Genomic DNA, 461,373 nt, shown 5'->3' with positions numbered 1-461,373 from the left:
CTGATCGGCGTGAACGGTGTGGGACCGAAGGCGGGACTTGGGATATTGTCTGCGCTGTCTACGGACGAACTGCGGTTTGCAGTTCTCTCCGATGACGCAGCTGCGATCTCCCGGGCGCCCGGAATTGGGAAAAAAACGGCACAGAAGATTATACTGGAATTGAAAGATAAGATGGATCTTCAGGATGCGTTTGAACAGAAGCTGATGCACCAGCAGGATGCACAGGCAGACGCGGGTGCCGATCTTGCAGTACACGAGGCGGTACAGGCTCTGACGGCACTTGGCTACTCGAATTCAGATGCCCTGCGCGCAGTAAAACAGCTTGGCGGCATGGATGATATGGATGCCGAAGCGATCCTGAAAGCGGCACTGAAGAAACTGATTTAATGAAATCATCAATGAATGGAATGAAGGCGGATGGATAAGAGGATCATTACAACAGAATTTACTGAGGAAGATGTGAAGATCGAGGGCAGTCTGCGGCCGCAGACACTGGATGACTATATCGGACAGGAGAAAACGAAAGAAAATCTGCGGATTTATATTGAGGCTGCCAGACGGCGGGGAGATGCACTGGATCATGTGCTGTTCTACGGTCCTCCCGGCCTGGGGAAGACGACACTTGCAGGCATCATTGCAAATGAGATGGGAGTGAACATGAAAGTCACCTCAGGACCTGCGATCGAAAAACCGGGGGAGATGGCTGCCATCCTGAATAATCTTCAGGAAGGGGATGTACTGTTTGTCGATGAGATCCATCGTCTGAACCGCCAGGTGGAGGAAGTCCTGTACCCCGCCATGGAGGATTTTGCCATTGACATCATGATCGGCAAGGGGGCAACAGCCCGTTCGATCCGGCTCGATCTTCCGAGATTTACACTGGTGGGAGCGACAACGAGGGCGGGGCTTTTGACAGCACCGCTGAGAGATCGTTTTGGAGTGATCCATCATCTGGAATTTTATCAGGAAGAGGAGCTTGAGACGATCATCCAGCATTCCGCCCAGGTACTTGGTGTTAAAATTGATACGAAGGGTGCCGCCGCTCTCGCAAGACGCGCGAGGGGAACGCCGCGCCTGGCAAACCGTCTCCTGAAAAGAGTGAGAGATTTTGCTCAGGTAAAATATGACGGTATCATAACAGAAGAGGTAGCGGTATATGCACTGGATCTTCTGGAAGTTGACCAGTACGGACTGGACAGCTGTGACCGGATGATCCTGACTACGCTGATTGAAAAGTTTGCGGGTGGTCCTGCAGGGCTTGATACACTGGCAGCTGCCATAGGAGAAGATTCCGGGACGATCGAAGATGTCTATGAACCATATTTGCTGAAACACGGTTTTTTGAACCGTACCCCCCGGGGCAGATGTGCAACAGTAAAGGCATATGAACATCTGGGAATCGCTGTTCCGGAGACGGAAAACTGACGGTGCGAAAAAGTAAAGGTTGTTTTTCTGGCATTTTCTATTATAATAGTAGTATAATGTTGGGGTCAAAAGCTTTTTTGACCCCATGATACCACGGATTGTTCCGCACTATGTGCTCCCACAATCCTGAAAACATTCGAAATCCGCCCTGCTCGGGCTATTTTCTCATGTTTTGCGGGTCCCAAAGTCATGCTTTTTCATGCAAGCATGAAGCGCACGACCTTTTGACCCTGGTATCGTAGTATAAAAGGATGGAGGTAAGCTGTTAATGCCTACAAAAAATACAACACAGGTCTTGATCGGCGGAAAAATCATTAAGCTGAGCGGATATGAGAGTGAGGAATATCTGCAGAAGGTGGCTGCATATCTGAATAATAAAATTGCAGAGCTGGGCGAACTTCCAGGATACAACCGTCAGCCTGTTGAGACAAAGAGCACACTTTTAAGCCTGAATATTGCAGACGATTATTTTAAGGCAAAAAAGCAGGCGGAAGTGTTTGAAGAGGATTCTCAGGGAAAAGATAAAGAAGTATATGATTTAAAGCATGAGCTGATAGCAGTACAGATTCAGCTTGAAAATGCATTAAAAGAGCTGGAGGCAGTCAGGGCGGAGAAGCAGTCTCTGTCACAGCAGGTGTCAAAACTGCAGAGTGATATGGAAGAACTTTTAAAATAGGAAAACGGGGGATTGCTGGACGGGTAATCTCCTTATTTTTTGAAAAGAGGAACGTTATGAGAGCAGAATTGCTGGCACCTGCCGGATCTTATGAAGCGATGACGGCAGCTTACCTTGCGGGGGCTGATGCAGTCTATATTGGCGGTGAAAAATTTGGAGCAAGGGCCTACGCAGACAATCTGGACAGCGTGCATATGCTGGGAGCGATAGACTATGCACATCTGCATGGAAAGCAGTTATATCTTACGGTCAACACAATGCTCAAAGAATCGGAGCTGGAGAATGAATTATATGAATATCTGCTTCCATACTATAAACGGGGGCTGGACGCGGTTATAGTACAGGACTCAGGTGTTTTTTCTTTTATAAAAAAAGAATTTCCCGGACTTCCCATACACTGCAGCACACAGATGACAATCACTGGAGCAGCCGGCGCACGACTTTTGGAACAGCTGGGTGCAAGCCGTATTGTGACAGCAAGGGAATTGTCGCTGCAGGAGATACAGGATATCAGGAAACAGACAGAACTCGAGATTGAAAGTTTTGTTCACGGTGCATTATGCTATTGTTATTCAGGTCAGTGCCTGTTCAGCAGCATGCTGGGAGGCCGCAGCGGAAACCGCGGAAAATGTGCACAGCCATGCCGGCTTCCATATCAGGTAAATGAGGGCAGAATAACGTTAAATGATGAAAAAACAGCGTATGTGCTGAGTCCAAAAGACATGTGCACGATAGATCTGCTGCCGGAGATACTGGAAGCGGGTGTGACTTCTCTGAAGATCGAAGGACGGATGAAAAAGCCGGAATATACGGCAGGCGTTGTCCGCATTTACCGAAAGTATCTGGATCTGGCGACTGAAGGTGAAACTTATGAGGTGGCGCGGGAGGACAGGCAGGAATTATTTGACCTGTATAACCGCGACGGCTTTCACCAGGGATATTACAGGCAGAGAAACGGACGCAGAATGATGGCGCTTCGAAATGAAAAAACGTTGAAAAAGAAGGACGGCCAGGTCCGCAATGAGGCGTTGTTTGAGAGAATCTCGCAGGAGTATGTGAAGCCGGAAGATCAGATCAAAGTCAGGGCGGAGGTATCACTGAAAGCCGGGGAGAAATCCAGGATCAGACTTTCTGCCTGCGGGCATGAGGCAGTCTGTCAGGGTGCGGATGTTCAGCGGGCTGTGAAACAGCCGCTGTCGAAAGAGCGCGTGGAGAGACAGCTGCGTAAGACCGGGGCTACCTTATTTCATATCGAAGCATTATCTCTGGAGATGACAGATGATATCTTCATGCCGATGCAGGATCTGAATGAGCTGCGCCGCGGCGCACTTGCATCACTGGAACAGGAGATTTTAAAAAAGTTTTTCAGGGAAGAATTCAGAAGTTTGAATGAATCTGATAAAACGGTGAAAAATTCACATAAAGAGACTGATATACCGGTCTGGGCTTCGGCAGAAACGAAGGAACAGATAAGCGCTCTGCTGAACTCGGGTGCAGTAAAGAGAATTTATGCATTGTGTTCCGTGTTTTACGGAAAACGGTTTTTAGAGAATGTGGGTATGTATGTGAAGGAGTGCACGAGACAGGGAATTGAACCGTTTCTTATGCTTCCGTATATGCTGCGTGAAGAGAAGACGGAAGAGCTTTTTGCATATCTGTCTGAGTTGAAGCTGACAGGAATCCGAGGCTTTCTCGTGCATAACCTGGAACAGTATGCACGGATGAGGGAAGCCGGAATGCAGGAGTGCACGGTGCAAAATGCGTCGATGTCCGCGTGGAACCACAGGGGGAAATTATTATTTGATCAGCTCGGTATGGAGGGTGATACTGTTCCGGCAGAATTAAATTCCAAGGAGATTAAAAAACGCTGCAATACAGACAGCGAGATGGTGGTCTACGGATATACGGTTCTTATGATATCTGCACAGTGTGTAAAGAAAAATCTGGATGCCTGCAGAAAGGAAGATTCTGTTCTTTATCTGAGGGACCGCTATAAAAAGCAATTTGCGGTAAAATGTGACTGCAGTTTCTGTTATAATACCATATATAACAGTATACCCACGGGACTTTTACGGGAATATCAGGAGGTAAAAGAACTCGGTGTAAGAGCCGTAAGGCTTAACTTTACGATAGAGGATTCAAAACGCACTGCGGCGATTGCCCGGTTATTTTCGGAAGCTTACGGGATGGGAAAACTTCCGCAATATTCCGGAGAGTTTACGAAAGGGCATTTCAGACGGGGCGTATAGACAGGTGAATGTATGATCAATATCATAGTTGAATTATCAAAGTATTTAATCATAATCCTGATGACGCTGTTTACCTTTCAGTGTTTCCGGATATTCAAAAAAAAGGATGAAGACGACAAGAAATATGTGCTTCGCAAGCAGGTGATTCTGATTCTTTTTCTGAATCTGATTGCCTTTCTTGTGATGTATCTCCAGACCATGGAAGTTAAAATGCTGATCATGTATCTGCAGGTGGCAGCATATATCGTGGTTCTGCAGGTTATATACCGCATTTTTTATAAGAAGGCGTCCATGCTGGTGGTGAATAATATGTGCATGCTGCTGAGCTGCGGATTTATCATGCTCAGCCGTCTCGATTTCGAGAAAGCGGAGAAGCAGTTTTTTATCGTGGTGGCGGGAACTGCTATTTCACTGCTGGTACCGGTCATCATCCGGAAGGTGAAACTTCTGAAGGACCTGACATGGCTTTACGGGATCCTGGGTATCATTTTGCTGCTCGCAGTGCTGGCGCTGTCAAGAGTGACGGGAGGTGCCAATCTGGCGCTGGAGATCGGCGGGATCAGTTTTCAGTTTTCAGAGCTGGTAAAAATAACGTTTGTATTTTTTGTTGCGGGAATCCTGAGAGGGGACCCCAGTTTTAAAAAGGTTGTAACTGCTACGGCAGTGGCGGGAATTCATGTAATGATCCTGGTATTATCTACAGATCTCGGAAGTGCACTTGTATTTTTTATGACTTACGTTGTAATGGTTTACGTCGCCACGAAAAAACCATTATATGCGCTTGCAGGACTTGCGGGAGGAAGTCTTGCAGCTGTGGCTGCCTATTTCCTGTTCGGCCATGTGCGGCAGCGTGTTGTGGCATGGAAAGCCCCGTTTTCCGTATACGAGACAAATGGATATCAGATCGTTCAGTCGCTGTTTGCGATCGGTGCAGGGGGATGGTTTGGTGTCGGGCTTTTTGCGGGTTCTCCAAAATCAATTCCCGTTGTGACGCAGGACTTTATTTTCGCAGCGATCTGTGAGGAGATGGGAGCAATCTTCGCGATATGCCTTCTGCTTGTGTGTATGAGCTGTTTCCTCATGATCTTAAATATTTCAATGAGGATGAGCAATAAGTTTTATAAGTTGATTGCCCTTGGACTTGGGACAGAATATGCGTTTCAGGTATTTCTGACAGTCGGCGGCACGACAAAATTTATACCAATGACCGGAATCACACTTCCACTTGTGAGTTACGGAGGAAGTTCGGTCATCTGTACGATCGTCATGCTGGCGATCATCCAGGGACTTTACATTTTGAGAGAAGACGAAGGAGCAGAACTTGAGAAACAAAAACAGGAACGAAACCGGAAACCAGGAGCGCAGTATGAGCAGAAAAGAAGAAAAGGCACTGAGCAGACAAGAGAAAAAAGCCTTGAAGAAAAAATCGAAGAGGAAACAGAAAAAAGCCTCCGGTGGTAAAGAATATGTGGTGGTGGCTTATACGTTTGTCGTGATCTTTCTGTCTCTGATCGGCTATATGGTTTATTTTAACGTGAAATTGAGTGAGGAATTTCTGAACAGCCCGTATAATAAAAGGCAGAGCTCTTATGAAGAGCGGGTTGTGCGCGGGGATATTATGGCTTCCGGCGGTGAGATACTGGCACAGACGGAGACAGATGAAGAGGGTAATGAATACAGGACATATCCGTATAACAATCTGTTCGCACATGTAGTGGGCTACACGAGTAATGGCAACAGCGGACTGGAATCAACTGAGAATTATCATCTTCTGACTTCGCACGCGGGTGCGGTTGAACAGGTGACAAATGAATTCAAAGAAGAAAAAAATATGGGAGATACGATCGTTACAACACTCGATGTCAGGCTGCAGCAGGTTGCCTATGATGCACTCGGAGGATACAACGGAGCTGTGGTTGTGATGGAACCTGACACCGGAAAAGTACTGGCGATGGTCAGCAAACCGGATTTTGATCCAAATACGCTGAGCTCTATCTGGGATGAACTTGTCAGTGACGACAGTAACACAAATCTTCTGAATCGCGCGACACAGGGTCTTTATCCGCCGGGGTCAACATTTAAAATAGTGACAACTCTGGCGTACCTGAGATCCGGGGAGCGTCTGAGTGACTTTTCTTTTGACTGCCAGGGTGAAGTGACAAATGGGGGGTATACGATCCACTGTTATAATAACAACGTGCATGGTCACGAGGATTTTGCGGCGGCGTTTGCGAAATCCTGCAACAGTGCATTTGCACAGATCGGTGTAGATCTTGGCAGAGGTACCTTCGCACAGACAGCGGAGGATGTATTGTTTAACAAAAAGCTTCCCATCGAGATTCCTTACAGCAAGGGGAAATTCACGCTCGATGGCAGTACACCGGATGCACTTGCCATGCAGACGGCGATCGGGCAGGGGAATACGGTCACATCACCGATGCACATGGCAATGATAACAGCCGCTGTTGCTAACGGCGGGAATCTTATGGAGCCGTATTTTGTGGACCGGATTGAAAACTACACCGGAGCCAGCGTGAAGAAATATTCACCGTCGGTCTATGAAAGACTGATGACATCCGAGGAGGCACAGACGATCAAGGAACTGATGGAGGGGGTTGTACAGAGCGGCACCGCATCCATGCTTTCCGGTCAGAGCTACACGGCAGCCGGAAAGACAGGAACAGCCGAACACGGTGATATGAGCGGATCTCCACATGCATGGTTCGTCGGATTTTCAAACGTTGACAATCCGGATATTGTCGTCAGTGTGATCGCGGAAAGTTCCGGGACAGGCAGTGATGTCGCAGTCCCCATAGCAAAACAAATATTCGATGCATATTACAATTAAGGTTGCACACCCTGTTAAAAAGAGGTATACTTATTACAAGTAACACTACGCATAACAGGAGGAATTGCAATGATTGAGGCAACGAGCTGTGGCGGGGTGGTAATATATCGGGGGAAGATCCTGACCTTATATAAAAGCTATAAAAACAAGTATGAGGGATGGGTATTGCCGAAGGGAACTGTTGAAAGAGGAGAGGACTATAAGGATACCGCAATGCGGGAGGTTCTGGAAGAAGCGGGGGTACAAGCTTCCATTATCAAATACATTGGAAAAAGTCAATATAGTTTTACTGTTCCGGAAGACACGGTGGAAAAAGATGTTCACTGGTATCTGATGATGGCGAACAGTTATCACAGCAAACCTCAGAGAGAGGAATATTTTGTTGATTCGGGATATTATAAGTTCCATGAAGCTTACCACCTGTTAAAATTTTCAAATGAACGGCAGATTTTGGAAATGGCCTATCAGGAATATCTGGATTTGAAAAAATCCAACCTGTGGGGAAATCGCAAATACTATTAATGATTCTTGTAGAAAAGGGAGGGATACCAGTATCTCTCCCTTATTCTAAAATAAAAAGGAGGGATTCTATGCTGGAACAGATTAATCTGACAAAAAAGCTCGGAAAAGGTGAGTACAAGAAACGGATGGAACGGCTGGAACCTCAGCTGGCACTGCTGCAGAGAGAGTGCAAAGAGCTGCAGATACCGGTGATGATCGTCTTTGAGGGATTTGGTGCTGCCGGTAAAGGAGTACAGATCAGCAATCTGATACATGCGCTGGATCCCAGAGGATTTTCCGTATATGCTACGGGAAGTGAGACTGAGGAAGAGCGCATGCGTCCGTTTCTGTGGAGATTCTGGACAAAGACCCCTCCGAACGGAAGAATCGCGATATTTGACAGGAGCTGGTACCGGAAAGTTCAGGTGGACCGGTTTGATAAGATCACAACAGACTATGAACTTCAGTACGCGTACGATGAGATCAATGCCTTTGAGCAGCAGCTTTCGGACGGCGGGACGGCGATTCTGAAACTCTTCCTCTGCATTGGAAAGAAAGAGCAGAAAAAGCGTTTCGAAAAACTGATGAGCGATTCGGCGAGTGCATGGCGTGTCAGCAAGGGAGATCTGAAACGGAATGAACAGTATGAGGAGTATAAGCGCATTAATGATGAGATGTTGCAGAAGACAGATACGGACTGTGCGCCGTGGACAATCATTGAGTCCGTGGACCGGGAATTTGCTACAGTAAAAATTTATATGTCGGTTATCCGGTGTCTGACAGAGGCGATTGAAGCTAAAAAGAAAAAGCTGGAACAAAAGGAGCTCCAGAGAGAAGAGAATGCCGGCGGGGAGCCGGTGGAAGTACAGACAGCGCCTGAAGAGCTGCTTTACGACAGCGTGATGCGGACTTCAAGTCTGCACAGTGTGGATCTGAGCCTGACATATAAAAAAGACGAGTATAAGAAGTACCTGGAAGATCTGCAGTCACAGATCGAGCACCTGCACGGAGAGTTGTACCGCAGGAGAATTCCTGTTATCATCGGATTTGAAGGCTGGGATGCAGGCGGAAAAGGCGGTGCCATCAAACGCCTGACAGAACGCATGGACCCGCGGGGATATCAGGTAAACCCGACGGCAGCGCCGAATGACCTGGAGCGTTCCCATCATTATCTGTGGCGTTTCTGGAATCAGGTGCCAAAAGACGGCCATGTAGCAATCTACGACAGAACCTGGTACGGCAGGGTCATGGTAGAGAGAATCGAGGGATTCTGTTCAGAGACTGAATGGAAACGCGCATACAAAGAGATTAATGACATGGAGGCAAGCTGGGCCCATGACGGTGCGATTGTTCTGAAGTTCTGGATGCAGATTGACAAGGATGAGCAGGAGAGGCGTTTTAAAGAGCGTATGGAAGATCCGTCCAAACAGTGGAAAATTACGGACGAGGACTGGCGAAACCGGGAAAAATGGGATCTGTACGAACAGGCAGTTGATGAGATGCTGATCCACACCTCCACGACCTACGCACCATGGATCATTGTGGAAGGCAACTGTAAATATTATGCACGCATTAAAGTGCTGCGGACGGTAATTGATGCCATTTTAAAGAGATTGGAAGACAAAAAATAAAGGACAGATTTATGTTAAACTGGTATAAGAACCTTTATGTGGGCGATACTGCAAAAAAGAAAGAAAAAAAAATCCGAAGGAAGATCGACAATGGATCCGGTATGATCGGTGTATATGTGATTACGCTTGCTGCCAATCCGGCTGATCATCTGGAGATCATTTCTTCAAATTATCTTCTTCAGAAACCATTGCGGGCCAGATGCCCGATGATCGTGGGTATATCAGAGGGATATGAAGAGGCACTGGAACTTGTGGAGGAGATCACCAGAGAAGTCTGGGAGAAGACGGGAGATGTCCAGATCCGGGCATTTCTGGAAAATAATCAGAAAGCGTAATAAAAGGTGGAGTCATGTTACATATTATTTTCATAATCTTAAAAATAATAGGTGTGCTGCTGCTGGTCATACTGGGACTTGTGCTGCTGGCGATTCTCTGTCTGCTGTTTGTCCCGGTATGCTACCGGCTGGAAGGCATCAGGACTCCGGAGGAATTATCCGGGAATATCCGCGTATCCTGGCTGGGTGGGCTGTTGTCTGTCAGGGCGGGCATGTCGGATAAAGGGACATCTCTTGTGATACGGATTTTCGGCATCTCGCTGGACCGGCTGAATAGAATATTCTCCGGCATAAAACAGATGTTCAGGAAAAGAGCTGAAAAGACCGTTTCGACAGGGACGGCTGTTCTTCCAGCAACGCCGGTGAAAGAGACAGAAACCAAAAAAACCGAAATCTCTGAGCTGAATGACAAGAGAGAGCATAATGTTCCGGATAAAACGATGGATCTTTACCGCGAAAAAAAACGGGAACGTCCGGGCAGCGGAATCTTTGGGAAAATACGGAAGATCTGGCAGCGGATACTGGGGTTTCCGACAAAGATACGCAGTATTTTCCGGAAATTTAAGTTAACATTAACAGAAATCTATGCTAAAATAAAAAAATGGAAATCGTTTCTTGCAGATGAGACCACAAAAGAGACAATTCGGTTTTTATGGACGACATCGAAATCACTGCTGCGGCAGCTGATTCCGAGAAGAGCAAAGGGATATATTAAATTTGGATTTGATGATCCGGCACTGACCGGGCAGGCTCTGGGAATATGTGGAATTATCGTTCCCCTGTATAAGACAAAACTGCAGGTCATTCCAGTTTTTGATCAGGAAATCCTGGAGGGCAGGGTAGTGCTTAGCGGACATATACTGGGAGTGGTTCTGCTTCGTCTGGGATGGCGGGTATACCGCAGTAAATCTGTTAAGAAAACATTCAGAAGATTTCAGCACAAGGAGGCATAAAAAAATATGGCAGACAATTCATTTCACAATACGGTTGAGGCATTATTCAAAGGTATGGAGAGTTTTATTACGACCAAGACAGTCGTCGGTGATGCGATCCATATCGGTGATACGATCATACTGCCGCTGGTAGATGTTTCATTCGGTGTTGGCGCGGGAGCATTTGCCGAAAATGCGAAAAATAATGGTTACGGCGGCATGGGAGGTAAAATTTCTCCGTCAGCTGTTCTGGTTATCAATAAAAACGGCACAAAGCTTGTCAACGTGAAGAACCAGGATGCGATCACCAAGATTCTGGATATGGTTCCGGACATTGCGGATAAATTTACAAAAAAGGACAAAACAGATGAGTATACACAGGAGGATATTGAGCATATACTGAATCAAGAAGAGGAAAAATAGGAGAGTTCATGATCCGAATTATCGGTTTTGTTATGTTTTTTATCGGAATCGGCGTCATGATCGCATTGATCATACCGTCGTCTCTCTGTGAGGTCATAGTAGCATTGATATGTCTTATGATCGGTTATAATTTATTCTGTTGTTCATAAAAAGACTCTGATTACGTTGATCAGAGTCTTTTTTCTGATTGAAGGGGGTTGAAAAAGATAGTCAATTCGCTATTCTGATAATAAGGAATGACCAGGAGAGTCAAACCATAAGAGTCAGCACAATGTGCGGCAGAAAGGACAGGTGAGGGTATGAATGAAAAATTCTTTTCACTCCCGGAAGATAAGCAGCAAAATATCATCAATGCAGCAATGGAAGTCTTTGCACGAAATGAGTACAAGCGTGCTTCGACGGACTTGATGGCGGCAAGGGCGGGTGTATCAAAAGGATTGCTGTTTTACTATTTTCACAATAAAAAAGAACTGTATCTGTTTTTGTATAACTATGTGGTGGAGATCATGAAAAGCCAGATCGGAAACCAGAGGATGAACCAGATTACAGACTTCTATGATATGTTGAGCTACTGTACGGAAGAAAAAATCAAAATTCTGGGCAAAAATCCGTATATCATGGAATTTTCCATGAGGGCGTTTTATTCCGAAAAAGAGGAAGTTTCTGACAGTTTGAAGTCGATGAATACATCGCTGATCAAAGTGCTGTATCAACAGTACTTCTCTCATATTGATACCTCCAGGTTCAAGGAAACGGCAGATCCATATAAAGTGTTTAAGATGCTGCAGTGGATGGCGGACGGTTATATCCATGAGCTTCAGATGGAGAAAACGGGGTTCGACGTTGACCTTCTGGCACAGGAATTTGAGGACTGGATGGACATGATGAAAAAACTGACCTATAAGGAGGAGTATCTGGATGAGTGTCATTGAGATTAACCATATCACAAAGGATTACGGCGAGGGACGGGGAGTTTTTGACGTCAGCTTCGGGGTTTGGCGGGGGGAAGTCCTGGGGTTTCTGGGACCGAACGGTGCCGGCAAAACGACGACGATCCGTCAGCTGATGGGATTTATGAAACCGGACAGCGGATCTCTCACCATCGGAGGCAGGGACTGTTTTGAAAAAGCGGATGAGATTCAGAAATATCTCGGGTATCTGCCGGGGGAGATTGCATTTATTGATTCTATGAATGGAATGGAGTTCATACGCTTTATTGCACATATGAAAAAGATGAAAGATCTGGGACGTGCTCCCGAGCTGATGGATATGTTTGATCTGAATCCATCTGGAAAACTGAAAAAGATGTCAAAGGGAATGAAACAGAAGATCGGAATCGTATGTGCCTTTATGCAGGATCCGAAGCTGCTCATTCTGGATGAACCGACGAGCGGCCTGGACCCGCTGATGCAGAATAAGTTTGTGGATCTTATTCTCCGGGAAAAGAAAAGAGGAAAGACGATCCTGATGTCCTCTCACAGCTTTGAAGAGGTGGAAAAGACGTGTGACCGTGCTGCTATCATCAGAGGCGGGAAACTGGCCGCTGTGGAGAAGATGGAGAAGCTGCGCACGGGACGAAAAAAAATCGTACAGATGGAACTGGAAACTGCAGCGATGGCTGCAGATATGGCTGCGCAGTTTTCCGGAGCAGAGTTACAGAATCGCACGGTGACTGTAAAAGTCGGAAAAGATGTTGATTTACTGATTAAAAAAGCGTCACAGTACAAGGTTTTGGATATGGACATTCGTACCCAGAGTCTGGAAGAGTTTTTTATGCACTTTTATGGAGGGGAAGAAGATGCTTAGTACGACACTGTTTCGGAAAGAATTAAAATCTAATTACATACTGCTTGTGATTTTCCTGGGAGTCCTGACAATGTATGCAGTAATGATTGTTATGATGTTTGACCCAAAGACCGGGGACAGCCTGAGGGCCATGGCAGAGAGTATGCCCCAGATCTTCGCAGCATTCGGTATGGGAGAAGTCGGCACGACACTGCTGGAATTCATCACCGGGTATCTGTACGGCATGTTGTTTGTGATATTTCCTGCGGTCTTTATTATCATCCTGGCAAACCGGCTGGTGGCGAAGTATGTAGACAACGGCTCGATGGCATGTCTTTTGTCAGCACCGCACAAGAGGAGAAAGATCGTCACAACGCAGGCTGTATTTTTAACAGTTTGTCTTGTATTTCTGGTAGCCTTTGTAACGGTACTGGTTGCGGCTGTATCCGGTATCTTGTTTCCCGGCGAGCTGGAAGTGCCTGCGTTTCTCAGAGTGAATGTGGGTCTGCTTGGACTTCTTATCTTTTTTGGAGGCGCGTGCTTTTTGTCCTCATGCCTGTTTAATGATTCGAGAAGGGCAACCGGAATCGGAGCCGGGATTGTGGTCTGCTCTGTGCTCGTTCAGATGATATCACAGACAGGAGAAAAATTCCGGAATATAAGGTATGTAACGCCGCTTACGCTCTTTGACATCAATGGGCTGACTGCGGCTGACGGGGATGCATGGCTGGCATGTGCCGCGCTGTATGCATCAGGAATCCTATTGATGGCAGCGGGAGTCGCTGCTTTCAGCAGAAGGAATCTGCCGCTTTAACGGGAAAACGAAAGTGGTCTGGTCGAAAATGATAAAACTGGATATTTTAATAATGCCAATTTTCCTGTAAGATAGATTCCAGGATGTACGCGACATTCAATCATGACAGAAAAGAGGAGAATCATTATGAATCAATCGACACAGACTGCAGTTCGTGAGACGAACCATATCAAAAGCCTGACGCTCACAGCTGTCTTTATTGCCCTGACATATGTGTTCACGGCATTTGTCAATATCCGTCTGCCAATCGCGGCGAACGGAGGGCTGATCCATCTTGGAAATGTACCGTTGTTTATCGGCGCCATGATATTTGGAAAACGCACGGGTGCCATCGCAGGCGGTGTCGGGATGGCAATGTTCGATCTGCTGTCCGGGTGGACTGCATGGGCTCCATTTACCCTGGTGATCGTCGGCCTGATGGGCTTCACTGTCGGCCTGATCGCAGAGAAACACAGAGGACTCGGCTGGTATGCGCTGGCGGTCATTGTGGCTTGCGTGATCAAGGTGGCCGGCTATTATCTTGCGGAAGTCATTCTTTACGGCAACTGGCTGACTCCGGCAGGCTCCATCCCCGGAAATCTGGTGCAGATTGGAACAGCTGCCGTTCTGACACTTCCGATTGTCGGAAGGCTTCGCACTGCAGCTGAGAAATTCGGACCCGGCAGGAGGACATGCTGATGTACGAGATCATGACACCTGGACCGACTGAAGTTGCAGAGAATGTGAGGATGGCAAGAAGCAGAGTATGTACAAATCCGGATCTGGATCCGTGGTTTTATGATTTTTACAGAGATACCTGCCGCATGTTCAGTGAATTGGTCCGCACAGAGAATGAGACACTGATCCTGGGGGGTGAGGGAATCCTTGGACTCGAAGCCGCGTGCGCATCGCTGACGGAGGCAGGGGACCGTGTTCTGGTGCTTGACAACGGGGTGTTTGGGAAGGGATTCCAGGATTTTGTCTCGATGTACGGAGGAGATGCGGTGCTCTATTCGACGGATTACCGCAAGCCCATCGATCCTGCTGCATTGAAAACATATCTGGAACAGGATTCAGATTTTAAGTATGCCACTGTGGTACACTGTGATACGCCAAGCGGCATGTGCAATGATGTTTCGGCAATCTGTCCCCTGCTGAAGTCTTACGGCATACTGACTGTCGTGGATTCTGTCTCGGCGATGTTTGGCGAACAGATGGATGCAGACGATTTTCAGATCGATGTATTGCTGGGAGGATCACAGAAAGCAATCTCGGCGCCTCCGGGCCTGACTCTCGTCACTTTAAGTCAGGACGCGAAGTCCGCCGTAAAAAACAGAAGGACGCCGGTCGCTTCTTTCTATGCGAATCTGCTCACCTTTGAAGACTATTACGAAAACCAGTGGTTCCCGTACACGATGCCGGTCAGCGATATCTGCGGACTGAGAGCAGCGCTTGAGAACATCAGGCGGGAACCTGATATTGTGGCGCGTCATCAGAAGATTGCGGCACGGGTCCGCCGGGCGCTGGTCTCCTGCGGACTGAAACTTTACCAGGAGGACGGCTTCTGTGGGACGGTGACGGTATTTGAGGTGCCAAAGCCCGCTCAAGCTGCGGAGATCCTGGAGAAGATGAAGAAGGAGCACAATATTCTGATCGCCGGATCTTTTGACGTCATGGCGGGACAGGTGATCCGGATTGGTCATATGGGAGAGAACTGCCGGGAAGAAAAAGTCCGGCGGACGCTTGCTGCATTGGATCAGGTGCTTGCTGATATTGGGATTGAGATGAAGGGGAGTATGGCTCAGGCTTTTTAAAGGCGCACCAGACAAAGGGGCACGAACAGGTGCCGGTTAATATACAGGGACGTATGAGCATAGTATCGAAAAGATACTATGCTACTTTTTTGTGCGTACTTATCAAGGATAATAATTTCAATTATGCTATAATAAGAATAGGAAACGGGAAGATTAGGAGGGAAAAGGTTGAACGCACAAGATTGTCTACAGATTTTAAGGGAGATAAAAGATGTTGCTTTTGCTACCGCAGACCGCGAGGGAAAACCGAAAGTGAGGATCATTGATGTGATGCTGGTGGAACAGGAAAGACTGATTTTCTGCACAGCCAGAGGCAAGGCATTTTACAGGCAGTTGTTGGACAGACCGGAAGTTGCGGTTACCGGGATGAACCGTCAGTTTCAGATGGTTCGGCTGGAAGGCCGGGTAAAAAAACTGGATCGCCACAGGGACTGGATTGACCGGATTTTTGAGGAAAATCCGGCGATGCGGGATGTGTATCCGGGGAATGCCAGATATATTCTGGAACCGTTCCGTATAGAAGATGCGGTGTTAGAGTTCTTTGACCTGGGCAGACAACCCATTTACCGGGAAAGTTTTTCACTCGGTGGGATATCTGAAGAGGAGAAGGGATTTATGATTTCAGAGTCCTGTATACAGTGCGGCAGCTGCTTAAGCATCTGTCCCCAGCGATGTATCCAAAAAGGGACACCGTACCGCATACAGCAGGAACACTGTCTGCACTGCGGTCTTTGCGCTGAGAACTGTCCTGCGGAGGCAATCAAAAGAAGGAGATCCATATGTTAAACGATATTTGCACTCTGGTGCTGGAACGAAGAGGATTTTTCCTGCAGCTTCTGTGGGAACATCTGGAAATATCCTTTATATCCATAGTGATTGCGGTTCTGGCTGGCGGGCTGGCGGGAATCCTGATCAGCGAATATGAAAAGGCTGCAAAACCCACACTGGCAGCGATAAATTTTTTATATACCATACCATCGATTTCCATGCTTGGATTTCTGATCCCATTTTCGGGGGTGGGCAATACGACTGCTGTCATAGCATTGACAGTCTATGCGCTGCTTCCCATGGTACGCGCGGTGCACACGGGAATTCGAAATGTGGACAGGGGGATTCTGGAAGCGGCAAGAGGCATGGGAAGCACAGATGTTCAGATCCTGTACAAGATCAAGATACCGCTGGCGTTGCCAGTGATCATGTCAGGCATCCGCAACATGGTGACGATGACGATTGCACTGGCTGGTATCGCCTCATTTATCGGTGCGGGCGGTCTGGGTGTCGCCATTTATCGCGGTATTACAACGAACAACGCGGCGATGACAATAGCAGGGAGTCTTTTTATAGCGCTTCTGGCCCTGCTCATGGATTTACTGCTTGGGATACTGGAGAAATCCATGGAGCGAAAGAACAGCGGGATAAAGAGGAGAAACCTGGCAGCGAAATTTGTAATCGGGATTTCCTGTGCGGCTGTTCTTGGAGGGATACTCTGGAACACGCATCAGGAAGATGTCATACGCATTGCCACAAAGCCGATGACAGAACAATATATTCTTGGGGAAATGCTGGACATCTTAATAGAACAGGACACAGACCTGAAAGTGGAACTGACTCAGGGAGTGGGCGGGGGCACATCAAATATTTGGCCCGCCATGGAAAGCGGGGAGTTTGATATTTATCCGGAATATACGGGAACTGCCTGGAACATGGTGCTGAAAGAAGAGGGAGGGTATTCAGAAGATATGTTTGGAGAGCTGGAGGATGCCTATAAAGAAACGTATGATATGAATTGGAAAGGGATGTATGGTTTTAACAACACTTACGGACTGGCAGTGAGAAAAGAGATCGCCGATCAGTATAGCCTGAAAACGTACTCTGATTTAGAAGAGATGGCTGATCAGCTGGTATTCGGTGCGGAATATGACTTTTTCGAACGGGAAGACGGGTATGATGCCCTGTGTGATGCGTATGGGCTGAAGTTTAAAAGTACGATGGATCTGGATATCGGATTAAAATATAAAGCGATCCAGGAAGGAAAAATTGACGTGATGGTTATCTTTACTACTGACGGACAGCTGAGTGCATCAGATGTGGCAGTACTTACAGATGACCAGGGGTTCTATCCGTCCTATATGTGCGGAAATATAGTGCGCAGTGAAGTGATGGAAGATTATCCGGAACTGGAAGCAGTCTTTGAGAAGCTGACTGGTGTGTTGAATGATGCACAGGTGTCACATTTGAACTATGAAGTGGAAGCGGAAGGAAAGGAACCGCGTGATGCCGCAATAGAGTTTTTAGAGGAAACGGGACTTCTGAAAGGGGTGGGTGCATGAGTGCGGTAATTGAATTTCAAAATATTTCCAAAATATATGGTGAGCAGAAAGTGATCGACTCTCTGAATCTTGAGATTGCAGATGGGGAGTTTGTGACAGTCATCGGATCTTCCGGATGTGGAAAAACGACACTGCTGAAAATGATCAACGGACTGATCACCCAGACCAGCGGAGATGTGGTGGTTCATGGTAAAAATATCAAGGATATGGATATGATACAGCTTCGCAGAAATATCGGATATGCCATTCAGGGAAGTGTCCTGTTTCCTCACCTGACAGTGGAACAAAATATTGCATATGTCCCGAACCTGCTGAATAAAAGGGAAAAGGAGAAAACCAGGCGGGCAGTAAAAAAATGGATGGAGATCGTAGGTCTGGAAGAAGAACTCCTCTCCCGTTATCCGTCCGAATTATCCGGCGGACAGCAGCAGAGAGTAGGGATAGCCAGAGCGCTGGCTGCGTCTCCGGATATCCTGCTTATGGACGAACCGTTCGGTGCAGTAGACGAGATCACGCGGAAACAGCTGCAGGATGAACTGAAAAAGATACATCAAAAGACTAAAATTACGATCCTGTTTGTAACACATGATATTACAGAAGCGATGAAGCTGGGGACCAGGGTACTGGTGATGGACAGGGGAACCATTCTGCAGTATGATTCCCCTGAACGGATACAGCAGCAGCCGGCAACGGAGTTCGTTCGCAGGCTGATTGGGGGATGATCACTTTTCAAAACCGTTGAGTGCTTCGACAGCGACACTTCCTCCGCGTATGATCTCAATCCGGTTTAAAAAGTATTTGCCAAACATGGCGGCCAGATCGTTGTTTTGCTTTTCAGTCTGAATACTCTGAAGCAGAGCGGTTGTTGGGGTGTAGTCGATCACTTTCACCTCAAAGACCTGTGAAAGCCTGAAGATCTCAGCCATGTCCCTGGCAGTGCAGCAATTGACCCTTATGAACATGAGTTCTTTCAGATGTATGGCAACATCTGTATAATCTACAACCTTGATAACCTCGACAGCCCGGTTGAGCTGTTTTTTTACCTGTTCAAACGTCCTGTCATCACTGGTCAGGCTGATCGTCATCCGGGATACGGTTTCATCCTCGGTCGCCCCGACCGTCAGGCTGTTCAGGTTATATGATTTTCCCGAAAACAGTCCGGAGATTCTGGCGAGCACCCCGACATCATTTTCTACAAACAGACAGATCCATCTCTTTTTCATGATTCCTGCTCCTCCTTTTCCAGTATCATATCGCTCAGCGGATTTCCCGGCGGTACCATCGGCAGGACATTCGCTTCACGCTCAATGATAAACTCAATGACCGTCGGTACAGTACGGGTGTTTTTAGCCTCCACCAAAGCAGTGGCGATATCTTCAGCTTTTGTCACACGAATTCCTTTTGCACCGTAGCTTTCCGCCAGTTTCACAAAATCGGGAGTATACTCAGGACACTCTTTATGCATGTTTCCGCATGCTGCCAGACAGCTCTTTCTGCGGCGCATGCAGGTGGAAGAATAACGCTTATCAAAAAACATTTCCTGCCACTGCCGCACATTGCCCAGGTATCCGTTGTTCAGTATACAGATGATGACGGGCAGTTCGTAAACTACAGCCGTCGCCATTTCCTGAATATTCATCTGCATGCCTCCGTCACCGGATATGACAATGACGTCTTTGTCAGGATTCCCAAGTTTTGCACCGAGTGCTGCAGGAAACCCGTATCCCATTGTGCCAAGCCCCCCGGAAGTCATCAGCTGCCTGTGTTCGTCGAGAGAGAGATACTGTGTCGCCCACAGTTGATTTTGTCCTACGTCGGTGGCTATGACTGAGTTATCAAACGTCTGGTTAATGGCGCTTATAATCGCCTCAGGTGTAAGTCCCGCAGCCTTCGACCTCAACGGGAACTGCTGATCCCAGGTATTGATCTCATCGCGCCACGCGTCGATTTTCAGGGGTACTGCCCTGTCAAGCAGCGCCAGGATCGCCTGTCTGGCATCAGCGACGATGGGGACATCGACGGCAATATTTCTGGAAATGGAAGCAGAATCAATATCGATGTGAACGATGGCTGCGTCTTTTGCAAATTCTTCGATCTTTCCGGTGATCCGGTCGTTGAATCTGGTGCCAATCGAGAACAGCAGATCACAGTTGCTGATCGCCGAGTTGGCGGCATAGCTGCCGTGAATCCCGATGTTTCCAATATAGAGGGGATGGGAGGTGGGGACCGACCCCTTTCCCATGATCGTCGTGACAACAGGGCAGCCCGTCAACTCTGCCAGCTTCGTCATTTCCTTTCCCGCATGTGTGATATTGACGCCACCACCGACTAAAAAGACGGGGCGTTTTGCGTGTTTTAACAGTCCCAGCGCCTTTTTCAGCTGTCCGATATGTACTGATGTACTGGGTTTGTATCCGCGGATATCGATCGTTTCGGGATACAGGTCGCTGCCGGGTGCCCGCTGGATATCCTTTGGAATATCGACGACCACGACTCCGGGTTTACCGCTTCTGGCAATATAGAATGCCTTTTTGATGGTACTGTTGAGGTCTTCACGGTTTCTGACTGTCACTGCATATTTACAGATGCTTCTGGTGATACCGACGATATCGACTTCCTGGAAGGCGTCATTCCCGATCAGACTGGTCGGAACCTGGCCGGTAAAGCAGACAAGCGGGACACTGTCATAATTTGCCGTGGCGATGCCGGTGACGAGATTGGTAGCTCCGGGACCGCTTGTCACAAGGCATACCCCTGTCTTTCCGGTTGAACGGGCATAACCGTCCGCGGCGTGAATCAATCCCTGCTCATGACGCGGAAGAATGACATCGATATCCGGTTTCTGGTACAGGGCATCAAATAAATCAATGGCCTGGCCGCCGGGATAGGCGAACAGAGTGTCAACCTGTTCTGCCTTTAAAGCGTTTACAAACAGTTCAGCTCCTGATATTAACATAGATTACTCTCCTTTTTGCAGTATTAAAGTTCATCACAGCTGTGGAATACCGCTGATAAACAATTCCACACTCCGTTTGATAAAATCTGTCCGGCTCACAGATGAAAGCTTTTCTTCAAAAGAAGCTTTCAGGAATGTATAACCGAAAGTCGCAGAAAATATGGTCAGAGCAAGGCACTCACAGTCCAGCGGGGGAAGTTTTCCAAGTTCCTCCATGTTGCTGAAGTATTCAGTAAGAGAAGAGATAAATGCCTGCGGTATCTTCATGATAAAAGGCGCGGCATCCTCATACAGCTGCGGAGCGCGAAGACCAATGGAAAGATTTACGAAATCAGGTGTTATTCTTTCCATATAAGCGTTCATGAACATTTCAAGGTCCGGCTGCAGTTCCCAGACTATGTCGTGAAAAATATCAGATGTAATATTGCCGCGCCATTTTTCCTGTTCGATACCGCTTAGTGCAATATCCTTTTTGTTCCTGAACTTCCTGAAAAGTGTGCATTCATTGACGCCGGCGAGGTTAGCGATATCTTTTGTAGTAGTAGCGACGTATCCTTTGTCGCGAATCAGGCGCATCGTCGCGTCAATGATCTTTTGACTGGTTTCATCCATAATGACACCTCCATGCAAGTACTTGCTTTCGTTCCATTTTATAAAGATATGATGTATTTGTCAATAGTATGATAAAAAAAGGATGTCCCTTCAGGACACCCTTTTCGCAGTATTCATAATCGATGATTCATGAAGAACTAAGCACGCTCAACTCTGCCGGATTTCAGACATGAAGTACATACATACATCTTTCTGGCCGCTCCGTTTACATTAACCTTTACAGATTTGATGTTGGATTTCCACATTTTGTTAGATCTTCTATGAGAATGGCTCACATTGTTTCCGAAATGAGCGCCTTTTTCACAAATTGCACATTTTGCCATGATTGCACCTCCTTGAACATATAATAAGTCCGGAAAGCACATCCAGACTTGCAACAATAGTTATTTTATCAGAAGTCGCCTTGATTTGCAAGAGAAAAATAAAAAATTCAAATTAAATATTTCATTTTCCTGTAAAAAAGGTTATAATACAAACATAAAATAAGGGTCATTATGAAACAGAGACTTAAGAACCAGAAATGGAGGAATCCGAATGAAGGGCCGAATCAATACAGAACTAGGAGAAATATCCATAAATCCGGACGTTATCGCTATGTATGCCGGAAGCGTTGCCGTGGAATGTTTTGGCATCGTAGGTATGGCTGCGGTAAATATGAAAGATGGTCTGGTAAAACTGTTGAAAAGAGAAAGTTTAAAACATGGGATCAATGTTGCGCTGAATGACAATAAAATCTCCTTGGACTTCCATGTGATCGTATCATATGGAGTCAGCATTCTTGCAGTGGCTGATAATCTGATCAGCAGTGTCAGGTATAAAGTAGAAGAATTCACAGGACTGGAAATTGAACACATCAATATCCTGGTCGAAGGCGTGAGAGTAATAGATTGATTAAGGAGGAACTTATTGTGGCAACAAATACAGTAGATGCCGGAATGCTGAAAAAGATGTTTCTGGCTGGTGCTAAAAATCTGGAAGTGAAAAAGGAATGGATCAATGAACTGAATGTATTTCCGGTTCCGGATGGAGATACGGGTACGAATATGACGCTGACAATCATGTCTGCTGTCAAAGAGGTCAATGGACTTTCCGAAGTCACGACAGAAACACTGGCAAAAGCAATTTCATCCGGTTCTCTGCGCGGAGCGCGGGGGAATTCCGGTGTTATTCTGTCACAGCTTCTCAGAGGCTTTACAAAGGGAATACGGGATTACAGGAAACTGGACGCCCCGATTTTTGCGGCTGCCTTTGAAAAAGGCGTGGAGACAGCGTATAAGGCGGTCATGAAGCCGAAAGAAGGTACAATATTGACAGTGGCGCGTGGCGCAGCAAAAAAAGCAGTGCAGCTTGCGGAAGAATGCGATGATCTTCAGGCGTTTTTTGAAGATGTCCTGGCAGAGGCTGAGAGTGTTCTGGCCAGAACTCCTGACATGCTGCCTGTCCTGAAAGAGGCGGGGGTCGTCGACTCAGGCGGTCAGGGCCTTGTGGAAGTTATGCGCGGTGCGTATGACGCATTCATGGGTAAGGAGATCGATCTTACGTTTGATGTTCCCGTGGCGACGGGGGGCAGTACTGTGGTCAGAAAAGAGACAGAGGCTGACATCAAATTCGGTTACTGTACGGAATTTATTATCATGACAGACGATCACGTGTTCAATAATAAGGATGAGAATGAATTCAAATCCTACCTGAGTTCTATCGGTGATTCTATTGTGTGTGTTGCAGACGACGATATCGTCAAAGTGCATGTACATACGAATGATCCGGGGCTGGCGATTCAGAAAGCCCTGACGTATGGTGCACTTTCCAGAATGAAGATCGATAATATGAGAGAAGAACATCAGGAAAAACTGATCAAGGATGCTGAAAAAGCGGCGGCAGAGCAGAAAAGCCAGGAGCCTTTGAAGGAGGTTGGATTTATTTCAGTATCCATCGGAAAGGGGATCGGCGAGATCTTCAGAGGACTCGGTGTGGACTACCTGATTGAGGGCGGCCAGACGATGAATCCGAGTACGGAAGATATGCTCAACGCGATTGCCTGTGTGAATGCAAAGACGATCTATATCCTTCCGAATAATAAAAATATTATTCTGGCTGCAAACCAGGCACAGAATCTGACGAAGGATAAGGAAATCATTGTAATCCCGACGAAGACAGTGCCGCAGGGTATCACAGCTGTGATTAACTATGTACCGGAAAAAACGCCGCAGGAGAATGCACAGGCTATGACAGAGGGCATCGACAATGTGAAAACAGGACAGATCACATATGCAGTCCGCGATACACATATTGATGACAAGGAAATCAAACAGGGCGACATCATGGGAATCGGAGACCACGGAATTCTGGCGGTCGGTGAAGATGTCATGAGTGTGACGAAAGAAACCGTGTCGGCGATGGTGAATGGAGATTCGGAACTGATCAGCGTATATTACGGAGAAGACGTGACGGAAGAAGTGGCTGAGAAGTTAGGGGAAGATCTGGAAGCGGCATACCCGGACTGTGACGTAGAGGTAAATTATGGCGGCCAGCCGATTTATTACTGTATCGTTTCAGTAGAATAGAGCATGGGCATTGCAGGGGAAGAAAAATTCTTTGCAATGCCTTTTTTTACTATGAAGGTCCCGGGAGTGCCAACGGCACAGAGCAACTGGCTTTCACTTTAATTAGTAAGAGGATATATGGCATGAAGACAGAACACACAATCAAATCTATCAGGGGAGTCGGGGAAAAAACAGAAAAACTGTTTGCAAAGCTTGGAATCTGCTCAACAGACGACCTGATCCATTACTATCCGCGAGACTATGATACCTATGAACCACCCGTGCAGCTATGTCAGCTTATTCCGGGAAAAAAATGGTCTGTGACGGGGATGCTGATGCATGCACCTGATGTCAAAAAAATGGGAATACGGACCGTTGTCACGACAAGGATCAGGGAAGGAGATTTTTATCTGACTCTGACCTGGTTTAATATGCCGTTTTTAAGAAGTATACTGAAACGCGGAGCTGTTTTTGTTTTCCGTGGGAAAGTAACAGAGAAAAACGGGCGTCTGACAATGGAACAGCCGGAATATTTTACTCCTGCCGCATACGAACAGATACAAAATGCCATGCAGCCGCTTTATGGACTGACAGCAGGGCTTTCTAATAAAGTAATTGTCAAAGCGGTCAGACAGCTGCTGCTGCAGAAAGAGAATCTTCAGGAATATCTTCCTGCTGCACTGCGCACGCAGTATCATCTGGCAGAATATTCGTTTGCTGTGGAACAGATTCATTTTCCGAAAAACTTTGAATCTCTGAAGGAAGCCAGGAAACGGCTGGTTTTTGATGAGTTTTTACTGTTTATACTTACGGTAGCAGGATTTAAAGAAAAATCAGAGACAACGCCGGCTTCGTTTCCGCTGAAGGAGGTCTGGAAGACGGAGGAGATCATGGAGCGCCTGCCCTATGAGCTGACTGCCGCACAGAAACAGGTCTGGTTTGAGATCGAACGCGATATGAGGAGCAGTACGGCCATGGCACGTCTGGTGCAGGGGGATGTGGGAAGCGGAAAAACCGTTGTGGCTTTTCTGGCAATGGCTATGGCGGCAGAAAACGGTTGTCAGTCAGCGATGATGGTGCCCACAGAAGTACTTGCCAGGCAGCATTATGAATCCCTGAGGCAGCTCCTCAGTGCAGAGGAGTGGGAACAGTATGCACCGGTCCTGCTGACTGGTTCCAACACTGCAAGAGAAAAGCGGGAGCGGTACGGGTTGATCAGAAATGGGTCCTGCCGCATGATCATAGGAACGCATGCACTGATACAGGAGAAGGTGGAGTATCACAGCCTTGCTCTTGTCATAACGGATGAGCAGCACCGTTTTGGCGTACGTCAGAGAGAGCACTTTTCTGAAAAAGGAGGCGTGCCAAATGTACTCGTGATGAGTGCAACGCCGATACCGCGCACACTGGCGATCATACTGTACGGGGATCTGGATATCTCTGTGATCGATGAGCTTCCGGCGAGAAGGCTGCCCATCAAAAACTGTGTTGTAAATCAGGGATACCGCAGGACGGCTTACCGTTTTATCGAACAGCAGATTCAGGAGGGGCATCAGGCGTATATTATCTGTCCGATGGTTGAGGAGAGTGAAGAACTCGACGCGGAGAATGTTACGGATTACCCGAAGAAACTTGCCGGATATCTGTCGCCGGATACCGCGGTGGCAGTTCTGCACGGCAAGATGAAGCCTTCGGAGAAAAATGAAGTGATGGAAAGATTTGCAGCAAACGACGTTCAGGTGCTTGTCAGTACGACCGTTGTGGAAGTCGGTGTAAATGTGCCGAATGCTACCGTTATGATGGTTGAAAACGCAGAGAGTTTCGGGCTGGCACAGCTGCATCAGCTGCGCGGACGCGTGGGCCGCGGGGATGCACAGTCCTATTGCATTTTCATACAGGGAAATGAGGATGAAAATACGGCAAAGCGTCTTGATATCCTGAATCGTTCCAACGACGGCTTTCATATTGCGGGAGAAGATCTGAAGCTGAGAGGGCCGGGGGATATCCTGGGGATCCGTCAGAGCGGAATGATGGAATTTCGGATCGCGGATATTTTTCAGGATGCAGAAATTTTGAAAACAGCCAGTGAGGCCGCGGCCATGCTGAGGGCTGACAACGAAAAACTTCTGGATACTCAGGAATACAGCGGGATTCGAAAAAAACTGGAGGCGTATTTGAAATATCAGACAGAAGGCATCAGCCTGTGAGAAGAGAAATGAGGTGTAATATGCAGCCGATCGTTATCATGGAAGGAATCAGAAAATATTATCGCATGGGTGAAGTCACTATACAGGCAGTTGACGGTATCTGCCTGACGATTGAAAAAGGGGAATTCGCTGTAATCGTAGGGCCAAGCGGTGCCGGAAAAACAACAGTACTGAATATTCTGGGCGGTATGGATACTGCTGATGAGGGGACGATACTGGTTGACGGAAACGATATCAGCCGGTACCGGGAACGGCAGCTGACGACATACCGCAGAAATGATATCGGCTTTGTGTTTCAGTTCTATAATCTGGTTCAGAATCTGACGGCACTGGAGAACGTGGAGCTCGCGTCGCAGATCTGTCAGAATCCGCTGGACGCAGAGACCGTGCTGGCGGATGTCGGACTCGAAGAGCGGATGCACAATTTTCCGGCGCAGCTGTCGGGGGGAGAGCAGCAGAGGGTTGCCATTGCCCGGGCACTGGCAAAGAATCCGAAGCTTCTGTTGTGTGATGAGCCGACCGGTGCACTTGATTATCAGACGGGAAAAGCGATTCTGAAACTGCTGCAGGAGACCTGCAGGGAGAGAGGGATGACGGTTGTTGTGATCACGCATAATCTGGCGATCGCACCGATCGCCGACCGGGTCATTCGTATAAAAAATGGAAAAGTGAGTGACATGACTGTAAACCCGGAACCGAAATCTGTAGATGTGATCGAATGGTAGGGAATGCCCATGAAAAAACATATGCTGCGCAAAGATTTTCTGATGGAAATCAAAAAAAGTAAAAACCGGTTTTTGTCGATACTCATCATTGTCGTGCTGGGAGTCGCTTTTTTTGCCGGGATACGTGCGTCAGGTCCGGATATGAAATTGTCGGCTGACGCTTATTATGATGCGCAGAATCTGATGGATATCCGTGTGCTGGGGACACTGGGGATGACAGAAGAGGATGTCAGTGAGATCCGCAGTCTGCCCGGCGTGCGGCGTGTGATTCCGTCTTACTCTTCGGATGTATTTATGAACGGCGGAGATAATCAGTACGTAGTGAAACTCATGTCTTTGACGGAAGGCATGAATGAGGCAGAGGTAGTCTCGGGAAGACTTCCCGAACACAGCGGGGAGGTGCTGCTGGACGCGAACATGCGGGAAAAGTATGACTATGATATCGGTGATAAGATCAAGGTAGCCTCCGGGGCAGACACTGACCTGAAAGACATCCTGCAGATTGACACGCTTACGGTCTGCGGGTTTGGCAACAGTCCGTTTTATCTGAGCCTGGAGCGCGGGACCAGCAGTCTGGGAAGCGGTGTCGTCGAGGGATTCGGTGTGATTTTGCCGGAAGACTTTTCGATGGAAGCGTACAGCGAACTGTACGTGGAGACGGACGGGACAAAGGATCTGCTCTGTTACAGCGATGAATACAGAGATGCCGTTGAACCGGTCATGGATGAGATCGCGGCGATCGAAGATGAGCGCTGCGATGCCCGGTATTCTTCCCTGCAGGAGGAAGGCCGTCAGGAAATTGACGACGCCAGGGCCAAGATAACGGATGCCAGGCAACAGCTTGATGACGCACAGCGGAAACTGGATGACGCTGATCAAAAGCTGGCGGATGCTGACCAAAAGCTTCAGGAAAAACAGACAGAGCTGGAAGACGGAAAGCGCGAGATCGATGAAAATGAAGAGAAACTCGCCGACGGGCATCAGCAGCTGGAGGATGGATACGGACAGCTGAACGACGGCGTCGAAGAATATAACCGGTCTGTCGATGCATACATAGAACAGGAGCAGGAATTCTTTGAACAGGAACAGCTGCTGTCTGAAAAGGAGGCTGAATTTACTGCACAGGAAGAAGAATTCAACCGGAGTCAGGAAGCGTTCAACCAAAATGAAGAACAGCTGAGACAAAGCACTGCGAGTCTGGAAGAGGGAAAAAATAAGTTGGCTCAGGGGAAGGCGGAGCTGGACGATGGGGATACCGTGCTCTCCGAACAGGAGGACCTGCTGGAGAGGGCGCTTCAAAACCCAGCGTTGGCACCGGAGGAGCGCGCCGCCCTGGAGGAACAGATGCAGCAGCTGGCTGCCCGGAGGAGCGAACTCGAAGCCGGAAGGCAGGAGATTGCCGCCCAGGAGGCTGCGTTGGAAGAGAACGAGAAGGCTCTGGAGGCCGGATGGAATGAGCTGGAAGCGGCAAGGCAGCAGCTTGCGGCGGGGAGAGGGCAGCTGGAAGAAGGAAGAAGGCAGCTCGAAGAAGCGCGGCAGCAACTGGAGGCAGGCAGACAACAGCTGGATGCAGGTGCACAGGAACTGGATAATGCCTGCAATGAGATAGAATCAAACAAAGTGACGCTTGCCGATAACGAGCAGGAACTACTCGACGGTGACAGGCAGCTTGCGGATGCGAAACAGGAATACGAGGATGGGGCAGAAAAACTGCAGGAAGCACAGGATACGCTGACGGAGAAGGAGACAGAGCTTGCGGATGCGAAACAGGAATATGAGGATGAAAAGACAAAGGCGGATAAGGAGATCGCTGACGCAGAGCAGAAGATAGAGGATGGGGAGAGAGAACTGGATGATATGGAAGTTCCGTCCTGGTACGTCCTGGACCGGAATTCGATTCAGACTTATGTGGAATATGAACAGGACGCGGAGCGTATCGAAGCGATCGGCACGGTGTTTCCGGTCATCTTTTTTCTGGTCGCCGCACTGATCTGCCTGACCACGATGACAAGAATGGTGGAGGAAGGAAGGCAGCAGATCGGCACGCTGAAGGCGCTTGGGTATCAAAAAGGCGCGATCATGATGAAATATATCATGTATGCGTTTCTGGCAACGCTGTTCGGCAGCGCGATCGGAGTTGTATTTGGGCAGAAATTCCTGCCTGTCGTCATTATACGTGCGTATGCAATATTGTATGATACCCTGCCCAGGGTGCTGAATCCGCTTCACACTGGTTATACGGTGACGTCAGCACTGCTTGCAATCCTGTGCACAACTGCTGCGACGCTCGGTGCGTGCTATAATGAGCTTCGCGAGGTCCCGGCACAGCTGATGCGTCCGGAGGCGCCGAAGGCGGGGAAACGGATACTTCTGGAGCGTGTTGCGATCATATGGAATCATTTGAGTTTCACCCGGAAATCGACGATGCGTAATCTGTTTCGGTATAAGAAACGCTTCCTGATGACTATATTTGGAATCGGGGGCTGCATGGGGCTTCTGCTCGTTGGATTCGGGCTGAAAGATTCGATCATGGCGATTGGAGACCGGCAGTTTGGGGAGGTACGCATTTTTTCCGGTACGCTTGCGATGGAGGACGATATTACACAGGAACAGATGAATACCGTACTGGATGCCGTGCAGTCGGACAGCCGGGTGACGGATACAATGACTGCGCAGGAATCCACCGTGGATGCCGGCTACGGCAAGACAGAAAAATCTGCTTATCTGGTAGTGGTGGAGCAGAAAGAAAAGCTGGAAGATTTTATTTTGCTGAAAGACCGGGTAACCGGTGAAAAGTATCAGCTTACAGATGACGGTGTTGTTATTACAGAGAAACTTGCCAAACTCCTTGGTGTGAAAGCGGGTGATACCATCTATCTGAAAGATGATGACGAAAAGCACCTGGAGGCAACAGTGACGGCAGTCACCGAGAATTATTTTTTTCATTATATCTATATGACTTCAGCGTACTATGAAAAACTGTATGGAGAGCCCGCTGAGATTCAGGAACTTTTCTTTAAGACGAGTACGGAGACAGAAGAGGGAGAAGACAGAATACAAAAAGATTATATGGATATGGATGGTGTGGCTTCCGTTACATTTACAAGTTCGACCAGTGAGCGGATCGCCGATATGCTGAAAAGTATGGATACCGTGATATATGTACTTGTGATTGCAGCGGGACTGCTGGCGTTCGTGGTGCTGTACAATCTGAATAATATCAATATCAGTGAGAGGAAACGGGAACTTGCCACGCTGAAGGTGCTCGGGTTCTATGAGATGGAAGTTTCCGGATATGTGTTCAGGGAAAATATCTGGCTTACTTTATTTGGATGTATTCTCGGGGTTGGCTTTGGCATGATTCTGCATCGCTATGTGATACTGACAGCTGAAATTGACATGATGATGTTTGGCAGGAATATCAGGCCCATGAGTTATCTGTACAGCATTTTGCTTACCTGGGTCTTCTCATTTTTCGTCAATGTGGTGATGCATTTCCGTTTGAAACGGATTAATATGGTAGAATCCCTGAAAAGCATAGAATAATCTTGCATTTTTGTGAGTTTAGGAGTATCATGTATAAAAATGCAATGAGGATATATCAAGGAGGGAATTTCATGGCAGTGAAAAAAACAGAAGTAACGGAAGTGAAAGAGACACCCGCAGTTGAGACTAAGACAGTTCCGGCAACCGTAAAGGAAACCGTAAAAACAGAAGTAAAGGAAACTGCTGAACCGGCGGTTAAAACAACGCCTGCTGCAGCAGAAAAAACTGTAAAAGAAGAAGTTAAAGATACAGTAAAAGCACCGGCAGCAGCAAAGGCTCCGGCTAAGAAACCGGCTGCAAAAAGAGCAGCAGCTAAAAAACCGGCTGCAAAAAAGACAACAGCCAAAACAGAAGCGAAACAGGAGATGGCAGCAGCTGTTATCCTTCAGTTCGGAGGAAAGGAAATCGATACAACGGCTTTGACAGCCCGTGTGAAAGAAATCTGGACCAAAGAGCTTGGAAATAAAGAGAAGGATCTCAAAGACGTAAAGCTTTATGTGAAACCGGAAGAATTTGCCGCATACTATGTAATCAACGGCAATGTGACCGGAAGCATCGAATTATAAGAACAGAAAAAAAGCAGCTCAGATGAGTCCCATCTGAGCTGCTTTCACGAACGGAAGTTTTATTATAACTGTCCGCTCTGTCCGCCAGTCATCTGTCCGCCCTGTGCGCCAGACATCTGTCTTTCCTGTGCTTCGATCATTTTTTTAACCATATAACCACCAACAGAACCATTCTGTTTGGAAGTCAGGTTTCCGTTATAACCATCAGAAAGCGGTACTCCCAGCTCATTGGCTACTTCAAATTTAAAACGGTCCAGTGCGCCTTTTGCTTCCGGTACTGCAGCAGTATTAGAAGAACGATTTGACATAATGTTGCCTCCTTAAAATTGAAAAGTTTTTTTTTGTTTTTGGTTACGATGGTAGTATATGAAATAAAAAAGATATTACACTAGAAGTTTCTTCAAGTATTGACAAATTCTGAAGAATTTAGAAGACATGTATAATTTGTGAAAAATATTTGCAGTTTATTTAGTTATTTGTTATAATGAGCCTATAAAATGCTGAAGGGGCCTTAAGAATGAATATAGGAATTATAGCACATAACAGTAAAAAAAGCTTGATTGAAGATTTTTGCATTGCATACAAAGGGATTCTTTCCAAGCATGAAGTGTATGCAACAGGAACGACAGGAAGAAGGATTGAAGAGGTAACAAGTCTTCACGTACACAAGTTTCTGGCAGGTTCCGTCGGAGGAGACAAACAGTTTACAGAGATGATCGAGCGGGGTGATATGGACCTTGTGATCCTGTTTTACAATCCGGTAATGATGTCAGCCAAGGAGCCTGATATCCAGGCGATATCAAAGTGCTGTGACCAGTACAATATTCCGGTTGCAACGAACATTGCCACAGCTGAGTGCCTGATTCTCGGACTGGCAAGAGGAGATCTCGACTGGCGTGAACAGATCAAGTATTAAATGATGAGAGTGATAGCAGGAAAAGCGAGAAGCATTCCGCTTCAGACACCGAAGGGAATGCTCACCAGGCCAACAACAGACAGAATCAAAGAGACATTGTTTAATATTCTGCAGACAGGCATTGCGGGATGTAATTTTCTGGATCTGTTCTCAGGAAGCGGAGCGATCGGTATCGAGGCGTTAAGCCGCGGAGCGGCACATTGTGTGTTCGTGGAACAGGACAGGGAAGCTGTAAGATGTATCAAGGATAATCTGCAGAAGACAAAACTGCAGGATGAAAGTGAAATTCTGGTGATGGATGTTCTGTCGGCAATCGGCAGAATGGATGAAAAGATTCGGTTTGACTACATTTTCATGGATCCACCCTATCAGAAGGGAGTGGAAGAGAGAGTTCTTCTGACACTGGCGGATTCGGCACTGATTACGGAAGACACTGTGATTATAATAGAAGCGGCGCTTGATACGGATTTTTCATTTCTGGAGAAGCTGCCGTTTATCGTTGTGCGTGAAAAAAGATATAAGACGAACAGGCATCTGTTTCTGCAGATGGAAAAAAGCAATCATAAAAATATGATATCCGGGTCAGAAGGGATAAAATGCCTCTCGACCCCAACATCAAAAATATAAAGATACAGGAGAAATCCACTTATGACAACAGCAGTATATCCGGGCACTTTTGACCCGGTAACAAACGGGCACCTCGACGTGATCACTCGCGCTGCTAAATTATTTGACAGCGTTATCGTGGGGGTTCTGCACAATTCTGCAAAAAGTCCGTTGTTTTCTGTCGAAGAACGTGTTAATATACTAACTAAGGTAACGGAATCAGTCCCGAATATAAAAGTGGCTTCTTTTTCCGGCCTCTCTATTGACTTTGCCAGAGAAAATAAGGCCAACGCTATTGTGCGGGGGCTGCGTGCGATCACAGACTTTGATTTTGAGCTGCAGATGGCGCAGACAAACCGGGTTCTGGCACCCGATATCGATACCATGTTCCTGACTACAAGCCTGGAATATGCATATTTGAGTTCGACAACTGTAAAAGAGGTAGCCGTCTTCGGCGGCGATATCACGAAATTTGTTCCACCTTATGTTGTGGAAGAAATTTATAAGAAACTTCATGGGGAACAGAAGAATAATGGATAAGGAGAAGAGCTATGAGCAGTAGAATTGAACAGATTATTGAAGAGATTGAGGAATATGTAGACAGCTGTAAATATCAGCCCCTGTCCACGACTAAGATTGTCGTTAATAAAGAAGAGCTGGAAGAAATGCTGCGTGAACTCCGAATGAAAACACCGGATGAGGTGAAGCGATATCAGAAAATCATCAGCAATAAAGATGCAATCCTTGCAGATGCGCAGTCAAAGGCTGACAGCATTATTGCGGATGCACAGGCGAAGGCTCAGGAGCTTGTCAGCCAGCATGAGGTCATGCAGCAGGCTTATGCGCAGGCAAATGAGACGATTACGAATGCCAACAAACAGGCACAGGGGATTCTGGATGATGCTACACAGGATGCAAATAATATCCGCGTCAGTGCCATTGCCTACACAGACGATATGCTGGCAAATCTCGGGCAGATCATGGGCAGTACGCTGCAGGATGCCGGGGAAAAATATAAAACCTTTATCACTTCTCTGCAGAGCTGTTATGATGTGGTGAATAAGAACAGAAGTGAGCTGGCGCCGCAGACGGGTGCCATGGCTCAGCAGGTTCAGCTTCCGGATGAAGATGAATTTGATGACTTATCCATGGAAGAAGGCGAAGAATAACCAGCACAGAAAAAAGGTAAGTGCGCCGTTCAGTACTTTGGCAGCCAGATACATCCGTATGGAGAGTCCTGTTTTTCGTATCATACTGTGTGTCTGCAGTACACAGGAGAGGCCGCCGAATGCGGTTGCTGCAAGTATGATACTGTATCGAAGCGAAAAGTCCCAGGGCAACTGCGCAATTTTTGCAGCTCCGCTGGTAAGTTCGGTCACCGCTGCGATCAGAGAACCGATCACCGATCCGGACGGCAGTATTTTTTCAATCATCGCAGCCAGAAGGTTAAAGAGCAGAACATATCCGCCGAGTCTGGTTATGGATTCAAAACCGTTCATGATTGAGGTATCAAGAAGTTCCGGAAGCGGAACTTGGGATACCTCTTTTTTTATGGAACTGACACCGGAGCAGGAAGAGCCGAAACGGTGGTAAACTGTCCGGAAAACCAAACAGCACAGGAAATCTGAAACGTATATTAATGCAAAAGACAGAATAACCATGCGCTGGGTGTTTAACAGCTGATTCAGGATATATGCCATGAGAAACATGGGACTTGCATTGTTGGATATCGTGAGCAGATAATCAGCCTCATTTTTGGTAATACAGTTTTCTCTCAGCAGGTCGGCGGTGAGTTTGGCACCCATCGGATAGCCGCAGAATACGCCGAGCACGAATGCATAGGCGCCGTATGGCGATAAGCCGAAGACGGTACGCCAGAATGACGGAAAGATTCCGAACAGAAAGGGAATAAAATTTGTATGGATCAACAGTCCGGAGAGTATAATAAAGGGCAGAAGCGCAGGCAGCAGTGTGCGGAACCACAGGTTAATGCCCTGAACGGAAGCGTTCAGGGATTCTGCGGGAAATAATAGCATATATCCGAGGAGCAGTGTGATAAAAAGGATAAATCCTGTACGTTTCATGGCTGTTCACCTCAAGGTGTTTTCCTATATATATGCCTTGATTTTTCATATTATATATGACACAATGAAGTTTGTGAAAGGAAGGTGCAAATATGGCGGTATTAGAAGGCTTAAAACCTGAACGCGTATTTTATTATTTTGAAAAATGGTGTCAGATTCCTCACGGATCCGGTCATACAGAGGATGTATGCAGATTCCTGACGGATTTTGCCCGTGAGCACGGACTCACCTGCCATGTGGACGATTCTGACAATGTATTGATAGAAAAAGCTGCAGCGCCGGGATATGAATCGGCAGTTCCGGTGATCATCCAGGGCCATACGGACATGGTTGCAGAGAAAACCCTGCAGTCGAAACACGATTTTGAGAAAGATGGACTGAAGCTTTCAGTAAACGGAGACTACATCTGTGCCGAGGAAACGACGCTGGGCGCGGATGACGGTATCGCGGTGGCATATGCACTGGCACTTCTGGAAGACAGCAAGCTTAAGCATCCGGCACTTGAAGTTCTGCTCACATCAAATGAAGAAGTCGGTCTTCTGGGAGCCGGACAGTTTGATGCTGCCAGGCTAAAAGGAAAGTACCTGATCAATATCGATTCGGAAGAAGAAGGGTACCTGCTCGTCGGCTGTGCAGGCGGTGTGAGCGTAAAGTGTTCCATTCCCGTGCGTTATGTTGAGGATACTAATATCCGGTATGAAATCCGCGTTGCGGGGCTAAAAGGCGGCCACTCTGGAATGGAGATCGACAAACAGCGTGCAAATGCCAATATTCTTATGGGAAGGATCTTATTTACCCTGAAGCAGCAGATGCCGTTTTTGATAGCGGAGTTTGAAGGCGGAAAAAAGCATAATGTGATCCCGAATGAAGCCAGAGCGCTGGTGCTGGCGGATGAAGAAAACCAGGAGATTCTGAAGGATACGGTAAGCCTGCTGCAGAAAGAGCTTCGCAGAGAGTATGCGGGCAGTGACGGAGACATCACACTGACAGTCACAAATCTGGGAATTGGTACGGAACCTGTTCTTCATCCGGTCAGTATGGAGAAATTACTGTTTTTCCTGATGAATCAGCAAAACGGTGTGATTCATATGAGCGGCCTGGTACAGGGGATGCCTCAGACCTCGACGAATACCGCAGTAACAGTACTCACACCGGAAACGTTTGATGTGCTTGTAAGTATCCGAAGTTCCGTTGAGAGTGAAAAATATCATGTAGCGTCCAGGAGCTGTTATCTGACAGAATTTCTTGGCGGTGAGTGTGAACTGGAGGGAGAATATCCGGCGTGGGAATATCAGGAAGAATCAATGCTCCGGGAGATTATGTGCCGGACATATGAAGCGTTATTTGGAAAGCAGCCGGCTGTGACTACGGTACATGCCGGACTGGAATGCGGATTGTTTAAGGGGAAAATTGATGCGCTTGACTGCATATCTTTTGGACCGGATATCCTGGATATCCACAGTGTAAATGAGCGTATCAGTATCTCTTCTGTCGGCCGTATGTGGGAATATCTGCTGCATGTCCTGAAAAATATAAAATAACTGGTCTAATTTCCGGATTCATTCATATAATGGATGATGGGTAAGTCGAAATAAAGGAGAGATTGGTATATGGAAATACAGTTGTGGCGTGAAATATTAAACCCTTATGAACTGGCAGTCAGGGAGCTGACAGATAAATTTAATCATCTGATCAAAGAGCATAAAGTAAAAAATCTTTATTCTCCGATAGAGGAAGTGTCCGGACGGGTAAAGAGTGTGACCAGCATTCTGGAAAAGCTTCAGAAAAAACAGATTCCGATCGAACAGATGGAAGAGCAGATCGAGGATATCGCCGGTATCCGGATCATCTGTCAGTTCGTGGAAGATATTGAGCGGGTGGCTCAGCTGATCAGGAACAGAAGTGATATCACGGTCAAATACGAGAAAGATTATATTACACATATGAAAGACAGCGGTTACAGGAGCTTTCATATGATCATTTACTATATGGTTGAGACACTGAACGGACCGAAGCGAATTCAGGCGGAGATTCAGATACGCACGATGGCGATGGATTTCTGGGCGACAATCGAGCATTCCCTGCAGTACAAATATAAATCCAAGATGCCGGAACATATCCGCATCCGGCTGAGTAAGGCTGCAGATGCAATTATTGCGCTGGACAATGAGATGTCCACAGTGCGAAATGAGATCATGGACGCACAGAATTCCTCGCTGCTTCAGATGAATCTGGTCTCAGATATACTGAACAACATTGAAAATCTGTTTAAGCTTTCCAATCAGCGGGAAGCAGTAAAAATACAGGATGAATTTTATCGCATCTACGCGACGAATGATCTTCAGCAGCTGAAACGGTTCCATAAGCAGCTTGACATTATAGCAGAGGGATACCGCGCACAGGCTGTAACGATGGATTCGCTGGAAGGTTAGAAAATGGAGATGAATTTACCAAAGAAGTTTCTGGAACAGATGCAAGAGCTGCTTGGAACTCAGTACGATTCGTACATACAGAGTCTGACACAGCCGGCTGCCTGCGGGCTGCGAGTCAATACACTGAAATTGTCACCGGAGGAGTTCAGGAACAGAACATCGATCCTGACGGAAGAGGTCCCATGGATCGCTGACGGCTTTTTTTATAAAGAGTCAGAACAGCCATCAAAAGATCCGTATTATGCGGCGGGACTTTATTACCTGCAGGAGCCGAGCGCAATGACGCCTGCAGACCGCCTGCCGGTGGAACCGGGAGACAGGGTGCTGGACCTGTGTGCGGCACCCGGCGGAAAAGCGACGAAACTCGGTGCACGGCTGCAGGGAAAGGGACTCCTGTTTGCGAATGATATCAGCAGTTCCAGAGCAAAAGCACTTCTCAAAAATCTGGAATTATTCGGGATTCCGAATATCTGTGTGACGAGTGAAAATCCGCAGAAGCTGCTTGCATTCTATCCGGAATACTTTGATAAGATACTGATCGATGCACCCTGCTCAGGGGAAGGCATGTTCCGAAAAGAGCCGCGTATGACTGCCGGCTGGGAATCTCGGGGACCGGGGGAATACGCCGTGATACAGAAAGAGCTGCTTGGACAGGCTTACAGAATGCTAAAACCCGGTGGGATGATGCTCTATTCCACATGTACTTTTTCAAAAGAAGAGAATGAAGATAATATAGAATGGCTGCTGCATGAATATCCGGACCTTGAGCTTGTACAGATCGCACCGTACGAGGGATTTTCAGAAGGCTGCGGCGGGCTTGTGCAGTGTGTCCGCATTTTTCCATATAAAATGCGCGGGGAGGGGCACTTCCTTGCACTGTTAAAAAAACAGGGTGAACTGTGTGCAAACCGTGCCGGAAGAACAGGAAAAGGCCGGGTTCCCAAAGAGGCGGAAGATTTTTTAAAGGATGTGTCTGCGGAAATTCTGGATGACATGGAAGTTCGGGTAATAGGAGGGAAACTGTACGCACTTCCCGGCGGTTATGAACCGGAAAAACCGATACGTTACCTTCGTACAGGCTGGTATCTGGGAGATATAAAGAACGGGCGTTTTGAACCTTCGCAGGCCTTTGCGATGGGACTGAGACCCACAGAATACCGCAGAGTTCTTTCACTGCCGCATGACGATTACCGGGTCATTAAATATCTGAAAGGCGAGACCCTCGATATCACAGATCTGGACGGTGATCATGGATGGTATCTCGTCTGTGTCGAGGAATTTCCGCTTGGCTGGGGGAAGGTCCAGAATCATTCACTGAAGAACAAATATTACAGCGGCTGGAGATGGCAGTGATGGCAGACAGGAGAAGCGCAACAAAAATAATGCGGCTGGACCGTTACCTGGCGGAGATGGGTATTGGCTCCCGGTCTGCTGTAAAAGAAATGATCCGCAAAAAACAGGTCTGTGTGAACGGCATCGTTGTGTGCAGACCGGAACAGAAAGTATGTCCGGGAAAGGACTGCATCACGGTGTCAGGGAGACAGGTGGACTTTGTAAGCAAAGAATACTTTATGCTGTACAAGCCTGCAGGTGTAGTCTCCGCTGTGAAAGATGGGAAAGACAGGACGGTCCTTGATCTGATTACGAAACACAGCAGGAGTGACCTGTTTCCTGTCGGAAGGCTGGATAAAGATACGGAAGGCCTGCTGCTTATCACAAATGACGGAGCGCTTTCGCACGAACTGCTTTCGCCGAAAAAACACGTGGACAAGGTTTATTATGCCAGGATTTCCGGAGCTGTGACGGATGAGGATGTGAAATGTTTTCAGAGCGGGCTGGATATCGGAGATGAAAAACGGACACTGCCCGCCCAGCTGTCTGTTATAAAAAGCGGAGAAATCTCTGAGGTGGAGATAACGATACGGGAGGGCAGGTTTCATCAGATTAAACGGATGTTTGAGGCTGTAAATAAGCGTGTGCTGTATCTGAAACGGCTGTCTATGGGAACCCTTACACTTGATGAAACGCTTCGCCCGGGGGAATACCGGGCGCTTACATCAGATGAGACAGAAAGGCTGGTAAAAACACATGTTAAAGAATAAAAAAGCAATGCTGTTCGACCTGGACGGCACGCTTGTGGATTCCATGTGGATGTGGAAGAACATCGATATGGTATATCTGAGCCGTCACGGAAAGGAACTTCCGGAGACATTGCAGCATGAGATTGAGGGGATGAGTTTTACTGAAACTGCAGGATATTTTAAGAAGAGATTCAGTCTGAACGATTCCGTTGAAACGATCAAAGATGAATGGCTTTTTATGGCGCGCGATAAGTACCTGCACGAGACACCTCTGAAAGACGGGGTGTTTGAATTTATTATGGAGATGCAGAAAAAAGATATCCGTATGGGCATCGCTTCCAGCAACAGCAGGGAACTGGTGGAAGCAATTCTGAAAGTCCATGGGCTGGAGGAATGTTTTTCATCCGTTCATACGTGCTGTGATGTGAAAAGAGGAAAACCGGAGCCGGATATCTATCTGCTGGTGGCAGAAGAGCTGGATGCGGACCCGGCACAGTGCCTCGTGTTTGAAGATATACCGGCGGGTATTCTGGCGGGAAAGAGAGCGGGCATGCAGACATGTGCGGTCTGGGATGCCTACAGCGTGAATCAGGATGAACAGAAGAAAAGTCTTGCGGATTATTATATCCATACATACCGGGACATACTGGAAGGAAATTATGAGGTGCTTAACACATGCCTGTAAAATTTTTACCGACAACAAAGCGGGAACTCGATGCTGCGGGCATCAGCAGACCTGATTTTGTTTATATTTGCGGGGACGCCTACATTGACCATTCTTCGTTTGGAAGCGCGATCATCACACGTCTGCTGGAGAGCAGGGGATATTCTGTCGGGATCATTTCACAGCCGGACTGGACGAAACCAGAGAGCATACAGGTTTTTGGAGAACCGCGCCTTGCGTTCCTCGTCTCATCGGGCAATATGGACTCCATGGTGAACCACTATACGGTCGCAAAAAAACACAGAAGCACGGATGCGTATTCGCCCGGCGGAAAGATGGGATGCAGGCCCGACCGCGCGGTGATCGTCTACGGCAATCTGATCAGGCAGACATATAAGCACACCCCTGTCATACTGGGAGGAATAGAGGCAAGCCTGCGCCGTCTCGGTCATTACGACTACTGGTCTGACCGGGTGAAACGCTCCGTGCTTCTGGATTCCGGGGCGGATATGATCTCCTACGGAATGGGAGAGCATTCCATTATTGACATTGCAGAGGCACTTGATGCCGGTATTCCGATTTCTGAGATCACTTATATACCCGGGACTGTTTACCGGACAAAGAATAAAAACCGCGTGAGCGGTGCGGTAGTCCTCCCGTCCTATGAAACGATCTGCAGGGATAAGAAAAGCTATGCCGAGAGTTTTGCCGTTCAGTACCGCAATACGGATCCGTTTACCGGAGATACGCTGGCAGAGCCGTATGAAGGGCAGGGATACATCGTGCAGAATCCGCCCGCAAAGCCTCTCAGCATGCAGGAGCTGGATGATATCTACGACCTGCCGTATGCGAACACATATCATCCCAGGTATGAAAAGGACGGCGGAGTTCCGGCAATCGATGAAGTGAGGTTCAGCCTGACGAGCTGCCGGGGATGCTTTGGAGCGTGCAATTTCTGTGCGCTGACGTTCCACCAGGGACGTATTGTGCAGGCGAGGAGTCATGAATCACTGGAGCGGGAGGCCGTTTCGCTTACGGAAGATCCCGGATTTAAAGGATATATCCATGATGTGGGGGGACCGACCGCTGATTTCAGGCAGCCTTCGTGCCAAAAGCAGATGGAAAAGGGAGTATGCAAAGACAGGCAGTGTCTGTTTCCTTCTCCGTGCCCCCGCCTGAATGCCGATCACAGTGATTATACGAAGCTGCTGCGCCGCCTGCGCCAGCTTCCGAAAGTAAAAAAGGTATTCGTCAGATCCGGCATCCGCTTTGACTATGTGATAAAGGACAGTAATGATGAATTTATGAAGGAACTTGTCGAACACCATATCAGCGGGCAGCTGAGAGTAGCACCGGAACACGTATCTGATGCAGTACTGGAGTGCATGGGGAAACCGAAGCATGAAGTATATGAAGAATTTCTGCGCAGATATCAGGGATGGAACCAGCGGCTGAAGAAGCAGCAGTATGCAGTTCCGTATTTTATGTCTTCACATCCGGGCTGCGGACTCGGCGATGCGGTAAAGCTGGCTGAATACGTGCGGGATATGGGTTTTATGCCGGAACAGGTTCAGGACTTCTATCCGACGCCGTCCACAGTTTCGACGTGTATGTATTATACGGGGCTGGATCCCAGAAACATGAAACCGGTCTATGTACCGCGGTCTTTTCATGAAAAAGCAATGCAGCGGGCGCTAATGCAGTATCGTCTGCCGCAGAACCGGTCACTCGTGGAGGAAGCGCTGAGAAAAACAGGAAGGACGGATCTGATCGGTTACGATAAAAAATGCCTGATCCGCCCTGCAGGAAAATTACGGGACGCAGGACCCCGGAACGGGAACAAAATAAGGAAAACAACCGGGAGAAAGACGATACGAAACGTACATAAAAAGAAATCGGGGAACTAAAATGAAAGTGCAAAAAGGAGAGACCGGTTATATAGCGGCCCAGAAAAAGAGAAGACTGCTGATCACGGCAGGACTTTTTGCTTTGCCAGTGGCAGTATTTGTGCTGGGTCTGCTGTACTTTGGAAAGAGAGAAAATGTTCTGACGGTGGTGGCAGTTGTCGGCTGTCTGCCGGGATGCAGGTCCATGGTAGGACTGATCATGATGATGATGCAAAAGCCTGGTCCAGGAGAGATGACAAGCAGGATTCAGGCACATGCAGGAGAACTTATCATGGCATATGAGCTGTTTTTTACCACATATGAAAAAAGTGTTTACGTGGATGCGGCTGCTGTCTGCGGGAACACGGTTGTGTGCTATACAAAAAATGAGTCCAGGGATCGTGCAGATTTCATTCAGGAACATTTGCAGAAAATGATCAGGCATAACGGCTATCCTGTCTCTGTCAGAGTGATGACGGGGACGATCGACAAATTCCTGGAACGGCTGGACGGAATGAATAAAAACCGGGACAGTCTGCAGGAGGGAATCATATTTTCACCGGACCCGAAGTATCCGGGAATGTCGAGGGATGAGATGGTCAGGCATATCATGCTGACCCTGGCCCTGTAAAGATTAGGAGTTTTTACCCATGCAGGTTTTACACATATCATCAAAAGAGTCAGGTCAGAGACTGGATAAATTTTTGCAGAAGTATCTGAATCAGGCACCGAAGAGTTTTATCTATAAAATGCTTCGGAAAAAGAATATTGTGCTGAATAAAAAGAGGGCGGACGGAAGTGAAAAAGTCACTGAGAACGATGAAATCACACTGTTTCTTTCTGATGAGACGGTCGAAAAGTTTACGAAACGTGAAGCAGTGGCAGAGCAGGTGCCTCTTGAGATCGTCTATGAGGATGCACATGTTCTGATCATGGACAAACCGGCCGGTATGCTGTCGCAGAAAGCCAGAGCCGAAGATATTTCCGCCAATGAATATATGATCAGCTACCTCATACACAGCCATCAGCTTTCCAGGGAGGACCTGCGCACCTTCAGGCCAGGCGTATGCAACCGCCTGGACCGCAATACGAGTGGTCTCCTGCTGGCAGGCAAGACGGTGACAGGACTGCAGGAAATGTCACGTCTTTTAAAAGAACGGACAATTCAGAAATACTATCTCTGTCTCGTGCAGGGAGAAGTACGAAATGCAGAACATATCAGCGGATATTTGCATAAAAATGAAAAATGTAATAAAGTAGAGATATATCAGACGCCGCGGCCGGGGGCATCCCGGATTGAGACGGCTTATGAGCCCCTGGACACCAATGGAAGAATTACGCTGCTGAAAGTAGAGCTGCTTACCGGGAAAACGCATCAGATCCGCAGTCATCTTGCAGGATGCGGTCATGGGATCATAGGAGATGCCAAATACGGCGATCCGGTCTGGAATGAAAAGTATAGAAGAAAATATGGACTGCGGCACCAGCTTCTGCATGCATGGAGACTCTGTTTTCCAAGGATGCAGGAACCTTTCAAAGATTTAAGCGAACGGGTCGCAGAAGCCGAACTTCCGGATCTTTTTAAAAAGATATTGGTTGAAGAACATCTTAAGGAGTAAAGCATGAGCAAATCTATGAAGAATGAACTCTGGGACTATGTAAAAATGATTATTTTTGTCGTCGTATTCGTGCTGGTCGTCAATAATTTTCTGATCATCAACGCCAAGATACCGTCGGAATCGATGGAGAATACGATCATGACAGGGGACCAGATCTTCGGGAACCGTCTGGCCTATCTTACACACGACCCGGAGCGCTATGACATCGTGATCTTTAAATATCCGGACAATGAATCCAAACTTTTTATCAAGCGTATTATTGGGCTCCCGGGTGAGACTGTCACCATAAAAGATGGGAAGGTTTATATCAATGACAGTACCGAACCGCTTGACGACAGCTTCATTCCGGAACCGATGGAAGGAGATTTCGGACCTTATGAGGTGCCGGAGGATTCGTATTTTATGCTGGGAGACAACCGCAACTGGTCCAAGGATTCCAGATTCTGGAATAATACATATGTAAAAAGGGATGCAATTCTGGGAAAAGCTGTTCTGCGTTATTTCCCGTTTAACAAAATCGGCTTTATCGAATAGGGGGCGGGGACTGTAATGGGCACATGGAATTCCAGAGGCCTTCGCGGTTCTACGCTGGAAGAGCTGATCAACAGGACAAATGAACAGTACCGGGAAAAAGGGCTGGCGCTGATCCAGAAAATTCCGACTCCAATCACCCCCATCAAAATCGACAAGGAACACAGGCATATCACGCTTGCGTATTTTGAAAAGAAGAGTACCGTTGACTATATCGGTGCGGTGCAGGGGATTCCGGTCTGCTTTGACGCGAAGGAGTGCGCGGCTGATACTTTTCCGCTGGCGAATATTCATGAGCATCAGGTTATGTTCATGGAGGAATTTGAGAAACAGGGAGGCATCGCTTTTTTAATTCTCTATTTTACAGGACGAAATGAATTTTACTACCTGCGCCTGTGTGATGTCCTCCGTTTTCGAAAACGTGCGGATGACGGCGGCAGGAAACGGTTTTCTTACGAAGAACTTGACCGGGAGTATTTTCTGAATCAGAAAAACGGACTGCTGGTCTCTTACCTGGACGGACTGCAGAAAGACCTTTTATCCAGGGATTGACATTTTATTCAGAATGGACTATAATCGAAAAGATTCACATGGTAATATGCTACCATGGTAGCACTTTAATACGATAAAGCAGAGGGAGAATACGAAAATGGTACAAAGAATGTTCCACACGCCGGAGGGCGTACGTGATGTTTACAATGGAGAATGCGAGAGAAAACAGTTTCTTCAGGAGAAGCTGCATCGTATGGTCCATCGTTACGGCTACCAGGATATTGAGACGCCGACATTTGAATTCTTCGATGTATTCAGCAGGGAAGTGGGCACCACTCCTTCAAAAGATCTGTACAAATTTTTTGACCGCGAGGGAAATACGCTTGTACTGCGCCCGGACTTTACGCCTTCTGTGGCAAGGGCTGCTGCAAAGTATTTTCTGGAAGACGGTATGCCGGTGCGTCTCTGCTATCAGGGCAGCACGTTTATCAATAACTCCAGCTATCAGGGACGATTAAAGGAATCTACAGAGATGGGTGTTGAACTGATGGGAGATGCATCAATCGACGCGGATGCAGAGATCCTCACTCTGATGGTAGATCTGCTCAGAGAGACCGGACTGTCAGAATTTCAGATCAGTGTAGGTCAGGTAGATTTTTTTAAATCGCTCATTGAGGAGGCGGGAATGAATGAGGAGACTGTTGCGCGTCTGCGTGAACTGATCTCCAATAAAAACCATTTCGGCGTGGAAGAGCTGATCTCCGAGCAGAAGCTCAGCAGAGAGCTTGAACATGCATTTCTGCGCCTTCCGCATATGTTTGGCTCTGTGGAGATCATGGAGGAGGCAAAGAACCTGACGAACAATAAAGAAGCGCGTGCTGCGATTGAGCGTCTGGAGAAGATATATGAGATCTTAAAATTATACGGTGTCGAGAAATACATTTCATTTGATCTGGGTATGCTCAGCAAGTACAAATATTATACCGGTATTATTTTTCAGGGATATACGTATGGTTCCGGGGAGCCTCTCGTCAAAGGAGGCCGTTACAACAGTCTTCTGGAACATTTTCTGCGCCCGTCACCGGCAATCGGCTTTGCGCTTGTGATGGAACAGGTGATGAATGCACTGGAACGCCAGAATATCGAGATTCCGGTGTCGAGCCAGAAGACGATGATTGTTTATCCGGAATATCTGCGCAGCACCGCAGTCAGACTCGCCAAAAAAGACAGAAGCCGCGGAATGAAAATGGCATGCATGGTGCAGGATAAGGACAAAACGCCGGAGGATTACAGCGTTTATGCGAAAAAACAGGGGTTTGATTCTGTTGTGTATGTGGAGAGTGAACATGCGGCGAGCACGGTGGACCTGAACACGGACAGTGTAAAGAAGGTCGATTTATAGCAGAAAAAATGAAAGGGAATACACGAATATGAGATATTTGACTTTTGCGCTCGGCAAGGGAAGACTTGCCAGGACGACACTGGAGCTGTTTGAAAAAATCGGCATTACGTGTGAAGAAATGAAAGATAAAGATTCCAGGAAACTGATTTTTGTAAATGAAGAACTCAGGCTGAAGTTCTTTCTCGCGAAAGGACCGGATGTACCCACATATGTGGAATATGGTGCGGCGGATATCGGGATTGTCGGAAGGGATACGATTCTGGAAGAGGGGAGAAAGCTGTACGAGGTGATGGATCTGGGCTTTGGAAAATGCAGAATGTGTGTCTGCGGCCCGGAATCGGCACTGGAGCTGCTGCAGCACAACCAGCTGATCCGGGTTGCGACAAAATATCCGAATATCGCAAAGGACTATTTTTATAATAAAAAGCATCAGACGGTTGAGATCATCAAGCTGAACGGCTCCATCGAGCTTGCGCCGATCGTCGGACTGTCCGAGGTCATCGTCGATATCGTCGAGACGGGGTCAACGCTTAGAGAAAACGGCCTGCGTGTTCTGGAGGAAGTATGCCCCCTGTCAGCTCGGATGGTGGTCAACCAGGTCAGTATGAAGATGGAAAATGAACGAATCACAAAGATTATCCGGGATCTGAGAGAGGTTCTTTGATTAAGGAGAATAGTATGAGGATTGTAACATTAACAGAAGAGGCGACACAGGATATCCTGGTCAATATGCTGAAACGTTCCCCGTCGCAGTACGGTGCATACGAGGATACGGTAAAAGACATTCTTGAAGATGTGAAGAAAAGAGGGGATGAAGCAGTCTTTGCGTATACGGAGAAATTCGACCATGCAAAACTGACGCCGGACAATGTACGCGTAACGGAGGCGGAGATTGAGGCTGCTTATCACGAAGTCGATGCGGGCCTGACTGCCGTGATTAAAAAGGCATTGTTTAACATCCGGACATATCACGAAAAACAAAAACGCACCAGTTGGTTTGATACGCAGGAAAATGGTACACTCCTGGGACAAAAAGTCACGCCACTGGAGGTGGCCGGAGTCTATGTGCCGGGGGGGAAAGCGGCGTATCCGTCCTCGGTGCTGATGAATATTGTGCCGGCGAAAGTGGCGGGTGTCGGGAAGATTATTATGACGACACCATGCGGGGCAGACGGCAGAGTGAATCCGGTCGTTCTGGCGGCAGCCAGAGAGGCGGGAGTCGATGAAATCTATAAAATCGGAGGCGCTCAGGCGATCGCTGCCATGGCGTATGGGACGCAGACCATTCCGAAAGTTGATAAAATTGTAGGACCAGGCAATATCTATGTTGCACTGGCAAAAAAAGCAGTATACGGTCATGTCAGCATCGATTCCATTGCAGGACCGAGTGAGATCCTTGTGCTTGCAGATCAGACGGCAAATCCAAGATTCGTGGCGGCAGACCTGCTGTCTCAGGCGGAACATGATGAGCTTGCATCGGCAATACTGATCACGACCAGCGAAGAACTGGCTCAGAAGGTCAATGAAGAAGTGGAAACATTTGCAGCAAAACTTTCCAGAAAAGAAATCATAAGGAAATCCCTGGACAATTTCGGATACCTGCTGGTGGCGGAGAATACACAGCAGGCGATCGATGCGGCGAATCAGATCGCATCAGAGCACCTGGAGATCATGATGGAACATCCGTTTGAAGTGATGACGAAGATCCAAAATGCAGGAGCTATCTTTATCGGGGATTACAGCAGTGAGCCCCTTGGGGATTATTTCGCAGGACCGAACCATATCCTGCCGACCAACGGAACAGCAAAATTCTTCTCGCCGCTGTCTGTCGATGATTTTGTCAAAAAGTCCAGTATCATCTACTATGGAAAAGAGGCACTGGAACCGATTCACCGGGATATTATCACGTTTGCAGAGTCAGAACAGCTGACGGCACACGCGAATTCTATCCGTGTGCGTTTTGAAGAAGAATCATAAGGGGGAGAGCATATGACGAGAAAAGCCGTTGTAAAGAGAAATACAAAAGAAACTCAGATTTCCATGGACCTGTCACTTGACGGGAGCGGTAAGGCGAGGATAGAGACCGGCATCGGTTTTTTTGACCATATGCTGGATGGATTTGCGCGACACGGACTTTTTGACATGAAACTTGAGACGACGGGTGATCTGGAGGTGGACTGTCATCATACGATCGAGGATACAGGCATCGTACTGGGAAATGCCATTCGGGAGGCTGTCGGAGATAAAAAGGGCATCAGACGTTATGGAAGTATGATTCTGCCAATGGACGAGGCACTTGTGCTCTGTGCGGTCGATCTGTGCGGCCGTCCGTATTTTTCTTTTGACTATGATTTTAAATGTGACAGCGTCGGAGATATGGATACGGAGATGGTGCGGGAATTTTTCTATGCCGTGTCCTATGCGGGCGAGATGAACCTGCATCTGAAGGTGCTGGACGGACAGAATACGCACCATATCATCGAAGCGCTGTTCAAGGCATTTGCGAAAGCTCTTGACGAGGCAACTCTGTCTGACGGGCGGATCACGGATGTGATGTCCACAAAAGGTACTTTATAAAGACGGGAGAAGAAAGCGATGGGAATGAAGACGATTGTGCCGTGTATCTATCTGTTTTCAGGACAGGCAGTTGCCGGCTTTAAGGAAACAAATGTATTTGAATGCAAGGATGTAAAAGAACTGGCAGGATTCTACAGTGACAATGGCGCGGATGAAATTCTGGTATTTGACCTGTCTTCCGATGATACATCACATGAGGAAGCCATCAGCAATATCAAGAATATCTGTACAACAGCAGAAGTTCCGGTGATGGCGGCGGGGAATATCAAGCGTATGGAGGATGTGAAAAAACTGATCTATGCGGGATGTGCCAAAGCGGTACTGAATTTCAGCAAACCATCCAATGTGGAGCTTCTGGAAGAGGTATCCAAAAAATTCGGAAGAGAGAAGATCGCTGTCTGCATTGCAAAAAAGGAAGAGTTTACAGACCATCAGGCCATGATCGAAGAGTATGCAAGTCAGGTGATCTGTTTAAAGGAGATTCTGCAGGAAGAAGTGAGAAGCGTATCCGGCATTTCTATTCTTCTGCTCTGCGACCGCATGGAAGAGGAACAGGTCATTGCCGCACTTCAAAGCGAAGCAGTGGACGGAGTGACGGGGGCATGGGTGAGTGCCCTGGATGCACAGCTGATGCAGCTGAAACGCACCTGTAAAGAGAATGGGATTTCAGTCAATACATTTGAAAGCGAAATTCCATGGTCACAGTTTAAGACCAACAGTGACGGGATGGTGCCGGTCATTGTACAGGACTACAGGACGGAAGAGGTACTGATGCTCGCCTATATGAATGAAGAGGCGTTTGATACCACACTGGCGACGGGGAAAATGACATACTGGAGCCGCAGCAGAGACGAGCTCTGGACAAAAGGGCTGACCAGCGGACACGTACAGTATGTCAAGTCGCTGACAATCGACTGTGACAGGGATACGATCCTGGCCAGGGTTTCACAGGTGGGTGCTGCATGCCATACCGGGAACCGCACCTGTTTCTTCCAGGAACTTGTAAAGAAAGAATACGATGATACGAATCCGCTTCGCGTGTTCCAGAATGTATACGATGTCATCATGGACCGGAAGATTCATCCGAAAGACGGATCTTATACGAATTATCTCTTTGACAAGGGTGTCGATAAGATATTGAAAAAAGTCGGAGAAGAGTGTACGGAGATTGTTATCGCGGCTAAAAATCCTGATAAAGAGGAGATTAAATATGAAATCTCAGATTTCCTGTACCATGTGATGGTGCTGATGGCTGAGAAAGGCGTTACATGGGAGGACATTACAGCAGAGCTGGCACACCGGTCATGAATCCTCGAATCATGATATAAGATACAGAAATTCCGCCTGTTCAAATGAACGGGCGGAATTTTTTTGTCATATAATAAAAAGAATATTTTTAAAATCAAGGCGTTGTAATAGGAAGTCGGGAGTTTTACATTCTGTCAGATATGAAACAGATCGTTCAGCGCTTCACTCATCGTGGGATGTGTATAAATATTATCACGCAGTACGGTATACGGGATGCCTGAATCGATTGCAAGTTTAATAATATTGATCATTTCATAGCTCTCTTCACAGAAAAGGTGGGCTCCGAGAATCCGCCCGGTCTTTTCGTCGATTACGGCTTTCAGCAATCCGGTCGGCTGCTGTAGAATCTGGGCTTTGGGGATCGCAGACGCCGGAAGTTTTGCGATTCGTATGTCATAACCCTTTTCTCTTGCTTCGGATTCTGTCATCCCCACACGGGAGAAGGGCGGATCCAGGAATACACTGTAAGGGACTGCCCCACGGTTGGAAGCTGTGCGTGAGCCGTCGCCAAGAACCTGGGATTTTATGATGCGGTAATCATCCAGGGAAATATAGGTGAACTGGAGTCCACCTGCCACATCACCCATAGCCCAGATGTTTGACGCCGTGGTGCGCAGGTGCTCATCTGTTTTTATGGCGCCGCGCGAAGTCAGTTCAACACCTGCAGCGTCCAGGTTCAGACCTTCCACATTGGGGCGCCGGCCGGTTGCAACAAGAATGGCGTCTGCCTGCAGCTTAAGTCTGCCGGAACCCGTGGAGACAGTGATCACAGCGCACTCATCCGTGTCCAGTATCTGTTCGGTTCTGGCGGAACGCAGGATATGAACGCCCCTGCTTTCCAGACTGTCCAGGACTGCCCGGGCTATTTCGGCATCTTCGCGGGGAAGAAAGGTTTCGCCGTCCTGAATGACCGTAATCTGTGAACCAAAGTTGGCATACATGGAGGCAAATTCCATGCCGATGTAGCCACCGCCAATGATGACCATACGGCGGGGAAGTGTTTTTAAATCCAGAAGGCTTTCGCTGAGATAGAAATATTTACTGTCCTTCAGTCCCGGAATTTGGGGGACAAATGGACGTGCACCGGTATTGATAAAAATCTGCTCTGCTTCTATTTCCTCACGCCTGTCTCCTGATTCTACAGCAATGCGGTTCGGGCTGATAAATGAGCCATATCCGTCTATGACAGTGATATTGGGATTGTCTGCGAGTTTATGATAATTTTTGCCGCGCAGCATGGATGTTAACAGGTCTTTTGCTTCAACAGCCTGTTGGTAACGGTGTGCTTTTTCCACAAATGTGCCGCCCTCGGCTGCAGAGAGTGCAGCACTGTGTACGAGTGATTTGGTGGGGATACAGGCTTTATTAATGCAGGTCCCTCCGTACATCTGTTCTGACTGTTCGACTACTGCAGCAGATTTACCGGCCGCGGCTAATGCGCCTGCCAGGGTCTTTCCACCTTTTCCAAATCCAATGATAATTGCATCAAACTTCCTCATGGATAACGCTCCTTTCGATTTTGTTCCTTTTGTTTTGGATATGTAATAAATTCCATTACAGTTCTATACTGTTATATTACCAGTTACAGTTTGAAAAGTCAACAGGAATATGGAAAGGTTTTATTCGATGTCTGGCATACCATAAGTTCGTTGAGTTTTTTCAGTGTATGTGCTATGATTTAAGAAAATATTTATGAACAAAGTGGCATATTTGAACAGACATTGCAGCGAGACAGTGCGGTCTATGGAAAGTGAGGAAGTATATGATACGACCAGGTGAAGCAGCCGGTACAGTCCGGACATTTTTCGATTCATATCTGGTGCAGCGGGATTTAGAACACACCTTAGCCTGCCTGACAGAGGAGATCCAATGGGTAGGAACCGGCATGTCGGAAATGGTCTGCGGCCGGGGCCAGGCGGAGCTGGCGCTGCGCAGAGAGTTTGTCCAGGCGCCCTGGCCATGCAGGATTGAATATGCCAGGATCGAAGAGACTGTCTGCACCGGCAACTGCGCTGTAGTGCTGCTGACTGCAGCGGTATATCCCGGTTCAGACGCTGCAGATTACCTGATAATGCGTGTTACAGCTGCATGTACAAAAGAGAATGAAGGAACCTGCAGGATTGCGTCCATTCATGCGTCAACTCCGGACGATCAGCAGGCAGATGGGGAGTTTTTTCCTGCTGCCAGTTCAAACCGATCTGAGATGGAACAGCGTTTAGAGGCAAAGGCGCTTGACATTTTAGGCAGAAGCATATCCGGCGGCATGATGGGCGGGTATCTGGAACCTGATTTTCCTCTTTACTATGTCAATGATCTCATGCTTTCTCATCTGGGGTATACATACGATGAGTTTGTGTCAGATATTGATGGAAAAGTTATCAACTGTATGCATCCGGAAGACAGGGAAGATGTAGAACGTCTGGTATCGGAAGCTTTCAGGCGTGGCATGGACTATGAAGTGCAGTATCGTATGCTGAAAAAAGACGGCAGTTACATATGGGTCAATGATATTGGAAAAAAGGGCATGTCCGAGGAGGGGCGGGAAGTCTGTGTAAGCGTCATACGGGATATCTCAAAAGAAGTTGAAACCAGAGAGCGGCTGAAAGAACAGGCAGCTGAACAAAAGAGACTGGCAGTTCATTATGATCATCTGTTTCAGTCTGTACTGTGCGGCATTGTTCAGTATCGCCTGAGGGGAAATGACGTTGTATTCAAGAATGCCAATCAGGAAGCCATACGTATATTTGGTTACACACCGGGGGAGTTCTGGGCAAAGAAACATTGGGAACTGAATGCACTGATAGTCCCGGAGGACCGGGAATATCTCATGAGGGCGGTCACAAGGCTGAAGAAGCCGGGGGACAAGGCAAATTATGAATATCGGCTGCTCCAGAAAGACGGGACACCCTGCTGGATCATCGGGAGTGCAGAAGTCCTCCTGGACAGTGAAGGGGAAGAGATAATTCAGAGTGTGTATCTGGATATCAATGACAGGAAAAAAGCGGAACAACGAAATCAGCGTCTGTCTGAGCAGCTGGAAGCAAGCAACGAGATTCTGCATCTCGCACTGGAAAACACAACAACATGTGAATTTTATTATTATCCCCAGACGGGTGAATGTATCGTTCCGGAACGTACCCGTATGATGTATAACTGCCGTGACCGGTATGAAAATATGCCCGCAAGTTTTGCACAGGAAAATGTAGACAGAGAGTTTTATTCTGATTTTTATGAAATGTATGAGCGCATTCAGCGGGGAGAGAGAACTGCCTCATGTGAGTTCCGGGGTGCAGGAAAAGAATTCTGGTGCAGGGAAACGATGTCTGTGATACTGTCCGATGAAAACGGGATGCCTCAGCTTGTGATCGGGATTGTGGAGAATATCACACGCCAGCGGGAAGTAGAGGATGAACTGTTAGAAGCACGCTCCAGAGACAGCCTGACCGGACTTTACAACAAGGAAAGGGGAATCAGGCTGATCCAGGATTACCTGAGTCAGAAGGAACCGAAAGAACACGGTGTTTTGATGCTGCTGGATATGGATGACTTTGAGGATATCAACCAGAAAGAAGGCAATGTATTTGCCGATGCCATTCTTCAGGAGGTGGCTGACTTACTCATCGCCGAGACCGGGGCAGATGATATTCAGGTCCGCATAGGCGGCGACGAATTTATGCTTTTCTTTAAAAACAGCAACAAGAGGGAGGCGACTGTTATCGGTCCCAGGATCTCGGGAATGGTTCAGAACATTCTCGTCAACGCGGAAAAGGATATTCATGTATCAGTCAGCATCGGGATGTGCAGCACAGAGGTGGTGCAAGACTATAATGCTCTTTACAGATGCGCGGAGAGTACACTTAAATACATCAAAGAACACGGCAAGGGGCAGGCAGCCTGTTATCTGGACACTTCAAATGAGCTGGGGGTGTTCCTTACGCAACTATACACAGAGGAACATCCAGTCAATGATATTAAGATGGGAAATGCAAGACTGAACGATGACCTGATCTCATTTGCACTGGATCTGCTGGGAAAATCAAAAAATCTGGATGATGCGGTTTTTTTATTACTGGCCAGGGTCGGGAGAACTTTTCAGTTTGACCGTGTCTCTATCATAGAAGCTGACAAGGACTATCTGAGTTATCATTTCTCATATCAGTGGGCGAGAAACCGCAGTGACTTACAGCTGGGACAGGACTTTTACGCATCGGCAGAGGATTTTGAAATCTGTGCCAATATGTATGATGAGGATGGTCTGGCTGACCACAATGTGCGGGAAGGAATCTCCCGTATTGCGTCATGTCTTCATGCAGGTATCTGGAATTATGGAGAGTATGTGGGCTCTATGAGTTTTGAAGTGGATCAGGACAATTACAAATGGACCAGGGAACAACGGAAGCTTTTGAAGGAGCTGGTCAAGATCGTACCGTCTTTTATTATGAAATCAAAGGCGGATGCCGTTAGCCAGGCGAAAACAGACTTTTTGTCAAGGATGAGTCATGAGATCCGCACGCCAATGAATGCAATCAGTGGCATGACAACGATTGCGAAGGGTGTCCTGGATGACAGTGAGCGGATGCTGGACTGTCTTGAAAAGATTGAGTCGGCAAATGCATATCTGCTGAGCCTCATCAATGATATCCTGGATATGTCACGTATTGAAAGCGGGAAACTGGAGCTCAGCTACGAATCCGTAGACCTTGCGCAGCAACTGTCCAATCTGGAATCATTATTCCGTGCTCAGGCGGCAGAAAAACATCTTGATCTGTGTTTTGAAAACGGGTATCTTGAAAACAGGCCTCTTCATGCGGACAGTCTGCGACTCAATCAGGTTTTAATCAATATTATAGGTAATGCAGTCAAGTTTACGAAACAGGGCAGTATTCTGGTGCGCGTGGAATGTGTGGAGACATCTCCGCGGGCAGTGCTTTGCTTCTCTGTTACGGATACGGGCATCGGGATAGAACCTGAGGTCTTGTCGCGTATTTTTAATGCCTTTGAGCAGGCGGACGCACGAACTTCTGCACGTTATGGCGGTACCGGACTGGGGCTGACAATCTCGAGCCGGCTGGTGCAGATGATGGGAGGGACACTGGAGGTCAAAAGTGAAGTGGGAAAAGGGTCAGAGTTTTTCTTTACACTGAATTTCGAGTATGAAGGAAAGGAAGTGCAGGACGTTTCAGTGCAAAAAGAAATTACTCCCATGAGGGACTTTCATGGCTGCCGTATCCTGCTTGCTGAGGACAATGAACTGAACAGCGAGATTGCCCGGACGATTCTGGAGATGAATGGCTTTGCTGTAACTTGTGCCGCTGATGGCAGTGAAGCAGTGAAACGTTTCTGTGAAAGCGCCACCGGGGAGTTTGATGCTGTGCTGATGGATATCAGGATGCCGGTGATGGATGGACTGGAAGCTGCCCGGCGTATACGGACTTCCGGAAGACCGGATGCGAGGACTGTTCCTGTCATTGCGCTGACAGCCAATGCGTTTAATGAAGATACCCAAAAATCTCTGGACAGCGGTATGGACGGACACCTGTCTAAGCCGATTCAGGTAGAACAGATGCTGGCAATGCTGAGTGAATGCATAAATAAAAAGTGAAAAGGGAAATCAGAATGTCTGAAAAACAATCGGAATTTTGCAGCAGGGCAATAGAAAAGGTGAGGAATCTGTGGTATCTGTATATCATCAATCAGGAGCCGGACCAGCTGGAGAGAGGGTTGTACGGCCTGCCTGACAATCTGCTGATGATCGGTACCGGACGCCATGAATTTTATAAAAACAGAGAAACGTTTCTGCAGGGAATGACAGCTGACCAGCTGGAGGCACGGAATATTCAGTTCGAATTGCAGGATGAATGGTACGAAGCGCAGGAGATAACCGGGGATGTCTGTGTCGTATATGGAAGCATCTGGGTGCGGGAAAAATCCGCACCGGGCAAATCAGTGCTGGTGGACATGGAGGGCAGCAGGTTTACGGTGGTATGCCGGGATACCCCTGATGGGGTACAGATCTGCAGCCTCCATCACTCCATGCCCTATCTGGAACAGGGAGAAGATGAATACTATCCTCAGACACTTGCGTCCCTTGCCAATGAGGCGATCCAGAGAAGCAAGACGTTGGAACAGAGGGTTGAGCTCGATCATATGACCGGACTTTATAACAGGGTATACCTGGAGCACCATGTGAAATTGAGACTTGAAAAGGAGACGGGATATTTTTTTTCCATAGATCTGGATAACTTCAAAAGCGTAAATGACTCGATGGGACATCTGACGGGAGATAAGGTGATCCGGGAATTTGCACAGCTTCTCCGAAGAGTATTTGGTACTTCAGCGGTCTTCGGCAGGATGGGCGGAGACGAGTTTGCAGTGTGGGACGGTGATCTTCGAGGGAAGAGTATGGCGGGAATGCGCTTTTGGGCACTTACAGAGGGATGCCGTATACTATCAGAGAGGATGGAGGTCCCGGTCAGCTGTTCGGCAGGGATCGCTTATAGTGAGGGGCACGGGGAAGATTTTACTGCACTTTACCAGAGGGCGGATAAGGCGATGTACAGTGCAAAGGAAAAAGGTAAAAACCGTTACTGCTGGGCGTGAAAGGCCGAACTGTCAGGTGAGACTGGATTGTTAGTTCTGAATGCAGTATAATGATGCGGAGAGGATTTGGCTATTTATGAAAAAGAATGTATTACTGCGCACGAACCTTCTGGTCTGTGTCATCATTATTATTGGATTCTTTATAACCGCAGTTATCAGCTATCAGACTAACTGGGATGTTTATGAAAAGGATATAGAACAGGTTTCCAATTTAACAATGGAAAGCATTTCCCATCAGATAGATTCTAATTTTACGAAACCGGTGAACATTTCTCTGACAATGGCAAATGACAGTCTTTTGAAGAATTTTCTAAATGATGAAAATGAGCATCTGGAAGATCAGGATTTTATTCATACGATGCGTGAGTATCTGGAAACATACCGTGTGAAATATGACTACGATTCAGTATTTCTCGTCTCAACGCAGACTCAGCGGTATTATCATTTCAATGGACTTGACCGTACACTGACCCCCGACAATCCGGAAAATGACTGGTATTATACATTTTTGGAAACAAAGGATGATTATTCCCTGAATATAGACAATGATGAGGCAGCTCAAAACGAGATCACTGTGTTTATCAATGCCAAAATATATGATCAGGCCGGAGAGACCATGGGGATCGTGGGCGTTGGATTCCGCGTGGATACTCTTCAGCAGCTGCTGCTGGAGTATGAAAATGAGTTTGAGGTCAGGGCTTATCTTGTGGATCCCAAGGGAACGATTGAGATCTCTACAGACCGGACCGGATATGAGGATTCTGATCTGTTTACGGCTTTACGTTACTCAAAGCTTGAGGAAAATATCCTGGGAAACACGGAAGACCGGCAGGAGTTCTGGTATGGCAGTCAAAATATAAAAGGATATTTAGTTTCTCAGTTTATACCGAATCTCGGATGGTTCCTGCTTGTCGATCATGATACTTCTGCGCTCAGCCGGCAGCTCATGATTCAGCTGATAAGGGCTGTGGTGGTTATATTTGCAGTGATTGTATCTGTGCTGCTGACGATCACCGGCATTATCAGAAAATATAACCGGCAGGTGATTAAACTTACGGTAGCCAGAGAGCAGGAGCATCAGGCTGCATTTATGAAAGCCACGGAACAGATGTATGAAAATATATACGAACTGGATATCACACATAACCGGGCGGCCAGTGAGGCAACAGAACAATATTTCGAAAGTCTTGGAGCACCCAGGGGAACTCCCTACGATGAGGCGCTTAAAATCATTGCACAAAAGCAGATCAAAGAGGAATACCGTCTGGGGTATATCACCACATTTTCCTCTGGGCATGTACTTGAGGCGTATCAGAGGGGTACAGAAAACCTGTGTTATGATTTTATGATCAGTACGGATGGTGAGGAGTATTACTGGATGAGGATCAATGCCCATATCTTCACATGGCAGGAAGACAACTCAGTACGGATGCTGACTTACCGCCAGAATATCGATGCGGAGAAACGCAGGGAACACGTTATGTTTGATAAAATGCAGAGGGATTCTTTGACCTGGCTTTATAATAAAGCCGCCACCCAGGAACATATCCGCTCCCTGCTGGAGGAGTCATGTGAACAATTTGCGTTCTTTATTCTGGATGTCGATGAATTTAAGCTGGTCAATGACAGGTTTGGCCATGCTGCCGGAGATAAAGTCCTGATCGATTTCGCTCAGACTGTGAAGTCCCAGTTCGGAGACGGCGATGTCGTAGGACGTATAGGCGGTGATGAATTTGTGGCTTTCTCACAGATAAGAGATCATGAAGCGGCAGAAAAAAAAGCAGGAGCCCTTACAGAGGTTCTGCGCCGTGAAGTAGATACTGATTCAGGCATTTGCAGAATTACGTCAAGCATCGGGGTGGCTGTTACCTCGGATGGCGGCAGTGATTTTGAGACACTTTACAGGAATGCGGATATGGCTCTTTATCAGGCGAAGAACAGAGGAAAAAACGGCTTTGTCATTTACGGTACAGAGAAGAATACGGATGATTCAGGGTCGTAAATCATGTATGAGGCTGTTGCACTGAATACGGACAGTGTGACAGCTTTCCTATTACACAGGAAATCCCACTGGATACTTCTGTGCAATGAGATACACTTTGTGTAAAGATACGCAGCCCGCGGAAGGGAATTTACAGCTTCGCAGGAATCAACTAAAGAGGGAGAAGTTTAAGAATGGAAAACAAGATTTCAGCTAAGGAGACGCTGCAGTTATTCTGTCATAAATGGTTTGAACAGCGCGATGCGAAAGGGGCGGCCCGCTATATAGCAGATGATGTTGACTTTGTGGGCACCGGGGGAAATGAGGCTGCACAGGGAAGAACGGAAATGGAGGCATATTTATACCAGGATATTGAAGAAATGACAGAGCCGTTTGCCTGCGACTGGTCTGTCATCCATGAGCAGCCGCTCACGGAGGGTTTCCATAATCTGTCCATGAACATGACGTTAAAAAACTCGAAATATACTTGGTATTTACGGGGGTTTTTCACCCTGGCACGGCAGGAAGGGAAAGAATGGCTGATAAAAAGCTTTCACTTTGCGGAACCGGCAAACAGTCAGCAGGGTTCGGAACATTATCCGCACACGCTGGTTGTTGAGGAGATCGCCATGCAGCGGCAGGAGATGCTGAATGATTCCGTGTCGGGAGGCATGATGGGCGGTTACCTGGAGGAGGGATTCCCATTCTATTTTGTCAACTGGCAGATGCTGAAATATCTGGGCTACAGAAATGAAGAAGAATTTGTGGCTGATATCGAAGGACTGATCGCTAACTGTATGCACCTGGATGACCGCGGGATGGTAGACCGGGAAGTGATGGAACAGCTGAAAGAAAAGGGCGAATATGTGGTGGAATACCGGATGAAAAAGAAAGACAGTTCCTACATCTGGGTCCGCGACCTGGGCAGGAGGATGACAGCGGAGGACGGAAGGCCTGCCATTACATCTGTCTGTATAGACATTACCCATCTGAAAGAAGCGCAGGAAGAGATTCTGTATCTTTATAATAATATTCCAGGTGCGGTTTTCCGCTGCCGATATGATGAATCTTTTTCAGTGATTGATGCGAACGAAGGTCTGTATGAATTTTTGGAATACACAAGAGAGGAGTTTGCAGAGATAGGAAATTCCATGGCACGTGTTACTCACCCGGAAGATATGCAGTTCATCAGAGAAAGAATCTTCAGTCAGCTGCAGATAGGAAATACGTTTCATTTTGAGAGACGGCTGATATGCAAGAGCGGCACTGTAAAGTGGATTTCTTTAAAAGGACAGCTCCTGACAGAAAAGACAAATGAACCGTTTCTTTACTGTGTGTGTGTGGACATTACAGAAGAAAAGCAGCTGAGAGAGCGCGTCAAAGAACTCTACGACAAGGAGCTGGCGTATTTTGCAGAGTTGTCCGCCACTGAGGGATATCTTCAGGGACGTCTGAATGTTACCAGAAACCAGGTCGAGAGTTTTATTTCCAGCGCTGAAGTAGAAATAGCCGATTCCGGTGACTCGTTTGATGAGGTTGTGAAGAGTCTGGCGGATTCGGCCATTGATGCAGAGTATGGGGAAGGAATAAGGCTTACCCTTAACAGGAAAAAGGTGTTGGCAGACTATGCAGCCGGAAGGACAGATTACCATTTTGAGTTCCTCCGAAAAAATAAAAATGGGGGAACCTTCTGGGGAAGCACCGGATTCCGTTCCTGTCTGCAGCCGGAAACCAGGGATATTATCGTGTTTTTTTACACAAAAGATGTTACTGAGAGTAAAATTCAGGAGCAGCTTCTCAACAAGATCACAGCGCTGGACTACGACAGCATAATTGAAATCGATATGCTTCATGGCAGTCACCGTATCATAAACTTCGACTCAGGGGATGAACATCAATCATGCCGTCAGGGAATGTTCCGTAGAGCAATGCGGGAGACGGCAGATTACTGCGCGGATGAAACTGCGAGGAAAGAATATCTGGAAAAGCTGGATCTTGGGTACATGAGAGAACACCTGACGTGGCAGGATTCCTACAGCTTTACGGTAGATATGATTGATAAAGACGGGGCCGTCAGGGTCAAAAAGTACCAGATTTTTTATATCAGCAAGGACCTGGGGCGTGCATGCGTAGTGTGCACGGACGTGACAGATGTGGTTCATCAGGAACAGCGTCAAAAGGAGGAGCTGGCGTCTGCCTTAGTAGCGGCAGAGCAGGCAAATGTTGCCAAGACAGATTTTCTGTCACGGATGAGTCATGAAATACGTACACCGATGAACGCGATCATAGGGATGAGTGCCATCGCGGCCCAGGCGGTCGGAGATGATGAGCGGGTAGCGGAATGTATATCCAAGATCGGCATTTCTTCCAGATTTCTGCTCTCTCTCATTAATGACATTCTGGATATGAGCCGGATCGAGAGTGGAAAAATGCTGCTGAAAAACGAAAAGATTCCGCTGGAGGAATTTATTAACGGACTGAATTCTATTTGTTATACGCAGGCCGCTGCTAAGGGCGTTGAATATGAATGTATTGTGGATCCGGTGCTGGACGACTATTACGTGGGGGATGCCATGAAACTTCAGCAGGTGCTGATCAACATTCTCAGCAATGCCATCAAATTTACGAGAGAAGCGGGTAAGGTCACATTTTCCACGATTCTGCACAGGAAGACCAAGAACGGTGCCGTCCTGCGTTTTATCATCAATGATACCGGAATCGGGATGGACGAAGAATATCTTCCTCATATCTTTGAGCCTTTTTCGCAGGAATCAACAGGGACCACGGCTCTGTTCGGTGGAACCGGACTTGGGCTTTCCATATCAAAGAGTATTGTAGACATGATGGATGGCAGGATCACAGTGCGGTCTATCAAAGGTATCGGTACGGAATTTATGGTGGATGTAAAGCTTGGAATCTCAGAGGAAGAAAAACTCCGTCACCATCAGAAGAAGCACGAATATCACTTCTCCTATCTTAAAACCTTAGTAGTGGATGACGATGTAGCTGTCTGTGAGAGTGCCGTTGTGACGCTGAAGGAGATGGGGGTGACTGCTGAATGGGTGGACAGCGGAAGAAAAGCTGTTGACCGGGTAAAAGAACTCTGGGAAAAAGGTACGCATTATGATATGATTCTGATCGACTGGAAAATGCCTGATATGGATGGTATAGAAACTGCCAGATGTATCCGGGCCATTGTCGGACCGGAGGTTACGATCATCATAGTGACAGCTTATGAATGGAGCGGCATCGAACACGAGGCGAAACTGGCAGGTGTTAATCTGCTGATGAGCAAACCGATGTTCAAGTCTTCTCTTATTTCTGCTTTTACCAGGGCACTGGGAGAAAAAGAAGAGACGGAACACCGGGAGGAAGAAAAAGCAGATTACAATTTTGCCGGCAAACGTGTACTGCTGGCGGAGGATAATGCTATCAATACGGAGGTCGCCGTGATGATCCTGGAGAGTAAAGGATTCCTGGTCGATAAGGCGGAGAATGGACTGCGTGCCATGGAACTGTTCAGCAAGTCCGGTTCGGGGTATTATGATGCGATTCTTATGGATATCCGGATGCCACTGATGGATGGACTGGCTGCTTCAGCGAATATCCGTCATCTCAGTAATGAAGATGCAGCAAGCATCCCGATCATCGCGATGACTGCGAACGCTTTTGATGATGATATGGAAAAGAGCAAAGCGGCCGGAATGAATGTCCATCTTGCGAAACCAATCGATCCGGACAGGCTGTACCAGACACTGTATCATTTTATCTTTGAGAAGGATGAGTAACAGAATACTCAGATGGAATGGTAAGAAAGGAGAACGTCGGGTATGAATGCTCATCAGCGGATATCGGTGAGACAAAGATTCTGAAATTTAAAACTTACACAGAACAATGCAGGGAGATTCTTTGGATTTTTTCTAATACAGAAGACGAGGCAAATCCAGATTATTGATAAAGGATATCTACTTGAAGTTCTTACGCAAAATGTATATAATAGGGAAGATTAAACCAACAGAAGGATGCGATCACTCTAAAAGAGGGATTGTGGTGGAAATTATAAAGATTATAAAATTATACAGGTGTTACCAAAAAACGAGAGGGGAAATATGAGAAAACTTGCTTTAAGTGATGAAATATTACTAAAAATTGAGAAGCCGGCCCGCTATATTGGGAATGAGATAAACTCGGTAAATAAAGACCCCGAAAAGGTTGATGTGCGTTTTTGCATGTGTTTTCCGGACGTGTATGAAATCGGGATGTCACATCTTGGAATTCAGATTCTGTATGATATGTTTAACCAGAAAGAGAACATCTGGTGTGAACGGGTTTATTCACCGTGGCCGGATCTGGACCGTATGATGCGGGAGAAGAATATCCCTCTTTTTGCACTGGAATCACAGGATCCGGTCAAAAAGTTTGATTTTCTGGGAATAACCATACAGTATGAAATGTGTTACACGAATATTCTGCAGATACTGGATCTGAGCGGTATTCCGCTCGGGGCAAAGGAGAGAACCTGGGATGACCCGATCGTTATCGGAGGAGGTCCGTGTACGTATAATCCGGAGCCTCTGGCCCCGTTTTTTGACTTGTTTTATATTGGGGAAGGAGAAACTGTTTATTTCCCGCTGCTGGATATTTACCAGACCTGCAGGAAAAATGGTGAGTCAAGAGAGGAATTCCTGAAAAAGGCAGCCTCGGTGCCGGGCATCTATGTCCCTTCGATGTATGAAGTTTCGTATCAGGAAGATGGTACACTGGCAGCTTTTACGCCGCTGTATGACGGAATTCCGGAGATTGTGGAAAAACAGGTTGTCATGGAGCTTTCAGACACCTATTATCCTAAAGCGCCCGTTGTACCGTTCATTAAAGCTACCCAGGATCGTATTGTACTTGAAATACAGCGGGGATGTATCCGTGGATGCCGTTTCTGCCAGGCGGGCATGATATACCGGCCAACCAGGGAACGGGATGTTGAATATCTGAAAAATCTCGCCAAAGAACTGCTGAAAAATACAGGACATGAAGAAATATCTCTGAGTTCACTGAGCTCCAGTGATTACTCAAAACTGCAGGAACTTCTGGAATTCCTGATCGAGGAGTGCAGCAGGACGAATGTCAATATTTCGCTTCCTTCTTTGAGAATTGATGAATTCTCACTTCAGGTCATGGAAAAAGTTCAGGATGTAAAGAAAAGTTCGCTTACTTTCGCACCGGAGGCAGGAACACAGCGTCTGCGTGATGTTATCAACAAGGGACTGACAGAAGAGGACATTCTGGATGGAGCAGCTACCGCATTTAAGGGTGGCTGGAATAAGGTAAAGCTGTATTTTATGCTGGGACTTCCGACCGAGACGGAGGAAGATCAGAAAGGAATCGCACATCTCTCAGAAAAGATAGCGGAGCGGTATTATGAGATTCCGAAAGACAGAAGAAATGGGAAATGCCAGATAAATGTCAGCACATCTTTTTTTGTGCCAAAACCATTTACCCCGTTTCAGTGGGCGGCGATGTGTCCGCAGGAAGAATACCTGAACCGGGCAAAGACAGTGCGGGAAGAGATCCGCGCACAGCTCAATCAGAAGAGTATAAAATACAACTGGCATGAGGCGGATGTGACGGTATTGGAAGGACTGCTTGCGCGTGGAGACAGACGCTGTGCAAAAGTCATACAGAAAGCTTATGAGAAAGGCTGCATTTTTGACGCCTGGAGCGAATTCTTTAATTACGGAAACTGGCAGGAGGCTTTTAAAGAGACAGGCCTGGATCCTGATTTTTATACAATGAGGGAACGGTCAGAGGATGAAGTATTCCCCTGGGATTTTATTGATGCAGGTGTTTCCAGGGAGTTCCTGCTGAGAGAATGGAATCTGGCACTGTCAGAAAAAGTGACGCCAAACTGCAGAATACAGTGTTCGGGATGCGGTGCGAATGTTTATCAGGGAGGAGTCTGCATTGAAAGTAAGGGTTAAATTTGAGAAAAAGGGTGCGATGAAGTTTATAGGACATCTGGATATGATGCGTTATTTTCAGAAGGCGATCCGGCGTGCAGGGATAGATGTCGCTTATTCAGAGGGCTTCAGCCCGCATATGATCATGTCATTTGCTGCACCGCTCGGTGTTGGAGTGACCAGCAGCGGGGAATACTTTGATATGGAAGTGAGGACGCCAATGTCAACTGCAGACTTTGGACGGTGTTTCAATGCCGTGATGGCAGAAGGTATCAGGGTGATGAGTGTCCGTGAGATTCCGGACCAGAAAGCCAGCAAGGCAATGTCGCTGGTGGCTGCCGCAGATTATTATGTGGATTTCCGGGAAGGCCGGGAACCAAAACAAAATTACAGAGAACTGATCTCCGGATTTATGGCACAGCCTTCCATCATAGTGATGAAAAAAACAAAGCGCAGTGAGCAGGAGACGGATATTCGTCCCTTGATTTACCGGTTTGAATTGATAGACGGACGCATATTCATGCAGCTTGCAACCGGAAGTGTTCATAATCTGAAACCTGAGCTGGTGATGGAAACATTCTATCATTATATTGGTGAAGAAGTTATACCGTTTGCGTGGATGGTCCACCGGGATGAAGTCTATGCAAACACAGGAGACGATCAGCATTTGAAACTGGTAACTCTGGAAAGTCTGGGTAAGATCATTGGGTAAGAAACTGATACTGACCGGCTTTTCCATTTACGATACGAAATGCCGGGTTATGGCGGTTCTGGATGAAACCGGAGTTTTGGAGCTTCAGGTTCATCCACTGGAGGACGATACCATTCTGGGCAATATTTACATTGGAAAAGTAAACAAGGTGATGCCGGAAATCAAAGGTGCTTTTATTGATATCAAACCTAATTTCCCGTGTTATCTTTCACTGGATGAGTGTGAAACCAGGGGCCTGAAGGCAGGAGATGAACTTTTAGTGCAGGTGGAGCAGGAGGCATTAAAATCAAAGGTGCCAAAAGTTACAGTCAATCTGAATCTGGCTGGAAAATTCATGGTAGTTACGCTCGGAAGAAAAGAGCTGGGGATCTCTTCCAGGCTGGACAGGGATGTACGCCGCAGTCTGAAAAAATGGATGGAGCCATATAAAAGAGAGGACTGTGGTATTATCATGCGCACCAATGCCGCAGGTGCTTCTGAAGAAGAGATACTGAAAGAGTTATCCGAACTGTACCAGAGGCTGGATACTGTATTGTTAAAAGGCCGGACACGGACCTGCTACTCACTGGTAGAACAGGCAGTCCCATATTACATCCAGGAACTGAAAAATCTAAAAGATGGAGAACTCGAAAAGTTTATCACAGATATTCCGGAAATATATGAAAGTATTAACAGTTATCTGACTGAATATCAGCCTGGAAGTTCACGAATGCTGCAGTTCTATGAAGACAGGCTGCTTCCTCTGCATAAGCTTTTTTCGCTGGAAAGAGAAGTCTCGAATGCCCTGAGGCAGAAAATCTGGCTTAGGAGCGGGGGCTTTCTGGTGATTCAGCAGACGGAGGCATTTGTTGCCATCGATGTAAACAGCGGAAAATACAGCGGGAAAAAGAAGGCTTCTGAAACTTACCGGAAAATCAATCTGGAAGCAGCCAGAGAGATTGCCAGGCAATTGCGTATTCGTAATTTATATGGTATTATTTTAGTTGATTTTATTAATATGGATAATCCGGATCATCAGGATGAGCTGCTGCATGTGCTGTCAGCCTGCTGCAAAAAAGATCCGGTCAAGACGAATGTCATAGATATGACACGTCTGCAGATAGTAGAGATCACGAGAAAAAAGACCAGGAAATCCCTGCACGAACAAATCAGTACATTAAGAGGTGCCAAGGAGGGCGACGTATGAACAAAGTTGCGGTTGTTACGGACAGCAACAGCGGTATAACACAGAAGGAAGCGAAGGTACTGGGGATCAGTGTCATTGCCATGCCTTTTTTTATCAATGGACAGATTCACTATGAGGACATCGATCTGACACAGGAACAGTTTTATGAACACCTTGCAGATGACATTGATGTATCAACATCACAGCCGTCACCGGGAGAAGTGATGGAACTGTGGGACAAACTGCTGAGAGAATATCATGAGATTGTTCATATCCCAATGTCGAGCGGACTCAGCGCGACCTGTGCGACGGCGACAGCGCTTGCGTTGGAGGATACTTACGCGGGGAAAGTGCATGTTGTTGATAACCAGAGGATATCAGTGACACAGCGCCAGTCTGTCATGGATGCACTTGAACTGGCTGAGGCGGGTATGACCGGCGCGCAGATTAAAGAAATTCTGGAAAATGAGAAGTTTCAGTCAAGTATCTATATTATGGTTGATACGCTGAAATATTTGAAAAAAGGCGGACGCATCACCCCGGCTGCAGCTATGATCGGCACAGTTCTGAATCTGAAACCGGTGCTGCAGATTCAGGGAGAAAAGCTGGACGCATATGCAAAAGTGCGCGGCCAGAAGCAGGCAAAAAAGACCATGCTGGATGCCATGAAAAAAGATTTTGACACCCGCTTTCTGGATGCAGCAGTCAGAAAAGAGATGCACCTGGCTGTTGCTCACACGGCAAATGAAGACGAAGCCATACGTTTTAAGCAGGAAATTGAAGAAGCATTTCCTGACATTGATGTGATCGTTAATCCTCTTTCTCTGAGCGTTGCCTGTCATATAGGCCCTGGATCACTGGCGATTGCCTCCTCTAAAAAAATGGACCGGGGTTTTAAATGCTGAAAAAGAAAATCCCGGATATGGATCTGAAGCAGATTGCGAAGTCAGGACAATGTTTCCGGATGGAGGAAAAACAGGAGAAAATTTATTCTCTTGTGGCTTCAGGGCGGTATCTGGAAATCGGGCAGGAAGGAGATCTGTTTTCTTTTTCGTGTTCTGAGAGGGATTTTCAGGAGGTCTGGGAAAAATATCTGGATCTGCATACGGACTATGGGATAATAAAAGCATCTGTTGACCCCGGGGATCCTTACCTTACTGAAGCCGTAAGGTTTGGATGGGGGATAAGAATACTGAGGCAGGACTTATGGGAAATGATCGTTACTTTCCTGATATCCCAGAACAACAATATCACCAGAATCAGAAGAAGCGTAGATCTTCTGTGCAGAAAACTGGGGGAGGACCGGACTGCGGAGAACGGAACACAGTATTACACCTTTCCGGGCCCGGAGGCCATTGTGCAGGGCAATATGGCGGTTTTGAAAACACTGGGACTTGGATACCGCGACAAATATATTTACCGTACAGCCAGGGCTGTCCTGGAAGGAAGCCTGAACCTTGAAGATCTGAAGCCTGCGGATTATGAAACCGCGCACAAAAAGCTGACAGAGCAGTATGGTATTGGCAGTAAGGTGGCGGACTGTATTTGTCTGTTTGGCCTTTATCATATCGATGCGTTCCCGATTGACACCCATATAAAAAAAATTCTGGAGGTTCATTATCCACAGGGATTCCCCCATGATAAATATAGCGGATACGGGGGAATCCTGCAGCAGTACATGTTCTACTATGATCTTAACGAAAAACTGCGCAGAATTGAGAGGATCGTTGTTTAAAAAGGGTGAAAAAATGAAAATATCAGGAAGAATTTCTTGACGAAAAGACACGCCTGTGGTATTATCATAGAGTATGCCGCACAGAGAGGTTATAAGTGTTTTGTTTCAGAAACCACCATATCTGGCGAGTAATGATAATAGGAGGTGCCATATGTACGCAATTATTGCAACAGGTGGTAAACAGTACAAAGTAGCCGAAGGCGATATCATTAGAGTGGAAAAACTTGGTGCACAAGCGGGTGAAACTGTTACATTTGATGATGTACTTGCAGTGAACAACGATGGTTTAAAAGTTGGTTCCGATGTAGCAAATGCAAGCGTAACTGCTTCTGTCGTTGAGAACGGAAAAGCTAAAAAAGTCGTAATCTATAAGTACAAAAGAAAAACTGGTTATCACAAGAAAAACGGTCACAGACAGCAGTTTACAAAAGTTAAGATTGAAAAAATCAACGCTTAATTTTTGAATTGTTATGATTGAGATTACGGTTTTTGTGAACAATAACAAGTGTATCGGTATTGAATCTAAAGGACATGCAGGCTTCGGCGCATATGGCAATGACATTGTATGTGCAGCGGTTTCGGCATTGACGATCAATACGCTGAATTCCATCGAGACGTTTACGGAAGATCATTTCGAAGGCGGGCAGGATGATGGATATCTGGAATTTCATCTGACACAGCCGGTGAGTGACAGAGCACAGCTGCTGCTTGATTCTCTGGTGTTGGGTCTGGAAGAAATCCAGAAGAATTATGGAAATAAGTTTATAGAGATAACAACGAAGGAGGTGTAAGGACATGTTGAAAATGAACCTTCAGTTATTCGCACATAAAAAAGGTGTTGGTTCTACCAAGAACGGCAGAGATTCTGAATCCAAGAGGTTAGGTGCAAAAAGAGCCGATGGACAGTTTGTAAAAGCAGGGAATATCCTTTACAGACAGCGCGGAACAAGAATTCATCCAGGTGTGAATGTAGGACGCGGTAAAGATGATACACTGTTTGCATTGACAGACGGTGTTGTAAGATTCGAAAGAAAAGGAAGAGATAAGAAACAGGTTTCTATCGTTCCAGTATCAGAGTAATGCTTAAGGCTTCAAATCACATCGGTTTGAAGCCTTTTTATCTATTCCCACAGAAGTGGAGGAAAATATGTTTGCAGACAGAGCGAAAATAATCATCCGGTCAGGAAAGGGCGGAGACGGTCACGTGAGTTTCCGCAGGGAGCTTTATGTACCGAACGGAGGACCGGACGGCGGTGACGGAGGAAAGGGCGGAGACGTCATTTTCGAAGTTGACGAAGGTCTGAATACCCTGACGGATTATCGACATAAAAGAAAATTCTCTGCACAGAGCGGAGAAGAGGGCGGCAAACGCCGCTGCCATGGAAAAGATGGCGCCGATATTGTATTAAAAGTTCCGGAAGGAACAGTGATTATGGAAGCAGAGGGCGGAAAAGTCATTGCGGATATGTCAGGAGATAACAGACGTCAGGTGGTACTGCGCGGAGGCAGGGGCGGAAAGGGTAATATGCATTATGCAACAGCCACGATGCAGGCACCGAAGTATGCACAGCCGGGTCAGGATGCACAGGAACTTGAGGTGCGTCTGGAGCTTAAGGTCATTGCGGATGTCGGGCTGATCGGATTTCCAAATGTGGGTAAGTCCACACTGTTGTCACGCGTGACGAACGCACGCCCTAAAATAGCAAATTATCATTTTACAACGATTAACCCGAATCTCGGTGTGGTGGATCTGGATGGATGCAGCGGTTTTGTCATAGCTGATATTCCGGGGCTGATCGAGGGAGCGTCGGAGGGTGTCGGACTCGGGCATGAATTTCTCAGGCATATTGAGCGCACGCGCGTTATGATTCATGTGGTGGATGCAGCATCTACGGAAGGACGGGATCCCGTAGATGATATTTATAAGATTAACGAAGAGCTCAGAGCTTATAATCCGGAAATTGCTGAACGTCCTCAGGTTATTGCAGCCAATAAAACAGATGTGATCTATGCGGATGATGAGAATCCGCTGGAACGCCTGAAGAAAGAATTTGAACCACAGGGTATTTCAGTCTTTCCGATATCCGCTGTCAGCGGACAGGGAATATCGGAACTTTTGTATCATGTACAGCATATGCTGGATAACATTGAGAAAAAACCGGTAGTATTTGAACAGGAATTTTTCCCGGAGGATGTGCTTATTACAGAGAACCTGCCGTTTACCGTGGAAAAAGCTGAAGACGATGCACATACTTTCATTGTGGAAGGGCCAAAGATTGAAAAAATGCTTGGTTACACGAATCTGGATTCTGAAAAAGGTTTTGCATTTTTCCAGAAGTTCCTGAAAGACGGAGGAATCCTGAAAGAACTGGAAGCTGCCGGAATTGAGGAAGGCGACACTGTTCGGATGTATGGTTTTGAGTTTGATTATTACAAATAGGAGTAAGTATGACAAGTAAACAAAGAGCTTATTTAAAGGGCCTTGCCATGACGATGGATCCAATCCTGCAGATCGGAAAGTCAACCCTGACACCCGAAAATACTTCATCTGTGGCTGAAGCTTTGGAAGCACGGGAACTGATCAAGATCAACGTGCTGAAAAACTGTATGGATGATCCGAAAGCGATCGCTCAGGTACTGGCGGAACGCACACAGTCAGAAGTTGTTCAGGTGATTGGCAGAAAAATCGTACTTTACAAAGAGGGTAAGGATGACAGGAAAAAGATTGAGCTGCCCCGGAGATAAAGAATATGCAAAAAGAACAAAAAATCGGTATCATGGGAGGAACCTTTGATCCGATTCACGTTGGACATTTGATTCTGGGTGAAACTGCATACGAACAGTTTGGTCTGGAAAAAGTTCTTTTTTTGCCGGCAGGTAATCCGCCGCATAAGAAGAACCGCAGAGGCCGTGCGACTGACGAGCAGCGGGTGGAGATGGTTGCACGTGCGATCTCGGATAATCCTCATTTTGAATTATCGCTTGTGGAGATGAATGAGGATGGCTACACGTATACTTTTAGAACACTTGAACGGCTGAATGAAGAATACCCGGAAAATGAGTATTATTTCATCATTGGTGCGGACTCGCTGTTTAATTTTGAGACCTGGAAAGAACCAGAAAGAATCTGTGCGGCGGCTAAAATTGTTGTTGCGACGCGGGACCACACAATGGATGAAAAAATAGTTGCTGAGATGAAACGTCTTTCGCAGAAGTACAGCGGCAGTTTTCTGAAGCTGGACAGCCTGAACATTGATGTTTCATCTCAGATGCTGCGCTCATGGATTGAGGAAGAACGTACGATAAAGTATTATGTACCGAACCGGGTAATTGATTATATCTATGAAAACCGGATTTACCGGTAGGTAATAAGAGGTGACATCGTGGCAGAACAAAAGTATGATTTAATAAAGCTGGAAAGAAAATTGAAAAACCATCTGGACCGCCAGCGTTTTCAACATACGACAGGCGTTATGTACACGGCCGTATGTATGGGCATGGTTCACGGCGGAGATCCTGTTAAGCTGCAGCTCGCGGGGCTTTTGCACGACTGTGCAAAGTGTATACCGGATGAAAAAAAACTGCGGTTATGCGGAAAATACGGAATTACGGCATCTCACTATGAGATGACGCATCCATACATGCTGCATGCAAAACTTGGCGCACATCTTGCGAAAAAAAAGTTTGACATCCGAGACCCGGAAGTACTTTCCGCTATTACGTGGCATACTACGGGAAAAGCGGCTATGACGGTACTGGAAAAAATCATTTATATTGCAGATTACATTGAACCCGGGCGATATAAGGCCCCGCGGCTTGATGAAATCCGAAAAATGGCGTTCAGAGATTTGGATGAATGTATGTATATGATACTTCATGACACGCTGGCGTATCTGAAAACAGTTGAAAAAGAAATCGATACTGTTACAGAAAGTGCATATGAGTATTATTGCAATCTGCATAATCAGGGATAAAGGAGAAAATTAAATGACGGGAAAAGATATGGCAAGAACAGCCTGCCTGGCATTGGAAGATAAGAAAGCAGTGGATATCAAAGTGATCGACATTGAACAGGTGTCTACACTTGCTGATTATTTCATTATTGCAAGCGGTACGAACCGCAGTCAGGTTCAGGCACTGGCTGAAAATGTAGAAGAGATGCTGGAGAAAGCCGGAAGTCGTCCGAAACAGATCGAAGGTTACCAGAATGCAAACTGGATTTTAATGGATTACGGTGACCTGGTGATACACATTTTTGATGAGGAAAACCGTTTATTCTATGACCTGGAAAGAATCTGGAGAGACGGAACTTCTGTATCTGTAGCTTCTCTGGAAGATTGATGAAGAGAAGCTGTTTTGTAAAACGAGCATAAAACGAAAACACAGGAACAATGTATGCGGATCCTTCGAAGATGTCCGTTCACTTTGCACCTGTGTTTTTATTTTTTATCAGGATTTCATAAATCTCATCACGCCGACTACTTTTCCAAGGATTTCAAGACCTTCTTCTACGATGATAGGCTCCATATCATCATTCTCAGGCTGCAGGCGGTAATATCCGTTTTCTTTATAAAATGTTTTGACGGTTGCTGAATCGTCGATCAGAGCGACAACCATGTTTCCGTTGTCAGCTGTGTGCTGGCTCTGCACCAGCACGTAATCTCCGTCGAGGATACCTGCGTTAATCATACTTTCACCATGAATTTCCAGAATAAATGCGTCAGATTTCGGCATATGTTCTGCAGGAATCGGAAAATAATTCTCAATATTTTCAACCGCAAGAATAGGTTCACCGGCAGCCACACGCCCTACGACAGGGACATTGACCATTTCACAGCGTGCTGTGTTGAAATTATCGTCCAGAATCTCGATTGCACGTGGTTTGGTAGGGTCTCTGCGGATATAACCGTTCTTTTCCAGTGTTTCCAGATGGGAGTGAACGGAGGATGTTGACTTCAGATTGACGGCCTCGCAGATTTCACGGACCGCAGGCGGAAATCCGCGGTTGATAATCTCACTTTTTATGTAATCGAGGATTTCCTGTTGTTTTTTGCTTATCTTACCATAGGCCATATACACTGCCCTCCATGTTTTTTATTACTTTTATCATAGCATATAAGCTCACATATTGCAAACAGATATTCGGAATGTTTGTTCGAAAAACGCCTTGACAAACATTTGTTCTGGGTAGTATAATAACCATACAGAACAAATGTTTGCGAAAATATGTTCGCATGAACTCGTACAAATGAGGGAGGCCATCACATGAAGAGGAGAAGGCGTACAAGAAACAGAAGAAGAATCCAGTTGACCGTGACAGCGGTATCCTTCCTGATACTAAGTGCGGTACTGATTCAATTCAGCGCAGATAAAATTGGTGCGCAGAGTGATATTTCCAAGATTACTTATAAATATTATACCAGTCACTATGTTGAGCGCGGGGAAAGTCTGTGGAGTATTGCACAGGAGTATATGACAGATGAATATAGATCAGTTGAGGCGTACATTTCTGAAATTCAGGACATCAATGGACTTCACGGGACAAAACTTCAGCAGGGAAGTCATATTTGCGTACCCTATTATTCATTGAAACATAACTGATTTTTCTGTTTATCTCACATTAATAATCCGGACATGGCGCATGGGTTGCATAATAAAATTATGTGAACTTGCAGGCGAGTGTCCGGGTTATCTTTATAAGATAAACTTTAGGATCAAAAAGAATATGACTGGTACCAGCAGAGCCGGAAGCATATTCAGCGTCTTGCAGTCTTTGATTTTAAGGATCCCCAGACCTGACGCGGCAATTAAAAACCCTCCAACGATTGTAACCTCCGCCATAAGGGAATCAGTAAGAAAATTCTGTAGGTATGTGGCACACAGATAGATCAGACCCTGCCAGCAGAATAAAACAGGCGCTGCAAGTGCCATGCCGATTCCGTATGTGGAAGCGAGCACTGTGGAAGTGACAAAATCAAGAGTTGCATTCGTAAAAAGAAACGTGTGATCCCCGTACAGGGCGCTCTGTATTGGACCCAGAATAGAAAGACTGCCAATGCAGTAGAGCAGGATTCCGGTAGAAAGACCCTGGCTGAGTTCGGATTTTCCGAGACGTCCGACCAGCTGGTTGAATTTACCATCGATATTGAGAACCGTACCAGCCAGACAGCCGAGCGCAAGGCTTACGATAAAAAGAACAGGGTAGCTGCTGTCTGACATATTTCCAACAATGGAATTGATACCAAGCCCTACGGCGGCAAGCCCCATGGCATTGTACAGAGCCCCCTGGTATTTTTCGTGGATTCCTTTTTTCAGCGCACTTCCGAGAACACTGCCAAGGAGGATAGTTCCTGTGTTTACGATTGTACCTATCATAGTGATTCCTTTCTTTCGCGTGATATATCTGTCTGTTAAAAGAATAAACCTTCCAGCAAGGGGAGAGTCAACAATGATTGCACAATTTCTTAAAGTTTTCAGTCGCTTTGCATAGCATGCCTGTTATTCGGAAGGTATAACGGGAATCTGAATTTCTGTGACAAACTGATCTACGTCATCGGTCATTCCGTCATCAATCAGGGTGATCTCAACGGAATTGCCGAAGATGCTGAGATTGCAGTTTTTCATGTGTTCCAACAGCTTCGAATAGTATAACGAAGATTGTGTGTGTGTTCCGGGAAAACGGATAGTAAGATACATTCCAGCGGGCAGAGATGCATCCGGATGTCTGTGGTCTTCCGGTTCCAGCATCAGAAAGATGCCGGAAAAATTCGAGAAGTCAGAGCTGCGGATGGATGTTTCTGAGATGGAAACACCAATTTTTCCAAGGAATATACCAGATTGTATCCGGCAGGCTTTTTCAAGTTCGCGTATGGGATATTCCAGATCATCTGTCACGGGGAATTCTTTTTTGAGGAAAAAAACAGGACGCTCAGGATACGATTTCAGCAGTATACTGTCCAGAGTGCAGTTTTTCGCATCTTCAATCTGGCTGATCCTGGATGATAATTTTTTCTCTATAGTCTGCAGTCTGTGCATCTGTATCTGAATCTCTTTCTGCTGAGATCTCAGGATCTGTATCATTGTATCTGTGTCTTTGCACTGAAAGAAATAGGAAATTCGCTCCAGAGGTATCTGCAGTGCTCTCAGGTATAAAATCGTGTTAAGGCGTTCAAACTGCCGGGTAGAATAATAGCGGTAACCGGTTTCTGCGTTGATTTTTTCCGGTTTTAAAAGTCCGGTTTCGTCATAATATCGCAGAGTTTTTGCATTTATATCAAACATTCGTGCAACTTCACCGATACTGAATAGATCTTTCATACGTGTGCTCCTGTTGCGGTAAAAAGAGTACCGGCTTTGCCGCCTTTGATGATCTCGTACATTGAAGCCGGATTTTTACCATTGGTTACTATTGTATCAATTCCCTGAGAGGTTGCAAGTGCTGCTGCCTGAAGCTTTGTTTTCATGCCACCGGTTCCGCGCCGTGATCCGGCTCCACCGGCTAAAGAGTGTACATTCTCATCGATTTCAGTAATAGATTCGATCAGTTTTGCATCTGGGTAAAGGCGAGGATCCCTGTCATAGAATCCATCGATATCGGAAAGTATAATGAGCTTGGATGCTCTGCATAAAACAGCAACAACGGCGGACAGCATATCGTTGTCACCAAACAGCCGCTCTTCCGATTCAATTTCGGTATAACTGACCGAATCATTTTCATTGACGACCGGGATAATTCCCATGTCAAGAAGGGTGTCAAAAGTACTTATCAGGTTTTCTTTCTTTTCTTCGATTTCGATATCTTCTGCGTTCAGTAAAATCTGAGCAATGGTTTTATCGTAGTCATTGAAAAATTTATCATACAGATACATAATACTGCACTGTCCGACAGCGGCTGCCGCCTGCTTCATACGCATGGTGCCAGGCTGTGCTTTCATACGCAGCTTGTTTTTACCTGCCGCAATCGCGCCTGAAGAAACAAGGATGATCTCATAGCCCATATTTTGAACGTCAGATAATACGCAGGAAAGGCGGTCAAAAGACCGCAGGTCATTTTGTCCCAGATCATTAGTCAGAGTTGAAGTTCCAACCTTAACAACGATTCTGTTATGATACAGTCCCATAGGATACCTCCATAATGATCGGAATATGCCCGGTGAAAGGCAAAAATTCCTGAATGATTTGTGAAGTTTTCAGTTTCATATATCCGGTTGTCGTGCCGTCGCTGCACTTTTGTACCCAGCATTTCTTCCATGCAGTCTGCCGGTGTAACTGAAACACGTGATATATGAAATTTCGTTTATATAAAACATATTTCGCTGAGTCCTTTCCTGTCAAATTGTAAAAAAGTCCTTGTAAATGAGATGTATATAATGTAGCATAAATACAAGGATTACAAAAGCGAATATTTATCATGAATAGCATGACAAAATAAGATGGATTGGAGGATAGATTTTGGAACTCAATATACAAAAGCATTTGGCGTTCATAAAAACAGTGGAATACGGGAGTTTCACGAAGGCGGCAGAGATCCTGAGTTATTCTCAGTCGGGTATCAGCCGTATGATACATGATCTGGAGCGTGAGTGGAACGTTTTACTGTTGGAGAGAGGGCGGTCCGGGGTCCGGCTGACTTCTGACGGAATGAAGCTTCTGCCGTTTGCAAAAAGTGTATGTGAGGAGTATCAGAAGCTGCAGGTTCAGGTCAGCAGATTAAATGGTCTGCAGTCCGGTCTGATCAGGATAGGAACATTTTCCAGTGTAGCTACACATTGGATTCCAAAGATTATCAGGGAATTTCAAAAAGACTATCCTGATATCGATTATGAATTGTTGTTGGGCGATTATACGGAAATTGAGAACTGGATCGCGGAGGGGAGAGTAGACTGTGGATTTGTCAGGCTTCCTACACTTCCGGAGTTTGAGACTGTTTTTTTGGATCAGGACAAGCTGCTTGTGGTATTGCCTGAAGATCATCCGCTGGCAGACTGTGATTATTTTCCGGTGGGGGCGCTGTGCGGGGATCCCTTTATGCTGTTGGAAAAAGGTGCAAAGACTGAAGTATCAGAAATATTTGAGCGTTGTGGGATAACCCCGAAAGTTCGTTTTACAACCTGGGACGACTATGCGATTATGTCTATGGTAGAGAGCGGACTGGGTATCAGTATTCTGCCGCAATTGGTCTTGCAGCGTGTCCCGTACAGGATCGTAATAAAAGAACTGGAGATACCTGCCTATCGAAAGATTGGACTTGCGATGCGGGATAAAAAAAGTGCACCGCTTGCAGTGAAACGGTTCCTGGATTATATTGACTGCCGGCTTTAAAATCAGTTTATTACTATCCGGAAGGTGTCAGTGATCCGGACTGTTGGGTACTGCGTTTTACTGCCGGCAGGGGTTGGTTCTACAGTAATTTTAGTCAGTAGATTTTGAGATAGAATAGAGGATTGAGGTATGGAGTGGAAAGATAAGAAATGCCGCTGCCGTTGGGCAAACCCGAAGAATGAGCGCTACATAAGATATCACGATGATGAATGGGGTGTTCCGGTCTATGATGACCAAAGGCTGTTTGAGATGCTGGTTCTGGAATCCTTTCAGGCAGGGCTGACGTGGGAGTGTGTTCTCAATAAACAGGACGCTTTTCGGAAGGCGTTTGATGATTTTGATTTAGAAAAGGTCTGCACTTATGATGAGGCAAAAATGGTTTCCCTGCAGAATAATTCTGATATCATCCGAAACAAACTGAAAATTAAGGCAGCAGTGAATAATGCCAATGTATTCAAAGAGATACAAAATGAGTATGGAAGCTTTTCAAATTACCTCTGGCACTGGACAGAGGGAGAGGTAATCTATGAGAAAGGGTTGGCGAATTCCAGTCTGTCAGATGCTGTTTCCAGTGACTTGAAAAAGCGTGGCATGAAGTTTGTGGGAACAACAATCATTTACGCGTACATGCAGGCGGTCGGGATCATCTATTCCCATGAGGAGGGCTGTTTTCTGGAACACAAAGAATGTTACAAAAAAAGATAGAAAACGATTGAAAAACCGGCAGTTTTCAATCGTTTTCATAACTGCATAACACCGTTTTACATATGATTTATCATTTACAATTTACATAAACTTTGCGGTATAGCCGCATCCCGATCTTTTCAGTTCCTCTGGCGTTCCCTCAAAGATGATATAACCGCCCCTGTCACCTCCTGCCGGACCCAGATCGATGACCCAGTCGCTGTTGCGGATCATCTGCTGGTTGTGTTCAACCACGACTACTGTGTTACCGTTGTCTGCCAGACGGTTGAGCAGTACAAGAAAATGCTCAACATCCTTTGGGTGAAGTCCGGTGGTTGGCTCGTCCATCAGGTACAGACTGTGTTTTCCAAGGCGGCTGCCAGTCAGCTCTCTGGCAAGCTTCAGACGCTGACATTCGCCGCCCGATAAGGTGGTAAGGGGTTGTCCCAGCAGCAGGTAACCCAGTCCGACATCCTGAAGCAGTGTCAGGGTGTCAGCGATTTTGGGATGTTCTGTAAAAATTTCACGAGCTTCATCGACAGAGAGGTCCAGGACATCTTTGATCGAGACACCTCTGTACTTTACGGCCAGAACAGAGGACTGAAACTGCATTCCGCCGCAGACAGGACATACGACGTCTGTATTTGCGAAAAACAGCATGTTGTTGTCCACATAGCCAAGACCTTCACAGTTTTCGCATCTGCCGCCGGGAGTGTTGAAGGAAAAATGTTTTGCACTGAGACCTGCTTTCCGGGCAGCCTGCGTATTTGCAAAAACGGATCGTATGTCAGTGTAAACTTCTGAATAAGTTGCCGTATTGGAGCGCTTCATTTTGGCGATCGCAGACTGTTCAATCTTAATGATTCTGTCAAATTGATTCGTGCCGGATACACGGTTATTTTCAAAATCCGGCAGACCCTTCGCGAGGACTTCAAAGACCAGTGTCGACTTTCCAGAACCGGAGGGACCGGTGACAGAAGTGAGACATCCGATGGGAAGAGAGACGGAGACCTGTTTTAAATTGAATTTGTCGGCATTCTCTATTTGAATACTTCCTGCTGCTTTTCGAAAGACTGTTTTACCGGGCACGGGGGAGCGCAGATAACTGCCAGTCACGGAATCTTTTTGCTGTTTTAAGTCTTCAAGTGTACCGGCTGCGATGATTTCACCGCCATATCTGCCGGAGCCAGGTCCCATATCTATGATATAGTCTGCTGACTCCATGACATCTACATCATGCTCGATGACAAGTACTGTATTTCCAAGGTCCCGCAGCTTCTTTAGAATGGTCATCAGTCCCGCCGTATCCTGGGGATGCAGTCCCGCGGTAGGCTCATCCAGGATATAGATTACACCGGAAAGATCAGAATCCAGTGCGGCGGCCAGACGCAGCCTTTGTAATTCCCCGCCGGACAAAGAGATTGTCTGCCGGTCGAGAGACAGATATCCGAGTCCTACATTGATCAGACGGCCAAGTTTGGTCTTGATATCCAGAAGATATGCGTTTACAGATGCTAACTGCTGTTCGGAGAGGGAATCTGTCAGTTCGGTAATCCATCGGTGCAGTTTTTCCAGAGAAAAGAATGACAGCTCTGGAAGGCGTGTTCCGTTTACTGTGATAGAACGGCTTAGCTTACAGAGTCTTTCACCTTTACAGTCCGGACATTCCGTCACATCAAAGTAAGCCGAAAGCTTAGAGACATCACCGCCTTTTTCGGACAGCCGCCGCCACAGTATGGGCAATACACCCTCAAATTTTCCGGAAGCAGCGTTCTCAGGAGCATTCAGGTCCGGATATGCCTGTTTTACAGTGTCACCTTCCACTCCCTCATATAAAATTGTCTTTTGCATACTGCTAAACTGATGTACTGGAATATCGATGGGAATCGGGAGGCTGTAGTGTGCAAACGCCTTATAAAGGACGGAGGTCTGGTACCTTCCGTATTGCTTTTCCCAGTAGCGTACTGCGCCGTCTTCCAGAGTCAGAGTCTCATCGACTGCATAATCTCTTTTTATCATATGCATTTTTCCAAGTCCATCACAGGTGGGGCAGGCACCCTCTTTTGTATTAAAGGAAAAGTAAGTACGCGTGATCTTGTCCATCCGTCTGCCGCATTCGCTGCAGTACATATAGACATGGAAATCACTCCCATTCTTCTCTGTTTCCTCCTTACAGTCTGCTGAGGATATGATGGCACTACAGTGCGGACAACTTCGGACCCCCAGCTTCTCAAAGATCATTCTCAGGTCTGTATAGAGATCTGTCTGGGTTCCAACAGTTGAGCGTATATTTTTGTTTGCATCTGTCTGGGAAATCACAATTGCCGGAGAAGCACCCTGTATGCGTTCTACCTTTGGCTTTTGAATACCCTGAAAGGACATTGCCTCCAGGTACTGCCGCTGACACTCCTGAAAGAGAACATCAACCAGCAGTGTTGATTTGCCGGAACCGGAGAGTCCTGTAAAAACTACAAGTTTATGTTTCGGTATTTCCAGTGAAATGTTCTTCAGGCAGCCTTCGTGAGCGCCGGTAATCTTGATGTGATCCATGCTATACCTCCACTTGGGTAATCCACCGCTTAGGGCCATTGCGGCAGGTTTTTTTGAGTTTTATTTATTATACAATATTTTGTTTACATACGGTATAAGAAGTTATATTTTGTACTCTACGGAGCGTTTGTTGAAATCAGAGTAAAAAAGCGTTGTCAGCGCAGCCGATGATGAATATTACATCACACTGCGGCATGATATGACAAAACAGCATTACATTTCTTTTGTGGCTTATGCGGCGTACGACAGGGTGATGTTTCTAAAGCTGTATCCCGAGCAGGCTGCAGAGGTTCGTTTTCCGAAAATGTATGGCGGAGATCTCTACTTTTTCTGCAGTGAACATGGTCTTTTTAAGAGGGCAGGGCATTAAAAAAACGGTTGAGGAGCAAATTGCTTCTCAACCGCCCGGGTAAATTATGCCAATCCCTTCTTTTCCATAAAATCCAGGATGCATTTTTTGCCTGCCCTGATTCGCCTGGTGCGGAACTGGAAGATCAGTACCGTACATATGGTAAAGATAAGCAGCAGCGCGAGCAGGATTAAGCATTCTTTTGTGATTGATGTTCCTCCCGCTATCGTACTTCTGAATCCATCGACCGTGTAGGTGAACGGAAGAAATTTATGGATGGATGCCACAAATGAGCCTGAGATTTCAACAGGGTAGGTACCGGCTGATCCGGCAAGCTGAACAACCATGAAGATCAGCATTGCAAAGCTGCCGACCTTGCCGAAGCATATGTTGAAAAAGTACATAATGGACATAAAGGTCATGGAGGCAAGGCACGCCAGTAATATCGTTTTCCCCATTTCAACAGGGGAAAAGCCATTGAATACATGAAGCAGAGAGATCATGGCCAGTGCCTGCGCCACGGCTATGACCGTAACGACGGTTGCCTTGCTCAGCCACCATGAGACGCCGGACTTCAGACGTCCGTTATAATCTGTCAGCGGGTACATGATGCAGAATGCGATACATCCCACCCAGAGTGCGACAGACATCATATACGGTGCCATGGCGTGGCCGTTGTTTGCCACCTCAGTCAGTTCAGTTTTTTCTGTGATGACAGGGCTTGAGAACATATCAAATGTGCCGTCACCGGCTGAGTTTTCTTTTACCTGGTCAGCACCGTCTTTCAGACTGGTCTTCAGCGTATTGCTGCCTTCCTCCAGCTGCTCCATGCCGCTTCCCAGAGTTTTGGAACCGTCGTATAACTGGCCGGCACCATCGCTGATCTGTGCGGCACCGCTGTTGAGCTGACCGGACCCGGATATCAGAGAACTGCTGTTTGAGCACAGTTCCTGAGTGCCCGAATACAGACTGCCGGTACCGTCTTTCAGCTGCTCCACACCGGCAGACAGCCCGCTCGCCAGTTCAGAAACGCCTGATTTGAGATCACCCGAACCTGATTTCAGAGTTTCGGAGTTTGAACTCAGCTCTTTTAATCCTTTATTTACCTCGGAGACACCATCAGTATAGGCGGTGATTCCATTCGCCAGATCAGAATCCACACCGTTTTGAACTTCTTCCAGTCCTGAATCAATAGCTGTAACCCCGGGTATGATCTGCTCATCCAGCGCGCCTTTCACAGTGGAGAGTCCCTGATACATTCCGGACACGGCTGTTATGCTCCCGCCGAGTACCGCGTCTGCGTTTTCATTTAATGCAGATACGCCTGCCTTCAATTCGTTCAGTGCGCCGAGACTTCCTTGGAGGGAACCGAGAGCATTGCTGACAGACTGGGCTGCACTGCCTGCATCTGTCAGATGCTGACTCAGATTCCCTGCGTTTTGCGCGAGTGCACCGACGGCCTGCTGCTGTTCAGGCGTAAGGTTCGACATATCAGCGGTAAGTGTTGCAAGGGCTGCTGCAATATTACCGGTATCGGCACCTGCATTGGAAAGGGCATCCTGGAGAATGGCACCCGCCTGCGCCACTTCGGATGTATCCGGTATGGTAAAGTTCTGAAGCCCGGCGTTGATCTGCCCAATACTCTGCTGGTATGTTGTGAGTCCGCCGCTCAGGGCATCAATGGTATTCTGATCTGGCAGTGTATCGCCGATCTCCCGGCTCATACTGCTGACACCGGTGAGAAGTGTGTCTGCCCCCGTCTTTAATTCTGAAACGCCCGAAGATATCTGAGAGACACCGCTCTTCAGCGCATTGCTCTGATCGTTCAAGGTATCTGCACCGTCTGCAGCCCGGGAAACACCGTCGGTATACGCAGTTATTCCATTGGAGAGTTCTGAGGCACCGTCTGCAAGCTGCGAAGTGCCCGAGGAGGCAGAATGGGACAGGGTATCGACACCCTCATGCAGCTGTCTGGCTCCGTCATCCACTTTGGAGACGCCGTCAGTGTATTGCAAAATACCCTCATTCAGCTCATCACTGCCGCTTTTGAAAGTCAGGGAGCTGTCTGCAAGTGTTTTCAGGTTGATGCTGATCGTAGCGTTTCCGTCCTTGGCAGTTTTGATACCGTCTTCGAGTTCTCCGGCGCCGTCCGCCGCCTCGGCTATGCCGTCTCCGGATTCGGAAATCTGCTCAAAGACTGTTCTGGTATATTCCTTTGTCACTTCTTTTGAAATGCTTTCCTCGATCTTTTGCAGTGCGGTATCACTCATTTTGGAGGCGATATAGTTGGTACCGGGATTTGTCTCGTAATCCAGATGCATTTTTTCCGGGGTCTGATCCATCAGCGTTGTGGCTTTCTGTGAGAAATCTTCCGGAATCGTAATTACCATATAGAAGGTTCCGTTTTTCAACCCCTGCACTGCAGTCTCAGAATCGACAAAATTAAACGCAAGGGAAGAATCCTCTTTGAGATTTTCTACCAGATTTGTGCCGATATCCATGGTTTTTCCGTTATACTGTGCCGGCTGGTCATTATTAACCACAGCTACAGGAAGTTTATCCAGATTACCATACGGATCCCACATTGATCCGAGAAACAGGGTCGTGTAAATCGTGGGGATCGCAATAATAGCAATCAGCACTATCAGAAGTATTTTGTTGTGCAGTAACTTTTTCCATTCTCTCTTGATCATGAATTTCACTCCTTTATGTCACATGGTGTAGAGAAATAGATTTGCTATTCATTAATAGACTATGTGTTGTTTTTCTTTGCTGACTGTATTATAATAAACTTAATTAGCAGATACAACCATCAATAATACTCGTAATGGCGACTAAACAACATATGATAAATATATGTCGATTATACGCTGAATCTTTGAAAGCTGTAGATTGAGAACCCTGATTTAAGCCGCAGAGTGTGGCATAGGAGGAAAGAATGGAAAGGACAGACCGGAGAGTCAGAAAAACAAAGGCGCAGCTGAATGCAGGTCTTGCAAAACTGATGAAAACAAAAAATATTAATGAGATTACGGTAAAAGAACTGGTTGATGAGGTGGATATTAACCGATCAACTTTTTATCTGCATTATACAGATATTCATAATCTGCTGGACAGTATCGAACAGGACCTCCTGATGCGGATACAGCAGGTCATAGAAGCCCATCCGGTTCTGCCTCATAACAAGAATACATTTCCTTTTATTGCAGATATGTTTACCATTCTGGAAGAAAACAAGGAAATCTGCTGCGCTTTGCTTGGGCAGCACGGAGATATGCATTTTATCCGGCAGATTGAAGAGATCATTGCGGAGAACAGCATTAAATCTATCAGTCATTTATATCCAGCAGGAAAGAATGATCTGAAATATTACTATGATTTCTGTCTGTCGGGTTGTCTGGGATTACTGAAAAGCTGGATGGAGCAGGACAATCCGGAATCACCGGAACACATGGCGCAGCTCACCTATAAGATGGTGACGCATGCGATGGATGTATTCTATGAGTCTGTTGAGTAACTGCTGTGAAAATGATCCAGTCCGGGTTTACACGGGAAATTCCCTGAATTCACTCGGAGCGATTCCTACCCGCTGGGTGAATGCGTGTGAGAAGCGTGAGGCACTGTTGAAGCCTACGGCGTCTGCAATCTCTCCGACCGACATATCGGTGTCCATTAAAAGATGCTTGGCACGGTTAATCCTGGTTTTCATCAGATAATCATAGGGTGATGAACCGAGATGTTTCTTGAACATTCTGGAAAAATAGTAGGGGCTGAGATGTGCCATATCTGCAAGGTCCCGGAGTGATATCCGTTCCGACAGATGGCCATGGATATATTGAATCACACTGTTTAATGCGGGCTCAGCGATGGAGGCAATCCTTCCGTTATAAGTTTTTGGGAACAGATGAAATACCATCTGGTACAGCAGCATGGAGCATTCCGTTTCACTGACAAACTGTTCGTTGCGAAAGCGGAGGATCATGGCGTTCAGAAACTTTGCAGCTTCTCTGTGCTCAACATTTTGAAAAATACAGCCATAAGTGCGGTAAAGATAAGGATAGACTGCACGGATATCTTTACCGCCAAAATGTGCGAATGAAAATTCACAGTGATCTGCCGTAAAATAATGCTGGGGAGTCTGGCAGTCGATCAGCGCTGTGGTACCGGCAATTAGTCTGTATTCTTTTCCTCCATATCTCAGCATCATGGTCCCGCTTATAATACACATGATCAGCATATCCGGGTAATAGTCTCTCTTTTTTGCATATCCATAGTATGTGTGCATATGGCCGCACATCGTCAGATAATAGAAATATGATTTCGCTACTTCTGAAGGCGTCATGACGTAATAGTCACTTCCGCCGTATACTCCACTGTCTTTCTCTAACATTTTCATCCTCCATTATAAGAGCAATATGTAACATGTATGGGGCAAATTGCGGCATTTACTAAGCCGTTTTTTAAATTTATAATAATGATATCACAAAAAACAATTAAAAACCAGCGCGCAGACAGGTATACCGGGTAAAGTGAAAGAGAGGACAACACGTTTATGACCAGAAGTCAAACAGTATTAAATGTAATAGCAAAAAAGAACACGTCATATCTGCCAAGCCAGATTACTTTCTCGCATCGTGATAAAAAAATGGAAATGGCAGAGCGACTGGGACTCGATGAGGACGGGGTGGACAGCTATCTTGGTAACCACTACCGCTTTACGGCCCACCTGGATGAGATCGTCAATGTGGACAAGAATGATCCGTACAGGATGGGGATCGCAAGAGACCACAACCGTGTACTTCCGGACTCCGAAAATCCGCATATGGTCTATGATCTGTGGGGGATGAAATTTGATCTGTCAGACGGTGGATATTTTAATTACGCCAATCCGCTTGCCGGGTGTATCGATGAAGACGAGATCCTGGAAACATTTCATGCACCGCCGCTTGAAAACCTGGATATTTTGTTTTCTGTAGCAGAGGAAGACCTGAAAAAATACGGGGATGAATATCTGGTTGTAGTGAGCGGATATACAGGAATCTGGGAACGGTCCTGGAATCTTGTCGGGATTGAAGAATTTATGTGCATGCTATCAGAGGATCCCGAAAGAGCGTGCAAAATCATGGATATCATAACCGAATATAAAATGATCATGGCAGAGCAGGTAGTAAAGCGCGGATTTCCGATCGGGCATTACGGGGATGATCTCGGCACGCAGATCAGTACATTTTTCTCGGAGGATATGTTTGTCAGATACCTGCTGCCGCGGATCAGAAAGATTTTTCGTGTTTTTAAAGACGGAGGAATCCCGGTCCAGATGCATTCATGCGGAAAAATTACACCGTTTATCCCGCACCTGATTGACGCCGGTCTGGATGTGCTGGAACCGGTGCAGGCCTGCATGGACTTTGAATTCCTGAAGAGGGAATATGGGAAGGATCTGACGTTCTATGGAGGTGTGGATACACAGGATCTTCTCACATTCCGATCGGCGGAGGATGTTTATGAGGGAACAATGCGGACGATTGACATACTTGGCAGGAATGGGGGACTGATTATCGGGCCGTCACAGGAGATCATGAACAATGTGCCTGTTGAAAATGTTCTGGCGATGATGAGAGCGATAAAAAGAGCCAAAGGCGAGGCGTAGACAAAAGATCATAGTGCGGAGGGAATAACATGAGGAAGGCAATTTCTGTTTTAATAGCGGGGACAATACTGGTTACAACATTACTTGGGGGATGCGCATCGAAATCATCCGGGCAGCAGGATTGGGCAGCTGAAACTGTTCGGAATAAGGATACTGCCCAAGCTCCTGCGGAGGATGCGTATATCTATCGTGTAGGAGTAAGCAATCTTGCCGATTCGGATGAAAGCTGCTATACAGCCTGCAAAACCATGGCAGACATCATTGAGTCAGAGGAGTTCGCAGATGCGGTGGGAAATAAAGTCGAGGTAGAATGGGTGGATTCAGACAACAACATTGACAAACAGACGAGCAATGTTGAATTGCTGCTGGCAAAGGGCATCGATGCCATGTTCATCATCGGTGTGGATACAGCGGGAAATGCCGCATCCGTAAAAGCCTGCAATGCCGCCGGTGTTCCGGTATTCATGGTGGCAACGGAATCATCTGCTGGAGAATACAAATTTGTCGGTTTCAACGAATATGACTGCGGATACGCACAGGGAAAATATATTGCCGAACATGCCGGAGAAGGAGAAAATATTTGCTATATTGAGGGGACTGCAGGGAGAGAGGCGACGATACTGAGAGGACAGGGGTTTGAAGAAGCTCTTGCGGGGCGGAGTGACCTTACTATTTTGTCCAGACAAAGCGGTGACTGGACAACGGAAGGCGCGATGCAGATCACGGAAGACTGGATTCAGGCGTATGGAGACGATATTGACTGGATTGCAACACAGGATAATAAAATGGCGCAGGGTGCAATCGAGGTTTTGAAGGCTGCCGATATGACAGATAAGATTAAAGTGAATGGATGGATTGTATCCGGGACCTGGGATGTGGAGCTGATGACAGGCGGATATGAAGAGTACGCTGTCTATGTGAGTTTTAAGGTGTTGGGAGAAAAAATGGCAGAAGTATGCCGGCAGTTCTTTACAGAGGGATATGAGGCGTGTGAAGAGAAATCTTACATGGATATTTATGATGTGACGATGGATAATGTTTCTGAAATCTTTGATTTAAACTGATTGTCAATTTTTTATTAACCTGCCGGTGTGAAAAATACCGGCAGGTTCTTTTAATCTTATATGCCGCATTGATATTTAATTCGAAAGATGATATACTGTTGTCAATGATTAATTCTGAGAGGGTGTAAAAGATAGAAAGTCGTTTTCGGACGGTTGTTTTTTAGCTCTTATGTGTCTCTATATGAGACAAATGCAGAATTTATGAAATCACATTCCATGACAGGCAAACAGAACAGAATAAGCAGGCAGGTGGCACTATGAAAGAAATCTGTATGATAAAAATAGAAAAACTACTTAAGCTGATTGAGGATTTTAAATTAATCTATGACGTTGTTAGGATTGTTGACCCTCACGATACGTCTGTGATCAGTTACCGGGATGGAAGAATGCAGAAAATACAGTTGGAACCCTGTTTTGCTGTCTGGGAAAAAGGTTCACGCTGTGATAATTGTGTAAGTTTACGTGCCTGCATGGAGAAAAAAAGAATCAGTAAATTTGAATTTCGAAAAGACGATGTCTACAGTGTTGTTTCCATGCCGTTTATCGTGACAGATGCCGGACAGCAATATTTGGCTGCTTTGGAATTAGTGAATAATGTCTCAGATGACATGGTACTCCATGCGCACGGACAGAGCACAATGGCAGATGAAGTGAAGAAAATGAATCAGAAAGTTTATGAGGATTCTCTCACAGGAGTATTTAACAGAAGATACTATGATGAACGCCGGTATATCTACGAAATGACAAATGAAGTACCGAGAGAAATTGGTTATCTGGCAATAGATGTTAACCATTTTAAGTATGTAAATGATGCTTTTGGACATGACCGGGGTGATGAACTTCTTGTGCTTATTGCTGATATACTGAAGAAAAATGTTCGACAGTCCGATAGAATCATGAGGGTGGGCGGAGATGAATTTCTGGTTGTATTGAGAAACTGCAGTCAGGTATATGTTGAAAAAATCATGGAAAAGATACAAAAAGCCGTTTCTGGTCTTTCCATAGACGGGACAAAAAGATACAGACCTTCTATAGCTATAGGGATGGCTTACACAGAGCATTTTGATGGAAATCCGGGACAGCTTCGAAAATTATTTCAGAAGGCTGACACCAACATGTATCATAACAAAAAAATGATTTCAGGTAATGCAAAAAACATGTTGGTGGTAGATCATGTCCGGGAAGACCGAAAACTGTTACAAGAATATTTGCAGACTGAAATTCAGATCTATGAAGCGGAAGATGCCGTACAGGCCCTTGAAATTTTAAAAAACAGGGTGATTGAGATTGTGGTTGTGGATATCGATACATCAAATGGAGATGGATTTCTCCTGATTAAAAAAATACGAAATATTCTTCACATGAATGATTTGATCGTCGTAGCCGTTACAGAAAGAGGACAGGGGTCTCAAATAGAGGCATTGGGAGCAGGAGCAGATGATTTTCTCATTAAACCCTTTAGTTGTGAATTAGTGAGACACAGGATAAAAGCAGTTCTTTTGCGGTGAGCGACGTATGGCTGAACTTGTATTTCTAATTGAAAAATAGTATAATCAACGCATATAATGATCTTGTATTTAATACATAAGAAGACAGGGGGGGAAATGGTCTATGCCTACTGCGGAGGACAGAGAACGTAATATGGAAGCGGCACTCAGTGCAACCATCTCATGTTTTGAGACCGTGGGAGTCTCAAATTGTACACGTGAATTGATTGCAGAAAAAGCGGGGTTAAGTACCCGGTCACTGCAACGGTATTTCGGTACACTCAATAATCTTATTCGCAGAGCGACTCAGCAATATATGAAGACTTTTAATGAGCAGTATGAGAAGCTGTTTCACTCTTATAGTGTAGACGGTTTAACGACTAAACAGCAGCTGGAATTCGCCTTGCGCATGCATGTCTATCTCTTCCAGCCTGATATGCCATCGGTAACCGTGATGCAGGAGCTTGAGGCATACTGGAAGCGGCAGGGAGAGGTACCATACGAATTGTTTGCGCCGAGACTGGAAATACAGCGGCATGGCTATACGAAAAGAAGATATGGTTTTATCAGAGATTTGCTGGAGAGGGGAATAGAAGATGGATCTTTTCGGAGTGATCTGGACCTGAATTTGACACATACATGGATATCCGTATCTTTTTCAGGTATGTTATTTCGAATAGCAGCGAATCCGGAATCATATGATCATTCTGAGAACGGTATATCTGTCAAACGGGTAATAAACGCTTATGTTGAAGCTGTACTTACTGCGATAAATGCATAACTGTCAGCCATCTTTTGGGATGGCTTTTAAAAAAAAATCTGTGTCTCATAATAGGACTTAGTATAAAAGCAATACATTTTTAATGGTGTATATAGTTTTTGCTTCTTTATGTCTCAACATAAGACAAAAAAATCCTGGTCTGGTTATTCTATGAATATTAATAAAAAGGAGATGAGTGTTTTGAAAAAACAAATCTGGCTAAGAGGGGGAGTGCTTCTGACAGATATTTTTCCGGATAGGATGTATACGAACCCGAAGCAGTTTCTTGTCATTACAGGGGCCGTTGCGCTGTCATTGATTTTGGCGGTGCTATTTCTGCTATTTTATCTGGCTAACCGGAAAATGAACCAAAAGCTTAAAAATGCCCTGACAGCTAAAAATGATTTTCTTTCCAGAATGAGTCATGATATGCGTACACCGCTTAACGCCATCATAGGATTGTCGAGGATGGGGTTGGATTCCAAGTCGAGGCAGGAGAGACAGGATTGCCTGCAAAAAATCAATCACTCTGGCAGCTATCTTTTAGGCCTGATCAATAATACGCTGGATATGAGTAAAATGGGTAACAATAAGATGAAATTGATATTGGAGCCTTGGGGTACTGACGAATTTCTGCAATCCATCTGTGATTTAATTGGACCGGTGGCACAGGAGAAGGGGGTTGGCTTTACGCTGGAAAAATCCCCCATGGATAATTATATCCTGATGGTTGACAAGCTCAGGATACAACAGGTAGTCATAAATATGCTTACAAATGCCGTTAAATTTACTCCATCCGGCGGGTGGGTACATATGTGTGCAGAAACATTGGATGAATATGAAGGCCAGCGGGAGTATCGAATCACAATACAGGATAATGGTATTGGAATGAGCCAGGAATTTCAGAGGAGAATGTTTGAACCGTTTGAGCAGGAGGACGCAAGTAAGACTTCCGGAGACAGCGGAACCGGACTTGGTCTGGCTATAGTTAAACAATTAGTTGAGTTGATGGAAGGTACGATTACCTGCTCCAGTGACAGAGGCAAAGGCACAACCTTTATCGTGTCGATGAAGGCACGAGAGGTGAAGGCGGAAGAAAACGGGCAAAAAGATGATAATCATCTTATTTTGCAGGGGAAGAGGATCTTGATAGCAGAAGATCATCCGCTGAATATGGAGATTGCTTCTTATATCCTCAGCCAGCAGGGAATATTGACTGAACCTGCTGAAAACGGCCGGATCGCTGTAGATCTGTTTGAAAAGTCCCCGGAAGGATACTATGATGCTATTTTGATGGATTTGAGAATGCCGGTTCTTGACGGTCTGGAGGCTGCAAAAAAAATACGGGAAAGCCGGCGTCAGGATGCTGTAACCATCCCGATTATAGCTATGACGGCAAATGTATTTGACGAGGATAAAGAAAAATCACAGAAATCCGGTATGAATGTACATCTGGCAAAACCGATCAATCCACAGGAGCTCTATCAGGTGCTGACTGATCTGATATCGGCGCATATGTATCATTAACGCTGAAGAGTGATGACGGGAATCAGCCCGTCATCACTCTTTGAACAGCAGGTGTTTTGATACATATTCTTAAATTATTGTGACTGTTTCATTCTGCCCCACAATCCCCCTCATCTTTGCAGGCAGCGCAGATATCGCATGATGATACACCGAGGCAATCTACATAGGTATCACCAACTGTTGCTGTCGCACCAAAATATACAGGTACTTCAATACATAATGTCTGGCTGATCGTGAAGGTACATTCACCATTTAACTCACCGGGACATATGCTCTCACCGGGTATAACTTTTGGATCACCGCAGAATTTGGTTTTTGTGTATCCTGCATGAGCATAAGGTGTTACTGTCACAGGCACACAGACATTGACCTGTTGATATCCGACTCCCGGACAGGTTTCATTTAATGCTTCAGAAGACTCGATAGAATTTATTGAGCTGTCATAATTCGTTTTTTCTGACATATTTATGCCTACTTTCCTAAATGATACAATATATCATATGGAATAAATGTAACTTTGTGCCTGAGAGTGTGTGAGGTGTAAGAAAATTAAAAGTTAAAGAGTTAAAGTTGGAGGCGTATAGGTACGTGCGCCAAGTTCCTGGTCAAGCATATAAAGGCCTTTTGCCTCAGAACCGAACAGTTCCATTTTTTTGATCAGATCTCCCGCAATCGTCTCTTCCTCTCCCTGTTCTTTAATAAACCAGTCCAGAAACTGCAGAGTACGGTAATCTTTTGCTTCAGAAGCCGCCTCACAGATTGACCCGATCAGCGCAGTCACATATTTTTCGTGCTGGAGCGCAGCATGCAGCGGTGCTGAAAGACTGTCCAGTATATCATCCGGCTTGTCGATTGCGTAAAAAGTTATCTCCGCATCATTATTCTGCATGTATTGGACAAAGAGCATGGCGTGGTCACGTTCCTCCTGTGCCTGGACCTGATACCAATTGGCAAAACCGTCAAGACCTCTATCTGAATAAAAATTAGAATAGTACAGATACAGGTATGCGGAATAAAACTCTTTATTTACCTGTCGGTTTAAAAGCTGAGATACTTTTTCGTTTAACATACGCACAACTCCTTCGGATATATAATATTAAAGTATCTATGCCCATGTTTTCATCATATTATACGACATTGGTTATTCACTGCAGCGCAAATTTGCGGTAAAATAGAATAAAAAACAGGAGGATAAAAATGAGTTTTACAGGTGAAGGTATCAAAAAACTGGGATTCGGTTTAATGCGTCTGCCCCAGAAGGATAATGCGATTGATGTTGAACAGGTAAAAGTTATGGTTGACAAATTCATAGCGGCCGGATTTACTTATTTTGACACAGCATGGGCGTATGCCGGGAGTGAAGATGCGATACGGAAGGCGCTGGTAGAGCGTTATCCAAGAGAGAAATTTCAGCTGGCGACTAAAAATGCAGCCTGGATTGACTGTAAGAGCCGGGAAGAAGCTGCGGCACAGTTTGAGACATCATTAAAACAGACAGGGGCGGGATATTTTGATTTTTATCTGCTCCATAATCTGGGTGAGGGCAGAACAAAATATTTTGATGAGTATGACATGTGGAGCTGGATGCAGAGTAAGAAAAAAGAAGGCCTGATCAAACATGCCGGCTTTTCTTTCCATTCAACACCGGAAGAACTGGAAGCAATACTGACAGCACATCCTGAAATGGAATTTGTTCAGCTTCAGATCAATTATGCAGACTGGGAAAATCCGGCTGTTCAGTCCAGAGCCTGTTATGAAGTGGCACGAAAACATGGTAAACCGATTGTCATCATGGAACCGGTAAAAGGAGGCATGCTCGCAACACCTCCCGGACCGGTGGAAGAGATCCTCAAAGCAGCAGATCCAAAAGCCTCCAATGCATCCTGGGCAATCCGGTTTGCAGCCGATCTGGAGGGGGTTATCACTGTTTTGTCCGGCATGAGCAATGTGGAACAGATGGAAGACAATCTTTTCTTCATGAGACAATTTTCCGGCCTGACAGCGAGTGAAAAAGAAACAGTAAAAAAGGCACAGGAAGCGCTGAACAAAATATCGTTGATTCCGTGTACGACATGCAACTACTGTGCAAAAGTCTGTCCGCAGGATATTGGGATTTCAGGGGCGTTTACGGCCATGAATTACCTCACACTTTATGGAGATAAGGCTGCTGCGGCACATCAGGAAAACTGGCTGGTGGGCGGGCATGGAAAAGAACGTGCGGATAAGTGCATCAAGTGCGGAAAATGTGAGGAAGTCTGTCCCCAGCATATTTCGATCCGTGAAGAACTGGAGAAAGTACAGACTGATTTGTATTGAAAGAGGTTCTGCCTATTTATCTCTTTACAGTGCCGTCCCATTCTTAGGGATAAATAAATGTTTCATATCGACATTTTCAAGGGTGAGCAGCCGGACCTTCTTATCAATGCCGCCCGCATATCCGGTCAGGCTGCCATTACTCCCGACAACCCTGTGGCATGGTATGATAATAGAAATTGGATTGTGGCCAACAGCTCCTCCGACCGCCTGTGCAGAGATGTTTTTCATTCCTCTTTGACGGGCCATGATGTCAGCGATGGCACCGTAAGTCATAACCTTTCCATATGGAATCTGTTTCAACATCTCCCATACCTCAAGCCGGAATGGGGAGCTGTGCAGATACAGCGGAGGTGTAAACGCGGGATCAACTCCCCGAAAATAACAATCCAGCCAGGATCTGGTCTGGTTAAACACGGGCAGATCTTTTTCTTCATGTTCTGCGGACAGGGTATCAGCATAATATTTTTGACCGGCAAACCACAGGCCGGTGAGGCTTTCGCCATTGCTTGCGATTGTAATACTGCCCAACGGTGATTGATATGTATTTGTATATTGCATCATACTTCCTCCCTAAAAGTTACTTATTATTATTTACAAAGATTTTCTTCGTAAGTATATACTACTGATTTTATCACAGCTGGCAGCGAAATCATATTTAAATATTTTAGAATAAATGAAATCGTATTGACGAATACTGGTTAAAATGATAAGATACAACTGGAGTTAGACAAGACTAATCACTGTATTGACAAGAACAGCGGGAGGTGATGTAACATGGTAACGGCAATTATCTGTATGATTCTGATAATTATCTGCATATTTGGTGTCAGAAGCTATATGAAGAAACTGAGTCATGGATGCTGTGGATCCGGTGGTGATTCCGAAAAGCGCATCAGGCCGGCTGACAGAGACATTTCACACTATCCCTTTGTTTATAAGATGGGTATTGATGGGATGACATGCCAGAATTGTGCTGTAAAGATTGAAAATGCATTCCATGAACGGGAAGGATTCCTGGCAAAAGTCAATTTGCAGCGTGCTGAGGTTATTGTACGAACCAGGGAAATTGTTCAGGAGGAACAATTGAGGCAGATCATGAAAGAAAAAGGCTACTATGTCCGTTCTGTAGAAATTGAAAAATCAAACGTATAGAGAAAAGGGTTTCATTCCGGGTATAATCCGGAATGAAACCTTTTTAGCATCATTGACAAATTCCTGGAAAACCTCTAAACTATATAAGATTTATTATGAGAGGAAGAGCGATATGAACGATAAAGAACAGTTTCAGATAAAATTACGTTCCCTGATGGAAACAGGCGGCGATATGACGGAAGAAATAATCCGGCAACACTTTCATGGGATTGAGCTGACAGACGGACAGCTGGCCATGATTATGGGATACGTTTCCGAACAGCGAAAGGAGACTGCGCTGGCCGAAGAGGAGGAAGCGTATCTGAGTGAATATCAGGAGATGCTGGAGTCAGTAAAGCCGGTATCGGAAGACGCAAAACAGGAACTTTTAAAACAGGCTGCTGCTGGAGATACACTGGCGAGGGAAAATTTAACAGGATTCTATCTCCGTGAAGTGATCAGGTCTGCACGGAATCTGCACCGGGAAGGTATTTTTATCGGTGATTTAATACAGGAAGGAAATATCGGACTGACGATCGGGCTTGGCAGCCTTAAATCAGCAGATGGTGCAGATGAATTCATCCGGTCCTGCATTGAAAGAGAAATGCGGGGTCTGCTGCTGGAGACGGAGAGTAAGACAGTGGGGGACCATAAGGTGATTGCCCGGGTAAGTGCGTTGGAGGAGAGTATCACAAAACTGGAACAAGAACTGGGAAGAAAAGTATATCTCGAGGAGATCGCATATGATATGGGAATTTCAGAAGAAGAGGTGCGCAGTATTCTGAAACTGACCGGTGAACTGCCCGATGAGGCGATGCTGAAAGATGAAAATATTGACATTTGAGCAAGTGCTCAATTATAATCTGATATAAAAATATATGACAAAAGAATATATCAAAAGAGGAGGCTTTGGTATGCTGGAATTAAAAGGAATCAGCTGGACGCTTCCGGGCGGAGAGGAAATCCTTAAGGATATCAACTTGACGGTGCCGGAGGGAAAACTGACGGTTATCACCGGACCTAACGGTGGAGGGAAAACATCCCTGGCAAAATTGATTGCGGGACTGGTTACCCCTACTTCCGGAAAAATCCTACTGGACGGCGAGGATATCACAGACTGGGATATTACCAGGAGAGCGCAGAATGGAGTCAGCTATGCGTTTCAGCAGCCTGTCAGGTTTAAGGCACTGACTGTGAGGGACCTGCTGGAGCTTTCTGCTGAAGAACCGCTGGATGAAGCCAGGCTCTGCGGTGTGCTCGGTGACGTGGGGCTGTGTGCGCAGGAATATATTGACCGTGAGGTGGATGCAAACCTTTCAGGCGGAGAGAGCAAACGAATTGAAATAGCAACGGTACTGGCAAGAAAAAATGCGAAAATCATGGTGTTTGATGAACCGGAGGCAGGCATTGATCTGTGGAGCTTTACGAATCTGATCGATGCGTTCCAAAATCTGAAAAAGAAGCACGGAGAAGCGCTTCTTATCATTTCGCATCAGGAGCGTATCCTGGACATTGCGGACCGAATTGTCGTTGTTGCAGATGGAAAACTGAGGATGGAGGGAACCAAAGAAGAAGTTCTTCCGGGGTTGCTGGATGGTGAAAAGGGCGGACTGTGTCCGCTCGGAAGATAGAACAGGGGGGTCTTCAAGTATGAATAAGATTACCAGGAAACTGCTGAAGGCAGTATCTGATTTTACCGGAGAGTTTAAAGGTGCTTTTAATATTCGTGAGGACGGACAGTGTGCAGGACGCCAGTCTTCAGAACACATCAGAATAGAGAGCAAGGAGGATGCACCGGGTCTGGTGATCCGGATTGATGAGAACGCGCAACAGGAGACGGTTTATATTCCTGCCTGTGTGACCCATGGGAACGTTGATGATCTTGTATACAACGATTTCTATGTTGCGTCTGGTGCTGATGTGACGATCGTTGCAGGATGTGGGGTACATTCAGACGGAGAGGAAGATGCACGCCACAACGGCATTCACCGGTTTTTTCTCGAAAGGGGAGCACATGTCCTGTACCAGGAAAAGCATATCGGAACAGGTGACGGTGAGGGCACCAGAAGGATAGATCCGGTTACGGATATCGTACTGGGGGAGGACGCTGTTCTTGAGATGGACACGGTTCAGCTCGGGGGTGTGGACAGCAGCACACGGAAGACTTCAGCCGTACTTGGGGCGAGGGCTAGGCTGATCATCCATGAGAGGATACTGACAGACGGGGAAGAGACTGCAAAAACTGAATTTGAGGTATCCATGGATGGGGAGGACAGCGCCGTTGACCTGGTTTCACGTTCCGTGGCAAAGGGAAATTCCAGCCAGGATTATCATTCCAGAATCAGAGGCAACTGCCGCTGCACCGGACACTCGGAATGTGATGCGATACTTGTCGGCAACGGAACAGTAAACGCAGCGCCGGAATTGTATGCAGGAGACATCGACGCTTCCCTGATCCATGAGGCGGCAATCGGAAAGATTGCGGGTGAGCAGATTATCAAACTGCGCACACTCGGTCTCACCGAAGAACAGGCAGAGGAAAAAATCATTCAGGGATTTTTGAAAGCATAAATGCAAAAAGAGACGGGAGAAAATCTGATCTGGATTTTCTCCCGTCTCTTTTTGCGCCTGTTTTACACTTGCAGATATTTCATATCCCGATAAAATCCGGGATATGAAATATCGACACAGTGAGCATCTTTTATTGTTGTGGTCCCGTCCGCAGCCATTCCTGCGACAGTAAATGACATCGCTATGCGATGATCAAGATGGCTGTCGATCGAAGCACCGTGCAGTGGTCGGCCACCTTCGATGATCAGTCCGTCGTCCGTACCTGTAACGGAAGCTCCCATCTTGGAAAGCTCTCTCACCATAACGTCCAGTCTGTTAGATTCTTTAACTTTCAATTCTTCAGCATTTCGGATGACAGTTGTACCCTCCGCGAATGCAGCGAGAACCGCGAGAACAGGTATTTCATCGATCAGGGATGGGATAATTGCACCCTCAATCTTGACTCCCTTTAACGTACTGCTCTTAACAAGCAGATCTGCAACAGGCTCACCGCCCTCACTGCGCTTATTTAAAAGCTCTATACAGGCTCCCATTTCGCGGCAGACACGCAGGATGCCGTCACGTGTAGGGTTGATGCCGACACTTTTTATCAGGACTTCTGAACCTGGTATGATGAGTGCCGCGGCGATAAAGTATGCGGCGGAGGAGATATCACCCGGAACACTGATTCTGCAGCCGTGAAGCAGTGGATCAGGCAAAACCGACGCTGTTGTTCCTTCGGAAGTAATGGAAGCGCCGAAATGGGAGAGCATCAGTTCCGTATGATTTCGTGACAGATACGGTTCCGTCACACTCGTTTTACCGTCGGCGTACAGGCCTGCAAGCAGGACGCACGATTTTACCTGAGCAGATGCAACCGGTGACTGATAGTGGATGCCGCGGAGCGGACGTCCGCTGATTGCGAGCGGAGCGCAGTCATTCCCGTTCAGACTGCTGATGTCGGCACCCATCATTTTCAGCGGTTTCAGAATCCTGCCCATCGGCCGTTTCTGAATGGAAGCGTCGCCGGTAAGTTCACAGGTAAAGTCCTGACCGGCGAGGATGCCGGAGATAAGCCGGGTAGTAGTACCGCTGTTTCCGGCGTCGAGTACTGTATTCGGGGCACAGAGACCATGAAGTCCGTTTCCGTTTATCAGTACGCTGTTTCCGGTGTTCTCGATATTAACGCCCATTTTCTGAAAGCAGGAGATCGTAGAGAGGCAGTCGGCGCCATGCAGAAAATTTGAAATCTCGGTCAGTCCGTGCGAGAGAGCGCCAAACATCACTCCCCGGTGTGAGATCGATTTGTCTCCGGGAATTGAAAGTTCACCTGTCAGGCTTTTGCATTTTGTTATCTCCATAACCAAACTCCTATCTTTTGTGCAAAGTATAATTACGTTCCATGAGAGCACGCTCAGCATGGTCGCAGGCATTCTTATCATAAAATTCGATGCGGAGTACGCCCTCACCAAATTCACGGTTATGTGTGATGCCAATATTCTTAATGTTGATATTATTCATAGCCAGCAGCGTTGCGATCGTTGCGATACCACCTGCTTCATCATAGATATCACAATAGATTTCATACCTCTTTTTAAGCGGTCCGCTTGAAGCATCCGGAAGAGCATCTCTGTAGTCGCGTGCCGTTTCAAACATACGGTAGATATCCGTGCCTTCCGCCTGATCTATCCAGCAGCGTGCCTGAACAAGCAGCCGGATGAATTCATCCAGCACCCTGGAAATCTGTGTGCGGTTTTCGAGACAGATTGGCTGCCACATGTCCGGCGATGAAGAGGCAATCCTGGTGATGTCTTTAAAGCCGCCTGCAGCGACGGTTTTCATGTGTTCATCCTGAGTGTCCAGATTATGTACGAGATTCACCAGCGATGCCGCGACGATATGCGGGAGATGGCTGACTGCCGCTGTAATATAATCGTGTTCCTCATGAGTCAGGACCATGGGGATAGCTCCGATTGACTGGACCAGTTCCAGAAAATTGCCGAGCTTTAATACGTCGATTTCCCCGCCCGGTGTGATGATGTAATATGCATTCTCGATCAGATAATCGGTTGCATTCTTTAAACCGGTCTTTTCGGAACCGGCCATGGGATGACCGCCGATAAAATTTGTATCCAGGCCGGCGGCAGTGACGGCTTCATGAATTTCACCTTTTACGGAACCAACATCGGTTACGATACAGTCCGGTTTAATGACATCTCTTAAAAAAGGAAGGTATTCTATATTCGTCGATACAGGAGCACATAAGAAGATATAATCACATAATCCAAAACGCTCATCCTGTTTTGCGAGGGCTTCATCAATAATGTGCTCCGATAGCGCCAGCTGTAGAGTGGTCTCTGTTGCCGAGTATGCCAGGATACGGTAATCCGGATGGAATTTTTTCAGAGACTTGGCGATAGAGCCGCCGATAAGACCCAGCCCGATAAAGCCGATGGTAATTGTACTCATCTACAGTTTCCTTTCCGCAAGTCTGATGTAGTCCGTCAGATCATTCATCAGACGGTCAAAATTATCAAAAGTCAGAGACTGAGGGCCATCTGAGAGTGCATGTGCGGGATCGTTGTGTACCTCGATCATTAATCCGTCTGCACCGCAGGCTACAGCGGCTTTTGCAAGCGGTCCGACATAAGAGTAAACACCTGTTGCATGGCTTGGGTCTACAATGACAGGAAGGTGGGATTTCTCTTTAATGACAGGAACTGCACTCAGATCAAGCGTATTTCTGGTTGCTGTCTCAAAAGTCCGGATTCCACGCTCACAGAGCACAACATCAGGATTGCCTTCGGATATAATGTATTCTGCAGCATTCAGCCATTCATCAATTGTTGCGGCGAGTCCGCGTTTTAAAAGAACAGGAAGTCCGGATTTCCCGGCTTCACGCAGAAGCTGGAAATTCTGCATATTGCGTGCACCGATCTGAATCATATCGACATACTTTACAGCTGCATTGATAGCATCTGCACTGATAACTTCACAGATGGTCTTGAGTCCGGTCTCTTCGCGGGCGGCGGCCATGTATTTCAGGCCTTCTTCTTCCAGACCCTGGAAAGAATACGGAGAAGTCCTCGGCTTATAGGCGCCGCCGCGGACAAACTGAGCGCCTGCTTTTTTTACGGCACGTGCGATCGTCATCAGCTGTTCCTCAGTTTCAACTGCGCAGGGTCCAGCCATGACTGTGAGTGTGTCGGGTCCGATCTCCACATCGCCAACCTGAACACGGGAAGGAGATGGATGAAACTTTTTATTTGTCAGTTTGTAGCTCTCGGTGATAGGCACGATTTTATCAACAAAAGGCATAAGCTCGATATTTTCGTTACATAAAAGATTCTTGTTGCCGACTACGCCGATGATCGTGACTTCTTTTCCCTGGGAGAGATGGGTCTCAAGGCCTTTTTCTGCCACGGCATGTTTGACGCTATCCACGGCACTTTGCGGTGCACCTGGTTTCATTACGATGATCATGTTTTGCTATCCTTTCTTTCTATATATTAATATGTATTTTTATTATAAGACGACGGTTTTATTGTAAAGTATCCGGATATAAAAGTCAATACTTTATGGCTTTAAAGTTTAACGGTTTAAAGCGGAAGTGCATTTGCGGGAAAATGTGAGAAGAAAATAAAAAAAACACCGGAAAATTGTTGAAATTATATAAATAGCTTGAAATTATCGTTCGTTTTTAGTAAAATATAACCATACTAAAATTTGGGAGGTATTTTTATGGACATTTACAGAACAGACCGAATCAGAAATGTTGTCCTGCTGGGACATGGAGGCGCTGGTAAAACAACTTTAGTAGAAGCAATGGCTTACTTATCCGGCATGACAAACCGACTGGGAAAAGTGTCTGACGGAAATACAGTCAGCGATTTTGATAAAGAAGAGATTAAACGCGGATTTTCAATTTCTACATCAGTAGTTCCGATACAGTGGGATAAAATGAAACTTAATATTCTGGACACTCCCGGCTTTTTTGATTTTGTCGGGGAGGCAGAGGAAGCTGTTGCGGCAGCGGATGCTGCCGTTATCGTAGTATCCGGTAAATCAGGTGTACAGGTGGGAACACAGAAAGCGTGGGATCTGTGTGAAAAATATAAACTCCCCAGAATGATTTTTGTAACGGAGATGGATATTGACAATGTCAGCTACCGTGAGGTTGTAGAAAGCCTGACAGAGTTATACGGCAAGAGGATTGCTCCGCTGCATATGCCGATCCGTGAAAACGAAAAATTTGTCGGCTATATCAATATCGTGAAAAATAAAGGCCGCAGATATATTGAAAAGGATAAAAAAGAAGAGTGTGAGATTCCGGAATACTCCCAGGAATATCTGGAAAAATATCGTGAAATCCTTCTGGAATCGGTTGCTGAAACAAGCGAAGAGTTTATGGACCGCTATTTTGGCGGTGAAGAATTCTCAGTTGCAGAGATTTCTGCCGCGCTGGCAATGAATGTTCATGAAGGAAGCCTCGTTCCGGTATGTATGGGTTCACCGGTCAATCTTCAGGGGGTATCTAACCTTCTTGATGATATCTGCGGATACTTCCCGAGCCCGAAAGAAAGAGAACGTGCCGGTATCATTAAGAATACCAGTGAGATATATGAAGCAAATTATGACTTTACCAAGGCTAAATCAGCGACCATCTTCAAAACGATTGTCGATCCGTTCATTGGTAAATATTCTATGATCAAAGTCTGCTCCGGTGTCATTAAATCGAATGATGTCCTCTATAATGTAGATGAAGAAATAGAAGAAAAACTAAACAAACTATACGTTCTTGAAGGCAATAAACCGATCGAAGTACCGGAGCTGCATGCAGGAGATATAGGAGCGATCGGAAAACTGAATTCTAAAACAGGGGATTCACTGGCGACAAAAGCCACGCCTGTCATGTATGGAAAACCTGAAATGTCGGTACCATATACATACAAAAGATATAAGACACCTAATAAAGGTGATGTGGATAAGATATCACAGGCATTGTCCAAAATGATGCAGGAAGACCTGACGATTCGTTCTGAAAACGATTCTCTGAATCATCAGACACTGCTATATGGAATGGGTGATCAGCATCTGGACATCATCGTGAGCAAACTCAAAGAACGCTATAAGGTCGATATTGAACTGTCAAAACCAAAAGTTGCGTTCCGCGAGACAATCCGAAAATCTTCTGACGTAGAAGGCAAATACAAAAAACAATCCGGTGGACATGGACAGTACGGACATGTTAAAATGAAATTTGAACCGTCAGGTGATCTTGAGACTCCGTGTGTATTTGAGCAGATCGTAGTCGGAGGAGCTGTTCCGAAGAATTACTTCCCGGCAGTAGAAAAAGGACTGCAGGAATCCGTATTGAAAGGGCCGCTTGCAGCATATCCTGTGGTCGGTGTGAAAGCAGTACTTTATGATGGATCTTACCATCCTGTCGACTCATCAGAAATGGCATTTAAGATGGCGACGATCATGGCCTTCAAAAAAGGTTTTATGGATGCATCACCAGTGCTTCTGGAGCCGATTGTAACCATGAAAGTGTCTGTTCCCGACAAATATACCGGAGACGTTATGGGCGACCTGAATAAGCGCAGGGGACGTGTGCTTGGGATGAATCCTGATCACAACGGCAACCAGGTGATCGAAGCAGACGTACCGATGCTGGAGATCTACGGATATTCAACTGTCCTGCGTTCCATGACCGGTGGAAGCGGAGACTTCTCTTATGAATTTGCACGTTATGAGCAGGCACCTTCCGATGTTCAGGCACGTGAGATTGAAGCAAGAGCTGTCAAGGAGAGTGATTCCGAAGACTGAACAAGATGATATCTATTAATTAAAATGGGGGATGTTGCGGTTCTGCAGATGAATTCTGCAGCCGCGGCATCCCTTGTGTGTAGGAGAAAACATTATGAAAAGAAAAGGCAAAATAATCATTGCAATCATCATTATTCTTTTGGCCGGTATTTATTACTATGTGACACTGCCGGCTGTCAATATTCATGCGTCTGGATTCTGGCTGTTTATTATCCTTCTGGCGGTGATCGTGCTGGCAGCATATATCCTTCGGAAACGGATGTATACACCCCAGGAGCTAAAGCACAGTGGTATTGTGAAAATACTGGGAGGCATTGCCCTGGTGATCGTAGCTGCATATCTGATCGGCAGTATCCTGTCGTCACCGATCATTAATGCAAATAAATATCAGAAGCTGGTATCACCGGAAACACGTAACTTTACCGAGGATATCGAACAGATCAGCTATAATCAGATTCCCCTTCTTGATAAGGACAGCGCGGAACTTCTTGGAAACAGGAAAATGGGAAATATGGTGGATATGGTTTCTCAGTTTGAAGTCAGCAGCATTTATTCACAGATTAATTATAACGGTGATCCGGTGCGCGTAAGTCCTCTGGAATATGCAAGTCCGATCAAATGGCTGACGAATCAGTCGGAAGGAATCCCGGCGTATATTAAAATTGATATGGCGACTCAGGATACGGAGCTCGTACGTCTGGATAAACCGATCAGATATTCTGAATCTGAATATTTTAACCGGAACATATACCGGCACCTGCGTTTTAAATTTCCAACGTATATCTTTGACCAGCTCAGCTTTGAGATTGATGATGATGGCGTCCCGTACTGGGTGTGTCCGGTGAAAAAATACAATATCGGTCTCTTCGGCGGTCAGACAATCGGTCGTGTTGTTCTGTGTAATGCACAGACCGGTGAGACGATCGATTACGCGATCGAAGACTGTCCGAGCTGGATTGACCGTGCATATCCCGCCGACCTGCTGATCGAACTTTACAATTATCACGGAAAGCTGGTAAATGGTTTCTTTAACAGTATCTTTGGACAGAAAGGATGTCTTAAGACAACTGACGGATACAACTATCTGGCGATGGATGATGATGTCTGGGTCTATACCGGCATTACGTCTGTCAGCAGTGACCAGTCCAATGTAGGATTTGTTCTGATGAATCAGAGGACCATGGAAACCAGGTACTATGAGGTGAACGGGGCGGAAGAATATTCTGCAATGGCATCGGCGGAAGGACAGGTACAGAATCTGGGTTATCATGCGGCATTTCCGCTTCTGCTCAACACCCACAATGAGCCGACGTACCTGATCGCGCTGAAGGACGATGCAGGTCTGGTGAAAAAATATGCGATGGTTAATATTCAGAAGTATCAGATCGTAGCTATCGGAGACACGGTTTCCGCGTGTGAAGAGAATTATATCAGACTCCTCGGAAGCAGCGGAATCACCGCTGACGAAGACGGCACGTATGAGTCTGAGACCGTCAAGGGGACCATCAGCCGGATGGCGCAGAGTGTCATAGATGGTAATTCACACTTCTATGTGGTGCTTGAGAATGACGGCAAGATCTATGATGTGCCGGTTGTGGATTTCATGGAGATTGTCGGTTACGACGTGGGTGATTCGATCGAACTGGAATATGTGGAAGGCGATCCCGTGTGCACGGTCATGAATATCCTTTCGTAACTGCTTGACAAACACGATGGACCTGAGTAAAATTATTTACAGATTTTACCCTCAGCTGGCAAAGATGCATGCGTCTTTGCCAGCTGAGGGTGTACGAATATTGTGGGCAAACCCCGGGAGGAAAAAATAAATGGCAGTACCTTATAACCACAGAGCGATCGAGACAAAGTGGCGCGAAAACTGGGAGAAACATCCCGTGAATGTTGATGACGGAAAAAAAGAAAAGTATTATTGTCTGGATATGTTTCCGTATCCGTCCGGAAACGGGCTTCATGTCGGACATTGGAGAGGATATGTAATTTCCGATGTGTGGAGCCGTTACAAGATACTGAACGGCTACTACCTGATTCATCCGATGGGATGGGATGCATTCGGACTGCCGGCAGAGAATTATGCCATTAAGATGGGCGTTCATCCGGCCAGGTCCACGGCAGAGAATGTCAGCAATATCAAAAAGCAGATCAATGACATTGCTGCGATCTATGACTGGGATATGGAAGTCAACACGACGGACCCTGAATTCTATAAATGGACCCAGTGGATTTTCGTGAAAATGTTCAAAGAAGGACTGGCATACGAAAAAGAGTTTCCGATCAACTGGTGTCCGTCCTGCAAGACAGGCCTTGCCAACGAAGAAGTGGTAAACGGCAGGTGTGAACGCTGCGGGGAAGAGGTGACGAAGAAAAATCTGCGCCAGTGGATGCTGAAGATTACCGCATATGCGGACCGTCTGCTGAATGACCTGGATAAGCTTGACTGGCCGGAAAAAGTTAAGAAGATGCAGTCTGACTGGATCGGCAAATCCTACGGCGCGGAAGTTGATTTCCCGGTTGACGGACGCGACGAGAAGATCACGGTGTATACGACAAGACCGGATACACTTTACGGTGCGACCTTTATGGTACTGGCTCCGGAACATTCGCTGGCGGCTTCGCTGGCGACAGAAGATCAGAGGGCGAAAGTAGAAAAATACATCTGCGATGCGTCCATGAAATCAAACGTTGACAGGCTTCAGGATAAAGAAAAGACAGGCGTATTTACCGGAAGCTATGCCATCAATCCGCTGAACGGTGAAAAGACTCCGATCTGGCTGTCTGATTACGTATTGGCAGACTACGGTACCGGTGCGATTATGTGTGTTCCGGCACATGACGACCGTGACTTTGAGTTTGCGAAGAAATTTGACATTCCGATCGTTCAGGTTATCGCAAAGGACGGCGTGGAGATCGAAAACATGACGGAGGCTTACACGGAGGCCGCGGGAACCATGATCAATTCCGGTGAATGGAATGGCATGGAGTCCGCAGTGCTGAAAAAAGAGGCACCACATATTATCGAAGAGCGTGGTCTTGGAAAAGCCACTGTGAATTACAAGCTGCGTGACTGGGTATTCTCCAGACAGCGTTACTGGGGAGAACCGATTCCGATCATTCACTGCCCGAAGTGCGGCAATGTGCCGGTTCCGGAAGAAGAACTCCCGCTTCGCCTGCCGGAGGTAGATTCCTATGAGCCGACAGGAACAGGAGAGTCACCGCTAGCCGGCATCGATGAATGGGTGAACTGCAAATGTCCGGTCTGCGGCGCAGATGCAAAACGCGAGACAAATACCATGCCTCAGTGGGCAGGTTCCTCCTGGTACTTCCTGCGCTATGTGGACAGCAAAAACACAGAAGAACTCGTATCCAAAGAAAAGGCACATAAATACCTGCCGGTTGATATGTATATCGGCGGTGTGGAACACGCTGTTCTTCATCTGCTGTATTCCAGGTTCTATACAAAATTCCTGTATGACATCGGGGCTGTTGATTTTGAAGAACCGTTCACAAAACTGTTTAACCAGGGCATGATCACCGGAAAAAATGGTATTAAGATGAGCAAGTCCAAGGGAAATGTCGTATCACCGGATGATCTTGTGCGTGATTACGGATGTGATTCCCTGCGTATGTATGAACTGTTTGTAGGTCCGCCTGAACTTGATGCCGAGTGGGATGACCGTGGAATCGACGGTGTCTACCGTTTCCTGAACCGTTTCTGGAAGCTGGCAGCCGACAGTTTTGAAGCCGGTGTTGCCGAGACGAAGGAGATGGTAAAACTGCGCCATAAGCTGGTATTTGACATTACGCAGCGTCTGGAGAGCTTCAGCCTGAATACGGTAATCTCCGGTTTCATGGAATATAACAATAAGTTTATCGAACTGGCAAAGAAGACAGGCGGTATTGATAAAGAAACGATGGAGACATTCATCGTCCTGCTCGCTCCATTTGCACCGCATATCACAGAAGAGCTGTGGGAAGTGTACGGGCATGCGGAATCTGTATTTGAGAGCCGCTGGCCGAAGCACGATGAAGAAGCCATGAAGGACGATGAGATCGAAATTCCGGTTCAGATCAACGGAAAGACCAGAGGCGTGGTATCCGTTCCTGCTGATGTCTCAAAAGAAGACGCCATCGCCGCCGGCAAGGAAGTGATTGCGGACAAGCTGACCGGGAATATCGTGAAAGAGATCTATGTTCCCGGTAAGATCATTAACATCGTGCAGAAATAAGAACAAAAAAGTCTGCTATTTTTGAATATATGACGCATGGTCAATTAACATCATGTTTAAAAGGCTCGAAGTTTTATTTACTTCGGGCCTTTCAGTATGTTCATATTTTATTCAATATCCAATTCAATGGGTTCATCTAAATGCTCAGATACATATTTTCCGTTCTTTTTCCGCTGACGTACACATTCTGTAAGCAAATACTCGATCTGTCCATTCACGGAACGGAAGTCATCTTCTGCCCAGGCTGCGAGGGCATCATACAACTTTACCGAAAGTCTCAGCGGTATCTGTTTTTTCTTTGCATCTGCCATGTTAATACAGACTGCCCGAATTCACGATGGGCTGTGCATCATGGCTGCCACAGAGCACAACCAGAAGATTAGATACCATTGCAGCCTTTCTCTCTTCATCTAAATCTACCACTTGATTTTCATTCAGGCGTTCCAGCGCCATTTCTACCATGCCGACAGCACCGTCGACGATCATCTTTCGGGCATCAATGATCGCAGAAGCCTGCTGCCTTTGAAGCATTACAGCAGCGATCTCAGGGGCATAAGCCAGATAAGTAATACGGGCTTCGATCACTTCAAGACCTGCATCCGTTACTTTTTTCTGTATCTCATCCCGGATGCGCGAAGCCACGATCTCGCTGGAACCTCTGAGACTTCCCTCATCCGCGATGCCATCTCCTGTGGTATCGACATTCGGCGCTACATCGTAAGGATAATTACGTACGATATTTCTGAGAGCCCCGTCACACTGCAGAGAAAGATATTCTTTATAATTGTCGACATTAAAAACTGCCTGTGCAGTATCCACTACTCTCCACGTCACAGCGATGCCGATTTCAACAGGGTTGCCGAGACAGTCATTGATTTTCTGACGGTTGTTATTCAGAGTCATGATTTTCAGTGAGAGTTTCTTATTAACACTTTCGGTATTTATTGCACTGCCATTGATTGATAATGAAAGCGGATGTTTTTCTCCGTTGTCAACATCGCCGCTTTGATTTAATTTTGTTTTGGCTGCCGGATTGACACTCGTGCTGAAAGGATTGACAAAGTAAAATCCTGCGTCTTTGAGTGTACCGGTATATTTTCCGAACAAGGTCAGAACCAGTGCTTCCTGAGGTTTCAGGACTTTAAGGCCCATCAGCGGAAACCATCCAATCGTCAGCCAAACAATAGATACGATCAGTACGGCAGCTGTCATCCCTTTGCTGACCATGATTCCCCCGAAGATGCATCCTGCCACAGCTGCCAGATAGAGCAAAACTGTAAGAATCAATGCCGGCATCCCATTCTTTCTGTTTGATAATACTTTTTCTTTCATAATAAATCCTCCGTTTATGTTGATATCAATATGATATCATAAAGGTATTAAAAAGTCAATGTGCTAAATCTTTGATTTCATAACAAAAAAGCTGGTTGATTCATTTATTTGCTGGCTTGTATCAATGAAATGTAGTAAACTTAATTTATATGAGAAGTGTAACCGGGGAAAACGTTACCTTAAGAATATTGAATACAACAAATGATGGGAGAGCGAATCGAAATGAAACTTATGATTGCATCGGATATCCATGGTTCTGTGTATTACTGCAAAGAAATGCTGGAGGCATATGAAAGAGAACAGGCGGACAGACTGCTTTTGCTGGGAGATATTTTATATCATGGACCCAGAAATGATCTTCCAAAAGATTATGCGCCAAAACAGGTGATCACGATGCTGAACGACAGAAAACAGCAGATTTTCTGTGTGCGGGGCAACTGCGATACCGAAGTTGACCAGATGGTATTGGAATTTCCGATGATGGCAGATTACTGTATCATCCAGGTGGTCCCGCGGCTGATCTATGCGACGCATGGACACATTCACCATACGGGCAATTTGCCCCCACTGCAGCCGGATGATATTCTCCTGCACGGTCACACCCATATCCCGGCGTGGGAGACTTTTGGAAACCACAACCTTTATCTGAATCCGGGTTCTGTCTCAATTCCCAAAGCCGGCAGCACGCACAGCTATATGATACTGGAGAACAGCAGCGCAGAGTGGAAGACGATGGATGGAAGTATCTATCACGAAATGAAATTGTAAGGTGACAGGAGGACTGGATTGCCCGTATGGCATTTTCGTGTTATGATAAAAATAACTATAGCAGGGAAAGAGGTGTTGTTATGAATTTACATTATTCAGATGTGGAACAAATTAAGAATCTGCTGGACAACTATTTTGAAGCAGTGAAACATGCGGATATCGAAAGCCTCAAAACCATTTTTTCAGAAGAGGCTGCCATGTACGGATATCTGGGAGATGTCTGCTTATCCGGTACTCCCGAGCCATTTTTCCAGGATCTTGCCTCCAAACCATCCATGGCAGAACAGGGGACAGACTGCCGGTATGTCGTTACCTCTGTTCATGTGACAGGTAAGATAGCCACGGCATCCATCGCAGTCGATAATTTTTTTGGTGCAGCATACGTGGAAGACTATTTCCACCTGGTAAAGTCGGATGACACCTGGAAGATCGTATGTAAAACTTTTACGACGTTATAGAGTAATACCAGGTCAGAAACGGAGGAACAGGCATATGGAACGCAGCCCGGTTAAAATATTTACCGCACAGGATAATCTGCAGGCGGAGATGATTTTGAATGAGTTAAAAGACAGCGGAATTCCCGCATACAAGAAGGATTTGGGAAACGCGGGGATTCTGAATATATACGCAGGCAATTCAAAATATGGCGAGGACATTTTTGTGGCGGATACGGATGTTCAGCAGGCGCTCCAAATCTTAGAAGGTATGGGGCTGGTATAGAGTAGTTACCTGGAAATAATCCGGGCGGGTAAGTCCCAGATGACTGCCCGCCTGTTATATTTTGGCATGAGATGAACATAGACAGATAACAGGAGGACTATGCTATGGCGGTGATTCTGATCGCGGAAGATGAAAAAGAGATGCAGAGCATTATTGTTGATTTCTTAAAACGGGGCGGTCATTCCTGCATTCCTGCCGATGACGGTATTGATGCGGTCACCATCCTGAAGCATCATCCGGTGGATTTGGTCATCCTGGATATCATGATGCCGCACATCGACGGTTTTGCGGTCTGCCGTCTTGCGCGGGAAATGTTCGATATACCGATTATTTTCCTGACAGCTAAAAGTGACGAGGATGATAAGCTGAAAGGATATGAATACGGTGCGGACGACTATATGACGAAACCTTTCAGTCCCAAAATTCTTCTGGCAAAAGTGAATGCATTACTGCGCCGTTCTAAAATGTCTGACCCAAAAGATGTGCTTATGGCGGGTGAGATTGTACTGCAGCCGGTATCCCACACCGTTACCGTATCCGGAGAAGCTGTCGGATTAACGCATAAAGAGTATGAGCTGCTGCTGTTTTTTATCAGAAATAAAGATCAGGTATTTTCCAGGGAACAGCTGCTGAACCGTATCTGGGGTTATGATTTCGAGGGAAGTACGAGAACTGTCGATACGCATATAAAAACATTGCGTCAAAAGCTTGGAAGTGAGGGACGTCATATTGTTACGCTGATACGCTCCGGCTATAAATTCGAGGTATGATGATGGAAAACAAGAAAATGTTCCGAGAGCTGAATACGATCCGGAAGAAGGTCCTGCTGCTCTCAAAACTGACCGGCGGAACAATTGTGATATTTTACCTGATCACTTCGGAGCTGCCGGCAGATCACAACATAGCTTTCTGGAGCTGGTTTATCTTAATGATTGGTGTGATCCTTGGGGTTGACTTTCTGCTGGGAAAAATGATCTCAAAACCACTGAAAGAGATCAGGGATACCGCCCGAAGGATGGCAGAGCTGGATTTTACCGCACACTGTATGATTCACACGAAAGACGAATTCGGTGAGCTGTCACAGAGCCTGAACAAAATGTCTGCTAATCTGCAGGAGGCGCTGGAACAGAGAAAAGAACTGGCGGACAGTCTGTCGCATGAGATGAAGACACCGCTCGGTCTGATCAGGGCCTATACGGAAGGGTTAAAGGAGGAGACGGATGAACAAAAGAAACTGCAGTACATGGATTCCATCCTGTCGGCTGCGGACCGCATGAACGATCTGCTCGTCTCGCTGCTTGATCTCTCCGCACTGGAGGTAGGTGCTGCAAAATTTACAGAGGAACGTTTTGATTTTATAGAACTTGCAGAGACCGTTGCCGGACGTTCATTGCTCGACGCACCGGGGATCCATTTTAGTTTTTCTTATGAACTGCCGGAACAAAAAGTGTTTGTCCTGGCGGATAAGCACCGCATGGAACAAGTAGTGGGCAATCTTATAGAAAACGCGAAAAAGTATGTTCGTCCGGGTGGGGAAATCAGGCTGAGGATTACATGCGCAGAACGGCATCTTGATTTCTCCATATTTAATCATGGAGATGCAATACCTGAAAGGGAACTGCCCAGGATATGGGAAAAGTTTTATCGCGGAGAGAACTCTGCAAGCGGCGGTTCCGGATTGGGACTTGCCATGGCTGCTCAGATTCTTTCCCTGTATCATGCTCCTTACGGAGTCCGAAATCACGCGGACGGAGTGGAATTTTACTTTCGTTTTTCAACAATTTTATAAGGTCATAACGGCGCCCCCGGCTCTTCAATACAGAGCAGAGGGTTTTTTTTTCACCTGGATTTCACAGCGCCCGCACTTTGAATTCACCGCGGCTTTCTATACTAACCGTATCAAATTAAAAGGAGGTCGATGTGAATATGATCTTAGGTATGGAGTGGTATTGGTGGCTGGTCATTGTCATTGCAGCTGCGATCTGTATTCCTCTGAAAATTAAATTTGTAAAGTGGTGGGGAAGGCGGCAGGAGAAAAACAAAACATGCAGTCGTGATAAATGGGGTGGAATGGAATGATAAGGGTCAATGATTTAACGTTTGCTTATCGGAAAAACAAACAGACACTTCACGGTCTGACATTTACGGTATCGGAAGGAGAAATTTTCGGATTTCTGGGTCCAAATGGTTCCGGAAAATCCACAACACAGAAGATTTTAACGGGTGTTCTTAAAGGCTACGGCGGTCATGTTCAGGTATTCGGACAGGAGCTGCCGCATGAGAGAAAAAAATTCCAGGAAAAAACGGGGGTGCTTTTCGAATTTCCATATCTGTATACAAATCTGAGTGCACTCGACAATCTTAATTATTTTGCATCTTTCTATCCCGGGGAACAGTGCAGGGATGCCAGGGAGCTGCTGGATCAACTGGAATTTAAGAGAGATTATCTGAAAAAGCCGGTTGCCTCCTATTCGAAAGGCATGAGGCAGCGTGTCAGTATGGCAAGGGCGCTGATTAATAATCCAAAACTGTTGTTTCTGGATGAACCGACAAGCGGGCTCGACCCCGCAGGGGCGGTACTTTTCCGCAGCATCATACGAGAAGAAAAAGAGAAGGGGACCACCATCTTTTTGACGACGCATAATATGATGGATGCAGACCTGTTGTGCGACCGTGTTGCGTTTATTGCTGATGGGGAGATTAAAGCGTTGGGCGCGCCCTGGGAACTGAAAAGAAAAAACAGCAGCCTTTCCCAGGAACCAACTCTGGAAGATGTGTATATGAAGTACACCGGGAGGGGGCTGGAATGATGCGCAGAGTGTTTTTTTCACTGTTAAAAAAGGACTTCCGATTGATGCTGTCCAGCAAATTTCTGCTGCTCGCCGCAGGTTCTCTGATACTTTATTCCTGCTATATCAATTTTGTCTTTGTGAATACAGACCAGGACATTTATCCGGTCTATCTGTATGACCCTTACAATACGCAGGAGACGGTGTCTGAAAATGTGGTCATGGCTGCCGGCATGGATGAACTGAAAGAGGCCTGTGCGGATGGGTATGCTGTCGGCATCGACGCTTCCGGCGGCAGCCCGGAAATCTATATGGTATCATCCGGCGTGTATAGTACGGACAATTACCGGGCGGCCTGGGCGCTGTCCAGATTGAGTCCCGAACACGAAAAACGGGCGGATCTCATCGGCGCTGACAGCAAGGAGATGAAAAACCGCAGGGAGATCACGGCAGAAGTTCTGTTTTTTGAACTGGCTGCTGTCGGTTTTCTGGGACTGGCGTCCATGCTGTTTAAGGAAAAACAGATGGGTGTGATCCGGGTTCACGGCATACTCCCGGTGAGTACTGCAGCGTTTATACTGTCGAAGTTATGCATTTTCCTGATGTCTGACCTGGTGTTTGTCATCTTCCTGACGCTTGTCAACCTCGGAGCGCAGGAGGGAACAGCGGTACTGCCCGCCGTGCTGGTACAATCCGGTATTTTGTCTCTGATCATGGCGCTCGTTGGTTTTCTGTGTGCGGTGCGGCTGCCTGATTTTAAACAGTTTTCACTTTTATATCTGGTGCTCGCTGTATTTATCACGACACCGGTGTTTCTCGCAGGACAGACCGGGGCTGCGCGGAGCCTGATCAGGTATCATCCAATGTATCATATGTTCATGGCAGTCAAGAACGCATACTTTCTGGTCCCGTCTGCATCTGGCATCTATTATTTTTCCTGTGCGGCAGCTGTTGTTCTGCTGTATTGCCTGGTGCACAGGGCACTTGTTCATGAGATGGTAAAGGAGGGATAATGTGACTGGACTGAGATATCAGCTGAAAAATGTCTGGCGGGATAAAATGTGTATTCTGACGTTTCTGCTGCCAATCGCTGCGGCATTTGCCATCAATCTGTTGTCAGGTGTCGGTTTCTCATCTGTCTATGAGATATCGTTTGGCATTCTCACAGATGATCTCCGTGAGGAGTGTAGTGCCTGGCTGGAAAGCAACGGACGCGTGACCGTATTTGATACGACAGAGTCGTTATACGACGGTGTCAATGATCCGGCAACTCAGATGATCGGCGTTCTTTCGGACGGCGATGGAATCAAAACGCTTCTCTCCGGGGATGAACTGAGGATAAATACCGTTATCGCTGATACGCTTCCCGGGCTTTTCGAGAATCGTGATGGGGTAGATGCGTCCGACAGGACAGTCATTCCTGCGGGAGGAAGCAGCGACAGCCTGAAATCACTTCTGGTCGTGATCACGCTGGTCACTGCCATGTTCATGGGGTGTACGTTTAATGCGATGAGTATGATCGGTGAAAAAGAAGACGGGATCACCTTTATCAACGAGATACTGCCGATATCGGCAGCAGATTATATGATCCAGAAAATAATACTGGGGTTCGCCGGAGGCATACTGTCGGCAGCGGCTGCAGCGGTTATCTGCATGAGAATTGAAGTCCGGCAGCTCATTCCCTTCGTATGCGTGCTCATCCTGTCGGCATTCCTTGCAGCGCTGACAGGGCTGTTTATCGGGCGTATTTCGGGGGGACTGATGATCGGTATCATTTATATTAAGATTTTCATGCTCCTGTATATTGCGCCTCCTATCATGTTCTATCTGATCATCCCTTCAGACAGCACTGCGAGGATATGGACATATCTGCTGCCTTCCAGCGCAGCATTTTACGGTCTGATGGATCTGCAGGCCGGACAGACTCAGGAGGTGTGGACTGCACTGGCTGCACTGCTTGTGCACTGTGTGGTCTGGACTGTGATTTACCTGGGCTCCAATACATTATACAGCCGGAATTCACATTTTTATAAAGGTCGCAGCAGCACTGAAAGATAAATGAGCAGTCCGGACATTTCAAAGGACTTTTGCGTGTGCAAAAGTCCTTTGTCATTTTGATTTGAGATAAGAACCTGAAGCATGATACTTAACACAGGAGGCAGAACAGATACTGTCCAGTATTACACGAAATGGCTGTTGAAACGATTTAAAGAAGGCTATGTGCTTTCGCGTAACCCGCTGTTTCCCAATAAGGTTACCCGCTATGAATTAACTCCGGACAAGGTTGATTGCGTCGCATTTTGCTCCAAGGATTACGAGCCGATACTAAATGATCTGACAGATATTACGAGCCGATTCAACACCTATTTTCACTATACCATTACCGCTTATGGTAAGGATATTGAACCCGGTGTGCCGGACATTGAAAAAAGTATGGAAACGCTGAAGAAACTGTCGGCTATTGTCGGAAAACAGCGTGTTGCATGGCGGTATGACCCTGTGCTGCTGACAGAAAAATATACGATTCAAACTCATCTGAATACTTTTGAGAAGATGGCAAAGGAACTTGCTCCTTTCGTTGAGCGCTGCATTTTCAGCTTTGTAGAGATGTATAAAAAGCTGGAAACAAATATGCCGGAGCTGATACTGCTCTCAGATATGGACAAGGCTGCCCTGGCAAAAGGTTTAGGTGAGACGGCCGCCAAATATGGTTTATACATTCAGACCTGCGGAACAAACGGTGATTATTCGCAATATGGGATACATTCTTCCGGGTGTCTGACACTTGATATTCTTGGCGGTGCAAACGGTGTTGTGTTCAGGGACTTGAAGCATAACGGAATGCGCCAAGGCTGCCATTGCATTGAAAGTCGGGACATCGGTGCCTACGATACCTGCATGAATGGCTGTAAATACTGCTACGCAAACAAGAACCCAAAGAGAGCATTTGAAAATTACAGGTACCACGATCCGGATTCTCCGCTTCTTCTGGGGCATTTGAAGAAAACAGATGCCGTTTGTCAAGGGGCGCAAAAGACCTACTTAAACAGCGGAATCATCTGCGGGCAGCAGGTATTAAAATTGTAAAAGAATTTCTCCGGTATTCCGTAATAGTATTGTGCTTCTGCTGGGTGCTGTCTTTGTATTTGTTTTTGTCTACGGATTCCGGCTTTCAAAACATCTTGGAAGGATTACAAAAAGTATCAGAAACATCCGTGTGCGTATCTATACACCGCTTGAAGAGAAAGGTTCATTCAGCAAGGTCTATACTGCCCTGAACGAAATGGACCGTGAAATTCGCTACAGTGATAATCTGCAGGAAGAAACCGAAAGGGTGCGCAGGGAATGGATTACGAACATAACCCATGATGTGAAAACGCCTCTTTCCCCTATTAAAGGATTTGCGGAACTGCTCGCCAAAAATCCAGTGCCGGATAACAAGACGGTACAGGAATACGGAGAAATTATCAATGATCCCGCTTTTTCCTTTTGCCGTATTCCTTGTATATCCTATAATTGCTGCAAAGAGAATCCGGAACGAAGAGAGAGTGCTTGAAAACGGATTACAGGGGTATACCGGATGATCTGCTGTCTGAGTATAGTTGTTCCTGCAGTGCCCCAATGAATTTTTCGGCAGGTTTTGACAGTACCTGATATTTCTTCCAGATAATACTCATCTCACTTTCAAGAGGTGGGTTTAGTGGACGGAAACAAAGATTACTGTCACCAGTCGTATTGATAATTCTGTCAAAGGTAATTGCATATCCAAGACCTTCATCCACCATTAAGGAAGCATTGAATATAAGATTATAAGTAGCTGCGATGTTTAAATCAGAGGTTTTTCGTTTTATCCACTGTGTGACACTTCCGCCTTTATCCTCCTGCTGTGAAAAGATCAAGGGCTTGTCCCATAAATCCTTTGGAGTAATAGATTCTTTCTGTGCCAGAACTGAATCTTTCCGCATGAGAACACCCCAGACATCCCTGGCAGGCATTTTCAGTGCATCAAATCTTGTCAAATCTATGTTGGTAAATACCAGACCGAAATCAATCAGTCCTTTTTCCAGACGTTCTGTGACAAATTCAGAATTTCCGCTGGATATATGATAATGAATGCCGGGATGGGATTGCTGCAGTTTTTTTGCAGTTTTTGCAATCAGGCGTATTGCATCTGTCTCGCCGGCTCCGATATAGATATCACCCACAGTGATATCGTTGGCGACGGTTATTTCTTTCTCTGTCTTTCTAACCAGATCCAGTATCTCTTCTGCGCGTTTCCGCAAAATCATTCCTTCTTCAGTCAGTGTGACTTTCCGTGACCCTTTGTTTCCGCGAATCAAGAGCTGTTTTCCCAATTCTTCTTCCATATTTTTAATCTGGGTTGAAAGAGTAGGCTGTGAAAGGTGCAGTGACTGGGCTGCCCGCACAATGCTCTGCTCCCTGGCAATTGCCAAAAAATACTGAAGTACCCGTAATTCCATATGACATCCCCTTAATTTTATATAATATTGTTATGATTCTTTATATCAGTTAGGCTAAGTTCTAAGGTAAGTCTAACATAAAAATAAATAGGTTTCAACTATACATAACAATCAAATATAAATATTTGCTATTGTATGGCGGCCAAATTATACTATACATAGAGCAGAAATAATGTAGGAGGTGCTGCACAATTAATGATAAATTCAGAATCCAAAGAAGAGTTAGTACAAAACCTGAGGGATGCCGGGTGTGGGATGGAAACCATTCAAGATTTTCTTTTATATCTGGACGAAAATCAGAAAGAGAAACAACTGGAACTGTTGGAAAAGCACAGGAGACGGCTTCTGAGCAACGTGCATAGGGAAGAGAAGAAGATTTACTGTCTGGACTATCTAGTATACCAAATTAAAAAATGAGGAGAAGAAAAAATGAAAAAGAATATTTTAATCATTTCAACCAGTCTGCGAAAAGGGAGCAATTCAGAACGTTTGGCTGATGAATTTATGAGCGGGGCCAAGGCAGCGGGTCATTCTGTAGAGAAGATAGAAATCCGAGATAAAAAGATTGATTTCTGCCGGGGCTGTCTTGCCTGTCAGCACACAGGAAAATGTGTCATTGGAGATGATGCCAATACCATTGCCGGGAAAATGCTGACGGCAGATGCAATCGTATTTGCCACGCCTGTTTATTATTACGAGATGAGCGGGCAGATGAAAACCATACTCGACCGGGCTAACCCGCTTTATTTTGCAGATTACAGGTTCCGGAAAATTTATCTGCTGGCAACAGCGGCAGACGAATATGAGGATGCTGTGAACGGAGCGCTTACAGGGCTGAACGGATGGATTTCCTGTTTTGAAAAAGCGTCTCTTGCAGGAACCGTATTTGCAGGCGGAGTGGATAAATCGGATGAGATGGAACAACATCCGGCTCTGGAAAAAGCATATCGTATGGGAAAAGGAGTATAAGCTGGAGCTTATAAAAGGAAAAAGGAGATTGAAAATCATGGAAGCAAAAATGTTAGAAGGAAAAGTTGCGGTTATTACCGGGGCAAGCTATGGAATGGGACAGACCATGGCGGAACTTTTTGCAGAGGAAGGTGCCAGTGTTGTCCTGACCGCCAGAGGAAAGGCGAAACTGGATCAGGCAGTAGAGGGAATTTGCAAAAGGGGTGGAAAGGCAATTGGAATTGTTGCGGATACCTGTTCCACGGCAGACACAAAGAAGGTTATGGAGAAGGCAATAGAGACTTTTGGAGACTTGGATATCCTGATTAATAACGCAGGAATCGGCGAACAGAAGATGATTGACGAGACCGATGATGAATGGATGATGCAGGTAATGAACACCAATCTGGGAGGACCGATGAGGTATATCAGAGAAGCATTAAAGATATTCATGCCTAAAAATGAAGGGATCATTATAAATATTTCTTCTGTAAATGGAAACCGTCCTTTCTGCGGCGCAACTTATACTTCTACAAAAGGCGCATTGAACACGTTGACAAAAAATGTGGCAATGCGGCTGATCGATACAAATATCAGGTGTAACGCCGTAGCACCCGGGGCAACAATCACACCGGCACACCTTGCCAACAAGGCGGGAGAGCAGCCGGGAGGAAATGAAATGCTGAAATACAGCGGCCATTATGTTTATTTTCCGGGTCCGGAATGTGAAGCAATGGATCAGGCATATGCCTGCCTGTATCTGGCCAGCAAGATGGGCAGAGCTGTCCGTGGGCAGGTGCTGCAGGTCTGCAATGGTGCGTTTCTGTAAAATGATAATCTCTGCACAAGGATGGTAAAACAAGATGCAATATAAAGAATATAAGGATGGTATCCGCATTTCCAGACTGGGTATGGGAGTTATGAGACTGCCAGTAGAAGATCAGGATGATTCAAAGATTCAGTATGAGAAAGCAAAAGCAATTATTGACTGCTGTATGAAGAGTGGCATCAACTATTATGATACCGCTTATATCTATCATGGAGGCAAGTCAGAAGAGTTTTTAGGCAGGGCATTAGCTGAATACACACGCAGTAGTTTCTATTTGGCGGATAAATTCAATCTGCAGGCAAACCCGGATTACCGTGCACAATTTGCGCAGCAGTTGGAACGGCTTCAAATGAAATATATTGATTTTTATCTCCTGCATGGGATTCAGGATAGTTTTGCGGATACCATGTTAGCGTGTGGTTGTATAGCCTATTTCGACACCATGAAAAAACAAGGGAAAATCAAATATCTTGGTTTTTCTTATCATGGCAGTCCGGAAAAACTTTTGGAAATATTAAAAGCCTATCCGTGGGATTTCGTACAAATCCAGTTAAATTATTATGACTGGTATTATGGAGACGCAAAGCAGTTATATGAAATATTGGCTAAAGCGCAAATTCCGGTTATGGTCATGGAGCCAGTTCATGGAGGAATGCTTGCAAATCTGAAGGAAGAGGCAGGCAGAGAATTAAAGGCAGCAACGCCGGAGGCGTCTCTGGCTTCCTGGGCAATGAGATGGGCGATGGATCTTGAAAATGTACAGGTTGTTTTAAGTGGGATGAGTGATGAAGCTCAGGTATTTGATAACATAGATACCTTTGAAAAAGCAGTCCCCCTTACAGGAGAAGAACAAGAAAAAATAAAAACGGCTGCAAGGATTCAGTATTCTGCCTTGGCGGTAGCATGTACAGGCTGCCGTTATTGCTGTCCGGATTGTCCCATTGGATTGGATATTCCCTTACTGCTTAAATCTTACAATGAAGCAAAACTTGGTGGTGCATGGCGCCTCAATAGTTTAAAAGCTGTCGTACAAGAAAAGCAGCCAGCTGCCTGTGTGGGATGCGGTTCTTGCAAAGAACACTGCCCACAGGGATTTGACATTCCAAAATACATGGATGAAATGAAAGCTATGATGGGCAGCATTTAGTTTACAAAATGTTTATCTTTATGCGAGAAATCCTTTATCCACGTATGCTAACCTGTAATTCTGAGTGAAAGTAAAACAGGGATTTGATGTAATCGAAGTAAAGACAAAGGAAGAATACTGGGGAAAAGCCTATACACTGCTTGAGACAGGATGCCGGATCCAGTAAAAATACGGGATAAAGGAGAGTATTTCATTGACAATTAAGAAAAAGATCAGGCTGTCCAATATTATGATGGTTTTAATACCGATTATATTTACAGCAATCGTAATCAATGTCTGTCTGCATACATCGCTTGGCAGTTTCTGGTATACATTGGAAGCTATGTACAGTGATGAGAACAGCATACAGTTTGCCCAGAGCATGATTTATACTTATCAGCAGGAGCTGTGGGAGAATAACTGGGGGCAGGGGGAACATACGGATACATCAGGCGAAATCAGGAAAAGTGATGAGATGTATCATCTGGAGAATAAACTGTCCGGAATGGGATATCAGTTCATGATTACGAAAAATGAAAAACTGATTTATACAAACCTTACGGAAGAGGATATGCAGGCCGCCCGTTCGGTGGCAGGGGATTCCATTGACACAGCAAAGACATTGACTGCCAGCAGACATGAAGTATCCGTTATAAAAAACACATTTTACCGCGGTGAAAAGACATTCTGTATTACGGCAGTCCACCGCCAGAAGACGGATCAGGGCGTGGTGAATTACCTGAAAAATTATATTCTCAGATACCTGTATGGGATTATCCTCTTCTTCATTGTATTGACGCTGCTTGTAAATGGGTTCACATCCTGGTGGATATCCGGAAGTATCTTAAAGCCTTTGAGACAGCTCAGCATGGGTACAAAAGAGATTCGGGAGGGGAATCTGGATACCCGGATAGAATACCGGAAAAAAGATGAATTTGGACAAGTATGCATGGATTTTGAAGAAATGCGGGCTTACCTGAAGGAATCTGTAGAACAGCGTCTGGGAGACGAAAAAAAGACGCGCTCTTATCACAGGGATTTCCCACGATCTGCGCACACCCCTGACCTCCATCAGTGGCTATCTGGATGATCTGGTGGAGGGGATTGCTGACACTCCGGAAAAAAGAATGCGCTACCTGCAGGCGATTCAGACCAGAACTGGAAATCTGGTGAGCCTGGTAGACAGCCTTTCTGAGTACAGCAGGCTGGATAATGGATTTCGGTATCATATGGAGGCGTCAGACTTCAGGGAGTTTGTGGAGCACTATCTGGAAACCTTAAGACCTGACGCAGAACAAAAAGCTTCGCAGTGCGTTAGACAGGTGGATTCAGGGGCTTCAGAATCATATCTTATTTTTAATGAAAAGGTGTAAATACGGACAAATTTTTTTGAAATGATATTGACACGGTGTCAGAATGGTGCTATATTACGAGTGGTGACATGGTGTCAGAATAGAAACGAACTCATTGTTACATATGATTGGAGGAAAGTAAAGATGAAAAAACCCAACATTATTTGTCATATGATGACATCAATTGATGGGAGAATTGACTGTGAAATGGTTGGACAGCTGACGGGTGTGAAGGAGTATTACACTACGCTGGAAGAATTAAACCTGTCTTCTACGCTGAGCGGCAGGGTGACGGCACAATTGGAACTGGCAATGCCGGGGGTATTTCAAGCTGGGAAAAGCGAGTTATTCGGGAAAGAGGGATTTTCCAAAAAGGTTGAAGCGGATGGCTATGAGGTCATCGTGGATACGAAGGGAACGCTGTTATGGGAAGACGATACGGAAGCAATTAAGCCACATGTAATCATCACCAGTGAACAGGTTTCCATAGAGTATCTGGAATACCTTGATACAAGAAATATCTCATGGATTGCCTGTGGCAGAGAGAAAATCGACCTTGCCAGAGCTATGGAAATACTTATAGAGAAATTTGGAGTAGAAAGACTGGGGATTGTTGGCGGACCGGCTATCAACAGTGCATTCCTCGATGCCGGATTATTAGATGAAATCAGCATTTTGATTGGCTTAGGGATTGATGGGAGGCAGGGGATGCCGGCAGTATTTGATGGATTCTCTAAAGATAAAGAACCTATTCCAATAGAGTTAAAGACCGTCAAAACATATGAAAACGGTGCGGTATGGCTCCGGTATCAGACCTCAAAATAAGAATAGCAGGTTTTTGAAACATAACGTAAATGTCGAAATTTTAAAGGAGAATTTAGAATGGATAAGAAAATATTAATCGCATATTTTTCAGCAAGCGGTGTAACTGCCCGTGTAGCAAAAGAAATGGCGGAGGCGATAGGAGCGGATCTTTATGAGATTGCTCCGGTGCAGCCTTATAGCTCCGCTGATTTGGACTGGATGGACAAAAAAAGCCGCAGCACAGTGGAAATGAATGATCCAGACTGCCGTCCAGCCATTGCAAAACCTGTGCAGGACATGAATCAGTATGACACAGTCATGATTGGTTTCCCTGTATGGTGGTATGTAGAACCCCGTATTGTAGATACGTTCCTTGAAAGCTACGACTTTTCAGGAAAAACATTAATTGCGTTTGCTACTTCCGGCGGCAGTGGAATCGGCAAGGCTGAAGATAGTATGAAAGCGCATTGTCCGGATGCAAATTGGGCGAAGGGAAAATTATTGAATGGTTCCGATGCAGCAAAATGGGCAAAACGTATTCTTAACTCATAAGCACTTTTTATTTAGTTGTTTCTTTGAATTGACGCAGTGTCAGAAAGTGTCTATAATGAATTTCAGAAACGGCTGGATTTTCACATAACAGAACAAAACAGCCAGCCGGGAAAGAAGGAACAGCTATGCCAAAAGGCTCAGAAGAATTAACAAATGCAAGAAAAGAAGAGATTATTAATGCCTGTGCTTCTCTTTATGAGACGATGGGATTCAAAGATATTACAATTCGGGACATCGGTGCCAAGACCTCGTTTACCCGTACTTCCATCTATAATTATTTTCAGACAAAAGAAGAAATTTTTTTGGCGCTGCTGGAACGGGAACACAGATTATGGATTGCGGATTTAAAAGAAATTGCCCGAACAAATAGTTCCTTATCTGTCGATGGCTTTGCGGATAAACTGGCACGCACATTGGAAAAGAGGGGATGCATGCTTAAGCTGATGTGCATGAATCTCTACGATATGGAAGGGAACAGCCGGATTGAAAATCTGGTATCGTTTAAAAAGGAGTATGCAAATGCTTTAAGGGCGATCAGCTGCTGTCTGGAAAAGTTTTTTCCATCTATGGGAGTGAATGATATTCAAGAGTTCCTCTATGCCCTTTTCCCGTTTTTGTTTGGGATTTATCCCTATACTTCCCATACAGAAAAGCAGATGGAGGCTATGCGGCTGGCTCATGTGGACTATGTACACTGCACTATTTATGAGCTTACGAAGCTCTTTGTTGTAAAAATCCTGCGACCCTTTGAGGGATAATCGTTAATATCCGCGAGCAACGAGCCAAAGTCAAGATTGCTTGGCCTTGGCGACTGCCGAGAGGGTCAAAGACCTCGCAGCTCGCTTCGGGGTCTTTGACTTCTTTATGGTTCAGAAGCGCAGGCAGAGCAGAAGGAGAAACAAATATATGAAAATAATGAGACAATTATCTGGTCTTTTCATCGTAGTATGCTTGATTTTCAGTATGACTGGCTGTGGTAACAGCAGCCCATTTGACGAAAATAATACAGATGTACAGGAATCCGGCGCAGAGCAGAGTACGGAAACTTCTGCCGTGGATGCGGAGCCGGATGCTGGAACAGATGTATTGGTTGCATATTTTTCAGCGACCGGTAATACAAAGGCAGCAGCGGAACGGATTGCAGAACTTACGGGAGGAGAGATCTATGAGATTGCTCCGGCTGATTCATATACGGAGGAAGACTTGGATTATAGTAATGACCAAAGCCGCACCTCACAGGAGATGGACAATCCGGACGTACGTCCGGAGATTGGCAGTGAGGACATTGTCATGGACGGATTTACTACGCTGTATCTTGGATATCCCATCTGGCATGGGCAGGCTCCGCGTATTATGAGTACCTTTGTGGAACATTACAATTTTGACGGACTTACGGTCATTCCGTTCTGTACTTCTGGAGGTAGCGGGATTGGCTCTAGCGCAGAGACGCTGGAAGATCTGGCCGGCAGTGGGAACTGGCTTGAAGGGGAACGATTTAACTCCGGTGTTTCCAAAGAGGAAGTGCAGACATGGATAGAGAATTTACAAGAATAAAGGAGAATTTCCATTATGAAACAAAGAATGATGAAAGCGGCCGTACTGACGGGACCGCAGAATATTGAGATTAAAGAAGTGCCGATTCCGACACTGAAACCCGGCGAAATTGAGATTAAGGTGTCCGCATGCGGTGTATGTGGAAGTGATGTACATATGTGGAAGTCCGGAAAAGGCTGGGGCAGGCAGGACGGCGATTTCATTATGGGCCATAAGTTCTGTGGTGTGGTTACAAATCCCGGGGACAGCCAGTTCAAAGAGGGTGACAGGGTGACATTCTGGGCGAATCTGTATTGCGGAAAATGCGATATGTGCGGGGCAGGGCAGGAGCAGTTGTGTCGGGAGGTTAATGGCACTAACTATATCGGATTCGTGTGCAATGGGGCTTATGCCCAATACTATGTGGGTGAAGCGTCCAGAGCCTACTGCCTCCCGAATACAGTATCCGATACAGCCGCTGCGCTGATTGACCCGCTGATGGTTGCCTACCATGCCATCCGCCGCTCAGGAATCAAGCTTCATGACAAGGTTTTGGTTGTTGGCAGCGGCATCATAGGGCAGATGTTGGGCGAGCTGGCCAAGAAGGCAGGAGCTTCCTATGTGGCTATGTCAAAAGTAAATGATATTAAAATTCAAAAAGCAAAGGAGATTGGTATTTTTGATGAGTATTTTGATGGAACTGATTCGCAGCGGGCGTCTTCTTTCAAAAAAGCTACAGACGGCGGATTTGATATTGTGTTTGAGGCAGTGGGAGCCACAGATGCGCTGGCTGCCTGCATGGATGCAGTGCGGCCGGGCGGCAGGATCGTCATGATTGGAAATTCAATCGAACCGGAAATTTCCTTTGCGATGAACCGTGCTGTTTTACAGGAAATTGATTTGATGGGAAGTGTTTCCTGTACTCGGGAAGAGTTCGGGGAAACCATTGACCTGATAGCCAGCGGTATGATTGAACCGGAAAAATACGTAACAGAGGTGTTGCCCCTGGAACAGCTGCAGCAGGCGTTTGAACGTCAGATTACGGCAGACGATCCGGTGGTAAAAACTGTAGTAGGAATGAATTGAAAGAAGAACGCAACTAATTAAAAGATTTTTGACAGAAAGGAGAAGGGTATCATGTTAGGAAATTTTGTCTTTTCAAACCCTACAAAATTATATTTTGGGGAGGATTCTTTAGATTATTTAAATGAGGAACTACCAAAATATGGAAAGAACGTGCAGCTTGTATACGGCGGAGGTTCTATTAAGAAAAATGGAATCTATGACAAAGTAACTGCCATTTTAAAGGCCAACGGAAAAGAAATCTTTGAGGACGGAGGCGTTATGCCAAATCCGACGGTGGAAAAGCTCTATGAAGGTGTTCAGATTGCAAGAGACAATCAGGTGGACTTTATCCTGGCAGTAGGAGGCGGTTCCTGTTGTGATTATGCCAAAGCAGTTTCTATCTCTGTCAATTGCAAGGAAGACCCTTGGGAAAGATATTATCTGAATTTTGAGGATGTGGATGCTGACACAGGAGTAATACCGGTAGGCTGCGTACTGACGATGGTTGGCACAGGCTCGGAGATGAATGGCGGTGCAGTTATCACTAATCATGAAAGTAAATTGAAGATCGGGCATGTGTTTGGGGAACGTGTATTTCCGAAGTTTGCGGTATTGAATCCTACATTTACCTATTCGCTTCCGAAGTACCAGATGACTGCCGGTTTTTATGATATCATGAACCATATATGTGAACAGTATTTTTCCGGGGAGGATGACAATACATCCGATTATCTGATGGAAGGGCTGATGCGCTCACTCATCCACAGCAGCAGAATTGCAGTCAAAGAACTGGATAATTATGAGGCCAGAAGTAATATTATGTGGACAGCTACCTGGGCATTGAATACCCTTGTGGCAATGGGTAAATCTACAGATTGGATGGTACACATGCTTGGTCAGGCAGTGGGGGCTCATACAGACGCAACCCACGGAATGACTCTTTCCGCAGTATCGCTGCCATATTACCGTTATATCATGCCTTATGGGCTTTCAAAGTTCAAACGGTTTGCCATGAATGTATGGGGCATAAATCCGGAAGGAAAATCAGAGGAAGAGATAGCGGCAGAAGGATTAAATGCCATGGAGGCATGGATGAAAGAAATCGGGGTAGTTATGAACATCCGTGAGCTTGGCGTGACAGAAGACATGCTGGATGGACTTGTGAAGAGTACCCTTGTTATGGAAGGTGGATATAAGGTGCTGACACAGGAAGAAATCAAGAAGATTTTCGAGGAAAGTATGTAGCAGTAAATGTCCATACAAGCATGGCTATTTGGCTCGTTGCTCGCGGGAATAAAAAAGCAGTTAAGGATGATTGAGATGGAAAAGGTAACTGCGGGAAAGGGTAAACTGGGAGATTTTGCACCAAAGTTTGCTGAATTAAATGATGATGTATTATTTGGGGAGGTTGTTTAAGAGTTATGCTTACTCTTAAGCAGCCTCTTTTGTTCATAATGTAGATTCATAATGTAACACAAAAATAAATTGTTTAAAACTATACAAATACATTATTTAGTTATCTAAAATTATGGATGTTGTGATAAAAGCAGTTTAGAAATTGTTTATCTTTTTGTTAGCGGCATGTTATTCCTGGGGCTTACAGTATTAACAGATGAAAGGAGTGCAAAAAAATGAAGAGGAAACTATGCATAGTATGCATGATCACCCTGATCTTTAGTACTGTAACCGGGTGTGCACAAAATACAAATACATCTGAAAATACAGTACAGACAAAAACAGCAGAGGGAGAAAACATGGCGAAGAATACCATCACACCAGATACTGATATAACAGAACTGGAGGATGGATTATCTGTTGTCCGCTATGAAGGAAACTACGGATTTGACGAGTTCCTTGAGCAGGGCGGTGCGTCCTCCGATGAAGGAGTGGTAGAGTATGTGGCAGGTCAGCTGTCTTCCAATATACCGGAACTTCTCTTTGGTGGAAATCCCTTCGGATGCAGCACCCTGTCTGTGGCAAATCAGGAAGGCGGGAACTTGTTTGGAAGGAACTTTGACTGGAATACCTGTAACGGGCTGATTATCAGTTCCAAACCGGACAACGGATATGCTTCTGTTTCCACAGTCAACATGGACTTTATCCAGGCAGGAGGTCTGGACATTTCAAGACTTCCGGACACGGCACAGGCAATCATCGGGATGTATGCGCCGCTGGACGGCATGAACGAAGAGGGATTAGCCGTATCTGTCAACATGATTGAAGACACCGATACCATAGAGCAGGATACAGGGAAGCCGGACATTACCACCACTACAGCCATTCGTCTCCTTCTTGATCAGGCTGCAAATGTGGAGGAAGCGCTAAGCTTACTGGAGCAATACGACTTACATGCATCCATGGGAATGATGATCCATCTGGCTCTTTCTGATACAGCTGGGAACAGCGTAGTCGTGGAATATGTAGACAATGAGATGAGTGTTACAGAAACACCTGTTGTCACTAATTTTTATCTGTCTGAAGGTGAAAAACAGGGAATCGGAACATCCCAGTCCCATGAAAGATTCGACATTCTAAGCGAAACGCTGGGAGAAAAGAAAACCATGACTGAGACAGACGTGAGGGACGCGCTGGACAGTGTGAGCAAAGATAACTTCGGTGAATTTGAATCTACAGAGTGGAGCATTGTTATGAATCAAGAGACGAAGGAACTGACGTATTACCACAGGGAAAATTACGAACAGGGCTATAGCATTACTGTTGAGTAGGGAAGGAAGGGAGAAAAGGATGAACTATTTTAAAACATTGATAGATTTGTATCGTTTGAAAAGACAGGCAAAGTTCAGTATAAAGCAGATGGGTGCCCTGCAGGAGAAAAAACTGCGAAAGATGCTGCACCACGTATGGGAGAACTCCGCTTACTACCGGAGAACCTTTGAAGCCGCAGGGATTACAAAAGAACAGCTTCATGAGCTGCCCCTTTCCTGTTTCCCGACCATAGATAAGAGAGAACTCTTGGAGCATTTTGATGAGTTGGTGGTGCCAAAAGACTTACGTCAGAGCAAACTTCGGGAATTTGATGCTTCAGAATCTCCGGACCGCAAGCCCTATAAAGGAAAATACCATGTGGTACATTCCTCGGGAAGTACCGGGAAGCCGGGATACTTTGTCTATGATGAAGCGGCATGGTCTGACATGCTCCTTGGTATGCTCCGGGCAGCCCTCTGGGACATGTCCATGCTGCAGATATTGTCTCTATTGGCAAAACGCCCAAGAATCGTGTATATTGCCGCAACAGACGGCAGATACGGCGGGGCCATGGCAGTAGGAGATGGAATCGATGGGGTGGGGGCAAAGCAGATTTATCTGGATATTAAGACACCACTTAATGAGTGGGTCAGGCAGATAAAAGAATTTCAGCCTAATATCATCATCGGCTATCCGTCAGCGGTAAAGATCCTGGCTGAGCTTGTGGAAAAGGGAGAGGTGGAAGTACACGCAGTACGGGTGATTTCCTGCGGGGAACCGCTGGGAGCGTCTCTTAGAAGCTATCTGGAAAAGAGCTTTGGGACAAAAGTGGTCAATTTCTACGGAGCCAGCGAATCTCTTACCATGGGGGTAGAGATGAATCCGGAGGATGGGATGATTCTCTTCGATGACTTGAATTTGATTGAGGTGGAAAGCGGAGTGATGTATCTGACCTGCCTGTATAATTTTGCACAGCCGTTGATTCGTTACCGCATTTCCGACAGCCTGTCCTTAAAGGCAGCAGGAGAAAACAGCCCGTATCCATTTACAAGAGCCATGGGGCTTTTGGGAAGAAGTGAAGATATCCTCTGGTTTGAAGATTTCGACGGGACAAGAGAGTTTTTACATCCCCTTGCCATTGAAGGCTTCTGTATCGAAGGGCTTTTAGATTATCAGTTTCGGCAGATTGCGAAAGACGCATTTGAAATGTATGCGGAAACTTCAGAAAATGCCGATGAAACGCACATACGTACAGAGATGATGAAACAGATGAAAAAAATACTTGCTGAAAAAAGATTAGATTATGTACAGTTCTATCTGATTTTTGTGCCGGAGATCCTTCCGGACCCAGGGACAGGCAAGAAACCCTTAATCCTTCAGAAAAAGGAGGCAGTGCAGGATGAAAAAAGTGTTATTGCAGGGTAGGAAGGTGAGCAAGGTATTTGCTCAGGGTTCCGTGAAAAATAAAGTGCTGGATAACGTGGATGTGGACATTTTCGACAAAGACTTTACTATCACTATGGGCTCTTCCGGGGCGGGGAAATCTACACTTTTATATGTCTTAAGCGGCATGGATGCCGTTACAGATGGAACGGTAATCTATAAAGAAAGAGAGATTAACTGCCTGAAAGAAAAGGAGATGGCGAAGATAAGGGCAGAAGAGTTTGGCTTTGTATTCCAGCAGACCCATCTGGTAAGCAACCTGACGCTTTTTGAAAATATAGTGGTGGCAGGCTTCGTGAGCAAAAAGGGGAGTACCGGAGAAATACAGGACCGGGCAGAGCGTATGGTTTCCCAGATGGGAATTGATAAGGCGAAGAACCGCCTGCCTTCCGAAGTTTCAGGCGGAGAGGCACAGCGCGCAGCCATCGCAAGGGCAATGATAGGCGGTCCCGGACTTTTATTTGCCGATGAGCCTACTGGCGCTCTGAACCGGTCGCATACGGAGGAGGTCTTAAATCTGCTGTCGGCAATCAATGATTCCGGTCAGAGCATCCTGATGGTGACCCATGACCTGAAGGCGGCTGTCAGGGGAAATCGGATTTTATATCTGGAGGACGGGAAAGTCGTGGATGAACTGAAGCTGCCCCGTTACCAGAAGGTACAGGAACGAGAACGGGAAAACAAGCTTCAGAGCTGGCTTTCCGCGTTACAGTGGTAGGAGGTACGAGCAGGATATGGTAAACAAAATCATATGTATGGCGGGGATGAAACGCCACAAAGGAAGCCTTTTGGGCATTGCCATTCTCTTATTTCTGGCGGCCCTTTCCCTGACTTGTGTCCTCACGGTCTATCTGGGAGGCGGAAATTATATCCGTCAGGAAATGGAGCGGGCAGGGTTCGGAAACCTTACCGCGTGGGTATCCGGTGTCCCGGATATGGATGCACTTACGGAGAACATTGAATCCCAGGATGGGATTCAAAAGACAGAAGTTCAGAACCTTATTTTTTCTGAATATGAAGCAAATGGTGTGGAATCGGACAGCGAGGGACAGCTGATTCCATGGACGGACCGGGAGGAAACTTACCGCTTCTTTCAGGATGGCTTATCAGGCTATGGGGAACCACCCCAAGCAATTGCGGCCGGAACCGTCTATGTCTCCCCCTCCATGGTTTCAGTTATGGGACTTGAAACGGGAGACACTATCACATTTCCGGTGGCAAGGGGCGGGGTCGACAGGCAGTTTACTGTTGCCGGATATTATGAGGATCCTTTCATGGGAAGTTCCATCATTGGCATGAAAGGGTTTCTGATTTCAGAGGAAGATTATGAAGCGATCCTTCAGACCGCCCGGGAAGCGGGCATGGACAGACGGGTAAGAGACGGCGCTATGATCCATATTTTTACAGATGACAGCAGTAACAGTGTATCCGATATCAGCAGGCTCCTGAATGAAAACACCCCGATTTCCCAATATACAGAGTTTATACATGGCAAGGAAGCTATTCTGGGATTTATGAGTATTCTGCAAAATGCCTTCTGTGCGCTTCTGGCGGCCTTTGTGCTGGTTCTTCTGGCAGCGGCCATGGCAGTACTGGGGCACAGCATCACAGGTATGCTGGAACAGGAATATAAGAATTTGGGGATCCTAAAGACATTAGGGCTTACGGGAGACCGGCTCATCCGGCTAACGCTTGTGCAATACAGTTTCAGCATGGCAGTAGGAATCCTCATTGGAATGGGAACGGCATTTCCGGCAGTCAGAGCGGTGGGAAGAATAACCCTTACCACCACAGGAGTCCTCATCCCGGTGGATTTACCGATGTTCTCATGCTTGGCGGCTTTCGCAGTAATCTTGCTTATCTTAATGGGATTTACGGTTCTGAAACTGAGAAACATCCTCTCGGTTACGCCTATGACCACAATCCGTGGGGATACAGCAGATGTGAAATGGAAGCCGGGCAGGATATTTCCAATGAAAGCGGAAGCGCTTCCCCTGCGGCTGGCGGTGCGCCAGCTCCTGTCCGGGAAGATACGGTATGCAAGCGCCTTCCTGATTGCGGTTCTGCTTGTCTTCTCTGCATCGCTGGCAGGGAGGATGAATGATTGGCTGGGGCCACAGGGCAAGGGAATGATGGACGCCTTTAACCCGGCAGATCTGGACATCGGCGTACAGGCGCTGGGAGAACTGGAAGCTGGAGAATTGGAGGAAACGGTGCGTTCTTATACGGACATTACGGACGAATATCTTCTTGCCATGCCCAGTGTATCGGTAAACGGAAGCAATTATACGGCAAACGTCATTACAGAGCCGGAAAGGTTTCATATCAGCAAAGGGGAAACCAGCCGAAGGGCAGACGAGGTTGTCCTGACTGAAACATTAAGCTCCGATCTAGGGGTAACCATCGGAGAAAAGGTGACCATCCGGGGCGATATGAGGAGCGGGGAATTTACCGTTTCCGGAATATACCACTGCGCCAATGACATGGGAGCCAATATCGGAATGAACCGGGAGGGGTATCTTACCATTGGACAGGATGATCCGCAGATCTGGTGCCATCACTATTTCCTCGCAGACGCGTCAGTAAAAGCGGCGATTACAGAGGCACTGGAGGGGACTTACGGAGGTGATGTACACGTACATGAAAATACCTGGCCGGGGCTTTTTGGAATCATCTCGGCCATGCATGGATTGATTGCATTTATGTATGGGATGATTGCCGTATTTATCCTGATTGTAACGGTCATGACCGGAAGCCGGATTCTGACGGCGGAACAAAAAGACCTGGGTATCTACAAAGCAATCGGATGCTCCACAAGGATACTGCGTATTTCCTTTTCCCTTCGGTTTGGGATTGTTGCAGCCATCGGAGCCTTGGCAGGAACGATTCTGGCAGCCATGCTTACGAACCCTGTCGTATCCGCTGTCATGCGGCTTGCAGGGATCAGTAATTTTGCATCCCAGCCAACAATCACAAATATGGTCATACCGGGGATGACAGTCACCCTCCTATTTTTTGGATTCTCATATCTGTCGGCAGGAAGGATGAAAAGACCAGACATGACGATATTGACAGCGGACTAGAGTGTGTTTCAAATATGCTCTGGTACACGGAAGAATTTACATAGTTAGCATAGCGCAAAAGCGCAGAAAGGGCAAAGTATGAAGAACAAAATAGTAAAAAAAGTAACAGGAATAGCAGCCATGATGATGTTATCCGCAGCAATCCTTGCAGGCTGTGGGCAGGAGGAAGAACCCCGGACAGCAGGGGATGTAAGCCAGAGTGCTGTAGATGCAGGAGAGGATACAGGGGCAGAATCAGGCACAGAATCGGAAACCGTGGCAGACAGTCAGGCAGTAAACAGTGTATCCGAGCTGGAGGTACGGTTCGGGGATGACGGGGAACCTTTCATGATGCAGCTTCTTGATAACGAGACAGCAGCGGCGATTGCCCGCTATGTGGGAACCTCGGATTGGAGGCTTCCGATTTATGAGAGGGATGAAGATGCGGACTATGATGTGATGCAGTATTATGATGTATCCAGCAGATATGACATTCCCTCTGACCCTGAAACCGTAACATCGGAAAAGGCAGGGGAAGTCTACTATTCAGACCCGAACCGCATTGTGCTTTTCTACCATGACGCAGAGATTACCGGGGAATATACCAAAATAGGAACCTTTGATGCTACGGAAGAATTTGTAACAGCAGTAGAGGAAAATCCGGTTTTGGAAGGATGGGGCAACAAAATCGTGCAGATTGCAAGACCATAAAGAAACCGACACAGAAGCAGAAGAAATTAATTAAGAAAAAGGAGATTAACTATGAGTGAAATGAGAGAAATCAGACAGGAATATTTAACAGGGGAACGCCCTCTTTTTAAGGGAGAAAACTTAAAAATATATGATACCATATTTGCAGAAGGAGAATCCCCGCTGAAAGAAAGCAGCAATATTGAACTGTATGGCAGCATGTTTAAATGGAAATATCCGCTGTGGTACGCTAAAAATATTTTCGCCAAGGACTGTACTTGGTTTGAGATGGGGCGTGCCGGAGTGTGGTATACAGATAACATTACAGTAAAAAATGCAGTCATTGAAGCACCAAAGAATTTTAGACGGTGTCATGGCGTCGCACTTCAGAATGTACATTTTCCCAATGCCGCAGAAACACTCTGGAACTGTGATGGGGTAACCATGGAGCAGGTAACAGCTAAAGGTGATTACTTTGCCATGAACAGTCAGAATATGAAACTGAAAAATTTTGAATTGGTGGGGAATTACTCCTTTGACGGCGTGAAAAATATGGAAATCCATAATGCAAAGTTGCTTTCTAAAGATGCCTTCTGGAACAGTGAGAATGTAACGGTGTATGATTCCTTCATATCCGGGGAATACCTCGGCTGGAACGCAAAGAATCTGACATTGATTAACTGTACCATCGAGAGCCTGCAGGGGATGTGTTACATTGAAAATCTTGTCATGAAAAACTGCCGTTTGCTGAATACCACTCTTGCTTTTGAATATTCCACTGTGGATGCAGAGATTAAGGGGAAGATTGATAGCGTGATGAATCCGTCAGGAGGAACGATTCAGGCAGACTACATTAAAGAATTGATTATCGAAAAAGACAAAGTGGATCCGGGTAAGACAGTAATCACCTGCCGAATGGACGGCAACGCAGAAAAAATGGCAGGATAACAGGTGGGTAGTTTCATTTTAAAGGGGATTCTAATTGGACTTCTCTTCGGCGTACCTGCCGGGGCAGTTGGAGCAATGACCGCACAGAGAACCTTGAATTATGGTGTGAAAGCCGGTCTGTTAACCGGTTTGGGCTCCTCTGTCGCAGACTGTCTTTATGCCTGTGTCGGAGCCTTTGGACTCACTCTTATATCAGACTTTCTGCTAAAATACCAAAACATCGTTAATCTGGCCGGGGGATGTCTGATTGTGGAAATGGGTATTCGGATGTTTAGGATGAAAAGCAGTAAGGCGAAAGATACACAGGATTACACTGAGGGAATCCGGATGTTTGCTTCTTCCTTTGCGGTGGGAATTACCAACCCGGCAGCAATTCTCACTTTCCTGTTTGCGTTTTCCTGGTTTGGGATTCATGGGCAGAGAGGACTGGCAGAAGGGATCGGTTTGGTTTGCGGTGTTTTCATTGGAACTTATATCTGGTGGGGAACTCTTACCGGCGCAGCATCCATGTTCAGGAAAAAATCAAAAAAGGACTGCCTGCCTGTTATGAACCGGGTATTTGGACTTATATTAATTCTATTTGGAGCAGTGATTCTGGTTAGGAATTTTCTAAATTAAACGTAACAGTTCAGGACGGCGGGGAAATTGGTCCGGAAAGCAGCGCCAAGCTTGCTTGTAAGCCGCTTTCCGGATCAATTACCACATCGGATGAATATCCGATGCTTCTTGACCGGTTTTTCGGTCAAGAAGATGCGCCGTCCTGAACAGTTACAATTAAACAAAGAAAAGGGGAACTATCATGAAAAAAAGATATTGCAGCGTGTTGCTGGTACTTCTTTTTGCATTAGCACTGTCTGCTTGCGGAAACAGCGCAGACGAAGATCAATCGGTTCGTCCATCAATAGAGGCAGAAACACGCAGTGTGGAAAGTTCAGGTGGAGAAAATGAAGATACTTTGGCAGAAGTTCCAGAGGACATTTCCGAGGATGGACAAAAAGCATCCACGGATGAAGGTATAGACAACAGCAGAGAAACAGGAGGTGAAAAGATGCAGGAAATGACAGTGGAAGTAAGCGGGCAGAAATTTCAGGCGTTCTTATATGATAATGAGACAGTACATGCGTTTCTGGAGCGACTTCCTATGACACTTGATATGGAGGAATTGAATGGAAATGAAAAATTCCATTATCTGGACGAGGGACTGCCCGCCAACTCTGAAAATGTAGGAAGTATTAAGGCCGGGGATATTATGCTGTTTGGTTCCGACTGCCTTGTTCTGTTCTTCGAGGATTTCAGCACTTCATACAATTATACCCGTATTGGTCATATCGAAGAAGAGGCGTTTGTCAAGGCACTGTCGGGAGGAACTGTGGAAATAACCTTTGAGGCAGAGGAATAGGAGGGGACACAATGAAATTTCAATTTGATAACATCATTGACCGCAAGAATACAGGTTCTATGAAATGGGATGTAAAGCCAAACGAACTGCCCATGTGGGTGGCAGATATGGATTTCCAGACGGCGCCGCAAATCATAGAGTGTATGATTGAGCGGGCAAAACATGGTGTATTTGGGTATACGCAAGTTACAGATGACTGGTATGCAGCTTATCGGGGATGGTGGGAAAAGCACCACCATTTTCAAATTCAAAAGGATTGGCTGGTTTTCTGTACCGGGGTTGTGCCTGCCATCTCCAGTATTGTCCGTAAAATGACCACAGTGGGTGAAAACGTCGTAGTCATGACACCGGTATACAATATTTTTTTCAACTCCATCCTGAATAACGGGAGAAATGTGCTGGAAAATAAGCTGAAATACGATGGAAAGGAATATCAGATTGACTTTGATGATTTGGAAGAGAAGCTCTCCAATCCCCAGACTACCCTTCTGATTTTATGCAATCCCCATAATCCGATTGGTAAGATATGGGACAGGGAGACCTTAGAGCGGATTGGGAATTTATGCAGGAAACACCACGTACTGGTACTATCAGATGAAATCCATTGTGACCTGACAGAACCGGGATGGGAATACACTCCTTTTGCCAGTGTTTCCGAGAAATGCCGGAGAAACAGCATTACCTGTGTGGCGCCCACAAAGGCATTTAACCTGGCGGGAATCCAGACGGCAGCGATAATCGTCCCGGAGGACAACCTGCGGCACAAGGTCAGCCGGGGGCTGAATACAGATGAGGTGGCAGAGCCGAATGTATTTGCCGCAGTGGCGCCAATCGCCGCATTTAACTGCGGTAGGGAATGGCTTAATGCCCTGCGGGAATATCTGTGGGAAAACAGAAGATTTGCAGAGGATTATATTAAAAGAGAAATCAAAGAAATATCTGCTGTTTCCGCCAAGGCCACTTACCTACTCTGGATTGACTGCAGGAATGTGATTGGAAATGGAACAGAGTTTTGCCGCTTTATCCGCAGCTACAGTGGTCTTTATCTCTCTGACGGAAACGAGTACCGGAATGGAGAAGGGTTTCTGCGCATGAACCTTGCCTGTCCCAGAAAGCAGTTGGAAGACGGACTTGGGAGGCTGAAAGAAAGCGCAGCGGCTTATGAAGAATGGGTGTGCAGGCAGTGCTAAGAAAGGTGAATATTGATAAATGAAAAAAAGAATCCTTTCACTCATTTTTTTGGCTTGTTTGGGAATCGGAGCCGTGTCGGGCTGTGGCCGAATGGGACAGAACTCAAATACAGAAAAGAAAGAATCAGGAGCAAAACTACAGGAAGTAGAAGAATCATCCATACCGAAACAAAATCCGGAGCCGGAAAATAGAGTGTCTGAAAATGAAGAGGATGTTTCCGTTCCGGCTGTATATATGACCACTGCGATAACTTCTGAGGGGCTTATGAATGTTTATCAGGCACTTCAGGCATCCCCGCAAGGAAACATTGCGGTAAAACTGTCCACCGGTGAACCGGGAAGCAATTATTTGAGAACTGATTTGATTGGCGGACTGGTACAGTCTTTACAGGCAACGATTGTAGAGTGTAACACAGCTTATGGCGGTTCGAGGGCCAATACTGCCATGCACTATCAGGTGGCAGGAGATCATGGATATACGGAAATTGCAGATGTGGATATTATGGATGAAAATGGCTCTATGATGCTGCCGGTCACTGGTGGGAGCAATCTGACAGAAAATTATGTGGGAGCAAATTTCGCCAATTACGATTACTATGTGGTACTCTCTCATTTCAAAGGACACAGCATGGCGGGATATGGGGGCGCTATCAAAAATATTTCCATAGGAATTGCTTCGGCAGAAGGAAAAGTGCATATACACAGCGGCGGCACAGGAGGGAGCATATGGGGCGGTGAGCAGGATGCCTTTTTGGAATCTATGGCAGAGGCAGGAAAGTCCGTTGCAGATTATCTGTCTGGGAACATTCTTTATATCAATGTAATGAACAGTCTGTCTGTAGACTGTGACTGTGACGGGAATCCCGCGGAACCGGATATGCATGATATCGGAATCCTCGCATCCTATGACCCGGTTGCATTGGATCAGGCTTGCGTGGATTTGGTCTATGAGGCAGAAGACGGAGAATCTCTTATAGAGCGAATCGAGTCCAGAAACGGTATCCATACGTTGAAGCATGCAGAAAGCATTGGGCTGGGAAACCGCAGGTATCACCTGATTTCTATTGATGAATAAGAAATGGTAAAAAGAGAATTTATATATCTGTGGTATTATTTTAGCGTTCAGATGGAACAGATTTTTGGTTACTGGGCTCTGGGAATCGTGCTTGGCTCTGTCATCTCGGTATTTGCCAAGGATAAAATCCATTCCATATTTTACATAATATCAGAAAAGAAGCTGGGTGTGCTTGGGCTGATCACAGCCAGCCTGTTGGGGATTGTCTCCCCGCTCTGCATGTACGGAACCATTCCTATTGCTGCCTCATTTTCGCAAAAAGGAGTAAAAGACGATATGCTGGCAGCTTTTATGACAAGTTCTATCCTGCTTAATCCGCAGCTGCTGGTATACAGTGGGGCACTGGGAAGCACTGTGCTGGCAGCACGCTTTATTATCTGCCTTTTATGCGGCATCGGGGCGGGCCTTTGTATAAGGTATTTCTATCAAGGCAGAAAATTTTTTAAGTTTACAGCATTTAAGCCAGCTGCCGGAAGAGATACGGATCCCAATCTGCTTTTAAGGCTGCTTAAGAATATAGGGCGTAATATAAAAGCAACCGGAGGTTTTTTCCTAATGGGGGTACTTTTATCTGCGCTGTTCCAGCGTTATGTGCCAGCAGATTTATTTGCAAATCTGTTTCAGGGGCAAAAAGGATTTGGTGTTTTGATGGCGGCAACCATAGGAGTTCCGTTGTATGCCTGTGGAGGGGGAACCATCCCTTTGCTGCAGCAGTGGATGACTTCCGGCATGAGTCTGGGTGCAGCGTCCGCGTTTATGATTACCGGACCTGCAACGAAAATAACCAATTTAGGCGCTTTGAAAATTGTATTGGGATTTCGGCATTTTATCTTATACATTGCATATATTATATTTTTTTCTCTCCTCGCAGGGATGGTGATAGAATGCTTATGAATTAGGAGGATATTTGATGAACAAGAAACGAATTAAAAAAATAATTGTTATTTTGCTGGCTGTTTTAGTGGGGCTTGTATTGGCAGCTGGCCTGTTTTTGCTGTTATGGCCTTCCTTTGGGAAAAGTCCAAGCAAGGAACAGCAGGCTGAATACGGAGACCGCTCAGAGGCATTCTATGATGAAGTTTTCCATACACCGGAAAATTTTCAGCTTATTGTTGAAACAGATGAAACAACAAAAGAAGAAAAAACAGAGCTGACGCCTAACGGAGAAATTCCAGTAAATAAAATGAAAGAACTCCCGGAGGCGCATATGGAGGATCTGACAGTTACATGGTTTGGACATTCCACTTCTCTTTTACGGATTCATGGGATGACCGTATTTATTGACCCAATCTTAAGTGAATATTCTTCTCCGGTAGGATTTACCGGGGCAAAACGAATGGCTGAAGTACCAATGACAGCTAATCAGCTGCCGGAAATTGATATTCTCCTGATTTCCCATGACCACTATGACCACTTGGATTACCAGACGATTCGGGATATAGATGTGAAAGTAAAAAATTATTGTGTGCCCCTTGGAGTGGAGAACCATTTGGAGAGGTGGGGAGTGGATCCGCAAAAAATTCATACGTTTGCATGGTGGGAGGATATGGAAATTGACGGACTTACCATATCCTCCACACCCGGACAGCATTACTCTGGCAGGCTTCCATGGGGGAATAACCAAACTTTATGGAGTGGATATTTCCTGCAGGATGAATATCACAAAGTATATTATACAGGGGATACCGGATATGGGGAGTTTTTTAAGGAAATCAGGGCGCGTTACGGCGAACCGGAACTGGTACTCTCAGAGGACGGGCAGTACAATCCGGAATGGCCATATTGTCATATGTCCCCACAGGAAGTCCTAAAAGCGGCGGAGGACATGGAGACAGAGTGGCTGATTCCAGTCCATTGGGCGGGATTTGCGCTTTCCCGGCATTCATGGGATGATCCGGCAGAACAGCTTACCAACCTAGCGGAAGGCTCTGAGATTTCTGTGTCAACACCACGGATTGGAGAAACAGTAAACTTTTCAGATATCAATCATTATCAGGAAAAATGGTGGCGTGAAGTAAAGTGACACGTGCCAGCTTATAGAGTAGGAGGTATTCATGTCCAGACAGAAAAAAAGACAGAGGGAGTTGAAAAGACTTATAGAACAGCTGAAATCTTGTGAATCACTGTCCTACTTAATGCTGCCGGTTTTAAGGGAACTGGAGATGGCCTATGTAAACGAAACGCAAATAAATTCTTCTTTGAAAAATGTGCATATAGATCAAATAGCAGACCTGATTGAAGAAATGGATAAAGTTGTGGCAGATAATTCCATATACGGAGAAGTCATGAAAAAAAGTACATATCTGATAGACATGGACTTATGGATAAAAGTTATGGAGTTACTTATATCTGAAGGAGAGGGAACATTTTAAAACGAAGAATAAGTGGTGTTTTTAGCAGAATAAGAGGTGATAATAAATTAGAATAAAAGATTTTCTCTGATTATCCGATGGAAGGGTTGATGCAGTCACTCATACACAGCAGCAGAATCGCAGTCAAAGAACCGGAAAATTATGAGGCCAGAAGTAATATCATGTAGCCAGCAACCTGACGCTTTTTGAGAATATAGCGGTTGCAGGCTTCGTGAGCAAAAAGGGGAATACCGAATTACAGTCGATACAAAAAATGTGTATTGAGTAAGAGGGGAATTTGGAGGTCTGGTATGGGAGAATGTAGTCTCATAACCAGTTTTTCCCGTGCGCATATTTTGTTCGGAGCCCTTTGAATCTGTAGCACCACCTTGACAGGGCATAGATAGTTTTTGTCTGCTGATAAAATATGATGATTATTATGTCTATATATTTCATTAAAAATCTGGTAGAATTAATTAAATTAGAAGTTGATAACAGGATACTATTGTACAAATATTTTTTCTGAGCATGCGAAAGAACTTATAGATTTTCAAACAGATAATCTGATTTAATGATGGAAGGGTTGAAGAAAAAAATTGCGGGAAGTCCTATATGTTTACAAATAGTGATGAATTCCCATTTATCAAGAAGTTACAGAGCATAAAATCGGAAATTGAGGAGGAAATAAAATATGTGGATATGTCCCAAATGTGGAAGAGGATTTAAAAGAACAAATCAGGGACATTATTGCGGAAAAGCACCTGAAACAGTATTAGAATATATAGATTCGCAGCCATTAGAAACACATTCCCATTTAACAGAAATGATGATTACATTGCAAAATAGTATTTAAATATCAAAAAGAAACAGACTGCTTTCTTTGTCCCGCCGGGAACCGTCTGATACTCCGTAGCCTTGAAAGAGAGGAATTCAATATCTGCAGGGTTTATCGTGCGGACTGTAAAGACTGTAAATCCTGTCCAATGTTTAGCCGATGCGTGAGTTCCAGTCAAAAGAGCCGGACAGTTCGCGTAAACATTTTTGAGGAAGCGGTAAAGCCATGTCAGGCAAAAAGAGGGACAGTGCTTCACGCCTACATTTTGGGACAGCGCCAAATATGGTGCGAAGGAAGTTTTGCTGCCCAGAAAGCGAGACACAATTTAAGAAAGCTATATAGGAGAGGGTTAGAGGCAGCGGAAACGCACTGCCTCTTATCGACTATGGCCTTAAATCTGAAACGGATGGTAAAATGTTTGGAGTGATGCCGAGAGGTATCAATCACCCAAACGCCGAGCTTGCAGACCTGCGTTTGAGTGATGAGATGATAGACCTGATGAAAAGCGGACGGATTGACACCGCTCTGCTTTGTGAGTTGGCGGCGCACCCGGATTTTGTCAAGCTGCTGGCAGATATACAGATTTATGTGGAGGGTATCGCCGCCACACAGATACAGAACTTGAACGCATGGGTAGACGTGGCGAGGGCTGAAATCGCGGAGAAGTACCAACCGGGTGAGCATGACAAGACTGCCGGAGTGCTGCAAGTCGCCCATGTGCGGGAGGGCGACTATTTCAGCAGCCGGGTACATCACGATATTGACGCTATCATGGAGGACATACGGGAAGCCCACAGGGGCAGGAGCGACAGCGCTCCGGAGAATACCATTGTGGACGAACTCAAGCGGGATTTAGAGGAAGTGGCGAGCTTCAAGGGCAGCCGGGCGGAACAACTGTTGATGGTATTCTGCAAGCAGACAAAGTTACGTTATAACAAGCTGACAGAGGAAGAAAAACAATGGCTGACCCGGATTGTCCAAAAATCCGAACTGGCGAAAAGCTATGTGCCGCAAAGGGGTAAAAGAAAATGACAAGTACGCCTTTGGCGGATAAGGCGTACAGCTTAGAGGAGAGATCGATGGAAGATTTATTAAAAGAAGAAACCTATAGTTTTGTCAGTCCTAAGGACAAGAAATTTATAATAGCCTTTGACGCTGAAATGGATAGGCTCGGATATACCAGCAACCAGACAATTGGGGACGGATATTGTTGGGGGCGGAAAATGATAATCTACACGAAGGTAGACGTGAAAAGCAAAAAATCCTTCGCCCGGATTTATTTGCGCGAAGATGACCTTATTCTTCGCATGTATTTCAGCAATATAGACAAACATAGACAGGATATTGAACAGGCTCCCGACTATATACAGCAAGCCTTTACTGGTGCTTACGGAGCTTGTAAGCATTGCCATAATATGAAAGAGGACGGTTCATGTAACCACAGGAAAAGCTATACCCTTCACGGAAAACAATACGAATTCTGTGACGGTTTTGCTTTTTGGTTTTTTTCTCCCGACCTTGCAAGAATACCAGATTATATCAAGCTGTTTCTCGCCTTTTACCCTGAAAAGAGGAAAAAGTGATAGCCGTGCCTTATTGGTATAAGCCGCAATCGCATAACAGGGGGGGATAGCAAAGCCAGTCGAGCCAGTCAACGGTCAAGATGAACGGCGCTTACAGCGCCGCCGTTGACAGTCCCGCCCATTTCAATTTTGAGAGGACGAACAGTTCCACAATAGCTTTGACAGCGGCAACGCCGACAGTTCGTATAACACACTACACTACAAGAAGTAAAAAATACAAAACAAAAAAGTGATTGGAAGTTCAACCGAACTTTGCCGTTTTATACGCAGTCACAGTGGACTTTATCTCTCTGACGGAGAGGAATACCGGAATGGAGAGGGATTCCTGCGCATGAATCTTGCCTGTCCGAGAGAGCAGGTGGAAGAAGGGCTGAAGCGTCCAAAAGAGAGTGTATCTGCCTATGAGAAGTGGGCAGCGGAGCAATGTTAGAAAAAGAGGCAGCAGTAAATGAAACATAGAATCCCTGCACTGATATTTCTAACTTGTGAATACAAATTAGTATTTTTCCGGAATCCGTATATAGGCGGCTCTGTAAAACCTGTATTTTGTTATCATACATTCTTTCGCGCGCTTTAAAATGTAACGATAGCAGTCTGTAATCCCGTCCGCAAAAGCAGTCACATTCCCTTCGTGCAGATATTGGAGTGCTTCCATAACAATTTTATTGAGCTTTTGAATGATTTGTTTTTTGTTATCGTAATATGCTATATAGTGTCCCCATTCGGTAAGACGAAACGTTTCGGTTAATATCACCTGCAATGGCTTCAGATCAACATGATTAAAAATGACTTCAAACACAGCTATGATACAAATGGAATCAGGCTGGCTGAATGTCTCTTCCAGTTTTTCTAAATCTGTTGAAGACAATCTGGAAGCTGCGATGGAAGCTGCCGGATGAATAATTAATATTAACAATTGCAGTGCATGCAGATACTGCAGTGCCTCCTGCGAACGCCTTGGAGTGGGAAGCATCTGATTTACCCGGGAATCATCCGGTTCAATGACGACAGTTCCCTTGGCATTTAAGGTTTTTACAAGACCTCTCTGCTCCAGTTCATCCAATGCTTTTCTGACTGTGGATACAGAGACACCGTACTGGCTGGCCAGTTGCTTCTCATAAGGAAGAAACGTTCCGCGGGGATATTGCCCCCCGCCGATTTTCTGGTTCAGATCGCTGATGATTCTTGAGTAGAAATAATCCTTGCCTCGTGTCGGTTTCCAGGAAAATAAAACGGGAGCCTGGGGCGGACATTGAGGCGTCGTGTTCGCCAAATGTTCTAAAGTAGTGGTGATGGTGTCTGCAAATCTCTGTCCTAAATCTGCGAACTGCTGATGTTTCACAGAAGGATTGTTCCCTTTTAAAATATCTATAATAATCCCCGTCACGGATACAGAGTTCTGCAGAAAGGTCTCTAAAAAGTGAGGACATCTTTCCGTAAAAAAACTGAGGTTATGATAAAGCTCAAAAATCGAATAGAGATTGCCAAACAGAGGGTTACCGCCAATTTCCAGTATTTCTTTTATAAAATCTGAAGAAGGCCGCCAGCCGCCGGCCGCAATTCCCAGGCGTGATACTTTCACAGCCTGTTTATAGTGGGGCAGCATCTCCAGATCACAGTCCTGTGAAGCAAAAACAAGAAGCGGCGGCAATAACAGTGCGAGTGTTTGATATATCTGCACAATACTGTCTCTTTTTCTCAGAATATCATACAGCATATATTCCGGTTCCTGTTGCTCTGTTCCTGCGAGGACGATTGGGGCGAGGCGAGGCTTAATTTCGATCATTCCCTCTTCTTTCAACACATCAAATACCCGGTTAACGGTATATCGGCTCACCTGAAAGTGATTGCAGAGCGCTCTTGAAGATGGCAGATGGTTCCCGGGAAGTACCTGCCCGTTTAAGATGCGCTGCTTAATTTCATTGTATATAAATGAGAACTTGGTTTCCTGTGATTCCATCATTCATCTCCCTTTCCTTTTACTTTCAATTATACTTCGTATACGCCGGCTTGTCAGTAAAAAAAACACAGCTATGTGTACACCTGTCCAAAATGATTGTTGCAGGCTGCAGGAAGTGTATTTATAATTAAAATCGTAAAATGATGAAAGAGATTGAAGTATCATGGATAAACAAAAAATCTTGATTGCGGACGATTCAGAGATGAACCGGTCTCTTCTGGCAGCTATTCTGGAAGATCAGTATGAGATTGTAGAAGTCAGCAACGGCGCAGAGGCAGTTGCACTTCTCTCACAGCACAGATCGGATTTTTCACTTCTGCTTTTGGACATTATGATGCCGAAGATGGATGGGTTTGAGGTGTTGACTTACATAAATAAATACCACTGGAATGATATGTTCGCTGTGATTATGATTTCCGCCGATGATTCTCCTGAAAATATTAAACGTGCCTATGATCTGGGGGCATTTGACTATATCAGCCGGCCGTTTGATTTTACAATCGTCCATCGCCGGATTTCCAATACGATGCTCCTATATGCCAGACAACACCGCCTGGAGAGGATTATCGCAGAACAGTTTTATGAGCAGGAAAGAAATAATAAACTCATGATTTCAATCCTGTCTCATATTGTAGAATTCCGCAACGGAGAGAGCGGTTTACATGTAATGCATGTAAATACCATTACAGAACACCTGCTGGAACGCCTGGTTCAGAGGACAGACCGGTATCCGTTGACAAAATCTGAGATTGCGTTAATAGGTACTGCATCATCCCTGCATGATATAGGAAAAATATCGGTTTCCGATGCAATTCTGAATAAGCGGGGCCCCCTTACTGCGGAGGAATTTGAAGTGATTAAGACCCACTCGGCAGTCGGCGCCAGGATGCTGTTGGAATTACCGTTTGAGCAGCAGGAGCTGCCGTTTGTCAAAACAGCTTCGGAAATCTGTCGGTGGCATCACGAAAGATATGACGGCAATGGTTATCCGGATGGATTAAAGGGAGAACAAATACCCATTGCCGCCCAGGTGGTTGGTTTGGCTGATGTGTATGATGCGTTGACCAGTAAAAGATGCTACAAGAGGGAATATTCACAGGACGAAGCACTAAAAATGATTGTCGAAGGACAATGCGGAGCGTTCCATCCGATTCTCCTCCAGTGTCTGCAGGAAGTTGCGGACGAGCTGAAACATGAGTTGATGGATACCACAATCGGACAGGATACGAAAAGCATTCAGAACCTGAAAGAAAAAATGGACTATGACAAGTTGTTTCCACGCAAAGAATACGCTTCATTTTCCGCAGGACAGCAACACCTGCAATACTTATATATTGATTCGCTGACCGGTATCTACAATCGCCGTTATTTTGAAGAATATTTTCAGGGAGAGGAAGACAGTGAAGCTGTCGTCGTGATGGATGTTGATAATTTTAAACGTGTCAATGATCATTATGGACATTATGCAGGCGATTGTGTGTTACAAAGCGTTGCAAAAACGGTATCATCGAGTATTCGCAAAACAGATGCTGTAATCCGTTACGGCGGTGATGAATTTGTAATTCTTTTTTACCGTATCCCTGTAGATGCATTTGAGAAGAAACTGGAGGGAATAAGACGCTCTGTTGATCGGATGGTGATCGATGAATACCCCGAAATACATGTATCTGTGAGCATTGGAGGGGTATACGGGAGAGGAAAAACCAGGGAATTGTTTCTAGTGGCGGACAGCATGATGTATCAGGCAAAGGCCACAAAAAATCAAGTGACGATACATTTTCCGGCCAGAGACACGGATGAAGACAAAAAAGGGAGTGATAACGTCAATGCGCAGCAGTAAAAAAAAGAATTCCACCACCCGTTTTCTCATATTCAGTTTTATCGGGCTTCTGCTCTTTAGTGTAGTTGTTTTCAGTATTCTGGGAATTTATATGAATCGAAAAAGCAAAAAGACCATATACGAAGTTGGACAAATCTACATGTCCGGAATGAACGAACAAATGTCCAGACATTTTGAAAACATCATCAAACTTCGGTTTGATCAGGTGGACGGCATCATTTCCGTGGTCTCGGCAGAGAATTACGATACAGAAAGTCTGTATGAGGAACTTGTCTACAGGGCACAGGTCAGGGGCTTTGATTATCTGGCGATCTGTTCTGATGAAGGAAACTTTGAAACACTCAGCGGAGCACCGATACAGCCGCTTAATCCATCTCCTTTTGTAGAAGCATTAAATCGCAGGGAGCGAAGAGTTGCGGTAGGTGTTGATGCGGCGGGCAATGAAGTGGTATTGTTTGGCGTTGATGCAACTTATCCGATGAAGAACGGCAATAAGGGCACTGGTCTGGTCGCAGCCGTGCCTCTGGATTATATCACCGATTTTCTTTCTTTGGAGGATGAAGGACAGCTGACGTACTATCATATTATCCGTTCGGATGGAAGTTTTGTCATACGAAATCCCAACACTGAGTTGTGGGAGTTTTTTAATCAGCTGCAACAGCAACTCGATCCTTCCGCAGAAAAATCAACGGCAGAAAACTCTCTTGAAGGATTCGCCGCAGCTTTGAGGGATCACAAAGAATATACCACAATATTTGAGGTAAATGGTGAGGAAAGGCAGATTTACGGCATTCCTTTACCATGTTCCGAGTGGTATCTGGTATCGGTCATGCCTTACGGTATATTGGACGAGACCATAAACAGCCTGAGCGTTCAACGCATGTTCATTACGCTGCTGGCCTGTGCTTCTATATTAATCCTGCTGACTTTGATATTTCTTCGGTATTTTTCCATGACCCGCCTGCAGCTACAGGAACTGGAGAAGACACGTCAGGTGGCGATTGAGGCAAATAAAGCAAAAAGTGAATTTTTAGCCAATATGAGTCATGATATCCGCACACCTATGAACGCAATCGTGGGTATGACCGCGATTGCAACAGCACACGTAGATGACCGTGAACAGGTGCGGAACTGCCTGAGGAAGATCACCCTGTCAAGCAAACATCTGCTGGGGCTGATTAATGATGTTTTGGACATGTCTAAAATTGAGAGTGGTAAATTGACTTTGACAACAGAGCAGATTTCTTTAAAAGAAGTTGTTCAGGGGATTGTTAATATTATGCAGCCGCAGGTGAAAGCAAAAAAACAAAGTTTTGATATACATGTTGAAAATATTATGACGGAAGACGTATGGTGTGATGGCGTGCGTCTGAATCAGATTTTACTGAATCTTTTGTCCAATGCGACAAAGTATACACCTGAAGGAGGGGCGATACGATTATCCCTGTTTGAGGAAGCATCTCCAAAAGGAGAGAACTATGTCCGAATTCATATTTACGTTAAGGATAATGGAATTGGCATGTCACCGGAATTCCTGAGCAAAATATATGATTCCTACAGCCGCGCCGATGAAAGCAGAATACATAAGACTGAGGGAGCAGGTTTGGGAATGTCCATCACGAAATACATTGTGGATGCAATGGAAGGGACCATTGATGTGCAAAGCGAACCTGATAGAGGTACAGAATTCCATATTACAGTGGACTTTGAAAAAGCTGCCGCGATGCAAGAGGATATGGTTCTTCCCTCCTGGAATATGCTGGTAGTTGACGATGACGAATTGTTATGTCAAACTGCCGCAAACGAACTAAAATCTTTTGGAATAAAAGCTGAATGGACACTGAGTGGGGAGAAGGCAATAGAACTGGTAATCCGGCGCCACAAAAAGGGAGACGATTATCAGATCATTCTATTAGACTGGAAACTGCCTGGCATGGATGGCATTCAGGTTGCCAAAGAGATTCGGCGTAATTTAGGAGATGAAATACCGATTCTGCTTATCTCTGCATACGATTGGAGCGAATTTGAGACGGAGGCCCGTGAGGCGGGGATCAGCGGTTTCATTTCCAAGCCGCTGTTTAAATCTACTTTATTTTATGGTCTGCGCCAATATATGGACGGTGAAGAGACACAGGACAGGATATCGGATCAGGCGATTGATATGTCCGGACGCCGTATTCTGTTAGCTGAGGACAATGAACTTAACTGGGAAGTCGCAAAAGAATTATTGGCTGATCTGGGCGTGGAACTTGACTGGGCAGAAGATGGACACATATGTCTGGAAAAGTTCCGTAAATCGCCGGAGGGATATTACGATGCGATACTTATGGATATACGGATGCCGCATATGACGGGATATGAGGCTGCAAGATCAATCCGTGGGCTGGATCACCCGAATGCTTCATCTGTTCCGATCATTGCCATGAGTGCGGATGCTTTTTCTGAAGATATCCGTCATTGCTTAGCGTGCGGTATGAACGCCCATATTGCAAAGCCTGTTGAGATTACGGAATTGACACGCCTGTTGAAAAGATATTTTATATAGATACCTGATGTTTTTTCGGAACTTTCGGAACCTGGACGTTCAGACGCATGGATTTCAAAACTTTTGGGAATGGATAGTGGGGAATATTGAAAAGGAGGACCGTCATGAGCAGTAATCATTTAAGTGGTCAAAGCAGTCCGTATCTTATACAACATGCCAATAATCCTGTCGACTGGTATCCGTGGTCTGATGAGGCATTTGAAAGAGCCAGACAGGAAGATAAACCGGTTTTTTTAAGTATCGGCTACAGTACCTGTCACTGGTGTCATGTGATGGCGCATGAGAGTTTTGAAAATGAGGAAATTGCCGGTATTCTAAACCAGAATTTCATTTCCATCAAGGTAGACAGGGAAGAGCGGCCCGATATAGACAGTGTGTATATGGAAGTCTGCCAGAAATTGACGGGGAGTGGCGGATGGCCTATGAGTATTTTTATGACAGCAGAGCAGAAGCCCTTCTATGCGGGAACGTATTTTCCACCTGTGAACCGATCTGGCATGATGGGATTTCGGGAACTGTTACTGGAAATCAATAAGCTCTGGAAACATAAGAAAGCCGATTTGCTGCATTCGGCAGAACAGATTTTAGGTCAGATGAATATAGATAAAGGCAGTACGGAAGAGAAGGCGAAAGAGCAGTCTGAAAAAGAAATGGACAGCGGACTGCCCGGACAGGCTGTAGAATTGTTCACACGATCTTTTGACAAAAATTACGGTGGATTTGGTTTGGCGCCTAAATTTCCAACCCCCCATAATTTAATATTTCTTATGTTGTATTCCCGGATTGAGTGTGATGATACATTTTATCAGGCGGGAAAGACTCTGGAGCAGATGCGAAGAGGGGGGATTTTTGATCATATTGGCTATGGGTTTTCCAGATATTCTACAGACCGTTTTTATCTTGTGCCTCATTTTGAGAAAATGTTATATGATAATGCCCTGCTGATGATCGCTTACGCAGCTGCATTTAAGATATCTGAAGATAACATGTTTTTAGATACGGCTGAAAAAATCGCGGAGTATATTTTACGGGAAATGACAGGACCTGAGGGCGAATATTACTCTGCCCAGGATGCGGACAGTGAGGGCAGGGAGGGAATGTATTATGTCTGGGATTATGAAGAAATTTGTAAGATACTCGGCAGAGAAAAGGGAGCGGAATTCTGCAGTTATTTCGGAATCACTGAAGACGGAAACTTCGAGGGGAAAAATATTCCGAACCTGTTGAACGGGAATGATATATCCGATAGATTCCATAAAGAAAAAAAGCTTCTGTATGATAATCGCCAGCTGAGAACAAAGCTTCATCTGGATGACAAGGTCCTTACTGCATGGAACTCCCTGATGATTTCTGCCATGGCGGTACTATACCGGGTCACCGGAAAGGAAAGGTATCTTCAATCGGCTGTGCAGGCGCATCGCTTCATTGAAAAAAATCTGGCAGACGGAACAATACTTTTTGTCAGCTGCCGGGATGGAGCCGGGAATGTAAGAGGATTTCTTGATGAGTATGCCTATTACACAGCCGCATTGCTCAGCCTTTACGAGGCGGTCTCTGATGAAAAGTATCTGAGGCGTGCCCGGCAGATCTGTAATGAAGCGCGGCGGCAGTTTGCGGATCAAAATGGCGGAGGATTCTTTCTGTACGGGAACCGTAATGACAGATTGATAACGAGGCCGAAAGAAACCTATGATGGTGCGATACCCAGCGGGAATTCCGTGATGGCTTACTGTCTTGTACGGCTATATCAGATCACGGGTAATGAAGATTATAAAAATGCAGCAGAGCATCAGCTTGCATATATGTCCAGTGCGGCGGAAGACTATCCGGCAGGGTACTGTATGTTTCTGACTGCACTTCTGCTATATGACTATCCCCCACAGAAGATTACCGTTATATTGTCGAAAACGGACAGAAAAGAAGAAATCATAAGCCGACTTCCGCTGTATGCGGATATAAAAATACGGGAGGAAGAAACGCCGGAGTTTCCATTACTGAATGAAAAAACAACATATTACGTTTGTAAGAATTATATATGCCTTCCGCCGGCAAATGAGATAAAGAATTGAATCGATTAGATAACCTTTGTATACCTTAGGAAAAAATTAATGATTTTATAATCACAAATGAATAAATGGAAGCAGTAAATTTGCTATACTATATAAAATATAAAACAAAAGGAGCATGATGCTTTGGCCGAGAAAATACTTGTGGTTGATGATGAGAAAGAAATTGCTGACTTGATTGAAGCCTACCTTCAAAATGAAAATCTGGATGTGTATAAGTTCTACTCAGGTACAGAAGCTCTTGACTATATGGAGCGTATGGAGTTTGATCTCGTCATATTGGACATTATGCTTCCGGATATGAGTGGCCTGTCAATATGCCAGATTGTGAGAGATAAGGGTTACGCCTGTCCTGTCATCATGCTTACGGCAAAAGATTCGGAAACAGATAAGATTACCGGTCTGACACTTGGGGCAGATGATTATATTACAAAACCTTTTCGGCCGCTTGAACTGCTGGCCAGGGTGAAGGCACAGCTTCGCCGATACAAGAAATATAATACAGTCTCCGCCTCACATGTAACAGAAGCAATCTTTGAGTATGCGGGATTGACTATGAATGTGAAGACTTATGAATGTACGATTGACGGAAACAGCCTGCTGCTAACGCCAACAGAATTTTCAATCCTACGTATTCTTCTGGAGCGCAAGGGCAGCGTAGTCAGTGCAGAGGATTTGTTTCATGAAGTCTGGCAGGACGAATATTATACCAAGAGCAACAATACCCTCACCGTACACATTCGCCATCTTCGTGAGAAGATGGGGGATACCGGTGAAAGACCCAAATATATCAAAACTGTATGGGGGGTTGGATACAAAATTGAAGAAATTTAAAAAAAAAGATTATAACTATGCAAAGCTTAGCCGCATCACATTTGGCAAAGGATTATGCATCACAATTGGTGCTGCCCTTACAGTACTGCTCCTGCGGTTACTTAGCCATGGACATTTGGCTGATATAATAGCAGTTTTCATTGCGCGTATCCTTCACATCAGCGATACTGATGCCAACCTACTCTATTTCCGAATAATAGGAAATAACATGCAGTTTATTCTTACGCTAACGATCATCCTCTTTATGTTTCTGCTATTTCAGATGCTGCTGAAATCATATAAAAGATATTTTGATGAAGTTGTGAACGGCATTGACCAGCTCATGGAGGATGACGCACAGATATCCTTATCTCCCGAATTAGAAATTATCGAACATAAATTGGACCATGTCAGGCAGACACTAAAAACACGGGCGTTTGAGACAAAGAGAGCCGAGCAGAGAAAGAATGATCTTGTGGTTTATCTGGCTCACGATATAAAAACTCCGCTCACCTCAGTCATGGGATATCTCAGCCTTTTGGATGAAAATCCGGACATGGCTGATGTGAAGAAATTAAAATACATCCATATCGCATGGGAGAAGGCGAATCGGCTTAAAACTTTGATTGATGAATTTTTTGAGATCGCACGCAGCAATTCAGACTCCCTTTCTCTGAAAAAGACAAATATTGATCTTTACTATATGATGGCACAGATTTCAGATGAACTGTATCCACATCTGAATTCATGTGGAAAGCACATTGCAAACAGGATCTCCGAAGATATGGTATTGTACGGCGACTCTGAAAAGCTGGCACGGGTATTCAATAACATTTTGAAAAATGCCATAGCATATAGTGCAGGCAGCAGTGACATAACAATTTCAGCGCAGGAGCTGCCCGGAAAGACGGTTGTCAAATTTGAAAATAAGGGTGATCTTCCGGAAGACAAGCTTAATGTGATCTTCGACAAATTTTATCGTCTGGACAGCTCAAGATCGAGCGCGACCGGCGGTTCCGGACTTGGTCTTGCCATCGCGAAAGATATTGTTGTAAAGCACGGTGGTGAAATAAAGGCTGAATGCAGTAACGGAACTACTGTGTTTATCGTTGAACTTCCCTCAGTTTAATAGCATCGTGGTTTCTGCCTTGAGGTCTTAGGAATTCTTAAGATTTCATTTATCATTCCTTAGTCAATCATTTATATGAACTTAAAAAACTGCCTGCTCATTCATGGTATGCTGAATATACCTGAAAGAGCAGGTATTTTATATGCAGGAGGATCGTGGATACTATGAAAATATTACAACGAAACATCTCAGTGCTATGTTTGATAGCGATACTTTTTTCTATGACGGCATGTGGTCATAACACCAAGAGTGAGGAGGCTCATGAATCCTATGTCGCAAGTTTTTTTGACATTCCTGATGCAGTCACATATATTTCAAGGCTCCTGATCAGCGATGACAAGGCTTATGTGTGCTGCCAGGAAGGTGATGAGGTCTCGTATCTGGCGGCAATATCAATTGATGATGGTGATTTTCAAAAGCTGCCGCTGGTAATTGAGGATTCAACTGTACTTCTGGATTTTGGGATGGATCAGCACGGCAGCATATGGGCTGTCTGCAAGGATAATACAGGAGGCTACAGTTTGAAAAAATTTGATCGCAGCAATGCAGCAGTCCAATCCGTAGATTTATCGTCGGTACTGGATGCCACAGTTACTTCCTCATCTGGCAGTGAAATATTTATGAGTATGGATGCCGAGGGGAATATCTGCATAGCAGCCAAATGCAGCAGTACATATGCTTATCTTTTTGACAACAATGGTGAGTTTTTGTTTGATCTCAATTATGATGGAAATCTTATGACCACCATAACGACCGCTGAGGGGCAGATTGGTGTGTGCGCCACTACTGCGGACAGAGCGAACTATCATCTGCTTACCGTGGATATAGATAATAAGGATTGGCACAGAGATCCCATTTATTTAGGAACAACAGCAGGTCTGTTTGGGGGAAGTACCGACAATTTCTATCTTTTTGACTCCTCAAGCCTGTATGGTTATAGTGCCGGGGCACAGGAAGGTAAGCTTATCTTCAACTGGTCTGATATGGGGTTGAACACATCGGATGTTCATGTATGTGAGCTTGAGGATGGCCGATTTGTGGTTCTGGCCGCGTCGTCCAACCAGACTTCTGTACTCTCCTATGAGATAGGGGTGCTTTCCAGGGGAAAAGATAATCGGACAGAACTCAGTATGGTGAGCCTGACTGCCGATCCAAGTGTTGTCCAGGCTGTTTCGGATTTTAATAAAACAAATAAAGAATATAAGATTGAACTGACGGAATATTTTCCATATGAGCAAAACGTATCCGATGAGGAATGGGATAATGCCATTTTAAATTTTAATACAAAGATTATTTCAGGGGATATACCAGACATTTTGGATATGAGCAATTTATCGGTTCCGATCTACCATAACAAGGGGTTGTTGGAGGATCTCTATACGTATATTAAGAACGACTCAGAAATTAATATGGATGACTATTTCGCAAATGTGTTTGACGCCATAAGCATTGACGGTAAACTGCCTTACATTACAAATGGTGTAGCTATATCCACAATGCTGGCTAATACAAGTGCCCTTGGTGAAAATGGGGGATGGACGCTGGACAGCCTGGAAAAAGTTCTGGAAACCTCGGGGCTAAATTCCATAAGTAATCTGTCAAGTACATCATTTCTTGAAATAATGCTCCAGACCAATGACAGCTTTGTTGACTGGGCCTCTGGTGAGTGCTTTTTCAACTCTTCGGAGTTCATAGAATTGCTGGAGTTTGCCGGGAAAATTCAGGAGAGCAGCCAGAGCGGCTTCGAAGCGGACTTGAGTGCTGCTGTAGCATCTTATGAAGCTGTTTACAGTGCATACCAAATTGCACGGTACAGAGATTCCTATCAGGGAAACGTAAATGTAATAGGCCTGCCAAGCTCCCATGGAGAATACCATGCGATCAAGCCGGAAGTAAAGATTGGAATATCCTCATCCAGCAAGTATAAGGATGGTGCATGGGGGTTTGTGAGGACATTTTTGATGAAAGAGCATCAGGAGTCCTGTTATCTTCTGCCATTCCATAAGGGAGCGTTTGATACTGTAATGCAGGCCGCTATGAATGGTAATTCCATGTGGACGTTCCTGTACGAGGACGGGAAGATAACACAGGAGGATGTAGAGCTTATGAGGACGCTCTTAAGCAGTGTGTCCTATGCAGTAAATGAAAGCCAGAGCCTGGAGGACATCATATTAGAAGAAGCCTCAGAATTTTTTGCCGGATCGATAAGCGTACAGGAAGCTGCCAAAAAGATCCAGAGCCGCGCCAGCCTTTATATAAAGGAACAGATGTAGTTATGATTAAAACAGAAAGGAATTAAGAATTATGAAAAAACGAATGGTAAGCCTGTATGGAATCATTTGTGCAGGGATGCTTTTATTTTCAGGATGCACAGGTGCAGAAACGGAACCTAAAACTTCCAATAACCAAATCAACGATACGCAGTCAGATGCGGTACCAGCCGATCAGGGATCTGTTGCAAAAAATGATCCCCAAGATGACGCTGGCAGTGAAAAAGAGGAAATAACCGTTGAAAACACATTTACGGATGCAAATGATATGTTTACTTCAGCCGACTTCAGTGGGGCAGTCAGTGGCTGTACCGAAACAACATGTACGATAGGTACAAGCTTTGCTTCTACTGATGGTGAAGCAGACAGAGGCAGTGTAAGTGTTACTTTTACGGATGAAACTATATTTCAAAGAGCGCTGGTTGATTCTCAGGGCGGGAAGTATTCTCTTGACGATGGTGATAAAAGCGAACTAAAGGACGATGATTTTGTGTTGCTTTTTGGAACCCAGCAGGCAGATGGCACTTATCTGGCGGATAAAATAATTATGATAGAGTTTAATTATTAACTATACAGGAGACCACACAATGAAGCTCTTACATATCAAGGAAAAGATCAACGATATTATCACACAGGAAAAAGATATGTTTGCCTCTGGATTAAAGCATAAGCCTCTGTTGAGTAACCGTGTACAGCGTATAGCAATACGTCTTATAGTCACATTTTTTGTACTGATTTTTGTCTTAACGATCGTTTCCCGTGTGTCTGATTCTGCCACGATTGCCAGCGTTCAGGTATCAACAATGACAAGTGGAACATTGACGAACAAAGCTGAAATTGATGGAACAATTGACGCAGAGGATGGTATATCCATCACCCTGCCGGAGGGCCTCAGGGTTATCAAGGTTAATGCAGAAAGGGGAAAGCAGGTGAGCGAAGGCGAGGCGCTGCTTGCGTTTGATGTATCTCCCATAAAAGAAAAGATTGAGGGTCTCGAGGATGAGATCTATATCCTTAACCAGAAGATAAGTCTTTCCGGGAAAGGAAGCAGCGATAGTGTTGATGATGCACAGCAGGCGCTTGATGATGCACAGCAGGCGTATGACCGTTTAGTTGCTAAGCTTGAGCGGAATGATTTTGCAGACCTCGAAGCAGCGATTGCCAATGCAATCGAAAATAAAGACAGAGCCATCACAGCTACAAGGCAGGCATTCATTAAGGAAGCGGAGGAAAATCGGAAGAATGTTCAAGAATCTGGGGATGATGCGGTTCGCGCGGCACAGCAAGTGCTCTCAGAGGCTGAGGAGGGAACGCCTGCCTACGATAGCGCCGTTCAAAACCTTGAAGCTATCAAGGCGCGTTGGGACAACGCACTTTCTGATACCGATGAGGCGCTTTCTTCGGCAGAAAACCGTACAGATTTTTCAGATGAGGCTGCGGTTATGGATGCTCAGTCCGCTATTGAAGCTGCAGAGAGTGCGTTAATCAGTGCCCAGAGAGAGTTTGAAGACTCAAAGGATGAGGAACTCTACGCTGCCGAAAAAAACATTGAAGCGGCGCGGCGGGCATTGAAAAAGGCGCAGGAAAACAAGTCTAAATCGCAGACTGAGGCAGAAATTGAGAGTGTCACTTATAAGGCTGAGTTGTCAGAAAAGGAAAAATTACGTGACACACTGAAAGAAATCATAGACAATGGTGGTCATGTTATGGCTCCGGTTTCCGGTACGGTTTTGAAAACTTTGGAAAAGGGTTCAAAAACGGAAGCAGATGTTGAAGTAGTTGCACTGTCCAACGATGGCGTGGGTTTTGTTTTTAAAGGGAGTCTGGATAAAGAGAATGCCGAGAACTTTTCAGTAAATGATACAGGGGAACTTAGCTATAGACTTGACGGCAGCACTCAGAAGCTGGATGTGAAGATAGCAGCCATGGGAACAGCTGATGAGGATAACATGGTTCCGGTGACGGTCACTCTCCCCGACGGTAAATATACTCCCGGTATGTCTGCACAACTTTCTTTGAACAAAAAAAGTGAGACATATCAGAACTGCCTGCCGCTGACCGCATTAAGAAGAGACTCTCGCGGTGATCATGTTCTCGTAATCCGTAAACAAAATACTGTGATGGGAACCGAGTGGATTACTTCACGGGTTGATATCATCGTTAAGGACAGGGACGGGCAGATGATGAGCATTGAAAGTACAGAAAATGCTCTGACCTACTCGGATAAGGTGATCACGAGCTCAAATAAGACTATTTCGGAAGGAGACAGAGTTCGCATTGAAGGCTAACAATTCTATGAATTACCGGGCTCTCACAGTAACAGGAATACTGGCGGCTTTCGTATGGTGTATGGCCTGCTCATTCTTTATTGCAGCTCTTGGCTTATGCTCAAGTGTCAGTGTACGATGGGAAACTGGTGGTGTCAGTCCGTCTGCTCTTGTCAGGCAGCAAAAATATGCAAAGCAGGATGGCCTTGCAAAGCAGCCGGAGGTCACGCTGTGGCAGGTATATTCCGCACAGGAGATCATGGATGCAGAGATGGGGAGTACGACTGCCGATGTGGTTGTTGTTTTTGGAGCCTGTGAAGATATCACGTCAAAAACCATACTCGTTGGTTCTTTACCCTCGCAGTCTGATACAGCGGGCTGCGCCATCAGCTCAGAATTGGCGTTTTCATTATGGGGAAGCACGAATGTGCTCGGTATGCAGATCAAGATTGGAGGGGAGGTATTATATGTTCGTGGTGTATTCGATGATGATACATCAAGGGTATTCCGGCAGGCAGAGGAGGAATCCAGTGATACACTGTCCAATATGCAGTTAATATTTTCTGATGGCGGAACGCGGGAGAAGGCAGAGCGTTATCTTACGGCTTCGGGCTTCACAGGAGGTACAATTCTCGATTTACCACTGATGGGGTGGGTGTTTGACATGATTTACCGGCTTCCCGCTATGGTTTTGGCGTTTGGCATTGTTATAAGGTTGATTAAGCGGGGAGGAAAGCTTCGGCACTATCCGATGTGGATGATTTCCTATCTGCCGCTTGCCTTGATCGCCTTGGCCGGATTAGTGATCTGTATTGATTTTCCGGATATTCCTTCAAGCTTTATCCCTTCAAGGTGGTCTGACTTTAAATTTTGGAAAAATTTATTTTGGAATCATTGGGAGAATCTTACTGTCTGGATGTCGGCAGCCCCGACCTTCCGGGATAAGGAGCTTTGGAATGCGGCGTTTTTACTGCTGTTGTTTTCTTTATTCGCTTCTGTCCTTGTGGCAATAGCGGCCAGGATGACATCAATACGCGCATACTCGGGACTGATTTTGAGCTGCGTGATATATACACTGTCACTTTGTCTGATATCTGTAAATATAGTGTCATACAACAATATTTCGATTGGCAAGGTTATGTATTTCATGCCCTGTCTATGGCTTTGCATTGATCTCTTGCTCCATTGGCAAGGAGGAAAGCTTGGCTTTGTATCCCATGAAAGGAGGTTCTCTGTTGATAAAAACTCTTCTCTGCCGAAGAAAGAATATACCTTCGCCGAAAGCGGCGAGGAAGCCCAAATATATATACAGGAAAAAACATCAAAACGAACATGAATACAAGGCCCCGTTAAAAGAACGTATCGTACCGTGGTTGTTTTTGACACCGAGTTTGTTTGCCGTGAGTGTAATGGTACTCATTCCGCTTGTGGATGCACTGCGGCGTTCTTTTTTCTCCGCTGTAAGTAATCAGTTTGTTGGATTCCAAAACTACATATCTGTGCTGGGTAACAGTGCATTCCAATTGGCAGCGGCCAATACTGCAAAGTTTATATTCGTCTGCATACCACTATTGCTTATCATATCGTTGGTTGTTGCATTGATGCTGACTACATTTCAGGAAAAGCATGGGATTTTCAAAACAACGTTTTTAATGCCAATGGCAATACCGGTGGCCTCAATTGTTCTGTTGTGGAGGGTGATTTTCCATAGAAACGGATTAATCAATGGGATCCTGTCTTTACTGGATGAAACTTCGATTGATTGGATTGGAAGCGGGGCTGCATTTGCAGTTTTGATTTTTGCATATATATGGAAAAACTTTGGGTATGACATGGTGCTATGGCTCTCAGGGATCAGTGCTATCAATCCGGCGCTGTATGAGGCGGCACAGATAGACGGGGCGGGCAGCATAAAACGGCTTATAAAGATCACGCTGCCCAATCTGTTGCCGACGTTGTTCACAGTCACGGTGCTGTCCCTGCTCAATTCGTTCAAGGTATTCAGGGAAGCTTATCTCATTGCTGGCAGCTATCCCGATGATAGCATTTATATGCTTCAGCATCTGTTTAATAACTGGTACAGCAGCTTGGACGTGGATAAAATGTGTGCTGGGGCTGTAATGATGGCACTTATCGTATTTACTTTGATTATGCTGTTGCAGAAGATCATGAGTGGGGGTGACGGCTCTTGAAAAAATTTTTCATCTGTCTCATCCTTTTTATGATCGCTGTTTTTGTATGGGTACCGCTGTGGATGCTTTCATCCGGTACACTTATGGGACCCGGGGAGTTGTCCGGGAACCTTGCCCCGGTTTTAGAAAGTGGTGATGGCTTCGCTGCATGGCCGATTTTTGCACGCTACCCGACCTTCCAGGCTTATGCGGAGCTGTTGTTTGATACACCTCAATTTTTTAATGTATTCTGGAATTCCTGTAAACAGGTCTTTCCCATTATATTGGGCCATATTGTTTTGGGCGCTCCTGCGGCATGGGCATTTGCACGTTTTGACTTTCGCGGAAAAAAAGTGCTTTACACCTTATATATTGTCCTTATGCTGATGCCTTTTCAAGTGACTATGGTTTCCAGTTATCTGGTTTTGAATAAGTTAGGTCTTATTGATACTGCATGGGCCATTATTCTGCCCGGCGCCGCATCAACCCTTCCGGTATTCATCATGACCCGATTCTTTATGACGGTACCAGGGGCGGTTACTGAGGCAGCAGCTGTGGATGGTGCTTCGCCCATCCAGACATTTTTGAGATTGGGTATACCTCTCGGCGCACCGGGTATCCTCTCCGCGGTTGTGCTGGGCTTTCTGGAGTACTGGAACGCAATGGAGGCGCCTCAGGCATTCTTAAAGGATCAGACACTCTGGCCGCTGTCTCTGTATATGGCGAACATCACCGCGGACAATGCGGGGGTATCGCTGATCGCATCACTGATTACACTTATGCCGCCGCTTCTGATATTTATGTTCGGGCAGAAATATCTTGAACAAGGCATTATATCTTCTGGAATGAAGGACTGAAATATAATAGGAGTTGTTTATGGATAATGAAGTTCGGGCAGGCAGCCTGCAAATACACAAAGTAAATAAGTGGTATCCAGGCAATGTACACGCCGTTATCAATATGGATATGGAAATAGAACAGGGTGAATTGATTGTTTTCGTGGGGCCTTCCGGCTGTGGAAAGACTACACTGCTTCGTATGATTGCGGGACTTGAGGGCATCAGCAGCGGCGAGGTCCTTATGGATGGCAGGGTGGTTAATAAAGTACCGCCTAAGAACCGTGACATTGCGATGGTATTTCAGAATTATGCCCTCTATCCGAACATGAAGGTAAAGAATAATATTGCGTTCCCCCTCAAGATGCGCCATACCAAAAAGCAGGAAGCAGCGGCACGGGTAGCTGAGGTGGCAAAAAAGCTGGAACTGGACACTTTGTTGGAAAGGAAGCCCGGTGCACTCTCCGGGGGGCAGCGTCAGCGTGTGGCCCTTGCGCGGTCATTGGTGAGAAGGCCTAAGCTTTTTTTGATGGATGAACCGCTGGCAAATCTGGATGCGAAACTCCGCACAGAGATGCGCCGGGAGATTATAACGCTACAGCGGGAATTGGGTGTAACAACAATATATGTTACACATGACCAGATCGAAGCCATGACAATGGGAACACGTATTGCTGTAATGAATTGCGGCGTTTTACAGCAGTTTGGAACGCCGCAGGAGATCTATCAAAATCCGGCTAACCTTTTCGTTGCCGGATTTATAGGCTCTCCCAATATGAATATATGGGATACAAAGATTGTATCATATCATGCGCAGCATTTTCTGACTCTGGGTGAAGCCCGTATTCCTATAAATATAGGTAATTTGCCTGGGGAGCAATTACAAGAGCCGCTTAAGGCTGGCATCCGTCCGGAACACATTGAGCTTGCTTCAAAGAATGAGCCTGGCGCCATCCGGATGGAGATCGGCCTGTTGGAGAATACAGGGCGTGAGGTGGCCGTTTTTCTTGCTGCGCCCGGCATACCGAATCTCACGGTCATGACGAATGCTGATTTCCCAGGTCAAATTGGACATGAGATATATGTTCGTCTGAAGCAGGAGAAGATACATGTATTTAATGCAGAGGGGGAGCGATTGACGAGAGTGCAGACGGACACGAAGCACCGCAGGACAACATAAGAATCCGGGTGATGAAAACGCGTACGGGTGTTATGCAATGCTGTGATTTATATAACAAAATGGAATGAATTTAAGCGAAAAAATTTGTAGACTTCAGATAAAAAAGGTGATATTCTCATAAAAGAGCAAATTTAATACGATTTTACAGTTAAACTGTGCAAGTTCCGAAAGGATTAATAGAGAAACCGGTCAGAATCCGGTACGATCCCGTCACTGTGTTAGGGAGCATTCTTTCAAGGTGCCACTGGGTATTTACCTGGGAAGGTGGGAGAATGTGATGATCTTAAGTCAGGAGAACTGCTTGCGCAGAAGTAGTTATGATTCTTACGGTGTATAAGGAGCATATGTTATTTGTGTGTTTACGGCCGTAGTGGGCCGTTTTTTTATTTAAAGCACAGACAACCAGATGAAAAGGAGGACAACATGGAACTGAACAGCGAGATTAAAGATTATTGGGAGGGTGAGGCGAAGGTCTACAGCCGTGGAATTCAGGAGGAACTGGACGGACCGCATTGCGAGGCGTGGAAGGCATTGATTCGGGATTATGTACCACACAGCGGCTCTCTGAAAATTCTGGATGCGGGATGCGGTCCGGGATTTTTCCCGATCATTCTGGGGGAAGAGGGACATGAGGTGACGGGAATCGATATTACCGAAAATATGATTTCCTGTGCAGAGGAACACGTAAAAGCCCGGGGACAGCACGCAGTACTGCAGACGATGGACTGTCAGGACCTGCAGTTTCCGGATAATACCTTTGATATGGTGATCAGCAGAAATATAACATGGACCCTGGGGGATCCTCAGAAAGCGTACAGGGAGTGGAAACGGGTGCTGAAGCCGGGAGGCAGACTGCTGGTATTTGATGCGTGCTGGTATCTTTATCTGTACGACGAGGAACTTGGAAAACGATACCGGGACAATGAGGCCAGAATTAATGAAAAATACGGACGGAACGTACATGCTCATGCAAATCCACAGAAAGGAGATGAACTGAGCCGTCAGCTCTTCATGAGTGATAAGGTTCGCCCGTTGTGGGATCTGGAATATCTGATGTCACTGGGATTTGCAAAAGTATTTGCGGAGCCGAATATCATCGATAAAGTCTGGGATGAAAAAGGAAAGGAACTCAATAAACTGACACCGGCCTTTATGGTGGGCGCAGAAAAATAACGGACGATTATGGGAAAATATATAAGACTGATTGAATTTCTAAAAAAGATACCGGGAGATGTTGCAGTCAAGATCATATTGGGACTATCCATGGTTGCGTGCAGTTTTATACAGGCATTTTGCCTTGCAAAGGGTGTCACAGCTGTATTTGATAAAAAGCAGCTGTCGGCTGTGCTGGGATATCTGGCAGTATGCCTGCTGGCATTATTGTTCCGGTCATTTCTGGTACGATATCAGGAAGGATACACGAAAAAGATGGCAGCCAAGGTAAAGGCAGTCATCAGGAATACGATGCTGGCAAAACTGATGCAGCTGGGACCGTCCTATAGAAATGACAAACGGACGGGAAACCTGCAGTCACTGATCACAGACGGGGTCGAGTCTTTTGAGGCGTTTCTGGTCCAGTACCTGCCGCAAACGGTTGTGGTATTTGTGACAACGCTGTTTTCTACGGTTTATCTGTGGACACTGGACTGGGCAGTAGGGCTTCTTGTTTTGATCATGGCGATTTTAGCCATCGTAGTTCCCCATTTATTTATGCCGGCAGTATCTAAAGTAATGATTGAATACTGGCAGGATTATGCAGATTTGAATGCTCAGTACATCGACAGCATGCAGGGTATGAATACGCTGAAATCCATGGGAGTCAGCAAACGGGAAGGAAAGAAGCTGGCGGAGCGTGCCTGGGGATTTGCAGGAGAATCCATGAAAAATCTGGGAATTTCCCTGTCGGACTCAGCAGTGATCGTTACGTGTACGGCCATCGGAACGGCAGCCAGCATCGCCATTGCAGCGTATCACATGGCTCAGGGAAAGCTATCCTATGGAAGTCTCCTGATCATTCTGTTCCTGGCAGGTGAATGTATGAAGCCTCTGAATGATATGAATACATACTGGCACAGCAGTTATCTGGGACTCTCCGTAGCAGAAGAGCTGTTTGCGGTGCTGGATGAACCGGTCGCATTGAAGGATGGAAAAGGTCCGGATCAGCTCACCGGAGAGCTCCCGGAGATTTCCATGAATCAGGTATTCTTTCATTACGATAAGAGTTCCGCAGATGTACTGGAGAATATTGATTTACAGTTTGACTCAGGAAAGATTACAGCCATTGTGGGAAAATCGGGTTCCGGAAAGTCTACAATTGTGAACCTTCTGCTTCGTTTTTATGATGTTTCCTCCGGCAGTATTATTCTGGACGGAAGGGATCTTCGGGATTTTTCCATCGAGTTTCTGCGCAGCAAAATTGCGGTGGTGTTCCAGGAATCCTATCTGTTTTATGGAACGATCCGGGAAAACATCAAAATGGCAAATCCAAAAGCCTCCGATGAGGCGATGATAGAAGCGGCAAAAACGGCGAATGTTCACGAATGCATCATGGAACTTCCTGACGGATATGACACGATTGTAGGAGAAAGAGGCGCTACGCTTTCCGGCGGAGAACGTCAACGGGTTTCCATAGCCCGGGCAATTCTCAAAGACGCACCAATCCTGATTTTGGATGAGGCTACGTCCAGTGTTGATATGATTCATGAGTCATTGATACAGGAAGCCCTGAATCGGTGTATGAAACATAAGACGACCATTGTAATTGCTCACAGGCTTTCTACCATTGAGCATGCAGACAGGATCTATGTGCTGGATCATGGAAAACTGGCAGGATGGGGAACTCACCAGGAGTTACTGGAACATAACAGTACCTATCAGGGACTCATACAGGCACAGAAATATGCAGAAAAGTAAAAAGGAACAACAAATGGAAAAAACAAGAATTCAAAATGTATTACGACTTTCCAAAAGGTTGAAACCGTACGGAGCCAGAATTGCGGGAGCTGTCGCAAGCGGTGTGGGACACCAGCTTTCTATCGTTGCAGTGTCGGCATTCTGTGCGTACCTGACAGGGCTTGCGATTGAAGGAAAGCTGCTGGAACGTATGCCGGCGATGGCGGCCCTGCTCGCTGCTATCGTCGCGGCAAGGGTTTTCTTCTATTTTATGGAGATGTGGCTGGCCCATGATGTGGCTTTTAAGGTTCTGGCAGATTTCAGGATCAGATTGTTTGATGCTATTGAACGGGTCTCGCCTGCGATTTTACTGAATATGCGTTCCGGACAGCTCGCCTCCACGTTGATGAGTGATGTGGAATTGCTGGAGTGGTTTTTTGCCCATTCATTCGGAAGCATTCTGGTGGCGGTGATTGCGCCGCTGGTGCTGATGGTCTGCCTGGGCTTTCTTTATCCGGTACTGCCGCTGCTGCTGATCTTCTTTTTGATCATCCTTGTTTGGATTCCGGTCTGGATGAAAAAGAAGGCGGATACCCAGGGGAGACAGGTAAGAGAACAGCTGGGAGATGCCAATGCGGTTACCATGGAAGGTGTTCAGGGTATGAAGGAGATTCTTTCTTTGAATTACCTGAAAGCTTATCAGAAGAAAAATGAAGCCTACATGAGCCGATTTTATGCAAGTCAGCTTGTCTACGGCAAACGTCTGGGAACAGAGGGTGCCCTGCTTCAGGGAGTCCTGGGAGTCTCCATGCTGTGCATAACGGCTGTAGCGGCAGGACTGGTGCTGAAAGGAAAGATTGGTTTTGCCTGGTATCCGGTGGTGGTAATACTTTCCGGTATGGTTCTGGGACCCGTTGTGGAAGTGTGTAATACGGCGAGAAACTTTGGGCTGATCTTCGCAGCGGCGGATCGTGTCTACCGTGTACTGGAAGCTGAACCCCAGGTGAAGGACTGCGGCAAAGAAGTAGATACTGACGGGCTGTCACCAATTGTGACATACGATCGCGTGTCGTTTCGCTATCAGGAAGATCTGGAAAATGCGGTGGAACATGTCAGTTTTACCGTCAACCCGGGTGAGACGGTTGCCCTTGTGGGAGCTTCCGGAGCGGGAAAAACTACGTGTATGAATCTGCTTCTTCGTTACTGGGATGTAAAAGAAGGTTCCATAAAAATCGGAGGCTGTGATCTGCGGGATATGACTCTTAAGAATTTAAGGGAGCTGACATCCGTTGTGCTTCAGGATGTGTATCTGTTTCGGGATACAATTCGTGAAAACATCCGGCTCGGGAAACCGGAGGCTACGGATGATGAGGTAGAGCAGGCTGCCAGGATGGCACTTGCCCATGAGTTCATCATGGAGCTGCCCAAAGGATACGATACGATAGCCGGTGAGAGCGGATTGAAGCTGTCAGGCGGCCAGCGGCAAAGGATTGCCATAGCAAGGGCTTTGTTAAAAAGTTCGCCCATACTGATCCTGGATGAGGCAGTGTCCAATTTGGATACAGAAAATGAGAAAGAGATTCAGGAGTCCATCAGAATATCAAGCTCCAGAAAGACCACTATTATTGTAGCCCATCGTCTTTCCACAATCCGGTCGGCAGATAAAATTGTAGTTCTGAAAAGCGGTCACGTGGTTCAGATGGGTACCTATGAGGAGCTGGCCCAAGTGCAGGGGTTATTCAGGGAGCTGATTTCAGCTCAGATCAGCCGCAGCGGTAAGGGTGGTGAATAATGTGCTGAAATATGTGGTGAAAAGATTGTTGATACTGTTGCCGATTGTACTGGTGATGTCCATATTGGTGTTTGGATTGAGTACACTGTCATCAGGTGATGCGGCAAGGGTCCTGGCAGAACAGATCTATGGTCACCCCACCCAGACTGAGATTGAACAGGTACGCCATGAGAATGGCCTGGACCAGCCAATCTGCAGACAATATATTAGGTGGCTGGGAAATGTGCTGCACGGGGATTTTGGGATTTCCTATCAGACCCAGAAGTCTGCAGCAGAAGAACTGACAAAACGGTTTCCGGCTACACTGAAACTGGCAGTGACAGCATTCCTGCTCTTGTTGCTGGCAGCAATTCCGCTTGGAATTATATCGGCAGTGTGGGAACATTCCTGGATCGACAAACTATTGCAGGTGTTTTCCTTTTTCAGTGTCTCCATGCCGTCTTTCTGGCTGGGGCTGATGCTGCTTTACCTTTTTGGAGTAAAATTAAAGCTGATTCCAATCATCGGGGGGACGGATGTTCCTATTTTGGCAGCGGTCACGCTGGACATCGGCTATTTTGGTGTGGTAATTCGTCTGATGAGAACAAATTTGAGTGATGTATTAAAAAAAGATTATATCCGTGCTTGCCGCGCCAAAGGGTTATCAGGTTTTAAAATTGTAATGAAACATGGACTGAAGAACGCAATCCTGCCTGTAATTACACAGATGAGCAGCATGTGTGTCAGTCTTCTGTGCGGATCAGCAGTGATAGAATCGATCTATTCTATCCAGGGAATTGGAAAGCTGGCGCTTGAAGCTGTCTATACAAAAGATCTGCCGGTGCTTCAGTGTTTTATTCTGGTCATCACCTGTTTTGTGGTGGTGCTCAATCTTCTGATCGATATCCTGTATTCAGCGATTGATGCCAGAATTCAGCTGGAATAGGAGGGTGTTATGAAAAAACGAGCAAAAGAGCTGGAAAATCAAGGGTTATCCAATACCAGATGGAAACAGATATTTCAGCAGGGCAAAACCAAGGTTGGGCTGATCATTGTTCTGCTATTTATTATCGCCGCTGTCTTTGCACCTGTCCTTGCACCTAATAATCCCTTACTGGTGGACGTTGCCCATAAACTGGAAGGACCCAGCCGCAGCTACCTGCTGGGAACGGATCAGCTGGGACGCTGCATCCTTTCCCGGCTGATCTGGGGAAGCAGATATTCTCTGCTGTACAGCGGTATTGTGCTGCTATTGACGCTGCTGATCGGAGTGCCTATTGGTCTTATTTCCGGATATGTGGGGGGAAAACTGGATCTGTTTATCATGCGGATCATAGATATCTTTATGGCGATGCCCAGCTTTATCGTCGCACTGGCGATTGCCGGCACTCTGGGCGCCAGCGGAAGAAATCTGGTAATCGCCATGTCCTGTGTATACTGGGCTGCCTATGCAAGGCTTACGAGGGCTTTGACGATGCAACTCAAAGAACAGAATTATATGTTGGCATTAAAAGCAGGGGGATGCAGCCACGGACAGATTATTTTTAAACATGTATTAAAAAATATTTCGCCCTCAATCATCGCGCTGGCGACGATTGAGATTGGTTCGATTATCCTGGCGATCGCCGGGTTTTCCTTTATCGGGCTGGGTGTACAGCCGCCTGTACTGGAGTGGGGGATCATGCTAAGTGACAGTCAAAATTTTATTCAGACATATCCCCGCCTGATGATGTACCCGGGAATTGTAATTGTAATTGTAGTAATGGCCTTTAATTTGTTAGGAGATGGGATGAAAAATGGAATGTCAGCAAAATGATCGGCTAACCGTCACTGATCTGCATGTTGAATTTTACACCTCGGAAGGTGTGGTTCGCGCATTAAACGGAGTCAGTCTGGAAGTACAAAGAGGGAAGATCACAGCACTGGTGGGGGAGAGCGGAAGTGGAAAATCAGTCACCTCCCTTGCCATTATGGATTTGCTGCCTGCCAATGGCAAGGTTGTAAAGGGCGATATACGGGCCGGTGATATCAATTTCAAAGATCTTTCCCAAAAACAGCGCCAGAAGCTAAACGGCACCCTGATGGGTATGATTTTTCAGGATCCGCTCGCCTCGTTAAATCCATTGTATACTGTGGGAGATCAGATGTCAGAAGGGCTTTTGTGCCACTATAAGATAAACAGGAAAGAAGCTTTTGAAAAATCGGTATCGTATCTGGAGGCAGTGGACCTGCAAAATCCAGAGCAGTTGATGAAAAAATATCCTTTTGAGTTAAGCGGAGGGATGTGTCAGCGTGTGATGATTGCCATCGCCATGGCACTTCATCCTACATTTTTGATTGCAGATGAACCGACAACAGCTCTGGATGTGACGGTTCAGAGACAGATTCTTTCGGAAATATACCAGATGAGCAAAAAAGAGAACGTGGGCGTTTTATTTATTACCCATGATCTTGGAGTTGTTGCGGAGATTGCAGATTATGTTTATATCATGCAGGATGGTGAAATTGTAGAAGATGCCGATGTGGACACTGTATTTCACCATCCAAAACATCATTATACAAAACAGCTGCTGAATGCAATCTTATAAAGGAGACGAAACATGAAAACTATATTGTCGGCTGACGAAGTGAAAAAAATTTACGGCAAAACAGATTCAATCAGAGCCGTCGACGGTGTCTCGCTCAAGCTTATCAAAGGAAAATCACTGGCACTGATTGGTGAAAGCGGAAGCGGAAAAACAACTTTTGGAAAATTGGCAGTAGGACTTGAAAAGGTATCTTCCGGAACAATTTCTTTTATGGGAAAAGAAATTCAAAATTTGAAGGAAAAAGAAATCCGCAGACTGCGCAGGGATATGCAGATGATATTCCAAAGCAGCAGCGGAGTATTTGATCCGGGGTATACGATTGGTGAGAGTATTTATGAAGTGTTGAAAAACTACGTCTCGCTGTCAAAGGCAGAGTACAGTGAAGCTATAGAGGAAGTACTGGAAAAAGTCGGTCTGGATCCGTCCTTTGGAAACAGCTATGCCAGCCAGATCAGTGGCGGCCAATGTCAGAGAGCCAATATTGCGAGGGCACTCGTGCTCCATCCGAAAATGGTAATCTGTGACGAACCAGTCTCAAGTCTGGACTTTTCCATACGAAAACAAATCTTAACTTTGTTGCGGGATATGGGTCAGGAATTCGGTATTACTTATCTTTTGATTACGCATGATCTGTCCAATGTCCCCTATGTATGTGATGCTGTAGCTATCATGTATCAGGGGAAAATTGTGGAGCAGATCGCTCAGACAGAACAGATCGAAAAAACGGCACTTCACCCATATACGAAGCTGTTGTTCCAGTCGATTCCGGCAACAGATCCAAGAGAAAGAAAGATTGGAATTCCAAAAGGTGCACGGCCGGCAGCTGTACAAAGTGATGTAAAAGGCTGCAGTTTCCAAAACAGGTGCCCCTATCGTAAAGAAGTGTGCAAAGAAGTTCAGCCCTTACTCAGGGAAGCGGCAACAGGACATAATGTCGCCTGTCACTGTTATCATACATAAAAAAGGAGAGACAAAATGATGAGAAAAAAAGCAAGTAGACTATTTATGACAGCAGTTATAAGCTCGGTACTGTTCCTTACAGGATGCAGTTCAGGAGGTGATAAGAGTACTTCCCAGGAATCCGGCAGCATAGAGGCGGAACAGGAGGACGGTGAAACGACATCGGCAGAAGAAAAGGTGGTAACAGCCCTGATTTCCAGTGATATAACACCGGAGGATGCTGATACGATCTCGAGCTGTGACGAAGATTTCCGACTGCTGGAAATGGTCTATGAACCACTGGTCAAATACGGATCCGGCGGTGAAATTGAGCCGGCACTGGCTAAATACTGGGAGATCAGCGAAGACGGAAAAGAATACACCTTTCATTTGAGAGAAGATGCAAAATATTCTGACGGTACAGATTTTAATGCAGACAGTGTACTGTTTAATTATTCCCGCTGGACGGAACAGCAGGTATTTTCTGCAACGCTGCTGGATGTAAAAAAAGTTGATGACTATACCGTTACTTTTATCTTTGACAAAGTAGCATATCCCTGTCTGATCGAATTTACGTACCCACGTCCTTATCGTATGCTGAGTGAAAATGCAGTAGATGAAGAAGGAAATTTTAAGGAGATGATCGGAGCCGGGCAGTGGATGGTTGAGAGCTATGAAACCAACCAGGAAGTGGTACTGGTTCCCAACCCTTATTATTACGGGGAAGCACCAAAAGTGGATAAAGTCATCCTGAAACTGGTAGAAGACGGACAGGCAAGAACCATGGCCATGCAGAGCGGTGAAGCGGATATCACGATCGGTGATACACCGGTGGAAAATAAATCAGTAATAGAAAATGATGAGAATCTGGAAATACTAAAGGCCAACGGAACACAGAGTTTTTATCTGATTCTCAATTATGAAAATAAAGCGCTTCAGGATCAGAAAGTTCGTCAGGCATTGAATTATGCCACCAATCAGGAAGGGCTTGTAAATGACCTGCTGGATGGAGCGGGCACAGCCGCAACCGGTCTTTTTACCCCGAATACACCATATGTGACAGAAGAGAACAGTCCTGGTTATGCATATGATACAGAAAAAGCGGGGGAACTTTTAAAAGAAGCAGGGTACGAAGATACAAACGGAGACGGCATCGTGGAGAAAGACGGAGAAAAACTGTCATTCCGACTGGTATTTCAGACAGAGGAATTTGCAAACTGGAAGACAATTTGCGAATATCTGCAGTCTGAATATGCAAAGGTTGGCATCGAGGTTGAGCTGGTTCAGATGGAGTCGGCATCCTATTATGATGCAATCTGGTCGACAAGAGATTACGATATGATCATTTATCGTACTTATGAAGATTCCTGGAATCCTCATGGTTTCCTTTCCAGTCTGTTCTATCAATCCGAAGGAAATCCCTCTGTTTCCTGGTATGATGAACAGATCAACGAGAACATTGAGAAAGTATTAGTCACCATTGACGAAGATGAGAGGACAACATTATATGACGCCATCTTTACGAGGATGAATGATCAGGCAGTGTGTATTCCGCTGTATTATCCAAACAAAGAGTACGTATATAATAAACGCGTGACAGGAATTACCGAGGCCCCTACTTCTTATGAAGGTATCATCTGGGGAGATGTAGATATTCAGTAAACGGAGGATGACGATGTTTAAAGAATTAGAGGAAGCATGGTCGCAGGACTCCGGCGGCTATGATGAGATGATCAAAGAACAGCTTGCAGACAAAAAGGAAGTAGCCTACTGGATGGAAGAGCTGAGACAAGTACTGGGAAATGAACCCAGGGATATTCTGGATGTAGGATGCGGACCCGGATTTCTGACAATTGTTATGTCACGTCTTGGTCATCGTGTAAAAGCGATCGATGGTTCTAGGGGTATGGTGCGCTGCGCAGCGGGCAATTTTGCTGCAGAAGGGCTGGATGCGGATGTTCAGGTGGAAGATGCAGTCAAATTGCCGGAGGAGAGAAAGGCAAGTTATGATGTCATTATATCCAGAGACGTTGTCTGGACATTATATGATCCCCAGAAAGCTTTTGAGAGATGGCGAGAGGTTTTAAGGCCGGAAGGCAGGATCATTATTTATGATGGAAATTACCGCCGCGGTCAAAATTCTCTTAAGATCACAGCCTGGAAAGTTCTGTCACAATGTCTGATAACTGTGACGGAGAGAAAGATTCCACGGAAAGCAGCACACGGAGAAGAGGAGGGCGTTTTTACCAGATTGCCGATGGTGATGTCGGAACGTCCGGATGCGGATCTGGAATTGCTTCGCGGGGCAGGTTATAAAAAGATCAGGATTACCAATGATCGATATCGAAACAGCCCTTCCCGAATGGAATTTTGGAAATACGGGTATCAGGGAAAAAAATTCAGGGTAATCGCCTGGAAATAGATGTAAATGGTGATAAATGATGACGCGAACGCAGATCGGTGTTAAAATAAAATCAGAGTATATAAGGAGAAACAGATATGATAACAATTGATCAAAGAAAATGCATCGGCTGCGGACAGTGCATACAGGTCTGTCCTTTTACTGTCCTGAAACGCAGTGATGGCGGGAAGGCCGTACATACCGGAAAATCCTGTATCGCATGTATGCACTGTGCGGCAGTCTGCCCGAAAGAGGCAATCACTTATGATGGAGAATCAGCAGTCTCTGAGAAAGTACGTCCATTGCCGGAACAGTGCAGTGCAGCGATAGAACAACTGGTCTATCAGAGACGTTCCTACAGAAGATTCCAGAAAAAAAAGGTACCGGGAGAACTGATAAAAAAAGCGCTGGACGCCGCAATGATCGCGCCGAGTGCCAAGAATCAACATCCTGACAGATGGATCCTTATAGAGACGGAAGCTGTGAAGACAAAGCTGATGGAAATGATTCTGCAGTACTGCAAAGGGAATCAGGTTTCCATGGAAATCCTTTCAGAATACGAAAATCATAACAATCCGGTCATGGGAGAAAATGCAGTGCTGCTGATCGGAGTCTGCAAAGACGATGCGCTTAACCCATGGCAGGATACCGCCATCGCGCTTGCGACGGCGGAACTGATCCTGCAGGCGGAAGGAGTTGGCACTTGCTGGGGCGGCTATCTGACACGGTTTGTGAATGCGATACCAACATGCAGGAAACTGCTGGGAATTTCCGACGGCAGCAGCGCATACGGTTCACTGATGATTGGCTATCCTGAAGGGCAGGAGTATCGGAGGATTCCGGTCAGACTGGTAAAGGCCGAAGTGACAAAGATATAATGAAACGATCTGCAGACTGAAAGGTGAGGTGACAGAAAATGATGAATCCGGGATTTTACTTTTGTATTGCATTGGGTCTTATGTTTCTGCTGTGTGCAGCGGTGTTCGCCGTGTTAAAAGAAAAAGCTGCCATACTGGTTGGCGGGTTCAACACCATGCCGAAAATCCAGCGTGAGGATTATGATAAAGTCCGGATAAGCAGGGATCAGAGGAATTCTTTTCTGATCTGGAGTCTGATTATGCTTGCCGGGGGCGTATGTTCCTATCTGGTCTCACAGTATGCTGCTGTTGCTGCCGGTGTTATCTGGCTGATCATATTTTTCAGAGATGTCCATCTGGACGAAGAAAAGGCATTTGGAAAGTACAAAATAAAATAAAAGTATCATGATATCTGCGGTACCTGCGGAAGATGTAAAGGATGTTATTTATGAATAAATTCAGTATACCTGTGAACAGCGATACGCTTTTGGAACAGGAAGAACGACAGGTCCAATACCTGTATCTTCACGGTCTCGGGCAGACGGCATCCGCCTGGGAGAAAACAGTTTCTCATATGCCGGAACCGGCGCTCATTGCGTGTCCGGATCTGATTTCATTTCTGGATCACAGGGAAATGACTTATGCTAATCTGTATCATGAGTTTTCACGGTATTGCAGCGACAAGTCAAAGCCTTTAGACCTATGCGGCCTTTCACTGGGATCAATTCTGGCGTTAAATTATGCGCTTGATCATCCGGAGAGGGTACGGTCACTTGTATTGATAGGCGCTCAGTATAAGATGCCGAAAGCATTGCTTAGATTTCAGAATGTGATTTTCAGGCTGATGACTGGGAGTACGTTTGAAAAAATGGGATTTCAAAAAAATGATTTTATAAAGCTGGCAGACTCCATGGCGAATATTAATTTCAGTCAACGCCTGAAAGAAATTTCGTGCCCCGCTCTGATCGTCTGCGGTGAGAAAGACAGTGCAAATAAAAAAGCAGCGAAAGAATTATATGAGATCCTGTCAAATGCAAAACTCTGTTTTATAGAACATGCAGGTCATGAAATAAATACAGAGAAGCCGGAGAGCTTAGCGGCAGTTCTCCGGGAATTTTATGACAGACAAAAAGCAGAAGCCACTTGTTAAAAACAGGAGGCTTCTGCTTTTTGTTAATATCTTATTCATCTGTGCCGCGAAAAGAATCTAAGCTTTTCAGCCGATGCCGCCATAAAGGATACCGAGGATAAAGACGACAACCGCAAGTATTACGTAGATATATTTTGAAACAAATTCAAAAAACTTCCCGACGGGTTTTGCTGCACCCAGATTCAGTTCCGGGTGGATTTCCCGTTTCCCCAGAACCCAGTAGATCATCACCGCTCCCAGAAGTGCGCCAAACGGCACAACATAGATCGTGATGGCATCCATCCAGCTTCCCAGCCGGCTCTCCGCCTCAATAAACAGACCGACGCCGAAGATGATTGCCGATACGATGGCTACGGATGTGTTCCGTTTCACACGAAGCATTTTTCCCACTGCTTCCGCGCACACCTCAAACATATTCATCAGTGAGGTGATTCCCGCGAACAGGCAGGAAACAAAGAACAGGACAGCGATCACGCGTCCAAGGGGAATTTGTGCAAAAACTTTTGGAAGTGTGATAAACATCAGCGGAGGTCCGGAAGTCGGGTCCATACCAAATGCGAAAACTGCCGGAATGATCGCAAGGCCTGCCAGCAGCGCAGAACACGTGTCCAGTGCTGCAGTCATCAGGGATGAATGGATGATATTCTCTGATTTGCCGAGATAACTCCCATAGATGATCATGCCGGATCCTGTTATGGACAGGGAAAAGAATGCCTGTCCCATGGCCATAACCCATGTATTTACTTTCAGCAGTGCACTCCAGTCCGGGATAAACAGATATTTATAACCTTCCGCGGAACCCGATAAGAATGCAACCCGTACGGCAATGATAAAAAACAGAACAAAAAAAGCAGGCATCATGATCTTGTTGATCTTCTCAATTCCCCTGGTGACACCTCGCATCAAAATGAATGCTGTCAGAAGAATTACAATCAGGTGCCATGGAACGCTGCCGAGCGTCTTTGTTGCCTGAGCAAAATATGCTTCGGAGCCGGCTGTGTTGATCGCATTCGTTGCAGAGCCGAAAATGGATCGCAGAACCCATCCCACAATGACGGAATATCCGATGGCGATGCCGAAAGATCCAAGCAGCGGTATCGCACCCAGGATCTTGCCTCCACGTTTCCCACGGCTTTTCATTGCATAATCATAGGAACCGACGGGACCTGTTCCCGTGAGGCGGCCGAGCGCGAATTCTCCGGATAATCCAACATATCCGAATAAAGCGACGAACAGAAAATATGGGATTAAAAAGGCGGCGCCTCCATTCTGACCAAGCCGGTATGGAAACATCCAGATATTGCCCATTCCGATCGCAGACCCCACCGATGCCAGAATAAAACCGATGCGGCTGTTGAAGGTGTTTGTTTTTACATTTTTCATTTGTTTCTCTTCTCCCTGAGTAAGTCTAATACACTGATTATACGAAAAACGAAAACATTAAGCAACAGAAGAATGAAAAAACAGGATAAGAATCCAAGTGTCTGGAATCTTATCCTGTTTCATGGGAATTATTTAATAGATTTCTGAGTTTTGTGTGTCTTATGATCTTTTTTGTTTTCTCTTTTGAGGCGTTTTTTCTGACGCATATCACTGAAAAATTTCTCGAGTGTCTCAATAATACCGCTTGTATAGCGGAGAACAGGTTCCGTTGCCAGCGCGAAAACACCAAGAAGCATCCCGCATTTCAGGGATACCATACTGATAGCAAAAAGGTTATTGATAAAGAATATGCAGATCAGCATGCCGACGGTCACGCCAATAAACACGGTCCAGCGCATTTTATTCATAGGTTTACTGATGCGGTACAGGATCATAAGTCCGACGGCCGCGAGCAGGAGAGTGGAGGCAGTGGAAATATCTGTTGATTCCACCCCGAACACCAAACCGAATACAACGAGTGCGCTCACGATAAAGAAATCTGTGAGTCCTGCCGGCAATGCCTTTAACAGGACGTTTGTTATAAAGTGGCCTTCTATAATCTTTTCGTTTGGCTCCAGTGCAAGAAGAAAACCGGGGATACCGATCGTAAACATACTGATCAGGGATATCTGTGACGGTTCCAGCGGATAATTGATCATAAATGCGATTGAGAACATTGCCATCAGGAAAGAGAAAATGTTCTTGACCAGAAACAGGCTGGCTGAACGCTGAATATTATTGACGACACGCCGGCCTTCCAGTACAACTGACGGCATACATGCAAAATTCGAGTCCAGAAGGACAAGCTGTGAAGCCTGGGCGGCTGCATCACTCCCGGATGCCATGGCGACACTGCAGTCGGCATCTTTCAGCGCGAGTACGTCATTGACACCGTCTCCCGTCATAGCGACTGTTTTCCCCTGGCTTTTCAATGCCTTGACAAACTGCCGCTTCTGGTTTGGAGTGACTCTTCCGAATACTGTATACTTCTGCATCGCCTTATTGACATCATCTTCCGTGAGCAGCGTCTGTGCATCCACGTACTGATCAGCATTTTGTATGCCGGCCTGCATGGCCACCTTGGATACCGTGACCGGGTTATCACCGGAAAGAACTTTGATGTCAACCCCCTGGGCCGCGAAGTATTCAAAGGTCGATCTGGCTTCCTTACGGATAGGGTTGGACAGAAGTACCAGACACAGAGGGGACACAGGGGCGGTAAGCTCTTTTCCATCGGCAGTGCCGTGATAGCGGGCAAAAATCAGTACACGGTATCCTTCGCTGCTGTGTGACTCGATCTCTTCCTTATATTCATCGTACTGTGAACGCAGAATGAATTCCGGTGCTCCGATGACATAAGAATCAATCCCAAATACCGCACTGCTGTATTTGTATGCAGAAGAAAAAGATGTTGTGGATGTTGCTATTTTTCCGGAGACATCACGGAAACGTTCTTTCATAGCCGCCATGGTGATATTATCTTTTGACATGGCATATACGAAGTCGCCAAGCATCAGCTCGAGTGAACCGTCCTCATTTTCCTGGTATCCATCCAGCGGGATCACATGGTTGACTTCCATGGTGTTTTCGGTGATCGTCCCGGTCTTGTCGACACAGAGCACGTTGACACGGGCAAGCGTCTCAATACACTTCATATCGTGGACAAGAACTTTTTTTCCTGCCAGGCGCATGACGCTGACGACCAGGGCAATGCTGGCAAGAAGATATAATCCCTCCGGTATCATACCTATGACGGCGGCTACCATTGAGGTGATACTGGACTGCAGAGAGGCTTTGGCAAACAGCAGCTGCTGAACCACCAGAACAGCACCTATCGGTATAATGATGATACCGACGGTTAGCACAAGATTATTAAGAGAACGGATCATCTCGGACTGTTCTCCTTCCTTCGCCGCTTTCGCCTCGGTCGTCAGTTTTGATACGTATGAATCCGCACCGACCTTTTCGAGTTTTGCAAGGCATCGTCCGGATACGACAAAACTTCCGGAGAGAAGGGAATCATCTTTTTTCTTGGTGATCTCGTCCGATTCACCGGTTATCAAAGACTCGTTAACCTGTACTTCGCCGCTCATGACACGTGCATCCGCAGGTATCTGGTTGCCGGCAGAAAACAGGACGATGTCATCTAATACGAGGCTGTCAGCCGGTATGATCTGCTCCTTTCCGTCACGGATGACAGTGGCTTTGGGGGCGTTCAACACCGTCAGTTTATCCAGAACATTCTTAGAGCGGATTTCCTGAATGATACCGATTAAGGTGTTTGCGATGATCACAGGAAGGAATGTCAGATCGCGGAAAGAGCCGACCAGGATCAAAAGTACTGCGATAACGGCAAATACGAGATTGAAGTACGTCAGCAGGTTGCCAAGTATGATTTCCTTTACACTTTTAGAAGGAGGATCAACCGGTGTGTTGACACAGCCCTGATGGGTGTGTTCTTCCACCTGTTCCATAGTCAGACCGGTGTGAATATCCGGATCAAACCGGGTGATTGTCCGGCTGACTTCTTCGATCAGAGGTTCCTCCTTCGCTTTTTTCATTAATTTTTTCATAAAGCTCCTATCTGTTACTGAATCTGTTTATCATTTGTTTCCCTCAGCGGATTTTATTCCGGATATATCCGGTTCGATCAGCAGCGAGTAGTTTGTCGGGTAGACGACAAAACCAGGCTTCGCACCCTTCGGTTTTTTCAGGTTTTTCCGCTGGGTATAATCGATTTCCACTTTGGGAGTACCGCGGCCTTTGGAATAGTAGGCAGCGAGACGACCGGCTTCCTCGAAGGTGGTATCCGGGAGTTCGTTCCCGTCTCCTTTTATGATCACGTGAGATCCCGGCTGGCCTTTTGCATGGAACCACCAGTCATTTCCGTTTGCGAACTTAAACGTGAGTTCATCATTTTGAAAATTATTTTTACCGACGTAAATATGATATCCGTCACTTGAAATATAGTGATATGGTTTAGCGGTTATCCTGACTTTTTTGCCACCATCATGTTTTCGTCTGATATAGCCGTACTCTGTCAGTTCTTCTTTAATCTGAACGAGATCTTCTTCAGCGCGGGCGATGTCAAGAGCGACGGAGACAGACTCCAGATGTTCAATCTCCGCCTTTGTCTCAGCCAGAAGAGAGTCAAGTGCATCGGAAGTTCGTTTCAGCTTATTATATCTCTCAAAATATTTTTTTGCATTTTCAGATGGTTCAAGCTGCGGATCCAGAGGAACGCTTATCATTTCATTGGTATAGTAGTTCAGTGCCTCGAACGACTTTGCTGCCGGGTCCAGATTATAGCCATAAGCATTGATCAGTTCACCGTACACACGGTACTTTTCCTTTTTTTCTGTGTCTTTCAGCTGTTTTTGCTGCAGATGATATTTTTTTGTGCTGCGTTCCAGTGAAGTCTGGACAATCCGCCTGAGTTCAGACGACTTCTGACGGATGCGGGTAACGACGTTCCGCGCTGCATAGTAAGCTTCCAGCATTGCACTGACAGATTCATATGTAACGGACTGGAAATTCTGATACAGCGAAAGTGTAAGGCTGGAGAATTCTACCGGTTCTTTATCGTTATAAATGATGTTTGGTGTAAATGCAGAACTGCTTACATCCTCCATCATTCGAAGAAATGTATGATACAGATGTGTCTTTTCGAGTTCGTCCAGTGAATCGCAGGAAGCGCCTCCGTCAATGGAAGCACGGCTGCATAACTCCTCACCGATCAGAGGGCTGATCCCGGTAAGCGAGCTGTAAAGCGCTTTCCCGACCGGAAGCGGTCTTGTCAGCACATGATTCATAAATTCGTCCTGTGTTACGTGAAAGGGATTGTATTTTTCACGTGTCTCCGGAATAAAATAATCCCGTCCGGGAAGAACTTCACGGACAGAGCTCATATGTGCGGAAACGTGTTTAATACTGTCAATGATACAAAAGTCTTCATTACAGAAAATAATGTTGCTGTGTTTCCCCATGATTTCTATGATCAGATACTTTCTGCAGAGGTCTCCCAGTTCGTTCAGATGTTCAAGCTTGATCTGAATAATACGTTCCAGGCCCGGCTGGGTAATATCAAGGATCCTGGCGCTGCCGATATGCTTGCGCAGCAGCATGCAGAAGTTTGGAGCGGTCAGCGGGCTCGGTTTTTTATTTTCAGTAAGATAGACCAGCGGCAGGGAAGCGTTCGCTGAAATAAACAGAAGGTACTGTTCCTTATTATTTTTTATTGTGATCAGAAGTTCATCATTTTCAGGCTGTGCGATTTTATTAATTTTGCCTCCGGTGATGGTCTGATTCAATTCTGATGTAATGTTTGCTATTGTAATACCGTCAAATGCCATATTCTTCTCCTTTTATGAATTTATTATAGCAGAAAAAAATGATTTGACTAGGGTTTTGTAATGAATTATAATAAATTTGTATGTTTAAGTGTGAGGCACTTTTCATACGATCATTTAAAGAAACGAGAAGAGTATTGAAATGATGAAAAGTATGACAGGGTTTGGTCGTTCGGAGATGCAGGACGAACAATACAGGTTTACGGTTGAGATGAAATCGGTTAACCACCGGTACCTGGATTTTAATTTTAAGATACCGAAGAAGTTAAGCTTGTTTGAATCTGCCGTCCGCAGCTTATTAAAAGAATATATGCAGCGCGGAAAAGTGGATGTTTTTATCACATATGAAAACTATACACAGAGCCGCATCTCTCTGAAATACAACAGAGAGATCGCCAGACAGTATCTGGATTACCTGCAGGAGATGGGAACTGATTTTTCACTTGAAACTGATATTACAGTTTCCAACCTGTCACGTTATCCTGAGGTTTTTACCATGGAAGAACAGCCGGATGATGAAGAAGAGCTCTGGGGCATACTGGAGCAGGTACTCAGAAATGCCGCCGAAGCATTCTCCGCTTCCAGAGAGAAAGAGGGAGCTGATCTTAAGAATGATCTGCTTGAGAAACTTGATGGAATGCAGGAAAAGGTTGCCGCAATCGAGGTACGTTCTCCGGAAATCATGAAGGAATACCGCGAGAAGCTGGAAAAGAAACTCGGTGAGCTTCTGGAAGACAGTCAGATCGAAGAATCCAGAATTGCCGCAGAAGTGATACTGTTTGCAGATAAGATCTGTACAGACGAGGAAACCGTCAGACTGAAAAGTCACATTGAAAATATGAGACGGGTACTGTCAGAGGGCGGAGGAATCGGACGAAAGCTGGATTTCATTGCACAGGAGATGAACCGGGAAGCTAATACAATCCTTTCCAAAGCCAATGATCTGGAGACTTCCAATATCGCGATCGATCTTAAGACAGAGATCGAAAAGGTGCGGGAACAGATTCAGAATATTGAATAAGTGGGGAATCATTTTGACTAGACTGGTTAATATCGGATTTGGTAACGTCATCAACGCAGAGAAAATTGTCGCTGTCGTCAACCCGGATGCAGCTCCCGTCAAACGCATGATACAAAATGCAAAAGAAAACGGCAATATTATCGACGCAACACAGGGGCGGCGTACGAAAGCTGTGGTGATCACGGAAGAAAATTTTGTGGTTCTCTCTGCTTTACAGGCGGAGACGATCAGTAAACGTGTAAATACAGGCTACACAGCGGACGAAAAAGGGGATATTTATGAACCATAAGGGAATTTTAGTGGTGGTGTCCGGATTTTCCGGCTCAGGTAAAGGAACTTTGATGAACCGGCTGATGGGTAAATATGATAACTATGCACTGTCAGTGTCAGCAACAACAAGATCCCCGAGAGTCGGGGAACGTGACGGCAGGGAATATTTTTTTAAAACTCAGGAGGAGTTTAAAAAAATGATTCGGGAGGATGCATTTATTGAATATGCCCGTTACGTAGATAATTACTACGGAACTCCAAAGAAATATGTCCAGGAACAGCTTGATTCCGGGAAAGACGTGATTCTGGAGATTGAAATGCAGGGGGCATTGAAAGTCAAGGAGAAGATGCCGGAGACACTGCTGATCTTTGTGACACCGCCCAGTGTACAGGAGCTGAAAAGGAGACTGCTGGGACGGGGAACGGAGTCCGGCGAGATCATCGATGCCCGGATGGCACAGGCAAAAGAAGAAGTAAAATTCATGGAATTTTATGACTATGTACTGGTCAATGAGACGGATAAGGAAGAGGAATGTGTTGATGAAATGCATCAGGTGATTCAAAGCGCACATACGAAAACTTCTCAGAACAGGGAATTTATCGAACATATCAGGGAACAATTGGAAGAGGTATAGAGAAAGGAGAAAGAAATTATGATCCATCCATCATATTCAGAATTAATGCAGGTAATCAACAAGGATATAGACGCAGATGAGGCACCGCTGGTAAACAGCCGTTACTCCATCGTTCTGGCTACCAGTAAACGTGCAAGACAGATCATCAGCGGGGCAGAACCATTTGTCAGGGCTGCAGGCAAGAAACCGCTGTCTATTGCCGTAGAAGAGATGTATGACGGAAAAGTGAAGATTCTTCCGGAAGATTTCGAAGCAGAAGAGAGCGGCGGATCAGAGGAATTTTAGAACCGTAAGAACAAGCTGTTACGCAGTCGCTGACTGTTGTAGCAGCTTTCTTAAAAAGAAACGAAACTACAAAAGGAGCAAAACAATGCAAATTTTATTTATTTCGCTTGGCTGTGACAAAAACCTTGTGGATTCGGAGGAGATGCTGGGGTTATTGGAGACCAGGGGATATACCGTCACAGACGATGAGACGGCTGCCGATATCATTGTGGTAAATACCTGCTGCTTCATTCACGATGCGAAGGAAGAGAGCATTCAGACGATACTGGATATGGCGAAATACCGCACGGACGGCAGGGCAAAGGCGCTTGTTGTGACGGGATGCCTTGCTCAGCGTTATCAGAAAGAAATTCAGCAGGAGATCCCGGAAGTGGATGCCGTACTCGGTACATCCAGCTATGATGAGATTGCAGATGCCCTGGATCAGGTGCTCCATGGGAGTGTATATACATCATTTCAGGATATTGACCGTCTTCCGGATGTAGATGCGAGACGTCTCATTACAACGGGAGGCGCATATGAATATCTGAAAATAGCGGAAGGGTGTGAAAAACACTGTACTTACTGCATCATACCGAAGATACGCGGAGGCTACCGCAGCGTACCGATGGAGAGACTGCTCGCACAGGCGCGGTATCTGGCAGAGGCGGGTGTAAAAGAGCTGATCGTCATCGCACAGGAGACAACCCTGTACGGGAGTGATCTTTACGGAGAAAAGTCTCTGCACAGGCTGTTGAGAGAGCTTTGCCGCATTGACGGCCTGGTCTGGATACGCCTCATGTACTGCTATCCGGAGGAAATCTATCCGGAACTGATCCAGACAATCAAAGAGGAGCCAAAGATCTGTCATTATATGGACATTCCGATTCAGCACTGCAGCGACCGGATACTGAAACGAATGGGACGCAGGACTTCAAAACAGGATCTGGAAAGCATTATCACTGAAATCCGGGAACAGATACCGGACATGGTGCTTCGGACAACACTGATCACCGGCTTTCCGGGAGAGACAAAAGAAGATCATGAGGAATTAAAGCAATTTGTTGCAGATATGGCATTTGACCGTCTCGGTGTCTTTACGTACTCTCCGGAAGAAGATACGCCTGCTGCCTCCATGGAAGATCAGGTACCTGAGACGGTTAAGGAGGAACGTCAGGCGGAATTGATGGAATTGCAGCAGGAAGTGTCACTGGAACTTGGCGAGGAACGGATCGGAGAGAGACAACTCGTGTTTATTGAAGGAAAAGTGGCAGATGAAGATGCGTATGTGGGCAGGACATATGCTGACGCACCGGGCATCGACGGATATCTATTTGTCAATACACAGATACCTCTGATGACGGGAGATTTTGTACAGGTGAACGTGACCGGTTCACTTGAATATGATTTGATAGGAGAAATAGCCGATGAATACACCGAATAAACTGACGTTGCTTCGTGTTATTATGATACCGTTTTTTGTTGTTTTTATGCTGGTGCCGATAGCGGGAACGTATACCAAATGGATTTCGCTGGCGCTATTTGTCATTGCCAGCCTGACAGATGCCCTCGATGGTTATCTGGCAAGAAGAGACAACCTTGTCACAAATTTTGGAAAGTTTATGGATCCGCTCGCAGACAAGCTTCTGGTCTGCTCGGCATTAATTTGTTTGATCGAGCTGGATAAAATACCGTGCTGGGTGGTTATCATTATTATAGCAAGAGAATTTATCATCAGCGGTTTTCGTCTGATCGCATCAGACAACGGCATTGTCATCGCAGCCAGTTACTGGGGAAAAGCAAAGACAATCTCTCAGATGGTGATGATCATTCTTTTGATCGCGGATCTGGGAAGCATATTCGGTACACTGGAACAGATTTTTATTTATCTGTCTCTGGCACTGACCGTTGTTTCTTTGATTGATTATCTGTTGAAAAATAAAAACGTATTAACCATGCAGAGCTGATTTAGGAGGGATACAAATGGTTGCAGAACTGGTTACAGTCGGAACAGAAATACTGCTCGGTAATATTGTAAATACCAACGCCGCGTATTTATCAGAAATGTGCGCAAAACTCGGACTTACGGTTTATTATGAAACATCGGTCGGCGATAATCCCGAGCGTATGCTTCAAACGATAAAAACAGCGGTTGACCGTTCCGATATTGTGATACTGTCCGGAGGTCTCGGACCGACGAAGGATGATATCACGAAGGATATCGCGGCACGCGTCATGGGAAAAGAGCTCGTTGAGGATACTCATACGCGGGAACGGATCCAGCAGTATTTTGACAATCTGAGCATTAAGCGGCCGGAAGTAAAGATCACAGAGAACAACTGGTGTCAGGCTATGATTCCGGAAGGTGCTGTCGTACTCGACAACGAAAACGGAACGGCACCCGGCCTTATCATGGAAGACGGGGAAAAGACCGTGATCCTGCTTCCGGGACCTCCGAATGAACTGAAACCGATGTTTGAGAGTCAGGTTTATCCTTATCTGCAGGAAAAACAACCGGAAGTCATCGTATCACAGATGGTGAAAATCTGCGGGATTGGAGAGAGCATGGTGGAGACCATGATCGAGGATCTGATTGACGGACAGAGTAATCCTACCATAGCTCCTTATGCAAAGACCGGCGAAGTCCATCTGAGGATCACAGCAAAAGCAAAATCCAACGGAGAAGCGAAGAAACTGATCAAACCTGTGCTGCGTGAATTGAAACTGCGTTTTGGCAAGAATATCTATGCAACCGAGGAGAAAAAGTCGCTGGAGGAAGCCGTCGTAGATCTTCTGCGGGACAAGAACATGACCCTTACCTGTGCAGAATCCTGTACAGGAGGAGCGCTGTCTGCGCGCATCGTCAACGTATCCGGCGCTTCCGATGTGTTTAAACAGGGATTTGTAACATATGCAAATAAAGCGAAGCGCAAATATCTCATGGTTAAGAAAGCAACTCTGAAAATGTACGGAGCAGTCAGTGAAAAAACTGCAAAAGAAATGGCAAAAGGAGGATGCTTTACCACCGGTGCTGATGTATGCGTAGCTATCACCGGAATTGCAGGACCTGGCGGCGGCACGCCTGACAAACCGGTGGGACTGGTCTATATCGGCTGCTGTGTAGACGGCCATATAACCGTCAGGGAATATCATTTTAATGGGAATCGCTCTAAAATCAGGGAACAGGCAGTCGTCTATGCGCTGACATTGCTCCGCGACTGTATCCTGCAAAGTTATTCATAAACAGTACCACAAGAAAAAAGGGACGAAAGTCCCTATTTTTTTATGGTTTTCAGCATAGTCAGCATTTTTTCAATCTGAGAAGCTTCTTTTTTTGACTTACCGCTTTTCAGAACCTCCACGATCATATCCATCTCTTCCGGAGAAAAGGTCATACCGTTCTTTTTGGACTGCTGCATAGCCATCATTAAAAAGGGCATCATATCCTGCTTGCTTTTTCCTTCCCCCTGTGAAGCCAGGGACTGAAGCATCTGAAGTTTTGCCATATCCATTGATGCGAGATTCGGGTGTTTCATCCAATCCTGATCCATATCCTATTCTTCCTCCTCCATATTTTGAAGCATCATAAACATCTGAGCGGTCTGAAAAGCATTAAGCATACCCTCAATGGAATCGTGCAGAGATCCGCTGGTATACTGCTGTATATCGCGCAGCATTTCTTCCGGGGAAACCGTAGTCTCTTCTGATGACATAATCGACATATCCATATGAGGCTGATTAAACATTGACATTGTTTTTCTCAATTCCATAAATTTTGTCAAAAGAGAGAGCGTTTTTCTGCCATTCGGAGATACGTAGGGAATGGCGGCTTTCATCATCTGAAGACTGTCATCGTTGACCATCTGGTCGAGTGTTGTCATTTGCGGGGTGCTTTTTTCTTTCATGGCACAACCTTTTATTTTTTTAAATTTTATGATTTTATTATCTACTATATGACAGGTTCAGGAATTTTGACATATGATATTAGAAAATGATAAGGAGGTACAGGATTTATCATGGATGAAAGAAAACAAAAACTGATCGTTGACGGGAACGCCCTTTATGAGATAGATATGGAATGTGTGGAACATAAAAAAGACAGGATGCGCGACATGAAGAACGGCGGATACAGAAAAAAACGAAGAGAAACAGAAAGAAAGACGCCGGGGAGATAATCCCCGGCGTCTTTCCGTATCATTATTATCCGCAGATGGAGCCACATCCGCCGCAGCAGAAGAGCAGAAGGATAATCAGCAGACAGCTGTTGTCACCGCCGAATCCGCCGCAGCCACCGCCGCAGCCACAGCTGTCGCCATTACCACAGCAGCAGAGAAGCAGGATGATCCAGATAATGGAATTACATCCGCCGCCTCCGAAACAAGAATTACCGGAATCGCATCCAGAATCACATCCACATCCACAGTTTGTAGCAGCTAAATCACTCATTTATAGTTCCTCCAAAATTTGTTTACACTCCATCATATGTAAATCGGTTCCAGGTTGCTACAAAAAAAGTTCAGGTTTCGAAAAAAGATGTAAAAGAACGGTAAACATTCAGTTTCCCGTAACCCCATTCGCGGTTTGGATATACGATTCCGGGCTCCCGAACGGTACCCCGGATCAGAAAATCTCTGATTTCTGCAGAATTGAACAGCAGAAAAGGACTGCGTTTGAGCCCCCATTCCATGACAAGCGCGGCACTGCCGGCTGTCAGGCCTGCTGCGAGGCAGGAACCGGTGCGTGTTGTCAGATTGCCGCGCGCGTTCATTCCTGTCAGATTGACTCCCGGTGCGCAGAAATCGGGTTTCTGAACATCCAACGTGGTGTTTCCACGCCCTGAATTCAGAAAAAGACCATTGGTATACGCATCATACGTACCGGTTGCAATGATGTTGGAGGCATCGGACGGTGCTGTGAGTGTGGTATAAGCGTCTGGTTTGAGAAACACGATATCGGGATCTGTGAATCCGTAAATCGGAAGCCACATGTGAAAAGAGCCGAAGAGAACCCGCGGGCCGTAGACTCTGACACGCCAGATACCAGGGGATGGCTGGCGAAAACGCATAAAGATAAGCTGACTGCCTGTAACGGCCTGTATAGTTTCATAGTGCACTTCGATCGTAGTGGGGTCCAAAATAAAACCCGCATTTACCGTATTATTCAGTCCAAATGGAATCCGTGAGACGACCTCACCGGTGGGAGAGACAAAGCCTACAGAGAACGCGTCAGGTGAACGCACCCATGTTTCGAGGAAAAATCCGGGAGATCCTTCAGGAACCAGAATCTCTATGGTCTCATAGGACACATTTTCAGGAAGTTCACCGTAGTAATGGTGTGCACGCCCCGCCTCATTTCCACATGCAACCACAACGGCATTTGTAATCAGTATACTGGATCCGGACAGAACAACGGACAGCGGCATCCCTCCGGCATGATCGCCCTGGTTGGTACCGAGTCCTATACATACCACAAGCGGAACCTGTAATTCAAGGGCCAGGTTCCGCAGATAGGAATAAGCCATGATAATATCTGATTCCTGGTAAACGGGTTCGGACCCTGAGTAATAAAAGAATTCTTTCAGGTAATCTTTGGCCTCCTTCAGTTTTACCATCGCAATGGTGGAACTGGGGGCAGCACCGATAAAATTTTCCTCCGGAATTGCAGAACCCGCCGTGACACTCGCCAGAAATGTACCGTGTCCGTTTGTGTCAGTTGAAGGCACAACCTCAAGAGGGGTATCAGACTGAAGCGCCTGGTTGATTTCCGCGCGGCGGTATTCGGTGCCATACGGGAAATGAGGAGGTACAGTGCCCCCCTGTATGGTCTGATCCCAGATGGCTTCGATTCTCGTATTCCCGGCAGCATCACGGAATACCCGGTTGGTATAATCGATTCCGGTATCTATAAATCCGATCAGTACACCAGATCCGGAAAGGTTCAGATTGGTGAGGTTCTGCACCTGTGTGATCCCTGATACCTCCAGGCTGGTGGTGTCCTGCAGCATAAACAGATTCGGAATGGTATTGTATCTCGTATACTCTAAAAGTGCCGTGTTCCTCGGTGCCGGAACATTGAGAAGAGAATACGCAGTATCCATTTCGAGAAGCCTGATCTCCGGCAGAATATCGGACAATGTCGAAAAATCAAATACGGAAGGGATAATGTAGTCATAATAATCGTTGGATATAATTGCTTCCTGCAAAGAATTTGGCATATGTGAAGTCCTGTTTTTTTACTATCCTATGCAGGAACTTATACAGTCAATCAGAAAGTTTTTTCCTGCCCTGCGAAACGGGGCAGGATGTGCCTCAGTTGAATACGTTAATATTAAATAAGCAAGAAGGTTTATGTATGCTGAAAGTTAATAAGTATGCGGGGAAAGGCATCGGTGTGGCTGTGTTGGACACCGGAATCTTTCCCCATATTGATTTCGATAACAGAATTTTGTATTTTCAGGATTTCGTACAGAAAAAGTCGGAACCCTATGATGATAATGGTCATGGCACGCATGTGTCCGGCATTATAGCCGGAAGCGGAAGAGCCTGTGGCGGAAAATGGCACGGCGTAGCACCGGGGTGTCATCTGGTAGGATTAAAAGTGCTCGACAAAGCGGGGAATGGGATGCAGCAGAACACGCTGCGTGCGCTCGACTGGATCAGGAGATATCATGACAGATTCCACATCCGTATTGTCAATATTTCAGTCGGATCGATCACACAGAATCAGCGGCAGCATGATGAGCTGATACGCTCAGTGGAAGTGCTCTGGGATCTGGGTCTGGTAGTTGTGGCGGCGGCAGGTAACGGTGGTCCACGCCCCGGAAGTATCACGGCACCGGGGAGCAGCAAGAAAGTGATCACTGTCGGTTCCAGCGATATGCTCGATGCGCATCATCTGCTTTCCGGGATAGGACCCACAGCGGAATGTGTCTGCAAACCGGATATCGTCTGCAGGGGCCACGAGATACTGTCCTGCGCTGCTGCACCATCCGGTACAGAATACGTAAGAAAAAGCGGTACCTCCATGTCCACCCCGTATATTTCAGGGGCGATAGCACTCGCACTTGAAAAAGACCCGCTGCTCACAAACGTGGAAATAAAAATGATGCTGCGGGACTGTGCTAAGGATCTTGGCTTTTCTCACAACCAGCAGGGATGGGGAGAATTTGATTTTGAGAAATTTATGAACTATTGACAATTATCCGACATTTGCATACAATAGAGAGCGTGTAAAGAATTGTACAATCAGGCATGGATACAGGAGGATACTATGGAAAAAATCAAGATGACGACCCCGCTGGTAGAGATGGACGGAGATGAGATGACACGGATTCTCTGGCAGATGATCAAGGATGAGCTGCTGCTGCCGTTTATTGATCTGAAAACAGAATATTATGATCTGGGTCTGAAACATAGAAATGATACAGATGACCAGGTGACTGTGGACTCTGCAAATGCAACGAAGAAATACGGTGTTGCTGTAAAGTGTGCTACGATCACACCGAACGCCGCAAGAATGACGGAGTATGACTTAAAAGAAATGTATAAAAGCCCGAACGGAACCATCCGTGCGATGCTGGACGGTACCGTATTCCGCGCACCGATCGTTGTCAGGGGGATCGAGCCCTGCGTTAAAAACTGGAAAAAACCGATCACGCTTGCAAGGCATGCGTATGGGGATGTCTACAAGAACACGGAAATGATTGTTCCGGGACCGGGTAAGGTAGAACTGGTATATACGGCTGAGGACGGAACCGAGACAAGAGAGCTCGTTCACAATTTTACAGGACCGGGTATCGCTCAGGGAATGCATAATTTAGATAACTCAATTGAAAGTTTTGCAAAGAGCTGTTTCAACTATGCGCTGGATACAAAGCAGGATCTCTGGTTTGCGACGAAGGACACGATTTCCAAAAAATATGACCATACCTTCAAAGATATCTTCCAGGAAATCTATGACCGTGAATATAAAGAGAAATTTGAAGCGGCAGGGATTGAATATTTCTACACACTGATCGACGATGCCGTTGCCCGCGTGATGAAAGCAGAAGGCGGATTTATCTGGGCCTGCAAGAATTATGATGGTGATGTTATGAGTGATATGGTATCGTCAGCATTCGGTTCGCTTGCAATGATGACCTCTGTCCTTGTTTCTCCTCACGGATATTTTGAATATGAGGCGGCACATGGAACTGTTCAGCGTCACTATTACAAACACTTAAACGGAGAAGAAACCTCAACAAACTCCGTGGCAACGATATTTGCATGGACCGGTGCTCTCAGAAAGAGAGGAGAGATGGATGGCATTTCAGAGCTGTGTGATTTTGCAGACCGGCTGGAAAAGGCCACGCTCACAACGATTGAAAGCGGAAAGATGACAAAAGATCTTGCCCTGATCACATCTATTCAGAATCCGACTGTACTTAACAGCAAAGATTTTATCCTGGAGATCCGCAAAGAGCTGGAAAAATAAATAACAACGGCAGGAGGCGTCTGATTGTATTATCAGACGCCTCTTTTTAATGATTTATTCTGCAAGTATTTCCCATTGCCCATACAGTTCCTCCAGCTTCATCTGAATATCCGCCTGTTCTGACGACAATTCAATGCATTTCGCAGGATCTGTTGCCACTTCCGGAAGAATGAGTATTTCATCAATGTCACTGCTGCGCGCTTCCAGAGCAGAAATATCAGATTCCAATTTCTTCAGATCATTTTCACGTTTTCGCCTGCGGGCCTGTTCTTCTTTCTGCTGCTGCCAGGAAATCTTTGTCTTAGACGGTTCCTCCGGTATTTCTTCTGCGGGTTTTCCGGTTGTACAGCGAAGTGTGAGTTCGTCCTTTTTTTCAACATAATAATCATAATTCCCAATATAATTGACGAACGTCTCGTTTACGAGATCCAGTATACGTGTCGCAGTCTGATTGATAAAATAGCGGTCATGTGACACATACAACACGGTTCCGGTGTACTGGTTCAGCGCCTGTTCCAGAATTTCTTTTGAGGTGATGTCCAGGTGGTTCGTAGGCTCATCCAATATCAGAAAATTAGCATTGGAAAGCATCAGTTTTGCAAGAGACACACGTCCGCGCTCTCCGCCGCTTAAGGTCCTGATCTGCTGAAAGACATCATCTCCGGTAAATAAAAACGCAGCGAGTACGTTACGGATCCGCGTCCCGGTCAGGTCGGGAAATGCATCGGATATTTCCTGGAAGATAGTTTTTTCCATGTCAAGTACATGGTGTTCCTGATCGTAGTATCCGATATGAACGTTGCTCCCCAGCGTAAAGCACCCGGCGTCCGGCTCGATCAGCTGATTCAATATTTTCAGGATCGTAGTTTTTCCTGTTCCGTTTGCACCGATGATTGCTACGCGTTCACCGCGTTTGACTTCAAAAGAAAGGTCATGAAACAGGCGCAGCCCAGGATAGGATTTGGAGAGAGATTCTACGGACAGTACGTCATTTCCGCTTTGAATGCATGGCTCCAGGATCAGACGCATCTCATCATTGACCTCCTGAGGTTTTTCCAGGACTTCGATTTTTTCCAGCATTTTTTCGCGGCTCTCTGCACGTTTGATGGACTTTTCACGGTTGAAAGATTTCAGTTTGGCGATAACCTCCTCCTGATGCCGGATTTCCTGCTGCTGGTTTAGATATGCCTTGATCTTTGCCGCGCGCACCTGTGTGCGTTTTTTTGCGTAATCGGAATAATTGCCTGTATATGTTGTCAGGACTGACTGCTCCAGTTCGAAGACTTTCGTTACGATGCGGTCGATAAAATAACGGTCGTGAGATACGATCAGGACAGCTCCGGGATAGCGCTGTAAAAATGATTCCAGCCAGGCAATGGAGTCAATGTCAAGATGGTTAGTCGGCTCATCGAGCAGGAGCACATCCGGTTTCTGCAGCAGCAGTTTTCCGAGTGCGACACGTGTTTTCTGACCTCCGGATAAGGTACTGATGGTTTTGGAAAAATCATCTTCCTCAAAACCGAGTCCTTTCAGTACGCCGGTAACTTCACTTCTGCATGCGTAGCCGTTTTCAAGCTCGAATTTTTCACAGATGCGGTGATAACTCTCCATCAGCCGCTCAAGTTCTGCGCCTGCAAGGTTCTTCATGGTTTCTTCCATCTGCCGCATCGTTTCTTCCATCTGAAGAACGGGACGTTTGATTTCCAGCACTTCATCGTAGAGGGAGGCGTTGCTGTTCATATCCTGATGCTGTGCCAGATACCCCAGCGTCCTGTTTTTTGCCAGGATTACCTCGCCGCTGTCCCCTGGCATTTCACCTGCAATGATTTTCAGCATTGTGGATTTTCCGGTGCCGTTCGCACCGACAAGAGCAGTTTTCTCGTGGTCCTCGATGTGAAAGGAAGCGTCATGTAATATAATATTGGTTCCAAAAGATTTTTCTATATTGTGGCATGATAATATCATTGGTAATTGTATCTCCTTATCATCTATAATCTGCTGACTGTCTCCATTATATGAAAAGTATGAAAAAAATACAAGAAAAACAGCGTTCTGTTTGACAAACTTATAACAAAAAGATATAATAAAACGAGGTATAAGACAGGAGGATCTGGTTTTGGACGGAAAGGGAATTTCCAAAGCAGTCATCACGAGGTTACCAAGATATTACCGTTATCTGGGCGAACTGCTCGAGAATGGTGTGGAACGCATCTCGTCCAACGATTTGAGCAAACAGATGAAGGTAACAGCTTCACAGATTCGTCAGGATCTGAACAACTTCGGCGGCTTTGGTCAGCAGGGTTATGGTTATAATGTGAGGTTTCTCTATAATGAGATTGGCAGAATTCTGGGGCTCGACCATGTACATTCCATGATTATCATCGGCGCCGGTCATTTGGGTCAGGCTCTTGCCAATTATGTTAAATTTGAGAAGCGGGGTTTTAAGATCATCGGTATTTTTGATACCAATCCAAATCTGAAAGGAAGTATGGTACGTGGGATCGGCATACAGATGCTGGATGAACTTCCGCAGTTTCTGGAGGAATACAGAGTTGAGATCGCAACACTTACGATTCCGAAAGACAGCGCAAAGGAAGTCGCAGAGCTTCTGGTTGCAAATGGAATCAAGGCGATCTGGAATTTTGCACATATCGATTTAAATCTGGTTCTTCCTTCAGATATTATCGTAGAAAATGTACATCTGTCAGAAAGCCTGATGCGGCTTTCCTATAACCTGACACATGCAGAAAATGAACAGAAAAAAATGTAGAGGATGTTGTACCTGCGGATGCGAGAAGGCGGATCGGGTACAACATTGTTTTGCTTTCGGGGAGGTTGTTTTATGAGACGTGTTGTTACCACACGGCAGATGAAGGAAGCGGATGAATATACGATCAGGAAAATGGGCATACCGTCGCTGGTCCTTATGGAGCGGGCGGCACTTGCCTGTGTCGAGGTATTGGAACGGGAATTTCCCCTGGAACAGGTTTTGATACTTTGCGGAACCGGAAATAACGGCGGTGACGGGATCGCCATCGGACGCATCCTGCATCTGGCGGGGTATGATGTATCCATATGCCTGACAGGAAGTGACGCGCATCGCAGCGAAGAAAATAAAACTCAGAAAGAAATTGCAGAAAATTATGGTACAACCTTTGTAAACAACCCGGACCCGGCTGAATATACTACTATAGTAGATTCCGTTTTTGGAATCGGTTTGTCACGTAAGCTTTCTCCTCAGTACTGTACGCTGTTTCAAAAAGTCAACGCATCATGTGCAAAAGTACTGGCTGTCGATATCCCGTCCGGTATACATGGAAATACGGCAGAAATTTTGGGGGCGGCTATCCGGGCGGATGTGACAGTGACTTTTGCATTTGCAAAACCGGGACTTTTGATGTATCCGGGTGCGGATTTTGCCGGCAGGCTGAAGGTCTGTGATATCGGAATCTACGAGGTGGAAAACACTGTTTATCAGCCGGATATTCACCAGATAGATAAAAAAGACCGCTCATGGATGAAACGCCGAAATCCCGGGGGGAACAAAGGCACCTTTGGTAAAATACTGCTGATCGCGGGATCGGTGAACATGTGCGGAGCATCTTATCTAAGCGGTATGGCTGGCTTTTTAACGGGAGCCGGTATGGTAAAAATTCATACGGTCAGAGAAAATCGTGTAATTTTGCAGCAGCAGTTTCCCGAAGCCATGTTGTCTGTCTATGATGACGGGGACCCGAATCTGTCAGGCCTTGATGATGCGATCAGCTGGGCGGATGTGATTGGAATCGGTCCAGGGCTTGGAACCTCACGGACGGCGGAAAAACTTTTGGACCATGTACTTGCAGCCTGCCGGGTTCCTCTTGTTATCGATGCGGACGGGCTTAATCTGCTTTCAAGAGATACGGACAGGCTGAAGGGGTTGAAATGCCCCTGTATTGTAACTCCTCATCTCGGAGAAATGAGCAGGCTGACAAAAATGGGTATTTCTCAGATTCAGAAAGACCGTCTGAAGACGGCATCTGAGTTTGCACGAAACTATCATACGGTGTGTGTACAGAAAGATGCCAGGACCGTTATCGCTGATCCTGACGGGATGATATTCATCAATACATCGGGAAACAGTGGAATGGCCACAGCCGGAAGCGGGGATGTGCTGACGGGAATGATCCTCGGCCTTCTGGGGTCAGGCATGCCGGCGAGAGAGGCCGCAGCACTCGGGGTCTGGCTGCACGGCTGTGCAGGGGAAGCAGCATCCCGGAAAGCAGGGGAAGCTTCTGTTATGGCCGGAAATCTGTTGGAAGAGATACCGGACTGTATAAAAAATGATGGTAACAATACGGAAGAAGGGAAAGTATGAAATCAGACAGCAGAATCGCTGCCAGGATCAGCCTGGATGCGATAGAAGAGAACTTCAGACAGATGAGGGCAAATATCAAAGAGGATACCAGGATGGTGGCTGTCATCAAAGCGGACGGTTACGGTCACGGCGCTGTGAGGATCGCCAGGCTTGTAGAACATTATGACTATCTCTGGGGATTTGCAGTTGCGACAACGGAGGAAGCCGTCCAGCTGCGTGAGCACGGGATAAAAAAACCCGTGTTGATCCTGGGATTTGTGTTTGAGGAAGATTATGAGACGGTCGTGCGATATGAGCTGAGACCGGCTGTCTTTACGCTTTCCATGGCAAAGGAACTTTCTGACGCCGGAAAAGAAGCAAATAAAATGGTTCATGTACACATTGCACTGGATACAGGCATGAGCCGTATCGGCTTTTCTGACACAGAAGAGAGTGTCCGGCAGATACATTGTATCTCCGAACTCCCCTGGATTTCTATTGAAGGGATGTTTACACATTTTGCCAGGGCTGATGAAACTTTGCTGGAACCTGCCCGCCTGCAGCTCAAGCGCTATCAGGAATTTCTGTCTATGCTCAGAAAAGCAGACATTGATATTGGCCTTAGACACTGCAGCAACAGTGCAGGCATCATGCAGTTTCCGGAGGCTAATCTGGATCTGGTCAGGGCAGGCATCAGCATTTACGGACTTTATCCGTCGGATGAGGTCTGCAGGGAACCGGTACATCTGACGCCCGCCATGAGCCTGGTCAGCCATATTTCTTATCTCAAGACACTGGATGCGGGTGTGGCAGTCAGTTACGGTGGTACATATATTACAGAAAAGAAAACGAAAGTCGCGACAATACCGGTTGGATATGCGGACGGTTATGCCAGAACGCTGTCCAACAAGGGGTATGTACTGATCCGCGGAAAACGTGCACCGATCATCGGCCGCGTCTGTATGGATCAGTTCATGGTCGACGTCACACAGATAGAGGGCGTGCAGGAACTTGATAAAGTAACGCTGATCGGACAAGATGGTCCGGAACAGATCACAATGGAACTTCTGGGGGAGCTCTCCGGACGGTTTAATTATGAATTTGCATGCTGTATCAACAAACGGGTACCGCGCGTCTATGTGAAAGATGGAAAAATTGAATAACACCAGAGAAATATGGAAATACTATGGCTAGAACATAGGAATCGGAGTGTGAATGGTGTGGTTATTAAACGCGGTGATATCTTTTATGCGGACTTAAGACCGGTAGTAGGAAGTGAGCAGGGCGGTATACGTCCTGTGCTGATCATACAGAATGATATAGGAAACAAGCACAGCCCGACAGTGATCTGTGCTGCGATCACATCCAAGATGAACAAGGCAAAACTGCCTACGCACATTGAAATTGATGCGTCATCGTATGCGATTGTTAAAGATTCCGTTATTTTGCTGGAACAGCTTCGTACAATCGATAAACAACGGTTAAAAGATAAAGTGTGTCATCTGGATGCAGATCTGCTGAGACAAGTCAATAAGGCGCTTTGTATTAGTCTTGAACTTTCTACATAAAGGGAGTCCATATTGACGGATTGGATGGATGATGGTATATTTTTAATGACAAAAGATGAGTGAATATAAAGGAGTAATACATGGACGATGGCAGTAGCCCTTTACCTGGGGGTCTGATTTTTCTTATTTTTACGATCGTAAGTGTTGTGATGAACACCTTTCGCGCGGCACTTTTGAATATCAGTGAAAGTAACGCTGAAAAAGAGGCGGAGACCGGAAATGAAAAGTACGCTTATATGCTGCGGCTTGTAGAAGAGCCCTTTTTGCTGAACAGTACGGCACAGGTCGTTACAATGCTGTTCGGCATGGCTGCCGGGCTTTTTGTTGTCCGGAGGTTTTCCGGCTATTTTCACGGAATTGTTATGCCATACATAACCAGTACTCCGGGCTGGGTGATATCCGGAATTCTCATCGTACTGATACTGCTGGTTTTTTCCATTTCTGTGGGATATCTTGCACCACAGAAAATAGGATCTTATCATGCGGAAAGCTGTGCAGTGAAACTTGTCGGTGCAGTTCGTCTGATCATTATGCTCATGACACCGGTTACATTCTTTTTGAATAAGGCTGCAAACGGACTTGTGCGCCTGTTCGGCATCGATCCTTACCATTACCAGGATGATGTCACAGAAGATGAGATCATCGATCTTGTAGATGAAGCACATGAACAGGGGGTTATCCTCGAAAGCGAAGCCGAGATGATTCAAAATATCATGGCCTTCGGCGATAAAACAGCACGCGATATCATGACACACAGGAAAAATGTCAATGCCATCGAAGCATCAACAACGCTCGGTGAAGCGATGGCATTTATGCTGGAAAACAGCAATACGCGTTATCCGGTATATCATGAAACGATTGATAATATCATCGGCATCATTCACATGAAAGATGCTGCCATTCAGATGATCGAGCACAATCAGCAGGATGCCCCTGTCTGTGAGATTAAAAATCTTGTCAGATACGTGGGATTCATTCCGGAGACACGGAATATTGACTCAATTTTCAAAGCCATGCAGGCAAAAAAAGTACATATGACGATCGTCATCGATGAGTATGGACAGACCTCCGGTATCGTGACGATGGAAGATATCCTGGAGGAGATCGTCGGAAATATCCTGGACGAGTACGATGACAGTGATGATTTTATTCAGCCGCAGTTTGATGACAGTATGCTGATGGACGGGCTTACTCCGCTGGAACAGGTAGGAGAAGTTCTGGGGCTGGATTTTGACGATCAGGAGTTTGAAACGCTGAACGGATATCTGACCTCGCTGCTCGGTCATATCCCGACGGAAGAGGACAAGGAGGTGGAAGCGTTTGGTTACTGCTTTCAGATTCTGGTGGTAGAAGACAATATCATACAAAAATTACGGGTAACGAAAGGACATGTCTGCTGACGCAGACATCATGAATTATTTTACAGAAAATTACAGCAGGAAGAGGGAGAGGACACATGTCTGGACATTCAAAATTTGCAAACATAAAACACAAAAAAGAAAAAAATGATGCGAAAAAAGGGAAGATTTTTACCATTATCGGTCGTGAGATCGTGGTAGCTGTCAAGGAAGGCGGACCGGATCCGGCCAACAACAGCAAGCTGCGCGATGTGATCGCAAAGGCAAAGGCTAACAACATGCCGAATGATACCATTGACCGTGGAATTAAAAAAGCAGCGGGAGACGCGAATGCCTCTGACTATGAGTATATTACCTATGAAGGGTATGGGCCGAATGGCATTGCCATCATCGTTGACGCGCTGACAGACAACAAAAACCGGACAGCGGCAAATGTGAGAAGCGCATTTACAAAGGGAAACGGAAATATCGGAACACCCGGATGTGTATCTTTTATGTTTGATAAAAAGGGCCAGATCATTATTTCAAAAGAAGAATGTGAGATGGACGCGGATGATCTGATGATGATTGCACTCGATGCAGGTGCGGAAGACTTTTCAGAGGAAGAGGACAGCTATGAGGTATTGACAGCCCCCGATGATTTTTCAGCGGTACGCGAAGCACTTGAAAGCGGCAACATTCCGATGGCGTCTGCAGAAGTGACAATGATCCCGCAGACCTGGGTTGAGCTTGACGACGAAACCGCAGTCAAAAATCTGCAGAAAACCCTGGATCTGCTGGAGGATGACGATGATGTACAGTACGTATATCACAACTGGGACGAGTAAGGCATAAAATTCTTCCATGCGCACATACTATCTCAAAAAAGGAGTATGTGCACATGGAAAATACAACAAAGACCGGTAATATGGCAGAACTGGAGTCAAGTATACAGCTGCTGACGATTATCGGTGAGATTGAAGGTCATGAAGCGCTTCCTGAGCGCTCTAAGACGACGAAATATGAACATATCCTTCCTCGCCTTGCGATGGTGGAGGATAACGATCGTATCGAGGGAATGCTGGTCCTCCTGAATACTGTAGGAGGAGATGTGGAAGCCGGCCTTGCCATCGCAGAGATGATTGCGTCTCTTGGCAAACCGACCGTTTCCCTTGTACTGGGGGGAGGCCATTCGATCGGTGTGCCGCTTGCCGTTTCTTCGGATTACTCTTTTATCGTACCGAGTGCAACCATGGTGATTCATCCGGTGCGTTCCAACGGCATGTTCATCGGTGTTGCACAGTCCTACCGCAATATTGAGAAGACGCAGGACAGGATCACGGAATTTGTATCCGGGCACTCCAATATTTCACAGCAGCGTCTGGAAGAGCTGATGCTGGACACGGGAATGCTGGTTAAAGATGTTGGAACAATGCTTGACGGAAAAGAAGCCGTCCGTGAAGGACTGATCGATGAGGTCGGAGGGATCAGCAAGGCTCTCGCAAAACTCCGGGAACTGATTGAACAGGAAAAACAGAACGCATAACAGCTGATTTCATAAAGTGCCTGGTTCTAGGGCACTTTTTTCCATGTCCGCTGTATAAATCGCAGTAATAAAGGAAGTCCTTACTGTATATAGTAAGAGGAACAACGATGCTTTGAGGTCGGAATGGAAAAAGCCGCGGAAATTTTAAGACGGATTGATGATATCGTGTGGGGCCCGGCGATGATCATTTTTATATTGGGGACGGGAATCTGGCTGATGATCAAAATGAGATTCCTGCCGGTCCGCAACCTGGGCTACGCATTGAAGTGTGTACTCGGGCGGGATTCCAGAACGAAGGATGACAGCGACGGAGACATCTCGTCTTTCTCCTCACTGATGACGGAGCTGGCCGCAACGATCGGAACAGGCAACATCGTGGGCGTGGCGACTGCAATGGTCTTAGGCGGTCCGGGGGCGCTGCTCTGGATGATGCTTTCTGCACTGACTGGCTTTTCCACGAAATTCGCAGAGAGCATGTTGTCAGTCAAATACCGGGTCGTCAATGAACAGGGCGAGATATCAGGCGGACCGATGTATACGATGCGACAGGCATTCCCAAACCGGAGGATGGGCCAGCTGTTCGGTACGCTGTTTGCGTTATTTGCTGTGTTTGCTTCTTTTGGCATTGGGAATATGACACAGTCCAACTCGATCGCAGCGGCAATGAAAGAGACTTTTGGGATATCGGAGGGGCTGACAGGTCTGGCAGCCACCCTGTTCGCGATATTTGCCATCCTTGGAGGCATCAAGTCCATTTCCCGCGTGACTCAGATTCTCGTACCGTGTATGGCAGTTTTCTATATGGCTGGTGCGCTGGCAGTCATCTTCATGAATATAGAGAACCTTCCGGGAGGAATTGCCGCGATCGTCACGATGGCATTTTCACCCCGGGCTGCCGCCGGGGGAATGGGAGGCACGCTGGTCGTATCCGCACAGCAGGCATTGCGTTGGGGGGTATCCAGAGGTGTATTTTCCAATGAGGCCGGTCTTGGGGCGGCAGGGATAAGTGCGGCGGCTGCGAATACCGATGATCCCGTACGACAGGGATATATCAGTATGACGGGTGTATTTTTTGATACAATCGTTATCTGCCTGGTGACAGGTCTTGCATTGGCTGCTTCAGGCGTACTGGGGATGACAGATGCTTCCGGGGAGCTGGTGACAGGATCTGCCCTGACCATAGCAGCTTTTTCTACAACCTTTGGGAACTGGGGAGGCTATCTGGTCAGTATCGGTATCGCACTGTTTGCATTTGCGACGATCATCGCCTGGGAATATCAGGGTGAAAAGGCCTTTGAGTTTCTTGTAAAGAAGCCGAAATACTGTATTGTCTATCGCTTTTTGTATGCATTGGCTGTGTTCCTGGGAGCCACCTGTGCGCTGGATGTGGTGTGGGATTTTTCGGATATTATGAATGCGCTGATGGCGGTCCCGAATCTGATCTGTGTGCTGCTGTTGTCAAAAACTGTGACCGATGAAATAATAAAACACCAGAAACTGATAAAGTGAAGAGATTTACAGGAGATGAAACCGTGTGAAATTTGGAGGAGGCATATGAAGAAAGATACTACCAGCACGATCAAACGTGCAGAACGTTTCCAGATCATTCTGATCGGCGAGGGGATACTGGTCGGTGCGGCCGCCGGTCTCGTGGTAATGCTATACCGCATATGTCTGGAAAAAGCAGGAGAATGGCTGCCAGTCATTCTGGATAATGCAAAGCAGTCGCCGCTTCGTATGGCCGGCTGGTTTCTGATCTTACTGCTGCTGGCGTTTACCGTCGGCAGATTATTAAAATGCGAACCAATGATCTCAGGAAGCGGAATTCCGCAGCTGGAAGGGGAAATGACAGGAAAACTGGATCAGAAATGGTGGAGAGTGCTGCCGGCCAAGTTTCTGGGCGGTTTTCTGTGTCTTCTGGGAGGGCTGGCACTTGGGCGTGAAGGCCCCTCAATTCAGATCGGTGCCATGGTCGGCAAAGGAATTTCAAAAGGAATGGACCGTGGAAGGACGGAGGAACGGTTTCTGCTGACATGCGGTGCGAGCGCCGGATTATCAGCCGCATTTCACGCGCCTCTCGCAGGCGTCATGTTTTCGCTTGAGGAAGTACATAAGAACTTTTCTGTTTCGGTGCTGTTGTCTGTCATGACGGCATCCCTTACGGCAGATTTTTTGTGTTCTGCGATTCTTGGCTCAGAGTCAGTCTTTCAGTTTGGAATAGAAAATGCCCTGCCGCAGAGATATTATTGGATGATACTGCTTCTCGGTGTGATCCTGGGACTCTTGGGGGCGTTTTATAACTGGTTTACTTTAAAAGTCCAGATGCTGTACAGCAATGCAAAGTTTCTGAATTCCACCATGAAATTGATGATTCCTTTTATCTGTGCGGGAATTCTGGGCTTTACCTGTCCGGAACTTCTCGGAAGCGGACATGCTCTGATCGAACATCTGACGGCAAATGATGCATTGCTGGGAACTGTGCTGCTTATCCTGGCAGGACGTTTTGTCTTTTCGGCAGTCAGTTTCGGCTCCGGAGCGCCCGGTGGTATTTTCTTTCCGCTGCTGGTGCTTGGCGGTTTTATCGGAGGCGCATATGCGACGGCCGGCGTACAGTATTTTGGAATGGATCCGGTCTATATCAATAACTTTGTACTGCTCGCAATGGCAGGGTACTTTGCCGCTATAGTACGCGCACCGCTCACCGGAATCATCCTTATCTTTGAGATGACGGGATCCTTAAGTCAGATGCTTTCTCTGTCGATCGTATCTGTGATGGCGTATATCACAGCGACCTTGCTGCGGTCAAAACCAATTTATGAAAGTCTTCTGGAACGCCTGCTGAAGAAACAGGGGCAGACGGTCTCAGAAGAACAAGGGCAGAAAATGCTGGTGAATTATGTGGTGCATCACGGTTCGAGACTGGAGGAGGTATTGATCAGTGAGATTGACTGGCCCCGGAACTGTCTGCTGGTGGCAATACAGCGCGGTACAGAAGAACTGATTCCCAAAGGCAGAACGAAGCTGCTGGCCGGGGATGTGATCGTCACCATGATGGACGAAAGAGACCATGCGGCTGTCCATGATAAAATGGAGCGGCTGTGCTGCGAGATGTTTTGATTTGTGAAAATCGTTTCAGGTTCACGTGCCATGCAGAATGTGTTATACTATTGCATGTTATAATATAAGAAGACAGGAGTGATAACAGTGAATAAGAAAAGTATATGGACTGAATATAATGAAGATCAGAAGCAGGAACTGAACGAAATATGTGAAAAGTACAAAGATTATCTGACCACAGGAAAGACTGAGCGGGAATGCGTCAGCATTATGATAAAAGAAGCAGAAGCATGCGGCTACCGTAACCTGAAGAGTATCATTCAGGCAAAAGAAAAACTGAATCCGCAGGACCGGGTTTATATCGAAAAAATGGGGAAATCCGTTTTGTTTTTTCAGGTAGGGGAGGAGAGTCTGGAACAGGGAATGAATATCCTGGGTGCACATATCGATTCTCCGCGCCTGGATGTAAAACAGGTTCCTCTCTATGAAAAATCAGAGCTTGCATATCTGGATGCCCATTATTACGGCGGCATAAAAAAATATCAATGGCTTGCGATCCCACTTGCGATTCACGGGGTTGTTGTAAAGAAGGACGGCACCGTTGTTAATATATCAATCGGGGAAAAAGAATCGGATCCCGTATTTGTCATGTCAGATCTTCTCGTGCATCTTTCCTCCAAACAGATGAAACAGAATGCCGGCACATTTATAGACGGAGAGCAGATGGATCTTCTGATCGGCAATATGCCGATAGGCGCAGAGGAGAAGGAGAGCGTAAAACTCTGTGCGCTGAATATCTTAAGTGAGGCATACGGCATCGCAGAAGAAGATTTTATGTCCGCTGAACTGGAGATTGTGCCGGCCGGCGCAGCCAGGGACTGCGGTCTTGACCGCAGTATGGTGATGGGTTACGGACAGGATGACCGGGTGTGTGCATTCACTTCCTTTATGGCGATGATGGAACTGAAAAAAGCCAGAAAAACCTGCTGCTGTATTCTGACGGACAAAGAAGAGATCGGCAGTGTCGGTGCAACAGGCATGCACTCACGCTTTTTTGAGAATGCTGTTGCTGAATTACTGGAATGCTCAGAGGATTATTCTGAACTCAGGCTCAGACGGGCTCTTGAGAATTCCAAAATGATGTCATCGGATGTCAGTGCGGCATATGATCCAATGTACGCAGACGTATTTGAAGACAAAAACTCTGCATATTTCTCACGCGGCATCGTGCTTAATAAATATACGGGGAGCCGCGGAAAAAGCGGCAGCAATGATGCAAATCCGGAGTACATCGCAGCTTTGCGCGCGATCCTGGATAAAAACGGTGTCTATTACCAGACAGCAGAACTCGGCAGGGTAGATGCAGGAGGCGGCGGGACGATCGCCTATATCATGGCGAACTATGGAATGAATGTTATCGACTGCGGGGTGGCGGTACTCTGTATGCATGCACCGTGGGAGGTTGCAAGCAAAGCCGATATCTATGAGGCAGTAAAATGCTATCGCAGTTTTTTGAAGGAAGCTTAGCATAAAGAAAAACGGCAAAGACTCCAAAAACATCGTTTGTATATCGAAAAAACCTATGGTATAATACTGAAGTGTATGACAATAAGGGTGGTTAAAAAGGATGAGTTTATTACAGGCAATACTTATGGGGATTATACAGGGATGTACGGAGTTTCTGCCAGTCAGCAGTTTTGGACACCTGTCGCTTATGAAACAGGTGCTGCATATGCAGACGGATACGGGGATTTTATTTGATGTAATGCTGCATGTCGGAACTCTGACAGCAGTTTTTGTTGCGTTTTGGGCGGATATCAGGCGACTTTTTTGGGAAATGATACGGATGATCCGGGATTTGGCTGCAAATGGACAAATATATTTTCAGAATCTCAGCGGCAGCGAAGAACGCAGATATCAGAAAATCGTACATAATAATTACCGTAAATTTATCATGATGATTTTCATATCCACGATTCCCACAGTTATCATCGGCGTACTGATGAATCATCTGGCTGTTCAGGCTGCCGGGTCCCTGCTGGCCGTAGGGACGGGGCTTTATATCACGAGTGTGATGCTGCTGGTTGTGGATTACAGCAAAGAAGGAAAAAAACTTCCGCGGGAGGTTGGTTATGGCTATGCACTTCTTATCGGAGTTTGCCAGGGGATTGCTGTGTTTCCAGGTATCTCGCGTTCCGGTGTTACGATCGCCGCCTGCCTGCTCTGCGGATTTCATAAAAAATTTTCTGTTAAGTATTCGTTTATTATGTCCATCCCGGCTGTTATCGGCGCTGCCGTGTGGGAGCTCAGGGAACTTCCAAAGGTTTCATTCAACACAGCCTCCTTTTTTTACGGGCTGGCGGGAGTGGTGACCGCAGCAGTTGTCGGATTTTTCTGTATCAAAATAATGCTGCATTTGATAAAGAAGAGCAGGTTCCGTTTTTTTGCACTTTACTGCTTTTTGATCGGAACAACTGCAATCATATGTAATTATGTTTTATGATACCGGAGTCAAACGGACGCAACATCATTATTAAAAGGGGAGCAAAAGGTTATGGCAGCAACACAGAAAAAAAAATCTGTCCGGAAAAATACCCGGCAGACAAACAAAAGAACAACATCCAAACGCGCCGGAGCAAAAAACAGCAGTCCGGTCTATCAGGACATCATCGTCCTGCTTGTCCTGGCAGTTTCTATTGTACTGTTCATCAGTAATTTTGGAATCGGAGGAGTCGTCGGCAATGCAGTCAGCTCTTTCTTTTTCGGGATTTTCGGTCTGATGGCATATGTATTTCCAGCACTGCTGTTTGCCGGAACGGCATTCTATATATCAAATCATAAAAATTCTCTGATATTCAGAAAAATGTCAGGTCTGATCGGATGCATTTTCTTCCTGTGCGGATTTCTTCATCTCCTGACTGTGGGAGACGGAGGGTATACTCTGATCGAGAGTTTTAAGCTGTGTGCGAAAGAAAAAATCGGCGGCGGTATTACCGGGGCCTTTGAGGCATGGCTGTTCGGTCTGGCTTTCGGAGAAATCGGTGCGTACGTGATCGTCATCGCAGGTCTCGTAATATCAGCGATCATCATGACCCAAAAGCCGGTGGTCTCCTCACTCCGCAAATACAGTTCCAGGGCATACCAGAATGTTTCAAAAGCACATCAGGAATATAAGGAAAATAAACCGCAGCGGGATGCAAAACGTGCCAAACGCCAGGAGGTGGAAGTTGACTTTAATTTAAAAGAGGATTCTGATACGGAACAGGGAACAACGGATACCCCGAAGGAGATAAAAACGTTCAGTTTTCTCGATGAACTTACACTGCAGAAGGAACCGCCTGCTGAAGAGAGTCAGCCGGTTTTGGCGACCGTATTCCATCCGGAAGAAGCAAAAATCCCTGCTTTTGAGGAAAAGCAGGAGCCACAGAAGAAAAAACGCGCGTCAAAAAAAGAAGTGCAGGAGAGTGTCTTGGAAATCAAAGGTGAACTTTCTGAAGAAAGCTCGGAAAGCCATATAGCTGAAGAATACCAGTTTCCACCTGTTTCACTGCTCACCAAAGGCAGCGGAGGGAAAAACGGTAATACGGCACAGTCTTTAAAGGCTACTGCCCTGAAACTTCAGCAGACGCTTAAAAATTTCGGTGTCAATGTCACGATCAGCGATATCAGCTGCGGACCAACGGTAACGCGTTATGAACTTCAGCCGGATCAGGGAGTTAAGGTGAGTCGGATCGTGAACCTGGCAGATGATATTAAGCTGAATCTGGCTGCTGCTGATATCCGAATCGAAGCTCCGATACCAGGTAAGGCTGCTGTAGGCATCGAGGTACCCAATAAAACAAACAGCGCCGTGCTGCTGCGTGAGCTGCTGGAATCCGATGCTTTCCAGGAACATCCCTCATCCATTGCATTTGCCGTGGGAAAAGACATCGCAGGACAGCCTGTGATTTCAGATATTGCAAAAATGCCGCATCTGCTGATCGCGGGGGCAACAGGATCAGGTAAATCAGTTTGTATCAATACACTGATCATGAGCATTCTGTACAAAGCAAATCCAGATGATGTCAAGCTGATCATGATCGATCCGAAAGTTGTCGAACTCAGTGTGTATAACGGCATCCCGCATCTCTACATCCCGGTTGTGACTGAACCGAAAAAGGCAGCAGGCGCTCTGAACTGGGCCGTCGCGGAGATGACGGAACGCTATAATAAATTTGCAGAATACAATGTACGGGATCTGAAAGGATACAACGCGAAAGTCAGCAGGATATCCGGAATCGATGATGAAACCAAGCCGAAGAAAATGCCGCAGGTCGTCATTATTGTGGACGAGCTTGCCGACCTTATGATGGTTGCACCGGGAGAAGTGGAGGATGCGATCTGCCGTCTGGCACAGCTTGCAAGAGCCGCTGGCATTCATCTGATCATTGCGACACAGCGTCCGTCTGTAAATGTCATTACCGGCCTTATCAAAGCGAATATGCCATCCCGCATAGCATTTTCAGTATCGTCAGGAGTCGATTCGAGAACGATACTGGATATGAACGGGGCAGAAAAACTGCTCGGTAAGGGAGATATGTTGTTTTACCCTCAGGGATATCAGAAACCTGCCCGTGTACAGGGCTCCTTTGTTTCAGATAAGGAAGTGGCAGATGTAGTGGAATTCCTTGCGAAGACGCACGGTGTGTCGGAATATGATTCAGAAGTGGAGGATAAGATCAATCATCACAGTACAGCAGAGGCATCCCCTGCGGATACCGCAAGTGAGCGTGATGAATACTTTGTACAGGCGGGACGTTTTATCATAGATAAGGACAAGGCATCTATTGGAATGCTTCAGAGGATGTTCAAAATCGGATTCAACCGTGCCGCCAGAGTCATGGATCAGCTCAGCGATGCAGGGGTAGTAGGGCCGGAGGAAGGCACAAAACCCAGAAAAATCCTGATGAGTATGGAAGAATTCGAAAATTATATTGAAGAATCACTGTAATTGCCTTATGATTAAAGAGTATAGCCGCAGCAAAAGTGCGGCAAGGGAGGAAAGGTTGAAAGGGAGCTTTCACCCATCCCTGATTGGAGCCGCAGCAAAAGTGCGGCAAGGGAGGAAAGGATGAGATGTTCATATTGCGGTGCCCCGGTAGAAAAGGGAAGGGTTTTCTGCCTCAACTGCGGAGAAGAAATACAATGGGTGCCTGAATATCATGCGATTGGTTCTTACCGTTCCAACGAACAGACGAATCAGCAGCGTGCATCTAAAGAGATGGCTTATCCGCGGATGCAGCCGGTACAGAAAGAGCCGGAGAGGAAACCTGAGAAGCCTAAGAAGAAAAAATGGCCGTTTGTTTTTGTGTTTTTTCTGGCTGTTATAGCGGCAGCCGTAGGAATCTTATTATATCAGGAATATACAAGACAACAGCAAAATCAGTCGTTTGATTATCAATACAAAATGGCGGAGGAAACATGGCGGGACCAGAATTATGAGGAAGCCATCGGCTATATTGAGCGTGCGGTCACATTGGACGCTGAAAATCAAGATGCAAAGCTTCTGAAAGCGCGGATTCTGTATGATTCCGGACAGAAAGGAAAGTGCGCTGAGTTCTTAGAGTCTGTGATCGGTGAACACCCTGACAGTGAGGATGCATATTCTTTATTGATTCAGATTTACGAAGAAGACGGTGATACGGATTCTGTCAGGCAACTCGTTGAAAACATAAGCGATGCAGGAATCAGAGATGTATTCTCTGAATATCTGCCGGCAGAAGTTCAGTTTACTCCTGTTGCAGGAGATTATCAGGAACTGATGACGGTTGAATTGTATACAGAAGGTACGCAGAAATGTATCATCTATTATACGACGGACGGAACGATTCCAACGGAAGACAGTGAGCCTTATAAAGTTGGTATTCCGCTGACTGAGGGAACAACAACGATCAGAGCCGTTGCAGTCAATGAACGGGATATTCCGGGCGATATAAAGAGCAGCACCTATGAAATTGTGATACCCATGCCGGAAGTACCCGTTATCTCACCGGCATCAGGGGAGTATCAGAGTTCATCAGGTTTACAGATTGAAATAGCCGTTCCTGATGGCTGTACAGCATATTATTCTTTTGACGAAAAGCCGACGGCCGGGAGCACAAAATATACCGGTCCTGTGGCGATGCCTCAGGGTGAGTATACATTTTATGCGATCATTGTAAACCAGAATGGAAAGGAAAGTTACCCGGGCAGTGCCACTTACGTTGTAAAGTAGAAAATTCCAATACACATACAAATGACATTCTGCATGGGGGACATAGTGGAAGTCGTATGAAAATATCAATAAGATTAAGAGGAGGAAGTTATGTACAAGATTCGAGAAGCAAAACAACTTACGGACAACATTTTCCTTATGGATGTTGAAGCGCCGCGTGTTGCAAAACACTGCCATCCGGGTCAGTTCATTATTGTAAAGATTGATGAGGAGGGGGAACGTATTCCGCTCACGATCTGTGATTATGACAGTGAAGAAGGAACAGTCACCATCGTATTCCAGATTGTAGGGGCATCGACTCTTCAGATGTCAAAATTAAAGACAGGTGATGCATTCGCAGATTTTGTAGGACCTCTTGGAAGACCTTCAGAATTTATAGAAGAGGATATCGAGTCACTGAGGAACAAAAAAATCCTGTTTGTGGCAGGCGGCGTTGGAACAGCACCGGTTTATCCTCAGGTAAAATGGCTGCACGAGCGCGGAATAACAGCGGATGCCATCGTTGGAGCTAAGACGAAGGATCTCGTGATCCTTGAAAAAGAAATGGAAGAGGTCAGCAATCTGTACATAACAACGGACGACGGTTCTTATAAGCGAAAAGGTATGGTTACGGAAGTAATCAAAGATCTCGTACAGAATGAGGGTAAGACTTATGATGTAGTAGTTGCGATCGGGCCGATGATCATGATGAAATTCGTCTGTCTGCTGACCAAAGAACTTGGACTTCATACGATCGTCAGCATGAATCCTATTATGGTGGATGGAACCGGTATGTGCGGAGCATGCCGCCTTACCGTGGGAGATGAAGTGAAATTTGCCTGTGTTGACGGACCGGAATTCGACGGTCATCTGGTGAATTTTGATGAAGCGATGAAAAGACAGCAGCTGTATAAAACAGAAGAAGGCCGTGCTTATCTGAAAGAGAAAGAGGGAGATACCCATCACGGCGGATGCGGACATTGCGGAGGTGAAGAATAATGGCAGATGTATTAAAGAAAGTTCCTGTAAGAGAACAGAATCCAAAAGTCAGAGCAACCAACTTTGAAGAAGTGTGCTACGGATATAACCAGGATGAAGCGATGGAAGAAGCCGTGCGCTGTATTAACTGTAAAAATGCAAAATGCATTACAGGATGCCCTGTTTCCATTGACATTCCGGCTTTCATCTCGCAGGTGAAAGAAGGGAATATCGCAGAGGCATATCAGATCATCAGCAAGTCAAGTGCACTTCCTGCAGTCTGCGGACGTGTATGCCCTCAGGAAAGCCAGTGTGAAGGAAAGTGTATCCGAGGCGTCAAAGGCGAGCCCGTGTCCATCGGTAAACTGGAACGTTTTGTAGCTGACTGGGCAAAAGAGAACGGAATCAAACCGAACGCTCCTACCGAAAAAAATGGACATAAAGTGGCTGTGATCGGTTCCGGACCGGCAGGCCTTACATGTGCCGGTGATCTGGCAAAACTGGGATATGACGTTACTATTTTCGAAGCACTCCATAAAGCAGGAGGTGTTCTGGTCTATGGTATTCCGGAATTCCGTCTTCCGAAAGATAAAGTTGTTGCAGAAGAAGTTGCAAATGTAGTGTCTCTGGGTGTGAAGCTTGAGACGAATGTTATCATCGGAAAATCAACAACCATCGATGAACTCCTGACTGAAGAAGGGTTCGAAGCAGTATTCATCGGTTCCGGTGCAGGACTCCCCATGTTCATGGGAATTCCGGGTGAAAATGCAAACGGGGTGTTTTCAGCAAATGAATATCTGACCAGAAATAATCTGATGAAGGCATTCCGCGATGATTATAAAACACCGATCATGGTTGGCAGGAAAGTAGCCGTCGTAGGCGGCGGCAATGTGGCAATGGACGCTGCAAGGACTGCACTTCGTCTCGGAGCCGAAGTACATATTATTTACAGAAGAAGTGAAGCAGAACTCCCGGCGCGTGTGGAAGAAGTACATCATGCCAGGGAAGAGGGAGTCAATTTCAATCTTCTGACAAATCCGACAGAGATTCTTGTTGATGATAACGACTGGGTACGCGGGATCAGATGCATCCGCATGGAACTCGGAGAGCCTGATGAATCAGGAAGAAGAAGACCGGTTGAAATTCCGGGATCTGAGTTTGAAATCGATGTGGACACTGTCATCATGTCCCTCGGAACGTCTCCGAATCCGCTGATCTCTTCTACGACCTACGGTCTGGATGTTAACAGAAGAAAATGTATTATCGCAGATGAGGAGTTCGGAAAGACCTCAAAAGATGGTGTGTATGCCGGCGGCGATGCCGTGACAGGCGCAGCTACAGTAATCCTGGCAATGGGGGCAGGACGTGCGGGAGCCAGAGGAATCCACGAATACCTTTCAGCTAAACGGACATGACGCCTGATGGCCTGTTTGTTTATACGGGTTAGCCTGTCCAATGTCTGTGCAGAGGGGCAAGCTTGCTTGCACAGATGCACAGCCGCTGTACGTGACTTTTACAGAAAATAAAAGGAGGTATCATTATGCCGGATAATGCAAAATGCAGTAACGACAGACCGTGCAGCTGCCCTAATTCCAGCTGCGTAAATCATGGGAAATGCTGTGCATGCGTAGCCCATCACAGGGATGTATACGGCGGTATACCAAATTGCTTTAAGAAAGAAGATTCGGAGGACTGAGGATGAGAATCGACGGGAATGATTTAATGAAACAGGAAATCCAGGCATCGAAGGCAGGAAATGAGGATGAATCCTGGCGCCTGAAACAGGAATTCCTGAAACAGGTACGTGATAATGGAGATCACTGCTCATGTCCGGAAGCCTGTCCGCACCATGGCAACTGCTTTGAATGCGTGACATTGCACCGCGGTCATCAGGACCATCTGCCTTACTGTATGTGGGAGATGGTCAATCAGAAGATGAAGGCGATCTCTCAGCTGACAGAAGGCTCCTTCTGCACCAGATGCCAAGAGAATCAGTAGTTTGAATAACGGAATGTTGCACCTGTAAGATGTAACATTCCGTTATCTTTTATGAGGGTTTTATTATGAAGATTACATGTCTCACCGTAGGAAAGGTGAAAGAAAAATTTTATACACAGGCCATCGCCGAGTTTGTAAAAAGACTTGGAAAATATGTAAAACTGGAGATAAAGGAAGTGCCTGACGAAAAAACGCCGGACAAGGCTGGCGAGAAACTGGAAGTACAGATCAGGGATACCGAAGGCTTGAAACTTTTGAGATATATCCGTGATACTGACTATGTGATCGCACTGGCAATAGAAGGTGAAATGCCGGATTCTGTACAGCTGGCTGGCAGGATTGAACAGCTGGGCGTCTGCGGGGTCAGCCATATCGTCTTTGTCATTGGCGGGTCTCTGGGGCTAGGCAGCGAAGTACTGCGCCGTGCTGATTATAAACTCAGTTTTTCACGTATGACGTTTCCTCACCAGCTGATGCGTGTGATACTGCTGGAACAGATATACAGGTGTTTCAGAATCATCAACGGGGAACCATATCACAAATAGGATGATAACCGGGTTTTCTGTTCATACCCGGTTATCCCGGCATAGAGTCCCAGTGATTTGAAAAAGCTGTGTTTCCTCACAGAAAGAATCCAGATGGACAAAAATTCTATGCAGATCATTTCTAAGACTGTCAATACATTCAGTGCCAAATCTATGTTAGTACCCCTCATTCTCCGGCAAGATCTACTGTTTTCAGCTATATCCTATTCAGACTGTCGTTTCAGGAAAAATCCGTATTAAAAATATATGGCATTTTTAAGGATTTTTTCATAATTCCTCCGCTATACTGTAGTTAACGTTAGACAACCGGTTGTTAAGCGTCATTAAAAAGGGAAGGAAGTTCCTCATGATACGACGAATATTAAAAAAAGACCTGAGGCGGAGGAAAAGTGTCAATCTGATTCTTTTTCTGTTTATTACGATGGCCACAATCTTTCTGGCAAGCAGCATGAACAACATCCTGGTAGTAATGTCATCCGTGGATTATTATATGAGCTATGCCAACGTACCGGATCTGACGCTGATCGTCACCGGAGACAGCGAGAAGGAACAGATTGACCAATGGCTGGAGACGGATGAAGCCCGGGTGAGTGCGTACAGCTACTATACGATGCTCGGACTGACTCAAAAGAGCGTTACCATTCATAAAAAAGCAGAGCAGGCGCAGCTTGATTCCGGAGGTGCAAGTATCTATCTGGGATCGACAGATACTCGATACTGCCGTGTGTTTGACCTGGACGGAAACGAGCTGACACTCTCCGGCGATGAAATCGGTTTGAGTCAGTCCGTAATGGAAAAAAACAAACTTAAAAAAGGGGATTCGATCGTCCTGGGATCCGGGGGTGTAAAAAAAGAATACCGGATCAAGACGGCTGTAAAAGATGCTGCTTTTGGAAGTGAAATGGTTGGTATGACCAGGATTGTTGTAAATCCGTCAGAATATGGATCATATACAGACGCAGACAGCAGCAGCATATTCAGCCTGTACTTCGTGGATACCGACAACATCTCTGAGTTTAACGATGCGTTGAATAATCAGGGATTTACAACCCTTGTCAATACGATCACAAGAGATACTTATACACTGGTGTACTCCTTCGACATGGTTATGGCGGCGCTGCTTATTCTGATTGGAATCTGCCTGATAATGATCGCACTGCTGGTACTGCGCTTCACTCTGGTATTTACGATTGAAGAAGATTACCGTGAGATCGGGATCATGAAAGCGATCGGAATGAAAGAATTCGCGGTTAAAAAAATTTACCTGGTAAAATATTTTGCGCTTGTCAGTATCGGTGCCCTGATCGGTTTTACACTCAGCATTCCGATAAGCAGTGTGATGGTATCCGGTGTCAGCAGGAACATGATCATGGAGGACAGCAGTGCCAACATAGGCATTAACATTCTGTGTACTTTGTTTATTGTCATACTGGTTCTGGCATTTTGTTATATCTGTACGAGGAGACTGAATAAAATTTCTGTGATTGACGCCATAAAAGGCGGACACTCCGGTGAAAGCTATAAACACAGAGTTGGTATGAGACTTCACAGGCGCAGCCGCATGCCGGTATGGATGTACCTTGGCTTCAATGATATCCGGAAGCATCCGAGAAGATACTTCGTACTTATGATTACCTTCTGTATCAGCTTCATCCTGATCACGATACCGCTGAATACACTCAACACCATGCAGAGCCGGGAGATGGCAGGTAAATTTTCCATGGATCCGGACAGCGCCGTCTACTTAAGGGATATCGAGCTTGCAGGGGAGGGCAGCTATAAAACCAGCAGAGAACTCCGTCAGGGACTGAAGCGGGTTGAGAAAGAACTGCAGGAACAGGGCTATCAGGCAAAGCTTACCGGAGTTCCGATCTACTTCTTTTCCTACTCAGCGCAAGGTTCCGACGCTCTGAGCAAACTTATGACGGTTCAGTCTCTGGGAGATAATGATGATTATCTGCTGTATGAGGACGGAGAAGCACCGGTACTCTCCAATGAAATCGCGGTTTCAACACTGCTTATGGAAGAAAAAAACTGGAAAATCGGGGATTTCATAGAAACTGAGCTCGGCGGACAGACACGAAGTTTCATGATCACCGGGACCTATTCGGATTATATGCAGCTGGGAAAAAGTATACGTATGAACCCGGAAATAGATTTAGACGACGAAGCAATGTTTGACTGCTGGAACATCATGGTCGATATGACAACAGATAAAACACAGGAAGAGATGGCTGCAAAACTTGGTGAAAAGTTTCCGGAATATGAATGGTCCAGTGCCCAGGAGGTAATTGACAGAAATGTCGGAGGCATCCAGCAGTCGCTTCGGGATTTACTCTTTCCAATGACTGCCATGCTCTGTGCCGTTATCATGCTGATCACGCTGTTGATGGAGCGGCTCTTCATCGCGCGGGAAAAAGGTGAAATTGCCATGATGAAGAGTGTCGGATATCGACACAGAACCATAAAGCTCTGGCAGGTATCCCGTATGATCTGGGTCGCACTGATCTCCATGGCGGCAGCGGTGCCGCTGTCCCTGTTCAGCAATCACTGGATCCTGAAACCAATATTCGCTATTATGGGCGCAGACGTTACGATCCAGGTTGTTCCCTGGCAGGCTTACGGTATATTCCCGGGGATTCTGCTGGTCGGAATTATACTTGCGACATTTACAGCGACGGGAAAAATCAGGAAAATCAATATACGCGAACTTAACAACCTGGAATAGGAGGACAGTGAAATGGGAGTCTTAACTGTAGAGAATCTATGTAAAACCTATATCACAAATAAGCGTCAGAATAATGTGCTGAGAAATGTGAACCTGAGAATTGAGGAGGGTGAAATGGTCGGCATTATGGGTCCATCCGGGTCCGGAAAGACGACATTGCTCTATACAGTCAGCGGGATGGACGGTGTAACAGCCGGCAGTGTGAATTTTTTTGGAAAAGAACTTACCTCATTGAATACGGGGGAGATGAGCGACCTGCGGCTGACTGAGATGGGATTTGTGTTCCAGCAGATGTATATGCTGAAAACCCTTTCAATATATGATAATATTATACTGCCGGCGTACCAGTCACCGGCAGGAAAGAGCAAACAGGGAAGAGCCAATGTTGATGATTACGCTAAAATCCTCATGCAGAAGCTTGGAATCAGCAAAGTTGCTGAGAATGATATCAACGAGGTATCGGGAGGACAGCTGCAGAGAGCCTGCATATGCCGAAGCCTTATCAATCATCCGAAAATTATATTTGCCGACGAGCCCACGGGGTCTCTGAACAAGCAGAATTCCATAGAGGTAATGGAAGAACTGAATCGTATCAATGCCGATGGAACCAGCATTCTGCTGGTGACACATGATATGAAGGTTGCATCCAAATGTGAACGCGTCCTGTACATCGAGGACGGGAACATCCGGGATGAAATCAGCATTGGGAAATGGAACAGGACAGGAGAACCCGGCAGACGTGAAAGAACATTAAATGACTGGCTGATCAAATTGGGATGGTAATAAATTTATGAAGGATATTTTACTTGTTGAGGACAACGTGGAACTGGCAGAATTGATACAGACGTTTCTGGTAAAAAACGGGTATTCTGTATTCCACGCTGCCCGGGGGGAGGATGCCGTATGTTATCTGAAGAAGCATGACGTACGGCTCCTGCTTCTTGATATCATGCTTTCTGAGATGGACGGTTTTGCCGTCTGCCGTTCCGTAAGGGAGCTGCGAAATCTTCCGATACTTATCATGAGCGCGCGTTCAGGCAAATCTGATAAGCTCAAAGGTTATGAACTCGGTGCCGATGATTATATGGAAAAACCGGTAGATCCCGAAATACTGACAGCCAAGATAAGGGCACTGCTTCAGCGTTTTGACGGGAGAATGGAAAACCTGGATATGATCCGGTCCGGCGCACTCACCATACATCAGGACGCCAGGAAAGTGTATCTGGATGACAAAGAACTGCCATTGAATGTGAAAGAGTATGAACTGCTTCTTTTGTTTGTTAAGAATCCGGGAAAAACGCTGCTGAAGGAGTTTATTTTTGGACAGATATGGGGAATGGACAGCTCCAGTGAAAATCAGACTTTGACTGTTCATATCAAAATGCTGCGCACGAAAATTGAATGCAGTCCAAGGGAACCGAAGCGGATTCAGACTGTCTGGGGAGTGGGTTACCGATATGAAGAAATATAACGCCATTATGATATGTTCCATTGTGTTCTGTCTGCTAATATCCATGATCGCAGGCTATGGGATTGTACACATGAAACCGGACAGAGATGAGAGATACAAAGTAGAGATAAACCGTATTTACCACAGTCTCCAGAATGGCAGCTCTCCGGAATCGATAGATCTGAACGAGTACCGGTATGTTGATAACATTACTTATCTGTCTGCCGCAGAACTTCAGGAGAAAAATGGGGCAGACGATTTCTTTTTGGAAGAAAACCACAGCGGAATCAGTATACGCCCTGCATATTATGAGGATAAACTGGAAGGTTTCTGGAGATTTGATTACCGCAGGCCTTCGATTCATACCGGAGAGATACTCCTCCTGACCGAACTATGTTTTGGTGTTATGGGGCTTTTTTTTGTTATCCTTTTATTTTATCTGAAGTCACAATTGATCAATCCGTTTCTCAGGATTAAAAATCTCCCATATGACCTGGCAAAAGGCCATCTGTCCGGCATTGTCACGGAAGAAAAAAGCAGATTCTTCGGTGATTTTCTGTGGGGCATCGGGCTTTTAAAAGATACACTCCAGACCTCAAAGAAGAGACAGCTCGAGCTTGAACGTGAAAAGAAAAAAATGCTGTTATCCCTGTCACATGACATTAAGACCCCGCTTCATATGATCCGGCTGTATGGAAAGACACTGGAAGAAGAGATGTACCGTGATGATTCCCAAAAAACACATGCTGCCCACCAGATTGGTGAAAAAGCAGCTGAGATTGAGCAGTACGTTGAGGAGATCATGAAAAACTCCAGAGAAGATATTCTGGATATTCAGGTCAATGACGGAGAATTTTATCAGGACGATCTGATCAGAAGGCTGCGGGACACTTATGAGGAAAAGTGCCGGATGCGAATGATCGATCTGAAGATCGGACAGTATGAAAACCTCCTGCTGAAGGGGGACCTGGAGAGATCTCTGGAGGTTCTGGGAAATATTATGGAGAATGCTTTTAAATACGGAGACGGAAGACGTATTGAGATCTCTTTTCACGAGGAGGACTATTGTCATCTGATCCGCATCTATAATACAGGCGAACCGGTTACAGATCATGAGTTCAATCATATTTTTGAAAGCTTTTTCCGTGGCGGCAACAGTGGCGGACAGGAGGGCAGCGGTCTCGGATTGTATATATGCATGGAAATCATGAGGAGAATGAGTGGTGCAGTCTTTGCAGAAAAAGATGACAGTGGAATGGCATTTGTTCTGGTTTTCAGATAACTTATTGATAAGTATAAATTTGCCATCAGATACTGTATGCTTTATAATTTAACAGTATCAATCTGATGAATTTGATTTATTATGAGGATTAACAGATGAAAAGAAATATTATGATTATCGAAGATGAACAGGAGATCCGCGAAGAGCTGGAAATGGTTTTGCTGGCGGCAGGATATGAGGTGGCAATACCGGAAACCCTGGAACACGTACCGGAACAGGTTCACACCGGAAAACCGGACCTGATTCTCCTGGATATCCAGCTGCCCTTTATGGATGGATATGAAATCTGCCGGGAAATACGAAAATTCTCCAAAGTTCCGATTATCTTTGTAACAGCAAGGAATACGGCAATGGATGAACTGAAGAGTCTGATGACCGGTGGTGATGACTATATCGTCAAGCCGTATCACGTCCCCATTCTTATGACAAGGATTAAAAATCTGCTGGCAAGAGTATATCATAACGAGGAACCGGAGCAGTCCAGGATCGTATACAGGGATGTCATACTGGAATTGCTTTCCGGCAAAATTATTTACGCCGGAAAGGAAACAACCCTGACCAGAAATGAACTGAAAATTCTGTATTATTTGTTTTCGCATCCGGGTGACATTGTACCACGGGTTGATCTGATCGAATATCTGTGGGAGAATGAGCTTTATATTGATGACAATACACTGAGCGTCCATATTACACGGCTACGTAATAAACTGAAAGACATTGGAGCCGGACAGATGATCGAGACCAGGAGAGGGATGGGATATCAGATATGAATATCTTTCGTTATTTAAGAGACCATACACCTATGATGTTGTTAAACATGACAGGCATGTTTTTTCTGGCACTGTATCTGAGGGTAATGTCTGTCCCGCCTGGTTCCATACTTCTGATCCTCAGCGTGTGGGGAAGTATCTCCGTGTTCTGCCTTGTCATCCGCTGCATCACCAGAAAAAGGCATTACGACGGGATGTGGAATGTCTTAAATGAGATACAGGAAAAGTATCTCTTTCCAGAGATCGTAAAATGCCCTTATACGGAAGAAGAACGCCAGTATTACGATATCATGCAGGTGATATCAAAATCCATGCTGGATAAGATTGAGCAGGTACAAAGAGAAAAGAGGGAGTACAGGGAATATATTGAACAGTGGGTACATGAGCTGAAAGTTCCGCTCACAGCTGTGCGCCTTACCTGTGAAAACCATAAGGAAGAAATGTCCAGAAAGATACTTGCTGAATTTGAAAAGCTGAACAACAGTGTCGAGATGGTACTCTATTATGCACGCATGGACGGAGTGGAAAAGGATTATCTGATTCGTGAGACTCATCTTGCAGCAATTGTTAAAAACTGTCTGGCGCAGTGCCGGACAGCATGGATCAGAGCAGGAATTACGGTTTCCGTAGATATCTCAGATCAGGCGGTATATACGGATGAAAAATGGGTCGGATTTATCCTGAGTCAGATTCTGTGGAACAGCTATCAGTACCGCAGAACGGAGCGTCCGCGGGTAAGAATATACACGGAGAAAGGACCGGCAGACAGTAATACCGTATTCTCGCTGGCAGTGGAAGACAACGGATCCGGCATCCCCTGGGAGGAGATCGAACGGGTTTTTGATAAAGGGTTTACCGGAACGAACGGACGGAATTTTAAAAAGTCAACGGGCATGGGACTGTATATATGTAAGAAACTCTGCGGACATCTTGGAATAGGAATACGTATAACCTCGTTCCCCGGAAACTGGACCAGAGTATTTCTGGATTTTCAATGTCAGCCATTCAATCAATCTTAAGAAATCTTAAGGTTCTGATAAGCGACCAGCATACCTTCCGACGAGGACCCATGATAAAATAAAGACAGCGATAAGGAGGAGCAGAGTATGGGCAGCTTATTAAAGGTAGAGGACATTGTAAAGATCTACGGCAATAAAAATAACGTTACGAGAGCGCTGGAAGATGTAAGTTTTGAAGTACAAAGAGGCGATTTTATTGGGGTCATGGGACCCAGCGGTTCAGGAAAGACGACACTTCTGAATTGTATTGCCACGATAGACAGGGTAAGTGCCGGACATATATACCTTGAAGGCAATGATGTCTCTGGTATCAGTAAAAAAGAGATTGCGCGGTTCCGCAGGGAAAATCTTGGATTTGTGTTCCAGGACTTCAATCTTCTGGACACACTTACGATCGAGGAAAACATAGCACTGGGACCGGTACTGCAGGGCATGAGTCCGCAGGAAGTAGAACGAACGGTACAGGATACGGCATCAAAGCTCGGAATCACAGACATTCTGGGGAAATTCCCCAATCAGGTGTCGGGAGGTCAGAAGCAGCGGGCCGCCTGTGCGCGTGCGATGGCCACGGATCCCAGGCTGATTCTGGCCGACGAACCGACCGGTGCGCTGGACTCACATTCTTCCAGACAGCTCCTGAACTTAATGGAGCGCCTGAATCATGATATGAATGCAACGATCTTAATGGTCACCCACGATCCCATGTCTGCAAGTTACTGCAGCCGGATCCTTTTCATGAAAGACGGCAGGCTTTACAATGAGATCCGAAGAGGGAAAAAAGAGCGCAGAGAATTCTATCAGAGGATCCTGGATGTGCTGGCTGTTCTGGGAGGTGATGGATTTGATGGCAGATAAAATGATCCGAACATTATCTCTTAGAAATGCAAAACGGCAGGCCACAGATTATACCATCTACATCATTACCATGATCATTTCCGTGGCGGTGCTCTATACCATCAATGCGACCGTGACATCTGAAAATCTGGATATCTTCGGCGGTATGAGCAGTACCTTCATGGCACTTTTGTACATCCTGGATCTGATCGTGATACTGATCGTGGGCTGGCTTGTCAATTATATGATGCGTTTTATGCTGGAAAAGAGAAGCAGGGAATTTGGCATGTACTTCCTGATGGGGATGGAGAGCAGTCAGGTGTCGGGGATGTTCCTGAAAGAAAATTTCTTTATTGGCGCAATGTCCCTGGTTGCAGGTGTTTTTGCAGGAGGGATTCTGTATCAGCTGATACAGTCACTCATCATGCATATTTTTGAACTGGACTTCAGTTTCAGCATTACGTTTTCCGCCAGAGCCCTGCTGCTTACGATCACATGTTATCTTATCATCCTGTTGTTTGCAGCGTTTCGGAGCCGCAGAAAACTGAAAAAAGTAGAGATCCACAGCCTGCTTTATCTGGATCAGGCGAATGAAGAGACGATCTTAAACGCACCATGGAAAAATCGTTTTCTGTTTCTTTGTTCCATCCTGTGTCTGCTGACAGGTGTAGCAGTTATCTACTGTGGATTTGGACTCGACAGGATGGATGCCATGACAGCAGTGCTCATTGCCCTGATTTCGTTTGGGCTTGGAATTTTCACATTTTATCACTGTGCAGGCGCTTTTTTCGCATGGCTTCTTACTCATAATAAAGATTGGAAATATAAGGGACAGCGGATGTTTCTTGTGAGAATGCTGACTTCCAAAATCAACACCATCAGCACGACCCTGTCTGTGATAGCTATCTTATTTACCCTTGCCATTATCTGCATGTCTGAAGGGGTGCTTTTAAAAGATGTGAGTGAGAAAAACGTAACGGATACGATTTCTTTTGATATTCAGGCAACAGCGGAGAGAAAAAAAGTGATCGATCAGGTGGAAGATGCAATCCGGGACACACAGAAAGTAGCAGGTGTATGGACATATCAGCTTTATGAGACAGCGGAGACCAAGCTGTACCGGGTAATCACAAATCGCGAGCTGAACTCTGGCAGATTATACGAGACGGATTATGTGATGAAGCTCAGTGACTACAATGAGTTGCGGAAAATGAAGGGTTTGGAAACCCAGGCGTTAGAGGATGACGAGCTTCTTATCCACTGTCGGAATATTGTTTCTGAAGATTTTAAAAAACATTTCATCAGACAGCAGGAAACGATTGATCTGGGAGCTGTGACATACAGATGCAAGGCTGTATATGATGAGGCTTTCTCACAGTACTGGTTTAACGGCATGACATATCTGATCGTCCTGCCTGACGAAGCAGCCTGTCTGCTGGAACCTGAGGATCATTATAAATGTGTCAGTGAAATCAATGGCCGGGTTAATGATGATCTGAAAAATATTCTGGCAGATGAAATGGGTGTAAGGTTTTCGGAAGATCTTTCTTTTTCAGCGATTTTATCATCAGAACTGTCGGTTGATATTCAGCAGTACTCCATGTTGGAACAGAGAAAGGGAAATGTCTTGTTTTCGTTTCCTATATTTTATATCGCCTTTGTACTTGTAATAGCAGCTGCTACGGTCCTGTCTGTACAACAGCTCAGTGATATTGCCAAATACAGGAGAAGATACTGCACCATGGAACAGCTGGGGCTTGACACAGATAAGAAAGAAAAAACGATATTCATTCAGGTCCTGCTGTTTTTCATGATGCCGGCAGTCCTTCCCGCATTTATCTCAGGCTATGCGATCATAGGAACAGGGACGATCTATGCTACTGGAATGCAGGCTGCGTGGATCATGAAAGTCTATCTTCTGGTCCTTGCGGCTTTTCTGGTGATTCACACGATTTATTTTTTGGCTTCCTATCTGCAGTTTCGCAAGATGATAGACGAGTAACCGGTTCATTACCAATTATTACTTGTAGTATTCTTATTTTGTATATGATATTATCCTTCTTGTAACAAAAATGTAATTATTTAATAATGCATTTGTAATATCCATCAACGATAGGAGGTATCATGAAGAAACATTCATTATTTGCAGCTGTCATGGCAGCTGGTGCCGTCGGAAGTATGACGATTCCCGTGCATGCGGCAGATCTTGGTAACGTGGAAGAGCAGTTAAAGACGAATGGTTATGCCGTAATCGTGGAACAGGCGGGCAGCCAGGAAGAATTAAATAAGATTTTATCAGAGCTTAAAGGTAAGTTCTGCGATATTCACTTGAACTGGCAGGACTGTCCTGACATCGCACCGCCTGAAAATAATGTGCCGGATGCGGATGCACCTGGAGAAACACCGGATACGGATAAACCGGACACGGACGCACCGGACACGGACGCACCGGACACGGATGCACCGGACACAGATGCACCGGATACCGATGTGCCGGGGACGGATGTACCGGGAGCAGACGGTAACACACCGGGAACAGATACGGATAAACCTGAAACGGGAGAACGAACCTTCGCAGAACAGGTTGTGGATCTTGTCAACGCTGAGAGGGCAAAAGCAGGACTGAACGCCCTGACTATCGATCAGAGCATCGCGTCAGCAGCACTGGTGAGAGCAAAAGAGACAGAAACTTCCTTTTCTCATACCCGCCCGGATGGAAGAGCATTCAGCTCAGTTTTGACAGACAATGGAATTTCTTTCCGAGGGGCCGGTGAAAACATTGCCTGGGGACAGCGTACCCCGGAGGAAGTAATGAACGGCTGGATGAACAGTGATGGACACAGAGCCAATATTCTGAACGCAGAATTCACAAAAATTGGAGTGGGATACTATCAGAATTCCGCAGGGACAAATTACTGGACTCAGCTTTTTACATACTAATATCCAAAGACACAGACGGAGTTTTTAATCCGTCTGTGTCTTTATTTTCAATATTATACCCAGTACGGCAACCAGACATTCCGTCACAGGAAATGCCAGCCAGACCCCGGTGATCCCGGCCAGAGATGACAGCAAAAACGCCATGGGTATAATGAGAATCAGCCCTCTCAGAAGAGAGAGCAAGTGTGCCCAAACAGCTTTTTCCGTGGATGTAAAAAACGTCAGCAGCACAATGTTATAACCGACAAACGGAGCTGCAATAAAATACAGCCGTAACCCATAAACCGCGATATCCTGCAGCCGTACACTGCCTTCACTGTTGAATATGCCAGCGATCGGACTGGCAAGCAGGAACACCGTGAGACAGATCACACAGGAGACCATAAACAGGGCGGAGAGTGCATAGCGCCGAACCTGCCTGACCGTTGATTTGTCATTCTGCCCATAGGCCCGGCTGATAAGCGGCTGCATTCCCTGTGCGATCCCTGTATATACTGCGATCACGACCAGTGACAGATTTGCGATCACTCCATAAGCGGCGATACCAATATTCCCCTGGATGTTCAGAATGATCATATTAAATACGATTATGACGACACCTGACGATACTTCAGTGACCAGTGAAGGAAAACCAAGTGACAGCGTGTAACCGATCATGGCGGCATGAGGAGCCACTTTTTCAAAACAGAAGTTGTTTTTCCTTTTCAGAAAATGGCCGGACAGGATAATCATACTGATGACAGGCGACAGCCCCGTTGCCAGGACTGCACCGAATATCCCCATATCAAAAGGAAAGATAAACACATAGTCCAGTATGATATTCAGCATGCTTCCGCCCAGCATTGCGTTCATGGACAATCTGGGATTACCGTCATTCCTCACAAAGCAAATCAGAATATCGTTCATGATAAATGCAGGAGCAAACAGTAAAATGATTTTCAGGTAGGTATTTGTCATGGCAAACACTTCTGTATCGGCACCTAAAAGCAGCGTCACATTTTTAGAAAAGAAAATTCCGATCACCATGAATACTGCCGCAAATACCGCTGCCAGGTATCCTGTATTTGTGAATATGAGATTGGAGTTTCGGAATGCTTTCTGTCCTTTAAAAATTGAATATTTTGTGGCACCACCCATGCCGAGCATCATTCCGGTACCGTGGATGAAACTGTATACAGGGATTGCCAGATTAAGAGCTGCAAGGCCGTTTGCACCCAGCCCTTTTGAAACGAAAAAGGTATCTGCAAGTATATAGCAGGACAAACCTGTCATTCCCAGAACATTCAATGAAGAGTACCGAACAAACTCCTTTAAACAAGACTGTTTTTCCATCGCGCTGCCTCCTAAACAAATATAAAGCGTCAGAACTCCCTATCTTCTGAGACCTGACGATAGAAAGTCTGACGCTTAACTTCTCTGCCCGGTGGCAGAGAAGACGTTCTTTTTATTCTTGTGGCATTGTATCACATAATGGACAAAATGGCAATCTTAATTTTCTCTTGTATGTCCAATGGATTCCATGTAAAATAATATTTACTGTGATAAAAGGAAAAAAGGAGTTTATCTTATGAGTATATTAAACGTAGAGCATCTCACTCACGGTTTTGGTGACCGTGCGATTTTTCAGGATGTCTCTTTTCGGCTGTTAAAAGGAGAACATATTGGCCTGATCGGTGCCAATGGAGAAGGCAAGTCCACGTTCCTGAATATCGTTACCGGTAAACTGATGCCTGATGAAGGAAAAGTTGAGTGGGCGAAAAGTGTCCGTGTGGGCTATCTGGACCAGCATGCAGTGCTGGCCAGGGGGCTGACCATAAGGGATGTGCTGAAATCAGCTTTTACATATCTTTTTGAGATGGAAGAGAAGATGAATGAGATCTGTGATCAGCTGGGAACCGCCGATGAAGATACGATGACTGCATTGATGGAGGAGCTTGGAACAATTCAGGATATGCTGACGATGCATGATTTTTATGTGATCGATGCGAAAGTAGAAGAGATAGCCCGGGCTTTTGGGCTGTTGGAAATCGGACTGGACAAGGATGTCACGGATCTGAGCGGGGGCCAGAGGACACGTGTGCTGCTTGGAAAGCTGCTGCTGGAGAAACCGGATATTTTGCTCCTGGATGAGCCGACCAATTATCTCGACGAGGAACATATAGCCTGGCTGAAGCGCTATCTGACGGAATATGAGAACGCATTTGTTCTGATATCACATGATCTGACGTTTTTAAGTGAAGTGATCAATATCATATACCATGTGGAGAATCAGGAATTAACCCGTTATGTCGGAAGTTATGAAGAATTTCAGAAGGTTTATGAGGTTAAAAAAGCCCAGCTGGAGGCGGCTTATAAAAAACAGCAGCAGGAGATCAGCCAGCTGAAAGATTTTGTAGCGAGGAATAAAGCACGCGTTTCCACCAGAAATATGGCGATGTCACGTCAGAAAAAACTGGATAAAATGGACGTGATCGAACTGGCGGCGGAACGTCCCAAACCGGAATTTCACTTCCGCATGGGGCGTACTCCCGGAAAATATATATTTGAGACAAAGGATTTTATCATCGGTTACGGAGAGCCTTTATCAAGGCCGCTGAACATAGTGCTGGAACGCGGAAGCAAGATTGCGCTGACGGGTGCGAACGGAATCGGTAAAACTACATTGATTAAGAGTATACTTGGGCTGGTGAAGCCGGTGTCCGGATCCTGCACTCTCGGCGAAAATCTGGCTGTCGGTTACTTCGAACAGGAGAGTGCGCCGGATAACAAGTCCACATGCATTGATGAACTGTGGGCAGAATTCCCTTCCTATACTCAGTACGAAGTGCGGGCAGCCCTGGCAAAATGCGGGCTGACCACAAAACATATCGAGAGTCAGGTGCGTGTCTTAAGCGGTGGGGAGCAGGCAAAAGTCCGTCTCTGTAAAATCCTGAACAGAGAGACAAACGTGCTGATGCTGGACGAGCCGACAAATCACCTGGACATGGATGCAAAAGAAGAGCTGAAGCGCGCGCTGATTGCATACAGGGGAACACTGCTTTTGATCTGTCATGAGCCGGAATTTTATCAGGATATTGTGCAGGAGGTATGGGACTGCTCCAAATGGACGACAAAAATCGTGTAAGGAATTTTATTATGCGCAAAAAAGAAGCAGTCGGGATTTGATATGCCCCCTGTCAGGCAGACAGGCAAAATATCTAAAATTTAATATCGATGAACGACCGCATGATTGTGCGGTCGTTTTTCTATTCCAAGTCTGAATGCTTTTTTTTGCTACAGGAATTAAATACTAATATTTCAAAACATATGTGTTGACACTATATATTATATACCGTATAATATAATTATAAAAAATATATGAAAGGAGATAGCATATGATTTTTCCTCTGAACGCACCGATGTTTGATCTGCTCGTCCTGGCTGTTGTGGACAAAGAAGACGCCTACGGATACCAGATCACTCAGATTGTAAAACGAGTTTCGAATACGAAGGATTCCACTTTATACCCTATACTGCGAAGGCTTCAGGAGGATAACTGCCTGACAGCCTATGATGAACAATATCAGGGACGCAACCGCAAGTATTACCGCATTACTGAAAATGGCAAAGCGAAATATCAGAATCTACTAAGTGAATGGACGCTTTATAAGAATGAAGTAGATAAAATTATAGAAGGAGGGTCAGACAGTGAACAGGGATGAATATATGAAGCAAATGCGTCATCATCTTCGCAGGCTTCCAAAGGAAGACTATGACAGGGCAATTGAATATTTTGAAGAATATTTCGAAGAGGCTGGTCCGGAATGTGAACAGCAGGCGATCGAAGATCTGGGATTACCGGAGATAGCGGCGGATCAGATCATCCGGGATCTGGCGATGGAAAACGCAGCAAAACCAAATGTCAGTGTTAAACGCGGAATGTCTGCAGTATGGGTTGGAATCCTGGCTGTATTCGCCGCACCGATCGGACTTCCTCTGGCATTGGCTGCTGGAGCGGTGTTGCTGGCCATTGTACTGGTCGTTCTCAGCATTATTTTTGCCGTTTTTATCACGGCAGTGACGCTTGCCGCCTCCGCTGTTCCTCTTTTGATCGGGAGTATCTGGCTGCTGTTCACATCACCAGTCAACGGGCTGGCGAATATTGGGCTGAGCCTGATTGCTGTCGGTATTGGAATCTGGATTATAAAAGGATGCATCTGGCTGTGCAGATGGTTCTTGAATCTGATGACGAGATTATTTGGGAGAATCGCAAGGAGGGGATCTAACCATGAAGAATAAAAACAGAATCTGGCTGATATCATTTGGCTGCATCGGGATCGGTATCGTGCTGCTGATCGCAGGCATGATGCTGGGAGGCCGCCCGGGATTTTATATTGACAGAACCGGTATACATTCTCAATACAGTAATAGTTCTGATTCTCCGTATATACAGGAAAAAATGAGGCTGGATGAATTCTCCAGTATTGACATCGATCTGAACTATGCTGATATAAAGATACAGCCTTCTGACGGCTACTATCTGGAGTATCAACTTGACGGGGCGGGTCCGGAACCTGAATACGAAGTGAAAAATGGAAAACTGCGATTCAAAGAAAGCCCGGCAGGCGGCTTTATAGGCGGATTAAACTTTTTCACATTCAGCGACTTCAGCCGCTCCTACGATTATTACGTGATATTGTATGTACCGGCTGACAAATATTTTAAAGCGGTAAAACTCGTGAGTGACGACGGTATGATCAGTACCGGTGACATCCGTGCCGAATCGATGGATATCACCGACGACTATGGTCAGGTATCTATTGAGAGCTTTAAGGGCAGAGAACTCAGTATTAATATGGATGACGGGAGATTAAAAATTCAGAATCTGGACGCAGATACGGTTTTGATCAACAACGAATACGGGGAATGTGAGATTGAGAACATGAAAGTCAAAACGCTTGAAGCCCGGCTGGATGACGGTGATTTCAAGGTATCGAAAGGCCATGCTGCAAATCTGGATATCGACAATGAATACGGAAATGTTACACTTGGCATGTCTGAGAAGCTGGATGCTTACGATCTTGATCTGGAGACAGAATATGGACGCATTGAAGTTCAGGGGTATCCGGAAATGTCCAACAGCGATGATGAAGCACGATTCAAGTCCAATAACGGCGCAGAACATAAAGCAAAGGTCAGATGTGATGATGGAGATATCGTCATTGCACAGGCAAGGTAATCATGAGGAAGCAGCATATCCATGCGATATGCTGTTTTTCTGTACATTTTTAGTTTCTGCTGTTGCGTGGTCAGTATTGACATTGATTCCGGAAACGCGTAAACTTTTAAGCGGAGATTAACAAACGGACAGGAGAATCATATGAAAACACTAAAAAGAAATGTCACAACAGCCGCTGCTGCCGTGATGCTGCTGGCTTTGGCCATAACACCGGTTTTTGCTGCTCCTGCAGAGCCAGGGACAGATACATCATTCCGGATTGAAGTGATACAGACCAGTGACATCCATGCGTATCTGACAGAAACAACGGATCAGACCGGGCAGACAACTGCCCTTGGAATGCCGAAACTGAAAGACCTGATTGATAAGACGACCTCAGAAGCAGACGGGTCTCTCGTACTGGATTCCGGCGATGTATTTCACGGACAGTCGATTGCAACAATGGCAGAGGGAACTACTGCAGCCGAGCTTTTGGGTATCTGTGGATACGATGCAATGACTTCCGGTAACCATGACTGGAATTATGGAAAAGAACAGCTGAAAGTTCTGGAAGGCATCGCAGACGCAAACAACGGAGCGAAGTCGTTTTCCATCCTCGCCGGAAATGTGACAGACGAGGACGGCAGCCCATTTTTTGATAATGAATACCTGATTAAAGAAGTGACTAAGGACGGAAAAACATTAAAAATCGGCGTGTTTGGCGTCATTGATCCCAAATTGTACAACGCTACGGCCCCGGCAAATGTGGAAGGCCTTACATTCACGGATATGACAGTGTATTCCAGCCAGGCGGCGGAATACCTCAGAGGACAGGGGTGTCAGATCGTGATAGGGATAGCACACTGCATCCAGCCCCTCGCAGAGAATGGAATTTCCAATACAGTATCTGGGGTGGATCTGTGGCTTGACGGTCATGAGCATATGACATTTGATTCATGGTCACAGAACGACAGCGTATTGACGACAGAGGCTGGCTCTCACCTGAATACGGTATACAATATTTCCATCGAATGCACCCTTGCAGATGATGGAACGCTGACAGGCCTTGCGATGACTCCGAATGCAGTTTCAGCAGCCGATGCAGGAAGTACATACAGTGCCGACCCCTTCGTACAGAGTGTTGTGGACAGAATCCTGGCAGATCAGGAAGAGGAGAAAAACAGACCAGTCGGAAACGCGCCGGAAGCCCTGGACGGAGTCTGGGAGCATGTGCGGACCGGGGAGACTACGATGGGGCGCGCCGTCACAAGTGCATATCTTCTGGAGACGGGAGCGGATATTGCCATCGAGAATGCAGGCGGTATACGGGCCGGCATCGATGCAGGAGAGGTAACTTACGGGGAAGCACTGGACGTTTTTCCTTACGGGAATTATATCGTCACGCGAGAACTGACCGGCGAAGAAGTCCGGGGGCTTCTGGAAGCATCGCTGAAGATTCAGCTCGACAATATGAAGGCTGACATAGCCGGAGATTATGACGGATGGCCGGCAAACAGCGGTCAGGCACTTCAGGTCGGCGGATTGACGGCAAATTACACTTTCGAGAGTGACGAGCCCAGGATCACGGATATAAAAGTGGGAGATGCCGCTCTTTCCGATACGGATGTCTATACCGTTGCCACGAACAGCTATCTGGTCACGGATGCGGACAATTACCCGGCACTGGCCGCAAAGGAGAATCTGCATGAGTACAGTGCGTGTGAGGATGCACTGGCAGACTACCTAAGCCAGGACAGCTCTGTCACAAGTGCAGACATAACAGCATCCCGCATGCACTACAATAAGATGGAACAGGCTCCTCTTGTGCTGAGCGGTATGAAGGAAACTGCGGTATTGGGGGACGGGGGATTTCAGATCCGTGTATCCGGGGGGACAACCGGAGGCTCAGTCACGTATACAAGCTCTAATACGGATATAGCCACAATCGATGAAGAGGGAAATGTGACCATCAAAGGAGCCGGAAAAACGGAGATTTCCGCAGTTATGGCTGGGAATCTGCTTTATAGAGAGGTCAGTGTGTCACGAAGTTTTGAGGTAGAAGAGGAAGCTCCGCCAGCAAAAGAGCCGGCAGATCCCGAAGACCCTGCGGATACCAAAGATCCGGCTTCATCCAAAGCGCCGAAACCGAAAAGAACAGTGACTCCGACACGCAGACAATCTACCGGGACCAGGAGCAGGCCGGTAAAAACTGCAGATGAAACATCTTCGGAGCTTTATCTGGCATTGGCACTTGCGGGTGCGGGAGGAATCGGAATTTTACTCTGTAAAAAAAGAAAACAGTGTTCATAATCTCTTTGAGAAACAGGCGGTCATAAGGACGCGGTAAAATTAAATTTTGCCGCGTCTTAATTTATGTTATACTGAGAAAATGTGGTAAACTTCTGTTTTTTTCAGATCTTCTTGACAGGCTAGCGAATACTAGCTATACTGTTGTTGAGAGAGGCTAGTATTCACTAGCTGAGTTGTCCGTTTGAATGGGAGGTCATGATACATGAATGGTTTTGAATTAACGTCTTACCTGAGCAATGGGGTAGACAGAATCATCAGGGATATGTTAAAGGTATCTCTGAAATATCCACAGGAAAGCCTGTTTTTCATACAGTATGCGGCGGCTCAGAAAAAAGCCAAAACACTGCGGGAACAGTCCGAAAGGAGTGGTGTGCACATACCGCCGTTTTTAATCGCCAGCATTACCAGACAGTGTAATCTGCACTGTAAAGGCTGTTATGCTGCCGCATGCAGCGCTCAACCCGAAAGAAAAGAACTCTCCGGTCAGGACTGGGGCAGTATTTTTTCTCAGGCAGAGGCCCTTGGTATTGGTTTTATCCTGCTGGCAGGAGGAGAACCTCTGACCAGGAAGGATGTACTATGTGAAGCGGGAAGACATCGGAGACTTCTGTTTCCTGTTTTTACGAATGGAACCATGCTGACTCACGATTATCTGAAGCTGTTTTCCTCCAATCGGAATCTGCTGCCGGTCCTTAGTATTGAGGGAGGCCGCAATATTACAGACGCACGAAGAGGGGAAGGCGTATATGTGAAACTGATGCAGGCGATGGATTCATTAAAGCATACCGGAGTCCTGTTCGGAACATCTGTCACTGTAACAAAGGAAAATATAGACGAGGTGACTTCCGGGTCATTTGTGGAAAAACTTCATGCCAACGGATGTAAAGCAGTGATCTATGTGGAATATGTGCCCGTCGATAAAGATTCCGCTGCTCTGGCATTTGATGATGCTGACCGCCGGGTCTTTGAGGACAGAGTGGCAAAGCTGAGAATTTGTCAGGAGCAAATGATGTTCCTGTGTTTTCCCGGGGATGAAAAAAGCTCGGGTGGGTGTCTGGCAGCCGGCAGGGGCTTTTTCCACATCAATGCATACGGCGGCGCAGAACCGTGCCCGTTTTCCGCTTATTCTGATACCAGCGTTTTACATACCGGTCTGAGGGCAGCCCTGTCTTCGCCGCTCTTTATGCATCTGCAGACCAGCGGGATGCTGGATGCCGAACACAATGGAGGCTGTGTTCTGTTTGAGCGGGAACATATGATCAAATCTTATATGGGAGGTCAGTAACAAATTGACGACGAAGGAACGCATCATTGAAGAAGCCCTTACATTATTTTCCTCCCAGGGATATCAGGGAACCAGTGTGAAAAATATCGCTGATCTTGTGGGAATCAAAGACAGTTCCCTGTATAAACATTTCAGGAGCAAAAAAGAGATCTTTGATACGATCGTACAGGAAATGTCTGTGAGAATGGAGAAAATGTCCAGGGAATACGGACTGCCGGATGACCAGAATCCGGTGGAAGCCGCCAAAATTTATGAGAAGATCACGCCGGAGGAACTGGTTGCACTGAGCAAAAAAATATTTCTGTTTTATCTACGTGATCCGTTCGCCTCCAGATTTCGCAGGATGCTGACGATGGAGCAGTATCGGGACAGAGAGATTTATACCGTATACCGCGGGATATTCATGGACGCGGCAATCCGCTATCAGACGGAGCTGTTTGCCGAGATGGTGCAGCACAAAGTGTTTGCAGCCGCTGATCCACAGACGATGGCTGTCAATTTCTATGCGCCGATCTTCTTGCTTCTGACGCAGTATGACCAGGAACCGGAAAAGGAGGAGGAAGCACTCCTGGCAATTGAACGGCAGGTTGCTGAGTTTGTCAGGATCTACAAAAATGATATATGACAAATAGAGATTGCGCCTTGGCGCAATCTTTTGTTTTGAGATAACCGGCTAATGGATATACTGCAAAATGTACATACTAAAATAAAATACAGGATTTAACTGGTCTTTTGATCAGGACAGAAAGGGAATTATGAAATTTGACGCAGTATATTATGAAAAAGACAGCCTGTCCTATCCACTGGGAAGACAATTGCGGGAACAATTTGCCGGTTTACCGTGGATATCGGTGGAGAGCCACAATTCCATAAAAGAAATGCAGGAAAAAGAAAATGCCGAGTTCGGCAAAATGAAACGGAATCTGATCATCGGAATCAGAAAAACACACAGGTATGCAGAGAATCACAAGGTATCGGATTATCTGGTTCCATACACATCATCAGGCTGTACGGCCATGTGCCTGTATTGCTATCTGGTGTGCAATTATAATAAATGTGCCTATCTGCGCCTGTTTGTCAACAGGGAGCAGATGCTGGACCGCCTGATCAAAAAAGGAAAGAGCAGTGAGAACAGCCTGACTTTTGAGATTGGCAGCAACAGTGATCTGGTACTGGAAAATATCATAACCGGCAATCTTTTATACACCATTCCCCGTTTTGCCGAAGAGGGAAGGGGATGTCTTACGTTTCCCACAAAATTTCATATGGTAGACAGTCTGCTTGACCTTCCCCACAAAGGAAAAGTGATTTTCCGCATGAGCGTAAATCCGCAGCCGCTGATCAGCCGTATAGAACTGGGGACTTCCAGTCTGCAAAAGCGGATGGATGCCGTAAACAAAATGTGTGAAGCCGGCTATCCCTGCGGGCTTTTAATCGCCCCCATTATGCTGGTGAAAGGGTGGAAAGCAATGTACACGGAACTATTTGAGCAGCTCCGCGAAGGCTTGACTGCCAAAACGCAAAAACAGATGTTTCTGGAGATCATTATGATGACATATTCCTATGTACACCGGGCAATCAACAGTGAGGCTTTCCCCAATGCTCCTGATCTGTATGACAGCCAGCTGATGACCGGACGGGGCAGAGGAAGATACTGTTACAGGCCGGAAGCGAGAGCCGAAGCTGAAGAATTTCTGCGCGCAGAAGCAGATAGAATACTTGGTGATGTGAAAATACTGTATATCAGTTAAGTATTCAATTTAAAGCATTGCAGAAAATGAAATGTGATATTATAATAGAATGGATATTAAATGTACTGAGGAGAAAAAATGCTATGAGTATAAGAATCGGAATTTTAGGTTATGGAAATCTGGGACGCGGCGTGGAGTGCGCAGTAAAGCAGAACCCTGATATGGAACTGACAGCAGTTTTTACACGCCGAAACCCTGCCGAAGTATCAATTCTTACGGAGACTGCAAAGGTATGCAGTGTATCGGATGCTGCAGACTGGAAGGATAAAATCGATGTTATGATCCTGTGTGGGGGAAGTGCAACGGACCTTCCGATACAGACACCGGAATATGCAAGACTGTTTAACGTGATAGACAGCTTTGATACACACGCAAGAATCCCGGAACATTTTGACAATGTTGATGCCGCGGCAAAGGCAGGAGGGACTGTTGGAATTATCTCTGTTGGCTGGGATCCGGGCATGTTCTCACTGAACCGGTTATACGCTAATGCGATTATGCCGCAGGGAAATGATTATACCTTCTGGGGAAAAGGCGTCAGTCAGGGACACTCTGATGCGATTCGCCGGATACCGGGCGTAAAAGATGCGAGACAGTATACAATCCCTGTCGATGCGGCACTGGAAGCTGTCCGGAACGGAGAGAATCCCCAGCTTACAACGCGTCAGAAGCATACCAGAGACTGCTACGTCGTTCTGGAGGAAGGCGCAGATGCAACCAAAGTCGAAGAGACGATCAAGACCATGCCGAATTATTTTTCGGATTATGATACTGCCGTACACTTTGTGACGGAAGAAGAATTAAAGAAAAACCACAGCAAACTTCCGCATGGTGGATTTGTACTGCGCAGCGGATGTACCGGATGGGAAAATGAAAATAAACACCTGATCGAATACAGTCTGAAACTGGATTCAAACCCGGAATTTACAGCCGGTGTGATTGTCGCGTATGCAAGAGCTGCCTGCCGGCTGGCAAAAGAAGGACAAACTGGATGCAGGACAGTATTCGATATTGCACCAGCATATCTGAGTGCAAAAGACGGTGCAGCGTTAAGGGCCGAAATGCTCTGATATTATGAATAAGATTACTTATCTGATGATACTTTTAACAACAGTCTTTATTATGCAGACGGGGACAGGAATCCTTCCTTTCCCCACTGCTTTTGCTGATCAGGACCTTTATCAGTCCCGGACTGTTGACCAGGAAAATTGTCATATGCTTCGGACAGCAGATCATTCTATGGATGAACACGCTCTCCAGAATTCTATGTCATCATACAGAGTTGTCTTCCGGCAGGTGTTAAAGCAATTTCGTGGAAATCTGTCCCTGCATTACGGGCTCTCTGAGCTTACTATGCCTCTGAACGTATATTCAATGTTGTTCGGCGGAGGTATTTTTTTGCTGTTCTTTTTTATCACCCCGTTACCATGTCAGTTTTGTATCAGACTGAATATCACCCATAAATCAGATGGAAAAAAACGTCCCCGGTAAGCTGCGCGTATTTTTTTGATATGCACCGGTTACTGATTCGAAAAATGATAATAATGGGAGAATATAATATGGAAATATCTGATATTTTAATACTTTTGGGTGGTCTTGCGCTGTTTTTGTATGGCATGCAGATGATGAGCAATGGTCTTGAAATGGCTGCCGGAAACAAGATGAAAAGAATTCTCGAAAAGCTGACTTCCAACAGGATCAAAGGTGTTCTGGCAGGAGCAGTGATAACAGCAGTGATACAATCCTCTTCGGCTACGACCGTCATGGTGGTTGGTTTTGTTAATTCCGGGCTTATGACGCTGAACCAGGCGGTGTGGGTGATCATGGGAGCCAATATCGGCACCACAATCACGGGACAGCTGATTGCTCTGGATATCGGTGTGATCGCACCGCTTATCGCTTTTCTGGGTGTTGCAACAATTCTTTTCGTGAAAAACGAAAAGGCAAAGCACATCAGTGAAATTTTTGCGGGTCTTGGTGTGCTCTTTATTGGTATGGATATGATGGGCTCTGCCATGGTACCACTTCAGAACTCCGAAACTTTTATTCATTTCATGACGACATTCAGCAATCCGCTGATAGGCATACTCATCGGTGCCGTGTTTACAGCTATCATCCAGTCCTCATCGGCATCTGTCGGTATCCTGCAGGCTCTGGCAAGTACCGGCATGATACCGCTCTCCAGCGCAGTATACATTCTGTTTGGGCAAAACATCGGAACCTGTATCACGGCTGTACTGGCTTCGATCGGCACAAAAGTTAATGCCAAGCGGACAACCGTCATACATCTGATGTTTAACATCATCGGCACGGTCATATTTACAGTGATTTGCCTGGTGACACCGTTTACCATTTTGATGGAACACATAACCCCGGGCAATCCTGTCGCTCAGATTGCCAATGTCCATACGGTGTTCAATATTATCACCACTCTGCTTTTGCTGCCATTTGGTACATACATGGCGCGCCTGGCAGAGAAAATTCTTCCGGATAAACAAAGTGAACAGGAAGAAGTGCTGCATCTGGAATACATACAGCCGTTTGAGAGTCATTATGCCATGGGACATGGTGCATTGGTACTGACGCAGATTGACCAGGAGGTTGAGCGGATGCGGGGGATCGTCAGAGAGACCGTTGCGGGAAGTTTTGATGCCGTACTCCACAGCTCGTCACATGGGAAAGAGGAACTGGAACAGAAAGAAGAATATATTGATTATCTGAATGCAGAAGTATCCCGATATATTGTGTCTGTCATGCACCATGAAATGGCGGTGGAGGATTCCATAAAAATCAGCGGGTATTATAAAATTCTGGGGAATCTGGAGCGCATTGGGGACCACGCCATGAATGTTCTGGGCTATGCTGTTAGCATGAAGAAGAAGGAAGTTGTATTTTCTGATAAGGCAAAACAGGAGATCATGACGATGAAAGAGATGAGCCTTCAGATTCTGGATGACGTGGCCGGCAGCAATGTGGAAGACCTGAAAACCATGCTTGAGAAAACTTCACGTGATGAACAGAAAATAGACGATATTCGGAATAAGTATCTGACACAGCAGCTCGAGCGGATCGGCAAAAGCGAATGCATCGCTGATGCAGGTATCTTCTTTTCGGAAATGCTGACAGATTTTGAGCGAATCGGTGATCATGCGTTAAATATCGCTGAGCAATACTATGAAATGCTGACGAGGGTTGTATGATCTGAAAGGAGTGAAAGTGTATATGAGGGATTTTTCTATTATAAAGGCACTGGTAGGTGAAAGTGTAACGGAAAATGAACTGAGATTTGTGGACTGTTATGTACATCCGAAACTGGGATTATTTATTCCGAGCGTCGGAACCTGCCAGTATGCTCAGAGACAGGGGCATACACATCCCTCATATATGATCACTATTTTATTTTCTCTGCAGGAATCCGGTGTAAAACCGAAGATCAGACTTGAGAAAAATCATTATCTGGCGTCCGTTATGTCCCCGGATATACCGCACAATGACTTTTCTGATGAATTTATCCATTATTACTGCATCCTGATTGATAAAAGTTACTTCGACAGCCAGTATAAGCTTTATACAGTGGAACCGCCGGATTTCAATGACCGGCAGTTTGCCATGTGCAGTGATATTTTAAAAACACTTAACACATTTGCTTTCGAATACAGCAAACAGATGCAGAACTCAGACATCACTCTGGAAGCGCAGGTTACGGTCATCACACACTGGATCATCCGAAGTATCCTCGGTGAAAATATGGATATGCGTATGATTTCCTCAAACTACGCTGTAGCACGCGCACAGCATTATATGGAACAGCATTTTGATAAAAACATCGCGGTCGACGACCTGGCAGGATTAAACCATATGTCATCCTCCAGCTTTAACCGGATATTTAAGAATGAACTGGGCGTGACGCCCATCAGATATCTGATCGATGTCCGGATTGAGAAGGCGAAAAAACTGCTGCGCAGAAATGATATTCCCATAATCGAGATCGCATCCAGATGTGGTTTCGGGAGCAGTGCTCATTTTGCTTCGGATTTTAAGCGCCTGGCAGGAGTGACTCCTTCAGAGTATCGAAACACTTACCGGTACGGAGGCTGAAAGCTGCATGTTTTTTGAAAGTTTTTAATTGTAATCTGAAAGAAAAATGACTCCATTCGGACTAAAATACAGTTACAGACCAAAAGGAGGATCAGATTATGATGACTAAAAATGAAATATTTCAGCTGATGAATACAAATCCTGTGTTCCATCTTGCAACGATGGACCGGGATCAGCCAAGAGTCCGGGGGATGCTGTTATTCCGGGCGGATGAAAACGGAATTATCTTTCACACTGCATCTACAAAGGATGTGTACGAGCAGATTCAGAAAAACCCGAAAGTTGAATTATGTTTTCAGGGCAACGGCAGCCAGATCCGTGTGACAGGGGTACTGGAACACGTCGAAGACGCAGCCTTGCGGGAGGAGATCTTTCAGCATCCTACCAGGGAGTTTTTAAGGGCGTGGAAGGACAATGGCATTGATGGGCTGCTTCAGGTCTTCGTTCTGAAAAATGGCACAGCGACAGAATGGACCATGGAAACAAATTTCGAGGACAAGCAATATGTGGAATTATGATACAAAAGACTGAGACGACGGAACAGCGCACCTGCGGTTATGAAACTGCAGGTGCGCTGTTTATTGAAAGAAAAGTATTGCATGGAATTTAATTACCACTTATGATGGAAACATCAGTTGAAGCCAGAGACCGGCAGGGGAGGAGGCATTTACATGTTTATGGGAGGTTTTGAAATGATGTTCAGCCTGGTTTTCGTGGTGGTGGCAGGCGTTATCATCTTTATAGTGGTTAAGAGTGTCAGCGAGTGGCATCAGAACAATAATTCTTGGCAGCTCACCGTTGAAGCTGTGGTCGTGTCCAAACGCACCGATACCACACATCATCAGCAGGCAAATGGAGGTGATATTTCGGGTGCACATGGATATACGATGATCTCCGACACTACTTATTATGTGACATTCCAGGCAGGTGAAAGCAGGGACCGTATGGAGTTTCATGTGACTGGCCGCGAATACGGCCTGCTTGCAGAAGGTGATCACGGGAAGCTGACATTTCAGGGGACACGTTATCTGGGGTTTGAACGAGCGGGTTGAGAGTGTGATGTTAAGCGGTCTTATTCTTTGAAACAGCAGATTATTTACTTTCTCTGTGATCCAGATATCAACCTCGATTCCGTTTTGGTGTAAAACTTAATATGTCCATCATTTTGCATTTGCATATAAGCGTCCACAAAACGCTCCGTGTCGTTGTCATTCGGCGCCGGATCCGACAGAAAAAAATATCCTTCCGGTTTCAATACTCTGCTGATCTCCTGAAAAGTATCGGCGATCTCCGGGAAATGATGCAGCGCATACCTTGTCAATTTGTTTTGTATCACATTTTACAGCGGGCAGATACGGCAGGCAACAGCCAGTTGCTTGTCCAGCTGCCCGTTCAGATGTTAAACTTTTAAAAAGACTAACTATTAAAAGTCAAGTCCTAAACTAAATTTTTGAATGAATTGCAGAAATGCATTTCAGATATATTTAAACTTTGAAAACTGCATGACAAACAGAGCATCTTTACAGGTGCTCAAAAAGGAGATCGGAAAGCAAAAAAGTTAAGCGGTTGGGATGTATGGCAGCCCGGATTTTTCTAACTGATAAATCACTCTGACAAGTTTTTTTGCTGCATGAGATACTGCAACATTATAGTGCTTACCCTCGGCCCTCTTTTTGGCGAGGTAGGCAGCGAATGTCGGATCCCAATGGCAGACAAATTTAGCCGCATTAAAAAGCGCATAGCGTAGATACCTTGAACCGCGTTTCTCCATATGGGAATAACAGGATTCCAACTGACCGGACTGATAGGTTGATGGGGATAATCCTGCATAAGCCAAAATTTTATCAGGAGAATCAAACCGGGAAAAATCGCCGACTTCAGCCAAAATCATAGCACCCATCCGGTAACTGATTCCTGGAATGGTAAGAATCGGAGAATGAATGCCATCCATGATAAGCTTTATTCCCTGTTCGATTTCATCAATCTCGGCATTTAGCTCACCAATTAATTTCAAGGTGTGCTTGAGTTCGAGCGATTTGGCCGGCATATTTGACCCGATTGAGGTTCTGGCAGCCTCCCGAAACAAGAGGGCGGTATCCCGTCCATAACGTCCGTTGGAGGCTTCGTGAAGCAGGTGGGTCAGTTTGGTAAGATGAGCGTAGGAAATATGGAAAGCACCGGGGAATTCGCTAAGCAAAGCAGAAACAGATGCCATATGGAGTGTGGGTACTAATTTCTCCAGTTCAGGGAAGAGAATCGTAACCAGCCGTGAAACAGAAGTTTTCAGTTTTGCCCGCTCTTTGACTTTATCAAAACGGTAACGGGTTAGTGACTTGAGTTCTTCGTTGTGATAAGATGTGTCTGAGTAGGACTTTAAGTTCACATCAGACATGAGCATTGTAGCAATCGTATGGGCATCAGCTTTATCCGTTTTCGTCTTTCTAAGGCTTAGACTTTTTCTGTAAAGATTGGTATGTAACGGGTTGATAACAAAGGTGGTCAGACCTTTATCAAGAAGATATCCCAAGATGTTATAACTGTAGTGTCCAGTGGCTTCAAGCCCTACTTTTACATTGGTTAACTCATCTGTAACGGATTCTATTTTCTGATAAAGTACATCAAAACCAATGCGGTTGTTTGGAATGGTAAATGCTTTGAAAAGCACTTCACCATCTGAATTCGTGATAAAGCAATCATGCTTATCCTTGGCAACATCAATGCCTGCGTATATCATGACAAAACTCCTTTTAAAGTATTTGATACTGTTTTTAGACCACGGGATCTCTCTGCAATTGTAACCTCGTTCTAAATAAACCGTCATGCGGTATCTAACTGATTAACAAATGAACAAAGAGACTGTGGTTAGAGCCTTTTTAAAACCATCAAGTGGTAGGAGGGATTCACTAATCCACAGTATCTAAAATCAGCATAGCGTATACCTAAGAAAAGGTAAAGAAAAGCTATGACTATATAATACGAGGAGGTATTTAAAATGGATTTCAAAGATATCATACTGGAACTGCGCAAAAGTCTGAAATTATCACAGGATGAATTTGCAGACATGCTATTTGTCACAAGACAGGCTGTATCCAGGTGGGAGAACGGAGATACCATTCCCAGCACAGATACGCTGAAACTGATTGCGGAAACATTTCAGGTGTCGGCGGATCATCTGTTGGGATATCCCGCCGGACTCTGCCAGAGCTGCGGCATGAACCTGGAACATGACGGTGATAAAGGGACAGAGAAAGATGGCAGCAAATCCGAAACATACTGCGTATTCTGCTATCAACAGGGTGCGTTTACCCAGAATATCACGATGGAAGAGCTGATTGAACATAACCTGCAGCATCTGGATGAGTGGAACAAAGCTGAGGGATTGCAGCTGACGAAACAGGAGGCCAGAATGCAGCTCATGCAGTTTTTGCCGACATTAAAGCGCTGGAGCGCATAATCAGTAAATTTATCTCGAACAGTATCACATCTTTCAAGAAATTCCGGTGATCGACTGCTAAAATGAGGGATAAGTCAAAGACAACTCATGAAAGCAGGTAAGGAGAGAAAAATATGGATGTGAAAGATGAAAAATGCGTGATGGTGATCGATGAAAATCTGCCATCCGGTCTGATTGCAAACACAGCGGCAATTCTGGGGATTACGATGGGAAAGAAAATGCCGGAAGTAGTTGGCAGTGATGTTGCGGATAAAACAGGAAATCTTCACCTGGGGATTATCGAGTTTCCGGTCCCGATACTGAAGGGAGACCCGGTCTCAATCAAAGAAATCCGGAAGAAGCTGTATACACCGGATTTTTCGGATCTGCTGGCTGTGGATTTTTCGGAGCTGGCACAGGGCTGCAAAACGTATGATGAATTCACAGGCAAAATGCAGCAGGCGGAGGGAACTGATTTAAAGTATATGGGTGTGGCCATCTGCGGCCCAAAGAAGAAAGTCAACAGACTGACAGGCAGTATGGCGTTGCTTCGCTGATAAAGGAAGATAAATGTAAGTTTTAATTATTTATAATTCTCCTTGACATTTCACCATATATTGAATGGTGGATATGTAAAGGAGAATTTCTATATGTCGGACCCGATTTTGCTGCTCACGGTTCTGCTGACGCTTGGCGTTATCTTCGTCAACGGGTGGACGGATGCCCCAAATGCGATTGCAACGTGTATTACAACCGGGTGCTTAAGCGAACGCACCGCAATCTGGATGAGTGCGGTTTTTAATTTTCTCGGAGTACTGGTCATGACCAGAATCAACAGCTCCGTTGCAGCTACCATAAGCAATATGGTCGATTTTGGAACAGATACACGATATGCTCTGATCGCTCTGTGTGCGTCTCTTTTTTCCATCGTTGTGTACAGTGTGGCGGCTTCTTCACTTGGGATTCCGACAAGCGAAAGTCACAGTCTGATCGCCGGGCTGTCAGGTGCGGCGATAGCGATACAGCATGGTATCGGCGGCATCAATATGGCAGAGTGGATCAAAGTACTCTATGGCCTGGCGCTCAGCCTTGTGTGTGGGTTTGCTGCCGGGTGGCTGATCTGCCGGCTGATCACGCTGGTCTGCCAAAATCTAGACTCCGGTAAAACAGACGCATTCTTTAAAAATGCACAGATTTTTGGAGCAGCATCCATGAGCTTTATGCACGGCGCACAGGATGGGCAAAAGTTTATCGGTGTACTTTTCCTGGGATTCGCTTTCGTCAGCGGACAAAGCAGTGTGACCGGTGCCATAATACCTGTCTGGATGATGCTGGTGTGCAGTGCGGTCATGGCACTCGGCACCAGCGTTGGCGGAAAAAAGATCATACAGGCAGTGGGAGCGGACCTTGTCAAACTGGAACGCTACCAGGGTTTTTCTGCCGATCTGGCAGGCGCTGTCTGCCTGATGTTTTCCACACTCCTGGGAATTCCTGTTTCCACAACTCATACAAAAACCAGCGCTATTATGGGGGCAGGGGCAGTCAAAAATATATCGGATATTAACTTTCACGTATTTGGTGAAATGTTGCTCGCATGGATCTTTACGTTCCCCGGATGTGGGCTGATCAGTTACGCGATGGCAGTGATTTTCCTGCATGTTACCCATTGATATTTTCCATGCTTAAGGTTAAGATAGAAAGAAAACTCAGGAGGAATGTCACATGCCATACATAAAAACAAATGTATCCGTTTCCGTAACAAAAGAACAGGAAGAGAGTGTGAAAAACCGGCTCGGACAGATCATCACGCAGATCCCGGGGAAATCCGAAGAATTTCTGATGATCGAACTGGAGGATAACTGCCGTTTATATTTCGGAGGGAATCAGGATGGTCCCACCGCGTATGTGAAAGTGGAAGTCTTCGGCAGCCTGTCTGATGAATACAGCCTGATGCTGACCAAGGATATCTGCGGCATGCTGGAAGAAGAGCTGCAGATTCCCCGGAACAGAGTGTATGTGAATTATGAGAGCTTTACTCAGTGGGGCTGGAATGGGAAGAATTTTTAAAAATGAATGAATTTCAAGAAGAAAGATGCACACGGTAATGAACCATGTGCATCTTTCTTCTTTTGATGAACGGATGGATACGGTCGTTCTATCGCATCAGCTTGCGAAACGTCTTAGGTGAACACCCGATTTTGTCTGTGAAAATATTGGTAAAGCTGGCATTATTGGCGTATCCCACTTCAAAGGCGATTTCCGTGATGCTTTTATGTGTCTGAACGAGCAGCAGCTTGGCTTTATTCATCCTGGCATTGGTGATGTATTCACGAGGAGAATAACCTGTTTCCTGTTTGAAAATACTGGAAAAATATGCCGGACTCAATCCCACGATTCTGGCGAGCTGCTCCATCGTGATATGCTTGTCAATATTTTCCTGAATATACGTCAGGCTCTGATCGATCGGTTTGTTCCTGACACCCTGATACATTTCTCTGGTCTGGAGCAGAAGCGTCAGAAATTTGTAGACTCTCAGTGAGGCATCGATGATGTTTTCTGTATCATTTTTCTCATAAAAATCTAAAGTATTTTTTAAAAGATTACCAATCAGATGGTTATTCTTTGAACTGATCCGGGGGCCCTTGGTACTCAGTATGTAGTGGCAGATTTCTCTGGAGTTGGAGCCCTCAAATCCATAGAAATAAAACTCCAGTCCCTCGTAGGCTCTGTAATAATGGGGCTCCCGGCAGTCGATCAAAATGACTTCTCCCGGACCTGCATCGAAAATCTTATCTCTGAATTCCACATGGAACATCCCCTTTACTACATACATCAGCAGCAGAGTGGGATAGGTTTCTCTTCTTATATAGTAATTTTCTGAACAGTAATAATGTCCTGTCCAGGTAGGATAGAACAGCAATTCTTCCGCGAGCTTCGGAGGAAGAAATGCATGTTCTACAGACTTTTTATAGACGCCGGCAGTCAGGTTTTCAAATACTGATTTCACGCATATCCCTTCTTTCTTCAGGTGTTACTGTCATTATAACCCGCTGAGATTTAATCTCAACCAAAATCCCACCTTATCTAAAACAAGATGAAGTTTAACGAAAACCAGAGTATGGGAATAGGTGAAATAATTTATATAATAGATAGTATGAAACAGTTGATAATTAAGTGAAAGAAAGGATGCAACAATCATGCACAATAGAATATCAAAGGAAGAGGCAGTACATCTGCGCACACTGGCAATTCAGGTAAAAGAAATTTCCCAGGATCCAAAATGGAAAGAAAAAAAAGAGCTCTGGATAAGGCTCAATAAAATGGAAAAGACAAGACCGCTGGTGATCTTCCCGCCGGAATGCTGGCATGAGCTGGTTCCTGAGGAAACTTTGAGAGTGAAAGACCCTGTATTCAGGACATTAGAAAAAGAGCTGCGGATGAGAATATACCGTGCAGAGCATTTTGACGATGATGTTGTACTGACAGATGTTTTATATATTCCCTATGATACCCATGTGACAGACTGGACGGACGACCGGGTACGTCCGTATGATGACAGACCGGACCACGCAGCCTGTTTTCATCCATGTATCCACGAAGTCAGCGATATTAAAAAACTGAAGCTTCCGGAACTTACAGTAGATGAAGAAAAGTCACGGGAGAACTTCGCGCTTGCCAGAGAGATCTTTGGAGATATCTTAATTGTTGTGGAGGGCGAGCCGTTTACTGCATCCACCCATCAGTCTATCATGGGATGGGGAAACAGCCTGATCGATATCTGGTGTGAACTCAGAGGACTGGAGCAGGTAATGTATGATCTGTATGAGGAGCCGGAACTCACACATGAAGCCATGTCCATTCTGTACGAGGGACGCCTCGGGTATCTGAAAAAGGGCATCGAGCTTGGAATCTGGAAACTGAACAACAACGAATATATGGTTAATGGAACGGCCACTGCCTGCGGTTCCAACGGTCTGGCCTGCACGGACCTGCTCCCGTCAGAGGACTATGACGGTACCGTCCGCATGAAGGATTTATGGGGGTACTGCATGGCGCAGGAATTTACCGCTGTTTCACCGGATATGCTGGAGGAATTTGTTCTTCCATATCAGAATAAGCTTTCCGCCCTGTTTGGCATGAATGCATACGGATGCTGTGAAAACATGAACAGGAAATACGATGTGGTGGAAAAATACATACCGAACCTCAGGCAGATTGCAGTCAGTGCATTCTCTGACATTGACGTCGCTGCTGAAAAAATCGGCGGAAAATATGTGATGAGCTGGAAAGTAAACCCGACGGATGTTTTCCATACGTTCGATGAAAGACGCATACGCGATATGATTTCCCATGGTATGGAAGTATCCGGGGGAAATCCACTGATCGTGGAACTGCGGGAGGCGCAGACCTGCTGCGGACATATTGAACATGGTTCTTCCTGGGTTGATATCTGTATGGACCTTGCACGGAACTTTGAATGATCATATAAGTGGGAAAGGAGGAGGGAAATGGAAAAGGAGAGAGAAGAAGGGAAAAACGTGCTGGAATTAAAGGACATCTCCAAATCGTTTCCTGGGGTAAAGGCACTGGACAACGTCAGCTTCACAGTCAGGGAGGGGACGGTACATGTACTCGCGGGCGAGAACGGCGCCGGAAAGTCCACACTGATCAAGATCATCAACGGGCTGTACGTGGCAGATAAAGGCGACCTGTTCCTGTACGGAAAAAAGATCACGGCGCATAACCCCAGGTATATGAACAGCATCGGCGTGGCGACGATCCACCAGGAGTTAAGCCCGGTACTGGACCTGACGATCGCCGAGAACATCTTTCTCGGCCGTGCACCGCTGACAAAACTGAAGACCATCCAGTGGAAAAAGATGTATGCCGAGGCGCAGCAGCTGATCGACAACTTCGGGTTCCACTACGATGCCAAACGGACCATGCGTTCCCTGACGGTATCGGACATGCAGATCATCGAGATCATCAAGGCGATTTCCGTAAATGCGAAGGTCATCATCATGGATGAGCCGACATCCTCAATCACGGAGAGCGAGGTGGAGGTGCTCCATGAGAAGATCCGGATGCTGAAAAAGCAGGGGATCAGCTTCATCTATATCTCCCACAAGCTGGATGAGATCGGACAGATTGGGGATATGGTGACGATCCTGCGGGACGGGAAGGCGATCTCGACCCATAAGGTCGGGGAGATCACGACGGATGAGATCATCGCGAAGATGGTGGGGCGTGAGATGACGAACGTGTACCCGCCGAAACACCCGAAGATCGGCGAGACGATCCTGGAAGTGAAGAACCTGACGCGGGAGGGCGTGTTTCAGGACGTGTCGTTTACCCTGCGTGCCGGGGAGATCCTTGGGATGTCCGGGCTGGTAGGGGCAGGGCGTACGGAAGTGGCGAGGGCGGTCTTCGGGCTGGATAAGCTGCAGTCGGGCGAGATCTGGCTGAAGGGGGAAAAGGTGGAGATCCGCCATGTGCCGGATGCGATCCGGGCGGGGATCATCTACCTGTCGGAGGACAGGAAGGGCGAAGGCCTGGTGCTGTGCCGCTCGATCGGGGAGAATATCGCGCTGGCGAACCTGAAGCATTTCAGCCGCGGATTTTTGCTGAACCGGAAGCAGGAGGACCGGGAGGCAGCACAGATGTCCGAAAAGCTGACCGTCAAGGCGCCGTCGATCAAGACGAGCGCAGGGTCTTTGAGCGGAGGGAACCAGCAGAAGGTGGTCATCGCGAAATGGCTGCTGCAGAACCCGACGGTGTTCATCATGGACGAGCCGACGCGGGGAATCGACGTCGGTGCGAAGTATGAGATCTATAAGATCATGTGCGACCTGGCCCAGCAGGGGGCAGGGGTGATCATGATCTCGTCTGAGCTCCCGGAGATCATCGGTGTCTGTGACCGGACACTGGTCATGGCGGAAGGCCGGATCACCGGGGAGGTGCAGGGGGACGACCTGACGCAGGAAAGGATTATGAGTTTTGCAATAGGAGGGCAGGCATGATGGTGAAGAGTAAAAAAGGCAGTTTTTCGGTGGCTGAATGTTACAGTAAATTTGGGATCGTATTGATCTTTGTATTGTTGTTTGTGATCATGTCGGTCGTGAACCGCAACTTTATCTCGGGGGTGAACTTAAGGAACGTTGTCCGCCAGGTCGTGGTCATCACGATCCTGGCATGCGGGGAGCAGCTGATGCTGATCTCGGGAATGGTCGACCTGTCGCCGGGGCGCGTGCTGGCGTTTGCAGGAACGCTGTCGGCGTACTGCATGATGAAGACGGGAAATTTGTTCCTGGCGCTGGTGGTAGGCCTGGCATGCGGCCTGCTGTTCGGTGCGATTAACGGGGCGCTGATCACGGCATTTGACATCCCGCCGTTCATCGCAACGCTGGCATCCATGCAGATGGCGGACGGTGCGATCATGGCGTTCACGGGGGGCCAGAACTATTCGAACCTTCCGGCATCGTTTAACTTCCTGGGGCAGGGTTACATCGGTTTCATCCCGTTCCCGGTGGTGATCATGATCCTCGTGCTGGCGATCACGTACCTGATCCTGGCGTGGACGCCGATGGGGAGGTCGCTGTATGCGATCGGAGGCAACCAGGCGGCGGCGCTGGCATCCGGTATCCGTGTGAAGAGATCCAAGTTCTTTGCGTGTGCGTTCGGCGGAGTCTGTACGGGGCTTGCAGGAATCCTGCTGATGGCGCGGATGAGCTCAGGCCAGCCGGCAGCCGGTGAAGGGATGGAGATGGATGCGATCACGGCGGTCATCGTGGGAGGAACGAGTATGAGCGGGGGTGTGGGGAATATCCTGAACACAATCGTGGGCTCCCTGATCATCGGTATCATCAAGAACTTCATGAACCTGCAGAACATCAACTCATCGTTCCAGGACATCGTACTGGGTATCCTGATCTGCGTGGCAGTTATCATCGATGTTCAGGTTCGTAAGGCGAATACAAAGTAAAAGGAGAAAAAAAGATGAGAAAAAGATTACTGGCAATTGGAATAACGGCAATGATGGCAGTCTCCATGTTTGGGTGCGGACAGAAAGAGGCGGCAGACACAACAGATGCGCCGGCTCCGGCGGAGACGGAAGAAGCAAAAGAGAGTGAGGAGAAGACCGAAGCACCGGCAGCGGATTTACTCGACTGGGAACAGGAACTTGCCAGAACGTATTCGGTTAACGGAGACGAAACATTCACCTGGGGATATATTACGATGAGCTTTACGGATACATTCTGTGCAAAAGTACAGGAAGAGGTAGAAAATTACACAAAAGAAAATTATCCGAATGTGACACTGAATGTTGCGGACGGAAAGAATGATGTCAATACACAGATGGAACTTATGGAAAACTTTATCACACAGGGAGTGGATGCTGTCCTGCTGACACCTGTTGACTCAGACGGCGACGTGGCTGTCTGCGGCCTTGCTCAGGAAGCCGGTATTCCGATCATCAATATCACGGCCGAGCCGAACTGTGCAGAGGAAGATCACTTCTTTATCGGGTCAGACCATTATCTGTCAGGACAGCTGCAGGCAGAGTATCTGATCGAGAATGTAGATGATTCGGAAACATTAAACATGTGCTATCTGGAAGGGAGCAATGGTTATACCCATACAACGCTCCGAAAAGCAGGATTCTTTGAAACACTGGATGAGGCAGGATACAATTACGAACTGCTTGCAAGCCTGGAAGGGGAATATCTGAGAGATAAGGCAATGGATATCACGGAGGACTGGATGGTTCAGTATGGGGACAAAATTGATGTCATCGTCGCGGCCAATGATGAAATGGCAATGGGCGCACTGCAGGCAGAACAGGCTGCCGGAGTGACAGGCATTATCAACTGTGGAATCGATGCCAACGATGATGCCAGAAAGGCGGTCTCAGAGGGGACATTTGGCTGTACGGTATTCCAGAATGCGGTAAAACAGGGACAGTGGGGGGCAATCGCTGCATATTCCGCATGTGCTTCCGATCTGCAGCCGGAGTTCATCGAAATACCGTATGAGCTGGTAACGAAAGACAATCTTGCAGATTATCAGTAATAATAATTTCATTTGCCGAAAACTCCGGCCTGCGCTATACTAACCGTATCATACGATTAACAGCTAAGGAGTTTCTTTATGAAAATAGAACGACTGATCGGGATTTTGTCCATCCTGCTGCAGCAGGAGAAGGTGACGGCTCCCTGTCTTTCAGAAAAATTCGAAGTGTCAAGGCGCACCATCAACCGGGATATCGAAGCACTGTGCAGGGCAGGCATTCCCATTGTGACAACACAGGGAACAAACGGGGGGATTTCCATTATGGAAGGGTACCGCATTGACCGGACGCTTTTGACCGCATCCGATATGCAGGCTATTCTTGCGGGGCTTCGAAGCCTTGACAGCGTCAGTGGAAACAGAAAAATGAGACAGCTTATGGAGAAATTGTCCGCTGAGAATCCCGACATACTGACTTCCAACGAACATATCCTGATTGATCTTTCTTCCTGGTATAAATCTCTGCTGGCTCCTAAGATTGAACTGATACAGACCGCAATCACACGGCATGAGAAAATTACATTTTCTTACTTTGCTCCGGCCGGGAACAGCAGCCGGGCGATAGAGCCTTATCTGCTGATCTTCAAATGGTCGTCATGGTATATCTGGGGAAGATGTTGTGAGAAACAGGATTTCCGCCTGTTCAAGCTAAATCGGATGCTTGAGGTAGCGAACACTGGGGAATCATACGAGCCGGTCCCCTTTTCAGCGCCTGATCTGTCTCCTGAACATGTCACGCCCCCGTCAATTTCCGTCAAGGCACTTTTTGAGCAGGAGATGAGATGGCGGCTGATTGAGGAATATGGACCGAATTGTTATACAGAACAGGAAGACGGAAAACTGCTGTTTACCTTCGGCTTCTCCGATAAGGAAAACCTGTTCAGCTGGGTTTTCAGTTTTGGGGATAAGGTTGAACTGCTGGAACCGGCATATCTTCGAAGGGAGTTTGTGCTGCGGGCAAAAATGCTGCTTCAGAGGTACCATACAGGATCGAATGAATAGAACAGGAGAAGAGAGGGCAATTTCCTCTCTTCTCCTGTTCCATATTACCACAAAACCGCAAAAAATTCAAGACTGGTACTGGCTACGGCACGGCGGTATAATCATCAGACTAAGATCAAAAGGGGGAACCTCAATGAAAGATAAAGACTGGCTTTTGCTTATGTCAGGTCAGAATCAGTTGTCAAAAGTGCTGGAGGCTAATCAGTATACGGAAAGATTCGGACTGGTCTTGTCACAGGAAGATGCACAGCTTCTGGTAAGGGAGAGGAGTGAGGTATTAAGAGCCGAAAAGCGTGTGGAGTTTGGGGAAGGAATCCTGCCGCAGCTGATTTTCGTATTCTGCGATTCTCAGTATATCGATCAGAATCATTATGTGGAAACCTTAAAGCGGCTGCAGGAGATTTTTTATCTGTATAAGAATGAGATGCTGGATGAAATCACAGATGCGGAACTTCTGGAGTTTATGAAAGAGCAGTTTGAGACGGTTTGCTTCGGAGATCTGGATTACCTGGAAGGGACATGTCTTGACATTTTTGCACAGGCCATTCGGGCAGGGTACAGGGAATACCGGAATACAGACAGCAGAGGAGGGTTCCATAAAATGGACATCGTTAAGCGATGGGATAAGGATGTTTTTCTGCAGGCGCTGGATGAATTGATGTGACGGAGGATTGTGATGGATTACACGATGGAAGAGTTGATTCCTGTAGTGGCAGGACTTGCCGGGAAATTTACCTCGAAAGAGAGTACATCGATTACCTATGAAAGGGCAAATCAGCTGATGGAGGCAGTTATTTACTGCATCAACGAGTGCACGGACGAAAATACACTGACTTCAGATATGAAACTCCCTGCCGGGAAGGCATATCAGCTGGGATATGAAAGGGTCCTTGAAAAGGTAAAGACGGCGCAGGAACAGTACAATGCGATGATTTCAGATTTCTGTGCATATGGAAATGAAAACTATCATGATACCGTTACCAAAGCTCTCCCTGGTTTTTTTCTATATTATGACGCCAGATTCGCCCCGCAGGAGACGGTCATCACCATGGACTATCCGACCCTTGGGGAAGGGATAAATGCCACAGGCATTGATGCCATAGAACACTATATCATCGGCATCAGCCTGGAACAGCGTTTTCTGAACAGGCTGCCGGCTGATTACGTGACGGGCACGTTATCACGTTTCCAGCCGGATTACCAAAAAGAGTTCTATAATATCAGCAGCATCATACTCAGACACCTTCTGGTCTGTATGCTGATCCGCCGAAAAACGGGAACGCCAAAACGCAGACTGGACTATGAAAAGCTGAAGCAACTGGTTGAGCTGTCCGATAAAAAGCAGTTGGAACAGCGTATCCTGCAGTTGCTGGAAACTCTGGTCAGGGACCAATACGGAAGTGACCGGAATTTATATCATTATCTGGAGCAGGACATTACGGATTTTGTGACCTGCCTGAAACTCGGTGCCAAGACCGGAAGCCTCCGGTATCTTTTATAATTTCCCGCGTGTCTTTTTTACAGTAAAAAACAAACAATATCAGCCCCGGTTCGTTAACATTTATCTACGCATATAAATCAAATTGACCTTTTGACCCTGGCATCATGACATATAGATGTCATGTTTGCTGTGATATCATGGAGGTATAAAATCTGTAAAGGAGATGAAATAATTATGGCTTCAAATCTTGAATTTGTGCAGTTCGTGACCGATCAGCTTGGGGATGCAGGAAACATTACCAGCAAAAGAATGTTTGGTGAATACGGACTTTACTGTAATGGGAAGTTTTTTGCTGTCATCTGTGACAATCAGTTCTTTATAAAAATCACAGATGCCGGACGGGAAATCTGCGGCGATTTTGACGAGGTGCCTCCTTATGAAGGGGCAAAACCCTATTTCCTGATAGAAAATTTAGACGACCGTGCATTTTTAGCACAGCTCGCGGCTGCCACCTGCAGTCAGCTGCCTGATCCGAAACCGCGGAAGAAGAAAGACACGAAAGAGAGATCCGCAAAAACCGGGGAAACATCATTGAAGACAGGCGGGAAGCTGGATTACAAAAAAGTGTACAGGGATTTATATCTACCCAAAAGTACACCCGCAGTGGTTGACGTGCCGGAAATGACGTTTATTATGGTGGATGGAAGAGGAAATCCCAATACTTCAAAGAGCTACCAGAATGCTGTGGAAATCCTGTATGGACTGTCATTTACCATTAAAATGAGCAAACTAAGCGGCAATCAGCCGGAAGGATATTTCGAGTATGTGGTCCCTCCTCTGGAAGGGCTCTGGAAACTGGACGGTGCAGCTTTTGACGGACGCGGTGCCATTACCGATAAGGACAGGTTCTGCTGGACTGCCATGATCAGACAGCCGGAATTTGTCACGGAAGAGGTATTTGAATGGGCAAAGGAGAGCCTGTTAAAAAAGAAACCTCATCTTGATTTTTCCGCAGTAAGACTGGAAACCTTCACAGAGGGCCTGTGTTGTCAGGTCATGCACAGGGGCCCGTATGACGAGGAACCGGTGACGATCGAAAAGCTGGAAGCATTCATCTCGGAACACGGGTATCAGTGTGATATTTCAGAAAAGCGTCTGCACCATGAGATCTATCTGGGAGATCCGAGAAAGACGAAACCTGAGAATCTGAAAACCGTGCTCCGCCATCCGGTTAGACCTGTTTATTGAGATTAAATATTAAAATTGAATTTTTCTTGCAAATGTAATGCAATATTTTCCAAAATGCAGTATAATATTTGCATAAAAAAAGAACAGGAGGGCAATATATGGGACGTTTTACATTACCGAGAGACCTTTATCACGGAAAGGGATCGCTGGAGGAACTGAAAAACCTGAAGGGATCGAAAGCCGTACTGGTAGTCGGCGGCGGTTCCATGAAACGTTTTGGTTTTCTTGACAGAGCCGTTGAATATCTGAGAGCGGCCGGCATGGAAGTGGAACTCTTTGAAAATGTCGAGCCGGATCCAAGCGTGGATACGGTGATGCGCGGTGCCGCGATGATGCAGGAATTTGGTCCGGACTGGATCGTAGCCATGGGAGGCGGCTCACCGATCGATGCTGCCAAAGCAATGTGGGCATTTTATGAGTATCCGAAAACCTCATTTGAAGATCTGATCACACCGTTCAGCTTCCCGACATTGCGTACGAAAGCCAGATTCTGTGCGATTCCTTCAACATCCGGAACAGCCACGGAAGTAACAGCATTCAGCGTTATCACAGACTACAGCAAAGGTATCAAATATCCGCTGGCTGACTTTAATATCACACCGGATGTAGCGATCGTTGATCCGGAACTGGCGGAGAAAATGCCTCCGAAGCTTACGGCTCATACCGGCATGGATGCGATGACGCATGCGATCGAAGCTTATGTATCCACACTCCATTGCGATTATACAGATCCTCTCGCCCTCCATGCGATCAAAATGGTACATAATGATCTGAAAGCTTCCTATGACGGTGATATGGAAGCCCGCGACCGGATGCATAACGCTCAGTGCCTGGCAGGCATGGCGTTTTCCAATGCACTGCTCGGAATCGTGCATTCGATGGCTCACAAGACGGGTGCCGCTTACACAGGAGGACACATTGTGCACGGCTGTGCGAACGCAATGTACCTTCCGAGGGTGATCCAGTACAACGCGAAGGTTCAGGAAGCCGCTGTTCGCTACGCCGAGATCGCAGACTTCATCGGTCTCGGAGGGGACAGCACGGATGAAAAAGTCGCGGCACTGGTAGCTGAGATTAAAAAGATGAATGCCTCCCTGGATATTCCGGATTCCATCAAAGAATACGAAGGCGGCATCATCGATGAGAAGGAATTCATGGAAAAACTTCCGGCTGTCGCAGAACTGGCGATCGGCGACGCCTGCACCGGTTCCAATCCTCGTGTTCCGGTTCAGGAAGAAATGGAAAAACTTCTGAAAGCCTGCTTCTATGGCGAAGATATCGATTTCTAAGTAAACGGCTATTTGCAATCCCCAAAAAGAAAATTTTTGGGGATTGCTTTTTTTCCGTAAACTTAGGATAATAAGGATATCGAAAGACGAGGAGAGATAAAAATCATGAAATTTGAGATTATAGAAGATTATATCACACAGTTTCCTATTTATCAGTATGCCCTTCTGGATACCCGGGAATTGGAATTTACGGACAAAGTGCGGACGATCTGTAAAAAAGAATGCTCCCGTTACGGGAGTTCCTGGTCCTGCCCGCCGGCAGTTGGAACGATCGAAAAATGCAGAGAAACCTGCCTGAAGTATCCAAAAGTCCTGCTGTTTTCTTCCATCGCTGAGGTTGTAGATTATTCCGATCTGGAGCGTACTTTAAAGTCAAAACAGGAACATGAAAACATCACCCGGAAAATTGAGAAATTCCTCAGGCTGAATGCAGTTTCGTGTTACACGCTTTCCACAGATTCCTGTTCTGTCTGTGAAAAATGTTCTTATCCCAAAAAAGCATGCATTCACCCGGAGATCATGCATCCCTGTATTGAAAGTCACGGAATCGTCCTGACAAATACCATAGAAAAATATCATATGGATTATTTTCTTGGAGAAAACATGGTAATCTGGTTCAGTCTGATCTTCCTTGAAGATGTATAATCTGGAAAGGCATACATATACTATATAATAATAAACGCCGGGAGTTCTTAGAGACTTGAAAAAAATCCCTTCCCTGCAGCGGGAGCTGGTCAGATCGCTGCAGATACCGAAAGACCTTGCACTTCAGGAATCACTTGTGACCTTGAGCGGGAGCAGTGAGATACTGGTTGAAAATTACCGCAGGATTCTGGAATATGAAGAGAATATCATCCGAATCCTGCTGAAAAAGGGACGAATGAGGATTGAGGGAGAACATCTGTGCATCGCTTACTACAGCCGGGATGAAATGAAGATCACAGGTTTTATCCAGGCTGTTTTTTTTGACCGGTAGAGGTATACTTTCCGGGGGATATAGGATATGAGGTGAGAATTTGATCCAGCAGTGTCTGCGTTACGCCAAAGGGTATGTACATATCAATTTTTACGGAGAAGAAAAAGAGCGGTTTTTAAACCTCTGTTCTGCAAATGATATTATCCTGTGGAAACTGATGCCGCAGGGCGAAGGGCAGATGGCCTGCATGAGCATCTCGGACTTTAAAAAACTTCGTCCGATATCCAGAAAAACGAAAATCAAAATCAGAATTTCAAAAAAACGAGGATTGCCCTTCTTTTTTCAAAAAAGCCGAAAAAGAAAGGCATTTTTTCTTGGAATCCTGTGTTTCTGCGCTCTGATCTATATGCTTTCCCTGCGTATCTGGAATATTCATGTCGATGGCAACATCACGTACAGCACACAGACAGTACTGAAATATCTGGAACAGGAAAACATCCGGCACGGGATTCTGAAAAAATCTGTTAATTGTGCCGAGGTAGCTTCCATGCTTCGGCGTGAATTTCCAAATATCACCTGGGTCTCAGCCCGGATAGAGGGAACGCGGCTTTTTCTGGAAATGAAAGAAAACTATAATCAGGAGCAGGAACAGCAGACGGTAGATCAGGAGAGTACTCCTCAGGATATCGTGGCCAAGAAAAGCGGGACTGTCATGTCAATTGTAACGCGCTCCGGTGTTCCGCTTGTAAAGGTGGGAGACCAGTTTAAAAAAGGAGATATTCTTGTCTCCGGAACGCTGGAGATTAAAAATGACGCCCAGGAAACCATCGGCTATGAGTACACCAGCGCGGATGCTGACCTTTATGCAAGGACTTCTTACTCTTACTACGATGAGTTTCCAATGGAATATGAGGAGCGGATCTATACGCAGGACCAGAGAAACTCCTGGTTTTTTACGATTATGAATTACCGCGTAGATATCGGTCCGTCCCCTCCTGAGGACCAGCGGTACGATCAGGTAGCCACGACACATCCGCTGTATCTTACGGAGAACTTCATTCTGCCGCTTACCTACGGCACGATACAGACACTTCCATATCAGATAGAGGTCAAACAGTATACAAAAGAGGAGGCTGCCGCGAAGGCAAATACCAATCTCTACATGTTTTTGAAGAATTTAACACAAAAAGGGGTAGAAATATACCGTAAAAATGTTAAAATAGACACATCGGAATCAACATGCATCACGAAAGGGAAGATCCAGGTGACAGAAAAAATCACAACCACAGCACCTGTGAAGATTCAGGAAGTGATACCGGAAAGGACATCTGAAGAATGAATAGTATGATTGAAGCAGTAATGCAGATACCGGCCGAACACGAGACGAACATTTTCGGTCAGTTTGATGAAAACATTAAGAAGATCGAGCGGACATTAAATGTGACCATGATTTCGCGGGACGGACAGCTGAAAATGATCGGGCCTTCATCCAATGTAAAAAAGGCCCGGAGTATTCTGGAACAACTGGTAACGCTGGCTGAGCGCGGCAATACGATAACCGGTCAGCAGGTGGATTATGCAGTTTCTCTTTCGATGGAAGAGAAGGAATCTGCGATCGTTGAGATGGATAAAGACTGTATCTGCCATACCATCAACGGCCGTGCTGTGAAACCCAAAACATTGGGGCAGAAACAGTATGTGGACAGCATACGGAAAAACATGATTGTCTTTGGAATCGGGCCGGCCGGCACCGGAAAGACTTATCTAGCGATGGCTATGGCGATCACGGCGTTCCGCAATGATGAAGTCAACCGTATCATTCTCACACGGCCGGCCATAGAGGCCGGCGAAAAGCTGGGTTTCCTTCCCGGGGACCTTCAGAGCAAGGTGGACCCTTATCTGCGGCCGCTCTATGATGCCCTGTATCAGATCATGGGAGCAGAGAGCTTTATGAAGAATATGGAGAAAGGCCTGATCGAAGTTGCCCCGCTTGCCTATATGCGCGGCAGGACCCTGGATAATGCGTTTATTATACTTGACGAGGCACAGAATACAACACCGGCCCAGATGAAAATGTTCCTGACACGTATTGGTTTTGGGTCCAAAGTTATTATTACAGGCGACGATACACAGAAAGATCTGCCGAAGGACACCCGGTCCGGACTCGATGTAGCGGTACAGGTGCTCCGGAAGGTCGAAGACATCTCTTTCTGCCAGCTGACAAGCAAAGATGTGGTTCGTCACCCTCTGGTTCAGAAAATTGTACAGGCATACGAAGCATATGAGAAAAAGGCCAGGCCTGCAAAGAACAGCAAACGAACAGCCCGGCCGTAAAAGGGGATAAGATGACAGTTTTTATTGAAAATGAAATCGACTGTGAATTTCCGTTTTCCTGCCGGCAGGTAGCGGAGGATGTGATGTGCACAGTATTGGAGCAGGAGAACTGCCCGTATGATGCTGAAGTCAGCATTGTGCTGACAGGAGAAAATGAAATAAGGGAGACCAACCGGATGTTCCGGAACATCGACAGTGTGACGGATGTGCTGTCTTTTCCTGTGATAGATTTTGAATCTCCCGCAGATTATACGATTATCAAAGAGAGTGCGGGGGAATATATCAATCCTGATTCTGATCTTCTGATGCTTGGCGACATTATGATCTGTGTTCCAAGGATGCTGCTGCAGGCGGAGGAATACGGTCATGGGACAAAACGGGAATATGCATTTTTAATCGCGCACAGTCTGCTGCATCTGCTGGGATATGACCACATGGAAGCAGAAGACGCAGCGGTCATGGAACAGAAGCAGGAACAGGTGCTTAAACAGTTAAATATCACACGATAGGAGAATGACAAAATGAAAAGGAATATTGCAAAAGTATTAATTCTGCTGACAGTATCTGTTATGATGCTGGGCGGATGCAAAAAGAAAGAGGAGCCGGCTCCCGAACCGGAACCAACAGAGGAGGCACAGACAGAAGAACCAGAGGATGCTGAGGATGATATCATCGCACCGGAGACTCCGGAACCGGATGAGGAGATCATTCCGGAAGGAAAAGTAAAAAGCTATCTGACCGGTGAGTACGTCGACGAGGCGATCGGCAGAAGACGTCCTGTCGCCGTCATGATGAATAATATCCAGGCCGCCATACCACAGGCCGGCATTTCCAACGCAGGGGTCATATATGAGGCGCCCGTGGAAGGCGGCATTACGCGTCTTATGGCAGTGATGGAAGACTATGACAATCTTGAAAAGATCGGCTCTATGAGAAGCTGCCGGGACTACTATATCTTCTATGCCGCAGGTTTTAATGCCATTTATGTTCATTACGGGCAGTCGGCATATGCACTGCCGATTCTGGAACTTCCGGAAGTAAACAACTTAAGCGGTCTCGCCAGCTATACAGATTCCGTGTTCTACAGAACGAGCGACCGCAAGGCGCCGCATAACGCCTATACCAGTTTCGAGGGTATCCAGAAAGGAATTGAGATCTGCGGGTACAGCCAGGAATATGCAGAAGGATATGAAGGGTCATATACCTTTTGTAAAGTCGGAGATTCGATTGAACTCCCGGGAAACTGGAACGCAGAGATCGTTAAACCGGGTTACCAGTACAACGAACCATGGTTCGAATACAATCCTGAGGAAGGTCTGTACTACCGGTATCAGTACGGGGGAAGCCAGACAGATGAACTGACGGGACAGCAGCTGGCCTGCAAAAATATTCTGATTCAGTATTCCAGCTGGAGGAACTATGATGAAAACGGTTATCTGAATATTGATGTCGATGAACCAAATGAGGGAATATACATTACCAACGGAAAGGCAATCCCTGTTTCCTGGAAAAAGCATGATCCATGGGGTCCGACATATTACTATGACAGCAACGGCAATGAGATTACACTGAATACGGGCAAAACCTGGGTCTGCATCGTTCTGGACACTTACCGGGATCTTGTCTCAGTGACAGACCGTGACGGATTCACCGCTCCGATGGGACAAAGTGCGACTGATAAAGCGGCAAATGATGCCGCTGCAGCAGCAGATACGGAGTATTAGTCATATAGACAAAGCGGACGATCTGTTGTAGAATGGAGTCGATTGCTCCGTCCGGGACTTTCACAGTAAACAGATATGACGCCTGACGGCGTCATCACCATAAATGAAAGTCGATTGCTCCGTCCTTCGGACTCCCGCAATCGCCGCCGGTATTCGCGATCCGCGCTGCTGCGCTACTCGCTCATACCGGCTTGCCCGCCAAATGGCCATGAATTCGCTCATGCAAGCATGGCTCATTCATGGCCGTCCGGCGGGACTTTCACAGTAAAGAAGCAGGTATGAAATTTTGAATGTTCGAGAAAAACTAAAAGATAAAAAACGTATTGTGATCAAGATCGGTTCTTCTTCCCTGACGCATCCTCAGACGGGACGTCTGGATCTGATCAAACTTGAGATACTGGTACGGGAGATCAGCGACCTCCGCAATCAGGGAAAAGATGTAGTGCTGGTTTCATCAGGGGCGATTATGGTTGGCCGGGCTGCGCTGGGCTTTAAGGAAAAACCCCGGAAGCTGGAAGAAAAGCAGGCATGTGCTGCGGTCGGACAGGCCCGTCTGATGATGATCTACCAGAAGTTGTTTTCAGAATACAATCAGGTAGCCAGCCAGATCCTGATGACAAAAAACACGATGGTAAACAATCTGAACCGTAAAAATGCCAAGAATACCTTTGAGGAACTCTTAAAACTCGGTGCGATTCCCATTGTCAATGAAAATGATACCATTTCCACCTATGAAATTGAATTCGGCGATAACGATACATTATCTGCAGTCGTGGCTTCGCTGATAGGGGCGGACCTTCTGATTCTCCTCTCAGATATTGACGGGCTGTTCACGGATGATCCCAGGCGGAATAAACAGGCACATTTTATTGATGTGGTGGAGACCATCGATTCACACCTGATGGAGATGGGAAAAGGCACGACCGGAAGTACCGCAGGCACGGGAGGCATGGCAACAAAGCTCACAGCCGCTAATCTCGCTACGAGTGCAGGGGCGGATATGATCATCGCGAATGGTGAAGATTTTCATGTGATTCACCGCATCATCAGCGGAAAGCCATGCGGAACGCTGTTTCTGGCAAACCCCAAAGAGGAGTTTTACCTGATTGACTATATTGAAAAACTGCTGTAGCATAAACCATGAAGGAGATAGTTAAGAATGAAAGAAATGGACATCACACGTATCAATGAACTGGCGCGGAAGGCGAAGTCCGTTGGTTTGACTCCCGAGGAAAAGCTGGAACAGTCAAAGCTTCGGAAAGAATACATCGCGAGCATCAGGATGAACCTCCGGTCTCAGCTCGACAATATTGACATTCAGGAAGCGGATGGATCTGTCATTAATCTGGGGGAGAAATATGGAGACAAAACAAAGCATTAGAAAACAGGTCTTTGAATACAGAAGACAGGCAGCCCCCGGGCAGCTGACAGCCGACAGCCATACAATCTGTGAAAAAATACTGCAACTGCCGGAATACCAAAGCAGCGGGTGGCTGTATACATATATGGATTTTAACCGTGAAGTCCATACAAAAGAACTGATCGAAGCGGCATGGGCTGCAGGAAAGCGGGTGGCTGTACCTAAAGTGGAAGGCAGGGATATGTCCTTTTATGAGATCACATCGTTTGATCAGCTCAGACCGGGATATTTTCAGATTCCGGAACCGGAAGGGTGCCGTGCATCCCATGCAGAGGATGCCGTCATGATCGTACCCGGGGTCGCATTTGATAAAATGCGGCACCGCGTCGGATATGGGCAGGGATTTTATGACAGATACCTGAGCGCGCACCGCCTTCACAAAACAGTCGCCGTGGCTTTTGATTTTCAGGTCATGGAAGAAGTACCGTGGGAAGAGCTGGATGTGCTTCCTCAGATTCTTATCACACAGACCAGGATTTACAGACAGGAGGGTTTTCAATGTTAGAGAAAATTGGAATGCAGGCAAAAGCAGCAGAGCCGGTTATGCGCAATATGCAGACAAATTTAAAGAATGAGCTTTTATCAAAGGTGGCAGAAGAGCTGGTGGCCCGGTCCGATAAGATTCTGGCCGCAAATGCCATTGATGTGGAGAACGGCAAAAAAGCCGGCATGTCTGTCGGACTTCTGGACCGCCTGGCACTGACCGAAGACAGGATCAGGGGAATGGCGGAAGGTATCTGTCAGCTTATACAGCTGGATGATCCGATCGGGGAAGTCCTGCAGATGAAAAAGCGTCCAAACGGACTGATGATCGGACAGAAACGGGTGCCGCTCGGAGTTGTCGGAATTATCTATGAAGCGCGCCCGAATGTGACTGCAGACGCCTTTGGCCTTTGTTTTAAGACCGGTAATGTTGTGGTTTTAAAAGGCGGAAGTGACGCGCTCCATTCCAACAAAGCCATCGTGGACTGTATTCGGACAACCTTGAAGCAGCACGCCATTGATGAAAATGTGATCCAGCTAATAGAGGATACGTCGCGTGATACGACGACGGCTTTCATGAAGATGAACCGCTATATCGACGTGCTGATCCCGCGCGGCGGTGCCGGGCTGATTCAGGCGGTCGTAAACAACAGCACGATCCCGGTGATTGAGACGGGGACCGGAAACTGTCATATTTACGTGGATGAAAGCGCCGACCTTACAATGGCCGTCGATATCATCCTGAATGCCAAAACCCAGCGGGTCGGCGTCTGCAATGCCTGCGAATCTCTTCTGGTTCATGAAAATGTCAAGGATGCCCTGCTTCCGGTGCTTGCCGGGCGCCTGAAAGAAAATCACGTGGAGATGCGCGGGGATGATGAGGTCTGTGCGCTTGTTCCGGATGCGAAAAAAGCATCGGATGAAGACTGGGGGAAAGAGTATCTGGATTATATCATTTCCATCAAGACTGTATCATCAGTAGAAGAAGCGATCACACATATCAACAGATATAACACCAAACATTCCGAAGCGATCATAACGTCCAGTTATCAGAACGCCCAGAAGTTTCTGGATGAAGTGGATGCAGCGGCAGTCTATGTCAATGCATCTACACGCTATACAGATGGATTTGAATTTGGTTTTGGTGCCGAGATCGGTATCAGTACACAGAAGCTGCATGCCAGAGGCCCGATGGGACTTACGGCACTTACAACGACTAAATATATTATCTATGGAAGCGGACAGATCCGTCCGTAATATGATAACATCAGGATGTTGCGGATTTTAACAGGTCTGCAGCATCTTCTTTTGTTGCCCTGGCATAAACATCCGTTTTTACACATATATATAACAGTGGAAGTCCGTGCAATTTTTTTCTATCTTTAGAATTCACTTGAAAACATGCGGACAGAGTTGTTATAATTGCAATTGTTACGGAAATCTTGAATATCGATAGAGGATAAAGGATGGAAAACAAAACGACAGAAATAACATACGGCGCAGTTCCGTCCATGGAACCACAGCGTCAGTATTATTATATTGAAAAAGCAAAAGAGTACGTAAGAGATCGCGCGCAGCTTTTAAACAGGCCTCTTACGTTCTGTGTCAATACCTTCGGGTGCCAGATGAATGCCAGGGATTCTGAAAAACTGGAAGGCATTCTTGAGGCGGTCGGTTATGAGAAAAGCGATGAGAATCATGCGGATTTTGTTGTGTACAATACCTGCACCGTCAGGGAAAATGCGAACCAGCGTGTCTATGGCCGGTTAGGTTATCTGAACAGCCTGAAAAAGAAGAATCCGCATATGATGATCGGTCTCTGCGGCTGTATGATGCAGGAAGCGCAGGTCGTCGAAAAAATCAAAAAGAGTTACCGCTTTGTGGACCTGATTTTCGGGACGCATAACATCTATAAATTTGCCGAGCTGCTGGTAAACCGTCTGGAGTCTGAACGGATGGTGATCGATATCTGGGAAGATACAGACAAAATTGTGGAAGACCTCCCGGTTGACCGGAAGTATCCCTTCAAATCAGGGGTCAACATCATGTTTGGATGCAATAATTTCTGCAGTTACTGTATTGTTCCATACGTAAGAGGGAGAGAGCGCAGCCGTAATCCGAAGGATATCATCAGGGAGATTGAACGCCTGGTGTCAGACGGTGTTGTGGAAGTGATGCTTCTTGGACAGAATGTAAACTCTTACGGAAAAAATCTGGAACATCCCATGACGTTTGCTCAGCTTTTGACACAGATCGACCAGATAGACGGGCTGAAACGGATCCGCTTTATGACTTCTCACCCGAAAGACCTGTCGGATGAGCTGATCCGGGTTATGGCAGAGAGCAGCAAAATCTGCCCACACCTTCACCTCCCGCTGCAGTCAGGTAGTTCACGTGTCTTAAAAGAGATGAATCGCCGTTATACAAAGGAACAGTACCTGAACCTTGTCGATAAGATCCGCGCTGCAGTACCGGATATTTCTCTGACCACCGATATCATCGTCGGTTTCCCGGGAGAGACGGAAGAGGATTTCGAGGAGACGCTGGATGTTGTGCGCAGGGTGCGCTATGACAGTGCATTTACCTTCATATATTCCAAACGGACAGGCACTCCTGCTGCGGTGATGGAAGATCAGGTGCCGGAACATGTTGTTAGAGAGCGATTCGACAGGCTGCTGGGGGAGGTTCAGAGAATCTCCGAAGAGATGACTTCCCGTCACACCGGAAAAGTTCAGACCGTTCTGGCTGAGGAAATGAACAGCCACGATGCCAGTCTCGTGACCGGCAGGCTGGGAAATAATGTTTTGGTTCATTTTCCGGGAACAGCGGAAGATATAGGCAGACTGATCGATGTTTCACTGGATGAATGCCGTGGTTTCTATTACATGGGCAGCCGAATAACAAAAGAATAATGGGACGGAAAAAACAATGAATGTGACAAATCTCTCACCAATGATGCAGCAGTATGTGACGACGAAAGAAGCCTATAAAGACTGTATTCTGTTTTTCAGGCTGGGCGACTTTTATGAAATGTTTTTTGAAGACGCACTGCTGGTCACCAAAGAACTGGAGATAACACTGACCGGAAAAGATTGCGGACTGGAAGAACGCGCCCCGATGTGCGGGGTCCCGTACCATGCCGCAGAGACATATATTAACAGGCTGATAGAAAAAGGCTATAAAGTAGCAATCTGTGAGCAGACGGAAGACCCGAAACTGACCAAAGGACTGGTCAGGCGGGAAGTGGTCAGGATCGTAACACCCGGTACAAACTTAAATACCCAAAGCCTCGATGAGACACGCAACAACTATATCATGTCTGTTGTATATCTTGGGGATACATATGGCATCTGCCTTGCAGATGTCACGACCGGCGACTGCTCCGTGACAGAAGTGGATAAAGAGCGTAAACTTATCGACGAGATCCACAAGTTTGCCCCGGCAGAGATCATCTGTAATCATGCATTTTTTGTCAGCGGGATTGATCTGGAGGATCTGAAAAGCCGACTGGGTATCTGCATCTATTCTCTGGATGCATGGTATTTTGATGACGAATTGTGCAAACGCACGCTGATGGATCATTTTCAGACGATCACACTGTCCGGCCTCGGTCTTGCCGATTATCCAAACGGAATCATTGCCGCAGGTGCTTTGTTCCAGTATTTGTTTGAGACTCAGAAAAATTCACTCTCACATATGACGGAGATTACGCCGTATCTGGCTGACAAATATATGATGATCGACAGCTCCAGCCGTCGAAACCTGGAACTCGTCGAGACGCTCCGCGAAAAACAGAAGCGGGGTTCTCTCCTGTGGGTTCTGGATAAGACAAAAACAGCGATGGGGGCCCGTTTACTGCGCAGCTTTGTCGAACAGCCGCTGATAGACGCAGCTGATATCAATGACCGCCTCGATGCGGTGGAGGAATTGAATAAAAAGGCGATAATAAGAGATGAAATAAGGGAATATTTAAACCCTGTTTACGATATGGAGCGGCTGGTCAGCAGGATCAGTTATCAGTCGGCAAATCCACGTGATCTTATCGCATTTAAATCCTCGCTCTCCATGCTGCCGCATATCCGCCAGCTCCTGAAGGAATTTGAAAGCCCCCTCCTGGCGAAATTATATCAGCAGATGGATGCGCTGGAAGACCTGTATACACTGCTGGAAAACTCCATCCAGGAGGAACCCCCTCTGGCGCTGAAAGAGGGAGGGATTATCAAGGACGGTTTCCATGAAGATGTCGATCACTACCGTCAGGGAAAAACGGAGGGGAAGACATGGCTTGCACAGCTGGAGGCAGAGGAACGTGAAAAAACAGGTATCCGCAATCTGAAGATCAAATACAACAAGGTGTTCGGCTATTATCTGGAAGTCACCAATTCGTTTAAAGACATGGTACCCGATTACTATACGAGAAAACAGACCCTGACCAACGCCGAGAGGTATATCACACCACGGCTGAAAGAACTGGAAGATATGATCCTCGGTGCAGAGGATAAGCTGTACGCACTGGAATATCAGCTGTTCTGTGAGGTCAGGGATACACTGGCAAAAGAGATGACACGGATACAGGAAACTGCCCGCGCGATCGCATACACTGATGTGTTCGCCTCTATGTCAGTAGTCTCGATGCACAATCATTATGTGAGGCCCAGGATCAATACCAGGGGGATCATTGATATCAAAGGCGGGCGTCATCCGGTCGTGGAAAAAATGATCACAAATGACATGTTTATTCCAAATGACACCTATCTGGATAATTCCGCAAGCCGTGTCTCTGTGATCACGGGACCGAATATGGCTGGAAAATCAACGTATATGAGACAGACGGCGCTGATCGTCCTGATGGCGCAGACCGGCTGCTTTGTTCCCGCAGATAAGGCAAAAATCGGAATCGTTGACCGCATTTTTACAAGGGTCGGTGCATCCGATGACCTTGCAAGCGGACAGAGCACCTTTATGGTTGAAATGACAGAGGTAGCAACGATCCTTCGGAATGCGACGGCAGACAGCCTTCTGATCCTGGATGAGATCGGGCGCGGCACGAGCACCTTCGACGGCCTCAGCATCGCCTGGGCGGTCATAGAACACATCAGTAATCCAAAGCTGCTTGGTGCCAAAACGCTGTTTGCAACACATTATCATGAACTGACAGAACTGGAGGGCAAGCTGCCAGGGGTCAATAACTACTGCATCGCGGTGAAAGAAAAGGGAGACGATATTGTTTTTCTGCGAAAAATTATTAAAGGCGGCGCAGACAAGAGCTACGGCATCCAGGTAGCCAAACTAGCCGGAGTTCCCGATTCTGTGATCGAACGCGCCAGGGAACTGGTGGAGGAGCTGAGCAATGCGGATATACTGGCCGCCGTCAAGGATCTGACAAAATCCACGAAACTAAAAAAACAGCCGGTGCATTACGATGAAGTAGACATGGAACAGATTTCTCTGTTTGACACCGTGCAGAATGACGATATTATAGAAGAACTGGGACAGCTGGATATCAGCAACCTGACTCCGATGGATGCACTCAACACCATCTACAGGCTCCAGAACAAGATTAAGAATCGATGGTAAACCTTATGAATAAAATTTCTTTGTTGGACCAGAATACAATTGATAAAATTGCGGCGGGTGAAGTCGTAGAAAGACCATCCTCCATTGTAAAGGAACTGGTGGAAAATGCCGTGGATGCAAGATCCTCGGCGATCACGGTAGAGATTAAGGAGGGCGGCATCTCCTTTATCCGCATCACAGACAACGGTACAGGAATTCCGAAAGAGCAGGTGCCCCTGGCTTTTCTGCGCCACGCCACCAGCAAGATACAGACGATTGATGACCTGCTGCAGATAGCGTCTCTCGGTTTCCGCGGTGAAGCATTATCCAGCATCGCTGCGGTATCACAGGTCGAACTGATCACAAAAACACCGGATGCACTGACTGGGACGAGATATCTGATCGAGGGCGGGATTGAAAAAGGACTTGAAGAGATCGGCGCTCCTCAGGGAACAACATTTCTGGTGCGGAACCTGTTTTACAATACTCCGGCACGCGCAAAATTCCTGAAATCTCCAACCACGGAGGCCTCCTACATTGGAAGCATCATGGAACAGATGGCACTTTCCCATCCGGAGATTTCTTTTAAATACATGCAGAACGGCCAGACAAAATTACACACTTCAGGCAATGGGAATTTCAGGGAGGTTATTTACCAGATTTACGGACGCGACATAACAAAAGATCTGCTGGAGATTGATACGGCGACGGACAACATCCGCATCACCGGGTTTATTGGAAAGCCTTCTGTATCCCGCGGCAATCGTACATTTGAAAACTATTATGTGAATGGACGGTATGTGAAGAATAAGATTATTACAAAAGCGATCGAGGACGGTTTCCGTTCCTTCATGATGCAGCACAAATTTCCGTTCACCTCGCTGTTCATCACCGTGAATTCTGAACATGTAGATGTCAACGTACATCCGTCGAAGATGGAAGTCCGTTTCGAAAAGACAGATCTGGTGTATCAGGTATTATACCGCGCGATCTGTGAAGCCCTCACAGAAACAGAACTGATTCCGGAGGTCTCATTCACCCCTAAAAAAGAACGTGTCAAAGAAACTTCCAAACCGTCTGTCCCGGAACCTTTTGAGATCAGACGACGGGAAATGCTGCGGGAGGCTCCGGCATATACACCTGCTCCTTCGCACACGCCCGCAGTATCTGCTGCACAGCCGGCTGCTGCGGAAGATACAGAAGTTTCTGCTGTCTCAAGTGAGATGGCCGCAGCAGACAAACCGGTTGTTTCAGATAAGCCGATCATTTCAGGCGCTGTGCAAACGAAACAGGACAGCCAGCTCTCCATGTTTGAAGACAGGAAACTGCTGTCGGAGAATTCACGCAGCCTGCATCGTCTGATCGGCCAGGTGTTCTCCACCTACTGGCTGGTGGAGATGGAGGAAAAACTGTTCATCATCGACCAGCATGCTGCCCATGAAAAAGTGCTCTATGAAAAGATGATGAATGACCTCCGCGGCAGACAGATCACTTCTCAGTATCTCGCTGTCCCCATCATCATTTCATTAAACCTTCAGCAACTGGAGATGATGAGAAGGCACGAAGACCTTTTCCGTAAGATGGGATTTGAACTGGAAGCTTTTGGCGGCAAAGAGTATACGATACGAGCCGTTCCCTACAATCTTTTCGGAATTGCAGATGAGACACTGCTGGTTGAACTGATCGACAGTATGGGGGATGAGACTGCCGGAACTGTGACGCTTGAAATCTTCGTGGAGAAACTTGCGGTCATGGCGTGCAAAGCCGCTGTCAAAGGCAACCAGAAACTGTCGTTTCGCGAAGCAGAAGTATTGATTGACCAGCTTCTGACACTGGAAAATCCATATAACTGCCCGCACGGAAGACCGACGATCATCTCCATGAGCAGATATGAACTGGAAAAGAAATTTAAAAGAATCGTATAGGATGGAACGTCTATGAAACCATTGATTATATTGACCGGCCCGACGGCCGTTGGAAAAACGGAACTTTCCATCTCCCTTGCCAGAGCAGTAAACGGAGAGATCGTATCCGCAGATTCCATGCAGGTGTACAAAAAAATGGATATCGGTTCTGCTAAGATACGACCGGAAGAAATGGGCAATGTTCCACATCATCTGATCGATATTCTGGATCCGCGGGACAGTTTTGATGTTGTGACTTTTCAAAGGTTCGCGAAAAAGGCGGTCACGGAGATTCATCAGCGCGGCAGGATCCCTGTCCTCACAGGAGGAACCGGGTTCTATATTCAGTCGGTTGTATACGATATTGATTTTACAAAAGCCGATTCCGATGACAGCTTTCGAAGACATCTGGAGGCACTGGCAGCAGAGAGGGGCGGAGAATTCCTTCATGGGATGCTTAGAGAGCGGGACCCTCAGGCAGCAGGAGAAATCCATCCCCGAAATGTAAAACGTGTGATCCGCGCACTGGAGTTTTATCAGCAGACAGGCATGCGGATTTCTGAGCATAACGAGGAGCAGCGGCAGAAGGCTTCACCCTATCAGTTCCTGTACCTTGTACTGAACGACAGAAGGGAACGGCTGTATCAGCGGATCGATGCGCGTGTCGATCAGATGATACGGGAGGGACTTCTGAAAGAAGTGCAGGAACTGCGTGATATGGGATGTACCAGAGATATGACTTCCATGAAAGGACTTGGTTATAAAGAAATCCTGGCTTATCTGGACGGAGAATACACGCTGGAGGAGGCGATCCGGATTCTGAAACGCGATACCCGGCATTTTGCAAAACGCCAGCTGACCTGGTTTAAAAGAGAACGTGATGTCAGCTGGATCCAAAAAGATGAGTTTGATTACGACAACGACAGGATCCTTTCCTATATTCTGGAACTTGTCAGAGAAAAAAATATGGAAATGAGGAACTAATATGAACTCCAGGCAGGAACTCTATCAATCTCTCGGGATTGAACAGACGGTATATGATTTCGGTGAACAGATTTTAAAAGAGCTCAGACCGCGCTTTGATGCCATTGATGATGTGGCAGAATACAATCAGCTGAAGGTGGTCTGTGCAATGCAGGAAAACAGGGTAAGTGAAGCCTGTTTTGCGTCCAGCAGCGGATACGGCTATAATGATCTCGGCCGTGACACACTGGAAGCTGTGTATGCCTCTGCATTTCACACAGAGTCCGCGCTGGTGCGGCCGCAGATCGCCTGCGGTACTCATGCGCTTGCAGTCGCACTTGCTGGAAATCTGCGACCGGGGGATGAGCTCCTGTCGCCGGTAGGCAAACCGTACGATACGCTGGAAGAGGTGATAGGCATCCGTCCTTCCAACGGATCACTCGCAGAATATGGAGTCAGCTACCGTCAGGTAGATTTGAAAACGGACGGTTCTTTTGATTATGAAGGAATCAGGGATGCACTGAACGAAAAGACAAGACTCGTCACAATTCAGCGTTCCAAGGGCTATCAGACAAGACCGACGCTTTCTGTAGCACGTATTGGGGAATTAATTGCATTCATTAAGAGCCTGAGACCAGATGTCATCTGTATGGTGGATAATTGTTACGGAGAATTTGTAGAAACGCTGGAGCCAACAGATGTAGGTGCAGATCTGATCGTAGGGTCGCTGATAAAAAATCCGGGTGGCGGACTTGCACCGATCGGCGGTTATATCGCCGGAAAAAAAGAATACGTGGAAAATGCGGCATACCGTCTGACTTCACCCGGTCTTGGAAAAGAAGTCGGTGCCACACTCGGCGTAAACCAGGCGTTCTACCAGGGATTTTTTCTGGCACCGACCGTTGTAGCCGGAGCACTGAAAGGGGCTGTTTTTGCGGCGAATGTATATGAAAAGCTGGGATTTGCGGTTGTTCCTGACAGTACGGAAAGCCGACATGATATCATTCAGGCAGTCACGTTCGGAAAACCGGAAGGTGTTATCGCATTCTGCAAAGGCATTCAGGCTGCAGCACCGGTGGACAGTTACGTATCTCCTGAACCATGGGCAATGCCGGGATATGACAGTGAGGTCATTATGGCGGCCGGTGCATTCGTGCAGGGGTCCTCGATCGAGCTGAGTGCTGACGGACCCATCAAACCTCCATATGCGGTCTATTTTCAGGGAGGGTTAACCTGGGCACACGCAAAATTCGGCATTCTTATGAGCCTTCAGAAATTAAAAGATGCACAGATGGTAACATTATAGGGATGAGACCCTGATTTTATGGCGTCAGCGCCTAAAGGATGCAAGGAGGTAAGTATGCAGATTATCGTGATTGGCGGCGGAGCCGCAGGACTTATGGCAGCAGTCACAGCCGCACGAATCGGTGCGTCTGTGACCGTACTGGAACAAAATGATACGGTAGGAAAAAAGCTTTTGGCGACAGGCAACGGAAAATGCAATCTGACAAACGTCAAGCAGGAACCCGCGTATTACCGCGGTTCAGAACCTTTGTTTGCATGGAATGTGATATCTGCGTTTGGTCTTCGCGAAACCCTGAAATTTTTTACGGGGCTTGGTGTTTATACACGAAATAAAAACGGCGGCCTGTACCCTTTCAGCGAACAGGCGCTGGCGGTGCGGGATATCCTCAGGATGGAAGCTGAACATCTGCATGTGAAGCTTAAAACAAGGGAACATGTGCAGAACATAAAAAAAGCAGGGTTATTTCAGGTCACAACACAGAGTTATACATATCAGGCAGACCGCGTGATCCTTGCTGCCGGCGGTGCCGCCTCGAATATCCCGGGTTCCGGCATGGATGGCTTTCATCTGGCCGAATCACTCGGACATACCATCATTAAACCCCTGCCCGCACTTGTTGGTCTTCGCGGGACTGGAAATTATTTTACAAAATGGGCCGGCGTGCGGTTTGAGGCATCGTTATCACTGTATACGAATGACACCCGCATTCTCACAGAACGCGGTGAGGTACAGTTTACTGATTACGGTATTTCCGGAATCCCGGTTTTTCAAGTGAGCCGTTTTGCAGCTCGTGCGCTTGATGAAGGACAGCGGGTGCTTGCAGTCCTTGATTTCATGCCGGATTTCACGGTAGAGGAGCTTCTTGTCTTCCTGGAAAACAGGCAGGAACAATGTCCCTATAAGACAATTTCAGAGTCGCTGATTGGTCTTTTTCCTCAGAAGCTGATCTCGCTGTTCTGTACGGAGATAAAATCTCTGGCAGAGCTGGCGGAGAAGCTAAAGGAGTTTCCGGTCATCATCAGGGAGGTCCATTCGATGGAGCAGGCACAGGTCACATGCGGCGGTGTCTTTACCGCCGAGATCGATTCCTCCACCATGGAATCGAAGAAAATTCCCGGTCTGTATTTCGCGGGTGAAGTCGTCGATGTCGATGGATGCTGCGGAGGATACAATCTGCAGTGGGCGTGGAGCAGCGGAGCGCTTGCTGGCAGGAGCAGCGCAGCGGAGGCACCGTCATGATCAGGATCACACAGTTAAAATTACCGATTCATCACACACCGGAAGATATAATAAATAAAGTGGCAAAACTGCTGAAAATACCGGCAGACAGGATCCAGGAATACGAAATCATCCGCCAGTCCCTGGATGCCAGAAAAAAACCTGCGCTGTGTTTCGTCTATACGATAGATGTGAAAACAGATGCTGAGACGAAAGTACTTCAAAAAGTGCGCGATAAAAATATTACGTCAACCAAACGCTGCCCGTATCTCTTTCCGCATACAGTTTCCCCGGATATATGCCGCCCGGTCATCGCGGGAAGCGGTCCGGCCGGACTGTTCTGTGCCTGGATGCTGGCAAAGCACGGGATCCGTCCGATCGTCATCGAAAGAGGTGAGCCGGTTGAACAGCGTATGAAAAGTGTTGAACATTTCTGGCAGACCGGAAGTTTGAATGAACAGTCAAACGTTCAGTTTGGAGAGGGCGGTGCCGGAACGTTTTCTGACGGTAAACTTAATACCTCCGTAAAAGACCCGAAAGGGCGCAACCACGAAGTCCTGAAAATGTTCGTGGAGGCAGGTGCGCCGGCAGAAATCCTTTATCAGCAAAAACCGCATCTCGGCACAGATCTTCTCGTCAATATTGTGAAAAATATCCGGGTTCAGATTGAACATCTCGGCGGAGAGTTCCGGTTTGAAACCCAGCTGACCGATCTTGACATTCGCAGCGGTGAGCTTCATGCACTGGAGCTGAACCATTCGGAATGGATACCAGCCAGGTACCTCATCTGCGCGATCGGGCACAGCGCACGCGATACATTCACGATGCTGCATGAAAAAGGCATTCAGATGAGTGCGAAATCTTTTGCTGCCGGCGTCCGGATTGAACATCCGCAGGAGATGATCAATATGACCCAATACGGTCAGAGAGAAGTTGCTCTGCTTGGTGCGGCCTCTTATAAGCTGACACATCAGCTTGCCGGCGGACGGGGGATCTATACTTTCTGCATGTGTCCCGGGGGGTATGTTGTGAATGCTTCATCTGAGCAGAACAGACTGGCTGTAAATGGTATGAGTTATCATGACAGGAACTCAGGCAATGCCAACAGTGCAGTGATTGTAACCGTGAATCCTGAAGATTTCCAGACATACCTTTCACCGGGGGTGCCCTCAGAGCTGGCGGGACTGGCTTTTCAGCGTCATCTGGAGGAGCAGGCATATCAGATCGCAGGCGGTGCCGTACCCGTCCAGTTATTTGAGGATTTTGAGTCGACGAGAGAGAGCCGTTCCTACGGCGAAATCTTTCCGAAGATCAAAGGACGGCACGTTCTGTCCAATATCCGTGCATTTCTCCCTGGATTCATGGCGGATGCGCTTGTGGAAGGAATTCATGCCTTTGGCAAAAAGATTCCCGGATTTGACCGCAGGGACTGCCTGCTGAGCGCAGTTGAGAGCAGGACTTCGTCACCCATACGAATCCACCGCGACGCCAGGCTGATGAGTAATATTTCCGGCATTTTCCCATGCGGAGAAGGAGCAGGTTATGCGGGAGGGATCACTTCGGCAGCGATCGACGGTCTGAAAACAGCAGAAGCTGTCGCTGCGGCATTGAAATTGTGAAATCTTTAAATAACGGGAAATATCGGTATACTTTGTGCCCCATTTGTGCTAGAATATAAAATGAATTTTTATGTAAAGTGCCTGCTGACTCTGCCTGAAGAGAGACAGGAGGTCTATGAAAAAACACGAAACGATAAAAAAACTGCCTGTCGAATCACGTCCTTATGAGAAATTCCGACTGCACGGAGCACAGTCTCTGACGGATGCAGAGCTTCTCGCCATTATTCTGAGGAGCGGAACACACGGTACCTCATCCATAGAACTTGCGCAGCATCTGCTTGCATTGTCCAAGGGGCATGAGGGTCTGCTGGGACTGCACCATCTGTCTCTTGCACAGCTGACGGAAGTAAAGGGAATCGGGGATGTGAAAGCTGTACAGATTAAATGTATCGGTGAATTGTCGAGACGGATCGCAAAAGGGGCGTCCAGTCCATTTCTGGATTTTAAAAGTCCGGATACGATCGCCGATTATTATATGGAAGATTTAAGACATCAGGAACAGGAAGTTCTGCTGTGTATGATGCTGGATACAAAGAATCATTTTCTGGGTGATGTACAGGTATCCAAAGGTACTGTGAATGCATCGCTGATTTCTCCGCGCGAGATTTTTTTGTCAGCACTGCAGTTCCATGCGGTCCACATTATTCTGGTGCACAACCACCCAAGCGGAAATCCACGGCCAAGCAACGAGGATATCCTGATCACCAAACGTATCCTTGAAGCCGGAGAACTGCTTGGAATCTATCTGCTGGATCACATTATTATCGGTGACAGGCGGCATATCAGTCTGTGTCAGGAGGGGATGATACAGAGGGCATAAAGGGGTTATAAAGTCTATGGTTTTACAGCATGTATTCGGAGTGGATCTGGGGTCAGATACGATTAAGATCTACTCCCTGAAGAAAGATGAAATCTTAATAGAAAAAAACATGATTGCTATCCGCAATAAAGAAGAAGTGCTCGCAGTGGGAAATGATGCGTATGAGATGTATGAAAAGGCTCCGCATAATATTGTAGTTTCTTCTCCGATGAGCGGCGGCATGATTGCCAACATCGGCCATCTGGAAGTGGTTCTCCACCTGTTGCTGCGCAAGCTGAACAAACACTTCGGGAACAGGCCGATTGTCTATTTTTCTGTGCCTATGAACATGACAGAAATTGAGAAGAGGGCCTACAATACGATCGCCAGCGGCGGGGATCTTCGAAAAAGCCGGATTTTTCTGGTGGAACGGCCCATTGTAAATGCGCTGTCCCTTGGAATACCGATCTCCAGAAGCAAAGGTTCCATGATCGTCGATATGGGCGCCGAGTGTACGGAAATTTCTGTCCTGGCTGACAACAGAGTGATTATCAGCAAACCGCTGTCATTCGGCGGGAACCGAATTGATGAGGCGATCGTCGCCAACGTGCGGAAACGATGCGGTCTTCATATCAGCCGCAGAATGGCCTCCAGGCTGAAAACAGCCATGGCCGGACTTTCCTCCGACACGAAAGAAGCCCGGAAGGTAGTCGGACTTGATACGATATCCGGTCTGCCAAAAGAAGGTGTGGTCAGCTCTGCGGTTATAAATGAAGTCATCCGCAGTCAGCTGCGGCAGGCGGCGGACGAGATTCAGCTGTTTCTGGAACGTACCCCGCCTCAGATACATAGCAGCATCACGACGGAAGGTATCTACCTGACCGGAGGCTGTACCAGGATACCGTATATCGATACGTATCTGGCGAAGCGGCTTGGATGTGCTGCCCATATTTCTCAATACAGTGACACGTCTGCGGTCTATGGCCTGAAAGAGATCATCAACCATAAATCACTGCAGCACTGGGCATTCACATCAAAAAGCAGCAGTAAGAAATACAGATTTTAATTGAGGACAAAGCATGAAAAAAAAGAATCGATTTTCCATAAAAACAAAACATTGGATCATCATCATGACCATCGTCTGCATCGGTCTGATCGCACTCGCAGCGACTTCCAGGTTTTCCTTTGCCCCGATTCAGCAGGGCGCAGGGTACGTCATCTCACCCTTCCAGAAAGGTATCAACGGGGCAGGTACATGGCTGCGGGATCAGACGAGCGGTTTTATGAATGCCAAAAAACTGAAAAATGAAAATGAAGCCCTGCAGGAGAAAGTCGATAAACTGACGGAAGAGAACAGTAATCTGCTGCAGGATCAGGAAGAGCTGGAACGCTTAAGACAGCTGTATACGCTGGATAAAGAATATTCCGAGTACGAAAAGGTAGCCGCACAGGTTATTTCCAAAGATCCCGGCAACTGGTATAATACGTTTGTGATCAACCGCGGCAGTGATGACGGTATCCAGGTTGATATGAATGTCCTTGCAAACGGGGGGCTTGCCGGCATCGTAACTGAAGTCGGCAAGGACTGGGCCACTGTGCGTTCCATCATTGACGACTCCAGCAATGTAAGCGCCATGGTTGCAACCACATCAGATGACTGCATCGTAACAGGCAATCTGCTGCTGATGGATGAGGGGAAACTCAATTTCATCCAGCTGACAGATAAGGAAGACAAGGTACAGGTCGGTGACCGGATCGTCACCTCCAACATCAGTGACAAATTCCTGAAAGGCATCCTGATCGGATACATCGACGAGATCAACAATGATACGAATAATCTCACAAAGAACGGATATCTGATCCCGGTCGTTGATTTTGCCCATATACATGAGGTTCTGGTGATAAAGGAACTGAAGAATAAAGGAGGAGACTGATGCGCAGAAAACTGATCCTGGCTGTTCTGGTTCTTTTGACCTTTTTGCTGCAGAGTACTGTATTTAAAGCGCTTTCCATCGCATCCATCACACCGAATCTGCTGCTGATCCTGACGGTATCCTTTGGATTTATGTGCGGAAAGCGTATCGGTATGTTTACAGGATTCCTGAGCGGACTGATGATCGATATGTTTTATGGCAACCTCTTTGGATTCCACGCGCTTTTATATATGTGGATTGGATTTTTGAATGGATTTTTATATAAAGTGTATTATGACGAAGATATCAAAGTACCGACTATGCTGGTAACGGCCAGTGACGCCGTATACGGAATCGTCATTTACGGACTGCAGTTCATGCTTCGGGGCCGCCTGAATTTTTTCGGATATCTGAAGCAGATCATCATTCCGGAAATCGTTTATACGGTTGTTATGACACTGCTATTCTACCGCCTGTTTTTATGGATCAACCGACAGCTGCTTGAATACGAAATGGAAGGACAACGATCACCTTGGTTAAGAAGATAAAAAAGATGTTTAAAAAGTTCAGACTGAGCAGGACCACCGTACTGATCGCGGTGTTTCTTGTCATGGCTTTTATTCTGATACAGCGGATATTTTCTCTGCAGATCATTCATGGCCAGGAATACGCAGATAATTTTTCTCTGCAGACAACCCGTGAACGGACTTTGAAAAGCACCCGCGGAAATATTCTGGACTGTGACGGCAATGTGCTCGCTTCAAATGAGCTTTCATACTCCATAACACTGGAAGACAGCGGCACTTATGCGAACCGGAGGATACGAAATCTGTCTCTGAACAGTGAGATTTACCGGATCATACAGCTCGTAGAGGCAAATGGGGATTCTATAGACCACAGTTTCCATATTGTTCTGGATGAGAACGGCAATTATGACTTTGACGTTACTGATTTTTCACTCTCACGATTCCGTGCCGATGTCTACGGGCACAGCCTGATTGATGATCTGAAAGCTGAAGAAGCAAACGCTTCACCGGATCAGATCATGAAAGACCTGGCGGGTGATGACCGCTTCGGTATTATTTTATCCGAAAATCCGTATACGGAGGAAGAACTGACAGAGTATGGTCTTCCAGCAGAATATTCAAAAGAAGAACTGTTGAAGATGGTGTCGATCCGTTATCTGCTGTCAACCACAAGCTATCAGAAATACGTGGCGGTGACGATCGCCACGGATGTCAGTGAGGAGACCGTGGCTACTATCATGGAAAATAAAAATGATCTGGAAGGCGTGGATATTGCAGAAGATTCCGTGCGTGTCTACGCAGACAGTGTTTATTTCTCTTCCCTGATCGGCTACACGGGGAAAATATCTGCTGAAGAGCTTGATTCGCTGAGGGAGGAAAATCCCAACTATTCAACAACCTCCATTGTCGGTAAAACGGGGATTGAGGAGGTTATGGAGACAACGCTGCAGGGAACAGACGGGAAAGAGACCGTATATGTCGATAATCTCGGAAAAGTTCTGGAAATCGATAAGGACTCCAAAACGGATCCCGTTCAGGGAAACGATGTTTATCTGACCATTGACAAGGAACTTCAGATCGCAGCCTATAAAATACTGGAACAGAGGATTGCCGGAGTTCTGGTATCGAATATACAGCCGATCAAAACCTTTGAGACGGATGAAAATACGGATACCTCTGCGATCCCGATCCCGATTTACGATGTCTATTATGCACTTGTCAATAACAGCATTTTGGATATCGGCCATTTTTCCAGCGAAGATGCCTCTGAAACGGAGCGCAATGTGCAGGCAAAATTTGAGGCCAAGCAGGCGCAGATCTTTGAGGAGGTCAGCCGGGAACTGACGGGTGACTCCCCGCAGGCATATAAAGACATGAGGGAAGAGATGCAGGTCTACATCAGTTATATCGTCAACGAGATGCTGATGGATGACACGGGCATTCTCGATAAAAACGCCATTGACAAATCAGACCAGACGTATCTGGCCTGGACACAGGATGAGACGATCAGTCTTCAGGAGTTCCTGACATATGCAGCGAGCCAGAACTGGATTGATATTTCCCGGTTCACTGAGGAGAACACATATCTGGATTCCGGGGAAGTGTATGCTGCACTGGCGGCGTATATCGCGGATTACCTGAAAACAGACACTGCATTTTCAAAACTGCTGTACAAATACATGCTGATGGACGATGTGATCTCAGGTAATGAGCTGTGCACAATCCTTTATGATCAGGGTATCCTGTCAAAAGATGATGATCTGTATACATCTTTCATGGCGGGGCAGACGAGCTCCTATGACTTGATGAGAAGCAAGATCATGAATCTGGAAATCACCCCCGCACAGCTGGCACTTGACCCGTGCTCCGGTTCAGTCGTCATAACAGATCCGAATACCGGAGAGATCAAGGCATGTGTCACATATCCGGGCTATGACAATAACCGGCTTGCAAATCAGATGGATACCGGTTATTATAGAAAATTGACGAGTGATCTGTCGGAACCGTTTTATAATAAGGCGACGCAGCAGAGAACGGCGCCCGGTTCGACATTCAAGCTCGTGACAACGGTCGCTGGATTGATGGAGGGTGTCATCGATGATGAATCCACGATCCAGTGTACGGGTATTTTTGACAGAATCGACGGTTCAGAGCTTCGATGCTGGAAGAGGGATGGACATGGCCTGCTGAATATACGCGGAGGTATTACCAATTCCTGCAACGTCTTCTTCAGTGAAGTGGCCTACCGTCTGGGACTGGATGAGAACAATGTTTTCTCGGACAGCAATGCAACACAGAAAATCACCAATTATGCCGAACTTTTTGACTTTGATAAAAACTCCGGTATCGAAATCTCGGAGGCTGATCCTCAGATCTCAGATCAGATGCCGATTCCTTCAGCAATTGGTCAGGGTACACACAACTATACGACGTCTCAGCTTGCACGCTATGTGTCAACACTTGCAAACGGCGGCACAAGCTATGATATCTCCCTGCTGGATAAAGTGACGGATTCTTCCGGCAACCTGATAGAAGATTTAACTCCGCAGGTTCAGAGCCAACTGGAGGTACCCCAGTATATCTGGGATGATATCCATGTCGGCATGCGAGGTGTTATCACCGAAACCAACAAAGAATTATTCCAGGATCTGAATGTTTCGCTTGCCGGCAAGACCGGTACGGCGCAGCAGTCCAGAAACCGCACCAGTCACGGACTTTTCATCGGATATGCTCCGTATGAAAATCCGGAAATATCCATGGCGGTGCGTATTGCCTACGGGTATTCCTCCACTAACGCGGCGTTAGTGGCTAAGGATATTTTAAATTATTATTTTGAACTGAAAGATGAAACGGAAATCCTGACCGGAACTGCGGCTCAGGAAGGTACTTCCAACGAACAGACCGATTAAATACGAAAGCGGATAATTAAAAAAAAGAAATCGTTTGGAGGATGCATCATGAGTGAAGTAATCGTAGTAACATCAGGAAAAGGGGGCGTCGGCAAGACGACCACGACAGCCAACATCGGCTGCGGTCTTGCCGCTCTCGGCAGGAAAACAGTTCTGGTCGATACAGATATCGGACTTCGGAATCTGGATGTCGTCATGGGACTTGAAAACCGGATCGTATATAATCTGGTGGATGTCATCGAGGGAAACTGCCGCATGAAACAGGCACTGATCAAAGACAAGCAGTTTCCGGACAAACTGTTTCTGCTTCCGTCAGCACAGACCAGGGATAAAACTTCTGTGACTCCGGAGCAGATGAAAAAGCTGTGTGACGATCTCAGGGAAGAATTTGATTTTATCCTGCTGGACTGTCCCGCGGGTATTGAACAGGGGTTTAAAAATGCTGTTGCCGGGGCTAACAGAGCCATAGTGGTGACAACCCCGGAAGTCTCTGCAATCAGGGATGCAGACCGTATTATCGGTCTTCTGGAAGCGGATGACCTGCGCGATATTCAGCTTGTCATCAACCGGCTCCGTATGGATATGGTCAAACGTGGAGATATGATGTCCGTGGAAGATGTCGTAGATATCCTGGCGGTCGACCTGATTGGTGCCGTTCCGGATGATGAGAACATTGTGATCGCAACAAATCAGGGCGAGCCGCTTGCAGGCGGACCGTCACTCGCAGGACAGGCATATCTGAATATCTGCCGGAGAATCCTGGGTGAACAGATTCCGCTTCTGGACCTTACTGAGAAAAAAGGACTTTTTCGGCGCCTTTTCAAAAACAAGTAGGAGGTGGCAGTGGTGTTTGGATCAAAACGAAAAAATACCGGCAGAATTGCAAAAGACCGGCTGAAACTTCTCGTAAATGCCGAGCGTATTGACTGCTCTCCCGGAATTCTGATCATGCTGAAGAAAGATTTGATGAAAACCGTAAATAAATACATACTGGTAGAAGAGGATGGTGTTGCACTGACATTTACAGCAACACCACCAAGACTCATGGCTACCATATCGGTTAAAAAAACACCGCACAATGAATTCACGAAAGTGAAATAAAAACAAAGGAATCATATGTTTAAACTATATAAGTTAAAAGACTACAATTTCAGATTGGTTTTATGGCTTGTGCTGATCAGCGGCATGGGTGTCATGCTGGTCGGAAGTGCCATGCAGTCTCTGCAGACACGGCAGCTGTTCGGGGTGATTCTCGGGGTCGTCCTGATGGTCATTGTCTCCCTGATTGACTTCAGCTGGATTCTGAATTTTTACTGGATTATGTATATTGTAAATATTCTGATGCTGCTTGCAGTGCGTATCATGGGTAAGACAACCTACGGAGCGACCCGCTGGATCTCAATCGGTTCTTTCCAGTTCCAGCCAACGGAGTTGTCCAAGATCATACTCATCCTGTTCTTTGCGAAGTATCTGATGGATCATGAGGATGATCTGAACACGTTGAAGACACTGGTCAGCTCTATCATACTGGTAGCTGTTCCGCTTATTCTGATTAAGATACAGCCTGACCTGAAAAACACGATCACCGTAGCGGCACTGTTCTGTGTACTTTTATATATTGCAGGGCTCAGTTATAAGATCATCGGAACGGTGTTAGTCATCATGGTCCCGCTTGTCGTCGGGTTCCTGATTCTGGTTACTCAGACGGACCTTGAGATTCTGGAGAGTTATCAGAAAGACCGTATCATGTCCTGGCTGTATCCTGAAGATGCCGCGTACTCGGATGATATCGTGCAGCAGCAGAATTCCAAGACAGCCATCGGTTCCGGTCAGCTGACCGGAAAAGGCTACAATAATAATAAAGTTTCCTCATCCAATAAAGGAAACTTCGTATCTCAGATACAGACGGACTTTATCTATGCAGTGGCAGGGGAGGAGCTCGGATTTCTGGGCGCCGCCGGTATTATTCTGCTGCTTTTCCTGATCTGTATTGAATGTATTCTGACCGGCAGGAGAGCCAAAGATCTATCCGGCAGGCTGATCTGCTGCGGGGTAGCGACGGTCGTTGCGCTGCAGAGCTTCATTAACATCTGCGTGGCGACCGGACTGATGCCAAATACAGGCACACCGCTTCCCTTTGTCAGCTACGGCCTGAGTTCCATGGTCAGTCTCTTTATTGGAATGGGACTTGTGTTGAATGTCGGACTTCAGAATAGAAATTATCTGCAGGGAGAGGTCAGAAGAGTATGAAAACAAACACCAGAAAAAGAAAACTTTTTATTAATACGATTTTCCTGGTTATGGTTCTCATGATAGTGGTACTGCTCGGCATTCTCGGAATCATGAAAATCAGAAAAGATAAAAACCTGGATATGCACTTTTCATACCAGGAACAGGTGGTTGAGCAGGACGGCAGCACGAATGCGTTCCAGACTGCAAAGCCTTTTGCCGCAGAGCTCTGTGTAGCCTATGACAATGTCGGCGCAGAAGGCATCAGTATGCCTGGAAATGAGAAAAGCTGTCTTTTGAATGTTGACGATAAGACTGTTATGTACGCCCAGGATATGCATGAAAAAGCATATCCTGCAAGTATCACCAAGATCATGACCGCTATTCTGGCTGTAAAATATGGAAATATGGATGATGTCGTTACGGTCAGTCAGAATGCCGTAACGCTGGAAGAGGGATCTCAGGTGTGTGGATTTCAGGCAGGCGATATTGTCACCATGGACGAACTGTTTCACGGCCTTCTGGTGTATTCCGGAAATGATGCCGCAATGGCGATTGCAGAACATGTAGGCGGGTCTGTCGACCATTTTGTTGAGATGATGAATGCGGAGGCGCGGAGAATCGGCGCGACGAATACGAATTTTGTCAATCCGTCCGGACTTCACGATGATAATCACTATACAACGGCGTACGATGTTTATCTGATGCTGAACGAAGCGTTGGATTACGATTATTTTGTTGATACCATGCAGCTTTCGGTTTACAATCTTAATTTTACCAGAGGAAATGAAACTGTCCAGGTTCACCTTGATTCGACGGATCATTATCTGACCGGAGAGACCAGCGCACCTTCCGGTGTTACAGTTCTGGGAGGAAAGACAGGAACCACCAGTCAGGCGGGAGCCTGCCTTGCAATTTTGAGTCAGAATGACTATGGAGCTCCTTATGTTTCTATTGTTTTGAATGCGTCTACAAAAGCAAATTTGTATGATGATATGAATCAGCTTTTGTCAAAAATTAATTCTTAAAGAAATTATAAATTTACCATTGTGTTTTTGTCTTAAATACACTATAATTAGAGCTATAAATCAATACTTTTTAGTAAAATTACATATTAAATGATGACTTAAGGAGGAAACTGCTATGGTTCAATTAATTATTGGGGATAAGGGAAAAGGTAAGACTAAGCAGCTTTTGGATAAAGTTAATGCGGCAATCAAATCTGCGAATGGCAATATCGTATTTTTGGATAAGAGTACGAGGCATATGTATGAGCTGAACAACAGGATCCGGTTGATCGATGTATCCGGATTTCCGCTGAAAAACAGTGATGAGTTCGTAGGTTTTATCTGTGGTATTATTTCACAGGATCATGATCTGGAAGAGATGTATATTGACAGTTTCATGAAGATCGCACAGCTTGAGGATCAGGATATTACCGATACCATTCTTCAATTGGAAGCCATTGGCGAGAGATTCGGCGTTAATTTCGTTATCAGCATATCTGTGAATGATGATACGATCAGCGAATCCTTAAAAGATAAAGTGATTCTTTCTTTGTAGAAGAAAAAATATACAGGGGGATGAAGTGGTACTTCATCTCCCCTTTTTTCGTTTCTCAGGAAACCCGTCCTGCGAACATGTAACTGTCAGATCATCCGTTTTTTGCTGAATTTCCGATACGTCCGTACATGCTCAGCAGATAAAGACCGCTGATTCCTACGATCGCATAGATAATGCGTGAAATCCAGGACATATTGCCGCAGATGAATGCGACCAGATCAAATTTGAAAAAACCGATCAGTCCCCAGTTAATAGCACCGATGATTGCGATCGTTAACGCAGTATAATCCAAACCAGATGTATTCATAGTATTTCCTCCTGTCTGCATGTATTTTAAAGACAGTTTGCCCATTTTTGCCAGAAATATTCTTCTGTGATGTTAAAATACAGAGAAATTTCATCTTGAGGTCTTACGGCTAAAATGATAAAATAACATGGATGTAGACTTTTACAGAACAAGGAGACAGTATTTTGCCAACTCAGAAAAAAAAGTGGAAACGCCCGGACATACACCTTTCAGATTTTAAAAAAGCCGCCACGCTTAATATTGGAACGATACTGTTCGGAGCTTTATTTATTTATATGGTTATCAGTATCATCATGTATCTGACTGCAGCGCATATTACCCCCTATCAGGTAACAAGCGGTCCTTTGTCAAAAAACCAGACGTATACCGCGTTGATCCTGCGGTCAGAGCAGCTTGTACAGGCCAATACCGGCGGTTATGCAACTTACTATGTACGTGAGAACTCCAAGGTTAAAAAATCCGGGGCAGTGTACGGCATTGGCGATGGAGAGACTTCCGGAGGCACAGCTGAGCTGACAGAAGAAGATCTGACACAGATACGGTCAGCCATGGCCAAATTTGCGTATAATTTTGACGCGAACAATTTTTATGATACGTACAGCTTTAAGTATGAAATGGAGGGAAGTCTTCTGCAGTATGCAGGACTGGCCGATGTGACAGAGCAGGGCACTGATTCGGAAGACATTGTCGCCCCGACACAGACAATCGGAAACCAGACGGTAAATTTTGCACCGTCAGACGGCATTGTTCAGTATACAAAAGATGGTTATGAGTCTGTGACTGCGGATACGATTGAACCTGATCATTTTAACCAGAAGTCCTATCAGAAAACAAATCTGAGAAGTTCCGATCAGCTGTCCGTCGGAGACGATGTGTACAAGCTGGTTACCAGCGAAAACTGGTCACTGATGATCCCGCTGACTGATACACAGACGGTACAGCTTGCCGGAAGAGAAACAATCCGTGTAAAATTCCTGAAAGACGGTGTAACGCAGACAGGAAAATTTACGATTGTTACCAAAGATGATCGCTTTTACGCCAAAATCGATTTTTCAACAGGAATGCTCAGATATACGTCCGACCGTTTTATCGATATTGAACTGGTGACCAACATTAAGACCGGATTGAAAATACCAGTTTCTTCCATAGTAAATAAGGATTTCTATGTGATTCCCAAAGGCTATGAGACGACCGGAGGAGAATCAGATGAAATCGGTTTTCTGAAAGAGACAACAAATAAAAGTGGAGAAACCTCATCGGAATTTGTCAATGCGACTGTCTATGCTCAGCAGGATGATCTCTACTATGTAGACCAGGAGGATTTTTCTGACGGCGACGTCATTATCAAACCGGAATCAACAGAACGCTATACCATTGGCGACACGATGCCTCTGGAGGGCGTATACTGTATCAATAAGGGGTATGCTGTGTTCCGGAAAGTCGTGATCATCGATCAGAATGAAGAATACTGTATCGTCGAGTCAGGAACGACGTACGGAATTGCACAGTTTGACAACATTGTCTCAGACAGCAGCACAGTAAAAGAAGAAGAAATATTATACTAAAAGGAGCGCGATATCATGGTACGGGAAAACATTAAAGCAGTGGAAGAAAAGATTGCAGCGGCCTGCAGGCGTGCGTCAAGAGATCCCAGGGAAGTAACACTCATCGCAGTCAGTAAAACAAAACCCGTGGAATTGATACAGGAAGCCATCGAATATGGCCAGGTAGATTTCGGTGAGAACAAAGTACAGGAACTTACAGGTAAATATGAAATCCTTCCCAAAAATCTGCGCTGGCATATGATCGGTCATCTCCAGCGCAACAAGGTTAAGTATATCGTGGATAAGGCGGCATTGATTCATTCTGTGGATTCCCTGCGCCTGGCAGAGACCATAAGCACTGAGGCTCAGAAAAGAAAGGTAACCGTTTCGGTGCTGATCGAAGTGAATGTGGCACAGGAGGAAAGTAAGTTCGGTACTGCCTGCGGAGAAGTAGTTGCACTTGTTGAGGAAGCTGCAAAACTGCCGAACATTCGGATAGAAGGTCTCATGACGATCGCTCCATTTGTCGATGATCCGGAGGAAAACCGCCCGGTATTCCGGAAATTAAAACAATTAAGTGTTGACATAATGGAGAAAAACATTAATAATGTTAATGTGAATATTCTGAGCATGGGGATGACAAACGATTATGAAGTAGCGATCGAAGAGGGAGCAACGATGGTTCGCGTCGGAACAGGAATCTTCGGAGAGCGGGATTATTCACCAAAAACCATGGATAAGTAGATAGGAGATCATAATGGGAGTATTAGACAAGTTTCTGGATGCAATTCGTTTAAATGATGATTACGATGATGACGATGAATTTTTTGATGATGATATAGAAGATATAGAAGATGAACCAAAACAAAAACGCCGGTTTTTCAAAAAAAATGATGACGATCTGGACGACTACGATGATCTGGACGACCCATTCGATAAACCCAGGACAACAAAGAAAATGTCTGAGGCTGCTGCTGTAAAACAGCCAAAGTCTTCAAAGCAGTCAGCAAAACAGTCTTCTTCAAAAATTACGCCGATGCGTAAAAAAACAGGAGGTTCTTCAATGGAAGTATGTGTGATCAAACCAAGCTCGATGGAAGATACAAGAGATATTGCAGATACGCTGATTGCACACTGTACCGTTGTTCTGAACCTGGAAGGCATCGATGTGGAAGTTGCACAGCGTATCATTGACTTTTCTTCCGGTTCCTGTTATTCTATCGGCGGCGGTCTGCAGAAGATATCCAGCTATATCTTTATCCTGACGCCGGATAATGTGGAAGTGTCAGGAGATATTCAGGAGATTTTGAGCGGTGCATTTGACATTCCGTCCATGCGCACTAATTTTTAATCCGTACTATGCAAAAGGAAGAACATTTCAGAAAAAGAATCCAGGATCTGGCACGGATGGCTTATGAACGGGATATTGTAACGTTCACGGATTTCCTGGACTTGAATGAACAGCATATAGTCAACAGCCTTACCAGAGAGCTTGCAGGCGTAACACATGCAGGCTTTGGGGGCTATGATATGTCAGAGCGTCAGATAACAGCTTTTATTCCTGATGCTCTTTCTTATGAATGGGAATATCCCATCTGCTGCCTGCACATCCGCCCGAGGGACGGACGGTTTGCGGAACCACTGTCACACCGCGATTACCTCGGGGCACTTTTGAATCTGGGAATTGACAGAGGCATGCTGGGTGATCTCCTGATCGATGAAAGCTCAGCGTACCTGTACTGTATTGACCATATGAGCCAGTTCATAATACAGGAGATGATACGTGTCCGCCGAACTGCCGTCACAGCAGTTCGGAGTGAAACCATGGAGCCGGCAGCCACCAGAAATTTCCAGGAGATAAAAGGAACCGTTGCCTCCGTACGACTGGATGCACTGATCTCTCTTGCATTTCAAAGTTCAAGGAGCAGGATGGTACCGCTTATCGAAGGTGGAAAAATATTTGTTAACGGAAGAATGGTCACATCAAACGGCTGCACGCTGAAGGAAGGCGACGTCATATCTGTCCGCGGATATGGAAAATTCCGGTTTTCGGGCGTCGTATCGAAGACTAAAAAAGGACGCTGTCTCGTATCGATCAGCCGTTACAGCTAGGAGGAAACATATGGAACATCGGATGACTGTAAAACGTGCGGGTGAGTTTACCTATGATATAGAATGGCACAACACCTTTGAGGGCCTTGGGAACGCTGTGGAGAAACTCTCTCTTATGAGCAGAAAAGCCTGTATTGTCACAGACAGTACGGTAGGCCCACTCTATTTGGATGCGGTGAGCAGACAGCTATCCCCTCTTTTTGAAACAGTTACATCTTTTGTCTTTCCGTCGGGTGAGGCGCAGAAAACACTGGATACGGTAAAGAAACTTTATACGCATCTGATCGAAGAACACTATGAACGTAAGGATATACTGATCGCCCTCGGCGGCGGTGTTGTGGGAGATCTGACGGGCTTTACGGCAGCCACGTATCTGCGCGGCATAGATTTCATTCAGATACCCACCACACTGTTGTCACAGGTGGACAGCAGTGTGGGTGGGAAAACAGGTGTTGACTTCGACTGTTTTAAAAATATGGTCGGAGCATTCCATCAGCCTCGTCTGGTCTATATGAGCATGGAAACCCTGCATTCACTTCCGGATGTACAGTTTTCCTGCGGTATGGGCGAAGTCTTAAAGTCCGGGCTGATACGGGACCTGTCTTATTATGATTGGACGCTGGCACACAGCACGGAACTGCTTGCGCGGGAAGATGAAGCACTGGTCAGGATGATAAAGGGCAGCTGTCTGATTAAAAAGACGGTTGTTGAGCATGATCCTACGGAGCAGGGGGAACGTGCCGTCTTAAATCTTGGCCATACCATAGGCCATGCTGTCGAAAAGCTAAAACATTTTGAAATGCTTCATGGTCAATGCGTTGCACTGGGCACAGTCGCAGCCGCATATATTTCCAAAGAGCGCGGTCTGATTGGCAGCGATGCACTGAAAATGATCGAACATGGCAATCAGATGTTTGGCCTGCCATGCCGTTTTGAAGGTCTGACTTCAGAAGAAGTTTTATGTGCAACACGGTCGGATAAAAAAATGGAACAGGGAAAAATCAAATTTATTCTGCTGAATCCTCTGGGACACGCTGTGATCGACAAGACTGTGACCGATGATGAGATGAAAGCAGCAATCGGTTATATACAGGGAGAGTAGTAAATGGCAGAAAAAAAACACGGGGTAATTTACTGGATCACCGGTCTGGTATCTGTATGCATCCTTTTGGGTCTGGATCAATGGACAAAACACCTGGCAGTTACGCATCTGGCCGGACAGGAAGACATTATTCTGATACCGAATATCCTTCAGCTGCACTATCTTGAAAACAGGGGTGCAGCTTTCGGGGTACTTCAGAACCAGCAATGGATATTTATCATTTTATGCCTGCTGTTCCTGGCTTTTGCTGTTTACGCCTATGCTGTAATTCCGAAAACAAAACATTATGTTCCACTGAACCTCATCACGGTTGTACTTGTCGCCGGAGCCTTCGGCAACCTGATAGACCGTATCCGTCTGAAATACGTGGTGGATTTCGTATATGTCTCCGCCATAGATTTTCCTGTTTTTAACGTAGCGGATATCTATGTCACAGTTTCCGCTGTGTTATTATTTATATACCTTATTTTTTTCTACAGGGAAGAAGATTTTACCTTTCTGACTTTCAAAAAGAAGAACGGACAGTAGCTTATGGAAATTTTTAACTTAACAGTAAGGGAGTATGAAAAAAATCTGAGACTGGATAAATATCTTTCAGAACAGCTGAAAGATATTTCCCGGTCTTATTTACAAAAACTGATCAAAGACGGGGCGGTAGCGGTAAACGAAGGTAGTCAGAAGTCAAATTACAGGCTTCAGTCGGGTGACTGCATTCGTATCACAATTCCGGATGATATGCAGCCGGACATTGCAGCGGAAGACATCCCTCTTGATATTCTTTATGAGGATGACCAGCTTCTTGTTGTAAATAAAGCGAAAGGTATGGTTGTACATCCGTCTGCCGGACATTACAGCCAGACGCTCGTAAACGCCCTGCTTTACCATTGCGGGGATAGTTTAAGCGGAATCAACGGGGTGCTTCGTCCGGGGATCGTTCATCGAATCGATATGGACACGACCGGTGCACTTGTCGTATGTAAGACAGATCTGGCACACCAGTCACTGGCTTTACAGCTGCAGGAACATACGATCACAAGGCGATACCGTGCGATCGTGCTCCATAATATCAAAGATGATATCGGTACTGTCGAGGGACCGATCGGGCGTCACCCAACTGACCGAAAACGTATGGCGATCAATCATAAGAACGGAAAAACCGCAGTTACCCATTACCGCGTACTGGAACGTTTCGGTCAGTATACCTACATTGAATGCCGTCTTGAGACCGGACGTACACATCAGATCCGGGTGCATATGGCAAGTATCGGACATCCCCTTCTGGGTGACGCGGTGTATGGCCCGGCAAAATGTCCATATCATCTTCAGGGGCAATGCCTGCACGCCATGGTTTTGGGATTTCGTCATCCCATCACAGAGAAATACATGGAGTTTACAGCGCCTATTCCAGAATATTTTAATGAATTGTTACAAAAATTCAGATAAATAATTGTACTTTTTGTGGGAAATGTAGTATAATATAAAAATAATCGTAACAGTTCAGGACGGCGGGGAAATTGGTGCAGAAAGCTGCGCCATCCTGAACAGTTACAAATAATCACTACATGCATCACAGGGGAAGGAAGTGTATCGATATGAAAACAAATACTATTGTTACAATCGGAAGACAGTACGGAAGCGGCGGCAGAGAGATCGGCAAGCGACTGGCAGAAGACCTCGGAATTCCTTACTATGATAAAGAATTGCTGTCAAGGGCAGCAAAAGACAGTGGAATCTGTGAAGAGCTTTTCGAAAATCATGATGAAAAACCGACAAATAGTTTTCTTTACTCACTGGTCATGGATACTTATTCTTTCGGTTATACCTCAGCAGCGTTTTCTGACATGCCGATCAACCAGAAGGTCTTTCTGGCACAGTTTAATGCGATTAAAGCGATCGCTGATGAAGGTCCCTGCGTACTTGTCGGGAGGTGTGCCGATTATGCGCTGGAGGAGCGTGACAACTGTCTGAGTGTCTTTATCCATGCTGACCTTAAAAAAAGAATCCGCAAGATCGCCGCTAAGTATGATCTGACGGATTCCAAGGCCAAAGATAAAATCACCAAGATAGATAAAAAACGTGCCAGCTACTATAATTACTACAGCAGCAAAAAGTGGGGCGATGCCGGAAGCTACAATATGAGTATTGACAGCGGTCTCTTTGGCATTGAGGGCACGATTGAACTTATCAAACGCGCGATTGTGGAAAAAGAAAAACGCTGATCAGATCATGATTTTTTAATCCGGGGAGGCCAGCCGGGGATATTTCCGTTCAATACTGCGGAAAACATTCTCTCTCTGGCCCCCGGATTTTCTGTTGTCAGCTGTTTCACAAGGTTTTTGGCATACTCCCGTTTCGTATATCCGTCTGCGGGACACGGACTCTTTTCTACCGGAAGCTCATACCGTTTCTGAAAGCCCCGGATATCCATTTCATCGACAAACATCAGCGGGCGTATAACGGTCAGGTCCATTCTGTCCAGGTACGTCTTTGGTGAAAATGAATGGAAACGTCCCTCAAAAATCAGTGAGAGCAGCATGGTTTCTATAATATCGTCCTTATGATGAGCGTATGCAACTTTATTGCAGCCTGTTTTTTTAATCGCTTCGTTGAGTGCACCTTTACGCATCTTTGCACAGAGTGAACAGGGATTGGACTCCTTTCGCTCTTCAAAAATAATTTTCGCAATATCCGTATGCACAACCGTGTATGGTACTTCCAGCGTTTCACAGAGTTTATGAATGCGTCCGAGTTCAAAGCCCGGATGCCCGAGATCTACTGTGATCGCCTCCATGGTAAAATGTTTCGGATAAAAACGCTTCAATCCATGCAGTGCATAGAGCATTGTCAGGCTGTCTTTTCCCCCTGAGATGCCGACAGCGATCTTATCGCCCTCATCAATCAGCTGATATTCATCAACGGCTTTCCGCGTATAACTGAGCAATTGCTGTAATTTCATAAGATCCTCCTCTTTGTAAAATTGCATGAAAATAATTATACTATAAAAATTTAATGATATCTATGCCAAAAAGCAGATAAACTATGATATGATAAGAAAAACGTTACTATTCACAGCTGATATGGATGTACAGTCATCCCTTACATGCAAGCATGACGAGTCTGTCTATATATCCATATCAAGCCTGCGAAGCAGGAACTCCACCCACATAAGCAGTCTTAGCTCCGTAAGGAGCGAGACTGGAGCCTCAAAGAGGCGACGAATGCGCATGTGGGTGGTGGCTGTGAATAGTAACAGTAAAACTAACTAAAAGCAGGTGCATCATATGAAATTTCGTTGGGACAAAAAATACTTATACTGGGGCGCAACAGCATTTGTTGTTCTTGCTGCCGCCATGCTTTTCTATTTCGGCATCTTTCATGTCGATTCCTTAAAATCACTGTTCAATAAAGTATACAGCATTCTGCAGCCGCTGATTTACGGCGCAGCCATTGCCTATATTCTGAATCCGCTCGTCCGTTTTCTGGAAGAACAGGTCTTTTTCAGGTTAATTGAAAAGACAGGCCGGAAGCTTACGGAACGGCTGAAGAAAGTGGTGCGGATGATCTGTGTGATTTTCGTAATCCTTCTTCTCTTCCTGGTCATCTACGGTTTGATCGCAATGATGGTTCCGGAACTTATCAAAAGTATCACCAACATTGTAGAAAACTTTCCGCGCTATATCAGGACGGCGGAGACGTGGGTGACAGATCTTTTGAAGGATAATCCCGATCTGGAAGCGTATTCTCTCAGCCTGTTTACGACGATCTCCGATAAAGCGGAGACGTGGCTGAACCAGGATCTCCTCCCGCAGGTCAACGAGATCGTCAGGAATTTTTCTACCGGTGTCTATGATGTCCTGATATTTCTCAAGAATTTTTTGATCGGTGCTATGATTTCAATTTATATGCTGTACGGTAAAGAAACTTTTATCGCACGTGGGAAACAGTTTCTGTACGCCCTTCGCAGCACACCTGAAAATGCAAACCGTACGATCAGGGACCTGCAGTTTGTAGACCGGACTTTTGGCGGGTTTGTTGTCGGTAAGATCGTCGATTCCATAATCATCGGACTTCTCTGTTATATCGGCATGAGTGTCCTGAAACTGCCGTATACGATGCTGATCAGTGTGATCATCGGAATCACAAATGTGATCCCATTCTTCGGGCCGTATATCGGTGCAGTGCCGTCAGCATTTCTCATTCTGCTGATCAATCCGCTGCAGTGCCTTTATTTTATTATTTTTATTCTGGTGCTTCAGCAGTTTGACGGGAATTTTCTCGGACCCAAAATTCTTGGTGATACAACCGGACTGTCAAGCTTCATGGTCATCGTCGCTATTCTGGTCGGAGGGGGATTATTCGGTGTCTTCGGTATGTTCGTGGGCGTTCCTGTCTGTGCGGTCATATGCACGATCATTGGTGACCGGATCCAGGAGAGGTTAAAAAAGAAAAAGCTTCCGGAAGATGTGACATCATACCGGAATATCGACCATCTGGATCAGGAAACACATGAACCCGTGTTTCAGAATACGATGGGGACTGATGATTCAAAGCCATTCAGCAAAGCCAGGAGAAAAGATACCGATGTGCCGGAGAATGAACAGAAAAAGAAAGAAACAGATCAGGAGGATGAAGATTCATGAGACTCGTCATACAGCGTGTAAATGAGGCAAAGGTAACGGTGGACGGAGAAGTGATCGGCAGCATTTCAAAGGGACTTCTTGTTCTCATCGGGATTTCCGGTCAGGACACCCGTGAGATGGCAGACCGATATCTGAAAAAGCTGATTTCCCTGCGTATCTTCGAGGATGAGAACGGAAAAACGAACCTGTCACTTGGAGATGTCGGCGGCGAACTTCTTATGATCTCGCAGTTCACCCTCTATGCAAACTGCAAAAAGGGAAACCGCCCCAGCTTCATAGAGGCGGGTGCCCCTCAGATCGCGGAGCCGCTCTATGAATATATGATCAAAAAGGCAAGAGAGAGCGTGCCCGTCGTTGAGAGCGGAAGCTTTGGGGCAGATATGAAAGTCTCACTTGTCAATGACGGTCCGTTTACGATAGTCTTAGACGAATCATCACTTTAAAGGATGCCTGTGCATCCTTTTTTGCTTAATGATTCTGTCGTGGTGTACTCCTACCCATGGAACAGTTGAAAGGATAATGATTATGACACGAAAAATATTTCTTGTAATTGTATTATGTGTTTTTTCCATGTCTTTCAGTGGCTGCCGTACTGACAGCCCCTCAGCAGGCGAAGAACAACAGCAGGACTTAGGCAAAACTGAAACAGAAGATGAGACACGGATTAAAGAACTTCCCCTCAAAGGCGTAAAAAAAGACGAGGAACTCCGGCTCTGTATGCAGGGAGCAGAACGGTACGCTGATCTCTATGCAAAGGCAGATAAAGGCACAGCTTCCAATATCGTGCTTGATACAAAGACAATTCATCAGATTGTAAATCGTCTGGGTGAGAATGGCTATCCTGTCAGCTGCAGTTATTTTGACTGTAATCTTCTCAATTACCAGAAACTTGATGAGTGTCTGAGACGGGCAGCGGATGGGGAAGCCGTCACCGCTGAATATTATACAGTGCTTTCCAGCGGAGGCCTGTCCCGGTATGCGCTTTCTTTTTCAGAAGGCATATTGACCATCATCAACACAAGGGCGGACTGGACCGAAACGAATGAACCTCACGTTTATTACCAGCAGTGCTATCAGGTGTACGATTGGAAATATACGGAAAAAGGCTGGCTGATCACGGAGAAGGCAAAGTCCATCAATCAGGAGATGGACATGCACTCTCTTGTCCGTGTTCTGCCGCTGTCAGAGGAATGCCGGAAGTTTGGAGAAACGTATATTCTGCCGATCGGATATGCCTGCAGTAATCTGCTTTATACTGACTGGAGTGCAGATACCGTCACTCAGCTTAATCTTTCTGGACTGTTTCCCGCTTTTTACCAGATGAATACCGGCAGATGGCCGACAGAAGAGGATTTTCCGAACGATATCCCGGAGGCGGTATTTGAAGAAACCTTTATCCCGCATCTGCCGGTTACCGCGCAGCAGCTGAAAGCGCTTCCGGAATATCAGGCTGGTTCTTCCTCATATGTGTGGAATCAGGTGGGGTGCGGCACAAAGCAGCTTGCATTTCCCCCATTTCCGGAAGTTGTGAAGACTGCTGAAAATTCTGATGGCAGCGTGACCTTAACTGTTGACGCTGTCTCGAAAGAAAATGGAACGGACTGTTCGTTCTCCCATGAGGTAACGCTGAGGATCAAGGAAGACGGTACAGCTGAATATCTGAAAAACAGGATGCTCTCATCTTAACTTGTCTCCTTTAAAATTGTAAGTCAATATAAAAACAATTTCATTAATTGTTAGTCTGTGGTATAATCAGACTTATAACATACTGAAGATTTTAAGATTATATATTGGAGGCTTTCAGATTAAATTATGCAGAAGAAACGCATCCCCATTTTATTGTCACTGGCTTTCATTTGTTCCGGGATCCTGGCAATTACATCCATTTACCGGCTTCAGGGAAATGCACGCGTGATCAATTATGCCGGTGTTGTGCGGGGAGCAACACAAAGACTAATCAAGCAGGAGCTGTTACACCGGCCGAACGATGATCTCATCGAACAGCTGGACGGCATCATTGCTGAACTGATGACGGGCGAGGGTGAAAATAACCTGATCAAATTGGACAGCAGGGATTTTCAGGCATGTATGGCAGCTCAGCGGGAGAAGTGGGAGGATATCAAAAACGAGATATCGGACGTACGTGCAGGAGAGAACAGTGCACATCTTTTTGAAAGCAGCGAGGAGTATTTTACGCTTGCCAACGATACGGTTGCGGCTGCAGAAAAGTATTCCGAGCGTGTTGTACAGCAGGCTGCCATAGGACTTCTGGTGCTTACTGTAATCTGCGTTGCGGCGGCTCTGATCACGGCATGGTTCACTGCAGCTCAGAATAAACGGCAACTGGCATTAAAGAAGGCGGAAGACGAAAACAGGAGAAAGAGTGAGTATCTTTCAACCATGTCAAAACAGCTGCAGGCACCCATGAACGATATTTCTGAGCTTCTGTACGTGGCAGATATAGAAAACTACGATTTACTGTTTTTAAATGAGGCCGGACAGCGCAATTTTCATGTGAATGAGTTTCAGCCTGGTATGAAATGCTATAAGGTTCTGCAGGGAATGGACGCCCCATGTCCATTCTGCACGAACCACCTGCTGAGGGAAGGTGAAATCTATACCTGGGAATACACGAATCCGATTATAGGCCGGCACTATCTGCTGAAAGACCGTCTGATTGAATGGGACGGCAGAAATGCCCGGATGGAGATCGCCTTTGATACCACAGAGTCCGAAAACGAAAAAATTCAGTTGAAATATATGTTAGATGCGGAAAAAATGGTGATGGAATGTGTTCGCACACTTTATCAGGAGCACGACTTTGCTGTTGCCGTCAGCCAGGTCCTTGCACATCTGGGGATATTTCTCTCTGCAGAACGTTCCTATATCCTGAATATCAGGGATGATCTGCTTTACAATGATTATGAGTGGTGTGCCGATCATGTGGCACCGCAGAAAGACTTTCTGCAGGCAGTGCCGCTGTCCCTCATGGAACGCTGGTATCCTTATTTTGAAACAAAGGGATGCGTGGAGATCGAGAATATCGAACTGATCAGGGAGAGTTCACCGGCAGAATACCACGTCCTGAAAGAACAGGATATTAAAAGTCTCGTGGTCGCCCCTTTGGAACACGACGGCAAACTGGAAGGATGTATCGGCGTTGACAATCCGCCTGCAGATAAGATGCAGAATATTGGCCCGCTGCTGCAGACACTCTGTTATTTTCTGTTGCTGGCGAAACGCCGCTCGGAAAATGAAACGCAGCTCTCGCTACTGAGTTATCACGATATGCTGACCTCATTTTATAACCGGAACCGTTATATCAAAGATGTGGAAGCACTGAAAGAGAGCAGGCATCCGGTAGGCATCATCTATCTGGACATCAATGGTCTGAAGGATATCAACGACCGTCATGGACATGCGTTTGGCGATCAAATACTCGCCGAAAGTGCTAATCGCATGAAACAGGTTTTCGAACATGGACAGTTCTACCGAATCGGAGGTGATGAGTTCGTGATCATCTGTCAGCATATGCCCCGCGACCAGTTTGAATATAGCGTTCGCAAACTAAGGCTTTCTTTCCAGCGCGACGAGCTGATTCATGCGGCGATCGGTGCAAAATGGGCAGAAGAGTATGAGGACATTCAACATCTGATCTCAGATGCCGATGCTAAAATGTACGAAGACAAAAAAGAGTATTACCGGAAACATTCAACGTCCAACCGCTATCGCCATCACAGCGATGAAGTGCTTCGCCTTGCGGATCCTCACGTTCTGCAGCAGGAGATCCACAGCAACCATTTTGTTGTATACCTGCAGCCGAAAGTATCCTCCAGCGACTATACGATGGTAGGCGCTGAAGCGCTGATCCGCTATCAGCCAAAAGAGGAGTCACTTCTGATGCCGGCAAGCTTCCTTCCTCTGCTTGAGGAAACACAGCTGATCAGCAAGCTGGACTTTTATGTGTTTGAATTCGTCTGTGCGCGGATCAGCAGCTGGGCGGATCAGAGTAAAATCCTGTTTCCCGTTTCGGTCAACTTCTCGCGCTTTTCACTCGCGCAGCTTTCTTTTGTCGAGCATCTGACTGACATCTGCAAAAAGTACGGCGTATCTCCCGGCCTTCTTGAGATAGAGGTTACAGAAAGCGTCTGCGAAGTTGAAGGAATTGATATTTCTGTCCTGACCAGTGAACTTCAGCGGGCAGGTTTTAATGTGGCTCTTGATGACTTCGGGACGGAGTACGCAAATCTTGAACTCCTTTCATCAGTGGCATTTGACGTCCTGAAACTGGATAAGAGTATGGTAAGCAATCTGACAGATAATAAAAGGGCTCAGTCGATTGTGAAGTCAATTGTTGAATTATGTGCCAAACTGGGAACAAGGGTGGTTGCTGAAGGCATTGAAAGTGAAGAACAGCTGGCACTGCTGAAATCCTGCGGCGTCGAAGTCATGCAGGGCTTTTATTTCAGCAGGCCGATCCCTGCAGAAGAGTATGAATCTCAATATGTAAAAGATACTCCCGGGGACTAGAGTTATTCTATTTCAAGTGTCAGATATTTTCCCCGCGGGACCGGGTCCGAGAACCTGATATCCAGCGGGGATTTAAACAGCGGACCATTCGTTACAAATGTATGGAACTCACCATTTTCACCACATGCATCAATTCCATCTGCTTCCATGGATGCTACCAGTTCTTCAGACAGCACTTTTCCGAGATAAGAGGAATGCATTCTTTCCGTATCCACAACCGTAATATATGTCGTAAATCCGGATCTGATAAACTCTGATACAACATCCCTGCGGTTATTATGCCACATGGGGAAATATGCCGACAATCCGGAGTGTTCACATCTTCTGGTGCACCAGTCCAGATGTTCTGCCAGGTCAATATCTCCGAAGACACATATCCTAGCCCCTTCTTCTTTTTTTCGGATCAGTTCATTCTCAAAATTTTTCTCGTAGTCTTCACCGCCTGTCCTGATCAGAGTGATGGGCAGAGCCAGTGAGTTTTCCAGTTTTTTGATAACCCCGGGCTTTATGCCGTGAAACCAGCTGATCTCACGGTCTGTATTGTACGTCATGATTAACCCAAGTGGTTCCATGCCTTCCTGTACCGCTTTATATATTGCGAGTGTGCTGTCCTTGCCGCTGCTGTATGATGCGATAAATTTCTGACCTGTGTATTTATTCACGCGTTCCCCTCCATTCATTTTTAGTCATTATAGTACGTTTTTAGCAAAATGAAAATAGGTTCACTGTAATATCCAGTTTCCTTTTTGTCATATCTGTGATACTCTATAATGGTAGTTTCACTAAAAAATATCAAGGAGAAATTTATGTTTAAAAACAGAACATCGGAGCTTGTAGTAAACCGGAAGGTTTGCGTACACTAGCAATTACAAAGACCTTCCGGAAATTACTGTTATCAGACACCATAATTTTCAGGAGGATTAAAAATTGAATATAACAGATATGAAAAAAATAGGCTATACAGAAAATTTCGCTGAGCAGGCAGCTTTGTATGGCGGGCTATATGCCGGACGGGTGTTTTCCCAATCCAGAAACCTTTATCACGTCATGTGCACAGGCGGCGAACTGACAGCCAGAGTATCCGGCAGATTCCGGTATGAAGCATCTCTGCCAACCGATTTTCCCGCAGTCGGAGACTTTGTAATGCTCGACCGGGAATCGAACCAGGACGGGGATGCCGTCATCCACCATGTATTGTCCAGAAAGAGCGCATTCATCAGGAAAGCAGCGGGGACTTCGAACGATGAACAGATCGTCGCAAGCAACATTGACACTGTTTTCATATGCATGGCGCTGAACAATGATTTTAATCTGCGCCGGCTGGAACGATATCTGGCAATCGGCTGGGACAGCGGTGCTGTTCCTGTCACAGTTCTGACGAAATCGGATTTATGTGATGATCTGGAGCAAAAACTGATCGAAGTGAATTCCGTTGCGCCCGGCAGCGATATTCTCATCACATCAGCCGTTAACCGGGATGGACAGGAGCAGCTGGCACAATATATGACCGGTGGACAGACAGTTGCTTTTATCGGTTCTTCCGGCGTTGGAAAATCCACACTGATCAACTGTCTGATGGGAGAAGAACGTTTGGATACGAACGGTCTGAGGAACGACGATAAGGGGAGACACACGACGACAAGACGTGAGCTGATACCGCTGAAGAACGGCGGCATGGTGATCGATACCCCTGGTATGCGGGAACTCGGTCTTGAGAGCGCGGATCTGGCGAGAACGTTTTCTGACATCGAAGAATTTGCTGAAGCCTGCCGTTTCCGTGACTGTACACATAGCAGTGAACCGGGATGCGCGGTACAGCAGGCAATCGACGATGGAGTGCTGTCCGCGGACAGACTGCAAAGTTACGAAAAGCTGAAAAAAGAGGCGAGATATGAAGGGCTGGGTTCCCGGCAGATTGAAACGCTGAAACTCAATGAAATGTTTCGTGATGCAGGCGGAATGAAAAACGCACGTAAATTTGCAAAATCCAAAAACAAGAGGAAACGGTATTAAACGTATGAACCTCTGAATGAACCACCTGACGTACGGCTATTCGTATCTTCAGGTGGTTTTTCATCGGTCTTTCATGGATAAACTGACTTTAAATCCGGCATCCTATACACAGAATAAGACAGCAGGAAGGCAGGAAAAAACATGGAATCCATCTGGAGCAGTACCGTATCAATAGAACAGAGAATGCCGCTTGACAGTGATAAGCGGACAGAGGCTGTGATCATCGGGGCCGGGTTGTCGGGAGTACTGACCGCATACCGGCTCGCAAAAAAAGGGGTCCGCTGTGTCGTACTCGAATCCGACCGCATTGGGAGTGGTCAGACCCGTAGCACAACAGCCAAGATTACGTCACAGCACGGTATGAAATATGACTATCTGATCCGGAACTTTGGAGTAAATATGGCACGGCAGTATGCACATGCAAATGAGACAGCCATCCGTGACTATGCTCATATGATCAAAGATCTGAAGATTTCCTGTGATTTCAGAACCTGCCCGGCATATCTGTACTCATGCAGCCGGGATGACGTGTTGAAAACAGAAGCTTTGGCAGCGCAGCAGGCAGGAATACAGGCAGAGTTTACCACCGAAACCTCCCTGCCGTTTTCTGTCCAGGGCGCTGTGCGCTTTCCTGACCAGGCACAGTTTCACCCGCTGAAGTTTTTAAAGGTTTTAAGTTCTAAGCTTGAAATCTATGAGAAGACAAGGGTGTTATCAGCTGACGACGGCAAAATCCAGACTGACCGCGGTATGGTCACTGCAGATTATGTGATCTTTGCGTGTCACTATCCATTTCTCAATGTCCCCGGATATTACTTTTCCAGGATGCATCAGGATAAGAGTTACGTGATCGCGCTCTCGGGAGCAGAACAGATGGACGGTATGTATTACGGCATAGAACCGGGCAGTCTATCCTTCAGGAATTACGAGGATCAGCTCCTCGTGGGAGGCGCCGGGCATCGTACGGGAAGCAATTATGAGGGTGGAAGATATGAAACCCTGAAAGAACAGGCGCAGCATTATTGGAAGGGCAGTACCGAAACCGCGCGCTGGTCAGCACAGGACTGTATGACGCTTGACAGGATACCATATATCGGACAATTCTCCGGCAAGCGTCCCAACTGGTATGTTGCGACTGGATTTGAAAAATGGGGGATGACAAGTTCAATGGTCAGCGCGCGCCTTCTGACTGATCTGATCACAGGACAGGAAAATCCGGACTGCGAAGTGTTTGCACCTCAGAGGCGGATTACGGGAACCGCAGTGCAGGAATTTATCAAAAATGGGCTTCACGCGGCTGCTGGACTGGGAAAAGGAATCCTGCCTACATCCGAGAAAAAAGTATGCACACACATGGGCTGCCGTCTTGAGTGGAATCCGGATGAGGAGATGCTGGAATGCCCATGCCACGGATCCCGCTTTACAAAAGACGGGGCACTCGTAAACGGACCTGCACAGAGCGATCTGAAACTTTAATAGAAAGAGTAGAGAATGAACAACGAAAGATACGAAAATCAGGTATTTAAAGACCTGAAGATAACAGAAGAGACAATTGACGGGTGTGAATTCATGGATTGTGTATTCGATAACTGTGCATTTGAAGACTGCAAAACCATAAGATGCAAATTTATCGACTGTCAGTTTAACAAGTGTACCATCATCAGTCCACGGACGAAGTATTCGGACATGAGGCACTCAGAGTTTGCGGACTGTAATCTGATCGGAATACACTGGGCTGAATTTTTCCCTGTGGGACAGATTTTTGAACCAATCCGCAGTCTGAATAACTGCTTTTTGAAATATAAGAGTGTAATCTGTCGGAAAGTAACTTTAGTGACTGCCGGCTGACAGCTACTCAGATATTAAAGTGTGATATCCAAAAAGCAGATTTCAGAGAGGCAGAAGGTTATCAGATCGATATAACGACAAACCAGTTGAAGGGAGCGAAGTTTTCATTCCCTGAAGCCATAAATTTATTAAGCCAGCTGGAGATAACCATAGAATAAGATATAAAAGGAAGACTACATGCTTAAATTTCATACGATCTATCATCCAATAACCTCCCGGCCATTTCTGTCGAATCATACCTACAGAGAATATCAGCCCTGTGCTGCTCTGCGCTCGTATATCGCCTGCTACTGGTCAGCCTTGGATGGTTGTGCAGAAGATTCAGCGGATGCAAAAGAAGTGCTCGTGATACCTGATACCTGCATGGATATCATAATAAACATAAACCACACGGCTCAGCAGATTACCGGATATCTCTGCGGCATGCAGGACCGCCCGTATTGTTCGGTTCAAAAGACGTCAAAAGGTCAGGTCACCTGTTTTGCCGTCCGTTTTCATTTCTGGTCAGCACACTTGTTTATGGACCTGGATTTTAAGGAAACCAGAAATCAGCTGATCGGACTGGAAGCATTGGGTCCTGGATGGAATGCACTATTCGAACAGTTTTTTTATCTGAAAGGCATAAATCAGTATATCGACTGTGTAGAGCTGTTTCTGCTGGATAAGCTGAATGAAATCAGGGAAAATCCCAATCTGTTAAATTCCATCCACCGGATACTGGCCACATCCGGAAGGACCTCCATTGATGATATCTGTACATACAGCTGTGTCAGCCAGCGTCAGATGGAACGTCTGTTTCTGCGTGAGATCGGTCTGCCGATCAAACGGATTGCCAATCTGGTCCGCTATCAAAATGTCTGGAAGGACATGGCCTTATCCCCGCATTTTGATGTACAGGACGCCGTATTCCGCTATGGATATACAGACCAGTCCCATCTTCTGAATGAATTCAAGCGTTTTCATGGTGTAACGCCAAAAGAAGCAAAAATAATCGCTCTTCAAAGTAAATGATCATGTCGATTTTTTGCAATAACAGGTTTTTGCCTTGTGATATACTGAGTGTCAGTGAGGAAAGCGTGCCTGCACGTTTGACGAAAGGCGAATGTCGATCATGAATCCAGGTTTTATGGTCGGATATTGGCAAATAAGATTGGAGGATAACAGTTATGAAAATGCTTACACAACAAGATTATCAGGAAATCCGCTGCTGGGTACTCCGAAATGCGCGTCCTCTGGATCTGGCGCTTTGGAAATATTATTTTGAAGACGGCCAGAGAGAAGATATCATTGATGCTCTGGCCTGCTACCAGAACGAGGACGGCGGATTTGGAAATGGCATCGAGCCTGACTGCTGGAACAGGGAATCGTCTCCATACGCAACGATGATCGCGATGGGAATGCTGCGGAAAACCGGATTTATGGAACAGGAAGGGGACAGGCACCCGATCGTCCAGGGAATATTCCGTTATCTGGAAAGCCGTGTGCACTGCGACGGGGAAGGCTGGCATTTTTGTATTCCCTCCAACAGCGAATGCCCTCGTGCCCCCTGGTGGACTTACAGTGAAGAGTCCAACAACATCCAGAGTATGGGAATTACTGCCAGTATCTGTGCGTTTATTCTGCTTTACGACAGCCGGAAATCATCATTATATAACAGAGCCCGATCCTATACAGAAATGATTCTGAAAAAGGCGGCAGGCACCAGTGAATTTGGGGAGATGGGAGCTGCCGCAGTATGGAGGCTGCTGGGAGACCTCATACAGTGCGGACTTTACGCCTCTTTTGCATGCGATTCTTTGATGGAACGCATCACAGAGGCAGTAGACAGTTCGATCGAGCGCAATCAGGAGAAATGGGCATTTTATACACCGAGACCTTCTGAATTCATCTGGGGTCCAGACAGCCCTCTGTATAAAAAAAATAAAGATATCGTAAAAAAAGAATTAGATTATCTGATCGATACACGAACTCCGGGCGGGGTGTGGAACATCACATGGAGCTGGTATGATCTGGGAGAAATGTATGCAAAAGAGTTTGCCATCAGTGAAAACTGGTGGATGGCTTCCAAGGCACTTGATAACGTCTGTTTTCTGAAGAACTTCGGACGGATTGCCGTATAATTTTAAAACAGCCAAACCATCTGGATACTGCGGAATTTTCCGTAAGTTCAGATGGTTTTTTGATTGACATTACTGAAAAACAAATTATTGGATATGCTAAGAACAGACGAAAGTTTTCATATATTATAATACAGGAGAAGGACAGCATGAAAAAATTTATAACAAGTCTGCCGGTCAGGCTGGTAATCGGTGTGGCTATCGGAATCATTCTCGGATTGACAGCCAGTGAAACCTGGATGAATTTTGTCGTTACCATCCAATACATTTTGAATCAGCTGATTGTATTCTGTGTGCCGCTCATCATTCTGGGGTTTATTGCCCCTGCTATTACGCAACTTGGGCAAAATGCCACAAGGCTGCTGGGGCTGGCTGTAACGATCGCCTATCTCTCCTCCATTGGAGCTGCTTTATTCTCCATGGCAGCCGGCTACGGGCTGCTCCCTCATCTGTCTATCGTATCGGAGGTAGAAGGCTTAAAAGAACTGCCTGAGGTGGTATTTCAGCTGGACATTCCGCAGATTATGCCGGTTATGAGCGCCCTGGTGTTGTCCATGATGCTGGGACTTGCAGCTGCATGGACAAGAGCGGCTGCAATTTCAAATATACTCGAAGAATTCCGGCAGATCGTTCTGATGATAGTCACTAAGATCATCATCCCTGTTTTGCCGTTTTACATCGCTCTGACATTCTGTGCACTTTCATACGAGGGTACGATTACCAGGCAACTGCCGGTATTTCTCCAGGTGGTCCTGATCGTAATACTGGGTCATTATCTGTGGCTGGCGCTGCTGTATGTGATCGGCGGTCTGTATTCCGGAAAAAATCCACTGCATGTATTGAAAAACTATGGCCCCGCATATCTCACCGCCGTTGGAACCATGTCCTCTGCCGCGACATTGGGCATTGCCTTGAAGTGTGCCAAAAAATCAGAACCTCCTCTGCGGAGTGACATGGTAGATTTCGGGATTCCTCTGTTTGCGAATATTCATCTCTGTGGATCCGTACTGACCGAAGTCTTTTTTGTAATGACCGTCTCCGGTATCCTCTATGGACATCTGCCTTCTGTGGAGACCATGGTTCTGTTTTGCCTGCTTCTCGGTATTTTTGCTGTCGGCGCACCGGGGGTACCGGGGGGAACCGTGATGGCCTCACTCGGACTAATTACCGGGGTACTAGGTTTTGATGAGATGGGAACCGCACTGATGCTGACGATCTTTGCACTCCAGGACAGTTTCGGCACGGCCTGCAATGTGACGGGAGACGGCGCATTGACGTTGATACTGACCGGGTATGTTAATCGCAGGAAGATTTCGTGATCCATGAGATAATACAGCATTGACAACCTGAGTCTGGGCCAATATAATAATGGTAGATTTTGCGGATAGCCTGGCTATTCGCATTTATCATTTTTGCGAATATAAAACAAAAGGCAGAAAGGCAAGGTTATCGATATGATAAACAGAGAAGATATGCTGGAACTGACCAGGCGAATGACGCTGTCGAGAACTTCCATAACGAGAATAGCCGGAAGTTATATGGATTCAGACGGAGAGATAGACGGGACTTTTAATACTAATTTTTTAAAGCTCTCATCTGCCGAAAAGGGGAAAAAGCTTTTGATAGCGAAGGAAATTCCATTTTCCCCTACGAATGAAAACTTAAGAAGATATAAATTCCCAGATCATTCGATGAAACCCGGAAGCATATGGCAGCTTCTTATGGGCATAAAATCCTGCGGTCTGAAAAATGATGTTTTAATGGAAACATTCTATGAACTGACTGCTGAATATTATCAGTCTGATCAGGATTATGCTGTTTTGGTGTTCCATGACCGCTATGATATCCCGGTTAAAGCTGCGGACCATGAAAGATTATGGGAATCTGAGGAGGTTTTCGAGTATATTATCTGTGCTGTCTGTCCGTTGAAAGGTGACTATGAGCCGGATAAGCCGGTGTGCGGATTCCTCTTTCCGGCATTTTCTGACAGAAGTGAAGAGCCAAACTGTGTGGATGTATTCCAGGCGGATTCCAGGCATCCGCATTTAGAGCTCCTGTATATGCTGGGAATTACTACGTAATTTTTTGATATCATCACAGACAGCAATCAGATTATTTCCAGCTCACGGGCTTTGGATACCGCCTCTGCGGCACTGGACACTCCCAGCTTCTCATAGGCCAGAAACAGATGCGTTTTGACTGTCCGCACCGAAAGACCGGTTTCCACGGAGATATCCCCATTTGTATAACCTTTTGCCAGATACTCAACCATGCGCCTCTGCTGCTTTGACAGTTTTTTTAAAGGCACATCTGCTGCGGGAAGCCCGACTTTTCTACCTGCCTGTTCCTGAGCAGCGATGTAGATTTCGTTCACATAGCGCCTGTCAAAACTATAAATTTCCCGGTGGCGTTCCACTTTGACGAGGCATTTTTTCAGGATTGGTACAACCGAAGCACCTAAACTCGAGAATGCCCTGATGAATCTGTACGGATAAAGGAGTTCTATGGCACCCAGCATGGTTTCTGCTGCTTCCTCCATATGGGAGCTGCGATAAAGGCAGACAGACAAAAGGGCATCCGATTCTGCCATATCAATTTCGCGGTCAAACTCCTCTGACATCTTCCTTAGTCTCTGACACAGTCTTCCCGCCTCTTCCAGACGGTTCAGTGACAGCAGAGCCTGTATGGTAGTCAGATACTGATACGTACGATACAGCATCAGTCGTTCTTCCGGGTGAACAAAGTATTCTTCCAGCCATTCCCCGGCTGCCTGCCGGTTTCCTTCCCTCAGAGAAGCTTCCGCTCTCAGTGCCTTATAATTCGGCATCAAATAAAGGGCATCTTTTTCCAGCAGCATTTTCTCTATTCTTATACTAAGATTCCTGCTTTCGGCATCTTTTCCCATGGCAGTCAGCACAGTCCAGCGGTGCGCCATTGCGGCAAAGAGGAGCTCATCTGAAGTGTCTTCCTCTATTTCCAGATCAGCCTGATCACAGTATGAAAGCGCTTTTTTCCACTGGTTTTTTTCATAGGCAAACCCTGCCTGAATGAGGCGCATGGCAAGTTTGAAATTCTTCTTGAGCAACAGTCCCGCAGTAGGTTCCAGCTTTACATCAAAATCGTCATACAGTGAGAACTCTGAATAATCCCGAAGGCACCGATGGGCAAAAGGCATATTTACGGTTATGGAGGCCCCCTGCTGTCCTCCATGGCGTATCTTGATTGGCGGAAGACGGTCAAACTGCTGCATCATTTCCATGAATTTTTTTCTGGGGTCCAGCGTACAGACGAGAATGGTAAGTTCCAGAAATTCCGGATGTATCAGGGCAATACGTTTCACGCTGGAATAGAGGCGGTCCAGCGCTTCGGTCATTTTAACTCTGTTACCGGTGAGATAGTGGTACCATACAGCTGAAATATTAAGATAAGGATATTTTCTGTTAGCTTCCGTAGAAAGTTTATCAATATATACGCCGACGCCGCTCACATATGCACTGATGGAGCGGTTGTTCGAGAAACCTGTATACTGCGACTCACCGTAGATCTGATAGGAGAGAAATTTTATGTTATCTCCCAGTATAGCATAATGGCGAGCCGTGTACAGGTCCTCTTTTTTGCTGTAATACTGAGCGGCGATCTTATACAGTTTCTTGGGATCAATTCGTAATTCCTCGTGGCGGCTGCGCAGGAATTCCAGGAAAAGTGCATGGAACCGGTACAGGTCATTCCCAATCCTGCTCAGGAACAGGTTCTTCAGCAAAAGCTGAGAGATCACCTGCTCAGGTTCTTTCTGAGATGTCAGTCTGCCGAAGAGTTCTGCTGAAAAGTCGTTGACGAAGCTGACTTTCAGAAGCATATTTTTATCCTGCGCTGACAGCCCGCTCCAGATCTGCTTTTCCATATACCGGTACAGTGTATCTCCGCTCTCTCTGACGAGATCGGGCAGCATACCGCTGGCCGCAAGGGTACTGACAGCAATCGCCCAGCCCCCGGTCTTTTCCATGACAGTATCGGCTTCAGAAGAGTTCAGGGCATGTCCTGCGAGGCGAAACAGTTCCTGTATCTCCAACTTGGTAAAAGCCAGGTCATCCGCGCAGAGATAATGACGGTGTCCCTCAAAAACCTCCTGAAGCTTTGACGGCATATCTGTGCGGCTTATCAGAATAAACCGGTAATCTATGGGAAGCCGACGGATAAAGTAAGGGAGGGACTGGAGAATGTCCTCCTGTGTGATGCTGTGAAGGTCATCCAATACTATGTAAACAGGTAGCTTCGGCGCTGTGAACCTCGAAGTCAGGAGCATGGCGTGCTCAATCGGAGAGCTGGAAAACATTCCGGTGCTGTCCATTTCCAGCAGAATATCTGACTCTTCCTGCGTATATATGACAGCAGAACAGAGCAGTCTGTAAAACAACTCCGGATTGTTGTCATATTCATCCAGTGCGATCCATAGATGGCGAACACCGCTTTTCTTTAGCCAGAGATTTGTTATAACTGTCTTGCCGTACCCTGCCGGAGCCTGGATATACAGCAGCCGTTCATTACTTCTGTTATCAAGCTTTAGAAGCAGTTGATTTCGTGGTGCGCACAATCCCGGCAGTGAAGCGGGAGTATATTTTTCTCCGTTGAAGTCCATCCTTGCTACCTCCGTTGAACAGGTTAAAATTTATTATATTATAACATACAATATGGCATGAAAAGTAATAATTTTTCCAGAAACCTAATACCAGTCCGATTGTTTGACCTGCTGTCATCGACTATAATAAAATAACAATATGATATCCGGAACAACCCACATCAAATACGGTAGAAAAGAAAGGATAGATATATGGCACAGAAACAGTCACAGATACCCGCGACCTTTGAAGTTCACATAGAGGAATGCAATAACTTCACATGGCAGGGTAAGTTAATATCGGAAAGTCAGACCATTGAATTTAGAAGTGAATTAGAGCTGCTGCGGGTTATCGATAAATTGCTGTGCGGAGACAGGGAAGAAATTTGGGCGGACTGCAAAAATCAGTCCACCCGGTAGAGCAGTCTGAATCAAATCTGTCTGTTCCACAGGTCATGAGTTTTCAAACCATTATTTTTCACTGCCTGCCGCCAGCCGATTTCAGCTGCGATTTTGTATAGAAATCTCGGGAAATTGGGAGAAAAGCATATGTTTTTGCCGGATTCCCGCCGGGAAATTCTGTCCGATAGTGTTTCCAATGCATGGGAAAAGTTTTTCTTGGGTCCTTTGCCGGGGGCGATATTGCCCAGCACAGGCATCATTCCTCCTCCGCCGATGCCAAGTCCTCCGCCCCAGACAACGCCTGCTTTCTCACACCAGCATTTCATGATATCCAAAGCAAGCACATTCTGGCGGCCTTCGTAAAATCCGCAGTTTACAATAGCATATACTGTGCAGTTGTGCGGAAAGGCGGTATTTTTAAATGAATTTTCCAACTGAATCAGGCATGATACCAGATGTGATGGGAGAGCATCAACATAGAGTGGAAATGCGAAAACGATAGCATCGCAATCTTGCAGAAGGTCAACATCCCCCTCGTCAGGCCGGTGTTTTGTAAAGTGGAGGTTCACAATATGATCCTTGGGAGAGAGCAGTTCCTGAAGTTCTTTCAGTATAACACCTGATGCGCTGCCCTTTGTCTTGGGGCTGCCGTTTATCAAAGATATTTTCATATGTTCAGTTCCTCCATTTCCTGTATGGAATCCAGAAAAGTCACAGATGCTACGGTGCCATACAGGTTAACTGCATTCGCTGTCACCAATTTCTGCGCAATTTCTTTTTCCTGAACGGTTGTGTCATCACCGTAGAATATGACCCTCATGGTCAGATCTTTCTTATATCTCTGCTGATGATGCATTTCCCCGTTTTTTATCGTAAAGTAGGGGTGGATATAGGATATGCTTCTGTCCAGTATGTTTTTAACAGGCGGGCTGTAGCAGCCATAGGTACATTTGCTGATGATAAGCATTTCGCTGCACATGGCGATGTATTTTCCCATCTGCTGATACGCATCCCTGATAATGCAGGCACCCGGCGTCTTCAGCCAGCACCCGAAGCAGCCGATACAGGGGCGGATATTGTCATTTCCGGTTATGACAATGTCATCAGCCTCAATTTTAGAGGATATCCTGTGCAGGGCATCCTCAGTTAAATCGTGAATCATTAATTTCATTTGTTCTAATCCTCCCTCAGTTTCACAACTCCGGCAGCCTTTCTGCGCCTGTCGTCATCAATGGCAGCATAATGCTTTTTCGTTGTATTCACGTCTTTATGTCCCAGAACATCAGCGACAAGATAAATATCACCCGTTTCCTGGTACAGCGTGGTACCATAAGTACTACGAAGCTTATGAGGCGTGATTTTTTTCGTGGTTGTAATTTCTCTGGTGTATTTTTTAACAAGATTTTCGACTGCCTGAATTCCAATGCGCTTGCGCTGGGTAGAGTAGAAGAGTGCGTGCTCATGTCCGGTTACCGGAGTAATTCCTCTGCGCACCTCCAGATAATTTTTTAATGCCTTCTCTACCTCCCCGCCGAAATAGACGATCATTTCGTTTCCGCCTTTTCTCGTTACCTTGATTCCGTTATTCTTAAAATCGATATCTTCAACGTCCAGTCCGACACATTCGGAAACCCGAACACCTGTTCCAAGCAGGAGAGTGACGAGCGCCAAATCACGTTCCTTTGTTTTTTCATAATAAACCTTTTTCTGACCGGTCAGATGATCACCACAGTGCTCGATATGATCAAGCAGCATAGCAACTTCATCCGTATCAAGCCGGATAATGGCTTTTTCATGGATTTTCGGCATATCGATCAACACTGTAGGATTTGTATGGATCATTTCCCGTTTGTAATAATAAGCATAAAAGCTGCGCAAAGCAGAAATTTTACGTTTTAAGCCGCGTTCACCGTTCGTATTAAGATTTTCACCGTTGCCTTTGTAAACCTTCAGATATTCCATATATTCCTCAATGTCGAGCGCCTGAATTTGATCGAGCACATCGACGGTAAAAGAGTCCATGGATTGATTTTTAAAAACAGGATTTTCCTCAAGCAGAAACTGAAAGAATACACGGATATCATAAGCATAGGAAATTCTTGTTTTTGTGGTCGTTGTAGCGTCAATCGAACGAAAATAGTCGCGCGCAAACGCCGGTAGCGTCTTTAAAACTTCACGCAGCTTCATGATATTATGTATATCGGTCTGTTCGTGGTAGGTTGTACGTTTGTTCATGTGGATACCCTTTATCTTTCCCTTTCATCTATTTGATAAACTCGCGTTTGTCGTATAGATCTATACTACTACAATCAAGGATTTATTTCAAGGAGGAAATAAATCAGAATTCATTGTGTATTCTCCTCGTGTATTCTCCTCATAAAATAGGCTTTTTTTGCTTCTTGACCGAGTAATCAATGATGATAACCAGCATGATAAAAATTCCCTTGATGATGCTCTGCCAGTTATAATTGATTCCCCACAGATTCAGCATGTTGTTGATCATCCCGACGATCATTGCGCCGATGACCGTACCGATCACATTTCCCGTGCCCCCTGTCAGAGAAGTTCCGCCCAGTACAACGGCGGTGATCACATCGAACTCACTTGACTCTCCCGATGCTGGAATACCGGAATTCATACGTGCCATAAAGACAACCGCTGCAACCGCAGTGAAAACTCCGTCCAGAATATAGGTTTTCATAATGACATGTTTTACACGGATCCCGGATGCTTTGGATGCTTTCACATTTTCACCGACAGCAATGACCTGTCTTCCGAAACCGGTTTTATTTACGATCGCCCAGATGATAAAGAAACCCATCGCCATGATAAAAACAGGCACCGGAATTTTTCCTACCATCCCCTGCCCTATCACCGTATACTTTCCAAGGTTTGTTATCGGTGCGCTGTTCGTGAAGACCATAGCCGCTCCCCTCGAGATCATGCTGACGATCAGTGTTACGATGAAAGAGGGAATCCCGAATCTGGTGACAATAAAGGCGATAAACAGACCGATCAGGGCTCCCAGCAGCAGGGCGGCAAGTATTGCCAGAACTATATTCCCGGTAACGACCATGACTTCACAGGAGACACATCCGATCAGAGCCATTTCTGACCCGTAGGCAACATTGATATGACCGAGCATGATGATGACTGTAGCGCCGTATGCCATCAGAGTAATATAGGAAATCTGCCGCAGGATACTCGTCGCATTAAAGCCGCTCAGGAAACCGGGACAGAAAATAGCTCCGCACACGATCAGTATGGCCAGAATCCAGAGACTGCTGTAAAAAAAATATTGACTTTCCCGTTTGCTATTCATAACGCTGTATCCTTTCCATTAACACGCCTGCTTTTGTGAGAATCAGATGCCGTCCATGCAGCTGCGGCACCTTCATTCTGCTCCCGGTAAGGATCAGAACCGCAATCCCGCGGTCAGCGGTCATCTGAATATTTTTCAGAGATTCCTCATTCATATTGATACATCCGCCGATAAAAGGGTTGACCAGTACCAGCAGTTTCGGATGAAAGATCATGAAGCGGCAAAAAAGTACTTTCTGCAGCTCCGTTTCCGTCAGTTCACCTAATCGTTTATCACAGATGTCTTTTCCGAAAACAGAATTAATCGTATTGCGTATGCTGTCCCTGTATCTGCGCTTCCACCAGATCGCTTTGAGATAGTTGCCTTTGACAATACATACATTTTCCAGCACCGTCATCTGATAAAACAGAGTCTGGGTATATGAAATATTTTCAATAAAGCCAACTCCATGCTCTATTGCATCTTCCAGGCATTTCGGTGTGAAGTCTTTGGAACCGATCGTCATCTTACCATTTCTCACCTGTGTTTCACCGCTCATAACCTTATAAAAATGAGACAGTCCCTGCTCCTCATCGCAGTGAATACAGACGATTTCACCGCTGTAAATCTCAAAACTGGCTCGAAACAGATAATTTTCGGAGACGTGTTCCATTCGGAATGCCAGCTGGCTGCGCTGTGAAAGCTGTCCGAACCGAAGTGATTTTTCCGGATTCCCCAGCAGGATTCTGGTTATAACCTTCTCGTCAAATTCAGATTGTCCGAATATGCGGGCCGTCCTTCCATTTTTAATGATCAGCAGCTGATCTGAAAAATGAAGTGTCTGTTCAAGGACCGGATTCCATACGATAAATGTGATATTACGTTCTTTCATTTTGCCGATCAGCTCAAACAACTCGTCCACTTCTTCGGACGGCAGATTGTTGCTTCGAATATCGACAAGTACCAGCTTAATCCCTATTGTATAGGCTTTCAGAAGCTCAATCTTAAACTGTTCCATATGACTCAGCTGTGATACAGAGGTGTGAATGTCAATGCTTATATGAAACATATCAAACAGGATTTCCAGCTTTTTTTCCAGCTTTTCCAGATCCAGGAACCGTTCTTTATAATCTCTTGATATGACAAACAGATTTTCGGCCAGTGACAGACTGCCAATCAGATGGGAGCTGCCATCGATCACTGTTACGTTTTCTTTCAGAACCTCCGGTGCATCCTCTTCACTCACCTTCCGTTCATTGATATAAAAGGTTCCGTAATCCAGTTTTTGTTTACCCTGCAGAATCTCCCACAGGACCTCCAGCTCCTGCTGCTCACCGGACATGATTCCGCAGATTTTATTTTTAAACACCTGGATCTGAACACCTGCGAGAATGTCATAGCCATCTATATTTTTCATACCATTTTCGATTTTCAGCAATTCTTCCTGCATAAAGCTCTCCTGCTATTTTGGTTCTTTTACAATAGGGAGTGTCAGCTTGACATCTGTACCGACTCCCTCATTACTGTAGACATACATTCCGAATTCATGACCGAACAACAGTTTGATCCTGCTGTTGACATTGACAAGTGCGATTCCCTTTCTCTTCTGCTCCGCATTTCCCAGTCCTGCTTCCGCATGTGTCAGTTTCAGATTCAGTACTTCCACTGCCTTCTGTGACATACCGACGCCATCGTCAATAATGTCAATAATCACAGTTTTTCTCGTCATCTGAATACGCAGCTGGATATTTCCGCGCTTGTTGCGGATTTCCAGCCCGTGGTAGATCGCATTTTCTACAATGGGCTGCAGCACCATACGCGGAATATATAAATCCTGAAGCTGTTCCCGGTCTTCCTCATAAATAACAGAAAACTGCAGGGCTTCTCCGAAACGGTATTTCTGTACCGTGATATAAGCCTGCACATTCCGCAGCTCTTCCGACAACGTGGCATACTGTTCCAGATTGGAGATCGAATATGCGAAGTAGGTTGACAATGCTTCTATCGTATCCGAGATATTATGAAGACCCGCCATCAGCACATCTCCCCGGATAGCATCCAGAGTATTATAAAGAAAATGCGGGTTGATCTGGTTCTGAAGAGCAAGGTATTTTGACTGTTCAACCGAAAGTCTCAGAGACTCTTTCTTATCAAGCAGCGCCTCAAGTTTGGCAAGGGCGATTTCCAGTTCCGGAGTAAATGGATACGGAAGCGAAAAAACATCTTCAAACACAATGCCTTTGTTGAAATTATCCAGGACTCTCCGCGTTTTCAAATATGGAATCACCAGGTAATTATAAGTAAACACCAGGTACCCGCAGAGCAGAAGCAGCAGTATCATTCCTGTTGTTCTGCCGCTGTCAAATGCCGCTTTATTATTCTCCTTTAACTCGTTTAAAAGAAACAGGATATAAATTGTCATCAGAAGGGCAAGCGCCGCAAGCAGGGCTGCACATATCTTAATCCGCTTTTTCAGGGAGGTCCCTGTATCAATACGATCCATATCAAACTCCTGTTACATGATATATAGTTTGCGATAATCCTTAGGCTTCAGTCCGCTGTATTTTTTAAATGCTCTTGAAAAGTATTTGTCGTCTGTATATCCGACTTCCTGTGCGATCTCAGCGATGCATTTATCCGTCTCTGACAACAGCTGCTGTGCTTCGAGCATCCGCAGTTCCGTCAGATATTCCACGAAATTTTTTCCGGTTTCCTTTTTAAAAAGACGTGAAAAATAAGAAGGATTAAATCCGACGATACAACTCACCTGTTCAAGATCAATGTCATCCTTGAAGTGTCTGGCAATGTATTCTCTTGCCTCACGAATCGGTTTACGGCTGATACTCTCCTGCTTTTCCTTCAGCCTGGCGAATATCTGTTCCAGAAACAGCTGCAGGTCTTTTGTCATCTGTTCCATGCGGCAGCTGTTGTGCATACATTCATTTACTTTTTCTTTCCACTCTTCTATCTCATCTTTTGAGAATTTCGCATTCATCCCCGTAAAAATAATCGTGTACACTTCCCGAAAAGTTTCCAGTACTTTATATCCCGTCAGATCTTCCTCATTCTTCAGTTTTATTATAACACCCTCAAGCAGAGAGCAGGCTCCGTCGTAATCGGTATTTTCCAGGGCCTGAAACAAAACTTTTTGAAATGTATAATTGACAATATTACTTCTGTTCTCATTAGCCAGTTTCTCCGGGCATTCATAAATCCCGCTGTCCGTTTCCTTTAATATCCGTTCCATCAATGCATAGTAGGCCTGATGCATGGAGAACGGCAATTCTTCCAGTGAATTCGCCACCTTTCCCTTACCGATTGAAATGTGACAGAGAGATGTCGGTATTTTGATCATCTCACGCAGTTCAAAGATCACCTGTCGAAAGTGATCGTTTAATACCTCTCTTTTCGGAGAATCAAAATTAATAACAGCCAGAAGAATATCCTCATACAGACCCCAGCAGCACACATACTGATCTTCTTTCAGATTGTTTTCCAGTGTGACTCCCGCTTTTTTCTGGAAGAAATCCTTTACTTCTTCAAACGAGAACCGTTCCTCAGGAAGATCGGCCTTCATAGCAATACATATAAAGTGTTTTTTAACAAAATCACGGTGCAGCTTTTCACTGCAGTACACTGCTGTAAGCTGTGCAGGATCCGCAGTCTGAAAAAGAAGGTGATTGACAAATTCTTCACGCAGCTTAATAGCGGTTGTTTCCACATACTGCTTCAGCCGCGTCTGTTCCTGCACCGTCTGGCGTTTCTGAGTCTCTGCATCGATGATGCGCAGAAGCGCGGCAGTCAGTTCATCTTTCTTGATGGGTTTCAGCAGATAATCCTCCGCTCCATATTTCAGGGCATCTCTTGCATACTCAAATTCCCGGTAGCCGCTGATGACAATAAACTTGATATCGGAATTCGAACTTTTTACTCTTTTTATAATATCGATTCCGTTATATTCCGGCATGCAGACATCTGTGATGACGATATCGGGCTTATCCGTCTCAATCACCTTCAGAGCTTCCCATCCGTTGTGTACAATACTTAAAATTTCAAGTCCAAGTGATTCCCAGTCCACAAGACATTGTATCAACCGGCAGATTCCAATCTCATCGTCTGCTATTAAAACTTTCATTGTTTTCTTCCTTCCCATGAATTCCATGTACTGTTCGATTATACTATATTTTCATAAAAAACAGAAGGAAAACTGTTCTCGCAGCTTTCCTTCTGTTCTGAAGAGAGTTTAAAGAGTATTAGGAAGCAGCTTCCAGACTTTTTGCAATTGCAAGACGTTTTGCCTTTGCATCCATCTGTCCGCGCAGTACGTCGATAAATACCGCAATGACAATGACAGCGCCGATAACGATCTGCTGTAAATCCGAAGATACGCCGATGAGGTCACAGCCGTTACGGATAACGGCAATCATCATGGCCCCAACCAATGTACCCCAGACATTACCTTTTCCGCCGAGGAAAGAAGCGCCGCCGATGATACAGGAAGCGATCGCATCTAGGTCACCTTCCAGAGATGCCAGCGGAACTGCTGAATTCAGGCGTCCCATGTACACAATACCGGCAACTGCACAGAAGAAACCGGAAGTTGCGTAGCAGAAGATCTGGACACGGTCTGTGTTGATTCCTGCAAGTCTTGCCGCCTCGGAATTTCCTCCGAATGAAAAGATCTTACGGCCGAGACCAGTCCTTGTCAGGAAGATATGCATCGCTATGTAAAGAACAATTGTCATAATAAAGGAAAGCGGAATCTTGCCCACATTCGTAACACCTACAAAGGTAACGCCTTTCGGGAAACCTGCGATTGCAGTAGCCCCTGTGATCAGCAGTGCCAGACCACGGCAGACGTTTTTCATGCCGAGCGTTGCGATAAACGGATGCGGCAGATGCAGTTTCGTCAGAAGAACGCCGTTGAATGCTCCTGCAAGTGTTCCCACAACGAGACACACAAGGATCAGAATCAGCGGATTCTGAATATTGAATTTCTGCATGACCACACCGGAGCAGCAGATCGAGATCGCGAGCAGTGATCCGGCGGAGAGGTCGATTCCTCCGAGCAGGATCACACACAGCATACCGACTGCCATCAGCGCGATGATCGGTGTCTGACGCAAAATGTTCATGATATTGGCAAAGGCAAGGAACCTGCCCTCCGTTGCGATCGCAAGCCCGATACATACAACAATCAGTGCCAGCAGCGGTCCTAATTTGCCGATAAATTCTTTTACATTGCTTTTATTTTCTTTCATGATAGTTTCCCTCCCCATGCAGCTTTCATAATCGATTCCTGGTTGAAATGCTCAGAGTTTCTGTCCAGTTCGCCCATGACTTTTCCTTCCCTCATGATGATCACGCGGTCGCTCATGCCAAGGATTTCCGGAAGTTCTGAAGAGATCATGATGACGCATTTCCCTTCTCTGCAGAGCTTGTTCATTACATGATATACTTCAATCTTGGCACCGACATCGATACCTCTTGTCGGCTCATCAAAGATATAAATATCCGCATCTGTATTGACCCATTTGGCGATTACCACCTTCTGCTGATTACCGCCGGAAAGTGTTCCCGCAGGTGTCTCAAGCGTCGGGGTTTTAATCTTATAGGTCTCCACATTCTCCATTCCAATCTTCTGATACTTCTTTTGATCCAGGAACCCATGGCTCGTATCTTGATCGATTGTGGCGAGGAAAAGATTATTCTTAACGGAAGCATCCAGGATCAGTCCCTCCCCCTTTCTGTCTTCTGTCAGGAATGCGATCTTATGATGAATGGCATCCTTCGGAGAATTGATCGTGGTCTTCTTACCCCTGATGTAGACATCACCGGTGTCTTTCGGGTCCGCACCAAACAAGGCGCGCATGGTCTCTGTTCTTCCCGCGCCTACCAGCCCGGCAAATCCAAGCACCTGTCCGGCGTACGCTTTGAAACTTACGTTTCTTAAAACACCGACACTGTTAAAATTCTCAATACGGAGAAATTCCTCACCCTGCGGATAGATTTCTTTCGGAAACAGATCATCCAGGCTTCTGCCGACCATATCAGCAATCAGACTGTCATTTGTCACCTGCTTTACCGGCTTTGTGCTGATGTGCTGCCCATCCCGCATAACGGTGATACAGTCACAGATTTCAAAAATCTCCTCCAGTTTATGTGATACAAAGACAATCGCAATCCCCTTGTCCCGCAGGATATTGATCGTTTTCATCAGCTGGTTGACTTCATTTGCGGAAAGTGACGATGTGGGTTCGTCCATGATGATAAGTCTCGCTTCAGACAAAATGGATTTTCCAATCTCAACCATCTGCTGAACACCCAGCCCGAGCTTTCCGCACAGTGTGCGGGGATCAATCTTCTGACCCAGCTGTTCCATGATCTCCGCCGCTTTTTTATGCATATAATGATAGTCCAGAAGGACTCCTTTTTTCTTATAATAATTGATGAATAAATTGTCAGTAATACTTAAATCCGGTACAATATTCAGTTCCTGATAAATACATCCTACCCCGTATTTTTTCGCAACATTGGGATTCGACAGCACTACCTCTTTGCCGTCTATGATAATCTTTCCTTTTTCCGGCTGATTGACACCCGTAAATACTTTGATCAGCGTGGATTTACCGGCACCGTTTTCACCGATCAAACCATGTACTTCACCCGTTCTGATCTGAAAGGACATATCATTCAATGCAATAACGCCAGGAAAGTATTTGGTAACATTCTGTAATTCCATGATTACTTCGCCCATGCTTATAACCACCCTCCTCTTCTAAGATATTACGTCCAGGGAGCAAAAGCTCGATGGACGTAATACGAAACGACATTCTGCGAACGCTTATTCTGCTGATTTCACCTTTGCTTCCAGATCAGCTTTAAATTCTTCTGCATTCTCTGCAGTGATGATCTTCTGTCCGGAATCGATGACAGCGTCTACTTCTTCGCCGTTCATAATCTTGATTGCAGTTTCGATTCCGAGTACACCCATGTCATATGGAGCCTGTGCGGTAGTTCCCAGCATCTCGCCAGCAGCAACTTTTTCACTGACAGGAATGGTTCCGTCAAATCCATAAACCTTTGTATCTGTTCCAGCCGCAACAACTGCGTTGTATGCGCCGGTCGCCATAGAATCGGCTGTTGTGATGATCAGATCTGCGTCCGGATATTTCTGGAGCAGGTTTTCACTGACACTCATACCTTTTTCTTCTGTTGAATCAGCTGCCTGAGATTCCAGTACTTCTACGCCAGCTTCTTCCAGACCGGCTTTGATACCAGCTTCTCTGGCATCGTGTGTGGCATCGCCCAGACGTCCTCGCAGGATGATTGCTTTTGCACCTTCGCCAACCTGTTCGCCAGCCCACAATGCGCCTTCTTTCGCTGCACTTTCATTACCTGTTCCGATAAAGGACACTTTATCCGGAAGAGAAGAATCGGTATCTACAGCGATCACCTTGATTCCGGCATCAACTGCATTCTGCAGTGCCGGAAGCACTGTCTCATCATTGGAAGGAGCAACACAGAGCACATCCACGCCTGCTGCTACCAGTGTCTCAATATTTTCTACCTGTTTTGCCACATCACTTTCTGAATTCGGGGCAATGAAGGTAAGGTCCACGTTATTTTCTTTTGCTGTTGCCTCAGCACCGGCCTTTACAAGAATCCAATACTGGTCTGCCAGAGACTTGACAACGAAGCCGACTTTAATCTCTTTACCTGACGCGTCACCTGTGTCTTTGGCTGCAGCATCGCCTCCGGATGTATCCTCGGAAGATGTATCCGTTGATGCTGTCGAAGAAGAGTCATCTTTTCCGCCGCATCCTGCCAGCATTGTTGCCGTTAAAGCGAGTGCACATAAAATGCTAATATACTTCTTTTTCATCCTATACCTCCCAAATATACGATTCGTTTTCATTTTCTTCATTTTCTTAGGTATCGCGATCACCATTTGACATAAAGAATCTTATCACGTAAGGTAAAAATATAACACTCACTTTTTTGATAAAAAGTGGACTTTTTTTACTTGTTCACAGAATCATGAGACACATAAAAATGACCGGCTCTCAGTACCGGTTCCATAACAGCATGAAAGCGGCAGATGCATATCTCTGCCGCTTTCGCCATTCTTGTATTTATTTCAAACTTTCATTCAAATCTTTTCAGATCACTCTTCAGCTCATCAGACAGCTCTACTTCCGCACCGGTCGGATATACTTGCAAAACCGCTGCGGGTCATAATACAGGTAAATGATTCTGCCGGGCGAGGTATCAAAGCAGTAACCGGTGCCGGAAAAATCAAACGTCGACATTGCCTTTTCGATTTTTTCCTCCACGCTGCGGTTTTCCTGTTCATAATCGAATGGCCCGTGTTCAAACACGATATACTCGTCTTCCGGAACGTCAACCATAAGCATTTGCGGTGGTATTTCCCCTTTATAATCGGCGGGAAGACGGACTCCATAACACTCTGTACGCGGAATCCCCCAATCACAGAGTCTGCCGTTGGGGTCATTCATATACGCCATAAGCTGACCACTGCCGCTGTTCGTTTCGCTCCCTCCATCATCATCCAGTTTACCTTTGATACTGTCGAGCAGGCCGCAGATTGTCTCGCAGTCCTGTCCCGGTATAAGACTCTGTTTTTGCCAAAAATCCCAATACCCATTACTCTCATAGTTTTTAATGTGCAAAAATTTGTGTGCGGGTATGGTCACAAAATAAATGTTAACGTCACCGTTAGATTTTATCATACCTATTTCTCCTAACCCTAAAAAGTAGCGGTCGAAAGGGTTGATTTTGGTACGAAGAACGACAGGCCTCGGCTTTTTTCGGTATTCACTTGGCGTAACGCCATATGTTCCCCGGAAAGCTCTGGTAAAAGCTTCGTGTGATGAAAATCCATAATTAAGGGCAATATCCAAAATGTTCTTATCGCTGTCTCGCACCTCTTTTAATGCAAAGGCTAATTTTCTGAGCCTCAGATAATCCCTGAATTGCATTCCTGATATTTCTTTGAATTTTCTCGTCGTATAAAACTCGGAATAACCAAGCCTTTGGGACAGAGCGCGCAGTGTCAGTGCTTCATCATCATATTTTTTAATGCATTTGTCTATTTCATCAACGATCATTTGAATTTGCTGCTGCCACTCATACATTTGTCTGTTTACCTCATTTCAACCACCCTGCACTTATTATAAAGAATCGGAGAAACTGTCGCTTGATTTTACTTGCCATATTATGAAAATGCGGTTCCTCTTTGATTCTATGACTGAGTTTGAATTAATATATGATAATCGGATATCCTCCGTCGATGGAATCATAGATGATTTTTGCCTGATCCGGCGGAAGGTTAATGCATCCGTGGCTTCCGTTTGTCTTGTACCGGTCTCCTCCAAACGCAGACTGCCAGTCCGCATCATGCAGACCCTGTCCATATACAAAAGGCATCCAGTATGTAACTTTCTGCTCATATCCGTAAATATCACTGCTCAGCGTGTATGGACTTGCTTTATAAGCAATCGGCCACGCCCCACGGTAGGTTTCCCGCTCTTCTGTTGGAAGACCGCTCACGATATCTGTTTCCGTAACGAGAGAACCATTTTTATAGAGCCATAAATGCTGATTGTCAAGACTGACTTCAATATAACTGCCCGCCAGGTCATCTTTTCCGTTTCTGGTAATCCCCTGCTTGCTGTAGACAGGATCACGCTGGATGGCTGTGCCGCTCTTCAGATCTTCCAGCAGCTGCTGCAGTTCTGCCTCCTGATCAATCCGAAATCCATATTCATTTCCACTGATTTTGATCTCGTTTCCATAGGACGTCTGGAAATAGCGCGGCAAATAAATAGTATTATAATTCGCTGCCAGTTCTGAAATAAAGGCACTCGCTGCTTCCTCGTTGATACTGATACTGTTGTCGTCATTCACAGTCAGCCACGAAGCGATCTGCTCGGAAGTCAGCACCTCCGTTGCCTCTCCGAATGTATAGGTAACAGAAGTACTTCTATACTGCTGCAACTGCTGGTTCAATGCCTCCAGACTGCTGTTGAGTTCCGGGTTCTCTGAGGTGATCCCCTCCTTATAAACCGGATCACTCACCGTAATTTCCACAGTACGGTTCAGTAAACTCTGACTGAATTTTGTTTCCAGTTCTTTGTGGACATATTCCTGCAGTTTCGCCTCATCGATCTGGTTCCCCAGTACATCGTCTATGATCACAAATTCACCTTTTTGTTCATCGTACTTTATGTATGCATCTGCAGAATCTTTTCGTTCAATCGAATCAAATCGATCAGCAGCCAGAGCATCGGCCTCCTGCTTCTCATCCTGATTGATCGTGTATTTGATCTCATAATTCCCTTTCGGTTTGATCAGTCCCTTCTGTTCAGCTCTTTGCTTCTTAACTTCTGTCAATTCACTCTGCAAATGCTTTATATCCAGCGAGTATCCCATATTCTTTAACGTCGTCTTATAAACCTCACTGCCATTCTCTGTAAAGACAACGTTCGTTTTCTCGAATTCAGCTGCTATTTTTTCTGCCGCCTCTTCAAGAGACAGTTTTGAAATGTTTAATCCATATACGGATATTCTGTATCCCATGGTTTTTTTCTCTATCGTTCTTATATATATGATCAGCGATATACCAAGTAAAACCGCGAGAGAAAGACATATAATCAGAACAATGACCTGCTTTTTTTTCCTGCCTGTCAGTTTCATAATTCCTCCCTTGTAATCATTTTCCCCTCATTCCCTCTTAGTAACTATTCTGAAGCAGATTCCAGTAAAAGTCAAATTATTCTTTGTTTTTTAAGATTCTGTTTATATTTTAACGCATGCTTGTCATTCATGATCTCTGTTATTATGACCGCTTCTGTGCGCTTGTTCTGCATTATCCGGGCAGTCGCTTTGCTTCTTCACCGATTTATCATGCCTGCCCTGTTTATGCTCACTGATCAGGCGATGGATCTCTGACATCGTCATATCATGGCAATCTTCCACTGTCATGGATTCATCATATTTCGCCAGCTGCAGATACGCGGAATATTTGCCTATCGATACCCCCTGATCATGCGCCTCCGAAACAATTTCCATTTCGGTGCCAGTACTGTGTCCTCCATGTGCCTTACATCCATGGCAGTTTTCGATGCCTGTGCGCAGTTCACTCTCTTTAGCACGATTTCCGGCAGCCACCGTAAATACAAGCTCTGCATCATCTGTCAGATATTCTTTCCTATCAGCATTTTCCATGATCAGATTAATGGCCTCCGTGTACGGTTTACCTTTTACACTGATCCCTTCCAATACAGCCTCACCGTCTCCGTTAAATGCTGTTGCTGTCCGAACACGGTCAAGTCTGTTCAAGGTCAGTTCAACAGATGGATTGACATCAATACTCACAAACGAAACCGGTGTCTGTATATAAAAATAAACGCCTGTGATAATGGTAAGTATAAGGGTGACACATGCGGCAGTGATTATTTTACAGACTGCGGGGCGAATTTTATACACAGTTGCCTTCTGTCTCCTGGACTGTAAAAACTCTATCGTAGAGTCTTTCAGTGCCTCATTTGCTTTTATTGTATCAAATGCATCACGAAATTTATTTCCCAAATTCATCACCTCCCAGCTTTTCCTTCAGAATCCCGCGTCCTCTTGACAGTAATGAATAAACGGTATTTTCCTTCTTGCCTAAAATCAGACTGATTTCATGCGCAGAATACCCTTCATAATAGTGCAGGTAGATCACACTCCTGTATCAGCCTGATTCTTCAGATGACAGAAGCTGATGCGCCGGATCATGTCCGCATATGTCTCCACTGCACGATTAACATCATATTCACTTCGCACTCCCGCACCTCCCTCTGACGATCCCGCACATTTATTATACAGCTTTTCTGCCCCATGTAAAAGACTCTCTCTTTAAACGTACAGCAGGCAGTGGCTGAGATAACCACTGCCCATTATACCGCTTTTAATTATGATGCCTGCCGTGACCATGGCGGGATAAATCCTCATTTTCGCTGTGGTGATAGCTGTGTATTCGGTCATGAGATGTATGATCCTGACAGCTGTCACACAAGCCATCAGGGTCTTCATCTGTGACGTGTCCACAATGATATCCGTTTGTTTCACAGTATACCGCGTGAGATATCAGGGTATCCGCCCCCGCTGCAAAGGTGACCGTCACCGTTGTAAATACGAGCGCCGCGGCCGCGCCTGAAGCTAACAGTTTTTTCATGTTAATTACCTCCTGAACATGTTTTTGGTTTGCTGACTAACTATAACACGATTTGAGATAACAAAACCTTGCATGGAGTATTACAATCTTTTTTCCTGTCTATTGTCTGCAAAACTGGACATAAAAGCCTCAAAACTGGGCATTCATTGTTTTCTGTCCGTTGACAGACTGCAAAAAATCCTGATATGCTGATAATAAAACAATATAGATATCAGATTTTAACCGGAGGCTCCCTGTTATGGCTAATATAAGGCATTTACCAAAACTTATCACCGCACTGCTCATTTCTCTGCTTTTATGTATTCCTGCCGCCCTGGCAGTTTTTTATTACACGCAACCTATGGAAGATTTGTCTTTTGATCTTTCCCTGCTTCCGGAGGACGGACAGGAATGGGAGGGCAACAAGGGCTGGTCTGTATATACAGATCATAAAGGTGAGAAGAGACAGCTGACTTCTGACGGCAGCGGAGGATATTCAGGTCTTTCATATCCCGGTCAGACATTCTATTACTCACGTGAGATGTCAGAAAAGCTGGACAGCCCGGTCCTTCAGATTGGCGTCGTCAACCGGACAGTCAGTGTCTTTCTCGATAATACTTTGATTTATACAGACTGTCCGGAACTTGACAATCGTATCGGTTACCTGGAATTGCCAATGCTGGACTCTGACCGGTCAGAGCCTGTAACCGTATCACTTCCTCCGAACTATGAAGGTCGCACACTGACAGTTGCACAGTCCAGTCCCGGTCCTGGAGCCTCCGAAAAGCAGGGAGGAGATGATACTGTATATCCCTGCGAGATTACACTATACTGCGGCTATTCTTATGAGAGCGGACTGATTGCGGAGACCGCACGTGTCATGATTCCCGCTGTACTTCTGTTTGCACTGGTGTTTTTCCTGCTGGCGGCATTTATCTGGAATACCTCTTTTGGAACTCTGCGTTTTACACTTCCGTTCTTTGCTCTTACGGTGTTTTTCCAGATGTGCAGTGTATTGGCACAGACAGACTTTTTTTACCAGTATTTTGGTTCGCCTTCCTCGGATCCTACCAGGATATTCTTTGATCTGTCTGTTGCATCCCTGCTTGCATTCCTTACCATTTATGCAAAGCCGCTGCGTATTCTGTTTCTTATAATCACAGTACTGCAGTTTCTAAGCACGATTGCCGCCGTCGTTGTAGCACATTTTGGGATTCTGCTATTTGAGGATACACATAGATTCATAACAGTTCTGCCTCATATTACCGGGTTTGTCGCCCTGTTTGCTGTGTTGGTCTGTTCCTTCTTCCTTAACCGGAAGAACAATCGGTTTTTCAGGCATTTATTCCATACAGCACTTGTTATAATTATTGGTTATACCCTGTTTCTGCTGCTTAGCATCCCATTGCTGCCTGATTATGCGGACACGGTATTGACAAGGATTGCCCGGGAGATAGCCTTCTTGTTTCCAAACTATTCCCTGAAGCTGCTCTGGAACCTCTGTCTGCTTTCCAGCCTTTCTGCAGTTGTGATTGAACTGGCAGAACGCGAAACCAGGCGCCGTACGGAACATATTATTTTAGCCGCAAAAAGTGAACTTGCTCTCCAAAGTTACGAGAATCTTCGCCGTCAGTCAGAAGAAGTGCAGATGCTCAGGCATGATATGATGAAACATTATTCCCTGCTTGGCAGGATGGCGGCAGAGTCACCGGAAAAACTTGCGGACTATCTGTCGGAGCTGACCGGACTGGCTGAACAGGTACGACCCGTCGTCTCCAGCGGGAATCAGATACTGGATATCATTATAAACGGGAAATTAAACACTGCCTCGGACAAAGGAATTACCGCTGAGATCATCCGCTCCGAAGCACCAAAGATTCTGCCTCTTACAGATACGGATACCTGTTGTCTGTTTCTGAACATTCTGGAGAATGCAGTCAACGCAGCTTCCGACCCAGGTATTGTCAATCCCTTCTTACGTCTGGATTTCCATTGTAAGAACCGGCACTTTATTTTTTCCTGCGAAAATTCTGTACTGCCCGAATCCGAAAAACACAAAAAAAATCCCATGCCCGGGCATGGGTATGGGATGGAAATCATCCGTTCCGTTATGGGGAAATGGGGAAATATGGTCTCTGTGGAACGGACAAAAACGAAATTTAAAATTACGATCATCATTCCGCTGCCCCAAAATTCTGTGTAGATGCTTTATTGGTTCATATAGGCAAAAAACTCTTTCCGCACTTCTTTGATGCGGTGCTTACTGACAGGAATCTGCCTGCCGTCTGCAAGTTCCATCGAAGAAGTGCCAAATGCATGGACATGGCAGCAGTTTACAAGAAAACTTTTGTGGCATCTTATGAATTCCAATCCGGATAACATCTTTTCCAGCTCGTCAATGGACAGGGACGTATTCCACTCATTGTCTTCCTGTACGATCCGGCTTTTTCTGCCATTAATCTCAATATAATAGATTTCTTTTGCAGAAATTCTTTTCATGATCCCATTTACCGGAATCAGTAATTCCTCATTTCTCCGCTTTTGTCCATAGCAAAATACGACCGCTTCCTTTAGACGGTCTCTTTTAAGCGGTTTTGCCAGATAACGGGCAGCTGACACTTCATACCCCTGCAGAGCCATATCCCGGTTGCTGGATATAAATACAATTGCTGTTTCCCGCTTTTCACCGCGGAGGCAACGCGCCAACTCCATTCCGTCCTGTTCCGGCATCATCACATCAAGTATCAGAAGGTCAAATTTCTTTCCTCTACGAATTTCTTTCATGAGCTCTTTCGCACTCTCAAAACATAAAATTTCTGAAGGAATCTCTTTCTCATCACACACGGCTCCTGTCATCTGTGCAGTTTCATCCCTGTCTGCCTGCTCATCGTCACAGACTGCTATGTAAAATATCTGGTTTTTCATGTGTATACCTCATGCTGCTTATTTCATTCCTGACTCTCTTACCGGTTTTTATTATATCATTTCCGGATAAGCCAAACAAACACATTTTCACGCATCAAAAAGGATGGCTTACAAGACCATCCTCTCATCAGTCTGACATAGGGATCACACCGGTTATTTTTCTTTTGGATTCAGCGGATAACTGCTGTACAGCATCAGATGGTCTACCGGACCTTCATGGCTTTCATAATATGCGCTGCGGATACGGCCTGATATCATTTCCACATTAGCTGCATTGGCATCTGTAACCATAACAAGATACTGATTGCTGCTGTACTGTGTGAATACATCTCCTACCCTGAGGTTTTTCTGGATTCCTATCCCCAGGACTCCCATCTCTTTATCGCGTTCTTCTAAAGCGAGAAAACTATTATTTTTATCCAGCAGCGTAAACAATATAAGATATACATCTCTCTGTATTCTTCTCATTCGGCGCAGCTCCAGCTGATAAATCCCCTTAAATGTCTCATACCCCTGGCAATATGCACCTTCGGTCATTTTACGTTCACCCATCTCCGCCGCTATCAGGTTCATATCCAGCTGAATGCCTTCAAGCTCCATTATACACTCCTCATATCTTCTTGTGTTTTTCGCATTTCTGCTTTGCTTTTTTTCTACGATCTTCTGATCTGCGAAATCAAATATTTCTTTGTAGCTGATTCTATCTGCGCTTTTTGCCCATGCTATAGTCATAGACAGTTTCACCACAAGCTTATTTTTTAAATAGATCGTTCTGAAACGTTCACTCAGCTGCGTGCAGATATTTTCTGCTGTTTTCTCCGAATGGTTTCCAAAAAGGAATACAACAAATTCATCCCCGCCTGTCCTGCCTATCAGACTATCCCTCGGATACATCTTTTTCAGTACATCACCTATTTTTTGCAGCAGGCAATCTCCTATAATGTGCCCGTAACGGTCATTCACCTGTTTAAAGTAATCCAGGTCAAAAACAAACATTGTACCTGGCTGCCCGCTTTTCAGATAACTGTTAATGTTCTGTTCTATGGTTCCCCTGTTGTAAAGTCCTGTAAGCCAGTCTATTTCTGCAAGATGCTTAAGTCTGGAGTTTTCCTGCTCCAATTTATATATTGTCTCTATGTATGCCTCATTATTTCCCTTGATCTCCATCATTTACTCCTTACTTGAATCAGAAAACTGGCAATAAGCCGCATACGTTGCCTTCTTCCTGCCTTTCTGAAATATTATTCTATCAGAACAGTTTCAGTCATTCCAGAACCTTCGCAAAACTGGGCGGAAAAACTTCAAAACTGGGGGCAGGCTGCACATGCAAAAAGGCTTCTGCAGCAACCTGTGCTCCAAAAGCCTTAAAACAAACAATCCCCTAATATATGACAACAGCATACTTTCCCACTGCATCATACAGGTACTTCATATCCGGAATCTCCATAACCTGAGTATCACGCAGCGGGTCAAACAGTATAGCCGTATTCTGAGTCAGGTCGTATCCACCCAGTACGATGCAATGTTCATTATTGTACCACTCATAAGTCCTGTCGCCAGCCGTTGAAAAAGCACCTGCAAATTGTGGCTCATCGTAATACATGGTTGACCATATCAGCACCGGATACCCTGCTGCAATGTAAGAATACAGTTCTTCAAACTCCACACCTGTAATATCATAGGCGCTCATCCCTGAATCATGAACTTTCAGGAAACCATTTGCAGTTTCTGTCAGACCTGGTGGGAAGATGCCGGCACCATGGTCTGAATAGGGATCTCCCACATAACCCTCTGCGAAGTTTGTTGTGCTCCTGATCAGGTATTGATCTGCTATTGTCGTTTTTTCTAATTCAAATCCAAGGAATTCCAGTGCCATGGTAAGGGACACGCTTTCACACCCGGTGGGAAGTTCCGGATTCTGAAGGATTGGCTGTATATCAAGTGACGCTACGCCTGGGAGTATGTTTCTTAGCCGGGCAATGCGCTCTTCTGTAGTTTCTTCTGTGGTTTCTTCTGGCATATCATCAGTACGTTCTCCTTCCTCAGACGGCTTCACTGTTTCCTCTCTCTGTCTTTCGTTCTCTGAAGCCTCTCTTTCGGGCTGTGAATGAGAGGTGGTGTTTTTTGAAACTGCTATCACAACCACACAGGCACACAGCAGTGCTGTCTGCCACAATTTTTTAAACCTGTTCATCGTTCATTCTCCTCTAATGTGAATATAGCACCTGTGCTTACTTTCTGGCAAATGTTTTCCTGTGAAATTTCAGTGAATGCTCCTTATTTTTTCTGCTGTTATTGACCATTTTAAAATTGTGTGTTATATTACATATAGAACAACAAAAAAACAAAGTCAGAAGGTGATGATATTGACAAAGAAAGACTATTATGAAACTCTGGGCATTAACAGAGATGCAGATGCGGCTGCAATAAAAAAAGCCTATCGAAAACTTGCAAAGAAATACCATCCGGATACGAATGCGGGGAATGCCCGGGCGGAACAGATGTTTAAAGATGTGACGGAAGCGTATACCATCCTGAGTGATCCGGACAGCAAAAAGCTGTATGACCAGTTTGGACACGCAGCATTTGATGGCAGTGCACCGGATTCCAGTGCATATGACAGTCCGGGTGGCAGTTATCAGGAATATCATTTTGAGGACGGTACGATGGATGATATCTTGAGCGGTCTGTTCGGCAGCAGGTTTCACGGCGGTTCTTCCGAAAATTTCAAGTATCGCGGTTACAGAGGCAGTGATTTTGATTTCCGCAGAAAAGGCGCTGACCTGCACTCAGATGTATTCATCAGTTTTGATGAAGCCGCATTTGGGTGCGATAAAGTGATCCGTCTGCAGGAACCGAACGGTTCCGTCAGATCCCTGAAGATTCACGTTCCGGCAGGTATCGAGACAGGCAAAAGTATTCGTCTGCGCGGAAAGGGGATGCCCGGGACTAACGGCGGAGGAGACGGGGATTTATTGCTGCTGGTGACAGTTGGAGAAAAAAACGGCTATGAGAGAAAGGGAATGGATGTCTATACAACGACAGCGATCCCATTCACAACCGCCGTATTCGGAGGCGAAGTCCGGGTACCGACACTCTATGGAGATGTTATGTGTAAGATACAGGAGGGTACCCAGTCAGGGACAAAGATCAGACTTCGCGGGAAGGGTATTGTCTCTATGAAACAGCCAAATGTCTATGGGGACCAGTACGTCACTGTTCAGATACAGGTTCCTAAAAATCTGAATCATGAAGCAAGACAGAAATTAAAGGAATACGAATCAGTCTCCCAAAACAAAGGGCAGAAACGTACAGGGGCCGCCTAGCTGAAGCAGCAGGCGGCTATTTTCTGCGCCTCCATGTGGGACAGCCTTCGATCGTACAACGGTTTTTCCACCCTGCCGCTATACAGCATGCAGAGATCAGGAGTAAGAAAATGATCCAGAACAGAACCGGCCGGTAGTTGTTCATGATGTCATAGATAAATCCATAGGCCGGAACCAGCAGTATGGACGCCAGGGGAGCGCCCATGGATACCTTGGCATATATCTTTTCGTAATCTTTCTGCCCGTAGAAAGTCAGTGTCAATATGGGTGCCAGAACCATAACACCCGCACTCACCAGTCCATGCATAAATGTCGATATACCAAAGATCAGAAAGCTCTGTGAGCTGAACAGAAATCCCATTGCTGCGATCAGCCCGATTGCGATCACTAAAAAGCAGGTCTTCAGACTCCCTATGCGGTCGCTGATCATACCGATGGCAACGGAACCGATGGAGCTTCCGATCGAGGCAAAGGCCAGTGCCATCCCCGTGGCCTGGGTGGAGTAGCCAAGCATAAGACCATACGTGGGGATGTGCTGAACAAATACACCGACACCGGTAATTGCGATCATAAACACCAGCAGCAGATAGAACGAAATCGAATGCAGCGCAGTTTTTTCATCTATTTCCAGCCGGGGCCCCCGGGCTCCTTTCTCCTGTTCACGCTTTTCTTCGTCTCCGTATGGCTTCATCCCGAGGTCTTTTGGTGAATTGCGCAGCAGTATGATGGCGGACAGGATAATGACGATAAATGTAATGCCTCCCACCATAAAATATGCAGTTCTCCATCCACGTCCTGCAATAACAAAAGATGTGACCGGCTGAAGAATGGCGCCAAACAGACTGACACATGCCATCTGGATGCCCAGCATCAGTCCTACATTTCTGGAAAACCACCGGTTGATCAGGATTGGTCCGAGAAGATTTACCACAATTGCCGCCCCCATGGCCTGAGGTACTGCAAGAAGATACCAGCCATATATATTGTTCATAAGTCCGCATGCGGCAAAGGAAAGAGACTGGAGCGCAGCTCCCGCCAATGCCATCACGCGAATATCATATTGATTGATCAGTTTTCCCGCAAAAGGCAAAAATAGCACCAGTACCACGGATGAGATACTCAAATAAAGCGAGAGGCTTCCGATGCCGACTCCGATATCCTGTGATACCGGCAGTAAAAAGAGTCCGGAAGTCATATTGATGCCGCCTCCTGCGAATCCCCGGATCAATATGATCCCCAGCAAAACATACCATGCATAATGTAATCTTTTTTCTGCCATAATTCCACCTTCCGATTTTTATGTTCTAGTATCTGCGGTCATGTCAGGTTTATGCAGAATTAAAGATGTATAATTTTAGTACATCCGATAAGACTAAAGATAAATTCATAAATAAAAGGTGGTAGAATATGAAAAGACTGCAGAATAAAGTTGCCCTCGTGACCTCAGCTTCAAAGGGAATCGGTCTTGCCTGTGCGTTAAGGCTGGCAGAAGAAGGCGCAAAGGTATATATGGGAGTCCGAAGAATGGAAGACACGCAGAAAATCTGTGATGAATATAAAGATCAGGGCTTCGAGATGATACCCGTATTTTTTGAGGCAATGCAGGAAGAAAGCTATGCTTCCATGATAGATGATGTGATGACACAGGCGGGAAGGCTGGATATTCTCGTCAATAATTTTGGCGTCGGCAGACCCTCTGAGGATCTGGATCTCATCCGCAGCTCAGAAAAAGCATTCTTTGACCTGCTGCATCTGAATCTGGGAAGTGTATACCGCATCTCAAAGCTGGCGATCCCGCACATGATAAAAAACCACCAGGGAAGTATTATCAATATTTCTTCCATCGGCGGTTCTATCCCTGATGTGACAAGAATTGGTTACGGCGTATCCAAAGCCGCCGTCAATAATATCACGCAGCAGATCGCGCTCCAGTATGCACGGGAGAATATCCGCTGCAATGCAGTTCTTCCCGGCCTTACGGCCACAGATGCGGCTATGAATTCCATGCCGGATTCTTTTGTCGCATCCTTTTTGTCACATGTTCCATTGAACCGCATGGGCAAACCGGAAGATATGGCAAATGCCGCTCTGTTTTTTGCCAGTGAGGAATCCTCCTATATCACCGGTCACATCCTGGAGGTAGCAGGCGGCTACGGCCTGGGGACACCTCAGTATGCAGATGTAGTCGGCAGAGCATAATCAGTGCCTGAGGGACTGGAATCTGGAAATCAGGTTCCGATCCCTTCTGTCTCTATCATAAATCTTACACTCCCCCTCTGACCGTCCAGGATTCCGCCGAAGTTATCATACGTGCTATCTGCCTGTTTCACTGCTTTCAGCCGTTCAGAAAGCTCCTTCAGATCATCTCCTGCAAGCTCTTTTAACTGCGCAATGCCCTCCTCATCAAACGTCTCCAGTCCCTCCTTTAAAGCTCTCATACCGTCAGCAAGGGCGCCAAATCCCCCGTTCATGACTGCACCGGAGGATGACAGCTGGCCGGCAGCGCTGCCAAGCTCGCCGGCCCCGGCATAGATCTGTCCGATTCCTTCGTTAAATGCGCGCAGCCCATCGGTAAGCAGGGTGCTGCCTTCCAAGAGTTGTCTGGTTCCGTCTTTCATAGTATCCAGATTGTCGGCCATAGCAGACATACTTTCCGCCATACCTGACATTGCTTTCCCGAAAGTTCCCAGTATTTCCATCTGTTTCTGCATATCAAGTACTACTTCCGTGACTGCACTGGCATCGATGGTAAGATCCGGTATTTCCAACGGTGGTATTCCTGTCAGTTTTGCCCGGACAGCGTCCAGATGTTTCTGCATCCCGGTGGCGGTCCCTCTGAGGTCGACTGCATTTTGAACCCTTGACTTCACGGTTTCTCTGATCTGTGATTTATCAGCGTCCGGCAGATTCAGAGATGCCAAAGCCTCATCCACTGCCTGACCGGCTGCCTCACCTGCCTGGCTTTTTGCCAAGTCTGATGCCTGCTTTTCCAGCGCGTCCAGGTCTGCCTGATTCAGATCATTCAATGCATCATCTACCGCGCTTTGAACCGATTCCCGGTACGCCGCAGCCTGCTGTACAAAAGTTTGTATCTGAGTGAACCCCGTCTGCATGGCGGACAGTGCCTCACCCAGTTTACCGGCATCTGATACCAGAGATGTCAGTGTGCTCTCGATCTCTTTCATGTCCCATCCCGTATTGTCTGTCAGTTTCACCTGCTCAAGGGCTTCGTTCAGGTTTTCCAGTCCCTGCTGGATTGCCGAAGCTCCTGATGCCAGATCACCTTTTTTTTCATCAGCCAGCGCAAGACTTTGCTCCAGCATCTTTGTCCCTTCCGTAAGAGCACTGACTCCATCCATATATTGCTCCAGATAAGACCGGTAGGTATGTATGCCCTCGAAAAGTTCCGCGGCACCATCCACGAGTTCGCCGGAAGCCTTTCCAAGTTCCGTCATATCTTCCGACACACTTTCCAGGTCGTCCAGATCGCTTTCCTCTGCCTCGTCAAACAATCCCGTTGACACAATGGACGCTGTAAAATCCAGTTTGAAATCCGTGACCGCTGCAGTGATTTCAACATATTCCGGCAGGGATATCTCCTCGGTCAGTTCATAGTCTGCCAGTTTCAGACTCTTGGACAGGCCGGGGCAGGCATAACCGATCACCATCATCTGCTCTCCAATGGAGACCACCTTACCATTTTTCACCTGGACATCAGATGCCATGTCTTCCGGGAGAAGTAATGCACTGATGACCGTAAATGGTACCTGTGTCTTCATCTCTCTGCCGTTTATCTCCACCTCTCTGGACGTATGATTCTCGTAGTCAAACCGAATGCGAAGATTCCCACTCATACCGGCAAGTTCCCGGGGTTCCATCTTCTTTCCATTCAGAAAATAACTGATGCTTACAGTTACCGGGAGCTCTTTGCCGCTCTTTCCCTCGTATTGAATATCCTGCCCACGATTGGTCCAATAAAGTGTACCGTCCGGCTCCAGCGTAAATTCTTCATCGCCTTCCGTATTTTTGATATCCGTGAGATTGGAAAAGTCTTTGATTGTTCTGTCACCGCCTCTGTTCTTCAGCAGGGTCTGTACCGTGGTCTCCAGCGCTGTTCCATCTGCACTGGCTTTCGTATAGACTGTCTCGGACTTATCTTCCTCCCCTCCCTCCGTCTGAACGTTTGTAACTCCTTTTTGCTGCCTTTCGTCATCTGCTTCCTGCACTTTGATTACTTCCGTATCCTTTTTCCGGGCCTGTTCACTCCTGCCGCAAGCTGTCAGGCACAGGATCAGAACTGTAGCCAGACTCAATGCGGTATTCAAAAAACGTTTCTTCCGAATCTCTCTCACTGCTATTCCTCCTGCATATGCTGTCACCCTTCTATTCCACATTTTTCAGTGCTTCATCCATAGGAACTTTTCTGACCCTCCTGTATTCCAGCGCAGCAACTGCTCCGTAAGTCACAGTTCCCAGAGCCAGCATCTTAATATAGATCACAGAATCCACATAAAACGGAATCCACCCGCTGATGCTGCTCATCATAATCGCCCGAAACATGAATACCATGATCCAGTATTCGATCGGAAGGCTGATCAGGAGAAACATTACCACTACGATGGATGTGGATACGATATACAGGCGGCTGATTTCGCCGTTTGTATATCCAAGGATCTTTGCCATGGAAATGGACTGGGCGTTCTTTTCGATGATGATCTTTGACAGCAGATAGATCAGTATCATAAACATGATCACAGCAAACGCATCAACCAGAGTCATCATGCTGCCCATGGATACATCCAGCTGCCTCGATATCTTCGTCAGACTTTCCAGATCGATCACGGAAGCGATATATTGATCATCGATATCCGTGATCTCTGTATCGGAAAAATAACCACCAAAATATTCGTCACCCAGTTCAAATGTACGGTTTAAAAGCTTCTGGTCCATAAATACCGCCAGTCCGCCCTGATAATCATAGATTCCTGCCACCTGAAATTCATATACCGTATCCTCGTACGCCTCTTTCAGGCGAATGACGTCACCCTGTTTCACACCGTATTTATCGGAATACGCAGAAGAAATATAGACTCCGGATCCTTTGAATTCCAGCGGGATATACTGACTCCCGGAAGTCAGTCCATAGAGAAGGATCTCTTCACTTTTGTACTGTTCTCCCAGTGTATTCAGGGAATAGACACTGAACTTCTCTGCATCTTCGTTCTCTGTCTCTGTCAGGTACTGAAAATACATCAGGGACATCAGATTTTCCAGCTTGTGATCATCATCCCCGGCGCTCAGGGGAACCTGCAGCAGATACTGGTAATTGCTGAGCAGATTATCTTTAATCTCCTCCTGATAATGATCCAGTACAGACGGAAAGATCAGTCCGAACATCAAAAGCAGATTGGCAAAAAGAATGCCGACAAACAGCACCGCGTAGTTACTCATGTTCTGGAATACAACTCTCAGGCGGAAGCGTGAGAAGAACGGGATCTTAAAACTCAAAGGGACCGCCCGTTTTTGTTTCTTCCGGCTCAGGTCCCGGCGAAGAAACTTGAGTGGTGACAGTGTTAGTTTCCGGCCTAAAACGATCATATTCACAATGGCCATTAAAACCAGGGGAACCGCCGTCGTCAGCAGGAATGCCTCACCGTTCCATTTCGTCACATAGGACGGCAGGCTGTAGCTGCCATAATACATGTTCACACAGATTCCCTTAAATACCGTATATCCCAGCAGATTTCCGACGACGGCGCCGATAACCGTTACAAGAATGGGCATCGCCATGTAATGGCGGAGCAGTTCACTCTTCGTGTAACCGGAGGCACGCAGAGTGCCGATCACATTCGCCTCCCGGCTGATCGTGTTGCTTACGGTTATGCCGAACACAAACGCCATGATCGCAATGACGATGTACAGGAGTGCCAGCATCATTGCCTTGTCGCTCCCCATATCATCTCCGGTAAACTGAATCGCCTGATTGAGGTAACGCGGGACAAAATCCTTCAGCTTTGTTTCGCGGCTCACCACTTTCATCAGATCTTCAGACATTTCCTTCTCGTGTATTTCATCTGCAGGTTCATTCAGATATTTCCAGGAATAGCTGTAAAAGAGTTCCTCCTTCTTAAATTCGGTGAACCCCTGCTGAGCAACGACACCAACCCCAAATTTCACAGAGTCAAACATCGTATCGTTATTATCCGAAAACAGGCAGCTGTAATCGGAAAGAGCAGCCAGTCCTGTCACCTTCCACGAACGTTTTTCGCCGGTGATGGTATCACCCACCACGATGTGGTTGTTGTCCGCATACATACGGTCAATCGCAATCTCATCGTCTGCAGCCGGCATTTTTCCTTCCATCAGGCATATCCTGTTTACCTGTTCACGGTTCTTAAAAATGCGGAGAGTACTGCCGTTTGTCAACGCCTCCTCCGTGTAAAAGTTCTCATAGAGGGTGACCCCGGATGCCTGAATCGTCTTTTTCTGTGCACGGTTTGCTTCCTTTTCCAGCCGAAAATTACCGTCCTCGATATTGTATTTTTCAAAACTCTCCTCGTATGCAATAAGCATGCTGCCGTCTGCCACCAGAAAGCCGGACACGAATCCAATGGATCCCAGTATCAGCAGAAATATGACCAGATATTTTCCGAATTCCCCTCTCAGTTCACGGGGAAGACGTTTTGTCAATGGATTTTTCATCCTCTGCAGCCCCCTTACCAATCCAGATCTTTTGCAGAGATTCTGTTTTCGTTTCGGTAATTCCTGCGGATCATGCCGTCTCTGAGCTGTACGACCCGGTCTGCCATGTTTTTAATTGCATCGTTGTGAGTGACCATAATAACGGTATTGCCGTATCTTTGGTTAACCGCCTCGATCAGCCTGAGAATCTCTTTTGAGGTATGGTAATCCAGCGCTCCTGTCGGCTCATCACACAGCAGAATATCAGGATTCTTCACAATTGCCCTGCCGATTGCCGTCCGCTGCTGCTGTCCCCCGGAAAGCTGATTGGGAAGCTTTCTCTGGTGTTCATACAGTCCCAGCGTATGAAGCAGCTCATCGACATCCAGCGGCTGTTCTCCAAGATAGGCTCCCACTTCTATATTTTCCCGAATCGTCAGATTGGGAATCAGATTGTACATCTGAAAAATATATCCCAGGTGTTTACGCCGGTAGCGTGTCAGCTGCTTTTCTTTCATATCTGCCATACGTTCCCCGTCGATACAGATATCCCCTTCATCGGCACTGTCAATCCCTCCGATGATATTTAAAAGCGTTGATTTGCCTGATCCGGATGGTCCCAGCAGGACACAAAATTCCCCCCGTTCCAGTTCCAGGTCAATTCCTTTTAGCACCTCCACAAGACTGTCACCCAGACCAAACGATTTTTTAATATGGTTGACTGCAAGAAACATATCCCCTCCAGACTGCTTATGGATACTCGGACTCATAAACATTTCATTTTTATTTGTTAGTTTCAGCTAACTAAAGTATAGCATTTATTCCCCGTTAAGTAAATGCGTTTCTTAGACAAAATCCAAAAGGATCCCTTCACAGGAATCCTTTTGGATTATTTATTAAACTGCAGGGTTACAGAGGTCCCCTTATCCAGTATACTCTCCACCTCGATGCTGCCCTCATGCCTTAAGATAATGTCCTTTACCAGAGGAAGTCCCAGACCCGATCCTCCTGTTGCTCGGGAACGGGAACGGTCGACACGGTAAAACGGTTCAAATATATGTTTTAAATCGTCTTCAGCGATACCAATCCCGTTGTCAGCGATATGAATGACAACTGTATCCTCCTCCTCCCAGGAGGCAATGGAAATCGTTCCGCCATTACGGCTGTATTTCACAGCATTTTCTACCAGATTAAACATAGCACGGTAGAGCATGGTACTGCTCCCTTTAAGTTTCATACCATATGAGATTTTAGAAGTAATCATCAGGCGCTTGTCTTCAATCAGATGTGACAGCTCTGTTATGATTTCACCAAACAGATCATCGATGGATACTTCTTCATCCAGTACGTAGCTTTCGTCAGCTGACAAATGGAATAAGTCTTCTACAAGGCAGATCATCCGGCTTGTATTTGTTCTGGTCACTGCCAGCACTTTTTCCATCTGAGGCCTGGAAGGCTGCTCCTCCAGTTCAAGTACCTCCAGCCCTACCTGGATTGTGGTCAGCGGAGTACGAAGTTCATGTGCCGCATTGGCAGAGAAACGCTTTTGCCGTTCAAAAGATTCTGTGACCTTATCCATCATCTCATTAAAAGAATGTGAGAGCTGTCCGATTTCATCTTGTCTGCCATCCGTATCTACGCGCAAAGAAAGATCGCCACCGCTGACTTCCCTGATCGCAGAAGACAAGTCCTGTACCGGTTTGAGGGCGCGTCCAGCCATCAGCCAGGCGGTACCGGTTCCTAAAACAATCACCAGGACAAGTCCCAGTATCCCCCACAGATTAAACTGCTGACTGGCCCTGCTCAGGCTGACTTCAACGCTGTAGCTGGTACCGGTCTGGTTCTCTGCATCACCCGGTTTCTCATCTGTTACGGAAGCTCTCCGCTCTTTTACCGTGAAAGTATTGTGTGCATCAGCATCCGTCTGTGAAACATCTATGAGATCCTTAGGCAGCTGCTGCACAAATATAAGGTCTGCACTGACTAGAAACACAACTGTCAGTGCTACTGCCATACCGGCTGTGACAAGCGCAGACAGAAGCGTCAGCCGTACACGGAGAGACAATTTTTTCAGCATGTTTCTTCCTCCTTATCGATGATATAACCGGCTCCCCGGATGCTCCTGATCATATTGCCGTCTGTATATGATGAAAGTTTACGCCGGATGGTACTGATATAGACTTTGATCTGGTTGGAAAAAGGATCGGCTTCACTGTCCCACACGTGTTCCATCAGTTCTTCCGCGCTGACCGGTCTGCCCATGTTTAACATCAGGTATTCTAATATGGCAAATTCCCGCATGGACAACTCCAGTTGTTTCCCCTCAAAACTGACAGTCTTTGCAATGCTGTCCAGACAAAGGCCGCCCCTGTTAAGGGCAGCTTCCGTCTGAACAAAGGAGCGTCGTAGCAGCGCACGAATGCGGGCTTTTAGCTCTCCAAAATGGAATGGTTTGGTGAGATAGTCATTCGCTCCTGAATCCAGCCCGGCAATCTTATCCGTTATATCAGATCTTGCAGACAGGATCAGGACGCGGAATGACTTTTGCATCAAACGGATGTGCTCCAATACTTTCATACCGTCAAGGCCGGGGAGGTTAAGGTCAAGTACCACCAGGTCATAATCATTAATTTCACACAGTTCCACAGCCTCTGTGCCATCTCCTGCCGAATCTACGGCATATCCGCACTTTCGCAGACCGTAACACAGAGTCTCGCACATATCCTCCTCATCCTCAACAATTAAAAGCCTCATCGAATTTCACACCCTTTTCTTTAAATTCTGTGACCGTTACTCTGCGGCTTCAGCTGTACTGAAATAGACTTTCTCTCCGCCTTCCATGCTCAGATACTGATCACCATTTTCATCTGTTTTGAGTTCAACATCTTCATCCAGCGCAAAATCATTTTCAGCCCCGTCTTCCGTACTGTATGTGTACGTGCTCTCTGTAAACTCAGTGTCTTTCAGTTCTGAATCTTCAATAACAGCAGAATCCGGTTTGGCAGCTGATGCCGAAGGTTCCGCTGCAAACGCGGTAAATGCGGTAAATGCTGTTATGGATGCCAACGTGATCAACCCACCTGCAATTTTGTTTTTCATCATATTGATATTCCTCCTTGAATATTGATTTAAATCTGGTGTTTTCGTGTAACTGTGAGTTCATTATACAAGAAGGACGGTTAAAGTAAGGTTAGAAAATGACTGATTTTTTATGACATTTTGGGCAATTTCCATATGTTTTCCAGTATCTGTTCACAGAGCCCTGCCATGTACTCAACACTTTCTTTCATTCCTCCGGCAAACCAGTTATAGATTACCGTATCGACTGCTCCTTCATACGCGAGCATCTGATAGTACTGTTCTGTTGATGATGCCTGGTAAACTCTGTGAAACAGCAGGACGATGTTTTCAAATCCATTCTGATTCATATTTGCCGCGAACAGCAGTCGGATGGTATTCTCATTTTCTTTAATTTGTGAAAACAGGTCATAATACCACTGGTATGTGTCATCAGCATATCTGCTCTCCTGAATTGATTCCGCTATTGACTGCATCACATTCTGGCACATGTCTGCCAGAGTTTCTTCTTTTGAATGATAATTTCTATAAAAAGACTGTCTTGATACGCCGGATCGTTTTACGAGTTCTGTAATTGTAATCTTTTCAAATGGTTTCTCACTCATCAGATACACGAGTGCCGTCTGAAGGCATTCTCTGGTGAGCTTATTTGCTTCTTCATTTGACAGCTTTTGTATATTTCTGTCTTTTTTTAAAATTTCAAGTACATTTTTCATTAAACTGTCATTTTCCTCCGTCCGACTGTTTCCGTATTGACTATTTTTCGAAAGGGTGTTACATTTGTAACATGTTTATAGCATAAGAGATATGGTGTGTCAATGATAACTTTATCATTCATGTACCGCGGAGGAAAATAACATGAAAAACATCATTCCCGGATATTTTCTTTTTACAGTACTGGGCTATCTTTCCGGAAGCATCCTGTTTGGTAACGTGTTTTCCAGATTTCTGAAAGGAATTGATCTTACAGCAGTATCTGACGATGGAAATCCCGGAACTTTCAATGCATTCAGGTACGGCGGGGCTTTGTGTGGTATCCTCACCCTGCTTGCCGATCTGCTAAAGGGGTATCTGCCGGTAACTGCCTGCAGAAACTTATTAGGAAGCGGATTCCTGTTGTTTGCCTTCGTTATGGCAGCACCGGTTTTCGGCCATGCTTTTTCTGTTTTTAATCATGGAGACGGCGGAAAAGCCATCGCTGTTTCATTCGGTGTACTCCTTGGACTTTTGCCAAAAGCATTTCCACTGGTGGCTCTTGCAGGCTTTTATCTCTTTTTTTCACTGGTGATCCGCTTAACACCACATGCCAAAAGAAGTATTTATGCTTTTCTCGGATTTCTTCTCACCTGTGTTTTGTTCGAGAAACAGCGTTCTGTCATTTGGGGATGTATAATGCTCGCCACTACAGTAATTTATAAACACTGTGTTCCATTTTTTTATCATAATACGAGGATTGATATATGAAAGTATTAATTCTGTCCTGCAATACCGGCGGTGGACACAATTCTGCAGCAGATGCTGTCGCAGAGGAAATCAGGTCTCATGGAGACGAGGCGGTTGTATTGGACTACCTCTGCCTTGCCGGAAAAAAAGTCTCTCATATTGTAGGAAATTCTTATATTCAGATTGTTAAAAAGGTTCCCTTGCTGTTTGGTATCCTTTATCAGCTTGGAATGTTGATCAGCAGGCTTGTACCTAAATCGCCGGTTTATTATCTGAATGGCAAAATGTCAAAATATCTGACAGCGTATCTAAAAGAACATCCCGTTGATGCGATCGTAATGCCGCATCTTTATCCTGCTGAAACGATCACCCATATGAAAAACCACGGAGTGAATTTGCCCGTCACAATTGCTCTGATGACGGATTACACCTGTATTCCATTCTGGGAAGAGACTTCCTGCGACTATTATGTCATTCCGGATGCCAGTTTGAAACAATCCATCTGCAGACGCGGGCTTCCCCCGGAAAAGTTGCTTCCTTTTGGTATCCCGGTCTCCAGGAGGTTCGCCAGTCATGATTCTAAACAGACCGCTCGTCGTAAGCTTGGCCTGGAACCGGATGTCACCTATATACTGCTGGAAGGCGGGAGTATGGGAGCGGGCAATCTTCCGAAATTCACAAAGATGCTGGCATCACTGTGTACCAATGAAAAAATCATAGTGGTCACAGGCAGGGACCGGAAGATGCAGAAAAAGATGGAAGCGGAATTTAAAACCAGTTCCAATATCAGAATCATTGGTTTTACTACACAGATGCATCTTCTGACAAAGGCCTGCGACATCGTATTTACCAAACCAGGCGGACTGACTTCTACTGAAGCAGCAGTTTCAAAAATCCCTGTTGTGCATACCAAACCGATCCCCGGGTGTGAAACAGTAAACAGAAAATTCTTTCTTTCACATGGCATGAGCATCAGCGCTGCTACCCGGAGAAAACAGATCGTGGCAGGCCTGCAATTATTAAAACAACCAGACCGGATTTCTCATATGCTTCATTGTCAGTCGAAGCACAGTCATCCGGATGCGTGTTCTAAAATCTATCACTTTTTAAAGTATACCCTTAGTGAGGAGGAATAAGTTTACCATGAAAAAGAATTTTACCAAAGAGTATTTATCGATTCCCAATCTGCTTGGTTATTTTCGCATTATCCTTCTTCCCATTTATCTGTACGTCTACATCAATGCATCCAGTGAACGGGATTATTATCTGGCCGTATTGATCATTTTTCTCTCTTTTCTCTCGGATTTTCTGGATGGGAAGATTGCAAGACACTTTAATATGATTACAGATTTTGGAAAGATACTGGATCCAATTGCGGACAAGATCACGCAGGGAGCACTGGCGCTGAGTTTTACATTCCGTTATCCAGCTGTTGCCGTTTTACTGGCAGTCTTTCTGATCAAGGAAGCTGTCATGGGCATTCTGGGATTGTATCTGCTCAAACAGGGAGTTCGGACAGAGGGTGCAAAGATGCATGGAAAAATATGCACGGCGATACTGGACGCTACCATGTTTGTTTTACTCCTGTTCCACGATATTCCAGTTTACTTTGTCTATTTTCTGATCATTGCATGCATCCTTGCAATCATAATCTCATTTATCCTGTATATGAGACAGTATCACCGTCAGATAAAAGAACTTGCGAATAAAGGAATTCATTGAATATCAGGTTCCGTGGGAAACGGCGCGATTGATCGCTGCAGGATTCCATGCATCTGCGCGATCGCAATCCCATAATTTGTGACAGGCACGCCGTGATCAATGCTGTAACGTACCCGGTATCTCATCTCCTTCTCACTCAGCATACAGCCGCCGCAGTGAATCACCAGTGCATATTCTGACAGATCCTCGGGAAACTCACCGCCCGAGGTGAAGTCGAACCCGATTTTCTTTCCAGTATACGCTCTGATCCATTGCGGCAGCTTTACTGTTCCGATATCATCACATTGGCGATGGTGTGTGCACCCTTCCGAGATGAGCACCGTATCCCCATCCTGCAGCCTGTCCAGCACAGCCGCCCCGCACACGGCCTCTTTCAGGTTCCCCTTATACCGTGCAAAGAGGATGGAAAATGAAGTCAGCAGGATGTCGTCAGGGGTATCGTGCCTTACCTGCTCAAACACCTGTGAATCTGTGATAACAAGCCTGGGCTTCTTGAACAGGGCCGTGAGTGTCTGTGAGAATTCCTTTTCACGTGTGACAACAGCAGTTGCACCTGCATCAAGAATCTCACGTATTGTCTGCTGCTGCGGCAGGATCAGACGTCCTTTCGGCGCAGCAGAATCTATCGGAACTACGAGAACAACCAAATCACCCGCTGAGAGGAGATCGGCCACAATATACCTGTTCTCTTCTTCTCTCACAGCAAAACGCGCAATCATTTCCTTCAGCTCATGGATATTCTCTCCCCTCACAGCGCTTACATATAGTTCATTTTTCCCGGGGGACGGCAGCTCTTTGCAAAGGTCTGATTTGTTATAAACAATAATATAAGGAATCTTCTTTGACTCAAACAGCGCGATCAACTCACGGTCTGCCTCCTGCTTTCCGACTTTTCCGTCAACGACAAGTACGGCAATATCCGTCTGATTCAGCGCCTGCAGTGCACGTTTGACCCTCATTTCGCCCAGTTTTCCATCGTCATCAATGCCCGGTGTATCGATGATCACAACCGGGCCGACCGGCAGGATTTCCATTGCTTTTTTCACGGGATCTGTGGTGGTTCCCTTTACGTCTGATACAAGTGAGAGTTTTTGTCCGGTTACTGCATTGACGACACTCGATTTTCCGGCATTTCGAATCCCAAAAAATCCTATATGAACCCGTTCGGCAGATACCTGATCATTCAATCCCATATGTCGGCCCCCTTCCTGTCAAAAACGGAAATCACGGCGGTTTGACTCCGTAATATCCTTTATATGCTGTTTGGTGACGGTCCTGACTTTTTCCTTTGGAATCTTCTCCAGTTCCTTTTCAATCAGGGCAAATCCCATTTTTTTCGTATCATCGTCTGCGTAGTCGACAAGGTATTCCGCAAGTGTCATCAATGCGTTCGGATGACAGCAATTGAGGATCTGTCCGTTCTTACAAAGGCTCATGAAGCGGTCCCCGGTTCTCCCTTCCCGATAGCAGGCTGTGCAGAACGATGGGATGCAGCCGAGCTGCATCAGCCACTGTACGACCTCATCAAGCGTGCGCTGATCAGATACGTCAAACTGCTCCGAATCATGCGGACGTTCTTCCTCTGTATAACCGCCTACTGAAGTCCGTGATGCTCCGCTGATCTGAGAAATGCCGAGGCGAAGTACTCTTGTGCGGACCTCCTGGCTTTCCCTGGTAGAGATAATCATTCCCGTATACGGAACAGCGATTCTGATACAGGCAATGATTTTTTCAAACATCTCATCACTCAGACTGTTGTCAAATACCTCAGGATCGATGTCATCTGCATGTTTGACTCTCGGCACACTGATCGTATGGGGACCTACACCGTGAACAGCTTCCAGGTGCTCTGCATGCATCAGAAGACCGGCAAATTCATACTTATACTTTTCAAGGCCAAACAGCACGCCGAGTCCTACATCATCGATTCCGCCTTCCATCGCTCGGTCCATCGCCTCCGTATGATAGGCGTAATCATGTTTTGGACCAGTCGGATGCAGTTCAAGATAGCTCTCTTTATGGTATGTCTCCTGAAATAATATGTAAGTACCGATTCCGGCATCTTTCAGTCTGCGGTAATTTTCAACAGTCGTCGCGGCAATATTGACATTGACGCGGCGAATGGCACCATTCTTATGGTGAATGGAATAAATCGTATCAATACATTGCAGAATATACTCTATGGGATTATTTACCGGGTCTTCCCCCGCCTCAATGGCCAGACGCTTATGCCCCATGTCCTGAAGTGCTGTGACTTCACGCCGAATGTCGTCCTGGGACAGCTTGACTCTTGTGATATGTTTGTTTTTGAGGTGATAAGGACAATACACACACCCGTTGACGCAATAGTTCGAGAGATAGAGCGGCGCAAACATCACGATACGGTTCCCGTAAAACGCCTGCTTGATCTGCTCTGCAAGCCGATACATCTCTTCGATTTTTTCCGGAATGTCGCAGGCCAGCAGCACCGACGCCTCGCGATGCGTAAGTCCGGCACAGTGCACTCCTTCTTCTGTCATCCTGGGATATGCTTTTTCAAGGATGCTGTCGATCAGTGGGATATTATTCCTGTTTGCTTCTGCATATCTGATGGTTTCAAGGATTTCACCGTCATGGATAAATTCCTCCGCTTTCAGTGATTTGGGATTATAGATTGTCATTTGATTGTTTTCCTTTCTTGCGGTCAGAATATACTTTCCGTCAGAATATTCTATGGTTTTTTGATATCGCCCCTTGCAGTGACAATTTGATAACCGATGGATCTCATGTGTTCTTTCAGTATTCGGATGCTCTGCGCCGACTCCTCGCCTGTGCAGATTTTATTGTCATACAGAGAATATTTTTTTCTTTCAGACAGCGGGGATAAATTCGGCATGATGACATTGGCACCTGCATGTATGCCCTGTTCTCTGCCATTATGCATGACCGTACCGAGTGCAGTCGTTGCCGGCAGCAGAATATTCGGCTTTATCAGACGGATAACAGACAACAGAAAGATCGTCATCTCTCCGCTCCCGGCAGGCATATCCCAAAACGGCGTGTCTCTCTGCGGAATAAACGGTCCGATCCCGCACATATCCGGCGAAAATTCTTCGATAAATTTCAGATCTTCTGCAAGGCTCTCCGCCGTCTGATAAGGCGAACCAACCATAAAGCCACATCCAACCTGGTACCCAAGTTCTCTAAGGTCATAAAGGCACCGCATCCTGTTTTCATAAGACATGCCGAATGGGTGCAGTTTCCTGTAATGTTCCCTGTCCGCTGTTTCATGGCGGAGCAGGTATCTGTCTGCTCCGGCACTGCGCATGATCTTATATTCTCCGCGTGTATATTCACCCAGCGACAGTGTGACAGCGCAGTCAGGGTATGTTTCTTTGACAGCCCCGACAATATCAGCGATCTCTCCCGCCGAATACGAGCCCTCTCCCCCCTGCATGACAAAAGTCCGGAACCCAAGATCGTATCCTTCGCGGCAGCAGCCGAGAATCTGCTGTTTCGTCAGGCGGTATCTTTCACACCCTGTATTGGACCGCCGTATCCCACAGTAATAGCAGTCATTGCGGCAAATATTACTGATCTCGATAAGCCCGCGGATATAGACATCTCTGCCGTAAATCTCCCGCCGGATATGATCGGCTTTTCCGGCAAGATACATCGATGATTCATCTGTTCGTAACCGGATAAGATGCGCGTATTCTTCCTGCGTCAAACGTCCCTGTTCTGCCAGTCGTTGTGCCAGAACCATTACCGTCTTACTCTTCATAGGCAACATTGGAATATGAAGTCTTTACACTGATCCCTTCAATATTTCCTATTTTCCCGGCAAGCGCTGAAATCGTATTCTGAGGGGCCTCAAGACATACTGAAATAATATTGATTCCACGCTTTCTGTAGGGAATACCCATTCTCCCGATAATATAGTCCCCGTATTCGTGAAGCAGTGTATTGAGCTTCCCCGCTGATTCCGTTTTCTCAACAATGATCCCCATGACTGCTACCCTGGTTGTCATACATACTCCTCTCCGGATAAACTGCGTTTCTTTCCTTTATTATACCTGTATTTCCACCTGAAATCCATATGTAAATATCAGCACATCCACTCCTCCAGAGTTTCCAGCAGGTAGTTCACGTCTACAGGTTTTGCGATATGGTCATTCATTCCGGCTTTTCGCGAGCGGGCGATATCAGCGGCGAATGCATCCGCCGTCAATGCTATAATGGGGATACTCTGCGCATCCCCCCTCTTTAAAGATCTTATTCCTGCCGTTGTATCGTAGCCATTTAAAACAGGCATCTGGATATCCATTAGAATGGCATGATAAGTTCCCGGTTCTGAAGCCTCGAACATTTCCAGTGCCTCCTGTCCGTTTTCTGCTGCATCTACATCAATATTATGTACCCGGAGTAATTCAATAACAATTTCACGGTTGACCTCATTATCCTCCGCCAGCAGTATTCTCTTTCCGGAAAACACCGGATTCCTTTTCTCATCTGTTGTATGGGCTGTGCCGGACTCCCCGGAGGAGATGAATAACTGCAGTACCTGCAGCATTCTTGACTTGAAAAGAGGTTTTGTGATAAATGCATCTGCACCCGCACTTATAAACTCCTCTTCAATATCAGAGTAGTCGTAGGCTGATATAATTATAATCGGGACATCGTCACCCAGTTTTCCACGGATCACCCTGACCGTCTCCAGACCATTCATTTCCGGCATGATCCAGTCCAGAATAACAGCAAAGAAATCATCTTTCCGGTCGTGAGCCTCTGTTATACAACGGATAGCTTCTCTCCCAGACATGACCCAGTATCCGCGCATACCCAATTCATTTAGAAGTGCAGCCGCATTTTCACATGTTATCTGGTCATCATCAACGACAAGTACCGGCTGTCCCAGCAATTCATCGCTGCATGATTCCTCCTGTTCGCACCATTCCATTGGTACAGATACCGTAAATTTGCTGCCTTTTCCCAGCTCACTCTCCACCTGAATCGTGCCATTCATCATACGGACAACGTTTTCTGTTATCGTCATTCCAAGACCTGTGCCCTGAAGTTTGCTTATCCGGGGATCTTCAGCCCGAGAAAAAGGTTCAAAGATATGGGAAATGTATTCCGCTGACATTCCTATCCCACTGTCAATACAGGTGAACTCATATTGGCTTTTTCCGTGAACCTGGGAATACTGTTCGTTGATTCTCAGTATGATTGACCCTTCCTCCTCTGTATATTTAATGGCGTTTGAAAGAAGATTCACCAAAATCTGACACAGCCGGTCTCCGTCTGCAATTACCTCTTCGTGCCGTACCTGTCCGATACTGACCTGAAAGTGCTGACGCTTTTCATTGATCAGCGGTCCGCACATATCCATAACACTCTGCAGTATACCGGGCAGATTAACCTGCGCCAAAGCCAGATCTATCTTTCCGCTCTCAATCCTGGACATATCCAGAACTTCATTGATCAGACTGAGCAAATGTTTACTCGAAGTGCCTATTTTATTCAGGCAGTCATGGACTTTATCCGGCGAATTCAGGTTCGCCCGGGCAATAGCCGCCATTCCCATTATGGCGTTCATGGGGGTGCGGATATCATGTGACATTGAAGAAAGAAAATTGGATTTGGCGGCACTTGCAACCTGTGCCGCCTGACAGGCATCTTCCAGTGCTTTTTGCTGTCTCGCCTGCTCCTTTCGATCTCTTGTAATATCAATGCCGACACTGTAAAAAGATTCTATGCCATCCCAGCTTTCTTCGCTGCTGACATAGCTGAAGGTCATCGTCAGTATTCTGACCTTGTTGTCGCGGGTTATGATACGTGTTTCCAGAGTCGTATCCTCACCGGTCACTTTTGAGTCCAGCATGACGCTGATCGCCCGTTCCAGATCGTCGGGATGTACATAAGTACACTGAGAGTCCAGTTCATTTACGAACTGATCTTCTGTATAACCGATAAGCCGAAGAAAATCGCCGCCATACCACAGTACAGTCCTCATATCACGGGCATCCAAACGGGCAAAACCTCCCGGAATTGTCCTCAGAATCGCTGACCGCTCCCGGTTTTTTTTCGCAAGCTTATATTCCAGGCTGTCATTATCGTGTGAGAGTTCAAGTCTCGCCCGGTGTCCCTCCCAGTCGATAACCCGGTTTTTGATCATAAACTTATGGTCTAACACGGGATTAAAAAATTCCCACTCATAAAATTCATCTTCTGTTATGCGATCATTCGTACAAAAAGGGCACGGGGATGTTCTTCCCTGGATCACTTCATAACATTTTCGGCCGATCAGTTTTTTCATCGGAGTTCCCAGCGTTTCGCAGGCATTTTGATTCATGTATAAAAGTTCATATGTCTCCATATCACAGACATAAACATTTCCCACATATTCGTCCAGCATCCATTTAAAATACCCTGCCTTCTTCTCCAAACGGTAACGCTGTTCATCCATAATCATTCTCCTAATTTATCTGTCTTTAACTTTTACCTTGATCACATTATATCTAACTATTTTTTGAAAAGCAATACTTTTCAGGGAAGCAGGGATTAACTCCGTGTCAGCTGTTTTTTACGTTTTTGCATATACATTTTCCGGTCAGCCTCCTGAAGCATGGCTGTCACGTCTGAAAACAAAGGACTCTCCACCACACCGTAACTCAGTGACAGGGAATACGGGAAGGCTTCAGCAATCCCATACGCGCAAAGATCATCGTTGATTGCCTCCGCCTTCTTCTCTGCCTTTTCCGCCATCAGCCCTTCAAACAGGATCAGAAACTCGTCCCCTCCGTATCTGCAAAGCAGGTCTTTTCCGCACCTGCAGGTACTTCGGATGTGCTCCGTAGCTGTCAGAATATAGTGGTCGCCTTCCTCGTGGCCCAACTGGTCGTTGACTTTCTTGAGATGGTCCAGATCAAAAAAACAGATGGTAAAAGGAACTTTTTGCTTCAACATGGATTCGACCTTCTCATCCGCATACTGCCGATTATAAAGGCCTGTCAGAGGGTCTATGGCAGCCTGCCTGCGCAGCTCTTCCTCCTCACGGCTCCGTTCTTCCAGCATCTGCTGAATCTTCCGGTTTTTTTCTCTGTAATCCTCCATATCACAGATACGGATGGTGTACCGGACTGCGATATAGAGTCCAATGACGCTGAACATACTGGATTTAATACTCCACACTTTTACGAATACATCGTTGACAGGTGTTGAATACAGTAGCAGGTTGAGGAACATATAAAAAAACAGGCCCGCTATCATCTCCAGTATAAATGGCTGATGCCATGGATGGTTCAGTATCCGGTGAACTCTCTCTATAAAGACTTGCCGGCTCAGAATGTGCATGATCAGTCCGGTAAGCATAAATCCCAGAAAGACAGGTATCCCCTTCAGATTGGCGCTGCTTGACACGTGATTGTCAAAGTGCTGCAGCGGTTTGTCCAGCACGACAGCTACGACGCTGCGGCAGAAAATATTGGCCGCAAGGCCAAAAAAAATCCCCGTCAGCGTAGCAAACAGTGCACACCGCTTTTTTCTTTTATTATAAAGAAGTGTTTCAATAAATAACAGGAATGCGAATAAAAACCAGTTCACGGTCAGTGGAAATTCCAGTACGCTGCAGAGATAAAAAAAGGAGTAGTTAACGACATAGCAGAGAAGGCACAGCAAAGTGCGTGGTGACTGCATTTCGCTGAATTTTTCTGTCATATGAAAATACCTCTGGCTGAAATAAAAATAGGCGGCGGCAGTCAGTAACAGTAATCGCATTTTTCCACCTCCTGTCTTATCCTGTTCTGGTTTTCTTGTCCCGGTACATTGCATGGTCTGCCCGGCTTAACAAGTCTTCCGCACAGCCTGTCATATTTTCAGAAGTACAGGAAACGCCAAAGCTGAAGGAAAACGGCGGGCTGTATTGTTCTGTCAGCCTGGTGCGGATTGTCTCCATCCGTCTTTTCGCCGTTTCCAGAGAACAGTCCAAAAGCAGCACCACAAATTCATCTCCTCCCACCCGTGCAAAAATATCAGAACCGCGAAGGCAGGATTGGAACTCTTTTGCAAACTGTATGAGAAAAAGGTCCCCGGCGTGATGCCCTTCCCTGTCATTAATCTGTTTGAGATGATCAAGATCTATAAAAACGAGAGAAAACTGCGTATCTGACTGGAGAAATGCGGCTGTACGTTCCATGACGTAGCGCCTCGAAAAAGCACCTGTCAGAGAATCCTGTATACCTCTTTTGCGCCATTTTTCAGCACTCTGATTCTGTCTGGCCAGTTCCCTTGTCAGACGGTCATGTTCCTCTTCGAGATACCGCACTTTTAAAAGACTGTACAGGTGACAAAGAAAGCGAATCAGATAAAACTCCAGCAGAACCGTACTGCCGATCAAAAATACCGGCATCAGTCTCCATTCTGTCCTGACAATGCAAAGCACACTGTCCAGAAGCAGAAACAGATTACAGAACCATAAAAAAGCTAAAAAAGGCCGTACCTCCTCACTTTCCGACTGTGTAAGGAGCACGCCAAGAAGCGTATTCCATCCCGGAAGCAGCCATGCAAACAGAATATTTACCCCCATCACTGTGCTGACAGTGGCAATCCGCCAGAAAGGAAGCATCAGAAGACTATTCATCGGCATTTCCATGTACAACGAAAAGACGCCGATCAGAATCATATGCAGCGCCATAGTCATCAGATGTGTAAGATTGATAATAAAAAGTTCCTTCGCACGGCTGTTGTTTTTGCCAAGCAGCTGATACAGCTTACCGAGGAAGGCAAGGATATAAACAGCCGGTAACGGAATATTGACCATTCCCCAGAGTGTAAACAGCAGCAGGGACGGGAGGGAGGTACGGATTCTTGCCCATACGGTATTCTTCTGGAGATAGTCAAGAGCTGTCAGAGCGCGATGCGCTATAACGCCATAGAGCAGGGACAGAATGACCGGCAGCATCAGGCCCCATCCGAAATATAGTGAAAGTGGCAATGATGTTCCTCCTCCCTATTCTCTTATCAGTTTTTCAAACTCCTCAACAGGCATTGGACTGGCAAAATAATATCCCTGTACATAATCGCAGCTCAGATCGCGCAGCCGTTCCAGCTGTTCTTTCGTCTCAACGCCTTCCGCTACGACACGAAGCCTCAGAAACCGGGCAATTTCCATAATATAACGAAGAATGCTCCTGTTTTTTGGCTTCGCCGTCTCACTTTGCACAAAATGCATATCAAGTTTAAGAACATTTAAAGGCATTTGGTTGAGCATATTGAGCGACGAATAACCACTCCCGAAGTCATCCATTTCAATCTCAAATCCCAGTTTCTTTAAAGACAGGACCGTTTCAATGATCTGGCTGGGATTTTCCGTGTAAGCACTCTCGGTAATCTCCAGCGGTATCCGTGAAGCTGTCAGTCGATACTTTTGTATGATCTGCATAAGATTGCCGGCGAGATCAATATTGTAGATGTCTGCCCTTGAGACATTGACAGAGACAGAGATCGGAGGATAGCCCTTATCGTCCCAGGTCTTAAGCACCGCACAGACTTTGTCCCACACAAACTGATCCAGCCTGGTGATAAATCCATTTTTTTCAAACAGCGGAATGAACGATGAGGGCGGCTGAAGCCCCCATTGCGGGTGTTTCCACCGCACCAGAGCCTCAGCGCCGGCCAGGCGGCCATCTGCGATCCTGTACTGTGGCTGGAGATAAACCTCAAACTGTCCCTGTGCCAGGGCGGCCGTCATCTCGTCAGTGATGGCCTGCTCCCGCAGCAGCTTATCCCGCAGCGCATCATCATAGACAGCAAAATACTTGCCGTACTGTCCTTTTATACTGCGGGCAGCCAGCAATGCCCGGTCACACATTTTCTCTATCGGCAGTTCGCGGTCCTCTACAGCGTAAATCCCCCATTTCATAAGAATATTTTTTGTCGAGGACCGCGCGTTCAGACGTTGTGAAACCTCAATAAACATATCATCTGTATACGGGCAGTCCCGTTCCCGCATACAGGCAAACTGATCCGAACCAATACGCCCGTATATTCCGTTTTTACCCACGGTTTCCCGATAAAGCCCGGCAATTTTCTGTAGCAGACAGTCACCGGCCGTAATACCGGATACATCGTTGATCAACTTGAAGTTTTCGATATCGGAGCAGATAATATCATATTCCTTGTCCGGATTCTGCATCAGAATATCTCTGGCACTTTTATAAAAAAACTCTTTATTATAAATTCCTGTCAGCCGGTCATACTGCAGCTGGTTGACCATGGCCGCAGTTTCCCGCAGATTGATGATATTTGCCGCACGATGCAGAATAATCTGCGGGCGGTAAGGCTTGGGCACAAAATCGGCTGCACCGTGAGACAGGGCCGCCACTTCGTCCTCCTCACTGTTGCTCTGCGTAGTTACTATGACGGGAATCGAGGCAAATGCGGCTTCATTCTTGACATACGACAGGAATGCGAACCCGTCCATGACCGGCATGACGATATCAAGCAGGATCAAAGAGATTTCATCTCTGTGCTTTTGAAGGACAGAAAGCGCTTCCTGTCCGTCTTCAGCCTCCAGCACCTGATACTCTGAAGACAGGATTTCCCGGAGTATCTCTCTGTTAATCTGATTGTCTTCTACAATTAATACCTTTCTATGTGATTCCATTGATTCACCCCCCGAATCTGCATTGTCCAACCGATCAACGATCCCCTGTATTTTAAGATGATCCCGTCTTACGCGTTCATCTCCTGTGCATAAACAGAGGGCACCGGACTGTATAAATCCAGGTGCCTTATATCTGTAACCTGCTCATTTTATTATCAGTTTATTTTAGCAGAATAACATAAAAAATGCAATATCATACACCTTGGCAAATCACAGAACAAAGACCGCACACGGATCCTGAGGACGATCGTCCTTTATGCGGCAGATAGACGCCTGCGGTTCCATGGATTCGGGGTAACGTGCAGGGGCATTTTTCTGCCTTTCATATACACCATTTCCCGACCACGACGGATAGTCTTTTCAGAAATTTTATGGTACAATAAACGCAGTATTTATCAGGAGGTTATTCTTGTGAAAGAAAACAGTCTTTATGGTTTAATATATAACTATTTACTGATCAGAATCCACTATGGGTTTTATCCAAAAGGCGGCTATCTTCCGTCTATCCTTGAACTCAGTAACTTGTTTGGTGTTTCCACTATGGTGATACGTACTGCATTCAAGCTTCTTCGTGAAAATGGCTACTTATCTTATGAAACAACTGAACGGCCGGTCGTTCTCTATGACTTTGAAAACCCGAAGCAGGCGTTTCCAGAACAGCTTCTGATACAAGGGGATGATTTTGAAGATTTCCACCGGACCTTTGACCTGATTTTTCCAAGCATTTATTTTTGTGGTCTGTCCATATGTGATAACCGTGACTTGGAGGAATTGCGCCTGATTCTGGACCGCTCTGCCGACGCCTGGGATTCCCCCCTGGTTGATTTCCTCGCACATTTGGCGAAGCGGCTACAAAACTCCCTTGTGACGGATCTTTACTATGACGTTACGCTTTTCAGCTACCCCACGTATCTTGACTATCTTGCCAAAGACAAGGCACGTTGGAAACGCCATCATGAAGTACTGAATAAGAAGCTTCTGGAAATTCTGGCTCTGAAAGAGCGCGGAAATACTGCTGCGCTGCAGACCATTGTCAATCAGGCATATCCCCCTATGGACTGGCAGCCAGTTTTAGACAGTGGGAAAGAACGTAACAGCCCGTATCGATGGGGAAAGTCGCAGGTTTGCCTCAACACTGCAGGCGAAATCGTCTCCCGTATCTGTAAAGGCGTTTATCCGGTTGATACCTTTCTCCCCTCACCGCGAATTTTATCCGAAGAGCTGTCCGTCTCACTCATAACGGTGAGACGGTCAATTGTTCTTCTGAATGACCTTGGTGTTGCGGAATCAGTCAACGGAAGAGGAACAAAAGTTATTCCCCCGGAACGGGGCGTCCATAAAGTGAACTGGAGCAGTCCGGTCATACGTAAAAACACTTTGCTGTATTTGGAATCTCTTTATATGCTGGCCATTACCTGCAGGCGGCTTGCAGCCTTTCTTTTTCCGCTGATCTCTCCGGAGGAAAAGGCTACCCTGAAAGAGCGTATCTGCTTCATAAAAGGACAGTCCAATGCAGGCCATGCGAACACACTGTGCCTGCAGGCCTTAATATCTGCGTCAAACTTGTTATCACTCCGGGAAGTTTATGATAAGCTCTTTAGTTTTATAGTCTGGGGCCAGCCGCTTTTTTACCTGAAACCCCATCTTCAGCTTGACCAGTATACGGATTTGCTGACTGAGAGCTTAGATTCCAATGATGCCATGCAGTTTGGATCGGCATTGGAACAGGCTTACTTTGCTACGTTCCGTTCCTCACAAAGCAAGGCCATTACTGTCGGAATCGAGGAGGCCGAAAGATTGATCCTTCCTTACTGATCTCAGGAACCAGCCCCGATCGTTATTCAGGCGGCGCTATCCTGTTTGGGATGACGCCGCCTGAATCGGGCAGAATGGATTCCTTCTTTCACTAACTAAAATTGAATATTCCAGTCTAATTGTACACAGCTTTCATGGAAGGATCATACCTGCAAAATTTCCTTTTGCCGGCTGCTTTCGCCGCAAGCAGGGCCATGTCCGCCTCCTGGTATAATTCATCAAAACTTTTGCCTTGTTCCGGAGCCATCGCGTAACCCGCTGAAAGCGTAAATACGATATCCCTCTTTCCATCACTCTTGCTTATCGTGATATTTTTCAGGATACACTCCAGCTTTCGTCTGACTTCCCCCTGATTCAAACCACAGCAGAATATCAGGAATTCATCCCCGCCCAGACGGCAGACCACGTCATCTGAGCGGAAAAAGCTCTTTAGTTTATGCGCAACTGTTATGAGGACTGTATCCCCATAGGCATGTCCGAATAAATCATTTGCCAGTTTGAAATTGTCCAGGTCAAATATCATGACGGCAGCGGTCCGTCCCTCCATATCCGAGAGGCTCTGCCGGATAAGCTCAACGGCTGCCCGGCGGTTGTAGAGATCTGTCATTTCATCCGTTTGGGCCAGATGGGTCAATTCCAGCTCCTGTTTTTTCTGCTGGTCAATATCCACAGCGAAAATGTAGACATAGATATCCGGCCATTCCTCAAAATTCATATAATGGACTTCAATCCGCATCCATCTGGGCACTCCATTGACCAGCCTCTGATATGTATAGCTCTCCAATATTTTTGTTTTTCGGCTCTGCCTGAGCATACGCTCCCGGTCAGTAAATGCCAGAAAGCCCTCCCTGAATTCCGGCAACACCAAATGATCCGCCAGAAAATGGATCATCTCCGTATAAGTGTAAGTATCTTTCCCCCCGGTCTCCCGGGCCCAGCGCCCCATGCTCCCGCCGGAACCTATGGTATCCTGCGTCAGGTTTACTGTGAAGTCATAAAGTGCCTGTTTTCTGAGAAGCTCCAGTGTCTTTTGGTCCTCGCGGCTTTGAAATGTCTGAATCTTCTGGGCTGTGACATCTGTATAATAACCTACTGCTTTTGCAGGACGTTTTTTTTCATCCCGGAGAATCTCACACGCAATGCGAATCCAGATGGTCTCACCACCCTCCACTTTAACGGGAAGGTCGGTTTGGAAGCTGTCCGGACTTTCTCCATCCCGAATCTTCGTAAGGACCTCCTCTATCACCGTACTGTAATCCTCCGGCACGGAGGAAAGCCCCCTTATACAGGCAGGGAACTGTTCCACTTCCGCATACGGCACAGCCAGTTTCGGATATTGTCCTGTAAGCGCCAGAACAGGCATGACATTGCGAAGGACTAGCCTGTCATGGGAAACATCCCATTCCCAGCTATTGATGCCGGCCTGACGGAGGATGCTTTCCGTCTGCTCACCTGCCAGGCGAAGTTCCCGCTCCTGCTCCTTGAAATCCGTCACATCCCCCAGGAGGAACAGGTAGGTGACGCCTTCCGGTCCTTCCTTGATATAGCGCGCATCCAGGGATGCCCACAGGGGACTGCCGTCTTGTTTTAAAAGCTTTATGACATCCTGATAGCTGTCTCTCTCTACCATGGCTTCATCCAGCTTACCCTTCAGCCTGCGTATACTGCCTTCTTCCAGGGACTTTTCAAAACTGCCGTTATCCAAAGTCCTCTGGTATGTCTCCAAATCAATCCCCTGGTTTCTTGAAAAGCCGTTCGCGATAGCTTCACACCTGTATTTTCCATCCTGAATGGTAATCAGAATAATGTCTTCCGGCATGTTTTTCAGCAGCATCTGAAGCTTGTTGCGCAATACCACAGTCTCCGTGATATCGATGATCACACCTTGATAGAAGCGTTTGCTGGCGTAATCCATATACCGGCTCTGATCCACGACCCAGATATACCCGCGTTTTGACAGCATCCGGTATTCCAGATTCGGTGCAGCAAGGCTCTTTTGGATGTCCGATGTGGTTTCTGTCACGAAAGAGCGGTCATCCGGATGGACCATATTCAGGTACTTATTATCAAACAGCCGCTCGATCTCATCCCGGGTATAGCCGAAAATTTTTAGAAACCGGTCACTGATATAGGTGAACTCAAAGCCCGGCGTATCCGAACAGCGGTGATAGCCGCCCGGCATATCCCGGTTGAGAAAGGCCAGCTCCTGATTCTTACGCAACAGCAGCGCGTTGCGCTCCGCAAGTTTTTCCTGCGCCATCATGGTCTCTGAGATGTCCGTACAGGCGCTGACTATCGCAAGCCGCCCGTCCTCTGCCTGAATGACCCGTCCTTTATCCAGACTCCAAAACCAGCTCCCGTCTTTCTTCAGAATCCGGTAAGTGGTCGTATATTCCATCCCGGCGTAGTATTCCGGCCCTATGTCCTGTGCCACTCTGTCACGATCGTCTGGATGAATGGTGTTCTCCACCTGATACCGGATACCCTGGGCAAACTCATCATATGTCTCATACCCCAGCAGCTTCACCATCTCATGGTTTGCAAAATACAGGGGGAAACCTGTCTCACAGTAACCTCCAATCATGCCGCCCGGAGTCATTTGGGCGAAGATAGACGCCGCTGTCCGCCGGTTTTCCTCTGCCAGACGCATGAAAGGCTCGTCATTCTCAGAAAGATGCACCACAGCAGTCAGAGCACGCTGTGAAGATTCCAGCTGCAGTTCCCGGTGCTTCTGTTGAGAAATATCGTTTATGGCGCCATAAAACAGACTGTACCCATCCTGCTCCCGCAAAAAGAAAGCCCGCAAATGAATCCAAATGCTCTCACCGTCCGGTAAGATACGGCGTGCCTCTGTTTCTGCGCCATTGATGGCATTCTCCCGCGCCCGCGCAAACACATTCAGGACCTTCTGCCGGTCCTCCTGATATATATTTTCGATAAACGATTTACGGTGCATTTCCAGGTCTGCGGCACTGGTGCACGTGACCCTGCAATACTGCTGGTTCGCCCGGAGCAGCTCTACGTAATCGCCGCACACGCCGTATACCGCCGCACCCCCCAGGATATTGTTCACTACCGTTTCACTGAGCCAGTCCCCCTTGAGCAGCTCCCTGAGTTTTAGTCCCTCCGTAGTCGTTGGCTGTATCCCTTCAAAATCAATATTTTCTTCATCGGACAGCAGAGGCTCAAACGCCTCAATGGGCATAGGCCTGTTGAAGTAATAGCCCTGTCCGTACAGACAGCCAATATCCAGCAGGAATTTCATCTGTTCCCTGTTCTCCACGCCCTCTGCGATGATGCGCAGTCCCATCAGATGCGCCATGCTGGTGATGGCCTCAACAATCTCACTGCCCTTTCCCCCACTCTGGAAATCCTTCTCCAAAAACTTCATATCCATCTTCAAAAGGTCCACCTTAATATCCTTGAGCATATTAAGGGAGGAATAGCCGCTGCCGAAATCGTCCATCAGCACCGTGAATCCCGCATGCCGCAGTCTGTCCACTACGTCGGTGATCACCTGGAAATCCTCGGCATAGGCGCTTTCAGTGATCTCGATCTGAATAAGCCTGGGTTCCAGCCTGTACTTTTCCATCAGATGAGTAAAGCATGCCACCACATCCAAAGTAAACAGATCAGCCCGGGACATGTTCACCGAGACCGGTATGGCCTTGTGACCCGCGTCAATCCAGCGGCGCACGCTGGCGCACACTTTTTCCCATACATACTGGTCCAGAGCTGAAATGAAACCGTTGCGCTCCAACAGCGGAACGAATTCTCCGGGGCTGATGAGCCCCCGCTCCGGATGGTTCCAGCGGACCAGAGACTCCAGCCCGACAATCTTGCCGGTGGCCATGTTGCACATCGGCTGGGCATAAAACTCAAACTCCTCACGTTCCAGCGCCCGTTGGATTTGGGTGAGCAGTTTGTGGCTCTCCTCCATATCTGCCATCATGCCCTCATCGTACCAGTTCATCCGCCGGACATAGTTTCCCTTGACCGATGCCAGAGCCATGGACGCCCTGTCGTACATGTTGCGCACCGGCTCCGAAGGCTCCGCAACGGCATACAGTCCGAATGCAGGCTGAAAGCCCGCCTGATCGCCATACTGCTTCACACAGCCCTTGATCTTGTTCTGAAGCTCCAGGAGTACATCCGGGCTGTTCTGCAACAGTATGACAAAATCGTCATTCCCCATATATCCCGCCACACCGTCCGTGTACACCAGCGCTTCTTTCAGGCAGTTGCCGATATCAACAAGGAAACGGTCTCCCGCCTCCTGTCCATACCATTCGTTGAAGAGCTTGAAATGCTCGATATCGATTGCCATCAGACAGTAGCGCGCACCCTCATCAGCTCTTTGAAGAAACTGACTGGCGGCTGAAAGAAATTTTTCCTGACGGTATAAACCAGTCAGCCGGTCTGCATCTGGTTCCCGATTTTCTATGTTTTCATACTTCTGTCTGTCAATATCCTGGACAAAACACATGATGATCTGGTCGCCATTTTCCTCACGTCTCATAGGAATAACAGTCTGCAGTATCCAGCACCATCCCCTGCCGGCGCGCTTTCTCCGAAACTGCCCCTGCAGGACCATGGTTGGTTTCCGCCCCATCCGCTCCATAATGCTGCCCAAATCCCAGAACGCAGCAAAGGCTCCCCGGTCGTCAGGATGCACCATGTGCTGCGTCACCTCTGCCAGCATCCCGCTCAGGGTACCGTTCCTGGCAGAATCGGCATACTTTCCTTTCAAATGATGGACTGCCCTGTAACAATCCGACGTAAGATTAAGTTCATATAGCTCATCATAAGTGGACATATCTGTCAAATTCAGAAGCAGGTCCTTATTGTCATATTGGACGGGTTTTAGCAGCATCAGATGATAGGATTCCCGCCCCGGCAGATCCATCCTGCTGGAATTCACCTCCATCCAGCACCCCGCCTTCTGGCTGTAAAAGATGGATGTGCCGGACTCTGTACAAATCTGACACTTCCCGCAAAGCATGCTGTCGCCGCAAAGGGTTCTGTGACATGGTTCCCCTTTATGAACAGAATCAAACATGCCGCGGGCTGTATCATTAAAATAGACGATCCGGTGTTCAGCATCGATCAGAAGAATCCCTGCCTCCTGAGTCTTAGAAAATATATTCACATTGGCCGCCTCCCTTCTCCTATTACTGCCGGCTGTTGCCTTATTTTTCGCAGACTTATATTTTAAGTTCTGTTTATGTATTTCTTCAGGATCGCCAGCAGTTTTTTTATGTCTATGGGCTTGGCCAAATGCGCATTCATTCCCGCTTCCAACGCGGACTGGATATCCTCTGCAAAAGCATTTGCTGTCATGGCAATAATAGGAATTGTTCCGGCATCGGGCCGCTGCAGACGACGGATGGCACGGGTAGCCTCATAGCCGTTCATCTCCGGCATTTGTATATCCATCAAAACTGCGTCATAGATTCCCGGCGCAGCCTCTGAAAAAGCCTGCACTGCCTTCGCTCCGTCGGTTTTCACAACTGACTCCGCTCCGTACATCTGCAGCAGTTCACACAGGATTTCCGAATTGATGGTGTTATCCTCAGCAACAAGGAAGCAACACCCCTCAAGCACTTTATTTTCCACTGTATCAGAACAGCCTGTTTCCAGTTCCCCGATATCCGTCTTTTCATTCTGCGCAAGTTCAAATTCCAGCTCCACCCTAAATGTTGTGCCTTGCCGCTCTTTACTGTCGACTGCTATTTCGCCTCCCATCAAATCTATAAGGCCCTTTGTAATACTTAATCCCAGTCCGGTTCCTTCCACATGCTCGGTGCTGCGGCTGCGGGTAAAGGGCTCAAAAATATGCCCGAGAAACGCTTCCGCCATGCCTATCCCTGTATCACGGATGGTAAACCGGTAGCGGGCGCGGAGGGCATCCCCTTCCTTTGGCGCGATTTCTTCCACTGTGAAGTCCACCCATCCGCCCTCCGGGGTAAACTTAATCGCATTCCCTATAATATTGATCAGTATCTGGTTGATGCGCAGGGAATCCCCGTAAATATTTGTATGAATCATATCCTTCATTTCTACTGTGAACTTAAGGCCGGCGTCCTCTGCCTGCGTGGCGAGCATGGCTGCAATCTGGCCAACCAGTTCCGTAAGCAGGAGATTCCCGCAGTTCAGTGCAATCTTACCCCGTTCGATTTTGCTCATATCAAGGATGTCATTAATAAGACTTAACAGATGTCTTGAGGAAAATGAGATTTTTTCCAGGCAGTCCTCCAGTCTTTCTCTGTCGTCCGCGTGGGCGGAAGCGAGCGCGGTCATGCCCATGATTGCGTTCATAGGCGTGCGAATATCATGGCTCATGGAGGAGAGGAAATCGCTCTTGGCCTGATTGGCCTGCTCGGCCTGCATAAGTGCATCCTCCAGTTCCGCTTTTCTTTTGCGCTCCTCCGCCAGCATATCCGTCACATCAGCCCTCACCATACAGACCGTCTTGTGGTCGCTGTCTCCCCACAGGATATTGACCTGTTTGTATCGCAGACCGTCCTGCCCCTGATATGGCAGGACAAAGTCATATCCGGCCGGACTTTCCGCCAGGCGGGTGCACATGGTTTCCAGACAGACCTGTCTCCCAATCTCCGCCCGCTCCGCATCTGACAGCTGCGAACCGTAGGAGCCTGCAATCCGCTCCACAGCCCCGTTATAATCTTCCACAGTGTATGGGGGCAGGTTTTCCAGCACGGTCTTGCGGGTGTGCAGTGTAAGGCGCCCTGTGTCCACGTTAATCATAGCCAGAAGCTCAAAGGTATACGCAACAACATTGAGCAGTCCCTGCTGTTCCCTCACTGAATCAGTGATATCCGCTCTCGCCAGACAGATGCGCCCTATCCGCAGGTCGATAGCGGATACGGTCAGCTTCTTGGCAGAGATGTTTCCATCCTCCTCCGTCACAGAGAAGGACAGTGAGTAAGAGCCCTCCCGTTCCAGCCGTGTTCTCATATAAGCCGGGTCCATCATCCGGGCCACCCGCTCCCGGTCTCTTGGCACGACCTGCTCCCGCAGCATAAAAGAAATCCGGTCGGAATGGAGTGCATGGCCAACCGTTACATCTCTCTCCTCCATCTTTCCGCTGAGAAGTGTGCAGTGATCCCGCAGCAGATCCACGTCCACCACAAGATCGCAGTTGACTACGGACAGCCGGTGCAGGATGCGCTCGGAGATGACCTGCTCGGTCATATCGGTGACGGTCAGCACACCCGTGACATCCCCGGTGTCGGGGGCTTCTACCAGATTCACCTTGAACTGGACATAGCGCCCCACCGGCTCTTTCGGCAGCTTGATAAAACAGTTTTGCAAAACCTCTTTTTCCCCTTTGGCATATGCCTCCAGCGCCGGGGCATTGAGGTAGGATTCCATGAATGATTTTCGTTCGGCCGCATCCACAACCAGATTACCTATACCGGTAAAAAATGCCTCCCGGCTGTCACTGAAAGTCTCCAGAAGGTTTGAATCTGTATGGTCAATTATTTCAAGAATGCGGTTCCGTGTAATATTGCAGTGGCCAAGAATCAGCGCATTGGGTCCCGGCATCAGATAGTGCTGCAGTATCATATCCTTGTACTGCTGCCGAATCCGCTCCTGCTCCTCCCGCTCCGCTGTCATGTCGTGGTAACTGGCATATAGGCGCTTTTCTCCGGCTTCACTCATAAGCATGGAGAGCGTATTTTTGACCCACACGTAGCTGCCGTCCCCCTTTAAAAGCCGGTACTCAAGTTCGCTGCGGGTTCCGCCGCTATCCATAAATTCCTCCATATGCCGGATGCTCCGTTCCTGATCGTCAGGGTGTACCCCCCTCATGGCATCCTTTTCGTAAAGCTGCCATGCCTCCTGATTTGTCATGCCTGTCATCTCGGCAAACCCATCGGACAGAAACTCCGGCGTCATGCTTCCATCTTTATTGCAGCAGACCACGGCAACACCACCGGGCAGGTTTTTTACCATCGTCTGGAAGTATTGCTCCAGCCGCTCCTTCTCTCTTCGACTGTGGACCGTCTCCGTGACATCCTTCACATAGAGCACATAAGCCGGTATCCCATTCCAGTCCCTCTCTTTGACGCTGGTGTCGAAGAACTGACCCGTACTCTCAATCTCCATCAAATGCCCGGCACCATCCCCCAGACAGCTTTTCAGCACACAGGCTTCACAGGGGCCCTGCTTGCCAAACAACGCAGCATAACATTTCTGGCCCACCTTGTCCGGCCCGTTCCCGAAGAGTTTCTTGGATTCATTTGCATAGAGCAGGTCATGGTTTTCCCTGTCAATCACATAGATGCCGTCCGCCGTCTCATTGACGATGCTCCGAAAGAGCTGGCTCTCCGGTGAGATACCGGTAAATACTGCATAGAACTTCATATTTCCTGCCATCGGTCCCATACGCCTGCCATTGAGGTGGACCCAGATCAGATTCCCGTCCTTATGGCGCATCCGGTAGGAGACATCCAGCACCTCACCGCTCTCCACCGCCACCTTTGCAGCCGCCGCCACTCGCTCCCTGTCAGACCTGTAAATGATATTCATCGCGTCTTCCCGTACCAGTTCCTCAAACTCTGCCTGTGTATGTCCGGAGATTGCCAGAATCCCGTCAGAGTAGTATGTGGGGATGAAGCGCCCCCCTTCAATGCGGTAACTGGCGATGCCCCCGGGGATGGAATTGACCAGATGGTTCAGCTCCGACTGGGTCTCCTTGAGAGTGGAAATGTTGTGGAAAACGCACTGCAGCAGAGGAAGCCCGTCCTCCTCTCCGACCTGCCTTGCCTGCAGATGTACCCAGACAACATGGCCATCCCGGTGCAGCTTGCGGAATTCAAAATCTGCTACACGATTCTCCTCGATAGCCTGACGCAGTTTCCTTACCACCATAGTGGTGTCTTCCGGATAAATCAGCCTGGCTGCATCGCATTTAACCATTTTGAGATACTCTTCCACAGTATATCCGGATAACTCTGCCACACCGTCAGAAAAATAGACAGTCTCAAAAATATCCGAAACCCTGTAGATGGCAACGCCGCCCGGTATGGCATTGATAATGTCCTGCATCTTCTCATTGTAAGAGAGAATCTCTCTTTCCAGGCGTCTTTGCTCGCTGACATCGCTGTATACGCCGTAAAAAAGTTTGGAACCATCCGGTTGTGGTTTTACGGCCCCTGCCAGCTGAATCCACTGAAATTCTTCCTTCACATCACTCCACACCCGGTAGGTATGCTGCAGCACGCCGTCACATTTGAGTGCCTCCGCAACACGCTCACGCAGCAAAGCGATATCATCCGGATGAACCCCCAAATACTCCGTCTTTTGTTCAATCCGCCGGATGTGTTCCTCAGAATACCCGAGAATTGTATAGAAGGCAGGATTATGAAACAAAGGAGAGATATGCCTGCCCGCAGCGCGATAGACACAAAGACCACAGGGAATGTCGCTGAAGGTAGCCTGCAGCTCTTCAATGTGTGCTCTGGTCTGGTCCTCTTCTGCCATGGCATTTGTAATATCCGTGGCATACGCGATGTATGCCGCCCGGCAGGACCAGTCAATTGCCTTGACGCTGAGCTGATAAATATGCTGATTTACAGGATGTTGGTGCTGACAGGTCAGAAATTCAGAATGCTGTATTTTATCTTCCGAGCCAAAAATCCATGACAGCTCATAGTCCATCTCCCCGCCGGAAAAGAACAGCTTTTTTGCCAGCTGATTCACATAGAGCAACTCCCGGCTGTCAGCCGCACAGACATAAATCGCTACGGGAGCATGGTCAAGCATAGCTGCTGTCTGTTCTTCCGCAGCCGTGGAAAGCGGTTGTTCATGCGGCATAATTATTCCCCCCTTCCTGCATTTCTCCATGGTATTTCCCAGGTAACTTATCCAGAATGCTAAGATACATCGTCTCGTAATCGGCACCGTATACCTCAAACATTGTTTTGAATGCTGTCATTTCCTTATGTCTCCTCCCCAATAATCAGGTCATATGTTTTCTGATCCATTCTCCTGCCCCTTTTACCGGACAGGATTGCTATATACCGCCGAGACCGTATACCTGTTTGTCTCCATGAGAACTTCCTCAGTCTTCCCATGGCATTGGCTTTCCCAAATAGATTGATTTCATTGTCCTCCAATTGTTTGGAATCCGAACCTATATCATTACATCACCCTACCATTTTAACACAGAATTTGTAACCGTGCAATTACCTGGCAAAATTGTATCTATATTCTTAAACTTTCTATCTTAAATCTAACGCTAATGTCAATCTCTAAAATCATCAGCCAGAAGCTTGTTACAGCCAGAGCTGTCACAGGCAAAAGGCCGATTCTGCTATTGCAGAACCAGCCTCTCCGTTATTCATTATTCATATCCTCAGCGTTACCTTACTAACAAATCAGTTTTTCTAATGCACTGCACCCGGCCTACCTGCCCATCCTCAAGCATCACTTTAATGCCGTGGGGATGGTAGCTGCTTTTTGTCAGCAACCGCGCCACAACCCCCTCTGTCAGCTTGCCGGTACGTTGGTCCGCCTTCAGGACAATCTTGACCGTCGCTCCGACCTTCACATCAGACCTATTTTGTCCGTTCATCATTTCTCGCTCCTGTTTTTTACTTTTTTATCATCCTGATATTCATGCGGCCGTTCTTTGTAATCCCGCACCATGTAATCGCCGACCTTCTCATATTTCCCGGCGGCAGGTACATCCGTTTCACTGGAAGTTATCTCATCATGGAGAATCGCGTCAAAGAAAATACGTTCCAAATATTCAAACTTTGCATACATCCCCTGCGACGCCCAGACAAGGGCACTGCGTACATACGCGGAATGTACCTTAAATAACTCGTGATCCACCTCAAAACCGAGTGACTTTGCAAGCAATACTGCAAAGACGATAACGCTGTGGGTATTTCCCTCCCGAAAGGGATGCGTCTGCCAAATCTGGGCGATAATTAAATGTTTATACGATTTTGTAGGTTATCTGGTTGGGATATTTTCTATTTTTAGTGAGCTTCTCTGGAAATCAGGTGCCAAAAACCCGCAAAAGCCCAGTAAGACTGTGCCTCTGCGGGTTCTCTTTATCGATTATTTTTTACTCATCCAATGTACATTGCATCTCCGAACGAGAAAAAACGATATCTCTCTCTCACGGCTTCCTCGTACGCCCTCATGATATTCTCCCTGCCTGCAAGTGCCGATACCAGCATCATCAGCGTGGATTCCGGAAGATGGAAATTTGTGATCAGGCCATCTATCATTTTAAATCTATAGCCAGGATATATAAAAATATCCGTCCATCCGCTTCCCGCATTCAGAATTCCATCATCGCCCGTGGCCGATTCCAGCGTCCGGCAGCTCGTCGTACCGACAGCAATCACACGATGTCCCGAAGCTCTTGTTTCGTTGACCAGTTCTGCCTGATCCTCTTCAACGATATAAAACTCCGAATGCATATGGTGGTCCGTCACGTCATCTACCTTGACAGGACGAAAGGTTCCAAGCCCCACATGAAGTGTCACATGGGCAATCTGAACCCCCATTTGCTTTACCTCTTCCAGCAGTTCCTGCGTAAAGTGGAGTCCGGCAGTCGGAGCTGCAGCTGAACCGTCATGTTTTGCATAGACTGTCTGGTATCTGTTTTTATCCTGCAGTTTATGCGTAATATACGGGGGAAGAGGCATCTCTCCGAGTACATCCAGTATTTCTTCAAAAATCCCGTCATACGTAAACTGAATCAGACGGTTTCCCTCTTCCACGATATCCAGGACTTCACCTTTCAAAACCCCGTCTCCGAAGATAAGCTTTGTGCCTGGTTTTGCCTTTTTGCCCGGTTTTACCAGAGTTTCCCAGATATCATTCTCCCTGCGCTTTAGCAGCAGGATTTCTATATGTGCGTCGGTTCCCTCCTTTCGGCCAAACAGACGTGCCGGGATAACTTTCGTGTCGTTGATCACAAGGCAGTCGCCCGGATGCAGATACGTGAGGATATCCGTAAACCTGCGGTGTTTGATCTCTCCGCCCTCTTTGTTAAGACATAACAGTCTGGAATCGGAACGGTTGGGAAGCGGGTCCTGAGCAATCAGTTCCTCCGGCAGTTCATAATAAAAGTCTGATGTTTTCATATGTCACTCTCCCCCAGGTAAAATATCCGGTCTTCTTCCAGGATACTGGCAGTCCCGTTCTTCACTTCCACGATCGACACTCCGCAGTTCGGAGGCACGTGTCCACGCCAGAATGACGGCGTAAAGTCCTGATAAAAGTAATTCATCAGTGCACGCAGCGTACATCCATGTGTCGAGAGCAGTACCGTATCCTGCTCATTTTTCAGTTCATGAAGCAGTTCATCCATGAAATGCTCCGTACGCCTGCAGACTTCCATGACGCTTTCTCCTCCTCTTGGAGGAGTGAATTGAAATGGATCCCGGAAAAACTGTTCAAAAGAATCCGATGGAATCTCATAATTGTCTCTGCTGCAGGAAAGACCTTCCCACTCTCCAAAGCTGATCTCTTTAAGGCGATCTTCTTTTACGATCGGAAGCTGCCTTTCTCCTGCAACCAGTTCTGCCGTCTGTACAGCCCTTTTAAGCGGACTTGTGTAAATCCTGGTAAATGGAATATCCCGCATCGCTTCGCCCGTCTCCCGGGCAAGTGATATCCCGTTTTCATTTAATGGAATATCACTCATGCCCTGAAGCCTGGCCTGCGTGTTCCAGGTCGTTTCTCCATGTCGTATTACATATAATCTCATAAAACACCTGTTACTGTCTGAGGACAGCTCCCAAATCTTCCAAACCATTCAGTATCTTTTTCATTGCAGCAGTGATATCTGCTTCCTCAAGAGTTCTGTCAGCGGCACGGAACGTAATCGAATATGCAACTGATTTAAAGCCGTCTTCAATCTGGCTTCCCTCATATACATCGAACAGCTGATAGCTTTCCAGAATTTTTCCGCTGCGCTGTTCAATCACAGCTTCAATCTGACCGACGAGAATTTCTTTTGGCAGTACCATACTGATATCACGTGTCACCGCGGGGTATTTTGCAATGCCTGTATATTTTCTGTCATATGATGCAAATTCAAGTACTTTTAAGATGTCGACAACTGCCACATACACACGTGTTCCGATATCATAGTTATCAGCAACATCCGGATGTACCTCTCCAAGATATCCGATATTTACGCCATCGTAAATAACATTTGCCTGCCTGCCCGGATGCAGGAACGTCTTCCCTGCCTGCGGGTCATATTGCGGCTTCCTGTGCATTCCCACCTTCTCCAGAAACTCTTCGATGACGCCTTTCATCGTGAAAAAGTCTCCGTCTCCGTACATTCCGAGAGTAAGCATCATTCTCTCTTCGGGCAGCTCTTCAAGCGGCAGCTGTCCTGGAATATAAATGTTGCCAAGCTCGTACAGCTTCACATTCTTATTTCTGCGGTTGTAATTGGTGGACAGTGAAGTCAGCATCCCGTTCAGAGAAATTGTACGCATGATACTGAAATCCTCGCCCAGCGGATTCATGATCGTCACTGCCCTCCTGAGCGGACTGTCCGGTGTAATCAGCAGCTTATCAAATACCTTCGGACTTTCAAATGAGTAGCACATCCCCTGTGAGAATCCGCAGTATTCTGCTACGTCTCTGGCGGTTTCCTCAATGCGCATTTTAAATGAAATCTTACCGGTTGTAGCCTCCCCGCTCGGAAGTGTAGTGGGGATGTTGTCATACCCGTAAAAACGTGCAACTTCTTCCGCCAGATCTGCTGTCCGGAAAATATCGTGTCTGAATGTGGGAGCCACAATCTCATTTGTTCTCTCATCATACACCAGTTCTACACGTTTCAGATACTCCAGCATCTGTTCTTTTGGAATATCAGTGCCGAGCAGTGCATTAATCTTCTCCGGCTCAAACGGTACGCGCACAGGTTCTTTCTTTTTTGTATAAACGTCTGCGGTGCCTCCGACGACTTCGCCTGCACCCAGCTCTTCCATCAGCTGGCATGCACGGTCGATTGCGGCTTTCGCATTATTGGGATCCAGACCCTTTTCGAATTTCCCGGAAGCATCCGTACGCAGGCCGACACGTTTGCTGGACAGTCGGATATTCGTTCCGTCAAAACAGGCAGCCTCGAACAGGACTGTTTTGACAGAATCTGTGATCATGGAATTTTCGCCGCCCATGATGCCTGCAATACCCACTGGTTTCTCGGCATCGCAGATCATCAGAACTGAATCATCCATTTTGCGCTCCTGGCCATCCAGAGTCACAAAGTTCTCATCTTTTGCCGCACGCCTTACGATGATTTCATGTCCCGCAATCATATCAAGATCATACGCGTGCATCGGCTGTCCATACTCCTCCATCACGTAGTTTGTGATATCTACAAGGTTGTTGATCGGACGGATGCCATTCGTCGCCAGGCATCTCTGCATCCATTTTGGTGATGGTCCGACCTTGACATTTTTCACCACGCGCGCACAGTATCTCGGACAGAGATCCTCATCTTTAACCGTCACTTTGATATAGTCATTGACATCCTCATCATTTCCGGTCTCATTTACAGCAGGCGGATGAAATTCTTTTCTGAAGGTAGCAGCAGCTTCACGTGCGATTCCGATCACACTGTAGCAGTCCACACGGTTAGAAGTCACCTCATACTCAAATACAACATCTTCGAGGCCCAGCGCTTTGATGGCACTCTCACCAACCACGGAATCCTCCGGGAAAATATAGATACCATACTCCGGAGCTTCCGGGTACATGTCTCTTGTACTTCCGAGCTCCTCGATGGAACACATCATACCGTAAGACTCGATCCCTCTTAGTTTCCCTTTTTTGATCTTGATACCGCCCGGTGTCTTCTTTCCATCGTGTCCTCCTGCCACACGGCCTCCGTCCAGGACAACCGGCACTTTGTCTCCTTCTTTCACATTCGGAGCTCCGGTCACAATCTGTACATTTTCGGTTCCCACATTTACCTGACAGATAATCAGTTTATCCGCATCCGGATGCCTCTCGATTCTCTCGATCTGCCCGATGACAATATCCGACAGATCTGCATCCAGCTCCTCATACCCTTCTACTTTCGTTCCGGAAAGTGTCATGGCGTCTGTATATTCCTGCGCCGTCACATCCAGATCCGGCACATATTGTTTGATCCATGATAACGATGTATTCAATTTTTCTTCCTCCTGAATTTTAGATCATAACTACGCGTCTGCGCTTAGAACTGTTTTAAGAAACGGTCATCATTTTCATACAACAGTCTCATATCATCAATCTCATACTTTAATAATGCGATACGTTCCAGTCCGACCCCAAAAGCAAAACCTGTATATTCATCCGGATCAATGCCGCACATCTCCAGCACATGCGGATGAACCATACCACAGCCCAGGATCTCGATCCAGCCGGACCCTTTACAGAAACGGCAGCCGCTCCCGCCACATTTGAAGCAGGTTACATCAACCTCCGCACTCGGTTCTGTAAACGGGAAATGATGCGGACGGAATTTGGTTCTCGTCTCCTCACCGAACAGTTCCTTTGCAAACTCCTCCAGCGTTCCTTTCAGATCCGCAAATGTAATATTCCTGTCAACAACAAGACCTTCAATCTGATGGAATGACGGGGAATGTGTTGCATCCACTTCGTCGGAACGGAATACGCGTCCAGGTGCAATCATACGGATCGGAAGCTTCCCCTCCTCCATGACACGTGCCTGTACCGGGGATGTCTGGGTGCGCAGCACAATGTCTTTATTGATATAGAATGTATCCTGCTCATCCTTTGCCGGATGATTGGCAGGAATATTCAGTTTTTCAAAATTGTACATGTCGTACTCCACCTCTGGGCCTTCCACAACCTCGTACCCCATGCCGATGAAAATCCTCTCTACTTCTTCCAGTGCGATCGTATTCGGATGCCGATGACCCACTCTGGCGCGCTTGGCCGGGAGTGTGACATCGATCACTTCCTCTTTCATCTGGTGTTCACGGATCGCCCTTTCCAGGCGCACCTTTGTTTCTTCCAGATACTGCTCGATCTTTTCCCTTGTCTCGTTGACCATCTGTCCCACTTTCGGACGATCTTCCGCCGCAACATCCTTCATGCCCTTCAAAACAGAAGTTAACTTTCCTTTTTTTCCAAGAAAGCTGACACGCACATCATTTAACTTGTCAAGAGCATCCGAATCCTGAATGTTCTGTGTTGCCTCATCCAGAATTGCCTGCAATCTGTCTTTCATACTTTCACTCATGGTTCATTCTCCTTATCGATAGATTAATTTTCCATTTAATAAAAACGCCGTACGATCCCGGGGAGCGCTTTTATTGTACAGGGGACGAAGTTTCCAAAACAATTAAAAAAACTCCGTCCGCAAAAGGGACGAAGTTTGAAATCCGTGGTACCACCCTGATTCCCGGTTTTCACCGGGCACTCAAACAGCTTAACGCGCTCCGTACGGCATCTCCTACTTGATTTCAGAAATGCAGCTCCAGTGGGAATCTCAATATGTATCTGAACTCAAGGAGGCTTTCAGCCGGTGACCTCCCCTCTCTGATAGAAAATACATATCTACTGACACTTTCATCGCCGATATTTGTATAATTACTAATTTTAACACAAAGACCCGATGTGTCAAGAGAATTTTACTTTTTTTTATCTTTTTATGCTTTTCAAATAGAAAACACCGCATGCAAAATCCTTTTCTGATCTGCATACGGCATTTTTAATTATCAGTCTGTTTTATAACTGAGGTCCTGCAGAAACTAATGCTTTTCCTGCTTCATTGCCCTCATATTTTGCAAAGTTCTTTATAAATCTCTGTGCCAGGTCTTTCGCCTTCGTCTCCCACTCAGAAGCGTCTGCGTAGGTATCGCGTGGATCAAGGATCTTAGGATCTACGGACGGAAGCTCTGTCGGAATATCAAAATTAAAGAATGGAAGTTTTTTCGTCGGTGCTGTTGCAATGGATCCATCCAGAATTGCGTCGATGATACCACGAGTGTCACGGATGGAGATACGTTTTCCCGAACCATTCCATCCGGTGTTCACAAGGTATGCCTTTGCACCGCTCTCCTGCATTTTCTTAACAAGTTCCTCTGCGTATTTTGTCGGATGCAGTTCCAAGAATGCCTGACCGAAGCAAGCGGAGAAAGTAGGCGTCGGTTCAGTGATTCCACGCTCTGTACCGGCAAGTTTTGCCGTGAATCCAGACAGGAAATAATACTGTGTCTGTTCTGGAGTTAAAACAGATACAGGAGGAAGAACGCCGAATGCATCCGCAGACAGGAAGATCACATCCTTTGCTGCCGGAGCTGTTGAAACCGGACGAACAATATTTTCGATATGGTCAATCGGATAAGATACACGCGTATTCTCCGTCACGCTCTTGTCATCAAAGTCAATCTTACCGTCAGCATCAAGCGTAACGTTCTCCAGAAGAGCATTGCGTTTGATTGCATTGTAAATGTCCGGCTCAGACTCTTTGTCAAGGTTGATTACTTTAGCGTAGCATCCACCCTCAAAGTTGAATACCCCTTTATCATCCCAGCCATGCTCGTCATCTCCGATGAGAAGACGTTTCGGATCTGTTGACAGTGTGGTCTTTCCTGTTCCGGAAAGTCCGAAGAAAATTGCAGTATTCTCACCGTTCAGATCAGTGTTTGCAGAGCAGTGCATGGAAGCAATGCCTTTAAGCGGCAGGTAGTAGTTCATCATGGAGAACATACCCTTTTTCATCTCACCGCCGTACCAGGAATTCACGATAACCTGCTCACGGCTGGTGATGTTGAACATTACAGCGGTCTCTGAATTCAGGCCCAGCTCTTTATAATTCTCTACTTTTGCCTTTGAAGCGTTGTACACAACAAAATCCGGCTTAAAGTTTTCCAGTTCCTCTGCTGTAGGCTGGATAAACATGTTCTTAACAAAGTGAGCCTGCCATGCCACCTCAACAATAAAACGGATCGCCATCCGGGTATCCTCATTGGCACCGCAGAATGCGTCTACAACAAAAAGTCTTTTGTTGGAAAGTTCTTCCTTGGCAATTTTCATTACCACATCCCATGCTTCCTGGCTGGCGGGATGATTGTCATTCTTATACTCATCAGAAGTCCACCATACAGTGTCCTTAGAATTCTCATCCATGACAATGAATTTGTCTTTCGGTGAACGTCCCGTGTAAATACCGGTCATAACATTAACGGCACCGAGTTCACTTTCCTGGCCTTTTTCAAATCCTTCCAGATCTGGCTTGGTTTCTTCTTCAAATAACATCTCATAAGAAGGATTGTGAACGATTTCTGTCACTCCGGTAATACCATATTGGCTTAAATCAATGTTTGCCATTTTTTATCATCCTCTCTTTCGTTTAGTCAAGATTTTTTGTTTCTTTCCCATTATTACATTTTGTGAAAGAAAAATCAATATTTTATTTTTTTTTCAGATTTTTTTGCTGTCATCGTCCTCATCACTATCATTCTCATCCTCCTCATCCGACGCAGAGAATGAACGAAACTCCATATACAGATGTTCCACTGCCGTCTGCTGAAGTTTTCGGAATTTATCTTCAAAATATGCATTGATCTCAGCCCCCAGCAAAACAATGAACATACAGAAATAAACCCAAAGCATGATCATGATGATGGTAGTCAGGCTTCCATACATATTTGATACATTGAAATACTCCAGATATATGGAGAATATCAAAGAAAATACAGACCACGCAACCGCGGATATGACAGCTCCCGGCAACTGGCTTTTCAGTGTGGCCTTTCTGTTCGGCAAAAACTTATACATCAGCAGAAAAGCTACCGAAAGCACTGCCAGTGAAACTCCTGTCCGCATCTGCAAAATGCTTTTTGCAATCTCGCCAATCAGAGGATAGCTCACGGACAATGCCTCCTGTATGCTGTTTCCAAATACCAGCACAATCAGGGTCAGAATGATCACTGCGATAAAGAGCAATGTATATGCTGCCGACCGGATACGTGCCAGCACGTAATTTCTCGTCTCAAAGACCTGATAAACAGAATTCAGGCCATTCGTCAGCCCCTGCATTCCTTTTCCCGCTGTCCACAATGTAATGATAGCCGTAAGCGGTACAACCGCCAGTGACTTCGAGTAAACTTCCAGAATAATCTGTTTTACAAAGCTCTGGAAGTCCTCCGGCACAATCTGAATAACAGCATCCAGTATCATATTCTGTGTCAGGGGCGTATATCGTACAGAGGTCATCAGCAGAAGAATAAAAGGAATAAAGGAGAGCAAAATAAAGTAGGAACACTGAGCAGCATACGCGCTGATGTGATCCCTCGTCGCCCGGTCCATAAACCCAAATATGAGATTAGCAAAATTTTTCAATTTTTTAATAAATCCAATCTTATTCTTTTTCATACAGGATAACCTGCCTCTTGCATGAAAAGAGAGCCATGAAAATGACTCTCTCTCTTTATCTTTTGTGGTCCCGGGATGCCGGTCCTATATTTTGAGTCCTAGCGCTCGGCTAGGTGGGTATCCGCAGCTGGTCTTCTGCCTACCACAACGAGAGGTCTGACATCCGATCAGTGATATAGGATTCCCGTTTAAGATAATGTAGGTTCAAAATTAATAGGGTTGTCGCACATTCCAGGAAACCACAAACTGTTTTCTATATTTAGATTATACATTATTCTATGTAGTTTTACAAGAACCATACACAGTTTTTTCTTGTTGGGATATTTTAGTCAGCTAATTAATACGATCTGCCTTTATGATACAGCAGAAAACCAAATCCAGCCAGTGTATTTAACATAACTGCAATTACGGGGACAAATATCCCGGTTCCAAGTGAAAACCTCGCGCTGACACTTCCGATTACAGGGGATACCATGCTGCCGCCAATATACATTCCTGTGAATAATATGGTCGTCGCAGTCAGAGTATCTGCCTTTAGCCGTTCACAGCTGAGATATGTAGCATTGGGTATGGTGTTGCCTCCCGCAAAGCCTGTTACTGCCATGCAGATAACCATAATCACCGGATTGCCAAGAAGAATGCCAAGCAGCATTGCACCGGCAGCCAGTGCGCTTCCGTACGCAAGCTGATTCTGTGGTTTGATTCCCAGTCTGGGAAGGAGTATCCTGCTGACGGCTATGCCTGCCCAAAAGGCAGATAATGCGGCGGTGCCCAGCACTTCACTGCCCATCTCCACTTCAAAGAAGCGCCGGATCCATGCGGCTACACCGATCTGATGTGCACAGTAAGAGAACATTGCAAGGAACAGAAAAATGTTGCCGTCAGATTTCAGAAAAGTTATGATCCTTTTCATATTCATCCCTGTTTTTTCTGTCTCTTCATAATTCTTAACTCGGGGAGCTCCTGATTTTACAACCATCAGGTAGACAAAAGACAGGATCGCCTGTACTGCAAAGACGAATAAAAACACATGATTCCAGATCACGCCCCTGGAGACCAGAAACTGAAATACCAGTGGTGCAGTGACGTTGCCGACGCCATACAGAAAGTGCATGTCATTTAAACGGACCGATGACTCCGGATGAATGTCAACCATCAGGGCATTCCCGGCAGTATCCTGAACACCCATCGAAATCCCAAACAGTCCATATAACATAAACATCACTGCAAAAGGCGGCACCATTGAAAGCCCAAGCATGGAAATACAGGAAAACAGCAGTGCCAGCAGAGTTGCAATATGCTTCTTGATCCGGCCCGTCATAAACATCATCAGGAGAATGGCGGTGACTGAAAACGCATTCTGCAGCATCATGGGAAGACCCTGTGTGGAGGCCTTCAGATTGTATTTTTCAATAAAGTTTGAAAGGAAAAAGCCCTGCGTAGCACTGCCGTAAGCCAGTATAAACATTGAAAGCAATAACATCGCCGTATAAAAACCGGTTAAATGCTTTTTGATCACAGCATATCCCTCCCCGTCTACTGTATCCCATTCAGCTCCTGATACAGATTTTTCGCATAACTATCCGTCATACCGCTCACAAAATCCGTCACGAGGAGCAGTCTTAAGTACAGTTTTTCCCGTTCTGACTTTCCTTTAGCGTACGTGTGATACGTCTGCAGATAATTGTCGGAGATCAGGGATATCATCTTTCCTTCCATCATATCGATCGGCTCAGAGCAGTCATAATGTACGGCAGCCGGGACCAGTTTGTCCAGCAGAAACGTCAGTATGGTCCCTGCGGCAACTTCCAGTTTTAAAATAGGCTGTGAAGTGAACGCATAACGATGTGCAATATCACCCAGTGCCTCCATGACCCACGCCCCATCCGTCCCATAAAAGATATCATGCGGGTATGTCCCTGCCATGATATCATCATAATTCATGGTAAATCCATCCGTCGCAGCAAATATCAGAGAACTCTGCAGGCGTACCACCCAGTTCTGAACACTGTAGAGCTGCGGATCTTTGATATTCCGCCGGATGGCATTGTCATACTGATGCTTGAGAATTCCGACAGCATCGATTCCACGCCCGCCAGGTGCATGTTTTTCCTGAAAATCACTGATCTCCTGAAAAAGTTCTCTGTAGGAAATGCAGCCCTTTTTGAATGCATCTTCAATATCTGCAGTCCTGTATGCGATATCGTCCGCGGCTTCCAGGATAAAGGTGAGGGGATGACGGACCCCTGCTGCGGTCGTACCGGATGCAATATTCTCATACAGCTGTTGTTCTGCATAAAAATACCCCATTTTTTTTATCCCGGATGTTTCCGCTGCCAGGTTTCATCTGCGTGGAACTGACCGGGTATTTGATAATCGTATTCAAAAGAGCATACGTCAGATTCATACCGTATTCATTTACCAGAAAATGAAGCTTGCTCACAAGGCGCAGAGCCTGCGCATTTCCCTCAAAATGATACAGATCCTGGAGCATCTGTGCTGATAAATATTCCGGAACCGGACGACCGCACAGGATAACACCGGACAGATTTTTCATAAACCAGTCACGGATTGCCTCCTCCCCAAAATGACCAAACGGTGGATTTCCTATGTCATGTATCAGTCCCGCACACTGAAGGATATCACAGATATCACTTTTCGTCTGAAGATCAAAATCCGGATCTTTTTGATTTTTAAGAATATACTGTGCAATATTCTGTCCCAGTGACTTTGCAAACGAGGAGACTTCCATGGAGTGTGTCAGTCTGGTTCTAATAAAATCGCTTTTGTCAAGCGGAAACACCTGCGTCTTATCCTGAAGCCTGCGAAAGGATGCACTCCCTATGATCCGATGATAGTCCTTTTCAAATTCGCTCCTGAGGTCAGAGGATTTATAGTTTCCGCTCTTTTGATAAACGCCGGCTCTGACCGGTGAGAGCAAATCTTTCCATTTCATATCCATTCTCCAGATCAGATTCCCAGAATCTTTTTCACAATTCCCTTCATCTCATCTTTTTCAACTACCGTATCATGCAGCACCGGTGCACTGCGTATATCTTCGATCGCCTGCGGTACCTTTACCCTGGCAATTTTGGCGAGCTCGTCAACCAGTTCAAAATCTGTCATCTCATCGTATGATTTATCGATCGCATTCATCACGCTTCTTGTGAACTTAAACGGACTTGCTGTGGAAGCAAGCACTGCCTTCTTATCATCCCTCATATCCCGTCTGTATTTCTGGTAAACACTTGCTGCCACTGCAGTATGGGTATCGATGATATATCCTGCCGTCTCATAGATGCGGCGTATCGTCTGGGCAGTTTCCTCCTCGCTTGCATAATTGCCATAGTAATCCGCAAGCTTAGCCTTCATCGCATCGGTAATCGTATACTTTCCATCTGTTGAAAGCGCATCCATAAATGCCCTGTTCTGTTCGGAATCGTCTCCTGTCAGATGATAGATCAGTCGTTCCAGATTGCTGGAAATCAGAATATCCATTGACGGTGAGGATGTCAGGATAAATTCACGGTTGCGGTCATACGTTCCCGTCGTAAAGAAATCATACAGCACTTTATTTTCATTGGAAGCACAGATCAGCTTATCGATCGGCACTCCCATCTGTTTTGCGTAATACGCAGCCAGAATATTGCCGAAATTACCGGTAGGCACAACAACATTGACAGTTTCCTGCTGTTCAACCTCCTTATTTTTCACGAGGCTGGCATACGCGTATACGTAATATACCACCTGAGGTACCAGACGTCCGATATTGATAGAATTCGCAGAAGAAAACTGATAACCTGCCTGCAAGAGCTCATCCGCCAGTGCCGCGTCATTAAACATCTGCTTCACTCCGGTCTGGGCATCGTCAAAATTGCCTTCCAGCGCCACAACATACGTATTGCCGCCTTTCTGTGTCACCATCTGTTTTTCCTGGATCGGACTGACACCGTCTTTCGGATAAAAAACGATGATTTTTGTCCCGGGAACATCAGCAAATCCAGCCAATGCGGCTTTTCCAGTATCTCCGGAAGTCGCTGTCAGGATCACGATATCATTTTTCACCTGATTTTTACGGGCAGCCGTTGTCATCAGATGCGGAAGTATTGACAGTGCCATATCTTTAAAAGCAATGGTAGCTCCATGGAACAATTCCAGATAATACGTTCCGTCTGCCTTCACGATCGGGGCAATATCCTGCGTATCAAATTTTTCATCGTATGCCTTCTCTATGCAGTCCTGTAATTCTTCTTTCGTAAAATCTGTCAGAAAACGGCTCATGACTTCATACGCTACTTCCTGATATGTCATTTGGGACAGCGTCTCCATATCGATATCCAATGACGGAATCTGAGACGGAACAAAAAGACCTCCGTCTGCAGAGAGACCTTGAAGAATTGCCTTCGAAGCCGTTACTGTTTCATTATTTCCTCTTGTGCTTTTATACAAAATTTCCATTTGTATTACCATCCTCTTCTTTCTTCGCATAAATAAAAACCATATCAGCCTTCATCGCTAAAGATTATAGCATATAGTGAAGAATCCCGCAACGCGGCCGTGCATAAAAAGATTCATCCCAATACTATTTCCTGTCAATCAAAAAAGGTATTGTCAGCCTCCGGCAATACCTTTTTTGACTATTAATACTTATAAAAGCTGTGGCAGCCATGTTTAAACAGAAATGTGAGTTTGGAGTCAAACCATTTGACATTCTTTGCCTCAGAATATTCTTTTTCGAGGAAAAACAATGCCCCGTCGGAATAATCCTCCCCGTCAATCGCCCTGTTCACCGCTTCACGCGTCGTATCTGAAATTGCAACGGTTGCAATCCTTCCATCGATTGTCGGAGAAAACTGTGCGCTGCCGCCGGACTTATCCCACACGACCTCCGTCACACTGTCGGGAAACTGTTCGCTGGCAACCCTGTTAAATATCACATTTGCCACCAGAATCCGCCCCTTAATGTCCTCTCCTCCGGCCTCAGCCTCGACAATAGACAGCAGTGTTTCATAATCATTATCTGAAATCTTTGTTTTTTCTACCAGCTCCCACGACTGGTCATCGATAGAATTAACCGTTTCTTTTACCAGGCTTCCGACATCAAACTCCGACACCTCTTCCCGTATCGCGGTTCTCTGTCCCACCAGCACATCTTCCACGTTTGTACCAATCGGATGGTACTCACCGTTGGCGGCTTTCGTCGCATTTACACCATCTATGATCCCCTGAAAACCCTGCGGTATGGTTTCCTCTTCTTCCGGCTGCACAGTTACCTCTGCAGCACCGGCAGGGTCGGGGTCCTCATCAGGATCTGAAAGCTGTTCCTGCTTCGGGATATCTGCTGCTGTCCTCTGCTCTGTATCTGCATTTTTAGCAGAGACACTTCCGGCCGCAACACCTACTGCAGCCGCTGTCACAACAACACTGACTATAACAGCGGTTTTCGTCCGGCTGTGTTTTTCATTTCTCCGTGTCATAAGTGTCTTCACTTTGCACAGCAGTTTTTTAATTGCTTCCATCGATCTGTCCTTTGCCTTATGTGCTTTTCTACACTAAGCAAAGTATAGATATTCAGTTTGGTAAAGTCAATAGAAAAACCAAAATTTTGGCTGATTTCACTAATTATTCTCCACTTTTTCATGAAAAACGCCCATTATTTTATAAGCTTTTCTCCACTTTTCGACGAATATCGCATTTTTTTACATTTCTTTCTCCCCGCTCCCATCCAAACTTTGTATAAGATTTTAATGATGTTTTACCAGATTATTGATAGCTGTCACCAGTGCATCAATAGATGCCCTGATAATATCCGGATCAACTGCAGCTCCCCATGCCATCCGATCCTGGCTTCCTTTCACACCGACATATGCAATCGCTCTGGAGCTGGAACTCTTTTCAAGTGCATGTTCCTGATAAGTAACCAGCTCGTATTCCAGACCATACGCTTTTTTCAGGGCATTGCTGACCGCGTCGAGACGTCCGTTTCCAACTGCTTCTGTGACAATCGTCTCACTGTTATGGACAGAAGTTACCTGCGTTGTGATTCCATCTCTCTGCTGGAAATGAACCTCAACAACATTATAAGGTTCTGTGATATTCTCGTATTCTTTCTTAAACAGTTCAAATATTTCATCCGGATGCAGTTCTTTGTGCGTGTGGTCTGAGACTGCTTTTGCAGCGTAACCCATTGCCTCCCGCATCTTTGCCGGAAGGCAAAGTCCATATTTTGTTTCAAGGATATATCCGACACCGCCCTTTCCGGACTGGCTGTTTATGCGGATCACATCTGCATCGTAGTTTCTTCCAATATCTGTGGGGTCGATTGGCAGATACGGCACCGTCCAGCGATCAGGTGTCTTTTCATCGATCCATTTCATACCTTTTGCAATTGCATCCTGATGCGAACCGGAGAATGCAGCAAATACCAGTGAACCGCTGTACGGGCTTCTTGCATCGATCTGCATGCCGGTATATTCTTCATACTTCTCACAGATATCCGGCATATTCTCAAAGTTCAGTTCCGGATCTACCCCCTGTGCATACATATTCATTGCTAATGTAACTATATCCACATTTCCTGTGCGTTCTCCATTTCCAAACAAGGTTCCTTCTATACGGTCCGCCCCTGCCAGAATTCCCAGCTCAGAGTCTGCGACACCGCATCCCCTGTCATTGTGGGGATGAAGGGATACCACAACATTTTCACGATATTTCATGTTTTTACACATATATTCGATCTGACTTGCATAAACATGCGGCAATGAATGCTGTACTGTTACGGGAAGATTAATGATCGCTTTTTTATCCGGCGTTGGTTTCCATACATCCAAAACTGCATTTACTACGTCCAGTGCATATTCCGGTTCCGTCCCGGTGAAACTCTCCGGACTGTATTCGAACAGGAAATTTCCATCCGTTTCATCTGCCAGCTTTTTCAAAAGTTTTGCCCCATCGACTGCAATCTGCAAAATTTCTGCTTTTGATTTACGAAATACCTGCTCTCTCTGTGCCAGAGAAGTTGAATTGTAGACATGAACAACAGCTTTTTTTGCACCTTCCAAAGCCTCAAAAGTTTTTCGAATAATATGTTCCCTTGCCTGTGTCAGTACCTGAATCGTCACGTCATCCGGGATCAGATTCTGTTCGATCAACGTTCGAAGAAAAATGTATTCCGTATCAGAAGCTGCGGGAAAACCCACTTCAATCTCTTTAAATCCCACGTCAACAAGCAATTTGAAAAACTCAACTTTCTGGTCAAGACTCATAGGGATGACCAGAGCCTGATTGCCGTCGCGAAGGTCAACGCTGCACCAGATCGGCGCTTTTTCAATATACTCTTTTTTTGTCCAGTCCATACATTCTGTGGGCGGCATAAAATATTGCCGCTGATACTTTTTGTGATTCATCATAATTCGTTTCCTCCCTGTTTTTTGATAGATACAGTTTCCGATGCAATAGAAAAACAGCCTTTCGCTCAAATGCTGCTGCCAGCAAGAGACGAAAGACTGTTATAGTCTACGCGGTACCACTCTCATTTTATGAATAAACTTCATACACTCACCGGATACGGATGAATCCATCGATATCCTCCCCCAGATAACGGTCGGGGCTCCGTCTGCGTCTACTTTTCAAAGAATTTCGGGCAGCCGCTCAGAGGTGAGTTCCATCAATCTTATCTACTGCTTCACATCAGCCAGCAGCTTTCTGAAATCTAAAATGGATGTACTATTCCTCATCTCAGCATTTATTTATTTAACTGTTCTTAGATTATCATTAACAGACCATCATTGTCAACAACTTTTTTCCTGCCGCTTTTTAAATGCAACTTTTACTTTGCAGCTTACAACTAATACGTAATGTTTGGATAACTGCTCCGTATTCTTTACAAGGCGATCATCATTCAGTCAAAATTTATGCAATCTGACTTTTCAACCGCTGACCTGTCACTTAGTTCACAAAGGAGTTGATAACTTGAACACAGAGTATAAAAATAAAATATTGCAGTTTCTGATGATGGATGACTCTGAATTCCTCATACAGTTTTTAAATGATATGGAAGTTGAAGATATGAAAAACTTTACAGCAAAATTCCCTGAGTTTATGGCTGATTTAAATAATGATGAGACGATGGAAATATTGAAAAACACCATATACGAAAATATACTAAAAAAGCTGGGAATCAAAAAATGAAAATAAAAATCCACATATAAACTTTCGCAGCCATACCGCTTCAGTTATACATGGATTCAATCCGTAAATCGGGGCAACAGGATTCGAACCTGCGACCTCACGGCCCCCAGCCGTGCGCGCTACCAAGCTACGCCATACCCCGTTTTATTTTGCAGGAATGCCTCTTCCGGCATCCCTGCTGTTTTAATATTATATCTTATTCATCAAAAACTGTAAAGATCAATTTGCATCAATATTATATTATTTTTTAGCATTGATGTAGTTTACCAGTCCGCCACTTGTGATGATTTTCTGCATAAACTCCGGAAAGGGCTGCCCCTTAAAGGAAGTGCCTTTGGTTTTATTTGTTATGACACCACTGTCGAAGTCTACTTCAACCTCATCCCCGAATTCAATTCCCTGAGCTGCTTCCGGACATTCAATAATCGGCAAACCTATATTGATGGCATTTCTGTAGAAAATCCTTGCAAATGTCTCTGCTATAACACAACTTACACCAGCTGCCTTTATCGCAAGTGGTGCATGTTCTCTTGAAGATCCACAGCCAAAATTTTTATTTGCCACAATGATATCGCCTTTATTTACATTCTTCACAAAATCCCTGTCAATATCCTCCATGCAGTGTGTTGCCAGTTCTGCCGGATCAGAAGAATTCAGATAACGCGCAGGAATGATAACATCCGTATCTACGTTATCGCCGTATTTAAATACCGTTCCGTTTGCTTTCATGGTCTAACCTCCTATAATCCAAGTTCTGTCGGTGCAGAAATTTTCCCTGTCACAGCGCTGGCTGCTGCAACAGCAGGACTAGCCAGATATACCTCTGATTTTACGTGACCCATTCTTCCGACAAAATTGCGGTTTGTCGTGGATATACATCTTTCCCCCTCAGCCAGAATGCCCATATAACCGCCCAGACACGGTCCGCAGGTCGGTGTACTGACAACGGCACCTGCTTCGATGAAGATCTTCAGCAGTCCCTCTTCCATAGCCTGAAGATAAATTTTCTGTGTTGCCGGAATTACAATACAGCGAACTCCCTTTTTCACCTTGCGCTCTTTAAGGATCTCAGCTGCGATTCTCAGATCGTCAATCCTGCCATTGGTACAGGATCCGATGACGGACTGATCGATGAGCACATCTTCCCTGATCTCGTCGATGGTTTTTGTATTTTCCGGAAGATGAGGAAATGCGATCGTCGGCTTCATTTCTGACAGATCGATCGTATATTCTTCATCATACACTGCATCTTCATCTGCCTCATAAACTTTAAATTCGCGTATAGAATGCTCTTTCATATAGGCTACTGCTTTTTCATCTACAGGGAAAATGCCGTTCTTTCCGCCAGCCTCGATCGCCATGTTTGCAATTGTAAATCTGTCATCCATGGACAAACCGGAGATTCCTTCTCCGACGAATTCCATGGATTTATATCGTGCACCATCCACACCGATCATGCCAATGATATGAAGAATCACATCTTTTCCGCTCACCCATTTGGATGGTTTTCCTACAATATTAAATTTGATGGCAGACGGAACTTTAAACCATGCTTTGCCAGTTGCCATGCCGGCAGCCATATCCGTACTTCCCACGCCCGTTGAAAATGCTCCAAGCGCGCCGTATGTACACGTATGTGAGTCTGCCCCAATCACAGTGTCTCCAGCCACAACCAGGCCTTTCTCCGGAAGAAGTGCATGTTCTATCCCCATCTCTCCCACATCAAAATAATTGGTGATATCGTGTTTACATGCAAATTCACGTACACATTTGCAGTGTTCCGCTGATTTAATATCCTTGTTCGGAATAAAGTGGTCCATAACCAGAGCCACCTTATCTTTATTAAATACGGTATCTACCGTCATCTTATCCATCTCATGAATGGCAACCGGTGAAGTGATATCATTTCCAAGCACCAGATCCAGATCTGCCTCAATTAACTGACCCGCTTCAACTTTGTCCAGCCCTGCATGTGCAGCCAGAATCTTCTGCGTCATAGTCATACCCATGATCCTTTTCCTCCTTTTCAGTCTCACATTTTTTGATTTCTCTTATCTTTGATATTGCTATTCTAGCATAAACATTGATATAATACAAATATATAAAACGAATACGTATTATAACTTTAAGTTATACAAACAGGAGGAGGCCCTGGGAAATGGATCAAAATTTGTCCCTCTACCGGATTTTTTATACCGTTGCCAACACACAAAACATCTCCAAAGCCGCATCGGAACTCTTTATCAGCCAGCCGGCGATCAGCAAATCACTCCGAAAGCTGGAAGAAAACTTAAATCTTTCGCTGTTTCTCCGAAACTCGCGCGGTGTCACGCTCACAGCGGAGGGGAAAACACTCTATACTTATGTATCTCAGGCATTCGACGCCCTGCAGGCGGGTGAAGAAAAACTGCGGCAGATTCAGGAACTCGGAATCGGTCATATCCGCATAGGAGTGAGCTCAACACTGTGCAAATTCACACTGCTTCCCTATCTGGAAGACTTTATCAAAACACATCCTCATATCAGGATCACCATCGAGTGTCAGTCTACCAGTCATACACTGTCTCTGCTCCGGGAAAACAAAATCGATCTGGGCCTGATCGGACGTCCGGAAACCCTTCCTCACCTGCAATTTGATTCACTCGGTGAGATCGAGGACATTTTTGTCGCCACCGGTACCTACCTTACAAACCTTACTCTGCGCTCAGCGGACGGCAATGCAGACATCTTTAAAAATGCCACACTCATGCTGCTCGATAAAGGCAATATCACACGTCAGTATATCGATGATTATCTGGCGCTCAATCACATTGAGACCAGTAACGTGCTTGAGATCTCCACGATGGACCTGCTGATTGAATTTGCAAAGATCAGCCTCGGCGTTGCCTGTGTCATCAAGCAGTTTGTCCAAAATGAGCTGACCTCAGGAGAACTCCTGGAGATTCCGCTGGAATATCCCATCCGGAAGCGTGAGATAGGTTTTGCCTATCCCCGCCAGGCAAGTCAGCCGGGGGCTGTCCGGAAATTTATCGACTTCTGTCTGAAAAAGAGGGCCTAGTCAAACGATCAGAACCGTGTCATCCTCCAAAAGGCGTTTTGCCAGAAACAGCAGGAGAATCAGCAGAGTGCCATCCTCCGGTTTTTTCTGCAGCGTTAACTGTGTTTTCCACCTCAGCATATGCCGAATGATTCCGACCAGTTCGCCCCGGCAGTAAAGCTCCATCTCCCTGGATACCCTCTGATGCAGTGAAAAGCAGTACTCTCCCTCAATGCCCATATCCAGACGCAGAGGCATCGGGGGGCGGAACGACGCTTCCTGTATCGTCTTCCCCTGTTTATCTGTCTGATAGAAAAAACGTCCCTCCAGAAACAGATCATTCCCTTTAGTCACCCGGCATGTATCCCGGTCGCGCTGGTAAAAATATACTGCCCTGCACCCGTTGGCTGTCACTTCCAGCTTTCGGTCTCTTCGTTGCCTTGCCTTTGCAATACATTTCGCCTGCTCATCATACAGATACCACCATCCCCAAAATTCCACACCGGAAAACCTCATACAATCACTCCTTTTACAACCGAATACAGCACTTCCATCACACCACACATCACCATCACAAGGATTGGGTTTTTGTTCTTTACCTTCAGCAGAATCACAGCTATGATAAAAATAATCACGGCATCGAATCTGATATTCTTGAGATGCAAGGCCTCGCTGCCAAAAAATGCTGACAGCAGGATACTGATACCCGCTGAAGCAATCATGGCAACAACCGCCGGCCGAAGCGAATCCAGAATCCCCTGCAGCATATTCATTTTTCTGTATTTCAGGTAGATAAAGGCAAGCAGCAGAACAAGAATACAGGATGGGAGGATGCATCCGACAGTAGCGATAACTGCCCCGCCGATTCCGGCTATCTTAAGTCCGACGAAGGTAGCCGAATTGATGGCGATCGGTCCCGGGGTCATCTGTGATATCGTGATCAGATCCGTGAACTCTCCCAGTGTCAGCCACGAATGAACATTCACCACCTGCTCCTTGATCAGAGGCATTGCTGCATATCCGCCGCCGAAGCTGAACATGCCGATCTGCAGAAAGCTTAAAAACAGTTGGATATAAATCATGATCCCTTCCTCCTCTCCAGAAGTGTCCTTATTACACCAAGCAGTGCGCATGCGATCACAACCAATACAACATTCACGCCAAATATACAGGTTGCTGCAAATGCCGCACACATGATGACGATGGATACGGCATTTTTCGCGTGTACGATACCGTACCCCATTTCATATACTACCACTGCGATCACAGCCCCTACGCCTGACTGCATGCCGTTCAGCATCATCTGCACGCAGGGATTGCTGTTAAACGCCTCATAGCAGAGGGAAATCAGGGAAATGATCACAAACGGCGGCAGGATTGTTGCAGCTATACTCACAAGCGCACCCAAAACTCCAGCTATCTTATACCCCATTACGATCGCCCCGTTTACTGCGATCGCCCCAGGTGCAGACTGCGCGATCGCAACCAGGTCCAGCATCTCATCCTCATCAATCCAACCAAAATCATCCACAAATTTTTTCTTCATCAATGTCACAATGACGTATCCGCCTCCAAATGTAAATGCACTCAGATACAGCGTTGATAAAAATAACTTTCCTAAAATATGCCGCTTCTCTTTCATAAAAGTCTCCGCTCCTTTCATGTTCAGTATATTCCGGATCGCTATATATGTAAAATAGTATTAATAAATAAATATACTGGAGGAATATTACGGAATACGGCTGTTCGACCGCATCTTCTTCCATCACAAAAATAAATATCTTCCAAAATCAGCGCAGGCATTTATCCGCCTCTGCCATACCGTAAAACAGTGATCTTCCGGATAATAAAAAAGCTGTTTCAAAATGGCCCTGTAACCATTTTGAAACAGCCTCTGTCATTGCGGTATTGCATTAGTTATTGATCAGTTTATCTTCGTCGCTCCAGCTGTACAGCTTACGCACTTCTTCACCCACTACTTCTGCAGGATGTTCTGCGGCGAGTTTTCTCATTGCTCTGAAGTGAGCCTGTCCGCCCGCCTCTGACATATCAAGCAGGAAGTCTTTTGCAAATGTACCATCCTGGATATCGCTCAGGATCTTCTTCATTGCTTTCTTCGTGTCCTCTGTGATGATCTTCGGTCCCGTGATATAATCGCCGTACTCAGCAGTGTTGGAGATAGAATATCTCATGCCTGCAAATCCTGACTGATAAATCAGGTCTACGATCAGTTTCATCTCATGGATACATTCAAAATATGCATTTCTTGCATCATATCCTGCTTCCACCAGCGTCTCAAAACCTGCCTGCATTAATGCACAGACACCACCGCACAGTACTGCCTGCTCACCGAACAGGTCTGTCTCTGTCTCTGTTCTGAATGTTGTTTCCAGAACACCGGCTCTTGCTCCGCCGATTCCCAATGAGTATGCGAGTGCTTTGTCAAGTGCCTTTCCGGTTGCATCCTGATATACAGCGACCAGAGACGGAACACCTTTTCCAGCTTCATATTCGCTTCTCACTGTATGTCCAGGTCCTTTCGGAGCGACCATTGTTACATCAACGCCCTTCGGAGGAACAATCTGTCCGAAATGGATAGCAAAACCATGGGCGAACATCAGCATATTGCCCTCTTCCAAGTTCGGTTCGATCGATTCTTTATACATTGCTGCCTGTTTTTCATCATTGATCAAAACCATGATGATATCAGCCTGTTTTGCAGCTTCTGCTGCGGTATAAACCTGAAATCCCTGCGCTTCTGCTTTTGCCCAGGATTTACTTCCCTCATAAAGTCCGATGATAACATCGCATCCGGAATCTTTTAAGTTCAGGGCATGTGCATGTCCCTGGCTTCCATATCCGATTACTGCGATTTTTTTTCCTTCCAATAATGAAAGATTACAATCTTCCTGATAATAAATTCTTGCTGCCATTTTTCTTCCTCCCGGCTATTAATAATTTATTTGGTAATAATTCAGGACGGCGGGGCAATTGGTACGAAAAAGCGGCGTCAAGCTTGCTTGTAAGTCGCTTTTTCGTATCAATTTCCACATTGGATGAACATCCGATGCTTCTTGACCGGCCTTTTCGGTCAAGAAGATGCGCCGTCCTGAACAGTTACTTTATTTGTTAGGGGTTAATCCTCTAGCGAGCTAAAAAAAACGTACGTCTTCTGATCCCCTGGCCAGACCGGCTAACCCTGTCCTTGCGACCTCCAGAATCTCATACTCACCCAGGATGTCAAGAAATGCTTCCAGTTTATCCTGTGAGCCTGTCAGTTCAATGATCATGGATTCTCTTGCTACGTCAACAATCTTTGCACGGAAAATCTGTGCGGTTGTGGTAACGCTCTGACGCTGCTGCGGAAGAACCTTGATCTTTATCAGCATCAATTCCCTGTTGACGCTCTCATCCGATTTCAGTACTTTTACATATCGGACATCAACAAGCTTCTCCACCTGTTTCATAATCTGATCCAGCACCAGATCATCCCCGCTGCACACTACTGTCATACGGGAAATTCTCGGGTTTGCCGTCACGCCAACAGTAAGGCTGTCGATATTATAGCCTCTGCGGCTGAACAGACCGGAAACACGGCTCAGCACACCGGATGTGTTGTCAACTAATATGGATAATACTCTTCGCTTCATACTCATCCTACTTTCTCCCACTAATGCGGTAAATAACCTTGTCAATTATTCTACCAATTTATACTTTTTTTGTCAATGGCTATTTGGCAGGATTGGCTTATCACCGCGCATCAGCTTCCGGAAAGAAATAATAAACAGAATCACCGTCACACTGACCGCGCATGCGTCTGCAAGAGGTTCTGCTGTAAATACCGCCATCGTCTGACTCCCGGTAAATACCCTGGGCAGTACGAATATAAGCGGTATCAGAAGAAAGACTTTTCTCAGCAGCGCCAGAAAAACAGAAGTTTTTGCATTCCCCAGAGCGATAAATGTCTGTTGGCAGGCGATCTGCGCTCCAAAAACTAATGAGACTGCCATATACACACGGATTGCTTCAGCGGTGAATGCTACAAGCTCTGTTTTTGATGTAAACATATGTATTACAACCTGAGGCGCAAACATGCAGACTGCCCATACCAGAACAGAATACGACAGGCAGCTGACCAGCATCAGCCTGAACGTATGTTTCACCCGCTTCAGATTCCCGGCCCCGTAATTGTAGCTGATGATGGGCTGGCCTCCCTGTGTCAGTCCCGTCAGAGGCAGCATGGAGAACTGCATGGCACTGTTCAGAATCGTCATCGCACCGACCGCCAGATCACCCCCGTATTTCAGAAGCTGCGTATTGAAACATACTGACAGCACACCTTCTGTAAACTGCATGATAAACGGTGACACGCCAAGCGCGACGCAGGGAAAGATCACCTTCGCCCGCAGACGGAAATATCTCGGCCGAATATGTAGTACTGTTTTTTTCGAACGCAAAAAACACAGCACCCAGACCGCCGATACCAGCTGCGAAAGAATCGTCGCAAGCGCAGCACCTTTCACTCCCATGCCAAACACGAAGATGAAGATGGGATCCAGTATGATATTCAATACGGCACCGATCAGAACAGTCAGCATACTTGTCTTGGCGAATCCCTGTGCGGTGATAAACGCATTCATGCCGAGTGCCAGCTGAACAAACAGTGTACCGCACGCATAAATCCGCATATAATCAATTGCGTATCCGATTGTATTTTCACTTGCACCGAACATCATCAGTATCGGACGCCCGAATACAAGAAAGGCAACAGTCAGTATCACACCCAGAATCAGCAGCATGATGAAACTGTTGTTCATGATCTCTTCAGCCGCGTCCTCATCACCTTTGCCCATCATAATGGATGCGCGCGGAGCACTCCCCATACTGGCCAGCGCTGCAAATGCTGAAATTGCCATAATCAGCGGCATGCACACGCCGACTCCTGTGAGTGCCTTATCCCCGATATCCGGAATATGTCCGATATACATGCGGTCTACGATATTGTACAGTACGTTTATGATCTGCGCCGCAATAGCCGGCAAGGCCATCTGAAATAACAGCTTCCCTGCCGGCATTGTGCCCAGTCTTTTCTCTTGTTCCTGGTTCATTCCTGCTCTCTCCCTGGTTTAAAATTCTTTTTTCTGAAATATCTTAACTGAGATCTGATAGGAGACAGTTATGATCACAGCCAGCAGCAGTATACCGACTGCGGTTGCTGTTATGCCCGATATTCCTCCGGTAATCCATGTCAAAAGACTTCGCTTAGTATCAGGTGTCAGTACTCTGCTCCCCAGTAAAATCATCGCTCCCGGAATCAGAATCACCGCAAGCAGCAGAATACGCGCCTTTTCAACCTTCCATTTCAGTGAGGCCGGAATGATAATGGACAGCGCCACCAGATAAAAAACGCCTCCTCCAAGTGCCTGCGGCAGCCATTCCCGCAGCAAAATGCCATTTATTGCTGCAATAACGGCACCGATAACCGCTGTCACTGTAAAGATCAATAAGAGTTCTATTAAGAACAGCAGATATTTCTCTTGTACTATTTTCCTACGATTTACCGGCAGTGTCAAGCAATAAGTAAATCCCCCTGACTCGTCAATGGAAATCACAGAAAAGATCTGTGTCAGGCCCAGCATCAGTCCGAGGAAAATCATATACGTAGGACTTTTCAGCATAACTGCAATCACCCCAAAGAGCAGTATGGTCCCCAGATACTGTTTCACATACAGTTTCTGCATATAAAAATCTTTCAAAAGCAATCCTCTCATACCCTCTCCCCCTTTACCATAAACAGAATAATTTCCTCTATATTCGTCGTATCGACAGCCAGTTTTGGGAATCTGCTTTTTATCTGCATACGGTTTTCTACCAGCACTTCATATTCGAAATGATTTCTCCGGACACCTTTTACATGTTTTTTCGGCAGCTGTTCGTAATCCTCACGAGTACAGCGCACCACACCGTAGTCATATAGCATCTCATCTTTGTTCAGGCAAAACCTCAGTTCTCCATTGTCAAGATAGGCTATATAATCTGCGGCTTTTTCCAGATCGCTCGTAATATGTGAAGAGATCAAAACCGTATGTTCTTCATCCTGAATGAACTCCAGCAGCAGTTCCAGAATATCATCCCTCACCACCGGATCCAGGCCACTCGTTGCCTCATCCATAATCAGCAGGCTGGCATTATGAGACATGGCAATGATAATGTTCAGTTTCATTTTCATCCCCTGAGAGTAGTCTTTGATTTTTTTATCCGGATCGATGTGAAACCTTTTCAGATACTGCTCATACGTCTCCTGCTGCCATCCGGCAAAAACCGAATGCATACATTTCCCAACATCAACCGCACACATGCCAGATGCAAAATCGAGCCCTGTGATCACTGCCCCCACATTATTTTTCCAGTTGACTGGCAGTTCATCCATTAAAACACCGTCAATTCTGATCTCACCTCCGTCACAGTGGAACAGTTGCAGAATAAGTTTTAAAAGCGTTGTCTTCCCTGCTCCGTTTTCTCCTACCAGGCCCACGATACATCCTTTGGGGATATCCAGTGTCACATTGTTCAGTGTAAAGGTATCAAAATGCTTTGTTACATTTTTTAAACTGATTGCCGTTCCCATATTCAGACCTCCTCATACAGCATGACGAGCATTTCCACCAGCTCTTCTTTTGTCACTGCCGCCTGATGAGACTGCTCAATAGCGGCATTTAAATATTCTTCGATTATCTTCAGCTGTTCTTCCTTCATTAATTCATGGTTGGTATCCGCGACAAAACTTCCTTTACCGACAACAGAATAGATAAATCCTTCTTTTTCAAGATCCTCGTATGCGCGTTTTGTCGTGATCACACTGATCCTGAGCTCTTTTGCCAGGAGACGCATTGACGGCAGTGCGTCTCCCGGCTTTAACTCTCCGGACAGGATCATGCCTTTCATCTGGGAAGTAATCTGCTCGTAAATCGGTTTTCCACTCGAATTACTGATAATAATGTTCACGCCTTCTCCCCCTTCTCTGTGTCGTTTTAGTGTATATACTCATTATATACACTCATATACATTTTGTCAACGATATTTTAAAAGATTACAGCAGATAACAGTTCTGTTTTAAAAAATAAGAAACCAGCATCCAAAAGCATGTGGCTGCGATAGGCTGCCAATTTTGCAAATTTTTCTGCTGCCCAATGAAAAGCTTTCATACAGCGTACAATCTCAGTAAAATCCCTGTAAATAACTGAGACTGCATGCTATAATATGGAGAAGTATATAATTGGGAGATGATAAACAATGACTTTTTCTTTAATTGATACAGACGAATGGGAACGCGCTGACCATTTCAGATATTACCAAACGGCACTTCCATGCTCCTACAGCCTGACAGCCTGGCTGGATGTGACAAAATTCAGAAAGATGCTGGATTCACAGAAACTAAAGTTTTATCCGTCTTTTGTATACTGTGTATCTCGTCTCATAAAATCGACAGATGAATTTCGAATGGGCGTGGATGCGGACGGTCATCCAGGCAGGTTTGACTGTATGCATCCAAATTATACGATTTTCCATAAAGATGACGGCACATTCTCTGATCTGTGGACATTTTACGATGATGATTTCAGCATTTTTTACCACAATATGCGATCGGACATGGAGCATTACAGAAATGCAAAAGGAGTGAAAGTAAAAGAAGGACAGCCCAGGAATTTCTTCTGTATTTCATGCCTGCCCTGGCTGTCGTATACCGGCATCTCAACTTCTGTTTCCGGAGGCACGCCAAACCTGTTTCCAATTATCACTTACGGAAAATACATGAGAAGGGATGGCCGGCTTACCATGCCATTTTCTGTCACAATCTCCCATGCAAGCGCTGACGGCTACCACACTTCCCTGTTTATAAACCATCTCCAGACACTGCTGGATGAAGTCAAACTGTGCATACCGTAAACAGTGCAGGAGGTTCACACCAGAGGTGAATCTCCTGCACTGTTATTTTTTCTTTAAAAGACGCTCAAACAAAGCGTCTGCTTTCTTCTTTCTGTTATGGGTCTCCCCGGCAAGAATCCGTGCAAAGCCATTTTCATACAATACAACGTCCCCATCCTTTGGCGCTGATGAAAATGCGGATACAGGTATCTGCAGCATTTCCTTCTTTTCGTTTTCACAGATCACCAGTTCTTTCTCTCTGCGGTCTACAATCAATTTCATTCCCCTATTCCTCCTTACTGCGGCGGTCTGCATTTACTGCACGGCGTCATCCCCTTTGCCTTTGCTTCCCGAAGCGGTACTTCTATATCACTTGATTTCAAATGCCGGCACCCGGCATTGTGATACTTTTTCCCCGTTTTTGTGATATGGACAATGGCCCCAGACTGCTCTGCCCAACAGGTTCCGGCCTTCATTGATGTACTTGGCTTCAAATTCCAGGTTATTTTGCTGCCGTCGCTTTTTGCAATAATGGTCCCCTGTTCGTCAGTGCGAAAAACTTTAATTCCCTGTTCCGCAAAATATTTCAGTACGCTGGCATCCGGATGTCCGTACTGGTTCCCTGTACCGCAGCTGATAACCGCATATTCAGGATTCACGGCATCTATAAACTTCTCACTGTTTGAAGTTTCACTGCCATGATGCCCCGCTTTTAATACATCGCTGCGAACCTCAATTCCACTGTCCAGAATGTCTTTTTCGGTCTGCCCCTCGCCATCTCCTGTAAAAATAAAATGGTTGTCACCGTGTTCCAGCCTGATCCCCACTGACCAGCTGTTCAGTTCATCTCCGTAATCTGCTTCTTTATCAGGGGCCAGTACGGTAAATTTACCGTTTCCTATCGGATACACATCTCCCGCATGAGCCAGTGTAATCTCCAGGTTTTTCTCTTGCAAAGCCTCCAGCACATCAAGAAAGGTCCGAGATGTATGTGTCTTATCCGGCATTAAGACTGTATCGATATCAAATGCATCAATGACATCATCCATCCCGCCAATATGGTCTTCGTGGGGATGTGTGCAGACCACGTAGTCCAGCTTTTTGATTTTCAGCCGCTCAAGGTAATCTACAACTGTCATACCGTCTTCATTGTTGCCGGCATCGATCAAAAGGCTGCCTCTGTTGGATGTTATCAAAATACTGTCCGCCTGTCCCACATCGATAAAGTGGATTTCCATTGCGGATGTTTTCGTTGTTTTTGCCGACGTCACATCAGCCGCCGAAAATAAAAACACTGCAGCGGACAGAATAAATAAAACACCAAATATCCACCGCAAAACTTTTACTGCCCTTTTCATGAACTCCCCTCCCTGATGTTTTTTGTCCTCACTTACATATTTTCTCAGCTCATGCACATACTGATTCAGAAAGGTGGTGTTAAAAATGGAAAGTAAAATCACAACCAATGCCATGGATCTGCCTTCTTCCTGTCACTCCAAAATGGATGACGTGATGGAACAGGCAATAGCAGCAGAATCTTACAGTATCGCAGACATCTCAGACTCCTGCTGTTCAGAAATTCAGGCGTGTGAACAGAGAATCAGCTCAGAGCTTGGAAAACATATCTCTCTGATCGCCTATGAATCTGATCATTGAGAATAACAGTAACTTCCCCCTGCCGTTCAATATATTATGAATGCAGGGGGGTATGTACTTAAGTTTTTAGCGTATAAAATTTGTCATCGTTCTCTGCTTTGTGGCAGGCGGATCAATCCTTCCCTTCGCGTCATGAATCAGCTTCACCAGCCACGCAACATTGCGCCCTAGTTTAGCCATTACTTCCACGCCTTCCGTATCCTGAAGCACTTCCCCCGCATCCAGACCATGCGCTGCCTGCCAATAATCGGAAGTTGCGATCACCATCTCCATTGTATTCAGATATGCGTTGAGCTGTTGGTAAGTCTCCAGTCCCCCTGACCTGCGCAGTGTAACCAGCGCCGCTCCAACTTTGTGGTGCAGTCTGCTGCCCGCTGCAAGAAATGCCCGGTCAAGGAAGCATTTCATACCTCCGGCAATACCACCATAATACACCGGCGACGCCAGGATGATTCCGTCTGCTTCCACCATTTTGTCAATCCAGTTATTCACTTCATCCCCCTGAACGCAATGGCCGCTTCCGGTCTCCATACATTTACTGCAGGCAGTACACGGTTTTGCCTTCGCACCCACCTGTATGATTTCCAGTTCAATATCCTGCGCATTTAATTCTTTCTCAACGATTTTCAGACATTGTTCTGTATTGCCCCTTTTACGGGGACTTCCGTTAAACGCAACTACTTTCATACTGTGTTCCCTCCGTACCTCACTGTTTCAGCATTGGCTTTCTGTCTTTTTCCTATTATATCATATTTTTTTGTTTTTTGTGTCCTTTTCCAGTTCGGTGTCACTGTATAATTCATAAAAATAACCACATACTACATAAAAACAACAGATTGGAAAGGAGGCAACATCTATGCTTGATAATGAAGAGCTGCCGATCGGCTTTACCATGGAACTTGCATTACATCCTGAAATCATGAGTCACTTTTCCGGACTTCCCCAGGAAAAACAAAATGCGGTCGTCGATGGAGCACGTGAGATATCCTCCCGCCAGGAAATGCACAGCTATGTTATGTCTATTCATGACGTTTACTGAGAATTTTCTGTTGCGCAGAAGGTACCTTATCTGATACAATGTTCTCATATGGAAGCATAGCTCAGCTGGGATGAGCGTTCGCCTGACACGCGAGAGGCCATGGGTTCGAGCCCCATTGCTTCCATATGGGGCATTAGCGCAGCTGGGAGCGCGCAACAATGGCATTGTTGAGGTCACGGGTTCGAGCCCCGTATGCTCCAGTTCAAAAAAGCGATAGATCCGTGTAACAAGTTGGATTTATCGCTTTTCTTTACCATATACTATGATCCACAGACAGGAGGCAATAACATGAATTTCAATCATGATAAAAACAGAATCTATTTACCTGACGACAGGGATAACACACTTGCGGAAGTTACGTTTCCTGCTATAAGTGATGATACCGTGAATATTAATCATACCTTTGTAGACAACTCTCTGAGAGGTCAGGGAGTGGCGGGCAAACTTATGGAGACTGTCGCAAAGCTTCTGCAGTCTCAAAACAAGAAGGCTGTTTTAACCTGTTCATACGCGGTGAAATGGTTTGGAGAACATCCGGAATATAAAAATCTTATCAGATAATCTTTCGCGCACCGGGGCGTTTACTTCTGCGCCTCGATGCGTTCAGCCAGATCATTCAGATAGACCCAGCGCTCCATCTTTTCTTCCAGTATGGCCTCTGTCTTTTCTTTTTCTGCGGTCAGCTCTGACAGCCTCAGTGAATTCGTGGCATTCGCCAGCATATCATCATCCAGTTTCTCAATCTTCTCCTCAAGAACGGCAATCTCATCATCAATCGTCTCAAACTCTTTCTGCTCTTTGTAAGTGAACTTCAATTTTACAGGGGCATTTTTCTTCCAGTCTTTACCCTGTGTTTTTTTCTTTTCGGAATTTCCAGTGCTTTCAGTTTTTCCGGACTCCCGGCTTTTAGATTCCCCTGTTCTTTTAGCCTCCAGATAGTCCGTATAGCCTCCTTCATACTGCTGAAGATGTCCGTTGCCGTCAAACTCAAAGATACGGTCCACCACATTGTCCAGAAAATACCGGTCATGCGATACTGTGATGATAATTCCCGGAAACGTTGTCAGAAAATCTTCAAGTATCGTCAGGGTCGGAATATCAATGTCATTGCTCAGCTCGTCAAACAGATATACATTTGCTCCGGTAAAAATCACCTTCAGCAGATACAGCCTCTTTTTCTCTCCACCGGACAGCTTCGACACAGGTGAATACTGCATATCCGGCGTGAATAAAAAACGTTCCAGCATCTGGGATGCCGTGATTCTTCCATCCTTTGTCGGGATATATTCTGCCACATCCTTGATATAATCGATAACTCTCTGATCCGTGTCCATATCCGGTACTTCCTGAGCAAAATAACCAATCCTGATCGTTTCACCCGATACTACCTCACCTGAATCCGGCTGTTCCAGTCCGGCGATAATTCGCAAAAGCGTAGACTTTCCGCAGCCATTCGGGCCAATAATCCCAAGACGCTGATTCCTCAGTACAATATAATTAAAATCTTCAATCAGTTTTTTGCCGCCGTAATTTTTGCTGACATGATGCAGCTCCACCGTTTTTTTACCCATCCTGGTTTCCACTGCATCCACTTCTATTGTCTGATTATATGTTAAAACCCCACCGTTTTTCAGCGCTTCCAGCCTCTCCAGCCTGGCTTTTTGTTTCGTAGTTCTCGCACGGCATCCACGCCTGGCCCATTCAAGCTCCATACGCAGGACACTCTTTCGCTTTCGCTCAGATGCCGCTTCCATCTCTTCACGCTGAGCTTTCATCTCCAGAAACTTTGAATAATTGGCATCATACCCGTATAACTGCCCATGATCGATCTCCAGGATTTTATTGGTCACCCTGTCCAAAAAATACCGGTCGTGCGTAACCATAACAATAACTCCCCGGAATTTATTCAGATATTCTTCCAGCCAGGTCAGCATTTTATTATCAAGATGATTCGTCGGCTCATCCAGCAGAAGTACATCAAACGCAGAGATCAACGTTTTTGCAAGTGCGGTCTTCTTTTTCTGACCTCCGGACAGATGGCACAGGAGTTCATCGTGATCAGTAATGCCCAGCTGATTCAAAGCACTCTTCGCCTCACTCCTGGCTGTCCAGTCTGTCTCCGGTATCCCTTCCGTCACATAGGAAAATACCGTACTGTCTTTTGGATATTCCGGATTCTGCGGCAAATATGCAACACGCAGGCCATTCTGTGTAATCACCTGCCCCTCATCCGGCTCCTCTTCTCCTGCGATCATCCTGAGCAGCGTCGTTTTACCGGTTCCATTGATACCGATAATCCCGATTTTATCTCCCTCATGAATTCCAAAGGAGACATCATCAAAAATTTTTTTATCTCCATATATTTTGCTGATATGTTCAATATTTAAAATATTCATAAATCTCCTCATTTCTTTTCAATTCCATGATTATCATAAGGGATTTTCTGTAAAACGTCAACGACAGCGTATAGATTTTACAGGCCGGTAAGATACTAAATCTGATTCTCATGTGAATGATCGGAGGTTTTTAGTGATGAAACAAATTCAGATTCTCCTCATGAAATACACATCTCTGTTTGTTTTCTGCGGCCTCATATACGTAGGGATCGAAATACTCTTCCGTCAGCGCTCGGATCACACCATGTTCTTTCTGGCAGGCTTCTGCGGCACTGTATTCTTAACCGGACTGAACAACCTGTTTTCTTATGAGCTGGACTATATCCTTCAGGTATTGATGAGCGGTACCTGCTGCACATTGTCTGAATGGGTCTGCGGCAGACTCGTCAATATGGATTACCACATCTGGGATTACCGCGGACTCTGGCTGTCCAGTGCCGACGGCCAGGTAAATTTCTTTTTTTTTCTTGCATGGTGCGTTATATCAGCACTTGCAATCCCATGCCTGGATTATATTGAATGGAGAGTTTTCAGCTACCACGCAGATACGCCCCCGTACTATAAGATATTTGGCCGTATACGGTTTCAGTTCCATCAGGGGATACGGACTCACGTGAAAGAATAGCCCGTTGATTTAAACTTGTCAAAGACTCAAAAACATGCTATAGTAATGGCATAAATTTAATGAAACGGGTGAGCACCTACCGTATGCAAGGCTACCTTTGCATACGGTATTTTTTTGTGCAGACCAGAAATTTTACTCGCTGGGTACTCTTACCCTCCATTACATATGATCCCGAGGTGAAATCATGCGTTTTACAGAAATACAAAATACGCAGAAAAGCATCGCTTCTGTGCTGATAAAATTCAGTATTCCCCTCATTCTCAGCGGTGTTTTGCAGCAGCTCTACAATTGGGCGGATGCATTTATTGTCGGAAACGTGGAAGGCGAACTTGCGCTGGCCGCCATAGGCGCAACAGGTACGGTCATTAATTTTTATCTCATGGCGATAACAGGATTTACACTCGGGCTGTCTATCCTGTTTGCCAGAAAAGCCGGCAGCGGGGACACCGGTTTTATATCCAAAATACTTTCCACCTACTCAATACTCCTTGGTATTGTTTTTGTTCTGCTTGCGGCGGCTGGAATCTGGCTGACGCCTCCGATTCTTCATCTGATGCATACTACTCAGAATACTGTACATCTGGCGGAAGATTATTTGCAGATCATCTTTGCCGGCATTCCTTTTCTGGCCGTATACAATGTTTACTCCGCCGCATTGCGCGGAATTGGTGACAGCCGGGCTCCATTTTTAGCGGTTCTCGTTTCTTCCGTTATCAATGTGCTTTTAGACATTCTGTTCGTTGCCGTACTACACCTGGGTGTTGGCGGTGCAGCCGGGGCAACCGTTATTTCGCAGGCGGCAATGACAACTTTTCTCATTGTCTACGCTGTAATAACACACAGTAAACTGCGTTTTCGTTTTAAACAGGCAATACACCGAAAAGCACTGCTTCAGGGCCTTCGTCTGGGTTTCCCTCCCATGATCCAATCCAGTGTCAGTGCCTTTGGCAGTCTGCTGCTGCAAAATTTTATGAATGGCTTTGGAACGCAGACCGTTGCCGCCATCACTACCGCATACCGCGTGGACACGATTATTCTTCTTCCGATCATTAATCTCGGCTCTGGAATTTCTACCATTGTCGCGCAGAGTCATGGTGCCGGCAAGATAAAGGAAACACAAAGAATATTTGCTTCGGGCACTGCCATCATGACTGCGGTGTCCCTGTTTCTGACTCTGCTGGTCATTCCGACCGGTGGGAGGTTGATCTCAATGTTTGGCGTGGGGAAAGATGCAGCGGAAATCGGGCAGGATTTTTTTCAGCGTATTGCCTGTTTTTATCTGATCTACGGACTGGCCACCGCATTGCGTGGTTATCTGGAAGGCATCGGGCATCTTCTTTATTCCAGCATTGCAGGCATCGCATCGCTGGTCTTTCGGATCTTTGCATCATATACAATGGCTGCGCTCTTTCACAATATGGTGATTGCATATGCAGAGGGCTTCTCGTGGGGAATACTGCTGCTGTTATACCTGATCCGCCTGATGCAGAAACGAAGGCCTAAAGACAAATGAATATACCTGTCACGTTAAGAACCGCACCGGCCAAACGGTCAGTGCGGTTCTCAATGATCATTTCACATATTAACACTCTTTAATACTGCTGTGGAATTCCTGCAGGGATTTCACTCCGAATGCGGCACCGCTCTTCGCGGCACGTATGCCCTCCACGGTCGCTTTCGCAGCGGCCATTGTTGTCATATAGGGAATCCTGTTTTTAATGGCTGATTTACGGATATAACTGTCATCAACTGCTCCTTTTTTGCCAACCGGCGTGTTGATAACCATGGTTATTTTGCCGTTTGCCATATCATCCAGGATGTTCGGCCGACCCTCGTTGATCTTTGCGATCTTACGAACCGGCATTCCCGCCTGTTTGATCATCTCGCACGTTCTTCCCGTAGCGACAATCTCAAATCCACATTCATAAAATCCCTTGGCAACCTCCACAAGCTCCGGTTTATCTCTGTCGCTGACACTGATCAGGACAGTTCCGCCGAGTGGAAGCTTCGTCTTGGTCGCTTCCTCTGCCTTGTAGAATGCCTCGCCAAAATTTCCGGCAATTCCGAGAACTTCACCGGTTGAACGCATTTCCGGTCCAAGTACCGGGTCTACCTCCTGGAACATATTGAATGGGAATACTGCCTCTTTGACTCCGTAATGCGTAAATTGTTTCTCTCTCAGTTCCGGGACCGGGGACTTTCTTCCAGTCAAATGTGCTGTCATAATATCGGTCGCCAGTTTTACCATCTTGATATTGCAGACCTTGGATACCAGCGGAACTGTTCTGGAAGCCCTTGGATTCGCTTCCAGCACATAGACAACTCCGTCCTCGATCGCATACTGCATATTCATCAGACCGACAACATTCATTTCTTTTGCTATCTTCCTGGTGTAATCTCGGATCGTCGCAATCTGTTCATCCGTCAGATGCTTCGAGGGCAGGATACATGCAGAATCTCCGGAGTGTACCCCGGCAAGCTCGATGTGTTCCATAACGGCAGGAACGAATACATTCGTTCCGTCACTGATTGCATCCGCCTCACACTCCGTCGCATGGTGCAGAAAGCGGTCGATCAGAATCGGGCGGTCCGGCGTCACACCTACTGCAGCCTGCATATAGTATCTCAGATCTTCTTCATCGTGAACAACTTCCATTCCACGCCCGCCAAGCACGAAGGAAGGACGAACCATGACCGGATAACCGATCTTATCCGCGATTGCCACTGCTTCTTCCGTATTGACAGCCATTCCCGCCTCCGGCATCGGAATACCAAGTTTATCCATCATCGCGCGGAACAGATCACGGTCTTCCGCCATATTGATCGTCTCAGGTGTCGTTCCCAAAATATTGACACCGGCTTTTTTCAGGTCTTCCGCCAGATTCAGCGGTGTCTGTCCTCCAAACTGTGCGATGACACCCACCGGTTTTTCCTTCTCATGGATGCTCAAAACGTCTTCCAGCGTCAGCGGTTCAAAATACAGTTTATCGGAAGTATCATAGTCTGTAGAAACTGTCTCCGGATTACAGTTGACAATGATAGTTTCAAAACCCAGTTCCTTAAGTGCGATCGCCGCATGAACACAGCAGTAATCAAATTCAATGCCCTGCCCGATCCTGTTTGGTCCGCCGCCCAGAATCATGATCTTGGGTTTGTCGGTACTCACAGAACAATCATCTTTTATGTGATAGCTGGAATAATAGTACGCCGCATCTTTCGTACCGCTGACATGAACACCTTCCCATGCCTCTACGATTCCGGCTTCCTTCCTGGCATTTCTCACTTCTTCCTCTGAAACCTGCAGAATACTGCTCAGATATCGGTCGGAAAATCCATCCAGTTTTGCCTGGCGCAGTGTCTCTGTCGCAGGAAGTTTTCCTTTCGTCTTTGCAAGTGCCTCTTCCTCTTCCACCAGTTCCTGCATCTGTGTGATGAAATAATGTTTCACTTTCGTCAGGTCATGGATCTCATCTGCAGTGGCGCCTTTTCTCAGTGCTTCATACATGATGAAATGTCGTTCACTGCTCGCATTCGAGAGCATTTTCAGCAGTTCTTCTTTAGACCTGGATGCAAAATCCTTTGCCCCGCCCAGACCGTAACGTCCGGTCTCAAGACTGCGGATTGCTTTCTGGAACGCTTCTTTATATGTTTTGCCGATACTCATGACCTCGCCGACTGCACGCATCTGCGTGCCGAGCTTGTCTTCTGCACCCTTAAATTTTTCAAATGCCCAGCGGGCAAATTTGATGACAACATAATCTCCCCCGGGAACATACTGATCAAGTGTACCGCATTTCCCGCATGGAATCTCATCCAGCGTCAGGCCGCAGGCCAGCATTGCAGATACAAGCGCAATCGGAAATCCTGTCGCTTTGGATGCCAGTGCCGAAGAACGGGATGTTCTCGGATTGATCTCGATTACGATAATGCGGTCCGAAACAGGATCATGGGCAAACTGAACATTCGTACCTCCGATCACTTCAATCGCCTCAACGATTTTGTATGCCTGTTCCTGGAGACGTTTTTGAACCTCCTCAGAAATCGTGAGCATCGGAGCTGAACAGAAGGAATCTCCGGTATGCACGCCAAGCGGATCGATATTTTCAATAAAGCAGACAGTGATCATATTGTTCTTGGCATCACGCACAACTTCCAGTTCCAGTTCCTCCCAGCCCAGTATGGATTCCTCCACCAGAACCTGTCCGACAAGGCTTGCCTGAAGCCCTCTGGAACATACAGTCTTCAGTTCATCAACATTATAGACCAGACCCCCGCCTGCTCCGCCCATCGTATAAGCGGGTCTCAGGACTACCGGATATCCGAGTCTGTCCGCGATGGAAAGGGCTTCCTCTACAGAATAGGCAACCTCACTGCGTGCCATTTCAATGCCGAGGCTGTCCATCGTCTTTTTAAATTCTATTCTGTCTTCGCCTCGTTCAATTGCATCAACCTGGACGCCGATAACCTTTACATTAAATTTATCCAGTACCCCTGCCTTGGCAAGCTCCGAACAAAGATTCAGACCAGATTGCCCGCCCAGATTCGGAAGCAGTGCATCCGGTCTCTCCTTTTCTATGATCTGTGTCAGCCGTTCCACATTCAGTGGTTCGATATATGTGACATCTGCCGTTTCCGGATCTGTCATGATCGTCGCCGGATTGGAATTAACCAATACAATTTCATATCCCAGTTGTCTTAATGCCTTACATGCCTGTGTCCCTGAGTAATCAAACTCACATGCCTGTCCGATAATGATCGGTCCAGAACCAATGATCAACACCTTATGAATATCGCTTCTTTTCATTATTCCACCTATTTCCTTTGTAGTTGTTATTTCCCTAACCTCTATTTTAAAAAAATATAAGGTGTTTGTCTACGGGAAATATCATGTTTTTTTATTTTATTTTGTAAAGTCTGCAGCAGCGTGTAAATTTTGCCTGCGGCAGAGCGCTGTGACAGCATATTTTTCGCCGCCCAGCGCATTCCTCCTGAATCAGACAGCTCCAAAAAAGATGAGCAGGCTGCGGATACCCGCCAGCAAAAGCAAGTGCATGGGATAGAAACAATAGAAAAAGTATTTCATGTTGCTTCCGCGCTGTTTATTATAGAGGTTGATTGGAATAAACGCCAGGCACGCAGGCGCTTCCCATAACAGGCTGATGCAGCCTGCAAATGTCATGAGCACAGGATAATAACGGAAAAAATACAAAATGGCAATCAGCAAAACCCCATGATAGCTGTAGTCAGACTTTAACAGCCAGGCAAGCCCCATTCCCGCCGCAATCGCAGCAACCTGTATATAGGGATTCGATTCAAAACGCTCCATCAGGCATAAAACTAAAAGCCCGATCAGCAGCGTAAAAAACACATTCTGATGGCTCCAGTCCATTACCGTACCGTACAGCGCAAGATCAAACGGCAATTCAGAAAGCAGTGCAAAAATCCCAAGCCGGAAAACATATTTTTTTCTGTCCGAAGTATGCAGAAAACCCTGAACCAGCAAGAAACAGAAAATAGGAAATGCACTTCTTCCCACGAACCTCATGGCCCGGTATACAAGATAGACGTTGTGAAGCGGTGTTCCAATAATAACAGGCGCGTTGGGCAGCAGGTAAACCATGTACAAAATGGCTATGCCTGTATGATCGATCAACATTAAAATCATCGCCAGTATTTTCAAAGAGCTTCCCGTAAGCCTGCGATATCCTGTTGTATCAGAAGCTTGAATCATTGTCATATTAAAAACCTCCTGCAGAATATATTACCATAACTTTACCTGAATAGAAAACATTATAAAGATTTTCACTGGACTAATTTGTCAGTTTATGAGAGAATAGCTTAAAAAGATTTTATATAGTTGAAAGGAGTCTTACAATGATTTATTCACATGAAGTAGAAATGATGTGTCCGGTTGCACAGGGTGTAAACCACGGTGCCGCTCCAATTCCGGAAGAAGCAAAATGGGTAAAATCCAAAGAGATTAAAGATATTTCCGGCTTAACACACGGTGTTGGCTGGTGCGCTCCTCAGCAGGGTGCCTGTAAATTAACATTAAATGTAAAAGAAGGAATCATCCAGGAAGCTCTGGTGGAAACAATCGGATGTTCCGGTATGACACATTCAGCAGCTATGGCATCTGAGATCCTTCCGGGAAGAACACTCCTCGAAGCACTCAATACAGACCTCGTATGTGATGCGATCAATACTGCTATGCGTGAACTGTTTTTACAGATCGTTTACGGGCGTACTCAAAGTGCATTTTCAGAAGATGGACTGCCGGTAGGTGCAGGGCTGGAAGACCTTGGAAAAGGACTTCGCTCCCAGGTGGGTACCATGTATGGAACCCTGAAAAAAGGACCTCGTTATCTGGAGATGGCTGAAGGATACGTGACAGGGATTGCACTGAATGAAGATGATGAAATCATTGGTTATCAGTTTGTAAGCCTTGGAAAAATGACAGATTTCATCAAAAAGGGTGATGATCCTACAACTGCATGGGAAAAAGCGAAAGGTCAGTATGGCCGTGTAGATGACGCAGTGAAAATTATCGATCCCAGAGCAGAGTAAGACGAGGAGGAAAAAATAATGGCTTTATTTGAATCATATGAAAGAAGAATTGATAAAATTAACAAAGTACTGAACAGTTACGGAATTGCTTCGCTGGAAGAAGCGGAAAAGATCACCAAAGATGCCGGACTTAACGTTTACGATCAGGTGAAAAGCATTCAGCCGATCTGTTTCGAGAACGCATGCTGGGCATATATCACCGGCGCTGCCATCGCACTCAAAAAAGGCTGCACAAAGGCTGCCGATGCTGCCGCTGCTATCGGAGAAGGCCTTCAGGCATTCTGTATCCCGGGTTCCGTCGCTGATCAGCGTAAAGTAGGTCTCGGTCACGGTAATCTTGGCAGGATGCTTCTGGAAGAAGACACAAAATGTTTTGCATTCCTTGCAGGACATGAATCATTTGCAGCTGCAGAAGGTGCGATCGGTATCGCTGAGAAGGCAAACAAAGTCCGTAAAGAGCCTCTTCGAGTTATCTTGAACGGTCTTGGAAAGGATGCTGCACAGATTATCGCACGTATCAACGGTTTTACATATGTAGAGACTGAGATGGACTATTATACCGGAGAAGTAAAGGAAATCTTCAGAAAATCATACTCTGAAGGGCTCCGCGCAAAAGTTAACTGCTACGGCGCAAACGACGTGACGGAAGGTGTTGCGATCATGCACAAAGAGGGGGTTGACGTTTCAATCACAGGTAACTCAACCAACCCGACACGTTTCCAGCACCCTGTCGCGGGAACTTACAAAAAAGAATGCGTTGAACAGGGTAAAAAATACTTCTCTGTGGCCTCCGGCGGTGGTACAGGACGTACCCTTCATCCGGACAACATGGCAGCAGGTCCTGCTTCCTACGGCATGACAGATACCATGGGACGTATGCACTCTGATGCACAGTTCGCCGGCTCCTCATCCGTTCCGGCTCACGTGGAGATGATGGGACTGATCGGCGCAGGAAACAACCCGATGGTAGGTATGACTGTTGCCGTTGCTGTTGCGATCGAGGAAGCTACCAAATAAGATAAGATAAATAAGGCACTATGATTGATATCCAGTCTGTGATCATCTCTCATAGTGTCTATTTTATTTACGATAAATTTCTGAATATGATGTCATTCCGAATATTTTTCTTGAATCTGAGTACCATATCCATGAAAGGATGGTATATTATGAATTTGGATAAGATTGTATGTAATTGCATGAGTGTTACAAATGGCATGATTAAGGATGCGGTTGATTCAGGCGCAGATACCCTGGAGGAAGTTCAGGAGGCAACCGGTGCCAGTACCGTCTGTGGCGCCTGTCTTGATGATATCCGGCGGCTTGTTGATTTCTTTGTTGAAGAGCGCGACAAGTAACATCATTGTATCTTCATCGGTTCCTTATCTGATACAGATATAACTCCGTGCGTTTTTTTGATCCCAGCAGAATGCTGCGTTCGTTCAGAAGATACTGATACAGCGTGTTATAGAATTCACCGCCATTCTCAATGTCATATCTCCTGAGCTTTGCAAGCGCCGGGTGAGTCAGACCCTGTCTTCTGTTTTGATCCCCTGTCAGTGACAGCAGATATTCAAAAGCACAGTCCTCACTTAAGTATACCCCTGGATTGCCTTCAGCGCGTTCGAGGGCAAATAATGTCTGCTCATATCTCACTTCATTTGATTTACCTTTATTTTTTTCTTGACTCCATCATGTACATGTGATATAGTAATAAAAGTGTTTTAAAGACTTTTGATTTCGCATATCACTGTAGATCATTATTCTGTTCATGATCTGTAGTGATATGCGATTTTTTATATGCCGAAAAAATACAATAAAAAAACAGGAGGTATCTTTCATGAATAAAGGTACGGTAAAATGGTTTAATGCTGAAAAAGGGTTTGGATTTATCACAGGAGAAGGCATGGCTGATGTATTCGTACATTTTTCTGCAATTCAGAGCGACGGATTCAAATCGTTAGATGAGGGGCAGTCAGTTACTTTTGATACCGTTGAAGGTAACCGCGGATTACAGGCCGCAAACGTACAGATCGCATAGTAATCAAAGCATTCCTCTCATACTTAATGTCTGCAAACAGGTATTGAGAATTTCTGTATATTTAAGTAGCCAGAGCAATGTTAAATTATTACAGCAAAGCCAGTGAAGCGTATTGTATATGCTTTGCTGGCTTAATCTAATGTCCGGTATGATCTTCACGTCTGCCACCAGAAACTGTGTCCCGATAAGACCCATAAGCTGTCAATCGTATAGAACAAAAACATAAAAAGCAATGATTGGCAACGCCTCCGCAAATTTTGTGCGTGACCTTGCCAACCCCGACTTTATCATATTTGGACTCTGTTATACCTCAATCTTCTTTCGTCACAACACACCCCGGCGCCTTAAAGATACTGTTCTCCGGCACGACGCCTCTCACGGAAGAAAGCGGATAAATATTCGTATGAGCACCTACAACCGTACCCGGATTCAGCACAGAATTACAACCCACTTCCACTTCGTCACCGAGCATGGCACCAAATTTCTTAAGCCCCGTCTCGATGCAGGTCTCCTCTCCTTTTACCACGACAAGCTTTTTATCGGATTTCACATTGGAGGTGATGGAGCCTGCTCCCATATGCGCTTTGTATCCCAGGATGGAGTCGCCCACATAATTATAGTGCGGGACCTGTACACGGTTAAACAGAACAACATTTTTGAGTTCCGTAGAGTTTCCGACGACCGCATTTTCACCTACAATCGCTTTTCCCCTGATAAATGCCCCGGGGCGGACTTCCGTATTCTTTCCAATAATAGCCGGTCCTGTGATGGAAGCTGTAGAAGCTACCTTTGCTGACTTTGCAATCCAGATGTTCCCGTCAATGCAGTCATATTCTTGTTCGGAGAGTGTCATCCCAAGTTTTTCAGCAAATTCCCCGATATCTGCGAGAACCTCCCAGGGATATGTCTTTCCCTCGAATAGCTCTTTTGCAATGGTCTCCTCCAGTGTATATAAATCCTGAATCTTAATCTTATCCATTCTTTTTTGCTCCCTTCTGATAATATTCAGAGACTGCCTGATAGCAGTTCCTCATCTGATACTGATTATTCAGCCTGAGCACCCCTGTTGTACGGTCCATGATGAATTTCTCCAGCTTCTGCATATACTCATCCTCTGTTATGCTTCCCTCTGCCACATAAGTCAGTCCTTTTTCCCAGCTGGCCGTCAGTTCCGGATTCAGCAGCGAGCGTATGGAACTGTTCACCACATCAAAGATCATCTCTCCCAGCATCGTTGGCGTTAGTATCTGCGTTTTTTTATTGAGTGCCATATACTTGTTGGCAATCAGTTTTTTTAAGATTTCAGCGCGCGTTGCACTTGTGCCGATGCCGCTTCCTTTTATCTGCGCTCTCAGCTCTTCGTCCTCGATCAGCTGTCCCGCATTTTCCATCGCGAGTATGATGGAACCGGAATTATAACGCTTCGGAGGTGCTGTCTCACCCTCTTTGATTTCAAACCCGCGAATTCCCAGAATCTGGTCTTTTTTCAGCTTTTCCAGAATGTCCGCCAGACCCGGTGTCCCGGAATCTCCATCCGAATCCTCCCCATCTTTTTTCTTTATAAAAGAGGCATGTGCTACCTTCAGATACCCCGGATTCAGCAGCACTTTAGTGTTCGTAAAAAATGTTTCCTGTCCAATACCAGCAGTGAGTGCAAGCTTCCTGTACTCAGCCGGCGGATAGAATATGCTCAGAAATCTTCGCACGATCAGCTCATAGACTTTCTGTGAAACTGCCGGCAGTTTCGCGAGAACGGGAATTCCCTGTCCGGTCGGTATGATCGCATAGTGATCCGTAATCTGCTTGTCGTTGACATACCGTGTCTTCGCAAGCCCCTGATAACTCCCCCCCTGCAGCACTTCGTCAGCAAATTCTGCAGTAACGCCATACTGCCGCAGTCCCCGCAGATTCTGTGAGATAACCTTTGCCACTGCACTCGAGAGTACACGGGCATCCGTTCTCGGATAGGTGACAAGCTTTTTTTCATACAGTTCCTGAACGATGCGAAGCGTCTCATCCGGACTGGTTTTCAGCAGTCTGGAACATTCATTCTGCAGCTCTGCCAGATTATACAAAAGAGGAGGATTTTTTCTTTCTTTTTTCTTCTCAATATTCTGCACAACAGCCTGAAGCGGATCCAGCGCAGACAGTTCATCCGCCAGCGCTTTCGCATCCTTTTCCTCTCGGAAACCGTTCTCTTTATAGAGTGCCGGCGACTGGAAAAAGCGGCTCTTGGGATTGACCCGCCATTCCCCTTCCAGTGCACATCCCTCCAGCTCCAATCCTGCAATCAGACGGTAAAATGGTGTTTTTACGAAGTTTCGTATCTCACGCTCCCTGCGCACGACCATGCCCAGTACACATGTCATGACCCGTCCGACTGAGATTACCTGGTATTTACTCCCCAGAAAATTTGCAACGCTGTTCCCATATTTCAGGGAGAGCAGACGTGAAAAATTGATTCCCATCAGATAGTCTTCTTTTGCGCGCAGATAGGCAGATGCCGCAAGGTTGTCGTATTCCTTCAGATCCTTTGCTTCCCTGATTCCGCGCAGAATCTCTTCTTCCGTCTGGGAATCAATCCATACACGCCTGCGGTCTTTATCCGTGACATTTGCCATCATCTCAACGAGACGGTAGATGTACTCTCCCTCCCGTCCCGAGTCTGTGCATACATAGATCGTCGTAATATCCGGCCTTCGCAGCAGTCCGCTTACAATATCATACTGCTTCTTCACCCCCGGAATGACTTCATATTTAAATTCGCACGGTAAAAAGGGGAGGGTCTCAAGCCTCCACCTTTTATACTTCTCATCATATTCTTCCGGATAGCTCATGGTGACAAGATGTCCGACACACCATGTCACCACAGCATTCTCTGACTCCAGGTACCCGTCATTTCTCCGGGCATTGATTTTCAAGGCTTTTGCAAATTCCTGCGCGACGCTCGGTTTTTCTGCAATATATAAAGATTTTGCCATTTGGATCACTTTCCGGCTATTTCGCCTGGATATATCCTTTTGCTTTCAGTGTCTCGGCACAGAGCACTGCACCGCCCGCTGCTCCGCGGACCGTATTGTGGGAAAGACCTACAAATTTGTAGTCATATACTTTATCTTCACGCAGTCTTCCCACTGAGATGCCCATGCCGTTTTCATAGTCCACATCCAGGGTAACCTGCGGACGGTTGTCATCCTCCAGATACTGGATAAACTGTTTTGGAGCGCTTGGCAGGTTCAACTCCTGCGGGATTCCTCTGAAGTTTACGATACGGTCGATCAGTTCTTCTTTTGCAGGATGTTTGCGGAATTTTACAAATACTGCAGCAGTATGTCCGTTTAATACAGGGACACGGATACACTGACAGGTAATCACCGGTGATTCCGCAGTTTTGATCACACCGTCTTCGATCTTGCCCCAGAGACGAAGCGGTTCCATCTCACTTTTTTCTTCCTCTCCGCCGATATAAGGAATGATATTTTCCACCATTTCCGGCCAGTCTTTGAATGTCTTTCCTGCCCCGGAAATTGCCTGATATGTCGTTGCAACTACTTCATACGGTTCAAATTCCTTCCACGCAGTCAGAACCGGTGCATAGCTCTGTATCGAGCAGTTCGGTTTGACTGCGACAAAGCCGCGGGCTGTTCCCAGCCTCTTCTTCTGAAATTCGATCACGTCAAAATGTTCCGGGTTAATCTCCGGCACAACCATCGGCACATCGGGTGTCCATCTGTGTGCACTGTTGTTTGAGACAACCGGTGTCTCTGTCTTTGCATACGCTTCTTCGATGGTACGAATCTCATCTTTTGACATATCAACAGCTGAAAATACAAAATCAACACCTGATGCTACTTTTTCTACTTCATTCACATTCATGACAACCAGCTTTTTCACTGCATCCGGCATCGGTGTTGTCATTTTCCAGCGTCCTCCGACTGCTTCCTCATAAGTTTTGCCTGCACTTCTGGGGCTGGCTGCCACTGTCACTACTTCAAACCACGGATGTTTCTCCAGCAGAGAGATAAATCTCTGACCTACCATACCCGTTGCGCCTAAGATTCCTACACGTAATTTTTCACTCATTTTTTATCTCCTCTTCCTAACATGAAATCCCATCTAAAAATGCCCGGTTTTCCTCGACCACCTGTTTCATTGCATCCGGTCCCGGTGCTCCAAGCGTCATGCGTTTTTCTACACATGTCTTCAGACTGATCGCCTCATAGATGTCCGCTTCAAATACCGGACTGATTTTTTTATAATCAACAAGCTTCATCTCATCAAGTGATATGTTGTGTTCAATGCAAAACAGAACGAGCTGACCGACAATACCGTGCGCATCTCTGAATGGAACACCTCTGCCAACAAGATAATCTGCTGCATCCGTTGCATTGGTAAATCCCTTTTGTGCACTCTTTTCCATGACGTCCTTTTTAAATTCCATGGTCGCCAGCATTCCCTCAAACAGTGCCAGACATCCTTTCGCCGTATCGATGGCATCAAAGGTAAGTTCCTTATCTTCCTGCATATCTTTATTATATGCGAGGGGAATCCCTTTCATCGTAGTCAGAATGGAGGTCAGGGCAGCATACACTCTCCCTGTTTTCCCTCTCACCAGCTCTGCGATATCCGGATTTTTTTTCTGAGGCATGATACTGCTTCCCGTGCTGTAAGCATCATCGATCTCCACAAACTGGTATTCATTGGAGTTCCAGATGATAATCTCCTCCGAGAATCTGCTCAGGTGCATCATGACTGTGGACAGCGCTGACAGCAATTCAATCACATAGTCCCGGTCGGAAACGGAATCCATGCTGTTTCTGGTTGGTCCCGCAAAACCGAGAAGTTGTGCCGTATAGTCCCGGTCCAGCGGATATGTAGTTCCTGCCAGTGCCCCGGATCCAAGCGGACAGTAATTCATACGTTCAAAAATATCACACAGTCTCTCGTAATCGCGTCTGAACATCTCAAAATATGCACCCATATGATGTGCCAGTGTAATCGGCTGCGCTTTCTGAAGATGTGTGAATCCCGGCATATACGTCTCAAGGTTTTCACGCATAATATGGTTCAGGGTTGCGAGCAGTTTCACAACCAGGGTCTTCAGCTCACAGACCTCGTCCCGTACATACAGCTTCATGTCCAGTGCCACCTGGTCGTTCCGGCTGCGGCCAGTATGCAGTTTTTTCCCTGCCTCTCCTATCCTGTCGATCAGATTGGCTTCCACAAAGCTGTGAATGTCCTCATACTCCGAGGTGATGGGAAGCCGGCCTTCCTGAACGTCTTTCAGAATTCCTTCCAGTCCGTCAATAATCTCATCGCGCTCTGCTTCTGTCAGGATTCCCTGTTTTGTAAGCATCTTTACATGGGCAGTGCTGCCTTTGATATCCTGCTCATAAAACTTCTGATCAAATCCGATCGAAGCGTTAAAATTATACACAAGCTGATCCGTCTCTTTCGTGAAACGTCCGCCCCACAATTGTGCCATAAACATTCCTCATTTCTTTTTTCGGGCACAGTCTCCTGTGTCTACCTTATCTTGATTGATTTTACCATCCTCTACTTTCCATGGCAAGTATTATTCTTCTTTTTCTCTGATTCCCGCTGTTTTTTAGAGAAAATACAGCCACAGTAGTCCTGCCTGTACAGACCATATTTCTCCGAAAGTTCAACAGATCGTTTATATCCCTCCTTCTTTTTAAAATCTGACGGCAGCCACTTCACCCCGCAGACAGTCTCCAGCTCCCCTCCTATCTCATTCAGCCACTCTGCATTCTTAAGGGGGCTGATGGATAATGTGCTGCAAAAATATTCGAATCCATTCTCACTGGCGATCTGCGCGGTCTTATGAAGACGCAGCCGGTAACAATAGTAACAGCGTTCTCCTCTCTCGGGAAGTGTCTCCATTCCTGCAGCTGTCTTATAAAATTCCTCAGGCTCAAATTTTCCTTCAAGAAATCCGACGGGATTCTTTACGTTCAGTCTTTTAATGAATTCCTGCTGTTCCTTCACACGTTTCCGGTATTCCTCCTCCGGATAAATATTGGGATTATAATAAAAAACTGTAATGGAAAAATGTTGAGAAAGATACTCCAGCACATAACTGCTGCACGGTGCACAGCAACTGTGCAGCAGCAGTTTTGGTACTCTTTCCCCCTGTTCTGTGATCAGCTCATCCAACTGTTTTTGATAATTTTGCTTCATTTGCTGGAAAACTCCTGTCTTTTTCATTTTCGTAACTGATCAGGACGGCCGTCTTCTTGACAGGACGGCCATCTTCTGCACCGATTTCCTCGCCGTCCTGAACTGTTACTCATTTTCTTTTATTGTAATTCATTCTGACATTTCGTGCAATCGATTCATATGATATTGTAAACATATCATGGAGGAATACCATGGACCAACCATTGTTAGAGCTGAAAAATGTCAGCCTTTCTTACCATTCTCTGGAAGGGGAGACCCCTGCCATTTCCCATATATCATTTCAGGTTCCCAAAGGCGGCTTCCTTGCGATCGTAGGACCGAGCGGATGCGGCAAATCCACCATTTTAAATCTGATCTGCGGACTGCTCAGACCGGAAGAAGGCGAAATCCTTCTGGGCGGAACAAGCCTGTCAGAGAAACCGATGAACATCGGTTACATGCTGCAGAAAGACCATCTATTCGAGTGGCGGACTGTCTACAGCAATATTTTGCTGGGATTGGAAACGCAGAAACGGGTCACGCCGCAGAAGGAAGTTTATATTGAAAGTCTGATGCAGACTTACGGCCTGGACTCCTTTAAAAATGCAAAACCTTCTCAGCTGTCCGGCGGAATGCGCCAGCGTGCAGCTCTGATACGTACTCTGGCTCTTGAACCTGATCTGCTGCTTCTGGATGAACCGTTTTCTGCTCTTGATTATCAGACACGTCTGAATGTCGGAGATGACATAGGAAACATCATTAAACAGGAGGAGAAAACGGCAATCCTCGTAACACACGATATATCAGAAGCAATCAGTATGGCTGATACTGTCATTGTCCTTACAAAACGTCCTGCAACAATCAAATGTACCATCCCCATTGATCTGGAACTTCCTGACCGTACACCGCTTACTTCACGCAGTGCCCCGAAGTTCAAAACATATTTTAATCAGATATGGAAGGAACTGAATGACCATGAATGAACTTCGTGAAATGTCGATCGGACAAAAGAATTATCTGAAATCAAAAAAAAGGGACAGACAGGTCATCCAGCTTGTCCGGATACTGATTTTTTTAGTTTTCCTGTCTTTATGGGAGGTCAGCACCCGGCTCGGCTGGATTGATTCTTTTATTTTCAGCAGTCCCTCACGTGTCCTTCGGACCATCGTGGATATGACGCTTCATCAGGGGCTGATGCTTCATATCGGTACCACACTGTTCGAGACACTCGTAAGCTTCTTTTTTGTCACACTGCTTTCCATCGGGGTCGCTGTATTGCTCTGGATATCTTCCAGGCTTTCCTATATCCTGGAGCCCTACCTTGTCATTTTAAACAGCCTCCCAAAATCTGCGCTTGCCCCGCTGCTGATCGTATGGCTCGGAGCAAAACCCACAACCATCATCGTTGCCGGTATGTCGGTGGCGATATTTGGTGCCATCATCAATCTTTACACGGGATTCCAGGAGGTCGATAAAGAAAAGCTGAAACTGATCTACACATTCGGGGGCACAAAAAAAGACGCCCTTATAAAGGTCGTCCTTCCTTCTTCGATTCCGCTCATCTTAAGTGTGATGAAAGTTAACATCGGTCTGTGCCTGGTTGGTATCATCATCGGTGAATTTATCAGCAGCAAACAGGGTCTGGGACACCTGATCATCTATGGCAGCCAGGTATTCAGGCTCGCAGGCATTCTGATACTTTCTGCCATTCACGGTATCTCATCCAGCCACGTCTGCCCCTCTTTAAGCCGCTGTGTGAATATACGTCCCTGGTCCCCCTCCTCTTTCGCCTGATGATATTTAAACAGCATCCGGCCATTCGGAAGATTTCCCAGTATCTCTATCTTTCCCGTCACATGTGACAGGACATAGCGCAGACATTTTCCCTGTCCATTCTGTTGATGTTTTGCCTCTTCCACGATCTCATATCCGCGTTCCAGTGGCACCTGAAACTGGTTCTTCACTCCGGTTACCGGACGACACTGGAATATGTAATAGGGAATAATGCCGCATGCAGTCATTTCCCGTAACAGCTTCCCTACTGTTTCTCCGCTGTCATTAACTCCCTTAAGCAGTACCATCTGGTTTTTGACAGTGATGCCGGCGCGGTTCAGAATCCCGACGGCCCTTTTCGCCTCACCTGTCAATTCCTTTGGATGATTCACATGAGTCATCACATAAATCTTCTTTGTCCGGTTATATTGTTTCAGCATCTCAATCAGTTCAGGGTCCTCATAAATTCTCTTTGGCAGAGAAACCAATGTCCTCGTTCCGAACCGGATCAGATCCAGATGCTCAATCCGGCTGAAAGCTTCCAGATATCTGCGGATAACTTCATTGCTGTTCAAAAATGCATCTCCGCCCGATATCAGCACATTGCTGATCTCTTTATGCGTACTTACGTACTCCACCATATCCTCCACGTTTTCTGCCGTCTCGTCATCTGATATTCCAACCAGACGTTTCCGAAAACAATGCCTGCAGTACATCGCGCAGCGGTTCGTGGATAAGATCATGACCGTCTCGCGATATTTATGCTGCATGCCCGGCATCACCGTATTCTCCGCCTCTCCGCTGGTATCAAAATCGCCTGCTACATCAGTCTCTTCAACAGACGGAATACACATCTTCCGAATCGGATCCTGATCCGGATTCTCCCGGTCAATCAACGAATAATAGTATCTGGGAATCGTCATCGGAAAACGATCCAGTATCCTGCACATCTGCTCCTCTTCCACGGCGTCAAGTTTTAATAAATCCTTCACTTCGCATGCTTCCGTAATGTTATATCTCAGCTCCTCTTTCCATTTCAAGCGCAGTCCTCCTTGTCTGTTTACCCGGGGTACTTACCATTTGTCTTCTGGATTACACCGTAACATAAATAAACAGGGTTTGCAAACTTTACCGTGACCTTTTTCGTTAAATGTGCTTTTTATTAAACAATAGAACCGAAATGCCAAGACATAAGAGTGTGGTAAGCACCGTTATTAAAACAGAAATGCCAAAACCATCCCGAACAGCCTGGCTCTGAAGCATTTCCATATTATCAGACACGAGCCGAACCGGCAGATAATCTCCCGCAGCCGGGATGATACCCAGTAAAAACTGAAGTACAATGAATATACCGGTGAACAGCAGACTTCCCCATCCGCCTGTAAACAGTATACCGCCCAGCAATTCAACGGAAAGCAGCAGGATTCCAAACAGCCATACCATACCGACAGCGGCAAGCAGTCTGCGCATGTCAATCTCTGTCCCCCAGAAATATGCTGAGTACAGCCAAGAAACACCAAAACATACCGTATAGGCTGCAGTCCATGTCAGACATGCGGCGGTAAATTTTGAGAATATTACTGTCCTTCTCATCATTCCCTTTGTCAAAACAGGGATAAGCGTTCCTCTCTGCAGTTCACCCGATATGCTTCCCCCGAAGACCAGCACGAGTACGAAGAGTCCCATCTGCGGCACATTTTTAAAAAACTGTATCCAGGAGTCCATCATCGTCGGCTCCGGGATCTCCATTGTAATTTCCGCCGGCAGGAAGTTTTCTACTAATTCCGGCAGGAATTTAGCCGTCAGAGGATTCATCATCCCCAGGAGCAAAAACACCAGTCCCAGGACCAGTAACTTATATGTCCTGATCTGTTCACAGAATTCCTTCTTCACAAATGCAGTATACGCCGTCATCCGACCACCTCCATAAACATATTTTCCAGTGTCGGTTCAAGAACCTCAAATTTCATCGGCAAAATATTGTGCATGCTAAGCTGTGTCAGCAATATTTTTTCCGTTTGCTCCATGGCATCCGTTACGCGACAGATCAGTTCTGTCCCCGATATTTCCGTGTTCAGCTTTAATTCTCTGATTTCCGGTATTTTCAGGAACTGCGACAATGCCCCGGAATCCTGAAAGATGACGCGTATGCTGTCATGACGATGCTGTGCCCTGATCTTCTCCAGATCTCCCTGCAGTTCAATCCTTCCACGATGCAGCACTGCAATATCATCGCAGATACGTTCCACATCCGAGAGGATATGCGTGGAAAATAAGACCGTCGTCGTCTCTTTCACTTTCTCCAGTATATCCAGAATCTCTTTTCTGCCCAGCGGATCCAGCGCCGAGGTCGGCTCATCACAGATCAGCAGCCTCGGCTGATTCAGCAGCGCCTGTGCGATGCCCAGACGCTGCTTCATACCGCGCGAAAACCCGGAGATTCTCTTATTCGTGTCTCCCAGCCCCACAAGCTTCAGCAATTCATCACTTCTAATCTTAATCTGTCGTGCCTCCATTCCCGTGATCTCCCCGCAGAGCCTGAGGTATTCTTCCGGTTTCATAAACCCGTAAAATTCCGGTACATCCGGCAGAAAACCGATATACCGGTTGGTATTTGTCTGCCCATAGGAAACTCGTTCCCCAAACACATGGATTTCCCCTGAATCCGGCTTTAACAGTCCCAGGATCATCTTCATCGTTGTCGTCTTCCCTGCCCCGTTCTGCCCCAAAAAACCAAACACACAGTTTTGTGGAACCCGGAGATTCAGGTCGTCTATCACTGTATGCGTTCCAAACACTTTTCCAAGTCCTTTTATCTCAAGTGCATTCATCCTTCTTCCCCCCGGCCAAACACAAAATACAGAATAGGTCCAATGATCTGAATAAAGACAACGACGATCGCCCATAACACTCTGTTCCCAAATCGGTAATTGGGATGTCTCAGCACATGTACCAGTGCGGTAATCATCAGTACCAGTTCAATCAAAATTACCGGCAGTAAGACCACAAAATATTCTTTGAACAATTCCATTTATTTCACCTCCAGGATCTGCGTCAGCTGCAGTACCAGTCTTTTAAATCTCGCGTCATTTTTCAGTATCTTCAGTTCCGGGGTCTCGGTAAGTCCTCTCATCAGTGATTCTTTGATCACGTCCGTGTTCACCGGAGATTCCAGCCCCAGTTCAAGCTCCTTTAGCCAGGATTCAATCTGATCAAAATAAGAATCTCCGCAAAGGCGCAGGGGAAAGTCCATGGCTGAGCAGACATGTACATACCGTTCCAGCATCCGGACTGCTTCATCTTTGTTTTCCACCCGGCAGTAATACTGCGCACATACCATGTACAGATTGAGGGCCGTATTCATATGCAGCGTGTCCACTTCATAAATACTGCACACCTGCAGGATACGCTGTATCGTCTCCTCAGTTTTCTTCGCATCCAGCAGATTATTGGTTAACAGCTGTATACTGTCACCCACCAGGAATAGAAGATGCTGGTAGATGCAGACCTGCATGAACCGTCTTGACTCAGCAGTATTTCCTGCCGCCTGACAGGCAATTGCCAGGAGTTCTGACTCCTGTGTCATCGGCTGCAGTGTCTCACCGAAGAGTTCCATGACCTTCTGAGGCTCGCGCCGCATCAGATAAACACTTGCCTCAACCTGTGATGCCTCCTTTGCGGACCAGACATCCACGCACAGTTCCCTGGTCCTTTTGCACAGTTTGATCGTCATGTCAAGCACCTCACAGGCATCCGGCGCCATCTGCGCATGATTCAGCAGCAGCACTGCCATCTGAAGAAGCAGGGATTCACAGGAGTAATACTTCCGGATGATGGCTTCGCATTCCGCCATCACTTCCTGAAAAGGCCTGTGTGCGAAATCTGCTGCAAGGCGGTGGTACAATTTCCGAATATCCTCCTTTGTCATCTGTGGTTCATATCCCATCAGCGTATCAATGCTGATATTAAAATATGCCGCAAGCTGAGGCAGCAGAGAGATATCCGGGTAGCTGACTCCCGTTTCCCACTTCGATACCGCAGCCTTTGAGACACCTGCATACACTGCCAGTTCCTCCTGTGTGATCCCTTTCTCCTGTCTCTTTTCTATCAAAATTTTTCCGATATTTATTTCCTTCATTGTCTCACCTCCTGCTGCTATTGTATGTCTTTTTCAAATAAATCACAATGGATTGTCAATCAACTTCCGATTTATGATATCAACCAGCAGTCAACTGTTAAAATTGGCCAAAAGAAAAAGATATGCAATATTTTTTGCATATCTTTCCCTCATGAAACTTATGGGATCCGAAACCCGAATTCCCTTTTTCCATTCTCCCAGGAAGCTGTGATCCTGTAAACATATCCCTTATCTGCATTCGGTATCACCCAGCTTTCGTCTTTACTCTCTGTTTTCACAGTCTCACCCTCCGGAATATCTGCCTCGATACCTTCCTTCTTCCATAGAGAGATATCCCACCGCTCCGCCTTCACTTCCCCTGGCGCCTCTGAGAATTGAAGCGTCAGATCTGTCGGGCTGTCAAGATTGATATCTATCAGGTCTCTCCATGTGAGTATATGTGCCGAGTCAGCGACTACTGACTGTGTCTCTCCATTTTCATCTTCATATGACCATGAGTAACCGCCTTCTGACAGATAGACATTGGCAATGGCCAGTTCAGTGGTATACTCCGCACTCGCCGTCGGTGGAAGCGAAGGGTCTGGCTCCTGGTAGATACCGTCAATGATATGCTGATACTGGTCCGCATCGGATGGTTGTCCCTCTTCGACAATATCCATACGGCTGACACCGTGATACTGTCCGGGATAAGATTCCGCCATGACTCCGTTGCCGGTAATCTTTACGATGTTCCCCTTCTTAAGCTGAGCACCCGTTATCTGTTTCCCATTGATATCATATAATTCTTCCGGTATCGTGGCGGTAAACACCGTCCCGTTTTCTTCTTCTATAAATACGAAAGAATCCTCTCCGTAAGGTATATACATTGCCTGCATCACATGCTCTTCCTGTTCCGAATCCCCGCCGCATGCTGACAGCGCCAGCGACAGTAGGATCATATTCAGCACAGTTATTATGGCCTTCGTTCTTTTTTTCATAAATTCATTCCCCTTTCCTGATAGCACCCTATCTTTTATATAGTGTCCGATTCCGCGGGGATTGTTGCACAGAATGAAATTTATATCTGCCCTAATTCCTCAGTTTAAATGTTTTATTTGCCAGTTTGAACACAAGGATGCATGCAGCGATGCAGTACAGGACACAAAAACCTGTAACCAGTATCCCAAACAAAAGAGTATTCATACGCAGCTGCATAAATCCAAAGCAGACAAAATATGTGATCCATATCACGATCTTATACGTACCACTTTTCAGCTCGGTCCCGGAATTGTATGGCTGCAGCAGGTAGTAGCACGTCAGATAATGGACAGAAAAGAAGATACTCAAGGCCAGTATTGATACTATCAGAACCGCATAGTTTATGGGATTATCTGTTCCTCCTGAAAAATGCAAAAGCACTGCCAGACCAGCTCCGATGACGGACGCCGGCAGCAGGTTGATCTTAATGATCTCTCTGAGGCGGATTCTAAACAATTTCAAAATTGATGCCGGTTCTTTATAACAGGAATACGTCAGCATACTGTGATCACAGTTCATAAATAAAACCTGCGTAAAACTTGTTCCCCGGTTGACCATATACATAATAAATACAAAATACGGCAGAAACATCATCAGCAGTTCATTTGTCATCTTCATGATGTCCGGTTTTATCCGGAACACTATCAGCATCACCGCAATAAAACCTGCTGCAATAACAGCCACTCTCTCCGCGGGACGCCAAAGTACCTTCCGGTGCCGCTTGATAAACAACTCATTGAGATATTCAAATCCTTTTCTCTTACTGCTGATCGATATGTCCTGACTGATCGCTTTCCTGCTCTGATCCTGCGTCGCCTGCTTCATGGTTTCTTTATAGTCCATTCCGTTTTGCTTATCCGCCAGCAGGATCTGATACATTTCACGGTACTCATCAAAAGCCACAATTTTTACAGCACTGTAGACGCCTGTTCCGGTTAGCAGCACCATCAATCCCAGTACCATCCATACCGGAAGCGGAAAACCAAAATACACAGGGCCATAGGCAGCTGCAAGCAGGATACCTGTCACCGCCCACCCGACTCTGGCAGGGAGATTCTCATTCGTACATTTTCCGGTAAGCTGATAGCGCCGCAGGGAAAACCAGGCCACCGACATCTTTGCCCCGGCTATAAAAAAAGGAATCAGGATACAGAGCAGGACCGGAACCTGTCTCGTCCGGCCAATCAGAACTGTAAATGGCATAAAACCGACAATAACTTTTAAGATGCTGTATCCGTAGTTAGAAAGCGTATACTCCCTGGCATTCATACGCATAAGGATCATCGCATAGTATTTGTCATTCGTAGGGTTAAACATATAGGTATTCATGTATGCTCCGATGACCGTCAAAAAAAACAGAATATGCAGAAAGACGCTGTTCTGCGGTGCATTCTCATACAGCACGCTGATTCCCGTCACCATGCAGAGAAGGTACAGGAATTTGCCCAGAAATGTGGATATGATTTCCCAAATTGCAGACAGCACACTGGCAAATATTTTGAAAAAGCGGAGTTTATATAATTCTGGGGGCAGTACCTTGCCGAGAAGAGGAATCTGTCTTATCGAATAAATAATGGTATTTACCCGGTATGTGTTCTTCAATGAAAAGGATATGCGAAATACTCTAATCATGAGATTCCTCCTTAAGCGCAGCGATGATCTTTTCCTTAAACTCAGAATTATCCAGATCCGCCTTGTCAACCCGTTCAAGCACTCCATGATTTAAGATCACGATCTCATCACACAAATCCAGTGCCAGCTCCATAATATGTGTTGAGAAGATGATGATTCTCCCGTCTTTCTGTGAACGAAGGAGCTGCTTCATCTCCTCTGCCACGACCACGTCAAGGGAAGTCAGCGGTTCATCCAGCAGCAGGATGTTCGGCTGCGCAATGATATTGATCAGCATCTGCATCTTGTTCTTCATACCATGAGAATAATCCTTCAGCAGCTTATCCCTGTCTTCCTGCTCAATGTTCATCATATCAAAGTATTCATCGATTGACTTCGGTTCCTGTATGCTCCCCTGATTAATCTCCATAAAAAACTTTAAAAATTCGCGTCCTGTCAAAAATTCCGGAACCGTCGGAGTAGACAGTACATACCCTACGTCTTTTACACTCACTTCGCGTTCACCGTCAGTTTCGTCAATGAAAAACCGGCCCCCATCCGTTTTCATATCACGGTTAACACAATTAAACAATGTTGTTTTCCCTGCACCATTACGCCCCAGCAGACCATAGATTCTTCCGCTGTCGAACGAAAATGAAATGTCTTTTAAAACTTCTTTTTTGTCAAAGCGTTTTGACAGGTGTTCAATCACAAATTTCATACATTTCTCCTTATGTACCATATTTTTCAGGCATCATTTCTACCGCATTGATAATGTCAACAGAATATCATACCTGCAGTGCTTTTTCTACAATCCCTACCTTAATTTTTCCTTAATCCGTTTCCCACTTCCCTCTGTTCCCCGTCTTTCGATACTTCACCCGGCCCTCCTCTTTTAAAATCCTGATCCTGTAACCCGCGCCGGATACACTAAGTCCCAGTTTTTCTGCCAGCTGTTTTACCGTGATATTGGGATTTTCTTTCATCATCCGGATAACTTCTTCTCTCTCAAGACGCTTTTGTCCGGGGTAGTCAAACAGTACACCGTAATTTAGCCTTCGGCTGGCATCACCGGAAATTATCTCCATGTGTTCCGGGTAAACATAGATCTGGTCGATAAACTCCATCATTGCCTCTGCAGCTGCACGCTCAAATCGGCTGTCTGCTGACAGTATATTTTCAATCCGGGAGATCCTGTTCCCCTCTGCAGCATACATTTTTTGTTCTCTATCCAGTCTGATGATTCTATTCTGTATTTCTCTCAGTTTTTCTTCCAGTTCTCTCTGCTTCATCTGATAAGCGGCATCAGATAAAACCCCTTCGAGCAGCTTATCGGTTATCTGCAGCATCTGCTGTTCCACATTAAGTCTCTTTTGCTTTTCCTGATCTGCCATTGCCTGTGTATCCACATCCCTCAGAACCTGTTCCAGCAGTTTTTGAAGTTTTTGAATAACCGGTTTCTTATCCAGATTGTATTCTTTCATGCAGTACCTTCCCAATATACTGAGCAGTTTCTCTTCATCCAGATGAACATTGTCACATCCCTGTTGATTTTCAGGTCTCTGATCTGAATGTCTGCCCCTTTCCAGATAGCGTCTGCATTTCCACTCATATATCTTATCTTCATCTCGCCCGCGCCTTTTTGCACACCGGTAATACGGACTTCTGCACAAACCACAATATAGCTTTTTGCTCAGCGGTGATTTTCCCTGGTTTCTCCCCTCACTACACGACCCGCTTCCATTGGCTGCCTGTTTTCTTTTTAAAATTTCCAGATTTGCCTGTTCCCACAGTTCCTCCGAAACAATTGCAGGAACCTTATTTTCATAGACATATTGTTCCTTAACTGGTACGGTAACTGTCTTTTTCAGATCAAAATCATAGTGTTTCCGATTCATGACTACAGTTCCTTTGTTGAGAGGATTTTTTATCATCCTCAAAATGTCTGCATCAGAAAATGGATTTCCCTTTCTGTTCCGAACACCTTCGTCTGCGAGGATCGCAGATATAGCTCTGCCTCCATAACCGGCAGCACACAATTCATACATTCTGCGCTTGATCTGTGCTTCCTCTTCTATCACTGCGATGCTCTTATCCGGCATTCTGCGATAACCGTAGGTATTTGAGGTCAATATTATCGCACCCCCGTTTTTTTGACGGTGATAATGTGCATTATTGATCTTTTTACTTAATTCACGGCTGTACTCTTCCGCAAGAATGGCTTTTATACCAGTGATCAGGGCATCATCTGCAGAGTAAAACTTCTGTTCCATATACATATACAGCTGCTTCCCTGCTTTCACCATCCGGTCGACAAAGAGATACCAGTCCCTGGTATTCCGCACCAGCCGGTCCTGCGATTTAATCACAATGATATCAAACTTATTTTCAGATAATTCTTCAAAAAGACGTTTATATTCAGTTCTGCCTTTTGTACTGGTTCCGGAACGGCTTTCCACATAAGTGTCCATAAGTTCCCATCCCATCCTGCATACACACTCTTCAGCCTCCGACACCTGTTTCAGAAGCGCGTGCTTTTGACTCTCCTCCTCTGTACTGCAGCGTGCATAGATCACAGCCCGAAGCATCACTGTTGACCGTCCTCCCGTATCTGTGAATTCAGTCTCAGCATTTCCCCCGGCGTGATCAGCCTCTGCCATTCCAGACGTTTTATCATCTTAAGCATGATCTGCGTTTCCAGCTGTTTTCTGAGAGATATTACATTTTCTCTGTTTTCCTTTTTCTTCATACACACCTGCCACTTAAACCGTCTTTTTACATCATATGCCTGACTGCATGACCCTTTTTACATCTTTTATGCCGTACTTTTCAGAATGCCTGCATACCTCTTTAAACTCGACTGGGTTATCATGTCAATCATTATCCTGTGTGTCATAGCAATGGGACTGTATTCTCTCTTGAATCTGGCCGAAAAACATTATTTAAAAAGTAACAAAAAATAGCAACTACACAGAAAAGCCGCATAAACATTAGGTTTGTGCGACTTTTCTACTGCCTCTCCTTATATTTATAACGGTACAGATGAACTGCGTCCTCGATCTCCAGATCCTTCTCGCCCGCAAGAGATTCGAGATGGTGCCTGAACTCATGCAGCACCGTATGGCGAATTTTCTTTTTCAGCGCCTGCCTGTCAAGGTTCCCATACACATTGCGAAAAGAGCCATAGTAGATGTTAATGTAACGCCCAAGTGGAGACCCGTGTGAGTATTCTCCCATGATCCAAAGCGGAGGAACCGTACTCTCAGGATGACGTTTCGCTTCTGAACGCATAATGATCCCTCCGTTAAGCTCCTGAAAAAACTCAGGCGGAAGTTCTGCTGATATTTCTTCCAGCATTTCCAAAAAGTCTTCTTCTGTCATGCTATTCTCTCCTTTAACGAAGGTTGCCTTATCTGTATTTACTGCACTGATATACTATAGAGTGCCATCCACTGTGACAGGATTCAACAAAATTCTTGTAAAATATTTATATGTAGCAAAACAGGACACCCAAAAATATCAGATACTTTCCGGTGTCCTGTCCTGGTCTACTTCTTCAGGAATTGTTTATCGAATTCAGGGTTAAAATAATAATAATTCGTACTGTCCAGATGAGCTTTGGTATTCTCAAGCGCCTCTCCGAACCGTTGGAAATGAACGATCTCCCTGGCTCTCAGAAACTTAAGCGGCTCTCTCACTTCGGGATCAGTAATCATTCTGAGCAGGTTATCGTACACAGTCCTGGCTTTCTGTTCCGCTGCCAGATCCTCGGTCAGGTCTGCTATGGCATCGCCTTTCGACTGAAATTCTAATGCTGTAAATGGAACTCCCGCCGCTGCCTGCGGCCACAGTGCCTTTGTGTGATCAATATAATATGCATCAAATCCCGCTGTCTTGGCATCTTCGATTGTAACATCCCGTGTCAGCTGATACACCATGGCGCATATGATCTCCATGTGGGCGAGCTCCTCCGTTCCTATATCTGTCAGAAGGCCTCCTACCGCTTTTACCGGCATGGTATAGCGCTGTGCAAGATACCTCATCGAGGCAGACAACTCACCGTCCGGTCCGCCGTACTGACTGATGATCATCTGTGCTGTCTTCGGACATGTTTTTGTAATCTTTACGGGAAACTGCAGTCTTTTTTCATAATTCCACATTAGATACACGCTCCTTCCCACGGTGCCGGGCCACATTCCCATGAAAAGGCCATCCCGTTCGCCGATTCACACTCTTTTTCGCAGCTGCAGTTCGCAAGGCATGCCTGCGTCAGCGGATAGAACCGTTCACTGAAGATCTTCAGAAGATCAGCGCGCAGCGCAGCACATTCTGCAAACAGTTGTATCGCCTGACTGTCTTCACAGTGTGTATCCAGATACAGAGTCAGGTCATTCAGCGCAAAGCTGACCTCGCTGATTTTTGTCATCAGTGTTTCCCGGTCAGCCTGCCTCGGATCGACTTCCTGGCAATCTTCCTGCTGTTTCGCCGGATTTGTCACGGACTCCGCCACATAAAACGGAAGATTCAGGGCGGGGAAAATCGTTCCCTCTCTTAAAGCTTCACAAAACCGATAGACTTCTCCCCATTTCTGCATGGGAATACTGGTTATCGCAAGACATTCGCTTCCTTCCATAAACAGAACTCCTTTCTTTACGGCCATAATAGAATAGGTGACATTTTTATTATGTGGAGTTCTGCAGTTTTTAGTTTGCCATTTTCAAACACATTTTAATAATAATGTTAACTCTAAAACATATGAAATTCGTCCTCCGGCATCAATCCATAATATCTACATCCTCGCCGCGTAAAATTTTATTGATATTGCGCACTGCACACATTTTTCCGCACATTGTACAGGTATCTTCTCGTTCAGGAGTAGACTCCGCACGGTATCTTCTGGCTTTTTCTCCATCCATTGCCAATTCAAACTGGCGCTCCCAGTCCAGCTCTCTTCTGGCCTCGCTCATATCATGATCCCAGTCGCTGGCCCCTTTAATTCCTTTTGCAATATCCGCCGCATGTGCTGCAATTTTAGACGCGATGATCCCTTCTTTCACATCTTCCACCGTAGGCAGGCGCAAATGCTCTGCAGGCGTCACATAACAAAGGAAGGATGCTCCATAAGTCGCTGCGATCGCCCCTCCGATTGCAGCAGTGATATGGTCATATCCCGGCGCTACATCCGTCACGAGCGGCCCAAGTACATAGAATGGTGCACCCTTGCAGATCGTCTGCTGGATTTCCATATTCGCCTGGATCTGGTTGAGCGGCATGTGTCCCGGTCCTTCGATGATCACCTGAACATCTTTTTCCCATGCCCGGGTCGTCAGTTCGCCCAGTGTTACAAGTTCTTCAATCTGGGATACATCACCTGCATCCTCAATGCTGCCAGGCCGGCAGGCGTCGCCGAGGCTCAGCGTCACGTCATATTGGCGGCAGATCTCCAGCAGCTCATCAAACCGTTCAAAAAATGGATTCTCATTTCCCGTCAGTTCCATCCATGCAAAGATAATGGATCCCCCTCTGGATACAATATTGGTATGGCGTTTTGATTTTTTAAAACGTTCTGCGGTAGCACGGTTAATCCCACAGTGAATGGTCATAAAATCCACTCCGTCCTCGGCATGCATGCGGACAATGTCAATCCACTCATCAGAAGTAATTTCCCTTAAGGCTTTATTATAATAGACAACAGCGTCATAGATAGGAACCGTGCCAATAATGGCCGGGCACTCAGCTGTCAGTTTTCTTCGGAATTTTCTTGTATCACCGAATGAACTCAGGTCCATGATGGATTCAGCTCCCATTTTCACGGCCTCCATCACCTTTTCCAGCTCCACATCCATATCCAGGCAGTCTTTCGACGTACCCAGATTGACATTGATCTTTGTCCTCAGCATATTCCCGATACCGTACGGTTTCAGACAAGTATGGTTCTTATTTGCCGGGATTGCAATCTGCCCTTTTGCGGTCAGCTCCCTGATCAGTTCTGCATCCATTCGTTCGTATTCGGCAACACCCTTCATCGCATCTGTAATAATTCCGTTTCTTGCTGCATTCATTTGTGTCGTATCGTTCATATTTCCTCCTATGCCGCATTTTCTGCGGTCCAAATCATGAAATAAGGGATATATTACGCAGGTAATATATCCCTTACAGTCAAATTGAACTATACGCTGAAATATTTCCCTACGTTGGCATTATCCACATCAGGTTACAAGGTCGAGACGCACAGTCTCCTCTCAGCCCTTCTCAGAGCTCCCTCAATATCTTCATATGCAGTTGTCATTTATCAATTAATCATTCAAAACCTGCAGGTACAGACTCTTAACTGCTTCTTTGTCCATCTCTACATAAGTATTTGTCATCAGTCTCTGCTGTTCTGCGATAACCAGTTCAGCCATCTGATCACAGATTTCTTCTGTTACCCCGTACTCGGACAGTGGTTTTCTCCGAATCAGAGCAGCGAGTGCCTCTTCCAGTTTATCATAAACTTCAGCACCTTCCGTCTCGCAGCCAAGGATTTCAGCCAGTACATGGTTGATTTCCCTGATATCTCCATCCGGATTCATTTTGTAGTAGTATTTCATAACCGTCGTGAACAGTTCGTAATTGGATTCGCCGTGTGCCACATGGAACATACCGCCCAGCGGGAAGCTCATCGCATGCACAGCGTTGCACCCTGCAGTGCCGAATGCGATACCTGCATAGTTGCTTCCCAGAACGAAGTCATCCATGATCTCCATTCTGTATTCCGGTCCTTTTTCGATCATCTGTGTGAATCCGTTCATGATCAGCTCGATTGCTCTTCTGCCGAACATTCTGGACAGATCTGTATGACGGCGGCCTACATAGCTCTCAACTGCATGGATCAGAGCATCGATCGCACTGTACATAAATGGCTGATACGGCAGGCTCTTTACAAGATCCGGAATCAGCACTGCGTAATCCGCGAATAATTCATCGTTCGCACAGCCTTTTTTCGTTTTTGTCTTTGTCAGATAGATCATGGAGATGTTTGTCACCTCACTGCCTGTTCCACATGTGGTCGGGCAGATGACCAGCTCTGTTTTATGTTTTGGCTTAAATGTCGGGTTTTCTTTATATGCATCAACGATATCATCCGGTTTCTCAGATGCCACCCATTTTGCCATATCTACAACTGTACCGCCGCCGACAGCGATGATTCTCTTGTAATCTTTGCCTTTCAGGTCTCTGAAGATCGCGTTGTACATCTCATCTGTAGGCTCCGTCGTTCCGTATTTCTCCTGGAAGTATACATCACATTTCAGATCCAGCGGTTTCATCTTGGGCGTATACAGAAATTCATTCGTGAATAATAAGTCACCTTCTCCGATTTCGAATTCCTTTGCAAAATCTTCGAACGTGTCAAATTTATGAATCTCCGTTCTTAATAATAACTGTCTCATGTTTGCTCTCCTTTTTTTATTTCGTTATTTTTTTAACAATAGCAAGAATAAATACTAATCCCTATTTACCAATCCATAAAATGCTTTACCTATCTGCTATTTGTTATTGAAATGATCAAGCTTTTCTTTATTAACAAACGCAGAAAGAGCATCATGTGCATCCTGTGTTGTAAACAGAGATCCAAAGGAAAGAATCATGTGTTCCGTACTCGTCGGATAATCTGTCTCGCTGGCAACATTGATCGCTTTTTTCATTGTCGCAACTGCAATTGGTCCGTTTTTGGCAACTTTTTCTGCCATTACCATTGCTTCTTCCATTAAGTTTTCAGCTGGAACTACTTTGTTTACAAGTCCGATTCTATATGCCTCTTCCGCACCGATTCTGTCGCAGGTAAGCAGCAGTTCCCTTGCTCGTCCTTCCCCTACGATCGCCTGCAGTCTCTGAGATCCGCCGGTACCTGTCATAATGCCAAGAGAAACTTCAGGGAATGCAAATTTTGCATTTTCAGCGGCAATACGCATATCACATGCAAGTGCCACTTCTACGCCGCCGCCCAGACAGTATCCGTTGATCGCTGCGATAACCGGTACTCTGAACTGATGAATTTTTTCAAGCACGGCACCACCGAATTTCGCGTAGTCTCTTGCCTCATAAAATCCGAATTCGCTCATCTCTTTGATGTCAGCTCCGCCGACAAATGCTTTCTCACCTGCGCCCTTTAAGATCACGCAGTATACGTCTTTCATTTTCTCAACCTGGTCAAATGCTTCGCCTAAATCCGTCAGCACTGCTGTACTAACTGCATTCAATTTTTTCGGAAAATTGATTGTAATCGTGCAGACATGGCCTTGTTGTTCAATTAATGCATATTCCATATCATTACTCCTTACTCTTCACGCATTTTGGCCTGACAATATGCGCGAAGTTCACTTTTAATTATTAAAAAATCCTCTTTGCAGACGGCTATAAACATCTGTCTGCAATTAGAAAATTCTTTATCTGACACACAATCCCGATTACATCCCCTCACCAGCAGACAAAAATCATAATCTTCTTCTGCGCGGTAAGGCGTAAATGAAATCTCCAGGTCTTTCAAAGATTCTTTCAGCTCATTTACAGCGGCAACCCGGTCATATACCGGGTTGCAGCCGCCGCAATATTTGATTCCTAAAATCAATCTTTTTTAATGTTGGCAATATTCTTTGCCAGTTCCTTTTTCTGTTCCAGATTGCTCTGGCGTGAGATCATGATACGCTGAGCCTGAGGAGAACCTGCTCCGTGCATAGACTCCGTGCGATATCCTACAGCCGCTGTTCCGAGAGAAATGTTTTCAATCAGGCGCATAATTCTCATTCTGTCCTCAACGGAAACACCTTCCACGCCAACCAGATATTTTTCAATATATGGTTTCAGTTCAGCTGTATTAAAATCTTTTTCAGACGGCAGAGTAACCATCAGACCGCCTGCGATATCCTCTGCAAGACGTACGATCTCATAAGGAAATCGGGTGATATTCTGTTTGCAGACATTCGCCAGCAGCAGGTCAATAATATAGTTGCCTGATTTTGTCTTGCATCCTTCACAGGAACAGGCAACACCACAGCTGAATAATGTTTCATTGAGATGCGTCATCTCAATCAGTTTGTCTTTTACGTGGGAAGCCTTAGCTGCACCGTTGTACTCTGCTGCCAGAGCCGTAGCACCGATCAGGACGTCACCCACACCTACCTTACATCCGCCGTAGCTCTGGCGATGATATCCGGAGAAGCGTTCTACCAGCATGCCGGCAAATTCAGTCTCTCCATTCATAAAGATTCGCTCATTTGGAACGAAAACATTATCAAAGATGACCAGCGCTTCATGTCCTCCGAACTCTTTATTACCGAGATCAATGTCAGCACCCTTTTCCGTCTTACGGGTATCACAGGACTGACGCCCGTAGATCATGAAGATACCTTCCGAATCTGTAGGAACTGCAAATGAAATTGCATAATCCTTATCATCGGGTTTCATTGCAATCGTCGGCATGACAAGAACCTCGTGAGAATTCACGATACCAGTCTGATGAGCCTTCGCACCGCGAACAACCACACCATCCGGACGGCGTTCTACAACGCGCAGATAACTGTCCGGGTCGGCCTGTTTGCTCGGTGATAAGGAACGGTCACCTTTCGGGTCTGTCATCGCACCGTCGACAACCAGGTCCTTCAGCTGAACATCATTTAAAAAGTTCTTGAAATTCTCATGATAGTTCGTGCCGCAAGCCTCATCAATTTCATATGTAGTAGAGAAAACCGCATTGTTGGCATCCATACCAACACATCTCTGAAAACAGGATCCGGTCTTCTGGCCCAACAGACGTAACATTTTAACTTTTTTCACAAGATCTTCCGTACTCTGATGAAGATGAGTAAAGCGGTTGACCTTCTGACCGTTCAAAGAAGAAGTGGCGGTCATCAAATCCTCATACTCCGGCTGGTTAGCCAGCTCATATGTCATCCCGATAGAATTCAGGGACGGGCGGATGATGGGATTGTCAACCGGATTTTCTACTAATTCTCCAAACATATATACTTTCAGGTTTAATTTTCTTAAACTCTCAAAGTATTCTTCCCGAGTCATCATTAGGCATTACCTCCAAATTGTATTATTTAGCAGCTTTCACGGCTTTGATTGCCTCAACCAGCATCGGGGCTACCTTGAACAGGTCTCCGGTGATACCGTAATCCGCAATCTCAAAGATCGGTGCCGACGCATTTTTGTTGACTGCGATGATGCACTCTGATTCCTGCATTCCCGCCTTGTGCTGGATCGCTCCGGAAATCCCCAGTGCCACATAGATCTTCGGATGTACTGTCTTTCCAGTCTGGCCTACCTGATGGTCTGCTGTCAGCCAGCCGCTGTCGATCGCTGCACGGGATCCTCCCACTACGCCGCCGAGTGCATCTGCCAGATCATGAGCGATCCTGATACCCTCTTCTACGTTCGAAGAAATACCACGGCCTACGGATACGACATATTCTGCTCCTACCAGGTCTACCAGCTTCTTCGCTGCCTTTATTACCTCTACAACTTCTGTCTGCATATCTGCTTCTGACAGCTCTACATTTGCTTTTACTACTTCTACTGCGTTTGCCTTCGCTTCGTCAAATGCACCTTTTTTCAGCACGCCTGGCCTTACGGTTGCCATGGACGGACGGAATCTCGGGCAGATGATCGTCGCCATCAGGTTTCCTCCGAATGCCGGACGGGTCATCTTCAGGTCTTTCGCTACATCATGAGGCTGTCCCAGCACTCTTGCTGTATTCGTCTTCGAGATCCTGTCTTCCGGCAGTACGGAGTTGTTTCTCAGGAACTCCTGATAGTTTGCTACATCTACATCCAGGTGTGTACAGTCTGCACACAGTCCCGTGTGAAGACGTGCCGCACAGCGCGGACCCAGGTCACGGCCGATGTTGGATGCTCCGATCAGGAAGATCTCCGGTTTCTCTTCTGCTACAATGTCGCAGATTACCTTTGTATATCCGTCTGTTGTGTATACTCCAAGCAGCTGATGATCTGCTACGATCACTTTGTCTGCCCCGTATCCACCCAGCTCTTTTGCAAGGCCTTCTACGTTGTCTCCAAGAAGAAGTCCTACCAGTTTTACTCCAAGCTCATCTGCCAGACGACGGCCTTCGGACAGAAGCTCGAAGTCAGTCGGCATCAGTTTACCTTCTCTCTGCTCGCAGAATACCCATACATCCTTAAAAGCAGATACATTACTACTATCGAAATTTTGCATGTCCTCTTTCTCCTCTCTTAGATCATATGTTTCTCAGCGAGCATTCCTGCCAGTTTATCACATGTTTCCTGGTCTGCGCCCTCAAGCATCTGACCTGCCCCCTTCTGTGGCGGTGTGAAAGATGTCAGAATGTTTGTCGGAGAACCTGCAAGGCCGATGTTATTTACATCGATGAGCGGGCTGTCTTTCAGTGTGTTGTAATCAAACACTTCCATCGGCTTCTCATATGCTTCATAGATTCCGCCAATGCTCATATAACGCGGTTCGTTCAGCTCTTTGATGCATGTGATCATACACGGAGTCTGTACCTTGATCGTCATATATCCGTCTTCCAGTGCACGCTGTACTGTCAGTGTGTCCCCGTCTTTACAGATGTTCTGTGCGTATGTTACCTGCGGCAGATTCAGCTTCTCTGCGATCTGAGGACCTACCTGTGCAGTGTCTCCGTCGATCGCCTGACGTCCGCAGAATACAATATCGTCTTTCTCAAGACCCATATGTTCGATCGCTGCTGCGATGATCTGGGATGTTGCATATGTATCGGATCCGCCGAACTCACGCGCAGAGATCAGTACTCCTTTATCTGCTCCGCGGGCCATGATCTCACGCAGCATTCCTTCTGCAGGTGGCGGGCCCATTGTCACTGCGATCACTTCGCAGCCTGTCTCGTCTTTTAATTTCAGTGCTGCCTCAACAGCATTCAGGTCATCAGGATTTGTGATCGTCTCCATGGAAGCCCGGTTCAGTGTTCCGTCAGGATTTACTGCGAGTTTGCCGGAGGTATCTGGTACCTGTTTTACACAAACAATTATTTTCATGATTATCTTTCCTCCTGTTTATTTGATTACGTTTTTAGCGATTACCATTCTCTGAACTTCTGATGTTCCCTCATAGATCTCTGTGATCTTAGCGTCTCTCATCATACGCTCAACCGGGTATTCTTTGATATATCCGTAACCACCATGGAGCTGAACAACTTTCGTTGTAACGGCCATCGCTGTCTCAGCAGCAAATAACTTAGCCATAGCAGATTCTTTTCCATAAGAAATTTTCTGTCCCTGGGAGCTTAAGTACTTTCTGCTCGCAGCGTCATATACCAGCCAGCGCGCTGCGCAGATACGGGCTTCCATATCGGCAATCTGGAACTGTGTATTCTGGAATTTGGAAAGCGGTTTGCCAAACTGAACTCTCTGCTGTACATATGATACCAGCTCATCCTGTGCGCCCTGTGCAATACCGAGAGCCTGAGCGGCAATACCGATACGTCCGCCGTCCAGTGTAGCCATGGCAACATTGTAGCCTTTTCCTTCTACGCCGAGCAGATTCTCCTTCGGAACAATACAGTCTTCAAAAACAATCTCTGTTGTAGAAGAAGCGCGGATTCCCATCTTATCTTCCACCTGACCGCGGGAGAATCCAGGATATGAAGACTCAACGATAAACGCAGAGATGCCCCTTGTCCCCTTGGAAGGATCCGTCATTGCAAATACAACAAAGATATCTGCAACACCACCGTTTGTGATAAAGATCTTGTTGCCATTCAGCACATAGTGATCGCCGTCAAGAACAGCTGTTGTCTGCTGTGCCGCTGCATCTGTACCTGCTTCAGGCTCTGTCAGACAGAAAGCACCGATCGTACCGCTTGTCATCTGAGTCAGATATTTTTTCTTCTGCTCCTCTGTGCCGAATTTCAGGATCGGCCAGCATGCAAGTGAGTTATGAGCCGCAACGATTACAGCTGTCGCCGCGCATTTCTTTGCGAGCTCTTCCACTGCCATTGCATAGGCAACATCATCAGCTCCTGCTCCGCCGTATTCTTTAGGCATGTTCATTCCCATAACGCCATAACGGAAAAGCTTCTGTACATTTTCCATTGGGAATTTTTCTGTGACATCAATTTCTGCAGCAATCGGTTTCACTTCGTTCTCAGCGAATTCTGCAACCATTTTTCTGACAAGTTCTTGTTCCTTTGTTAGTTGAAAGTTCACAGTCATTATCTCCTTTTACTTTATGTTTTTTTGGGGGTTACACCTCAGCCTTATAACTTCCCGTCAAGTTTTCCGGTTCACAGCACGGCTTTCACCGGTTAAAACTTCTCATAAAAATATTATAGCTGTTTGTTAATAAAAAATCAATATTTTTGTAGGTATTTCACCTGAAGTTTTTCTTTTTCATGAAAATTTTCCTGGAAATACCAAAATACGACGGCACTTTGCGTGTCCTGCCTAATGAAAAAGGCCCAGACTGCCCTTCCGTGTATGTCTGGACGCTGAGCCTTCTTTCATAATCTTATTTAGCAGCTTTCACGGCTTTGATTGCTTCAACCAGCATCGGGGCTACCTTGAACAGGTCTCCGGTGATACCGTAATCCGCAATCTCAAAGATCGGTGCCGACGCATTTTTGTTGACTGCGATGATGCACTCTGATTCCTGCATTCCCGCCTTGTGCTGGATCGCTCCGGAAATCCCCAATGCCACATAGATCTTCGGATGTACTGTCTTTCCAGTCTGGCCTACCTGATGGTCTGCTGTCAGCCAGCCGCTGTCGATCGCTGCACGGGATCCTCCCACTACGCCGCCGAGTGCATCTGCCAGATCATGAGCGATCCTGATACCCTCTTCTACGTTCGAAGAAATACCACGGCCTACGGATACGACATATTCTGCTCCTACCAGGTCTACCAGCTTCTTCGCTGCCTTTATTACCTCTACAACTTCTGTCTGCATATCTGCTTCTGACAGCTCTACATTTGCTTTTACTACTTCTACTGCGTTTGCCTTCGCTTCGTCAAATGCACCTTTTTTCAGCACGCCTGGCCTTACGGTTGCCATGGACGGACGGAATCTCGGGCAGATGATCGTCGCCATCAGGTTTCCTCCGAATGCCGGACGGGTCATCTTCAGGTCTTTCGCTACATCATGAGGCTGTCCCAGCACTCTTGCTGTATTCGTCTTCGAGATCCTGTCTTCCGGCAGTACGGAGTTGTTTCTCAGGAACTCCTGATAGTTTGCTACATCTACATCCAGGTGTGTACAGTCTGCACACAGTCCCGTGTGAAGACGTGCCGCACAGCGCGGACCCAGGTCACGGCCGATGTTGGATGCTCCGATCAGGAAGATCTCCGGTTTCTCTTCTGCTACAATGTCGCAGATTACCTTTGTATATCCGTCTGTTGTGTATACTCCAAGCAGCTGATGATCTGCTACGATCACTTTGTCTGCCCCGTATCCACCCAGCTCTTTTGCAAGGCCTTCTACGTTGTCTCCAAGAAGAAGTCCTACCAGTTTTACTCCAAGCTCATCTGCCAGACGACGGCCTTCGGACAGAAGCTCGAAGTCAGTCGGCATCAGTTTACCTTCTCTCTGCTCGCAGAATACCCATACATCCTTAAAAGCAGATACATTACTACTATCGAAATTTTGCATGTCCTCTTTCTCCTCTCTTAGATCATATGTTTCTCAGCGAGCATTCCTGCCAGTTTATCACATGTTTCCTGGTCTGCGCCCTCAAGCATCTGACCTGCCCCCTTCTGTGGCGGTGTGAAAGATGTCAGAATGTTTGTCGGAGAACCTGCAAGGCCGATGTTATTTACATCGATGAGCGGGCTGTCTTTCAGTGTGTTGTAATCAAACACTTCCATCGGCTTCTCATATGCTTCATAGATTCCGCCAATGCTCATATAACGCGGTTCGTTCAGCTCTTTGATGCATGTGATCATACACGGAGTCTGTACCTTGATCGTCATATATCCGTCTTCCAGTGCACGCTGTACTGTCAGTGTGTCCCCGTCTTTACAGATGTTCTGTGCGTATGTTACCTGCGGCAGATTCAGCTTCTCTGCGATCTGAGGACCTACCTGTGCAGTGTCTCCGTCGATCGCCTGACGTCCGCAGAATACAATATCGTCTTTCTCAAGACCCATATGTTCGATCGCTGCTGCGATGATCTGGGATGTTGCATATGTATCGGATCCGCCGAACTCACGCGCAGAGATCAGTACTCCTTTATCTGCTCCGCGGGCCATGATCTCACGCAGCATTCCTTCTGCAGGTGGCGGGCCCATTGTCACTGCGATCACTTCGCAGCCTGTCTCGTCTTTTAATTTCAGTGCTGCCTCAACAGCATTCAGGTCATCAGGATTTGTGATCGTCTCCATGGAAGCCCGGTTCAGTGTTCCGTCAGGATTTACTGCGAGTTTGCCGGAGGTATCTGGTACCTGTTTTACACAAACAATTATTTTCATGACTCGTATCTCCTCCTTAATTCAGAATATTTCCGGAAATTACGACACGCTGGATCTCAGAGGTTCCTTCATAAATCTCTGTGATCTTGGCATCACGCATCATACGTTCAAGCGGATAATCGTTGGTGTAACCATATCCACCACACATCTGAAGTGCTTTTGTAGCTGTTTTGTTAGCCAGCTCAGAGCAGAACAGTTTCGCTGTTGCAGCTTCCAGAGTAAAACGTTTCTGTGTGCTTTTAGCGATAGCCGCCTTGTAAGTGAGCAGCCTGCCTGCTTCAATGCCAACATGCATATCAGCAAATACAAACTGAGAATTCTGGAATTTGGAAATCGGTCTGCCAAACTGAACACGAACTTTCGCAAAATCCATAGCCTCTTTGTAAGCACCTTCTGCGATACCGAGAGCCTGAGCGGCAATACCGATACGTCCGCCATCCAGTGTAGCCATGGCGATACCAAATCCTTTGCCTTCTACACCCAGCAGATTTTCCTTCGGAACGATACAATCCTGGAAAATAATCTCGGAGGTCGGTGAGCCGTGAAGACCCATCTTAACTTCGTGTTTTCCTACTAAAAATCCCGGGAAATCTTTCTCAACGATGAATGCAGAGATGCCTTTTGTTCCTTTCGAACGATCTGTCATGGCAAATACAATAAAGATGTCTGCTACATAACCGTTTGTAATAAAGATTTTAGAACCATTCAATATGTAATGATCTCCGTCGAGAACAGCAGTTGTCGTTCCCTTGGATGCATCAGAACCTGCATCTGCCTCTGTCAGACAGAAGGCGCCGACCTTGCGTTCTTTTGTCAGCATCGGAAGATATTTTTTCTTCTGCTCTTCTGTACCATAGCTGATGATAGGACCACAGCACAATCCGTTATGTGTTGCTACAATATCACCTGTAGATGCACATGCTTTGGAAAGTTCCTCAATTGCAATGGCTCCTGACAGATCATCAGCACCTGCCCCGCCGTACTCTTTCGGTACGATCATACCCATAATTCCATAGCGGAAAAGGTCGTCGATAGTCTTTGCGGGATACTGACTTGTTCTGTCAGTTTCAGCAGCGATGGGAGCAACCTCAGTCTCTGTGAATTCGCGGACCATCTTACGAACAAGTTCCTGTTCACGGGATAACTTGAATTCCATATTTCTACCTCCTTGAAATGTGATGGATAATTCCTAATTAATAGGAAGGATCACTCTGAATAGTTGATATTGTCTATATTTTCTGTATCAATAAAGTGATTATGTTCCATCGGTTAGCATTCATGTTGATTTTACTATAAATATTTACTATTTGCAATAACAAAAAACCTATCATTCACAAAAAACACAGCATTCGCAAAAAAGGTAAGTATTACGCCAGTATTTGCTTTAATTCGTCCGGTGTTTTTGGGTATTTCTTCTCATCCGGCAGATGACCGGAAGCAACCAGCCCCTCATATACATCCAGCATCATCGGGCGTTTCAGATTGGCCCTCTTTACCACACTGTCGTCCATAAAAACGTCAAGCGGGGTTCCATCTGCGATAATCTCGCCATCACAGAACACAACCGCACGTTCAGCCCAGCGATACGCAAAATCCACATCATGTGTGGAGATCAGCATTGTCTTCCCCTCTTTCTGCAGTTTTTCCAGTACTTCTTCCAGCATCTGGGCATTCATCGGATCCAGAGCTGCGGTGGGTTCATCAAAAATAATGATCTCTGATTTCATTGCAATGATATCCGCAATGCTCACCCTCTTTTTTTCCCCACCGCTCAGATAGTGTGGGGGTCTGTCCTTGAAATCTGTGATATTCATATATTCAAGGGCCTCTTCCACTCTCTGTTTTACTTCGTCCCTCGGCAGTCTCAGGTTCATGGGACCAAAAGAAACCTCTGCCATTACGGTAGAGGCGATAATCTGATTATCCGCATCCTGAAACACGATTCCGATGTTTTTGCGCAGTTCATTCAGATTTTTCTTTGTAATTTTTGTGTTACGGAAATAGATTTCTCCCGCTTCCGCCTGCAGGACTCCGTTAACATTCAGAAAAAATGTTGATTTTCCTGCTCCATTGGAACCTATGACGGCAATACGCTCCCCCTGATAAATATTAATGTCAATCCCCCGAAGTGCTTCTTTTTCATCCGCATACGCAAAATGCAGATCTTTAACTTTAACGATTGGTTCTCTCATGTCCGTCTCCTTTATCTTGTCAGCAGCCAGATACATACCATCAGCCCAATAAAAGCCCCGGCCAGCAGAACCTGCATCTTCCTGACAGGCTTTTCTTCTTCCCAGAAAAGCAGTTCTCCTGTATAGCCCCGGGACTCAAGTGCATCATAATAGGCATTTGCCTTTTTCAGTGATACAATAAAAAGATTACTTGCTATATTTCCAAATGACTTAAGCGACGTTCGAAAATCATCATACCCCATCCTGGACTGTGCTGAATTCTTCATTTTCCTCTGAACTTCCGTCAGAATAAAAATAAATCGATAGATCATATTCATCAGCTCTATGATCAGTTTTGGCACGTGTGCTTTCCGCAGCACCGAGATAATCTCATTTGACGGTGTCGACAGTGTCATCATAAACATAGCTGATACCGCACCGAATGCCTTAAGCATGATCTCCGCAGTCTTTATCAGACTCTCATTCGATGTATAGATACAAAAGAGATTCAAATCCAGGCAGTACTGCCCCGTCGGATGCAGCGAAAATCCCAGTGCTATTGCAATGCTTCCAAAAACCATGAACACAACAGGGATTGTCATGAACGAAATATAATCATGAAAACTTACGCCGCCTTTTACAACGGTAATCCCCCCCATAGCCAGTATCACCATCACAGACACAAACGGATTGTCCAGTGCAACACACAGAATCAGCGTCGTAAATGCGAATGCCACCTTGAATGACGCATTCCAATGCCGGATACCGGACATATATGCATAATAATCAATCGAAAACCCCTCGCCATGTTTATGTCCCGATTTACGGTGGTGCTTATGTATAGTTGACATCATTTCCTCCAAAATCACGTGCTCCAAAATGAAATTTCTCTGGTAAGTATATCAGTTTTTCTTTCTATAGTAAACGAAAGGGATATTCCAAAATGGAATATCCCGAAGTTCTCACTTCACGTACAGCGTTGCGACCGCTTTTTCATTGTACTGCGATGAAATGATTCCACCGTCAGAAAGACGCGAATAAATTCCGGAAAATACGCCATCATATACAAATAGTCCCGACATATTGGTATATGGCTTAAACTGTGCATCCTTATCCACCAGATAGATATTGGCCGTCTGATATGGCGGGCAATATTCCTGATAAATATAATCTTTTCCTCTATGTCGCATAACAATGTCTTTCCATTCTTCCTGTGTATAGTCAATCCCGGCAAACACCCCTCTGGATGCATAGGAGTCAAGTGGTTTGATAATCCATCGGTCTTTCTCGCGCAGTATGATCTCCAGCGTTTTTTCCCGTTCATCCAAAAGCTCCGTGGCCGGAACGTGTTCCATGACAAATTCCCGTTCTTCCTGTGTCAGAAACGACAGCGTCCTCTGTTCTCTCAGCACTTTGAACAGCCATTTGTTATGGATGATCTGCGTACAGAAAGAACCGATCAGGCAAACATCCTGATGCTTCACAGCCTCAATAAAATCCCGGACCTCATCGTAATGCTCCATGACATCCGTTGTAACCGCCCGCCTGTAAATCACATCGATCGGATGCCCTGAAGGAGAATACAGCACGCCATCTCTATAAATAAGTTTTGTGATCTCACAAATTTCAGTCTCGTATCCGGCCTTTTGGAATCTGCGTTCAAACTCTTCAAATTCCGTGATCGAACAATGCTCCAGAAAATCAACTATCGCAACGTACGGATGTTCTTTCTTTTTTTCATAGCTGTTATAAATGTTTAGAAAGGCATCAACCCAACTGTCAAACAGCTCAAATTTCTCAAAAGAATATCTCTGTTTCATCTCCTGATGTGCCGGATTGAGATCAACAGCCATATTTAACACATAATCTTCATTCATTGCGCTCGTTCCATCTGTGTTGATCTCACAAAATTGAAAGGTACCATCATCCTCGTTATAAAATATATCAAACCGAGCGATAGGAAGCACCGATTGATATAGATTTGGAACAAGAATCAGTTCCTCAAGTCTTTCAGAAAAAGGAAACAGCTTGCGGTATTCCGCATTCGCCAGGTATTCCCTGATCACCTTTTCAAATATCCGATATGTTGTTCTCACAATTGAACGGTACTGTTCAATCACTTCTGCCGTAAAGACTTTTGGTATATGCAGTGTATGCACACACCTGCCGTGATAAGCAACGGAGGAATGCTCAAGATAATCTTTGACTTTAAGCGCCGCCTCCTGATTTTCTTCAAAATTACTTTCTATTTCCTGTCTGTATTCATTTAATATTGTTTTCATAATACTCTCTCGCCAACGTTCTTTTATGATATAGTATTTCTTCCAAAGGCAGCAATGATAGCTGTTCTGTTTCCATAAGCTGATTTTTCGCTGCTTCAATTAAATAACTCAGCAGTTTTGCTGCTTCATACCCGTATACATCCCCGTCAAATCCGTTTTTCATCAGATTTTTCTGTGCTTTTATTATTTCCTTCTCTGATGCGGAAAACTTTTCATTGACCTCTTTCACCAGCTCTTTATTATAGAAAATCCCCTTCAGCAGAGCTGTATAGGCAAGCACACATTTTATCGGCATACTGTCTGCGTACCGGATCTCCAGATAATGTTTTAATCGGACATCCTGAAAATTCATGGATAAAACATGCTCTATGTCATGCCGGCTGAGGCGTTCTTCCCCCCAGACCTCCGCCGTGCTTTTATGCCCGGTATACATCGGTGTATCCTGATCCTCCACAAAAACAGGAGGCATCCCAAGCAGAAAATCCGCATATTTATCAAATCCAAAATCCTCATCAAAAAGCCCCTTGGGAATGCCCGTACGCGCAGGGTCTACATGATCCCATATATAGCTTCGCGCCATATATCCTTCATAGATTTCTCCTTCCATGATCGGTGTATTGTCCGTCAGAAGTTTTAGAAGCGGCATCAGAATATACGCGGCTCTGATCTTCTGCACGAAATCCTGTTCGCTGCAGTAATCAATAGATACCTGCGTTGCTGCGGTTCCACGCATCATATTGATCCCGCACGTACCGGTCTCCATAAAATAGCGATCCATGAACTCATATCTCGTCTTAGGAATCAGCGGCATATCCTGCACTTTCGATTTCGGATGATAGCCGAGTGTCAGCAACTCATACCCGCACTCCCTCAGGATCGGCTGTATCTGTTCCAAAAACATTCTGTATATCCGGTAGATGAGCGAAATGTTTTCCCTCGGATTAATGCTGATCTCCAGTTGTCCTGCAGGTTCCAGACTGATGGAATAATCCTCATTATAAATTCCAATCAGAAATCCTTCCGGTTCATAACGCCACGGGAAAAATTCGGATAACCGTTCCAGAATATAAGCAATACCTTTTTCTTCCTGGTAGGTAACACTCTCGCCGGTCTCTGACCTTACGATCAGATGTTCCAGCTCTACCCCCAGTTTTTCGATACAGTTGCGCTTACTTCCATTCTCAAAATATTTTATCAGTAAATCCTTATTTTCTTTTCGTATCTCCAAGTCTTTTTACCTCGTAAAATTTTTTTTAAAAAATTGATAAATTATGGTTGCATTTTTTTCAAAATACGGTATAATACTCTTTGTGTCAACCACACACGCTGGAATAGCTCAGTCGGTAGAGCACTTCACTCGTAATGAAGGGGTCGAGGGTTCAAGTCCCTTTTCCAGCTTGTTTCTCAAATCGCTTCAAACCATAAGGTTTGAAGCTTTTTCTTTTGCCGAATCAGGCCAACTAACAAAACTACATTTGATTCTACCTTATTATATCCCCTAATACAAGGCAATAATGAAAATTCCTGTCAGATTTAAAAAATGGATGCAGACTACAGGGCAATCAGATCTGCCCACGTCTTCTCACCGCAGATCCCGTCTACCGGACCTGCTGCCCCGTCTCTTTCCTTCTGATATCTGCGGCATGCATCCTGGCAACCAGCGCCGTAACTTCGGTCAAGCCCGCCATCATAGTATCCTCGCGCCTTCATTATCTCCTGAAACAACAGCACATCGTTCCCTCCGCTTCCATACTGCAGTGTATGAACCTCAAACATATAAACCGCCTCACTTTCCTGGTTCTCACCTTTAAAATAACTGTTCAGATCCACCCATGAAATATCTCTGTCCACATGGCCTGATATTCCCGGGACATTTCCTTTACTTGTATACTGCCAGATGATTCCGGCATTTGGTTTCAGGGCGTAATTCGGTGTTCCGTTATCCGCAGCCGGGTACCTTGCCAGCCAGAGCGGATATGATTTCAGAGACTTTGGCAATACGTTTGTATACCAGTCCGTATTACAATAAATCCCGCATGGATAACCGGCAGCCCGCACGGTATCCAAAAATGTTGTGGCAATCTCTTCAAGTTTTCTTGTTCCAAGCTGTCTCTGCTTTTCCCACTCCAGATCCAGCCATACCCCGCAGGAAATTTTTTTGTTTCTGATAAGTTCCAGTGTTTTCTCCGCCTCGGCAATTGCTGCCGATTTTGTGAGAGCATAGGAAAATTTATATACGCCTATGGACATTCCTGCGCTGCTGCACTGTTCATAATTTTTTTTGAATTCTGTATCCTCTTTATTATTTTTATCAGTCACTCTGATAATAGCAAACTCGATTCCGGCTTCTCTGATTTTTCTTGCGTTTACACTGCCCTGATAGGCACTGATATCGATACCATACATAAAAAGCCTCCTTAAGCTAAGTCTTACAGAGAGCAAATTACTCTCTAACTTAAATATATGAGTAATATCAGAAACCTGTCAAAATTCGGACTGTTTTAAATTTTGAAATTATTTTAGAAATTCAACTCAGAAGCGCTGATCAGTCCGTAGTCACCAACGGCTTTTTGCACACCTCTGTTAACCGCATACCCCATAACACGAGCCGCAAGTGTTCCCACGGCATTTGCATCTGCCGCCACTTCTCCCGTTGCCATGGCAAATATCGAATCGCCGTCCGCCCATGTGTGAACAGGACGGATCGTCCTTGCCATACCGTCATGTGCCATGGATGCAATTTTCATCATCTGGGTTTTATCCAGTTTTGCATTTGTCACAATGCAGCCAATGGTTGTATTTCCGGCAAAATAATTTTTATCCGCCGTGTATTTCTGATACATGAGTTCTTCCGAATTACACAGCTCCTTTTTATCCGGCGAAAGAAGACCTCCGATCTGTCTTCCGGTATCCAGATCAAACACATCTCCAAGTGCATTTACCGTTACGATCGCACCTACCTGCAGATCGCCCAGCTGTACGGCGTAAGTTCCCAGTCCGCTTTTCATGGAGCGCTCTGTTCCCATGAATTTTCCGATACTGGCGCCTGTGCCTGCCCCCACGTTGCCTTCCGGTACCGGTTTGCCGGAAGCATTCTCACAGGCTGCTCTCCCCATCGCCCGGTCCGGCCTGATCCTGGAGTCACCGACTGTCAGGTCAAAGATCGATGCGCCGCATACGATCGGTACCACAGTCATACCCACATCAAATCCAATTCCTCTTTCTTCCAGATACTCCATCACACCTGCCGCCGCATCCAGTCCGAATGCACTGCCTCCGCTCAGCACGACTGCATGAGCCGCATCGCAGATGTTGCCGGGCTTTATCGCATCGGTTTCCCTGCCCGCGGGTGCACTTCCGCGAACATCCACTCCCGTAGCAGCGCCCTTTTCACATATGATCACAGTACAGCCTGTTGCCCCCTGCTTATCCTGGGCATGGCCTATTTTGATCCCGTTGATCTCCGTGATACTGATTTCATGTAATAACTTTCTGTCCATAAGACTCCTTCTCTTTCTGTTCTGATACAAACAGTCCCGCCTTCGAAAAGTCAGGCGGGACTGTCTGCGTCGCTGTATTCCTGTTAAATTTTGTAACCGACAGATTTCAGATAATCCACACTGGCTTTTACATCCTCCAGTGTGGCTCCTGAGTCACGCGGATCTCTCTCCTGTTCAATCGTTATGTAACCGCTGTACCCGATCTCTTCCAGCGTATCTTTGATCGCCGGATAATCAAGAGTCCCGGTTCCGATTGGACACATGGAACCTTTGGCAACCCCCTCAAAGAAACGTAGTTTTTCCATTGACATTACTTCACGGTAAATCGTTTCATTGACATCCTTAAAATGCACGTAATCGAGCCGGCCGGCATATTTTTTCAGCCAGGCCACCGGATCCATTCCCGCATAATACAGGTGCCCCGTATCCAGACACAACCCCGCCGTCTCATAAGGGATATCTTCTGTCAGTTTCTCAATCTCATCCGCAAATTCAATATAGCCGCCTGCATGAGGATGAACTACAACACGGACACCAAATCTTGCCGCATGATCACAGATTTCCCGGATATGGTCCATCAGCTGTTCCCATTCCGCCTGTTCGAGTCTCTTTGCACGGTCAGGATGGCCAGATGTAAAATCACGTTCATCATGCCCCCAGTCGATCACGACCAGATATGGCGTCGGAAACTTTTGCCCCTCATACTCCGGCAGTTTCGGCAGCTGTGTGATCAGCCAGCAGATATCATCCGCTGCCTTCAGCACATTGGCATGATTTTCTTTGCTCACCAGATCCTGAAATATCGTGCCTGCCACAATGGAAATCTCATTTTTCTCAAGTTCCTTTGTCACCGTCTCCACATCGATCGGCAGATAACCGTACGGTCCCAGTTCCACCGCACTGTAGCCGGCCATCCGGGCCTCTCTCATAACAGTCTGCCAGGTCGGAATATACGGATTCTTCGGATCCTCCACTCCCCAGCAGCACGGTGCCCCACATATTTGCATTGCCATTTTGCCGTCACTCCTTTTCCTATTCTTCGTTGTTTTCTCTATCGATAGCGATCTGCCAGTTTTTCAAATGCTGGCAATGACCGTTTTACTTTTTCTGTCTCTACACAGTAGGAGATCCTGAAGTATCCCGGACAACCGAAGGTATCACCCGGCACCAGCAGGAGATCATGCTCACGAGCCTTCCTGCAGAAAGCACCCGCATCTTCCTCCAGTGCTTTCGGAAACATGTAGAAAGTTCCCTGTGGCTTCACACAGGTGAATCCGAGCTCTGTCAGTTTCTCATACAGCAGATTCATGTTTGTCTCATAGACAGACAGATCCGCCGTATCATAGAGCACATCCTTAACTGCCATCTGAATCAGGGACGATGGACAATTATGCCCAATCCCTCTTGAAATCTGACCGCACATGTCAATCAGGAGCCCTGCATCCGGACATGACGGTGCAACTGCCACATAACCGAGGCGCTCTCCCGGAATGGAAAGTGATTTGCTGAAAGAATAGCAGGTGATTGTCTTATCATAAATGGAAGCCGGGTACGGCGAGTCAGTCCCCGCAAATATGATCTCACGATACGGCTCATCAGAGATCACATAGATATCATGACCGTATTCCGCTTCTTTTTCATGCAGGATCTTAGCCATATGTTCCAGTGTTTCCGTTGTATAAGCTGTACCGGAAGGATTATTCGGCGTGTTGATCAGAACCGCCGCTACATCCTCTGTCAGCATATCTTCCATCATTTTAAAGTCTATCTGGAATCGCGCAAGATCCGGCGGTACAATCTTCAGATTCAGGCCCGCAAGCGTTACGTATGGCTGATACTCCGGAAAATAAGGGGCGAAAGTCAGAACCGTATCTCCGGGAACAGTCACTGCACGAAGTGCGTGCGCAATCGAAGACGCCGCCCCGCTGGTCATAAAAATATGTTCCGTTTTATAATCCATATGGAACCGGTCTGACAGGGATTTTGCCACTGCCTCCCTGACTTCCTGATTTCCCAGTGTCGGGCTGTATCCGTGCAGTTCTGCAGGACTCTTTGTTTCCAGCAGACTGATCAGTCTCTTGGTAAGTTTTTCGGGAGCCGGCACGGAGGGATTCCCCAGACTGTAATCAAAGACATTCTCATATCCGATCTCCTCAGCCCGCATGGAACCGTATGCGAAAGTCTCTCTGATCACTGATTTCGCGCTCAGCATATTACGATATATTTCTGCAATCATTTTTTCTGCTTCCTTTCCGTATCCTGGCTGTGAGTCTGAATATGCACATCCATCTGAGGATAAGGTATCACGATCCCCGCCTCATCAAATGCCAGCTTAATCTCTTCGTTGAGCCTCCAGCGGGTCGGCCAGTAACTTTCTGTTTTTACCCAGGACCGGCAGCCGATACGGACACTGCTGTCACACAGTGCATCTACAAATACCTGGATCTCCCTGTCCTTCATGATATCTGCATCTTCCTGCAGAAGGCTGCTGATAATCTCCTTGGCCTTTTTCATATCTGAATCGTACGAAATATCCACTCTGAGATCCAGCTTCCGCTCATCCATAGCCGTGACATTTGTAATGATGTTATTCGTCAGAGTCGCATTCGGAATCACGATCCTGCGGTTATCCACTGTCATAAGCGTCGTGTAAAACAGCTCTATCTTCTGAACAGTCCCCTCATTATTTGCCGAGCTCTCAATGATATAATCCCCTACCCCAAACGGTTTCAGCAGCAGTAAGATTACACCGCCCGCCAGATTTGACAGTCCACCCTGCATAGCCAGTCCGATACCGACTCCGGCTGATGCCAGCAGGGCCGCCACAGATGACTCTTTCACACCAAACTGTGTTGCCAGCTGAAAAATAAGAACAGCATACAGTCCGGCTTTGATGGCTGAGTTCAGAAAGCTGATTGCCTCCGGCGCCAGTCCGGCTTTGTTCATCGATTTTCTGAATATTTTACAGATCCATTTAATGATTTTCGATGCAATCAGATAGACAACGATCGTCAGTACTACTTTCAGACAGAAAGAACCTACTTCAGGCAGATGTTTATCCATCCACTGCAATAAGATATTCATAGCTTTTTACCCTTTTCTGTATTCAAACACCGCGACACTGAGAGGTGCTGCTTTAATTTTAACCGAGTCGGAACGCTCATCGCACTCTACAGGCTTTGATGCCTTCACACGCGGATTCACCATTCCGCTGCCGCCGTATTTCTTTGCATCACTGTTAAAGATTTCCTTATATTTTCCTGCCTTCGGAACTCCCACCTGGTATTCCGGATAGGAAACCGCGGAGAAATTGCAGACGATCAGCAGCATATCATCCCGCTTTTTCCCACACCGCATAAATGTCAGAATATTTTTCTCCCATTCCATCTCATTGATCCAGATAAATCCCTCCTTATCATAATCCCGCTCATAGAGCGCCGGACAGGACTTATACATCTTCAGCAGTGCTTTGAAGAATTCATGGAATTCCCGGTGCCTCGGCTCTTCCATAAGCTCCCAGTCAAGCTGTCTGCTCTCGGACCATTCCTTTATCTGTGCAAAATCCTGACCCATGAACAACAGTTTTTTACCCGGATGACATACCATGTAAGTAAGCGCCGCCCGCATATTCGAAAACTTCTGCTCCTCATCACCCGGCATTTTTCCGATCAGAGATTTCTTTTCATGCACGAACTCATCATGAGAAAGTCCCAGCAGGAAATGCTCACTGTAAGCATATACCATGCTGAATGTCAGCTCGTTATGATGAGCGCCTCTGAATACCGGGTCATATTCCATATATCCCAGGAAATCATTCATCCAGCCCATATTCCACTTGTAATCAAATCCCAGGCCATCCTGTTTGACACTTTCGGTCACTTTAGGCCATGCCGTAGATTCTTCTGCGATCATCATCACATCCGGATGCCGTTTTTTTAATATGGAATTTAAATGCCGGAGGAATTCTATTGCCTCCAGATTTTCATTGCTTCCGTAGATATTTGCAACCCATTCTCCATCATTTTTTCCGTAATCAAGGTAAAGCATAGATGCGACAGCATCCATCCGTATCCCGTCAATATGATATTTCTCAGCCCAGAAGAGCGCATTCGAAATCAGAAAGTTGCTGACCTGTGGACGTCCGTAATTAAAGATCAGTGTTCCCCAGTGTGGATGCATTCCCTGGCGCGGGTCCTGGTGCTCGTAAAGGCAGGTACCGTCAAATGCAGCCAGTCCTGCGATGTCTTTTGGAAAATGTGCAGGTACCCAGTCCAGGATCACTCCGATCCCCGCCTCATGCAGTGCGTCTACAAAGGCCATGAAATCCTGAGGGCTTCCGTAACGTCTCGTCGGTGCATAATAACCTGACACCTGATATCCCCAGGATTCATCCAGCGGATGTTCCATTACCGGCATCAGTTCCACATGTGTATAGCCCGTTTCTTTTACATAATCAACGAGCATGGGAGCGATCTCACGATAATTGTAGAACAGCCTTCCATCCTCAGGTTTTCTGAACGAACCAAGATGAAGTTCATAAATGTACATGGGTTTGTCTTCCCCCTGTACCTTTCTCCGGTTTGACATCCAGTCCTGATCATTCCATCGGTATTTTTTCAGGTTTGTCACAACAGACGCCGTGTCAGGGCGAAGCTGTGCAGAATTCGCATAAGGATCGGCCTTCAGATAAGTCAGACCGTCTCTCAGCTTTAATTCGAATTTATATAATTCATCGGGCTCTATTCCCGGGATAAACAGTTCAAAGATTCCGGATTCCTCCAGCTTTTCCATCTGGTACATTCTTCCATCCCAGCTGTTAAAATCTCCGACTACGCTGACACGCAGCGCATTCGGTGCCCACACTGCAAAATGCACACCGCGCCTGCCGTTTATACGCATTGGATGAGCTCCCAGCCTCTCATATATATCATAGCAGATTCCATGGGAAAACTGTACTTCCTCCTCATGAGTGATCTGAGAAGGAAAGGCGTAGGGATCTTCGTACTCTCTGTACTTTCCCTCCTCCTGAATGACGAAAACATATTCTGGGATTTTCTTCCCGGGAAGTAAAATGGCAAAGAAACCATTTTCATCCTGCATCTTCATCCGATGGTTTACGCGGTCTGCTGTTGTCTTTAACATCACCTTCGTTTTTTCCGGAAAAAAACACTGGATCAGGACACCATCTTTCGTGACACGCGGTCCGAGTGTTCTGCGCGGCTTGTTCTCCTCCGAGTATACAATTGCCTCTATCGCTGCCCAGTCCATTAAATCGTATAGTTTATCTGCCATATAGCAAGTTCCTCCTGGTTTTCATGTATGATAGTACCTGTCAAGCAGGCACGTCCTTTTACTCTGATAATTGATGGATAAAAAGTCCGCTTCGAAGTTTGGGTTCAAACCAGGTTGATTTCGGAGGCATCAGCCGATGTGCATCTGCCACGTCAAACAATTCTGAAATCGAGGTTGGATACATGGAAAATGCGACTTTACAGTCACTGTCTGCCCTGCGTTCCAGTTCTTCAAGTCCGCGGATTCCTCCTACAAAATCAATGCGCTCATCCGTCTTCGGATCTTCAATCCCAAGGATCGGACCCAGCAGATGATTCTGAAGGATCGATACATCCAGCCCTTCGACAGGGTCCTTCGACATGTATTCCTCTCTGATGCACAGTCTGTACCAGCTGCCCTCCAGATACATTCCGAACATTCCTTTACGTTCCGGATGCACGGCTGCTTTTCCCACCTGTTCTATCTCAAATTTCTCTGCTGTTTTCTCCATGAACTCTTCTGCCGTGTATCCGTTCAGGTCTCTGACTACACGGTTATAATCCATGATGCTCAGCTCATCCTCCTGGAAAAGAACCGACAGAAAATAATTGAATTCTTCTTCCCCTGTATACTCCGGATTACTCTCCCGTCTCTTCTTGCCAACCTTCACAGCGGATGCGCAGCGGTGGTGTCCGTCAGCAATGTACAGGCAGTTAACATTTTCAAATGCCGCACTCATAGCTTTGACTTTGACTGCATCATCGATGACCCATACGCGGTGCCGGATATTGTCATCACTCACAAAATCATAAACTGCAGTTTTGCGCTTTGCATCTTTGATCAGCTGTTTCAGCTCCTCATCTTTGTGGTATGTAAGAAAGATCGGACCCGTCTGTGCATCACAGACATCCACGTGATTGATCCGATCAATTTCTTTCTCAAGACGTGTATTCTCATGTTTGCGGATCACTTCGTTTTCATAATCATCAATCGAGGCGCATCCGACAATACCGGTCTGAGCTCTTCCGTTCATCGTCAGCTCATAAAGGTAATAACAGTTCCATCTGTCTTTAACAAAATACCCTCCGCGGTACATTTTATTCAGGGTTGATTTCGCTTTTTCATACACTTTCGGATCATAAGTATCCACGGTGTCCGGAAACTGAGTCTCAGCCCTGTCAATTTTCAGAAAAGACAGAGGTTCCCGCTTTACTTCCTCGCAGGCTTCTTTACGGTTGTATACATCATACGGCAGCGCGGCTATCCGCGATGCCAGCTCCGATGTCGGTCGAATTGCTCTGAATGGTTTTACTGTCGCCATTTTTAATTTCCTCTCCAAATGTTTTTTATTGACTGGTACGCTCGTCCCAGTTTTTCGCGGTGGTACATTACGGTCCGCAGCCAGACCCAATTCCTCCTGACGCGCCTCAGGCGCTTTACATATCTTCTCATGCCCTGCTCCTGCCATTTAAGCTCTGATTTCCCAAAGCTCAAAAAGAGGGGGCTGCCGCAAAAATACATACGCTGATTTTGCGGCAGACTCCCTCCCTTTATTTTACAATACGAACCCTTAATACGCCATCTAATTTTCTCAGTTTATCCACAACTTCCTGCGTAGGCTTTGTCTGAAGGTCCAGCAGTGTGTACGCATAATCACCTTTGCTTTTATTCGTCATATCACTGATATTGACACCAGCTTCCCCAAAAACTGCTGTAAACTGACTGATCATGTTGATAATGTTTTTGTGATGGATGGCAATTCTCCCTGCCACCACGCAGCTGCCCATATCACAATTCGGATAGTTTACCGAATTTTTTATATTTCCGTTTTCCAGATAATCTATGATTTCCTTGACTGCCATTCGTGCACAGTTATCTTCGGACTCTTCCGTGGAAGCACCCAGATGAGGTGTAACCAGTGTATTTTTAACACCTGCAACGACCGGATTTGCAAAGTCTGTTACATATTTCTTTACCTTATTGTTTTCCAGCGCCTCCACCAGCGCCTTTTCATCTACCAGGATATCCCTGGCAAAATTGAGGATTACAACACCGTCCTTCATCATTTCAATGGCTTCCGCGTTGATCATCCCACGGGTCTCTTCCAGCAGAGGTACGTGAATTGTGATATAATCACACTCTTTGTACAGAGTCTCCAGATTATCGATATGTTTGATCGTTCTGGACAGATTCCATGCTGCTTCCACAGAGATGTACGGGTCATATCCGTAGACTTCCATACCCAGATGTGTTGCCGCATTTGCCACCATCACACCGATCGCTCCAAGACCGATGATTCCCAGTTTCTTACCGCTGATCTCACAACCGGCAAACTGTTTCTTCTTCTTCTCTGCCAGCTTTCCGATATCTTCTACATTCTGCTCACTTTCCACCCATTCAATACCGCCCACGATATCCCGGGACGCCAGCAACATGCCTGCGATCACAAGCTCTTTTACACCGTTCGCATTCGCACCCGGCGTATTAAATACTACGATTCCCTCATCTGCACATTTGCCCAGAGGAATGTTGTTGACACCGGCCCCCGCCCTTGCTATCACTTTCAGACTGGCCGGAAAGTTCATATCCTTCATGTTGGCACTGCGGACCAGGACTGCATCCGCCTCTTCCATATTCTCTGTCTCAACATACTGATCCGTAAAGCGTTCGATTCCAACACTGGAAATCGGATTCAGGCAATGGTATTTATACATGTTACAGATTCTCCTCTTCAAATTTTTTCATAAATTCTACCAGCTTTTCCACACCTTCCATCGGCATTGCATTGTAGATACTTGCCCGCATGCCGCCGACTGTTCTGTGGCCTTTCAGATTTTCAAAACCTGCAGCTTTGGACTCTGCCACAAATTTTGCATCCAGCTCCTTATCCCCCGTCACAAAAGGTACGTTCATCAGAGAGCGGTCTTCTTTTACAACCGTACCGCTGAACATCTTACTCTGATCCAGAAAATCATAAAGAACTGCAGCCTTTTTCTCATTATGCATTTTCATGGCTTCCAGTCCGCCCATACGTTTGATCCACTGGAAGACTTTTCCGCACATATAAATGCAGTAGCAATTCGGTGTATTATACATTGAATCGTTGTCTGCATATGTTTTGTACTGCATCATCGTCGGTGTTCCCGGCATCACATCTTCGCTGATCAGGTCCTCCCTGATGATTCCGATCACCATGCCTGCCGGACCGATATTTTTCTGTACGCCCCCGTAAATCATCGCATATTTCGATACATCCACAGGTTCTGATAAGAAACAGGAAGATACATCCGCAATCAGGTCTTTCCCTTTTGTATTCGGAAGTTCTTTGAATTTCGTTCCGTATATCGTGTTATTTTCACAGATATATACATAATCCGCATCCTCGCTGACCGGAAGATCCGAGCAGTCCGGGATATAAGAAAAGGTCTTGTCTTCGGACGTCGCGATCTTATTTGCAGTCCCGTATTTCTGAGCTTCCTGATATGCTTTCTTTGCCCACTGTCCGGTTACGATGTAATCCGCCTTTTTATGTTTCATGAAATTCATCGGGATCATCGCGAACTGCAGGGAAGCTCCGCCCTGCATGAACAGAACTTTATAATTATCCGGAATCTGCATCAGATCACGCAGGTCTTCCTCTGCCTGACTGATAATTTCGTCAAAAGCTTTCGAGCGATGACTCATCTCCATCACAGACATTCCCGTCCCGCGGTAATCCAGCATCTCCGCCTGCGCTTCCTTTAACACTTCCTCCGGCAGAACAGCCGGTCCAGCCGAAAAATTATACACTCTACTCACTTTTTTCTCCTCCTAAATGTCATTGAACTTAAAACATCGTAACAGTTCAGACGGCATCTGAACTGTTACAAGATATCATACTGCTTTGTTATTTTCCTGTCAATATCTTTACTCTTTAATTGTTAAATCCTGTTCATCAAAAACTTCCTCGATGGACGCCCCCGCGGGAACCATCGGGAATACCTTGTCATCACAATCGATCTGACAGTCTATGACAACCGTCGTATTCAGCTCGATCGCCTTTTTAATCGCCGGTACAATCTCGGACTTTTTCGTGACACGGATGCCGACAGCACCCATGGCTTCCGCCACCTTCACAAAATCCGTCTTGTCATTCAATACCGTATGCGAATAGCGTTTCTCATAGAACAGTGTCTGCCACTGTCTCACCATTCCCAGCACATGGTTATTGATGACCAGCTGAATAAGCGGCAGCTCATTGCGGACGGCTGTAGCGATCTCATTCATATTCATCCGGAAACAGCCGTCGCCTCCGACGTTGACTACGATCTTATCCGGTCTTCCGAATTTGGCTCCAATGGCAGCTCCAAGACCGTATCCCATGGTTCCCAGGCCACCGGAAGTGATAAAGGTGCGCGGCTGTGTATATTTGTAATACTGTGCTGCCCACATCTGATGCTGGCCTACATCTGTCGTTACAATCGCTTCACCGTTCGTTGCTTCATACAGTGCTTCGATCACACACGGTCCGGTAAGCCCGGTCGTATGATACTGCATTGGATAACGTTCTTTCATATCCTGGATATGCTCCAGCCATTCTTCGTGTCCCTGCTGTGGAATCTGCTCGTTTAAAAGCTTCAGCACTTCTTTTACATCACCGATAACACTCGCATCCACCACTACATTTTTATTGATCTCCGCCGCATCCACATCAATCTGGAGAATCTTTGCCTTGCGCGCAAATGTTTCCGTACTCCCTGTCACACGGTCGCTGAACCGTGCCCCGATCGTGATGAGAAGATCACTCTCCATCACTCCAAGATTAGAGGTTTTTGTTCCATGCATGCCGATCATCCCGGTATACAGCTCATCGGTCTCAGGGAACGCGCCTTTCCCCATCAGGGAAGATGCCACCGGGGCATTGACTTTATGTACAAAAGTGCGGACTTCCTCTGAAGCGTCTGAGAGGATCGCGCCTCCTCCGATCATGATAAACGGTTTTTTGGCCTTCGCGATCATCTGGACTGCCTGTTCAATATCCTGCATTCTGAGTTTTTCCGTACTCGGTATAACCACTTCCGGTTCACGGAAAGTATATTCTGCTTTTAAAGCTGTGACATCTTTCGTCACATCGACAAGCACCGGTCCCGGACGCCCTGACTGTGCAATATGGAACGCTCTGCGAATTGTCTCCGCAAGTTTCGTAACATCTTTTACGATCATGCTGTGCTTTGTGATCGGCATCACCACACCGGCGATATCAATCTCCTGGAAACTGTCTTTTCCAAGCAGCGGAACCCCCACGTTTGCGGTAATTGCAACGAGCGGGATGGAATCCATATACGCCGTTGCAATCCCCGTCACCAGGTTGGTGGCACCCGGGCCTGACGTAGCGAAACAGACACCAACTTTGCCGGTCGCTCTCGCATATCCGTCAGCAGCGTGTGATGCCCCCTGCTCATGTGACGTCAAAATATGACGGATTTCATCCTGATGACGATATAATTCATCGTATACGTTCAGAATCGTCCCTCCCGGATATCCGAAAACAGTATCTACTCCCTGCTCCTTCAAACATTCTATAATAATTTCTGAACCTGTTAACTGCATAGGCTTCCTCCTTAATTTTTCGGAATTTCCAGCACGGCACCGCGGTCCCCCGAGGTTACCATGGAAGCGTAGCGCGCCAGATAGCCGGTCGTGACTTTCGGCTCCCTCGGCTGCCATTTTTCTTTTCTGGCTGCCATCTCCTCATCACTCACTTTGACATTCAGGCTGTTATTCGGAATGTCAATCTGAATCATATCGCCTTCCTCGATGAGAGCGATCGGTCCTCCCACTGCCGCTTCGGGTGAGACATGGCCGATTGAAGCTCCTCTGGATGCTCCGCTGAATCTTCCGTCCGTGATCAGGGCTACGGAGGAACCAAGTCCCATTCCCGCGATCTGAGAAGTCGGGTTCAGCATCTCACGCATTCCCGGCCCGCCTTTCGGTCCTTCATAGCGGATGACCACAACGTCGCCTTCCTTTATCTTTCCGGAAAGGATCGCCTCACTGGCATCCTCCTCGCATTCAAACACACGTGCAGGTCCTTCGTGCACCAGCATCTCCTCGACAACCGCCGAGCGCTTGACGACACTTCCGTCCGGCGCCAGGTTGCCCTGCAGCACCGCAAGTCCCCCTGTCTCGCTGTACGGATTTTCAATCGGGCGGATAACCTCCGGATTCAGATTTCTGCAGTCTTTGATATTTTCCCCGACAGTCTTTCCCGTTACCGTCATACATTCTGTGTTCAGCAGTCCTTTTTTGTTCAGTTCATTCATGACTGCATAGACGCCGCCGGCTTCATTCAGATCTTCCATATAAGTCGGCCCTGCCGGTGCCAGATGGCAGAGATTCGGTGTTTTCGCACTGATCTCATTCGCATACGGTATTTTAAAATCCATTCCGATCTCATGTGCGATCGCAGGCAGATGCAGCATACTGTTCGTGGAGCAGCCGAGCGCCATATCAACAGTCAGTGCATTGATCACTGCTTCTTCCGTCATGATATCACGCGGCCGGATATCCTTTTTCAAAAGTTCCATCACCTGCATACCCGCATGTTTTGCGAGACGGATCCGTTCGGAATACACAGCCGGGATCGTACCGTTTCCCTGAAGGCCCATGCCGAGCACTTCCGTCAGGCAGTTCATGCTGTTTGCCGTATACATTCCTGAACACGAACCACAGGTCGGACATGCCTTGCACTCATACTCTTCCACATCCGCATCTGAGTATTTTCCTGCCGCATGTGCCCCCACTGCCTCAAACATACTGGAAAGGCTCGTTTTATGACCTTTGACATGACCGGCCAGCATCGGTCCTCCGCTCACAAACACCGTCGGAACGTTGATTCTTGCTGCTGCCATCAGAAGACCAGGGACATTTTTATCACAATTCGGAACCATCACCAGTGCATCAAACTGATGTGCCAGCGCCATGGCTTCTGTCGAATCAGCGATCAGGTCCCTGGTGACCAGAGAATATTTCATGCCGATGTGTCCCATCGCAATCCCGTCACAGACTGCGATTGCCGGAAATACGCGCGGTACTCCTCCGGCAAGTGCGACTCCCATCTTAACAGCCTCTACAATCTTATCCAGGTTCATATGCCCCGGTACGATTTCGTTATAAGAGCTCACAATACCGATCAGCGGTTTATCCATCTCTTCATTTGTCATGCCAAGCGCATTGAACAGAGATCTGTGCGGTGCCTGCTGCACGCCTTTTTTTACTGCATCACTTCTCATATCTGTTCCTCTCCCTTTTCTACTATATATTCTGAACGATCATTCTGCCCATTTCAACAGTTCCAAGCTGTGTACAGCCTTCTGACATAATATCCACAGTGCGGTACCCGTCTGCAAGAACATGTTTCACCGCTGCTTCCACCGCATCTGCTTCTTCATCAAGATCCAGCGAATACCGCAGCATCATTGCGGCAGAGAGGATCGTTGCGATCGGATTTGCCATGTTTTTGCCCGCAATATCCGGCGCCGAACCGTGACTGGGTTCATAAAGCCCGAGTTTTGTCTCATTCAGGCTGGCGGACGACAGCATGCCGATTGATCCGGTTACCATACTGGCTTCATCTGACAGAATATCTCCAAACATATTTTCCGTAAGAATCACATCGAACTGTCCCGGATTTCTGACCAGCTGCATCGCGCAGTTATCCACCAGCATATGCGTAAGCGTCACTTCCGGATAATCTTCTGACACTTCCTCAACAACGCTTCTCCATAGTCTCGAAGAGTCCAGAACATTCGCCTTATCGACACTCGTTACTTTTCTGCGGCGTTTCATTGCAATGTCAAATCCTCTTCTCGCAATTCTGCGTATTTCATTTTCATCGTATGTAAGAGTATCGATCGCTTTTCTGACTCCGTTCTCCTCGACTGTTTTACGTTCCCCAAAATACAGCCCACCCGTAAGCTCACGCATGATCATCATGTCAAATCCTTCTCCGATGATCTCATCACGCAGCGGACATGCCGCTTTCAGTTCCTCATACAGATATGCCGGACGCAGATTCGCGAACAGATTCAGGGCTTTGCGGATCGCCAGAAGCCCTGCCTCCGGCCGTTTTGACGGTTCCAGCTGATACCACGGGGATGTCGCAGCATCTCCCCCGATTGAACCCATCAGAATGGCATCTGACGCCTTTGCCTGATCGATCGTCTCATCCGTCAGCGGCACGCCGTTTGCATCAATGGATGCTCCGCCAAGCAGCAAAGTTGTATAATGAAACTTATGATGAAATTTTTCGCATACTTGATCCAGTACTTTCTTTGCTTCTTCAACAATTTCCGGACCAATTCCATCGCCCGGAATTAACGCTATGTTATATTCCATATTTTTTTCCTCCCGAACAGCCTATTACTCTATATAATAATCTATTTTAAACGATTTTTCAACAAAAAATGGTGCCGCCCCGCAGTGGCTGCCTGCGTTGACGTAAACAAGGGGCTGGATGCTGTGACATCCAACCCCCGACATACAATCAGTTATTCTGTACCTCTTCCGCCTTTTCTACTTCCGCTATGGCAGCTTTTCTCATCGGAATACGGCAGTTTTTATTGTTGCCGAACTCTACAATGACATCCTCATCTGTGATGTCGATCACAATTCCATAAAATCCGCTGGTCGTAACAATCGCATCGCCGACCGCAAGGTCGGAGAGCATTGCCCCTACACGTTTCTGTTCTTTTTTCTGAGGACGGATCATCAGAAAATACATCAGTCCAAATAATACTACCAGCCACAAGATCA

429 protein-coding genes, 4 tRNA genes, 1 other RNA gene, 1 pseudogene, 2 riboswitches and 2 other annotated features (2 of these 439 running past the window's edge) are annotated in these 461,373 nt (G+C 46.2%); of the genes and pseudogenes, 279 read left to right on the top strand and 156 right to left on the bottom strand.

Annotated elements, in window-relative coordinates; translation table 11 throughout:
- From ruvA to MCG98_RS13395, 20 genes are all read left to right on the top strand, one after another.
- On the top strand, positions 1–387 hold the 3' portion of the coding sequence (ruvA, locus tag MCG98_RS13490; protein WP_240302459.1) for a Holliday junction branch migration protein RuvA. The gene continues 219 nt to the left of window position 1, outside the view; the window shows 387 of its 606 coding nt (coding positions 220–606); its start codon lies off the left edge, out of view; it ends in the stop codon at positions 385–387.
- A gap of 30 nt (positions 388–417) precedes the next feature.
- Positions 418–1,425, top strand: a complete 1,008-nt coding sequence (gene ruvB, locus MCG98_RS13485; RefSeq protein WP_240302458.1) for a Holliday junction branch migration DNA helicase RuvB — start codon at positions 418–420, stop codon at positions 1,423–1,425.
- A gap of 268 nt (positions 1,426–1,693) precedes the next feature.
- On the top strand, positions 1,694–2,101 hold the full coding sequence (locus tag MCG98_RS13480; protein ID WP_240302457.1) for a cell division protein ZapA: 408 nt from the start codon (positions 1,694–1,696) through the stop codon (positions 2,099–2,101).
- Positions 2,102–2,157: 56 nt separating this feature from the next.
- Entirely contained in the window at positions 2,158–4,350 is a 2,193-nt protein-coding gene (locus MCG98_RS13475) for a U32 family peptidase (protein WP_240302456.1), read from the top strand.
- Positions 4,351–4,362: 12 nt separating this feature from the next.
- Positions 4,363–5,811, top strand: coding sequence for an FtsW/RodA/SpoVE family cell cycle protein (locus tag MCG98_RS13470; RefSeq protein WP_240302455.1), 1,449 nt, complete (start codon positions 4,363–4,365; stop codon positions 5,809–5,811).
- Positions 5,717–7,198: a penicillin-binding transpeptidase domain-containing protein gene (locus tag MCG98_RS13465; protein ID WP_240302454.1), complete on the top strand. Its 1,482-nt coding sequence runs from the start codon at positions 5,717–5,719 to the stop codon at positions 7,196–7,198. Before MCG98_RS13470 ends, MCG98_RS13465 begins: the two co-directional genes overlap by 95 nt.
- A 69-nt stretch (positions 7,199–7,267) precedes the next feature.
- Positions 7,268–7,720 carry an NUDIX domain-containing protein gene (locus tag MCG98_RS13460; RefSeq protein WP_028528375.1) on the top strand — a complete coding sequence of 151 codons (453 nt, stop codon included), beginning with the start codon at positions 7,268–7,270 and terminating at the stop codon, positions 7,718–7,720.
- Between the two features lie 68 nt (positions 7,721–7,788).
- On the top strand, positions 7,789–9,330 hold the full coding sequence (gene pap / locus MCG98_RS13455; protein WP_240302453.1) for a polyphosphate:AMP phosphotransferase: 1,542 nt from the start codon (positions 7,789–7,791) through the stop codon (positions 9,328–9,330).
- A gap of 11 nt (positions 9,331–9,341) precedes the next feature.
- Positions 9,342–9,665: a hypothetical protein gene (locus MCG98_RS13450; protein WP_240302452.1), complete on the top strand. Its 324-nt coding sequence runs from the start codon at positions 9,342–9,344 to the stop codon at positions 9,663–9,665.
- A gap of 14 nt (positions 9,666–9,679) precedes the next feature.
- Positions 9,680–10,618 (top strand): DUF2953 domain-containing protein, encoded by a 939-nt coding sequence (locus MCG98_RS13445; RefSeq protein WP_240302451.1) that lies wholly within the window; start codon positions 9,680–9,682, stop codon positions 10,616–10,618.
- Between the two features lie 6 nt (positions 10,619–10,624).
- Positions 10,625–11,020 (top strand): GerW family sporulation protein, encoded by a 396-nt coding sequence (locus MCG98_RS13440; protein WP_240302450.1) that lies wholly within the window; start codon positions 10,625–10,627, stop codon positions 11,018–11,020.
- Between the two features lie 8 nt (positions 11,021–11,028).
- Positions 11,029–11,169, top strand: coding sequence for a hypothetical protein (locus MCG98_RS13435; protein ID WP_240302449.1), 141 nt, complete (start codon positions 11,029–11,031; stop codon positions 11,167–11,169).
- 150 nt (positions 11,170–11,319) lie between these two features.
- Positions 11,320–11,952 (top strand): TetR/AcrR family transcriptional regulator, encoded by a 633-nt coding sequence (locus tag MCG98_RS13430; protein ID WP_240302448.1) that lies wholly within the window; start codon positions 11,320–11,322, stop codon positions 11,950–11,952.
- Entirely contained in the window at positions 11,939–12,826 is an 888-nt protein-coding gene (locus MCG98_RS13425; RefSeq protein WP_240302447.1) for an ABC transporter ATP-binding protein, read from the top strand. Before MCG98_RS13430 ends, MCG98_RS13425 begins: the two co-directional genes overlap by 14 nt.
- Positions 12,819–13,619: an ABC transporter permease subunit gene (locus MCG98_RS13420; protein WP_240302446.1), complete on the top strand. Its 801-nt coding sequence runs from the start codon at positions 12,819–12,821 to the stop codon at positions 13,617–13,619. The genes MCG98_RS13425 and MCG98_RS13420 overlap by 8 nt, the downstream gene beginning before the upstream one ends.
- A gap of 126 nt (positions 13,620–13,745) precedes the next feature.
- Positions 13,746–14,297 carry an ECF transporter S component gene (locus MCG98_RS13415; protein WP_240302445.1) on the top strand — a complete coding sequence of 184 codons (552 nt, stop codon included), beginning with the start codon at positions 13,746–13,748 and terminating at the stop codon, positions 14,295–14,297.
- Positions 14,291–15,412 (top strand): alanine--glyoxylate aminotransferase family protein, encoded by a 1,122-nt coding sequence (locus MCG98_RS13410; protein ID WP_345891664.1) that lies wholly within the window; start codon positions 14,291–14,293, stop codon positions 15,410–15,412. Before MCG98_RS13415 ends, MCG98_RS13410 begins: the two co-directional genes overlap by 7 nt.
- A 168-nt stretch (positions 15,413–15,580) precedes the next feature.
- Positions 15,581–16,198: a 4Fe-4S binding protein gene (locus MCG98_RS13405; protein ID WP_240302443.1), complete on the top strand. Its 618-nt coding sequence runs from the start codon at positions 15,581–15,583 to the stop codon at positions 16,196–16,198.
- Positions 16,192–17,742, top strand: coding sequence for a glycine betaine ABC transporter substrate-binding protein (locus MCG98_RS13400; protein ID WP_240302442.1), 1,551 nt, complete (start codon positions 16,192–16,194; stop codon positions 17,740–17,742). The genes MCG98_RS13405 and MCG98_RS13400 overlap by 7 nt, the downstream gene beginning before the upstream one ends.
- Positions 17,739–18,464 (top strand): ABC transporter ATP-binding protein, encoded by a 726-nt coding sequence (locus MCG98_RS13395; RefSeq protein WP_240302441.1) that lies wholly within the window; start codon positions 17,739–17,741, stop codon positions 18,462–18,464. Before MCG98_RS13400 ends, MCG98_RS13395 begins: the two co-directional genes overlap by 4 nt.
- On the opposite strand, the gene ilvN (MCG98_RS13390) is transcribed toward MCG98_RS13395, so the two are convergent.
- From ilvN (MCG98_RS13390) to rpmB, 4 genes are all read right to left on the bottom strand, one after another.
- A complete protein-coding gene (gene ilvN, locus MCG98_RS13390; protein WP_240302440.1) occupies positions 18,465–18,965 on the bottom strand; it encodes an acetolactate synthase small subunit in 501 nt (166 codons plus the stop codon).
- The gene (gene ilvB / locus MCG98_RS13385; RefSeq protein WP_240302439.1) at positions 18,962–20,698 is read right to left on the bottom strand and encodes a biosynthetic-type acetolactate synthase large subunit; all 1,737 of its coding nucleotides are present in this window, start codon (positions 20,696–20,698) and stop codon (positions 18,962–18,964) included. The genes ilvN (MCG98_RS13390) and ilvB (MCG98_RS13385) overlap by 4 nt, the downstream gene beginning before the upstream one ends.
- A gap of 33 nt (positions 20,699–20,731) precedes the next feature.
- Complete coding sequence (locus MCG98_RS13380) at positions 20,732–21,310, bottom strand: TetR/AcrR family transcriptional regulator (RefSeq protein WP_240302438.1); 579 nt, start codon at positions 21,308–21,310, stop codon at positions 20,732–20,734.
- Between the two features lie 137 nt (positions 21,311–21,447).
- On the bottom strand, positions 21,448–21,633 hold the full coding sequence (rpmB, locus tag MCG98_RS13375) for a 50S ribosomal protein L28 (protein WP_028528359.1): 186 nt from the start codon (positions 21,631–21,633) through the stop codon (positions 21,448–21,450).
- A gap of 211 nt (positions 21,634–21,844) precedes the next feature.
- Here rpmB and MCG98_RS13370 point away from each other — a divergent pair, with 211 nt between their 5' ends.
- The 6 genes from MCG98_RS13370 (at position 21,845) to MCG98_RS13345 (ending at position 30,897) form a co-directional block, all read left to right on the top strand.
- Positions 21,845–22,201, top strand: a complete 357-nt coding sequence (locus MCG98_RS13370; protein WP_240302437.1) for an Asp23/Gls24 family envelope stress response protein — start codon at positions 21,845–21,847, stop codon at positions 22,199–22,201.
- Between the two features lie 17 nt (positions 22,202–22,218).
- Complete coding sequence (locus MCG98_RS13365; protein WP_240302436.1) at positions 22,219–23,874, top strand: DAK2 domain-containing protein; 1,656 nt, start codon at positions 22,219–22,221, stop codon at positions 23,872–23,874.
- Positions 23,875–23,996: 122 nt separating this feature from the next.
- Positions 23,997–26,060: an ATP-dependent DNA helicase RecG gene (recG, locus tag MCG98_RS13360; RefSeq protein WP_240302435.1), complete on the top strand. Its 2,064-nt coding sequence runs from the start codon at positions 23,997–23,999 to the stop codon at positions 26,058–26,060.
- A 20-nt stretch (positions 26,061–26,080) separates the two neighbouring features.
- Positions 26,081–26,785, top strand: coding sequence for an ABC transporter ATP-binding protein (locus MCG98_RS13355; protein WP_240303447.1), 705 nt, complete (start codon positions 26,081–26,083; stop codon positions 26,783–26,785).
- 9 nt (positions 26,786–26,794) lie between these two features.
- A complete protein-coding gene (locus tag MCG98_RS13350) occupies positions 26,795–30,331 on the top strand; it encodes an FtsX-like permease family protein (RefSeq protein ID WP_240302434.1) in 3,537 nt (1,178 codons plus the stop codon).
- A 71-nt stretch (positions 30,332–30,402) separates the two neighbouring features.
- A complete protein-coding gene (locus MCG98_RS13345) occupies positions 30,403–30,897 on the top strand; it encodes a DUF6465 family protein (protein WP_240302433.1) in 495 nt (164 codons plus the stop codon).
- Between the two features lie 62 nt (positions 30,898–30,959).
- Here MCG98_RS13345 and MCG98_RS13340 read toward each other — a convergent pair whose 3' ends face one another.
- On the bottom strand, positions 30,960–31,205 hold the full coding sequence (locus tag MCG98_RS13340) for an alpha/beta-type small acid-soluble spore protein (RefSeq protein ID WP_044983179.1): 246 nt from the start codon (positions 31,203–31,205) through the stop codon (positions 30,960–30,962).
- 209 nt (positions 31,206–31,414) lie between these two features.
- Here MCG98_RS13340 and MCG98_RS13335 point away from each other — a divergent pair, with 209 nt between their 5' ends.
- From MCG98_RS13335 to MCG98_RS13320, 4 genes are read left to right on the top strand one after another with little or no spacing between them, the layout of a single operon-like run.
- Positions 31,415–31,813 carry a methylglyoxal synthase gene (locus tag MCG98_RS13335; RefSeq protein WP_240302432.1) on the top strand — a complete coding sequence of 133 codons (399 nt, stop codon included), beginning with the start codon at positions 31,415–31,417 and terminating at the stop codon, positions 31,811–31,813.
- Positions 31,814–32,440: a 16S rRNA (guanine(966)-N(2))-methyltransferase RsmD gene (gene rsmD, locus MCG98_RS13330; RefSeq protein WP_345891663.1), complete on the top strand. Its 627-nt coding sequence runs from the start codon at positions 31,814–31,816 to the stop codon at positions 32,438–32,440.
- 21 nt (positions 32,441–32,461) lie between these two features.
- On the top strand, positions 32,462–32,959 hold the full coding sequence (gene coaD / locus MCG98_RS13325) for a pantetheine-phosphate adenylyltransferase (RefSeq protein ID WP_240302431.1): 498 nt from the start codon (positions 32,462–32,464) through the stop codon (positions 32,957–32,959).
- Positions 32,960–32,970: 11 nt separating this feature from the next.
- Positions 32,971–33,588, top strand: a complete 618-nt coding sequence (locus tag MCG98_RS13320; protein ID WP_028528349.1) for a hypothetical protein — start codon at positions 32,971–32,973, stop codon at positions 33,586–33,588.
- Here MCG98_RS13320 and MCG98_RS13315 read toward each other — a convergent pair.
- Positions 33,562–34,503 (bottom strand): sporulation protein, encoded by a 942-nt coding sequence (locus MCG98_RS13315; protein ID WP_240302430.1) that lies wholly within the window; start codon positions 34,501–34,503, stop codon positions 33,562–33,564. The genes MCG98_RS13320 and MCG98_RS13315 overlap by 27 nt on opposite strands.
- A gap of 92 nt (positions 34,504–34,595) precedes the next feature.
- On the opposite strand from MCG98_RS13315, the gene MCG98_RS13310 reads away from it, so the two are divergent.
- The 15 genes from MCG98_RS13310 to hisIE all read left to right on the top strand — a co-directional run bounded on the left by MCG98_RS13310 (position 34,596) and on the right by hisIE (position 49,495).
- Positions 34,596–36,044, top strand: a complete 1,449-nt coding sequence (locus MCG98_RS13310) for an aminoacyl-histidine dipeptidase (RefSeq protein WP_240302429.1) — start codon at positions 34,596–34,598, stop codon at positions 36,042–36,044.
- A 69-nt stretch (positions 36,045–36,113) separates the two neighbouring features.
- Positions 36,114–36,935 (top strand): GTP pyrophosphokinase family protein, encoded by an 822-nt coding sequence (locus MCG98_RS13305; RefSeq protein WP_240302428.1) that lies wholly within the window; start codon positions 36,114–36,116, stop codon positions 36,933–36,935.
- A gap of 3 nt (positions 36,936–36,938) precedes the next feature.
- Positions 36,939–38,288 carry an RsmB/NOP family class I SAM-dependent RNA methyltransferase gene (locus MCG98_RS13300; RefSeq protein ID WP_345891662.1) on the top strand — a complete coding sequence of 450 codons (1,350 nt, stop codon included), beginning with the start codon at positions 36,939–36,941 and terminating at the stop codon, positions 38,286–38,288.
- Positions 38,288–39,037 (top strand): pseudouridine synthase, encoded by a 750-nt coding sequence (locus MCG98_RS13295; RefSeq protein ID WP_240302427.1) that lies wholly within the window; start codon positions 38,288–38,290, stop codon positions 39,035–39,037. The genes MCG98_RS13300 and MCG98_RS13295 overlap by 1 nt, the downstream gene beginning before the upstream one ends.
- A complete protein-coding gene (locus MCG98_RS13290) occupies positions 39,024–39,701 on the top strand; it encodes an HAD family phosphatase (protein ID WP_240302426.1) in 678 nt (225 codons plus the stop codon). The genes MCG98_RS13295 and MCG98_RS13290 overlap by 14 nt, the downstream gene beginning before the upstream one ends.
- On the top strand, positions 39,692–41,587 hold the full coding sequence (locus MCG98_RS13285) for a YgiQ family radical SAM protein (RefSeq protein WP_240302425.1): 1,896 nt from the start codon (positions 39,692–39,694) through the stop codon (positions 41,585–41,587). Before MCG98_RS13290 ends, MCG98_RS13285 begins: the two co-directional genes overlap by 10 nt.
- 1 nt (position 41,588) lies before the next feature.
- Positions 41,589–42,197, top strand: a complete 609-nt coding sequence (locus MCG98_RS13280) for a hypothetical protein (protein WP_240302424.1) — start codon at positions 41,589–41,591, stop codon at positions 42,195–42,197.
- A 19-nt stretch (positions 42,198–42,216) separates the two neighbouring features.
- On the top strand, positions 42,217–43,185 hold the full coding sequence (locus MCG98_RS13275) for an RluA family pseudouridine synthase (protein WP_240302423.1): 969 nt from the start codon (positions 42,217–42,219) through the stop codon (positions 43,183–43,185).
- Positions 43,186–43,188: 3 nt separating this feature from the next.
- A complete protein-coding gene (gene lepB, locus MCG98_RS13270; RefSeq protein ID WP_240302422.1) occupies positions 43,189–43,719 on the top strand; it encodes a signal peptidase I in 531 nt (176 codons plus the stop codon).
- 15 nt (positions 43,720–43,734) lie between these two features.
- Entirely contained in the window at positions 43,735–44,268 is a 534-nt protein-coding gene (locus tag MCG98_RS13265) for a Holliday junction resolvase RecU (protein WP_240302421.1), read from the top strand.
- 97 nt (positions 44,269–44,365) lie between these two features.
- Positions 44,366–45,610, top strand: coding sequence for an ATP phosphoribosyltransferase regulatory subunit (hisZ, locus tag MCG98_RS13260; protein WP_240302420.1), 1,245 nt, complete (start codon positions 44,366–44,368; stop codon positions 45,608–45,610).
- A 28-nt stretch (positions 45,611–45,638) separates the two neighbouring features.
- Complete coding sequence (hisG, locus tag MCG98_RS13255) at positions 45,639–46,274, top strand: ATP phosphoribosyltransferase (protein WP_240302419.1); 636 nt, start codon at positions 45,639–45,641, stop codon at positions 46,272–46,274.
- 14 nt (positions 46,275–46,288) lie between these two features.
- The gene (gene hisD / locus MCG98_RS13250) at positions 46,289–47,587 is read left to right on the top strand and encodes a histidinol dehydrogenase (protein WP_240302418.1); all 1,299 of its coding nucleotides are present in this window, start codon (positions 46,289–46,291) and stop codon (positions 47,585–47,587) included.
- Between the two features lie 12 nt (positions 47,588–47,599).
- The gene (gene hisB, locus MCG98_RS13245; RefSeq protein WP_240302417.1) at positions 47,600–48,187 is read left to right on the top strand and encodes an imidazoleglycerol-phosphate dehydratase HisB; all 588 of its coding nucleotides are present in this window, start codon (positions 47,600–47,602) and stop codon (positions 48,185–48,187) included.
- Positions 48,188–48,205: 18 nt separating this feature from the next.
- Positions 48,206–49,495: a bifunctional phosphoribosyl-AMP cyclohydrolase/phosphoribosyl-ATP diphosphatase HisIE gene (gene hisIE / locus MCG98_RS13240; protein ID WP_240302416.1), complete on the top strand. Its 1,290-nt coding sequence runs from the start codon at positions 48,206–48,208 to the stop codon at positions 49,493–49,495.
- Positions 49,496–49,629: 134 nt separating this feature from the next.
- Here the strand turns inward: hisIE and MCG98_RS13235 are convergent, their stop codons facing one another.
- Positions 49,630–50,994 carry an FAD-dependent oxidoreductase gene (locus MCG98_RS13235; RefSeq protein WP_240302415.1) on the bottom strand — a complete coding sequence of 455 codons (1,365 nt, stop codon included), beginning with the start codon at positions 50,992–50,994 and terminating at the stop codon, positions 49,630–49,632.
- 263 nt (positions 50,995–51,257) lie between these two features.
- On the opposite strand from MCG98_RS13235, the gene MCG98_RS13230 reads away from it, so the two are divergent.
- From MCG98_RS13230 to rsfS, 17 genes are all read left to right on the top strand, one after another.
- Complete coding sequence (locus tag MCG98_RS13230) at positions 51,258–55,097, top strand: PAS domain-containing protein (protein WP_240302414.1); 3,840 nt, start codon at positions 51,258–51,260, stop codon at positions 55,095–55,097.
- A gap of 14 nt (positions 55,098–55,111) precedes the next feature.
- Positions 55,112–56,095 carry a diguanylate cyclase gene (locus tag MCG98_RS13225; protein ID WP_240302413.1) on the top strand — a complete coding sequence of 328 codons (984 nt, stop codon included), beginning with the start codon at positions 55,112–55,114 and terminating at the stop codon, positions 56,093–56,095.
- 76 nt (positions 56,096–56,171) lie between these two features.
- Positions 56,172–58,097 carry a sensor domain-containing diguanylate cyclase gene (locus MCG98_RS13220; RefSeq protein WP_240302412.1) on the top strand — a complete coding sequence of 642 codons (1,926 nt, stop codon included), beginning with the start codon at positions 56,172–56,174 and terminating at the stop codon, positions 58,095–58,097.
- 173 nt (positions 58,098–58,270) lie between these two features.
- Positions 58,271–61,864 carry a response regulator gene (locus MCG98_RS13215; RefSeq protein WP_240302411.1) on the top strand — a complete coding sequence of 1,198 codons (3,594 nt, stop codon included), beginning with the start codon at positions 58,271–58,273 and terminating at the stop codon, positions 61,862–61,864.
- Between the two features lie 321 nt (positions 61,865–62,185).
- On the top strand, positions 62,186–64,051 hold the full coding sequence (locus tag MCG98_RS13210) for a TIGR03960 family B12-binding radical SAM protein (RefSeq protein WP_240302410.1): 1,866 nt from the start codon (positions 62,186–62,188) through the stop codon (positions 64,049–64,051).
- Positions 64,035–64,742: a TIGR03936 family radical SAM-associated protein gene (locus MCG98_RS13205; RefSeq protein WP_240302409.1), complete on the top strand. Its 708-nt coding sequence runs from the start codon at positions 64,035–64,037 to the stop codon at positions 64,740–64,742. Before MCG98_RS13210 ends, MCG98_RS13205 begins: the two co-directional genes overlap by 17 nt.
- A complete protein-coding gene (locus tag MCG98_RS13200) occupies positions 64,735–65,928 on the top strand; it encodes a ribonuclease E/G (RefSeq protein WP_240302408.1) in 1,194 nt (397 codons plus the stop codon). Before MCG98_RS13205 ends, MCG98_RS13200 begins: the two co-directional genes overlap by 8 nt.
- On the top strand, positions 65,925–66,812 hold the full coding sequence (locus MCG98_RS13195; protein WP_240302407.1) for a DegV family protein: 888 nt from the start codon (positions 65,925–65,927) through the stop codon (positions 66,810–66,812). Before MCG98_RS13200 ends, MCG98_RS13195 begins: the two co-directional genes overlap by 4 nt.
- Complete coding sequence (locus MCG98_RS13190; RefSeq protein ID WP_240302406.1) at positions 66,806–67,642, top strand: DNA glycosylase; 837 nt, start codon at positions 66,806–66,808, stop codon at positions 67,640–67,642. Before MCG98_RS13195 ends, MCG98_RS13190 begins: the two co-directional genes overlap by 7 nt.
- A gap of 151 nt (positions 67,643–67,793) precedes the next feature.
- The gene (gene rplU / locus MCG98_RS13185; RefSeq protein ID WP_240302405.1) at positions 67,794–68,099 is read left to right on the top strand and encodes a 50S ribosomal protein L21; all 306 of its coding nucleotides are present in this window, start codon (positions 67,794–67,796) and stop codon (positions 68,097–68,099) included.
- Between the two features lie 13 nt (positions 68,100–68,112).
- Complete coding sequence (locus tag MCG98_RS13180; protein WP_275891335.1) at positions 68,113–68,433, top strand: ribosomal-processing cysteine protease Prp; 321 nt, start codon at positions 68,113–68,115, stop codon at positions 68,431–68,433.
- 4 nt (positions 68,434–68,437) lie between these two features.
- Positions 68,438–68,722 (top strand): 50S ribosomal protein L27, encoded by a 285-nt coding sequence (gene rpmA, locus MCG98_RS13175; protein ID WP_240302403.1) that lies wholly within the window; start codon positions 68,438–68,440, stop codon positions 68,720–68,722.
- A gap of 67 nt (positions 68,723–68,789) precedes the next feature.
- Positions 68,790–70,082, top strand: a complete 1,293-nt coding sequence (gene obgE / locus MCG98_RS13170; protein ID WP_240302402.1) for a GTPase ObgE — start codon at positions 68,790–68,792, stop codon at positions 70,080–70,082.
- Positions 70,083–70,090: 8 nt separating this feature from the next.
- On the top strand, positions 70,091–70,387 hold the full coding sequence (gene yhbY, locus MCG98_RS13165) for a ribosome assembly RNA-binding protein YhbY (RefSeq protein WP_240302401.1): 297 nt from the start codon (positions 70,091–70,093) through the stop codon (positions 70,385–70,387).
- A gap of 5 nt (positions 70,388–70,392) precedes the next feature.
- Positions 70,393–71,007: a nicotinate-nucleotide adenylyltransferase gene (gene nadD, locus MCG98_RS13160; RefSeq protein WP_240302400.1), complete on the top strand. Its 615-nt coding sequence runs from the start codon at positions 70,393–70,395 to the stop codon at positions 71,005–71,007.
- An 18-nt stretch (positions 71,008–71,025) separates the two neighbouring features.
- Entirely contained in the window at positions 71,026–71,616 is a 591-nt protein-coding gene (gene yqeK, locus MCG98_RS13155; protein ID WP_240302399.1) for a bis(5'-nucleosyl)-tetraphosphatase (symmetrical) YqeK, read from the top strand.
- 13 nt (positions 71,617–71,629) lie between these two features.
- Positions 71,630–71,983: a ribosome silencing factor gene (rsfS, locus tag MCG98_RS13150; RefSeq protein ID WP_240302398.1), complete on the top strand. Its 354-nt coding sequence runs from the start codon at positions 71,630–71,632 to the stop codon at positions 71,981–71,983.
- 108 nt (positions 71,984–72,091) lie between these two features.
- Here the strand turns inward: rsfS and lexA are convergent, their stop codons facing one another.
- Entirely contained in the window at positions 72,092–72,715 is a 624-nt protein-coding gene (gene lexA / locus MCG98_RS13145) for a transcriptional repressor LexA (protein ID WP_240302397.1), read from the bottom strand.
- 192 nt (positions 72,716–72,907) lie between these two features.
- On the opposite strand from lexA, the gene MCG98_RS13140 reads away from it, so the two are divergent.
- A complete protein-coding gene (locus tag MCG98_RS13140; protein ID WP_240302396.1) occupies positions 72,908–73,243 on the top strand; it encodes a LysM peptidoglycan-binding domain-containing protein in 336 nt (111 codons plus the stop codon).
- Positions 73,244–73,336: 93 nt separating this feature from the next.
- On the opposite strand, the gene MCG98_RS13135 is transcribed toward MCG98_RS13140, so the two are convergent.
- The 3 genes from MCG98_RS13135 to proB (MCG98_RS13125) form a co-directional block, all read right to left on the bottom strand.
- Positions 73,337–74,017: a DUF554 domain-containing protein gene (locus MCG98_RS13135; protein WP_240302395.1), complete on the bottom strand. Its 681-nt coding sequence runs from the start codon at positions 74,015–74,017 to the stop codon at positions 73,337–73,339.
- A gap of 123 nt (positions 74,018–74,140) precedes the next feature.
- Positions 74,141–74,959 (bottom strand): MerR family transcriptional regulator, encoded by an 819-nt coding sequence (locus tag MCG98_RS13130; protein WP_240302394.1) that lies wholly within the window; start codon positions 74,957–74,959, stop codon positions 74,141–74,143.
- The gene (gene proB, locus MCG98_RS13125) at positions 74,956–75,762 is read right to left on the bottom strand and encodes a glutamate 5-kinase (RefSeq protein WP_240302393.1); all 807 of its coding nucleotides are present in this window, start codon (positions 75,760–75,762) and stop codon (positions 74,956–74,958) included. The genes MCG98_RS13130 and proB (MCG98_RS13125) overlap by 4 nt, the downstream gene beginning before the upstream one ends.
- Before the next feature lie 331 nt (positions 75,763–76,093).
- Here proB (MCG98_RS13125) and MCG98_RS13120 point away from each other — a divergent pair, with 331 nt between their 5' ends.
- Both MCG98_RS13120 and MCG98_RS13115 read left to right on the top strand, forming a co-directional pair.
- On the top strand, positions 76,094–76,963 hold the full coding sequence (locus MCG98_RS13120) for a LysR family transcriptional regulator (protein ID WP_240302392.1): 870 nt from the start codon (positions 76,094–76,096) through the stop codon (positions 76,961–76,963).
- A 129-nt stretch (positions 76,964–77,092) separates the two neighbouring features.
- Positions 77,093–77,668 (top strand): DNA-3-methyladenine glycosylase I, encoded by a 576-nt coding sequence (locus MCG98_RS13115; protein ID WP_240302391.1) that lies wholly within the window; start codon positions 77,093–77,095, stop codon positions 77,666–77,668.
- A gap of 81 nt (positions 77,669–77,749) precedes the next feature.
- Here MCG98_RS13115 and MCG98_RS13110 read toward each other — a convergent pair whose 3' ends face one another.
- The gene (locus MCG98_RS13110; protein WP_240302390.1) at positions 77,750–80,197 is read right to left on the bottom strand and encodes an excinuclease ABC subunit UvrA; all 2,448 of its coding nucleotides are present in this window, start codon (positions 80,195–80,197) and stop codon (positions 77,750–77,752) included.
- Positions 80,198–80,396: 199 nt separating this feature from the next.
- Between MCG98_RS13110 and MCG98_RS13105 the strand changes: the two genes are divergently transcribed.
- Complete coding sequence (locus tag MCG98_RS13105) at positions 80,397–80,567, top strand: hypothetical protein (protein WP_240302389.1); 171 nt, start codon at positions 80,397–80,399, stop codon at positions 80,565–80,567.
- Positions 80,568–80,611: 44 nt separating this feature from the next.
- On the opposite strand, the gene MCG98_RS13100 is transcribed toward MCG98_RS13105, so the two are convergent.
- Positions 80,612–83,239: a YhgE/Pip domain-containing protein gene (locus MCG98_RS13100; RefSeq protein WP_240302388.1), complete on the bottom strand. Its 2,628-nt coding sequence runs from the start codon at positions 83,237–83,239 to the stop codon at positions 80,612–80,614.
- A gap of 245 nt (positions 83,240–83,484) precedes the next feature.
- Between MCG98_RS13100 and MCG98_RS13095 the strand changes: the two genes are divergently transcribed.
- Complete coding sequence (locus MCG98_RS13095; RefSeq protein WP_240302387.1) at positions 83,485–84,063, top strand: TetR-like C-terminal domain-containing protein; 579 nt, start codon at positions 83,485–83,487, stop codon at positions 84,061–84,063.
- Between the two features lie 27 nt (positions 84,064–84,090).
- Here MCG98_RS13095 and MCG98_RS13090 read toward each other — a convergent pair whose 3' ends face one another.
- Complete coding sequence (locus MCG98_RS13090; RefSeq protein WP_240302386.1) at positions 84,091–84,936, bottom strand: AraC family transcriptional regulator; 846 nt, start codon at positions 84,934–84,936, stop codon at positions 84,091–84,093.
- Between the two features lie 162 nt (positions 84,937–85,098).
- On the opposite strand from MCG98_RS13090, the gene MCG98_RS13085 reads away from it, so the two are divergent.
- From MCG98_RS13085 to MCG98_RS13065, 5 genes are all read left to right on the top strand, one after another.
- Positions 85,099–86,196: a uroporphyrinogen decarboxylase family protein gene (locus tag MCG98_RS13085; protein ID WP_240302385.1), complete on the top strand. Its 1,098-nt coding sequence runs from the start codon at positions 85,099–85,101 to the stop codon at positions 86,194–86,196.
- 29 nt (positions 86,197–86,225) lie between these two features.
- Entirely contained in the window at positions 86,226–87,260 is a 1,035-nt protein-coding gene (locus MCG98_RS13080; RefSeq protein WP_240302384.1) for a sugar ABC transporter substrate-binding protein, read from the top strand.
- Between the two features lie 257 nt (positions 87,261–87,517).
- Entirely contained in the window at positions 87,518–88,768 is a 1,251-nt protein-coding gene (locus tag MCG98_RS13075) for a diguanylate cyclase (RefSeq protein WP_240302383.1), read from the top strand.
- A gap of 103 nt (positions 88,769–88,871) precedes the next feature.
- A complete protein-coding gene (locus MCG98_RS13070; protein ID WP_240302382.1) occupies positions 88,872–89,528 on the top strand; it encodes a TetR/AcrR family transcriptional regulator in 657 nt (218 codons plus the stop codon).
- Positions 89,529–89,708: 180 nt separating this feature from the next.
- Positions 89,709–91,034 (top strand): ATP-binding protein, encoded by a 1,326-nt coding sequence (locus MCG98_RS13065; RefSeq protein ID WP_240302381.1) that lies wholly within the window; start codon positions 89,709–89,711, stop codon positions 91,032–91,034.
- Between the two features lie 88 nt (positions 91,035–91,122).
- On the opposite strand, the gene MCG98_RS13060 is transcribed toward MCG98_RS13065, so the two are convergent.
- Both MCG98_RS13060 and MCG98_RS13055 read right to left on the bottom strand, forming a co-directional pair.
- Positions 91,123–91,497: a hypothetical protein gene (locus tag MCG98_RS13060; RefSeq protein WP_240302380.1), complete on the bottom strand. Its 375-nt coding sequence runs from the start codon at positions 91,495–91,497 to the stop codon at positions 91,123–91,125.
- A 93-nt stretch (positions 91,498–91,590) separates the two neighbouring features.
- Entirely contained in the window at positions 91,591–92,103 is a 513-nt protein-coding gene (locus MCG98_RS13055; protein WP_240302379.1) for a ferritin, read from the bottom strand.
- A gap of 128 nt (positions 92,104–92,231) precedes the next feature.
- Between MCG98_RS13055 and MCG98_RS13050 the strand changes: the two genes are divergently transcribed.
- Positions 92,232–93,350 (top strand): aldo/keto reductase, encoded by a 1,119-nt coding sequence (locus tag MCG98_RS13050; RefSeq protein ID WP_240302378.1) that lies wholly within the window; start codon positions 92,232–92,234, stop codon positions 93,348–93,350.
- Positions 93,351–93,374: 24 nt separating this feature from the next.
- Here MCG98_RS13050 and MCG98_RS13045 read toward each other — a convergent pair whose 3' ends face one another.
- Positions 93,375–93,908 (bottom strand): methylated-DNA--[protein]-cysteine S-methyltransferase, encoded by a 534-nt coding sequence (locus MCG98_RS13045; protein WP_240303443.1) that lies wholly within the window; start codon positions 93,906–93,908, stop codon positions 93,375–93,377.
- Between the two features lie 216 nt (positions 93,909–94,124).
- On the opposite strand from MCG98_RS13045, the gene MCG98_RS13040 reads away from it, so the two are divergent.
- The 4 genes from MCG98_RS13040 (at position 94,125) to MCG98_RS13025 (ending at position 97,052) form a co-directional block, all read left to right on the top strand.
- A complete protein-coding gene (locus MCG98_RS13040) occupies positions 94,125–94,502 on the top strand; it encodes a heavy metal-associated domain-containing protein (RefSeq protein WP_240302377.1) in 378 nt (125 codons plus the stop codon).
- Between the two features lie 112 nt (positions 94,503–94,614).
- Positions 94,615–95,325: a sigma-70 domain-containing protein gene (locus MCG98_RS13035; RefSeq protein WP_240302376.1), complete on the top strand. Its 711-nt coding sequence runs from the start codon at positions 94,615–94,617 to the stop codon at positions 95,323–95,325.
- A 70-nt stretch (positions 95,326–95,395) separates the two neighbouring features.
- Complete coding sequence (locus MCG98_RS13030) at positions 95,396–96,112, top strand: energy-coupling factor ABC transporter ATP-binding protein (RefSeq protein ID WP_240302375.1); 717 nt, start codon at positions 95,396–95,398, stop codon at positions 96,110–96,112.
- A gap of 19 nt (positions 96,113–96,131) precedes the next feature.
- Positions 96,132–97,052, top strand: coding sequence for a SufD family Fe-S cluster assembly protein (locus MCG98_RS13025; RefSeq protein ID WP_240302374.1), 921 nt, complete (start codon positions 96,132–96,134; stop codon positions 97,050–97,052).
- Between the two features lie 62 nt (positions 97,053–97,114).
- On the opposite strand, the gene aroA is transcribed toward MCG98_RS13025, so the two are convergent.
- From aroA to aroF, 3 genes are read right to left on the bottom strand one after another with little or no spacing between them, the layout of a single operon-like run.
- Entirely contained in the window at positions 97,115–98,392 is a 1,278-nt protein-coding gene (gene aroA / locus MCG98_RS13020; protein ID WP_240302373.1) for a 3-phosphoshikimate 1-carboxyvinyltransferase, read from the bottom strand.
- Positions 98,393–98,402: 10 nt separating this feature from the next.
- Positions 98,403–99,500 carry a prephenate dehydrogenase gene (locus tag MCG98_RS13015; RefSeq protein ID WP_240302372.1) on the bottom strand — a complete coding sequence of 366 codons (1,098 nt, stop codon included), beginning with the start codon at positions 99,498–99,500 and terminating at the stop codon, positions 98,403–98,405.
- A complete protein-coding gene (gene aroF, locus MCG98_RS13010; protein WP_240302371.1) occupies positions 99,501–100,514 on the bottom strand; it encodes a 3-deoxy-7-phosphoheptulonate synthase in 1,014 nt (337 codons plus the stop codon). It abuts the gene before it with no gap.
- Positions 100,515–100,772: 258 nt separating this feature from the next.
- Between aroF and MCG98_RS13005 the strand changes: the two genes are divergently transcribed.
- The 3 genes from MCG98_RS13005 to leuS all read left to right on the top strand — a co-directional run bounded on the left by MCG98_RS13005 (position 100,773) and on the right by leuS (position 107,101).
- Positions 100,773–102,860 carry an elongation factor G gene (locus MCG98_RS13005; protein WP_240302370.1) on the top strand — a complete coding sequence of 696 codons (2,088 nt, stop codon included), beginning with the start codon at positions 100,773–100,775 and terminating at the stop codon, positions 102,858–102,860.
- Positions 102,861–102,954: 94 nt separating this feature from the next.
- The gene (locus tag MCG98_RS13000; protein WP_240302369.1) at positions 102,955–104,556 is read left to right on the top strand and encodes a CvpA family protein; all 1,602 of its coding nucleotides are present in this window, start codon (positions 102,955–102,957) and stop codon (positions 104,554–104,556) included.
- A 130-nt stretch (positions 104,557–104,686) separates the two neighbouring features.
- On the top strand, positions 104,687–107,101 hold the full coding sequence (gene leuS, locus MCG98_RS12995; RefSeq protein ID WP_240302368.1) for a leucine--tRNA ligase: 2,415 nt from the start codon (positions 104,687–104,689) through the stop codon (positions 107,099–107,101).
- Positions 107,102–107,208: 107 nt separating this feature from the next.
- Here the strand turns inward: leuS and MCG98_RS12990 are convergent, their stop codons facing one another.
- Both MCG98_RS12990 and MCG98_RS12985 read right to left on the bottom strand, forming a co-directional pair.
- Positions 107,209–107,412: a PTS ascorbate transporter subunit IIC gene (locus MCG98_RS12990; RefSeq protein ID WP_240302367.1), complete on the bottom strand. Its 204-nt coding sequence runs from the start codon at positions 107,410–107,412 to the stop codon at positions 107,209–107,211.
- 1 nt (position 107,413) lies between these two features.
- Entirely contained in the window at positions 107,414–108,433 is a 1,020-nt protein-coding gene (locus MCG98_RS12985; RefSeq protein WP_240302366.1) for an SPFH domain-containing protein, read from the bottom strand.
- Positions 108,434–108,655: 222 nt separating this feature from the next.
- Here MCG98_RS12985 and yfcE point away from each other — a divergent pair, with 222 nt between their 5' ends.
- The 11 genes from yfcE (at position 108,656) to MCG98_RS12930 (ending at position 116,266) form a co-directional block, all read left to right on the top strand.
- Entirely contained in the window at positions 108,656–109,201 is a 546-nt protein-coding gene (yfcE, locus tag MCG98_RS12980) for a phosphodiesterase (RefSeq protein ID WP_240302365.1), read from the top strand.
- A gap of 80 nt (positions 109,202–109,281) precedes the next feature.
- Positions 109,282–109,659 (top strand): nuclear transport factor 2 family protein, encoded by a 378-nt coding sequence (locus MCG98_RS12975; RefSeq protein ID WP_240302364.1) that lies wholly within the window; start codon positions 109,282–109,284, stop codon positions 109,657–109,659.
- A gap of 34 nt (positions 109,660–109,693) precedes the next feature.
- Complete coding sequence (locus tag MCG98_RS12970; RefSeq protein ID WP_240302363.1) at positions 109,694–109,921, top strand: DUF2007 domain-containing protein; 228 nt, start codon at positions 109,694–109,696, stop codon at positions 109,919–109,921.
- Between the two features lie 104 nt (positions 109,922–110,025).
- The gene (locus tag MCG98_RS12965) at positions 110,026–110,691 is read left to right on the top strand and encodes a response regulator transcription factor (RefSeq protein ID WP_240302362.1); all 666 of its coding nucleotides are present in this window, start codon (positions 110,026–110,028) and stop codon (positions 110,689–110,691) included.
- 2 nt (positions 110,692–110,693) lie between these two features.
- Positions 110,694–111,710: a HAMP domain-containing sensor histidine kinase gene (locus MCG98_RS12960; protein ID WP_240302361.1), complete on the top strand. Its 1,017-nt coding sequence runs from the start codon at positions 110,694–110,696 to the stop codon at positions 111,708–111,710.
- A 131-nt stretch (positions 111,711–111,841) separates the two neighbouring features.
- Positions 111,842–112,000, top strand: a complete 159-nt coding sequence (locus tag MCG98_RS12955; protein WP_240303485.1) for a hypothetical protein — start codon at positions 111,842–111,844, stop codon at positions 111,998–112,000.
- Positions 111,997–112,731, top strand: coding sequence for an ABC transporter ATP-binding protein (locus MCG98_RS12950; protein ID WP_240302360.1), 735 nt, complete (start codon positions 111,997–111,999; stop codon positions 112,729–112,731). The genes MCG98_RS12955 and MCG98_RS12950 overlap by 4 nt, the downstream gene beginning before the upstream one ends.
- A complete protein-coding gene (locus MCG98_RS12945; RefSeq protein ID WP_345891661.1) occupies positions 112,728–113,723 on the top strand; it encodes an ABC transporter permease in 996 nt (331 codons plus the stop codon). The genes MCG98_RS12950 and MCG98_RS12945 overlap by 4 nt, the downstream gene beginning before the upstream one ends.
- Before the next feature lies 1 nt (position 113,724).
- Positions 113,725–114,768, top strand: a complete 1,044-nt coding sequence (locus MCG98_RS12940) for an ABC transporter permease (RefSeq protein WP_240302359.1) — start codon at positions 113,725–113,727, stop codon at positions 114,766–114,768.
- An 81-nt stretch (positions 114,769–114,849) separates the two neighbouring features.
- Positions 114,850–115,797: a DUF1848 domain-containing protein gene (locus MCG98_RS12935; protein WP_240302358.1), complete on the top strand. Its 948-nt coding sequence runs from the start codon at positions 114,850–114,852 to the stop codon at positions 115,795–115,797.
- 31 nt (positions 115,798–115,828) lie between these two features.
- Positions 115,829–116,266 (top strand): histidine kinase dimerization/phospho-acceptor domain-containing protein, encoded by a 438-nt coding sequence (locus MCG98_RS12930; RefSeq protein WP_240302357.1) that lies wholly within the window; start codon positions 115,829–115,831, stop codon positions 116,264–116,266.
- Between the two features lie 7 nt (positions 116,267–116,273).
- Here MCG98_RS12930 and MCG98_RS12925 read toward each other — a convergent pair whose 3' ends face one another.
- On the bottom strand, positions 116,274–117,191 hold the full coding sequence (locus tag MCG98_RS12925; protein ID WP_240302356.1) for a LysR family transcriptional regulator: 918 nt from the start codon (positions 117,189–117,191) through the stop codon (positions 116,274–116,276).
- Positions 117,192–117,386: 195 nt separating this feature from the next.
- Here MCG98_RS12925 and MCG98_RS12920 point away from each other — a divergent pair, with 195 nt between their 5' ends.
- From MCG98_RS12920 to MCG98_RS12775, 30 genes and pseudogenes are all read left to right on the top strand, one after another.
- Positions 117,387–117,608, top strand: a complete 222-nt coding sequence (locus tag MCG98_RS12920; RefSeq protein WP_240302355.1) for a hypothetical protein — start codon at positions 117,387–117,389, stop codon at positions 117,606–117,608.
- A gap of 12 nt (positions 117,609–117,620) precedes the next feature.
- Positions 117,621–118,160 carry a flavodoxin family protein gene (locus MCG98_RS12915; protein WP_240302354.1) on the top strand — a complete coding sequence of 180 codons (540 nt, stop codon included), beginning with the start codon at positions 117,621–117,623 and terminating at the stop codon, positions 118,158–118,160.
- Positions 118,161–118,197: 37 nt separating this feature from the next.
- Entirely contained in the window at positions 118,198–118,968 is a 771-nt protein-coding gene (locus MCG98_RS12910) for an SDR family NAD(P)-dependent oxidoreductase (protein ID WP_240302353.1), read from the top strand.
- Between the two features lie 34 nt (positions 118,969–119,002).
- The gene (locus tag MCG98_RS12905; RefSeq protein WP_240302352.1) at positions 119,003–120,115 is read left to right on the top strand and encodes an aldo/keto reductase; all 1,113 of its coding nucleotides are present in this window, start codon (positions 119,003–119,005) and stop codon (positions 120,113–120,115) included.
- Positions 120,116–120,308: 193 nt separating this feature from the next.
- Positions 120,309–121,184, top strand: coding sequence for a HAMP domain-containing protein (locus tag MCG98_RS12900; protein WP_240302351.1), 876 nt, complete (start codon positions 120,309–120,311; stop codon positions 121,182–121,184).
- Positions 121,123–121,467: a histidine kinase dimerization/phospho-acceptor domain-containing protein gene (locus MCG98_RS12895; RefSeq protein ID WP_345891723.1), complete on the top strand. Its 345-nt coding sequence runs from the start codon at positions 121,123–121,125 to the stop codon at positions 121,465–121,467. Before MCG98_RS12900 ends, MCG98_RS12895 begins: the two co-directional genes overlap by 62 nt.
- A gap of 123 nt (positions 121,468–121,590) precedes the next feature.
- Positions 121,591–122,271: a dihydrofolate reductase family protein gene (locus MCG98_RS12890; protein WP_240302350.1), complete on the top strand. Its 681-nt coding sequence runs from the start codon at positions 121,591–121,593 to the stop codon at positions 122,269–122,271.
- Positions 122,272–122,328: 57 nt separating this feature from the next.
- Positions 122,329–122,802 (top strand): flavodoxin, encoded by a 474-nt coding sequence (locus tag MCG98_RS12885; RefSeq protein WP_240302349.1) that lies wholly within the window; start codon positions 122,329–122,331, stop codon positions 122,800–122,802.
- A gap of 125 nt (positions 122,803–122,927) precedes the next feature.
- Positions 122,928–123,560 (top strand): TetR family transcriptional regulator, encoded by a 633-nt coding sequence (locus MCG98_RS12880; protein ID WP_240302348.1) that lies wholly within the window; start codon positions 122,928–122,930, stop codon positions 123,558–123,560.
- A gap of 148 nt (positions 123,561–123,708) precedes the next feature.
- Complete coding sequence (locus tag MCG98_RS12875; RefSeq protein WP_240302347.1) at positions 123,709–124,356, top strand: flavodoxin; 648 nt, start codon at positions 123,709–123,711, stop codon at positions 124,354–124,356.
- A 15-nt stretch (positions 124,357–124,371) separates the two neighbouring features.
- Positions 124,372–125,421 carry a zinc-binding dehydrogenase gene (locus MCG98_RS12870; protein WP_240302346.1) on the top strand — a complete coding sequence of 350 codons (1,050 nt, stop codon included), beginning with the start codon at positions 124,372–124,374 and terminating at the stop codon, positions 125,419–125,421.
- Between the two features lie 51 nt (positions 125,422–125,472).
- Complete coding sequence (locus tag MCG98_RS12865; RefSeq protein ID WP_240302345.1) at positions 125,473–126,645, top strand: iron-containing alcohol dehydrogenase; 1,173 nt, start codon at positions 125,473–125,475, stop codon at positions 126,643–126,645.
- Between the two features lie 75 nt (positions 126,646–126,720).
- Positions 126,721–126,810 (top strand): annotated as a pseudogene (locus MCG98_RS12860) (carboxymuconolactone decarboxylase family protein); the annotation flags it as partial.
- A gap of 221 nt (positions 126,811–127,031) precedes the next feature.
- Complete coding sequence (locus tag MCG98_RS12855; protein ID WP_240302344.1) at positions 127,032–128,126, top strand: C45 family peptidase; 1,095 nt, start codon at positions 127,032–127,034, stop codon at positions 128,124–128,126.
- 19 nt (positions 128,127–128,145) lie between these two features.
- On the top strand, positions 128,146–129,531 hold the full coding sequence (locus tag MCG98_RS12850; protein ID WP_240302343.1) for an AMP-binding protein: 1,386 nt from the start codon (positions 128,146–128,148) through the stop codon (positions 129,529–129,531).
- A complete protein-coding gene (locus MCG98_RS12845; protein ID WP_240302342.1) occupies positions 129,506–130,267 on the top strand; it encodes an ABC transporter ATP-binding protein in 762 nt (253 codons plus the stop codon). The genes MCG98_RS12850 and MCG98_RS12845 overlap by 26 nt, the downstream gene beginning before the upstream one ends.
- 16 nt (positions 130,268–130,283) lie before the next feature.
- Positions 130,284–132,632 carry an FtsX-like permease family protein gene (locus MCG98_RS12840; RefSeq protein WP_240302341.1) on the top strand — a complete coding sequence of 783 codons (2,349 nt, stop codon included), beginning with the start codon at positions 130,284–130,286 and terminating at the stop codon, positions 132,630–132,632.
- Positions 132,633–132,710: 78 nt separating this feature from the next.
- Positions 132,711–133,322 (top strand): cyclophilin-like fold protein, encoded by a 612-nt coding sequence (locus tag MCG98_RS12835; protein ID WP_240302340.1) that lies wholly within the window; start codon positions 132,711–132,713, stop codon positions 133,320–133,322.
- A 60-nt stretch (positions 133,323–133,382) separates the two neighbouring features.
- Complete coding sequence (locus MCG98_RS12830) at positions 133,383–134,249, top strand: DUF3737 family protein (protein WP_345891722.1); 867 nt, start codon at positions 133,383–133,385, stop codon at positions 134,247–134,249.
- Between the two features lie 3 nt (positions 134,250–134,252).
- Positions 134,253–134,867: a LysE family transporter gene (locus tag MCG98_RS12825; RefSeq protein ID WP_240302338.1), complete on the top strand. Its 615-nt coding sequence runs from the start codon at positions 134,253–134,255 to the stop codon at positions 134,865–134,867.
- Between the two features lie 181 nt (positions 134,868–135,048).
- Complete coding sequence (locus MCG98_RS12820; RefSeq protein WP_240302337.1) at positions 135,049–135,648, top strand: cyclophilin-like fold protein; 600 nt, start codon at positions 135,049–135,051, stop codon at positions 135,646–135,648.
- Between the two features lie 11 nt (positions 135,649–135,659).
- Entirely contained in the window at positions 135,660–136,838 is a 1,179-nt protein-coding gene (locus MCG98_RS12815; RefSeq protein ID WP_240302336.1) for a MalY/PatB family protein, read from the top strand.
- Between the two features lie 19 nt (positions 136,839–136,857).
- Positions 136,858–137,913: a DUF362 domain-containing protein gene (locus tag MCG98_RS12810; RefSeq protein WP_345891660.1), complete on the top strand. Its 1,056-nt coding sequence runs from the start codon at positions 136,858–136,860 to the stop codon at positions 137,911–137,913.
- Positions 137,914–137,916: 3 nt separating this feature from the next.
- Positions 137,917–138,807 (top strand): permease, encoded by an 891-nt coding sequence (locus tag MCG98_RS12805; RefSeq protein ID WP_240302335.1) that lies wholly within the window; start codon positions 137,917–137,919, stop codon positions 138,805–138,807.
- Between the two features lie 16 nt (positions 138,808–138,823).
- The gene (locus MCG98_RS12800) at positions 138,824–139,936 is read left to right on the top strand and encodes an MBL fold metallo-hydrolase (RefSeq protein ID WP_240302334.1); all 1,113 of its coding nucleotides are present in this window, start codon (positions 138,824–138,826) and stop codon (positions 139,934–139,936) included.
- Between the two features lie 31 nt (positions 139,937–139,967).
- The gene (locus MCG98_RS12795) at positions 139,968–140,285 is read left to right on the top strand and encodes a hypothetical protein (RefSeq protein WP_240302333.1); all 318 of its coding nucleotides are present in this window, start codon (positions 139,968–139,970) and stop codon (positions 140,283–140,285) included.
- A gap of 821 nt (positions 140,286–141,106) precedes the next feature.
- Positions 141,107–141,526, top strand: coding sequence for a transposase (locus tag MCG98_RS12790; protein WP_345891721.1), 420 nt, complete (start codon positions 141,107–141,109; stop codon positions 141,524–141,526).
- Positions 141,514–142,131, top strand: coding sequence for a transcriptional regulator (locus MCG98_RS12785; RefSeq protein ID WP_240302332.1), 618 nt, complete (start codon positions 141,514–141,516; stop codon positions 142,129–142,131). Before MCG98_RS12790 ends, MCG98_RS12785 begins: the two co-directional genes overlap by 13 nt.
- Before the next feature lie 47 nt (positions 142,132–142,178).
- Positions 142,179–142,682: a hypothetical protein gene (locus MCG98_RS12780; protein WP_240302331.1), complete on the top strand. Its 504-nt coding sequence runs from the start codon at positions 142,179–142,181 to the stop codon at positions 142,680–142,682.
- A 229-nt stretch (positions 142,683–142,911) separates the two neighbouring features.
- Entirely contained in the window at positions 142,912–143,112 is a 201-nt protein-coding gene (locus tag MCG98_RS12775; RefSeq protein ID WP_240302330.1) for a hypothetical protein, read from the top strand.
- A 66-nt stretch (positions 143,113–143,178) separates the two neighbouring features.
- Here MCG98_RS12775 and MCG98_RS12770 read toward each other — a convergent pair whose 3' ends face one another.
- On the bottom strand, positions 143,179–144,645 hold the full coding sequence (locus MCG98_RS12770) for a GntR family transcriptional regulator (protein ID WP_345891659.1): 1,467 nt from the start codon (positions 144,643–144,645) through the stop codon (positions 143,179–143,181).
- Between the two features lie 160 nt (positions 144,646–144,805).
- On the opposite strand from MCG98_RS12770, the gene MCG98_RS12765 reads away from it, so the two are divergent.
- The 24 genes from MCG98_RS12765 (at position 144,806) to MCG98_RS12650 (ending at position 174,357) form a co-directional block, all read left to right on the top strand.
- Entirely contained in the window at positions 144,806–146,482 is a 1,677-nt protein-coding gene (locus MCG98_RS12765) for a diguanylate cyclase (RefSeq protein WP_240302329.1), read from the top strand.
- Positions 146,469–149,027, top strand: a complete 2,559-nt coding sequence (locus tag MCG98_RS12760) for a response regulator (RefSeq protein WP_240303437.1) — start codon at positions 146,469–146,471, stop codon at positions 149,025–149,027. Before MCG98_RS12765 ends, MCG98_RS12760 begins: the two co-directional genes overlap by 14 nt.
- Before the next feature lie 104 nt (positions 149,028–149,131).
- Positions 149,132–151,096 carry a thioredoxin domain-containing protein gene (locus tag MCG98_RS12755; RefSeq protein WP_240302328.1) on the top strand — a complete coding sequence of 655 codons (1,965 nt, stop codon included), beginning with the start codon at positions 149,132–149,134 and terminating at the stop codon, positions 151,094–151,096.
- Positions 151,097–151,219: 123 nt separating this feature from the next.
- Positions 151,220–151,927, top strand: coding sequence for a VanR-ABDEGLN family response regulator transcription factor (gene vanR, locus MCG98_RS12750; protein ID WP_240302327.1), 708 nt, complete (start codon positions 151,220–151,222; stop codon positions 151,925–151,927).
- 208 nt (positions 151,928–152,135) lie between these two features.
- Complete coding sequence (locus MCG98_RS12745; RefSeq protein WP_345891658.1) at positions 152,136–153,035, top strand: HAMP domain-containing sensor histidine kinase; 900 nt, start codon at positions 152,136–152,138, stop codon at positions 153,033–153,035.
- Positions 153,036–153,199: 164 nt separating this feature from the next.
- On the top strand, positions 153,200–155,308 hold the full coding sequence (locus tag MCG98_RS12740) for an extracellular solute-binding protein (protein WP_240302325.1): 2,109 nt from the start codon (positions 153,200–153,202) through the stop codon (positions 155,306–155,308).
- Between the two features lie 31 nt (positions 155,309–155,339).
- Positions 155,340–155,873, top strand: coding sequence for a hypothetical protein (locus tag MCG98_RS12735; protein ID WP_240302324.1), 534 nt, complete (start codon positions 155,340–155,342; stop codon positions 155,871–155,873).
- Positions 155,874–155,892: 19 nt separating this feature from the next.
- On the top strand, positions 155,893–157,593 hold the full coding sequence (locus MCG98_RS12730; RefSeq protein ID WP_240302323.1) for a hypothetical protein: 1,701 nt from the start codon (positions 155,893–155,895) through the stop codon (positions 157,591–157,593).
- Positions 157,594–157,831: 238 nt separating this feature from the next.
- Positions 157,832–158,908, top strand: a complete 1,077-nt coding sequence (locus MCG98_RS12725; RefSeq protein ID WP_240302322.1) for an ABC transporter permease — start codon at positions 157,832–157,834, stop codon at positions 158,906–158,908.
- Positions 158,877–159,764 (top strand): sugar ABC transporter permease, encoded by an 888-nt coding sequence (locus MCG98_RS12720; RefSeq protein ID WP_240303436.1) that lies wholly within the window; start codon positions 158,877–158,879, stop codon positions 159,762–159,764. Before MCG98_RS12725 ends, MCG98_RS12720 begins: the two co-directional genes overlap by 32 nt.
- On the top strand, positions 159,761–160,600 hold the full coding sequence (locus MCG98_RS12715; protein WP_240302321.1) for a carbohydrate ABC transporter permease: 840 nt from the start codon (positions 159,761–159,763) through the stop codon (positions 160,598–160,600). Before MCG98_RS12720 ends, MCG98_RS12715 begins: the two co-directional genes overlap by 4 nt.
- A gap of 19 nt (positions 160,601–160,619) precedes the next feature.
- Complete coding sequence (locus MCG98_RS12710; protein WP_240302320.1) at positions 160,620–161,759, top strand: ABC transporter ATP-binding protein; 1,140 nt, start codon at positions 160,620–160,622, stop codon at positions 161,757–161,759.
- A gap of 142 nt (positions 161,760–161,901) precedes the next feature.
- Positions 161,902–162,079: riboswitch (cobalamin riboswitch) on the top strand.
- 103 nt (positions 162,080–162,182) lie between these two features.
- Complete coding sequence (locus MCG98_RS12705) at positions 162,183–162,932, top strand: class I SAM-dependent methyltransferase (RefSeq protein WP_240302319.1); 750 nt, start codon at positions 162,183–162,185, stop codon at positions 162,930–162,932.
- Between the two features lie 9 nt (positions 162,933–162,941).
- On the top strand, positions 162,942–164,672 hold the full coding sequence (locus MCG98_RS12700; RefSeq protein ID WP_240302318.1) for an ABC transporter ATP-binding protein: 1,731 nt from the start codon (positions 162,942–162,944) through the stop codon (positions 164,670–164,672).
- Between the two features lie 13 nt (positions 164,673–164,685).
- Positions 164,686–166,443 (top strand): ABC transporter ATP-binding protein, encoded by a 1,758-nt coding sequence (locus MCG98_RS12695; protein WP_240302317.1) that lies wholly within the window; start codon positions 164,686–164,688, stop codon positions 166,441–166,443.
- Position 166,444: 1 nt separating this feature from the next.
- On the top strand, positions 166,445–167,368 hold the full coding sequence (locus tag MCG98_RS12690) for an ABC transporter permease (RefSeq protein ID WP_240302316.1): 924 nt from the start codon (positions 166,445–166,447) through the stop codon (positions 167,366–167,368).
- A gap of 9 nt (positions 167,369–167,377) precedes the next feature.
- Complete coding sequence (locus tag MCG98_RS12685; RefSeq protein WP_240302315.1) at positions 167,378–168,238, top strand: ABC transporter permease subunit; 861 nt, start codon at positions 167,378–167,380, stop codon at positions 168,236–168,238.
- Positions 168,219–169,010: an ABC transporter ATP-binding protein gene (locus MCG98_RS12680; RefSeq protein WP_240302314.1), complete on the top strand. Its 792-nt coding sequence runs from the start codon at positions 168,219–168,221 to the stop codon at positions 169,008–169,010. Before MCG98_RS12685 ends, MCG98_RS12680 begins: the two co-directional genes overlap by 20 nt.
- Before the next feature lie 12 nt (positions 169,011–169,022).
- On the top strand, positions 169,023–169,970 hold the full coding sequence (locus tag MCG98_RS12675; RefSeq protein ID WP_240302313.1) for an ABC transporter ATP-binding protein: 948 nt from the start codon (positions 169,023–169,025) through the stop codon (positions 169,968–169,970).
- Positions 169,971–169,985: 15 nt separating this feature from the next.
- Complete coding sequence (locus MCG98_RS12670) at positions 169,986–171,611, top strand: nickel ABC transporter substrate-binding protein (protein WP_240302312.1); 1,626 nt, start codon at positions 169,986–169,988, stop codon at positions 171,609–171,611.
- 13 nt (positions 171,612–171,624) lie between these two features.
- Positions 171,625–172,371 carry a class I SAM-dependent methyltransferase gene (locus MCG98_RS12665; protein ID WP_240302311.1) on the top strand — a complete coding sequence of 249 codons (747 nt, stop codon included), beginning with the start codon at positions 171,625–171,627 and terminating at the stop codon, positions 172,369–172,371.
- 77 nt (positions 172,372–172,448) lie between these two features.
- Complete coding sequence (locus MCG98_RS12660; protein WP_240302310.1) at positions 172,449–173,228, top strand: nitroreductase family protein; 780 nt, start codon at positions 172,449–172,451, stop codon at positions 173,226–173,228.
- A gap of 38 nt (positions 173,229–173,266) precedes the next feature.
- On the top strand, positions 173,267–173,605 hold the full coding sequence (locus MCG98_RS12655; RefSeq protein ID WP_345891657.1) for a DUF3784 domain-containing protein: 339 nt from the start codon (positions 173,267–173,269) through the stop codon (positions 173,603–173,605).
- A 50-nt stretch (positions 173,606–173,655) separates the two neighbouring features.
- Positions 173,656–174,357, top strand: coding sequence for an alpha/beta hydrolase (locus MCG98_RS12650; protein ID WP_240302309.1), 702 nt, complete (start codon positions 173,656–173,658; stop codon positions 174,355–174,357).
- Positions 174,358–174,423: 66 nt separating this feature from the next.
- On the opposite strand, the gene MCG98_RS12645 is transcribed toward MCG98_RS12650, so the two are convergent.
- The 3 genes from MCG98_RS12645 to MCG98_RS12635 form a co-directional block, all read right to left on the bottom strand.
- Entirely contained in the window at positions 174,424–175,740 is a 1,317-nt protein-coding gene (locus MCG98_RS12645; RefSeq protein WP_240302308.1) for a sodium-dependent transporter, read from the bottom strand.
- Between the two features lie 128 nt (positions 175,741–175,868).
- Complete coding sequence (locus MCG98_RS12640) at positions 175,869–178,352, bottom strand: cation-translocating P-type ATPase (protein WP_345891656.1); 2,484 nt, start codon at positions 178,350–178,352, stop codon at positions 175,869–175,871.
- A 30-nt stretch (positions 178,353–178,382) separates the two neighbouring features.
- The gene (locus MCG98_RS12635) at positions 178,383–180,131 is read right to left on the bottom strand and encodes an NFACT RNA binding domain-containing protein (protein ID WP_240302307.1); all 1,749 of its coding nucleotides are present in this window, start codon (positions 180,129–180,131) and stop codon (positions 178,383–178,385) included.
- Between the two features lie 139 nt (positions 180,132–180,270).
- Between MCG98_RS12635 and MCG98_RS12630 the strand changes: the two genes are divergently transcribed.
- The 7 genes from MCG98_RS12630 (at position 180,271) to MCG98_RS12600 (ending at position 185,561) form a co-directional block, all read left to right on the top strand.
- The gene (locus MCG98_RS12630; RefSeq protein WP_240302306.1) at positions 180,271–181,149 is read left to right on the top strand and encodes a YicC/YloC family endoribonuclease; all 879 of its coding nucleotides are present in this window, start codon (positions 180,271–180,273) and stop codon (positions 181,147–181,149) included.
- Positions 181,150–181,159: 10 nt separating this feature from the next.
- Positions 181,160–181,438, top strand: a complete 279-nt coding sequence (locus MCG98_RS12625) for a DUF370 domain-containing protein (RefSeq protein WP_240303432.1) — start codon at positions 181,160–181,162, stop codon at positions 181,436–181,438.
- Positions 181,428–182,054 (top strand): guanylate kinase, encoded by a 627-nt coding sequence (gene gmk, locus MCG98_RS12620; protein WP_240302305.1) that lies wholly within the window; start codon positions 181,428–181,430, stop codon positions 182,052–182,054. Before MCG98_RS12625 ends, gmk begins: the two co-directional genes overlap by 11 nt.
- A gap of 18 nt (positions 182,055–182,072) precedes the next feature.
- Positions 182,073–182,339: a DNA-directed RNA polymerase subunit omega gene (gene rpoZ / locus MCG98_RS12615; RefSeq protein WP_240302304.1), complete on the top strand. Its 267-nt coding sequence runs from the start codon at positions 182,073–182,075 to the stop codon at positions 182,337–182,339.
- Between the two features lie 85 nt (positions 182,340–182,424).
- A complete protein-coding gene (gene rimO / locus MCG98_RS12610) occupies positions 182,425–183,762 on the top strand; it encodes a 30S ribosomal protein S12 methylthiotransferase RimO (protein WP_240302303.1) in 1,338 nt (445 codons plus the stop codon).
- On the top strand, positions 183,746–184,285 hold the full coding sequence (gene pgsA / locus MCG98_RS12605) for a CDP-diacylglycerol--glycerol-3-phosphate 3-phosphatidyltransferase (protein ID WP_240302302.1): 540 nt from the start codon (positions 183,746–183,748) through the stop codon (positions 184,283–184,285). The genes rimO and pgsA overlap by 17 nt, the downstream gene beginning before the upstream one ends.
- Positions 184,286–184,301: 16 nt before the next feature.
- Positions 184,302–185,561: a competence/damage-inducible protein A gene (locus MCG98_RS12600; RefSeq protein ID WP_240302301.1), complete on the top strand. Its 1,260-nt coding sequence runs from the start codon at positions 184,302–184,304 to the stop codon at positions 185,559–185,561.
- 32 nt (positions 185,562–185,593) lie between these two features.
- On the opposite strand, the gene MCG98_RS12595 is transcribed toward MCG98_RS12600, so the two are convergent.
- Positions 185,594–185,869 (bottom strand): hypothetical protein, encoded by a 276-nt coding sequence (locus MCG98_RS12595; RefSeq protein ID WP_240302300.1) that lies wholly within the window; start codon positions 185,867–185,869, stop codon positions 185,594–185,596.
- A 3-nt stretch (positions 185,870–185,872) separates the two neighbouring features.
- Positions 185,873–186,223 (bottom strand): hypothetical protein, encoded by a 351-nt coding sequence (locus MCG98_RS12590; RefSeq protein WP_240302299.1) that lies wholly within the window; start codon positions 186,221–186,223, stop codon positions 185,873–185,875.
- Positions 186,224–186,334: 111 nt separating this feature from the next.
- On the opposite strand from MCG98_RS12590, the gene MCG98_RS12585 reads away from it, so the two are divergent.
- Entirely contained in the window at positions 186,335–186,493 is a 159-nt protein-coding gene (locus tag MCG98_RS12585; protein ID WP_240302298.1) for a hypothetical protein, read from the top strand.
- 25 nt (positions 186,494–186,518) lie between these two features.
- Here MCG98_RS12585 and MCG98_RS12580 read toward each other — a convergent pair whose 3' ends face one another.
- Both MCG98_RS12580 and MCG98_RS12575 read right to left on the bottom strand, forming a co-directional pair.
- The gene (locus tag MCG98_RS12580; RefSeq protein ID WP_240302297.1) at positions 186,519–186,764 is read right to left on the bottom strand and encodes a chorion class high-cysteine HCB protein 13; all 246 of its coding nucleotides are present in this window, start codon (positions 186,762–186,764) and stop codon (positions 186,519–186,521) included.
- 70 nt (positions 186,765–186,834) lie between these two features.
- The gene (locus MCG98_RS12575) at positions 186,835–188,532 is read right to left on the bottom strand and encodes a S8 family peptidase (protein ID WP_240302296.1); all 1,698 of its coding nucleotides are present in this window, start codon (positions 188,530–188,532) and stop codon (positions 186,835–186,837) included.
- A gap of 137 nt (positions 188,533–188,669) precedes the next feature.
- Between MCG98_RS12575 and MCG98_RS12570 the strand changes: the two genes are divergently transcribed.
- Positions 188,670–189,512, top strand: a complete 843-nt coding sequence (locus tag MCG98_RS12570) for a S8 family peptidase (RefSeq protein ID WP_240302295.1) — start codon at positions 188,670–188,672, stop codon at positions 189,510–189,512.
- 75 nt (positions 189,513–189,587) lie between these two features.
- Positions 189,588–190,790, top strand: a complete 1,203-nt coding sequence (locus MCG98_RS12565) for an NADP-dependent isocitrate dehydrogenase (protein ID WP_240302294.1) — start codon at positions 189,588–189,590, stop codon at positions 190,788–190,790.
- A gap of 54 nt (positions 190,791–190,844) precedes the next feature.
- On the opposite strand, the gene abc-f is transcribed toward MCG98_RS12565, so the two are convergent.
- Positions 190,845–192,755, bottom strand: a complete 1,911-nt coding sequence (gene abc-f, locus MCG98_RS12560) for a ribosomal protection-like ABC-F family protein (protein ID WP_240302293.1) — start codon at positions 192,753–192,755, stop codon at positions 190,845–190,847.
- Positions 192,756–192,906: 151 nt separating this feature from the next.
- Between abc-f and MCG98_RS12555 the strand changes: the two genes are divergently transcribed.
- The 27 genes from MCG98_RS12555 to MCG98_RS12425 all read left to right on the top strand — a co-directional run bounded on the left by MCG98_RS12555 (position 192,907) and on the right by MCG98_RS12425 (position 223,410).
- Positions 192,907–193,560 (top strand): redox-sensing transcriptional repressor Rex, encoded by a 654-nt coding sequence (locus MCG98_RS12555; RefSeq protein ID WP_240302292.1) that lies wholly within the window; start codon positions 192,907–192,909, stop codon positions 193,558–193,560.
- 72 nt (positions 193,561–193,632) lie between these two features.
- Positions 193,633–195,147, top strand: coding sequence for an NAD(P)H-hydrate dehydratase (locus MCG98_RS12550; RefSeq protein WP_240302291.1), 1,515 nt, complete (start codon positions 193,633–193,635; stop codon positions 195,145–195,147).
- On the top strand, positions 195,144–196,289 hold the full coding sequence (gene alr, locus MCG98_RS12545) for an alanine racemase (RefSeq protein ID WP_240302290.1): 1,146 nt from the start codon (positions 195,144–195,146) through the stop codon (positions 196,287–196,289). Before MCG98_RS12550 ends, alr begins: the two co-directional genes overlap by 4 nt.
- Positions 196,290–196,346: 57 nt before the next feature.
- Positions 196,347–196,694, top strand: a complete 348-nt coding sequence (locus MCG98_RS12540) for a type II toxin-antitoxin system PemK/MazF family toxin (protein WP_240302289.1) — start codon at positions 196,347–196,349, stop codon at positions 196,692–196,694.
- An 80-nt stretch (positions 196,695–196,774) separates the two neighbouring features.
- Positions 196,775–198,094, top strand: a complete 1,320-nt coding sequence (locus MCG98_RS12535) for a hemolysin family protein (protein ID WP_240302288.1) — start codon at positions 196,775–196,777, stop codon at positions 198,092–198,094.
- A 56-nt stretch (positions 198,095–198,150) separates the two neighbouring features.
- Positions 198,151–198,879, top strand: a complete 729-nt coding sequence (locus MCG98_RS12530; protein ID WP_240302287.1) for a YebC/PmpR family DNA-binding transcriptional regulator — start codon at positions 198,151–198,153, stop codon at positions 198,877–198,879.
- 53 nt (positions 198,880–198,932) lie between these two features.
- Complete coding sequence (locus MCG98_RS12525; protein WP_044983052.1) at positions 198,933–199,577, top strand: ATP-dependent Clp protease proteolytic subunit; 645 nt, start codon at positions 198,933–198,935, stop codon at positions 199,575–199,577.
- Between the two features lie 123 nt (positions 199,578–199,700).
- Positions 199,701–201,086, top strand: a complete 1,386-nt coding sequence (locus MCG98_RS12520; protein ID WP_240302286.1) for a sodium:alanine symporter family protein — start codon at positions 199,701–199,703, stop codon at positions 201,084–201,086.
- A gap of 45 nt (positions 201,087–201,131) precedes the next feature.
- Positions 201,132–202,694, top strand: coding sequence for a ClC family H(+)/Cl(-) exchange transporter (locus tag MCG98_RS12515; protein ID WP_240302285.1), 1,563 nt, complete (start codon positions 201,132–201,134; stop codon positions 202,692–202,694).
- A gap of 81 nt (positions 202,695–202,775) precedes the next feature.
- The gene (locus MCG98_RS12510) at positions 202,776–204,161 is read left to right on the top strand and encodes an aminopeptidase (protein WP_345891720.1); all 1,386 of its coding nucleotides are present in this window, start codon (positions 202,776–202,778) and stop codon (positions 204,159–204,161) included.
- A 100-nt stretch (positions 204,162–204,261) separates the two neighbouring features.
- On the top strand, positions 204,262–205,137 hold the full coding sequence (locus MCG98_RS12505; RefSeq protein WP_240302283.1) for an undecaprenyl-diphosphate phosphatase: 876 nt from the start codon (positions 204,262–204,264) through the stop codon (positions 205,135–205,137).
- Positions 205,138–205,188: 51 nt separating this feature from the next.
- Positions 205,189–207,624, top strand: coding sequence for a DNA translocase FtsK (locus MCG98_RS12500; RefSeq protein WP_240302282.1), 2,436 nt, complete (start codon positions 205,189–205,191; stop codon positions 207,622–207,624).
- 120 nt (positions 207,625–207,744) lie between these two features.
- A complete protein-coding gene (locus MCG98_RS12495; protein ID WP_240302281.1) occupies positions 207,745–208,887 on the top strand; it encodes a chitobiase/beta-hexosaminidase C-terminal domain-containing protein in 1,143 nt (380 codons plus the stop codon).
- A 90-nt stretch (positions 208,888–208,977) separates the two neighbouring features.
- Positions 208,978–209,865 carry a sulfide/dihydroorotate dehydrogenase-like FAD/NAD-binding protein gene (locus MCG98_RS12490; protein WP_240302280.1) on the top strand — a complete coding sequence of 296 codons (888 nt, stop codon included), beginning with the start codon at positions 208,978–208,980 and terminating at the stop codon, positions 209,863–209,865.
- Positions 209,865–211,259, top strand: a complete 1,395-nt coding sequence (gene gltA / locus MCG98_RS12485) for an NADPH-dependent glutamate synthase (protein WP_240302279.1) — start codon at positions 209,865–209,867, stop codon at positions 211,257–211,259. The genes MCG98_RS12490 and gltA overlap by 1 nt, the downstream gene beginning before the upstream one ends.
- A gap of 125 nt (positions 211,260–211,384) precedes the next feature.
- The gene (locus tag MCG98_RS12480; protein WP_240302278.1) at positions 211,385–211,540 is read left to right on the top strand and encodes a hypothetical protein; all 156 of its coding nucleotides are present in this window, start codon (positions 211,385–211,387) and stop codon (positions 211,538–211,540) included.
- A gap of 2 nt (positions 211,541–211,542) precedes the next feature.
- On the top strand, positions 211,543–211,842 hold the full coding sequence (locus tag MCG98_RS12475; RefSeq protein WP_240302277.1) for an LPS biosynthesis protein: 300 nt from the start codon (positions 211,543–211,545) through the stop codon (positions 211,840–211,842).
- Between the two features lie 65 nt (positions 211,843–211,907).
- Positions 211,908–212,387, top strand: a complete 480-nt coding sequence (rlmH, locus tag MCG98_RS12470; protein ID WP_240302276.1) for a 23S rRNA (pseudouridine(1915)-N(3))-methyltransferase RlmH — start codon at positions 211,908–211,910, stop codon at positions 212,385–212,387.
- 346 nt (positions 212,388–212,733) lie between these two features.
- Complete coding sequence (locus MCG98_RS12465; protein ID WP_240302275.1) at positions 212,734–215,115, top strand: ABC transporter permease; 2,382 nt, start codon at positions 212,734–212,736, stop codon at positions 215,113–215,115.
- Between the two features lie 12 nt (positions 215,116–215,127).
- A complete protein-coding gene (locus MCG98_RS12460; protein WP_240302274.1) occupies positions 215,128–215,898 on the top strand; it encodes an ABC transporter ATP-binding protein in 771 nt (256 codons plus the stop codon).
- Between the two features lie 7 nt (positions 215,899–215,905).
- The gene (locus MCG98_RS12455) at positions 215,906–216,586 is read left to right on the top strand and encodes a response regulator transcription factor (RefSeq protein ID WP_240302273.1); all 681 of its coding nucleotides are present in this window, start codon (positions 215,906–215,908) and stop codon (positions 216,584–216,586) included.
- Positions 216,573–217,847 carry a HAMP domain-containing sensor histidine kinase gene (locus tag MCG98_RS12450; RefSeq protein ID WP_240302272.1) on the top strand — a complete coding sequence of 425 codons (1,275 nt, stop codon included), beginning with the start codon at positions 216,573–216,575 and terminating at the stop codon, positions 217,845–217,847. Before MCG98_RS12455 ends, MCG98_RS12450 begins: the two co-directional genes overlap by 14 nt.
- A gap of 95 nt (positions 217,848–217,942) precedes the next feature.
- Positions 217,943–218,617, top strand: coding sequence for a response regulator transcription factor (locus MCG98_RS12445; RefSeq protein WP_240302271.1), 675 nt, complete (start codon positions 217,943–217,945; stop codon positions 218,615–218,617).
- 32 nt (positions 218,618–218,649) lie between these two features.
- Positions 218,650–219,636: a sensor histidine kinase gene (locus MCG98_RS12440; RefSeq protein ID WP_240302270.1), complete on the top strand. Its 987-nt coding sequence runs from the start codon at positions 218,650–218,652 to the stop codon at positions 219,634–219,636.
- An 87-nt stretch (positions 219,637–219,723) separates the two neighbouring features.
- Entirely contained in the window at positions 219,724–220,491 is a 768-nt protein-coding gene (locus MCG98_RS12435) for an ABC transporter ATP-binding protein (RefSeq protein WP_240302269.1), read from the top strand.
- Positions 220,394–222,472 (top strand): FtsX-like permease family protein, encoded by a 2,079-nt coding sequence (locus MCG98_RS12430; RefSeq protein ID WP_240302268.1) that lies wholly within the window; start codon positions 220,394–220,396, stop codon positions 222,470–222,472. The genes MCG98_RS12435 and MCG98_RS12430 overlap by 98 nt, the downstream gene beginning before the upstream one ends.
- Positions 222,473–222,594: 122 nt before the next feature.
- Complete coding sequence (locus MCG98_RS12425) at positions 222,595–223,410, top strand: CAP domain-containing protein (protein ID WP_240302267.1); 816 nt, start codon at positions 222,595–222,597, stop codon at positions 223,408–223,410.
- A 24-nt stretch (positions 223,411–223,434) separates the two neighbouring features.
- Here MCG98_RS12425 and MCG98_RS12420 read toward each other — a convergent pair whose 3' ends face one another.
- Positions 223,435–224,742, bottom strand: coding sequence for an MATE family efflux transporter (locus MCG98_RS12420; protein WP_240302266.1), 1,308 nt, complete (start codon positions 224,740–224,742; stop codon positions 223,435–223,437).
- 235 nt (positions 224,743–224,977) lie between these two features.
- Here MCG98_RS12420 and MCG98_RS12415 point away from each other — a divergent pair, with 235 nt between their 5' ends.
- The 13 genes from MCG98_RS12415 (at position 224,978) to MCG98_RS12355 (ending at position 239,103) form a co-directional block, all read left to right on the top strand.
- A complete protein-coding gene (locus tag MCG98_RS12415) occupies positions 224,978–226,534 on the top strand; it encodes an ABC-F family ATP-binding cassette domain-containing protein (RefSeq protein ID WP_240302265.1) in 1,557 nt (518 codons plus the stop codon).
- Positions 226,535–226,784: 250 nt separating this feature from the next.
- Positions 226,785–227,111, top strand: a complete 327-nt coding sequence (locus MCG98_RS12410) for a PadR family transcriptional regulator (protein ID WP_240302264.1) — start codon at positions 226,785–226,787, stop codon at positions 227,109–227,111.
- Positions 227,098–227,688, top strand: coding sequence for a DUF1700 domain-containing protein (locus MCG98_RS12405; protein ID WP_240302263.1), 591 nt, complete (start codon positions 227,098–227,100; stop codon positions 227,686–227,688). The genes MCG98_RS12410 and MCG98_RS12405 overlap by 14 nt, the downstream gene beginning before the upstream one ends.
- Entirely contained in the window at positions 227,678–228,628 is a 951-nt protein-coding gene (locus tag MCG98_RS12400; protein ID WP_240302262.1) for a DUF4097 family beta strand repeat-containing protein, read from the top strand. The genes MCG98_RS12405 and MCG98_RS12400 overlap by 11 nt, the downstream gene beginning before the upstream one ends.
- Before the next feature lie 141 nt (positions 228,629–228,769).
- Positions 228,770–230,917 (top strand): 5'-nucleotidase C-terminal domain-containing protein, encoded by a 2,148-nt coding sequence (locus tag MCG98_RS12395; RefSeq protein ID WP_240302261.1) that lies wholly within the window; start codon positions 228,770–228,772, stop codon positions 230,915–230,917.
- Between the two features lie 202 nt (positions 230,918–231,119).
- The gene (locus MCG98_RS12390; protein WP_240302260.1) at positions 231,120–232,202 is read left to right on the top strand and encodes a radical SAM/SPASM domain-containing protein; all 1,083 of its coding nucleotides are present in this window, start codon (positions 231,120–231,122) and stop codon (positions 232,200–232,202) included.
- Positions 232,203–232,206: 4 nt separating this feature from the next.
- On the top strand, positions 232,207–232,827 hold the full coding sequence (locus MCG98_RS12385; RefSeq protein WP_240302259.1) for a TetR/AcrR family transcriptional regulator: 621 nt from the start codon (positions 232,207–232,209) through the stop codon (positions 232,825–232,827).
- A gap of 130 nt (positions 232,828–232,957) precedes the next feature.
- Positions 232,958–233,953 carry a spore photoproduct lyase family protein gene (locus MCG98_RS12380; protein WP_240302258.1) on the top strand — a complete coding sequence of 332 codons (996 nt, stop codon included), beginning with the start codon at positions 232,958–232,960 and terminating at the stop codon, positions 233,951–233,953.
- Between the two features lie 83 nt (positions 233,954–234,036).
- Entirely contained in the window at positions 234,037–235,023 is a 987-nt protein-coding gene (locus MCG98_RS12375; protein WP_240302257.1) for a diaminopimelate dehydrogenase, read from the top strand.
- 489 nt (positions 235,024–235,512) lie between these two features.
- Positions 235,513–237,153 (top strand): Na/Pi cotransporter family protein, encoded by a 1,641-nt coding sequence (locus tag MCG98_RS12370; protein ID WP_240302256.1) that lies wholly within the window; start codon positions 235,513–235,515, stop codon positions 237,151–237,153.
- Positions 237,154–237,175: 22 nt separating this feature from the next.
- Positions 237,176–238,051, top strand: coding sequence for an AraC family transcriptional regulator (locus MCG98_RS12365; protein WP_240302255.1), 876 nt, complete (start codon positions 237,176–237,178; stop codon positions 238,049–238,051).
- Positions 238,052–238,149: 98 nt separating this feature from the next.
- Positions 238,150–238,569, top strand: a complete 420-nt coding sequence (locus tag MCG98_RS12360) for a pyridoxamine 5'-phosphate oxidase family protein (RefSeq protein WP_240302254.1) — start codon at positions 238,150–238,152, stop codon at positions 238,567–238,569.
- A gap of 153 nt (positions 238,570–238,722) precedes the next feature.
- On the top strand, positions 238,723–239,103 hold the full coding sequence (locus MCG98_RS12355) for a DUF2500 domain-containing protein (RefSeq protein ID WP_240302253.1): 381 nt from the start codon (positions 238,723–238,725) through the stop codon (positions 239,101–239,103).
- 506 nt (positions 239,104–239,609) lie between these two features.
- Here the strand turns inward: MCG98_RS12355 and MCG98_RS12345 are convergent.
- Positions 239,610–240,785 carry an IS110 family transposase gene (locus MCG98_RS12345; protein WP_240300763.1) on the bottom strand — a complete coding sequence of 392 codons (1,176 nt, stop codon included), beginning with the start codon at positions 240,783–240,785 and terminating at the stop codon, positions 239,610–239,612.
- A 258-nt stretch (positions 240,786–241,043) separates the two neighbouring features.
- Here MCG98_RS12345 and MCG98_RS12340 point away from each other — a divergent pair, with 258 nt between their 5' ends.
- From MCG98_RS12340 to MCG98_RS12325, 4 genes are all read left to right on the top strand, one after another.
- Positions 241,044–241,505, top strand: a complete 462-nt coding sequence (locus MCG98_RS12340; RefSeq protein WP_240302251.1) for a zinc ribbon domain-containing protein — start codon at positions 241,044–241,046, stop codon at positions 241,503–241,505.
- Between the two features lie 113 nt (positions 241,506–241,618).
- Positions 241,619–242,041, top strand: a complete 423-nt coding sequence (locus MCG98_RS12335) for a DUF2000 domain-containing protein (protein WP_240302250.1) — start codon at positions 241,619–241,621, stop codon at positions 242,039–242,041.
- Positions 242,042–242,134: 93 nt separating this feature from the next.
- The gene (locus MCG98_RS12330) at positions 242,135–243,154 is read left to right on the top strand and encodes an inorganic phosphate transporter (RefSeq protein ID WP_240302249.1); all 1,020 of its coding nucleotides are present in this window, start codon (positions 242,135–242,137) and stop codon (positions 243,152–243,154) included.
- 52 nt (positions 243,155–243,206) lie between these two features.
- Positions 243,207–243,551, top strand: coding sequence for a phenylpyruvate tautomerase MIF-related protein (locus MCG98_RS12325; RefSeq protein WP_240302248.1), 345 nt, complete (start codon positions 243,207–243,209; stop codon positions 243,549–243,551).
- Positions 243,552–243,639: 88 nt separating this feature from the next.
- Here MCG98_RS12325 and MCG98_RS12320 read toward each other — a convergent pair whose 3' ends face one another.
- A complete protein-coding gene (locus MCG98_RS12320) occupies positions 243,640–244,491 on the bottom strand; it encodes an AraC family transcriptional regulator (RefSeq protein WP_240302247.1) in 852 nt (283 codons plus the stop codon).
- A gap of 190 nt (positions 244,492–244,681) precedes the next feature.
- Here MCG98_RS12320 and MCG98_RS12315 point away from each other — a divergent pair, with 190 nt between their 5' ends.
- The 36 genes from MCG98_RS12315 to MCG98_RS12135 all read left to right on the top strand — a co-directional run bounded on the left by MCG98_RS12315 (position 244,682) and on the right by MCG98_RS12135 (position 283,914).
- Positions 244,682–245,965, top strand: coding sequence for a hypothetical protein (locus tag MCG98_RS12315; RefSeq protein ID WP_240302246.1), 1,284 nt, complete (start codon positions 244,682–244,684; stop codon positions 245,963–245,965).
- A gap of 27 nt (positions 245,966–245,992) precedes the next feature.
- Positions 245,993–247,504 carry a sugar ABC transporter ATP-binding protein gene (locus MCG98_RS12310; RefSeq protein ID WP_240302245.1) on the top strand — a complete coding sequence of 504 codons (1,512 nt, stop codon included), beginning with the start codon at positions 245,993–245,995 and terminating at the stop codon, positions 247,502–247,504.
- Entirely contained in the window at positions 247,501–248,466 is a 966-nt protein-coding gene (locus MCG98_RS12305) for an ABC transporter permease (protein WP_240302244.1), read from the top strand. The genes MCG98_RS12310 and MCG98_RS12305 overlap by 4 nt, the downstream gene beginning before the upstream one ends.
- A 14-nt stretch (positions 248,467–248,480) precedes the next feature.
- On the top strand, positions 248,481–249,554 hold the full coding sequence (locus MCG98_RS12300; protein WP_240302243.1) for a sugar ABC transporter substrate-binding protein: 1,074 nt from the start codon (positions 248,481–248,483) through the stop codon (positions 249,552–249,554).
- A 78-nt stretch (positions 249,555–249,632) separates the two neighbouring features.
- Complete coding sequence (locus tag MCG98_RS12295; protein WP_240302242.1) at positions 249,633–250,553, top strand: YafY family protein; 921 nt, start codon at positions 249,633–249,635, stop codon at positions 250,551–250,553.
- A gap of 133 nt (positions 250,554–250,686) precedes the next feature.
- Positions 250,687–251,217: a DUF6323 family protein gene (locus MCG98_RS12290; protein WP_240302241.1), complete on the top strand. Its 531-nt coding sequence runs from the start codon at positions 250,687–250,689 to the stop codon at positions 251,215–251,217.
- Between the two features lie 12 nt (positions 251,218–251,229).
- On the top strand, positions 251,230–252,054 hold the full coding sequence (locus MCG98_RS12285) for a DUF6179 domain-containing protein (protein WP_240302240.1): 825 nt from the start codon (positions 251,230–251,232) through the stop codon (positions 252,052–252,054).
- Between the two features lie 174 nt (positions 252,055–252,228).
- Positions 252,229–253,242: a GyrI-like domain-containing protein gene (locus tag MCG98_RS18965; RefSeq protein ID WP_345891655.1), complete on the top strand. Its 1,014-nt coding sequence runs from the start codon at positions 252,229–252,231 to the stop codon at positions 253,240–253,242.
- 98 nt (positions 253,243–253,340) lie between these two features.
- Positions 253,341–254,531 carry an iron-containing alcohol dehydrogenase gene (locus tag MCG98_RS12270; RefSeq protein ID WP_028529732.1) on the top strand — a complete coding sequence of 397 codons (1,191 nt, stop codon included), beginning with the start codon at positions 253,341–253,343 and terminating at the stop codon, positions 254,529–254,531.
- Positions 254,532–254,636: 105 nt separating this feature from the next.
- Positions 254,637–255,176, top strand: coding sequence for a DUF2284 domain-containing protein (locus MCG98_RS12265; protein WP_240302239.1), 540 nt, complete (start codon positions 254,637–254,639; stop codon positions 255,174–255,176).
- Positions 255,177–255,231: 55 nt separating this feature from the next.
- Positions 255,232–255,507 carry a YabP/YqfC family sporulation protein gene (locus MCG98_RS12260; protein WP_028529734.1) on the top strand — a complete coding sequence of 92 codons (276 nt, stop codon included), beginning with the start codon at positions 255,232–255,234 and terminating at the stop codon, positions 255,505–255,507.
- Between the two features lie 40 nt (positions 255,508–255,547).
- Positions 255,548–256,786, top strand: coding sequence for a sporulation protein YqfD (yqfD, locus tag MCG98_RS12255; protein ID WP_240302238.1), 1,239 nt, complete (start codon positions 255,548–255,550; stop codon positions 256,784–256,786).
- Positions 256,783–257,781: a PhoH family protein gene (locus MCG98_RS12250; protein WP_240302237.1), complete on the top strand. Its 999-nt coding sequence runs from the start codon at positions 256,783–256,785 to the stop codon at positions 257,779–257,781. The genes yqfD and MCG98_RS12250 overlap by 4 nt, the downstream gene beginning before the upstream one ends.
- An 11-nt stretch (positions 257,782–257,792) precedes the next feature.
- Entirely contained in the window at positions 257,793–258,290 is a 498-nt protein-coding gene (gene ybeY / locus MCG98_RS12245) for an rRNA maturation RNase YbeY (protein WP_240302236.1), read from the top strand.
- 12 nt (positions 258,291–258,302) lie between these two features.
- A complete protein-coding gene (locus MCG98_RS12240; RefSeq protein WP_240302235.1) occupies positions 258,303–259,505 on the top strand; it encodes a DUF3048 domain-containing protein in 1,203 nt (400 codons plus the stop codon).
- Between the two features lie 286 nt (positions 259,506–259,791).
- Positions 259,792–260,637: a glutamate 5-kinase gene (gene proB, locus MCG98_RS12235; RefSeq protein ID WP_240302234.1), complete on the top strand. Its 846-nt coding sequence runs from the start codon at positions 259,792–259,794 to the stop codon at positions 260,635–260,637.
- Between the two features lie 27 nt (positions 260,638–260,664).
- Positions 260,665–260,886: a DUF896 domain-containing protein gene (locus tag MCG98_RS12230; protein ID WP_240302233.1), complete on the top strand. Its 222-nt coding sequence runs from the start codon at positions 260,665–260,667 to the stop codon at positions 260,884–260,886.
- Positions 260,864–261,430 carry a 5-formyltetrahydrofolate cyclo-ligase gene (locus MCG98_RS12225; RefSeq protein WP_240302232.1) on the top strand — a complete coding sequence of 189 codons (567 nt, stop codon included), beginning with the start codon at positions 260,864–260,866 and terminating at the stop codon, positions 261,428–261,430. Before MCG98_RS12230 ends, MCG98_RS12225 begins: the two co-directional genes overlap by 23 nt.
- Complete coding sequence (locus MCG98_RS12220) at positions 261,424–262,665, top strand: glutamate-5-semialdehyde dehydrogenase (protein ID WP_240302231.1); 1,242 nt, start codon at positions 261,424–261,426, stop codon at positions 262,663–262,665. The genes MCG98_RS12225 and MCG98_RS12220 overlap by 7 nt, the downstream gene beginning before the upstream one ends.
- A 209-nt stretch (positions 262,666–262,874) precedes the next feature.
- The gene (gene miaB, locus MCG98_RS12215; protein ID WP_240302230.1) at positions 262,875–264,320 is read left to right on the top strand and encodes a tRNA (N6-isopentenyl adenosine(37)-C2)-methylthiotransferase MiaB; all 1,446 of its coding nucleotides are present in this window, start codon (positions 262,875–262,877) and stop codon (positions 264,318–264,320) included.
- Between the two features lie 16 nt (positions 264,321–264,336).
- Positions 264,337–266,985 carry a DNA mismatch repair protein MutS gene (gene mutS / locus MCG98_RS12210; RefSeq protein WP_240302229.1) on the top strand — a complete coding sequence of 883 codons (2,649 nt, stop codon included), beginning with the start codon at positions 264,337–264,339 and terminating at the stop codon, positions 266,983–266,985.
- A 5-nt stretch (positions 266,986–266,990) separates the two neighbouring features.
- Complete coding sequence (gene mutL, locus MCG98_RS12205; protein WP_240302228.1) at positions 266,991–268,889, top strand: DNA mismatch repair endonuclease MutL; 1,899 nt, start codon at positions 266,991–266,993, stop codon at positions 268,887–268,889.
- Positions 268,890–268,901: 12 nt separating this feature from the next.
- Complete coding sequence (miaA, locus tag MCG98_RS12200) at positions 268,902–269,852, top strand: tRNA (adenosine(37)-N6)-dimethylallyltransferase MiaA (protein ID WP_240302227.1); 951 nt, start codon at positions 268,902–268,904, stop codon at positions 269,850–269,852.
- A gap of 1 nt (position 269,853) precedes the next feature.
- The gene (locus MCG98_RS12195) at positions 269,854–271,137 is read left to right on the top strand and encodes a methionine gamma-lyase family protein (protein ID WP_240302226.1); all 1,284 of its coding nucleotides are present in this window, start codon (positions 269,854–269,856) and stop codon (positions 271,135–271,137) included.
- A gap of 54 nt (positions 271,138–271,191) precedes the next feature.
- Positions 271,192–272,376, top strand: a complete 1,185-nt coding sequence (locus MCG98_RS12190) for an aminoacetone oxidase family FAD-binding enzyme (RefSeq protein ID WP_240302225.1) — start codon at positions 271,192–271,194, stop codon at positions 272,374–272,376.
- Positions 272,373–273,974 carry an FAD-dependent protein gene (locus MCG98_RS12185; RefSeq protein WP_240302224.1) on the top strand — a complete coding sequence of 534 codons (1,602 nt, stop codon included), beginning with the start codon at positions 272,373–272,375 and terminating at the stop codon, positions 273,972–273,974. Before MCG98_RS12190 ends, MCG98_RS12185 begins: the two co-directional genes overlap by 4 nt.
- 115 nt (positions 273,975–274,089) lie before the next feature.
- Positions 274,090–274,794, top strand: coding sequence for a DNA repair protein RadC (radC, locus tag MCG98_RS12180; protein ID WP_240302223.1), 705 nt, complete (start codon positions 274,090–274,092; stop codon positions 274,792–274,794).
- A 16-nt stretch (positions 274,795–274,810) separates the two neighbouring features.
- On the top strand, positions 274,811–275,839 hold the full coding sequence (locus MCG98_RS12175) for a rod shape-determining protein (RefSeq protein WP_240286211.1): 1,029 nt from the start codon (positions 274,811–274,813) through the stop codon (positions 275,837–275,839).
- A 13-nt stretch (positions 275,840–275,852) separates the two neighbouring features.
- Positions 275,853–276,707, top strand: coding sequence for a rod shape-determining protein MreC (gene mreC / locus MCG98_RS12170; RefSeq protein ID WP_240286213.1), 855 nt, complete (start codon positions 275,853–275,855; stop codon positions 276,705–276,707).
- Positions 276,707–277,234: a rod shape-determining protein MreD gene (gene mreD, locus MCG98_RS12165; RefSeq protein WP_240286215.1), complete on the top strand. Its 528-nt coding sequence runs from the start codon at positions 276,707–276,709 to the stop codon at positions 277,232–277,234. Before mreC ends, mreD begins: the two co-directional genes overlap by 1 nt.
- A 5-nt stretch (positions 277,235–277,239) precedes the next feature.
- Positions 277,240–280,122 carry a penicillin-binding transpeptidase domain-containing protein gene (locus MCG98_RS12160; RefSeq protein WP_240302222.1) on the top strand — a complete coding sequence of 961 codons (2,883 nt, stop codon included), beginning with the start codon at positions 277,240–277,242 and terminating at the stop codon, positions 280,120–280,122.
- 48 nt (positions 280,123–280,170) lie between these two features.
- Positions 280,171–280,956, top strand: coding sequence for a septum site-determining protein MinD (minD, locus tag MCG98_RS12155; protein WP_240286218.1), 786 nt, complete (start codon positions 280,171–280,173; stop codon positions 280,954–280,956).
- A 12-nt stretch (positions 280,957–280,968) separates the two neighbouring features.
- Positions 280,969–281,223 carry a cell division topological specificity factor MinE gene (minE, locus tag MCG98_RS12150; RefSeq protein WP_240286220.1) on the top strand — a complete coding sequence of 85 codons (255 nt, stop codon included), beginning with the start codon at positions 280,969–280,971 and terminating at the stop codon, positions 281,221–281,223.
- Between the two features lie 15 nt (positions 281,224–281,238).
- Positions 281,239–282,372, top strand: coding sequence for an FtsW/RodA/SpoVE family cell cycle protein (locus tag MCG98_RS12145; protein WP_240286222.1), 1,134 nt, complete (start codon positions 281,239–281,241; stop codon positions 282,370–282,372).
- Positions 282,369–283,379 carry a serine hydrolase gene (locus tag MCG98_RS12140; protein ID WP_240286224.1) on the top strand — a complete coding sequence of 337 codons (1,011 nt, stop codon included), beginning with the start codon at positions 282,369–282,371 and terminating at the stop codon, positions 283,377–283,379. Before MCG98_RS12145 ends, MCG98_RS12140 begins: the two co-directional genes overlap by 4 nt.
- A 115-nt stretch (positions 283,380–283,494) precedes the next feature.
- On the top strand, positions 283,495–283,914 hold the full coding sequence (locus MCG98_RS12135) for a twitching motility protein PilT (protein ID WP_240286226.1): 420 nt from the start codon (positions 283,495–283,497) through the stop codon (positions 283,912–283,914).
- Positions 283,915–284,005: 91 nt separating this feature from the next.
- On the opposite strand, the gene MCG98_RS12130 is transcribed toward MCG98_RS12135, so the two are convergent.
- Positions 284,006–284,221 carry a DUF378 domain-containing protein gene (locus MCG98_RS12130; RefSeq protein WP_240286228.1) on the bottom strand — a complete coding sequence of 72 codons (216 nt, stop codon included), beginning with the start codon at positions 284,219–284,221 and terminating at the stop codon, positions 284,006–284,008.
- A gap of 164 nt (positions 284,222–284,385) precedes the next feature.
- On the opposite strand from MCG98_RS12130, the gene MCG98_RS12125 reads away from it, so the two are divergent.
- From MCG98_RS12125 to MCG98_RS12090, 8 genes are all read left to right on the top strand, one after another.
- Complete coding sequence (locus MCG98_RS12125; RefSeq protein WP_240286230.1) at positions 284,386–285,786, top strand: HlyD family efflux transporter periplasmic adaptor subunit; 1,401 nt, start codon at positions 284,386–284,388, stop codon at positions 285,784–285,786.
- Between the two features lie 15 nt (positions 285,787–285,801).
- Complete coding sequence (locus tag MCG98_RS12120; protein ID WP_240286232.1) at positions 285,802–286,509, top strand: YggS family pyridoxal phosphate-dependent enzyme; 708 nt, start codon at positions 285,802–285,804, stop codon at positions 286,507–286,509.
- 13 nt (positions 286,510–286,522) lie between these two features.
- Entirely contained in the window at positions 286,523–287,116 is a 594-nt protein-coding gene (locus MCG98_RS12115; RefSeq protein ID WP_240286234.1) for a cell division protein SepF, read from the top strand.
- Between the two features lie 56 nt (positions 287,117–287,172).
- Complete coding sequence (locus MCG98_RS12110; RefSeq protein ID WP_318653883.1) at positions 287,173–287,877, top strand: YlmH/Sll1252 family protein; 705 nt, start codon at positions 287,173–287,175, stop codon at positions 287,875–287,877.
- Positions 287,878–287,887: 10 nt separating this feature from the next.
- Positions 287,888–288,979, top strand: coding sequence for a 3-dehydroquinate synthase (gene aroB, locus MCG98_RS12105; RefSeq protein ID WP_240302221.1), 1,092 nt, complete (start codon positions 287,888–287,890; stop codon positions 288,977–288,979).
- Between the two features lie 3 nt (positions 288,980–288,982).
- Entirely contained in the window at positions 288,983–289,507 is a 525-nt protein-coding gene (gene lspA, locus MCG98_RS12100) for a signal peptidase II (RefSeq protein WP_240302220.1), read from the top strand.
- A gap of 3 nt (positions 289,508–289,510) precedes the next feature.
- Positions 289,511–290,422 (top strand): RluA family pseudouridine synthase, encoded by a 912-nt coding sequence (locus MCG98_RS12095; RefSeq protein ID WP_240302219.1) that lies wholly within the window; start codon positions 289,511–289,513, stop codon positions 290,420–290,422.
- A gap of 149 nt (positions 290,423–290,571) precedes the next feature.
- Positions 290,572–291,198 carry a cytidylate kinase-like family protein gene (locus tag MCG98_RS12090; protein WP_240302218.1) on the top strand — a complete coding sequence of 209 codons (627 nt, stop codon included), beginning with the start codon at positions 290,572–290,574 and terminating at the stop codon, positions 291,196–291,198.
- A 5-nt stretch (positions 291,199–291,203) separates the two neighbouring features.
- On the opposite strand, the gene MCG98_RS12085 is transcribed toward MCG98_RS12090, so the two are convergent.
- The gene (locus tag MCG98_RS12085; protein WP_240302217.1) at positions 291,204–291,935 is read right to left on the bottom strand and encodes an ATP-binding protein; all 732 of its coding nucleotides are present in this window, start codon (positions 291,933–291,935) and stop codon (positions 291,204–291,206) included.
- A gap of 325 nt (positions 291,936–292,260) precedes the next feature.
- On the opposite strand from MCG98_RS12085, the gene MCG98_RS12080 reads away from it, so the two are divergent.
- From MCG98_RS12080 to MCG98_RS12065, 4 genes are all read left to right on the top strand, one after another.
- Positions 292,261–293,619 (top strand): AI-2E family transporter, encoded by a 1,359-nt coding sequence (locus tag MCG98_RS12080; RefSeq protein ID WP_240302216.1) that lies wholly within the window; start codon positions 292,261–292,263, stop codon positions 293,617–293,619.
- The gene (gene dtd, locus MCG98_RS12075) at positions 293,616–294,062 is read left to right on the top strand and encodes a D-aminoacyl-tRNA deacylase (RefSeq protein ID WP_240302215.1); all 447 of its coding nucleotides are present in this window, start codon (positions 293,616–293,618) and stop codon (positions 294,060–294,062) included. The genes MCG98_RS12080 and dtd overlap by 4 nt, the downstream gene beginning before the upstream one ends.
- Positions 294,063–294,144: 82 nt before the next feature.
- On the top strand, positions 294,145–295,305 hold the full coding sequence (locus MCG98_RS12070) for a DUF6070 family protein (protein ID WP_240302214.1): 1,161 nt from the start codon (positions 294,145–294,147) through the stop codon (positions 295,303–295,305).
- Positions 295,306–295,431: 126 nt separating this feature from the next.
- The gene (locus MCG98_RS12065; RefSeq protein WP_240302213.1) at positions 295,432–298,149 is read left to right on the top strand and encodes a bifunctional diguanylate cyclase/phosphodiesterase; all 2,718 of its coding nucleotides are present in this window, start codon (positions 295,432–295,434) and stop codon (positions 298,147–298,149) included.
- A gap of 2 nt (positions 298,150–298,151) precedes the next feature.
- Here the strand turns inward: MCG98_RS12065 and MCG98_RS12060 are convergent, their stop codons facing one another.
- On the bottom strand, positions 298,152–298,811 hold the full coding sequence (locus MCG98_RS12060) for a diphthine--ammonia ligase (RefSeq protein WP_240302212.1): 660 nt from the start codon (positions 298,809–298,811) through the stop codon (positions 298,152–298,154).
- 280 nt (positions 298,812–299,091) lie between these two features.
- Here MCG98_RS12060 and rsgA point away from each other — a divergent pair, with 280 nt between their 5' ends.
- The 7 genes from rsgA (at position 299,092) to MCG98_RS12025 (ending at position 306,208) form a co-directional block, all read left to right on the top strand.
- Positions 299,092–300,162, top strand: coding sequence for a ribosome small subunit-dependent GTPase A (gene rsgA / locus MCG98_RS12055; RefSeq protein WP_240303430.1), 1,071 nt, complete (start codon positions 299,092–299,094; stop codon positions 300,160–300,162).
- 141 nt (positions 300,163–300,303) lie between these two features.
- Complete coding sequence (locus MCG98_RS12050; RefSeq protein WP_240302211.1) at positions 300,304–301,638, top strand: FAD-dependent oxidoreductase; 1,335 nt, start codon at positions 300,304–300,306, stop codon at positions 301,636–301,638.
- 15 nt (positions 301,639–301,653) lie between these two features.
- Positions 301,654–302,010 carry a pentapeptide repeat-containing protein gene (locus MCG98_RS12045; RefSeq protein WP_240302210.1) on the top strand — a complete coding sequence of 119 codons (357 nt, stop codon included), beginning with the start codon at positions 301,654–301,656 and terminating at the stop codon, positions 302,008–302,010.
- Between the two features lie 177 nt (positions 302,011–302,187).
- The gene (locus tag MCG98_RS12040) at positions 302,188–303,021 is read left to right on the top strand and encodes a helix-turn-helix domain-containing protein (protein WP_240302209.1); all 834 of its coding nucleotides are present in this window, start codon (positions 302,188–302,190) and stop codon (positions 303,019–303,021) included.
- A gap of 155 nt (positions 303,022–303,176) precedes the next feature.
- Entirely contained in the window at positions 303,177–304,130 is a 954-nt protein-coding gene (locus MCG98_RS12035) for a hypothetical protein (RefSeq protein ID WP_240302208.1), read from the top strand.
- Positions 304,131–304,276: 146 nt separating this feature from the next.
- A complete protein-coding gene (locus tag MCG98_RS12030) occupies positions 304,277–305,446 on the top strand; it encodes a dicarboxylate/amino acid:cation symporter (RefSeq protein ID WP_240302207.1) in 1,170 nt (389 codons plus the stop codon).
- Positions 305,447–305,581: 135 nt separating this feature from the next.
- The gene (locus MCG98_RS12025) at positions 305,582–306,208 is read left to right on the top strand and encodes a DUF4317 family protein (RefSeq protein WP_240302206.1); all 627 of its coding nucleotides are present in this window, start codon (positions 305,582–305,584) and stop codon (positions 306,206–306,208) included.
- A gap of 26 nt (positions 306,209–306,234) precedes the next feature.
- Here the strand turns inward: MCG98_RS12025 and MCG98_RS12020 are convergent, their stop codons facing one another.
- A complete protein-coding gene (locus MCG98_RS12020) occupies positions 306,235–308,763 on the bottom strand; it encodes a LuxR C-terminal-related transcriptional regulator (protein WP_240302205.1) in 2,529 nt (842 codons plus the stop codon).
- Between the two features lie 192 nt (positions 308,764–308,955).
- On the opposite strand from MCG98_RS12020, the gene MCG98_RS12015 reads away from it, so the two are divergent.
- Positions 308,956–309,162, top strand: a complete 207-nt coding sequence (locus tag MCG98_RS12015) for a hypothetical protein (protein ID WP_240302204.1) — start codon at positions 308,956–308,958, stop codon at positions 309,160–309,162.
- An 11-nt stretch (positions 309,163–309,173) separates the two neighbouring features.
- On the opposite strand, the gene MCG98_RS12010 is transcribed toward MCG98_RS12015, so the two are convergent.
- From MCG98_RS12010 to MCG98_RS11940, 15 genes are all read right to left on the bottom strand, one after another.
- Complete coding sequence (locus MCG98_RS12010; protein ID WP_240302203.1) at positions 309,174–309,815, bottom strand: NAD(P)H-dependent oxidoreductase; 642 nt, start codon at positions 309,813–309,815, stop codon at positions 309,174–309,176.
- Positions 309,812–310,315, bottom strand: a complete 504-nt coding sequence (locus tag MCG98_RS12005; protein WP_240302202.1) for a flavodoxin family protein — start codon at positions 310,313–310,315, stop codon at positions 309,812–309,814. Before MCG98_RS12005 ends, MCG98_RS12010 begins: the two co-directional genes overlap by 4 nt.
- A 5-nt stretch (positions 310,316–310,320) precedes the next feature.
- The gene (locus MCG98_RS12000) at positions 310,321–311,379 is read right to left on the bottom strand and encodes a tyrosine-type recombinase/integrase (protein WP_240302201.1); all 1,059 of its coding nucleotides are present in this window, start codon (positions 311,377–311,379) and stop codon (positions 310,321–310,323) included.
- Between the two features lie 139 nt (positions 311,380–311,518).
- Positions 311,519–312,466 (bottom strand): ABC transporter permease, encoded by a 948-nt coding sequence (locus tag MCG98_RS11995; RefSeq protein ID WP_240302200.1) that lies wholly within the window; start codon positions 312,464–312,466, stop codon positions 311,519–311,521.
- Positions 312,459–313,895 (bottom strand): ATP-binding cassette domain-containing protein, encoded by a 1,437-nt coding sequence (locus tag MCG98_RS11990; RefSeq protein ID WP_240302199.1) that lies wholly within the window; start codon positions 313,893–313,895, stop codon positions 312,459–312,461. The genes MCG98_RS11995 and MCG98_RS11990 overlap by 8 nt, the downstream gene beginning before the upstream one ends.
- Positions 313,896–313,907: 12 nt before the next feature.
- Positions 313,908–314,948: a histidine kinase gene (locus MCG98_RS11985; protein WP_240302198.1), complete on the bottom strand. Its 1,041-nt coding sequence runs from the start codon at positions 314,946–314,948 to the stop codon at positions 313,908–313,910.
- A 12-nt stretch (positions 314,949–314,960) separates the two neighbouring features.
- Positions 314,961–316,580, bottom strand: a complete 1,620-nt coding sequence (locus MCG98_RS11980) for a response regulator (protein WP_240302197.1) — start codon at positions 316,578–316,580, stop codon at positions 314,961–314,963.
- A gap of 118 nt (positions 316,581–316,698) precedes the next feature.
- Entirely contained in the window at positions 316,699–317,706 is a 1,008-nt protein-coding gene (locus tag MCG98_RS11975; protein ID WP_240302196.1) for an ABC transporter permease, read from the bottom strand.
- A complete protein-coding gene (locus MCG98_RS11970; RefSeq protein WP_240302195.1) occupies positions 317,703–319,202 on the bottom strand; it encodes a sugar ABC transporter ATP-binding protein in 1,500 nt (499 codons plus the stop codon). Before MCG98_RS11970 ends, MCG98_RS11975 begins: the two co-directional genes overlap by 4 nt.
- Before the next feature lie 87 nt (positions 319,203–319,289).
- A complete protein-coding gene (locus MCG98_RS11965) occupies positions 319,290–320,330 on the bottom strand; it encodes a sugar ABC transporter substrate-binding protein (RefSeq protein ID WP_240302194.1) in 1,041 nt (346 codons plus the stop codon).
- A 307-nt stretch (positions 320,331–320,637) separates the two neighbouring features.
- On the bottom strand, positions 320,638–321,603 hold the full coding sequence (locus MCG98_RS11960; protein ID WP_240302193.1) for a helix-turn-helix transcriptional regulator: 966 nt from the start codon (positions 321,601–321,603) through the stop codon (positions 320,638–320,640).
- A gap of 124 nt (positions 321,604–321,727) precedes the next feature.
- Positions 321,728–323,164, bottom strand: a complete 1,437-nt coding sequence (locus MCG98_RS11955) for a L,D-transpeptidase family protein (RefSeq protein ID WP_240302192.1) — start codon at positions 323,162–323,164, stop codon at positions 321,728–321,730.
- 123 nt (positions 323,165–323,287) lie between these two features.
- Positions 323,288–324,058 carry a hypothetical protein gene (locus tag MCG98_RS11950; protein WP_240302191.1) on the bottom strand — a complete coding sequence of 257 codons (771 nt, stop codon included), beginning with the start codon at positions 324,056–324,058 and terminating at the stop codon, positions 323,288–323,290.
- Positions 324,048–324,194, bottom strand: coding sequence for a sigma factor-like helix-turn-helix DNA-binding protein (locus MCG98_RS11945; RefSeq protein ID WP_345891654.1), 147 nt, complete (start codon positions 324,192–324,194; stop codon positions 324,048–324,050). Before MCG98_RS11945 ends, MCG98_RS11950 begins: the two co-directional genes overlap by 11 nt.
- A 225-nt stretch (positions 324,195–324,419) precedes the next feature.
- The gene (locus MCG98_RS11940) at positions 324,420–324,686 is read right to left on the bottom strand and encodes a hypothetical protein (protein ID WP_240302190.1); all 267 of its coding nucleotides are present in this window, start codon (positions 324,684–324,686) and stop codon (positions 324,420–324,422) included.
- A gap of 238 nt (positions 324,687–324,924) precedes the next feature.
- Here MCG98_RS11940 and MCG98_RS11935 point away from each other — a divergent pair, with 238 nt between their 5' ends.
- Entirely contained in the window at positions 324,925–326,868 is a 1,944-nt protein-coding gene (locus MCG98_RS11935; RefSeq protein ID WP_240302189.1) for a GHKL domain-containing protein, read from the top strand.
- Between the two features lie 5 nt (positions 326,869–326,873).
- On the opposite strand, the gene MCG98_RS11930 is transcribed toward MCG98_RS11935, so the two are convergent.
- From MCG98_RS11930 to MCG98_RS11920, 3 genes are all read right to left on the bottom strand, one after another.
- Entirely contained in the window at positions 326,874–327,590 is a 717-nt protein-coding gene (locus tag MCG98_RS11930; RefSeq protein WP_240302188.1) for a LytTR family DNA-binding domain-containing protein, read from the bottom strand.
- A gap of 153 nt (positions 327,591–327,743) precedes the next feature.
- Entirely contained in the window at positions 327,744–328,760 is a 1,017-nt protein-coding gene (locus MCG98_RS11925) for a GGDEF domain-containing protein (RefSeq protein ID WP_240302187.1), read from the bottom strand.
- A gap of 211 nt (positions 328,761–328,971) precedes the next feature.
- Positions 328,972–329,784, bottom strand: coding sequence for a C39 family peptidase (locus tag MCG98_RS11920; RefSeq protein WP_240302186.1), 813 nt, complete (start codon positions 329,782–329,784; stop codon positions 328,972–328,974).
- Positions 329,785–329,950: 166 nt separating this feature from the next.
- Between MCG98_RS11920 and MCG98_RS11915 the strand changes: the two genes are divergently transcribed.
- Positions 329,951–330,916, top strand: a complete 966-nt coding sequence (locus tag MCG98_RS11915) for a DnaJ C-terminal domain-containing protein (protein ID WP_275891331.1) — start codon at positions 329,951–329,953, stop codon at positions 330,914–330,916.
- Between the two features lie 16 nt (positions 330,917–330,932).
- On the opposite strand, the gene MCG98_RS11910 is transcribed toward MCG98_RS11915, so the two are convergent.
- A complete protein-coding gene (locus MCG98_RS11910) occupies positions 330,933–332,195 on the bottom strand; it encodes an MFS transporter (RefSeq protein WP_240302185.1) in 1,263 nt (420 codons plus the stop codon).
- 128 nt (positions 332,196–332,323) lie between these two features.
- Between MCG98_RS11910 and MCG98_RS11905 the strand changes: the two genes are divergently transcribed.
- Positions 332,324–333,115 carry an SDR family oxidoreductase gene (locus MCG98_RS11905; protein ID WP_240302184.1) on the top strand — a complete coding sequence of 264 codons (792 nt, stop codon included), beginning with the start codon at positions 332,324–332,326 and terminating at the stop codon, positions 333,113–333,115.
- A gap of 29 nt (positions 333,116–333,144) precedes the next feature.
- On the opposite strand, the gene MCG98_RS11900 is transcribed toward MCG98_RS11905, so the two are convergent.
- The 7 genes from MCG98_RS11900 to MCG98_RS11870 all read right to left on the bottom strand — a co-directional run bounded on the left by MCG98_RS11900 (position 333,145) and on the right by MCG98_RS11870 (position 341,391).
- Entirely contained in the window at positions 333,145–335,268 is a 2,124-nt protein-coding gene (locus MCG98_RS11900; RefSeq protein ID WP_240302183.1) for a hypothetical protein, read from the bottom strand.
- Positions 335,269–335,299: 31 nt separating this feature from the next.
- Positions 335,300–337,618: an ABC transporter permease gene (locus MCG98_RS11895; RefSeq protein WP_240302182.1), complete on the bottom strand. Its 2,319-nt coding sequence runs from the start codon at positions 337,616–337,618 to the stop codon at positions 335,300–335,302.
- A gap of 14 nt (positions 337,619–337,632) precedes the next feature.
- Positions 337,633–338,331, bottom strand: coding sequence for an ABC transporter ATP-binding protein (locus MCG98_RS11890; RefSeq protein ID WP_240302181.1), 699 nt, complete (start codon positions 338,329–338,331; stop codon positions 337,633–337,635).
- Positions 338,332–338,486: 155 nt separating this feature from the next.
- On the bottom strand, positions 338,487–339,674 hold the full coding sequence (locus MCG98_RS11885; RefSeq protein ID WP_240302180.1) for a HAMP domain-containing sensor histidine kinase: 1,188 nt from the start codon (positions 339,672–339,674) through the stop codon (positions 338,487–338,489).
- Positions 339,668–340,351, bottom strand: a complete 684-nt coding sequence (locus MCG98_RS11880) for a response regulator transcription factor (RefSeq protein ID WP_240302179.1) — start codon at positions 340,349–340,351, stop codon at positions 339,668–339,670. Before MCG98_RS11880 ends, MCG98_RS11885 begins: the two co-directional genes overlap by 7 nt.
- 36 nt (positions 340,352–340,387) lie before the next feature.
- Positions 340,388–340,699 carry a hypothetical protein gene (locus tag MCG98_RS11875; RefSeq protein ID WP_240302178.1) on the bottom strand — a complete coding sequence of 104 codons (312 nt, stop codon included), beginning with the start codon at positions 340,697–340,699 and terminating at the stop codon, positions 340,388–340,390.
- Between the two features lie 107 nt (positions 340,700–340,806).
- Positions 340,807–341,391, bottom strand: a complete 585-nt coding sequence (locus MCG98_RS11870) for a TetR/AcrR family transcriptional regulator (protein WP_240302177.1) — start codon at positions 341,389–341,391, stop codon at positions 340,807–340,809.
- A gap of 142 nt (positions 341,392–341,533) precedes the next feature.
- On the opposite strand from MCG98_RS11870, the gene MCG98_RS11865 reads away from it, so the two are divergent.
- From MCG98_RS11865 to MCG98_RS11855, 3 genes are read left to right on the top strand one after another with little or no spacing between them, the layout of a single operon-like run.
- The gene (locus tag MCG98_RS11865) at positions 341,534–342,139 is read left to right on the top strand and encodes a glycerol-3-phosphate acyltransferase (RefSeq protein WP_240302176.1); all 606 of its coding nucleotides are present in this window, start codon (positions 341,534–341,536) and stop codon (positions 342,137–342,139) included.
- Positions 342,136–343,254: a glycosyltransferase gene (locus MCG98_RS11860; RefSeq protein ID WP_240302175.1), complete on the top strand. Its 1,119-nt coding sequence runs from the start codon at positions 342,136–342,138 to the stop codon at positions 343,252–343,254. Before MCG98_RS11865 ends, MCG98_RS11860 begins: the two co-directional genes overlap by 4 nt.
- A 7-nt stretch (positions 343,255–343,261) precedes the next feature.
- Positions 343,262–343,840 (top strand): CDP-alcohol phosphatidyltransferase family protein, encoded by a 579-nt coding sequence (locus MCG98_RS11855; RefSeq protein WP_240302174.1) that lies wholly within the window; start codon positions 343,262–343,264, stop codon positions 343,838–343,840.
- Here MCG98_RS11855 and hydF read toward each other — a convergent pair.
- The 8 genes from hydF to MCG98_RS11815 all read right to left on the bottom strand — a co-directional run bounded on the left by hydF (position 343,834) and on the right by MCG98_RS11815 (position 354,485).
- Entirely contained in the window at positions 343,834–345,033 is a 1,200-nt protein-coding gene (hydF, locus tag MCG98_RS11850; RefSeq protein WP_240302173.1) for a [FeFe] hydrogenase H-cluster maturation GTPase HydF, read from the bottom strand. The two genes, MCG98_RS11855 and hydF, sit on opposite strands and share 7 nt — an antisense overlap.
- A gap of 18 nt (positions 345,034–345,051) precedes the next feature.
- On the bottom strand, positions 345,052–346,500 hold the full coding sequence (gene hydG / locus MCG98_RS11845; RefSeq protein WP_240302172.1) for a [FeFe] hydrogenase H-cluster radical SAM maturase HydG: 1,449 nt from the start codon (positions 346,498–346,500) through the stop codon (positions 345,052–345,054).
- Positions 346,501–346,550: 50 nt separating this feature from the next.
- Positions 346,551–347,585 (bottom strand): [FeFe] hydrogenase H-cluster radical SAM maturase HydE, encoded by a 1,035-nt coding sequence (hydE, locus tag MCG98_RS11840; RefSeq protein WP_345891653.1) that lies wholly within the window; start codon positions 347,583–347,585, stop codon positions 346,551–346,553.
- A 7-nt stretch (positions 347,586–347,592) separates the two neighbouring features.
- Entirely contained in the window at positions 347,593–347,850 is a 258-nt protein-coding gene (locus MCG98_RS11835; RefSeq protein ID WP_240302170.1) for a TM1266 family iron-only hydrogenase system putative regulator, read from the bottom strand.
- 77 nt (positions 347,851–347,927) lie between these two features.
- Positions 347,928–350,288: a PAS domain-containing hybrid sensor histidine kinase/response regulator gene (locus MCG98_RS11830; protein ID WP_240302169.1), complete on the bottom strand. Its 2,361-nt coding sequence runs from the start codon at positions 350,286–350,288 to the stop codon at positions 347,928–347,930.
- A gap of 95 nt (positions 350,289–350,383) precedes the next feature.
- Positions 350,384–351,598, bottom strand: coding sequence for a GGDEF domain-containing protein (locus MCG98_RS11825; protein ID WP_240302168.1), 1,215 nt, complete (start codon positions 351,596–351,598; stop codon positions 350,384–350,386).
- A 16-nt stretch (positions 351,599–351,614) separates the two neighbouring features.
- The gene (locus MCG98_RS11820; RefSeq protein WP_240302167.1) at positions 351,615–352,814 is read right to left on the bottom strand and encodes a GGDEF domain-containing protein; all 1,200 of its coding nucleotides are present in this window, start codon (positions 352,812–352,814) and stop codon (positions 351,615–351,617) included.
- 15 nt (positions 352,815–352,829) lie between these two features.
- Entirely contained in the window at positions 352,830–354,485 is a 1,656-nt protein-coding gene (locus MCG98_RS11815; protein ID WP_240302166.1) for an EAL domain-containing response regulator, read from the bottom strand.
- Between the two features lie 411 nt (positions 354,486–354,896).
- On the opposite strand from MCG98_RS11815, the gene MCG98_RS11810 reads away from it, so the two are divergent.
- Positions 354,897–356,300 (top strand): GntR family transcriptional regulator, encoded by a 1,404-nt coding sequence (locus MCG98_RS11810; protein ID WP_240302165.1) that lies wholly within the window; start codon positions 354,897–354,899, stop codon positions 356,298–356,300.
- 115 nt (positions 356,301–356,415) lie between these two features.
- Here the strand turns inward: MCG98_RS11810 and MCG98_RS11805 are convergent, their stop codons facing one another.
- From MCG98_RS11805 to MCG98_RS11730, 18 genes are all read right to left on the bottom strand, one after another.
- Positions 356,416–361,449 (bottom strand): EAL domain-containing protein, encoded by a 5,034-nt coding sequence (locus MCG98_RS11805; RefSeq protein ID WP_240302164.1) that lies wholly within the window; start codon positions 361,447–361,449, stop codon positions 356,416–356,418.
- 62 nt (positions 361,450–361,511) lie between these two features.
- Positions 361,512–366,143: a hybrid sensor histidine kinase/response regulator gene (locus tag MCG98_RS11800; RefSeq protein WP_240302163.1), complete on the bottom strand. Its 4,632-nt coding sequence runs from the start codon at positions 366,141–366,143 to the stop codon at positions 361,512–361,514.
- Positions 366,133–366,264, bottom strand: coding sequence for a hypothetical protein (locus MCG98_RS18845; protein WP_275891330.1), 132 nt, complete (start codon positions 366,262–366,264; stop codon positions 366,133–366,135). The genes MCG98_RS11800 and MCG98_RS18845 overlap by 11 nt, the downstream gene beginning before the upstream one ends.
- A gap of 426 nt (positions 366,265–366,690) precedes the next feature.
- Positions 366,691–366,903, bottom strand: a complete 213-nt coding sequence (locus MCG98_RS11795; RefSeq protein ID WP_240302162.1) for a YwbE family protein — start codon at positions 366,901–366,903, stop codon at positions 366,691–366,693.
- Entirely contained in the window at positions 366,903–367,097 is a 195-nt protein-coding gene (locus MCG98_RS11790; RefSeq protein WP_240302161.1) for a hypothetical protein, read from the bottom strand. Before MCG98_RS11790 ends, MCG98_RS11795 begins: the two co-directional genes overlap by 1 nt.
- Before the next feature lie 311 nt (positions 367,098–367,408).
- The gene (gene queA / locus MCG98_RS11785) at positions 367,409–368,434 is read right to left on the bottom strand and encodes a tRNA preQ1(34) S-adenosylmethionine ribosyltransferase-isomerase QueA (RefSeq protein ID WP_240302160.1); all 1,026 of its coding nucleotides are present in this window, start codon (positions 368,432–368,434) and stop codon (positions 367,409–367,411) included.
- On the bottom strand, positions 368,431–369,060 hold the full coding sequence (locus tag MCG98_RS11780) for a histidine phosphatase family protein (protein ID WP_240302159.1): 630 nt from the start codon (positions 369,058–369,060) through the stop codon (positions 368,431–368,433). The genes queA and MCG98_RS11780 overlap by 4 nt, the downstream gene beginning before the upstream one ends.
- Before the next feature lie 10 nt (positions 369,061–369,070).
- Complete coding sequence (gene pheT, locus MCG98_RS11775) at positions 369,071–371,488, bottom strand: phenylalanine--tRNA ligase subunit beta (protein WP_240302158.1); 2,418 nt, start codon at positions 371,486–371,488, stop codon at positions 369,071–369,073.
- A gap of 44 nt (positions 371,489–371,532) precedes the next feature.
- Positions 371,533–372,552 carry a phenylalanine--tRNA ligase subunit alpha gene (gene pheS, locus MCG98_RS11770; protein WP_240303428.1) on the bottom strand — a complete coding sequence of 340 codons (1,020 nt, stop codon included), beginning with the start codon at positions 372,550–372,552 and terminating at the stop codon, positions 371,533–371,535.
- A 133-nt stretch (positions 372,553–372,685) separates the two neighbouring features.
- Positions 372,686–372,906 (bottom strand) — a binding site (T-box leader).
- 146 nt (positions 372,907–373,052) lie between these two features.
- Complete coding sequence (pckA, locus tag MCG98_RS11765; RefSeq protein ID WP_240302157.1) at positions 373,053–374,657, bottom strand: phosphoenolpyruvate carboxykinase (ATP); 1,605 nt, start codon at positions 374,655–374,657, stop codon at positions 373,053–373,055.
- Between the two features lie 93 nt (positions 374,658–374,750).
- Entirely contained in the window at positions 374,751–375,704 is a 954-nt protein-coding gene (locus tag MCG98_RS11760; RefSeq protein WP_240302156.1) for a YihY/virulence factor BrkB family protein, read from the bottom strand.
- A 63-nt stretch (positions 375,705–375,767) separates the two neighbouring features.
- Positions 375,768–375,945, bottom strand: a non-coding RNA gene (gene ssrS, locus MCG98_RS11755) — 6S RNA.
- 96 nt (positions 375,946–376,041) lie between these two features.
- The gene (locus MCG98_RS11750) at positions 376,042–377,223 is read right to left on the bottom strand and encodes an MFS transporter (protein WP_240302155.1); all 1,182 of its coding nucleotides are present in this window, start codon (positions 377,221–377,223) and stop codon (positions 376,042–376,044) included.
- A gap of 17 nt (positions 377,224–377,240) precedes the next feature.
- Entirely contained in the window at positions 377,241–378,014 is a 774-nt protein-coding gene (locus tag MCG98_RS18960) for a hypothetical protein (protein WP_345891652.1), read from the bottom strand.
- Positions 377,980–378,660 carry a dGTP triphosphohydrolase gene (gene dgt / locus MCG98_RS18955; RefSeq protein WP_345891651.1) on the bottom strand — a complete coding sequence of 227 codons (681 nt, stop codon included), beginning with the start codon at positions 378,658–378,660 and terminating at the stop codon, positions 377,980–377,982. Before dgt ends, MCG98_RS18960 begins: the two co-directional genes overlap by 35 nt.
- 14 nt (positions 378,661–378,674) lie before the next feature.
- Positions 378,675–380,162 (bottom strand): threonine synthase, encoded by a 1,488-nt coding sequence (thrC, locus tag MCG98_RS11740; RefSeq protein ID WP_240302154.1) that lies wholly within the window; start codon positions 380,160–380,162, stop codon positions 378,675–378,677.
- A 182-nt stretch (positions 380,163–380,344) separates the two neighbouring features.
- On the bottom strand, positions 380,345–381,223 hold the full coding sequence (locus MCG98_RS11735; RefSeq protein ID WP_240302153.1) for a cell wall hydrolase: 879 nt from the start codon (positions 381,221–381,223) through the stop codon (positions 380,345–380,347).
- 225 nt (positions 381,224–381,448) lie between these two features.
- On the bottom strand, positions 381,449–383,113 hold the full coding sequence (locus MCG98_RS11730) for a 2-isopropylmalate synthase (protein ID WP_240302152.1): 1,665 nt from the start codon (positions 383,111–383,113) through the stop codon (positions 381,449–381,451).
- A gap of 81 nt (positions 383,114–383,194) precedes the next feature.
- Positions 383,195–383,452: a binding site (T-box leader), on the bottom strand.
- Positions 383,453–383,675: 223 nt separating this feature from the next.
- Here MCG98_RS11730 and MCG98_RS11725 point away from each other — a divergent pair.
- Positions 383,676–383,894, top strand: a complete 219-nt coding sequence (locus tag MCG98_RS11725; protein WP_240302151.1) for a hypothetical protein — start codon at positions 383,676–383,678, stop codon at positions 383,892–383,894.
- 68 nt (positions 383,895–383,962) lie between these two features.
- Here MCG98_RS11725 and MCG98_RS11720 read toward each other — a convergent pair.
- The 3 genes from MCG98_RS11720 to leuC form a co-directional block, all read right to left on the bottom strand.
- Positions 383,963–384,036, bottom strand: a tRNA-Pro gene (locus tag MCG98_RS11720).
- Positions 384,037–384,134: 98 nt separating this feature from the next.
- Complete coding sequence (leuD, locus tag MCG98_RS11715) at positions 384,135–384,623, bottom strand: 3-isopropylmalate dehydratase small subunit (protein ID WP_240302150.1); 489 nt, start codon at positions 384,621–384,623, stop codon at positions 384,135–384,137.
- An 11-nt stretch (positions 384,624–384,634) separates the two neighbouring features.
- Positions 384,635–385,903, bottom strand: coding sequence for a 3-isopropylmalate dehydratase large subunit (gene leuC / locus MCG98_RS11710; protein ID WP_240302149.1), 1,269 nt, complete (start codon positions 385,901–385,903; stop codon positions 384,635–384,637).
- 149 nt (positions 385,904–386,052) lie between these two features.
- Here leuC and MCG98_RS11705 point away from each other — a divergent pair, with 149 nt between their 5' ends.
- Positions 386,053–386,952, top strand: a complete 900-nt coding sequence (locus tag MCG98_RS11705) for a LysR family transcriptional regulator (protein ID WP_240302148.1) — start codon at positions 386,053–386,055, stop codon at positions 386,950–386,952.
- Here the strand turns inward: MCG98_RS11705 and MCG98_RS11700 are convergent, their stop codons facing one another.
- The 9 genes from MCG98_RS11700 to MCG98_RS11660 form a co-directional block, all read right to left on the bottom strand.
- Complete coding sequence (locus MCG98_RS11700) at positions 386,953–387,447, bottom strand: hypothetical protein (RefSeq protein WP_240302147.1); 495 nt, start codon at positions 387,445–387,447, stop codon at positions 386,953–386,955. It lies immediately after the preceding gene.
- Positions 387,444–388,013 (bottom strand): chromate transporter, encoded by a 570-nt coding sequence (locus MCG98_RS11695; protein ID WP_240302146.1) that lies wholly within the window; start codon positions 388,011–388,013, stop codon positions 387,444–387,446. The genes MCG98_RS11700 and MCG98_RS11695 overlap by 4 nt, the downstream gene beginning before the upstream one ends.
- Entirely contained in the window at positions 388,010–388,573 is a 564-nt protein-coding gene (locus tag MCG98_RS11690) for a chromate transporter (RefSeq protein WP_240302145.1), read from the bottom strand. Before MCG98_RS11690 ends, MCG98_RS11695 begins: the two co-directional genes overlap by 4 nt.
- Positions 388,574–388,844: 271 nt before the next feature.
- Positions 388,845–389,864 (bottom strand): ketol-acid reductoisomerase, encoded by a 1,020-nt coding sequence (gene ilvC / locus MCG98_RS11685; protein WP_240302144.1) that lies wholly within the window; start codon positions 389,862–389,864, stop codon positions 388,845–388,847.
- Positions 389,865–390,083: 219 nt separating this feature from the next.
- Positions 390,084–390,581, bottom strand: coding sequence for an acetolactate synthase small subunit (gene ilvN, locus MCG98_RS11680; protein WP_028527939.1), 498 nt, complete (start codon positions 390,579–390,581; stop codon positions 390,084–390,086).
- 72 nt (positions 390,582–390,653) lie between these two features.
- Entirely contained in the window at positions 390,654–392,039 is a 1,386-nt protein-coding gene (locus tag MCG98_RS11675) for an MATE family efflux transporter (RefSeq protein WP_240302143.1), read from the bottom strand.
- A gap of 18 nt (positions 392,040–392,057) precedes the next feature.
- A complete protein-coding gene (locus tag MCG98_RS11670) occupies positions 392,058–392,702 on the bottom strand; it encodes an ABC-2 transporter permease (RefSeq protein WP_240302142.1) in 645 nt (214 codons plus the stop codon).
- Entirely contained in the window at positions 392,699–393,559 is an 861-nt protein-coding gene (locus MCG98_RS11665) for an ABC transporter ATP-binding protein (protein WP_240302141.1), read from the bottom strand. The genes MCG98_RS11670 and MCG98_RS11665 overlap by 4 nt, the downstream gene beginning before the upstream one ends.
- Before the next feature lie 2 nt (positions 393,560–393,561).
- Positions 393,562–393,936 carry a GntR family transcriptional regulator gene (locus MCG98_RS11660; protein WP_240302140.1) on the bottom strand — a complete coding sequence of 125 codons (375 nt, stop codon included), beginning with the start codon at positions 393,934–393,936 and terminating at the stop codon, positions 393,562–393,564.
- A gap of 288 nt (positions 393,937–394,224) precedes the next feature.
- Here MCG98_RS11660 and MCG98_RS11655 point away from each other — a divergent pair, with 288 nt between their 5' ends.
- Positions 394,225–394,878: a chloramphenicol acetyltransferase gene (locus MCG98_RS11655; RefSeq protein WP_240302139.1), complete on the top strand. Its 654-nt coding sequence runs from the start codon at positions 394,225–394,227 to the stop codon at positions 394,876–394,878.
- Positions 394,879–394,920: 42 nt separating this feature from the next.
- On the opposite strand, the gene MCG98_RS11650 is transcribed toward MCG98_RS11655, so the two are convergent.
- Together MCG98_RS11650 and MCG98_RS11645 are read right to left on the bottom strand one after the other, a co-directional pair.
- Positions 394,921–395,139 carry a DUF3006 domain-containing protein gene (locus MCG98_RS11650; protein WP_240302138.1) on the bottom strand — a complete coding sequence of 73 codons (219 nt, stop codon included), beginning with the start codon at positions 395,137–395,139 and terminating at the stop codon, positions 394,921–394,923.
- A 14-nt stretch (positions 395,140–395,153) separates the two neighbouring features.
- Positions 395,154–396,215, bottom strand: coding sequence for a ComEC/Rec2 family competence protein (locus MCG98_RS11645; protein WP_240302137.1), 1,062 nt, complete (start codon positions 396,213–396,215; stop codon positions 395,154–395,156).
- A gap of 85 nt (positions 396,216–396,300) precedes the next feature.
- Here MCG98_RS11645 and MCG98_RS11640 point away from each other — a divergent pair, with 85 nt between their 5' ends.
- The gene (locus MCG98_RS11640; RefSeq protein WP_240302136.1) at positions 396,301–396,513 is read left to right on the top strand and encodes a hypothetical protein; all 213 of its coding nucleotides are present in this window, start codon (positions 396,301–396,303) and stop codon (positions 396,511–396,513) included.
- A 66-nt stretch (positions 396,514–396,579) separates the two neighbouring features.
- Here the strand turns inward: MCG98_RS11640 and MCG98_RS11635 are convergent, their stop codons facing one another.
- Positions 396,580–397,200, bottom strand: a complete 621-nt coding sequence (locus MCG98_RS11635; protein ID WP_240302135.1) for a flavodoxin family protein — start codon at positions 397,198–397,200, stop codon at positions 396,580–396,582.
- Positions 397,201–397,369: 169 nt separating this feature from the next.
- On the opposite strand from MCG98_RS11635, the gene MCG98_RS11630 reads away from it, so the two are divergent.
- The 4 genes from MCG98_RS11630 to MCG98_RS11615 all read left to right on the top strand — a co-directional run bounded on the left by MCG98_RS11630 (position 397,370) and on the right by MCG98_RS11615 (position 398,113).
- Entirely contained in the window at positions 397,370–397,552 is a 183-nt protein-coding gene (locus MCG98_RS11630; RefSeq protein WP_240302134.1) for a hypothetical protein, read from the top strand.
- A 50-nt stretch (positions 397,553–397,602) separates the two neighbouring features.
- Positions 397,603–397,676 (top strand) — tRNA-Val (locus MCG98_RS11625).
- 3 nt (positions 397,677–397,679) lie between these two features.
- Positions 397,680–397,752, top strand: a tRNA-Ala gene (locus tag MCG98_RS11620).
- A gap of 88 nt (positions 397,753–397,840) precedes the next feature.
- The gene (locus MCG98_RS11615) at positions 397,841–398,113 is read left to right on the top strand and encodes a GNAT family N-acetyltransferase (RefSeq protein WP_240302133.1); all 273 of its coding nucleotides are present in this window, start codon (positions 397,841–397,843) and stop codon (positions 398,111–398,113) included.
- Between the two features lie 20 nt (positions 398,114–398,133).
- Here MCG98_RS11615 and MCG98_RS11610 read toward each other — a convergent pair whose 3' ends face one another.
- Positions 398,134–399,948 (bottom strand): ABC-F family ATP-binding cassette domain-containing protein, encoded by a 1,815-nt coding sequence (locus MCG98_RS11610; protein WP_240302132.1) that lies wholly within the window; start codon positions 399,946–399,948, stop codon positions 398,134–398,136.
- A 136-nt stretch (positions 399,949–400,084) separates the two neighbouring features.
- On the opposite strand from MCG98_RS11610, the gene MCG98_RS11605 reads away from it, so the two are divergent.
- Positions 400,085–400,573 (top strand): hypothetical protein, encoded by a 489-nt coding sequence (locus MCG98_RS11605; RefSeq protein WP_240302131.1) that lies wholly within the window; start codon positions 400,085–400,087, stop codon positions 400,571–400,573.
- A 184-nt stretch (positions 400,574–400,757) separates the two neighbouring features.
- Positions 400,758–402,086 carry an MATE family efflux transporter gene (locus MCG98_RS11600; RefSeq protein WP_240302130.1) on the top strand — a complete coding sequence of 443 codons (1,329 nt, stop codon included), beginning with the start codon at positions 400,758–400,760 and terminating at the stop codon, positions 402,084–402,086.
- 69 nt (positions 402,087–402,155) lie between these two features.
- Here the strand turns inward: MCG98_RS11600 and carB are convergent, their stop codons facing one another.
- The gene (gene carB / locus MCG98_RS11595) at positions 402,156–405,380 is read right to left on the bottom strand and encodes a carbamoyl-phosphate synthase large subunit (RefSeq protein WP_240303427.1); all 3,225 of its coding nucleotides are present in this window, start codon (positions 405,378–405,380) and stop codon (positions 402,156–402,158) included.
- A 186-nt stretch (positions 405,381–405,566) separates the two neighbouring features.
- Positions 405,567–406,310 (bottom strand): TraX family protein, encoded by a 744-nt coding sequence (locus tag MCG98_RS11590; protein WP_240302129.1) that lies wholly within the window; start codon positions 406,308–406,310, stop codon positions 405,567–405,569.
- 137 nt (positions 406,311–406,447) lie between these two features.
- Here MCG98_RS11590 and MCG98_RS11585 point away from each other — a divergent pair, with 137 nt between their 5' ends.
- From MCG98_RS11585 to MCG98_RS11575, 3 genes are all read left to right on the top strand, one after another.
- On the top strand, positions 406,448–407,140 hold the full coding sequence (locus MCG98_RS11585; RefSeq protein WP_028529866.1) for a nitrogen fixation protein NifU: 693 nt from the start codon (positions 406,448–406,450) through the stop codon (positions 407,138–407,140).
- A gap of 18 nt (positions 407,141–407,158) precedes the next feature.
- Entirely contained in the window at positions 407,159–408,157 is a 999-nt protein-coding gene (locus tag MCG98_RS11580; RefSeq protein ID WP_240302128.1) for a GGGtGRT protein, read from the top strand.
- Between the two features lie 149 nt (positions 408,158–408,306).
- Positions 408,307–408,495, top strand: coding sequence for a (2Fe-2S)-binding protein (locus MCG98_RS11575; protein ID WP_240302127.1), 189 nt, complete (start codon positions 408,307–408,309; stop codon positions 408,493–408,495).
- 13 nt (positions 408,496–408,508) lie between these two features.
- Here MCG98_RS11575 and MCG98_RS11570 read toward each other — a convergent pair whose 3' ends face one another.
- Positions 408,509–408,793, bottom strand: a complete 285-nt coding sequence (locus MCG98_RS11570) for a hypothetical protein (RefSeq protein ID WP_240302126.1) — start codon at positions 408,791–408,793, stop codon at positions 408,509–408,511.
- A gap of 184 nt (positions 408,794–408,977) precedes the next feature.
- Here MCG98_RS11570 and MCG98_RS11565 point away from each other — a divergent pair, with 184 nt between their 5' ends.
- Positions 408,978–409,178 carry a cold-shock protein gene (locus MCG98_RS11565; protein ID WP_028529860.1) on the top strand — a complete coding sequence of 67 codons (201 nt, stop codon included), beginning with the start codon at positions 408,978–408,980 and terminating at the stop codon, positions 409,176–409,178.
- 310 nt (positions 409,179–409,488) lie between these two features.
- Here MCG98_RS11565 and MCG98_RS11560 read toward each other — a convergent pair whose 3' ends face one another.
- The 5 genes from MCG98_RS11560 to MCG98_RS11540 all read right to left on the bottom strand — a co-directional run bounded on the left by MCG98_RS11560 (position 409,489) and on the right by MCG98_RS11540 (position 415,379).
- Positions 409,489–410,157, bottom strand: a complete 669-nt coding sequence (locus MCG98_RS11560) for a UDP-N-acetylglucosamine pyrophosphorylase (protein ID WP_240302125.1) — start codon at positions 410,155–410,157, stop codon at positions 409,489–409,491.
- Positions 410,150–412,159, bottom strand: a complete 2,010-nt coding sequence (locus MCG98_RS11555) for a DNA topoisomerase (protein WP_240302124.1) — start codon at positions 412,157–412,159, stop codon at positions 410,150–410,152. Before MCG98_RS11555 ends, MCG98_RS11560 begins: the two co-directional genes overlap by 8 nt.
- 16 nt (positions 412,160–412,175) lie before the next feature.
- Positions 412,176–413,261, bottom strand: coding sequence for an aspartate-semialdehyde dehydrogenase (asd, locus tag MCG98_RS11550; RefSeq protein ID WP_240302123.1), 1,086 nt, complete (start codon positions 413,259–413,261; stop codon positions 412,176–412,178).
- A 16-nt stretch (positions 413,262–413,277) separates the two neighbouring features.
- The gene (argH, locus tag MCG98_RS11545; protein ID WP_240302122.1) at positions 413,278–414,663 is read right to left on the bottom strand and encodes an argininosuccinate lyase; all 1,386 of its coding nucleotides are present in this window, start codon (positions 414,661–414,663) and stop codon (positions 413,278–413,280) included.
- Between the two features lie 71 nt (positions 414,664–414,734).
- Positions 414,735–415,379, bottom strand: coding sequence for an epoxyqueuosine reductase QueH (locus tag MCG98_RS11540; RefSeq protein ID WP_240302121.1), 645 nt, complete (start codon positions 415,377–415,379; stop codon positions 414,735–414,737).
- A 191-nt stretch (positions 415,380–415,570) separates the two neighbouring features.
- Between MCG98_RS11540 and MCG98_RS11535 the strand changes: the two genes are divergently transcribed.
- Positions 415,571–416,341: an ABC transporter ATP-binding protein gene (locus tag MCG98_RS11535; RefSeq protein ID WP_240302120.1), complete on the top strand. Its 771-nt coding sequence runs from the start codon at positions 415,571–415,573 to the stop codon at positions 416,339–416,341.
- Positions 416,328–417,152, top strand: a complete 825-nt coding sequence (locus MCG98_RS11530; protein WP_345891650.1) for an ABC transporter permease — start codon at positions 416,328–416,330, stop codon at positions 417,150–417,152. The genes MCG98_RS11535 and MCG98_RS11530 overlap by 14 nt, the downstream gene beginning before the upstream one ends.
- Here MCG98_RS11530 and MCG98_RS11525 read toward each other — a convergent pair.
- The 28 genes from MCG98_RS11525 to MCG98_RS11390 all read right to left on the bottom strand — a co-directional run bounded on the left by MCG98_RS11525 (position 417,068) and on the right by MCG98_RS11390 (position 445,037).
- Entirely contained in the window at positions 417,068–418,171 is a 1,104-nt protein-coding gene (locus MCG98_RS11525; protein ID WP_240302119.1) for a KamA family radical SAM protein, read from the bottom strand. The genes MCG98_RS11530 and MCG98_RS11525 overlap by 85 nt on opposite strands.
- Positions 418,172–418,277: 106 nt before the next feature.
- On the bottom strand, positions 418,278–419,045 hold the full coding sequence (locus tag MCG98_RS11520; RefSeq protein WP_240302118.1) for an ABC transporter permease subunit: 768 nt from the start codon (positions 419,043–419,045) through the stop codon (positions 418,278–418,280).
- Positions 419,042–419,962 (bottom strand): ABC transporter ATP-binding protein, encoded by a 921-nt coding sequence (locus tag MCG98_RS11515; protein WP_240302117.1) that lies wholly within the window; start codon positions 419,960–419,962, stop codon positions 419,042–419,044. Before MCG98_RS11515 ends, MCG98_RS11520 begins: the two co-directional genes overlap by 4 nt.
- Complete coding sequence (locus tag MCG98_RS11510) at positions 419,959–420,162, bottom strand: PLD nuclease N-terminal domain-containing protein (RefSeq protein ID WP_240302116.1); 204 nt, start codon at positions 420,160–420,162, stop codon at positions 419,959–419,961. Before MCG98_RS11510 ends, MCG98_RS11515 begins: the two co-directional genes overlap by 4 nt.
- Positions 420,163–421,269, bottom strand: a complete 1,107-nt coding sequence (locus MCG98_RS11505) for a helix-turn-helix transcriptional regulator (RefSeq protein WP_240302115.1) — start codon at positions 421,267–421,269, stop codon at positions 420,163–420,165.
- 158 nt (positions 421,270–421,427) lie between these two features.
- Positions 421,428–422,246 (bottom strand): hypothetical protein, encoded by an 819-nt coding sequence (locus MCG98_RS11500; protein ID WP_240302114.1) that lies wholly within the window; start codon positions 422,244–422,246, stop codon positions 421,428–421,430.
- A 91-nt stretch (positions 422,247–422,337) separates the two neighbouring features.
- Positions 422,338–423,918 carry a hypothetical protein gene (locus MCG98_RS11495; RefSeq protein WP_240302113.1) on the bottom strand — a complete coding sequence of 527 codons (1,581 nt, stop codon included), beginning with the start codon at positions 423,916–423,918 and terminating at the stop codon, positions 422,338–422,340.
- Entirely contained in the window at positions 423,911–424,618 is a 708-nt protein-coding gene (locus MCG98_RS11490; protein WP_240302112.1) for an ABC transporter ATP-binding protein, read from the bottom strand. Before MCG98_RS11490 ends, MCG98_RS11495 begins: the two co-directional genes overlap by 8 nt.
- 112 nt (positions 424,619–424,730) lie before the next feature.
- On the bottom strand, positions 424,731–426,485 hold the full coding sequence (locus tag MCG98_RS11485) for a recombinase family protein (protein ID WP_240303425.1): 1,755 nt from the start codon (positions 426,483–426,485) through the stop codon (positions 424,731–424,733).
- Positions 426,485–426,646: a hypothetical protein gene (locus MCG98_RS11480; protein ID WP_240302111.1), complete on the bottom strand. Its 162-nt coding sequence runs from the start codon at positions 426,644–426,646 to the stop codon at positions 426,485–426,487. Before MCG98_RS11480 ends, MCG98_RS11485 begins: the two co-directional genes overlap by 1 nt.
- A gap of 260 nt (positions 426,647–426,906) precedes the next feature.
- Positions 426,907–427,278 (bottom strand): metallopeptidase family protein, encoded by a 372-nt coding sequence (locus tag MCG98_RS11475; RefSeq protein WP_240302110.1) that lies wholly within the window; start codon positions 427,276–427,278, stop codon positions 426,907–426,909.
- 167 nt (positions 427,279–427,445) lie between these two features.
- Entirely contained in the window at positions 427,446–428,057 is a 612-nt protein-coding gene (locus MCG98_RS11470; protein WP_240302109.1) for a manganese catalase family protein, read from the bottom strand.
- Complete coding sequence (locus tag MCG98_RS11465; RefSeq protein ID WP_240302108.1) at positions 428,057–428,530, bottom strand: spore coat protein CotJB; 474 nt, start codon at positions 428,528–428,530, stop codon at positions 428,057–428,059. The genes MCG98_RS11470 and MCG98_RS11465 overlap by 1 nt, the downstream gene beginning before the upstream one ends.
- Before the next feature lie 142 nt (positions 428,531–428,672).
- Positions 428,673–429,977, bottom strand: a complete 1,305-nt coding sequence (gene thiC, locus MCG98_RS11460) for a phosphomethylpyrimidine synthase ThiC (protein ID WP_240302107.1) — start codon at positions 429,975–429,977, stop codon at positions 428,673–428,675.
- Positions 429,978–430,066: 89 nt separating this feature from the next.
- A riboswitch (TPP riboswitch) is annotated at positions 430,067–430,172 on the bottom strand.
- Positions 430,173–430,193: 21 nt separating this feature from the next.
- A complete protein-coding gene (locus MCG98_RS11455) occupies positions 430,194–431,327 on the bottom strand; it encodes a 4-hydroxybutyrate dehydrogenase (RefSeq protein WP_240302106.1) in 1,134 nt (377 codons plus the stop codon).
- A 96-nt stretch (positions 431,328–431,423) separates the two neighbouring features.
- Complete coding sequence (locus MCG98_RS11450; protein ID WP_240302105.1) at positions 431,424–432,203, bottom strand: enoyl-CoA hydratase-related protein; 780 nt, start codon at positions 432,201–432,203, stop codon at positions 431,424–431,426.
- A gap of 11 nt (positions 432,204–432,214) precedes the next feature.
- Positions 432,215–432,505 (bottom strand): hypothetical protein, encoded by a 291-nt coding sequence (locus MCG98_RS11445; protein ID WP_240302104.1) that lies wholly within the window; start codon positions 432,503–432,505, stop codon positions 432,215–432,217.
- A complete protein-coding gene (locus MCG98_RS11440) occupies positions 432,502–433,953 on the bottom strand; it encodes a 4-hydroxyphenylacetate 3-hydroxylase family protein (protein WP_240302103.1) in 1,452 nt (483 codons plus the stop codon). The genes MCG98_RS11445 and MCG98_RS11440 overlap by 4 nt, the downstream gene beginning before the upstream one ends.
- A gap of 22 nt (positions 433,954–433,975) precedes the next feature.
- Complete coding sequence (acrA, locus tag MCG98_RS11435) at positions 433,976–435,112, bottom strand: acryloyl-CoA reductase electron transfer subunit beta (protein WP_240302101.1); 1,137 nt, start codon at positions 435,110–435,112, stop codon at positions 433,976–433,978.
- Between the two features lie 17 nt (positions 435,113–435,129).
- Positions 435,130–435,930 (bottom strand): acryloyl-CoA reductase electron transfer subunit gamma, encoded by an 801-nt coding sequence (gene acrB / locus MCG98_RS11430; RefSeq protein ID WP_240302100.1) that lies wholly within the window; start codon positions 435,928–435,930, stop codon positions 435,130–435,132.
- Between the two features lie 18 nt (positions 435,931–435,948).
- Entirely contained in the window at positions 435,949–437,100 is a 1,152-nt protein-coding gene (locus MCG98_RS11425) for an acyl-CoA dehydrogenase (protein ID WP_240302102.1), read from the bottom strand.
- A gap of 301 nt (positions 437,101–437,401) precedes the next feature.
- Positions 437,402–438,538 carry an acryloyl-CoA reductase electron transfer subunit beta gene (gene acrA / locus MCG98_RS11420; RefSeq protein ID WP_240302101.1) on the bottom strand — a complete coding sequence of 379 codons (1,137 nt, stop codon included), beginning with the start codon at positions 438,536–438,538 and terminating at the stop codon, positions 437,402–437,404.
- Positions 438,539–438,555: 17 nt separating this feature from the next.
- Entirely contained in the window at positions 438,556–439,356 is an 801-nt protein-coding gene (acrB, locus tag MCG98_RS11415; protein WP_240302100.1) for an acryloyl-CoA reductase electron transfer subunit gamma, read from the bottom strand.
- Positions 439,357–439,372: 16 nt separating this feature from the next.
- Positions 439,373–440,512: an acyl-CoA dehydrogenase gene (locus MCG98_RS11410; RefSeq protein WP_028530288.1), complete on the bottom strand. Its 1,140-nt coding sequence runs from the start codon at positions 440,510–440,512 to the stop codon at positions 439,373–439,375.
- A 211-nt stretch (positions 440,513–440,723) separates the two neighbouring features.
- A complete protein-coding gene (locus tag MCG98_RS11405; RefSeq protein ID WP_240302099.1) occupies positions 440,724–441,548 on the bottom strand; it encodes an ABC transporter ATP-binding protein in 825 nt (274 codons plus the stop codon).
- Between the two features lie 11 nt (positions 441,549–441,559).
- A complete protein-coding gene (cbiQ, locus tag MCG98_RS11400; protein WP_240302098.1) occupies positions 441,560–442,378 on the bottom strand; it encodes a cobalt ECF transporter T component CbiQ in 819 nt (272 codons plus the stop codon).
- A 111-nt stretch (positions 442,379–442,489) separates the two neighbouring features.
- Positions 442,490–443,809, bottom strand: coding sequence for a circularly permuted type 2 ATP-grasp protein (locus MCG98_RS11395; protein ID WP_240302097.1), 1,320 nt, complete (start codon positions 443,807–443,809; stop codon positions 442,490–442,492).
- The gene (locus tag MCG98_RS11390) at positions 443,790–445,037 is read right to left on the bottom strand and encodes a glutamate-cysteine ligase family protein (protein WP_240302096.1); all 1,248 of its coding nucleotides are present in this window, start codon (positions 445,035–445,037) and stop codon (positions 443,790–443,792) included. The genes MCG98_RS11395 and MCG98_RS11390 overlap by 20 nt, the downstream gene beginning before the upstream one ends.
- Before the next feature lie 97 nt (positions 445,038–445,134).
- Here MCG98_RS11390 and MCG98_RS11385 point away from each other — a divergent pair.
- Positions 445,135–445,207, top strand: a tRNA-Thr gene (locus tag MCG98_RS11385).
- A gap of 153 nt (positions 445,208–445,360) precedes the next feature.
- Here the strand turns inward: MCG98_RS11385 and MCG98_RS11380 are convergent.
- The 13 genes from MCG98_RS11380 to yajC form a co-directional block, all read right to left on the bottom strand.
- On the bottom strand, positions 445,361–446,215 hold the full coding sequence (locus tag MCG98_RS11380; protein ID WP_240302095.1) for a GH25 family lysozyme: 855 nt from the start codon (positions 446,213–446,215) through the stop codon (positions 445,361–445,363).
- Between the two features lie 113 nt (positions 446,216–446,328).
- A complete protein-coding gene (locus tag MCG98_RS11375) occupies positions 446,329–447,309 on the bottom strand; it encodes a P1 family peptidase (protein WP_240302094.1) in 981 nt (326 codons plus the stop codon).
- A gap of 83 nt (positions 447,310–447,392) precedes the next feature.
- Positions 447,393–448,322 (bottom strand): TIM barrel protein, encoded by a 930-nt coding sequence (locus MCG98_RS11370; RefSeq protein ID WP_240302093.1) that lies wholly within the window; start codon positions 448,320–448,322, stop codon positions 447,393–447,395.
- 38 nt (positions 448,323–448,360) lie between these two features.
- A complete protein-coding gene (locus tag MCG98_RS11365; protein WP_240302092.1) occupies positions 448,361–449,545 on the bottom strand; it encodes a pyridoxal phosphate-dependent aminotransferase in 1,185 nt (394 codons plus the stop codon).
- Positions 449,542–450,393 carry a mechanosensitive ion channel family protein gene (locus tag MCG98_RS11360; RefSeq protein ID WP_240302091.1) on the bottom strand — a complete coding sequence of 284 codons (852 nt, stop codon included), beginning with the start codon at positions 450,391–450,393 and terminating at the stop codon, positions 449,542–449,544. The genes MCG98_RS11365 and MCG98_RS11360 overlap by 4 nt, the downstream gene beginning before the upstream one ends.
- A gap of 6 nt (positions 450,394–450,399) precedes the next feature.
- A complete protein-coding gene (gene glgB / locus MCG98_RS11355; RefSeq protein WP_240302090.1) occupies positions 450,400–452,601 on the bottom strand; it encodes a 1,4-alpha-glucan branching protein GlgB in 2,202 nt (733 codons plus the stop codon).
- A 58-nt stretch (positions 452,602–452,659) separates the two neighbouring features.
- Positions 452,660–453,901, bottom strand: a complete 1,242-nt coding sequence (locus MCG98_RS11350) for a DUF1015 family protein (RefSeq protein ID WP_240302089.1) — start codon at positions 453,899–453,901, stop codon at positions 452,660–452,662.
- Between the two features lie 229 nt (positions 453,902–454,130).
- Positions 454,131–455,294 (bottom strand): phosphoglycerate dehydrogenase, encoded by a 1,164-nt coding sequence (locus tag MCG98_RS11345; RefSeq protein WP_240302088.1) that lies wholly within the window; start codon positions 455,292–455,294, stop codon positions 454,131–454,133.
- A 1-nt stretch (position 455,295) separates the two neighbouring features.
- Positions 455,296–456,378, bottom strand: a complete 1,083-nt coding sequence (serC, locus tag MCG98_RS11340; RefSeq protein WP_240302087.1) for a 3-phosphoserine/phosphohydroxythreonine transaminase — start codon at positions 456,376–456,378, stop codon at positions 455,296–455,298.
- Between the two features lie 108 nt (positions 456,379–456,486).
- A complete protein-coding gene (gene ilvB, locus MCG98_RS11335) occupies positions 456,487–458,169 on the bottom strand; it encodes a biosynthetic-type acetolactate synthase large subunit (RefSeq protein WP_240302086.1) in 1,683 nt (560 codons plus the stop codon).
- An 11-nt stretch (positions 458,170–458,180) separates the two neighbouring features.
- Positions 458,181–459,851 (bottom strand): dihydroxy-acid dehydratase, encoded by a 1,671-nt coding sequence (gene ilvD / locus MCG98_RS11330; protein ID WP_240302085.1) that lies wholly within the window; start codon positions 459,849–459,851, stop codon positions 458,181–458,183.
- Between the two features lie 22 nt (positions 459,852–459,873).
- On the bottom strand, positions 459,874–460,956 hold the full coding sequence (gene leuB, locus MCG98_RS11325; RefSeq protein WP_240302084.1) for a 3-isopropylmalate dehydrogenase: 1,083 nt from the start codon (positions 460,954–460,956) through the stop codon (positions 459,874–459,876).
- A gap of 148 nt (positions 460,957–461,104) precedes the next feature.
- A protein-coding gene (gene yajC / locus MCG98_RS11320; RefSeq protein WP_028528902.1) for a preprotein translocase subunit YajC crosses the window boundary here: on the bottom strand, positions 461,105–461,373 show its 3' portion. It continues 58 nt past the right edge of the window; 269 of the gene's 327 nt are visible here — the last part of the coding sequence; its start codon lies beyond the right edge, outside the window — the gene reads right to left on this strand; the stop codon is at positions 461,105–461,107.

The sequence above is a fragment of the Ruminococcus sp. OA3 genome, assembly GCF_022440845.1.
GTDB lineage: Bacteria > Bacillota > Clostridia > Lachnospirales > Lachnospiraceae > Ruminococcus_G.
The sequence above is the reverse complement of the archived record's forward strand: the minus strand, read 5'-3'. Positions and strand labels throughout refer to the sequence as shown.

What these genes read in the sequence shown, in the direction of transcription:
- MCG98_RS12745 (WP_345891658.1), top strand. Translation starts at nt 152,136, where the DNA reads ATGCAGTTTATTCTTACGCTAACGATCATCCTCTTTATGTTTCTGCTA.
- MCG98_RS12695 (WP_240302317.1), top strand. Translation starts at nt 164,686, where the DNA reads ATGGAAAAAACAAGAATTCAAAATGTATTACGACTTTCCAAAAGGTTG.
- MCG98_RS12295 (WP_240302242.1), top strand. Translation starts at nt 249,633, where the DNA reads ATGAAAATAGAACGACTGATCGGGATTTTGTCCATCCTGCTGCAGCAG.
- MCG98_RS11560 (WP_240302125.1), bottom strand. Translation starts at nt 410,157, where the DNA reads ATGGATAAGATTAAGATTCAGGATTTATATACACTGGAGGAGACCATT.
- alr (WP_240302290.1), top strand. Translation starts at nt 195,144, where the DNA reads ATGAAATCAGACAGCAGAATCGCTGCCAGGATCAGCCTGGATGCGATA.
- MCG98_RS12920 (WP_240302355.1), top strand. Translation starts at nt 117,387, where the DNA reads ATGATAAATTCAGAATCCAAAGAAGAGTTAGTACAAAACCTGAGGGAT.
- ilvB (WP_240302086.1), bottom strand. Translation starts at nt 458,169, where the DNA reads ATGCAGTTAACAGGTTCAGAAATTATTATAGAATGTTTGAAGGAGCAG.
- MCG98_RS11990 (WP_240302199.1), bottom strand. Translation starts at nt 313,895, where the DNA reads ATGCAGGAAGAATTGCTGAAAATCGAAAATGGTATGAAAAATATAGAT.
- MCG98_RS12300 (WP_240302243.1), top strand. Translation starts at nt 248,481, where the DNA reads ATGAGAAAAAGATTACTGGCAATTGGAATAACGGCAATGATGGCAGTC.
- MCG98_RS13465 (WP_240302454.1), top strand. Translation starts at nt 5,717, where the DNA reads ATGAGCAGAAAAGAAGAAAAGGCACTGAGCAGACAAGAGAAAAAAGCC.
- aroF (WP_240302371.1), bottom strand. Translation starts at nt 100,514, where the DNA reads ATGATCATCGTAATGAAACCAGGTGCACCGCAAAGTGCCGTGGATAGC.
- MCG98_RS12630 (WP_240302306.1), top strand. Translation starts at nt 180,271, where the DNA reads ATGATGAAAAGTATGACAGGGTTTGGTCGTTCGGAGATGCAGGACGAA.
- rpoZ (WP_240302304.1), top strand. Translation starts at nt 182,073, where the DNA reads ATGATCCATCCATCATATTCAGAATTAATGCAGGTAATCAACAAGGAT.
- MCG98_RS12065 (WP_240302213.1), top strand. Translation starts at nt 295,432, where the DNA reads ATGCAGAAGAAACGCATCCCCATTTTATTGTCACTGGCTTTCATTTGT.
- cbiQ (WP_240302098.1), bottom strand. Translation starts at nt 442,378, where the DNA reads ATGTCAACTATACATAAGCACCACCGTAAATCGGGACATAAACATGGC.
- MCG98_RS12315 (WP_240302246.1), top strand. Translation starts at nt 244,682, where the DNA reads ATGCACAATAGAATATCAAAGGAAGAGGCAGTACATCTGCGCACACTG.
- MCG98_RS12600 (WP_240302301.1), top strand. Translation starts at nt 184,302, where the DNA reads ATGGTTGCAGAACTGGTTACAGTCGGAACAGAAATACTGCTCGGTAAT.
- MCG98_RS11580 (WP_240302128.1), top strand. Translation starts at nt 407,159, where the DNA reads ATGGCTTTATTTGAATCATATGAAAGAAGAATTGATAAAATTAACAAA.
- MCG98_RS12045 (WP_240302210.1), top strand. Translation starts at nt 301,654, where the DNA reads ATGAACAACGAAAGATACGAAAATCAGGTATTTAAAGACCTGAAGATA.
- MCG98_RS11535 (WP_240302120.1), top strand. Translation starts at nt 415,571, where the DNA reads ATGGACCAACCATTGTTAGAGCTGAAAAATGTCAGCCTTTCTTACCAT.
- MCG98_RS12520 (WP_240302286.1), top strand. Translation starts at nt 199,701, where the DNA reads ATGGAAAAAGCCGCGGAAATTTTAAGACGGATTGATGATATCGTGTGG.
- MCG98_RS12220 (WP_240302231.1), top strand. Translation starts at nt 261,424, where the DNA reads ATGTTAGAGAAAATTGGAATGCAGGCAAAAGCAGCAGAGCCGGTTATG.
- MCG98_RS18845 (WP_275891330.1), bottom strand. Translation starts at nt 366,264, where the DNA reads ATGACAGCATTCAAAACAATGTTTGAGGTATACGGTGCCGATTACGAG.
- MCG98_RS11605 (WP_240302131.1), top strand. Translation starts at nt 400,085, where the DNA reads ATGAAACAAATTCAGATTCTCCTCATGAAATACACATCTCTGTTTGTT.
- yfcE (WP_240302365.1), top strand. Translation starts at nt 108,656, where the DNA reads ATGAAACTTATGATTGCATCGGATATCCATGGTTCTGTGTATTACTGC.
- MCG98_RS13035 (WP_240302376.1), top strand. Translation starts at nt 94,615, where the DNA reads ATGAACGATAAAGAACAGTTTCAGATAAAATTACGTTCCCTGATGGAA.
- MCG98_RS12010 (WP_240302203.1), bottom strand. Translation starts at nt 309,815, where the DNA reads ATGAAAATATCTTTGATAAACGGCAGCCCCAAGACAAAGGGCAGCGCA.
- MCG98_RS13310 (WP_240302429.1), top strand. Translation starts at nt 34,596, where the DNA reads ATGGCGGTATTAGAAGGCTTAAAACCTGAACGCGTATTTTATTATTTT.
- MCG98_RS11890 (WP_240302181.1), bottom strand. Translation starts at nt 338,331, where the DNA reads ATGTTTCTTGCAGTCAACCATATTAAAAAATCGTTTGGTCTGGGTGAC.
- MCG98_RS11395 (WP_240302097.1), bottom strand. Translation starts at nt 443,809, where the DNA reads ATGAAAACAATATTAAATGAATACAGACAGGAAATAGAAAGTAATTTT.
- MCG98_RS11655 (WP_240302139.1), top strand. Translation starts at nt 394,225, where the DNA reads ATGACTTTTTCTTTAATTGATACAGACGAATGGGAACGCGCTGACCAT.
- MCG98_RS12945 (WP_345891661.1), top strand. Translation starts at nt 112,728, where the DNA reads ATGATGCGCAGAGTGTTTTTTTCACTGTTAAAAAAGGACTTCCGATTG.
- MCG98_RS12380 (WP_240302258.1), top strand. Translation starts at nt 232,958, where the DNA reads ATGAAATTTGACGCAGTATATTATGAAAAAGACAGCCTGTCCTATCCA.
- MCG98_RS11980 (WP_240302197.1), bottom strand. Translation starts at nt 316,580, where the DNA reads ATGAAAGTTTTAATAGCAGACGATGAGATTGGAATCTGCCGGTTGATA.
- MCG98_RS12970 (WP_240302363.1), top strand. Translation starts at nt 109,694, where the DNA reads ATGGAACGCAGCCCGGTTAAAATATTTACCGCACAGGATAATCTGCAG.
- MCG98_RS13140 (WP_240302396.1), top strand. Translation starts at nt 72,908, where the DNA reads ATGAAGAGGAGAAGGCGTACAAGAAACAGAAGAAGAATCCAGTTGACC.
- leuB (WP_240302084.1), bottom strand. Translation starts at nt 460,956, where the DNA reads ATGGAATATAACATAGCGTTAATTCCGGGCGATGGAATTGGTCCGGAA.
- radC (WP_240302223.1), top strand. Translation starts at nt 274,090, where the DNA reads ATGAAAAAACACGAAACGATAAAAAAACTGCCTGTCGAATCACGTCCT.
- MCG98_RS12435 (WP_240302269.1), top strand. Translation starts at nt 219,724, where the DNA reads ATGGGCAGCTTATTAAAGGTAGAGGACATTGTAAAGATCTACGGCAAT.
- MCG98_RS12290 (WP_240302241.1), top strand. Translation starts at nt 250,687, where the DNA reads ATGAAAGATAAAGACTGGCTTTTGCTTATGTCAGGTCAGAATCAGTTG.
- MCG98_RS18960 (WP_345891652.1), bottom strand. Translation starts at nt 378,014, where the DNA reads ATGGGGTATTTTTATGCAGAACAACAGCTGTATGAGAATATTGCATCC.
- MCG98_RS12395 (WP_240302261.1), top strand. Translation starts at nt 228,770, where the DNA reads ATGAAAACACTAAAAAGAAATGTCACAACAGCCGCTGCTGCCGTGATG.
- MCG98_RS13395 (WP_240302441.1), top strand. Translation starts at nt 17,739, where the DNA reads ATGAGTGCGGTAATTGAATTTCAAAATATTTCCAAAATATATGGTGAG.
- MCG98_RS11365 (WP_240302092.1), bottom strand. Translation starts at nt 449,545, where the DNA reads ATGATTGCAGAAATATATCGTAATATGCTGAGCGCGAAATCAGTGATC.
- mutL (WP_240302228.1), top strand. Translation starts at nt 266,991, where the DNA reads ATGAATAAAATTTCTTTGTTGGACCAGAATACAATTGATAAAATTGCG.
- MCG98_RS13180 (WP_275891335.1), top strand. Translation starts at nt 68,113, where the DNA reads ATGATTGAGATTACGGTTTTTGTGAACAATAACAAGTGTATCGGTATT.
- thrC (WP_240302154.1), bottom strand. Translation starts at nt 380,162, where the DNA reads ATGGAAATTTTGTATAAAAGCACAAGAGGAAATAATGAAACAGTAACG.
- MCG98_RS13235 (WP_240302415.1), bottom strand. Translation starts at nt 50,994, where the DNA reads ATGAGGAAGTTTGATGCAATTATCATTGGATTTGGAAAAGGTGGAAAG.
- MCG98_RS11500 (WP_240302114.1), bottom strand. Translation starts at nt 422,246, where the DNA reads ATGAAAAAAAGAACGAAGGCCATAATAACTGTGCTGAATATGATCCTA.
- argH (WP_240302122.1), bottom strand. Translation starts at nt 414,663, where the DNA reads ATGGCACAATTGTGGGGCGGACGTTTCACGAAAGAGACGGATCAGCTT.
- MCG98_RS13130 (WP_240302394.1), bottom strand. Translation starts at nt 74,959, where the DNA reads ATGAAAGATCTATTCAGTATCGGTGAAGTTGCACGAATGTTTGATATA.
- MCG98_RS12430 (WP_240302268.1), top strand. Translation starts at nt 220,394, where the DNA reads ATGAGATCCGAAGAGGGAAAAAAGAGCGCAGAGAATTCTATCAGAGGA.
- MCG98_RS12665 (WP_240302311.1), top strand. Translation starts at nt 171,625, where the DNA reads ATGTTTAAAGAATTAGAGGAAGCATGGTCGCAGGACTCCGGCGGCTAT.
- MCG98_RS11575 (WP_240302127.1), top strand. Translation starts at nt 408,307, where the DNA reads ATGAATTTGGATAAGATTGTATGTAATTGCATGAGTGTTACAAATGGC.
- recG (WP_240302435.1), top strand. Translation starts at nt 23,997, where the DNA reads ATGAAGACAGAACACACAATCAAATCTATCAGGGGAGTCGGGGAAAAA.
- MCG98_RS13100 (WP_240302388.1), bottom strand. Translation starts at nt 83,239, where the DNA reads ATGATCAAGAGAGAATGGAAAAAGTTACTGCACAACAAAATACTTCTG.
- MCG98_RS12850 (WP_240302343.1), top strand. Translation starts at nt 128,146, where the DNA reads ATGAACTATTTTAAAACATTGATAGATTTGTATCGTTTGAAAAGACAG.
- MCG98_RS13380 (WP_240302438.1), bottom strand. Translation starts at nt 21,310, where the DNA reads ATGGATGAAACCAGTCAAAAGATCATTGACGCGACGATGCGCCTGATT.
- MCG98_RS12305 (WP_240302244.1), top strand. Translation starts at nt 247,501, where the DNA reads ATGATGGTGAAGAGTAAAAAAGGCAGTTTTTCGGTGGCTGAATGTTAC.
- MCG98_RS12145 (WP_240286222.1), top strand. Translation starts at nt 281,239, where the DNA reads ATGTTTAAACTATATAAGTTAAAAGACTACAATTTCAGATTGGTTTTA.
- MCG98_RS11610 (WP_240302132.1), bottom strand. Translation starts at nt 399,948, where the DNA reads ATGAATATTTTAAATATTGAACATATCAGCAAAATATATGGAGATAAA.
- MCG98_RS12815 (WP_240302336.1), top strand. Translation starts at nt 135,660, where the DNA reads ATGAAATTTCAATTTGATAACATCATTGACCGCAAGAATACAGGTTCT.
- MCG98_RS11540 (WP_240302121.1), bottom strand. Translation starts at nt 415,379, where the DNA reads ATGAAGCAAAATTATCAAAAACAGTTGGATGAGCTGATCACAGAACAG.
- MCG98_RS11475 (WP_240302110.1), bottom strand. Translation starts at nt 427,278, where the DNA reads ATGACAGAAGAAGACTTTTTGGAAATGCTGGAAGAAATATCAGCAGAA.
- MCG98_RS11815 (WP_240302166.1), bottom strand. Translation starts at nt 354,485, where the DNA reads ATGGAATCACATAGAAAGGTATTAATTGTAGAAGACAATCAGATTAAC.
- MCG98_RS11565 (WP_028529860.1), top strand. Translation starts at nt 408,978, where the DNA reads ATGAATAAAGGTACGGTAAAATGGTTTAATGCTGAAAAAGGGTTTGGA.
- MCG98_RS13055 (WP_240302379.1), bottom strand. Translation starts at nt 92,103, where the DNA reads ATGTTAAACGAAAAAGTATCTCAGCTTTTAAACCGACAGGTAAATAAA.
- MCG98_RS11640 (WP_240302136.1), top strand. Translation starts at nt 396,301, where the DNA reads ATGGAAAGTAAAATCACAACCAATGCCATGGATCTGCCTTCTTCCTGT.
- MCG98_RS11995 (WP_240302200.1), bottom strand. Translation starts at nt 312,466, where the DNA reads ATGAATAGCAAACGGGAAAGTCAATATTTTTTTTACAGCAGTCTCTGG.
- MCG98_RS12475 (WP_240302277.1), top strand. Translation starts at nt 211,543, where the DNA reads ATGAGAATCGACGGGAATGATTTAATGAAACAGGAAATCCAGGCATCG.
- MCG98_RS12805 (WP_240302335.1), top strand. Translation starts at nt 137,917, where the DNA reads ATGGTAAAAAGAGAATTTATATATCTGTGGTATTATTTTAGCGTTCAG.
- MCG98_RS12490 (WP_240302280.1), top strand. Translation starts at nt 208,978, where the DNA reads ATGTACAAGATTCGAGAAGCAAAACAACTTACGGACAACATTTTCCTT.
- MCG98_RS11860 (WP_240302175.1), top strand. Translation starts at nt 342,136, where the DNA reads ATGAAAGTATTAATTCTGTCCTGCAATACCGGCGGTGGACACAATTCT.
- MCG98_RS12525 (WP_044983052.1), top strand. Translation starts at nt 198,933, where the DNA reads ATGGAAAATACAACAAAGACCGGTAATATGGCAGAACTGGAGTCAAGT.
- MCG98_RS11875 (WP_240302178.1), bottom strand. Translation starts at nt 340,699, where the DNA reads ATGATGAAAAACAAAATTGCAGGTGGGTTGATCACGTTGGCATCCATA.
- MCG98_RS11450 (WP_240302105.1), bottom strand. Translation starts at nt 432,203, where the DNA reads ATGGAATATGCATTAATTGAACAACAAGGCCATGTCTGCACGATTACA.
- MCG98_RS12580 (WP_240302297.1), bottom strand. Translation starts at nt 186,764, where the DNA reads ATGAGTGATTTAGCTGCTACAAACTGTGGATGTGGATGTGATTCTGGA.
- aroA (WP_240302373.1), bottom strand. Translation starts at nt 98,392, where the DNA reads ATGGAGATAACAAAATGCAAAAGCCTGACAGGTGAACTTTCAATTCCC.
- rpmB (WP_028528359.1), bottom strand. Translation starts at nt 21,633, where the DNA reads ATGGCAAAATGTGCAATTTGTGAAAAAGGCGCTCATTTCGGAAACAAT.
- MCG98_RS13410 (WP_345891664.1), top strand. Translation starts at nt 14,291, where the DNA reads ATGCTGATGTACGAGATCATGACACCTGGACCGACTGAAGTTGCAGAG.
- MCG98_RS12115 (WP_240286234.1), top strand. Translation starts at nt 286,523, where the DNA reads ATGGGAGTATTAGACAAGTTTCTGGATGCAATTCGTTTAAATGATGAT.
- MCG98_RS18965 (WP_345891655.1), top strand. Translation starts at nt 252,229, where the DNA reads ATGGCTTCAAATCTTGAATTTGTGCAGTTCGTGACCGATCAGCTTGGG.
- glgB (WP_240302090.1), bottom strand. Translation starts at nt 452,601, where the DNA reads ATGGCAGATAAACTATACGATTTAATGGACTGGGCAGCGATAGAGGCA.
- MCG98_RS11935 (WP_240302189.1), top strand. Translation starts at nt 324,925, where the DNA reads ATGGCTAATATAAGGCATTTACCAAAACTTATCACCGCACTGCTCATT.
- MCG98_RS11940 (WP_240302190.1), bottom strand. Translation starts at nt 324,686, where the DNA reads ATGAAAAAACTGTTAGCTTCAGGCGCGGCCGCGGCGCTCGTATTTACA.
- MCG98_RS11650 (WP_240302138.1), bottom strand. Translation starts at nt 395,139, where the DNA reads ATGAAATTGATTGTAGACCGCAGAGAGAAAGAACTGGTGATCTGTGAA.
- MCG98_RS13335 (WP_240302432.1), top strand. Translation starts at nt 31,415, where the DNA reads ATGAATATAGGAATTATAGCACATAACAGTAAAAAAAGCTTGATTGAA.
- MCG98_RS13135 (WP_240302395.1), bottom strand. Translation starts at nt 74,017, where the DNA reads ATGATAGGTACAATCGTAAACACAGGAACTATCCTCCTTGGCAGTGTT.
- asd (WP_240302123.1), bottom strand. Translation starts at nt 413,261, where the DNA reads ATGAGTGAAAAATTACGTGTAGGAATCTTAGGCGCAACGGGTATGGTA.
- MCG98_RS12585 (WP_240302298.1), top strand. Translation starts at nt 186,335, where the DNA reads ATGGATGAAAGAAAACAAAAACTGATCGTTGACGGGAACGCCCTTTAT.
- MCG98_RS12575 (WP_240302296.1), bottom strand. Translation starts at nt 188,532, where the DNA reads ATGCCAAATTCTTTGCAGGAAGCAATTATATCCAACGATTATTATGAC.
- obgE (WP_240302402.1), top strand. Translation starts at nt 68,790, where the DNA reads ATGTTTGCAGACAGAGCGAAAATAATCATCCGGTCAGGAAAGGGCGGA.
- queA (WP_240302160.1), bottom strand. Translation starts at nt 368,434, where the DNA reads ATGAAAACATCAGACTTTTATTATGAACTGCCGGAGGAACTGATTGCT.
- hydE (WP_345891653.1), bottom strand. Translation starts at nt 347,585, where the DNA reads ATGGTTCTGGCACAACGACTGGCAGAACAGGGACGTTTGACGCAGGAA.
- MCG98_RS12020 (WP_240302205.1), bottom strand. Translation starts at nt 308,763, where the DNA reads ATGGACTTCAACGGAGAAAAATATACTCCCGCTTCACTGCCGGGATTG.
- MCG98_RS12465 (WP_240302275.1), top strand. Translation starts at nt 212,734, where the DNA reads ATGATACGACGAATATTAAAAAAAGACCTGAGGCGGAGGAAAAGTGTC.
- MCG98_RS12080 (WP_240302216.1), top strand. Translation starts at nt 292,261, where the DNA reads ATGAAATTTCGTTGGGACAAAAAATACTTATACTGGGGCGCAACAGCA.
- MCG98_RS12590 (WP_240302299.1), bottom strand. Translation starts at nt 186,223, where the DNA reads ATGAAAGAAAAAAGCACCCCGCAAATGACAACACTCGACCAGATGGTC.
- MCG98_RS12090 (WP_240302218.1), top strand. Translation starts at nt 290,572, where the DNA reads ATGAAAACAAATACTATTGTTACAATCGGAAGACAGTACGGAAGCGGC.
- MCG98_RS11925 (WP_240302187.1), bottom strand. Translation starts at nt 328,760, where the DNA reads ATGATGGAGATCAAGGGAAATAATGAGGCATACATAGAGACAATATAT.
- MCG98_RS12885 (WP_240302349.1), top strand. Translation starts at nt 122,329, where the DNA reads ATGGATAAGAAAATATTAATCGCATATTTTTCAGCAAGCGGTGTAACT.
- MCG98_RS12365 (WP_240302255.1), top strand. Translation starts at nt 237,176, where the DNA reads ATGAGGGATTTTTCTATTATAAAGGCACTGGTAGGTGAAAGTGTAACG.
- acrA (WP_240302101.1), bottom strand. Translation starts at nt 435,112, where the DNA reads ATGCAAAATTTCGATAGTAGTAATGTATCTGCTTTTAAGGATGTATGG.
- ilvD (WP_240302085.1), bottom strand. Translation starts at nt 459,851, where the DNA reads ATGAGAAGTGATGCAGTAAAAAAAGGCGTGCAGCAGGCACCGCACAGA.
- MCG98_RS13370 (WP_240302437.1), top strand. Translation starts at nt 21,845, where the DNA reads ATGAAGGGCCGAATCAATACAGAACTAGGAGAAATATCCATAAATCCG.
- MCG98_RS11490 (WP_240302112.1), bottom strand. Translation starts at nt 424,618, where the DNA reads ATGAAATTTGTGATTGAACACCTGTCAAAACGCTTTGACAAAAAAGAA.
- MCG98_RS12565 (WP_240302294.1), top strand. Translation starts at nt 189,588, where the DNA reads ATGGAAAAAATCAAGATGACGACCCCGCTGGTAGAGATGGACGGAGAT.
- MCG98_RS12710 (WP_240302320.1), top strand. Translation starts at nt 160,620, where the DNA reads ATGGATAATGAAGTTCGGGCAGGCAGCCTGCAAATACACAAAGTAAAT.
- hisIE (WP_240302416.1), top strand. Translation starts at nt 48,206, where the DNA reads ATGGGAATGAAGACGATTGTGCCGTGTATCTATCTGTTTTCAGGACAG.
- MCG98_RS13340 (WP_044983179.1), bottom strand. Translation starts at nt 31,205, where the DNA reads ATGTCAAATCGTTCTTCTAATACTGCTGCAGTACCGGAAGCAAAAGGC.
- MCG98_RS11360 (WP_240302091.1), bottom strand. Translation starts at nt 450,393, where the DNA reads ATGAATATCTTATTGCAGTGGATGGATAAACATCTGCCTGAAGTAGGT.
- MCG98_RS12035 (WP_240302208.1), top strand. Translation starts at nt 303,177, where the DNA reads ATGAAAATGCTTACACAACAAGATTATCAGGAAATCCGCTGCTGGGTA.
- MCG98_RS12335 (WP_240302250.1), top strand. Translation starts at nt 241,619, where the DNA reads ATGGATGTGAAAGATGAAAAATGCGTGATGGTGATCGATGAAAATCTG.
- MCG98_RS12640 (WP_345891656.1), bottom strand. Translation starts at nt 178,352, where the DNA reads ATGAAAAAATTAATGAAAAAAGCGAAGGAGGAACCTCTGATCGAAGAA.
- MCG98_RS12340 (WP_240302251.1), top strand. Translation starts at nt 241,044, where the DNA reads ATGGATTTCAAAGATATCATACTGGAACTGCGCAAAAGTCTGAAATTA.
- MCG98_RS12780 (WP_240302331.1), top strand. Translation starts at nt 142,179, where the DNA reads ATGGAAGATTTATTAAAAGAAGAAACCTATAGTTTTGTCAGTCCTAAG.
- MCG98_RS11975 (WP_240302196.1), bottom strand. Translation starts at nt 317,706, where the DNA reads ATGAAAGAAAATAAAAGCAATGTAAAAGAATTTATCGGCAAATTAGGA.
- MCG98_RS11480 (WP_240302111.1), bottom strand. Translation starts at nt 426,646, where the DNA reads ATGAAGAAAAAGGAAAACAGAGAAAATGTAATATCTCTCAGAAAACAG.
- MCG98_RS12965 (WP_240302362.1), top strand. Translation starts at nt 110,026, where the DNA reads ATGGCGGTGATTCTGATCGCGGAAGATGAAAAAGAGATGCAGAGCATT.
- MCG98_RS11910 (WP_240302185.1), bottom strand. Translation starts at nt 332,195, where the DNA reads ATGGCAGAAAAAAGATTACATTATGCATGGTATGTTTTGCTGGGGATC.
- MCG98_RS12225 (WP_240302232.1), top strand. Translation starts at nt 260,864, where the DNA reads ATGGAGACAAAACAAAGCATTAGAAAACAGGTCTTTGAATACAGAAGA.
- MCG98_RS12505 (WP_240302283.1), top strand. Translation starts at nt 204,262, where the DNA reads ATGAGTTTATTACAGGCAATACTTATGGGGATTATACAGGGATGTACG.
- MCG98_RS13190 (WP_240302406.1), top strand. Translation starts at nt 66,806, where the DNA reads ATGCTGAAAAAGAAAATCCCGGATATGGATCTGAAGCAGATTGCGAAG.
- MCG98_RS11905 (WP_240302184.1), top strand. Translation starts at nt 332,324, where the DNA reads ATGAAAAGACTGCAGAATAAAGTTGCCCTCGTGACCTCAGCTTCAAAG.
- MCG98_RS12755 (WP_240302328.1), top strand. Translation starts at nt 149,132, where the DNA reads ATGAGCAGTAATCATTTAAGTGGTCAAAGCAGTCCGTATCTTATACAA.
- hydF (WP_240302173.1), bottom strand. Translation starts at nt 345,033, where the DNA reads ATGGGATTGAATGATCAGGTATCTGCCGAACGGGTTCATATAGGATTT.
- MCG98_RS12415 (WP_240302265.1), top strand. Translation starts at nt 224,978, where the DNA reads ATGAGTATATTAAACGTAGAGCATCTCACTCACGGTTTTGGTGACCGT.
- rimO (WP_240302303.1), top strand. Translation starts at nt 182,425, where the DNA reads ATGCAAATTTTATTTATTTCGCTTGGCTGTGACAAAAACCTTGTGGAT.
- MCG98_RS11405 (WP_240302099.1), bottom strand. Translation starts at nt 441,548, where the DNA reads ATGAGAGAACCAATCGTTAAAGTTAAAGATCTGCATTTTGCGTATGCG.
- mreD (WP_240286215.1), top strand. Translation starts at nt 276,707, where the DNA reads ATGCGCAGAAAACTGATCCTGGCTGTTCTGGTTCTTTTGACCTTTTTG.
- MCG98_RS12195 (WP_240302226.1), top strand. Translation starts at nt 269,854, where the DNA reads ATGAACTCCAGGCAGGAACTCTATCAATCTCTCGGGATTGAACAGACG.
- thiC (WP_240302107.1), bottom strand. Translation starts at nt 429,977, where the DNA reads ATGAACGATACGACACAAATGAATGCAGCAAGAAACGGAATTATTACA.
- MCG98_RS12725 (WP_240302322.1), top strand. Translation starts at nt 157,832, where the DNA reads ATGGATGCAGAGATGGGGAGTACGACTGCCGATGTGGTTGTTGTTTTT.
- MCG98_RS12450 (WP_240302272.1), top strand. Translation starts at nt 216,573, where the DNA reads ATGAAGAAATATAACGCCATTATGATATGTTCCATTGTGTTCTGTCTG.
- MCG98_RS13050 (WP_240302378.1), top strand. Translation starts at nt 92,232, where the DNA reads ATGAGTTTTACAGGTGAAGGTATCAAAAAACTGGGATTCGGTTTAATG.
- MCG98_RS11375 (WP_240302094.1), bottom strand. Translation starts at nt 447,309, where the DNA reads ATGGACAGAAAGTTATTACATGAAATCAGTATCACGGAGATCAACGGG.
- MCG98_RS12795 (WP_240302333.1), top strand. Translation starts at nt 139,968, where the DNA reads ATGTCCAGACAGAAAAAAAGACAGAGGGAGTTGAAAAGACTTATAGAA.
- MCG98_RS11955 (WP_240302192.1), bottom strand. Translation starts at nt 323,164, where the DNA reads ATGAAACTGACAGGCAGGAAAAAAAAGCAGGTCATTGTTCTGATTATA.
- MCG98_RS11515 (WP_240302117.1), bottom strand. Translation starts at nt 419,962, where the DNA reads ATGAATGCACTTGAGATAAAAGGACTTGGAAAAGTGTTTGGAACGCAT.
- MCG98_RS12265 (WP_240302239.1), top strand. Translation starts at nt 254,637, where the DNA reads ATGAAATTTGAGATTATAGAAGATTATATCACACAGTTTCCTATTTAT.
- MCG98_RS12240 (WP_240302235.1), top strand. Translation starts at nt 258,303, where the DNA reads ATGAAAAGGAATATTGCAAAAGTATTAATTCTGCTGACAGTATCTGTT.
- MCG98_RS13445 (WP_240302451.1), top strand. Translation starts at nt 9,680, where the DNA reads ATGTTACATATTATTTTCATAATCTTAAAAATAATAGGTGTGCTGCTG.
- MCG98_RS11520 (WP_240302118.1), bottom strand. Translation starts at nt 419,045, where the DNA reads ATGACGGCGTATACTGCATTTGTGAAGAAGGAATTCTGTGAACAGATC.
- MCG98_RS13025 (WP_240302374.1), top strand. Translation starts at nt 96,132, where the DNA reads ATGAATAAGATTACCAGGAAACTGCTGAAGGCAGTATCTGATTTTACC.
- MCG98_RS12595 (WP_240302300.1), bottom strand. Translation starts at nt 185,869, where the DNA reads ATGGATCAGGATTGGATGAAACACCCGAATCTCGCATCAATGGATATG.
- aroB (WP_240302221.1), top strand. Translation starts at nt 287,888, where the DNA reads ATGGAACATCGGATGACTGTAAAACGTGCGGGTGAGTTTACCTATGAT.
- MCG98_RS12765 (WP_240302329.1), top strand. Translation starts at nt 144,806, where the DNA reads ATGGATAAACAAAAAATCTTGATTGCGGACGATTCAGAGATGAACCGG.
- MCG98_RS12670 (WP_240302312.1), top strand. Translation starts at nt 169,986, where the DNA reads ATGATGAGAAAAAAAGCAAGTAGACTATTTATGACAGCAGTTATAAGC.
- ilvC (WP_240302144.1), bottom strand. Translation starts at nt 389,864, where the DNA reads ATGGCAGCAAGAATTTATTATCAGGAAGATTGTAATCTTTCATTATTG.
- MCG98_RS11885 (WP_240302180.1), bottom strand. Translation starts at nt 339,674, where the DNA reads ATGCTGAAAAAATTGTCTCTCCGTGTACGGCTGACGCTTCTGTCTGCG.
- MCG98_RS12160 (WP_240302222.1), top strand. Translation starts at nt 277,240, where the DNA reads ATGTTTAAAAAGTTCAGACTGAGCAGGACCACCGTACTGATCGCGGTG.
- MCG98_RS12875 (WP_240302347.1), top strand. Translation starts at nt 123,709, where the DNA reads ATGAAAATAATGAGACAATTATCTGGTCTTTTCATCGTAGTATGCTTG.
- MCG98_RS12015 (WP_240302204.1), top strand. Translation starts at nt 308,956, where the DNA reads ATGGCACAGAAACAGTCACAGATACCCGCGACCTTTGAAGTTCACATA.
- gltA (WP_240302279.1), top strand. Translation starts at nt 209,865, where the DNA reads ATGGCAGATGTATTAAAGAAAGTTCCTGTAAGAGAACAGAATCCAAAA.
- mutS (WP_240302229.1), top strand. Translation starts at nt 264,337, where the DNA reads ATGAATGTGACAAATCTCTCACCAATGATGCAGCAGTATGTGACGACG.
- MCG98_RS13285 (WP_240302425.1), top strand. Translation starts at nt 39,692, where the DNA reads ATGCCTGTAAAATTTTTACCGACAACAAAGCGGGAACTCGATGCTGCG.
- ruvB (WP_240302458.1), top strand. Translation starts at nt 418, where the DNA reads ATGGATAAGAGGATCATTACAACAGAATTTACTGAGGAAGATGTGAAG.
- MCG98_RS11630 (WP_240302134.1), top strand. Translation starts at nt 397,370, where the DNA reads ATGCTTGATAATGAAGAGCTGCCGATCGGCTTTACCATGGAACTTGCA.
- proB (WP_240302393.1), bottom strand. Translation starts at nt 75,762, where the DNA reads ATGGGACTGTATCATAACAGAATCGTTGTTAAGGTTGGAACTTCAACT.
- MCG98_RS12770 (WP_345891659.1), bottom strand. Translation starts at nt 144,645, where the DNA reads ATGATGGAATCACAGGAAACCAAGTTCTCATTTATATACAATGAAATT.
- leuC (WP_240302149.1), bottom strand. Translation starts at nt 385,903, where the DNA reads ATGGGTATGACTATGACGCAGAAGATTCTGGCTGCACATGCAGGGCTG.
- MCG98_RS12905 (WP_240302352.1), top strand. Translation starts at nt 119,003, where the DNA reads ATGCAATATAAAGAATATAAGGATGGTATCCGCATTTCCAGACTGGGT.
- MCG98_RS13475 (WP_240302456.1), top strand. Translation starts at nt 2,158, where the DNA reads ATGAGAGCAGAATTGCTGGCACCTGCCGGATCTTATGAAGCGATGACG.
- MCG98_RS11485 (WP_240303425.1), bottom strand. Translation starts at nt 426,485, where the DNA reads ATGCTTCGGGCTGTGATCTATGCACGCTGCAGTACAGAGGAGGAGAGT.
- MCG98_RS13275 (WP_240302423.1), top strand. Translation starts at nt 42,217, where the DNA reads ATGCAGGTTTTACACATATCATCAAAAGAGTCAGGTCAGAGACTGGAT.
- MCG98_RS12390 (WP_240302260.1), top strand. Translation starts at nt 231,120, where the DNA reads ATGAATGGTTTTGAATTAACGTCTTACCTGAGCAATGGGGTAGACAGA.
- MCG98_RS13470 (WP_240302455.1), top strand. Translation starts at nt 4,363, where the DNA reads ATGATCAATATCATAGTTGAATTATCAAAGTATTTAATCATAATCCTG.
- MCG98_RS13230 (WP_240302414.1), top strand. Translation starts at nt 51,258, where the DNA reads ATGATACGACCAGGTGAAGCAGCCGGTACAGTCCGGACATTTTTCGAT.
- MCG98_RS13080 (WP_240302384.1), top strand. Translation starts at nt 86,226, where the DNA reads ATGAGGAAGGCAATTTCTGTTTTAATAGCGGGGACAATACTGGTTACA.
- MCG98_RS11530 (WP_345891650.1), top strand. Translation starts at nt 416,328, where the DNA reads ATGACCATGAATGAACTTCGTGAAATGTCGATCGGACAAAAGAATTAT.
- MCG98_RS12730 (WP_240302323.1), top strand. Translation starts at nt 155,893, where the DNA reads ATGAAGCTCTTACATATCAAGGAAAAGATCAACGATATTATCACACAG.
- MCG98_RS11870 (WP_240302177.1), bottom strand. Translation starts at nt 341,391, where the DNA reads ATGAAAAATGTACTTGAAATTTTAAAAAAAGACAGAAATATACAAAAG.
- MCG98_RS13005 (WP_240302370.1), top strand. Translation starts at nt 100,773, where the DNA reads ATGGACATTTACAGAACAGACCGAATCAGAAATGTTGTCCTGCTGGGA.
- MCG98_RS11665 (WP_240302141.1), bottom strand. Translation starts at nt 393,559, where the DNA reads ATGGGAACGGCAATCAGTTTAAAAAATGTAACAAAGCATTTTGATACC.
- MCG98_RS12175 (WP_240286211.1), top strand. Translation starts at nt 274,811, where the DNA reads ATGGTTTTACAGCATGTATTCGGAGTGGATCTGGGGTCAGATACGATT.
- MCG98_RS11615 (WP_240302133.1), top strand. Translation starts at nt 397,841, where the DNA reads ATGAATTTCAATCATGATAAAAACAGAATCTATTTACCTGACGACAGG.
- MCG98_RS13265 (WP_240302421.1), top strand. Translation starts at nt 43,735, where the DNA reads ATGGGCACATGGAATTCCAGAGGCCTTCGCGGTTCTACGCTGGAAGAG.
- MCG98_RS12110 (WP_318653883.1), top strand. Translation starts at nt 287,173, where the DNA reads ATGGCTTATGAACGGGATATTGTAACGTTCACGGATTTCCTGGACTTG.
- MCG98_RS13430 (WP_240302448.1), top strand. Translation starts at nt 11,320, where the DNA reads ATGAATGAAAAATTCTTTTCACTCCCGGAAGATAAGCAGCAAAATATC.
- MCG98_RS13295 (WP_240302427.1), top strand. Translation starts at nt 38,288, where the DNA reads ATGGCAGACAGGAGAAGCGCAACAAAAATAATGCGGCTGGACCGTTAC.
- MCG98_RS12040 (WP_240302209.1), top strand. Translation starts at nt 302,188, where the DNA reads ATGCTTAAATTTCATACGATCTATCATCCAATAACCTCCCGGCCATTT.
- MCG98_RS12655 (WP_345891657.1), top strand. Translation starts at nt 173,267, where the DNA reads ATGATGAATCCGGGATTTTACTTTTGTATTGCATTGGGTCTTATGTTT.
- MCG98_RS12785 (WP_240302332.1), top strand. Translation starts at nt 141,514, where the DNA reads ATGTTTGGAGTGATGCCGAGAGGTATCAATCACCCAAACGCCGAGCTT.
- MCG98_RS12135 (WP_240286226.1), top strand. Translation starts at nt 283,495, where the DNA reads ATGGTTCAATTAATTATTGGGGATAAGGGAAAAGGTAAGACTAAGCAG.
- MCG98_RS11345 (WP_240302088.1), bottom strand. Translation starts at nt 455,294, where the DNA reads ATGTATAAATACCATTGCCTGAATCCGATTTCCAGTGTTGGAATCGAA.
- MCG98_RS11800 (WP_240302163.1), bottom strand. Translation starts at nt 366,143, where the DNA reads ATGCCGCATGAACAACCGCTTTCCACGGCTGCGGAAGAACAGACAGCA.
- MCG98_RS13435 (WP_240302449.1), top strand. Translation starts at nt 11,029, where the DNA reads ATGATCCGAATTATCGGTTTTGTTATGTTTTTTATCGGAATCGGCGTC.
- MCG98_RS12285 (WP_240302240.1), top strand. Translation starts at nt 251,230, where the DNA reads ATGGATTACACGATGGAAGAGTTGATTCCTGTAGTGGCAGGACTTGCC.
- MCG98_RS12410 (WP_240302264.1), top strand. Translation starts at nt 226,785, where the DNA reads ATGATTTTTCCTCTGAACGCACCGATGTTTGATCTGCTCGTCCTGGCT.
- MCG98_RS12910 (WP_240302353.1), top strand. Translation starts at nt 118,198, where the DNA reads ATGGAAGCAAAAATGTTAGAAGGAAAAGTTGCGGTTATTACCGGGGCA.
- dtd (WP_240302215.1), top strand. Translation starts at nt 293,616, where the DNA reads ATGAGACTCGTCATACAGCGTGTAAATGAGGCAAAGGTAACGGTGGAC.
- MCG98_RS12990 (WP_240302367.1), bottom strand. Translation starts at nt 107,412, where the DNA reads ATGGCAGATGCAAAGAAAAAACAGATACCGCTGAGACTTTCGGTAAAG.
- acrB (WP_240302100.1), bottom strand. Translation starts at nt 435,930, where the DNA reads ATGAAAATAATTGTTTGTGTAAAACAGGTACCAGATACCTCCGGCAAA.
- rlmH (WP_240302276.1), top strand. Translation starts at nt 211,908, where the DNA reads ATGAAGATTACATGTCTCACCGTAGGAAAGGTGAAAGAAAAATTTTAT.
- MCG98_RS13030 (WP_240302375.1), top strand. Translation starts at nt 95,396, where the DNA reads ATGCTGGAATTAAAAGGAATCAGCTGGACGCTTCCGGGCGGAGAGGAA.
- MCG98_RS12880 (WP_240302348.1), top strand. Translation starts at nt 122,928, where the DNA reads ATGCCAAAAGGCTCAGAAGAATTAACAAATGCAAGAAAAGAAGAGATT.
- MCG98_RS11670 (WP_240302142.1), bottom strand. Translation starts at nt 392,702, where the DNA reads ATGAGAGGATTGCTTTTGAAAGATTTTTATATGCAGAAACTGTATGTG.
- MCG98_RS12865 (WP_240302345.1), top strand. Translation starts at nt 125,473, where the DNA reads ATGTTAGGAAATTTTGTCTTTTCAAACCCTACAAAATTATATTTTGGG.
- MCG98_RS12355 (WP_240302253.1), top strand. Translation starts at nt 238,723, where the DNA reads ATGTTTATGGGAGGTTTTGAAATGATGTTCAGCCTGGTTTTCGTGGTG.
- MCG98_RS11790 (WP_240302161.1), bottom strand. Translation starts at nt 367,097, where the DNA reads ATGTATGCAAAGTTTGAATATTTGGAACGTATTTTCTTTGACGCGATT.
- MCG98_RS13060 (WP_240302380.1), bottom strand. Translation starts at nt 91,497, where the DNA reads ATGTCAGAAAAAACGAATTATGACAGCTCAATAAATTCTATCGAGTCT.
- MCG98_RS13105 (WP_240302389.1), top strand. Translation starts at nt 80,397, where the DNA reads ATGACAAAACAGCATTACATTTCTTTTGTGGCTTATGCGGCGTACGAC.
- rpmA (WP_240302403.1), top strand. Translation starts at nt 68,438, where the DNA reads ATGTTGAAAATGAACCTTCAGTTATTCGCACATAAAAAAGGTGTTGGT.
- pckA (WP_240302157.1), bottom strand. Translation starts at nt 374,657, where the DNA reads ATGGCAAACATTGATTTAAGCCAATATGGTATTACCGGAGTGACAGAA.
- MCG98_RS11970 (WP_240302195.1), bottom strand. Translation starts at nt 319,202, where the DNA reads ATGGGCGAAGTAATCATGGAATTACAGAATGTTACCAAATACTTTCCT.
- MCG98_RS12140 (WP_240286224.1), top strand. Translation starts at nt 282,369, where the DNA reads ATGAAAACAAACACCAGAAAAAGAAAACTTTTTATTAATACGATTTTC.
- MCG98_RS13225 (WP_240302413.1), top strand. Translation starts at nt 55,112, where the DNA reads ATGTCTGAAAAACAATCGGAATTTTGCAGCAGGGCAATAGAAAAGGTG.
- hisG (WP_240302419.1), top strand. Translation starts at nt 45,639, where the DNA reads ATGAGATATTTGACTTTTGCGCTCGGCAAGGGAAGACTTGCCAGGACG.
- MCG98_RS12375 (WP_240302257.1), top strand. Translation starts at nt 234,037, where the DNA reads ATGAGTATAAGAATCGGAATTTTAGGTTATGGAAATCTGGGACGCGGC.
- MCG98_RS12635 (WP_240302307.1), bottom strand. Translation starts at nt 180,131, where the DNA reads ATGGCATTTGACGGTATTACAATAGCAAACATTACATCAGAATTGAAT.
- MCG98_RS12330 (WP_240302249.1), top strand. Translation starts at nt 242,135, where the DNA reads ATGTCGGACCCGATTTTGCTGCTCACGGTTCTGCTGACGCTTGGCGTT.
- MCG98_RS12445 (WP_240302271.1), top strand. Translation starts at nt 217,943, where the DNA reads ATGAAAAGAAATATTATGATTATCGAAGATGAACAGGAGATCCGCGAA.
- MCG98_RS12370 (WP_240302256.1), top strand. Translation starts at nt 235,513, where the DNA reads ATGGAAATATCTGATATTTTAATACTTTTGGGTGGTCTTGCGCTGTTT.
- MCG98_RS12455 (WP_240302273.1), top strand. Translation starts at nt 215,906, where the DNA reads ATGAAGGATATTTTACTTGTTGAGGACAACGTGGAACTGGCAGAATTG.
- MCG98_RS11735 (WP_240302153.1), bottom strand. Translation starts at nt 381,223, where the DNA reads ATGGAAGCAATTAAAAAACTGCTGTGCAAAGTGAAGACACTTATGACA.
- MCG98_RS11380 (WP_240302095.1), bottom strand. Translation starts at nt 446,215, where the DNA reads ATGTATGGTATCGATATCAGTGCCTATCAGGGCAGTGTAAACGCAAGA.
- coaD (WP_240302431.1), top strand. Translation starts at nt 32,462, where the DNA reads ATGACAACAGCAGTATATCCGGGCACTTTTGACCCGGTAACAAACGGG.
- MCG98_RS12835 (WP_240302340.1), top strand. Translation starts at nt 132,711, where the DNA reads ATGAAGAACAAAATAGTAAAAAAAGTAACAGGAATAGCAGCCATGATG.
- MCG98_RS11700 (WP_240302147.1), bottom strand. Translation starts at nt 387,447, where the DNA reads ATGAGGTTTTCCGGTGTGGAATTTTGGGGATGGTGGTATCTGTATGAT.
- MCG98_RS12935 (WP_240302358.1), top strand. Translation starts at nt 114,850, where the DNA reads ATGATACTTAACACAGGAGGCAGAACAGATACTGTCCAGTATTACACG.
- MCG98_RS13400 (WP_240302442.1), top strand. Translation starts at nt 16,192, where the DNA reads ATGTTAAACGATATTTGCACTCTGGTGCTGGAACGAAGAGGATTTTTC.
- MCG98_RS12130 (WP_240286228.1), bottom strand. Translation starts at nt 284,221, where the DNA reads ATGAATACATCTGGTTTGGATTATACTGCGTTAACGATCGCAATCATC.
- MCG98_RS12985 (WP_240302366.1), bottom strand. Translation starts at nt 108,433, where the DNA reads ATGAAAGAAAAAGTATTATCAAACAGAAAGAATGGGATGCCGGCATTG.
- MCG98_RS12185 (WP_240302224.1), top strand. Translation starts at nt 272,373, where the DNA reads ATGATCAGGATCACACAGTTAAAATTACCGATTCATCACACACCGGAA.
- lexA (WP_240302397.1), bottom strand. Translation starts at nt 72,715, where the DNA reads ATGGCCTATGGTAAGATAAGCAAAAAACAACAGGAAATCCTCGATTAC.
- MCG98_RS13420 (WP_240302446.1), top strand. Translation starts at nt 12,819, where the DNA reads ATGCTTAGTACGACACTGTTTCGGAAAGAATTAAAATCTAATTACATA.
- MCG98_RS11505 (WP_240302115.1), bottom strand. Translation starts at nt 421,269, where the DNA reads ATGAAGGAAATAAATATCGGAAAAATTTTGATAGAAAAGAGACAGGAG.
- MCG98_RS12855 (WP_240302344.1), top strand. Translation starts at nt 127,032, where the DNA reads ATGAAGAGGAAACTATGCATAGTATGCATGATCACCCTGATCTTTAGT.
- leuS (WP_240302368.1), top strand. Translation starts at nt 104,687, where the DNA reads ATGGCAGTACCTTATAACCACAGAGCGATCGAGACAAAGTGGCGCGAA.
- MCG98_RS11410 (WP_028530288.1), bottom strand. Translation starts at nt 440,512, where the DNA reads ATGGAATTCAAGTTATCCCGTGAACAGGAACTTGTTCGTAAGATGGTC.
- MCG98_RS11960 (WP_240302193.1), bottom strand. Translation starts at nt 321,603, where the DNA reads ATGTATGAGTGGCAGCAGCAAATTCAAATGATCGTTGATGAAATAGAC.
- ilvB (WP_240302439.1), bottom strand. Translation starts at nt 20,698, where the DNA reads ATGTTAATATCAGGAGCTGAACTGTTTGTAAACGCTTTAAAGGCAGAA.
- MCG98_RS11585 (WP_028529866.1), top strand. Translation starts at nt 406,448, where the DNA reads ATGATTTATTCACATGAAGTAGAAATGATGTGTCCGGTTGCACAGGGT.
- ilvN (WP_028527939.1), bottom strand. Translation starts at nt 390,581, where the DNA reads ATGAAGCGAAGAGTATTATCCATATTAGTTGACAACACATCCGGTGTG.
- MCG98_RS11675 (WP_240302143.1), bottom strand. Translation starts at nt 392,039, where the DNA reads ATGAACCAGGAACAAGAGAAAAGACTGGGCACAATGCCGGCAGGGAAG.
- MCG98_RS12480 (WP_240302278.1), top strand. Translation starts at nt 211,385, where the DNA reads ATGCCGGATAATGCAAAATGCAGTAACGACAGACCGTGCAGCTGCCCT.
- MCG98_RS11855 (WP_240302174.1), top strand. Translation starts at nt 343,262, where the DNA reads ATGAAAAAGAATTTTACCAAAGAGTATTTATCGATTCCCAATCTGCTT.
- lspA (WP_240302220.1), top strand. Translation starts at nt 288,983, where the DNA reads ATGGCAGAAAAAAAACACGGGGTAATTTACTGGATCACCGGTCTGGTA.
- MCG98_RS11915 (WP_275891331.1), top strand. Translation starts at nt 329,951, where the DNA reads ATGATATTGACAAAGAAAGACTATTATGAAACTCTGGGCATTAACAGA.
- MCG98_RS12830 (WP_345891722.1), top strand. Translation starts at nt 133,383, where the DNA reads ATGAGAGAAATCAGACAGGAATATTTAACAGGGGAACGCCCTCTTTTT.
- MCG98_RS13450 (WP_240302452.1), top strand. Translation starts at nt 9,342, where the DNA reads ATGTTAAACTGGTATAAGAACCTTTATGTGGGCGATACTGCAAAAAAG.
- MCG98_RS13300 (WP_345891662.1), top strand. Translation starts at nt 36,939, where the DNA reads ATGGAGATGAATTTACCAAAGAAGTTTCTGGAACAGATGCAAGAGCTG.
- MCG98_RS13415 (WP_240302445.1), top strand. Translation starts at nt 13,746, where the DNA reads ATGAATCAATCGACACAGACTGCAGTTCGTGAGACGAACCATATCAAA.
- MCG98_RS12420 (WP_240302266.1), bottom strand. Translation starts at nt 224,742, where the DNA reads ATGGAAAAACAGTCTTGTTTAAAGGAGTTTGTTCGGTACTCTTCATTG.
- MCG98_RS12000 (WP_240302201.1), bottom strand. Translation starts at nt 311,379, where the DNA reads ATGAACAAACGTACAACCTACCACGAACAGACCGATATACATAATATC.
- rplU (WP_240302405.1), top strand. Translation starts at nt 67,794, where the DNA reads ATGTACGCAATTATTGCAACAGGTGGTAAACAGTACAAAGTAGCCGAA.
- MCG98_RS12760 (WP_240303437.1), top strand. Translation starts at nt 146,469, where the DNA reads ATGCGCAGCAGTAAAAAAAAGAATTCCACCACCCGTTTTCTCATATTC.
- miaA (WP_240302227.1), top strand. Translation starts at nt 268,902, where the DNA reads ATGAAACCATTGATTATATTGACCGGCCCGACGGCCGTTGGAAAAACG.
- MCG98_RS12400 (WP_240302262.1), top strand. Translation starts at nt 227,678, where the DNA reads ATGAAGAATAAAAACAGAATCTGGCTGATATCATTTGGCTGCATCGGG.
- MCG98_RS11865 (WP_240302176.1), top strand. Translation starts at nt 341,534, where the DNA reads ATGAAAAACATCATTCCCGGATATTTTCTTTTTACAGTACTGGGCTAT.
- MCG98_RS12495 (WP_240302281.1), top strand. Translation starts at nt 207,745, where the DNA reads ATGAGATGTTCATATTGCGGTGCCCCGGTAGAAAAGGGAAGGGTTTTC.
- MCG98_RS12535 (WP_240302288.1), top strand. Translation starts at nt 196,775, where the DNA reads ATGGACGATGGCAGTAGCCCTTTACCTGGGGGTCTGATTTTTCTTATT.
- leuD (WP_240302150.1), bottom strand. Translation starts at nt 384,623, where the DNA reads ATGAAAGCAAACGGAACGGTATTTAAATACGGCGATAACGTAGATACG.
- MCG98_RS11455 (WP_240302106.1), bottom strand. Translation starts at nt 431,327, where the DNA reads ATGAGACAGTTATTATTAAGAACGGAGATTCATAAATTTGACACGTTC.
- MCG98_RS11510 (WP_240302116.1), bottom strand. Translation starts at nt 420,162, where the DNA reads ATGGAATTGTTCAAAGAATATTTTGTGGTCTTACTGCCGGTAATTTTG.
- MCG98_RS13345 (WP_240302433.1), top strand. Translation starts at nt 30,403, where the DNA reads ATGGCAGTGAAAAAAACAGAAGTAACGGAAGTGAAAGAGACACCCGCA.
- hydG (WP_240302172.1), bottom strand. Translation starts at nt 346,500, where the DNA reads ATGACAATCTATAATCCCAAATCACTGAAAGCGGAGGAATTTATCCAT.
- MCG98_RS12190 (WP_240302225.1), top strand. Translation starts at nt 271,192, where the DNA reads ATGCAGATTATCGTGATTGGCGGCGGAGCCGCAGGACTTATGGCAGCA.
- MCG98_RS13315 (WP_240302430.1), bottom strand. Translation starts at nt 34,503, where the DNA reads ATGAAACGTACAGGATTTATCCTTTTTATCACACTGCTCCTCGGATAT.
- minD (WP_240286218.1), top strand. Translation starts at nt 280,171, where the DNA reads ATGAGTGAAGTAATCGTAGTAACATCAGGAAAAGGGGGCGTCGGCAAG.
- MCG98_RS13220 (WP_240302412.1), top strand. Translation starts at nt 56,172, where the DNA reads ATGAAAAAGAATGTATTACTGCGCACGAACCTTCTGGTCTGTGTCATC.
- MCG98_RS11795 (WP_240302162.1), bottom strand. Translation starts at nt 366,903, where the DNA reads ATGAACGGACAAAATAGGTCTGATGTGAAGGTCGGAGCGACGGTCAAG.
- MCG98_RS12820 (WP_240302337.1), top strand. Translation starts at nt 135,049, where the DNA reads ATGAAAAAAAGATATTGCAGCGTGTTGCTGGTACTTCTTTTTGCATTA.
- MCG98_RS12440 (WP_240302270.1), top strand. Translation starts at nt 218,650, where the DNA reads ATGATGTTGTTAAACATGACAGGCATGTTTTTTCTGGCACTGTATCTG.
- MCG98_RS12950 (WP_240302360.1), top strand. Translation starts at nt 111,997, where the DNA reads ATGATAAGGGTCAATGATTTAACGTTTGCTTATCGGAAAAACAAACAG.
- MCG98_RS11780 (WP_240302159.1), bottom strand. Translation starts at nt 369,060, where the DNA reads ATGAGATTATATGTAATACGACATGGAGAAACGACCTGGAACACGCAG.
- MCG98_RS13305 (WP_240302428.1), top strand. Translation starts at nt 36,114, where the DNA reads ATGGAAATACAGTTGTGGCGTGAAATATTAAACCCTTATGAACTGGCA.
- MCG98_RS12800 (WP_240302334.1), top strand. Translation starts at nt 138,824, where the DNA reads ATGAACAAGAAACGAATTAAAAAAATAATTGTTATTTTGCTGGCTGTT.
- MCG98_RS12740 (WP_240302325.1), top strand. Translation starts at nt 153,200, where the DNA reads ATGAAAATATTACAACGAAACATCTCAGTGCTATGTTTGATAGCGATA.
- MCG98_RS12030 (WP_240302207.1), top strand. Translation starts at nt 304,277, where the DNA reads ATGAAAAAATTTATAACAAGTCTGCCGGTCAGGCTGGTAATCGGTGTG.
- rsgA (WP_240303430.1), top strand. Translation starts at nt 299,092, where the DNA reads ATGAAAAAAATAGGCTATACAGAAAATTTCGCTGAGCAGGCAGCTTTG.
- MCG98_RS12515 (WP_240302285.1), top strand. Translation starts at nt 201,132, where the DNA reads ATGAAGAAAGATACTACCAGCACGATCAAACGTGCAGAACGTTTCCAG.
- MCG98_RS11705 (WP_240302148.1), top strand. Translation starts at nt 386,053, where the DNA reads ATGGATCAAAATTTGTCCCTCTACCGGATTTTTTATACCGTTGCCAAC.
- MCG98_RS12360 (WP_240302254.1), top strand. Translation starts at nt 238,150, where the DNA reads ATGATGACTAAAAATGAAATATTTCAGCTGATGAATACAAATCCTGTG.
- MCG98_RS12460 (WP_240302274.1), top strand. Translation starts at nt 215,128, where the DNA reads ATGGGAGTCTTAACTGTAGAGAATCTATGTAAAACCTATATCACAAAT.
- MCG98_RS13110 (WP_240302390.1), bottom strand. Translation starts at nt 80,197, where the DNA reads ATGGATCACATCAAGATTACCGGCGCTCACGAAGGCTGCCTGAAGAAC.
- MCG98_RS11830 (WP_240302169.1), bottom strand. Translation starts at nt 350,288, where the DNA reads ATGGATGAACAGCGTTACCGTTTGGAGAAGAAGGCAGGGTATTTTAAA.
- MCG98_RS11690 (WP_240302145.1), bottom strand. Translation starts at nt 388,573, where the DNA reads ATGAAAGAGAAGCGGCATATTTTAGGAAAGTTATTTTTATCAACGCTG.
- MCG98_RS13090 (WP_240302386.1), bottom strand. Translation starts at nt 84,936, where the DNA reads ATGTTAGAGAAAGACAGTGGAGTATACGGCGGAAGTGACTATTACGTC.
- MCG98_RS13425 (WP_240302447.1), top strand. Translation starts at nt 11,939, where the DNA reads ATGAGTGTCATTGAGATTAACCATATCACAAAGGATTACGGCGAGGGA.
- MCG98_RS12840 (WP_240302341.1), top strand. Translation starts at nt 130,284, where the DNA reads ATGGTAAACAAAATCATATGTATGGCGGGGATGAAACGCCACAAAGGA.
- MCG98_RS11985 (WP_240302198.1), bottom strand. Translation starts at nt 314,948, where the DNA reads ATGGATCGTATTGATACAGGGACCTCCCTGAAAAAGCGGATTAAGATA.
- MCG98_RS13215 (WP_240302411.1), top strand. Translation starts at nt 58,271, where the DNA reads ATGGAAAACAAGATTTCAGCTAAGGAGACGCTGCAGTTATTCTGTCAT.
- mreC (WP_240286213.1), top strand. Translation starts at nt 275,853, where the DNA reads ATGAAAAAAAAGAATCGATTTTCCATAAAAACAAAACATTGGATCATC.
- MCG98_RS13115 (WP_240302391.1), top strand. Translation starts at nt 77,093, where the DNA reads ATGGAGTGGAAAGATAAGAAATGCCGCTGCCGTTGGGCAAACCCGAAG.
- MCG98_RS11465 (WP_240302108.1), bottom strand. Translation starts at nt 428,530, where the DNA reads ATGGAAGGAAGCGAATGTCTTGCGATAACCAGTATTCCCATGCAGAAA.
- MCG98_RS13440 (WP_240302450.1), top strand. Translation starts at nt 10,625, where the DNA reads ATGGCAGACAATTCATTTCACAATACGGTTGAGGCATTATTCAAAGGT.
- miaB (WP_240302230.1), top strand. Translation starts at nt 262,875, where the DNA reads ATGGAAAACAAAACGACAGAAATAACATACGGCGCAGTTCCGTCCATG.
- MCG98_RS11730 (WP_240302152.1), bottom strand. Translation starts at nt 383,113, where the DNA reads ATGATGAATCACAAAAAGTATCAGCGGCAATATTTTATGCCGCCCACA.
- dgt (WP_345891651.1), bottom strand. Translation starts at nt 378,660, where the DNA reads ATGAAATGGAAAGATTTGCTCTCACCGGTCAGAGCCGGCGTTTATCAA.
- MCG98_RS11695 (WP_240302146.1), bottom strand. Translation starts at nt 388,013, where the DNA reads ATGATTTATATCCAACTGTTTTTAAGCTTTCTGCAGATCGGCATGTTC.
- MCG98_RS12660 (WP_240302310.1), top strand. Translation starts at nt 172,449, where the DNA reads ATGATAACAATTGATCAAAGAAAATGCATCGGCTGCGGACAGTGCATA.
- MCG98_RS12345 (WP_240300763.1), bottom strand. Translation starts at nt 240,785, where the DNA reads ATGATATACGCAGGCATTGATGTTGCCAAGGATAAGCATGATTGCTTT.
- MCG98_RS13195 (WP_240302407.1), top strand. Translation starts at nt 65,925, where the DNA reads ATGAACAAAGTTGCGGTTGTTACGGACAGCAACAGCGGTATAACACAG.
- rsmD (WP_345891663.1), top strand. Translation starts at nt 31,814, where the DNA reads ATGATGAGAGTGATAGCAGGAAAAGCGAGAAGCATTCCGCTTCAGACA.
- MCG98_RS11835 (WP_240302170.1), bottom strand. Translation starts at nt 347,850, where the DNA reads ATGACAACCAGGGTAGCAGTCATGGGGATCATTGTTGAGAAAACGGAA.
- MCG98_RS12915 (WP_240302354.1), top strand. Translation starts at nt 117,621, where the DNA reads ATGAAAAAGAATATTTTAATCATTTCAACCAGTCTGCGAAAAGGGAGC.
- MCG98_RS13075 (WP_240302383.1), top strand. Translation starts at nt 87,518, where the DNA reads ATGAAAGAAATCTGTATGATAAAAATAGAAAAACTACTTAAGCTGATT.
- MCG98_RS11495 (WP_240302113.1), bottom strand. Translation starts at nt 423,918, where the DNA reads ATGATTAGAGTATTTCGCATATCCTTTTCATTGAAGAACACATACCGG.
- hisD (WP_240302418.1), top strand. Translation starts at nt 46,289, where the DNA reads ATGAGGATTGTAACATTAACAGAAGAGGCGACACAGGATATCCTGGTC.
- MCG98_RS11555 (WP_240302124.1), bottom strand. Translation starts at nt 412,159, where the DNA reads ATGGCAAAATCTTTATATATTGCAGAAAAACCGAGCGTCGCGCAGGAA.
- MCG98_RS13095 (WP_240302387.1), top strand. Translation starts at nt 83,485, where the DNA reads ATGGAAAGGACAGACCGGAGAGTCAGAAAAACAAAGGCGCAGCTGAAT.
- MCG98_RS11930 (WP_240302188.1), bottom strand. Translation starts at nt 327,590, where the DNA reads ATGAAAAACCAGATATTTTACATAGCAGTCTGTGACGATGAGCAGGCA.
- MCG98_RS12050 (WP_240302211.1), top strand. Translation starts at nt 300,304, where the DNA reads ATGGAATCCATCTGGAGCAGTACCGTATCAATAGAACAGAGAATGCCG.
- MCG98_RS12570 (WP_240302295.1), top strand. Translation starts at nt 188,670, where the DNA reads ATGCTGAAAGTTAATAAGTATGCGGGGAAAGGCATCGGTGTGGCTGTG.
- MCG98_RS12975 (WP_240302364.1), top strand. Translation starts at nt 109,282, where the DNA reads ATGAATTTACATTATTCAGATGTGGAACAAATTAAGAATCTGCTGGAC.
- abc-f (WP_240302293.1), bottom strand. Translation starts at nt 192,755, where the DNA reads ATGATATTATCATGCCACAATATAGAAAAATCTTTTGGAACCAATATT.
- MCG98_RS12530 (WP_240302287.1), top strand. Translation starts at nt 198,151, where the DNA reads ATGTCTGGACATTCAAAATTTGCAAACATAAAACACAAAAAAGAAAAA.
- ilvN (WP_240302440.1), bottom strand. Translation starts at nt 18,965, where the DNA reads ATGAAAAAGAGATGGATCTGTCTGTTTGTAGAAAATGATGTCGGGGTG.
- MCG98_RS13290 (WP_240302426.1), top strand. Translation starts at nt 39,024, where the DNA reads ATGTTAAAGAATAAAAAAGCAATGCTGTTCGACCTGGACGGCACGCTT.
- MCG98_RS13000 (WP_240302369.1), top strand. Translation starts at nt 102,955, where the DNA reads ATGAAAAGAAAAGGCAAAATAATCATTGCAATCATCATTATTCTTTTG.
- MCG98_RS13280 (WP_240302424.1), top strand. Translation starts at nt 41,589, where the DNA reads ATGAAAGTGCAAAAAGGAGAGACCGGTTATATAGCGGCCCAGAAAAAG.
- MCG98_RS11470 (WP_240302109.1), bottom strand. Translation starts at nt 428,057, where the DNA reads ATGTGGAATTATGAAAAAAGACTGCAGTTTCCCGTAAAGATTACAAAA.
- MCG98_RS13045 (WP_240303443.1), bottom strand. Translation starts at nt 93,908, where the DNA reads ATGCAATATACAAATACATATCAATCACCGTTGGGCAGTATTACAATC.
- MCG98_RS13210 (WP_240302410.1), top strand. Translation starts at nt 62,186, where the DNA reads ATGAGAAAACTTGCTTTAAGTGATGAAATATTACTAAAAATTGAGAAG.
- lepB (WP_240302422.1), top strand. Translation starts at nt 43,189, where the DNA reads ATGAGCAAATCTATGAAGAATGAACTCTGGGACTATGTAAAAATGATT.
- MCG98_RS13355 (WP_240303447.1), top strand. Translation starts at nt 26,081, where the DNA reads ATGCAGCCGATCGTTATCATGGAAGGAATCAGAAAATATTATCGCATG.
- MCG98_RS12550 (WP_240302291.1), top strand. Translation starts at nt 193,633, where the DNA reads ATGAGACGTGTTGTTACCACACGGCAGATGAAGGAAGCGGATGAATAT.
- MCG98_RS12650 (WP_240302309.1), top strand. Translation starts at nt 173,656, where the DNA reads ATGAATAAATTCAGTATACCTGTGAACAGCGATACGCTTTTGGAACAG.
- acrA (WP_240302101.1), bottom strand. Translation starts at nt 438,538, where the DNA reads ATGCAAAATTTCGATAGTAGTAATGTATCTGCTTTTAAGGATGTATGG.
- MCG98_RS12680 (WP_240302314.1), top strand. Translation starts at nt 168,219, where the DNA reads ATGGAATGTCAGCAAAATGATCGGCTAACCGTCACTGATCTGCATGTT.
- nadD (WP_240302400.1), top strand. Translation starts at nt 70,393, where the DNA reads ATGCAAAAAGAACAAAAAATCGGTATCATGGGAGGAACCTTTGATCCG.
- gmk (WP_240302305.1), top strand. Translation starts at nt 181,428, where the DNA reads ATGAACCATAAGGGAATTTTAGTGGTGGTGTCCGGATTTTCCGGCTCA.
- MCG98_RS12005 (WP_240302202.1), bottom strand. Translation starts at nt 310,315, where the DNA reads ATGAAATTAATGATTCACGATTTAACTGAGGATGCCCTGCACAGGATA.
- MCG98_RS11440 (WP_240302103.1), bottom strand. Translation starts at nt 433,953, where the DNA reads ATGATGACTCGGGAAGAATACTTTGAGAGTTTAAGAAAATTAAACCTG.
- hisB (WP_240302417.1), top strand. Translation starts at nt 47,600, where the DNA reads ATGACGAGAAAAGCCGTTGTAAAGAGAAATACAAAAGAAACTCAGATT.
- MCG98_RS11635 (WP_240302135.1), bottom strand. Translation starts at nt 397,200, where the DNA reads ATGAAAGTAGTTGCGTTTAACGGAAGTCCCCGTAAAAGGGGCAATACA.
- MCG98_RS11370 (WP_240302093.1), bottom strand. Translation starts at nt 448,322, where the DNA reads ATGGCAATGCAAATATGTGGGGCACCGTGCTGCTGGGGAGTGGAGGAT.
- MCG98_RS12925 (WP_240302356.1), bottom strand. Translation starts at nt 117,191, where the DNA reads ATGGAATTACGGGTACTTCAGTATTTTTTGGCAATTGCCAGGGAGCAG.
- MCG98_RS12870 (WP_240302346.1), top strand. Translation starts at nt 124,372, where the DNA reads ATGAAACAAAGAATGATGAAAGCGGCCGTACTGACGGGACCGCAGAAT.
- MCG98_RS11880 (WP_240302179.1), bottom strand. Translation starts at nt 340,351, where the DNA reads ATGAGGCTTTTAATTGTTGAGGATGAGGAGGATATGTGCGAGACTCTG.
- acrB (WP_240302100.1), bottom strand. Translation starts at nt 439,356, where the DNA reads ATGAAAATAATTGTTTGTGTAAAACAGGTACCAGATACCTCCGGCAAA.
- pgsA (WP_240302302.1), top strand. Translation starts at nt 183,746, where the DNA reads ATGAATACACCGAATAAACTGACGTTGCTTCGTGTTATTATGATACCG.
- MCG98_RS13350 (WP_240302434.1), top strand. Translation starts at nt 26,795, where the DNA reads ATGAAAAAACATATGCTGCGCAAAGATTTTCTGATGGAAATCAAAAAA.
- MCG98_RS11895 (WP_240302182.1), bottom strand. Translation starts at nt 337,618, where the DNA reads ATGAAAAATCCATTGACAAAACGTCTTCCCCGTGAACTGAGAGGGGAA.
- MCG98_RS12890 (WP_240302350.1), top strand. Translation starts at nt 121,591, where the DNA reads ATGAAAAAACCCAACATTATTTGTCATATGATGACATCAATTGATGGG.
- pheS (WP_240303428.1), bottom strand. Translation starts at nt 372,552, where the DNA reads ATGAAAGACAGATTGCAGGCAATTCTGGATGAGGCAACACAGAACATT.
- MCG98_RS13480 (WP_240302457.1), top strand. Translation starts at nt 1,694, where the DNA reads ATGCCTACAAAAAATACAACACAGGTCTTGATCGGCGGAAAAATCATT.
- MCG98_RS12070 (WP_240302214.1), top strand. Translation starts at nt 294,145, where the DNA reads ATGACACGAAAAATATTTCTTGTAATTGTATTATGTGTTTTTTCCATG.
- MCG98_RS11965 (WP_240302194.1), bottom strand. Translation starts at nt 320,330, where the DNA reads ATGAAAAAGAAGTATATTAGCATTTTATGTGCACTCGCTTTAACGGCA.
- MCG98_RS13460 (WP_028528375.1), top strand. Translation starts at nt 7,268, where the DNA reads ATGATTGAGGCAACGAGCTGTGGCGGGGTGGTAATATATCGGGGGAAG.
- MCG98_RS12675 (WP_240302313.1), top strand. Translation starts at nt 169,023, where the DNA reads ATGAAAACTATATTGTCGGCTGACGAAGTGAAAAAAATTTACGGCAAA.
- MCG98_RS12270 (WP_028529732.1), top strand. Translation starts at nt 253,341, where the DNA reads ATGGGACGTTTTACATTACCGAGAGACCTTTATCACGGAAAGGGATCG.
- MCG98_RS12700 (WP_240302318.1), top strand. Translation starts at nt 162,942, where the DNA reads ATGGGAAAATATATAAGACTGATTGAATTTCTAAAAAAGATACCGGGA.
- MCG98_RS12705 (WP_240302319.1), top strand. Translation starts at nt 162,183, where the DNA reads ATGGAACTGAACAGCGAGATTAAAGATTATTGGGAGGGTGAGGCGAAG.
- rsfS (WP_240302398.1), top strand. Translation starts at nt 71,630, where the DNA reads ATGACGGGAAAAGATATGGCAAGAACAGCCTGCCTGGCATTGGAAGAT.
- MCG98_RS12310 (WP_240302245.1), top strand. Translation starts at nt 245,993, where the DNA reads ATGGAAAAGGAGAGAGAAGAAGGGAAAAACGTGCTGGAATTAAAGGAC.
- MCG98_RS13015 (WP_240302372.1), bottom strand. Translation starts at nt 99,500, where the DNA reads ATGAGTACAATTACCATCGGCTTTATCGGGCTGGGTCTTATCGGCGGC.
- MCG98_RS12645 (WP_240302308.1), bottom strand. Translation starts at nt 175,740, where the DNA reads ATGAAAAATGTAAAAACAAACACCTTCAACAGCCGCATCGGTTTTATT.
- MCG98_RS12025 (WP_240302206.1), top strand. Translation starts at nt 305,582, where the DNA reads ATGATAAACAGAGAAGATATGCTGGAACTGACCAGGCGAATGACGCTG.
- MCG98_RS12845 (WP_240302342.1), top strand. Translation starts at nt 129,506, where the DNA reads ATGAAAAAAGTGTTATTGCAGGGTAGGAAGGTGAGCAAGGTATTTGCT.
- MCG98_RS12685 (WP_240302315.1), top strand. Translation starts at nt 167,378, where the DNA reads ATGAAAAAACGAGCAAAAGAGCTGGAAAATCAAGGGTTATCCAATACC.
- MCG98_RS12500 (WP_240302282.1), top strand. Translation starts at nt 205,189, where the DNA reads ATGGCAGCAACACAGAAAAAAAAATCTGTCCGGAAAAATACCCGGCAG.
- MCG98_RS13070 (WP_240302382.1), top strand. Translation starts at nt 88,872, where the DNA reads ATGCCTACTGCGGAGGACAGAGAACGTAATATGGAAGCGGCACTCAGT.
- hisZ (WP_240302420.1), top strand. Translation starts at nt 44,366, where the DNA reads ATGGTACAAAGAATGTTCCACACGCCGGAGGGCGTACGTGATGTTTAC.
- pap (WP_240302453.1), top strand. Translation starts at nt 7,789, where the DNA reads ATGCTGGAACAGATTAATCTGACAAAAAAGCTCGGAAAAGGTGAGTAC.
- MCG98_RS11760 (WP_240302156.1), bottom strand. Translation starts at nt 375,704, where the DNA reads ATGAAAAAGAATAAGATTGGATTTATTAAAAAATTGAAAAATTTTGCT.
- MCG98_RS12960 (WP_240302361.1), top strand. Translation starts at nt 110,694, where the DNA reads ATGGAAAACAAGAAAATGTTCCGAGAGCTGAATACGATCCGGAAGAAG.
- MCG98_RS11825 (WP_240302168.1), bottom strand. Translation starts at nt 351,598, where the DNA reads ATGCGATTACTGTTACTGACTGCCGCCGCCTATTTTTATTTCAGCCAG.
- MCG98_RS12230 (WP_240302233.1), top strand. Translation starts at nt 260,665, where the DNA reads ATGAAAGAAATGGACATCACACGTATCAATGAACTGGCGCGGAAGGCG.
- MCG98_RS12810 (WP_345891660.1), top strand. Translation starts at nt 136,858, where the DNA reads ATGAAAAAAAGAATCCTTTCACTCATTTTTTTGGCTTGTTTGGGAATC.
- MCG98_RS12095 (WP_240302219.1), top strand. Translation starts at nt 289,511, where the DNA reads ATGGAAATTTTTAACTTAACAGTAAGGGAGTATGAAAAAAATCTGAGA.
- MCG98_RS13085 (WP_240302385.1), top strand. Translation starts at nt 85,099, where the DNA reads ATGACCAGAAGTCAAACAGTATTAAATGTAATAGCAAAAAAGAACACG.
- ybeY (WP_240302236.1), top strand. Translation starts at nt 257,793, where the DNA reads ATGACAGTTTTTATTGAAAATGAAATCGACTGTGAATTTCCGTTTTCC.
- MCG98_RS12425 (WP_240302267.1), top strand. Translation starts at nt 222,595, where the DNA reads ATGAAGAAACATTCATTATTTGCAGCTGTCATGGCAGCTGGTGCCGTC.
- MCG98_RS12735 (WP_240302324.1), top strand. Translation starts at nt 155,340, where the DNA reads ATGAAAAAACGAATGGTAAGCCTGTATGGAATCATTTGTGCAGGGATG.
- MCG98_RS11920 (WP_240302186.1), bottom strand. Translation starts at nt 329,784, where the DNA reads ATGAACAGGTTTAAAAAATTGTGGCAGACAGCACTGCTGTGTGCCTGT.
- MCG98_RS12250 (WP_240302237.1), top strand. Translation starts at nt 256,783, where the DNA reads ATGAATAGTATGATTGAAGCAGTAATGCAGATACCGGCCGAACACGAG.
- MCG98_RS11645 (WP_240302137.1), bottom strand. Translation starts at nt 396,215, where the DNA reads ATGAAAAGGGCAGTAAAAGTTTTGCGGTGGATATTTGGTGTTTTATTT.
- MCG98_RS11600 (WP_240302130.1), top strand. Translation starts at nt 400,758, where the DNA reads ATGCGTTTTACAGAAATACAAAATACGCAGAAAAGCATCGCTTCTGTG.
- yhbY (WP_240302401.1), top strand. Translation starts at nt 70,091, where the DNA reads ATGACAAGTAAACAAAGAGCTTATTTAAAGGGCCTTGCCATGACGATG.
- MCG98_RS12085 (WP_240302217.1), bottom strand. Translation starts at nt 291,935, where the DNA reads ATGAAATTACAGCAATTGCTCAGTTATACGCGGAAAGCCGTTGATGAA.
- MCG98_RS11590 (WP_240302129.1), bottom strand. Translation starts at nt 406,310, where the DNA reads ATGACAATGATTCAAGCTTCTGATACAACAGGATATCGCAGGCTTACG.
- MCG98_RS13320 (WP_028528349.1), top strand. Translation starts at nt 32,971, where the DNA reads ATGAGCAGTAGAATTGAACAGATTATTGAAGAGATTGAGGAATATGTA.
- MCG98_RS12120 (WP_240286232.1), top strand. Translation starts at nt 285,802, where the DNA reads ATGGTACGGGAAAACATTAAAGCAGTGGAAGAAAAGATTGCAGCGGCC.
- MCG98_RS12325 (WP_240302248.1), top strand. Translation starts at nt 243,207, where the DNA reads ATGCCATACATAAAAACAAATGTATCCGTTTCCGTAACAAAAGAACAG.
- MCG98_RS11350 (WP_240302089.1), bottom strand. Translation starts at nt 453,901, where the DNA reads ATGGCGACAGTAAAACCATTCAGAGCAATTCGACCGACATCGGAGCTG.
- MCG98_RS13040 (WP_240302377.1), top strand. Translation starts at nt 94,125, where the DNA reads ATGGTAACGGCAATTATCTGTATGATTCTGATAATTATCTGCATATTT.